Raw genomic sequence first — 439,214 nt, forward strand, 5'->3', positions numbered from 1 at the left:
CGGACCTGTTGTCCGAGGGGAGGATCACCCGGATCGCACGAGGCCGATACGCGGTGTCATAATTACCCTTGACCCTCCAGTGACTGGAAGCCTCATCTGTATGGTCCATCTTGAACCCGAAGCCGGAGGATCGGACATGGCAGAGGCGCACGTACACCACCACCCTTCCAAGAAGGTCACCCGCGATCCCGTCTGTGGCATGACGGTCGATCCGCAGGCGGACAAGCCCAAGGCGGACCACGACGGGCACACGTATCACTTCTGCTCGGACGGATGCCGCAAGAAATTCGTAGCAGAGCCGGAGGCTTACCTGACCGCCACCGATCCGGTGTGCGGCATGGAGGTCGACCGTGCCTCGGCCGCGCACATGTCGAAGCACGCGGGCCAGAGGCATTACTTCTGCTCCGAACGCTGCCAGTCGAAGTTCGACGCGGATCCCGAATCGTACCTCGGTGACCGCCCTGCGCCGGAGGCCATGCCGAAGGGCACGCAGTACACCTGCCCGATGCACCCCGAGATCGTGCAGGACCATCCCGGCGACTGTCCGAAATGCGGCATGGCGCTGGAGCCGATGACGCCGTCGGCAGACAGCGGCCCCAACCCGGAATTCGTCGATTTCAAGCGCAGGCTCTGGATCACCGCGCCGCTGGCGCTGGCGGTCTTCATCCTCGAAATGGGCACGCACATCGGCCTTCCCTTCGACCGCTGGTTCGGTCACGGGTTGTTCGGCTGGGTGCAGTTCGCGCTGGCGACGCCGGTGGTCTGGGTCTGCAGGCCCTTCTTCAAGCGCGGCTGGGCCTCTGTCGTGAACCGGTCCCCCAACATGTGGACACTGATCGCGCTCGGCACCGGGGCGGCCTACCTGTTTTCCATCATCTCGCTGCTGGTCCCCGGCCTTCTGCCGGACCAGGTGCGGGATGGCATGGGCATGACGCCGGTCTATTTCGAGGCGACGGCGGTGATCCTCGTGCTCGTGCTGATCGGGCAGGTGATGGAACTGGCCGCGCGGGAGCGTACCGGCGACGCGATCCGGGCGCTGATGGACCTCGCGCCCAAGACCGCCCGCCGTGTCACGGGCGACAGCGAAGAGGACGTGCCGCTGGACGACCTGCGCTCTGGCGACATCCTTCGCGTCCGTCCGGGCGAGAGCGTGCCGGTGGACGGCGTGGTGACGGAAGGCCGGTCTTCGGTCGACGAAAGCATGATCACGGGCGAACCCGTGCCGGTCGAGAAGACCGAAGGCGATGCCGTCACCGGCGGCACGCTTAACAAGACCGGCAGCTTCCTGATGGAGGCACAGGACGTGGGCGACGACACCACGCTCAGCCGCATCGTCCAGATGGTCGCCAGCGCGCAGCGGTCGCGGGCGCCGATCCAGGGCATGGCGGACCGGGTGGCCGAATATTTCGTCCCGGCAGTGGTGGTCGCGGCCTTGCTGGCCTTCGTGGCCTGGTGGGCGCTCGGCCCGTCTCCGGCGCTGTCCTATGCCTTTGTCGCGGCGGTGTCGGTCCTTATCATCGCCTGTCCCTGTGCGCTGGGTCTGGCGACGCCCATGTCGATCATGGTGGCGACCGGACGCGGCGCCGGCGCGGGCGTCTTGATCCGCGATGCCGAGGCGTTGGAACGCTTTGCCAAGGTCGACGTGCTGATCGTCGACAAGACCGGCACCCTGACCGAAGGAAAGCCGACCCTGACCGACGTCGAACCGCAGGACATGGACGGGGAGGAGTTCCTGTCTCTGGTCGCCGCGCTGGAGCGTGGCTCGGAACACCCGCTGGCCGAGGCCATCGTGAAGGGCGCCGAGGATCGGGATGCACCGCGCAGGGACAGCACCGATTTCGAGGCCATCACCGGCAAGGGTGTGACCGGCACCGTCGATGGCCGGAAGGTCGCGCTGGGGAACGCTGCGCTGATGCGGGATCTCGGGGTCGAGGACCTTCCCTCGGATCGGGCGAAGGCCATGCAGGTCGAGGGCAAGACAGCCATGTTCGTGGCCGTCGACGGACGTGCCGCCGGGCTGGTCGCGGTGGCCGACCGGATCAAGAAGACCACGCCCGATGCCATCCGTGCGCTGCACGAGGCAGGGCTGCGGATCGTCATGGCGACTGGCGACGCTGAGGCAACCGCGCAGGCCGTGGCGCGGGAGCTCAACATCGACGAAGTCCACGCCGGTGTCTCGCCCGAGGACAAGGGCGCGCTCGTGCGGCGTCTGAAGGGGGAGGGGCTGTCCGTCGCCATGGCGGGCGACGGGGTGAACGATGCGCCCGCGCTCGCCGAGGCCGACGTGGGCATCGCCATGGGCACCGGGGCCGACGTGGCGGTGGAAAGCGCGGGCCTGACGCTGGTAAAAGGCGACCTGACCGGCATCGTCCGTGCCCGCAGGCTGGCGGAGGCCACGATGCGCAACATCCGGCAGAACCTGTTCTTCGCCTTCGTCTACAACACCGCGGGCATCCCGCTGGCGGCGGGGCTTCTGTACCCGTTCCTCGGCGTACTGCTGTCTCCGATGGTCGCCGCGGCGGCGATGAGCCTGTCCTCGGTGTCGGTCATCGGCAATGCCTTGCGGCTCCGGGCGGCGAAACTTTGACGTTCACGACAGATTGATTGTATCATCAACCGGGTTCGGGGTTCAGTACCACCGAGGAGACAGTTCATGGCAGGCCTGATGGCAACAGGGCAGAAGACGTGCAGGGACAGCGCAGCCGCCGTGCGGCGCATGCTGTGCGTCGCAGGTGTCCTGACGCTTGCCGTCGCTATCCTGCTGGTGAGCCTGCCTCAGGTGGCCTCTGCCGATATGGCGGGCGGGGTCGTGGATCACGTCCACGACTGCCCGGACTGTCCCGACAGCCATCATGAGACGACCAGGGCGGACCAGGCGGACGCCATGCCCGACTGCCACCATGTGACCGGCGGCGCCCTTGCGATGCTGCCGGTTGAGCATCAGACGGCTTTGAACGGCAGTTTCCGCTACCTGCACGACAGGCCCACGTCTGTCACGGGCCGCCACCGCAGCCCGGAGCGCGATCTTCCCCCTCCGCGTGCCTGAGATCGACTGAACCGCGGGCCTTTCGCCCGAAATGTCGAATACCGCACGCGGGCCTGTCCCCCGTGCCACTCAGGATACTGAAATGAAGAAGATCGCTTTCGCTGGCGCGGCTGTCGTTGCAGTCGCCATCGGCGCATACCTGACCACGACACAGACCAATTCGCAGGAAACGACGGACACGGCGACCGAAGGTGCGCCCATCGTTTCCGTCACCCTGCCTGAGACCCTCTCGGCCGAGGCACAGGTGGGCAAGCAGGCCTTCGACGCCGTCTGCGCCGCGTGCCATGGCAAGAACGCCGCAGGCAAGGACGGCTTCGGTCCGCCGCTCATTCACAAGATCTACGAACCTTCGCACCATGGTGACATGGCGTTCTTCCTCGCCGTGCAGCAGGGCGTGCGCGCCCATCACTGGCGGTTCGGCAACATGCCTGCGCAGGAGGGGCTGACAAAGGCCGACGTCGCGGGAATCGTGACCTACGTTCGAGAGCTTCAACGGGCCAACGGGATCAACTGACATGACAGGGTTTTCGATTGGCCGGCGCGCTTTCTGCGCCGGTCTTGCCGGGACGATGCTGGCCCGGCCCGCATGGGGGGCGACGGATACGCTTGTCGCGCAGAAGGCCAGCGTGCAACTGGCGCCAGACGGCTATCCCGCCACCCCGGTCTGGTCCTATGGCGGCACCATACCGGGTGCAACGATCCGTATGCGGCAGGGCGACCGCCTGCAGCGGCAACTGGTCAACGAACTCGATGTGGCGACCTCCGTGCACTGGCACGGCATCCGTATCGACAACGCCATGGACGGGGTCGCCGGGCTGACGCAGGAGGCCGTGCCGCCCGGTGGCACCTTCGACTACGACTTCACGCTGCCGGACGCCGGGACCTATTGGTACCACGCGCACACGAACTCCATGGAGCAGGTGGCGCGCGGCCTGTCCGGCGCGCTGATCGTCGAAGAGGCGGACGCCCCCGACGTGGACCGCGACGAGGTGCTGATGCTGGGCGACTGGTTGCTCGACCCGGACACCGGCGGCTTTGTGGAGCCCTTCAACCATCCGATGATGATGAGCCATGGCGGACGTACCGGGAACCTGGTCGGGGTGAACGGCCGATACGACTTTGCCCTGACCGCGAAGCGGCATGAACGCCTGCGCCTGCGCCTGATCAATTCCGCCAACGCGCGGATCTTCGTGCTGCGCCTGCAGGGCATGAGGGGGTGGACCGTCGCGCTCGACGGGATGCCGCTGGATGGCCCGGAAGAGGTGAGCGACGAGATCGTGCTGGCCCCCGCGCAGCGCGCCGATCTGATCGTGGACATCACCGCGGACGAAGGCGCGCCCGCGGGCCTGCTCATGTGGATGGACGACGACAGCTGGGAGGCATTGGCCGAGGTCAGGGTATCCGGCCAGTCCGCCACCACCCCGCGCCCGGCGCCGGCGGCCTTGCCCGCCAACCCGCGCACCGCGCTGCCGGATCTGTCAGAGGCCCGCAGCCTCGACATGGTGATGGAAGGCGGCGCTATGGCGGGCATGGAAAGCGCCATGTTCGAGGGAGAGCGCCTTGGCTTCCGCGCGTTGATCGAGAAGGGGCAGTTCTGGGCGCTTGCAGGGCAGGCGGGGCGGACGGAAACGCCTTTTGCCGACCTTGCCCTGGGCGAGGTGCTGCGCATCAGGCTCGAGAACCGCACGGCCTTTCCGCACGGGATGCACCTGCATGGCATGCACTTCCGTGAGGTCCGCGCCGACGGCAGTTTCGGTCCGCTGCGCGACACCATCCTCAGCGTGCCGGACGAACCGCTTGAGATCGCCTTCACCGCCGACAACCCGGGCAAGTGGCTGTTCCACTGTCACATGCTCGCCCATGCCGCATCGGGCATGACCACCTGGATAAACGTGACTTAAAAAAACCAACGAGGGACTGACATGAAGAAAGCTAAACTGGCAATCGCATTGATCGCGCTAGGCACCGCGGCGCTGGCGCATGGCGGGGTCGAGAACAAGGATGTCATGGCGCGCATGATGGTCATGGAGACCATCGGCGACCAGATGAAGCTCGTGGGGGCCATGGCAAAAGGCCAGATGGCTTTCGACGCCAACGCGGCCAACAGCGCCCTGAACGAGATCGCCGCACAGTCGGCGCAGATCGTCTCCATGTTCGAGGTGCGCGCGGAGGACCCGAAATCGGAGGCCCTGCCGGTGATCTGGGAAGACTGGGAGACGTTCTCGTCCCGGGCGAAGGATGCGGAGCATGCGGCAGAGAAGCTTGCCGGGACCATCCAGTCCGAGGCCGACCTCGGCGCTGCGTTGGGCCAGCTTGGCGAAACCTGCAAGGCGTGCCACTCGCAGTTCCGCAAATGACGAAACGCGCCCCGTCCTTGCGGCGGGGCGCGTCCCTGATCTTGCTACCGGATCGAACCGTTCAGCCTGCCAGCAGCTTCTTGCGGGCGGCATAGTCCTCGGCGTCGATGTCACCACGCGCCAGGCGCATGTCCAGTTCGGCCAGCGCATCGCCGGGCGCCTTCTGGGCCATGGCATTGCCGGGCTGCCGGACGAACCAGACCACACCGGCCACGACCAGCCCCAGCACGATCAGCCAGAGCACCGGCCCGAACATCATGCCGATGCCGTGGCCGTAACCGTCCATCATGTAACCGTACACCTCACCACGGTCGGCAAGGGCCGGTTGGGCAAGCAACATCATCGGAACTGCGAACCATCTCATGGCGACCTCCTTCGGTCTTCTTGTTATGGCTCCAGTATGCGCCGGACCCGGACCATCGACCTTGATCCAGCGCAATAGGGCGGCCCGAAGGCCGCAAGATCACTCGGACGTGATCTCCGTGACGGTCAGCTTGCCGTTCACGCGGTCTGCGACGAAGGACACCGTGGCGCCTTCGCTCAGGCCTTCCATCATGCCGTCCGCATAGTCGAAGACCATCTTCATCGCCGGCATGTCGAGGTTTTCCAGCGGGCCGTGGTCGATGGTGACCTTCTTCCACTTGGTGTCGATCTTGGTGATCGTGCCCTGGCTCATCGGCATGGCCATGTGGCTTTCGGCCAGGGCGACCGAAGCGGGCGCGGTCACGGTGAGCAGGGCGATTGCAAGTGCCTTGAGGGTTTTCATACGCGTTTCCTTTCAGGTGTTTGCCCCTTCGCGGGGGCTTGGGGTCAGTGCCGGGCAGGGGCCCGGATCAGTGATCGTGGTTGAGGTGACTCTTGGGGGTTATGACCGTGGCGGCGCTGCTCTGGCGCACCTCTTCGGGCAGTTCTCCGGTCCATTCCCAGGCCTGGGTGCCCGGAGGGTTCTGATACCATCCGGGGTCGGAGTAATCGTCCGGCGCGATGCCCTCGCGCACCTTCACCACCGAGAACATGCCGCCCATCTCCAGGGGACCGAACGGCCCCCAGCCGGTCATCATCGGCACGGTGTTGTCGGGCAGTTCCATGGACATTTCGCCCATATCGGCCATGCCCGCCGTGCCCATGGGCATGTATCCCGGCTGCTGGCGGCGGATCATCTGCGTGAGGCGCGTCTTGTCCGTTCCGATGAAGGTCGGCAGATCGTGGCCCATGGCGTTCATCGTGTGGTGCGACTTGTGGCAGTGGATCGCCCAGTCGCCTTCGTGGATTGCATCGAATTCGTAGGCGCGCATGGCGCCCACGGGAATGTCGATGGAGACCTCCGGCCAGCGGGCGGATTTTGGCACCCAGCCGCCATCGGTGCAGGTCACCTCGAAGTCGTAGCCGTGCATGTGGATCGGGTGGTTGGTCATCGTGAGGTTGCCGCAGCGCACCCGCACCCGGTCTCCCTTGTTCACCACCAACGGGTCGATGTCCGGGAAGATCCGGCTGTTCCAGGTCCACAAGTTGAAGTCGGTCATCTCTGCCACGCGCGGGATGTATGTACCGGGGTCGATGTCGTAAGACGCCAGCAGGAAGGCGAAATCCCGGTCCACCGGCATGAAGGCGGGATCGCGCGGATGCACGATGAAAAGGCCCATCATGCCCATCGCCATCTGCACCATCTCATCCGCGTGGGGATGGTACATGAAGGTGCCGGATTTGATCAGGTCGAACTCGTAGACGAAGGTCTTGCCGGGTGGGATTGCGGGGTGGCTCAGCCCGCCGACGCCGTCCATGCCCGAAGGCAGGATCAGCCCGTGCCAGTGGACCGAGGTGTGTTCCGGCAGGCGGTTGGTGACGTAGATGCGCACGCGCTCGCCTTCCACCGCCTCGATGGTCGGGCCGGTGGACTGGCCGTTGTAGCCCCAGAGCCGGGCCATCATCCCGTCGGCCATGATACGCTCAACCGGCTCCGCGACGAGGTGGAACTCCTTCACGTTGCCATTCATCCGCCAGGGAAGCGACCAGCCGTTGAGCGTCACGACCGGGTTGTAGTCCGGGCCGGAGCCGGGCCGTGGCGGCACCTGCGTGTAGGGGCTGTCGGTCGAGGCTGCCTCGGGCAGATCACGGAAACGGGTTTCGGCTGCGGCGGCAGAGGCCAGAACGGCCCCAGCGCCACCGGCCAGCAATTGACGGCGGTTCATTCGTCACCTCCAGCGGGCGGACCCCAGATCACGGTTTTCAGGTTGGCTTCGGCGCGCCAGTAATCGGCCCTGGCCTCGGCGGTGGACAGCTGTGCCTCCAGCCCGTCACGGGCGTCCTCGATCAGCTCGAAGGTTGAGGTCAGCATGCCGTTGTAGGATTTCAGCGCCTCGCGGTCGATTTCACGGCGCAGGGGCAGCACCTCGTCACGCCAGTGCCGCGCGATGTTGTAGGTGCCGGTGACTTCCGCATGGGCAGAGCGTGCCTCGGACCGCGCGTTGACCGCGTGCTGCGCCAGTTCATGCGCCGCGCGGGAATACTCCAGTGCACCGCGCCGCGAGGTCAGCTTTGTCGTGTCGTAGAGCGGGATTTCCAGGCTGGCCTGCAGCACGCGGGCGACTTCGGTTTCGTTGTCGTCGCTGCGTTCCACTTCTGCACCGGCTGTGACTTCCGCACCCTCGATGCGGCGGGTCTGGCTGGTCAGGCGGTACTCCTGCGCAATCGCTTCCAGTTCGAGCTTGCCGATGGCGAGGTCGACGCGATGTTGCAGGGCGAGGGCCTCGGCATTGCTGCGCCCCGGTCTGCGGCCCGGCAGGCTTGGCAAGCGGTCGGGCACGTAGAAATCGGTGCTCGCGCCATAGAGCCCCATGAGCCGGGTCAGCTTCTCCTTCGCAAGCTGCGCCTCAAGCCGGGCCTCGGCGCGTTCGGCGGCGAGTTCCGCGGTGAACACATGCTCGCGCGCCTGGTCGGCGCGGTTCATCGCACCGGTGCGGCCCAGTTCGGCCGCGAGTTCGGAGGCGGCCTCTGCCGTGCCCTGCGCCCGCGCGATCAGAGACGACGCCTCGAACGCCGCCACGGCGTCGATCCACGCCATGCGCGTCTCGGCGGCCAGCGCAAGCGTTTCGGCCAGCGCCTCTAGCTGCGCTTGGCGGAAGTGCATCTCGGCGATGCGTGTGCGCGGCTTGAGCGTGGCCAGGTCGAGTATGGCGCCGGTGACGGTCGCCTCGAGCGAGCGGGCCAGACTGGCCTCGCCGATGCCGCTGAGCGACAGTTCGAGACTCGGACGCGGCCCCAGCGCGGTTTCCCAGAGGTCGGTGGCCGAAAGGCCCAGGTCGGCATAGGCCGCCTGCAACCCGCGATTGTTCATCAAGGCGACCTGTACGGCGGTGTCCGGCCCGATGGTCTTGCCCGCAACCAGCGCCTTGGCGCGCGCCTCGTTCGCGGCCACATCGGCGGCGGTCTGCGCCCAGGCGGCCTTTGCGCCCGTCGAACGGTTGGCGCCATCGGCGACGAAGGCGAAACCGGCTTGCGGATCGGAGGCGCCCTTCACGGTCGCCGTATCGGCACAAGCGGTCAGAAGCGCCAGCCCGGCCAGCGCGATCACATGCTTCATGTGCCACCTCCCGGCGCCTGCGCGTCGTTGAGCTGCCGCCAGTCGAGTGGCTCGGCAATGGGGTAGGCGGTGTAGCCGACGCTCGGCCCCGGTTGGGCGGCGGTGGCGGTGGACGGATCGGCGGCGCGGATCAGCGCACCGGCCTCGGGCAACGCCAGAGGCTGTGCACAGCCCGCAAGCGCCAGCGGCAGAAGCGCCGCGAAACGGTATTTCATGGAATGACTCCGAAGGGATCTTCAGTCAGGGCGCGGCACGCACACCCGTGGCGGGAAGATCAGGCCTTCGGAGGACGACGCAGACCGATGGGTCCCGTCAGGTCGGCGCGGTCGAGCACGGACCAGTCCGCGGGCACCCGCGTCTCGGACACGGTTTTTGCGTCCGTGTCCGGCAGGTTGGAGATGTCGAGGACGCAGCCGTGATCGCAGCAACTGAACAGCGCGGTTTCGGACTTCTGCTCCTTGGCTGCGGTGTCGTCCGGTGGCGTCACGTGGCCCTGATGGCCGTGGTGAACCATGCGCGTGTCCTCGACCTGTGCCTGCACCTGCGGTGCACAGATCGCACGGTCGGACGCGATCTGTGCCGCGACCGGAGAGATCGCGACCATCAGGCCGGTCAGGCCGAGAAGCAGAACGAGGAGAACACGCTTCACCATGTGGAAATCGATGCCCGCGCCCGCGGGCGGTAGCAACTCACGAAAGCGTTAACGGCCAACTTCGGCGCGCCTCGGTTCTTTTGCGCCATGGCGGCGGTCTCTGGCGGGCGAATGCCGCCGACGGGTTATCGCATGGAAAGCCGATGTGCGCCTGCGTCGGGGCCATGCTGCAGGCACCGAATGAAAGTACCGGCGAGCCGCCGAATCTCCCAAAGCCCCATGGCCGCGGCACCGTTCGTCCAGGATTTAGTGAGTGAATACAGTTAACTAGGCCTTAACTGTTTCCCCAGCGGCAATCTTGCGCTATCCTTAAGGTAGAAAGGTGGTGAACACTATGGCTGCACCAGCTCAAGTGACATGGGCAAAGGTTGCGGACAATGGCGCACAGCTCCTTGCGATCGGAGGCGTCCGCAAATCCTTTTTCGGCAAGTCGCAGTGGCGGCTCTCGACCGAGGAAGCCATTGCCATGATCGAACAGGACGAATGGCGTTTTTTCGTCGAGATCGACGACGAAAAGGCATGGCTCGACGTCCTGGAAGAGCCCGACGGCTCCAAGACGATCAGCGCCGACGGGCCGCTCAGAAACCTGCTCTGACCCCGTCCTCCATCCCTGCGTTACAGGCGGGTGCCCTGCGCCCGCGGATCGGCTTGTCTTGCGTGACCCGGTTGAAATCGGTCCGCGGCGGGCTAACCTCTTAACTTGAAACCGACGCAGATCAGCTCGCCGGGGTCGCATCTCCCGTAACAGGACCTTCCCTTAGTCCGCGAGCGGACAGGACGCGCGCTCGTCCCTGTTGGTCTGCCTGATGAAAGGATATGCAATGACTGACAAGAACCCGGATAAAGGGTATGTCGCCCTGCTCGGCTGGAGCCTGAACGCCATTGACGCGGTCGACCGCTTCGACCGCCGGTATGTGGTCGTCGCTCCGCCCTGGGCCGAGGACTACTGCAAGCAGAACGACATTCCCTTTGTCCCGTGGGACTTCGACCGTCTGAACGAACGCTCGCACGAGCTGGCGCACCGGCTTGACGACATGGGCGTCGACGTGGCCATCCCGATCTTCGAGGAGACGGTGGAATGGGCCGGTGCGATCAATGCCGTGCTGATGAAGAACCCGCGGCTTCTGGGGCAGGCCATGCTGTTCCGCGACAAGTCGCTGATGAAGCGCCGCGCGCAGCTGGGCGGTATCCGGGTGGGCGTCTTTGAAGAGGCGCACGACCGCGGCGACGTGATCCGGTTCCTCAAGCGGGTCAACCAGACGCTGCTGAAGCTGGACGGCGACCCGAACGATCCGATCCACTTCAAGGCCTTCGACAAGTCCGGCACCGCCGGTCACCGGGTGATCCGCACCCCCGAGGACGTCGACAACATCCCCGACGAGGAATTTCCGGCGCTGCTGGAAAGCCACCTTGACGGTTGGGAATTCGCCGTCGAGGCGTGGATCAAGAACGGCAAGGTGCAGTTCCTGAACATCTCGGAATACGTCACGCTGGGCTACTCGGTCTTCGTGCCCGCCACGCCGGAGCTCGAGGCGCACCGCGAACGGATAACCGAGGAAATCGAGAAGCTGATCGAGGTCTTCGACATCGACTTCGGCTTCATCCACCCGGAGTATTTCCTTACCAGCGACAACAAGCTGTACTTCGGTGAGGTCGCCTATCGCCCGCCGGGCTTCAACGCGCTGGAGCTGATCGAACGGGCCTACGGCTTCAACGGCTACCAGGGGCTGGTGGTGGCCTTCGATCCGAAAACCACGCAGGAAGAGCTCGACGCCTTCTTCCCGAAGGAGATTGTCGATGCCAAGGGCCACGCCGGGTGTTTCGGTGTCTATCCGCGCCGCCGCGTGGTCAGCCGTCTGGAGATCCCCGAAGATACGGCGAACCACCCGTATTTCGAATTTCACGAACTGGCCGACCCGCGCGAGCAGAAGGTGGCCAAACGGTCCGCGTTCGGCACGCACTGGGGGCTGGCCTATTTCTTCGGTGACAACCCGCACGAGTTGCGAGACCTTCTGAAGAAGCAGGAAGAGCTGGATTATTACGTTTGATGAACCTCAGAAACGCGTCCTCCGCGGACGGGCAGACCGGGGACGACAGCGCCGCGCTGGCGCGCTTGTCCGGTACGCTCGATCTTGCGATTGAACGGCTGGAGCGGGCCCGGCCCTTTGCCAAGGCCCGCTATCAGCGCCCCGTGCTCGACGTTCTTGGCCGCATCATCGCCCAGCCCGGCGGGCTGGGGGTGGTGCGCGAACGGGCGGCACGCATGGACGCAGCCGGGCTTTTCGTCGGGTCCGACTGGGACCGGCCCGAGGCGCTCCTGCCGCAACTGGTCGGAGGGACGCTGGTGTCCGAAGACCCCGCGTTCCAGGCGTTGGAGGCGGCCAGCCTGTCGCGGTTCCTGGCCGTGGCCAAGGGCGACGCCCGGCATGGCAACCTGCATCAGGACGGCGCGCGGCACTTCCTGACACAGGTGCTTGCGCTGAACCTGAAGGACCTGTTCGGGGTGCCGGACGAAGCGGCCCGGGGGCTCGGTGCGCGGCACGAGGTGAAATGCCGGGTGCTGCGGCACATCGCGGACCATATCGGGCTGAACGACGTTCTCAGCGTGCTCGTGTCCGAGATCTGGCGCCTGCTGGAGCAGCGCTCGGTGCAGGTGGGTGTGGTCAAGGACATGATCGCCCAGATCGCTGTCGCCCTGAACGAGAACGGCACCGAACCCGGCAGCACCCGCCTCGGCGCGGAGCGTCTGGTCAGTGCCCTTTTCGGCCCGACGACGGCGTCGCGCGACGATCCGGGCCTTGCCGTCTACCTCGACCGCATATCGGTCGCCGACGACGCCGGCCTCTCGCGTGAGGCCATGGGGTTTGCCCGCGCGATGCACGATACGGGGCTGGTCTCCGACTACCATGCGGCCTTCCTGACATGGGCGCTGGACTTCGATCAGCGACCCCTGATCCCCGAGGCGCTTGGCCTCGGGTCCACCGGCCTCGACTGCTGGCGCCATTATCGCGGCGTGATCGAGAAACTGGTGCGCAGCGCCGTGACGCCGGCCACGCCGCAGGCCGCCTACGGGCTCGCCATGCTGCTGGAACGCGGCACCCTGCATCACGCGCCGATGGTTCCGGCGCTGGAACGGCAACTGTCGCTCCGCCTGCGCGGCGCGGCGCGGGACCGTCTCGCGCTCGGGTTCGGGCCTGCCGTCTCGCCGGAGACGCAATTGCTGGCCGGTGTGCTTCAGGTGCTCGGGCAGCCGCTGGGCGTCGGGCAGGGCGCCAATCCGACCTGTCAGTCCGCCCGGGCCATCGCACTCTGGGCGTTGAACGACCCGGATTACCTGCTGCACCTCGTGACGCAGGTGGCCGAGTTCGACACCCTCCAGATGCAGTTCGAGGGCACGCCGATCAACTCCGCCGACCTTCCGGCAGGGCTTGCGGGTATGGGACCGATCGACGCCGACCCGGTGTCGGTCCTTCTGGTCGGGCATCTCGACCGGATCTACGCCGAGATGGGCCGGCTGTGCGCGGGACGCCCCGGCGATCCGCACAAGTGGATCAATCCGCAGTTCCACGGCTGGTGGGTGTCACGCGATTGCGCCGTCGCGGTGGATGTCACCACCGGGAAGCTGGCGGCCTACGACGACTTCCTGCGCCGTTTCTTTGCGACATATCATCCCGACCACAACGGCGGCCGACCGCTTGGTCACCCGCAACCGGCCGGTATCGCTGTGACGGATGCGCAGCAGCGGTTCGTGGGCTGGCATGCCATCGCCATCCTGCGGGTGGCAGAGGATCAGGCCGGGCGGATGCGGATCTACTTCTACAACCCGAACAACGACAGCGGTCAGGACTGGGGCAACGGCGTCGTGGTGTCGACCTCGGGGCATGGCGAACGCTACGGCGAAGGATCGCTGGAGTTCGACCCGTTCCTGTCCCGTGTCTACCTCTTTCACGACGAGCCGCTGCGCAGCGCGCATGGTCAGGACATTCCCGCCGATGTCATCGCGAGGGTGCGCGAGCAGGCCATCGCCAGCTGGGCCGCCGACAGGCAACCGGAGGACGAGAGCGTAGGCGCCTGACAACGGGCCGGACGCCGCGTCGGACCTGCCCTTTGTCGGTGCCCAGCCTTGCATTGCGGGGCCGTTCTGCGGGATACGGCGGCGAGGGCGAGCCCGTCCGACGGACCGATGAAAGGCCACAGCCGCGATGCCTCAGACCGACCACCTCAAGACCGATTGTGCGAAGTGCGCCGCGCTGTGCTGCCTCGCGCTGGCTTTTGACAAGGGCAAGGATTTCGCCTTCGACAAGAACCCCGGCGAGCCGTGCCGGAACCTTTCGGGCCACAGCTGTTCCATCCACGACCGGCTGACGCAGGAGGGCTTTCCCGGTTGTGTCGCCTACGATTGCCTGGGGGCCGGCAACCGTGTCGTGCAGGAGGTCTTTGGCGGCAGGTCATGGCAGGCCGAGCCGCGCCTGACACGCCCGATGATGGAGGCGTTCTCTGGCATGCGGGAAGTGCACAAGCGCATTGACCTGCTCCGCGCCGCCGAGACCCTGCCGCTGAAGCCGCGCGACGAGCAGGCGCGCCGCGACTTCCTCGCCTGCCTCGAACGGCACCGCTGGAGCGGCGCCGAACTCAATGAATTCGAGGTGGGGCTGGCGCTTGAGATCGACATCTTCTTTCACACCATCCAGCTATACGCGCCGGACCCCCGTTTCGCCGAGTGGCACGCCTGACGGCGCGGAGCGTTCAGGTCTGCTCGGCCGGGATCTTCGGGATTTGCGGGCGCTCTTACGACAAGAGTGATGCACGCTGTGGGCACGGTCACTTTGCCGGAACGGATTGCCCGGCTGTGAGCACGGCGTCGAGCGCATTCAGGAAACCGCCCATCTCTTCCTCACCCACCGCGAAGGACAGCGCGATCAGGCCGCGCGAAGCAAAGTAGTAGCCCCTTTCCATCATCCGGAAATGCAAGAGGCGCAGGCGGTCGCGGCGAAGCGCGGTGTCCTCGCTCGTGGCGTGAATGTTCATGATGGATCCCATCCCGGTCACATGAAACCATCCGCCCTGTGCCGTGAAACGGTCGTTCAGCGCGGCGCGGAAGGCTTCTCCGCGCTCGTAGAGGGCAGCCAATGCATCCGGTGTCAGGTGGTTGCGGATCGCTTCCAGCCCGGCGGCCATGGTCAGCCGGTTGTTGTTGAAGGTGCCCGCGTGGGGGATTGCATCGGGGTGGGACGGATCGAAGCGCGCCATCACGGCCTTCTTGCCCCCGAATGCTCCGAACGCGAGGCCGCCGCCGAAGATCTTGCCAAGTGTCGTCATGTCCGGCGTGATGCCCAGACGTTCCTGTGCGCCGCCCGGCGCCATGCGCGCGGTCTGCACCTCGTCGAAGATCAGCAGCGCGCCGCTTTCGTCGCAGAGATCGCGCAAAGCCTGCAGGAACTCGGACGTGCCGACGTTGCAGCCGCCCGCGCCCTGCATCGGCTCCACCAGGACGGCGGCGATGTGATCGACCGACTTGGAAAATTCCTGCGCCGCCGCCTGCGGGTCGTTGTAGGGCAGGATGGCGAAGTCGAAAGGCACGTTGACCGGCGCATTGCCGTTGCCAAATGTCAGGACCCCGCCGTGGTAGCCCCCGGCAAAGACCACGACGCGCTCACGACCCGTCACCAGACGCGCGGCGGTCAGCGCCATCACGTTGGCTTCCGTCCCCGAATTGGTGAACCTCAGCAGGTCGATGGAGGGGAAACGCGCCGCCAGTTCCTCGGCCAGCGCGACCTCGTATGGCGTGTGCGAGGACAGTCCGAACCCGCCACGGTGCGCAGCCGTCACGGCCTTTTCAAGCGACGGGCAGGTGTGTCCGAAGATGCCGGCGGTGAACTCGCCCAGGAAATCGGTGTAGGTGTTGCCGTCGACATCGGTGATGCGGCAGCCCGCGCCGCCGGTGATCGACAGCGGGTACGGCGCCGCCCAGAGCGAGCTGCGGGTGTTGCCGCCCGGCAGAACGCGGGACGCGCGGGCCAGCGCCTGCGCGCTTTTGGGCGTGCGCTTGCGGAAGTCCTCTTCGGCGCGGGCAAGGTCGGCGGTCAGGGTGTCTGCGTGAAAGGTCATGTCTTATATCCGATTTGAGGGCAGGAGGGCGGCGAAGCCCTCGACCGGATGGCCCGCAACCATCTGCGCGAGCAGGGCGCCGGTCGTCGGACCAAGGGTGAAGCCTTGGTGGCCGTGGCCGAAGTTCATCCAGAGGCCCTTGTGCCGGGGGGCGGCGCCCACCAGCGGCAGCATGTCCGGGAGGCAGGGCCGGGCGCCGGACCACTGGGGCTCCTCTAGCCGGGCGCCGACCTCGATCAGGTCGGAAATCCCGGTCCGGCCACGGTTCAGCTGGCGCGGGTCGGCGGGGCTGTCCCTGGTCACCAGCGCAGCCCCTGTGGCAAGCCGCAGACCGTCGGTCATCGGCGCGGCGACGATCCCGTGCGCCACGTCGAGGAAAGGCCGGACAGGAGCGCGCGGCGCGGCAAAATGGCCGTGATAGCCGCGCTTGTAGATCATCGGGACGCGGTAGCCGAACCGGGCCAACAGGCGCGGCGACCATGGGCCAAGGGCTATGACGGCCTGCGTGGCGCCAGCGGTGCCTTCATCGGTCTCGACCTGCCAGCCGGTGCCCTTCTGCCGCAGCGTGCTCGCGTCGCCGGCCACCACCTGGCCGCCGCGGCGGACAAAGAGATCGGCATAGCCCGCCGTCAGCGTGCCGGGCGACGCGCAGCTCCAGGAGTCCTGCCAGTGGATCACACCCGCAGGCGCCTTCAGCAGAGCGGGGTCCTCTCTCGCGTAGTCCGCACCGTCGACCGCGCGGAAGCGCGTGCCATAGGTGGCGTGGACCCGTTCGGCGTCGGCCACCGCAGCGGCGTATTCGGCAGCGTTGCGGTAGAGGAGGGCAATCCCGTCGCGGGTGATCAGGTTCTCCATTCCGGCCTCGGCGATCAGCGGAGCGTGGTCGCGGGTCGAGCGTTCGGTCAGCCTGACATGGGTGCGCGATATCTCGGCATGGCGGGCAGGCGAGGAGTTACGGTAGTATTTCCACAGCGCCGGAAGCATCTCGGCGACGCCGGCCACGGACCATGTCACATCGTTGGTCCGGCCAAGCGCAAAGCGCAGCAAGGTCATCGGGTCGCGGGGCAGGCCATAAGGTTCCGCGGCTTCGGCCTGGATGATCCCGGCGTTGCCGAAAGAAGTTTCGCGCCCGGGCGCCTTGCGGTCGATGAGTGTGACCGACAGGCCCTGCTCCTGCAGTGCCAATGCGGTGGAAACGCCGACCATGCCGGCACCGAGAACGAGAAAATCGGCCATGAGAAGTTCCGGTAGTGGGAAGCGAACCGGCGGGACCGCCGGTCCGGAGAGTTGTGGCCGGGGCAGGCGCGCATCGCGGCGCCAAGCCTCCGCAGGCCCGGGTCAGGCTTCGGCGATGACGGTGATCTCGACCTTCGCGTCGATCATCAGGCCGCTTTGCACGGTGGTGCGGACGGGCAGCGGATCGGAGAAGTACTCGGCGTAGACACGGTTGAACTCTGCAAAGTCGCTGGTGTCGGTCAGGTAGCAGGTGGCCGAGACCACGTTGGCCAGCGTCAGGCCCTCGGTCTCGAGCGTCGCATTGAGCCGCTCGAAGATGTTGCGCGTCTGCGCCTCGATACCCGCCGGGACCTTGCCGTCCGCGTCAAAGCCGATCTCGCCTGCAAGGTAGACGGTGTTGCCGACACGGCGGGTCTTGGAGAAGGGGAGGTTCATCGGTGTTTCCTTGTCGTCTGAAGGGAGTTGAAGTGTGGCGGTCAGGAAGGTTGGGCCGGGGCCCGGGCCTTCAGCCCCTCGACCAGGAGGTCGAGCAGCAATTCGAAACTGTCGTTGTAGGGATTCACGGCACCGTTCTGCCAGCGCAGGACGAAGATGCGGTTGGAGATGTCGGGCAGCGCGGCCGCCGTCAGCGGGTAGAGGTCCGGATCGGTCTGCGCGACCCGCTTTGCGAAGAGCTCCTGCCAGGTTTCGCCTTCGCTGCCCGGCTTGCTGACGGGCGGCGGCGCCAGTTCCATGGTGACAAACCCGGCGAGCCCGCCGACCAGCACGTTGAAGGCCGGGCGCAGCGCATCGCCGCGGTAGCCGCCGTCATGCAGCGCCGAAAGGATCGTCTCGACCCAGTCGAGGTTCGCGACACCGTTGGACTTCATCTGCGCGCCCAGCAGCGGCGCGACCGCGGGATGACGATGCACCAGCTTGCGGTAGTTGAGGAACACCTGCCGGAGCCGGTCGTCCCAAGCCATGTCGGCGTCGAGAGTGTCGGACAGGGTCCCGGTGATCGAGGCGGAAATCTCGGCGAAGAGGTCTTCCTTCGCGCCACCGACATGCCAGTAGATCACTGCCGGAGAGACGCCCAGATTGCGGGCCAGCTCTCGGAGGGAGAAGGCCGCCAGCCCCTTTTCGTCGATCTGCGCGACCGCCGCGGCGACCACCTGATTCTTGCTCAACCCGACCGCTGCGGCCCGTCCACGCAGCATCTTGCCCTTTTTTTCATCATTCTCAGTGGTCACCGGTACGATTCCCGTTCAAAAAATAGGCGTGTTTCATTTTGCGTGACGGACTCGACGAGTTTGGTTTAACAGTTATAGAACATCGTTCAATTAAAAACCAACACAACCGGCCGAACACTCTCGAACCTGACGACTGGGGTACAAATGACAGCACTGCCGATCCTCATCTTTTCCGTCGCCCTGCTTCTGGGTGGCGCCGTGCTTGCGCACCTGATCGGGGCGGCCTCCATCCTGTCCTTCATCGCCGCCGACAGGGCGCGCTTCCTTGCTGCGGCGCCCCAACGGATCATCGCTCATATCGACCTGTTCTCGATCATGTCGATGCCGTTGTTCATTCTGGCCGGTGAAATCATGAACCGTGCGGGCGTCACGAAAGCGCTGATCGATCTGGCCATGGCGCTGATGGCACGTCTGAAGGGCGGGCTGGGGCATGTGAACATTCTGACGTCGGTGTTCTTCGCCGGGATTTCCGGGTCGGCGATGGCAGATGCGGCTGCGGTGTCCAACACGCTGGTCCCGGCGATGCGGAAGTCGGGCTACACGGTGCAATATGCCGGTGCCGTCACCGCCGCGTCGTCGGTGATCGGGCCGATCATTCCGCCGTCGATCATCATGATCTTTTACGGGGCGCTGATGAACACCTCGGTGGCAGCGCTGTTCATCGCGGGCATCGTGCCGGGTCTCATCATGGCGGTTGCGCTGTTTGGTGCGAACGCGTGGCTGGCGCATCGCCACGACCACCCGACGGGGGAGCGTGTCCCTGCACGCGAAGTGCTGCGCCGCGCGATCTATGCGCTGCCCGCCACCGTGATCCCCGTCATCATCCTCTCGGGTATCGTCTTCGGCGTCATGACCCCGACCGAGGCCGCCGGCGTCGCGGTCTGCTGCGCCATCCTCGCCGGGATCATCTATCGCCAGATGTCCTGGGGCACGATCATCAAGAGCCTCGAACGCACGGCAATCCTGTCCGGTTCGATCTTCATCCTGCTGTCGGGTGTGGCGATCTTCGGCTATCTCGCCGGTCTGGAGAAACTGCCGACGCTTCTCGCCGATGCGCTGATCGGGCTGGGGTTCGAGGGCTGGAAATACTTGTTGCTGCTCAACGCGGTCTTCCTCGTGGCGGGCATGTTCCTCGAGGTGCCGGTGGCGCTGGCCCTGCTGGTGCCGCTGCTCGTGCCCACGGGCATCTCGATGGGCGCCGATCCGATCCACCTGGGCATTGTCATCGTGGTGAACCTGATGCTGGGCATCGTCACTCCGCCGTTCGGTGCGGCGCTGCTGGTCGTCTCGGCTGTATCGGGTGCGCCCTACTGGGGCATCGCCAAAGCCGCCGCGCCCTTCCTGGTGGTCCAGCTTGGTGTCCTGCTGATCCTGACCTTCACCCCTGAACTGACACTGTTCCTGCCGCGCCTGGCCGGTTTCGTTGAGTGAGGAGAGACAGATGATCCGTATCGCCAATCTCACCTATGCCACGTCGCAACGGCTGAACTTCTTCGCCACCCGGATCGCTGCGCTGTGCTTCGGAGCGATGCTCTGTGTCATGATGCTTCAGGTGGTGGCGCGCTACGCCTTTGCCTCGCCGCCGTTCTGGACCGAGGAACTGGCCCGCTGGCTCATGGTCTGGGGCGGGCTGCTGGGCGCCTCGGCGGCGTTCCACACTCATGCCGACCCGGCGATGGTGCATCCGCCCAGCCACGTGGTCTGGCGCCAGAAGGTGCAGGTCGTGGCGCGGTTCCTCGCGTCCTGGACCTTCTTCGCGCCCGTGCTGTGGTTCACCTGGCCGTATCTCGAACGCCAGATCGGGCGGACCTCCGAAGGGCTCGAAATATCCACCGCATGGATGGCCTCGGCCCTGCCGGTCGCGTTGATCCTGATCCTGTTCCACGGGCTTGCCGGTCTTGGCGCGCTCATCTCGCCGAAGGTTCTCGAGGAGGAGATCGCCTTCGCAAAATCCACTGAATCCAACATGCTGGAGTAACTGATGAACTTAACGTCCACCGCCACCCTCACCGCGCTGTTCCTGGCCTCTGCCGCCTCGGCGCAGTCGGTCAACGTCGCGCTCGATTCCAACCCCGACCGGGAGCAGTCCGGCACCTATCGATATGTGGAAAACCTGTTCACCACGCTCGAAGAAGCAGGCTGGGACACCGAGACCTTCCCGCGCGACACAATCGGCGGCGAAGACGAGCGCCTTGACCAGATCCGCGCCGGTATCCTCGACATCTCGATGTCGAACTACGCCGTGGCGACCCAGTTCGTCGAGGAGATGCGCGCGCTGCAACTGCCCTACACCTTCGAAAATCCGGCGCACGAGTTCAAGTTCTTCACCGAATCCGACTACCTCGATCAGGTGAACGAAGAGCTGGCGGCCGAAGGCATGCGCATCCTGGCAATCGTGCCCACCGGGGGCTTCCTCGGCATCTTCAACAACGAGAAGGAAGTCCGCACCGTATCCGACATGGAAGGCCTGCGGATGCGCGCGCTGGATCCCAACCAGTTGGAAATGTTCCAGATGATGGGCGCCAGCGGCGTTGTCATCCCGTTCTCCGAAGTGCCGAACGCGATCCAGACCGGCATCGCCAACGGTTACGTCAACGCGTCGCTCGTGCCGCTGACCTTCGGGCAGGGCGACCTGTTCACCAACTTCACCGACGCCAAGGTGATCATGTCCGCCCGCCTCGCGCTGGCCTCCACCACGTGGTGGGACGGTCTGTCGGACGAGGAGCAGGCCACCTTCGAGAAAGCCTCCCTCGACGCGCTGGCCGAGGTTTTCGAATGGGTCGACGCCTCCGAGGTCGTGCACAAGAAGAACCTCGAAGAGGCCGGCATCGCCGTTTACGAGCCGACGGAGGAAGAGCTTGCAACCTTCCGCGAGGCGACCCTGCCGATGGCCGACGTGCTGACCGAAGTGCCGGCCGAGCGGATCGAGGAACTGCGCGCCTTCGTCGCCGAATACGCGCCGGAGTAAACTTCGCCGCTGTAAAAGATTGGGGGCGTCCTGCCGGGCGCCCCTTTTTCGTGCCTGCCGGAACTTCAGAAGGAACGATGCCGGGCGCGCGCTGCGGCCCGGCACCGTCCTGCTCCGGGGGCCTGATCAGAGGCTCAGGAACCCCTCGACGTCCGACAGCCGTCCGGCGGATTTCAACGCGGCGATGTCCGGGCCTTTGGGCGCGAGGTCAGAAATCCCCGCGATGATCGCCTCCAGCTCGGCGGCCACCGCCAGCACGCCCAGGTCGTCGTAACGGCGCCCGACGATCTGCAGGCCGAAGGGCATGCCGTTTGCGTCGGTCCCGCAGGGAATGGTGATCGATGGATGCCCCGCAACGGTGGAGGCGTAGGCCATCGCCAGCCAGTGGTAGTAGCTCTTCGTCGCGACCCCGTCGATCTCGGTCGGGTAAAGCTCGTGCCAGTCGCGCGGGCTGATCGTCACCGCCGGAGAGATCACGAAATCATGGCTCTCGAACCAGATTTGCCAGCGCTGGTGATAGGCGCCCTGCATCGACAGCGCCTCGGCGATGTTGTCGGGGGTGAAGCTGCGGCCCTCGCGGACGTTCTCCGTCACGTTCGGGCCGACCTGTTCGGGGTGGTCATCCAGGCGCTTGCCGTGCGTGGCCACGAACAGGATGCCGCGCAGCACCGAGAAGATGCGGTCGGCATCGGCGCAATCCGGTGTTCCTTCATCCGCGGTGCCGAACAGCGGAGCAAGCTGCGGCACAACGCGTCGGAAGTGGTCGCGCACGATGCCTTCGGTCGGCGCAAAGCCGTAGTCCTCGGTGAACGCAACGCGCAGCGAGGACAGATCGCAGCGCGGCAGCGTGGCAAACCGCGCCGGATCCCATGCGGTGCGGCCATCCACGACCGCCGTGTAGGGGTCGCGCATGTCGGGCCGTGCCAGCACCGACAGCATCAAGGCCGTGTCCTCCACGTTGCGGCCCATGGGGCCGGATGTGGACAGCGGGAAGTACCCGATGCCGCGCGTGTTGCCCGGCACCACACCCGGCGACGGGCGATACCCCACGACGCCGCAGAAAGCCGCCGGGTTGCGCAGCGACCCGCCCGTGTCCGATCCGGTGGCCAAGGGGAAGTACCCGGCTGCCAATCCCGCCGCCGACCCGCCCGAGGACCCGGCGCAGGTGCGTGTGAGGTCATGCGGGTTGGCCGTGGCACCGTAGACGCGGTTGCGGGTGTTGCCGCCCGCGCTCCATTCCGGGTTGTTGGTCTTGCCCATGGGGATTGCGCCCGCGCCGCGCATCGCGGCGACCATGGCATCGTCCTTCTTGGCGATGTTGTCGCGGAACAGTTCAGACCCGAAGGTGGTAGGCAAGCCGGCCACGTCGATCATGTCCTTCACGCCGAACGGCAGGCCGTGGAGCGGCCCGAGATCGGCGCCGGAGGAAAGTGCCTTGTCCGCCGCCCAAGCCCCCGCCCTCAGCCCGTCGAAGTCCCGCGCCACCAGCGCGTTCACCGCGTGGTCCACGGCCTCCACACGGGTGATGCAGGCCTCGGCCAGTTCGGATGCGGAAAGCGCCTTGCGGGCGATCAGGCGGCGCGCTTCGGCGGCGCCAAGGTCTGCGGGATCGGTGGGAGTGGAAGTCCGGTCCATGGGATGCGTTTCCTTCAGAAGAGGGCCTTGCGGAGCATATTCAGGGCCGCAAGGATGATGAACAGGGCAAAGACCTTGCGCAGGCGGCCCGTGGGAAGAACGTGGGTCAGCCGGGCGCCGATGGGCACCGTCACGAAGGTCATCGCCGTGATGGCGAGGAAGGCGGGAAGGCTGACGAGGCCCAAGGTGAACGGCGGCAGGGTGACGTCATCCGGCGATGCCAGCAGGTAGGTCACGCTGGCGGGGAGCGAGATCAGCAGCCCGAAGCCCGCCGAGGTGGCAATGGCCCGGTTGATCGGTGTGCCATAGGCGGTCAGGGCGGGCACCCCGAAGGTCCCGCCGCCGATGCCGATCATCGCGCAGACAAAGCCCATCACGCCGGAATAGGGGGCATAGACCCGAAGCCCGGGGTGGCTGTCACCCAGCCGCCAGTTGGGGTTGCCGGCCAGCATGTAGATCCCCATTACCGTCGCGAGGCCGCCGAAGATCAGCATCAGCGTGTCCGACTTCAGCGTGGTCGCCGTCAGCACGCCGAGGATCGCGCCGACCGCCAGCCATGGCGCCCAGGCCCGCAGGATCCCGACCTCCACGGCGCCGCGCCCGTGGTGCGCCCAGACCGACCGGATCGACGTGGCCACGATTGTGGCCGTGGACGTGCCGACGCAGAGCTGCATGACGATCCCGTCCGACGCGCCCAGCCCGCGAAAGATGAACAGAAGGACGGGAACGAGGAAGATGCCTCCACCGATGCCCAGCAGGCCCGACAACAGCCCGGCGAAGGCGCCGGTGGCCAACAGAAGCAGAAGGATGGGAAGCAGGGAGGGATCGAACACGGGGCGCGCTACGTCGTTCAGGGAATGCGCTGGCGGTAGCACTCAATTGAACGATGTTCAATTGTTGATGGTCTCGCGCTGAAGGCTTTACGGAAATAATCGCTTCCGGTGCCGCTTTGCGATGCACCGACCTTCAAGCGGTCATTGTCCGTGAACCACGGCAGTCTGACGGTGCCGGCGCTCCTTGCGTGCCGCGTCGGGACCATCCTTACGTTGCTCTTGAGTACCCTCAGCCCCCTGCGGGCGCGGGGGCAACGGAGGCGCGGCCGATCCACTCTGCCGTTTCGAGGACTTGCAGGTTCCGCACCGGTTCGCCGTTCAGGCGCCTCTGCATCAGGTCGGCAAGCGGCGTTCCGGCGTCCCGGAGCGCACGGCGGGTGACGGTCAGAGGCGGGTTCAGGTCGCCGGTCTCCATGCCCGGCAGGACATCGTCATGCGCGACGACAGAGAGGTCGCCGGGAATGCTCAGGCCCGCCTCGCCCGCGGCGTCGAGCACGCCGCCCGCCACCAGCGAATTGCAACAGACGATCCCGGTCGGGCGATCGGGAATGGCGATCAGCGTGCGCGTGGCGTCCCGACCGTAGGCGCGCGACGTGTCGCCGTAGCAGATCAACTCGGGGACGGGGTGCAGCCCTGCCCTCATCAATGCATCCGCAAAGACTTCGGCCCGTTCCCTCGAGACCTGCCAGCCTGCCTCGCCGTTCAGAAGTGCGATCCGCCGGTGGCCAAACGCGGCCAGGTGGGCGACGGCCCTCCGGACGATATCAGCCGTGTCGAGGTCGAAGAACGGATAATCCGGGTCGGGGACATGTTTGCCATGCACCACGAAGGGCACATCCCGGCTGCTCAGGAACGCCATCCTCGCATCGTCGGCACGTGGAAAGAGCAGCACGAAACCGTCGAATACCCCCTGGCCGATCAGGCGGTCGTAGGTCTGCAGCGGGTCCGCGTCGGTCGAGATGTGCAGCATGAGATCGAGGCCCCGGCCTGCCATCGCCTGCGTGATCGAATGGGCGATCTCGAAGAAGTGGGGAGACTCGAAGTCGGCGGGCGCGGTGTCGAGGACAAGACCGACGATCCCCGACCGTCCGGAGACCAGTTTTCGTGCGCTGTGGTTCGGTCGGTAGTTCAGTTCGCGGGCAACCTCCCTGACCCGGGTGCGGGTCGCCGGAGAGACATCGTCGAAACCGCGCAAGGCCCGGCTGACCGTCGTCGCCGTCAACCCGGTTATCTTCGCGATGTCCTTCAGGGTTGCCACGTCTGGGGTGTCCTTCGGAATGCCGTCCGAGATTTACGAGGTCGCTGCACAGAGGAGCCGCTGTCCCGGTACCCTCACCAAGCGGCAATCGTGAGCGCGGTCAATGCGCGATCCGCCCATTTCGGGAAAATTTGTTGTCCTTAACGTTAAGATATGTGATCTGAACGTTAAGGATTGCGGCTTGGATGGATTCGCCATCAGTGTCGGACTGAGCGTCTCAACATCCCGCCACCACCAGATCCGCCTCGTGAGAGGCGATAGTCACCTGAAGGACAGCGACGCCATGCAACAGGAAACCGTCCGGACCACCGCGCAGACCACCCCCGAATGGTGGAAGACCGGCATCATCTACCAGATCTATCCGCGCTCTTTTCAGGACAGCGACGGCGACGGTGTGGGCGATCTTGCCGGGATCGAAAGCCGCCTCGACTATCTCGCGGAGCTTGGTGTCGATGCCATCTGGATCTCTCCGATCTTCCCGTCGCCGATGGCCGATTTCGGCTATGACGTCTCGGATTACCGCGACATCGATCCCATGTTCGGCACGCTCGCGGATTTCGACCGGCTCGTCGCGGCCACCCACCGGCGCGGGATGAAGCTGATACTCGACTTCGTGCCCAGCCACACGTCCGAGCAGCATCCGTGGTTCACCGACGCCCGGTCTTCGCGAAGCAACCCCAAACGGGACTGGTATGTCTGGCGCGACGCCAAGCCCGACGGCAGCCCGCCGACCAACTGGATCAGCGAATTCGGCCGTTCCGCCTGGACCTGGGACGAGGGCAGCGGCCAGTACTACCTGAACATCTTCCTGTCCGAGCAGCCGGCGCTCAACTGGCGCAATCCCGAGGTGCAGGCCGAAATGCTCGACACGCTGCGCTTCTGGTACGACCGCGGGGTGGACGGGTTCCGGGTGGACGCCATCACACATATCGCGCCCGATCCCGACAAGGGCGATCACCCGCCCGATCCGAATTGGCAGGAGCACATGGACCCCTCCTACCGCTACCTGAAGGTGCACTCCAAGCATCAGCCGGAGGGGCTCGACTTCGTCCGGATGATGCGCCGGGTCACCGACTCGTATCCGGACCGGGTGCTGATCGGCGAGACGGACGGCGAACTGAAGGCCGTCATGACCTACTATGGCGAGGCATTCGATGCCTTCCAGCTGCCGTTCAACTTCACGCTTCTGAACGCGCCATGGGAGATGGCGGAAATCGTGCGCCGGGTCGAAACCTACGAGGCCGCCCTGCCGGACGGGGGCTGGGGCAACTGGGTGCTCGGCAACCACGACTGCCGGCGCATCGCCAGCCGCGCGGGTCCTGCACAGGCTGCGGTGGCCGCCACGCTCCTGCTGACGCTCAGGGGCACGCCGACGATGTACCAGGGTGACGAACTGGGTATGGAAAGCGCCGAGATTCCGCCGCACGCCGTTCGCGACCCGTGGGAAAAGCAGGTGCCGGGCCGCGGGCTGGGCCGCGATCCGGCCCGCACCCCCATGCCGTGGGAGCCGGGCCCGACCCATGGCTTCAGCGACGGCGACCCCTGGCTTCCGGTCTTCGTTCCGGCGGGCGGAGACGTAGCGGCTCAGCGGGCGGATGCCACCTCCCTGCTCACCTATGTCCGCGCATTGATTGCGCTGCGCCGTGAGACGCCCGCGCTGACGCTTGGCACCTACGAGACGACGGTGGCGCAAGACGGGGTCTTCGTCTTCACCCGCCGCCTTGATGGTACGGTCTTTCACATCTGCCTGAATTTCACCGGGGAAACCAGGCTCTGCCCGGTCAAGGGCGAGGTCGTCCTATCCTCCCGCCATGGGTCCGAGGGCGGTGCGGTAGATACCTTGCAACTTGAGCCCGATGAGGCGGCAATCATCAAGGCCGCCTGATCCGGCAGGACAGCAATGGGCTGGCGGTGTTCGCATGCCGCCGCACCAATCCCTTCACTGGTTCAGCGTGCTCTTGCTTATCCCGCCCAACATCAGGCGAAGTCACCCGTACCGATGTCGATGACGTCGACGCCTGCGAGGAATACGGTGTAACCGCCGCCGGTCAGCACCGTGCCTGCACCACCGCCGTACTCCGCCACGGTGAAGTCGGCGAAGCCCAGCCCGTCGGCGGAGAAGTCGAGCACGTCGATGCCATCCTCGAAGTCGGTGATGGTATCCATGTCACCCGCCGTGGTGAACTTGAAGCAGTCCGCTCCCGCCCCGCCGTTGAGCACGTCGTTCCGCCACTGGCCGTCGAGAGTGTCGTCGCCGTCTCCGCCGTACAGGCTGTCGCTGCCGCCACCCCCGTAGAGAACGTCGTTGCCGGCCTCGCCGTACAGTGCGTCGTCGCCGATGATGCCGTTCAGCAGATCGTTGCCATCACCGCCCCACAGGGTGTCCTTGCCCGCCTGGCCGAAGATGAAATCGTCGCCGCCGTTGCCATGCACCTCGTCGCTGTGCTTGTCGCCAAAGACGATGTCGGTTTTGTCGCCGCCGATGATCAGGTCGTTGCCCCTGTGGCCGCGCATCACGTTGTCGCCAGCGCCGCCATCGATCGTGTCGTTGCCTGAACCGCCATAGAGGAAATCGGTCCCGCCGCCGCCGTAGATACTGTCGTTGCCATCCTCGCCGTAGATCTCGTCATTGCCGAAGATGCCGTGCAGGACGTCATGGCCCGCGCCGCCCCATATGAGGTCGTTGCCTGACTCGCCGTAGACGAAATCGTCGCCGCCATGGCCGTACAGCGCATCGTCCTGCCTGCCGCCATGGATGATGTCGGTCTGCTCGCCACCGTCGATGAGGTCGCGGCCGGTCTGGCCGCGCATCAGGTTCGTGCCACCTCCGCCGTCCATGATGTCGTCGCCCGCTCCGCCGAGCATCGTGTCGTCGCCGTCGAAGCCCTCGATGACGTCGCTGCCGACGGTGCCCACGAGGCTGTCGGCGCCCCCGGTCCCGATGATCCTCGGAACCGTGCCATCGGCGGTGCCGATGACGATCACCCGGACGGCGGTGGCCTGCGCCGCGCCATGGTTGTCCCGGATCTCCACCCGGTATTCGATCACCAGCGCGTCTCCGCTGCCCAGGTGCTGGAACTGGGCGGGATCGGCGTCGAAGGTCCAGATCGCGCTGCCGTCCGGAGAGCTGCCGGAGGTGACAACCGCCAGGCTGAACATCGCCTCCAGCGCCGCAGCGTCGAGGCCGCCGGGGTTGCCGGTCGTGCCCAGCAGGCTGAACGATGCCGTCTGGGTATCCACCGCCTCGGGGTCGGAGAACAGCACGACACCGTTCACAAGCGACGGGTCGCGGCCCACGGACGGATCGAAGGGATCCAGGTCGGCGCTGTCTCCGACACCGTCCCCGTCGCCGTCCTCCTGCCCGGGGTTCGCGACGAAGGGCGCGTTGTCGGCGCCGTTCGCAACGCCGTCGCCGTCGTAGTCCGCGGCGGGGGCGAGCGGGGCGGCCGGGCCCTCGAACTCACCGGCGAGGATCGAGGTCGCCGTGTCGATACGGGGTGCATCGTTGACCGGATCGACGGTCAGCGAGACGGTCGCGCTGGCGGTACCGCCATTGCCGTCGTGGACCACGTAGGAAAAGCTGTCGGTCCCGTTGAAGTCGGCGTCCGGGATGTAACTGTAGCTCCCCGAAGGATCGAGGATCAGGGTGCCGCTCGTGGCATCCGTGCCGATCGTGAAGGTCAGTACGTCCCCGTCGGCGTCGGAGACAAGCGCCGCGAGGTCGCCGGTGATGACCGTGTCCTCGTGTCCACGCCCTGAAGCATCCCCTGCCGACGGCTCCGTGTTCGGTCCCGTGCCGGATGGCAGGTACATCCGTGCCTTGATCGCTGCGCCACTGCCGTCCTGCATGATGTCGCGGCTGTGCCAGGACACCACGAACCCGCCGCCGGGCAGGTTCGTGACCTCGGGAAATTGCTGGTCAAACTGCCCTTCGTCGTTGACGAGGAATTCGTCCCCGACAGGGGCGCCCTCGGCATCGAAGACCTGCGCCTTGATCGCACTGCCGCTGCCGTCCTGCCTGTAGTCGGCGGTCTGCCAGGTCGCCACGAAGCCGCCGTCGGGCAGGCCGGTGATCGAAGGGTAGTCCTGTCCGCCCGCCGCTTGGCTGTTGAGGCGGAACTCGTCCCTCACCGGCGCGCCTGACGCGTCGAAGATCCGCGCCTTGACTTCGGTGGAGTAGCTGCTTGGCACGGAAGGATCATAGCCGCGCCAAGTCACAATGAACCTGCCGTTTGCGAGGCCAGTGATGCCGGGGTTGTACTGGTCACCCGCCGACTCGCTATTCACCAGAAACTCGCCGCCCACGGGCGTGCCCGCGGCGTCGAAGATCTGGGCCTTTATCTCGAAGTCGCTGCGGTTCTCCTTGATCTCGTCGGTCCGCCACGTCACCACGAAACCGCCGTTGGTCAGTCCCGCCACCGCAGGGTCGACCTGATCCCTCGAGGTCACGCTGTTCACGAGGAATTCCACCCCCACAGGCGTGCCCGAGGCGTCAAATACCTGCGCCTTGACCGCAGCGCCGTAGCCGTCCTGTGAGTAATCCTTCGTGTACCACGTGACGACGAACCCGCCGTCAGTTAGGCTCGCGATCCTGGGGTTGAGCTGTTCCTGAGCGGTCTCGGTGTTGACGAGGAACTCGCCGCCCACGGGTGCGCCTGTGGCGTTGAAGACCTGCGCCTTGATCGCGTCATAACTGCGGTCTTGCGCGCTGTCTTGAGTGCGCCAAGTTATCACGAATCCGCCGTTGGCAAGGGCTGTGATCTCGGGAAAGACCTGGCCGCTATTTGCCTCACTGTTGACCAGAAATTCCGCGCCGACCGGATCGCCCGCGGCGCCGAAGACCTGGGCCTTGATGGCGTAGCTGCTGCCGTCCTGCGTGGTGTCGCTCGTGTGCCAAGACACGACGAACCCGCCGTTTGTCAGGCCCGTGATTGTCGGGGAGAACTGCGAGCTCTCCGTCTCGCTGTTGACCAGGAACTCGTCACTCGCGGTGTACCGAGTCTCGGTGGCCTCGTCTTCGACGGCGATCCGGAACACCTGCTCCCCGGAGTTGCCCTGCGGGTCGGTGATCCTCAGGGTGAGCGATACCTCCGGTGTCGTCTCGTGATCGAGCAGGGTGTTGTCCAGGACGACAATCGTGTTCCCCTTCAGACCGAAGGCGCCGTTGGCGTCATCGACGATCTCGATCTGGAACCCTCCGCCGAGCGGGAACTGAACATTCGCGAAAGACGTGTTCGAGATGTGCGTCTCGCTCACACCCGTTGTCGACAGCGTCAGCTCGGGGATATCGTTGCGCGCCTCGTAGACCTTCGCCTTGATGCCAGAGCCGCTGCCGTCCTCAGGACTGCTTGTGGTGCGCCACGTCGCCACGAAACTGCCGCCGGACAAGGCAGAGATTTCGGGGTCGTACTGGCCGCCTGAACCCTCGCTGTTGACGAGGAACTCCTCGCCCACAGGCGCGCCGTCGGCGTCGAAGACCTGCGCCTTGATCGCCGAACCGCTGCCGTCCTGTTTGTAGTCCTCGGTGTACCACGTGATCACGAAGCCGCCGTCGCTCAGGGCGGTGATCTCTGGTTCGTACTGGTGTTCCACGCTTTCGGTATTGACCAGGAACTCGCCGCCGACCGGTGCCCCCGAGGCCTCGTAGATCTGGGCCTTGATCGCGAACCCGTCGCCGTCCTGCCAGACGTTCTTGGTGTCCCATGTCACCACGAATCTGCCACCGGTCAGGCCTGTGACCGCAGGACGGTACTGACCGCCGGCCGTTTCGGTGTTGACCAGGAACTCGCCGCCCACCGGGAAACCCGCGGCACTGATGATCTGGGCCTTGATCGCGGACGTGCTGCCGTCGTCCGGCCTGTAATTGGTGCGCCACGTCACCACCAGCCCACCGTTGGTCAGCCCGGCGACTCTGGGTTCGATCTGAGATCCCTGAGCGGCGGTGTTGACGAGGAACTCTGCCCCCACCGGCTGGGCCGCCGCGTCGAATGTCCGTGCCTTGATCGCGCTGATGCTGCCGTCCTGCGTGCCGTCGGAGGTGGACCACGTCACGGCGAAGCCGCCGGTGGTCAGCGCGCTGATCTCGGGCGCGGCCTGTCTGTCGTACGTCTCGCTGTTGACCAGGAATTCGCCGCCCACCGGTGTGCCGGCCGCGTCGAAGACCTGCGCCTTGATCGCGTTGCTGCTGCCATCCTGAGCGGTGTCGTCGGTCTGCCACGTGACGACGAACCGGCCGTCATTCAGGCCCGTGACCGCAGGAACGGTCTGGTTCTGCACCGTCTCGCTGTTCACGAGGAATTCCGGCCCCACGGCCGCGCCCGCCGCGTCGAAGACCTGTGCTTTGATCGCCGACCCGCTGCCGTCCTGCGAGGTGTCGCTGGTGCGCCAGGTCGCCACGAAGCCGCCGTTGCTTAGACCCGCGATCGCCGGCTCGTCCTGGGTAAGCCTCGTTTCACTGTTGACGAGGAACTCGCCTCGATCCGCGTAATAATTCGTCATCACTCAATCCTCGCTACCCGAACCGGGGCAAATACACGTCCCGTCACCCGTCACGATCAGCCGCCAGAGGCGCCAATACAAAAACAATCCGAACCCAAGGTCCGCTCGAAGAGTCTTTATCCTTTTCTGCGCAAAAAACAGGTCGGAAAATGCAGGTGGGGAGTTCCTGGATCGCTGGCCGTTTGGCGATCCAACTCCGCCGGGAAGCAGGGCTTCTCGGCACGAATGGGTGCTGAGCAAGGCCGTGCCGACAAAAACGGATCATCACCTGCGTTTGGGTAGGTCCTTTGTCACCTTAGTCTGCCGAAAGCGAAGCGAGCGCTCTCGGCACACTCACCATCGATGAGCGACCGGCAGCGCGGGCCTCCATCCTCACTGGCCGCATCGCGCGCACCGATGCCTGTTGGATACGGGAGGTCAAACCACCGGTGCACCAAGCGCGCCTGGATCGGGCACGATGAGGACGGACACACTAGGTCGTGGGCGTCACAATGCTCAATAGGAGGCTCAGCAAGCTGCGGTCGCCGACGAAGCCTCGGGAGTTTCGAGCCAGGCCGCGGTCAATGCCATAAGGGCCGCTCTTCGCGGGACGGGCATCATCGCGCCATGGAGACCCAGTGCCTGACCCGCGCGCGTCATTCGCTTGATGGTGGCGGAGGAGGTGCGCTTCCAACTGGACCGTCTCCTGTGACCCTTGAGGAAACTCCGGCAGGCCGACGTGTCTTACGATGTTCTGACGGAAATTGCGTGATCCGACATGGCCTTGGCCTGAAGCTCGCTGCTGCGCCGACTGTGCGAAGAACCCTGAGCGCAACGCGCAGAACCCCGCAACACACTGACTTGAATACGTTTTCTTTCTACGCATTCGTTGTCGTGCGACCACGGTGGTCGTTCGAAAGGAAACGAAAATGCGAGAAATATGCCTCAGTCAAATCGATCTGGCTGCCCGATGGAGAATTAGCCCGAGGACACTTGAGCGGTGGCGGTGGACTGGCGAAGGACCGAGCTTCATGAAGCTCGGCGGGCGCGTGATCTACCGCCTCGAAGATGTGCTGGCGTTCGAAAATCAAGAGCGGCGCGACTTGGAGGAAATAAAAGCCGGGCGCTGAACTGGCCCGGGCATCGTCAGAAAAACCCTGCGCGAAGCATCGTGTTGGACGCGCAGGGAATTATCATTTCGGCCGTTAAGGTCGCACGAAAGGAAACGAAAATGCTTGACTTACGTCTGACCCAAATTGAGCTGGCAGCACGATGGAGGATCAGCCACAGGACCCTCGAATACTGGCGCTCCCTTGGTGACGGGCCTCGCTGACCTGCCACTGAACTTTCATCCAGCCACGACCGGAGCCCGGTTAGTGTTTACGCCGGTTGGCGCAGGTTGAGCAATCGCCCGGCGCGCGGAGCTTTCATCTCGCGCAGCGGGGCGGGCGATTGCGGTGGTCAGGGTCCGCGCGTAGGCAGCCGGGGTCTGGTAATCCAAGGCCGAATGGGGGCGCTCGGTGTTGTAGTCCGTAGCCCAGGCTGCGATCACGATCCGCGCATGGGCCAGATTGCGGAACATGGTCTCGTTGAGCAGCTCGTCGCGCATCCGGCCGTTGAAGCTTTCGACGAAACCGTTCTGCATCGGCTTGCCCGGCGCGATGTAGTGCCATTCGACCCGGTGCTCGGAACACCACCGCAGGATCGCGTTACTGGTCAGCTCCGTCCCATTATCGCTGACAATCATGCCGGGCTTGCCGCGGCGCTCGATCAGGGCCGTCAGTTCACGCGCGACACGGCGCCCTGAGATCGAGGTGTCCGGGATCGCCGCCAGGCATTCCCGGGTGACGTCGTCGACCACGTTGAGCACGCGGAAGCGCTGGCCGTTGGCGAACTGGTCATGGACGAAATCCAATGACCAACGGGCGTTCGGTCGCGCCTCGACCAGGATCGGTGCCCGCGTTCCGACCGCCTTGCGCCGCGCCTTCCGCTTGCGCACCGTCAGCCCTTCTTCGCGGTAGAGCCGATAGATCCGATTGATCCCCGAGGGCTCGCCCTCGCGGCGCAGCAGCACGAACAGGCGCCGGTAGCCGAACCGCCGACGCTCGTTGGCCAGGTCCCGCAACCGGCCGCGCAGAACCGTGTCCGGCGCGCGCTGAGATCGATAGCGGATCATCGTGCGATCCGCGCCGACGATGTGGCAGGCCCGCCGTTCCGACAGGCCATGCTCAGCCTGAAGATAGGCGACGACTTCGCGCTTCACCGCGGGCCCTACCACTTTTTTGAAACCAGATCCTTCATCGCCGCCAGATCCAGCATCTGTTCGGCCAGAAGCTTCTTCAACTTGGCGTTCTCATCCTCAAGCGCCTTCAGCCGCTTGGCCTCTGATACCGTCATGCCACCGAACTTGGCCTTCCAGTTGTAGAAGGTGCCTTCCGACATGCCGTGCTTGCGGCATAGATCGGCGCACTTCGCGCCGGCCTCATGCTCGGCCAGGATGCCGATGATCTGCTCGTCCGTGAATCTCGTTCGCTTCATTGTCCGTCCTCAGGTTGGGCCGGACTCTAATCGACGGTGGAGGAAAAATCCCGTGGCAGGTCAGTCAGGCCCTCCGGATCAGGGTGGAGAAGAAGGCGGCCAACCGGGCGAGCCAGCCGTTCGGCGCGGTGGTTGAAGGAGCGAGGACCGGAGGCGTCGGCGACGGCCCGCGAGCCAAGGCCAGAGCCTCATCCTCGGTCAGGCGACGGATCGGTCGCGAGAAGTCCACCCGGCCCGTGCGGTCCACGGACCAGACAGGGATCGTGCCGCCGGGATAGCGGGCGTGGCGGAACAGGTCGCGCTCGGCTTCCCGGCGCGGAATGATCGAGGCCGGTCGCCGCCAGTTCAGAAACGCGTCGGCGGCTGCATCGCGATTTCCGGCATTGAGGCGCCGGGTCAGCGCAGCCTTCGCGATGCCGCCGGTGTTGTAGTGGAAGCTGACCAGCGCATCGAACTCGTGCGGCGCCAGAGGTACCTTCACGGCGCGCAGGACGGCGGCCTCGTAGCGCGCGAGGTCGGCCCGAAAGACCCTGAACGCCTCCCGGACCCCGGCGTCCAGATCGGCAGGCATGCCGCGCGGCATGGTGGCGGGATCGGGCGGCCCGGCCGCGGCCGTGTGGCCGATGCCGAAGGTCCAGACCTGTTTCACATCGAGATAGGGTCCGGGCACGAGTCCTTCGTGCCGGACGAGGGCCAGCAGGCCCCGGTCAGTCATGTGCATGGGATTACCGGAGAAGCGAGAGAACCAGGATCAGCGCCGCGACGGCGAGACCGATGCGCAGGCGATGGGCGAAGGCCTGCCGAGGGTCGGCAGGGTCGCAGCGGAGGGAGCGCGCAAAGCGGAGAAGGTCATTCATCGCCGCCGCCTTCGTTGGCGCGGCGCAGGCGGGCGAGCAGCATCTCGATGAAGGCCGGACCGAAGACGCCGACGAGATAGGCGGCCGAGCCCGCCGCCCCGCCCGCTGGGATAGCTTCGGGCGGCAGGCTGAGCCAGGCGGTGATCACGGCCATGGAGAGGCTGCCCATCCCGGCCGCGATCAGCCCGCCTAAGAGGATGTGCCGGAGTGCGTCGCGGAGGCGCATCTTGGTGGTCAGCGCGTTCGTCGCGCCGCCGAGCGCGCCCCATGCGGCGAGGATCACGGCCGTCGAGGCCGCGAGCTCGCGCAGCACGGCCGCAACGAAGCTGCCGGTGTCGTTCATCGCCAGATCTCCAGCAGCGGAATGGAGGTGATCGAGCCGAGTCGCTCGAGGTCGAGCGTCACGTCGAGCACATCGGTGTCGAAGCGGACCGGCACGTCGAACTCGAAGCCCGCGGTGATCGCGACGCCAACGCCCGGCGCGCCGCTGAAGGTGACGACGCCAGTGGCGGTGTCGACGGACCAGCCGGAGGGCTGCTCGACCCCGGCGAGCGCGATGCGCACGGTTCCGGTCACCGGCTTGGCGATCGCCCGCGTCCAGGATTGCGCACCGGAGGCGTAGCGCTTCACCAGCTGGAAAGCGGTCGTCGCGCCGTCGCCGGTGCCGATGACCTGATCGGGGGGCGACGGCGTGCCCGAAGGCAGGCAGGACTTGTGGTCGGCCCAGTCCTTGAAGCGGAAGCCATGGAGACGACCGTTGCGCGCCTCGAAGAAGGCGACCACCGCCGCCAGATCGTCAGCGCGGCGGATGCCGTAGGCGACGTCGTAGCGGCGGCGCGAGTTGGCCCAGCTCGCATTGCGCTCCTCGTCGCCCGAGGCGAGCTCGACGATCTGGGTGCGCCGTTCCGGCCCGCCCCGCGCGCCGCGGCTGATGTTGTCGGGAAACCGGACCTCGTGAAACGCCATCAAGTTTCTCCCTCGTTCGTGCTCTGGCCCCCGCAACCGGTTCCCACTTGCGGGGTCGCACTCACATGCCCCTCCGCCCGAGCGAGACCGCACGGGCGATGTCGGCCGCGACCTGCGTCCGCGATTGACGGAAGCTCTCGGCATCGCGCGCCATGATCGTGACGTTGACCCCGCCGCCCGCGCCGTAGCTCTGGGCCTCCCGCCGCGACAGCACCCGCTCGCCGCGCTGCAGGATCGCAGGCACCTCGTCGTGGCGAAGTCCTGCCATGCCACCGCCATGCATTCGGGGGGCAGCGACGAAGGCCATGGCCGGGACCATGCGCGAGGGCCCGGCCGATCCGACCATCCCACCTGCGTGCAGGACGTTGGCAAAGATACCGCCCGCCCCGGAGAACACGCCGGAGAGCGCGTTGGCGATCGGCCCGAGGATGAACCGCCGCGCCGCCAGCTGGGCGAGATCGGCCAGGAGCGACGTGACCAGGTCGCGGAAGTTCAGCTTGCCGGTCCGCACGAACTGGCCGACCGCGTTCTCGGCCGACTGGAAGGCGCCGACGAGGCTCTGGCCGATTTCGCCACCGATCTCGCGCGCCTTGCTGGCGTAGTGCGAAAGCGCGGCGGTGACGGCCTGCCAGCCAGTGACGGCTGTCTCGACATTGGGTTCCGCTGCCGCGGCAGCAGCTCCGGCCGCCGCACCGGCACCAGTCGCAGCCCGTCCCGCATCGCCGAGCGCCGTCTCCAGCCGCTCGGCCGCGCCGGTAGCCTCGGTCAGCGCATCGTCTCCGTCCTCATCGGTGCCGCGCACCGCATCGCGCAGGGCCTGCCAGCTTTCGAGCGGGGCGCGGGCCCCTTCGGCCAGATCGCGCGCGGCGCCCCTATAGAAGTTGGCGGACTCGAGCGCCCGGTTCGCCGCGTCGGTCAGACCGAGATCGGGTGCGGTGAGCGGGTTGTCGTCGAAAGCCCGGTCGAACGCCGCCTGCGCCGCTGTCGTGGCAGCGCTGGCCGCACCCTCGAAACGGTTCTCGATCTCGCCGAGGTCGAGGTCCGGCACCAGCGAGATGCGCCGTTCGGAGCCGAGCGCTTCGAGCCCCTGGTTGATGCCGCCGATGAAGCCATTGATGCGCGAGACCACGCCGTTCAGCATAGCCTCGACGCCGTCGACCAGGCTGTTGGCCGCCTGGAACGCCAGATCACCGATGGCGGCAGGCAGCAGGCCCCAGATCGCCTTGATCGCCTCGTAGGCGCCCTCGAACGTGTTCGCGGCGGTGTTGCCGAATCCGACGACACTCTCGATGGCGCTCTGCATGCCCGACGCGGCGTCGGCCTTCAGGTCGAAGAACATCGCCGTGGCGGCCGCGCCCGCCGCAGCGGCGCCCATCCTGATCCGCTCCCAGACCTCGACCGCGAGGTCCTTCAGGAGCGACATCGCCTCGCTGAAGCCACCCGCACCCGAGACGAGACGGGTAAACTGGTAGACGAGCTCGCCCGCGCCGACGATCAGCGCGCCGATGCCCGTGCGGATCAGCGCCCCGCGCAGGACGACCAGCGCCGTGGCGAGACCACGGACGGAGAGCGCCGCAGCGGCCATGCCGGCGACCCAACGACCGGCGAGGAAGGCCGCGAAGGTGGCGGCATAGGTGGTCAGGCGGCCGATGTTGTCGAAGAGACCGCGAATGGCGATGCCGAGCGGACCGGTCCGACTGGCCACCGCCGCCATGGCGTTGGCGACCGCTTCCAGCGCAGGCGCCGCTGCGACGGCCAGCTGGTTCGACAGCCCGCGCCAGATCAGCCCGAGCCGGGAGATCGCATCGTTCGTCCGCTCGATCTGGTCGGCATCCTGCTCCGAGACGACGACCCCGAAGGCAAGCACGTCCTCCGTCGCCTGGCGCAGCGTCGCCGTGTCGATCCGGCTCATCGCGATGGAGCCCTCCTCGCCGAAGAGCTGCCCCGCCACGGCGGCGCGTTCTGCGGCGGGCACGAAGCTCTCGATGGCGGCGTTGATCGCACCCACACGCTGGTCCAGCGGCAGCGCGATCAGGTCTGTCGCAGAAAGCCCGAGGCGATCCAGCGCATCGGCGGCAGGGCCAGTCCCGGCGGCGGCCTGGCTGAGACGGCGCGTCAGGTCCTTGGTCGCCTGCTCGATGCCGGACATCGACACGCCCGCCAGTTCGCCCGCGCGCTCGAGCGTCTGGATCGAGGCGACGGTAGTCCCGAGGGACTGCGCCAGCTTCGCCTGCGCGTCGACGGTCTGCAGACCGGACCGGATCATCGCGACGCCAGCAGCAGCAGCGGCTGCCACGGCGGCGGCGGCAGCCACAGCGACGCGGCGAGAAAACGCTGCCAGCCGAGTGTTCGCCGCTTCCATCTCGCGGCTCAGCCGTCCGAAGCCGCGCGACCCGGCCTCGCCGACACCTTCCAGCTCGGCGCGCACCTGCCGTCCGCCCACGGCCGCGAGGCGGACGCTAACCCGTTTTTCCGCCATGGGAGTGATCCATCTGTACGTTGAGTTTGGCGACCATCACCGCCTCGATGACGGGCAGCACTTCGGCCGTGACGAGCGGCGGCACGCCGAGCGCGTCACCGAGCGCCAGCGCCGCCGAGATGTCCCAGCCGATCACCGCGCCAGGCAGCACGCGCAGCTGGCCACCGAGGCGGCCGACGAGATCCCAGACCTGCCAGCCTTCATGCGTCAGGGGCCGGTTCAGCCGCGCCGGGCAGTCCGGGCAGGCCTGCGCGCAGGCTTCGCAATAGCGCTCGCCCCCGCCGAAGGACCATTCGGCGAGAGCGCGGAGGCGTTTTTTTCCTGTTCCAGCAGCAGGCCCTTGGAGACGTAGGTCAGCTGGAACGCCTCGAAGATCGGCCAGATGTCGAGCAGCGCGTCGACGGACTCGTGGCTCGGATCGAGCGCGTTGCCGTCGGCATCGCCGATGCCCTCCCACGCGAGCACCGCCCGCCGCGCCAGCGCCTTGGCGAAGGCAACGGCGCGTTCCTCGTCGGAAGCCTTCTCAGGCACCGCCTCGACGGCCGGATCGCTGCGTGTCGCCACCATCAGCGCGGTGGTCAGCGGTCGCAGCTGCACCCGCACGCCGGGGGCGAGGTCGTGCCAGCGGGGCGCGTTGGTCAGGTCGAGCGTCAGCATCCTCAATACACCTCTATGTCATTGATCAGGGTGGCGGTGCACATCCGGCCGACCACGCTGTCACGCGCCGCCTGCCAGTCGAACGTCGCCTGCACGCCCTGCGGCCCGGAGATCTCGATGCGAGGGCGCGGCAGGTAGACGGCGTGCACGGTGAAGGTGAAGCTCTCGCCGGAGGGCAGGACGTAGGCGAATTCCATCTCGCAGGCCTCGCCGTTGATCGCCTGCGTCACCAGCGTCTGATCGGCGAAGCGGACCTCGATCCGGCCCGTCAGCGTGGCGATGGACGGGTCGGCGCCGTCGATGCGGCCGTCCGAGCGGATGGTCTCGATCCGGTCGAGGTTGTTGGCATAGGTGATCTCGGCCGAGACGACGTTGCCGAGCGCCGTGCCATTGCGCGTGATCGCCCCGTTGAAATGGCCGAAGCGCTTGAGCTCGAGCGCAGCGGGCGTTCCAGCGCTGGTCGTCGTGCCCACCGTCTCGCCCTGCGCCACCAGCCGCGCAGTCGCGGTCAGCAGCCCCGATCGCTGCATCTGCCAGGTGATCTGGTCGAGCACGCAGCCGGAATACATCGCGTAACGTGGCACCTCGGGCATGCCGGTCTCGATCGACATGCTGGGCAGCGTCCAGGACCCCGACTGGAACTCGTGGCTGTACGGGGCCTCGACGCCCGTGGTCGTGGGCGCGCCGAAGGCCGCCTTCAGCCAGAAGCCGAATGCCTCGGCGTCGAGCGGCACCACTATGTCGCCGTCTGCCGTCACCGCGTCCTTGATCGGCGCCAGCGGATCGCGACCATAGCCCAGAAGCTCCGAGTTCAGCAGCGGCTGTTCCGCCCCCAGCGAGGTGCTGGCGAAGGGCATGCGGGTGAAGCCGCTCGCGGGCGGCGTTCCATAGGTCGTCTCGAATGCAAGCGCCATCAGCGCCCGCGCCCCCTGGGCTCGTGCCATGGTGTTCTCCTCGGGTTGTCGGGGTCAGGCCAGCGGGTCGGCCGTGGAATAGTGCAGGACGACCGGGATCACGGCGGCCTTCAGGCTGGCCGCGCCCTCGACCGGTAGATCGACCGGCCGCGGTGCTTCCGCCTCGACCCAGTCGCAGAGCCCGCCCAGCGTTCGATCCGCGGCGAGTACCGTACCGATGCTGGCGGTCAGCGTGTCGAAGGCGGCATCACGCGCTGCGCCCTGGACGACGGCCTCGATCTCGGCGCGGTGCTGGTAGTGGTAGCGCAGGGGCGACAGCGTCACCTCCGGCTCCCCCGGCTCACCGTCGCGCAGGATCAGCAGTCCCTCGGCCGGGACGCGCTCGGGCAGCACCTCGCCGCGGAGCGCGGTGGCAACAAGCATCGAGAGCCGCCCGTGCAGCGCGGCGAGGATGGTTTCGCGAGAAGTGGACATACTGCGCGCTCTTCCAAGGTTGTCGAAGCCGTGCCCAGCGGTCTTCTGGTTCCAGTTCGTCGATCACGTAGACGGATACTTGAAATCGAGTCTTACAACATGTAAGTTACATGGAGCCGAACAAAAATGTGAGCTACAAGATGGACTTCCCACGCCTCTCCGAGAAAGAATATCTCATTTTGGACCAACTGCGCGCTGGGGGTGAGCGCTATGGTCTTGAGATGGTCACCGAGAGTGGGGGCGCACTCAGACGCGGAACCATCTATGTGACTTTGGGGCGCATGGTCGAAAAAGGCTATCTAAGTTCAAGGCGAGAAAGTTCGCCTAAGGACCCCGGGATGCCTCGGCGGCTGTACATGATAACCGGTGAAGGACAGCGTGCGCTGCGCGTTGCAGATGCGGCAATGTTGGCGGCGAAGTCAGGCCAATTCGGAGGGCCGGGCTATGCGTAAAAGAATGAAACTGCATCTGTCCCCAAAACAACTCTCTAGGCTCAAAGGAATCTCTGAGCTTACAAAAGCTGATCTGCGTGGCGCAGATCTTAGTGACGTCGACTTGCAGGGGATTGAAATTGACTCCTCTCATTTCAATTTTGACCACGGTTTGACCGAAAACACCGCTCGGGAAGAGATTGAAGGTAGTAGTTACCCAACCGATCAGATGAGGCAAATCGTGTCCCGCATCGATCGTATGCTGCGGCTCGTGAAGGGCGTGGACGGCTTGATGTCGATTGTTGCCATTCTGGAAGGCAAATCAGAGAAACGTCGAGCGCGAGTGCATATGCCGCCGGGCACATTTGCTCGTAGTCTGCTCTCCTTCGTGTTTTCTAAGAAGGCCTTTGAGACCGTCTTTGCGCAGGCAATCGTCGACATGCGCGACGAACACACGGAAGCCCTTGCACGAAGCCAGACATGGAAGGCCAAATGGATCGTCATCAGAGATCACATGAACTTGAGCCTCACCGTTGCGTTCTACGTAGCAACGAGCTTGGGCAAGAAGGTGATCGGAATCTGGAAGATGATACCTTGAACTAGGGCTCCGTCGGCAAGACCGACGTCAACGTAAGAGCAGGCTTCTGGGCAGGATACAGCTACCAGAGCTACCGGACCAGCACCCAGTTCGCGACGATCAACCCCGGCACCCTGTCGTGCGCCCGCTCGGCGTCACGGACCAGATCGAGCCGCTTCGGCAGCTTGACCTGCGGGACCAGCAAGAAGATCGGCGCGGTGACCTGGTTGCGGCCAGTCTTAGAGCGCGACGCCACCGCCTGACCGCGGATGTTGATCCGGGCCCCGTCGGCAACGAGCAGGCTTGGGCCGCGCCGGCGATAGACGAACCGCAGACGCAGCCCGCGGCGGCGTTCCCATTCGCCGGGGGTGAGCTTGGCGCCTCGCAGGCCTCGCCCGGCGGCCTCGGTCGGGATCGCGAGCCAGAAGCCGTCCTTCGAGCGGATCAGCGGGCCGGTGTCGTGTGCGCCGACGATGACCGGGGCCTTCGACCAGACCAGTGCGGCGGCGTTCAGGCTCTCGCCGGCCTTCGGGTAGGCCTGGCTGCGGATCGAGTTCGCCAGCCGCCGGCCCAGCCCCGCGCCGGTGATCTGCCCGCGCCATGCTGTCTTCAGCCCGGTCCCGGCCTCGCGCATGGCAGCGGTGACCGCCTTCTCGCCGGCCTTCACCTCGGCGGCCATGGCGGCGACCAGGTCGGGCGTGATGTCGAGCTTCACCTTCACGCGGGCCTCAGATCCACAGTCCAGACGAGCCGCTCGCGGTCGCGAACAGGCTCGCCCTTGATCAGGAAGGCCTCGCCGTCGATCTCGATGCGGTCGCCGGGGCGCGGGCTCCCCACCTCGGCGAGGCGCAGATCCAGCCGAGTGGTTTCCGACCAGATGCGTGCCTCGCTGAAGCCGGTCACGTCGTCCGGCCGGCGCAGGATCGCCCGGACCAGCGACGGCGCGCCGCCCTCAGCCGTGTAGACGACATCGCGCGCGAGATGTGCATCCGCGAAGAGTGCGTCGAGGGCGGCGGCGAAGGCGGTCATCAGAAGGCCGCGTTCAACCGCACCCGGCCGATGGTGTCGCCGGCCCCGCCCGCCACGGCCTCGACGGCGACGCCGATGAGGGTGTTGTCGGTCGCGACCGTGGTGCAGCGCTTGTTGGTGTCGTCCCAATAGATCTTGGCGCCGACGGTCCAGGCCTGCGAGCCGATCTTGGTGAGATCGAAGACGCCGGTGAGCGCCGCCTCGACCGTCGCGCCGCTGGCGGCATCGCCGGCGGCCACGCCGAAGATGGCACCGACGAGCAGGCCGTCGCCGGAGGTCACGGCGTAGGGCGCGGTCAGGGTGAGGGTGGAGCCGGGTTGGACGTAGTTCTTCATTGCGGGATCCTTTCGCGGAACGACGACGGGCGGCGAAAGGACCGCCCGCGCATCAGGCATCAGGGTTCAGGAGATTGCCTGGCTTACGCGCCGGGGTTCTTGTAGAGGCCGCGCCAGTCGATGGCCTTGGCGCCGAAGTCGAGGCGGCACTTGATCTCGACGCCATCCACGTCGAAGCCGTTGCGCGTCTCAATGTAGGCGCCCTGCTGGCCCTCGAGATAGGCGTACTCGATGGTGTCGATCTGGTTCGGCGATGCCGCCAAATACCAGGCCGTCTCGCTGGCCGCGTCGAGCCGGGGCTCGGCGATGGGCGACAGGGTCCGGATCGACTGCGGCACCACGCTGGACGTCGCGGCGGGCACGAGGTTCTGGGCGACCAGCTGCTCGGCCTTCAGTTCCAGCGAGGCCGGCACGATCAGGAAGGCGGGGCGGACGTTCAGAACTGTCTTCTTGTCGAGGCCGGTCTGCTTGGCCATGGCCGCGCGGGCCGCGCCGACGCTGCCGACGTCGAGCGCCGCGCCGGTGCCCGCAAGGTTCTTGTGCGTGGTGTGGAACAGCGCGTTGCCGTCGGCCATCGCCGGGTTCGAAGTGATGATCCCCCAGACCACATCCGACTCCAGCTGGGCGATGGAGTTGCCGTACATCGCCGGGATCCGGGTGAAGGCGTCGAGATCGTCGTTGATCAGGGTCTGGCGGGTGATGGCGACCACCCGGCCATAGGTCTTGACCTTGTAGCTCTCCTTGCTCTCGCCGAGCGTGCCGCGCTTGAACTCACCGCTCTCGCCGACCTCGAGCAGCTGCGGCGCTTCGCCCAGCTGCACCCGGTGCATCGCCTTGAAGTCGGTGGCGAGCACCTGGCGGCAGAACAGCATGAAGGTGCGGGGATAGGCCTCGTAGGCCTGCCGCAGGGTCTTGTTGGTGACCGCCGAGAGGATCTCGGGGAAGTCCGAGGTCGAATGCAGGGCCCGTGTCGCCACTTCGTCGCGCGACAGGCCCCGCGTGTTGACGCCCGCATTGCCGAGGCTTTCGCGGGCCAGTTCCAGCAGGGTCATGCCGCGGTACTGGCGCGCGGCGTCCTCCAGCTGGAACAGCGTCGGGCTGTAGCGGTGCAGCAGCGCGTTCGCCACCGCGTCGCGGCGGGTGATGCGCTCGTCCCGGCCGCCGAGAGGGACGGAGACATGCGGGAAGGTCCGGGTCTCGTCCGACTTCGCGGCGACCTGATCGAGGATCAGGCGGCGGGACTCGTCGACGCTGACGCCGCGTTTCACCAGATCCTCGGCGAAGCCGCGCTCCAGGTTCAGCCGCCCAGACAGATCGTAGATGGTCGAGACGCGGTCGCGCTCGGCCTCACGGGCGCGGGTGGCGACCGCTTCGGTGTCGGGCGCGGGCGTTGCCTGCGTCTTCGGCTGGCTGCGGGTCTCGCTGGCGGCGACCTTCGGGTCAGGCGCAGCCGCTTTCGGCTCGGTCATGGGGGTGTCCTTGGTTTCGACCGGCTCGGTCGGCTGGGGGTTGGCGGGGGTCGCGGCGTCGCTCGCCGGGGCCTGGGTCTTGTCCGTCATCGGGGATGCTCCTTGCGGTGTGGGGGCGTCCCGGCGGTGAAGGACGCAGTCGTGAAGGGGATGCTGGGCCCGGAAACCGGCGGCGGGGTCGGCGCCGACGGCGACCGCGGAGACCTCGAACGGCGTCCAGTCCACCGCGCGCCAAAGCTCTCGGGCGGCCTCGGGTTTCGAGACCTCGAAGCGGTGGACCTGGTAGCCGATGGAGACTGCACGGATGTGCCCAGCCTGGATGTCGCGCCAGATCGGCTCGACATCGGCGCGTTCGCTGATCCGGACCAGCGCAATGCCGCGGCCGTTCTCGATCCGGGCCGAGCCCGGCACGACCGAACCGATCACCGCGTCGAGCGTGTCGAGCTCGTGCACCTTCAGGAACGGCGCGCCCGCGTTCAGCCGATCGAGCCGGACATGGGCGGGATCGAGGCTCAGTTCCTCGTCATACGGCTCACCGAAGAAGGTTGCGCGGCGGACGCGAGCTCCGGCCGACCAGACCACCTCGACGGTGCGGCTGTCGGCATCGGCCGTGTTCGGCGCAAGCTCCGCCGACCGGCGCATGGCCGGCAGTTCGATCATCGTGTCCATGAAGGTCAGTCCTGTTGGTCGGCCTGCGCCGGGTCGGTTTTCGCGTCGGCGGAGGGGTCGTCGGTAGCCGGATCGTCGGCCGCCGGATCGCTCGTCTGCGCGCTGCCGGTCTTGGTGACGCGGCGCGGGTCGCTGTCGAGCACCAGCCCCAGCGCGTCGAGCTTGGCGTTGGTCGCGGCGATCTCGGCCAGCACGGCGTCGGGATTGCGGCCCTGTTTCGCGATAACCTCCGCCAGCGTCATCGTGCCCGAACGGATCGACAGCAGGTTCGCCATCGCGTCCTTCTGCGGGTCGACGGCCTCGAACTTCGGCGGCGACCATTCCACCGGCACGGTCGGCGATGGGATCTGCCCCGCTGCCCACGCAGCCTCGGTGAACCAGCGCCAGACCGGCGCGCAGAACATCGGGATGAACAGCTGCCACTGCACCGCGTCGATCTGGCGGCGGAACTCCACGAGCCCGGCCCGGATCGAGGAATAGTTGACCTGGCTGAGGTCCCCGGTCAGCAGCTCGTAGGGCACCCGGAACCCGGCCGAGATCGTGTGCAGGCTGGCCCGCTTGTATTCGCCGTAGCCGCCGGTGGCCGAGGGCTGGTTAAAGCGAATGTCCTTGCCGCCGCGGGCATAGGCGATCAGCCCCGGCTCGAACTGCTCGACCCTGTTGCCGTCGGCATCGACCACGGAAGGCGCGATGCCCTGCTGCGCCTCGTCGTCGCCGAAGACGATGGCGGTGACGCAGGCCTCGGTCTTCTTGCGGACCAGTTCGGCCACCTCGTAGTCGTCGAGATCGCGCAAGGACCTGATCACCGGCGCGCCCCAGGGAACGCCGCGCGCCTGCGTGCGCTGCTTCTCGTAGACATGGGCGATCTCGGTCGCCGGGACCGGGCGACTCTGCAGACCGTTCTGCAAGGCGCCATAGGCGTCGCCCGGATGCTCGGCATGCAGCCAGTAGGCCTGGCGCTTGCCGACCGGGTCGAACTCGATCCCCTGCACCAGCCGTCCCGCACCGAGGGCGCCGGACTTGGTGGCGTCGAGGAAGTCGGCCTCCAGCACCTGCAGTTGCAGCGGCACCGGCAGACCGTCGCTTGCCCGCCGCAGGCGGCGGCGCACCAGCACCTCGCCCGCCTCGACCATCTCGCGGCAGATCAGCGTCTGCAGGCCGTAGAAGTCGAGCTGGCCGTCGGCATCGCACTCCGCCGTCCAGCGCTCGAAGAGCGCGTCGACCTTGCGGTCCAGCTTGTCGTCGCCACTTGCGGCGCGCGGCATGATGCCTGCGCCGATGATGTTGTTCACCAGCACCGCAACGGCCTTGGCCGCATGCGGGTTGTTGCGCACCAGATCCCGCATCCGGTCGCGCAAGAGCGCCCCGGCCACGCGGATCTCGGTGTCGGCCGAGGATCCCGGTGCGCGCCAGCCGTCCGTCCGTCGGCCTTTCGCAGCACCGTCATAGCCCCGTGTCAGGGTCTCGAAGGCCTGACGGGCCAGGACACGGCGGGCTGCAGCACGTGGGGCGACGGAGGCAATAGCCCTATCGAACCAGTTTGCTGACATCACCGGTCCCCGCGCGAAAAGCCCGCAAGCCCGGCCACTGGCAGCGGCCGTGTGGTGCCCGAGATGGCGCGTTCGATGGTGCGGATGCGGGCGAGCAGATCCTCGGCCGAGCCGTAGTCGACGGACTTGCCGTCATAGCTCACCCGCGTCGTGCCGCTGGCATAGGCCCGGCGCAGCGCCGAGAGCTCGGTTTCCGTCCAGTCCGTCATCAAAACCATCCTCCACGCCTTCCGAGCCAGTCGGAGCGGCGCTTGCCCTGCGGGGCCTGTCCCGGCCGGTTGATCTGCCCGGCGGGATCGGTGTCGGTGGGCGCCGCCCCAAGCTGATCCTCGAGGTCGCGCCATTTCTCCTCGGGCCAGCGGTCCGCGCCCGCGATCCAGGCGGCGGCGCGGGCATAGACTCGGCAGTCCAGCGCCTCGTTGCGCTCGCGCAGCTTCTGCCATTCCAGCCGGGCGAAGCCGCGTTTCGTGCGCACGGTGACCAGCTGCTCGGCAACGAACTGCTTCAGCCATTCGTTCTCGACCCAGTGCGGCAGGTGCACCGAGCCGGGCGGGAACGCCGCCCCGCCGGCCATGTCCTCCTCGGTCGGCCGCGCCAGCCGCAGGAAGCGGTAGGTCTCGGCCTTGAAGGTCGAGACCGCCACGGTCCAGAGCCGGGCACCGCGCCGCAGGCGTTTGCCGCCCTCGGTCGCGTCGACGAAGGTCGGCCCCGACACCGGGCTCGAGCGGTTGAACCCCTCGACGCCTTTCACCGGCGACACCTGCCCAAACCCCTGCGCCCGCGACCAGGAATAGACCGCCGGGGCCTCGTAGCCGGTGTCGATGGCGAGCCGCGCGATCCTGAGATGCGCGCCGCGTTCATGTGGCCAGCTTCTGTCCAGCAGTGCCGTCAGCTCCGACCATGCGTCATGCCGGTCGGGCCCGCCCTCGATCACGACGTGGTCGACGAGCCAGGACTCAAGTCCGCGCCCCCAGGCCCAGACGTCGACCTCGATCCGGTCCTTCTGCACGTCAGCCCCGGCTGTCAGGAACAGCCCGCCTGCAGGCACCCTGCCGGATGCCCAGCGCTCGCGCCGGTCGTAGAGCCGCTGCCAGTCGGGCGCTTCGCCGGTCTCGACCCATGTCTCGCCAAGGATCGTGTTGCGGAACGCCTTGATCGCCTCGTCCGACCCCTGTGCCGCGTCCCAAGCCCGCACGATCCGCTCCCAGCTCAGCCAGCCGATCGGCGAGTAAAGCGCCGAGAGGTGATACCCGACCGTGGTCGGATCGGCGGCCGTGGCGGTCGCCCGCCACTCGCCGCCCTCCAGCATCGCCGTCTTGTGGTGTTCCGCGATGGGCGTCTCGCACCCCTCGCAGTGATATTCCGCCGTCTCCGGGCGGCCCTTCTGCCAGCGCAGCCGATCGAACTTCAGCCACTGCATCGCGCCGCAATGCGGGCACGGCACGAAGAACCGCCGCTGATCGCTCGCCTCGTATTCCCGCTCGATCCGGCTCAGCCCCCGGATGGTGGGCGTCGAGACCAGCAGCACCTTGCGCCGGTGCGCGAAGGTCAGCGACCGCGCTTCGGCCAGCGTCACCGGGTCGCCTTCCTCGTCGGCCGAGGCCGGATAGGCGTCGACCTCGTCGAGGAAGATGTAGCGCGCCGGGGTGGACCGAAGCCCGACCGCCGAGTTCGCGCCCGTCATGATCAGGATGCCGCCCGCGAACTCCTTCGACAGCATCGTGTTGCCCGCATCGCGGGATCGCGCGGGCTTCACCCGCTCCCGCAGCTCGGGGCTTTCGTCGATCAGCGGGTCGATCCGCTGGCGCGAGTTGCGCTTCGCCAGTTCCACCGTCGGCTGGACCGCCAGCATCGGCCCGGGCGCCTGGTGGATTGCAAACCCGATCCAGTTGTTGCCCGCCTCGGTCGCACCGACCTGCGCGGCCTTCATGAACACGATCCGCTGGGTCGGATCGCCGGGCGACAGCCGGTCCATGATCTCGCGCATGTAGGGCGTGCGCACCGTGCGATACCGCCCGGGTTCGGCCGAGGCGCGGCCCGAGAGCATCCGGTGCCGGTCCGCCCATTCCGAGACGGTCAGGTCGGGGTCGGGCCGCAGCCCGTTGCCCCAGGCGCGCAGGATCTCGCCTGCGCCGTCGAAGTCCGTCAGGCCATCATTATCACCGGAAGTCGGGCCGGACCTCGGCGAGTTCGTCGAGGTGGGCGCGTACATGTTTTTCCAGAACCTTCTGCATCGCGGCTGGCTCCACGGCGATCTGCTGGCCCGTCGCGTCGCGGCACGACGCGGAGAGCTCGGCCGCCATCAGCGCCGCCGCGCGCGCGGGCCAGTTCACCCACGTGTCCCGTTCCTCGCGCGCCAGGCGGAACACCAGCGCCAGCGCGCGGGCCCGCTCGATCAACTCCCCCTTCAGCTTCTGCAGACGGATGCGCCGTTCCTGCGCCTTCAGCACCTCGTTCGCGGTCTTCGCCTGAAGAAAGGTCGTGCCGCCGCCGACGGCAGGAACCGCCAGACCCTGTTCGCGCAGCGTGTCGCCGACGGCGGCCACCGCCGCCTCGGGGACGGGCTTCAGCTTCGGCGCGGGCGGCTTCCGCGTCTTCGACGGGTCGGTCGTCTCGGCCCGCCGCGCATCGCTGGCCGCCGCGTTGATGCTGCCGTCCGGATAGAGGACCAGCCGCTCGGCCGTCTTCGCCTTCTGGATCGCGCCCCGCGACAGGCCGACATGCGCGGCGTACTGGCGCTCGCTCATGCCCTGCATCGACGGCTCCGATTATCATTCAAGATCATGTGCTTATCGAGTTGATAAGCGTGGCAGACGGAGCGAACGTCACTCCAGCGAAGCGATGCAACTCACCAAGGAGCCACCCCGATGACCACCCGCCTGAACCCGATCACCACCCCGCGCCACGAACTCCGCGCCGAGAAGGCGCGCCGGAACAAGGAAGCCGCGCTCGCGGCCTTCATCGGCAAGAAGGCGGAGATCGACGAGATGCTCGCCCGCCTGCAGGCGCTCAGCGACGACCATTTCAACTGTCACCCGGACGAGGCGGGCTGGGCCATGGTCGGCACCCTCGAACACTACGCCAGCCTCCTGAAGCGCATCACCGACAGCGCCTTCGGCGAGGGCGAGCACGCCCGCTGATCTCCGGCAACGCCGGAACTCCCGCCGCGCGCCCTGCGCGGCTCGGGGTCGTAGAAGGCGCCGCATGACGCGGGCCCGAATACGGAGACGACCCCATGACCAAGATTTCCGATACCCAAGCCATCATCCTCAGCTCTGCCGCACAGCGCGAGGACCGCATCGCCCTGCCGCTCCCCGACAGCCTGCGCGGCGGCGCTGCCGCCAAGGTGGTCGGCGCGATGCTCGCTAAGGGCTTCCTGCAGGAGGTCGACGCGGACATGCGCAACGGCGAACCCGTCTGGCGCGAGACCGGCGACGGCCACGGCGTCACGCTGGTCGCCACAGACGCAGGGCTCGCCGCCATCGGCATCGAGCCCGAGGACGCGAACACCGCGCCTGCGGGCGCGACGGACGCGCCGACAGAGGAGCCCGCGCCGGACACTCCCTCCGAGGCCGAAACCGCGCCCAAGACGCGCACGCCGCGCGAGGGCACCAAGCAGGCCACGATGATCGCCATGCTGCGCGCGCCGGACGGCGCGACCATCGAGGATATCATGGCCGCGACCGGCTGGCAGTCGCACACGGTGCGCGGCGCGATGGCCGGGGCGCTGAAGAAGAAGCTCGGGCTCGAAGTGACCGCGGAGAAGGTCGAGAACCGGGGGCGCGTGTACAAGCTCCCCGCCGCCTGAGGCACCGGACCCCGACAAGTTGATGACCGCCGTCCCTCCGGGGCGGCGGTTGATCATCGCCGGTAACGGACAAAATCGACGCGAAGAGCCTTTTTCGGACTTTGGCCCCTTTAGGGATCGGATCGAGGCATCGGACAAACTCCGTCCGCACTGAGACATAGGGAAGAAGTGGATGTGCAGGCGGTGCCATCTGTTTCGGCTCTTCCGAGACGTTTCTGCTCTGGCCCGATGGACAAGAGCCTTCTTCCCGCAGAAAGTGCGATGTCATGGATATGAGCGAGAAAACAGACAAACAAATTCAGAATCTGATCGAGAATCACCGCCGCGCCGGGAAGCTCGACGCCCCGCTGGCCGTAGCGGCTATCGCAGAACAAGGTCGACGTAACAAAGTGTTCAACTTCAAGGCCGGCATCGAATTCTTGTTGCAGGCGGCGCATGACAAGCGTCCGGTTAACTATCGGCAGTTGGCCGAAGCTGGCGGTGTGCTGAAGCCCGGCGACGTTTGGCACCAACACATGGCCCGGAAGATCCCGCTGTCCCAAATCGTAGACTATGCCCACACCCACGACCTGCCAGCTATCACTGCGTTGATTGAGACAACGCAGGGAGTGACGGACAGTATTCTTGCAGGGTTCCAGAAAGGGCTCGACGATACCGGAATTCGCGTGCCATCGGGCATGTCCATCAAAGAGTTCTATTTTTCAGAACGGCAACGTGCCTTCGACTGGGCCGCCTCCCAAGAACCGCTCGGTTGAACTTGTGCTGAACCCTCAGTGAGTGTCCGCTCCGTCCGCATAGCCGACGGCGGTTACCGCATCCTGATCGCTTCGAACAACCGCCGCAAGGCGAAGGACCGAACGATGCTGACCACCGTGAACACCGCGCCCATCTTCAGGTTCTGGGCCAGCGTCGTGTGCAGCCCGAAGACCGGGAAGATCAGGATCTGCGTTACCACCGCGACGCCGTAACCGACGATCACGTTGGCGACGGCCTCGACCAGCGACATGAGGCGGGACTGCTTCATGCCTCCACCTCATCCATCGGCCAGCAGTTCAGCCGCGAGAGTTCGCAGCGCATGCGCCGCAACCAAGGGGACCACGCCGTTGCCACAGAGGCGAAGCCGGTCCACCCGGTGGGCCAGCCCATCAGCGCCTCGACGAACAGCGGGTTCAAGGTCCGGCGCGCATCGGAGGTATCGCCCCCAGCCATCGGCGTCACCAGGACCTGGCGGCCAAGCAGGCCGTTCACCGGGGTGTTCGCCAATGTCGTCGCCCCATCCTTGTGATCCCGCGCCGTCGGCGTCATCCACATCTGACTGGCATGGGTGAGGTCCGCTGTCCGACGGTTGCCTGCACTCGGCTTGTTGCCGTCCGTTGCCATCGGCGTCGGCCAATCCCGCGCCATCCGGTCCAGACCCTTCTCGTCGCGCCTGTCGCCGCCCCGGCTCCGAAAGCAGTCGATCTGCGGCGTCGGCCACAGCGCAGCCGTCGTCGCGAGGTTCATCCCGTGCTGGCCTGCTTCCTGCGAGGGCGTCGGTTTCGTCTGCCGGTTCTCGTTGGCGCTGGCCCTCGGAGTCGGCCAGAGCCGCAGCAGTTCCGTCCGGTTCCCGCCACTCGAACGGGTGCCAGAGCAGGCGCGCGGGGTCGGCCACGTCGTCCCCCTCGCGGATGGCGAGGATGAAGAGCCGCTCGCGCTTGTGGGGCGCGCCGACTTTCGCTGCCGTAAAGAGGCCTGCCGCAAGGCGGTAGCCCATTTCGACCAGTCCTGCGGCGACTTCGGGGAAGCCGAGGCGGAGATGATGGGCGACATTCTCGAGGAAGACGAAGGGCGGCTCGACCTCGCCGATGATGCGGGCGACATGCGGCCAGAGGTGTCGCGGGTCGTCCGCGCCCCGGCGCTTGCCTGCGACGGAGAACGGCTGGCACGGATAGCCCGCAGTGATGATGTCCACCGCGCCGCGCCACGGGCGGCCGTCGAAGGTTCCAACGTCGTCCCAGACAACAGCCCGATCCAGGGACGAGTCTTCCATCCGCGCCACGAGAGTGGCTGCGGCGTAGGTTTCCCGTTCGACATGGCCCACAGTTCGATATCCGGGCAAGGCGATGGTGAGCCCGAGGTCGAGACCGCCCGCGCCGGAGCAGAGGGAGAGGCCGAACAGGCATGCGTCTCCGGCCCCGGAAGCGCCTCCGGAGGAAGGTAGAGCCAGGTCATGCATGTCACGCGGCGGTCTTGCGCTTTCGCGCGGGTTCAGGGGCGGCGTCCGTGTCCGGCGTATCGGCCGTGGGTTCGGCGTCGTCGCCCAGCCGCTCGGTTTTCACCTCGGCGAAGGTCCGACCATCGCCGTCGAGGATCGCGTCGCGGCCGGTCTCGACCTGCCAGCGTTCGATGGCGACGTCGACATAGGCCGGGCTGATCTCCATCGCGAACACACGACGGCCGTTGGCTTCGCCCGCCATGATCTGCGAGCCCGAGCCCGAGAACGGCTCGTAGCAGAGGCCGCCCCGAGCGACGTGCTGGCGCATCGGGATCCCGAAGGCGTCGAGCGGTTTTGGCGTCGGATGGTCGGGACGGTCGTCCTTGGCGAAGCTCGGCAGCGCCCATGTCGATGGCAGGGTTTCTTCGGCCACCTTCGGCGGGCGGTTCGGGCGGCGCCAGCCCATGAAGCAGGGCTCGTGCTTCCAGAGGTAGTGGGACCGGGTCAGAACCCCGCGGTCCTTCACCCAGATGATCTGTTGGTGGACGAAGGCGCCCGCCTTTTCCCAGCAGGCTTCCAGCATCGCCTGGCGGCGCGAGGCGTGCCAGCAATACCAGGCGGCATCGTCGGCGATGGCCTCGGCGACCGCCGCAGCGATGAAGCCGTCGTAGAGTTCCGCTCCCTGCGAACTGTCGTCCCAGGTCGTGCCATAGGATGCGGACCAATCCTTGTTGCGGGTCGGATGGTTCGAGCCATCGTAATCGACGAGATACGGCGGGTCGGTCGCGAACAGGATCGCCCGCTCGCCATTCATCAGGCGGCGCACATCGGAAACGCTGGTGCTGTCACCGCAGAGCAGACGGTGGTCGCCGAGGATCCAGAGATCGCCAATGCGCGATGCCGGGTTGCGCGGTGGCTCGGGGATGGTCACCGGCGGCACGGAGCCCCCGGCGCCACCTTCTTCCCCGTCCCCCTCCGGCAAGAAGGCCAGCAGCTTGTCCAATTCGCCGTCGGAGAACCCGACCAGCGACAGGTCGAAATCCTCGGCCAGCAGGTCGTTCAGTTCTGCCGACAGCAGCGCCTCGTCCCAGGTGCCGAGTTCGGTCAGCTTGTTGTCCGCGATGCGGTATGCCCGCCGTTGCGCCTCGGTGAGGTGACCCAGCACGATCACCGGCGCTTCGGTCAGCCCCAGCTGCGTCGCGGCCAGCACGCGCCCGTGCCCGGCGATCAGTTCGCCGTCCTCGGCGACGAGGCATGGCACCGTCCAGCCGAACTCGGCCATGCTGGCGGCGATCTTGGCGACCTGGTCCGCGCCATGCCCCTTCGCGTTCTTCGCGTAGGGCTGGAGGCGCGACAGCGGCCAAGTCTCGATCGCGTCCGAGGCGAAGCTCAGCATCATGGTGGGCAAGGTTCCTCGGTCGGGTGGATACCGGTGGCTTCCGGACTCCGGATGCCGGGCTGGACTCCACACGGGGTCCAGCGGCAACCAGCGGTGTCCGGTCGTAAGGCCAGCGTTCATTGGTGTTTGCGCGGGGCGCGCGTGGGTCCGGCTTCCGGGTGGCTTCCCAAAAATCCGGCCCTGTCGCTGGCGATGTTCCGCGCTTCGCCCGCCAGCATACGAAAACGCCCAGGAAGGAACCGGAAACTGCCATGGGGTGGACCCCGGCCGGACCCTCGCCGGATGCCGGGGTCCAGAAGGTCCCCGTCAACGCAAAGGGGAGAGCGAGCTTTCCAGCGCACTCTCCCCATCTTGCCTTCGGAATAGCATGGATCTGTTGCAGATGTCGAAGGAAAAAGTGTTGCAACACATTGGAGTCACTGCGCATTCAGCCGTGCAGCAATCTTCGTCAGCGCCAGTTGCCAGCGACGCCACGCCGTCGTGCGGTCGCAGCCCAGCTCCCCGCTGATCTGCTTCCACGGCACACGGGCTGCGCGCGACCAGACCAGCTTGCGCTCCGCCTCCTCGATCCAGAGCACCCAGTCGAAGGTCTGCTCGAGCCGGGTGATCGCGGCGGCCGAGGGCCAGACCCGCATCGGCTGCGGCTCCATCGCCGCGATCTCGCGGCTGGTCCGCACGATGTCGGGCCAGGTGTTGAAATAGCCCTGCGCCTTCACCGGCGGCAGCTTGCGCAGGGTGCGGAACGCCTCCTCGAAATGATCGGCGACGCACTCTGCGGTCCATTCGCGATCAGCCATGACGCACCTCCCTGTCAGAGGGGCGCGGTCCGTAGAGCTTCTCACCAAGCTGGCGGACCAGTTCACGCTCGGGCCAGGTGAGGCGGTCGTCATCGGCGGAGACCGCGAGGACGCCCTGTTCCTGCCAGCCCTCGCGCTTTACCTGTTCGGGATCCCGGCGTCGGCCGCCGTAGCCATGGGGGTGCCATCTCATGCGACACCTCCCTTCGTCTCGATCGCCCAGAGCAGGATGGCGATGGCGTCGGCCTCGTTGTCATCGGCGGGGCTGAAGCCCCGGGCGCGGACGGCGGCGACCATGGCGGCCTTGCCTGCGTTGCCCTTGCCTGCGGCGTGACGCTTGATCGTGCCGACCGGGACGCCCTCGTAGGGCACGCCCCGCAGCTCTGCCCATGCGGTCAGTGTGGCCATGAGCCCGCCGTAGATGTGACTCGCGTCGGTGCCCGCGTGGCGGCGGACTTCCTCGAACCAGATCGCCGCGACCGGCCCGGAGAGCCGGTCGATCTCGGTCAGCCAGTTGGTGAAGCGCAGGTAGCGCATGCCGCCGCCGTCGAAGCGGCCGGGGCGCAGCGAGACGGTGCCGCTGGTGATCAGACCGTCATGGCCGCGGATTGCCCACCCGGTCGAAGTACCGAGGTCGAGCGCGAGGATGCAGCGGTTGCGGGGGGTGTCGAGCGGCAGCGATTCAAACCTTGCGCCGTCGCAATTGGGGATCAGAGTCGGCTGAGCCATGATGGGTCTCCTTTGCCGGTGGCCTGTGGCGGCGGAAGACGACGGCGGTCTGGTGCTTGGCGGTACGGGGCCGCCGTCGTCGGATCGGGAAGCACAAGGGAGCGTCACGGCGGCGCGCGCGGCTGGCCCGGACGTATGGGAGGAGTGGCCAACCCTGTGGGGTGGCCCTCCCATACGTAGTATGGGGGTTTGACACCTAACTGTTCCGGGGAGGGCAAGTGTCTGAAATCATTGCGGAATAAGACTTCATGAAGTCTTCGGGCATGAGTGAGGGACCTAACTCTTATTTGCCCGTAACCCGTTGATTTCGTTGAGTGCACAGTTGGCGCTGTCATATGAGTCAGGCCTCACTCATATGAGTTAGGTCGTCCTCGAGCCCCTCCGGGTAGACCCAGACGGCGGGGTTTTCGACCTGCAGGCAGAGCCCGGATTGGGGGCACTTGAAGTGGCTGGGCAGGACCGGACGGGCGCTTGTGGCGACCTCGCCGGTGTCCGGATCGACCTCCTCGACGGGCGCGCCGAACTGCATGCCCTCGACGCAAAGGTAGCCGAACCGCGACCGGGTGACGGGGAAGCCGAACCCCGAGGGGTCGCGCAGGAACTTCACGAAGCCCTTGGTCGCCAGCACGCTGAGGCGCTCGCGGATCGTGTGCTTGCTGCCCAGACCTCCCCGGTTCTCGAAGGTCTCGGCGAACTGCATGGCGGTGTAGAGGCGCTCGCTCGCAGCCTCATCCAGCAGCATGCCGAGGATGACATCGTGCTTGCGCAGCCGTTCGGCATCGAGCTTGGCGCCGACCTCCTTGCGCACCAGGCGCTCGTTCAGCGGGTTCAACTCGACCCACTCGCCCTTCACCTTGTCGATCAGCTTGCCGGGCAGCGCGGGGCCGTTCCGAAGCTCGATCTCCAGCCTGCGGACACTGCTGTCCTCGTCGGGCCGGCGCATGAGCAGCCCCGAGGTGTAGAAGCCGCGCAGCGCGCTGGCGCCGGAGAGCGCGAGGAAGGGATCGTCCTTGACCTGATGCTTGCTGGCCTTGCGGGTATGGTGGGCGAGGATGACGCCCGCGTCCGGATTGACCGCCTCGCGCAGGAGCTCGACCCGGTCCTTCAGGAAGAACATCATGGCGCTGTTGTCGTTTTCGCCGCCGCCCTCGGGGCCACCGTCGAAGAGGTTGCGGATCGGGTCGATGACGATGATGTCGGGCGGCGCGTTGGAGAATGCGGCCCGGATTGCCTCGGCCACGCGGGCGACACCCTCCGCGTCGAGCAGCAGCTTCAGTTTCGGCGTGGCGACGAAGGTGTCGCGCGCGGCGGCGATCACGGTGGCGGGCAGCGCGATCTGCTGCATGCGCTCGCGCAGGTAGTGATACTGGATCTCGGCTTGAAGGTAGAACACGCGCAGCGGCCGGGGCGGCGTGAAGCCGAGGAACGGCACGCCAGCCCGCGAAGGGGTCGAGGCGGCCCTCGTGGACGAGGCGTACGTAATGGCCGATGGCGGCGCTGGCCCCCTGGAAGCGGGACCAGTCATCAACCGCGCCCTCGCGCACCGGCGTTGTGAGCACAGCGTCGATGCCGGGCTTCGCGGTCGGCGCGGCAACATCGCTGGCGAAGCCCACGCCGGGCAGCGGCGGCATCTCTGCGACCTTTTCGGCGAAATCCGAAAGATCCAGCTCGACGTCGCGATGCTCGCGGATCTGCACGAGGCGTTGATGGCCGTGCTTGTGATAGACCGTGCCGGGCACCCGGATCGGCTGGTGCGCCGAGCGGAAATGCGTGTCGCCGCCGACCTTCACGGCGATCTCACCGCGCAGGCGGCAGAGGGTGGCCAGATCCTCACCTTCGACGGGTTCGGTCAGTTTCCACCAGACATGGAGCTTGGCCGCGCCCTCTGGCGTGCGCCCGCCGCTTTCGATGATGAGGGTCGGCGCGCCGAGGTGGCGGGTGACATGGTCCAGCTTGGCCGGGATATCGCCTGCGTCGAGATCGACGACGATAGCCTGCATCTGCAGCACATCGGCGGCGCGGGCCTGACCCTGCTCGGCGACGGTGCCGGGGATGACATAGACGGCGGCGCCCTCGCGGTTCGCCCATCCGGCGAAGGTTGCGAGTTTCTCGGGCGCAGTGTCGTCGGCCGGGATCCAGATGTTGTGCGGCTTGCCGTCTCGGCCCTGACCCTTGTCGACGAAGCCGCGGAGCGGGATCAGCCCCTCGCACCAGCTGAACACGGTGTCGAGGAAGACGGCGATCTGCTCGGGGTCGGGGTCGCAGCCGAAGGGGTTCTCGGACGGTGGCCCGTCGTTGAAGTCCATCCACGGGTTGAAGTGCAGGATGCCGTCGTCGCTCATGCGGGAAGCCTCCAGCAGCGCTCGGACCACGGGCAGAAGCGGCATTCGAAGAAGTCGGGCGTGGTGGCGACGCGCGGCAGAAGCTCGGCCGCGTCGGTCGCCTGCAGGATCCGCACGCCCCGGTCGGACATGCGCTGCGCGAGATCGGCGTCGAAGGGCACCAGTTCGTGGTGCATCTCGGCCGTGTCCTTGTTGATCGCGGTAAACACGGCGGGCGCGGCCGAGATGCCGGGGACCGTCCCTTCCATGTAGGCTTGATAGACCGCGATCTGCGCGGCGTAGACCGGCTTCGACTTGGTCACGCCATCCTTGACGCAGGCCCGCCAGTTCTTGGCGTTCATCGTCTTGCATTCCCAGAGCGCGGGAACGGCAAGCCCGAAGCCCTCAGGGCCCGCGGCGACGATGCCATCGACATGGCCCCGGATGCGCCCGCCCGCGACCGAGAAGCCGAACTGGCCGCCATCGGGCCGGTTGCCCTTCCGGGTGTATAGATCGAAGCCCGCGCCGCGCAGCCAGGCGACCGCCAGATCCTCGAGCGCATGGCCGATGGCGAAGATCCGCAGCGACTGGCCGCTGAAATCCTGGCCCTCGTCCTTCGGCGTCGCCGTAAACTCGAACTGCAGGGCCCGCTCGCAGGCATGGCCGAGGCGGGATCCGCCCAAGTAGTCGCGGGGCGGCCGCGTGGCCTGATCGGCGGTGAGCGCCTGATCGACGGTGGCGTTCACCCGGTCGGCGAAGCTGGGGCGGCGGTTATAGTCCAGCATGTTGGCCTCCCTCGTAGCTGCGGTGGGCGAGCCCGTGGCAGGTCGAGCAGAGCCATTCGACCGAGAGCGGCGCGTCATAGTCGTGGTGATGCGCTTCGAGGTCGGTCACGCAGCCACATCGCTGACACCAGACCGGCACGACTATCCGACAAGCCTTGACGGCACGCCTGACGATGCTGTGGGCCCGATATTTCTCGGCGTGGCGCAGGCGATAGCGACGCTGCGCCTCCCGATGCTTCTCGGGGTTCCTGAATTTCTGCGCGTAGGCGCGCTGGTATTCCCGGCGGCAGTCGCGGCACCAGGTCTGCCGACCATCGGGACTGAGCCGTCGGCGTCCGAACTCGCAGACGTCCTTCTCGACGCCGCATTTCGTGCAGAGCTTGGTCAAAACGGCACCTCCGGCGTCTGCGCCCGGGCGATGTCGGATATGGCCTCGCGGAAACCCTCGACGGCTTCCTCGATCAGCGCGCGCACCTGCGCCTCGGTCAGATCCGCAAGCGGGGTGGCCCAGCCGATCTCGTCCATCAGCAGCGCCACGCGCTTCATGGTGGCGGTGATCGCGGCGCGCTCTTCCTCGGTCAGGTCAACCATGGCGAAACGCTCCCTGGCCAAGCGCGTCCAGAAGGACTGGCAGGGCATCGAGCAGAACCAGACCGATGGCCGGCGCCGCTTCGACCGGTGCGGATCGAACCAGCCAAAACCACGGGTGGGTTGCCGGCAGACAGCACAGAGCGTCCCACGCGGATGCCAGAGCCGCCGCCGGTCCTCGGCGGTGATGGGTGTGGATGTGGGCATGGGTCATGCCGCCCTCCGTTCGGGTGCAGCCGCAGCGTCGATCAGTTGGCGGATGGCGCGCTTGTTGAAGCCGAAGGTCATCAGCGCCGAGGCGCGGTAGCGCGTCAGGCCGAAGTCATGGCGGCATTCGGGTGGCAGGTACTGCAGCTGCTTTTCGGTCGGCGGCTGGCGCAGCCAAGAGCGGGTCTTGAAGGCGCTCTCGTCGGTCTCGTGGGTGTTCAGCCAGTCGTCGGCCTGCGCGAGGCAGACGGTGCGCTCGCCCACACCCAGCAGATGCGGGCGTTCGCCCTTCGCCCCGCCGATGGCGTACCAGACCCCGTCCAGCCAGAAAATGCCGCCCCAGGCCGCGAAGCCCGTGGCCATCAGCGCGTCGTCCGTGCCGTAGAGGTCGACCCAGGCGAAGCTGGACCGCTTCAGCAGGTCGATCTCGGTCATCATGAAGCCCGAAAGCGGCGCGGCACCGCCGCCTTCACCGGCCTCTTCGTCCTCCCGCGGGAAAACCTCGCCGCAGAGCGGGCATTCGGTGGCGGCCAGCGGGATCTCCGCCTCGCAGGCCGGACAGGACTTGGTGGGCGCCTCGCCGGTCTCGGTCTTGCCGTCGAGATCGACATCCTGTTCCAGCGTGCCGTGGATCAGGCTCGATGTCCCGAAATCCAGCACGACGCAGTCGGTCTTGACGATGCCGGGATGTTCCTCGGGGTCGACGGTGCGCAGGCCGCGCCCGACCATCTGGATCATCGTGGACTTGTAGGAGCTGGGGCGCAGCAGCACGACGCAGGAGGTGGGCGGGTGATCCCAGCCCTCGGTCAGCACCGCCACGTTGACCACGACGCGGATATCGCCCGCCGCGTAGTCGGCGAGGATCGCCTTGCGGGTCTCGGCCGCCAGATCGCCGTGGATCAACGCGGCGGAAACGCCCGCCGTCCTGAAGGCGTCGGTGACATGTTCGGCGTGGGCGACGGTGGAGCAGAACACCACGGTCTGCCGATCGCCTGCCTTCTCCTTCCAGTGGCGGATCACCTCGTCGGTGACGGGCGCGCGATCCATGATGCCCGCCACCTCCGCCATGTCGAAATCCGACATCGTCTTGCGGACCGAGCGCAACTCGTCCTGCACGCCCACATCGATGACGAAGGTGCGCGGCGGGACGAGGTGGCCCGAGGCGATGAGCTCGCCCAGCCGCACCTGGTCGGCCACGTTGTCAAAAACCTCGCGCAGGCCTTTCCTGTCGCCCCGGTTCGGCGTCGCCGTGACCCCGAAGATCCGGGCGTCGGGATTGGCTTCGCGCACCCGGTCGATGATCCGGCGATAGCTGTCGGCGACGGCATGGTGCGCCTCGTCGACAACCAGCAGGTCGAGGCGCGGCATGTCAGCGAGGTTCGAAGCCCGCGCCAGCGTCGGCACCATGGCGAAGGCGACCTGGCCGCCCCAGGACTTCTCCGTGGCGTCGATGACCGAGGTAGCGACGCCGGGCACTACGCGCTGGAACTTGGCGCGGTTCTGCGCCGTCAACTCGTCGCGATGGGCGAGCACGCAGGCCTTGGCGCCCGAATTCTTTGACATGGCGCCGATCATCTCGCCGGTGACCGCCGAGAGCATGATGGTCTTGCCCGCACCGGTGGGCGCCACGCCCAGCGTGTTGCCGCGGGAAGCGAGCGCAGCCACGCTGCGCTCGACGAAGGTCTTCTGGCGGAGGCGCAGGCGCATGGCCGGGATCCCCCTTACTGCGCCCAGCTCGGCCGACCGGCGGCGCCGGGGGCGGACGCGGGCTGGCTGGGCTGGGTGGCCGTGGCGGGCTGCTGCACGGCGTGGCCCTGCGCCGGGGCGGCGGCGAACTGCGACGCGACCGTGCCCATCAGCGCGGCGTAGTCGCGGTGATCGGGCGTGACGGCAGCGCGGATCTCGTTCTTGTCTTCGCCGTTGGTGTCGGTGCCGATGTCGATGCGGGCGACGAACTCGACGCCGTCGAGATCGCCGAAGCCGTTGATGCGGCGGCGCGGCTGCGCCTCGGGCGAGTTGTCCTTGTCCGACACGCCGCGCGCCGAGTTGAGGATGCCGCGGATCAGGCCGCGCCCCATGTTGGCCCAGTCCGGGCCCTTCGGGCTGTAGAGGCCGATCAGCGACCAGACCTTGCGGCGGGCATAGGGCCCTTCGAGCACCGTGTATTCGGCGTCGAGATAGACGGCGCCGGTGGCGGCGCGGCGCGCCCAGCCGCCGGTCCAGCCCTGCGAGGGGTCGTCGAAGCCACCCGGGCGGAGCGTCAGGCGCACCTTGGCGAGCGTGCCCTTGGGGATGACGTTGGTGTTGGATTGGGCGGAGTTGAAGTCGTTCCAGGGTCCGGACATTGCGCGGCTCCTTTCAGTTGGAGGATGGGACGCGCAGAGGCGTCAGAAGGGGAAAGCCACCCCGGGGACCGGATCGGGACACCGGGCGTGGCGAGAGGCGCTCAGCCATGGCTGGGCTCCTGCGCGGGCGCGGGATCGGCCGGGGTCACCGGCGGCCAGGTCAGGCGTTCGGAGGCAGGCGCCGCGGGGCGCTGGATCTTCTCCATCAGCCGGCCGAGATGCGGGGCCTCGACCCTGTCGAGGCGACCGGAGCGGTCCTTGGCGGGATAGCCCCAGGGGTTCAGCGTCTGGCAGACGAAGGCGCGCTGCGACTGGCCGCCCGGGTCCGGGATGTCGGCCATGGTGATGACCTGATCCACGATTCCGGGCAGTTCGAGCCCGGTCTTCGAGCCGTCGATCTGCGGCTGGAAGACCTTGCGGTTGAAGTCGTCGAGCCGCTCGTCGAGGATGCCGACGAACCAGACATGCTTTCCGCGCGTGTGCTGCAGGTGGGTCAACCACCCAATCATCTCGCGGCCATGCAGCCCGTAGGCGCCGCGGATGTCGGGCTTCCCGGTTTTCTCGGAGAACGCCTCGGGCTGGCCACGGCACCACTGGAAGCAGAGCCGCCCGGCCACGGTGATCGAGTCGATGAAGACGGTCTCGTACTTCCCGATCACCGCCGGATCGCCGTAGCGCCCGCAGACCTCGTCGAAATGCGCCTGGCTGTAGGGCTGGTCCTCGCGCAGCGCCGGGTTCGGCCCGCCGATGAACACCGCGAAATCGCGGCATTCCTTCCAGGTGCGGGGCCGGAGGGTGTCGATCTCCAGACCCTCGACCGCCAGATCGCCAGCCTCGAGATCGAGGAAGAGCGTGGTCGAGGCGTTCAGCGTCCAGAGCAGGCTGGTCTTGCCGATGCCGGACCGGCCGAAGATGACGCCCTTGATGCCCTTGCGTTGCGCGAGCCGCTCATCGGCGCCGATGATGGGAAGGGCCATCACTGGCCCTCCTTCTTCATCACCGCCGTGGCGGCGCGGTCGGCACCGATGCACCCCGCCTCGCGGGCGAGCTTGTAGAGGCGCTTCAGCGCGTCGGCGCGGCGGTAGGCGGCCGTGCTATCGCGCTCCGCTTCCACGACCGCGAAGGCGATCTCGTCGACGGTCGCCTCGACGACCGGTAGCGGCTCGCGCGGCTCGTCACCCGCGCGCTGCGGAAAGGCGATGGTTTCGGGGAGGTCTTCGAGCGCGTAGCTCGCCTTGCGAAGACGGGTGATGTCGTCCGGCTGGTCCGGCATGGCTTTTCTCCGTGAGATGAGGTGATCGAGGAGGCCCATCACGCGGCCTCGCGGACGTCGGGCGCGGGCTCGGCGACGTAGATCGCCAGCAACGGCGTCCCGTCGGCATGGGCGCCGGCGTCCTCAATCTGATAGTTGCGGTTGGGCTCGCAGACCTCGGTCAGCTCCCAGCGGCGATAGAGCCCCGGAAGACGCCTGAAATCCTCGAGCGACAGATCGGCAGTGCGGTTCATGCGTGTCTGCTTTCGGTTGGAGGGAAGGCGCTCGGGGGCGCTCGAATGGGAAAAGCCACCGGCGGGACCGGATCGGGACATCGGCTCAGGGGATTTCCTCGAGGGCGTCGTGCAGCCGGCGCATGGCGCGCTGGTACCGCTTGCGGGCGGCGGCCTCGGTCAGCCCCAGTTCGACGGCGACCTCGGCTTGCGAGAAACCCTCGATCGCCACGCGGATCACGAGAAGGGCGTCATCGCCGAGCAACTTCCGCACGGCGCCGTTCAGCCGTGCATACCCGGCCGCGCCGATCCCGCTGTCACCGCTGTCCGCCACCTCGTCGGGATCGGCGCCGCTGGCGAGATGTTCGCGCGCCGTGTCGCGCCGGCGCACGCGGATCATGTCGCGCTCGACGTTGCGCAGGACCGTGGCCGCGATCCAGTTGACGCGCCCGAGGTCGAGCCCGCGGACCGCCTCGGTGGTGCGCGCCAGAACGTCGGAGGCGACCTCGTCGGCGGTGCCGATCCTGCGCCAGATCGACCGGCGGCGGATGGCGTCGAGGCCGGGCCAGAGCGCCAGCAACAGCAGCGTCAGGGCGCAGTCGGACGCGGGTCCGTCGCCCTGCGCCGCCCTGACGAGCGCGGAGAGGATCACGTTCTTCTGGCCCTGATCGCCGGGTGTGCGGTGCAGCCCATCCAGCAGGGCCGCTGGATCCCGGAACGGTGCGAGGTCGGCCTGCGCGCGCCGGACGGCGTCGAAGCTGCGCTGGAAGTGAAGGTTCGTGGATGAATGCATGAGGTGATCACGGATCTCGTGCCACGCGAAGGACATCGGACGCCTGCCTTGCGGCCAGGCGTCCGGCGCCTTCTCGTGGCCAGGTCAGGACGTCGCGCGTCTCTGCGATTTCAGGGGATTGGGTGAATGCGCGCCTCAGCGCGCGGGTGCGGTCGCGTTGTTCAGCGTGCCGCAGCCGCGGCAGGTGGCCTGAACCGGAAAGCCCACGAGATACTCGTGCCCCCGCGCGAAGCGCAGGTGCATGCGGCCGTCCCGGCAGACGCCGAGCAGCTTGTCACAGCGCGTGCAGCGCCATTCCGAGTTGTGGGTGGTGGGCTTGGTCTTTGCGGCGCCGGACCAGCTCGACTGGGCTGTCTGGCGCGGGGGGAAGGGAGTCGGCATGGAAGTGCTCCTCTGATGTGGAGCCCTTCCAATAATCAGCGGTTTGTTAGACCGTCCCGCCCGAAACCCTAGATGAACTCTAGATCACGCGCTGTCGGTCGCCTCGCCGAGACGCCAATAGCGATTGCTTGAGCCGTGCCGGATGTAAGTCGGATGCGCCTTCGCCCATGCGCCGGAAGAGAACAGCTGTCTGGGATTGTCGGACCCCATCCCGTCCATCAGGACCTTGGTCAGCCGCTGGCCTGTGCCATCGGTCGCCGCTTCAACAAGGCTTTCGAAGAGTTGGATCTGGCCCACGCCGTCGAGCGTGAGCGGCTCGAGACCAGGGATGATGAGCGTCGCAGAGCGAGGCGTGTGTCGCACAACCTGAGCGACTTGCGCAGAGGTCGCCAGCGTTCGGTTTGCCTCGAAGCGCCGGGCCATTTCCTCTCGGTCCAGATCGCCGAGGCTTCCGTCGTTCAGCAGCAGGTCGCGCAGCGCGATAACGACGTTCGGCCCGAGGAATTGCGGCGGCTCATCGGAAACGGCGAGTACGAGACCGGGACCCGCCGTGTGCCGCGAACGAAGCGCATTCTCGACACCGTCGCGGACCTTTGGATCGGCAAGGCGGCGCGCCAGGTAAAGTGGGACCTTTCGCTCACCCAGTGCCATCGGCCCAAGCGAGACGAGGAACTCGTTGATGGTTTCGATGTTCCTGATGCCGAGAGAGCCAGCTATCGCCTTGAGGATGGTTTCGGCGAGCCATGCTCGATCAATCCCGTACTCGATCGCATTGGTGTCGAGACGCAATCCATCCGCCTCTCCAAAGGAACCGGTTTGTCGAACCGTCCCTGGCTCCGGACCCGTTTGCTGCTCAACTTCGACAACCTCATCGTCATCCTCAGCGAGCCCAATCACCTGCCGCCCTTTGCGGGCAATCAATCTCGCACTGACCAGGCGCGCTGGATCGACGCCGGCGGAGTTGAAGAACGCACCTGCAACAGTGTCGCCGGGCAGGTCGTACAGCGACAGAAGAAAGCCGAACCACTGCGCCCGTTCCTGATCGGTGAGTGTCCGCAGGTTCTGCGTAAGACCCCAGTGTTCGAGCAGTCGGAACCCGAGGTCCCGAAGGAACGGATCGCGCATGCTCTGCACGTCCGAACTGCTGCCATCCGAGATCGAGACCCGGAAGGTTCCCTCCTTTCCGTCCGATCGACGGGTGTAACCAATTGCGATGGCGATTTTTGTGAAGCCGAAACTCCGGATCAGGTTGGCTGAATTGGAGACGTATTTCCGGACAACGTCCTCCATCTTGTCCTTTATGGTCACCTTGATGTTCAGTCTTCGGCCCCACGAGCCGAGGCGGACCTCGGCCTCGACTACCGCCGCCATCGTGATCTCGACGTCCTCGAGATCCGGACAATCCAGATCGAAGGAAGACCTGAAGCGTTCGAGGTTGAATTCCCGGCGGGTCAACGGCTTGGCCGACGGCGGGCGCCCTAGAACGACCTCCGCGAAGACCTTAGAGGTCTTTTCGCGAACGTCGCTGCTGGCAGACGCGACCTCGATTTTCTTCAGCTGGGGTGTGTAGATCAGGACAGCCTCATGCGAGGGCCTGTAGTAATGGACGGTCCAGCCCCCTTCCTCGCGATGATTGTCGATACTCGACAGGGGCCCGGGATGGCGCAGGGCGACCATGAAGGACGGCGGATAGTTGGCGGTCTCGGGCAATTCGAGGACGGACGCGGTGACCTTGCCCTTCAGTCCCAGAGCTTCCTGAACAGCGTCACAGAGCTTCTCGTCAGGAATTCCGTCTGTGTCGGCAACAGAAGCGTGGTCGAAGTCCACTTCGCAGCATGTGTAGTACGTCCGCCGTTCTCGATAGCGCCGCGCGGCATAGAAGCTCTGGGCGTCGTGGAAGTGCATCGGGAAGACCGTGCGCATCCAGATGCTCTTACACAGCAGGTCAGGCTGGGACTCATACTGGTCGTAGTCGACATTCTGCAGCCTTTGGCCCGCAACCGTTTCGAGTGAGGTCGCTCCCTTGTCCTGGCCCATGTCGAGCAGAGCGCCAGCGATGCCCTCAAGTAGCCCGATGATTTCCTTGTCCTCCGAACGCAGGTACGCACTCAGCGCTGCCCTGCCCTGATCATCGGTCGTGCCCTCAGTGATTTCCGGCGGAGCGAGAAGAGTGTCGTCGGGCCGTTTGAAGCTGGCGAGAAACTGCCGGACCAGCGCAGCGGGGGCGCCCTGAAGGATACTCCCGAGGTTCGGTCCGAATTCGCTCTTCCTCCGCGCCATGAACTCACCTCAATGAACAACTGCTCTCGATTGATTCAACCCACGATAATCATGGACATGTCCGTGATCGGCAAGCCCTGATGTTCTCTCCCTGTTCGCATTTCTGCATTCCGTTCTTCTGAGATGTCCTGTCCCGGGCGGCTGGGTGGCTTTTGATCGGTAACGACACCACCGAGCATAGCCACCGAGACATGAAACGCCCGAACCCGCTCCCTCCCGACCACATGACGCCCGCCGAGCGCCGCGCCGAGCTCTGCGGCCTGTTGGCGCTCGGGCTTGTTCGGTTGCGCATGCGGGAGAAGGGCGAAGTATCTGACGATACTGGAGAAAGTTGCCTACACTATCCGCCCGACCAATGCCGTCATGCAACTCCAACTCACCGGAGAAACGCATGACGAAGCCCGATCCCATCCCTGCGCGCCTAGCCGCGCTGAAGTCCATGTCCGTCACACAGTTGAAGGCGGAGTGGCAGACGATCTTTGCCACGGCGGCGCCGAACAACAGCCGGGCGTTCCTCGAGAGCCGGTTGGCCTACCGCATCCAGGAACTGACGTACGGCGGTCCGGATCGCGAAACCCGGCGCATGCTGGACCTGCTGGCCGACGAGGTCGGCGGCACACTGACGCGCAAGAGCCAGATCGCCGATCCTCGCAATCCCGTGGTCGGCACGAGGCTGATCCGCGAATGGAACGGGGTCGAGCACACGATCACGGTCTTGCGGGACGGATTCGAGTGGCAAGGCCGCCCATACAAATCCTTGTCCGCGATCGCGCGGGCGATCACCGGAACGCGCTGGAATGGCTACCGCTTCTTCGGGTTGCGCGAACGAAAGCGGGGGAATGATTGATGGATCAGCGTGCAAATGCCGTCCGCCGCCAGCGCTGCGCCATCTACACGCGCAAATCCTCCGAGGAAGGGCTGGAACAGGAATTCAACAGCCTGCACGCCCAGCGAGAGGCCTGCGAGGCCTATATCGCCAGCCAGCGCTCTGAGGGCTGGGTGCTGGTCCGCGATCAGTATGACGACGGCGGCATCTCAGGCGGAACGTTGGAACGGCCCGGCCTCAAGCAGCTTCTGGCCGACATCGAGGACGGCCTGATTGATGTGGTGGTCGTCTACAAGATCGACCGCCTGTCGCGGTCGCTGATGGATTTCTCGAAGCTGGTCGAGGTCTTCGATCGCAACGGTGTGACTTTTGTCTCGGTCACGCAGTCCTTCAACACGACGACTTCCATGGGGCGGCTGACGCTGAACATCCTGCTCAGCTTCGCCCAGTTCGAGCGTGAGGTCACGGCCGAGCGCATCCGCGACAAGGTCCGCGCGTCCCGCATGAAGGGCATGTGGATGGGCGGCTACGTCCCGCTCGGGTATGACGTGAAGGACCGCAAACTCGTGGTGAACGAGGAAGAGGCCGCCACCGTGCGGGGCATCTTCGAACGGTTCGTCGAGGTCGGCTCAGCGACCGTGCTGGCCCGCGAACTGCGCCGCAAAGGGGTCCGCAACAAGCAGGGCACCTTGGTCGACAAGGGATATCTCTACAGGGTGCTGGTGAACCGCGTCTATCGCGGCGACGCGGTCCACAAGGGCAAGGCCTATCCCGGCGAGCATCAGGCCATCATCGACGGGCAGCTGTGGGATGAGGTCCATGCCATCTTGCGGCAGAACCCGCGAAAGCGCGCCAACAACACGCGCGCGCAGGCGCCTGCGCTGCTTAAGGGGCTGATCTTTACGGCCACGGGCGCCGCCATGACCCCGAGCAGTACGAAGAGGGGCACGCGCCGATACCGGTACTACGTCTCGATGGACGTCATCAAGAATCGCGAACCCAGCGATGAGGGCATCCCGCGCCGCCTTCCTGCCGACCTCGTGGAAGCGGCCGTGGTGACCGAGTTGCGGCGGGTGATGCGCGCGCCCTCGATCACGGCGCAGGTCATTGCCCACTTGGCGCGCGAGGGCCACGCCTTCGCCGAGGCCGACGTGATCTCCGCGCTGCAGACGTTCGAAGACGTCTGGGGCCAGCTATTCCCTGCAGAGCAGACCCGGATCGTGCAGTTGCTGGTGCGCCGGGTCACCGTGACGTCCGAAGGGCTGGTGATCGATGTCCGGACCGACGGCGTCTCGGGCGTCATGCGCGACATGATGGCCCCACGAAAGAAGGTGGCGGCGGAATGATGAAACCCGACGAGTCCATCCAGATCTTCGTGCCGCTCAAGGTCCGTAAGCAGAACGGCAGGCCGAAGATCATGCCGCCCGCCACCTATTTGCCGAGCGAAGACCGGACACAGGATCCGCATATCCTGCGCGCAATTGGCCGGGCGTGGGGCTGGCGGCGGCGCATGGAGGCTGGCGAGTTCAATACGGTCACCGATCTGGCGAAAGCCGTGGGGCTGGCCGAACGCCATGTCAGCCGACAGCTGCGGCTCGCCTACCTCGCGCCGGGAGTCCTCAAGCGCCTCGTCTACAAGCGTGAGGTGCCCGCCGTGACCCTGTTGAAACTGACCGATGTCGCGGCCCTGCCATGGCACGAACAGCCGGAGCGGGTGTTCGACTGAGGCTCAGTGAAAACTCGCCTGAAACGTCGTCGCGGTCAGCGAGACATGCGCGTCCAGTGGCGGGTGCAGTTCGAACGCCTTCGGCTCGCGTGAGAAATTCCACAGCCGGAACAGGCGCCATTCCGACCGGCGCTCCTCGGCCACCGCCAGTTCGTTGCGGGTGATGTGGAAGGGCGTGCGCTCCCATCCGTTCGTGGTCTTGACCTCGATCAGCCGCGGGAGCCCGTCCGGAGCGAAACTCGCAATGTCGTAGCCTGCGCCGTCGCCATCCTCCTCCGACACCCAGCGTACCTTGCGCGCCAGATCGTCCCGTCCTGCCGAGCGAAGAGACGCCCGTTCATGCGCCAGCACGCGCTCCTCGCCCGCGCGGCCGAGGGCCCGGTTGCGCTCGTCCCGGCCCGCCACGTCGAACTTGCGGGCGATGTGCAGCATCTGGTCCAGCTCCTGCGGCGGGGGCTGGTTCGATAGCGTTGGCGGCGGCCCGAGCCAGATCTGCGCCGCTTCGCGCAGGCCAGCAGCGGTTTGCAGCCCCGGTTGGCGCCCGAACCAGGCCGGGTTCAGCGCCAGCCACCGCGCCACGGCATCCACCAGCGTCATCTGAAAATTGAACGCGGGCTTGTAGCCGGGGATCCAGTCCTCGCCGAGACCCTTCAGCACCGCGCTAATGTTCTGGTGCTTGAACTCGACGGACCCCTCGGACCGGTCGTTCAGCAGCGGAAGCAGCGCGCGGCGATGCTCGGCCTTGCTGTAGCGGCGCGCGGAGATGTCATCGGCCAGCATCGCGAAGTAATCCGCGACGATCAGGTCGTTCTCTTCATCTGTCCACGCCCCGTTCGACATTGCGCCAGGCTATGGGCGCGAAGTCTGTTTGTCATCAGAGACTTCCGGCAGGGTTCTCGCTGGTGTCACTGACCGTACGCTCTGGCGCGCTGACCATGCAATCGGCCGCCACGGAGCCGTCCTTTCGACCGCCCTGCGCCTTCGTGTCGGTCTCTGTCACCGGATTATCTCGCGAACGGGGCGAGCCCATGAACGCAGCAAGCCATTGGAAATGCGAGGATGTTTTGTGCCGTCCCATGGTCGTCGAGGGGCGCTCGAAGAGAGACGCAGGCCATTCGGAGACCCATTCTTCGGCAAGCGCCCAGTCTCCGGAGGGCGGATGGGCCTGCCAACGCCCTTTGAAACAAAAAGAAAAAAGGCCCCGATCGGGACCCTTGGACGGATTCAGTATCTGAATGTGGCGGAGAGGAAGGGATTCGAACCCTCGAGACGGTCTCCCGCCTACACACTTTCCAGGCGTGCGCCTTCGACCACTCGGCCACCTCTCCGCCGTCGCGTCTATCAAAGGGCGACAGGCGGCTGCAAGGCGTTTTTCAACATTTATCCATCGGTTTCTGCAGATTTTTTGGATGCCGTCGCGGCCGGACGGCCACGGGCGTGGCCTATGGGGGCAAAACCTGCGGGAAATGACCTGGGAGCTGTGAATTGCCGGTGCGCGCTTGGCGCACCGGGCAGGTTCAGCTCGAGACCTGTTCGCGCAGGATGGAGGCGGTCAGCGAGACCATAAGGTAGGCGCCGGCGAAAATCAGGAAGGCGAGGATCGTGTTCTCGAACTTGCGCGGATAGCTGGGATCCTCGGACGCGACCGGCGTCACCGATGTGGTCATGTAGCGCGCCTGGCTGTCGGCCTCGCGCCGCGCGGTTTCCAGGCGCTCCAGCGCGGATTGAAGCATCAGGTCGCGGGTGGCGAGGTCGGCTTCGGCCAGCTTGATCTGGACGGCCAGCTCTGCCAGCGACTGCTCGCCCGTGGTGGCGGTCGTCATCTCGGCGTTCAGGGTCGCCAGCAGCGCTTCGAGCCGCCGGATGTCGCCCCGTGTGCCATCCACCTTGGCCTGGTTCGGGCGGGAGTTGTCGAGCAGGGCCTGCAATTGCAGCCTCTTCTCCTGCAGCTCCAGCTCCCGGGTGTTGATCTGGGCGCGCAGGGCGCCGATCCGGCCCTCGGGATCGACGATATTGCCCTCCTGCTGCATGCGTACCAGCTTTTCCTGCGCGTCGCGCCGGTCGGTCTCGGCCTTCTCGAGGTTCACGAGCGCCGAGTCCACGGAGTCGTTTCGCTTGCGGGCGGTCAGGTTGTCGATGCGTTCCTCGGCGTAGCCGATGAGGGCCCGGCTGAACTCTGCCGCGAGTTCGGGGTCGGCGGCCGTCACCTCCATCTTGATGACGCCCTCCGTCGGGTCGAAGCTGATCTGCACGCTCTTCTTGTAGAGCTTGTAGGCGTCTTCGTTGGAGGCCTCGGGATCGAGCCGCTGGATGGGGTCGATGGAGGGCTGCGAGAAGTGGTCCTTGAAGCCCTCGTCGCGGTCTAGGCGCATCATCACCTCCTTCGACTGCAGGAAGCTTTGCGTGGCAATCGCGTCTTGCGACGTGTCGAAAGCGGAGCCGCTCAGCAGACTGGGCACGGCAGAGCCCGCGCCGTCGTTCTTGAGGATCAGGAACTCCGACTTGGTGGCGTACATCGGGGTCGCGACGTTGTAATAGTAGTAGCCCATCACCACCGTCGGCAGCAGTACGAAGACGGCCAGCCGGACCATCAGCAACAGCGTCTTCTTGCGCCGACGCTGGGCCAGGTCCTTCTGGATGCGCTTGATCTCGACCGCGCGCCGTTCGGCGGGGCTGATCGTTTCCGTCGACGGGAGCTTGTTCTTCTCCACCTCGACGGTCTGGGGCAGCTGGACCTTGAACTGCTGCGTCTCGCTCTGGGCCTCGGCGGGCTTCACCAGTTCAAGCATGTTGGTGCGCTGGAAAGGGTCGATGCCGCGTGCGCGCAACAACCGCACCGCGTCGAAATCGGAGGTCGGCGCAAGGCCGTGTTTCTGTGCCACGCGACGCGCCATGCGCAACTGGCGCCCGGTCAGACCCTCGTGGCGGATCGCGTCCATGTCGGTTTCGCCGGCGACCTGCGCGGCCGAGGCGACGTCGCCGCTGCGTGGGGCGTCCGAGGGCTGGGCTTGTGTCTGCGGGGGCTGCGATTGCGGCTGCATGTGGGCCGTCTGCGCGGCGGAGGGGGCGGCCCCTGTCTGCGAGAACATCGGTCGCGAATGAGCAGTGGCGGTCCGCACCGATGTCTCAGCCTGCGCGGGGGTCTGCGACACGGCCCGTGCCGGCGCCTGACCGGTCACGGGGGCCTGCGCCCGGGGCTGTTGCGATGCCGACCGGTCCGAGAGGCGTGCGGCGGCATCCGCGGCCGAGGCGGACGCTGCGGGGCGCGGGATGGGCCGTGATGCGCCAGTGTCCTCCGGAGGACGGCGCGACAGGCTGGCCCTGGGCTGGGCGGGCGGCTGTTGCGCGGCGGGGACCGGGCGCACCGGCGCCTCGGACACGTTATGGTCCGCGCCGGATGCGGCCTCTGCCGAGGTCGTCGGCGACCTGCGGATCCTGAACTTCTTAGCCTTGGGTTTCGTAGTCATACAATTGCTTCGCTTCTTCCAAGGAATCGAACATGTGGAGCTGACCGTCCATCAGGACCGCCGCCTTCTTCGCAAACTTTTCCAGGACCTTCGGCTGGTGCGACACGATGATGATTGTCGTCGTGCGCAGCCGTTCCGCAAGGAGGTCGCCGGCCTTCTGGTTGAACTCCGCATCGGTGGAGTTCGGCATCCCTTCGTCGATCAGGTACATGTCGAAGTCCAGCGCCAGCATCAGGGCGAACGTGAAACGCGCCCGCATGCCCGATGAATAGGTGCCGATGGGCTGGTCGAAGTACTCGTCCAGTCCGCACAGCCACCGGCAGAAGCTTTCGACGTAGTCCGGGTCGAGCCCGTACATCTTCGCGATGAAACGGGCGTTTTCCTTGGCAGAGATCTTCGAAACCACGCCGCCCATGAAGCCCAGCGGAAAGGAGATCCGGCAGCCGCGCCGTATCTCTCCCTCGTCGGGCTTTTCGAGACCGGCCATCATGCGGATGATCGTCGTCTTGCCCGTCCCGTTGGGCGCGAGAATGCCCAGGGATTCCCCGAGTTCGACACGGAAGGACGCCCGGTCAAGGATCACCTTGCGCTGGGTGCCGGTCCAGAAGGACTTCGAAACCATGTCGAATTCTAGCATTCAGGGATGCTCCCCGTTTCTGCCCGTTATCCCCGTGTGGGGTTTGGATTTTATTAAAAAAGGAATTTGGCTACATTATGACCCCGGGCCGAAACAAAGACAACGGACAGGGCGGTTCACTCGCCCGGGTTTGAAACAGTCCGGCGCAGTTTCGGGAGGGCGAGGGCCGCTTTCCGCTTCAGTACGGGGCGCGCCGTGGGACCATAGGCCACAAGCGCGGTGCGGTCCGCAAGGGCCGGCAGAAGAGTCAGCAGGGACAGGCGTTCGGGCTGGCCCAGACCGGCGATGCCGATGGGGCCGGGATAGAAGCTTTCCGACAGGACGCCCTCGGCCAGCAGGATGTGATGTTTCGCCAGCATGAGGTGGTGATAGCGGACGTGGCGCGTGCCCGCCGCGGCTTTTATCGGGCCGTCCGCCTCGGCCAGGTGGCGGGCGCGCACAAGCCGTTGTTCGGCCACCGATGGCGCGGGCCAGAGCAGACAATGCTGCGGCGAGACCAAGACCTCTTTCCGCGCGCCCAGCACGCCCGGCGGGATGCGGATCGGCTTCAGGTGCGGGTTCAGTTTCAGCGTGCGTGGCCCGTGTCCCCGCGCTCCGACCCAGATCAGCGGCTGCGGGCCTGCGTCCAGCGTCCATACGATGTCGCCGGGTTTCAGCGTCTCCACCGCACGCGAGCCGTAGGGTGTGGCGATCCGTGTTCCGGTGGTGAAGCAGGCGGTGACGAGATTGTCCTGATCGAGGTTGATCTTGACGTCATCCCCGCTCGGGTTGAAGTCGATGCCGCTTGTCTGGATCGAGGTGATGTCCGGCAGGTCACCGACACCGTCGTCGATGGCCATGAAGTAACGGTCAGAGCCGCCGCCGATGGGGCTGGCGACGATCCATGACACTTGGGACGAGAAGTCATCGCCGACGAGATCGACCGTGCTGCCGCCGTCGTAGGTCACCGTAACCGGGTTCGATGTGTTCGTCGGTGTGTAGATCTGGATGTTGTATGAAACGCCGTCGATGACGAGGATGCCATTGTCGGCGTCCGCCGTTTCATTGATCTCGTTGATCTCAGTGGCGGTGTTGCTGGATTCCTGATCGGAGTAGGTGGCGTTGTCGACAAAGCCGATGATATCACCGCCGCCCCCCGGCGCGGTGGTGTAGGTGGTGAAGGCACCTATGCCTGACAGCTCGATCAGGTCGTAGAGCGGCGTATTGCTTGCTCCCATGCCGGACTCCGTAGTTTTGTCCGGCAATCGTGGTAAACGCGTGCGTCAGGTCTGCGGCGGGTTTCGGACAATTCGGCGGCATTGCCCTGAGTGTTCAGCGCTCAAGAGGAACTGGGGCGTTCGTACAAAACGAAGAACGGCCGCCGGGGGTGCCGGCGGCCGTCCAGATTTCGCACGATCAGGCTTGTCAGAGTTCCTGCTTCTCCACCTTCGTTACCTTGCCGACGATGATCGACACCACGGCGGCAAAGAAGCTGAAGAGCGCGCCCATCTTTGCCGCATCCTGCACCGGGCCGGCATCGAAAGCGACGGACGCCACGAAAAGCGACACGGTAAAGCCGATGGCCGCAACGCAGCCGATCACCACGAGGTCGATGATCCTCATGCCTTCGGGGATGCCCAGGCCAAGCGGCCGTGCAGCGATCCAGCCGAAGATGAAGATACCCACCGGCTTGCCGATCAGCAGCCCCGCGAGAACCAGCCAGGTCGCAGCCCCCATGGAGGAGAACTCCACACCCGCGTTCAACAGGCCGAAGAAGAACAGGATGACCTCCACCGGGTATTTCAGCGCGTGTTCCATGGCGTTCAGCAGGTCGTGCAGGTGTTCCTCGGCGGCGGCGAACAGGCCGAAGGCGCGGTCAGCGTGCGGGATCGCCGGCACGATGGGCAGCAGGCCAAGCGCCGGATGCAGGCCGGACATCATGAAGCCGTACCAGGAAATGCAGCCCGCGATGGCGTAGGGCCAGAACGACAGCGTCTTGCGGACCCACGTCGAATTCGGGCGGTCCTGCTTGCCGATGTCCAGCTTCCGCGGGAGCGAGTTGAAGGCGAAGAACGCCACGAGCGACGCGCCCACCGACAGCAGCAGCCATGCCGGGGTAAGGTCGCCCGACGGGTAGAAGATCGCGAGGATGATGAGACCCGCGGCATCGTCGGCGATGGCCAGAAGCAGCAGGAAACGCACCGCCGGGTGGCCCGCACCGAAGACCAGGCGCCCGACGAGGTAGCTGAAGGCGATGTCGGTCGCGGTCGGGATGGCCCAGCCGTTGGCAACGGCGCTGTAGGTCTCGGAACCCATGACCATGGCAAGGCCGAGGTAGACGGCAATCGGACCGAACATGCCGCCCGCGGTGGCGAACAGCGGCGTCGCAGCCTTCTTGCCCCGCAAGGAACCCTGTTCGAGGATCACCGCCTCCCAGACTTCCTTTGCCGCGATGGCGAAGAACAGCGCCATGAGCACGTCGTTGACGAGGTAGTGCAGGGTCAGCGTCCGATGGCCGTCATGCGGATGGCCGATGGGCGCGTGGTCCCAGATCACGAATTCGACGAAGTGGTGATATGTGTCCGCCCAGTAGTGCGGCTGCCCCGCGACCGGAGCGATCACGTCGAGGTTGGCCCAGATCAGCGCTATGACAGCGCCGATGATCAGCAGCAGCGAATAGCTCGCCAGAAAATTCCAGACGCGATACATGAGGCCCCTCTCCCGTTCCTGCGTTGGTAATCGGGGTTATCCGATTGCGCGCGGCGGGGCAACGCAGGCCGCAGCCAAAATTGCCCGAGCGTCATGAGTTGCGGTGGCTTTGACACTTCCCTGCGCGAATGGCGCGGCGGCGGGGCCGCGGTTTGCCGGAAATCGGGCGATTCCAGACCGCTGAACGGGAAAGGCCCCCTGCAGAAACCGGCGCGATTCCGGACTTGCAGGGGACCTTGGTGGCCGGGTTGTCAGAGCCTCAGGCGATGGCGCCCCAGGCCAGTCCGGCGACGATGGAGCCCGCCAGTGCAAAGGCAAGGTAGGCGGCGAAGACGCGCGGCTTGACCAGCGCCCAGACCGCGATGGCGGCGGGGATGCAGCTGACGCCCCCGGCGAGCATGAAGCTCATCGCCGCGCCGTCCGCCATGCCCATGTTCAGCAGCTCGCTGACCAGCGGTACGGCCGCGTAACCGTTCAGGTAGGCGGGCATCCCGACCAGCGCCCCCAGCAGGATCGGCATCAGTCCGCTGCCGCCCAGCACCGAGGCGACTGCGTCGGCAGGGACGTAGTGGATCATCACCGCTTCGATGATGTAGGCCAGCGTGAGCCATTTCAGCAGGAACAGGGCATTGTCGGTGGCGGCCGAACGAAAGACCTCGCGACGTTCCGGCTCCTGCCAGAAGCGCCAGACCGGTTTGCCTTGGAACGGTTTCTTCACGCCGCAGCAGCCGCCGACCTTGGGCTTTGCACGCAGCGGGTCGGCGAAGACCGGAGAGGACTTCAGCATCATCGTGCCCAAGCCGCCCATCAGGCCGATGCCAACCGCGGCCAGCAACTTGGCGGTCGCGAACTCCATGCCCAGAACGCCCGCGGTTATCGAGAACATTGCCGGGTCCATCAACGGAGAGGCCAGCCAGAAGGCCATGACGGCGGACAGCGGCGCGCCGACGGCCAGCAGTGCGGCGATGAAGGGGATCACCTCGCACGAGCAGAAGGGGGACAGTCCGCCCAGAAGCGCGGCAAAGACGATCATCCGGGTTTCCCGGCCCTCGAAGGCCTTGGCAAGCAGCGTCTCCGCCCCTGTCGCCTTCAGGTAGGCGACGGCGAGGACCGCGAACAGGATGAACGGTGCGGTGTTCAGCAGCGCCCGGGCAGCGAAGGTCACGCTGGGCCAGAACTGCGGCGTGTCCAGCACCGCCACGGCAAGAAGGATCGCCGCAGACGCCATCCAGGCCCAGGAGATCCGCGCCCGGACCTGCGGCCAGAACGGCGTGTTCGAAGAGGTGTCAGCCATGGGAATGCTCCGTTGCACAGCTCGCATCGGCGCAGCAGTGCCGCAAAAGATAATCCGACAGCGCCCGGACTTCCGCGTAGTCCGCCCCGGCACAGATGATGCTTCTTCCCTGACGCGACTGGGTCACCAGACCGGCCGCGGCAAGGATTTTCAGGTGATGGGTCAGGGTCGATCCGCTGATCCCGCACCGTTCGCCCAGAACGCCGATGGGCAGCCCCTCCGACCCGGCACGCACCAGGACATCCAGAACCGCAAGGCGCTGTTCCGAACCGAGGGCCGCGAACTTCGACGCGGCGGTTTCGGGCGTCAGCCCGCTGTGAATCGTCATTTCCATACTTCTAAGGGTATCGAAATGAATCCGTCGCGCAAGTGTTATTTCAACAATCTTCGAAATGTCCGGTCCATGCGCGGGCTGGCCGGATCCAACGGCCGATCCGCTTGCCAGCGGGCGCCGCGCGGGCGACAGTCGCCGCACCCTGAAATCGGAGTTTCCAGATGCAGCCCGGCCCCCTGAACCTAATCACCGACGTGGCTGGTCTGCGGGTCGGGAACGCTTCGGACCCCACATTGAAATCGGGCACGACCGTCCTGACTGCCGACCGCCCCTTCACAGCCTCCGTCGCGATACACGGCGGCGCGCCCGGCACGCGAGAGACTGCGCTTCTCGCCCCCGACAAATCGGCGCCGGGCGTGGATGCGCTGGTGCTGTCGGGCGGCAGCGCCTTCGGCCTCGCCGCGGCGCAGGGAGTCATGGATGCGCTGCACGTACAGGGCAGGGGGTTCGAGGTCTTCTCGGCTCGCGTGCCCATCGTGCCCGCGGCGATCATCTTCGACCTCTTGAACGGCGGCGAGAAGCGTTGGACCGTGAACCCCTATCCGGACCTGGGCGCTCGCGCGCTCGCCGCCGCCGACACGACCTTTGCCATCGGGACGCAGGGGGCGGGCGCTGGCGGGCAGACGGCGCAGCACAAGGGCGGGCTTGGGTCGGCCTCGCTGGTGCTGGCGGACGGCACCACGGTGGGCGCGCTTGTCGCGGTGAACCCGATGGGAAGCGTGACGACTTCCTCGGGCCGGCACTTCCATGCGGCGCCCTACGAGGTAAACGCCGAATTTGGTGGCCTCGGCCCGGACCCCCAGCCGTCGCTGGCGTTGCTGCCCAGCCGCAAGGTCGGCGCCATGGCCCAGCAGGGCAACACCACCATCGCGATCGTCGCCACCGATGCCGCGCTCGACAAGGCACAGTGCAACCGTCTTGCCGTTGCGGCGCATGACGGCATCGCCCGGGCCATCCTGCCGGCGCATTCGCCGATGGACGGGGATCTGGTGTTCGCCGCCTCAATGGGGGACCGCCCACTGATAGAGCCAGGCGCACAGCTCGCCATGATCGGCCACGCCGCCAGCCTGTGCCTCAGCCGAGCAATCGCACGCGCGGTTTGGGAGGCAGAGCCCGAACCCTACGATACCCTCCCGGCGATCCGGCGGGAGCTTGGGCTCGTCTGAGGCAGGTTTGTCAGCGCAGGATCGGCGGCTTGTCGGGGTCGGAGCCCGGGGCGGCGCGTTCGAATTCCACCCGCGGTTTATCCGGCTCCGGCAGATCGAAGCGCAGACCGACACGAGCCAGACGCGCGCAGATCGGATCGTCGGCCTTAAGGAAGACCACGTCCAGCGCGCCCGCTTCGAGACCGGAGAACACCAGCGCCTCCTGCACCGCTCCGGCCAGAGCCGGTTCGGCCCGTTCCGGAGCGCCGACGATCCCCAGCAGGTGACCGCGCCCGCCGCCCTCATAGCCGACCTCCGCCAGCCACGCGCAGTCCGCCAGACCCGCCGCCGTGGCCAGCTTGGCGTCGAGCGCGGTCAGCAGGACTTCGGGCAGGGCGCGGGGTGCGGAGAGGGTTTCGGCGCGCGCCTCGGCCATGGCGGGGGCCTGCGACAGGGTCTCTGCCAGCCAGGCCAGCGCCTCCGGCGGCAGCAGGATCTGCGAGGGGCCGCTTTCGGGGTTCAGCGCCAGGCCTATGCCCTGACCGGCCAGCATGCCCGCAAGCGCACGGCCCGACATGGCGACATAGGGCACCGCGCGTCCGGCAAAGCCCGACATCCGCGCCTCCCGGTCGAAGACGAGGACGAAGCGCGCGTCGGCCACATCGAAGATTTCCGGTTCGATGGTGTCGCCTGCGGGCTCCCGTTCCAGCATCAGGAACAGCTCGCTCGACGCCAGCCGGTCGTAGAACCGCATCCGTGCGGCGTCGTCGTCCGGGGCGGCTTCCATTTCGGCAAAGGCGCGGTCCAGCGCGGTCTCGGGCATGTCAGGCATCCAGAACCTCTCTGACGCGGGCGCGCAGCACGGGCAGCAGGTCTGCCGCGAACCACGGGTTGCGTTTCAGCCAACCCGTATTGCGCCACGACGGATGCGGCAAGGGCAGGGCGTCGGGCAGAAAGTCGCGCCAGTTGCTCACCGTCTCGGTGACATTTGTCGTGACGCCCAGATGCCAGCGCTGCGCAATGCCGCCGATGGGCAGGGTCAGGCGGACCTCGGGCAGGCGGTCGACCAGCGGCGCGCGCCATGTCCTTGCGCAGATCGCAGGGGGCGGCAGGTCCGACCCCTTGCGGTAACCGGGAAAGCAGAACCCCATCGGCAGGATCGCCACGCGTGCCTCGTCATAGAACGTATCCGCGTCGAGGCCGAGCCAGTCGCGCAGCCGGTCTCCAGACGGATCGGTGAAGGGCCGCCCGGAATGGTGCACTTTCATCCCCGGCGCCTGCCCGGCAATCAGCAGGCGCGCGGTGGGCTTGGCGCGCAGCACGGGGCGCGGCGCATGCCCGGTTTCGGTCGCCGCAAAGCGGTCCTCGCAGATGCGGCAGCCGCGCACGTCCTCGATCAGGGCGGAAAGGTCGGTCATCTTTCGTAGCTAGGACCGGAACGGCCGTCCTTCAACGCGTCAGATGCAGCGCCCGCCGTCGACGTCCATGCAGACGCCGGTGATCATGCTGGCCTCGTCCGAGCACAGGTAGAGCGCCGCGTTCGCCAGGTCCTCCGGGGTGGAGAACCGGCCCAGCGGGATGGTCGACAGGAACTTGGCCCGCATCTCGGGCGTGTCCTCGCCGAGGAAGCTGGGCAGCAGCGGCGTGTCCCCGGCCACCGGGTTCAGCGCGTTCACCCGGATGCCGAAGGGGGCGAGTTCGACGGCCATCGCCTTGGTCGCGGTGTTCATCCAGCCCTTCGACGCGTTGTACCAGTTGAGCTTCGGACGCGGAGAGACCCCGGCGGTGGACGCGATGTTGAGGATCACGCCCGACCCGCGCGCCTTGAAGGCGGGCACCACGGCACGGGCAGTCAGGTAGACCGACTTGCAGTTCACCGCGAACACCCGGTCGAAGTCGTCCTCGCTCACGTCCTCCAGCGGTGTCGGAAGATGCGTGATGCCCGCGTTGTTGACCACGATGTCGGGCGTGCCGTGGGCGCCGGTGAAGCCGTCTATCATCTCCGCGACCGAGGTTGGGTCGGAGACGTCGACATGGGTGTGCGGCGCGCCGATCCGCGCCGCGACGCGCACGGCGGCGTCGGTGTTGATGTCGGCCACGAGCACCGTTGCACCTTCGGCGGCAAACCGGGCGGCGATGCCTTCGCCGAAGCCCGAGCCGGCCCCGGTCACGATGGCGCGTTTTCCCTGCAATCTCATCGCCCTGATCCTCAGTAGGTTGCGCGACCGCCGGACTGGTCAAAGACCGACGCGGTGGTGAAGGACGCCTCGTCCGAGGCCAGCCAGCAGGTCATGGCCGCGATCTCGTCGACCGTGCCGAAGCGGCCCATGGGGATCTTCGACTTCATGAAGTCGATGAAGGTCTGGGTCATCTGGTCGAAGATCGCGGTGTGCACGGCCGCGGGCGCGATGGCGTTGACCGTGATCCGGGTGTCCGCCAGTTCCTTGCCGAGGGACTTCGTCAGGCCGATGACCGCCGCCTTGGACGACGAATAGGCAGAGGCGTTGGGGTTGCCCTCCTTGCCCGCAACAGAGGCCATGTTGACGATCCGTCCGAACCCGTTCGGACGCATGATGCGCGCGGCGGCACGGTTGCAGTAGAACAGCCCGTGGACGTTCAGCGCATAGACCTTCAGCCAGTCCTCGGTGGGGTAGTCGATCACCGGCACGTTGGGCCCGGTGATCCCGGCAGAGCAGACCAGCGTGTCGAGATGCCCCATGGCCTGCGCGTCCTCCGCCATCGCGGCGTCAACCGCATCCGGGTCGGTGACGTCGACCTGGCGGGTCTTCAGCTGTGTGCCCTCGAGCTTTGCGAGGTTGTCGGCGCTGATGTCCCAGACCGTGACTGTGGCGCCCTCGTCGGCCAGGCGGCTGGCGATGGCCAGACCGATACCGGAAGCGCCGCCCGTGACGATGGCGGCGCGGTTGTTGAAACGCATGAATGATCCTCCCTTTACGGGAGGAGAGTGCGGCGAAGTGGACTTAAGGGCAAGGGGTCAGCCGGGCAGTCCCGCCGGCAAACGAGGCGCGGCGGCCAGCAGGCTGCGGGCATACTCCGTCCGCGGCGCCGTGAAGAGCTGTTCGGTGGCTGCGTCCTCCACGATCCTGCCGTGGCGCATGACCATTACGCGGTCGGTGACGGAGCGGACGACATGCAGGTCGTGGCTGATGAAGAGCCACGTCAGACCGTGCGTCTCCGACAGGCGGGCCAGCAGGTCGAGCACCTGCGCCCGCACCCGGACATCGAGGGCAGAAACCGCCTCGTCAAAGACGATCAGGTCCGGCGTGATGATGAGCGCCCGCGCGATGGCGAGCCGCTGACGCTGCCCGCCGGAGAAGGCGTGGATGTGTTTCGTGGCATCGTCGGGCGACAGGCCCACGGCGGTCAGCGCCTCGGCAACCGCATCCTTCGGCGGCGGTGCGTCGAGCAGGTGGAACGGCTCCGAGATCAGGCGCGCGACCCGGTGGCGCGGGTTGAAGCTGCCGTAGGGGTCCTGGAAGACCACCTGGATCCGACGCTGGGTGTCGCGATTGGGGCGGCCGTTTGCGAGAACCGGCTGGCCGTCGATCTCGATCCGGCCGTTGGCCAGCGGCTCAAGGCCGAGAAGCGCGCGCGTGAGCGTGGACTTGCCGCAGCCGGATTCGCCCACGAGGCCCAGCCGCTCGCCTTTGCGGATCGTGAAGCTGACATTGTCGACGGCGGTGAATCGGCGCTGCTTCGCGAATGGATGTGGACGGGGCAGGGGGTAGGTCACGCTGACATCGGTTGCCTGCAGCAACGGCTCGCCGGGCCGGCGGGCGGGCAGGTGGGCACGATGCGACGAGGCGGCGATGAGCGCGCGGGTATAGGTGTGCTGGGCCTGGTGCAGAAGCTGCGCGGTCGGTGCCGTCTCCACCACGCGACCCTTCTGCATGACGGCAATGCGGTCGGCCATGTCCGCCACCACGGCGAGGTCATGGGTGATGAGCAGGAGCGCCATGCCTTCGGTCCGGGTGAGGTCCTTCAGGAGGTCAAGGATCTGGGCCTGCGTGGTGACGTCGAGCGCGGTGGTCGGTTCGTCCGCGATCAGGAGGCGTGGCTTCAGCGCGATGGCCATGGCGATGATGACCCGCTGCCGCTGCCCGCCGGAAAGTTCGTGCGGATAGCGTCCGGGCGAGACGTCGAGGCCCACCTTCCGTAGCAGTCCGGTCACGTCGGGGGGCGTGGCGCGATGGATGCGGAAGACCTCTGCGATCTGGTGGCCGATGGTCTGGAGCGGGTTGAGCGCGGTCATCGGTTCCTGGAAGACCATGCCGATCTCGCGCCCGCGGATGCGGCGCAGGTCGCGGTCGGCAAGGCGGGTGAGGTCGGTATCGCCGAAGCGTATCGTTCCCGAGGCCACGACAGAGGCAGGCAGGAGCCCCATGACGGCGAGCGCGGTGAGCGACTTGCCTGAGCCGGATTCGCCGGTCAGGGCAAGCGTTTCGCCGTGGTTCATGTGGAACGACACGTCCTGCAGGACAGGCTTGCCATGGATGTTCGCGGTGAGACCGTCGACGTGGAGAAGCGGGTTCAAAACTCTTGAAGCGACCTGACCCGCGTGGGGCTCTGCCCCGCGGTCCTCCCGAGGGTATCTGGGCTTGGATGCAGACATCAGGTCCGGAGCGGCTTCAGGCGTGGGTCGAGGGCGTCGCGCAGGCCGTCGCCGAGGAGGTTCAGGCCGAGCACCATCAGAACGATGGTCAGGCCGGGGATCAGCGCGGTGTGTGGTGCTATGGTCACGAGGGTCTGGGCGTCGGCCAGCATGCGGCCCCAGCTGGGCGTGGGTGGCTGCGCGCCCAGCCCGACATAGGCGAGGCCTGCCTCGGCGAGGATGCCCAGCGAGAACTGGATCGTGGCCTGCACGATAAGCAGGTTGAGGATGTTGGGCAGGATGTGCTCGGCGCTGATCCGGGTGCGCGACTTGCCGCAGGTGCGGGCGGCGAGGATGAATTCCCGCGTCCAGAGCGACAGCGCCGCGCCGCGTGTCAGCCGGGCGAAGACAGGGATGTTGAAGATGCCGATGGCGATGATCGCATTGAGGGCGGAAGGCCCGAAGGTGGCTGTGATGAGGATCGCGATCACGAGGCTGGGGAAGGCAAAGACGAGGTCGGACGCGCGGGAGATCGCTTCGTCGATCAGTCCGCCCCGGTATGTGGCGGCGGTCAGGCCGAGAGGAACGCCGAGACCCGCACCGATGGCCACCGCAACGAGCGCCACGGCGATGGATGTGCGCGCGCCCGTCATGAGCATCGACAGGATGTCGCGCCCGAAGTGATCGGTGCCGAGCAGGTGTGCGCCCCCCGGCGGCAGGAGCCGTTGCGGGATGTCCACCTGCGTGACGTCGAACGGGGTCCAGACGAGCGACAGGAGGGCCGCCGCGACCATGAGCGCCGAGAGCGCGCCGCCTATGAGGAGCGCGGGTTTCATCGGCGGCGGAGCCTCGGGTCGGCCAGGGCGTAGGCGAGATCGGTGAGGAAATTCACCACGATCACCGCAAAGACCAGCAGCATGACCACCGATTCCACGGTGATCAGGTCGCGCTGGGAGATCGACTGGAAGATCAGCCGGCCGAGGCCGGGCAGGTAGAAGACCTGTTCGATGATGATCGCGCCGGCCAGCAGGAAGGAGAACTGCAGCCCGAGAATGGTCAGGACGGGGATCAGCGCGTTGCGCATGCCGTGACGGCGCAGCGCCTGGGCCGGGGATAGGCCCTTGGCGCGGGCGGTACGAATGTAATCCTCGTGCAGCGCATCGATCAGGCTGGACCTGAGGATGCGGGCAAGGATCGCCGCCTGCGGCAGGGCGAGCGCCACGGCGGGCAGGGTCAGGGCCTTGAGGGCGGCGCCGGGATCGTCCCAGCCGGGGAAGCCGCCGGACGGGAAGATGCGCCATGTGATGGCGAAGAGCGACACGAGCAGCATAGCGAACCAGAAGTTCGGCACGGCAACGCCCAGCTGGCTGACGCCCATGACCGCGATGTCCGCGGGTCTGCCACGGCGGGCCGCTGCCACGAGCCCCGCCGGGAAGGCCACGAGCACGGCGAGGAGGAGCGCGTAGATGGTCAGCGGCAGTGAGATCCAGAGCCTGTCCGCGACCATGTCGGCGACCGGCGTCCGGTAGGTGTAGGAGATGCCGAGGTCGCCTGTCAGAAGGCCGCCGACCCACGCGAGGTAACGCTCGGGCGGAGAGAGGTCGAGGTTCAGTTCCGCTCTCAGCGCCGCCAGTGTCTCGGGCTGCGCGTTGATGCCCAGCATGTAGGCGGCGGGGTCGCCCGGCGCGACCTCCACCACGAGGAAGATCACCAGAGAGGCGGCCGCGAGGCTGACGAAGAGCGAGAGCAGGCGGCGGGACAGGTAGGTCAGCATGGCAGGACGGGCGCCGGGGTCATTGCCGGTCTGCGTCGGCTTGCGGCTGGCCGGCCAGCGCAAAGAGCAGGTCGAGTTGCCTGTCGCGGGGAAGACCGTTCAGCGCCAGCTTCTGCATGCGCGACCCTTCGGTCAGCGTCCGGATGTCGTCGTCGGTCATCCGCGCGTAGTCGCGTTTCCAGTGGCGCAGCATGAGGTCCTTGTAGGAGCCCAGCTTGGCGGTCCGGGACCATTTGGCGCGTATGTCGGGCCGGGTGTCCAGCATGTGCTCGAAGAGGTAATGCGGCCAGAAGTAGGGATGCAGGGGGCGGTCCGCACCGCCACCGGGCGCCACGGACCACGCGCGTTTCTTCGGCTCCAGCACCTGTTTGGCCTTGGGCGCGCCGCCGGTCAGGGCCAGCTTCAGCGACGTCAGGCGGAAGGCCAGCGCGCCCTTGTCGCCGGGATCGAGTTCGCGTCGGCTGACCTGCTGGCGCCGGGGGCTTTGCCAGAATCGGACGGTCTCCTCCATCCATGCGGTCATGATCGGGTGGCCCGGCGTGGCGGCAAGAAACCAGTTCTCGACCGGGCGGCGGCGATAGGGATCGTGGAAGGCGAAGAAGCCTTCCCGGGTCAGCGCGGGCAGCCAGTCGTCGAGCGGGAGCACCGGCACGGTTGCCGCATCGACGTAGACGCCGCCCCGCGCCTCCAGTTCGTGCATACGGAAGATGTCGGCCTGCCCCTGGAATGTGGCCGGGGGATGCGGAATGCCTCGGTCCGCGAACGCCTGCCGCGCGTCGGTGGCGTTGAACATGCGCACCCGCCACGCCGGGTTCAGCGCGGCCCAGGCGTCCCAGCAGCGACGCACGATGGCGGGCGCCTGCGCCTCACCCTGCGCCCAGTAAAAGACAAGCCGTTTCGGCACCATGCACGAACCCTCCCGCCCCCGCTTATCGGGCGAAGGGGGTGGCGGGGGCAAGGGGCTGCCGCACATTGCGTTCGCGCCACGCTTGTTGCCACTGGATCATGTCGCAGGCGGATCAGATGACCGGCGGCTGCGACTGCACCCTGATGGAGAGGTTCATGCTGTCTGGATCGATCGGGCATGCATACCGGCCGGATCGCGGTCTGCTCCACCTGCCGCGGCGCCCTTAAGAACCCGATGCCGGGGCGGATACACCGGGCACGGACCAAACCGCATTATTCCGTTTCCAACTACCGACAGGTGCTTCGCATGGCTGATGCGAACGTCTGGCTGTGGCGCGTCATCCATCTGCCGGTCACCGCGAAACCGTTCAAGTTCAGCATACAGCCGTGCCCGGCCTGAACGTCACCCCAGGAATTCGAGCAAGGCGCGCGTCGTTTCCTCCGGCGACTGGTCGATGAAGAAATGCCCTCCGGGGACGGTGCCCGCCCGCATGTCCGCCAGCCGGTCGGCCCAGGTGGCGGGTACGTCGTAGGCCCGGGCCATTGCTCCGTCCGCGCCGTAGAGGACCAGAGACGGCACCTCGATCCGGCGGTCGATATCGGCCTCGTCCAGCGCGAAATCCACGTCGATTGCGGCGCGGTAGTCGTCGCACATGGCGCGGCGGCACTCGGGGTCGGCCCATGCCGCACGGTAGGCCTCCAGCTTCGGGAAGTCCGACAGCTGCGCGCCGCCCCAGCCCAGCAGGCAGCTTTCGTAATAGGCGTCGGGATCGGCGGCGATCATGTTTTCCGGGAGAGGGTGGGGCTGGCTGAGGAAGAACCAGTGGTAATAGGCGCGGGCAACAGGGTGCGTCAGCCGCGACAGCAGAAGATGCGTGGGCACGATGTCCATCAGGGTCAGGCTCAGCAGACACCCCGGCGCATCAAGGGCGAGCCGATGGGCCGTCCGGGCCCCCCGGTCATGGCCGACAAGGTGGAAGGCTTCGTACCCGAGGCGCGTCATCAACGCCGTCATGTCGCCCGCCATGGCGCGGAAACTGTAGGCTTCGACACCCTCCGGTTTGCCGCTTTCGCCGTAGCCGCGCAGGTCCGCGGCGACCACCGTGAACCGTTCGGCCAGCCTCGGCGCGACCTCCGCCCACATCGCACGGGTCTGGGGAAAACCGTGCAGCAGGAGGACGGCGGGACCGCGCCCGCCTCTCTCGTAGGCGATCTCTATCCCGTCGAGGTCCGCCCGGCCGGGCGTGAACCCCGGAATGTCTTTGCGCATGATCCCCTCCCGGCCCGCGTTGCCCGCATTTTGGCCCCGGGCGGGCGGCTGCCGTCAAGACGGGACCGCGATCCCGTCTTCCGGTTGTGCCCCGGCGAAGGGACGTTAGGCTGTGGACATAAAGACAAGGGAGAACGGCATGACGGTCCTGACCGAGGCAGAGGACATTTCGGATATCGCGTTTGGCTACATGGGCTCCAAGGCACTGTTCGCGGCGCTCGAATTCGGCGTGTTCACCGCCTTGTCGCAGGGCAATACGGGGTTGTCCGACTTCGCCCGGGCCACGGGGCTCCCGGAAGGGCGCTGCCGGACGCTGCTGTCCGCGCTGGTGGGGCTGGGGCTTGTCACGCATGACGATGCAGGTTTTGCGAATTCCCCGGCGGCGGAGTCGTTCCTCGTGAAAGGTGCGCGTCACGACTTTGGCGATTACCTGCGCCTTCAGGTCGGGCGGCAGATGTATCCGCTGATGGACCAGATCGAGAAGGCGCTGACCGGCGATCTCGACGACGGGGACACCGGGTCCTACGCGGAGTGGTTCGCCGATCCGGAGGAGGCGCGGCTTTATTCCGAAAGCCAGCACGCCGGGTCGCTCGGGCCCGCCCGCGGACTGGCAAAGAAGGTCGACCTGTCGGGCATCGGCAGCCTGCTCGACGTGGGCGGCGGCACGGGCGCCTTTGCCATCACGCTGGCCCGCAAGAACCCCAACCTGCGGATCACCGTACTGGATTTTCCCAACGTGGCGCGGCTTGGTGAGGCTTACGTGGCCGATGCGGGCCTGTCGTCGCAGATCGGCTACCGCCATGGCAACGCGCTTGAGGCCGATTGGCCCGGCGGGCAGAATGCAGTGCTGATGAGCTACCTGTTTTCCGGCGTGCCGGACCACAGCCACGCGGGCCTTCTGCGAAAGGCGTTCGACGCCCTCAACCCCGGCGGTCAGGTGCTGATCCACGACTTCATCGTCGACGCCGACCTGTCGGGGCCGAAGAACACCGCGCTCTGGCAGCTTCAGCACACCGCCTTCACGCCGGAGGCGCGATCGCTCGACGACGACTGGTTGACCGGCGCGCTGGAGGCCGCCGGGTTCAGCGATGCCGAGGTCGGGCCGCTGATCCCCGGGATGACCAAGCTGGCCACGGCTCGCAAGCCCTGAGCAGAGAGTGGCCGCGTGCGCTGCGCGCCACCGGCGGAAATCCTGACTTTGGGTGATTTGGCTGCTGACACAGGCGGCGAACCCCGGTAGCGTCCCGGCGAATTTAAAGAAACGAACCGATGCTACGGCTGAATCCTGTTCAATCCCAAACCTTTGACAGACTTTCCGAAGACGTCTTCGCTGGTCGCCTCGTGGAATACCTGTGTGAGGCTGTTCCCGCCTACCTGCCGCTCTTTCCGGCCCCCCAGCGCAAGGTGATCGTCCGCAACATCATCGCGCGTGCGCGCGCATCCAGTTTCGAATGGGAAAGCAGTATCGGCCTGCTGGGCGACCTTATGCTATCCGTCGCACCGAACCTGTGGTCCGACGCCCGGATCGGTCCGCTGCTGCATGCCGCGCGTGATTCCGATCTTCAGTTCCAACTCGCGACCTTGTCGCAGGACGACTGGGACCGGGCAGAGGCGCGGCGCAGCGACGTCCTCGCCTGGCTGCCTCCGGCGCTGGATGGGGCAGCGGGCTGGGCGCCTGCCGATGCGTGTCTGGACGTGATGCTCTGGGATTCCTCCAAGGATTGCCGCGTTGCCCTGCGTGGCGATGTCGCGCGGGCCATGTCGGATTTCGGGCTGGGCAACTCTCTCGATGCGTTCTGCGTCTGCGCAGGCTGGGTGCATCTTTACGGCCCCGACCGGATGGACGAGAGGCGCCATCCATGGCTGCGCGACATCCTGTCTCCGGCGATGGCCGGTCCGGTCCGGCTTGCGGCCCTGAGGGCGCGGGTCATGCTCGACCACGCGCGGCGGGTCTGACATGGGATTCTGGTCTGGCGTTCAATCGGGCTTTGTCGGCGCGGCCAAGGGCACTTGGGAGGGTGTGAAGGGCGCGGGCAGCTACGCATGGGATTTCGCCACCGACGGCGCGACTCGGGAAGCGGCATGGCAAGGCGCCGTGTCCGCCAGCCAGAGCGCCGGGCAATACGCGACCGACAGTTGGAACGACCCTTCGAAACCGTTCCGCGATCTGGGCAATGCCGCTTCGGACGCCTATGCGGCCGCAGACAACTTTGCCCGCACCGCCGATGCGGAACAATGGGGAGAGCTGGCGGGAGGCGGAGCCTTCACCGTCGCGACCCTGCCGGTGGGCGGGCTTGCGGCCAAGGGCGTGGCCCGCGGCGGTGCCGCACTGAACGCGGCCCGAGGCACAAGGGCCGTGAATGCCGCACGCCGGGCCGGCACGCTCGCCGACGACGCTCCGCCCTGTGCCACCTGCGCTGCACGGCGCGCACCGCCCAAGCGCGCCCCGCACCTGCGGAGCGACCTGTCCGACGAATGGTTCGATCCGGACACGGGCGAACTGCGCTGGCCGCCCAACGACGGTTTCGAGGGGACGCCCACCACGGAAACGCTGCAACCGGGCACGCGGATCGACCGTTTCAGCGGACGCACCGGCGAGGCGGATACCGGCAGTTTCCTGTCACCGGAAGGCGCCTCCTTCGAGTCGCGCGCGCTTCCCTACGAGCAATCCATGCAGCGCCACGCGGTTTACGAGGTAGTGGAGCCGTTCGAGGTGCAGTCCGGCAGCGCCGCGTCGTGGTTCGACCAGCCCGGCGGGGCGACGCAGTACAAGACCGGTGCCTCGGTCGGCGACCTGATCCGGCAGGGCAAGATCCGGCAAGTTCAGTGAGGACACAGAAAATGACAGTCGAGGAAATGAAGGCCTATCTCGCCGCCCATGGAGTCGAGGACGGCTCGGTCTACACGCATGGCGGCCTTGGCGCGGGAGAGATCGACGGGATCGAGTTCATCGACGGCGCCTGGCATACGTACTTCAGCGAACGCGGTTCCAAGAACAATTACCGCCGCTGGGACAGCGAGGCAGAGGCGGTGGCCTGGATGCTGCCCCGCGCCGAAGATCTCGCCCGGCTCTACCGCATCTGGAAAGACTGATGACCCTGTTCGAACTGCGCGAGATGCTGGAGCAGAACGGCGCGGTCTACGGGCGGCATTTCACATTCGGCGGGTTGGGCGACGGCGTGCCGGGGATCGAACTGCGCCGGGGCCGCTATTACACCTATCGTGCCGAACGGGACGGCGGTTTCCGCAAGACCGATTTCCGGTTGCAGCCCTCGGAAGACGAGGCCTGCGCCGTGCTGGAGCGTCAGGCGATCGAGTTGGCAGAAGCCGACGGCGCCTGGACGGGCTGAGACCGCCCGGCCTATTCCGTCCAGCGCACCTCGGTCAGGTCGGTGGCCTGTGTCGGGGCATTGGTCCAGATCCCCTCGAGCCGCGCATCCGCGATGGTCGGGAAGGCAAGCTGGAAGAGGTAGCCGTTCACGTAATCCCGCGCGATCATCTCCTGCGCCTGATGCAGTAGCTCGGTGCGGGCCTCGGGCTCGGACGTGGCGGTCAGCTTGTCCATCAGCGCCACGAACTCCGGCTTGCCGTACTGGAAGTAGTAGTCGGGCCGCGCGTAGATGCCGATGTCGAAGGGTTCGGTGTGGGACACGATGGTCAGCCCGAAGTCCTTGCCATTGAAGACCTGCTCCAGCCACTGAGCCCATTCGAGGTTGGTGATCTCGGTCTCGATCCCGACCTCGCGCAACTGGGCGGCAATGATCTCGCCGCCGCGGCGGGCGTAGGACGGCGGCGGCAGCTTCAGCGTTGTGGAGAATCCGTCGGCCAGCCCGGCCTCGGCCAGAAGCGCCTTCGACTTCTCGGGGTCGAAATCCGAAAGCGCGGTCAGGTCCTCGTAGTCGGGGTTGTGCGGGGCGAAATGCGTACCGATGGGCGTGCCCAGCCCGAACATCGCGCCGTCGATCACCGCCTGCCGGTCGATGGCATGAGCCACCGCCTCGCGCACGCGCACATCGTCGAAGGGCGCCACGGCATTGTTCATGGCAAGGATCGTCTCGCCCTCGGTCGAGCCCCTGAGCACCTTGAAGCGAGGGTCGGCCTCGAACTGTGGCAGGTTCTCCGGTGCGGGGTAGCCCGCGAAGGCGTCGATGTCCTGAGCCATCATCGCGGCGAAGGCCGCCGTCGGATCGGAAATGAACTTGAAGGTCGCCTGCGTCAGTGCCGGTGCGTCGCCCCAGTAGTCATCGTTGCGGACCAGCGTGATCGAGTCGCCCTGCCGCCAGTCCTCGAACCGGAAGGGCCCGGTGCCCACGGGACGCGCCTTGATGTCGTCAATCGATTCGGGCGCGACGATCACCGCATCGCCCCAGGCGAGGTTGAACAGAAGGTTGCCGTCCGGCTGCGACAGAGTGACCTTCACCGTCACAGGGTCAACGGCCTCGACCGAAGCGATGCCGGCGAAAAGCTGCTTCTGCGCATTGGTGGAGTCCTCTGCGCGAGCCCGGTCGAGGCTGAAGACCACGTCCTCCGCATCGAAGTCGGTCCCGTCATGGAACGTCGCCCTCTCGACCAGGTGAAAGGTGTAGGTCAGCCCGTCGTCGGAGATCTCCCATTCGCGGGCGAGGCCGGGGACAACCGCGCCGGTTTCCGTGAATTTCGTCAATCCTTCGAAGACGTTGGTATACAGCACGCTATCGATCGCCCCGGCGGCCGCGGAGGTCGGGTCGAGGTGCGGCGGCTCCAGTTGCAGGGCGATGGTGAGATCGGTCTGCTGGGCCTGCGCAAACGTGGCAGTACCGGCCAGCAGCGCGGCGAGGACAAGGCGTTTCATGCTGTCTCCCATGGGGCAAGTACGCTCTTGATGGAATTTTCCCCGTAAATCTTCAAGCACTGATGCCTAAATGATAAGTATGGGCGCGCCCTACGTGATAGGTAGCGCCGCAGCGCGGCATGTGATACGAGCGCGCAACTTTGTGACGGTATCGGCGGTGTTTGCGACATTTCCTGACCCAAGCGTCAGGCCATGAAGGAGGAGTGGACCATGAGCACGACGGGACACATGCGGGCCAGAACGCCCGAGGACATTCGCATGGCGAAAGGTGGTACGCCGCTGGTGAGCCTGACGGCCTATACCACGCCAATGGCACAGATGATGGACGAGCACGTGGATTTCGTGCTGGTCGGCGATTCCGTCGGCATGGTCCTGCACGGTCTGGAATCGACGCTCGGCGTGACCATGGAGATGATGATCCTGCACGGCCAGGCGGTGCGGCGCGGGTTGTCGAAAGCGATGATGGTCGTGGACATGCCCTTCGGATCCTACGAGGAATCGAAGGAACAGGCCTTCCGCAACGCCGCGCGCATCATGCGCGAGACGGGCGCCCCGGCGGTCAAGCTGGAAGGCGGCGTGGACATGGCCGAAACGATCTCTTTCCTGACCGCGCGCGGCATCCCGGTGATGGCGCACATCGGCCTGACGCCGCAGTCGATCCACACGCTGGGCGGCTACAAGGTGCAGGGCCGGGGTGCTGCGGCGGGCAAGCTGCTGGCGGACGCCCGGGCGGTCGAAAACGCCGGTGCGTTTGCCGTGGTGCTCGAAAAGGTGCCGCAGCGGCTGGCGGACGCGGTGACGGCGCAGGTCTCGATCCCCACCATCGGCATCGGCGCGTCGGCGGGATGCGACGGTCAGATCCTCGTGGTCGACGACATGCTGGGCCTTTTCACCGCCTTCAAGCCGAAGTTCGTGAAGCGTTACGCCACCCTTGGTGCCGACGGGTCCGAGGCGATTGCGGCCTACGCCGAGGACGTGCGCGCCCGTCGCTTTCCGGCGGCAGAGCACGTCTTTTCCGACGTGGAACCCGCGGCTTGAGCTTCATGGTCAACGGGCCGGAGATCGTCAGGGCGCGTGACGACCTGCGCGCGCGAGTTGACGCATGGCACGCGGACGGCGCTGTTGTCGGCGTCGTGCCGACCATGGGCGCGCTGCACGATGGCCACCTGTCGCTGGTCGAGGCGGCAAAGCGCGACTGCGACCGGGTGATCGTCACGCTTTTCGTGAACCCGAGGCAGTTCAACAGCGCCTCGGACCTTGCGACCTACCCGCGCACGGAAGAAAGCGACGCGGCGAAACTGGCACCGTTCGGCGTGGACGCCCTTTATGCCCCATCGGTAACCGAGATCTATCCGGCGGGGTTCTGCACGACGGTGTCGGTGGCCGGCCTGACGGACGTGCTGTGCGGCGCGCACCGGCCCGGACACTTCGACGGCGTCGCGACGGTGGTGACAAAGCTCTTCACGCAGACGAAGGCGGACCGCGCCTACTTCGGGCAGAAGGACTACCAGCAGTTGCAGGTCGTGCGCCGTATGGCGATGGACCTCGACCTCGAAGTGACAATCGTGGGTTGCCCGACGGTGCGGGAAACCGACGGGCTGGCGATGTCGTCGCGGAACCTGAAGCTGACGGACAAGGGGCGGGCAGCCGCACCTGCGCTGGCGCGGGAAATGCGGGCAATGGCCCTGCAACTGCGGCGCGGCGAACCGCTGGACGCGCTGCGGGGCGCGGCGGTGGAACGTCTGGAAGGCGCAGGGTTCGAAAAGGTGGAATACCTCGAACTGCGCGGCGCCGAGGACCTCGAACTGCTGGAGCGCGCAGTGGGACCCGCCCGGCTGTTTGCCGCCGCCTGGCTCGACGGGGTGCGGCTGATCGACAATATCGAGGTGTGACGGGCCGGGTGCGGACGCAGTTTGCCCGTGCCGGGCAAAGGCACCGCGCCCACCGTCCCGCAAGCCGCACCTGACCAACGTCAGGGCAGGCGGATGCGCGGCGCCTCTCCCAGCGGAATGATCCCCAGCGACACCTCTCCGCCGGAGAGTGTCAGAGGCAGGTCGATGGTGTCCTGCCGTCCGTTCAGTCCTGCTGCCAGCGTCAGGCCGCGGATCAGCGTCTCGACCAGCGACTCGGGCAGGTCGCCGCTGTCGCGCGCGCTGTCGAGCAGGCTGCGCCAGTTCTCCGCCCGGAGCGTCATCCTGCCGTCCGGCCGCCCGAGGCTGTCGATCTCGACCCGCCCGGCCAGCTGAAGATCGAGATCGTTCAGGCGGTACTCGGCCTTCGCGAGGTCGATGGATGCGGGTTGCGGGCGCGGCCCGGCCAACGACCCCAGCGTCCACGGGCGGTCGAAGACAAACCGCCCCTCGATGTCTAGGCCGTTGGATCGGCCGCGGCTCAGCGCGCCCTGCGGCGTGGCGACCGCGCCTGCCCCGAGGGCGAGCCTGTACCCGGTGTCCTGCCCCGCGATCCGGTGGAAGTTCGCCAGCACGGCCGCCAGCGCGATGTCGGCACCGTCGCGGGTGATGTTCAGCGTCTCCGCCTCGGCGTTGAGACGCAGGAGCGTGCCGTCAGCTTCCGTCACCAGCGACGCCCGCAGCCCGTCCGAGGTCACCTCGTGCGTGGTGTCGCCGCTGCCGAAAGTCTGCCGGTCCGGGAAGGCCACGATCACGTGGCCGGTCTTGTAGCTGAGCCCGAGGATCTGCAGGAACGGCGCCTCCCACGACAGGCCGCTTTCGGGGTCGGCGAGGCGTGGCTGCGTGATCGTCGCGTCGAGGCGGCTGGGGAAGCCGCGCACCCGAAGCGCGTCGTACTCCGCCACCCAGCCCTCGGCGCGGCGGGCGTCGAACCAGTCCCGTATCTCGCCGCGCAAGCCATGCGCCTGCACGCCCCAGTACGCGCCCCAAAGGACAGCCGCGCCGATCAGAACCAACAGGTAGCGTTTCACCGCGCCCCCCTTTTCATTGCCCGAGAGCCGTGTTTACAGAGACACCGTTTACAGGCTGTGACCTGTCGCGCAAAGGGCCGCGAACATCCGCGGCGGAAGGGAAGGACAATGACGCTCTGGGTCTTCGGCTATGCTTCGCTGCTCTGGAACCCCGGCTTCGAGGTCGCAGAGCAGGTTCAGGGCCGCCTGCACGGCTACGCCCGCAGCTTCTGCATGTACTCGATCCACCACCGCGGCACCGAGGAGAACCCCGGGCTGGTCCTCGCGCTCGACGCGCAGGAGGGCGCGTTTTGCGACGGCATGTGCCTGCGTGCGGCCCCTGGGACCGAAGAGGCGACGCTCGATTACCTGCGCGAACGCGAACTGATCTCCTCTGCCTACCTGGAAAAACGCCTGCCGGTGGCGCTGTCAGACGGACGCAGGGTCGAGGCGGTGTCCTACGTCATCGACCCGCACCACGTGCAGTACTGCCACCTGCCGCTCGAGGAGCAGGCCCGCATCATCGCGCGTGCCACAGGCGGGCGGGGGCCGAACACCGAATACCTTTACAACACCGCGCAGCATCTGGACGAAATCGGCGTGCCCGATGCCGACCTGCATTGGCTGACCGAGCAGGTGAAGGCGCTCACCGCGGGCTGATGCCGCGCAAGGGTGTGTCAGGATGCAACATTTTCCCGCTGTCGGGAGCGCAGCGGTATACCCCGCTTCATGACTTCTTGGCGAAACCTGCGTAAACCCTTAGGTATGAAGCAGTAACACAAGGTGACGACAGTCCAGATGGACATTTCCGACCGCGAGGCAGAGCCGCATTTCAGCCAGCCAATCCGCCAGGTGATCCTCATGCTGGCCGCACTCGGCTTGTCTGGCGTGGGCGCCGTCCTTGCCGCGCCGAGCGTGCTGCCGGTCTTCGAGTCGAACCCCTACCTGAACGGCTTCATCCTGATCGTCTTTGTCGTGGGTGTCTTCGCCTGCTTCTGGCAGGTCTGGAGCCTGATGGTCTCTGTCCGCTGGATCGAGGAATTCACCGCCTCCGGCACCACGGAAAGCCGTCCGCCGACCCTGCTGGCGCCGCTGGCCGCGCTGCTGGGCGGACGCCGCGACCGGCGGATGCAGATCAACACCACCTCGACACGGTCGATCCTCGACTCCGTCGCCACACGGATCGACGAACTGCGGGAGATCACCCGCTACATCGTCTCCCTGCTGATCTTCCTGGGCCTGCTTGGCACCTTCTACGGCCTGGCCACCACCGTTCCTGCGCTGGTCGATACCATCCGCAGCCTCGCCCCTCAGGAAGGGGAGGAGGGCGTCGCCGTCTTCTCTCGCCTGATGAGCGGCCTTGAATCGCAGCTGGGCGGCATGGGCGTGGCCTTTGCCTCCTCGCTTCTGGGCCTGGCCTGTTCGCTGATCGTGGGCCTGCTCGAACTCTTCGCCGGCCACGGTCAGAACCGCTTCTACCGCGAGCTGGAGGAATGGCTCTCCTCCATCACCAAACTTGGCTTCTCGTCCGACACCGAAGGCCCGGACCTTGGCGCCGCCGGGATCGTGCTGGACCGCATGGCCGAACAGATGGGCCAGTTGCAGGACCTCTTTGCGGAGTCCGAGCTGGGCCGGTCGGAGGTCGACACCCGGCTGTCGCAACTGGCGGATTCCATCGAACGCCTGACCGAACGGATCGAGGCGACAGCCCCCTCGGCCACCTCCCTCGCGCGTATCGCGGAAGGGCAGGAACTGCTGGCCGAGGCGATACGCGCAAAGGAAAGCAGCGAAGGTCTGGATGCCGAAAGCCGGATGCGGCTGCGGTCGATCGACGTGCAGATGCTGCGCATCCTCGAAGAAATCAGCGCCGGACGGCAGGAAAGCATGGCCGAACTGCGCACCGACATTGCGGCGCTCGGCCGTGCCATGGGAACATCGCGCAACACCCGGCCCCGGGGGGAATAGCCATGTCCCCGGCCCCTAGCAGGAGCGGATAGATGTCGCTGTCACGACGGACAGGCGCACGCTTTCAGGCGAACATCTGGCCCGGTTTCGTGGATGCCATGACCGGGCTCCTGCTGGTGCTGACCTTCGTCCTGTCGATCTTCATGGTCATCCAGTTCGTGCTGAACGAAACGATCAGCGGACAGGAAAGCGAACTCGACAACCTTTCCACCGAACTCTCCGCGCTGGCGCAGGCGCTCGGCGTCGCAGAACGCAGGAATGCCGAACTGACCAGCAACCTCGGGGACCTCGAGGCGACGCTGTCCAGCCGCGACACCCAGCTCGACGAGGCCCAGAGCATCATCAACGCGCTGACCGCAACGCGCGACCGTCAGGCGGAGCAGCTTGAGACCGCCTCCAGCCGTATTTCCGATTTCGAGGCGCAAGTCGCCGCGCTGATCCTCGAACGCGACAGCGCCCAGTCGCGCGTGATCGACCTGACCCAGGCGCGCGATGACCTGACGGCCGAGCGCAACGCCCTGACCGCCGCCCGCGATGCGCTGGTGGAGGAGCGGGATGCCCTGACGGCTGAACGGGACGCGCTGTCGGGCGAACGCGACGAACTGTCCGCTGCGCTTGGCTCCGCGCGCACGCAACTGGATGCCCAGCAGGAGGCCGCGGCCCTCGCCGCCCGCCGCCGCGAGGCACTCGAAGCGCTGATTGCCGACCTTCGGGCGAGGAATACCGAGGCAGAAGCCAAGGTGGGCAGTCTGACGGCGCAGGTCGGCGACCTTGAGCAGGCGCTGACGGAGGAAGAGGCCGAGAGACTGGCGGAGGCAGAGGCCGCCAAGGCCCTGCGCGCCCGGCTCGAGAACGCCGATGCAGAGCTGACCTCGATGACGCTGGCGCTGGAAAAGGCGCGGTCCGAGGCGGAAGAGACCCTGACCCTGCTGGCTGCCGCCCGTTCGGCAGAGGCCGACCTGAACGCCCGCCTTGCCGCCGCGCTGCTGGATGGCGAGGAATCGGCAAGCGCGCTTCAGACCCGGATCGAAGAGCTGGAGGCCCGGCTGGACGACGCCCGCAGCGCCGGAGAACAGACCGACGAGCGGCTGGCCCGGCTGCGCGACGACCTGATCTCGGAACAGGAGGCCCGCCGCGCGGCAGAGGAGAGCCTTGCCGAGGAACAGCGCCGCCGCAACGAGACGGAGCGCGACCTGGCCGGGCTGCAGGCCGATGCCGACACGCGCGCGACGCAGATGTCGGACCTGTCCGCGAAACTCGCTGCGGCGCTGGCCCGGCTTTCCGAAGCGGAAGCGCGGGAGGCCGAGATCGCCACGCTGCGCGACCGCAACGCGGCGCTTGTGTCCCAGCTGTCGGCCGCACAGGGGGCCGCCGCTGACCGTGCCGCCGAACGCGACGCGGCAGAGGCGCAGCGCGCCGAACTGGACCGCAGTCTTGAAGAGGTCCGGCGCGAGCTTGTGGCCGCGCATGACGACCTTGAACGCCTGCGGGCAGAGGCCGAGGGGCTGAACGCCCGCATCGCGGCCATGCAGTCGCAGGATACGACGCAGACGTCGCGGATCGAGGATCTGCGCGGGCGGGTCGCCCAGACGCAGGCACAACTGGACGCCGCGCTGCAACGCGTCGAAGACCGCGGAAGGCGGATCGAAGGGCTGGAAGCTGAGAACCGCAGCCTCGTCTCGCGCCTGGCGGAAGTCGGCGGCACGGCCGAGGAACGCGACGCGGAGGTCGAGTCGCTGCGCGCTAGCCGCACCCGGCTGGAGAACGATCTGCAGGTGGCGTTGGCGCGTGCCGAAGCGCGCGATCTGGAGATTTCCGAACTGCGCCAGTTGCTGGCAGAGGCCGAGGCCCGCGCCGCCCAGCAGGGTGACGATGCCCGCTCGCTCGAGGAAAAGCTGGCGGCGGCGCTTGCCGAACGGATTACGGCCCAGACCACCGCCGAGGATACCCGGGATCGCCTTGCCGCCGCGCTGGCCCGCCAACGCGAGGCTGAACAGGCGCTTGATACGCAGCTCGACGAGGCAGAGGAACGTCAGTTGCTGCTCAGCCAGGCCCGGGACGAACTGGCACAGACCCGCGAGCGCGCCAGCCAGTCGCAACTGAAGGTCGAGGCGCTGAACCGCAACGTCGCCGAGCTGCGCAAGCAACTGGGCGAACTGCAGGCGCTGCTGGATGATGCGAAGGCACGCGACGCGGCCTCGGAGGTACAGCTGCAGAACCTCGGGTCCGAGCTGAACGCGGCTCTGGCCCGTGTCGCGCAGGAAGAACGCCGGCGGCGGGTCCTGGAAGAGGAAGAGCGCAAACGGCTGGAGGCCGAGAAGAAGGATCTGGAGGCCTACCGCTCCGAGTTCTTCGGGCGCCTCCGCCAGGTCGTGGCTGACCGGGACGACATCCGAATCGAAGGCGACCGCTTCGTGTTCTCTTCGGAGGTTCTGTTCGAGCAGGGCTCTGCCGACCTGTCCCCGTTGGGCCGCCGCGAGATCGCCAAGGTGTCGAACATCCTGCGTACACTGGCGCGGGACATCCCCGAGGAGATCGACTGGATCATCCGGGTCGACGGCCACACCGACAACGTGCCTGTGCGCGGCAGCGCCGAGTTCGAGGACAACTGGGACCTGAGCCAGGCCCGTGCGCGCGCCGTGGTGAAGGACATGATCGACAACTACGGCATCCCGCCCAACCGCCTTGCCGCGAACGGGTTCGGGGAATACCAGCCGGTCAATCCCGCGGACACTGCCGAAGCCCGCGCACAGAACCGCCGGATCGAACTGAAACTGACCGAGAAGTAAGGCTCAGCGCACCGTCACATGGGCAAAGCGATGGGCGATGACCTTGCCTGCGCGGGTCAGCAGCGCCTCGCCGAGGTATTCGCCCGGCGGCCAGCCTTCGGGCGGGGCCTGTTTGCCGGCAGCGCGCATGATGCTGACCTGGGGCGCCTTCAGCACGCTCTCGCGGCGAAAGATCTCCGTGCCGTCTGGGCCCGTGGCGAAGAGCGTGAGAAGGTCGCCATGCTCTGGATGACCGGCGTGGGCGTAGACCACCAGAGGTGTGCCGGGTGTGCCTTGGGCCAGCCGGGCGCTGCCGTCGCGCACGGCGTCGAATTCCGGCACATGGTCGGAAAAGCCCGCCGTGATCAGCCCGGTCGTCGTGTAGGGCAGGTCGACGGCCCAGAGGCTGCCCTCCGCCGCGCCGCATGTGCCCGTCGCCTCCGGGCGGAAGGGGTCGATCACGGCGCCCGCGCGCAGGACCTGGAAATGCAGGTGGGGGTGGTTGGTCTGGCCTGACAGGCCGACCATGCCCAGGGCTGTGCCGGTCTCGACGCGGGTTCCTGGCTGGACACGCACGGAGCCTTCCCTGAGGTGGCAGTACATCGTCTGCAAGTCGTTGCCATGGTCCACCAGAACGGCGTTGCCGCAGGCATTCTGGGAGGTCACGCCGCGCATCAGCCGGTCGTCGGCCATGCCGTCGCGGACGCGCAGGACCGTGCCCGGCGCCGCGGCGCGCACCGTGACACCGCTGTCTATGGCGCCGAAGTCGAGCAGGGCGATATCGGTGCCCTTGTGCCCGTCACGGCTGTTGATGCCGCAGGCGTAGTCCTGCTGCCGGCCCTGTTCGGGGGCGTTGTCGACGTAGTCCTCGATGAAGCAGGTCGTGCCGATCTCGCAGTCGAGCGGCAGGGCGAACTGCGTCTCGGCGACTGAGGTCTGGGCGAAGGCGTGGCAGGCGAGGAAGATCAGGGAAAACAGGCGCATGTCGGTCCGGGCGGCGGGTCGGGCGCTCGTCGCCTTCGGCAACATCGCCCCGCCCGCCGTCCCGTAAGGCCGCTTGGCAGGCGCATGTGAAAAGGGCGCCCGAAGGCGCCCTCTTTGCGATCAGTCCGCGGTCAGCAGCGGCGGCTTCTTGGAGCCGAGGCGCGGCTTGTCCGGCCCGTCCAGTTTCAACACCAGTTCGCCGTCCTTTACCGACACCTTCACGATGCCGCCCTTGGTAAGCTTGCCGAACAGCAGCTCCTCGGCCAGCGGCTTCTTGATGTGCTCCTGGATGACGCGGCCCAGAGGACGCGCGCCCATCTTGTCGTCGTAGCCCTTGTCCGCCAGCCATTCGGCGGCGGGGCGGGTCAGCTCGATGGTCACGTTGCGATCCATGAGCTGCGCTTCGAGCTGCAGCACGAACTTCTCGACCACGGCGAGGATGGTTTCCTTCGGCAGCGGCGCGAAGCTGATGACCGCGTCCAGACGGTTGCGGAACTCCGGTGTGAAAGTCCGCTCGATCGCGGCGGTGTCCTCGCCCTCACGGCGGTCGCGACCGAAGCCGATGGCCGCCTTGGCCTGTTCCGCGGCGCCCGCGTTGGAGGTCATGATCAGGATCACGTTCCGGAAATCCACCGACCGGCCGTTGTGGTCGGTCAGCGTGCCGTGGTCCATCACCTGCAGCAGGATGTTGAACACATCCGGGTGCGCCTTCTCGATCTCGTCGAGCAGCAGCACGCAGTGCGGGTGCTGGTCCACGCCATCCGTCAGCTGGCCACCCTGATCGAAACCGACATAGCCCGGAGGCGCGCCGATCAGGCGGGAGACCGCGTGCTTCTCCATGTACTCCGACATGTCGAAGCGCAGCAGTTCGACACCCAGCGTGGACGCCAGTTGCTTCGCCACTTCGGTCTTGCCGACACCGGTCGGGCCCGCGAAGAGGTAGTTGCCGATCGGCTTCTCCGGTTCGCGCAGACCCGCCCGGGCCAGCTTGATCGCGGAGGACAGGGCGGCAATCGCCGCATCCTGACCGAAGACGACCCGCTTCAGCGTCGCTTCGAGATCCTTCAGCACCTCTGCGTCGTCCTTCGACACGTTCTTGGGCGGGATGCGGGCGATCTTCGCCACGACTTCCTCGATCTCCTTGGTGCCGATGGACTTCCGGCGCTTCGACGCTGCCACGAGGTGCTGGGCCGCGCCCGCTTCGTCGATCACGTCGATGGCCTTGTCCGGCAGCTTGCGGTCGTTGATATAGCGCGCCGAAAGCTCGACGGCGGTCTTGATCGCGTCGCCGGTGTACCTGATGGCATGGTGCTCCTCGAAGTAGGGCTTCAGGCCCTTGAGGATCTTGATGGTGTCTTCGACCGAAGGTTCGTTCACGTCGATCTTCTGGAACCGGCGCGACAGGGCGCGGTCCTTTTCGAAGTGCTGGCGGAACTCCTTGTAGGTGGTCGACCCCATGGTGCGCAGCTTGCCGCCCTGAAGCGCGGGCTTTAGCAGGTTCGATGCGTCCATGGCGCCGCCGGACGTTGCGCCGGCGCCGATCACGGTGTGGATCTCGTCGATGAAGAGCACGGCGTCGGGGTGATCCTCCAGTTCCTGGACAACCGCCTTCAGCCGCTCCTCGAAGTCGCCGCGGTAACGGGTACCCGCCAGAAGAGCGCCCATGTCGAGCGAGTAGATCGTGGCCTCGGACAGGACCTCCGGCACTTCACCCGCGACGATCTTGCGGGCGAGACCCTCGGCGATGGCGGTCTTGCCGACGCCCGGGTCGCCCACCAGAAGCGGGTTGTTCTTGCGGCGGCGGCACAGCACCTGGATGCAGCGCTCCACCTCCTGATCGCGTCCGATCAGCGGGTCGATGTCACCGATCTCCGCCTTGGCGTTCAGGTCGACGCAGTACTTGCCGAGCGCCGACTCCTTGTCGTTGGCGGGTGCCGCGCTTTCGGTCTGGGCGGCCTCTTCCTCTGCCTCGGTTGCGCCCTGCACGGGACGCGATTCGCCGTAGGCGGGGTTCTTGGCGACGCCATGCGCGATGAAGTTCACCGCGTCGTAGCGCGTCATGTCCTGCTCCTGCAGGAAATAGGCGGCATTCGACTCACGCTCCGCGAAGATCGCGACCAGCACGTTGGCGCCCGTCACCTCCGTCCGGCCGGACGACTGGACGTGGATCGCGGCGCGCTGGATGACGCGCTGGAAGGCGGCCGTGGGAACGGCCTCCGACCCCTCGATGTCGGTCACGAGGTTGGAAAGATCGTCGTCGATGAACTCCACCAAGGTGGTGCGCAACTCCTCCGTATCGACGGAGCAGGCTTTCATCACCCGCGATGCGTCAGGTTCGTCGATCAGCGCCAGCAGCAGATGCTCCAGCGTGGCGAATTCGTGGCTTCGCGAGTTCGCCAGCGCCAGCGCGGAGTGTATGGCCTGCTCAAGGGTGTTCGAGAATGAAGGCACTTGGTGCTCCTCTTGTCTGCGCTGTCCGTACTCGGGTCCAGCATTGCCCCGTTAAGTTAAAGTTTGGTCGATTAGTGACTGTCTTCAAGTTTTTTCTTTTCACGCATCTGTCACATGGCACGCTTGACAACAGGTCTGCCGAACCCTTCATCGTCGCGAACCCGGTTAACGGGTGTGGGTCCGCGAAAATCGCGTCAGAACTTGTCCTTGCGTGCGCGGATCTCGGTGAAGACCTCCAGGTCGGAGGCGTCCTCCATGCCGAGTGCCTTCTTGACCGACGCCTGGCCGGCCCGCAGGAACGGGTTTGTCTGGAGTTCAACATAAAGCGGCACCTGAGCGGTTGGCTGTCCCCGACCGCGGGCCACGGTGATCATCTGTGCTCGTGATATAAGTCCCGGGTTGTCCGGTTCAATGGTCTTGGCGAAGGCGGCGTTGCTCTCGCCGTACTCGTGGCCGGAACAGACGATGGTCTGCGGGTCGAGCGCGGCAAGCGTCGAGAGACTGTCCCACATCATCTCGGGCGTGCCTTCGAAGATCCGTCCGCAGCCCATGACCATGAGGCTGTCGGCGCTGAACAGGCACTTTGCCTCCGGGTAGTGGTAGGCCACGTGTCCCAGCGTATGGCCGGGAACCGGGATCACCTCGCACAGTCCGTCGTCGGTGCCGCCGGAAAACCCCGGTTCCAGCGCCATGTCGAGCTCGGGGAGCTTGTCCTTTTCTGCCGCGGGGCCCATGACCTTGCAGCCGTATTTCTCGCGCAACTCGTCCACGCCGCCGACATGGTCGTGGTGGTGGTGCGTGATCATGATGACGTCGGGCTTCCAGCCGCGATGCTCCAGGACATTGATCAGCGGCTTGGCTTCGGGCGCGTCGATCAGCGCGATCCCGTCCGGACCCTTGACGATGTAGGCGTAATTGTCCTTCAGGCAGGGGACGGTCACAATGTCCAGTGGCATGGCGTTTCCTTGAATGCTTTGTAAGATGCCCTCAGAGTGACCTATCCGGCCCGACTTCTCAACTGGAGACACCATGCACCTGGACGTGCAGGCGTTGCGCGATTTCTACTACCGAAGTGCGCTGGGGCGCGCGGCGCAGAAGATCCTGCGGGCGGAAGTGCTGCGTGGCTGGTCCCCCGAGGACGTGCACGGCCAGACGGTCGCGGGCTACGGTTTTGCCGTGCCGATGCTGCGCCCCTACCTGAAGGAGGCGCGCCGGGTCGTGGCCCTGATGCCCGCACCACAGGGCGTGATGCCCTGGCCTGCCGGTCTGCCCAACGTGTCTGTGCTGTCGGAAGAGGTGTCCTGGCCGCTGGAGACGGGGCATGTGGACCGCCTGATCCTGATGCACGGGCTAGAGACATCGGAACGGCCGTCCGACCTGCTGGACGAGGCGTACCGCGTGCTCGGCCCCGGCGGACGCGCCCTGTTCATCCTGCCCAACCGCTCCGGTCTCTGGGCGCGGGCGGACTGGACGCCGTTCGGTTACGGGCGGCCCTATTCCATCGGCCAGCTCGAAACGCAGCTCAAGCGGCACGACTTCGTTCCCGAGCGGCATGTCTCCGTGCTGTACCAGCCGCCGTCGGCGCGCCGCTTCTGGATGAAGACCGGCCCGTTCTGGGAGCGGCTGGGGAGGCTGATCCCGTTCACCGCCGGGGGCGTCATGATCGTCGAAGCCTCCAAGCGGCACCCGCCGACGCGCGCCGGACTTGGGCAGAAGAAGCGGGTGCCGAACCCGCTGGAGGTCCTTTCGCCGAAGCCGGGCAAGGTCGCCGGGCCGGTCTGAGGTTTGAGTGTCCTGACCGGGGAAAGGGCGGTCGGGCCGGGGTGGGCTGTGCTCGACAGGAGCGGCGTCAGATACCGGAAAGTCTCATGATCGGGTGTGCGTGATACCCAAAACGCATTCGGCGTGCGACTGATTGCGTAAACATCGGTCACCGAGAAACAGGGTTCGCAACGGCACCTGTCCCGTGCCAAGCTGTTGCCAGTGCCGGGAATCGTCGCCAAATGCACGAAAAAGTGCGCTTTTCCTGCACGAAGTTTGGGCACGAAAGGTCGCACTTCGGGCAACCGACTGAAAAGTATGGGTTTAGCGCCCACGTTAAATCTCTCTAAGGATGTTGCGAGGTGGGGGAGGCTCTGCTACATCCGCCGCGATTTACTTGCCTTGACGAAAAATCAGGGTTCCAGGAGCCTCCGGACGCCCCGCCAGACGGCGGGCGCGTGACGGGGGCCGAAAATCGGAAGGGTGGACGTGTCTGACAGCTCGATTTCCTCCGGCATCGCCGAGCGCTATGCCACCGCCGTCTTCGAGATCGTGAAGGAGAACAACAATCTCCCGCGTCTCGAAGAGAACCTCAACGACCTGACCGCTGCGCTGAACGACAGCGCCGACCTGCGTGAACTGCTGGTCAATCCGGTATATTCGCGCCAAGAGCAGGAGAATGCGATTTCTGCCGTGGCCGAAGCCATGGGCATGATCCCGGCGATGAAGAACGTATTGGGCCTGATGGCCCGGAAACGCCGCCTGTTCGTCGTGCCCGCCATGATCAGGCGCCTGCGCGAGATGATCGCGGAGCACAAAGGCGAAGTCACCGCAGAGGTGACCTCTGCCGTGGCGCTGACCGACGAGCAGTCCGCAAACCTCGCCGCCACGCTGAAGGAAAAGGTCGGCAAGGACGTCAAGATCAGTACCACCGTGGATGAAAGCCTCATCGGCGGTCTTATCGTCAAGGTGGGCTCGAAGATGATCGACACCTCGATCCGCTCGAAGCTCAACTCCCTCCAGAATGCAATGAAAGAGGTCGGATAAATGGGTATCCAAGCAGCAGAGATTTCTGCGATCCTGAAGGACCAGATCAAGAACTTCGGCCAGGATGCCGAAGTTGCCGAAGTGGGTCGCGTGCTGAGCGTTGGGGACGGTATCGCCCGTGTCCACGGCCTCGACAACGTGCAGGCCGGCGAGATGGTCGAGTTCCCGGGTGGCATCATGGGCATGGCCCTGAACCTCGAAACCGACAACGTCGGTATCGTGATCTTCGGCTCCGACCGGGACATCAAGGAAGGCGACACCGTCAAGCGCACGAACTCCATCGTGGACGTTCCTGCTGGTGAAGGCCTGCTGGGCCGCGTTGTCGACGGCCTCGGCAACCCGCTCGACGGCAAGGGCGCCGTCCAGTTCGAAGAGCGTCGCATCGCCGACGTGAAGGCGCCGGGCATCATCCCGCGCAAATCCGTGCACGAGCCCATGGCGACCGGCCTGAAGGCCGTCGACGCCATGATCCCGATCGGCCGCGGCCAGCGCGAGCTGATCATCGGCGACCGTCAGACCGGCAAGACCGCCGTGGCACTGGACGCCATCCTGAACCAGAAGTCGTACAACGACGCGGCCAAGGACGACTCCGACAAGCTGTACTGCATCTACGTCGCCATCGGTCAGAAGCGCTCCACCGTGGCGCAGCTGGTGAAGAAGCTCGAGGAAACCGGCGCGATCGACTACACGATCGTCGTGGCCGCAACCGCGTCCGACCCGGCGCCGATGCAGTTCCTCGCACCGTACTCCGCCACCGCGATGGCCGAGTACTTCCGCGACAACGGCAAGCACGCACTCATTATCTACGATGACCTGTCCAAGCAGGCCGTGTCCTACCGCCAGATGTCCCTGCTGCTGCGCCGCCCTCCGGGTCGCGAAGCTTACCCGGGCGACGTTTTCTACCTCCACTCGCGCCTGCTGGAGCGTTCGGCAAAGCTGAACGAGGACAACGGTGCCGGCTCGCTGACCGCGCTGCCGATCATCGAAACTCAGGGCGGCGACGTGTCGGCCTTCATTCCGACCAACGTGATCTCGATCACCGACGGCCAGATCTTCCTCGAGACCGAACTGTTCTACCAGGGCATCCGCCCGGCCGTGAACACCGGTCTGTCGGTTTCGCGTGTGGGCTCCTCCGCGCAGACCAACTCGATGAAGTCCGTCGCGGGCCCGATCAAGCTGTCGCTTGCGCAGTACCGTGAAATGGCCGCCTTCGCCCAGTTCGGTTCCGACCTCGACGCCGCGACCCAGCGCCTGCTGAACCGTGGTGCGCGTCTGACCGAGCTGATGAAGCAACCGCAATACTCGCCGCTGACCAACGCCGAAATCGTCGTCGTCATCTGCGCCGGTACGCTGGGCTACCTCGACAAGGTTGCCGTGTCCGACGTGGGCCGCTTCGAGAAGGGTCTGCTGCAGCACGTCCGGGGCAAGCACTCCGACCTGCTGGACTGGATCACCAACGAAGATCCGAAGATCAAGGGTGACGCAGAAGCCAGAATCAAGGCGGTTCTCGACGAATACGCAGCGGACTTCTCGTAAGAGGATCATCCGATGCCCAATCTCAAGGATCTCAAAAACAGGATCGCGTCGGTCAAATCGACCCGCAAGATCACCAAGGCCATGCAGATGGTCGCGGCAGCAAAACTGCGCCGCGCCCAGGAAGCGGCCGAGGCGGCCCGCCCCTACGCGGAACGCTTCAACGCGGTGATGGCGTCGCTGGCCGCTTCGGTCGGAGACAGTGACAGCGCTCCCCGCCTTCTGGCGGGGACCGGCAAGGACGACGTACATCTGCTGGTGGTCATGACCGCCGAACGCGGGCTGTGCGGCGGCTTCAACACCAACATCGTCAAGCTGGCGAAGGCACGGATTGCCGAGCTGCGTGGCAAGGGAAAAACGGTCAAGATCCTGACCGTCGGCAAGAAGGGCCGGGAACAGCTGAAGCGTGACTACGCTGATCTGTTCGTCGGTCATGTCGACCTCTCCCAGGTCAAGCGTCTCGGCTACGGCAACGCGCAGGACATCGCGCGCGACGTGCTTGGCCGCTTCGACAATGGTGAGTTCGACGTGGCGACGATCTTCTACGCCAAGTTCAACTCTGTGATCTCCCAGGACCCCACGGCCCTGCAGATCATCCCGGCCTCCTACGAGACCGTGGAAGAGGAGCAGAACGACGCGACGACGCTCTACGATTACGAGCCGGATGAAGAATCGATCCTCGCAGACCTGCTGCCGCGTGGCGTGGCAACGCAGATCTTCGCTGCCCTGCTGGAAAACGGTGCCTCCGAACAGGGTGCCCGTATGTCGGCCATGGACAACGCGACCCGCAACGCGGGCGAGATGATCGACAAGCTGACGATCGAGTACAACCGCTCGCGTCAGGCCGTCATCACCAACGAGCTTATCGAAATTATTTCGGGCGCCGAGGCGCTCTGAGGAACCCGGAGAGAAACCAATGACAGCACAAGGCAAGATCACCCAGGTGATTGGCGCCGTGGTCGACGTCCAGTTCGAAGACCACCTGCCGGCAATTCTGAACGCGCTGAACACCGAGAACAACGGCAAGAAGCTGGTCCTCGAAGTGGCTCAGCACCTCGGCGAAAACACCGTCCGCACCATCGCCATGGACGCGACCGAAGGTCTGGTCCGCGGTCAGGAAGTGTCCGACACCGGCGCACCGATCTCCGTGCCGGTCGGCAACGCGACGCTGGGCCGTATCCTCAACGTCGTCGGCGAGCCGGTGGACGAAGGCGCACCGATCGAAGCGGACGAATACCGCCCGATCCACGCCGCAGCCCCGGCCTTCTCCGAGCAGTCGACTGAATCGGAAATCCTCGTGACCGGGATCAAGGTCATCGACCTGCTGGCACCCTACTCCAAGGGCGGCAAGATCGGCCTCTTCGGCGGCGCCGGCGTGGGCAAGACCGTTCTCATCATGGAACTCATCAACAACATCGCAAAGGTGCACTCGGGCTTCTCCGTGTTCGCCGGTGTTGGCGAGCGGACCCGTGAGGGCAACGACCTCTACCACGAGATGATCGAATCCAACGTCATCAAGCCGGACAACCTCGCGGAAAGCCAAGTGGCGCTTGTGTACGGCCAGATGAACGAGCCTCCGGGTGCGCGTGCCCGTGTCGCCCTTACCGGCCTGACCCTGGCCGAGCAGTTCCGCGACCAGTCCGGGACCGACGTTCTGTTCTTCGTGGACAACATCTTCCGCTTCACGCAGGCCGGTTCCGAGGTGTCCGCACTTCTGGGCCGTATCCCCTCCGCCGTGGGTTACCAGCCGACGCTGGCCACCGACATGGGCCAGATGCAGGAACGCATCACCTCGACCAAGGCCGGCTCGATCACCTCGATCCAGGCCGTCTACGTTCCCGCCGACGACCTTACCGACCCGGCTCCGGCAACCACCTTCGCCCACCTCGACGCAACCACGGTTCTGTCGCGCGCGATCTCCGAGCTGGGCATTTACCCGGCCGTGGACCCGCTCGACTCCACCTCGCGTCTGATGGATCCGGGCATCGTGGGTGAAGAGCACTACCAGGTCGCCCGTGACGTCCAGGGTATCCTGCAGCGCTACAAGTCGCTCCAGGACATCATCGCCATCCTCGGGATGGACGAACTGTCGGAAGAGGACAAGCTGACCGTGGCCCGCGCCCGGAAGATCCAGCGCTTCCTCTCCCAGCCGTTCGACGTGGCGAAGGTCTTCACCGGCTCCGACGGTGTGCAGGTTCCGCTGGAAGACACCATCTCGTCCTTCAAGGCGGTTGTCGCCGGCGAATACGACCACCTGCCGGAATCGGCGTTCTACATGGTGGGCGGCATCGACGAAGTGAAGGCGAAAGCCGAGAAGCTGGCCGCAGAGGCTGCCTAAATCGGACCCTGTCGGGGGGCCGCTGCTGGCCCCCTGATGAGACAAGGAGTTTCACATGGCAGACACGATGCAATTCGACCTGGTGTCGCCGGAGCGCAAGCTCCTGTCGGCAGAGGTCACCTCGGTGCAGATCCCGGGTGCGGACGGCGACATGACCGCCATGCCGAACCACGCGCCGACCATCACGACGCTGCGTCCGGGCCTCCTGACGGTGGAAACCACCGGCGGCACTGAAGTCTTCGTCGTGACCGGCGGTTTCGCCGAGATCGGTGAAAGCGTGTCGGTTCTGGCGGAGAAGGCTCTGCCGAAGGCCGACATGGATCAGGCGACCTACGAGGCGCTGGTGAAGGAGGCCCACGAGGCCTACCAGCAGACCAAGGAAGCCTACAAGAACGAGCCGGGCCCGGTCGACGAGGCAGCCAAGCTGCTGCAGGACATGGTGGCCGTTGGCGGTCACATCGGGCTCGACCCGCTGCAGCCGTCGCTCTGACGCCGACCTTCCAAGGTACGCACGACATTCGGAGAACCCCGCCTGCTCAGGCGGGGTTTTTCTTTTCCCGCGTTACGCCGGTGTCGGGTAGGGTTGGACAAAGGGGGCGGCGTGCGGGGCAGGGCGCCACTTTGCCGGTCGTTCCACAAGCCGCTGAAACCCCCGCCACACGGATTGAACACGGCGCCTTCTGCGCCTACCTTCCGCCGCGTATCGTTTCCTGCCGGGCCTCGTCATGCAGACCAATCGCGGAGCCCTGTGGTTCATCCTCGCGACACTCCTTCTCGATGCCATAGGCATCGGGCTGATCTTCCCGATCATGCCCGACCTGATGGAGCGCGTGGGTGCCGGGGACACGGCGACGGGGGCCTTCTGGGGCGGGGTGCTGATGGCGGCCTACGCAGGCGCACAGTTCCTCTGCGGACCGGCAATCGGCGGCATCTCCGACGCACTCGGCCGCAAGCCGGTGCTGCTGGTGACGCTGGCCGCTCTGGCGGTCGACTATCTCATCATGGCGCTGGCAACCGGGTTCTGGGTCCTGCTGGTGGGCCGGGTTCTGGCCGGTGTCGCGGGCGCCACCTACATCACGGCCACCGCGTACCTCGCCGATATCTCGAAGCCCGAGGACAGGGCCGCGAACTTCGGCCTGATCGGCGCGGCCTTCGGCGTCGGTTTCGTGATCGGCCCGGCGCTTGGCGGGCTGCTGGCGGGCATCCACGTCACAGCACCGTTCTGGGCGGCGGGCGCGCTGGCGGCGGCCAACTTCGTCTTCGGCCTGTTCGTCCTGCCCGAAAGCCTCGCCCCGGAGAAACGCCGCCGCTTCGACAGGCGTGACCTCAACCCGTTCGGCAGCATCCTCGCCGCCGCCCGCCTGCCGGGGCTGGGTCTGCCGCTGGCCGGGCTCTTCGTGTTCGAGTTCTCCAACATGGTCTACCCGGTGCTATGGGCCTTCTGGCTGCGCGAAGCCTTTGGCTGGTCGTCCGTGCTGATCGGAGCCTCGCTGGCCTGCTATGGCATCGGCGTGGCGCTGACGCAGGGGGCCCTGATGCGGCTGCTGATCCCGCGCATCGGGACGTGGCACACACTGATGCTGGCCGTGGTGGCCGGCATCGTCGCCTCGCTGGCCTATGGCGTGGCGTCCGCCGCATGGGTGGTCTGGGTCTTCCTGCCCTTCGCCTGCCTGTCGGACATGGCCCCGCCCAACGCGACCGGGATCGCCACGAACCTTGTGGGCGATGACCGGCTGGGCCTGTTGCAGGGGGTCATCGGATCGCTCGGCGCTGTCGCCGCGATCACCGCGCCGCTGATCGTGACGCCACTGTTCCGGATCTTCGCCGCGCCCGACGCGCCACTGTACCTGCCCGGGGCGCCCTTCCTCATGACCGCTGCCCTTCTGGTCATCAGCGGCGCCATATTCTGGCCGATGCGCAGGCAAGCCACCGCCACAGCGTGATCGCACGCTTGCCCTTGGCCCGGCTCTGAGACAAAAGCGGCGCATACCCTCACCTTCTGCCGAAAGCCTGTCGCCATGATCTTCGACTGGAGCTCCATTCTGCGCGAGTTCATCACTCTCTTCGTCGTCGTCGATCCGATCGGGACGTTGCCGGTGTTCTACTTCGCCACCGCCCGCGTGCCGCATGCCCTGCACTGGAAATTCGCCCTGCGCGCCGTGCTGGTGGCATGGGTGGTGTTGATGGCGTTCCTTGTCGCCGGACAATGGCTACTTGAAGGGCTGGGTCTGCGGTTCGGGTCGTTCCAGATCGCAGGCGGGATCATCCTCTTCCTGTTCGCCCTCACGATGATCTTCGGCGAATCGAAACCGGAGCACGAGATCGAGGAGGCGACGCGTGAGCACCTCTCCGGCGCCGTCTTCCCGCTGGCGATGCCCTCCATCGCCTCGCCGGGCGCGATGCTGGCCATCGTTGTGCTGACAGACAACCACGCGCATTCAGTGCCGGATCAGTTGATGACGGCAGGTCTGCTGACAATCGTCCTGATCCTGACACTGCTGCTGTTGCTCCTCGGGTCGCAGCTCAAGCGGATACTCGGCTCGACCGGGGCCAGCGTCGTCAGCCGGGTCATGGGGATCATCCTCGCCACTGTGGCGGTCGATGCCGTGCTGGGCGGCCTGGATGCGGTCGGCGTGATGCAGGTGGAAAGCGCGCCCGGCGGTTTGTCGATTTCCGAGTGACACCGCGCGCCGATTGCCTGTAAGACCTGCCCGAAAGCAGACAACCTGCGGTAATAAAAGACGAGGCGGGACATGCGCAAGTTTCCCGGCGCCGCCCTTGGCGTCGATCAGGGCACCGAAGAGGTCTTTACCGACTTCGAGGACGGTGGCGAGATGTGGACGGGGCATGGCACGCGCGAACGGCGCAAGGCCGTGACCTTCTCGGAACCCTTCCGCTCGCCTCCGGTGGTGCAGGTCGCGCTGACGCTGTGGGACATGGATTCCCAGTCCAACGTCCGCGCCGACATCAGCGCGGAGAAAGTGACACCCGCGGGGTTCGAGATGGTCTTCCGGACATGGGCCGACACGCGTGTCGCGCGGGTACGGATGAGCTGGATCGCCTTCGGCGAAGCGTCGAGCCCCGACGACTGGGATCTTTACTGACCCCATGGGGGAGGGAAGGGCGGCGTCGTGCGCCGCCCGCTCCAATGCCGCTTACAGGATGCCTTCGTAGATCGGGCCGAGGGTGTCGGTCTCGAACAGCGACGAGACGGACGTGCCGTTCCAGATGTTCAGGATGGACTGCGCGAAGAGCGGCGCGGTCGGCAGCACGCGGATGTTCGAAGCGGAACTGACCGGGCCGGTCGGCTGGATGGTGTCGGTCAGGACAAGCGTCTTCAGGACCGATTTCGACACGCGCTCCACCGCGGGGCCGGACATGACGCCGTGGCTGATGTAGGCATGCACCTCGGTCGCGCCGTGGTCCATGATGACCTCGGCCGCCTTGCAGAGCGTCCCGGCGGTGTCGCACATGTCGTCGACGATGATGCAGCGCTTGCCGGTCACGTCACCGATGACCGTCATCTCGGCGATCTCGCCCGGCTTCTCCCGGCGCTTGTCGACGATGGAGAGCGGCGCGTTGATCCGCTTCGCCAGCTCACGCGCGCGCGCAACGCCGCCCACGTCCGGCGAGATCACCATCACGTCGGACAGGTCGGCGAACTGGTTCTTGATGTCGATGGCGAAGATCGGCGAGGCATAGAGGTTGTCCACCGGGATGTCGAAGAACCCCTGGATCTGCGCCGCGTGCAGGTCCATCGTCAGGATGCGCTCGATCCCGGACTCGACCATCATGTTGGCCACCAGCTTGGCGGTGATCGGCGTGCGCGCCTTGGTGCGGCGGTCCTGCCGGGCGTAGCCGAAGTAGGGGATCACCGCGGTGATGCGCGATGCCGAGGACCGGCGCAGCGCATCCGCCATGATGAGCAGTTCCATCAGGTTGTCGTTGGCCGGGTTGGAGGTCGGCTGGATGATGAACATGTCCTCGCCGCGCACGTTCTCGTAGACCTCGACAAAGATCTCCTGGTCGTTGAACCGTTCCACCCGGGCCTGCACCAGCCCCACGGACATGCCGCGGTACAGCGACATGCGGCGGGCGATGGCCTCGGCGAGGGGACGGTTAGCGTTGCCTGCGATAAGCTTGGGTTCAACGACGGTGGGCATGGGCAGCTCCGGGGTAGGTCCGTGCAGGGAGAATGACGGATTCGTGACGTTGCGGTCCCGTTAACACGGCCCTAGGGTCGGTTCCAGCACGGGAAAGGGAGACGCGGCATATGGCCCGGATCGACTACTATCTGTCCATGATTTCACCGTTCACGTATTTCTGCGGCACCCGCCCGGCAGAGATCGCGGCCAGGCACGGGGCGGAGCTGGTCTACAAGCCGCTCGACATCATGCAGCTTTTCGCGCGAACGGGCGGGACGCCCCTGCCGCAGCGCCACCCTTCGCGTCAGGCCTACCGCCTGCAGGAGCTTGCCCGCAGCTCGCAGAAATCCGGTCTGCCCTACCACGAGAAGCCGATGTTCTTTCCGGCCAACGCGGCGCCTGCCTCTTACGCCGTGATCGCGGCGCAGAAGGCGGGCGGTGGCGATCTGGCCGGGCTGGTGCACGGCCTGCTGGCCGACTGCTGGGCGGAACAGAAGGACATCGCTGACGACGCAGTGATCGGCGACCGGCTGGAGGCGGCAGGTTTCGACCGGGGGCTGACGTTCACCGGGATGCTCGCTGGTGCCGAGACCTACTCTGCCAACCTCGAAGAAGCGGTGGAACGCGGTGTATTCGGGTCTCCCTTCTGGGTGGTCGACGACGGCGCACTGTTCTGGGGCCGCGACCGGCTGGACGACCTCGACGCGCACCTCGGAGGCGCGGGGTGAAGGACGCGGCGGCGCTGTCCGTCCGGGAGTTCGGCGCAGGGGCGGAACCCGTCCTGGCGCTGCACTGCGGGCTGGGGACGTCGGGCATGTGGAAGGACGTCGCTGCCGGCCTCGGCGACACGACCGTCACGGCACCGGATCTGCCGGGCCACGGGCGCAGCGGCCCGTTTCCGGATGGCGTCGACGTCCACGATGCTGCCTGCGATGCGGTGCGCCCCCTCTTGGACAGGCCGATGCACCTCGTGGGTCACAGCTTCGGCGCCACCGTCGCCCTGCGGCTCGCACAGGACACCCCCGGGCACGTCCTGTCGCTGACGCTGATCGAGCCGGTCTTCTTCGCCGCCGCGGCTGACGGTCCGGTCAAGTCGGCGCATTACGAACGGGAGGCCGCACATTTCGCGGGGTTCGAGCGTGGCGACCTGATGGGAACGGCGCAAGGCTTCAACAGTGTCTGGGGCGGCGGTGCCCCTTGGGAGAGCTTTCCCGAAAGGGCCCGCCAGCTCATGGCGTCGCAGATGCCCTTCGTGATCGGCACCGAACCGAGCCTCTGGCGGGACATCCACGGGATGCTCCACCCCGACAGGATGGCGCGCCTTTCGATGCCGGTGTCCCTTGTGCGTGGCGGCGATTCCGTCCCGATCATCGCAGAAATCCATCACGGTCTTCTGAGCCGTCTGCCGCATGGCCGGGAGGCTGTCATTCCGGGCGCCGGGCACATGCTGGTCATGACCCACGCCGACGATGTGGCGCGGCAAATCTGCGTGACCATGGTGGAGGCGAAAGCCCGCAGCGCCGTCACGCCACGCTGAACCCGCGCGGCGCCAGGCGGGCTTCAGGACTTCTTGCCGACCTTCGGTTCGGTCCCTGCGCGCAGACGGGTAATGTTGTCCTTGTGGCGATACAGCACGACAAAGGTCAGGATCAGGCTGGTGATCGTCAGGTCGGTTCGCCCCATGACAAGCGTCCACGGCGCGACGGAGGCCACCGACGCCAGTGCCCCGACCGAGGAGATGCGGCTGATCGCGAAGGCCGCGGCCCAGGTTGCACAGCAGAGGAGGCCCACGGGCCAGGCCAGTGCCAGCATCGTGCCCAGAAAGGTCGCCATGCCCTTGCCGCCCCGGAAGCCCAGCCAGACCGGAAAGCAGTGCCCCAGCATGGCCGCAAGGCCTGCGAGCTGGGCCGCGCTGTCGTCGCCGGACAGCCAGCGCGCCAGCAGAACGGCGATGGCGCCCTTGCCGCTGTCGAGGATCAGTGTCGCCAGCGCGGCGGGCTTGCTGCCGGTGCGCAGCACGTTGGTCGCGCCGATGTTGCCGGACCCGATCTGGCGGAGGTCGCCCAGACCCATTGCACGGGTGATGACGATGCCGAAGGGGACGGAGCCCAGCAGATAGCCAAGGACGGTCCAGATCAGGAGGGTCATGCGCGGGTCCTTTTCAGGCTTCTCAGGCTTCGTAGACGCGGTCGCCCGCAACCCATGTGCCCAGCACCTTGCCTTGCAGGCGGGCGCCGTCGAAGGGCGTGTTCTTGGACTTCGAGCGCAGCTTGAAGCGGTCGAGGATCACGGGCTTGTCCGGATCGAACAGCACGAGGTCGGCAGGTGCCCCGGCGGTCAGCCGTCCGCAGTCCAGACCCAGCCGCTTTGCCGGGTTCAGCGCCAGCGCGCGGAAAAGCGTCGGCAGGGTCATTTCCTCGGCGTGGTAGAGGCGGAGGAGCACGGTCAGCATCGTCTCGAGCCCCACGGCGCCCGAGGCCGCCTCCTCGAAGGGCAGGCGCTTCGATTCCTCGTCCTGCGGGGTGTGGAAGGACCCGATGATGTCGATCAGGCCGGAGCGCACCGCTTCGACGATGGCCTTGCGGTCGTCCTCGGCCCGGAGCGGCGGCTTGACCTTGAAGAAGGTGCGATAGTCGGCCACGTCCATCTCGTTCAGCGTGAGATGGTGCATGGAGGTGCCCGCCGTGACGTCGAAGCCGTTGGCCTTCGCGCGTTCCAGCGTCGGCAGTGCGCGGGCGGCGGTGATCTGGTCGGCGTGGTAGCGCGCGCCCGTCATCTCGACCATGCCGATGTCGCGGTCGAGGCCCATGCGCTCGGCCATCGGGCTGACGGAGGGCAGGCCGCGCAGGGAGGCGAACTTGCCCGAGGTGGCAGAGGCGCCCTTCGACAGGCCGGGGTCCTGCGGATGGCCGATGATGAGCGCGCCCAGAGACCGGGCATAGGTCATGGCCCGCGACAAAACCTTGGTGTCCGTCACGACGTGGTCGCAGTCGGTGAAGGCCACGGCGCCCGCGTCCATGAGAAAGCCGATCTCGGTCATTTCCCGACCTGCGCGGCCCTTGGTCAGGGCGGCCATGGGCAGGACGTTCACCCGGCATTCCTCGGCCGCGCGGCGGCGGATGAAGTCGAGCTGTTCCGGCGTGTCGATCGGCGGATGCGTGTCGGGCCGGGTGACGATGGTCGTCACGCCGCCCGCCGCTGCCGCCTGACCGGCAGTGCCGTAGGATTCCTTGTGCCGTTCGCCCGGCTCGCCGACCTTCACGCCGATGTCCACGATCCCCGGCGCAAGGCAGTTGCCCTTGCAGTCCACCCGGACCACCGAGTCAGGGATCACAGATGTGAACGAAAACCCTGCATTTTCAGCAGCCTGGGTCGAAATTTCCTTGATGCGCCCATCTTCGACGAGCAAGGCGCCCATGGTGTCGGTGCCTGCGTCTGGGTCGATCAGGCGGGCGTTGGTGAAGAGGGTCTGGGACATGCGGGCATCACTTGGTCGGTTTCCTTCCCTCTACGGCAAATCCCGGGGCGGGGGAACCCGCCTGTGACGGCCCTGCGGAACCCGCATGTCGCGGGGCTGCGACCGGCGCAAAAGCCTGTACGGACAACAGGCGCCGCGCCTTACAGAACGAGGACGAGCACCAAGACCACGAGCGCGGCGAGGGCCAAAGCGGTGATCAGGATGGCGCGGGACAGCCCGGTCATCGAAGACTCCCCGCCGCCGGACAGGCTGCCCTCGGCAGAGGTGCTGCGCAGGCTGGCCGAACGCGCCTTAGCCGGGGCTGCCGACCAGCTTCCGACGTGGCTGAGCGGAGTGTTGACGTTCAGCGTCTGGGAGGTCGAATCGAAGGCCTGTGGCGGCAGGATCACCACGTGCCCCGTCAGCGCGTCGATGCGCGCCCTGTCCGCCCCCAGCGCCTTTGTGGGCAGGTCGTAGGCCTCCGACAGGTATTGCGACAGCGGCATGGGACCCAGATCGCGCAGGTCGACCGTCTCGACGAAGCCGGGGCGCAGCTTGGTTGCGCCAAGCCCGTATTTCAGGGGCCATTCCCCCGTGCCGGCCATGGCCGTGAAGCGTTCGACGGCCTCCGGCGGCAGATCGAGCCGGAACAGGTGGACGGTCGAAGCGTCGGAGCCGTTGATGTCGATCTGTGTCACATTGGGCCTCATGGAAGCGCGGAGGGGATACTTATCAACGCAGCAGGGATGGTGTTTCGTTGCCGAAATAATTTATACCATGACTTCGGTCGGACGGGCGCGGAGATTGCGCGCCAAGAGGTCCATCGCCGCCATGCGCACGGCGACACCCATCTCCACCTGATCCTGAATGACCGAACGGTTGATGTCGTCGGCGATGGTGCCGTCGATCTCCACCCCGCGGTTCATCGGGCCGGGGTGCATCACGATGGCGTCGTCCTTGGCGTGCGACAGCTTCTCGGCGTCGAGGCCGTAGCGGTGGTAATACTCGCGCTCGGACGGGATGAAGCCGCCGTCCATGCGTTCCTTCTGCAGGCGGAGCATCATAACAACGTCGGCGTCCTTCAGCCCTTCGCGCATGTCCTGGTAGACCTCTGCTCCGAAGTCTTCGATCCCGGCGGGCATCAGCGTGGCGGGGCCGACGAGGCGGATGCGGTTCTCCATCTTGTGCAGCAGCAGCAGGTTGGACCGCGCGACGCGGCTGTGGGCGACGTCGCCGCAGATCGCGATGGTCAGGCGGTGCAGGCGGCCCTTGGCCCGGCGGATCGTCAGCGCGTCGAGCAGCGCCTGCGTGGGATGTTCGTGCCGACCGTCGCCGGCGTTCAGCACGGCGCAGTTCACCTTCTGCGCCAGAAGGTCGACCGCGCCGGAATGCGGGTGGCGGACCACCAGCAGGTCCGGATGCATCGCATTCAGCGTCAGGGCCGTGTCGATCAGCGTCTCGCCCTTCTTGATGGACGACGCCTGCATCGACATGTTCATCACGTCCGCGCCCAGACGCTTGCCCGCCAGTTCGAAACTGGCCTGCGTGCGGGTCGAATTCTCGAAGAACATGTTGATCTGGGTGAGACCCGCCAGCGCCTGCGCGTGCTTGTCGCGGCGGCGGTTGAGCGCGGCGTACTGGTCGGCGAGGTCGAGCAGGGTCGTGATCTCGTCCGGACGCAGGGGTTCGATCCCCAGAAGATGGCGGTGGTCGAAGCGCATGGTCACCCCTGTCGAAGTCGCACCTGTCTTACGAAGCGCGTCCCCCGGGGGCAAGGGGCAGGTGGCGGGCGGCGGATTCGAGTATTTGTGAAGCAGAGAAGCCGGGCGGATTTTCCTTTGCCCGGCTTGGGCGTAATGTGGCCTCCATGGAATCGGCACTGGACTGGCACGCCGCGCGTGCCGCCCTCGACTGGCAACTGGAGATGGGTGTCTCCGAGGCGCTTTGCGAAGCGCCCGTGGACCGTTTTGCCCTGGAGGATGTGGCGAAGGCGGAGCGTCTTGCGCCCCGCCGCGGCGGCGCCGTGGCCGCGCCGGTGGCGGAACCCGAGGCCGATCCTGTAGCCGAGGCCGAAGCGGCGGCTGCGGCGGCTGTCGACCTGCCCTCGCTGGAGGCGGCGCTGGCTGGCTACGACCACTGCGAGCTGAAGCGCGGCGCGCGGTCGCTGGTGTTCTCGGACGGGGTGGCAGCGGCGCGGGTGATGTTCGTGGGCGAGGCGCCGGGCCGGGACGAGGACCTGCAGGGCAAGCCGTTTGTCGGCCGGGCGGGGCAGTTGCTGGACCGGATGCTGGCGGCGGTGGGACTGTCGCGCGCGGAGTCGGTCTATATCACCAACGTGCTGCCCTGGCGCCCGCCGCAGAACCGCGACCCGAAGCCGGACGAGATCGCGATGATGCTGCCTTTCCTGAAAAAGCACATCGCGCTGGTAGATCCCGATTTGCTGGTGATCGTGGGCAATATTTCCGCGCAGGCGCTTCTGGGTCGGCGGGGTATCACCCGGCTGCGCGGCACCTGGCAGGAGGCGGAGGGCCGCCCGGCGCTGCCCATGGTGCATCCCGCCTACCTGCTGCGCAATCCGGGTTTCAAACGCGAGGCGTGGAACGACATGCTGGAGTTGAAGGTCAAGTTGAGGAGCCTCGGGTGATGGCGTGGACGATCGTCGATCCGGTGATGTTGCTGGCTTTTTTGCCTGCGGGGCTGGCGCTGAACGTCACGCCGGGCCCGGACATGCTGTTCTGCATGGCGCAGGGGCTGCGTGGCGGCCCGCGGTGCGGCTGGGCGGCTTCCGCAGGTGTTGCCGCGGGCGGGATGGTGCACGTGCTGCTGGCGGGGCTGGGGCTGGGTGCGCTGGTCGCCGCGGTGCCGGGCGCCTTCGACGCGATCCGCTGGGCGGGTGCGGCCTACCTCGTCTACATCGCGTGGAAGACCTGGCGGACGCCGCTGGCCGGTGTGGACGCGCCGCCGCTGGCACCGGCGCGTGCGGCGCGGCAGGGCTTTGTCGTGAACATGACCAACCCGAAGTTCATCCTGTTCGTGCTGGCCTTCGTGCCGCAGTTCGTCGATCCCGCGCGCCCCGTCCTGCCGCAGTTCCTGATCTTCGGCACGATGATGGGGGCGGGCGGCCTCCTGGTGAACGGGCTTGTCGGGCAGTTCGCCGGGCGCCTGCGCCGCCATCTGCAGGGCGGCACGGGAACGGAGCGCGGTTTGCGCTACGCCTGCGCGACGCTTTTCGGCGGGCTTGCGGTGCGGCTGGCGCTCTGACCGTGATCGGACGGTGTCTTCTCCTGCTGGTGATGAGCCTTGCCGGCGCTGCGCAGGCCCAGGGCATCGACTACGCGGCGATCTTCGCGCGCGAGGCGGCCCGCGTGACAGAGGCCGGGTCGGAAAACGGCGCTGCTGTCGAGACGCTGCAGATGGAGAACGGGATCGAGCTTCGGCGCCTGACGGCGGAAGACGGGACCGTCACCTACGAAGGCATAGACCGCAGCGGGCTGGGCGCGGTCGGCTGCCTCTACCGCATCTATTTCGAACTCGATGCCGCCGGGCGGTTCTGCCCCTGGGCGCCGCCGCCCGAGGCGGCGCAGACCTTCGAGCAGCGCCTGAACCGGATCGCGACCTTCGTGGCGGAAAATGGCGAGCCCCGCCTGCCGCCCGAGGAGGTGCCCGCCATGCTGGACGCCGCGCGGGAGGCCTACGGTCGGGAAGTGGCTCGGCTGGGATGCCCGGAGCCGGGCGAGGGGATGCAGGGATTTGCCGCGGCGCTGGCCTCCGAAGCGATGGACCCGGTGCTTGACATGGCGCTCTCCGTGCCGAGATTGCCGGTCACGCTTCCCTGTCTGTAAAAAGGCCTGCCCCATGTCCCGTATCGACGAGTCCAAGGAATTCATCCCGGTGCGCATCGCGGTGCTGACGGTCAGCGACACCCGGTCGCTGGCGGAGGACCGCTCGGGCGACACGCTGGTCGCGCGGCTGACCGAAGCGGGGCATGTCCTTGCGGATCGCGACATCGTGAAGGACGAGCGCGCGGTCATCGCCGACCGGCTGCGCATCTGGATCGCGGACCCGGAGGTGGATGTGGTGATCTCGACCGGCGGCACTGGGCTGACCGGGCGCGACGTCACGGTGGAGGCGCACCGCGACGTCTACGAGAAGGAAATCGTTGCCTTCGGAACGGTCTTCACCATTGTTTCCATGCAGAAAATCGGAACGAGCGCAGTGCAGAGCAGGGCCACGGGCGGGGTTGCCGGGGGCACGTATCTATTCGCGTTGCCGGGCAGCACGGGCGCCTGCAAGGACGCCTGGGACGAGATCCTGAAGTGGCAGCTCGACTACCGTCACCGCCCCTGCAACTTCGTCGAAATTTTTCCGCGCCTCGACGAACACAAGCGACGAAAGTGATCCGACCGTGCGTATAATGATGTAAGTCCTTTCGCGGCGCTTGTTTTCGGGAGGTCATTCTATACGTGCGACGTGACGCGATGCTGCACCTCAACGGGAGACGGTCCGGATGCGATTTCTACGCAAGAGCCTGACGGGGCTCTTCCTGTTTGCGCTGACGCTGGGCCTGCTGGCGTGGGCGGGACTGATGGTGCGCGATGCGATCGTCGCCCGGATGAACGAGGAGCCGGGCCGCCGGCCTGCGCAGGAACGGGTATTCGCGGTGAACGTCGTGGACGTGTCCTTCGGCACCGAACGCCCCGTCCTGTCGGCCTTCGGCGAGGTGCAGAGTGTGCGGACGCTGGAACTGCGCGCGGCAGCCTCGGGGACCTTGGTCGACCTCGACCCCGAATTTGTCGAAGGCGGGCAGGTGGATGCCGGGCAGCTTCTGGCGCGGATCGACCCGGCCAATGCCGAGGCGGCGGTGGAACGGGCGGAAAGTGATCTTCTGGATGCGCAGGCGGAGCTGCGCGAGGCGGAGCGCGCCATCGGCATCGCCCGCGACGAACTGGTCGCGGCGAGCGAACAGGTGCGGCTGCGCGAGCAGGCGCTGCAACGGTCCCGCGATCTGCTGGAGCGACGGGTGGGCACCGAGGCGGCGGTAGAGACGGCGGAACTGGCCCTGTCGTCTGCGCGCCAGTCGGTGCTGAACCAGCGGCAGGCCGTGGCCACCGCAGAGGCCCGCATCGACCAGGCGAAGACGGCGCAGCGGCGGGCGGAGATCGCAGCGGCAGAGGCCGAGCGCGGGCTTCAGGACACGGAAATCCGGGCGCAGTTCGCGGGCACGCTGACCGAGGTGACGGTTGTCGCCGGGCGCTTGGTCTCGGCCAACGAACAGCTGGCGCAGCTTGTCGACCCGGAGGCGCTGGAAGTGGCGTTTCGCGTTTCGACGCCGCAATACGTGCGCTTGCTGGACGATACGGGCCGGTTGAAGGAAGCCCCCGTGTCGGTGCGGCTTGACGTCCTGGGGACAGAGATCGCCACGACGGGCCGCCTGTCCCGGGCCGGTGCCTCCGTCGGCGAAGGCCAGACCGGGCGGCTTTTGTTCGCGACGCTCGACGGGGCGCGCGGCTTCAAGCCCGGGGACTTCGTGACGGTGGAGGTCGAGGAACCCGAACTGCCGAACGTCGCCCGCCTGCCCGCAACGGCGCTTGGCGCGGATGGTGCGGTGCTGGCGCTCGACCCGGAGGGGCGGCTGGAGGTGGTGCCCGTCACCCTGATGCGCCGTCAGGGCGACGACATCCTGATCCGCGCGGACGCTCTGGAAGGGCGTGAGGTCGTGGCGCAGCGCACACCGCTTCTTGGCGCCGGGATCAAGGTGCAGCCGCTCAGGCCCGGTGTCACGGAAGAGGCGCAGGTGCCCGAGATGCTGGAACTGACGGCAGAGAGGCGCGCGCGGCTGGTGGCCTTCGTCGAGGGCAACAACCGGATGCCGGAGGAGGCCAAGACCCGGATCCTTGCGCAGCTGCAGGAAAACCAGGTCCCCGCCGACATGGTGCAGAGGATCGAAGAGCGCATGGGCGGCTGACACGCCGCGATGACGTTGCAAACACCCGTTCCGGAGGGGGCGCATGGTACGTGAACTGCCAAAATCCGCCGGGGGTATCTTCGGCTATTTCACCCGGCATCCCACGCTGGCGAACCTGCTACTGGTGATCCTGCTGGCCTCGGGCCTTCTGGCCGTGCCTAACATGCGGGCGCAGTTCTTTCCGGACGTGATCGTGGACGAGATCGACGTGTCGGTGTCCTGGGACGGCGCCGGCGCCGAGGACATCGACGCCGCCATCGTGCAGCTTCTGGAACCGGCGCTGCTGGCGGTCGAGGGGGTCGAATCCTCCCGCTCCAATTCCCGCGAGGGCCGCGCCAGCATCGAGCTGGAGTTCGAGCCGGGCTGGGACATCGCCCGGGCCGCGGACGATGTGCAGCAGGTTGTGGACGGGATCACAGGTCTGCCCGACGACGCCGACGAACCGAGCGTCAGCCGGGGCGGCTGGCGCGACCGCGTGACCGACGTGGTGATCACCGGGCCGGTGGGTGTCGACCAGCTTGCACGGTTTGCGGACGAATTCACCGTGCGCCTGTTCGCCGAAGGCGTGACGCGCACGACGATCCAGGGCGTCGCCGCGCCGCAGATACTGGTGGAGGTGCCCTCGACCAGCCTCATCGCGCATGACGTCACCATGCAGGAGATCGCCGAGGCCATCGCGGCGGAGGTGGACGCCGATCCGGCAGGCGACGTGGCTGGGGCCGGGGCACGGGTCCGCACCGGGATCGAGAAACGCTCTGCCGACGACATCGCCGCCATTGCCCTGCGCTCCAACCCGAACGGGTCCAAGCTGACCATCGGCGACGTGGCGCAATTGCGCGAGGAAGGCGTCGACCGTCAGCGCAGCTATTTCGTCGGTCCCAACCCGGCGATCACGGTGCGGGTCGACCGGTCCGACCGGGGTGACGCCATCGGCATCCAGGAACAGGTCGAGGAGGTCGCCGCCGCCTACCAGTCCACGCTGCCCGAAGGCGTGACCATCGAACTGATCCGCACCCGGTCAGAGGCGATCACCGGGCGGCTCAACATCCTGATGGACAACGCTTCCATGGGGCTTCTGCTGGTGGTGGCGCTGCTGTTCCTGTTCCTGAACACGCGCACGGCCTTCTGGGTGGCGGCGGGGATCCCCACGTCGCTGCTGGCGGCCATCGCGCTGATGTACGTGGGCGGGCTGACGATCAACATGATCTCGCTCTTCGCGCTGATCATCACCCTGGGCATCGTGGTCGACGATGCCATCGTGGTGGGGGAACACGCCGATCACCTGTCCCGGCAGGGCTTCGGCCCCTACGAGGCGGCGGAACGGTCGGCCTCCCGCATGGCGCTGCCGGTGTTCTCCGCGACGCTGACCACGGTCATCGCCTTCTTCGGGCTGACGGCCATCGGCGGCACGTTCGGAGAGATGATCGCCGACATCCCCTTTACCGTCATCACGGTGCTGCTCGCCTCGCTGGTGGAGTGTTTCCTGATCCTGCCGAACCACATGGCCCACGCGTTGAAGCCCCGCGTCGCGACCGGGTTCCGCGCGTGGCGCGCGGCGGCAGGTTTTGTCGGAGAGGTGATCGTCGGCACGCTGGCGGTCGGGCTGATCCTGCTGGCGATCCTGTCGCTTCCCGGCGCTGCCGACGGCGTCTGGGGCACCATGGGCGAGACGCCGGGCTGGATCGCCGGCCTGCATGAAAGCGCCGTCGCGTTGCGCGGCACGATCCTTGCCCAGCCGCTGTGGATCGGTGCGCTGCTGGTTGCGCTGGTCGCCGCCGCGCTGGGGCTCCGGCTGATCCGGATGGACGGGGCACGGCGCCGGGCAGCACTGAACGATCTGTCGGACATGGGCATCGACAGCGCCAGCCGTGTGGTCAACCGGGGCTTCCGGCAGGTCCGGGAACGCGGCTTCCGCCCCTTGATGGCGGTGGTCATCCGGGCGCGCTACGTGGTGCTTGCAACCGCGACGCTGGTGCTGGCAACGCAGGCGGTGCTGTTCATCAGCGGCGACGTGCAGTGGCGCTTCTTCAACTCGCCGGAACGCGGATCGATTAGCGGCAACTTCGCCATGGCGCCGGGCGCCACGCGCGAGGATACGCTGGCGCAGATGCGGCTTTTGCAGAAGACGACGGAGGAGCTTGGCCGCGAATACGAGGAACGCTACGGCCGCAACCCGCTGGACTATGTCATGGCAGAGATCGGCGGCGGCTCCGGACGCGGCCTGTCGAGCGCGGACACCAAGGACGCCGACCAGCTTGGCGGCATTTCCATCGAGCTGATCGAGGCGGACGCGCGGCCCTATTCCTCCTTCGCCTTTGTCGGAGAGTTGCAGGAACGGGTCGAGAAGCATCCGCTGGTCGAGGAAATCTCGTTCCGCGGCTGGCGCTCCGGCCCCGGCGGCGATGCGCTCGACGTGAAGTTTATCGGCTCCGATTCCGAGACGCTGAAAGCCGCCGCCGAGGATCTGAAGGCCGCCGTCGCCGCCTTCCCAGAAGTGTCGGCGGTGGAGGACAACCTCGCCTACGACAAGGAGGAACTGATCCTCGACCTGACGCCGCAGGGCCAGGCGCTTGGCTTCGACATCGACGGGCTGGGCCGCGTGCTGCGCAACCGGCTGGGCGGGATTGAGGCGGCAAGCTACCCGGTGGGGCCGCGCTCTGCCGAGATCCGCGTGGAACTGCCGGAGGGCGAACTGACGGCGGACTTCCTCGAACGGATGATGCTGCGCACGCCCGAAGGTGCCTACGTGCCGCTGGCCGACATCGTGCGGGTGGAGCGGCGGACGGGCTTTTCGACCGTGCGGCGCGAGAACGGCATCCGGCAGATTTCCGTCAACGGCGACATTTCCGAGGACGATCCAGCCCGCGCGACGGAGATCATGACCGCGCTGGAAGAGGTCATCCTGCCGCGCATCGCCAACACCCGGCAGGTGGACTACGACATCTCCGGCCTGTCAGAGCAGGAGGATGAGTTCCTCGCTGATGCGGAGCTGGGGCTGGCGATGGTGTTGCTGGGCATCTACCTCGTGCTGTCCTGGGTCTTTGCCAGCTGGACGCGCCCCTTGGTGGTGATGGCGATCATCCCCTTCGGACTGGTGGGGGCGGTCTATGGCCACTGGCTGTGGGACGTGCCGCTGAGCATGTTCACGGTAGTCGGCCTCTTGGGGATGACCGGGATCATCATCAACGATTCCATCGTGCTGGTGACGCAGATCGACGAATATGCCCGCGACCGAGGCCTGATCCCGGCGATCATCGACGGCGCGGCGGACCGTCTGCGCGCGGTCTTCCTGACCTCGGCCACGACGGTGCTGGGCCTGGCGCCGCTGCTCTACGAACGCTCGGCCGATGCCCAGTTCCTGAAACCCACGGTCATCACGCTGGTCTACGGTCTTGGCTTCGGCATGGTGCTGGTGCTGCTGGTCGTGCCCTCGCTGGTGGCCGTACAGCACGACGTGTCGGTCGCCTGGTCGGCGCTGAAGCGCGGCTGGCGCTTCCGCAGCGGGCCGGTACGCGGACTGCTGGTCGGCGGGACGCTGGCGGTAGTGGCCTGGCTGGGGCTGACGCTGGGCATGGTGGCCTTTGCCGGCGGCATGCCCGCGGTACTGGCACCGTTCGGCGATCCGGCGTCGAAGGGCACGGCGCTCGCGGTCTTCCTGATCGGAGCGGCGGTGCTGGTGCTGGCCCTCTGGCTGGCGGCGGCGCTGGCGGTCCTGATGCGGCGCGGGCCGGTGAAGGCAGGCGGCGCATAGCCCCGCCCTACATCGGGTCGCTACAAGCAACAACGGCGGCATCATGGAATGCCGCCGGGATCGCCTTGCGTCTTGGGGGTAAACCGAACGGTCGTGTCAGTCGCAGCCGCGGACTTCGACCGGCATCCGGCCGCCCAGCACGGTCAGCACCATCTCGGAGCGGTCCAGCGCAAAGGCGGCGCGGGACAGGTGGGTCACGCGCGTCTCTGCCACCAGTTGGCCGCCGCGCAGCGATGTCTGCGGCTCTGCCACCCACAGTTCCGGATCGGCGAATTCGATCACCGTTTCCTCGTTGCCGGTGGCGCCGGGCAGGGTGAGGGCGACGTTCAGCCCGATGCCCTTGGGCGTGGCCGAGACCGTGCAGGTGACGGAGGTCACGCCCGCATCGCCGCGACCGAAGGGCACGTCGGCCATCGCAGCGGCGATCCGCGGATCGGGCTTGCGGGAACCGGCGGGCAGAGTGGCCGAAACCTTCAGCCGCTGGGGCAGGCAGACGTCCTTGCAGATGCCGATCTCGATGGTGCCGTTGAGCTGCGCGTCCTTGCCGGCATTGCGGAGGGAGACGCGCAGGGGCAGGACGACCTCGTCATGATAGCCGACGGAGCGCATCCCGGACTGCCAGAACACCTGCGGGCTGGGCCAAGAGACGGTCACGGCACGGGTGTTCTGCGCGCCTTGCCAGTCGAAGCTGGGCGGGATGCCCGCATCGCCGGGGCTGCGCCAGTAGGTCTTCCACCCGGGGGCAAGCCGCAGGTGCAGCGCCGCGATATGGTCTCCATTGGGCAGGCGCCATCCGGGAAGGATCGTGGCGTCGAGCATGCCGTCGTAGCGCTCTGCCCGGGCAGGCGCGGGCAGGATCAGCGAAGCGGCCAGAACCGGGGCCAGAAAGGCGCGCAGAATTTTCTTCATGCGGACAGGGATGCTATGGACGTCGCCAAAAGGGAAGTCACCTTGAAGTGAGAGCCCCGAGAGGGGTGGCGGCGAGGCCACGTTCTTGCGCATGGCCCGGGCCTGTCGCATGGTGGGGAGAAAGCCGACCGCGCCAGAACGTCGGCTGCAGGACTTGAAGGTGGGCATGGCGGAAAACAGTGACATTGCGACGAGGAACCTGACGGGGCATCTGCTGATCGCGATGCCGGGCATGGCCGATCCGAGGTTCGATCTGAGCGTGGTCTTCATTTGCGACCATTCCGACGAGGGCGCGATGGGCCTGATCGTCAACAAGCCGACGCCGGACATCGACATGTCAGCCTTGCTGTCCCAGCTTTCGATCGAGAATCCGGCGGGGCTGGACGGCACCAAGGTGCGCTATGGCGGGCCGGTGGAGATGGGCCGCGGCTTCGTGCTGCATTCGCCCGACTACACGTCGGTCGTGACGACGCTGGACGTGACGCCGGATCTGAAGATGACCGCAACGCTCGACGTGCTCGAGGACCTGGGCCAGGGCCAGGGGCCGGAGCGGTGGCTCATGATGCTGGGCTATGCCGGCTGGGGGCCGGGCCAGCTGGAGAACGAGATCGCCGAGAACGCCTGGCTGGTCGGCCCGTCGTCCGCCGACCTGATCTTCGACCTGACCGACGGGCAGAAGTGGGAGGCGGCGCTGGAAAGCATCGGCGTCTCGCCGCTTTTGCTGTCGAGCGAGGGCGGGCGGGCCTGACGGACCGGGAGGCGGCGATGCCGATGCCATGGACCTATCGCCACGCCGAAAAGGAATGGCGGGCCATCCTCGACGATCTGAAAGAGCACATGGGCCTCGAGTCCGACAACATGGCCTACACTGCGCTGGATGGTGTGCTGCAGGTGTTCCGCCGCCGCCTGACCGCCCAGCAGGGACTGGACTTCGCCTCTGTCCTGCCCTGCGTGGTGCGGGCAGTGTTCGTGGCGGGCTGGCAGGTGGAGGAGACGCCTCCGCCGTTCGGTCCCCGGGCCGAGCTTGTCCGTGAGGCACAGGCGGTGCGGCGCCACCACAACCTGACCCCCGGAAATGCCATCGAGGTCGTCGCGCGCGCCATCCGTCCCCACGTCAACCCGGCGGACTTCGCAAGGGTGTTGCAACGCCTGCCGGAGGGCGCGGCGGCGTTCTGGGAGGTACCGGGCGTGCCTGAGGCCGACCTCAGGCCGAGGATCTACTGAATACTGGCAGGGGCGGCGTGAAACCCCGCCCTACCCAGCGTAGCCGACAGTGGCTTCGCGCCGCGCCGGATCAGCGGTCGGCGGCGGCCCGGCTGAGGCGGTCGTTGATCGCCACGCCCAACCCCAGATGCGGGATCGGCGAGATGGCGATGACCTTCGGCGCCTTGGCGTCGAGCTGGTGCAGGTACTCGAAGAGGTTCGCAGCCGCCTCCGTCAGGTCGCCGGACGGCGAAAGGTTCAGGTCCGCCTCCACATCTCCGAACCCGAGGCTGGCCTCGCCCGGTTCGAACTCGATGGCGTTCAGCCGCACGGCGGCGCGGGGCGCGTAATGCGACTTGGTCTGGCCGGGGGCGGAGATCGTGTCCGAGCCGTGCCGTTCCGCAATCCGGCGTCCGAGAACATGGCCAAGCGCCTCGCGTGTGATTCCGCCGGGCCGGAGCAGCGTCGGACGGCCCGCCAGCCCGAGGATCGTCGATTCCAGCCCGACCTTGCACGGCCCGCCGTCGAGGATCGCATCCACCCGGTCGCCGAGGCTGGCCGCGACATGCTCGGCCCGCGTGGGACTGATCTGGCCGGAGACGTTGGCCGAAGGCGCCGCCACCGGCACCCCCGCCGCGCGCAAGAGGTCGCGTGCCACGGGCGCCGCGGGCATGCGCACCGCGATGGTGTCGAGCCCGGCGGTCACCAGCTTCGACACACGGGCGCCTTCGCGGAGCGGCAGGACGAGCGTCAGGGGCCCGGGCCAGAAGCTCTGGGCAATGGCCTCCGCCTCTTCGGACCACGCCACCATCGCCTTCAGCGCGTCGAGGTCGGCGAAATGCACGATTAGCGGGTTGAAACTGGGACGTCCCTTGGCAGCATAGATCGCGGCCACGGCATGGTCGTCGCGGGCGTCCGCACCGAGCCCGTAGACGGTCTCGGTCGGGAAGGCCACGAGCCGTCCGTCACGCAGCAGGGAGGCTGCGCGCGCGAGGCCGGTGGGGTCGGGGAGAAGTCGCTCTGTCATGCGGCCCGGTTTTGACGTGGCGTTTCTGTTGCCGCCACTCTCAGCGGTCATACGCTTGTTATACGGGTCCGCTTGCTACTAGAGAGATGTGGGCTTGCCAAGCCGGAGGGGCAATTAGATGACGTATCGCGCGCCATTGGGCGATTTTTCTCGCATTCTGAAACATGTGGTCGGCTATGAACGGGTCTCGGCCACGGAACGGTTCGCCGACGCCTCGCTTGAAACCGTCGAAGCGGTGCTCTCGGAAGCGGCGAAGATGTGCGAAGAGGTCATGGCGCCGCTGCAACGCAACGGCGACCTGGATCCGGCGCGGCTGGAGAACGGCGTGGTGCGTACGTCGGAGGGTTTTGCCGAAGGGTACCGGGCCATCGCCGAAGGCGGCTGGATCGCGGCCTCGGCCGAGGAAGCGTCGGGCGGGATGGGGCTGCCGCTGACGGTCACCACCTGCGTCAACGACATGATGTCGGGCGCCTGCCTTGCGCTGCAACTGAACCCGCTGATGACCCAAGGCCAGATCGAGGCGCTTGAGAACCACGCCTCGGACGAGCTGAAGGCGCTCTACCTGCCGAAGCTGGTGACCGGCGAGTGGGCAGGCACCATGAACCTGACGGAGCCGCAGGCCGGGTCCGACGTGGGCGCGCTGTCGACGAAGGCCGTGCCGAACGGCGACGGGACCTACGCCATCACTGGCCAGAAGATCTATATCTCGTGGGGCGACAACGACTTCACCGGGAACGTCTGCCACCTCGTGCTGGGGCGGCTGCCGGACGCGGTGCCGGGGACCAAGGGCATTTCGCTGTTCCTCGTCCCGAAGTTCCTGCCGGACGAGAACGGCGAACCGGGCGCGCGCAACGACCTGCGGGTGGTGTCGCTGGAGCACAAGATGGGGCTGCACGGCTCTCCGACCTGCGTGATGTCATACGAGGGCGCGACCGGCTGGCTTGTCGGTGAGGAAAACGACGGCATGCGCGCAATGTTCACCATGATGAACAACGCCCGCCTTGGCGTGGGCGTGCAGGGCATCGGTGTGGCCGAAGGCGCCTACCAGCACGCAGTGGCCTATGCCGAGGAGCGCAAGCAGGGCCGGTCGGAGACCGGGACCATCCTCGGCCACGCCGACGTGCGCCGCATGCTGGCCGAGATGAAGGCCGACATCTTCGCCGCCCGGTCCATCGGGCTGATGCTGGCCGTGGCGCTCGACATGGCGCGGGCCACCGGGGACAAGGGCTGGGCCACCCGCGCGGGCGTGCTGACGCCCATCGCCAAGGCCTTCGGCACCGACGTGGGGATCGAGGTCGCGTCGAAGGGTGTGCAGGTGCACGGCGGCATGGGCTACATCGAGGAAACCGGCGCCGCCCAGTACCTGCGCGACGTGCGCGTGACGGCAATCTACGAAGGCACCAACGGCATCCAGGCGATGGATCTCGTGGGCCGCAAGCTGATGGACGGCGGAGAGGCGGTCTTTGCCCTGATCGATTCCATGCAGAGCTACATCGAGGGCGTGAAGAGCGACATCCCCGAACTGGCCGAAGCCGCGTGGCAGGCGTCGGAGAACCTGCGCGACGCGACGGAGGCACTTCTGGCGATGGACATGACGGACCGATTCGCCGGTGCCGTGCCCTACCTCAGGGCGTTTGCGCGGGTGCTGGGCGCCACCGCCCATCTGCGCGCCGCCTGTGCGGAGCGCGACAGCGCCACCGAACGGCTGGCCCGGTTCTACATCCTGCGCATGCTTCCCGAGCACGCGTCGCTCTGCGCGCAGGCGCGGGCGGGTGCCCTGGTCCCGGCAGAGGACTTCGCGGCATGATGGACGGCAGCCCTGGACACATCCGTTTCCCCTTCGACACCCCGCCCGCCGCGGGCGAGGCCATCGAGGTGGCCGAGGGCGTGCTGTGGATGCGTCTGCCGCTGCCGATGAAGCTGGACCACGTCAACGTCTACGCACTGGACGACGGCGCGTCGTGGACGATCGTCGACACCGGCATGAACTCCTCGAAGACGCGCGGCATCTGGGAGAGCCTGCTGGCCGGGCCCCTGGCGGGGAAGCCTGTGAGCCGGGTGCTGGTCACCCACCACCATCCCGACCACATCGGGCTGGCCGGGTGGTTCCAGGAGCAGGGGGCAGAGCTTCTGACCTCGCGCACCGCATGGCTGCTGGCCCGGATGCTGCAACTCGACCCCAACGACTCGCCGCCGCCCGAGGTGGTGGCCTACTGGCGCGCCGCGGGGATGAGCGACGAGATCATCGCGTCCCGCATGGACGAGCCGCCTTACATGTTCCGCCGCACCGTCTGGCCGCTGCCCTTCGGGGTCCAGCGGCTGAAACAGGGCGACACGCTGCGCGCGGGCGGGCGGGACTGGGCGGTCCATACCGGCGGCGGTCATGCGCCGGAGCATGTCACTCTCTGGGAAACGGACGGATCTCTGGTCATCGCCGGGGACCAGATCCTGCCGTCGATCTCGCCCAACCTCGGGGTCTACGCCACAGAGCCCGAGGCGGATCCGGTGGCCGACTGGCTCGACGCCTGCGAACGCCTGTCGGTGCTTGCGCGCGAGGATCACCTTGTCCTCGGCGGGCACAAGCTGCCGTTTCAAGGTCTGCCGGCGCGGATGGGGCAACTGATCTCGAACCATCACGGGGCGCTGGAAAGACTGGAGGATTTCCTGTCGGAGCCCGCCACCGCCGCGGGCTGTTTCCAGCCACTCTTCATGCGCCGGATCGGTGCGGGCGAATACGGGCTGGCGCTGGTGGAGGCGATGGCGCATTGCCTGCACCTCTGGCACACCGGGCGCGCCACGCGCGAGGTGACAGAGGACGGGCGCTGGCTGTTCCAGCGAGTCTTGCCGAGCTGACGCGCGACGACCCGCTTTCGGCCGTGGCACGGGGCTTTGCCCCCCGGCCCCCCCAAGCTATCCTCAACCGGACGACTGAAGGAGTGCGGGCCGCGATGCTGCCCCGAGGAGGACCCATGGACGACCGGATCGCGACCGCGGCCGAAGCGCACGAGAACGCGGCCATGCCGCAGCGGCGCGAGGTGCACACCGAGGAAGACACCCCTGAGAATGCCAACGAACTGCCGGAGGCGGTGCGCAACACGCCGGTCGAACAGAAAAGCCCGGCCCGCTGGGCCTATGAGCGGCTGATCCTCTACATCAAGGCCTTCGAGGAGCGGCTCGATTCGGAGCAGGAAGTGGCCATGGGTTTCACGGGCGGCGATGCGGGCGTGCTGCGGATCGAGGGCATGGGATACTTCGACCCGGATGTGGTGACCTTCTATGGCAGCGACCCGGCAGGCGGGCGCATGCAGCTTATCCAGCACGTCACGCAGCTGAACGTCGCACTCAGGGCGCTTCCCAAGGCCGAGAAACGCGCAGCGCCGCGGCGGATCGGTTTCCGCCTCGTGCGCGATCTCGACACCTGAGCGAGGGCGCGACATTTGCGCCTTATTGGCGCGGTGACAGGGGCGAAAATATCCGCTATTCCCCTGCTTCGAAACGTGAACACCCCAAGGACAGGACAAATGGCAGAGCACAAGCACGGCAGCATGGACATCACCACGCAGGAAGAAACCTTCAACGGCTTCGTGAAGTTCACCGTCCGCACGCTGTACGTGATCCTCGCGATCGTGATCTTCCTCGCGATCTTCCGGACCTGATACCTCCACGCAACGTCGGTATTTCAAGCGCTTGACGTCACTTGAATGTGAGTTGGGCCTCGTGCATTCGTGCGTCAGAACGTGCGCGAACAGATCGGGTGGTATGCTGATGAAGATGACGGAACTGACCGGGCGGGGATTTCGCGCCTGCCTCGCGCTGGTGGCGCTCCTGACCGTGGCGGCCTGCGGCGCCGGGCAGATGTCCGGCCCGAACGCAACGCCGGAAGAGGCGGCAGCAGCCGCCTACCGCTCGCCGCTGCCGCCGTCGATTACGCTTTACACGATGATCAACAACCGGACGAACGGCGGGGCGCACACCTCGATCATGATCAATGCGCCCAGCCAGCGCGTCGTCTTCGACCCCGCGGGCTCTGTCCGATTCCAGTCCGTGCCGGAAATCGACGACGTTCTGTACGGCATCACGCCTGACGTCGAACAGGCCTATGAAAGCGCGCACGCACGGTCGACCTACCGCGTGAAGATTCAGCAGAAGCAGGTTCCGCCGGAAGTGGCGGAGCGCGCCCTTCGGCTGGTGCAGGCGAACGGGCCGGTCTCGGCCGCGGCCTGCACGTCGGCCACCTCGGGCATCCTGCGCCAGTTGCCGGGGTTCGAGACGCTTCCCTCCGTCCTGTTCCCGACCAAGCTGATGGAAGCCTTCGCGGAACTGCCGGGCGTCACCACGCGCGAGCTTCGCGAGGACGACGAGGACGACAAGGACCTCGCGGTGAAGCGGATCGAGCTTGACTGGCAACAGACGAAGAACCCGTAAGGTCGTCAGACCAGCCCGGGCAGGTAGGAGCCGCCGACCATCACGGCGGCCCCGGTAAACAGCGCAGCATACAGGTTGCGCGTCCATCCCCCGACCAGCAGCGCCAGCACCGCGGCGGTCAGCCTGAGAGGATCCGTCTGGCCTCCCGTCGCGGCGGGCCAGACGACCAGCGGGGCGACAAGCGCGGGGATCACCGCCACGGCGGTGTAGCGCAGGTGCCGCAGCAGCCATTCCGGCAGCTCGCGATCCCCGATCAGTCCCAGGAACACGAATCGCAGCCCGAACGACCCGAGGCCAAGCAGCACGATCACGATCCAGAGCGTGGTGCGGTCGATCTCTCCGGCGGTCATCGCGTCTCTCCCGTGGTCATCGCGTCTTCGGTCGTTTCCTCCCGCACGCGCAGGGACTGGCGGCGCTCGACCTCCGCCCCGGCCATCATGCCCAGCACGGCCCCGCAGATCAGGCCCAGATTCCAGGGCATGAAGGCAAAGAGCAGCGCCCCGGTTCCGCCGACCAGCGCCGCGATGCGGTGCGCCCCGGTGCGCATGGCCGGGCCAAGCATGGCGATGAAGGCGATGGGAAGCGCAAAATCCAGTCCCAGTTCCGGCGGCACCGCCGCGCCGATCCATGCGCCCAGAAGGGTGAATGCGTACCAGGGCGGGCAGATCGGCATGGCCACCCCCATGAAATACGCGAACTTCTGGGCCAGGGTCTGATCCGGGCGCTTCTCGTATTCGATTGCCGCCGCGGTGTAGGTCTGGTCCACAAGAAAATAGGCCGCCACGATCCGCTTGCCCAGCGGCAGCGCGCCGAGGTGCGGCGTGATGGAGGCGGAGTACATCGCCATCCGCAGGTTCACCGCCAGCGCAGAGGCCAGCACCACCACTGTCGGCGCGTTCTCCGTCATCAGTTGCAGCGCGGTGAACTGTGCGGCCCCGGCGATGACCACGACCGAAAAGCTGAGCGTTTCGAAGACGTTCAGCCCGGCCTCCGTCGCCAGAACGCCGAACAGCATGCCGAAGGGGCCGACCACGAACAGGAACGGCAGTCCGTCGCGGAATCCGCGCCAGAAGCTTGACATCGGGGGGGCGTCAGCCATGGTCTGAACCTCTCGAAACAGGCACAGCGGTAGCGGGGAGACAGGGCAGATGCAATCCGATGACGGCGAATACCTGATTGCCCCGAACCCGGGCGACGCGCGGCTGACACGCGCCGTCACTGGCGTCGACCACACCGGCCAGCCGGTCGAGGCGCGCGTGGTCGAGGAGCGACCCCTGACGATCTACCTCAACGGGCAGGAGATCGTCACGGCCATGACCATTGGCGATTACCCGGAATACCTGGCGCTGGGGTTCCTGCGCAATCAGGGCATGCTGGGGACCGAAGAGACGGTCACACGTGTCGATTACGACGAGGAGCTTGAGGTCGTGGTGGTGCGCACCGCCTCCCAGACGACCTACGAGGAGAAGGTGAAGAAGAAGACCCGGACCTCCGGCTGCGCCGTGGGCACCGTCTTCGGCGACATGATGGAGGGGCTGCAGGGGCTGACCCTGCCCGCGGCCGAGGTCCGGACCTCGTGGCTCTATGCGCTGTCCAAGAAGATCAATACCACGCCGTCGCTGTACCTCGAATCCGGCGCGATCCATGGCACGGTGCTGTGCCGGCAGGACCGCCCGCTGGTCTACATGGAGGATGTCGGGCGCCACAATGCGGTCGACAAGATCGCAGGCTGGATGCTGTCCGAGCGCGTCTCCGGCGCGGACAAGATCCTTTACACCACGGGGCGGTTGACCTCTGAAATGGTCATCAAGTGCGCGCTGATGGGCATACCCGTGCTGGCCTCGCGCTCCGGCTTCACCGCTTGGGGCGTGGAGATCGCGCGGGAGACCGGCCTCACCTGCATCGGACGGCTGCGCGGGCGGCGGTTCCTGTGCCTGTCCGGCGAAGAGCGGCTGACACGGGACGCCGACCCGGACAGCATAGACGACGAGGACCGCAAGCACCGCCGCAAGAGCGCAGGGGCCTGAACGGTCGCGAAGGGCCTTGCGACCGGGCACGGTCGCAGGCACCACGGGAACAGGCATCTTGGAAGGATTGGGCATGAAGGCACCTGTGGGGGTGATCCTGGCGGGCGGTCAGGCGACGCGGATGGGCGGCGGCGACAAGGGTTTGCTGACGCTTGGCGACCGGACGCTTCTGGCCCATGTGGTCGAACGGATCGCGCCGCAGGTGGCGGACCTGTGCCTCAACGCCAATGGCGATGCCGTCCGTTTCGGCGCCTATGGCCTGCCGGTCGTCGCCGACAGTCTGCCGGGTTTCCCGGGGCCGCTCGCCGGTGTGCTGGCCGGGCTCGACTGGGCCGCCGTGCAGGGGGCCGACACGCTTGTCAGCGTCGCGGCCGACACGCCGTTCCTGCCCTGCGACCTTGTCCCGCGCCTGTTGCTGACCGCCGAGGGGCAGGACCACCCGCTGGTTCTGGCCGCGACCGAGGGCGATACGGAGACGCGTTCGGCCAAGGGGCGGCTGATCCGTCACCCCACATTCGGCCTCTGGCCCGTCGCGCTGCGCGACGATCTGCGTGCCGCGCTTGAGGGCGGGCTGAAGAAGGTCGTGCTCTGGACCGAAAGGCACGGCGGACGCGAAGCCGTCTTCCCGGACGAACGTGCCTTCTTCAATGTGAACACGCCCGAAGACCTGGCGCAGGCGGAGGCGATGCTGTGAAGCTGTACGGGATCACGGGCTGGAAGAATTCCGGCAAGACAGGACTGGTCGAACGCCTCGTGGCCGAGATCGCCGGGCGCGGCTATTCGGTCAGCACGATCAAGCACGCGCACCACAGTTTCGACGTGGACCATCCCGGTCGCGATTCCTATCGCCACCGGGAGGCGGGCGCCTCCGAAGTCATCCTCGCGTCGCGCAAGCGCGTGGCCCAGATGACGGAACTGCGCGGCGCGCCCGAGCCGGAGCTGGACGATCTGCTGGCGCGGCTGAGGCCCGTCGACCTGGTTCTGGTGGAGGGCTACAAGCGCGCACGGCATCCAAAGCTCGAATGCCACCGGGTCGAGACGGGCAAGGGCCTGATCGCGTCGGAGGACGACACCATCCGCGCCGTTGCCTCGGACACCTCCATGTCGCTGCATGTTCCGGTGTTCAACCTCGACGACACGATCCGCATCGCGGATTTCATTCTGGGTGAAGTCGGGCTGGACTAGCCCGTCAGCGCAGGGTGCAGGCGGCGGTCCACCATCCCGGGTGTGCCTGCTGCAACTGCGCCGCCGCGGCATCTGCCACGGGCCGGTCGTCGAACAGCGCAAAGCAGGTCGCGCCGGAGCCGGACATACGCACCAGCCGCGCGCCAGCCTGCGCGGCCAGAGCCGCCAGCACTTCGCCGATCACCGGCTGCAGCGCGATGGCGGGATCCTGCAGGTCGTTGCGCTGTGCGCGGAGCCAGTCGAGCGCGGCGGCTTGGCCGCCGCCCTCCGGCATCTCTGACATGGGTGGGTTGTCTTTGCGCAACAGGGCCTTGAAAACGGCCGGAGTTGGGACCTCCACCCCCGGATTGACGAGGACGGCATACATCGGCGCCATGAAGAGCGGCAGTACGTGGTCGCCGATCCCGTTCATCCGGGCGGCATGTCCCACCATGCAGACCGGCACATCCGCGCCGAGCGTCACCGGATCGACCGGGGCAGGGCGGCCGTAAAGCTCCTCCATCGCCCGCAGCACCGCCGCCGCGTCCGACGATCCGCCGCCGATCCCCGCCGCCGCCGGCAGGTGCTTGTCCAGTGTCATCGCGACGGCGCAACCGAAGGCCTCCGCTGCCTTCCAGCACAGGTTCCGCCGGTCGGCGGGCACCCCCGCCGCACGCGGCCCGGTGACCTCCAGCGACATCTCGGGCCCGTCGTACAGGCGCACCGTGTCGCCCACATCGGCGAACATCACGAGGCTGTCGAGCAGGTGGTAGCCGTCATCCCTCTGCCCTGTCACGTGCAGCGCGAGGTTGATCTTCGCCGGAGCGAAGGCGTTGACCTGACGTCCGTTCATGGGAAGAGCCCGCGGCGCTACGGCAGGTTCAGTCCGACACCTCGGCGCGCTCCAGCGGCGGCGCGCCTTCTTCGGCAAGGACCTGATCCAAACCAACCGCCAGCTTGCGCTTGATACGCTCCGGATCGGCCTCTGCGGCGGCGTCTTCCCAGTCGACGAAGGACAGGGCGCGCTTCCACATGAACTCTGCCTCACGCTCCCGCCCGACGGCCCAGTAGACGTCGCCCAGGTGATCGTTGACCACCGGGTCGATGGGCATCAGTTCGGCGGCGCGTTCCATGTGCGGCACGGCTTCGTCGTAGCGGCCAAGGCGGTAGAGCACCCAGCCGAGGCTGTCGACGATGTAGCCGGAGTTCGGGCGGGCCGCGACGGCGCGCTCGATCATGTTCAGCGCCTCGTCCAGCTTGCGCTGCTGTTCCACCAGCGAATACCCGAGGTAGTTCAGCACCTGCGGCTGCTCCGGGTTCAGGTCCAGTGCCTTGCGGAAATCGGCCTCTGCCTCTTCCCACTTTTCCTGACGCTCGTAGCTGATCGCGCGGGCGTAGTAGAGGAACCACAGCCGTTCGGATTCCTCCTCGTAAAGCGACAGCGCCTTCGTGTAGGCAGCGACGGCATCTTCGTAGCGCTGTTCCTGCCGGAAGATGTCGCCGAGCGTGGTGTGCACCACTGGCAGGTCCTGCTTCTGTTCGGCCAGTGTCTCGAGGACGGAAATCGCCTGATCGGTCTTGTCCTGATCGCGTAGCGCCTCTGCCTCGCCCAGCACGGCGGCGTGGCGCGAGGGATCGTCCGTCGGGACCTCCTCGAACACCTGCTCTGCCAGTTCGTACTGGCCCATACCGGACAGCAGTTCGCCTGCCAGCAGGATCGCGTCCACATGATCGGGGCGCAGGTATTCTGCCATCCGCACATAAAGCAGGGTCAGCTCGTCGCTGCCTTCGTTGGAGAGGGCGCCGGCGAGGGTATAGAACACCTCCGCGATCCCCTCCTTCGGGGTGCGGACATGCGTGAAGGGAAGCTTTTCGCCGGTCGCCAGCGCGTCGCGCATCTGCTGCAGCGCGGGGTCCAGATCGGCGCCGAAGTTCTCGTCCAGCATGGCAACCGCGGCTTCCGAGCGGCCAAGCTGGGACATCACCTCTGCCCGGGCCATGACGCCGCGGCGGGTGGAAGCCATGCCGTTCGCCTCTTCTTCGTCGAAGATCGCGGCGGCGCTTTCGAAATCGCCCACCGAGGCGAGGGCCAGCGCCTTGTGATAAGACGCGAAGGGGCCGAGGCCGGGCATCTTGGCGACGTTGTCGAATTCGACCAGGGCCGCGCTCATGTCACCGGCGCCAAGCTGTGCCCAGGCTTTCACGAGACCGTCTGCCAAGGGGCCGATGCCGCGCTTGTCGTCGATGGACTGGATGACGTTGGCGAAGGTTTCGCTGTCCACGGCGGTGGTCAGGGCGGCCATCTGGGCGATCTGGCTTTCGTGCCCGCCCTCCGCCATGCGTTCCGCCAGCAGCGCGGCCTTGCCGAAGTTGCCCAGCGACATCTCCGCCAGGATGGCGCGTTCCATCAGTTCCGCGCGCCCGGGATCGAAGGCCAGCGCGCGTTCGTAGTAGTGTGCGGCCGAGGCGAAGTCGCCGAGGAAGCTGGCCTGACGTGCGGCGAGGTAATCCCCGGCGATGCCGTTTGCGCTGGCCGCCGTTGCCGTTGCGGCCAGTGCCAGAATGCCTGCACGGATGCGCTTTGCCCAAAGGTCCAAGGTGCCGGTCTCCCCTTCATTTTCGTTCCCGAGAGCCTAGAGCGACGGGGCGGGCAAGGCAATGAGAACGCCGCTCACGAAGCGGCGAGAGGCCCCGCTGCCGTGGGGCTTCGCCTAAAGCAGGCTCAGATCGCGGTACTGGCGCAGGTTCTGCAGCTGAGCGGCATCCAGCGGGTGGTCGAAGGAAAGGGCGACGCCCCGTGGTCCCACGCGCACGACGCGGGCCGGCACCGGCTGGCGCATCGCCATCAGCCGGACCCGGGAGCCCACGGCAAGGGGGAGGCGCCCCTCTGCGAAGGCGCCGGTTTCGGACACGTTGACGATGGTGGCGGCAAAGTCGCCGTCATCGGTACACAACTCGAAGCCCCAGGCACTCGGCCAGCGGTCTGCACGTTTCCTTATCATCGCACTGTCCCCGATTGGCATTTCGGGGACAGTGGCAAATCGGGATTTACACGAGGTTAAGCCGCGACGGCCCAAGGCTCACATGTTCGGATAATTCGGCCCGTCGCCCCCCTGCGGCACCGTCCAGTTGATGTTCTGGGCGGGGTCCTTGATGTCGCAGGTCTTGCAGTGCACGCAGTTCTGGAAGTTGATGACGAACTGCTTCTCGCCGTCCTTCTCGACGAACTCGTAGACGCCCGCCGGGCAATACCGCTGCGACGGCCCCGCGTAGGTCTCGAGGTTTTTCAGCGGCACGGACGGGTCCTTCAGCTTCAGGTGCGCGGGCTGGCTCTCCTCGTGGTTGGTGAACGAGAAGGAGACGTTGGTCAGCCGGTCGAAGGACAGCTTGCCGTCGGGCTTGGGATACTCGATCGGCGTGTAGTCGGCAGCCTTGCCGGTCGCTTCAGCGTCGGACTTGCCGTGGCCCAGCGTGCCGAAGAACGAGAAGCCGAACAGGCTGTTGGTCCACATGTCGAGCCCGCCAAGCGCCAGCGACGGCGTCAGGCCCCACTTCGACCACATCGGCTTCACGTTGCGCACCGGCTTCAGGTCCTTGCCGATGGCGCCGTCGCGAACCTCCGTCTCGTAGTCGGTCAGCTCGTCGCCCGCACGGTCGGCCTTGATCGCGGCATAGGCCGCCTCGGCCGCGGCCTTGCCCGAAAGCATGGCGTTGTGGTTGCCCTTGATGCGCGGCACGTTGACCATGCCGACAGAGCAGCCCAGCAGCGCCACACCGGGCGCGACCATCTTCGGCATCGACTGGTAGCCGCCTTCGGAGATCGCCCGCGCGCCGTAGGCCACGCGCTTGCCGCCTGCCAGCAGCTCGGCCACCATCGGGTGATGCTTGAAGCGCTGGAATTCCATGTAAGGATACAGGTGCGGGTTCTTGTAGTTCAGGTGCACCACGAAACCGACATAGACCTGGTTGTTGTCGAGGTGGTAGATGAACGACCCGCCCCCGGCGTTCGACCCGAGCGGCCAGCCCATCGTGTGGGTGACGGTGCCCTCGCGGTGCTTGGCCGGGTCGATCTCCCAGATTTCCTTCATGCCAAGGCCGAACTTCTGCGGCTCCTTGCCCTTCGAGAGGTCGTACTTCGCGATCACCTCTTTCGAGAGCGAGCCGCGCACGCCTTCCGCCAGGAAGACGTACTTGCCGTGCAGCTCCATCCCCGGTTCGGTGTTAGGCCCGTAGGAGCCGTCCGCCTCCAGCCCGAAGACCCCGGCGACGACACCCTTCACCTCGCCGTTGTCCCCGTAGACCAGTTCAGAACACGCCATGCCCGGGAAGATCTCGACGCCCAGTTCCTCGGCCTGCTCCGCCATCCAGCGGCAGACGTTGCCCATCGACACGATGTACTTGCCGTGGTTGTCCATCAGCGAGGGCATCGGCCAGTTGGGGATACGAACCTTGCCCTCTTCGCCCAGGATGTAGAAGTTGTCCTTCTTCACCGGCACGGTGATCGGCGCGCCCTTGTCCTTCCAGTCGGGGATCAGCGCATCGAGCCCGCAGGTGTCCAGCACCGCACCCGACAGGATGTGCGCGCCGACCTCTGAGCCCTTCTCCAGCAGGACGACCGACAGCTCCGGGTCGAGCTGCTTGAGGCGGATCGCGGCGGACAGGCCCGCGGGGCCACCTCCGACAATCACCACGTCGTATTCCATCGCTTCGCGCTCGATCTCGCTCATGTCGCTCCCTCCAGAGACGTCCCGACGACACGCACGAGGCGGCCGGGTAATAAAATTCCAAAATTCCTAGCGCGGCGTTGCGGCATCCGTCAATGCGCGCGCAGCGTCACGAGGCCGCAGCCGCGTCGTTCCTGCGATGCAGGCAGCGTGCCGGCTGGCCCGCGACAAGCGATATCCAAGGGAATGAGAGTGCAGGGGGCCACGACCCTCGCCAGTGGCCCCCGGAAGATCAGAAGACGAGGTCGTCGAAGCCGAGCTCGGACGCCGAAACGCCCTTGAACAGCGCCATGTCGTAGCCCTCGACATTGACCAGCGCCCCATCCGCTGTGTCGGTGATATAGATCGCACTGCCCCAGAGGTCGGTCAGGTTGATCTTGTCGACGCCATCCTGGAAATCCTCGACGATGTCGAAGCCGCTTTCCTGAGCAAAGACAAAGACATCCGCGCCCTCTCCACCGACCAGCGTATCATCGCCGTAGCCCCCGAACAGGGTGTCGTTGCCGCCTTCGCCCTTGATCCAGTCAGCCCCGGCCCCGCCTTCGATCAGGTCGTTCCCGGCTTCGCCATCCATCGTGTCGTTGCCGTCCTCGCCCTTCATCCAGTCGTCGCCCTCGCCGCCAAGGATGAGGTCGTTGCCGGATTCGCCGTCCATGGTGTCGTTGTCGACACCGCCTTCGAGCGTGTCGTTGCCCTCACCGCCAAACAGCAGGTCACGGCCCTCTTCGCCCTTGATCCAGTCGTTGCCGAGACCGCCCTCGACGGTATCGTTCCCGGCCTCCCCGTCCATGGTGTCGTTGCCGTCTTCGCCCTTCATCCAGTCGTCGCCCTCGCCGCCAAGCATCAGGTCGTCGCCGGATTCTCCATCCATGGTGTCGTTGTCGAGACCGCCTTCGAGCGTGTCGTTGCCCTCACCGCCAAGCAGCAGGTCACGGCCCTCTTCGCCCTTGATCCAGTCGTTGCCGAGGCCGCCTTCCACGGTATCGTTCCCGGCTTCGCCATCCATCGTGTCGTTGCCGTCTTCGCCCTTCATCCAGTCGTCGCCCTCGCCGCCAAGCATCAGGTCGTCGCCGGATTCACCGTCCATGGTGTCGTTGTCGAGACCGCCTTCGAGGGTATCGTTGCCTTCACCGCCAAGCAGCAGGTCGCGGCCCTCTTCGCCCTTGAGCCAGTCGTCGCCGAGGTCGCCCCACAGCACGTCGTCACCGGCTTCGCCGTCGATCGTGTCGTTGCCGTCGAGACCGTGAAAGGTGTCGTTGCCCTCGAGAAGAGCGATGACATCGCCCAGAATTGTCCCATTCAGATTGTCGTCGCCGTTTGTCGGCATCCGTAGTCCCTCGCAGTAATGAAAAAGCGTCCTGGTTCCTGTTGAACGTCCGGACCGCCAGGCCGGGTATCACCGTTGGAATTTACCCTCTATGGTAGATTTACGTTCAGGATTTTTGCGCTGGCCACAAGAGGGCCAACAAACTGCCCGAGTCCAGAAGTTTGTTTCGTCAATCCTGATAATCGAAGCAGAAACCCGCCCAACCTCGGGGCGTGCGCCTGCCGAATCGATACCGCCATAGCGGTGCCCGTCAGGGCTGGGCAGCACGCGCAGCCCCGCCGTTCCGCGAAAACATGCTGGCAACCGCGGCCCGGACACTTTACATCGTGGCCGACGGCGACAACACTCGCACCCGACGCTTCTCTCAGCAAAGAAGATCTTAAATGGACAAGATCCTGATCACCCGCGCGGGCTTCACCGCGCTCGAAACAGAATTGAAACAGCTCAAGTCCGTGGAGCGCCCGGCCATCATTCAGGCTATCTCGGAGGCGCGCGAACTCGGCGACCTCAAGGAGAATGCCGAGTACCATTCCGCGCGCGAAAAGCAGGGATTCATCGAGGGCCGGATCAAGGAACTCGAGAGCGTGATCGGTCTGGCCGAGGTCATCGACCCGGCCTCGCTTTCCGGTTCCATCAAGTTCGGCGCCACCGTGACCGTGGTCGATGAGGACACTGACGAAGAGAAGACCTGGCAGATCGTGGGCGAACACGAGGCCTCGATCGAGAAGGGTCTTTTGAACGTCAAATCGCCCATCGCCCGTGCCCTGATCGGCAAGGAAGAAGGCGACAGCGTCGAAGTGCGCACGCCCGGGGGCGAAAAGTCTTACGAGATCCTTTCGGTCTCCTACAAGTAAGCGGGCCAGATGGCGGAACCAAAGGAAGCCCGTCCGACGCTGCCCGGCCTCTACAGCCGCGGCGAGGCGGCGGGCATCACCGCGGTCGAGATCACGGCGCTTGTGCTGTCGGTGATCTGGCTGATCGTGGCCTCGTCCTATTTCCTGACCGGCGGCGACACCGGCGCCGAGGGCCTGCGGTTCCTGCAGGTCCTGATGGCGATCGTGCTGCCCGTGGCGATGATCTGGGTGGCTGCCATGGCGATCCGAGCCGCCAAGGTCATGCGCACGGAAAGCGCCCGGCTTCAGGCGGCCATCGATGCGCTGCGCCAGGCCTATGTCGCGCAGTCGCAGGCCGGGAAAGGGCAGCAGCCGCATCCGGCGGTGCTGAAGCGGCTCGACGAACTGGGCGGTGGCGTGCGCAATCTGGAAACCACGCTGGCGATGCTGGGCGGCATCCGGCAGGCCGATCCCATGGCGCTGCAATGGCCGTCCGAGCAGGCAGAGGACAACCAGCCGACGCTCTCGCTTGGTACGCCCGCCGAGGCGATGCAGCCGCCGCTGTCGAACGAGGACCTGATCCGCGCGCTGCATTTCCCCGAGACCGCCGAGGACGAGGCGGGCTTTGCCGCGCTGCGCCGTGCCCTGCGCGACCGGTCCGCGGCCAAGCTGATCCAGGCGGCGCAGGACGTGCTGACCCTGATGAGCCAGGACGGCATCTACATGGACGACCTGCGCCCGGACATGGCGCGGCCCGAGGTCTGGCGCGCCTTTGCCCGGGGTGACCGGGGCCGTACCATCGCCCCGCTGGGCGGCGTGCACGACCGCTCCTCGCTGGCACTGACCGCCGCGCGGATGCGCGAGGACACGATCTTCCGCGATGCGGCGCATCACTTCCTTCGGCGCTACGACCAGATGTTCGCCAATGTCGAACCGGGTTTCTCGGACGAGGACATCTCGGCCTTCGCCTCGACGCGGACATCGCGCGCCTTCATGCTGCTGGGACGGGTCGCCGGGACCTTCGACTGATCCTAACGGGCGGGCCGCGCTACAGCCCGAAACTGCCGAAAGGGATGAACCGCACGAGGTCGCCCGGTTCGATATCCCGGGCGCCGTCCTCCAGCTCCACCAGACCCTCCGCCCAGCTCAGGCCCGACACACGCCCTGATCCTTCGGAGGCGAAGACCTCTGCCCGGCCCTCGCGGATGCGGGCGCGCAGGTATTCACGGCGGCCCGGTTTCTTGCGTTTCGTGAAGGCGGCGGGCACGTCGAACCCCACCGGCGCCTGCCAGCCCGCCCCGGCCAAGAGCCCCATGGCGGGACGTGCGAAGACCAGCGTGCAGACGAAGGCCGCAACAGGGTTGCCCGGCAGGCCGAACACCGGCACCCCCTGCCACATGCCAAGCGCCAGCGGCCGCCCGGGTTTCAGAGCGATGCGCCATTCGGCCAGGGCGCCCGTCTCACGCAGGAGGGCAGAGACATGATCCTCGTCGCCCGCCGATGCACCGCCGGAGGTCAGGATCGCGTCCACCGCGCCCACCGCCCCGTCGAGCCGCGCGCGCAGGGCGTTGCGGTCGTCGCGCACGTGGCCGAGGTCGATGGCCTCGTACCCGAAGCGCGCCGCCATGCTCAGCAGCATCGGGCGGTTGGCGTCGAAGATCTGGCCCGGCGCGGCCGTCCTGCCCGGCTCCACGACCTCGTCGCCGGTAGACAGCACGCCCACCCGCACGCGCGAGAAGACCGGCAGGGCGCCGTGGCCCACGGCGGCCGCCAGCGCCAGATCGGCGGGCGTCAGGACCCGGCCTGCCGACAGGGCGGTGACACCTTCGGCCACGTCCTCGCCTGCCTTGCGGGTGTTTGCGCCGCGGTTCACCGGTCCGCGAAAGGCGACCTCACCCTCTCCGACGGCGCAATCCTCGTCCAGCACCACGGTGTCCACGCCCTCCGGCAGCGCCGCGCCGGTCAGGACGCGCACGGCGGCACCTTCGGGCACGCGGCCCGTAAAAGGCGCTCCGGCGGCAGAGCGTCCCTCCACCAGCGGCAGGACCACGTCGCCTTCGCCGACAGCGCCAGCAGCAAAACCGTAGCCATCGACGGCGGTGTTGGCCTCCGGCGGGTTGGACCGGCGCGCCAAGATGTCCTCCGCCAGCACCCGGCCCACGCCATCGCCAAGCGGAACGTCCTCTCGCGCGACGACCGGCGACAGCCTTTGCCGCAGCATGCTCAGCGCCGCGTCCACCGGGGTCCAGTCCACGCCCGGGGGCAGGGCGAAGCAGTCGTTGCGCAAGGGGGGCGGTTTCAGCGGCATATGTCCTGCAACTCCTCTTCGAAGCCAAGCCCGAGGATCCAGCCTTCCTCGGTCCGGGCGTCCGGCACGTCTACGGCCAGCATCGCCTCCAGCCTGTCGGGGTTCAACCGGCCAATGCCGTGCGCCAGCAGATCGACCTGCACCGCGTCGCGGATGCCCGCCGTCTTACGCACCACCGGCTCGATCAGCCCGGGCCAGAGTTCGGTGAAGACGACGGGGGCGTCCACCGGCTCGAACGGCCAGACGGAGACCGGAAAGCGCTGCCTCAGCCGTGCGAGGACCGGGAGGCCCATCAGCACCTGCGATCCGACCGAACCCGCGCCAGCCAGTTGCCAGACGGTGAAGGTGCCGCGCGACCGGGTTTCGCAAACCCGCCTGTCGTCGAACGGATTTGCATAGCCGGCTTTGGTCCGCGCCAGTCCCGGCACGTCGCGCTTCAGCCCGTTGCCCCAGAACGGACCGGGGGTGCCAAGCGACAGGTTGATCCCTCCGGCCAGGTCGAAGCGGTTGTTGGCGCGTGGCGTGTCCTCGATCCGCGCTTCCAGCCAGTCCCAGAGGTCGAGAACGCCGCCACCGCAGATGGCCTGCGCCATGCCGACCGGATAGCCGAAGGGGAAGTCGAACCCGACCATGAGCCGTGCGCCTGCGGCTAGCGCATCGGTAATCCGCTTTGACAGCAGGTCCTCGGCGGTCTGGCGGTTGCGGCAATAGACCGGCGCGCGGCCGGTCTCGCCGATCCAGATCGCGTCACGTGTGGGGCGCGGGCCACGGTCGTTGCCGCCGGACCAGTCGACCATCATCACGCGGTCGAACGTCACCGCAACCGGCCCGGCGTCACGCGCAGGGACACCTCAGCTGACCCGCGACACCACGTAGTCGCTGAGGTCGATCAGCAGGTCGCGCAGGTCGCTGGCGGGCAGGGTCTGCATCGCGGTCTTCGCCCGCTCGGCCCAGGCGAGGGCCTCCTGCCGGGTCTCTTCGAGCGCGCCATGGCGATCGAGCAGGCGCAGGGCCTCCTCCAGATCGCTGTCGCGCTGGTCGCCCTTCTCGATGACCCGCTTCCAGAACGCCTTTTCCGTGTCGTCCGCCTTGGCGAAGGCCTTGATCAGCGGCAGCGTCAGCTTGCGTTCGCGGAAATCATCGCCGACGTTCTTGCCGGTCGCGTCGCCGCCCCAGTAGTCCAGCAGGTCGTCGACGATCTGGAAGGCGATCCCCAGCGCGTCGCCGTAGTCGAACAGCGCACGCACGTCTTCTTCGGGCCGTCCGGCGATCACGCCGCCCACCTCGGTCGCCGCCGAGAACAGCGCCGCCGTCTTGCCGCGCACCACCTGCAGGTAGATGTCTTCGGTGGTCGAGAGGTCCTGCGCGGCGGTCAGCTGCAGGACCTCGCCCTCTGCGATGGTCGCCGCCGCGTCCGACAGGATGCGCAGGACGCGCAGGTTGCCCGTCTCCGTCATCAACTGGAAGGATCGCGCAAAGAGGTAGTCGCCCACCAGCACCGACGACTTGTTGTCCCACAAAAGGTTCGCCGTGGGCCGGCCCCGGCGCCTTTCGCTTTCGTCCACCACGTCGTCGTGCAGCAGTGTCGCGGTGTGGATGAACTCCACCGTCGCGGCGAGGTGCACGTGATAGGGGCCATCGTAACCGCAGAGCTTGGCCGAGGCGAGGGTCAGCATGGGCCGCAACCGTTTGCCGCCGGCCTCCACGAGGTGCGCCGTCACCTCCGGTATCCGGGGGGCATGCCGGGAGGCCATCCGTTCCCGGATCAGGTCGTTCACGGCCGCCATTTCGGTCGCCAGATCAGCGGCGAGGCGTTCGTGCGGTTTCATGCGTGGCTGATCCAACATCGCGCTCCTGTCCAAGGCTCGACAATCGCCGGGCCCTGTCCTTAAATCCCTGTCATGGAAGAGCTTCTACGCACCACCGACATCACCGTGATCCCGTTGGCCAAGACCCTTCTGGACGCTGAGGGTATAGCCAGCTTTGAGCTGGACGTAAACATGAGCGTCCTCGAAGGATCCCTCGGCATTTTGCCGCGCCGGCTGATGGTCCTGTCCAGCGATCTGGACCGCGCCCGCCGCCTCATGCAGGAGGCCGGAGTGGACATTGCGCGTTGACCCGTTCGACCTCCCGGACCTGACGCGCGACGCCATGCTGGGCGGGCGTGTCATGGTGCTCCAGCCGCGCGACGGCTACCGGGCGGGCACCGATCCGGTGATCCTTGCCGCGTCGGTGCAGGCGCGGGCCGGAGAGACCGTGCTGGAACTGGGCTGCGGCGGCGGGGCCGCGCTGTGCTGCCTTGGCTGGCGCGTGCCGGGGCTCGCGTTGTCGGGGCTGGAGATACAGCCGGGCTACGCCGATCTCGCCCGCCGGAACCTCGACGGCAACGGGCTGAACGGAGAGATCCACGAGGGCGACGTGGCCGCGCCCCCCGCCGCGCTGAAGGCCCGCAGTTTCGACCACGTGATCGCCAACCCGCCCTACTTCGAGGCGGGCAAGGGGCTGTCTGCGCAGGACGGCGGGCGCGGCAAGGGCCGCACGGGCGATGTGCCGCTATCGGTCTGGGTCGACACCGCCGCGCGCCGCCTGAAGCCCAGGGGGCACGCCACCTTCATCCAGCGGGTGGAACGCCTGCCCGAGCTGATGGCCGCCATGCAGGCCGTGCTGGGCGGTCTGGAACTGTTGCCGCTGCTGCCCCGTCCGGGCCGTCCGCCGCGACTCGTTCTGCTGCGCGGGCGGAAAGAGGCGCGCACCCCCTTCAGGTTCCATCCGCCGAAGGTGATTCACCCTGAGGGTGTCATGGGAAACGGGCAAAAGAATTACTCGGAATGCTTCTTTTCCGTCATGACGGAGGGTGCGCCGTTAACTTTCGAACCGGATTTCGGCTGATTTCCGCAATTTTTGAAGGTTTCGACAACCCATTTTGCACGCGCCGCGTGACAGATTGATGAAGCTGTGGTGCACTGTTCGTACCAACCAGCGAAAGGAGGATCCCATGAGCTTGAGTTCGCATCTGCAGGAACTGAAGAAGAAGCACCATGCCCTGTCCGAGGCCGTGGAGCAGGCGCAACGTGCGCCCAGTACCGACGACCTGCAAATCGCGCACCTGAAAAAGCAGAAATTGAGGATCAAGGAGGAGATTACGCGCCTTTCGTCCGCCGTCGCCTGACGCACGGCGGAGCGGCCTGTCCTGAGACAACCGCTCAGGACAGGTTCGCCGACGTGGTGGAAGCCAACGCCTTGCCCGGCGCACCGGGCAGCGCCTTGTTTTCCGGACATCGCTGAAAGCACACTGCCCTGGGGCAGTCAGGCAGGTTTTGGCGTGTCCACAAGGAAGCCTGCAAGCGCCTGCACCTCGGCCTGCGCGATCTCGTGGCCGCCGGGATGCCAGAGGGTGTCGACCTTTGCGCCCTGCGCCGACAGCCAGCCGACGAACGTCCGTGTCAGAGGGGCCGGGCAGATCGGGTCGCGCTCCCCTGCGGTGACGAGCACGCGGGCGCCGTCGAGGCCCGGCTGCGGGTCCGGGTCCCAGGTGATCAGCGGATGGAGGAGCGCGAGGTCGGTGAACAGGTGTGGCGCACGCATCGCGACAGCGGCAAGGATGTTCGCGCCATTGGAATAGCCCAGCCCGACGACCCACGTTGCACCGACACGCACCTTCGCCGCCTCGACGAACTCCGCCATAGCGGCCGCGCGTGTCCAGAGGTCGTCCATGTCGTAGACGCCCTCCGCCTTGCGCCGGAAATACCTCAGTGCCCCGTGTTCGGAGACGTCGCCGCGCGGCGAGATCACATGCGCGCCCTCCAGCACCTGCCGGGGGAAGTCGTGGAACTGGTGTTCGTCGCCACCCGTGCCGTGGAACGTGAAGACGAGGGGCGCGCCCGGCGCGCCCCCGGTTTCCGAAAAGACGTGGTCAGTCATGGATCGGCTCGAGCCGTTTTTCCAGTTGCGGGCGCAGGTGTTCGTGCTGCGTCGGCAGGCGCAGTGCCTCGCCAAGGTGCGCGGTGTCCTCGTCCCGGTCGAACCCGGGTTCATTGGTCGCGACCTCGAACAGCACGCCGCCGGGTGTCCGGAAGTAGATCGCCCAGAAGTAATCCCGGTCGATCACCGGCGTCACCTGATAGCCGGTGTCCATCAGCGCCTTGCGCACCTCCAGCTGCTTCTCGCGGTTGTCCACCGAGAAAGCGATGTGGTGCACGCTGCCGGCGCCCTGGTCGGCGCGGCCTGCATCGACCTCGGTGATGTCCATCACCTGCGCCTCGTTGCCGTTGGGCACGCGGAAGCGGGTGACGTTGTTCTCCGCATCGTCCTTCTCGTAGCCCATGAAGCGCAGCAGTTCCGCACTGGCCTGCGCATCCCGTTGCGACAGCCGCAGATCGGCGGAGTGGAAGCCGCGGATCGCCACGTCGGCGGGGACATCGGCCACCCAGGGGGCGCGGTCGTCTTCGGCCGCGACAAGCGCAAAGCCGTCACCGTCCGGTCCCTTGAACATCAGCCGCTGCTCGCCTAGCCGGTCCGTGCGGATCAGCCCGTCGACCTTGTGCTCGGCCAGCCGGGTTTCCCAGAAGGGCAGGGCGTCCTTCGGCACGCTGAACACGGTCGTGCCGACCTCGCCGGTGCCGGGACGGCCAGGGCTGGCGTTCGGGAAGGGGAAATAGGTCATCACCGTGCCGGGCGTGCCGATCTCGTCGCCGTAGTACAGGTGATAGACGTCCGGGGCGTCGAAGTTCACCGTCTTCTTGACCCGTCGCAGGCCAAGAACCTTGGTGAAGAAATCGTTGTTCTCCTGCGCGCCCGAGGCGAGCGAGGTCACGTGGTGCAGTCCGTTGATCTGGGTCAGCATGGCTGGGTCCTCCTTCATGGCAAGGATATAGCGGCTGCGGCCCATCAAGGTAGTCCAAGCGTCCGCGCCCGATTGGTGCGAAAATGCACACATGAAAAAGAAAAAGGCCCCGACCGTGCAGTCGGGACCCTCTGGTTTGATTGATCCGGCGCGGCGTCCGCTCAGACGAAGAACTGTGCGCCGTTCGCAGAGATCGTGGAACCGTTGATGAAACCCGCGTCGTCGGAGGCGAGGAACACGACACAGCGCGCGATTTCTTCCGGCTCGCCAAGGCGGCCCGCCGGGATCTGGGCGATGATCGACTCGCGCACCTTTTCCGGCACGGCCATGACCATCTCGGTCGCGATGTAGCCTGGGCAGATCGCGTTCGCGGTGATGCCGGCGCGGGCGCCTTCCTGCGCCAGCGACTTCACGATGCCGAGGTCGCCCGCCTTGGTCGCGGCATAGTTCACCTGCGCGAACTGTCCCTTCTGGCCGTTGATCGACGAGATCACGATGACCCGCCCGAACTTGCGCTCCCGCATGCCCGGCCAGACCGGGTGCACGGTGTTGAACACGCCGGTCAGGTTGGTGTCGATCACCTCTTTCCATTGTTCGGGGGTCATCTTGTGGAACGGCGCGTCACGGGTGATGCCCGCGTTGGCGACGACCACGTCGATGGGGCCGAGATCCGCTTCGACCTGCGCGATACCCGCCTTGGACGATTCGTAGTCCGCGACGTTCCACTTGTAGGTCTTGATGCCGGTCTCTTGGGTGAACGCGGCGGCCTTCTCGTCGTTGCCTGCATAGGTGGCGGCGACAGTGTAGCCCTCCGCCTTCAGCGCCTTCGAGATGGCCTCACCGATGCCGCGGCTGCCGCCGGTGACGAGTGCAACTCTTGCCATGGGAACTCCTCCAGTCAGTGGCTTAATCGTTGGTAACTTTGTTACCTTCCTGTTTTAACTTGCGCAACAAAGTTGCTTTAATTTTCTCCGCTTCTGCGGTTTTTATACAGTTTCCGGCCTCAGACCCCTTCAAGGTAACGCTCTGCATCGCGTTCCCCCAGGGCCCAGGTGTCCCGCAGCTTCTGCGGGTCGGTGAAATCTATCTTGTCGGCGGGCGTCTCGCTGCCCGGCCAGACGTAGGTGCGGCCCGCCACGTCGGGCAGCTTCTTGTACTCGCGGGTCAGCAGCACCAGCGTCTCGCCCTTGTCGGGCACGGGCATCGGCGCCTGGTCGGCCATGCCGCCGTCGACCACCCGCCGTCCTTCCCACAGGGGAGGCTCGAACACCGGGGGGATGACTGCGGCCGCGCTCACGAGGTCGGCGAGCCGCCCGTCGCGCGCCGCGGCGTTTGCGTCGATCAGGTTCGACGTCAGGCCCATCTTCTCCGCCCAGTTGAAATGCGGCGATCCGACGATGTGCAGTTCCGCCTCGTAGGTGGCCGCCAGTGCGGTGCCGGTCAGCGTCGCCAGGCCCGTCTCCGGCGGATGCGCGATCTGGATCTGGAAGGCGGGGCCCTCCGCCACCTTGCGCGTCGCCTCATCGTCCAGCACGCGGTTGACCACGTCGCAATACAGTTCCTGATGCGGGGTGATGCCGTTCTCGTCCGCCTCGAACAGGTCGATGTTCGTGTCGCGCCGTTCAAACGCGTCGCACATCGTGTCCAGCAGGCGGCGTTCGATGCCCGCGATCCACGCAGCCCCCGCCAGCGCGCCGCCGCTGACGCCGGTCACGCGTTCGGGCGCGAAGGACATGTCCTTCGCGAGCCGGGTCAGGAAGCCGCCCTGCCAGAAGCAGCGCAGCCCACCACCGGAAAAGACGATCTGGGCGGGGTCTTCGGGAAGTCTTGTCATGAAGGGAAACGGGCCCCGAAGGGCCCGCCTCTGTTCCGTCTTACGGACGCTCGACGCAGAGCGCGACGCCCATGCCGCCACCGATGCAGAGCGTGGCGAGGCCCTTCTTGGCGTCGCGGCGCTTCATTTCGAACAGCAGGGTGTTCAGGACACGGCAGCCCGAAGCACCGATCGGGTGGCCGATGGCGATGGCGCCGCCGTTCACGTTCACGATGGCCGGATCCCAGCCCATGTCCTTGTTCACGGCACAGGCCTGTGCGGCGAAGGCCTCGTTGGCTTCCACGAGGTCGAGGTCGCTCACCGACCAGCCGGCCTTTTCCAGCGCCTTGCGCGATGCGTGGATCGGGCCGACGCCCATGATCGACGGATCGAGACCGGCGGTCGCGTAGGACGCGATGCGGGCCAGCGGCTCGATCCCGCGCTTCTCGGCGTCGTCGGCGGACATCAGCAGGACACCGGCGGCGCCGTCGTTGATGCCGGAGGCGTTCGCCGCGGTCACGGAGCCGTCCTTGGTGAAGGCCGGACGCAGTTTCTGCATGGCGTCCATCGTTGCGCCGTGGCGGATGTACTCATCCTTGTCCATGACGATGTCGCCCTTGCGGGTCTTGATGGTGAAGGGGATCACCTCGTCGTCGAACTTGCCGGCCTTCTGCGCGGCCTCGGCCTTGTTCTGGGATGCGACGGCGAATTCGTCCTGCATCTCGCGGGTGATCTGCCACTGGTCGGCCACGTTCTCGGCGGTCTGGCCCATGTGGTAGCCGTTGAACGCGTCCCAGAGGCCGTCCTTGATCATCGTGTCGATGTACTTCACGTCGCCCATCTTGTGCGCCTGGCGCAGGTTCTGCGCGTGGGGGCTCATGGACATGTTTTCCTGGCCGCCGGCGCAGACGATGGCGGCGTCGCCCAGCATGATGTGCTGCGCACCCAGTGCAACGGCGCGCAGGCCCGAGCCGCAGACCTGGTTGATGCCCCATGCGGCCGATTCCTTCGGCAGGCCCGCGTTGATGTGCGCCTGACGCGCAGGGTTCTGGCCCTGAGCGGCGGTCAGCACCTGGCCGAGAATGGTTTCCGAAACCTCGTCCTTCGAGATGCCTGCACGGGCGACCAGCGCCTCCAGCACGGCAGCACCCAGATCGTGCGCCGGGGTGTTGGCGAACGAGCCGCCAAAGCTGCCGACGCCGGTGCGGGCAGCGCTTGCGATAACGACATTGGTCATGTGGTGTCCTCCTGGCCAAGCGTAAATGTAAACGCGAGCCCGCGGGGCGCGGACCGCTTCTGTCTCGCCTGTCGAGGGAATGGACTAAACGATTTTTCCACCCTCCAAAAGAGGCAGGGTGTCTCAGAGCAACGTTGCGTCAGGCCTGTCGGCGGGTCGGCTCTGCCCGCCATGCGGGTGTGACGGTGGGTGCCGCGTAGAGATAACCCTGAAGGCAATCGACCCCCAGGCGGGCAAGGCAGTCGGCATCTGCCTGCGTCTCGACGCATTCGGCGACTGTGAACATGTCGAAGTGTTCGGAAATGCTGACCATGGCGCCGACAAGGACCTGGTTGTCGGGATCCTTGGCAATGCCGCGACAGAATTCCCCGTCGATCTTCAGGATGTCGAAGCTGAAGTCCTTGAAATGCCGCAGCGCGGTGTAGCCGGAGCCGAAATCGTCGATGGCGAAGGTGATTCCCTTCTTGCGCAGGTCGCTCATGAAGGTGGTGACCAGTTCGGGCACCAGCATGGCGGAATGCTCCGTGATCTCGAGAATCAGCCGTTCGGCCACGGTGGGGTCGTCGGAGATGCCCCGATGCAGCGTGCGCATCCACTTCTTGTAGCCGATGGACCGCGCCGACATGTTGACCGACAGCCGCAAGCTCGGCACGCGGCGCAGCTCGCTCAGGCCCTTTTCCAATGCGATGCAGTCCAGAAGCCGCCCGTACTCGGTGTCTTCCACGGTATCGATGAACTCTCCGGCGGGAATCACCCGCCCGGTGTCGTCGAGGACGCGAATCAGCCCCTCCTGGAAGGCGGCCCGGTCCGGTTGCGCCGCCTGCACGACCGGCTGGAAGGCGAGGATGACCTGACGGTGCTGGATCGCACGGCGCACCATGTCCATGACGCCCGCGTCGCGCGCGTCGACCGCGTGTTCGAGGGCATTGCGCGGGCCGGTGGTGATCTTCGGCATGGGGGGCGCTCCGTGTTCGCCGGGGGAGTCGGTGTGGCGGCATTTGAAAGGCGCGGGGTTAAGTCCGGTTTAAAGCGCGCCTTTGCGTCGAATTGGACCCGCCGGCGGGGCAGAGGCTTGACTCTCCACCGGGGCAGTGTATTCGGGCCGCTCCATTGGTGTTGGTGGCCCCCGCAAGGGGATGCCTGTCACTCCGGGGCGCGGGGCAACCCGTCCGGGGAGAGGACAACGCCCTTCGAAACACAAAGAAGGAGATCAGCCGTGACCAAACGCACGACTGCCAAGTACAAGATCGACCGCCGCATGGGCGAAAACATCTGGGGCCGCCCGAAGTCCCCGGTCAACCGCCGCGAGTACGGCCCCGGCCAGCACGGCCAGCGCCGCAAGCAGAAGATGTCCGACTTCGGCCTTCAGCTGCGCGCCAAACAGAAGCTCAAGGGCTACTACGGCGACCTGACCGAAAAGCAATTCCGCCGCATCTTCTCGGACGCGGAACGCGCCAAGGGTGACACCGGCGAGCTGCTGATCGGCCTGCTCGAGCGCCGCCTCGACGCCGTCGTCTACCGCGCCAAGTTCGTGCCGACCGTCTTCGCCGCCCGCCAGTTCGTGAACCACGGCCACGTGACCGTGAACGGCCAGCGCGTGAACATCCCCTCCTACCGCGTGAAGGAAGGCGACGTGATCGAGGTCCGCGAGAAGTCCAAGCAGATGGCCGCAATCCTCGAAGCGACCCAGCTGCCGGAGCGTGACGTTCCCGACTACGTCGAAGTCGACCACAACAAGCTGACCGCGACCTTCGTGCGCACCCCGGGCCTTTCGGACGTGCCGTACCCGGTGATCATGGAACCGAACCTGGTCATCGAATACTACGCACAGAACTAAGCGTATCCCGGCTTTGCCGGCATGTTTCGGGGCCGTCCTTCGGGGCGGCCCTTTCGCGTTTCCGGGGCCCAGCACCGTGCTGCCCTGCGTTCGGTCGGGTGGCGTGAGGTTTGGCGCCCTGACCGTGGCACGCCAGCAAAGGGCCACGCGGGGCAGGGCGGACGCAGGGGCGCCGTTACCCCGCGATGGGCTCCGGACAAAACAAAACCGCCGCGGCCTTCGTGGCGCGCGGCGGTTTGAAATCAAAGGGACGCGTGGCCCCTGAGTTCAGACGTAGAACACGTCGCGGAAAACGTGACGTGCGATTTCATCGCGCTTCAGGCCGCGCTTTGCCAGGTCCGCATCGGACATTGCGTGCAGACGCTCGATTTCCTTCATGCGGTGGCTGCTCTCGGCGATGCGGGCGAGGCCCTCCATCATGCCGTTGAACATGTCCGCCAGGACGTTGCGGCGCGGTGCGCTCTCGTGTGTGATATGTGCCATTTTCTTGCCTCTTCGGTTGGGTTGCCCCTCCGTGACAACAAGTTATGCCGCAGTGCGGCGATCTTCCAGTGCGGATGCAGCATACCCGCCACAGCGCTCATGCATGGCTGACGAACCGAGGCTCAGGGACCGTCCCGCCCCGACGCCGGCAAACGGCCACTGGACCTTTGACCTCCCGGACCTTATCACGCCACCGGATACCCGCCTGCCGATCCGTCCCCGGAGGAATACATGTCGCGCTATGACCCCGCCAGCATCGAGCCGAAGTGGCAGAAGGCCTGGGAAGACGCCCTGACCTTCAAGGCCACCCGCGAGGGTGACAAGCCCAAGTACTACGTGCTGGAGATGTTCCCCTATCCGTCGGGCCGCATCCACATCGGTCACGTCCGCAACTACACGATGGGCGACGTGATCGCGCGCTACAAGAAACAGAACGGCTTCAACGTGCTGCACCCGATGGGCTTCGACGCCTTCGGGATGCCGGCCGAGAACGCCGCCATGGCGTCCGGCGGGCACCCGAAGGACTGGACCTACGGCAACATCGACACGATGGTCGGCCAGATGAAGCCGCTGGGCTTCGGCCTCGACTGGTCGCGGATGTTCGCCACCTGCGATCCCGAATACTACGGCCAGCAGCAGGCGCTGTTCATCGACATGCTGTCCGAAGGGCTGGTCTACCGCAAGAATGCCGTGGTGAACTGGGACCCGGTCGACATGACCGTTCTGGCGAACGAGCAGGTGATCGACGGCAAGGGCTGGCGCTCCGGCGCCGAAGTCGAGCGCCGCGAACTGACGCAGTGGTTCTTCAAGATCTCCGACATGGCGGGCGAGCTTCTGGATGCCATCGACGGGCTGGACGACTGGCCCGCGAAGGTGAAGCTGATGCAGGCCAACTGGATCGGCCGGTCGCGCGGGCTGCAGTTCGCCTGGTCGCTGACGGAGCCCTCGCACGGCTTCGAGGCCATCGACGTCTACACCACCCGCCCCGATACTCTGCTGGGTGCGTCCTTCCTCGGGCTTTCGCCGGATCATCCGCTGACCAAGGCGCTTGAGCAGGACAACCCCGAGCTGGCCAGCGCCGTTGCGGCGATGCGCAAGGGCGGCACCACCGAAGAGGCGCTGGAAAAGGCGGAGAAGCTGGGCTTCGACACCGGCCTGAAGGTGAAACACCCGCTGGACCCCGCGTGGGAAGTGCCGGTCTGGATCGCCAACTTCATCCTGATGGACTACGGCACGGGCGCGATCTTCGGCTCTCCGGCGCACGACCAGCGCGACCTCGACTTCTGCCGCAAGTACGATCTGCCGGTGATCGACACCTTCCTGTCGCTCGACAACCCGGAGCCGGTGACCGACACCGCCTTCATTCCGCCGAAGACGGAGAAGGTGAAGTGGGTCAATCACTTCGCCGGTCTCGACGTGGCGACCGGGCAGGAAGCTGTCGACACCACCATCGACTGGATGGAGGCGAAGGGTCTGGGCCAAGGCGTCGAGAAGTTCCGCCTGCGCGACTGGGGCCTGTCCCGCCAGCGCTACTGGGGCTGCCCGATCCCGGTCGTGCATTGCGACGACTGCGGCGTGGTGCCGGAGAAGAAGGAAAACCTGCCCGTCAGGCTGCCCGACGACGTGACCTTCGACGTGCCGGGCAACCCGCTCGACCGGCACCCGACGTGGCGCGACTGCGCCTGCCCGACCTGTGGCAAGCCCGCGAAGCGCGAGACCGACACGATGGACACCTTCGTGGACTCCTCGTGGTACTTTGCCCGCTTCACCGCGCCGCGCGCCGAGACGCCGACCGATCTGGAGGACGCTGCCTACTGGATGAACGTCGACCAGTACATAGGCGGCATCGAGCACGCGATCCTGCACCTGCTCTACTCCCGCTTCTTCGCCCGTGCGATGATCCGCACCGGCCACCTGCCGGAGAAATCCGCCGAGCCGTTCAACGCGCTCTTCACGCAGGGCATGGTCACGCACGCGATCTACCAGACGAAGGGGGCGGACGGGCGGCCCGTCTACCATTACCCCGAGGATGTCGAACTGCGCGACGGCGGCGGCTTCCTGAAGGATGGCACGGCGGTCGAGATCATCCCGTCGGCCAAGATGTCGAAGTCGAAGAACAACGTGGTGGACCCGATGAACATCATCGCCACCTACGGCGCCGACACCGCGCGCTGGTTCGTGCTATCCGACTCGCCCCCGGAACGGGACGTGGAATGGACCGCCGCCGGGGCAGAGGCCGCCTCCAAACACCTGGCGCGCGTCTACCGCATCGCCTCCGAGATCGCGGGCGCCGAGGTGCCGCCGACGCAGGAGGATGCCGCGCTCCTGAAGGAGACGCACAAGGCGATCCACGACGTGACGATGGGTGTCGAGAGCTTCGGCTTCAACGCCGCCATCGCCAAGCTCTACGCCTTCACCAACACGCTGTCGAAGTCCCGCGCCGGGACCGAGACGAAGCGCTTCGCAGCGACGACGCTGGCGCAGCTCATGTCGCCGATGACCCCCCACCTCGCGGAGGAGATCTGGCAGACGCTGGGTGGCGAGGGGCTGATCGCCGATGCCGCATGGCCCAAGGCCGACCCGAAGATGCTGGTCGAGGATACGGTGACGCTGCCGATCCAGGTCAACGGCAAGCGCCGGGGCGAGATCGACGTGCCGAAGGACCTGGCGAAGGAAGAGGTTGAAAAGCTGGTCCTCGCACACGAAGCTGTGGTGAAGGCCCTCGACGGGGGCCAGCCGAAAAAGCTGATCGTGGTGCCGGGGCGGATCGTGAATGTGGTCGTCTGAGACGAAAACGGGAAACCTGAACCGCCGCGCTGTGCTGGCGGGCCTCGGTGCGCTGTCGCTGGCGGCCGCCTGCGGCTTCACGCCGGTCTATGCGCCGGGCGGCGGCGGGTCGCGGCTTTTGAACGCCGTATCGCTGCAGGCCCCCGATGAGGACCGCCGCTACGTCTTCAACCGCCGCTTCGAAGAGCGCCTGGGCCGTCCCGCAAGCGGTGCGCCCTACGCCCTGACGGTGCGGATCCAGGTGACGGAGCAGGACATCGGCGTGACCTCGACCGGCAACATCACGCGCTACCGGCTGATCGGGCGGGTGTTCTACACCCTCACCGATGCCACCACCGGCGCGATCCTGCACGACGGCCGGACCAACGCCTTCACCGGCTATTCGACCACCGGCTCGACCGTGGCGACCAGCGCAGCGGAACGCGACGCGGAAGAGCGCCTGATGGTCATCCTCGCCGACCAGATGATCGACGACCTTTTGCTGCGCGCCGCCGACTTCCCGGACCCCGCGTCGCCCGCATGAAGCTGACGCCGCGCGACGCCGACGCCTTCTTCCGCAAGCCCGATCCCAAGGCGGCGGGCCTGCTGATCTACGGCGAGGACACGATGCGCGTCGCGATGAAGCGGCAGGAGGTCGTCGCCAATCTCACCGGCCCGGCCGCCGACGAGGAGATGCGCATCACCCGCCTGAACGGCGCCGACCTGCGCCGCGATCCGGCGGCGCTGCTGGACGCGGTGAAGGCCACGGGCTTCTTCCCCGGCGCCCGTGCCGTCGTGGTGGAAGAGGCCGGTGACGGCGCGACCGACGCGCTGAAGGCCGCGCTGGACGACTGGCGGGAAGGCGACGCCACCATCGTTGCCACCGGCGGATCGCTCGCCGCCAAGTCCGCCCTGCGCAAGCTGTTCGAAGGGTCGAAACGCGCCTTTGCCGCGGCGCTCTACAACAATCCGCTCACCCGGTCGGAGATCGAGGCAGAGCTGAAACGCGCCGGCATCGCCGAGGTCGGCCGCGATGCCATGGGGGCGCTCGAGGTGCTGGGCCGCGACCTGACGCCCGGCGACTTCCGCATGACGCTCGAGAAGATCGCGCTCTACAAGCTGAACGACAGCTCGCCGCTGTCGGTCGCGGAGGTGGAGCTGAACGCCCCCGCTTCCTTCGAGTCCGACGTGGACGACGTGTTCAACATCCTCGCCGAGGGCCGCACCGACGAGATCGCGCCGGTGATGCAGCGCCTGTCGGGGCAGGGGGTCACGCCGGTCACGCTGCTGATCATGGGCACCCGCCATTTCCGCATGCTCTACACGCTGGTGTCGGCACCGGGCGGCCCGGCGCAGGGCATCGGCCGCCTGCGCCCGCCGGTCTTCGGCCCGCGGCGCGATCGCATCCTGCGCCAGGCGCAGGGTTGGCGTCTCGACCGGCTGGAAGCGGCGCTGGAGCTTCTCCTGGACACCGACCTGACCCTGCGCAGCGCGGGCCAGAAGGCCCCGGCCTTCGCGCTGGTCGAACGCGCGTTCGTCCGTCTGGCTTACCTCGCCCGCCGGTAGGCGGTTGGCAGGCGCGCCTTGCATCGACCATGACACGCATGGGTTGAGCGATTTGCTGCCCATGCACTTTCTGGTGCCTTGCGGTTGGTTAACGGGACAAGCATCCTGACCGCGACGTCAGAGGGAGCAGCCATGACATTCACTGTTTACGGCGCGGTGCGCAGCCGGACGTTCCGCGTTCTGTGGATGCTCGAGGAACTCGACGTGACCTACCTGCACATCCCCATGCAGCCGCAGTCGGACGAGGTGCGGGCGCTGACACCCTCGGGCAAGATCCCGGTGCTGGACGTCGACGGCACATGCCTGAGCGACAGCTCGGCGATCCTGACCTATCTCGCGGACAGCCATGGCCGCTTCACCTCTCCCGCAGGCAGCCCCGAGCGCGCGCGGCAGGATGCCTTCACCTTTCGTATCCTCGACGAGATCGAGGCGCCGCTGTGGTGCGCCGCCCGGCACAGCTTCGTTCTGCCGGAAGAGGCCCGGGTGCCCGAGATCAAGCCGGCCTGCCGCGCCGATTACGCCGTCGCCATCGCGCGGCTCTTCGACGAGGTCGAGGGCCCCTTCCTGATGGGGGAGGAGATGACGGTGCCGGATTTCATCCTCGGCCATTGCGGCGGCTGGGCACGGTCGGCGAATTTTCCCGATCCGCCGCAGGCCTTCGCCGACTACCTCGACCGCCTGCGCGACCGCCCGGCGTTCCAGACGGCCCTGGGGTAGGTCTGGGGTAGGGTGGCGCAAAGCCCCACCCTACGGGAGCGTCGCGCCGACACGGCCGCCACACGGCGATCATCCCGTACCGACGCGGACCGCGGAGCCATGGGCAGACCGGGATGCAGGGCAGAGATTCTCCGCCCCCCGATCACCGCAGGGATCAGCTCTTGTCTGTGACGTTCTCCTTGAACGCCTTCTCGAAGGCCGCTTGCTTGCCTGCGTCGGCCTCCGTCTGGTTCTGCGCCTTCCACTCGGCGTAGGGCATCCCGTAGAACACCTCCCGCGCCTCGGCCTGATCCATGTCCATGCCACGCTCCTGCGCGGCTTCCATGTACCAGCGGCTCAGGCAGTTGCGGCAGAAGCCCGCGAGGTTCATCAGGTCGATGTTCTGCACGTCCTGACGGTCCTCCATCAGGTGCTTGCGCAGGCGACGGAAGGCCGCCGCTTCCAGTTCGGTCCGGGTTGCGTCATCCATGTCGTCTCTCCTCTGGTCGCTCGTCTTGTCGGCGCGCCGCCACGCGGCGGCCCCTAGTCTGATACCTTTTCCAGCGCCGACACCAGCATCGGTGCCAGCCGCTTGCCCCACAGAACCTGCGCCGCCTCGTCGCGGATCAGGTCGTGGCGGATCTCGATCAGCGTGTTCGGCCGCCCGCACCGCAGCGCGTGCAGGTCGATGGCGTCGCCGGGCAGGTGGCCGGGGTAGGGCTCGTTGCGGCCCACCACGAGGTCCGGCTCCGCCTCCAGCCGCGCGATCAGCGGATCGGACAGGCGCGCGTCCCAGGCGTGCAGGATGCCCACGTGCCACGGCCGGGGCCGCCGTCCGCGCAGCCGCGGCGTGAAGGAATGGATCGCCACGATCACCGTGTCGTCCCGCCGCGCGGCCAGCCCCTCCAGCGCGTCGTGGTAGGGCTGCCAGTAGGCGGCGATCCGGCGCGCCTTCTCGGCGGCATCGGCGTGGCGGTTCCCGGGGATGATCGTCCCGTCGTATAGCTTCATCAGCAGGGTCGGATCGTCGGCGCCGCGGTTCGGGTCGATCACCAGCCGCGAGAAGTTCGCCATGACGACCGGCGCGTCCAGCTCCGCCGCAAGTGCCCGTGACACGCCGGCAGCACCCACGTCGTAGGCGATGTGCCGCGCCATATCCTCCTCCGGCAGGCCCAGCGTTCCGCCAAGGTCCGGCGGCACGAGGTTGGTGGCGTGATCGCAGGTGATGAGGAAACGGCTCTGGCGCTCTGCCCCTTCCATCGTGAATGGCGCGTATGTCATGGTTCGGTAACCTCCGGCCCGCTACACATAGAGGCCCTTGCGGGGAATGAAAATGTGCGACATCTCGTTGCACAAGCCCGGCAGTTAGGCGATAAAGCAGGCGTGTTAGCGGTAACCCGTTCGGGTATCCGCATGCGGCCATGGCAGGGTCGGCACCACCACGACGGCAGACCCCGAAAGGGCGCCGATTGAACCGTACGGGACAGGACGACAAGGAAAGGTCTACCGCCATGAAACGCGACCGCAACGTCAAGATCGTGGCCACGCTCGGCCCCGCATCCTCGACCTACGAGATGATCAGGGCCCTGCACGAGGCGGGCGCAGACGTGTTCCGCCTCAACATGTCCCACGGCACCCACGAGGAAATCGAGGAGCGTCACCGCATCATCCGCAAGGTGGAGCAGGACCTCGACAGTCCCATCGCCATCCTCGCCGACCTTCAGGGACCGAAACTGCGCGTCGGTGAATTCGCCAATGGCTCCGAAGAGCTGGAGTGGGGGCAGGAGTTCCGCCTCGACCTCGACGACACGCCGGGCGATTCGAAGCGTGTGCAGCTTCCGCACCCGGAAATCTTCGAGGCGCTGCAACCCGGCGCGCATCTGCTGGTCAACGACGGCAAGATCCGCCTCAAGGTCGCCGACTGCACCAGCGACCACGCCAACTGCATCGTCGAGGCGGGCGGCACGATCTCCAACCGCAAGGGCGTGAACGTTCCCGACGTGGTGCTGCCGCTGGCCGCCCTGTCGGAGAAGGACAAGCGCGACCTCGAATTCGTCTGCTCGCTCGGGATCGAGTGGCTGGCCCTGTCCTTCGTGCAGCGCGCACGAGACGTGCAGGAAGCGCGCGACCTCGCCAACGGCCGCGCCGCGCTGATCGCCAAGATCGAAAAGCCCTCTGCCGTGAACGACTTCGACGCGATCCTCGAGGTGTCGGACGGCATCATGGTGGCGCGCGGCGACCTTGGCGTCGAACTGCCCGTCCACTCAGTCCCGCCGATCCAGAAGCGCCTCGTGCGGAAATGTCGGGCCAAGGCGCGCCCGGTGATCGTCGCCACGCAGATGCTCGAGTCGATGATCGAATCGCCGATGCCCACAAGGGCAGAGGTCTCTGACGTCTCCGGCGCGATCTACGAAGGCACCGACGCGATCATGCTCTCGGCGGAATCCGCGGCGGGGCAGTACCCGATCGAGGCGGTGATGACCATGAACAACGTTGCCGTGTCGGTCGAAAGCGACCCGACCTACCGCGACATCATCGAGGCCTCGCGCCACGCGGACCGCAAGACCGTGGCCGACGGCATCGTGGCCGCCGCCCGCGAGATCGCGGAGACGACCGATATCAAGGCGATCTGCTGCTTCACCTCTTCCGGCAACACCGCGGGTCTGGTGGCACGCGAACGGCCCCGCGTGCCGATCATCGCGCTGACCAACCGCCGCGGCACCGCGCGCCGCCTGTCCCTGAACTGGGGTACGCAGTGCGTCATGACCGGCGAGCTGGAGCGCTTCAAGCAGGCCGTGGTCAACGCCGCCCGCGCCGCGCGCGCACACGGCTACGCGACAGAGGACGACCAGATCGTCGTGACCGCCGGTGTGCCGTTCAACACCTCGGGCACGACCAACATCCTGCGCGTCGCGCCCTGTAACGAGCGGTTGATCTATTCCACCGATCCGGAGTGATCTGGCAACCGGGGCGCGTGTACTGCGCGCGCCCCGGCCCCGTGGCCCATCCTTGCCCGAATGTCATCCGGCGCCGCATTTGACCCGCGCGCGCCGGTGACGCACTCTGGCCCTGACAGCCGGAGGCACCCATGACCCTCGATCCCAAGACCGCGCTCGTGATGGGCATGCTGCTCGTGGTGCTTGCGCTGCCGGCGCTGATCTCGGCATGGGCAGACCGCCGGAAACCCTTCGCGGGCACGATCCTGCTGTTCGCCGGCTGCGCACTGGGCACATGGGCCTGGCGCAGGCAGGAGGGCGGCTTCCGGCTCGACGAGGTGCCCGACATCCTCTACGGCGTGATCGGACAGATGATCGGCTAGCCCGACCGCCCGCGCACAAGGCGCGGACCCCCTTGCCAAATCCCCCCCGGCCCTCTATAGGGCGCCCTTCAACCGCGCGGCCGGCCTTCTTTGGCATGCCGAGTCGCGTCAACAACGGCGGCCCGAGCGTAAGCGAAGGCGCTCTTTGAAGAGGAACCGAAATGCCCAAGATGAAGACCAAGTCGAGCGCCAAGAAGCGCTTCAAGGTGAGCGCGACCGGAAAGGTCATCGCTGGCCAGGCCGGCAAGCGCCACGGCATGATCAAGCGCCACAAGAAATTCATCCGCGACGCGCGCGGCACGACCACGCTGTCGGCCCCCGACGCCAAGATCGTCAAGGGCTACATGCCCTACGATCGATAACCGCTAGCCAGGAGGATCAGATATGCCCCGAGTCAAAGGCGGTACCGTCACACACGCGCGCCACAAGAAGATCACCAACCAGGCCAAAGGTTACTATGGCCGCCGCAAGAACACCTTCAAGGTGGCGGCACAGGCGGTTGACAAGGCGAACCAGTACGCAACCCGCGACCGCAAGAACCGCAAGCGCCAGTTCCGCGCGCTGTGGATCCAGCGGATCAACGCCGCCGTTCGCCTGAACGACGAGACGCTGACCTATTCGCGCTTCATCAACGGCCTGTCGAAGGCCGGCATCGAGGTGGACCGCAAGGTGCTCGCCGACCTCGCCGTGCACGAGCCGGACGCCTTCGCGGCGATCGTCGAGCAGGCGAAAGGTGCGCTGGCCGCGTAAGTTGCCCGCCCTGATGTGTTGAACACGAACGGCCGTCGGATCCCCGGCGGCCGTTTTGCTTTGTGCGCCGCGCCCGGGCGGCCGTCAGCGTCCGCCGCCGCGCTTCGCCCGCTCGGCCTGCAGCGTATCGGCCAGCAGCCTCGCGATCCGGGCGGAGCCGGTCGGGGACGGGTGGATCTTGTCCCACGCGAACAGCGACAGGTCCGACGACGGCATGACCGCCGCAAGGTCGACCAGCACCACGCCTTCGTCGCGCGCCGCCATCCGCATCAGCCGCGCCTCGTATTCGAGGTAGGGCCCGACGCAGATCGTGCCCGCATAGCGCGGCGCGGTGTAGTAATCCGCCCAGATCACCTTGCTGCCCCTGCCGCGCAGCCCGGCAACCAGCCGGGGCACCGCGCCGGAGCGTCCGTCCTCCGACACCAGCTCGTCCAGAACCGTATCGCAGCGCGTGCAGCCGCATTCCTCGCGCAGGTCGTTGGCGCCGCCGTCGAGGATGACCCATTCCGCCGACAGCCGCGCCACCTGCGAGGGGATGCTCAGCGGCCCCACACCCTCCGTCACCCGGGCGAGCGAGGTCGCCACGTCGCCCACCGGTTCCCGCAGCAGCGCAGACATGTTGTCCGCCACCGATCCGCCGCTGTTGCGGTTCCACGCCATCACCGAATCGCCTGCGACGACGATCCGCGCGCCGGGCGGCACCGAGCGCCCGCAGGCCGCCAGCGCAAGGCATATCAAAAGTCCGACAAGTCGCATCGCGATCCTCCCTCGCCGGGGAACCTGACACGAAATCCCCGCGCTTCAAGTCGTCCCGTTCGGGCAACACGGGGGCGTTTCTTGGCAGCGGGAACACGTTTCCCGACCCCGCCATGGCGCTCCGGCCTTGTTTCCCCCGGCGTCCCTCGCTACTCAGCACGCGCACACGCGGGAGCCCTGACATGGACGATCTGAGAAACAAGTATCTCGACCTCATCTCGAACGCCTCCGACGAGGGCACGCTCGAGGACCTCCGCGTCGCCGCCGTCGGCAAGAAGGGCGAGATCAGCCTGAAGATGCGCGAGCTGGGCAAGATGTCCCCCGAAGAGCGTCAGACCGCCGGTCCGGCGCTGAACGCGCTGAAGGACGAGATCAACACGGCGCTGGCCGCGAAGAAGGCCGCGCTGGCCGATGCGGCGCTGGACGAACGGCTGAAGACCGAATGGCTCGACGTGACGCTGCCGGTCCGCCCGCAGCGCCAGGGCTCGATCCACCCGATCAGCCAGGTGACGGAAGAGATCACGGCGATCTTCGCCGACATGGGCTTTGCCGTGGCCGAGGGGCCGCAGATCGACACCGACTGGTACAACTTCGACGCGCTGAACATCCCCGGCCACCACCCCGCGCGGGCCGAGATGGACACGTTCTACATGCACCGCGAGGAGGGCGACAATCGCCCGCCGCACGTGCTGCGCACCCACACCTCCCCGGTGCAGATCCGGCACATGGAAAAGCACGGCGCGCCCTGCCGCATCATCGCGCCGGGCCGCGTCTACCGTGCCGACTACGACCAGACCCACACGCCGATGTTCCACCAGATCGAGGGCCTCGCCATCGACCGCGACATCTCCATGGCGAACCTCAAGTGGGTGCTGGAGGAGTTCTTCTCCGCCTTCTTCGAGATCGACGGCATCAAGACCCGCTTCCGCGCCTCGCACTTCCCCTTCACCGAACCCTCGGCCGAGGTCGACATCCAGTGTTCCTGGGAAGACGGCCAGCTCAAGATCGGGCAGGGCGACGGCTGGCTGGAGGTGCTGGGCTCCGGCATGGTGCACCCGCACGTGCTGCGCTCCGGCGGCGTGGACCCGGACGAATGGCAGGGCTTTGCCTTCGGCATGGGGATCGACCGGATCGCGATGCTGAAATACGGCATCCCCGACCTCCGCGCCTTCTTCGACAGCGACCTGCGCTGGCTGCGCCACTACGGCTTTGCCTCGCTGGACGTGCCGACCCTGCACGGCGGGTTGTCGCGGTGACCTGAAAGGCAATCCCGCGGCGTACCCGCAGGATGTGGCCTGACAGCGCGATCCGGCAACGGGTACCGCCCTTCCGGGGGCGGTATCGCCTGTGGCGTCCGTTGCTGTGAGTATTTGCAAAGCAGAGAAGCACAGGGTCGCCCTTCCCCTCCCATCGGGGCTGCGGTAAGGGAGGCCGGACGTATTTTCTGATCGGGGCCCGGCACATGAAATTCACCCTCTCCTGGCTGAAAGAGCATCTCGACACCACCGCCTCTGTCGACGAGATCGCGGAGACGCTGACCGATCTCGGGCTGGAGGTCGAGGAGGTCGTCGATCCCGCGTCCCGGCTGAAGGCCTTTACCCTCGCCAAGGTGGTCCACGCCGAGCAGCACCCGGACGCCGACCGTCTGCGCGTCTGCCGGGTGATGACCGACGAGGGCGAGAAGCAGATCGTCTGCGGCGCGCCGAACGCGCGTGAGGGGATCACCGTCGTGCTGGCGAAACCGGGCGACTACGTGCCCGGCATCGACACGACGCTCTCGGTCGGCAACATCCGCGGCGTCGAGAGCCACGGCATGATGGCCTCCGAGCGGGAGCTGGAGCTGTCGGACGAGCACACGGGCATCATCGAGCTGCCCTCCGGCGAGGTCGGGCAGAAGTTCACCGACTGGCTGGCGCAGAACGACCCGGCGAAGGTCGACCCGATGATCGAGATCGCGATCACGCCGAACCGGCAGGACGCCCTTGGGGTGCACGGCATCGCCCGCGACCTCGCGGCGCGCGGCCTCGGCACGCTGAAACCGCTGAAGGAAGCGCATGTCCCGGGCCAGTACCCGTGTCCGGTCTCCGTCACCATCGACGCGGATGCCGCCACCGACGGCTGCGAGATCTTTGCCGGGCGGCTGATCCGCGGCGTGCAGAACGGGCCTTCGCCGAAATGGCTGCAGGACCGCCTGCGCGCCATCGGCCTGCGCCCGATCTCGAAGCTGGTGGATGTGACCAACTTCTTCACCCATGACCGCAACCGCCCGCTGCATGTCTTCGACGCGGACAAGGTGCAGGGCGGCGCGCTGCGCATCCATCGCACCGAGGGGGGCGAGACGCTGGTGGGGCTCGACGAGAAGACCTACACCTTCGGCCCCGGGCAGGTGGTGATCTCCGACGCGGCGGGCGTCGAATCCATCGGCGGCATCATGGGCGGGCTGTCCACCGGCTGCACGCAGGACACGGTCAACGTCTTCCTCGAGGCCGCCGTCTGGGACCGCATCCAGATCGCGCACACCGGCCGCGCGCTGAAGATCAACTCCGACGCCCGCTACCGCAACGAGCGCGGCATCGACCCGGCCTACAACATGCAGGCCATCGAGGATGCGACGCAGATGATCCTCGACCTTTGCGGCGGCGAGCCGTCCGAGGTCGTGGTCGCGGGCCGCGTGCCGGACACCGCGCGCGCCTACCGGCTGGACCCGGCGCGCGTCGTCTCGCTCGTCGGGATGGAGATCCCGGAAAGCGAGCAGCGCCAGACCCTGACCCGTCTGGGTTTCCGCATGGAGGGCAACATGGCGCATGTGCCGTCGTGGCGCCCGGACGTGCTGGGCGAGGCCGACCTCGTGGAGGAGGTGGCCCGCGTCGCCTCCCTGACGAAGCTCAAGGGCAAGCCGCTGCGCAAGGCGCCGGGCGTCCAGAGGCCGATCCTCTCGGCCCTTCAGAAGCGCGAGCAACTGGCGCGGCGCACGGCGGCGGCGCTCGGCTACAACGAGTGCGTGACCTACAGCTTCATCGACTCGGAGGCCGCGGCGCTGTTCGGCGGCGGCGGCGATGCGACGATGCTGGCCAACCCGATCAGCAGCGACATGAGCCACATGCGCCCGCAGCTTCTGCCCGGGCTGCTGCGCGCGGCGGCCCGCAACCAGGCGCGCGGCTTTGCCGAGATGGCTCTGTTCGAGGTCGGCCATGCCTTCCATGGCGGCGAGCCGGGAGAGCAGGCGCTGATGGTCTCCGGCCTGCTGGTCGGACGGACCGGGCCGAAGGACGTTCACGGCGCCTCGCGCCCGGTGGATGTCTATGACGCCAAGGCGGATGCGGAGGCGGTGCTGGCCGCCATGGGCGCGCCCGCAAAGGTGCAGATCCTGCGCGGCGCCGAAGGCTGGTGGCATCCGGGCCGCCACGGCAAGCTCTGCCTCGGCCCGAAGAAGGTGCTGGGTGTCTTCGGCGAACTGCACCCGCGCGTGCTGTCGGCGATGGATGTGAAGGGGCCCGCAGTGGCCTTCACGCTCTACCCCGCCGAGGTGCCGCTGCCGCGCAAGGCCGGGGCGACCCGTCCGGCGCTGGCGCTGAACGACCTGCAAGCGGTTGAGCGGGACTTTGCCTTCGTCGTCGACCGCGACGTGGAGGCGCTGACCCTGGTCAATGCCGCCCAGGGGGCCGACAAGGCGCTGATCTCCGACGTGCGCGTGTTCGACGAGTTCATCGGCGGGTCGCTGGGGGAGGGCAAGAAGTCCCTCGCCATCACCGTGCGCCTTCAGCCGACCGACGCGACGCTGAAAGAGAAGGACATCGAGGCCGTGGCGGCCCGGATCGTCGAGAAGGTGACCAAGGCCACGGGCGGCGTCCTTCGGGGCTGACCCCGGACCGCACCGCTGGCGTGACATGAGGTCGGGTGGAGTTCAACTCCACCCTGCTTTGCGTTTCGCGGGCCGGGTCAGTTGGTTCCCGGACCTTTCGGCATGGCGTGGCCCATGCCCTGACCCATACCTTGTCCCATCCCGTGACCCGTGCCCTGCGCCATGCCAAGACGCGTGCCTTGCCCCTGGCCCATGCGCCCCGCGCGGCCCGGTCCGAAATCGGCCACCGTCACCGCGCCGTCTCCGTCGCTGTCCATCTGCGCGACCCAGCCGGCGGCTCCGGCGACGAACTCCTCGCGGCTGACCTTGCCGTCCCCGTCCGTGTCGTTCCGCGTCAGCTTCATGCCATCCGCCGCGCGCATCATCGGCCCGCGATCCTGCGCGCTTTGGGCCGCCATGTCGGTTGCACGGGCCTCGTCGAAGAGCACGTATTCATCGGCGTCCAGAAACCCGTCGTCGTCGGCATCGAAGGAGAGGAAGACATCGCCGCGGCGCGTTTCGGCTTCGGCCACGGTGACCTTGCCGTCGCCGTCGAGGTCCCAGTTCTGGAGGAAATGCGCCCCGGGCGTGCCCTGTTGCGCCAGCGCGGGCGTTGCGAGAAGGGCGAGGGCGAGAGCCATGCGTTTCATGTCGGGATCCATTCATCTGCGTTTGTGATAGTCATATAACGATTTCAGAATGTATATCCGTCGCGGAAATCGCGCCCGTCCGCAGATTTTGCAGGGCGGCACCCGGCCACCGCTTTGCCCGCCCATGGCCGGGGGCGTCAGGCGTGCCCGCCCCTGCCGCTTGCGACGTCCAGCGCCTGCGCCAGTTGCCGGGCGAAGTTCGCCGCCGCCACCGGCAGCGTCCGCTGCCGCATCTGCGCGAGGTAGAGCACCCCGGCCGGCACATCGCGCGTGTCGATGGGCCGGGACACCACCGGCCCTGAATCGTCCATGGGCAGGCCGATGGGGATCTGGAAGGTGACCATCAGCTCCGGCCCGGGATAGCAGCGCAGGAACTCGAAACTGTCGGACTCGATCCCCGGGACGATCTGCACGGAAGACCGCCGCATCGCGATGTCCAGCAGGTAGCGCACGCCGAACTCCTCGCTGGGCATCCCCACGGGGAAGTCCGACAGGTCCGACAGCCTTATCACCTTCTTCGCCGCGAGCGGGTGTTCGTGCGACATGACCGCATGCACCGGCTGCGGGGCGGTTGCCAGCACCTGCACGTCGGACAGGCGCACGGGTTCGAATACCAGCGCGATGTCGGCCTCATGCGTGATCAGCGCCCGTTCGGCGCGGTAGCGGTCGCGCAGGTTGACCTCGAAGGTGACCAGCGGATGCTCCGCCCGGTAGTTGTTGATCTCGCGCGGCATGAAGTAGGGCAAGAGCGCCTGGCTGCACGCCACCTTCACATGGCCGCGCCGCTCTCCCTTCAGGTCCGAGATCTGCGAGCGCAGGCGTTCGAGGTCGGCGCGCTGGTTCCTGACGTGCTGGATCAGCAGTTCCCCGGCGGTGGACAGCCGCACGCCGCGCGGCAGCCGTTCGAAGACCGGCGCGCCCAGTTCCTCCTCGAGCGACAGCAGACGCCGGTTGAGCGCGGTGGAGGTGATCGAAAGCGACTCCGCCGCGCCCCGGATCGACCCGGCCCGGCTGATCGCTTCGATGAAGTCGAGCGTTTCGAGGTGTTTCATGCTGATCGCTGCGTTTTCTGCATCGCAATGGAGCGAACTTAGCAGCAGACAGCACCGCAGCATAGCTTAACCTCTGCGTCAACGTGCCCCCGGAATCGCGAGGGCCACAGCAGAGAGGGATGAAGAATGACCAGTTTCCTGACACGGCGCCGCTTCCTGTCGACCACCGCCGGCATGGCCGGGGCGGCGGCCCTCGGCGGTTTTGCGGCGCCCGCGCGCGCGGCGGGCGGCCTGACCGTCGGCTTCATCTACGTCGGTCCCCGCGACGACTACGGCTACAACCAGGCCCACGCCGAGGCCGCCGCCGTCATCAAGGGCATGGAGGGCGTCACCGTCATCGAAGAGGAGAACGTCGCCGAGACGCAGGACGTGCAGCAGACCATGGAGTCGATGATCAACTTCGACGGCGCGACGCTGCTGTTCCCCACGTCCTTCGGCTACTTCAACCCGCACATCCTGACCGTCGCGCCGAACTACCCCGACGTGCGGTTCGAGCATTGCGGCGGCCTCTGGTCCGAGGGGATGCCCGAGAACACCGGCTCCTACTTCGGCTACATCGGCATGGGCCAGTACCTGAACGGCATCGCCGCAGGCCACGCGACGAAGACCAAGAAGATCGGTTTCGTCGCGGCCAAGCCGATCCCGCAGGTGCTGCTCAACATCAACTCCTTCCTGCTGGGGGCCCGCTCCGTCGATCCGGAGATCACCTGCCAGGTCATCTTTACCGGCGAATGGTCGATGGCCGTGAAGGAGGCAGAGGCGACCAACGCGCTGGCCGACGCGGGCGCGGATGTCATCACCTGCCACGTCGACGGCCCGAAGGTGGTGATGGAAACGGCCGCCGCGCGCGACTGCTTCATCTGCGGCTACCACGCCAACCAGTCGGAACTCGCGCCCGAGAAATACCTGACCGGGGCGGAATGGAACTGGGCGACCGTCTACACCGACATGGTGCAGAAGACGATGGCGGGCGAGCCCATCGACAACTTCGTCCGGGGCGGCCTGGCCGAGGGCTTCATCAAGATGTCGCCGCTGGGGCCAGCCGTGTCGGACGCCGCGCGCGCCCAGTTCGAGGACACGCACGCAAAGATCATGTCCGGCGGTTTCGCCGTCATCAGCGGCCCGCTGAAGGACAACACCGGCAACGAGATCGCCGCCGCGGGCACCTCCTACGAAGAGACCGACGTGGCGCTGGAATCGATGAACTACCTCGTCGAGGGCGTCATCGGGTCGACCTCGTAAGATGTCGCTCGGGGCGGAGATGACCGGCCCGGTCCGCGACACGCGGGCCTGGCTGGTGCCGCTGGCGGGTCGGGCCGAGGGGCTGATCCTGCCGGTCGCGGCGCTGCTGACCGGGTTCGCGGCCTTCGGGCTGTTCCTGCTCCTTCTGGGCAAGAACCCGGTGGAGTTCTACCAGCTTGTCTACAAGGCGGGCTTCGGCACGGCATTCTCCTGGACCAACACCCTGTCGCGGGCCGCCCCGCTCCTGTTCGCGGCGCTCTGCGTTGCCATCCCGGCGCGGCTCGGGCTGGTGGTGATCGGCGGGGAGGGGGCCATCGTGCTGGGCGGCGTGATGACCGGCGGCCTTGCGGCGACCTTCGCGGGCTGGCCCGCGCTCATCGCCATGCCGATCCTCGCGCTCATGGCGGCGGTGGCGGGCGGGGTCTGGATCGGCATCGTCGGTGCCCTGCGCCAGTGGCGCGGCGTCAATGAAACCATCGCCTCGCTCCTCATGGCCTACATCGCCATCGCCCTGATGAACCACCTCGTCGAGGGGCCCCTGCGGGATCCCGCCTCGCTCAACAAGCCCTCCACCGCGCCCCTGGCCGACACCCTGAGGGTCGGCGACCTGCCGGGGTGGAGCGTGCACTGGGGCCTCGCCGTCGCGGTGATCTGCTGCATCCTCGCCTGGGTGCTGATCGAACGCACCACGCTGGGCTTCTCCGCCCGCATCGCCGGTGGCAACGTCCGCGCCGCGCAGGTGCAGGGCCTTCCGGTGGGCAAGCTGGTGATCGGCTTCACCGCGCTCGGCGGCGCCTTCGCGGGGCTGGCGGGCTACTTCGAGGTCTCCGCGGTGCACGGATCGGCCAACGCCTCGCTCGCCGCCGGGTACGGCTACACCGGCATCCTCGTGGCCTTCCTCGCCCGTCACAACCCGCTGGCCATCATTCCCGTGGCCCTGCTGCTCGCCGGGTTCGAGGCGTCCTCCGGCCTCGTTCAGCGCCGCATGGACCTGCCCGACGCCACCATGCTCGTCCTTCAGGGCTTCGTCTTCGTCGCCATCCTCGCGTCGGAGACCTTCACCGGCCGCATCAACCTGATCGGCTGGATCGCGAAAGGAGACCGGACATGAACTGCGACATCGGGCTCTGGGCCGTGCCCCTCGCGATGCTGGGCGGCGCGATCCGCGTGTCGACCCCGTACCTCTTCGTCTCGCTGGGCGAGGTCATCACCGAGCGGTCGGGCCGCATCAACCTCGGGCTCGAAGGCACGCTCGTCTTCGGCGCCATGGCGGGCTACGCGCTGGCCTACCTCACCGGGTCTGCCTGGGCGGGGGTGCTGGCGGCGGCGCTGGCCGGGGCGGCCTTCGGCCTGATCCACGGGCTCCTGTGCTCCCTGCCAAAGGTCAACGACATCGCCATCGGCATCGCGCTCATGCTGCTGGGCACCGGGCTCGCGTTCTTCTTCGGCAAGCCCTTCATCCAGCCGGTCGCGCCGGACCTGCCGGCGATCAACCTCGGCTGGTGGTCCGACCTGCCGCAGGTGCAGGCGGCGCTCAAGGTCAACGTGCTGTTCATCGTCGGCGCCGTGCTGGCCGTAGCGCTGGCCTGGATGCTGAAGAAGACCCGCATCGGCCTGACGCTGCGCGTGGTGGGCGACAGCTCCGACGCGGCGCGTGCCCTGGGCATCAGCCCGTCGAAGGTCCGCATCCTTGCCACCGCCTTCGGTGGCGCGCTGGCGGGCATCGGCGGGGCGTACCTGTCGCTCTTCTACCCCGGCTCGTGGAACGAGGGCATCTCCTCGGGGCAGGGCCTGATCGCCGTGGCGCTGGTGATCTTCGCCCGCTGGTCGCCGGTCTGGTGCTTCTTCGCGGCGCTCCTCTTCGGGGCGGCGGGCGCGCTTGGCCCGGCGCTGCAATCCATCGGCATCACCTCGGGCTACTACCTCTCCTACGCCGCGCCCTTCGTGCTGACGCTGATCGTCCTGATCCTGTCGTCGTCGAAGTCCGGCGCGCTCACCGGCGCCCCGCGCGAACTGTCCATCACCAAGTGAACGGAGACCCACAGATGAACGTCATGACCGAAACCCCCGTGGGCACGACCATCGACTCCGCGCCCTACGCCTGGCCCTGGAACGGCCACCTGCGGCCCGGGAACACTGCGCTTATCATCATCGACATGCAGACCGATTTCTGCGGCGTGGGCGGCTACGTCGACAGCATGGGCTACGACATCTCCCTGACCCGCGCGCCCATCCAGCCCATCCAGTCTGTGCTGAAGGCCTTCCGCGACAAGGGCTACATGGTGATCCACACGCGCGAGGGCCACCGCCCCGACCTCTCGGACCTGCCCGACAACAAGCGCTGGCGGTCCCGGCAGATCGGCGCGGGCATCGGCGATCCCGGCCCCTGCGGGCGCATCCTGACCCGCGGCGAACCGGGGTGGGAGATCATCGGCGAACTGGCCCCCGAACCGGGCGAGGTCATCATCGACAAGCCGGGCAAGGGCTGCTTCTGCGCCACCGACCTCGAGATGATCCTGCGCCTGCGCGGCATCGACAACATCGTTCTGACCGGCATCACCACGGACGTCTGCGTGCACACCACCATGCGCGAGGCCAACGACCGCGGCTTCGAATGCGTGATGCTGACCGACTGCTGTGCCGCCACCGACCCGGCCAACCACGCCGCCGCGATCCACATGATCCACATGCAGGGCGGGGTCTTCGGCGCCACGGCGACCTCCGGCGCGCTGCTGAAGGTGCTGCCATGAAGATGGCGGCCCTCGACGACACGCCCACCGCGCCCGTCGCCAAACCGAAGGGCACCGGCGCCATCGGGATCGAGACGGTCGGCATGACCATGCGCTTCGGCAATTTCACCGCGCTCGACAACGTCTCGATCAAGGTGAAGCCGGGCAGCTTCCACGCGCTGCTGGGCGAAAACGGCGCGGGCAAGTCCACCCTCGTCAAGTGCATCATGGGGTTCTACCACGCCACCTCCGGCAACCTGCTGATCGACGGCTTCGACGGCAACGTGACCGATCCGAAGGACGCCCACGCCAAGGGGCTGGGCATGGTCTATCAGCACTTCACGCTGGTCCCGGCCCTGACCGTGGCGGAAAACCTCGTGATCAGCCGCGCCGACGTGCCGGCGGTGATCGACTGGGAGACGGAGATGCGCGACCTCTCCGCCTTCATGGACGCGATGCCGTTCCGTGTTCCCCTTGCGGAGCCCGTGCATCGCCTCGCGGCGGGCGAGAAGCAGAAGCTGGAAATCCTCAAGCAGCTCTATCTCGGCCGCCGCTTCCTGATCCTGGACGAACCCACTTCCGTCCTGACGCCCGACGAGGCGGACGAGGTGCTGGGCCACGTCCGCCAGCTGTGCGAGGCGGGGGGGCTGTCGGTCCTGATGATCTCTCACAAGTTCCGCGAGGTGACGGCCTTTGCCGACGAGGTCTCCGTTCTCAGGCGCGGCGTCTACACCGGCGGCGGCATGGTCAGCGACCTGTCCCACGCCGACATGGCCGCGATGATGATGGGCGACGCAAAGCCCGCCGACCCCGCCCCCCGTGCCGAAACGAGCGGAGAGACGGTGCTGGCGCTCGACGGCATCCGCGCGACCGACCGCTCCGGCCTCGGCCAGATCACGATCGACGGGCTGAAGGTCCGCGCGGGCGAGATCGTCGGCATCGCGGGCATCTCCGGCAACGGCCAGATGGAACTGATGGAAATCCTCACCGGCCAGCGCGCGCCCTCTGCCGGCACGATGACCGTGCACGGCGTCCCCTACGGCGCCACCCGGGCCGAGGAACGCCGCCTGAAGGTCCGCTACCTGCCCGAAGAGCCGCTGCAGAACGCCTGCGCGCCGCGCATGACCGTGGCCGAGAACATCGGCTTCCGCTCCTTCGAGACGGGCCGCGACCGCCCGCGCTTCTGGCTTGCCCCGCGCGCCATGAGGCAGAAGGCCGAGCGCCTCGTGGCCGAGTACAAGGTCAAATGCGCCTCCATCGAAAGCCCCATCGCCGCGCTCTCCGGCGGCAACGTCCAGCGCGCGGTCCTTTCGCGCGAACTGGACGGAGAGGTGGACCTCCTGGTGATCTCCAACCCCTGCTTCGGCCTCGACTTCACCGCCGTGGCCGAGATCCGGTCGCGCATCATGACCGCCCGCAACGGCGGCGCTGCGGTGCTTTTGATGAGCGAGGACTTGGACGAGATCCTCGAGCTTGCCGACCGCGTGCTTGTCATGTCCGAAGGCGCGCTGGTCTACGAATGCACCGCCGCCGAGGCCGACGTGCCCACCATCGGCCACCACATGGGAGGTCACGCATGAGGATCGACGCAGAGCCCTTTCCGCTGGACCTCGACCCCGCGACCACCGCGCTGATCGTGATCGACATGCAGCGCGACTTCATCGAGCCGGGCGGCTTCGGCGCCTCGCTGGGCAACGACGTGACGCGGCTTCAGGCCATCGTGCCGACCACCGCGCGGCTGATCGACGGTTGCCGCGCGGCCGGCGTCCCGGTGATCCACACCCGCGAATGCCACAAGCCCGACCTGTCCGACTGCCCGCCCGCCAAGCGCCTGCGCGGGGCGCCGTCGCTCCGGATCGGTGACGAAGGCCCGATGGGCCGCGTCCTGATCGCAGGCGAACCGGGGGCCGAGATCGTCGCCGAACTGGCGGCCATCCCGGGCGAAAAGGTCATCGACAAGCCGGGGAAGGGGGCCTTCTACGCCACCGACCTCGGGCCCTACCTTGCCTGTCTCGGGACGAAGACCCTGATCTTCGCGGGCGTCACGACGGAGGTCTGCGTCCAGACCACAATGCGCGAGGCCAACGACCGCGGCTTCGACTGCCTCCTGGCCGAGGACGCCACCGAAAGCTACTTCGCCGAGTTCAAGGAGGCAGCCCTGCAGATGATCCGCGCGCAGGGCGCCATTGTAGGCTGGACGGCGCCCGTCGCCACGATCCTCTCGGCGCTGGAAATGGCCGATGCCTGAGCCGCTCTCCATCGCTGACCTCACCAGCGGCAGCTGGCGCGACATGACCTTCGCCCCGTTCCGCGACGGGATCGAGATGTGCACCATCGCCGAGGGCATGCCCCAGGTGGCACTCCTGCGCTACGAACCCGGCGCCGCCGCCCCCCGCCACCGGCACAGCGGCATGGAGACCGTGCTCGTGCTGGACGGCAGCCAGAGCGACGAGAACGGGCATTACCCCACGGGCAGCCTCGTGCTGAACCCCGAAGGCAGCGTGCACACCGTGCGCTCGGACGAAGGCTGCGTCGTACTGATCCAGTGGACGAAGCCGGTGGAATTTCTGGAAGGTGACTGACCTATGAACGTGATGACGCTACAGGCGCCCGACCTGCGGATCGGCGCGCTGCACGACCTCTATGCCGCGGGCACCACACCCGACACGGTGATGGCCGCCGTCTACGCCCGCATCGCCGAGATAGGCGACCCCGGCATCTTCATCGCGCTCCGCGAGCAGTCCGAGGTTGCGGAAGAGGCCATGGCCCTGCCGCCTTTCGATGCAGACGCCTACCCGCTCTGGGGCGTGCCCTTCGCGGTGAAGGACAACATCGACGTGGAGGGCCTGCCCACCACCGCCGCCTGTCCCGCCTTCGCCTATGAACCTGCCGAGGACGCCTTTGTCGTCGCCCGCCTGCGCGCTGCGGGCGCGCTGGTGATCGGCAAGACCAACCTCGACCAGTTCGCCACCGGCCTCGTCGGCATGCGCTCGCCCTACGCCGTGCCCTTCAACGCCGTCGATCCGGAGATCGTGCCGGGCGGCTCCTCCTCCGGCTCTGCCGTGGCCGTGGCGCAGGGCATCGTCAGCTTCGCGCTGGGCACCGACACCGCCGGATCGGGCCGCGTGCCCGCCGCGCTGAACAACATCGTCGGCTTCAAACCCTCCCTCGGGCTACTCAGCGCCACCGGCATGGTGCCCGCCTGCCGGACGCTCGACACCATCTCCATCTTCTCGGTCGGCGTGGCGGACGGTTGGACGGCGCTGCAGGTGGCCTCCGGCTACGATCCCGCCGACGCCTATTCCCGCGACCTGCCCGCCCCCGCGCTCGACACGCGCGAGACGCTGACCGTCGCGATCCCCGATGCGGCCTCGGCGCAGTTCTTCGGCGACACCCTCCAGGCAGAGGCCTTCGCCAGCGCCACCGCCCGGCTGATGGACATGGGCATTACCGTCGAGGAGATCGACCTGACGCCCTTCTACGACGTGGCACAGATGCTCTACTCCGGCGCCTGGGTGGCCGAACGCAGGGCCGCGATGGAAGGGATCATGGCGGTCGAACCCGACGTTGTGCACCCCGTCACCCGCGCCATCGTCTCGGCCGCCGACCAGTTGACCGCCGTCGACGCCTTCCGCGGGTTCTACCGCCTCGCCGACCTGCGCCGCGCCGTCCAGCCGGTGCTCGACCGCTACGACATGCTCGTGGTGCCCACCGTGCCGACCTTCTACACCCGCGCCGATCTTGAGGCCGACCCGGTCGAACCCAACTCCCGCTTCGGAACCTACACCAACTTCGTGAACCTGCTGGACATGTGCGGGCTGGCCGTGCCGACCGCGCCCCGCAGGGACGGGCGACCCGGCAGCCTGACCCTCCTCGCGGCCTCCGGCAGGGACGGGCTTCTGGCCGCTCTCGCCGCCCGGATAGAGGCGGACGCCGCCATAGCCCCCGGCAACGGGCTTGCCATTCCGATGCCCTTGCCGCTTCCGGCGCGCGCACAGAACGAGACGGTGATCGCCGCCGTCGGCGCGCACATGTCCGGCCTGCCGCTCAACGGCGAGCTGACCCGCCTCGGCGCCCGCTGCCTCGGCCCCGCCCGGACCAGCGCGGACTACCGGCTTTACCGGCTGCCCGGCGGCGGCGTGCCGAAACCGGGCCTCCTGTGGGTGAACCGCGGCGGCAAGGCGATCGACATCGAGCTCTGGGCGCTGCCCACCGCCGCGGTCGGCGCCTTCATGGCCAACATCCCCTCGCCGCTCACCATCGGCACGCTGACGCTGGAGGATGAGGACCTCTGCAAGGGTTTCCTGGTGGAGGCGGCGGCGGTCGAGGGCGCAGAGGACATCACCGCATTCGGCGGCTGGCGCAGCTTCCTGGCCTCGCTCGAATCCGCCCAGGCCTGACCCGGCCCGCGGGCAATAGAAAAGGCGCCCCAGGGGGCGCCTTTCCAGTCCGTCACAACGATGTCAGCCCAGAAGGCGCCGCGCGATCACCTGCGCCTGGATCTCTGCCGCGCCCTCGAAGATGTTGAGGATGCGGGCGTCGCACAGGATGCGCGACACGGTGTATTCCAGCGCAAAGCCGTTGCCGCCGTGGATCTGCAGCGCGTTGTCCGCCGCGGCCCAGGCCACGCGCGCCCCCAGCAGCTTCGCCATCCCCGCCTCAAGGTCGCAGCGCCGGCCCTCGTCCTTCTCCCGTGCGGAGAAATACGTCAGCTGCCGCGCGATCATCACCTCGACCGCCATCATCGCCAGCTTGCCCGACACGCGCGGGAACTTGATCAGCGCCTTGCCGAACTGCTTGCGGTCCAGCGCGTAGCGCATGCCCACGTCCAGCGCCGCCTGCGCCACGCCGATGGCCCGCGCGGCCGTCTGGATGCGCGCGGATTCGAACGTCTCCATGAGCTGCTTGAAGCCGTTGCCCTCGACGCCGCCCAGAAGGTTCTCGCCCTTGACCTTGAAGTTGTCGAAGCCCAGCTCGTATTCCTTCATGCCGCGGTAGCCCAGCACCTCGATCTCGCCGCCGGTCATGCCCTCGGTGGGGAAGGGGTCAGCGTCGGTGCCCGGCGTCTTCTCGGCGATGAACATCGACAGGCCCTTGTAGTTGTCCGTCGACGGATCGGTGCGCGCCAGCAGCGTCATGATGTGGGTCCGGGCCGCGTGGGTGATCCAAGTCTTGTTGCCGGTGATCCGGTAATCGCCGTTCTCGTCCTTCACCGCCCGCGTGCGGAGCGAGCCGAGGTCCGACCCGGTGTTCGGCTCTGTGAAGACGGCGGTCGGCAGCACCTCGCCCGACGCGAGCTTGGGCAGCCACTTCGCCTTCTGCTCTTCCGTGCCGCCCGCGATGATCAGCTCTGCCGCGATCTCCGACCGCGTGCCCAGCGAACCCACCCCGATATAGCCGCGCGAGAGCTCTTCGGAGACCACGCACATCGACGCCTTGGACAGGCCGAAGCCGCCGTGCTCTTCCGGGATGGTCAGGCCGAAGACGCCCATCTCGGACAGCTCCTCGATCACTTCCATCGGGATCAGCTCGTCCTTCAGGTGCCATTCGTGGGCGAAGGGCTCCACCTTGTCGACGGCATAGCGGCGGAACTGCTCGCGGATCATCTCCAGTTCTTCGTCGAGCCCGGTGCGGCCCACCGTGATCTCGGCCGAGCGTTCCTCCATCAGCTCGACCAGCCGGCTCCGCGCGGCCTGGCTGTTGGCGTTCAGCGTCAGCGTGACGATGGCCTCGCTGGCCAGTGGCGCGGCTTCGGCGGGGGTCACGCCCAGGTCCGCAAGGCGCACCATCTCGCCCTGGTTCATCTGGATGCCGCCCATGATCTGCGCGAGGTACTCGCCAAAGGCGATCTGGTGGATCAGCTGCTCCACCTCGCCAAAGGTCCCCTCGGCGGTCAGCTTCTCTGCCCAGCCCTGCATCTGGCGCAGCGACTCGAGGTATGTGGCGAACCACGCAAGGCCATGCGCCGCGGTCTGGTTGTCCTCCACCGCGCGGGCCGAGACCCGGCCGTCGATGCTGACCAGCGCGCGCACGCGCGCACGGGCGGCCTCGAACACCTGTTCCACCGGGGCAACGGCCGCGCCGGTCAGATCCAGAAGGTCGGGCAGGATCACGCGGCCCTGACCCAGGTCTTGTCCATCATGCGCCATTCATCGTCTCCTTGTCGTCGGTTTCGGTCGCCGGACGCGACGGGTTCGGTCTGTATATTCGGTTGCGACGGTCCTAAACATTTTGCAGTTGCAGCGCAACAAAAATACCAAGGACTGCGGCAGAGTGTTCATTTCTTGCGCAGAGGATTCTTGCGGCGGCCCTCGGACGCCCATGCTATCAGCGCCGCATGACCGCTTTTCTGCCCGATCTCGCACTGCCCGTCCTGCTGGCCGCCCTTGGCATCGGCCTTGTGGCGGGCGTGGTCAAGGGAATGGTCGGTTTCGCCATGCCCATGATCATGATCTCCGGCCTTTCGAGCCTGATCCCGCCGGAACTGGCGCTCGCCGGACTGATTCTCCCGACGCTCGTCACCAACGGGATGCAGGCGCTCAGGCAGGGGGCCGGCGCCGCGTGGCAGTCGGTCAAGCGGTTCCGCCTGTTTCTTCTGGTCGGGCTGGTGTTCCTGCTGGGCGCCGCGCAGCTTGTGACGGTGCTGCCGGTGCGCTGGCTGCTTCTGGCCATCGGCCTGCCCATCACGCTGTTTGCGGTGCTGCAACTGGCGGGCTGGCAGTTGCGCCTTGCCCCCGGCACCCGCCCGGGGCTCGAGGCCGGGATCGGCGCCTTTGCCGGCTTTATCGGCGGGCTGTCCGGTGTCTGGGGGCCGCCAACCGTGGCCTACCTGACCGCCATCGGCACCGAGAAGACCGAGCAGATGCGCGTGCAGGGCGTGATCTACGGTCTGGGCGCGCTGGCGCTGACCGTCGCGCACATCGGCTCGGGCGTGCTGAACGAACGCTCCGTCTGGTTCTCGGTCATGTTGCTGCCCACCGCCGTTTGCGGCATGTGGATCGGCAGCCGCATCCAGGACCGCATCGACCAGCGCGCCTTCCGCCGCGCCACGCTGGCCGTGCTGCTGGTCGCGGGCCTGAACCTCGTCCGCCGGGCGCTGATGGGCTGACCGGCGGCGCCGGCCGCGCTAGACTTCCCTTCATGACCACGCTCACGGATCACGTCACGGCGCTTGTCGACGCGGAACTGGCGATGCACCCGAAGGCCACGCGGGCCGACCGGATGCTGCTGGACGACTTCCGCCGCCTGCGCGCCCGCCACCTCCCGATCACCGTGAACATCCCGGGCGGCGCCACCACGACCTGCATCATGGTCACCCGCTCCAACGGCGCCTACACGCTGGTCTGGCTGCCGGAGGCGCAGCTCTTCTCGCTCTGCGTCGACTCGATCTTCGGCCCGGTGGACATCGGCGTGCACGGCGCGGCGCTGGCCTGCTTCTCCTCTGTCTGAAGCGCGGACTTCCCGTCCTTTCAAGTGGATGCCTCAAGCGGTAGCACCCGCGCCTTTCCACCTGTTCCCGATACACGTGCAGAAAGAAGACCGCAAATCCCGAATTGCGAACTTGGGATAATTCCGGATTGAGCGCCCGGATTTGCAAAGGGCAGGGGATAACTTCTGACCGGGCGGAGTGAATGAAGCCCCATCAAAGCCCGAGTCCGGCGGGCCCCCCAATCCAAGCAGACGTGCATGAAGTCCGCACCCTGCGCCGATCCTGTGCCGTGGCGCGCCCCCACTCCTGGGCAGGAGCACGCCACCGCCACCGGCCCCAACGATCAGGGCTGACGCCAGTTAACGCCACTTGTTTTCAAGGTCGGAACCGGGCAGTGCGACGCGCGGGCACCAAGTTGACCAAGGGCAGCCCCCGCACCGGCATCGCCGGGAAAGGACCGACTATGGAATTCCCCACTCGACTCAATTCGGGAAATGCACAAGAATAACAACCTATGGTTGGGGCGCTTTCCGCCTATGGAAAAGATTCCCAATTAATTTGAGAGTCCTGTGAATTAAGTCGGGGTTTTATGTCGCCCGCGGGAAACGGCCTTATTTACGCCTTTTTTGCGCGACAGACGGCGGCGAATCGGTCTTAATTCCGATCACCAACTTATTTTTGGAGGTTACTAATGAAGATCAATACGTTCCTTGGCGCTGCCGCAATTGCAATTTCCGCTATCGCCACCGCCGCTTCCGCCGGCCACCAATCCTATGACGGCCCGATGGACCCGGTCACCCCGGGCTGCGACCGCTATCGCAGCGGTCTTGCTTCGTACGACGTGTGCTTCACCGGGGGCGAACCCTACGTGCAGGGCCACTATTCCTCTCTGGCCTGCGCGGACCCCTACAAGGGCACCCGCTTCGTCTGGAAAAAGCCCTTCCTCGCCAAGGGCCGCTACGTCCTGACCTGCACCGACAACTGATCCGTCCATCACGGACCCATGACGCGCGCGCCCCGGCATTACCGGGGCGCGTTGCGTTCAGGCCCGCAAACCAGTCACGCCAGCCGCACCGGCTGCCGCCTGCGGCCCCAGGTCCCCGGCGGCCCGACGAAAACCCCCGGCAAGGCCGTCCCGCAGACCACGCAGGCGCCGCGGTCGTCGAGGCCCCAGTCCGACAGCGCGTACCAGTCCCGCCCGATGACCTTCGTGCCGCAGCCCGCGCAATAGCTCGACTGCGCCGCCTCGTGATGCACGTTGCCCACGTAGACATGCCGCAGCCCCGCGCCCTTCGCGATGGTCCGGGCGCGCAGCAGCGTCTCCACCGGCGTCCGGGGCACGTCGAGCATCCGGTAATCCGGGTGGAAGGCGGTGAAATGCACCGGCACGTCCGGCCCGCAGGCCTCCACGACCCACTCTGCCAGCGCCGTCACCTCTGCCTCCGAATCGTTCTGGCCGGGGATCAGCAGCACCGTCAGTTCCACCCAGCAGGCGGTCTCGCGCACGGCGTAGCGGATCGTTTCCAGCAACGGGGCCAGCGCGGCCCCGGTCAGCTCGCGGTAGAACCGTTCGGTAAAGCCCTTTAGGTCGATGTTGGCCGCATCCATCGCGCCGAAGAACGCCTCTCGCGGCCCGCCCGAGATGTAGCCCGCCGTCACCGCCACCGATTTCACCCCTGCTGCCCGGCAGGCCGCGGCGGTGTCCAGCGCGTATTCGTAGAAGATCACCGGGTCGTTGTAGGTGAAGGCCACCGACCGGCAGCCGCCCCGCACTGCCGCCGCCGCGATCATCTCCGGCGTGGCGCGGGCGCTCATGGCGTCGACCTCGCGGCTTTTCGAGGTCTCGTGGTTCTGGCAGAACTTGCAGGCAAGGTTGCAGCCCGCCGTCCCGAAGGACAGCACCGGCGTGCCCGGCAGGAAATGGTTCAGCGGCTTCTTCTCGATCGGGTCGATGCAGAAGCCGGTCGACCGCCCGTAGGTGTCCAGCACGATCTCGCTACCCTGCCGCATCCGGACAAAGCACATGCCGCGCTGACCGTCGCGCAACTGGCATTCGCGCGGGCAGAGCGTGCACATCAGCCGCCCGTCCGGTTGTTCCCGCTGAAGGACGATCTCGCTCAAGGTGCTTGGTTTCCTCTCTCCGACGCGAGACAATGATAGGGCAACGGAAGGCAGATGACGATGACCACCACCCGACAGCCCGCCGTCGCGGGGCGATTCTACCCCGGCCAGCCGGGCGCGCTGGCGTCCGAGGTCGCGGCCCTGCTGGAGGGCGCGGCCGCCGCGCCCGAACCGCCCCTTGCCGTGATCTCGCCCCACGCGGGCTACGCGTTCTCGGGGCGGCTGACCGCGCGGGCGCTGGCCGCGACGCGGGACGCCACGCCCGGGGCCATCGCCGTCCTCTCGCCCTCGCACCGCCACGCCTTCGACGGCATCGCCGCGCCGTCGCAGGACGCCTTCACCCTGCCCACCGGCACCGTCCGTATGGACACCGCCACGCGCGACGCGCTGATCTCCAAGGGGCTGATCCATGAGGAGGACGCCGCCCACGACCATGAACACGGCGTCGAGGTGCAGCTTCCGGTCCTGCACGCCCTGCACCCCGGCGTGCCGGTGCTGCCGCTGGTGGTCGGGCGGGCGGACAACTTACAGGTCGCGGCGGTCATCGACGCGCTGCCCGAAGGCACGCTGATCGTCCTCTCCTCCGACCTCAGCCACTTCCTGACCCGCGACGCCGCGCAGGCGAAGGACGCGCGCACCGCTGAACGGCTGGAGACCGGCGCCGCCCCCGACCTGCGCCCCGAAGAGGCCTGCGGCGCCCGCGCCATCGCGGGGTTCTTCACCTCCAGACTGGCAGAGGGCACGCGGCTGACCCGTCTCGCCATGGCGAACTCGGGCGAGGTCACGGGCGACGACAGCCGGACCGTGGGGTACGGCGCATGGGCGATCACGGCGGGAGAGGCGGCCTGCCTCGACACCGGCCAGCGCAGACGGCTGCTCAGGACCGCGCGCGAGGTGCTGGCCTCCAGCCTGAGCCGTGGCAAGCCGCCGCTCATCGACACGGCGAGCTTTCCGGCGCCATTGCAGACCTACGGGGCCAGTTTCGTGACGCTGGAACAGAAGGGGCGGCTGCGCGGCTGCATCGGCAGCCTTAGGGCGCACCGCCCGCTGGTCGAGGACGTGGCCCTCAACATCCAGAAATCCGCCTTCGAGGACCCGCGCTTCAACCCGCTGAAGGAAAGGGAACTCGACCGGACCTCCATCAAGATCGCGATCCTGTCACCGGCGCGGCGCATGACCTTTGCCGATCAGGAGGATCTCGAATCGCAGCTGGTGCCGGAACGCGACGGGCTGATCCTGCGCGACGCGGGCCGCGCGGGGACCTTCCTGCCGATGGTCTGGGAAAAGCTGCCCGAGCCCCGCGCCTTTGTCGAGGCGCTGAAGGTCAAGGCCGGGCTGCCGAAGGATCACTGGAGCGACACGCTCACCATCGACCGGTTCCACGCGGAAACCTTTGCCGAGGGGTGAGGCGCGCGCTCAGCCCTTGCGGCGCGGCGGTTCCGTCCCGCCGGGGCGCGGCTTGCCGCCCGTCTTGCCCTTGAACTTCGACGGACCCTTGGCGCCGTCCTTCGGCGTGCCCTTGAACGACCCCTTGCCCGGACCCTTGGCAGGCCCCTTGCCGGGGCCCTTCGCCGGACCGCGTGACATGCGCTGCGACGGGTCGGAGGCGTTGCTGCGGTAGGCGGGTTTCGCCGGCGCGGCGTCGCCGTCCTTGGTCGTGCGCGGCTTGTAGGGCTTCTTCGGGCCATCCCGGTCGGACCGTTCGCGATTCGGTTTGCCGTATCCCTTGCCCTCGGTGCGCTGGGTGAACTTGCCCGCCGGCTTGCCTTCGGACCTGCCCTCCGGCCGTGCGGCGGGCTTCTTCGGGCGCGGCGCGTCGGCGGCCGGGGCGGCAGAGGCCTCGGCCCGCGGCGCGGCTTCGCTCACCGGGGTGGATTTGGCGGCAGGGGCAGGGGCAGGGCGTTCCGCCCGCTCGGTCCGCTCGGGACGGTCTTCGCGCGGCGGGCGCGGCTTGCGGTCCGGCCGGGCGCCCCGGTCGTCCCGGTCATCGCCACGGCCGCGATGCGGCTTCGGCCCCTTGCGGAACCCGTCGTCGCGGCGCGGGCCGGAGGGGCGGCGCGCAAACTCCGGCTCTCCCTCGACGGCACGGGCGGTGATGTTGTCGGCCAGCATCCCGTCGGCCCCCAGCGCGCCTTCGAAGGCGGCAGCCCGGGTGGCGGCGATCTCGACAAATGTCTCCGTGTCCTGGACCCGGATCGCGCCGATGGCGTCCTTTTCAAGATCCGTGGCGCGCAGGATCAGCGGCAGCAGCCAGCGCGCTTCCGCCCGGTCGTTGCGGCCCGCCGACAGCGCGAACCAGCGGCTCGGGCCAAAGCTCTTGGTGTCGCGGCGCGCGGGCGTGTCGGGGCTTTGCAGGTCTTCCGGCGCGGAATGGCGCGCCAGGTGCATGCGGACCAGCGCGGCAGCCACCGCCTCCGGCCCGTGCGCCTCAAGCAGGCGGGCGGCGAACTCGGCCTGCTCTTCCGGGACGCCCATCTGCCAGGACGGATCGTTCAGCAGCTTTTCCTCGTCGCGGGCCGAGATATCCTCCGCCGAGGGAGGCACGGTCCATTCCGCCGTGATCTTCGCCCATTTCAGGAGGCGCTCCGCTTTCCCCACCGACTTCGGCGGCACGATCAGGGCCGATATGCCCTTCTTGCCCGCGCGTCCGGTGCGGCCCGAACGGTGCAGCAGGCTTTCGGTGTTGGTCGGCAGATCGGCGTGGATGACCAGCGACAGGTTCGGCAGGTCGATGCCCCGCGCCGCCACGTCGGTCGCCACGCAGACCCGCGCCCGCCCGTCGCGCATCGCCTGCAGCGCGTGGGTGCGTTCCTGCTGGCTCAGTTCGCCGGACAGGGACACGACCGACAGGCCGCGGTTGTGCAGCCGCGCGGTCAGGTGATTCACCTGCGCGCGGGTGTTGGCAAAGACGATGGCGCTTTCGTCGTCGTGAAAGCGCAGCAGGTTGAAGATCGCGTGATCCGAATCCGCCTGCGCCACGCGCAGCGCCTTGTAGGCGATGTCGGCGTGCTGCTTGGCCTTGTTGATCGTGTTGATCCGGAAGGCGTCCTTCTGGAATTCCTCGGCGATGCGCCCGATGACCGGCGACACCGTGGCCGAGAACAGCAGCGTGCGCCGCTCGGCCGGGGCGGTCTGGAGGATGAACTCCAGATCCTCGCGGAAGCCCAGGTCCAGCATCTCGTCGGCCTCGTCCAGCACCACGGCGCGCACGTCGCTCAGGTCCAGCGCGCCGCGCCGGATGTGGTCGCAGAGCCGCCCGGGCGTGCCCACGACGATATGCGTGCCACGTTCGAGGAAGCGCCGCTCCTGCCGGACGTCCATGCCGCCGACGCAGGAATTCACCATCGCGCCGGTCTTTTCATACAGCCAGCGGAGCTCCTGCATGACCTGGAAGGCCAGTTCGCGGGTGGGGGCCACGACCAGCGCCAGCGGCGTGCCGGCGGGTCCGAAGGCCTGATCCTCGCCCAGAAGCGTCGGCGCGATGGCAAGGCCGAAGCCCACCGTCTTGCCCGATCCGGTCTGCGCCGAAACCAGCAGGTCGCGCCCATCGGCGTCCGGTGCGGTCACGGCCTCCTGCACGGGGGTGAGGGTGTCGTAACCGCGCTCGGTCAGCGCGTCGGTCAGGGCAGGAATCATGCGGAGCGGCTCCGGAAAAGGGGCGTCCGGGATCGGACGCGGAAAGGTCGGCATCTGGCAGGATGCGGGATAAGTCTACCGGAAAGCCGGTTGCAAACACGTCAAAACGACAGGACGGACCCTTTCCCGGTGCCAGCCCGGGCGGTCGACCTGTCGCGTTATCGGAAGAATGGTGGAGCCTAGGGGGATCGAACCCCTGACCTCTACAATGCCATTGTAGCGCTCTCCCAGCTGAGCTAAGGCCCCATCTTCTGGTCTTCTCCGGCCGGCCGCATGGCCTGTCGGAGTGTCGTCCCTGGGCGGCGCATCCGCGCCGTGCGGGGGTGATTACGAGAAGCCGCCAGCAGGATCAAGCGGAAAATGCACCCTGCGCCGCGGCTTTTGTCCCAACCCCTTCCGGGGCGTGGTCAGCCCCTCCCCCGCGGGGAGAGGCCAGGGCGTGCGATCAGGAATCGTCGTCCTCGTTGGACACGTCGGTGATGTCGTCGAGCGAGACGTTGTCGTCGTCCTCGTCCTCCAGAACATCATCGTCGTCCAGATCGACTTCGACATCATCATCGTCCAGCAGGTCGACGTCTTCCGAGTCCTTCTTCTTCGCCTTCGAGGCCTGGTCCTCGGCGTCCGCCGCGATCATGCTGCGCTTGCCGGTGTCGAGGTTCACGACCTCACCGGTGTACGGGCTGACGATCGGATTGCGGTTCAGGTCGTAAAAGCGCTTGCCGGTGGTCGGGCAGACGCGCTTCGTGCCCCATTCTTCCTTCGGCATGGGTGATCCCCTCTTGATGCTGGGACCTGGCGGGCCCCCGTCGACAATCTTCGCCCCCTGCCATATGACCGGTTCGATGTCAAAGCTTTTGGGGGAAGGCGTCATATGGGGCAGATCCGCCTGACTGGCAACCCCGAGATTGCAGTCACCGTGCGCCGGTCCGCCCGCGCACGCCGGCTGAGCCTGCGCATCTCGCAGCTCGACGGCCGCGTGACCCTGACGCTGCCCCGCGCCGTGCCGGAGGCGGAGGGCCGCGCCTTCCTGCGCGCCAAGGAGGCCTGGCTGCGCCGCCACCTCGAAACTCAGGGCGCGCCGGTGCCCGTGGGCCTTGGCGCACGCATCCCGCTGGAGGGCACGCTGCACGAGATCCTGCCGGGGGCGGGGCGGTCGGTCACGCGCGGTGACGGCGTGCTGCACGTGCCCGGCGATCCCGACCGGGCGGCGGCGCGGCTTCAGGGCTATCTCAGGACGCTGGCCCGCGACCGGCTGGCCGCGGCGTCGGATTTCTACAGCGCGAAGCTCGGCAAACCCTACACCCGGCTGACCCTGCGCGACACGCGGTCGCGCTGGGGGTCCTGCACCTCCGACGGCGGGCTGATGTATTCGTGGCGGCTGATCCTCGGCCACCCCGAAGTGCTGGATTACGTCGCCGCCCACGAGGTCGCGCACCTCAGGCACATGAACCACTCCGACCGTTTCTGGGCGGAGGTCGAGCGCCTGTATGGCGACTGGCGAGCGCCGCGCAAATGGCTGCGCGATCACGGCAACGAGCTGCACCGCTACCGCTTCGACTGACCCGCGACAGACCCGACAGGCGCCGCCCCGTCAAGACAGGTATCCCTGCCTGTGCAGGCGTGCGCGCCGTCCCCACATCTTAAGGTAGTAAAGTCACACCCGAAGGAGGGTCCGATGACCATGCTCCACTCCCGCGCGGGGGCCATCCCGCTCGAAGGCCTGCCGATCACCGCCGAACAGCAGGAACGCCTTTCCCACACGCTGCGCTGCGTCCCGGCGGATCACCTGCGCAGCCTGCAACGCATCGTGATCCGCGACCGGCAGGTGCGCGACGAACGCTCGGGAGAGATGCGCGAATACGCCGGCGGCTCCACCAATGCGGCGCAGCGCGGCTGGAGGGACCTCTCGCCGCACCAGCGCCGCTTCTGGATCATGCTCGACATCGACAGCTTCGATCCGCGCCAGCGGCCGATCAACAACCGCCCCGGCGGCAAGCACTACACGCTGCTGCACGAACTGGGGCACCTCGTCGACTGGAGCTATGGCGCGCTGAGCTGGATCATGCGCAACGATCCCGAGGGCTTCCGCCTGCTGGCCCGGCAGCCGCACACCGGCATCACCCAGGGCACGCAGGAGCGGTTCGCCGACGCCTATGCCGACCTCTATTTCCACCCGCCGGAGCGGACGCGCGACGACCCGCGCATCCGGTGCATCCTGCAAAGCCCGCCGTTCCGCACCGCCTGGACGCCGCACACCGAGATCGCCGTCTGAGCCTTCGCCGCCATAGAAAAGGGAGGGCTGCAGCCCTCCCTTTCCCTGCCATGCCCGGGCATGGTCTGGTTTGGGGCTCTTCACATACCCAGGTACATGACAAGCCGGAGGGTGCCGCAGGTGTGTGTCTTGAACCGGCACCGCATCCGAACGAAGGACGCGCCCCGGACGCCCTCCGATCCCTTGCCGGGGCCTGTCCGGCCCGGCGCTTGACCCTATCCACGAACGCGGTGGCGAGGCAGTTTCAGAAAATTCAACTTGACGTTGCGTCATTCTGAAGTTTTCCCGCCCACCCGCGCCGCGCAGAGACCGATTGACCTGCCGCGAATTTGTGATCACATGCGCCCATGCAAACCGTTCCCCTGAAGACCGAAGTCACCGCCTCTGCCCACGACCGCGTCTATCGCGGGCTCCGGACCCGGATCATGCACGGCCAGATCGGGCCGGGGCAGGCGCTGACCCTGCGCGGCATCGGCAAGGAATTCGACGTCTCCATGACACCCGCGCGCGAGGCGGTGAACCGGCTGGTGGCCGAAGGCGCACTGTCCATGTCGAACTCGGGCCGCGTCGCCACGCCGGAACTGTCCAACGAACGGATCGAGGAACTGGCGGCGCTGCGTGCGCTCCTCGAGGTCGAGCTGGCCTCCCGCGCGCTGCCGCGGGCGCACATGGCGCTGATCGACCGGCTGCAGACCATCAACGCCACGATCGCCGACGCGGTGTCGAACCGCGACGCGGTGGCCTACATCCGCACGAACCTGGAATTCCACCGCGCGCTTTACCTGCGCGCGCAGGCGCCCGCGATGCTGGCCATGTGCGAAACCGTCTGGCTGCAACTGGGGCCGACGATGCGCGCGCTCTACAGCCGCCTGCGCCGCACCGATCCGCCGCAGTACCACCGGCTGATCATCGCCGCGCTGAAGGCCGGGGACGAGCCCGGCCTGAGGCTGGCGGTGCGCACAGACGTGACGCAGGGCTTGAGGATGATCGCAGACCGCATCTGACGAACCCGCGAAGGCCGGCGCACCGCCCGCCCGTCCTGCGTATGTCCGGCGGAAGGCGGCCCGAAGGCCCGCCCTACAAACCCGCCCGCCCGTGGCCATCCGGTCACGCCGCGTCAAGACGCCCGCTTGTGGCCACAGGCAGGGGCGCGCATACCCCGGGACCGCATCGCCCCCTCCGGAAAGAGCCGCCATGCCGTCAGATCCCTCCGCCAGCCCGCCGCGCCGCCAGGTGCTGTTCAAGTTCCTGCTGCTGCTGGCGCTGATCGCCGGTTATTTCGCCTATCTCTGGGTGCGTTTCGATGCGGCGACGGGCGCCGTCACGGCGGGGCTGACATGGGCGTTCTTCGTGCTCTGCACCCCCATCGCCGACGCGGGTTTCCTGCTGGATTTCCCGCTGCGTGTGCTGTTCGGCATCCGCATGGTGATCTCGGAACTGGCGGTCTGGGCACTGGCGGGCGGCATCGTCGGCGCGACGCTGCTGCTGGCGCCGGCATATTTCGACACCACGGTCCTGACCCGGCTGTTCCACCAGATCCTCGTGCACCCCTGGCCCTACTGGGGCGTCGTGGCGCTGTCCGCCGCCGGGACCTTCCTGTCGGTGCGGATCGGGGACGAGCTGATGGACGTGCTCCACCACCGCGACCGGGCGTTCTTTCACTCCCACGCCTTCAAGCGGGAGCTGATCCAGATCGCGGCCTTCGCGGCGGTGGCCATCGCGTATTACCGGCTCATCGCGTCACTCGGGCTGGAGAGCGTGCTGTAGCGCGGATCAGGAGGTCGCGGCGCCGAGCGCGGTGTCCATCAGCGCCTTGATCTCCGCCTTGCCGGTCTGCGCGACGAGACGGCCCAGTTCCCGCTCGCCCTTCAGAACGACGAGGGTGGAGCGGCGCGGGATGTTCAGCATGCGCGACAGTTCGCCCTTGCCGTGGATGTCCCAGTCCACGTCGATGAAGGTGATGTTCTGCTCGTAGGCCGGGTTCTCCTGCTTGAGCTCGGTCAGGACGCGCTGCTGGGCGGCGCAGGTCGAACACCAGCTTGCCCGGAAGTCGAGGAACAGCGTCTCTCCGGCGGCGAGCCGCTGGGTGGTGAGGCCGGGCGTGTACTCCAGCGCGGCGCGGGCGGCGAAGGGCAGGGCGAGCGCGCCCGCGGTCAGGGTCAGGAAGCTGCGGCGGTGCATGGGAAACTCCTTTGGCAAGGGTCGGGAGGAAAGGGTCAGAGCGAAACGGAAAGGTCGATCAGCCAGCCGGGCAGAACGCCGATCAGCCAGGCCTCGACCATATGGTGGAGGTTGAAGAGGAGCGCCAGCCCGGTGGCGGCAAAGACCACGCCCAGCACCGGCCGGGCCGAGACCGCCAGCCGCCGGAGCGTCGCGTTGTGCCGCCCGATGGCACCGCGCGTGCCGTAGGCCAGCCCGAGGATCAGGGTGGAGACGCCCATGGCGAAGGCCGCCATGATCGCCGTGACCCGCAGGAGGCTCTCGCCCTGCGAGGCAAGCGCGATGGCGCCGCCCAGCGTCGGGCCGATGCAGGGGCTCCAGACCGCGCCGAGCAGCAGTCCGCCGAGGAACTGCCCCCGCAGCCCGCTGCGGTCGACACCGTCCATCCGCATGTCGGCGCGCGCCGCCATCCCCGCCGTGGCCCCGGCCAGCACGGCCCCCGCCCGCGGCACCAGCAGCGCCAGCCCGAAGACCACCATGAGCACCGCCCCGGCCTTCGAGATCGTCTCCACGTCGAGGCCGACAAGGTGCCCGAAGGCGGTGACGGTCACGCCGAGGATCACGAACGACAGCGACATCCCCGCCGCCATCGCCAGCGGCCCGCGCGGACTGGCCTGCAGCGCGCCCGCCAGCACGATCGGCAGCACCGGCACCACGCAGGGGTTGATGAGCGTCAGCAGCCCCGCGCCATATGCGAAGACGAGTTCCATGGGGAGATATGACCCGAGCACGCGGCCGCTGTCACCGGGCAAACGGCTGACGCAGGGTCACGTCCGCGCCAGCGATTGTTTCAGGGGGCAGGCGGTGGCGCCTGTGGTGCGGACGGGAGCGAGGGGCCGGCCCCTCGCGCTCCCCGGAGTATTTTTGAAGCAAAGAAGCAGGGAAGGGTGAGGGTGCTGAGGCGCGGTGCGGTGTGGGGCAGCACGTGGGCGGAAGTGCCGGGATGCGTTGAGGCGTTGGCGCGGGGAGGTGCGCCTTTGGACGGGGAGTCCGGGCGCGCAAAAGTGCGCGGGGCACCGGCTTTCGTCAGGCGGAGGCCGGGGCGGGGCGCGCCCTGCCGGCGCGGCCTTGTTGGGGAGAGGAACAGTGGGCGGTGGGATCGGGAGGGCGGCCGGTCAGGCCGCCAGCCCCTTTGCGCCCATGTTCAGGTATTTCGCCCGGCGGGCCTGCACCAGTTCGCCGCGTTTCGCGCCGCCCAGTTCCTTCAGCATGGTCGCGATGGCCTCGCCCACGGAGGCGAGCACCGCATCGCGGTCGCGGTGCGCGCCGCCTTTCGGTTCGCGGATGATCCGGTCGCAGACGCCCAGCTGGTAGAGGTCCTGCGCGGTCAGGCGCAGCGCCTCCGCGGCCTCGCGCATCTTCTCGGCGTCCTTCCACAGGATCGAGGCGCAGCCCTCGGGCGAGATCACCGAGTAGACCGAATGTTCGAGCATCGCGACGCGGTTCGCCGTGGCGAAGGCCACCGCCCCGCCCGAGCCGCCCTCGCCGATGACCACGGTCACCAGCGGCACGCCGATCTGCAGGCATTTCTCCGTCGACCGGGCGATTGCCTCGGACTGGCCGCGTTCCTCGGCGCCCTTGCCGGGGTAGGCGCCGGGCGTGTCGATCAGCGTCACCACCGGCAGGCCGAAGCGGTCCGCCATGTCCATCAGGCGCACCGCCTTGCGGTAGCCCTCGGGCCGGGCCATGCCGAAGTTGCGGTCGATCCGGGACGAGGTGTCATGGCCCTTCTCGTGGCCGATCACCATCACCGGCTCGTCGTTGAACCGCGCCAGCCCGCCCATCACCGCGTGGTCGTCGGCGAAGTTCCGGTCGCCGGCCAGCGGCGTGTACTCGGTGAACAGCGCCTCGATGTAGTCCTTGCAGTGCGGGCGTTCCGGGTGGCGCGCGACCTGGCACTTCCGCCAGGGCGACAGCTTGGCGTAGAGGTCCTTGAGCAGCGCATCGGCCTTCTTGTCGAGCGCCTTCGCCTCGGCTTCCACGTCCATGCCGGGGTTCTCGCGCGCCATCGCGCGCAGTTCTTCCGCCTTGCCTTCGATCTCCGCCAGCGGCTTCTCGAAATCGAGGTAGTTGGCCATGCGGTGTCCTCCATGATGCTGGGCGCTATATGGCGCTTGCAACAGCGGAACGCAACAAAGCAAGATTTGTCGCCCCCGCCCGGTGCAGGGTGGCGCCGAAAGGAGCACCCATGACCGCCCAGCCGCCTGCCACGTCCTACGAATCCCGCCTGCGCCGGGTGATCCGGCACATCGCCGACCACCCCGACGGCGACCTCTCGCTCGATGCGCTCTGCGAGGTGGCGGGCATGTCGCGCTTCCACTTCGCGCGGGTCTTCCACGCCATGACCGGCGAGACCGCGGCACAGGCCGTCCGCCGGTTGCGGCTGCACCGCGCCGCCTTCGACCTGACGCGCGGCACCGACCCCGTGGACCGGATCGCCGCCCGCAGCGGCTACGACAATGCCGACAGTTTCGTGCGAGCGTTCAAGGCGCTTTACGGCATGACGCCCACTGCCTTCCGCCAGGCCGGGCGCAGCACCGCCGAAGCGATGACCTTCACGACCGTCCCCACCGGAGTCACCGACATGACCGACACCTACCCGACCGAACTGCGCGTCTGCCCGGCGCTGCGCCTTGCCGCGCTGGAGCATCGCGGCCCCTACCACGAGATCGGGCGGAGCTTTTCCGACCTTGCCACCCTCTTCGCCACGCGGGGGCTGTTCCCGCAGGCGCGCGCGCTTGTCGGGATCTACCACGACAGCCCGGAGGACACGCCGCAGGCGGAACTGCGCAGCACCGCCGGGATGGACGTGGCCGAGGGGTTCGAGATGCCCGACGACCTGACCCGGGTGGATGTCCCGGGCGGCGAGCACCTGGTGCTGACGATGCGCGGGCCCTACACCGGGCTGCCCGCCGCCTGGGGCGATCTCTACGGCACGGCGCTGCCTGCCTCGGGACGTCTGCCCGCCGACCGGCCGCCGTACGAGTATTACCTCAACAATCCCATGGACACGGCGCCGGAGGATCTGCTGACCGAGATCCGCGTGCCTTTGGCCTGAGCGCCGGGCGCGCCCGCAAAGGTCTCAGCCGAAGAGCACCGGCACCATGGCGGCGACCAGCAGCACCGCCATGGTCACGTTGAACCATCGCAGGCGCGCCGGGTCGGCCAGCCAGCGGCGGATGCCGGTGCCGAAGCTGGTCCAGACGAAGCCCGACACCATGCCCAGCGTCAGGAAGACCGCCGCCACGAACAGCACCCCGGCCACGTCCCGGCCCGGCGCATAAAGCGTGATCGCCCCTAGCGCCATGCTCCAGCCCTTGGGGTTGACCCACTGGAAGGCCGCCGCCTGCGCGAAGGTCATGGGGCGGGCCTCTGCCTCCGCATCCCGGACCTCTCCGGCGTTGGCGATCTTCCACGCAAGATACAGCAGGTAGACCACGGCCAGCGTCTTCAGCACCGTGTAGGCGGGCGGCCAGAGATCGAAGAGCCGCATCGCCCCCAGGCCCACCGGCACGATCATCAGCGGGAACCCCAGCACCACGCCCGACAGGTGCGGCAGCGTCCGGCGGATGCCGAAGTTGGCGCCCGAGGCGACCAGCATCAGGTTGTTCGGCCCCGGTGTGAACAAGGAGGCGGCGGCAAAGCCCGCGAGGGCGGGGAGGATGTCGAAGGTCATGGCGGGGCGCTTCCGGGTCGTGCGGCTTTGGCGCAACTCTGACGCAATCGCCGCGCCATGAAATTGCGAAATGCCGCGCGGAACGTGTTATCACGCAATCCATGACCGAACTTGACCACATCGACCGCAGGATATTGCGCGAGCTTCAGGCCGATGGCCGCCTGTCCAACCTCATGCTGGCGGAACGGGTGGGGCTGTCGCCCTCTGCCTGCCTGCGCCGCACCCAGGCGCTGGAGAAGGCGGGCGTGATCGCGGGCTATCGCGCCGTGCTCGATCCCGGCAAGACGGGGACGGGGTTCGTGGCCTACCTCTCGGTCGGGCTGAACCAGCACACCAAGGCCTCGCAGGAGGCGTTCGAGCGCGCGATGACCGCCGCCCCGCAGGTGGTCGAATGCCACAACATCACCGGCGCGGTGGAGTATCTCCTGCGGGTCGAGGTCGCGGACCTGACCGCCTACAAGCATTTCCACACGGAGATCCTCGGCGCGCTGCCACAGGTGGACCGGCTGACGACCTACGTGGTGATGGGCTCGCCCAAGGACATGCGGGCTTGAGGACTGGCGGGCCTGAGGACCGGCGGGCGTAAGGACGGGCGCACCTGACCGCCGTCAGACCGTGATCCCCAGCGTCGCAAGCCGGTCCTTCAGGCCAAAGCTGTCCTCCGCCTCGCCCGCGACGACCGCGCGATGCGCCTTCACCCCGAACTGGATCGGGCCGCCCCAGGCGGGCGACACGAAGCCCGGCATCGGCTTGCGGGCCTTCAGGCGGCGCAGCATCGCGGCGTTGAACCCGTCGCAGCCGTCCTGCGCGGCCTGTCGCTGGGCCTCGGGCCGCAGGTCCAGAAGCGCGCCCGACACGTAGGCCGTCATCACCGCCTGGAAGGCCTGTGGCGTGTCCACGTCCAGTGCCGCCATGCAGTCGCCGAAGGTCCGCCCGCCGTCCCCGGCCACCTGCTTCAGCCCGGCCAGCACGTCATCGGGCAAACCGCGCTTCAGCTGATCGCCGACCGAGGGATGCGTGCCCATGTCGAGCGCCTCGTCCCAGGCCACCACCTTAAGGTCGCGCATCGCGGCCACCATGGCCGGGCCGGGCATCCGCATCGCGCCGCGGTGGAACAGGTCGTTGCGGAAGGTCCGGCGCAGCAGCAGGTCGCGCGCCGTCTCGGCCCAGCCGCCCTCCACCGCCTTCTTCAGGAAGTCCATCTCGGCGGCGTCGAGGTAGAGCGCGTCCATGTGCTCCACCAGCACCGCCGGTCCGGCAAAGGCCATCTTCGCCCGCTCCAGTGGCCGGCCGAGGTCCTCCATCCACTGCCCGGTGCCGAAGGAACTGGCGATCTCATGCGCAAGGAAATGGTCCGGCGCCTCGCTCAGCTTGTTCCACAGAAGCCGCATCTGCGGATAGCCGTCGCCCACCATGTCGACCCAGGCCTGCGTGGCGGCCCGCGCCGCGCCGTAGCGCGCGTCCGCCGACCGCGCCAGCGGGGCCGAGCGGAAGATCTTGCGGATCGGCGCGGCCGAGCACCAGCCCGCCGCGGCGTTGTAGCCGAAATAGGCCACCGACCCCGGCGCCATCCACGTGCCCAGCACATCGACGATCTCCTCCCGAACGTCCGGCGGGACCCAGGCCCAGACGCCGTGCGCTGCGGCGAAATCGTATTTTTCGGCGGGCGGGTCGGCGGCCATCTCCGCAAAGCTGCCTTCCCGCACCTCGATGTTGGTCAGGCCGATCTCGTCGATCAGCCGGTTCGCCATGACGATGTGTTCGGGCATGAAGTCGTAGCCGGTGAACTCCGCCCAGGGGTAGGCGGCGGCCAGCGCGATCAGCGTCATTGCCGACCCGCAGCCCAGCTCGAGGAAGCGGAACGGCTTGCCCGGATCGGGGCAGCGGAGCCCGCCGAAGTGCATCGCCTGCGCCCACCGCCACGGCGTGATCTCCACCTGTATGGCGTCGATGTAGGCGCTGTCGGTCGGGTATCCCTGAGACCAGTCGGACATCACGCCACCCCCAGCACGCGCAGCCGCCGCGCAAGGTCCGGGCCGGGCTCGCCCTCGGCCAGGGCGGCGCGGTGCGCCTCCTCCTGCATCTGGATCGGGCTGCCGATCACCGGCGACACGAGGCCCGGCGCGGACTCTCCGCGCTGCAATCGCCGCAGCATCGCCATGTTGAAGCTGTCGCAGCCGTCCTCCGCCGCCGCGATCTGATCGGCCGGACGCCGGTCCAGCAGCTTGCCGGAGGCAAAGGCCAGCATCGCGATCTGGAAGGTCTGCGCCGGGTTGTCGCCCAGCATGTCCGCGCAGTCGCCCAGCGTCGCCCCCTCTGCCGCGCGGGCGTGCAGCGCGGCGACAAGGTTGTCCTGCAGGTGATGCTTCAGCCGCCGGTAAATGCCCAGATGCGTGGTCAGCCGGATCTCCAGGTCCCAGGGCACGACCTCCAGCGCGCGCATCCGCGCCACCATCTCCGACGCGCCGAGGAAGGGCGCGCCCCGGTGGAACAGGTCCTTGCGGAAGAAGCGGCCATGCAGCATGTCGCGCGCCGCCTCGCCCCAGCCGTCCGCCACGGCTTGCCGCAGCATCTCCAGCCGCGGCTCGTCGAGGAAGGGACCGTCCATGTTCTCGGCCAGCACGGCGGGGCCGCCATAGGTCATCTTGGCATCGGCAAGGGGGGCGGCCACCTCCTCCATCCAGACGCCGGTGCCGTGAGGGTTGCCCAGCTCGTGCGCCAGGAAATGGTCGTCGCGGTCGGCCATGGTCGCCCAGTGCGCCCGGACGCCCGGGTTGGCATCGCCCATCAGAGTCAGCCAGTGCGACACGGCCTCCCGCGCGGGGCCATAGGGATTGCCCGGCGCGCCCTTCGGCGCCTCGGCAAAGATCTTGCGGATCGGTTCGGACGCGGCCCAGCCCGCCGCGGTGTTGTAACCCACGTAGAACACCGCGCCCGGCGCCATCCACCGCCCCATGACCGCAACGATGTCGCGGCGGAACGCCTCCGGCACCCACGTCCAGACGCCATGCGTGCAGGCAAAGTCGTATTTCTCTGCGGGGGGCTCCAGCGCCATCTCGGCAAAGCTGCCCTCCCGCACCTCCACGTTGGTCAGCCCGGTCTCCGCGATCAGCGCGTTGGCCTGCATCACGCATTCGGGCATGAAGTCGTAGCCTGTGAACTCCGCCCACGGATAGGCGGCGGCCAGCGCGATCAGCGTCGTCGCCGACCCGCAGCCCAGTTCGAGGAAGCGGAAGGGCTTGCCCGGGTCCGGCGCGTCGCGCCCGGCAAAGGCCAGCGACTGGTGCCAGCGCCAGGGCGAGATCGCGGGCTGGATGGCGTCGACGTAGACGGAGTCGGTCGGGTAGCCAGCGGACCAGTCAGACATGCGTGTTCCCATCCCCGGATCAAAACTGATTTTTGTCGAATTGAGGCAAGCCTGCGAGGAAGTCGGCTGAAAGGCAAGGGCAGGGTTTCCGGACCCGCCCCGTGTGCATCGGACAGGTCGGAAGGTGGCTGAGGTCACGCGGCTGTGATCGGCAATTTGTGCTGCGGCGCGGAAATTCGCGGGATACGGGCGGTTTTGCCGGGAAAACGCCGGAAGGGCACCGTTCGATGGTTAACAACCGGCCGGTTCAGGGGGTCGAAACGGCCGGGACTCACCATAAGAAATGGTTAACGGGGCGTGGTTGACGCCCCGTTCTGTCCGTTCCGACGATGTTCAGCCGATGCGGCATCCCCCGCCGCGGGCCTGTCACATGCTGGCGATCAGGTCGGCCTGTTTCACGATGACCTCCGCCTGTTTCATCGAGGCGATGTCGATCAGCTTGCCCTTGTAGGTCGTGGCGCCTTCGCCGCGCGCGGTGGCCTCCTGCATGGCCGTCAGGATGGCGCGGGCGTCCTCCACCGCGGCGTCGGTGGGGGTGAAGACCTCGTTGGCCAGCGCGATCTGCTTGGGGTGGATGGCCCACTTGCCCACCATGCCCAGCGTGGCCGACCGCAGCGCCTGCGCGCGGAAGCCCTCGTCGTCCGAGAAGTCGCCGAACGGCCCGTCCACCGGCAGCACGCCATGGGTCCGGCAGGCGGCGACGATGGCGGCCTGCGCCCAGTGCCAGGGGTCCGACCAGTATTTCTGCCCCTCGCGGTGCATGTAGTAGTTTTCCTGCGTGCCACCGATACCTGTAGTGGCCATGCCCATGGAGGCCGCAAAATCTGCCGCGCCGAGGCTCATGGCTTCGAGCCGCGGCGAGGCGGCGGCGATCTCTTCGACATGTGCGATGCCGGCGGCGGTTTCGATGATGCACTCGAAGCGGATGGGTTTGGTGCGGCCCTTCGCCCGCTCGATGGAGGTGACGAGCGCGTCGACGGCGTAGATGTCGGACGCACAGCCCGCCTTGGGGATCATGATGCGGTCGATCCGCTCCGAGCCCTGCTCCAGCAGGTCGACGACATCGCGGTACCAGAACGGCGTGTCCAGCCCGTTGATCCGCACCGAGAGGGTCTTCTTGCCCCAGTCGATGTCGTGCGTGGCGGCGATGGTCTGCGCGCGGGCCTTGTCCTTGTCCCCGGGGGCAACGGAATCTTCAAGGTCGATGTTTATGACGTCCGCAGCAGAGGCCGCCATCTTCTCGAACAGCGACTCGCGCGACCCCGGCCCGAAAAGCTGGCAGCGATTCGGAACGGCGGGCGCAATCGGCTGAAGTCGGAACGACATGGGGAGGGCTCCTTCGGTTGGGTAAGGAAATTGCGTGAGCTTCGCGTGACGGGTTATTAAATTACCGTATGCTGCGCAAGCAAAATGCGTGTGCCGCGGTATGCAGACGTTCGCCCGTTGCGAGATTCTTCGCCAAACTGCCGGTTTTTTCGCTGATTCTTGCCAGAAACCCGGTTTGACCCATGTAATCGCAAGCCTGTTGCGGCGGATTGCGATCATGATCCCCGCAAGACCGATTTGCGGAGACTATCATGATTCAGACACCTTATCTTCTTTTCCTCGGCGACGCGCCGGACCCGCTGGCTGCCAAGGTGGCCCAGGGGATTCGCGACTGGCGGCCGGAGAACTGTGTCGGACAGTTCCGCATGGAAGGCTGCAAGGCCGACATGAAACTGCCGGACATGACGCTGGAAGAGGCAAAGGCCGCGGGTGCGAAGACGCTGGTGATCGGCGTGGCGAACCGGGGCGGCAAGATCTCGGCCGCGTGGAAGAAGGTGCTGGTGCAGGCGCTGGAAGAGGGCTTCGACCTCGCCTCCGGCCTGCACAACCTGCTGCGCAACGAGGCCGACCTTAAGGCGGTGGCCGAGGCGACCGGCCGCACCCTGCACGACGTGCGCGTGCCGGTGGTGGAGTACCCGATCGCCGACGGCACGAAGCGCAAGGGCAAGCGCGTGCTGGCCGTGGGCACCGACTGCTCCGTCGGCAAGATGTACACCGCGCTGGCGCTGGACAAGTCGATGCGCGAGGCGGGCATGAAGAGCACCTTCCGCGCCACCGGCCAGACCGGCATCCTGATCACCGGCGGCGGCGTGCCGCTGGACGCGGTGATCGCCGACTTCATGGCAGGCTCGATCGAATGGCTGACGCCGGACAACGACGAGGACCACTGGGACGTGATCGAGGGGCAGGGCAGCCTGTTCCACGTCTCCTTCTCGGGGGTGACGCTGGCGCTGATCCACGGCGGCCAGCCCGACGCGCTGATCCTCTGCCACGAGCCGACCCGCACGCACATGCGCGGCCTGCCGGGCTATGCGCTGCCGACGCTGGAACAGGTGCGTGACGCGGCGCTGTCGATGGCGCACGTGGCCAACCCGGACTGCAAGGTGGTGGGCGTGTCGATCAACACCCAGCACATGGGCGAAGAGGAGGCCGCGCGCTACTGCGAGGAGACCGAGGCGCGCCTGGGCCTGCCCACGGTGGACCCGTTCCGCCACGGCGCCGACCGTCTGGCGCAGGCCCTGGCGGCGGTCTGACCCTCGGACGGCGGGTGGGCCGGCCTTCGGCCGGACGCTCTTCCTTCGGAAATCGCCCCACCCACCGTCCCTTCAAGGTCTTCCGTCCCGGCGCCGGACTGGTGTCCCGGACGGAGACGAGTATTTTCAAAGCGAAGAAACGGGGGAGTGCCCATGATCGAGGTCAGGCGCGACGTCTTCCGCCTTGCGGAAGCCTTTACCATCAGCCGCGGATCGCGGACGGAAGCGCAGGTGCTGACGGTTTCGGTCAGCCGGGACGGGATCACCGGGTGGGGCGAATGTGTGCCCTACGCCCGCTACGACGAGACGCTGGACAGCGTGGCCGCGCAGATCGCCGGTCTGCCGGAGGGTATTTCGCGGGCCGACCTTCAGGAGGCGCTGGAGGCCGGGGCGGCGCGGAACGCTGTGGACTGTGCCCTGTGGGACCTCGAGGCGAAGCAGGCGGGCAAGCGGGCCTGGGAACTGGCCGGACTTGCGGCGCCGCGGCCCGAGATCACCGCCTACACGCTGTCGCTGGATGCGCCGGAGCGGATGGAGGCCTCGGCCCGCAAGCACGCGCACCGGCCGCTTCTGAAGATCAAGCTGGGGACGCCCGACGACATGCCGCGGCTCGAGGCCGTGCGGCGCGGTGCGCCGGGGGCCCGGATCATCGTCGACGCCAACGAGGGCTGGAGCGCGGAGGTGTATTCGGACCTTGCGCCGCACCTGGTGCGTCTTGGTGTGGCGCTGGTGGAGCAGCCGCTGCCGGCCGGTCAGGACGAGGCGCTGATCGGGCTGGAGCGCCCCGTGCCGCTGTGTGCCGACGAGAGCTGCCATGACAGGGCGTCGCTGCCGGCGCTGAAGGGCAAGTACGACGTGGTCAACATCAAGCTCGACAAGACCGGCGGGCTGACCGAGGCGCTGGCGCTGCGGGACGCGGCGCTGGCCGGCGGCTACGGGATCATGGTCGGTTGCATGGTCGGATCGTCCCTGGCGATGGCGCCTGCCGTGCTGGTGGCGCAGGGGGCGGATGTGGTCGACCTCGACGGGCCGCTGCTGCTGGCCGAGGACCGCGATCCGCCGCTGACCTACGATGAGGCCGGTGTGCACCCGTCCGATGCGGCCCTCTGGGGCTGACATGAGCCGCGAGGGACACTGGCCGGCTGTTCGGGGCAGGCTTTGCACGCTGAGTCACGGCGCGGTGCGTGAGTCCAGCAAGGTGTGGCCATGACCGGCCCCCTCCGGGACATGAGGTGGGAGGTGCTGGAAACCTGCCTCCTGTCGGACAACTGGGCGCGGCTCACGACGTCCCGGCTGCGGGTGACGATGAGCGACGGCACAGTGCAGGAGCAGTGGCGCGAGGCCTACGACCGTGGGGACGGTGCCTGCATCCTGCCCTTCGATCCCGAGCGCGGCCACGTCCTGCTGGGTCGCCAGTTCCGCTGGCCCGCGGCCTATAACGGCGACGATCCCTTTCTCGTGGAGGCGGCCGCCGGGCTGCTGGACGACGACGCGCCGGAGGACCGCATCCGTGCCGAGGCGCAGGAGGAGCTGGGACTGGCGCTCGACACGCCCCGTTTTCTCTTCTCGCTCTACATGTCGCCGGGATCGGTGACGGAGCGGCTACATTTCTTCACCGCCACCTATGGCGCCGCCGATGCGCAGGCGCGCCTGGGCGGGCTCCGGGACGAGGGTGAGGAAATCGAAATAATGGATATCCCCCTGAAGGAGGCCTTGACCATGGTCGAAGATGGCACCATCCGGGATGCGAAAACCGTGATCCTGCTGCAATACGCGGCGCTGCACCTGATGCCGGAGGACTGACCCATGACCCGCACCGTCTACGTGAACGGAGAGTTCCTGCCGGAGACCGAAGCCAAGGTCTCCATCTTCGACCGGGCCTTCCTGATGGCCGACGGCGTGTACGAGGTGACCTCCGTGCTCGACGGCAAGCTGATCGATTTCGACGGCCACGCGGTGCGGCTCGAGCGGTCGCTGAACGAGCTGGACATGCGCTCTCCGGTGACGAAGGAGCAGCTCCTGGAAATCCACCGCGAGCTGGTGGAGATGAACGGGATCGAGGAGGGGCTGGTGTACCTCCAGATCACCCGCGGCGCGCCGGGCGACCGGGACTTCGTCTTCCCCGATCCGGAGACGACGGAGCCGACCATCGTGCTGTTCACCCAGAACAAGCCGGGGCTTGCGGACAGCCCGGCGGCGAAGAAAGGGATGAAGATCATCTCGATCGAGGATCAGCGCTGGGGCCGCCGCGACATCAAGACGGTACAACTGCTCTACCCGTCCATGGGCAAGATGATGGCGAAGAAGGCCGGGGCGGACGACGCGTGGATGGTGATGGACGGCTACGTGACCGAGGGCACCTCGAACAACGCCTATTACATCAAGGGCAACACCATCGTGACCCGCGCGCTGAGCAACGACATCCTGCACGGGATTACCCGCGCGGCGGTGCTGCGCTTTGCGGCAGAGGCGCAGATGCAGGTCGAGGAGCGCAACTTCACCATCGAGGAGGCGCAGAAGGCGGACGAGGCATTCATCACCTCGGCGTCGGCCTTCGTGATGCCGGTGGTGGAGATCGACGGTGTTCCGCTGGGCGACGGCCGGCCCGGTCCGAAAGCCACGCGCCTGCGGGAGATCTACCTGGAGGAAAGCCGCAAGGTCGCGGTCTGATCACCCTTTGGCATAGGCCGCTGCGTGGCGCCCGGCCCAGAGGCCGGTGGCCAGGCAGGCGGTCAGGAGGTAGCCGCCGGTCGGCGCTTCCCAGTCCAGCATCTCCCCGGCGCAGAACGTGCCGGGGATTTTTCGTATCATCAGCCCGGCGTCGAGCGCGTCGAACTTCACGCCGCCGGCGGTGGAGATCGCCTCGTCCATGGGGCGCAGCCCGGCGTGGCGGATCGGAAGCGCCTTTGCCAGCGACGCCAGCGCCTGTGGGTTGTCCGGCAGGGGGCGCGCCATTTCCATCAGCAATCCGAGTGCCGCGGGCGGCAGGCGGAGCGCCTTGCGCAGGGCATTCGACAGACTCTGCTTGCCGCGCGGGCGGGACAGCCGTTGCGTCACCGCCTCGGCGGTCACGTCCGGCAGCAGGTCCACGGTCAGCGGGTGCCCGTCACGCAGCGCCGGGGTCAGCGGGTAGAGGCCGCCACCTTCCAGCCCTCGGCGGGAGATGACGGCCTCGCCGCGGTTTTCCAGCGGGCCAGCGCGGAAAATGACGTTCTTCAGCGGCGCGCCGAAGTGGCGGTCCATGTGGTTCGACCAATCGACCTGAAGTCCTGCGTTCGACGGGGCGAAGGGGGCGATGTCCATGCCCTCGGCCCGCAGGACGTCGGCCCAGGCGCCGTCCGATCCGAGCCGCGCCCAGCTGGCGCCGCCGAGGGCGAGAACCGTGGCTGCGGGGCGCAGCGTGTGCGTGCCGTCGGGCGTGTCGAAGCGGGGTGCGCCGCCCTCCCAGCCCTTCCAGCGCCAGCGGGTGTGGCGGACCAGCCCCATGCCGTCGAGCCGCGCCAGCCAAGCCCGGAGCAGTGGCGAGGCCTTCATGGCATTCGGAAAGAGCCGCCCGGTGGAGCCGGTGAAGCACGGCTGGCCCAACCCTTCGGCCCAGCCGCGCACCTCCTCAGGGCCGAAGGCCGTCAGCATCGGTTCCAGCAGCGGCGCGCGGTCGCCGTAGGCTTTCAGGAACGTTTCGAACGGCTCCATCTTCGTCAGGTTCAGCCCGGATTTGCCCGCCATCAGGAACTTGCGCGCGGCAGAGGGTTTGGCCTCCGCCAGCGTCACCGGCACACCGGCGGACAGCAGCGCATCGGCGGCCATCAGGCCCGCGGGGCCGCCGCCGATGACCAGCGCGAAGCGGTCCGGGGAAGGGGGCAGGGTTGTCATGACCTCTCCTTACCCGCGGCGTGCGGGGCGCGACAGGGGGCTTGCACGCTTGATCCCGGCACCCTTCCGGCCAGATGGTCCCGGTGAAAGGAGCCGCCATGGCCGATCCGATCTGTCCGCTCTGCCTGCGTCCGATCCCGTCGGAGGCAAAGCAGAGCCTTCACCACCTGGTCCCGAAGCTGAAAGGCGGCAAGGGCGGGCCGACGGTGCTGCTCCACCAGATCTGTCACTCGGAGATCCACGCCCGGTTCACCGAGCCGGAACTGGCGCGCGACCTCTCGACCGTGGGCAAGCTGCGCGCCCATCCGGACATGCAGCGTTTCCTGGACTGGGTGGCCAAGCGCCCGCCCGCATTTCACAGCCGTTCGGCCGTGGGGCGGCGAAAGCGGTGATCTTGCGCGATGCGGGGTCAGCGGCTACCCCTTCGACCGGACGGCAGCAAGGGGACGGGGCCATGCACATCTATCCCATCCGGGTCTACTACGAAGACACCGACATGGCGGGGATCGTCTATCACGCCAACTACCTCAAGTATATCGAACGGGCCCGGTCCGACTGGGTGCGCGAGCAGGGGCTCGACCAGAACGCCATGCGCGAGAAGGACGGCATCGTCTTCGTGGTCCGCCGGATCGAGGCCGACTACCTCGCCACCGCCAAGTTCGACGACCGGCTGGAGGTGCGCACCTTCGTGCGGAGCATCACCGGCGTCCGGCTCGTGATGGCGCAGGAGGTGCTGCGCGGCGAAGTCCCCGTCTTCCGGGCAGAGGTGACGGCGGTCTGCGTGACATCGGACGGCCACCCGGTGCGCCTGCCCGCGGCGCTGCGGCTCAAGGTGCACTGACGCGCGCCCCGGCTGCACGCTGGCAAGGCTAGTCCGGCAGCCGGTAACGGGAGCGGAACTCGGCCCCGCCGCCGGTGCGGCTGGTGTGGATGACGATCTTCCACGGCTCGTTGCTGCCGGGGGCGCTTTCGTGCAGCACGACGCGCACGTATCCCAGCGCATCGGCGGCGATGTGGCCGAAGAGGTAGAGGTTCATCATGAAGCGAGACCGCGCCCCCGAAGGTCCGGGTGACAGCAGCGTCATCTGCTGGTCCGACGCCTCGGCGATCGTGACGTCCTCGTCGAGCCAGGCGATGGCGGTATCCACCTCGCGCGCCACATGCGCCATGGTGGGGCGGCCGGGTCGGGCTTTCCGGATGGCATTGGCGCCAAGCTCCGCCGCGAGGGTATAGGCGGACTCGGCCATGAAAAGTTCCGCGTCATGCCGCCCGAGGTGTGTCTCGTAGACTTCGGCGACATTGCCCAGAACGGCGCGCAAATAGCGCGTGTCGTGACCTTGCCCCTGTATTGCGGCCTGGCTGGTTTCCCTCATCGCTTCCTCCCGTGGCAAAATATGCCTCGTTACGCCAGTAATCCGAACAGGCAGACCGCGTAAACGCGATTTTCCGTGAGCGGTGGCAGGGATTCGCGCATGCGCGCCGTGCCGCGGCGCAGAATCGCCAAACCCGTGGTCAATGGCCTGTATTTCCGTTACATGTGTGGCAAATCAGAGCCCCAACAGGGCCGACAACGAAAGAGCAGGTTCATGGAAGCAGACACTCTTGCCCTCGCGCAGGGCATAGACTTCTCGTTCTGGGCATTGTTCGCACGCGCGACGCTGACCGTGAAGCTCGTGATGATCATGCTGATCGCCGCGTCGATCTGGTCGTGGGCAATCATCATCGAGAAGTTCGTCAGCTATCGGTCCGCCCGCCGCGAGGCCTCCAGGTTCGACCGCATGTTCTGGTCCGGAGAACCGCTGGACGAGCTGTTCGACCAGTTGGGGCCGGAGCCCAAGGGCCGGTCCGAACGCGTGTTTGCCGCCGGCATGATCGAATGGCGCCGCTCGCACCGCGAGGACGGCGCGCTCATCGCCAACGCGCAAAGCCGGATCGACCGCTCCATGGACGTGGCCATCCAGAAGGAGGCGGACGAGCTGCAGCGCGGGCTGCCTGTGCTGGCAACGGTCGGCTCCACCTCGCCGTTCATCGGCCTGTTCGGTACGGTCTTCGGGATCATGCACGCCTTCGTCCAGATCGCCGAGACGCAGAACACCTCGCTCGTCGTGGTCGCGCCGGGCATCGCCGAGGCGCTGCTGGCCACCGGCCTCGGCCTTCTGGCGGCCATCCCGGCGGTCATCTTCTACAACAAGTTCTCGGCGGACGCGGACCGCATCGTCGGCAACTACGAAGCCTTCGCGGACGAATTCTCCACCATCCTCTCGCGCCAGCTGGATTCCTGATCCATGGGCGCAGGTGTCATGAAATCCGGGGGCGGTGGCGGCAAGCGGCGGAGACGCGGGCGCCGCAAGTCCGCGCCCATGGCAGAGATCAACGTCACGCCCTTTGTCGACGTCATGCTCGTGCTGCTCATCATCTTCATGGTCGCGGCGCCGCTCCTGACGGTCGGCGTGCCTGTGGAGCTGCCCAAGACCGCCGCCCAGGCGCTGCCGCAGGACACGGAGGAGCCGCTGACGGTGACGCTCGCCTCTGACGGCACGGTGCTGATCCAGGCGACCGAAGTGCCGCGGGACGATCTCGTGAACCGCCTGCGCGCCATTGCGGCGGAACGGTCTGATGACCGCGTCTACCTGCGCGCCGACGGAACAGTCCCCTATGAAAGCGTGGCCCAGATCATGGGTGCGCTCAACGCCGGTGGCTTCTCGTCCATCGGGCTGGTCACGGACGTGGGTGGTCCGGGGCTCGACGGACAGGACTGAGGTCAGGCGCCGGTGTCGCGGTCTCTTTACATATCTGCCGGAGGGCACGCCTTCCTCTTCGCGTGGCTGTTGCTGGGCGACCTCTTCGACGCGCCGCCGCCGGAGATGCAGATCGCCGACGTGACCGTGATCTCCGAAGAGGAGTTCGCCGCGCTGTCCACGCCGACTTCGTCGGAGAGCGAGGCGTTGGAGCCCGCACCCGCGCCGGAGCCTGCCCCCGAGCCGGAACCGGAGCCCCAGCCTGCGCCGGAACCGGAACCCGCACCTGAGCCAGAGCCCGCACCTGAACCGGAGCCGGAACCCCAGCCCGCGCCGGAGCCTGAGCCTGCCCCGGAACCGGAGCCGGAACCCGCGCCCGTTCCGGAACCAGAACCGGCGCCGCAGCCGGTGCCCGAGCCGGAACCGCTGCCTACGCCCACGCCGGAACCCGATCCGCTGCCCTTGCCGCCGTCGCCGGCGCCCGTGCCGCAGGTGCTGGCCCCTGACAGTTCGCGCCGCCCGCAGCCGCGCCCCGCACCGCGCGTGGCCGATGAACCCATCGCGCCGCCCGATCCGGAGGCCGTGACCGCCGAGGACACGCAGACCGCCGCCGACCCCGACGCCGAAAGCCCGGACATTGCCGAAGAGACGCAGGAGTCGACCGCCCCGCCGGAAACCACGACCGAAATCGTGACCGAGGCCGAAGAACCCTCCGGCCAGCCGCTGGCACCCTCGTCGTCGATGCGGCCGCGCGGACGTCCCGAACAGGTGGCCTCGAACCCCGAACCGGCGCCCGAGACGCCGGCACAGCAACCGCCCGCCTCGGAACCCGAGACGGAAAGCGCCCCCGCAAGCGATCCGGTCGCCGACGCACTGGCGGAGGCCATTGCCGAGGAACTGAGCGGCGGCGCACCCGACGCCCCGAGCGGCCCGCCCCTGACCGGGGCGGAGCGTGAAGGTCTGCGCATCGCGGTGCAGGCATGCTGGATCGTCGACGTGGGCAGCCAGGCGGCGGACGTGAAGGTCACCGTCGGCTTCGACCTCGACCGGGAGGGCCGGGTCGCGGGCAACGTGACGATGATCGGCGCCGAGGGCGGATCGGGCGCGGCGGTGGACACAGCCTTCGGCGCCGCCCGCCGTGCCATCCTGCGCTGCCAGGGCGACGGCTACGAACTGCCGCCGGATAAGTACGACCAGTGGAAGCGGGTCGAGATCACCTTCAATCCCGAGGACATGCGCCTGCGCTGATCCCGTGGTGGGCGCACCTGTCCGCGGGGCGCCCGTCGCAAGCGTCCTCGGGGCTGTCACGCGCCCCACACGCGGTTGTGTCGGCGATTACCCGCTGAAACCGCCGTCAAGGGGTGTTTTGCGTGCATGAATTGCGCTGTATGTTATGTGCACGCGGGCGTCAGACCCGTGCGGCAGATTGTGGGCAGATCCCGAGGAGGGTTTCCATGAAACGAGTGGCATTGGCGTGCCTCATGATGGCGTTTGCGGTATTCCACGGGGTTCTCCCGGCCGCGGCGCAGGACCCTCTCCGGCTGGAGATCGACCGCGGCATCGTCGAACCGATGCCCATCGCGGTCCCGTCCTTCGTGGCCGAGACCCCCGCCGCCCAGGAATACGCCGACCAGCTGAGCCGCGTCATCGCGGAGGACCTCGTGGGCACGGGCCTCTTCCGCGAGATCCCGCGCGACGCGCACATCTCGCGCGTGTCGACTTTCGCGGCGCCGGTGCAGTTCGCCGACTGGAAGGCGATCAACGCGCAGGCGCTGGTGACCGGCGCGGTCAGCACCGACGGTTCCGGCCGCGTGGTCGTCAAGTTCCGCGCATGGGACGTCTTTGCCGAGCGCGAGCTGGGCGAGGGGATGCAATTCGCCTCTTCCGCCGATGGCTGGCGCCGGCTGGCCCACAAGGTCGCCGACCAGGTCTACTCGCGCCTGACCGGCGAAAGCCCCTATTTCGACAGCCGCGTCGTCTTCGTGTCCGAGACCGGGCCGAAGGACCAGCGTCAGAAGCGGCTCGCGATCATGGATTACGACGGTGCGAACGTGCAGTACCTTACGGACAGCAGCTCCATCGTGCTGGCGCCGCGCTTCTCGCCGACCGGCAACCAGGTGCTGTATACCTCCTACGTCACCGGCTTCCCGCGCATCCACATCCTCGACGTGGGCGCGGTCCAGAGCCGCATCCTGCAGACCAACGAGGGCGTCATGAGCTTTGCGCCGCGTTTCTCGCCGGACGGGCGGATGGTGGTCTACTCGATGACCCAAGGGTCGAACACAGACATCTGGGCGATGGACGTGGCCTCGGGCGCGACGCGGCGCCTCACCTCGACCCCCGCGATCGAAACGGCGCCCTCGTTCTCTCCTGATGGCTCGCGGATCGTGTTCGAATCGGACCGTTCCGGCACCCAGCAGCTCTACGTGATGCCTGCGGGTGGCGGCGAAGGGACGCGGATCTCCTTCGGCGAGGGCCGTTACGGCACGCCCGTATGGTCACCCCGCGGCGACCGCATCGCCTTTACCAAGCAGAACAAGGGCCGGTTCCACATCGGCGTGATGAACACCGACGGCTCCGAGGAGCGTCTGCTGACCGCCTCCTTCCTCGACGAGGGCCCGACATGGGCGCCGAACGGCCGCGTGATCATGTTCACGCGTGAGACGCAGGGCGCAGAGGGTGCGTCGGCGCTTTATTCCGTGGACATCTCCGGGCGGAACCTGCGGCGGGTCCGTACCCCGGCGGGCGCCTCGGATCCGAGCTGGGGCCCGCTCCAGTGACCAAGTTAACGTGATTCCCAAGACCCGTTGTGTGTGGTAGCCTGCCACAAACAACATATGCGCACAGGCGCAAGACAGAGCAGGATGACAGTGATGAGCAAACTTCCCATGGCGATTATGCTGGTGGCGGCCCTAGGCCTCGCCGCATGTGCCAACCCCAACCGCTTCGGCGCCAACGGCGCGGGTGCAAACGACGCCTCGCGCAACGGTGGCGGCGTATCGAGCGGGGTCATCCCGGGCAGCGTCGATGACCCGACCTCCATGGCGTATTTCAACCAGCGCGTCGGCGACCGCGTTCTGTTCGCCGTCGACCAGTCGAGCCTCTCGCCGGAGGCGCGCACGGTGCTGGACGGGCAGGCGCAGTGGCTGATGACCAACGCCGACTACATGGCGGTGATCGAAGGTCACGCCGACGAGCAGGGCACCCGCGAATACAACCTCGCGCTCGGTGCACGCCGCGCCAATGCGGTGATGGAATACCTCGTGTCCAGGGGCGTGTCTCAGAACCGCCTGAAGTTCGTCAGCTACGGCAAGGAGCGTCCGATCGAGATCTGCTCCGAAGAGGCGTGCTATGCCAAGAACCGCCGCGCGGTGACTGTCATCGCCGCCGGATCGCTGATGGGCTGAGCCGATGCGCTGGGGGTGGATCATGGTTGCGGCGGTCATCGCCGCCGCGCCGGTGCAGGCGGAAACGCTTGCCGATGTGAAGCAGGACCTCGCTGTCCTGTCGGTCGAGGTGCAGAAGCTGAAGCGTGAGTTGTCCACAACGGGCAGCTCCACGGTGCAGGTGTCGGGCGACGTGTTGCAACGGCTGAACACCATCGAGTCCGAATTGCAGCGCGTGACGGCCAAGGCCGAGGAGCTGGAGTTCCGCATCGGCCAGGTCGCCGAGGACGGCGGCAACCGGATCAGCGACCTGCAGTTCCGGGTGTGTGAGCTGGAACCCGGCTGTGACCTGTCCTCGGTCGGGCAGGGGACGTCGTTTGGCGGTGAGACAGCCCCGGTTGCCGACGCTCCGGTTGCGGCGGGTACCGACGATCTGCCGTTCGACGGCGAACTGGCCGTCAGCGAGGAAGCCGATTTCCGCGCCGCGCAGGAAGCGCTCGATGGGGGTGACAATGCCCGCGCCTCCGACCTGTTTGCCAACTTCCGCCAGACCTACCCGGGCAGCCCGCTGGAATCCGCGGCGCTGGTGGGCGAGGGGCAGGCGCTGGAAGCGCAGGGCGACACCCGCGAGGCCGCGCGGCGCTACCTCGACGCCTATTCCCGTTTCCCCGACGATCAGATCGCACCCCAGGCCCTGTGGCGGCTGGGAGAGACGCTGGGCAAGCTGGGCTCCGTCTCCGAGGCCTGCGTGACGCTCGCCGAAGTGGGCAACCGCTATCCCAGCTCCGAGGTCATCAACGCGGCGGCGGACAGCCGCATCGCGCTCGGCTGCCCGGTGGAGTGAGGTGAGCCCGGGCCTTGTGCCCGGCGTGACTGATCCGGGTTTAGGTGGCCTGAAGAGCAGGTATTTTTGCCAAGATGAAGGGGCTGCCGGTGAGCCTTGACCAGCGTTTCGCGGAAGAGATGGGGGCCCTGCTGGGGCCCTCTTTTCCATCCGAGATTGGTCTGGCGGTGTCGGGGGGCGGGGACTCCATGGCCATGCTGGTGCTGGCGCATGGCTGGGCGCGCGTGTTCGGCGTGCGCCTGTGGGTGGTCACGATCAACCACGGATTCCGCTCAGAGGCGGCGGCAGAGGCAGAGATGGTGGCAGCCGAATGTGCCCTGCTGGGCTGGCCGCATGCGACGCTGCACTGGTCCTGGGACGGACGGGGCAACGCCATGGAGGCGGCTCGCGAGGCGCGCCTTCGGCTGATCGCCGGGTGGCGCGGCCATCTGCGGCATGTGCTGGTGGGACATACACAGGACGACGTGGCCGAGACTTTCCTGATGCGGCTGGCACGCGGGTCCGGGGTCGACGGGCTGTCCGCGATGCAGGCCTGCCGGGTGGTCGACCAGCAGCCTCTGGCGGCGGATGCATTCGCGCCGATGATCGGGGAGGCGCCCTCGCCGAAGGGCCGAGTTCATCCCGACGTGGTGGCATCGAGCGCACGGGGCAGACCTGCCGATGGGCCGGGCGAGGGCGGGAGCTTCGAAATCCTGCGGCCCTGCCTGTCGATGCGGCGGGCGGACCTGCGCCATTACGTGCGCGTCCTGAAGGTGCCCTTCGTGGACGATCCGACGAACGAAGACCCGGCCTATGCCCGTGCGCGCATCCGGGCGGCGCTGCCCGGTCTGGCGGACCTTGGGCTGGACGTCCCGATGCTGGCCGCGACGGCAGAGCGTATGGCCCGCGCGCGGGACTCGCTGCGTGTTCAGACAGCGGCGGCGTGGGATCGGATCGGTCAGGAGGGGCACCATCGCGGTGTGCCGACCGGCGACCTGCTGCTGGAACGGGACGGTTTTGCAGGGCTGCCGCGCGAAGTGCAGCTGCGGCTGCTAGCCGGCGGGATCGGCTTCGTCTCGGGCACGGTCCGGCGCCCACGTGCCGCGCGGCTGGAAGAGGTCCTGGACCGGCTGCTCTCCGGTGGCGGAGGCACGCTGGGCGGGTGCGAGATAGTGGCCGAACGGACGCACATCCGGGTTTTCCGGGAATACGCGGCGCTCGAGGGGCTGGCAGACGACGACGCGGGGCTGTGGGACGGGCGGTGGCTGTTGGCGCCGGAGGCGCGTCGCGACACGGGGGCAGCCGGTCTGGTGCCCCTCGGGGATGCGGGATGGCAATCGTTGGGCGCGGAGGAGCGTGACGGATTGACCTACCGCGCGGCGCGGTCCCTGCCGATGGTGGCGAATGACGCGGGCGGGGCCCGCATCAGCGTGGCGCAGGGCACGCGCGACATCCTCTACCGGCCGTTCGGAAAGCAGGGGCTGACCTTCGCCGCGTTCCTCATGACGCATTGAACCCGGGCCACATATCTCTATGTTAAGCTGAAACGGCGCCTGCCGCTCGGGCGCCCGGTTCCGTCTGCAAAGGAGTCCCCTCTTGGGCAACGCTCGCAACATCGCCTTCTGGGTCGTCTTGTTCCTGCTGATCCTCGCGCTTTTCAATCTTTTCTCGGGCAACAATCCGACCCTGCAAAGCCGTGAGACCGGGTATTCGGACTTCGTCAAGGCGGTCGAAAGCCAGAACGTGTCCTCCGCCACAATCGATGGCGAGCAGGTGCGTTACAGCACGAACGACGGGCAGGATTACGTCACGATCAAGCCCGAGGACGCGGAGGTGACAAACCTCCTTCTGGACAACAACATCCCGATTTCCGCGAAGAGCCAGGAGTCGTCCGGCTTTCAGGTTTTCCTGCTGAACCTTCTGCCCTTCCTTCTGCTGATCGGCGTGTGGATCTACTTCATGAACCGCATGCAGGGCGGCGGCAAAGGTGGCGCCATGGGCTTTGGCAAGTCCAAGGCCAAGCTGCTGACCGAAAAGCATGGCCGCGTGACCTTCGACGACGTGGCGGGCATCGACGAGGCCAAGGAAGAGCTCGAGGAGATCGTCGAGTTCCTGCGCAACCCGCAGAAGTTCTCCCGCCTCGGCGGTAAGATCCCCAAAGGTGCGCTGCTGGTGGGCCCTCCGGGCACGGGTAAGACGCTGCTGGCCCGCGCCATTGCGGGCGAGGCGGGTGTCCCGTTCTTCACCATCTCCGGCTCCGACTTCGTCGAAATGTTCGTGGGTGTGGGCGCAAGCCGTGTCCGCGACATGTTCGAACAGGCGAAGAAGAATGCGCCCTGCATCGTCTTCATCGACGAGATCGACGCCGTGGGCCGCGCCCGTGGTCAGGGCTATGGCGGTGGCAACGACGAACGCGAACAGACGCTGAACCAGCTTCTGGTCGAGATGGACGGTTTCGAGGCGAACGAGGGTGTCATCATCATCGCCGCCACCAACCGCCGCGACGTTCTGGACCCGGCGCTGCTGCGTCCCGGCCGTTTCGACCGTCAGGTCACCGTGCCGAACCCGGACATCAAGGGCCGCGAGAAGATCCTCGGCGTGCATGCGAAGAAGACCCCGCTGGGGCCGGACGTCGACCTGCGCATCATCGCGCGCGGCACGCCGGGCTTCTCGGGTGCCGATCTGGCAAACCTCGTGAACGAGGCGGCGCTGATGGCCGCGCGTGTGGGCAGGCGTTTCGTCACCATGATCGATTTCGAGAACGCCAAGGACAAGGTCATGATGGGGGCGGAGCGCCGCTCCATGGTGCTGACCGACGACCAGAAGGAAAAAACCGCCTACCACGAGGCCGGTCACGCCATCGTCGGCCTGTCGTTGCCGCAGTGCGATCCGGTCTACAAGGCCACGATCATCCCGCGCGGCGGCGCACTGGGCATGGTCGTGTCGCTGCCGGAAATCGACCGCCTCAACTGGCACAAGTCGGAGTGCGAGGAAAAGATGGCGATGACCATGGCGGGCAAGGCCGCCGAGATCATCAAGTACGGCGAACCGAACGTCTCGAACGGACCGGCTGGCGACATCCAGCAGGCCTCCGCGCTGGCACGGGCGATGGTCCTGCAGTGGGGCATGTCCGACAAGGTCGGAAATATCGACTACCGCGAGGCCGCCGAGGGCTACTCCGGCAACACCGCGGGCCTGTCGGTGTCGGCAGAGACAAAGCGCATGATCGAGGAAGAGGTGCGCCGCTTCATCTCCGAGGCCTATGACCGCGCCTACCAGATCCTGACGGACCGCCGGGACGACTGGGAGCGGCTGGCCAAGGGTCTTCTGGAATACGAGACCCTGACCGGCGAGGAGATCGAGCGCGTCATCCGGGGCGAACCGCCACAGTCCGAAGACGGCGAAGGTGGTTCCGGCGCCGCGGTTGAGGAGAAGAAGCCGAGCCTCACCGCCATTCCCAAGACCCGGCCGAAGAAGAACGGCGAAGAGGGCGGACTGGAACCAGAGCCCTCTGCATGAACGGTGCCGATGGCATGATTTGGGACCCCGGGATCTATGGCAGATTCCGGGGTCTTCGTTTGCGGCCCGCGCTTGACTTGCTGCGCTCCTTGCCGTCGCTGCCCGAGGGGCCCGTCGTGGACCTCGGATGCGGTGCGGGGGCCGTATCGGAGGCGTTGAGGGCGACGCTTGGCAAGGACCGGCAACTGGTCGGCGTGGATGCCTCGGCCGAGATGCTGGCCGATGCGCGCGGACGCTACGACGACCTCGTGCAGGCGGACATCGCGACGTGGCAGCCCGAGACGCCGCCGGCGCTGATCTTTTCCAACGCCGCCCTGCAATGGCTGGGCGATCACGAAGTTCTGTTGCCCCGGCTCGCGGCGACGCTCACGCCGGGCGGGGTGCTGGCGGTGCAGATGCCCCACCAGAACGATGCGCCGTCGCACCGGACGTGGCTCCACCTCGCCCACCAACTGTTCGGCGTCGAACCGGACGACGTGCCCGGCATCCTCGAACCCGCTGCCTATCATCACATTCTGGCGCCGTTGGGGGAGGTCCAGTTGTGGGAAACGACCTATTTCCAGGTGCTGGCGCCCTCGGATGACGGCCACCCGGTGCGCCGCTTCACGGAGGCGACCTTTGCCCGGCCGCTGCTTCGGTCGCTTGATCCCGAAAGGCGGGCCGCCCTGATCGCCGCCTGCGATGCCGCCATGGCGGGCGCCTATCCCGCGTCTGAGGACGGCAGCGTCCTCTTCCCTTTCCAAAGGCTGTTCTTCACCGTCCGCGTATGAACGGCCAGCAATCCGCGCTCCGGCCTGCCTCCGGTTTGTGCCCTTGCGCATCCCGCCGCACGCGCTTTACCTGCACGCGCAACGAACAGGCGGAGGGCACGATGCCGGCTTTGAAACCGACGAAATGGACAGCCGAGGTCATCTGGCTGGGTATCGTCACGAGCATGGACCGCAAGGCGCTGATGGCGGAGCCCGTCGAGGCGGTGGACCTGACCTTTGCCGGCATGGCCGGATCGGTGCACGGCGGACAGACGCGGGAATCCTGTTCACGGGTCACCTCGCAATACCCGCGCGGCACGCAGATCCTGAACGAGCGACAGCTGAGCATCGTCAGCGCCGAGGAGCTTGACCAGATCGCGGCGGCGATGGGCGTCGAGACCGTGAACCCGGCACGGCTTGGCGCCAGCATGGTGATCCGCGGCATTCCCGACTTCACCTTCGTGCCGCCATCCTCCCGGTTGCAGGCGACCTCTGGCGCGACCATGGTTGTGGACATGGAGAACCGTCCCTGCCAGCAACCGGCCCGCAGCCTCATGCAGGAGATCGGAGACGCGGCGAAGGGGTTCCGGAAGGCGTCCGACGGGCGCCGCGGGGTCACGGCCTTTGTCGCGCGCGAGGGGCGCGTGGCGGTGGGGGACAAGCTGGTGCTGCACGTCCCGGATCAGCGCGCATGGCGGGGGGAGGCCTGACGTGGCGATGCTGCCGGTTCGTGGCGCCACGCCGTTGATCTCCTCAGGCGCAAGGATGCGCCGAAGGTATGCCTTTCCCCGGATCGGGTGAACGGCAACACTCCGCACGGCATCCGGTGCCTGTCGGGCGGGCGCGCGTTCCCGGTTTCGTCCCGGGCGCGGCACAGTGTCCGGTGCGCCGCATCATCGCGCCGAAATGTCGGATTCACCGGGACGGACGGTCTGCGGACCGCTAACAATCCGGGCAATTCAGGAACTGCCAGCAGGGATAACAAGCAACATGGCCCACAAGTCGGACATCGAAATCGCCCGTGAAGCCCGGAAGAAACCGATACAGGAGATCGGCGACGTCCTTGGTATCCCCAACGAGCACCTGCTGCCCTACGGCCACGACAAGGCGAAGATCGGTCAGGCTTTCATCGATTCCGTCCAGTCGCGGCCCGATGGCAAGCTGATCCTTGTGACGGCGATCAACCCGACCCCCGCGGGTGAAGGCAAGACCACCACCACCGTGGGACTGGGCGACGGGCTGAACCGCATCGGCAAGAAGGCGATGATCTGCATCCGCGAAGCCTCGCTCGGGCCGAACTTCGGGATGAAGGGCGGGGCGGCCGGGGGCGGATACGCGCAGGTCGTGCCGATGGAGGAGATGAACCTCCACTTCACCGGCGACTTCCATGCGATCACCTCGGCGCATTCTCTGCTGTCGGCGATGATCGACAACCACATCTACTGGGGCAACGAGGCCGAGATCGACCAGCGCCGGGTGACATGGCGCCGGGTGGTGGACATGAACGACCGCTCGCTGCGCCAGATCACCTCTTCCCTCGGCGGGGTGGCCAACGGGTTCCCGCGCGAGGACGGTTTCGACATCACCGTGGCGTCCGAGGTCATGGCGATCCTCTGCCTCGCCAAGAACCTGAAGGACCTGGAAAATCGGCTGGGTGACATGATCGTGGCGTATCGGCGTGACAGGTCGCCGGTCTTCTGCCGCGACATCAAGGCCGAAGGTGCGATGACCGTCCTGCTGAAGGACGCGATGCAGCCGAACCTCGTCCAGACGCTGGAGAACAACCCGGCCTTCGTGCATGGCGGCCCGTTCGCCAACATCGCGCATGGCTGCAACTCCGTCATCGCCACGACGACGGCGCTGAAGCTGGCGGATTACGTGGTGACGGAGGCCGGGTTCGGCGCGGACCTGGGGGCCGAGAAGTTCATGGACATCAAGTGCCGCAAGGCCGGGCTGCGCCCCGACGCGGTGGTTATCGTCGCCACGGTGCGTGCGATGAAGATGAACGGTGGTGTCGCCAAGGCGGACCTTGGCACTGAGAACGTGCAGGCGGTGAAAGACGGGTGCCCGAACCTCGGCCGTCATATCGAGAACATGAAGAAGTTCGGCGTGCCGGCGGTGGTGGGGATCAATCATTTCGTCACCGACACCGATGCCGAAGTGCAGGCGGTCGTCGACTACTGCGCGTCGCTGGGCGTGGACGCGATCCTCAACAAGCACTGGGCCGAGGGCGGCGCGGGCATCGAGGAGACCGCGAGAAAGGTCGTCGAGCTCTGCGAGGGCGGGTCGGCCAACTACGCGCCGCTTTATGGCGATGCGCTGCCGCTGGCCGAGAAGATCGAAACGGTCTGCAAGGAGATTTACCGCGCGGATGGCGTGGTGATGGACGCGAAGATCCGCGGCCAACTAAAGGAGTGGGAAGACCAAGGCTACGGTCACCTCCCGGTCTGTATGGCGAAGACGCAATACTCGTTCTCGACCGATCCGGGCCAGCGCGGCGCGCCGACCGGCTTCGACATCCCGGTGCGGGAAGTGCGGCTGTCGGCGGGGGCGGGCTTTGTCGTGGTGGTCTGCGGCGAGATCATGACCATGCCCGGCCTGCCGCGCGTGCCTGCCGCGGAATCGATCCGCCTGAACGCGGACGGGCTGATTGAGGGTCTTTTCTGAGCCGGTTCTGATCCGATCGGAAACGGCGGGACGGCGCTCTTCTTCGAATTCGCCCCGCCCGCCGTCCCGCCGCCCGCACCCGGCATGGAAAACGCCGGGCGGGGCGGGTAGGGCTGTGGCATCGGAACGAGCGGACAGGATGTGGAGGCAGGAATGCGGAAGACAGCGGCAGAGATAGAGACCGTGGCCGAGATGCGCGCCTGTATCGACGCGGTCGATGCGGAATTGATGGCGCTCCTGGCGGAGCGGTGGTCCTACACGGAACGGGCCGCAGAACTGAAGCACCGCGAGGGGCTTGCAGCGGCCGCACCCTCCCGCGTGGCGGCGGTGCTGGAGAATGTCTCGGGACGGGCCGAGGCGGCGGGGCTGCCCGGCGCGATGGTCGCGGGGATGTGGAAGATCATGATCGACGAGATCATCGCGCGCGAAGAGCGTGTTCTGGGCAAGGAAGGGACGGACGGATGACGGCAACTCTGATTGACGGCAAGGCCTTCGCGGCGACGGTGCGGGGCAAGGTGGCGGAGCACGTAACCCGCCTGAAGGACGATCACGGCATCACGCCCGGTCTGGCCGTGGTCCTTGTGGGCGAGGATCCGGCGAGCCAGGTCTACGTGCGCTCGAAGGGCAAACAGACCGTCGAGGTCGGCATGAACTCCTACGAGTACAAGCTGGATGCCGCGACCGAGGAGGCGGACCTGCTGGCGCTGATCGACAAGCTGAACAACGATCCCGAGGTGCATGGCATCCTCGTGCAGCTTCCCCTGCCGAAGCATCTCGACGAGGATCTGGTGATCAATGCGATCTCCCCGGCGAAGGACGTGGACGGGTTCCACATCTCCAACGTCGGTCTGCTGGGCACCGGGCAGAAGTCGATGGTGCCTTGTACGCCGCTGGGGTGCCTGATGATGCTGCGGGATCACCACGGCTCGCTCTCCGGGATGGACGCGGTGGTGATCGGCCGGTCGAACATCGTCGGCAAGCCCATGGCCCAACTGCTGCTGGGCGACAGCTGCACGGTGACCATTGCGCATTCGCGGACGAAGAACCTGGCCGAGGTGGTGAGACGGGCGGATATCGTTGTCGCGGCGGTTGGACGGCCCGAGATGGTGCCCGGCGACTGGATCAAGCCGGGCGCAACGGTGATCGACGTGGGCATCAACCGCATCGACGCGCCGGAAAAGGGCGAGGGCAAGACCCGCCTGGTGGGGGACTGCCATTTCGACAGCTGTGCCGAGGTCGCGGGCGCCATCACCCCGGTTCCGGGCGGCGTTGGACCGATGACGATTGCCTGCCTTCTGGCCAACACCGTCACGGCGTGCTGCCGTGCCAACGACCTTGCGGAGCCGGAAGGCCTGACCGCCTGACGCAGCCACAATCTGGTTTGATCACATGCCGGGCCGGAGCCTTGCTCTGGCCCGTTTCATGTCATGCCCGATGGCGCGGCCCGTGTCACATCAGCCAGACGATCACCCCGGCCACCAGCGCCGTCACGATGTAACCCGCGGCCACGACCGCGCCGTCACGGGCAAGGATGCCGATGCCGAACAGGGCGACCGGCAAGCCGACCAGCGGGGTCGCCACCGGAATCGCGCCGATCACGAACAACGACGCGCCGCAGGCGATCAGCAGCAGGGCGATGATCGAGAGGGACAGGGCCCCGTTCGACAGCGGCTCCATCCTCCGGTGCAGGTGCCGGCGGAGCCACATGGAGGCTGGGTGCATGCGGTCGGCGAGGTTACGGACCCGCTCGGCCGACATGCCGCGGCGGCTGAGGAACCCCGGCAGCCAGAAACTGCCGTGCCCCAGCAGCATCTGCAGTCCGATGGCCGCGACGACCGCGCCAAGTGCACCGCCGACCCCGGGGATGAGCCCGGTGGGCAGGACCATCAGCAGGGACACGATCATCAGGAGCGGCGCGTGCCCCTGCGTCCCGATCTGGCGCATCAGCATGTCGATGGTGACCTCGTCGCATTCGTCCGCGAGGTCATGAAGGCGGTCCACGAGCAATGGCACGGCCCGCGGCCCGGACCATTGCTTGCCGCTCGTGTTGGTGTTGTAGCTCGTCATCGTTGCCTCGTTTGCCGTCCGCACACTCAAAACGGGCGGGTGGCGGGTGAGGTTCCCGGCGCAGGGCTGTGTGATCGGTCAGGCGCTCGGCGTCACCCGGACCATGGTGCCGGTCATGCGCGCGATGTGCGTCTCTTTGTCCTCGGCCACCGTGTAGATGTCGGCCTGCGTGACCAGCATCCGCCGCCCGGGACGGATGACCGTGCCGCGCGCCTCCAGCGTGTCGCCTAGGCCCGGCGCGAGGTAGTGGATCGTCATGTCGGACGTCACCACGTCGAACTCCGGCTCGAGCAGGGACACGGCGGCATAGCCTGCGGCGCTGTCGCCAAGCGAGAAGGCCACGCCGCCATGGGCATAGCCCTGCTGCTGGGTCAGCGCCTCCGTCAGCGGCAGGGCAAGCGTGACGGCGCCGGGCTCGACCGACACCACCCTTGCCCCCAGCGTGCGGAGAAGTCCCTGTCGGGCAAAGCTGTCCTTGATGCGGTCGGTCAGTGTCATGGCGGGATCGGGCCTTCGGTTCATGTGCCGGTCAGGCGGCGCGGCATGGGGATGGCCACCGGCCGCGTCCCGGTGAGGATCGCGCAGGCGTCGCGGCCCATCAGCGCCGAGAGCACCGGGCTGTCGGTATAAAGCCCGCCGGTATAGGTGCCGAACGCAGGCAGGATCAGCCGGTCCGCATCGCAGAGGAAACAGGGCATGGAAAAGCCGCGCCCCCGCGCATTGATCCGCGCCTTGGGGTGATAGTGGCCTGACACCTCGCCGGGGCCGGAGGTGGCGATGTGACGGAACGTCAGCGGTCCGAGTTGGAGGTCGGCGTGATGCTCGCCTCCGAGGGTCAGCGGGCCGGGATCGTGGTTGCCCTCGATCCAGATCCAGCGCCGCCCCGCCTTCATCCGCGTCAGTGTATCGAGGTCCTCGCCGGGCAGGCAGGTGTCCAGCCCCGGCGCATCGAAACTGTCGCCAAGGCAGATCACGGTGCGCGCCCGCGTTACGGTCAGCACGTCGTCCAGCCGCGCCAGCGTATCGCGCGTCTCGTAGGGGGGAAGGGCGGCACCGCCCGTGGCTGCCAGCCGCGCGGCCTTGCCAAGATGCAGGTCAGAGACGACCAGCACCGCTTCGTCCGGCCAGTATAGGGCGCCGGAGGGGAGGGCGTGCAGATCTGCGCCATGGAAGGTGAACGCGTGTGTGTTCATGCTTTGTTTTTGGCGGTTTGGCGGCGGCGTGGCAAGGGGCTGCGGGGCGCTCTCAATGGAATCTTCACCCGGGATGGATAGCGTCCGGTGCATATGTCCGGCCCCCGGGCGGGACGTTGGCGGAGATGGACGTGCAGATGAACCTCGACGTGATCGGGATGGCCTTTGGCGTCTCGCCCATCGCGATGATGCTGGTGGCGCCGGATGGCCGCATCCGGACCTGCAATGCCGAATTCGATGCGCTCTTCGGCTACGGACCCGGCGCGCTGACCGGCGCGCCGGTCGAAACGCTGTTGCCGGAGCATCTGCGGTCGGGGCACGTGGCGCTGCGACAGGCGTTCAACGTGATCCCCGCCAAGCGCCGCATGGGGGCGGAGCGGGAGGTGAAGGGCGTTGCCAGGGACGGCACCGTGCTGCCACTGGAACTGGCGCTGGAGCCGGTGGTCGTCGACGGCGGTCCGCATGTGATCGTCGTGGCACTCGACCTGCGGCACCGCCATGCGCAGCGGGAACGGATCAGCTCTGTCATGGATGCGGCGTCCTGCACGATGGTCGTCGTGGATGCGGGCGGCCGGATCGACTTCGTCAATCGCGCGGTCACCCCGCTGCTCGGCTACACGCCGGAGGAACTGCTGGGCCGTCCGGTCGAGGATCTCGTGCCCGAGGATCTGCGCGTCGCCCACCAGGTCTACCGCCGCAGTTTTGCACTGCTGCCGGATGTGCGGGCAAAGGGGCGGTCGCGCACCGTGACCGCGCGCCACCGCGACGGCCATGGCGTGACGGTGGAGGCGACGCTGGACCGCATCGACCTTGACGGGCAGACGGGTGTGGTCGCCACGCTGGTCGACCTGACCGAACGGATCGAGACGGAGCGCGCGCTGGCCGCCCGCGCGCATGAACTGGAACGGCTGAACGCGGATCTCGAACAGTTCAGCCGCGGGGTCAGCCACGACCTCAAAGCGCCGCTCGCCTCCATCGCCGGGTTGCTGAGCCTCTGCCGGGAGGATTTCGCGGCCGGGGAAACTGCCGACCTGGGCGACAACCTTGCCCGCGCCGCCGAGATCGCGGAACACAGCGTGTCGGAGATCGAGAGCGTCCTCTTGGCCACCATGACGACGGAACGCGGGATCGCGCGGGTCCCCGTCGATCTCGGCGGCCTCATTCGCCAGCTCTGGCGGGACCTGAGCGGCGGCGCCGTCTCTGCGCGGCTGGAGCTGGAACTCGCGCTGCCGGAAACGGTCGCGACGGAGGAGGCCACGCTCAGGACCGTGCTGCGGAATCTGCTGTCCAACGCGCTGCGCTACCGGGACGACATGAAGGCCGAGCTGGTGGTGCAGGTCACCGCCCGCCAGACAGGCGAGCACCTCAAGATCATCGTCAGCGACAACGGCATCGGCATCCCCGAAGCGGTCCTGCCGGAGATCTTCGGTCTGTTCCGCAAGCATGGCGACCGGGGCGGCTCCGGCATTGGCCTGAACCTCGTGCAGCGCAGCGTGGAACGGCTGGGCGGGAGGATCGCCGCGACCAGCACCGAGGGGGAGGGCACGACCTTCACGCTCGACCTGCCGATCCGCATGGAGGGCGAGGCATGATAGACGCCTACATTGTCGACGACCGGGAGGTCGACCGCTACACAGCGCGGCGGCGGCTGGCGAAGTCGGGACGCTTCGCCGCGGTGCACGAGGCGGAGGATGGCCGCATCTTTCTGGACAAGTTGTTCGACCAGCCGCGTGTCGCCGCCTCCGAAGGGCCGCTGGTGCTGATGGATATCTCGATGCCGGTCATGGACGGCTTCCAGACGGTCGACGCCCTGCGCGCCCGGATGATCGAGCAGGGCTGGCCCAAGGATGTGATCGTGGTCATGGTCTCCTCCTCCAGCGCCGAACGGGACCGGGCTCGTGCAGCGGAGCGTCCCCTCGTGCGCGGATATTTCGAGAAACCGATCCGCGTGCAGGACGTGGAGGAGATGCTGAGGCTGTTCGAAGGGCGTGACCAGCCGTCCACGCGCTAGAACGGGACGCGCCATGCCTTCTTCGGCACTTCGACCTGGGCGAGGCCGCTCTCGGACATCAGGCGGGTGACCTCTTCCTCCAGCAGCCGCTGATCGGCGGACCCGTTCACCGGCACGCGCCCGGGTTCGAGGAACAACGGCGCGGCCAGCGGTGTCACGCGATCCAACTGCACGTGGTCGATGCGGTCGCCCACGCGGGCGCACATCTCGCGGATGCGGGAAAAGTCGACGAGACCGCGCATCGCCTCCTCCCGCGTGATCTGCATCAGCAGATGGTCGGGGTCGTACCTCAGCAGCGTGTCGTAGAGGATGTCCGACGACATGGTGGCCTGCCGGCCGGTCTTGCGCTGGCCACCCAGTTGCCGCTCGATCAGCCCGGCGATGGTGGCGGAGGCGCGGAAGGTCCGCTTCATCACCGCGTTGCCCGCCAGCCAGCCGTCGAGACCCGCCTCCAGCGCTGTCACGTCGAAAAGCGGGGCGGGATCGGTCACGCGGTCCAGTCCCCAGATCAGGGTTGCGTAATCCGTCGCGACGAAGCCCATGGGGGCGAGGCCCATCTCCTCCATCCGCTTGGTCAGCAGCAGGCCCAGCGTCTGCATCGCGTTCCGTCCGGCAAAGCCGTAGGCCACGAACTGCTCGCGCCCGTCGTGGGGGAAGCTCTCGACCAGAAGGCGCCCGGGTTCGGGCAGGCGCGAGCGTTCGCGCTGAAGCGCCAGCCATTGCGCGGTATGGTCCGGCAGCTCGGGCCAGGTGTCCTGCTGGAAGAGCCGCAGGATACGTTCCGAAAGCTGCGTGGAGGTGGCGAACTTCGTGCCCATGAAGGTGGCGATCTTGGGCTTCTTTTGGGCGTCGCGCGTCACCTCGACGGTCAGTTCGCGCAGCCCCTCGTAGCGCACGATCTGTCCGCCGATCAGGAATGTGTCGCCCTTCGTCAGCGAGGCGGCAAAGCCTTCCTCGATCTCGCCCAGAGGCGCGCCGCCGCGTCCCTTCCAGCGCACCTTCAGCGTGTCGGTGTCCTGGATCGTGCCGACGTTCTGCCGGATGCGCACCGCGGAGCGCGGGTCGCGCAGCTGCCACAGCCCGTCCGGCCTCAGTTGCAGACGCTTCCACTGGTCGTAGGCGCGCAGGGCGTAGCCGCCCGTGGCGCAGAAATCGAGGCAGGCATCGAACTGCGCGCGGTTCAGCCCGCGATAGGGACCGGCGGCCGACATTTCGGCATAGAGGGTGTCGGCGTCGAACGGGCCTGAGGCGGCGGCGATCAGGATGTGCTGGCAGAGCACGTCGCGCGGTCCGGGACCGCGCGGTTCGCCATCGAGGTCATGCGCCTTCACCGCCTCCAGCGCGGCGACGCATTCGACGATCTCGAAGCGGTTGGCGGGCACCAGCAACGCCTTCGACGGGGCGTTGTAGCGGTGGTTCGCGCGCCCGATCCGCTGCACCAGCCGCTTGACGTTCTTCGGTGCGCCGACCTGGATCACGAGGTCCACGTCCCCCCAGTCGATCCCGAGGTCGAGCGAGCCGGTGCAGACGATGGCCCGCAACTGCCCTGCGACCATCGCGGCCTCGACCTTCTCGCGCTGGCCCCGGTCGAGCGAGCCGTGGTGGATGCCGATCGGCAGCGCGTCCTCGTTCGCCAGCCACAGGTTGTGAAAGAAGATCTCGGCCTGTGCGCGGGTGTTGTGGAAGATGAGCGTGGTCTTGTGCTGCTTCACCTGCTCGAGCACGGCGGGAATGGCATAGGCCGCGCCGCCGCCGGCCCAGGGCGGGGCCTCTTCTGTGCGCAGCATCCGGATGTCCGGATCGGGTCCGGGATCGGCGTGCAAGATCTCGGTCGTCGTGTCGCCAAAGGACATCAGCCGTGCGATGGCGCCGGGGTCCTCCACCGTGGCCGACAGACCGACGCGGCGCAGGTTCGGCGCCAGCGTCTGCAAGCGCGCCAGCGCCAGCATCAACTGGTCGCCGCGTTTCGACTCCGCCAGTGCGTGGATCTCGTCGATGACGACTCGTTCGATGCCGGCGAAGGTGCGGGCGGCGTCCTCATAGGACGTCAGCAGCGCCAGGGATTCCGGGGTGGTCAGCAGGATGTGCGGCGGGTCGGCGCGCTGCCGGCGCTTGCGGGCATATGAGGTATCGCCGGTGCGGTCTTCCACCCGGATCGGCAGGCCCGCCTCCTCGATGGGGATCAGCAGGTTGCGCCGGATGTCGGCGGCCAGCGCCTTCAACGGCGAGATGTAGAGCGTGTGCAGACCGTCGCGCGGGCGGTCCGTCAGTTCCGACAGGGTCGGCAGGAAACCCGCCAACGTCTTGCCGCCGCCGGTCGGGGCGATCAGCAGCAGCGAGGGTGAGGCGGCCCGGTCCAGCATGGCCTGCTGGTGCGGGTGGACCTGCCAGCCGCGGGCGTGGAACCAGTCCCGGAGGGGAGGAGGAAGCGTCATCCTCCCCAGATAGGTGCGCGCGGGCGGTTTGGCACGTCTTTCCTGTGCCGCGCCGGGTCAGTCGCCGAGCGGGTGGAAACAGGCGGCTTCCGTCTGCCCCCCGACCGGCGTCAGCCTGGGCACCTCCGCCCGGCACTTGTCGCTGGCCCGCGGGCAGCGCGCGGCAAAGGCGCAGCCCGGCGGCGGGTTCAGCGGGTCGGGAAGTTCGGTCGCCTTGCCTTCGGGCGCGGTCAGCGGGCGGCCAACCACCGGCGCGCTGTTGGCCAGAAGCTGGGTGTAGGGATGGCGGGGCTGGGCAAAGACCTCTTCCGCCGGGCCGACCTCCACCACCGATCCAAAGTACAGCACCGCGATCCGGTCGCTGACCGCCTCCACCACCGCAAGGTCATGGCTGATGAAGAGGTAGGTCAGATCGTATTCGCGGCGCAGGTCGGCCAGCAGGTTCAGCACCTGCGCCTGCACCGACACGTCGAGGGCAGACACCGGTTCGTCGAGGATCAGGATGGACGCATTGGCCGCCAGCGCCCGCGCGATGCCGATCCGCTGCGCTTGCCCGCCCGAGAATTCATGCGGGTAGCGGTCGAGGAACTCCTCGCGCAGGTTCACGCTTTCGAAGATCTCGCGGATGCGCTCCCGGCGCTTCGCGGCGGACATGCCGTGAAGGTGTTTGAGCGGCGCTTCCATCACCTGCCGGATGGTCTTGCGCGGGTTCAGCGAAGAGATCGGGTCCTGGAAGACGTACTGGATGCGCTTGCCGAAGGCCGCCGGGTCCGCATTGTCGAGCGCCTTGCCCTCGATCTGGATCGTCCCGGTGGAGGGCGGCAGCAGCCCCACGAGCATCCGCGCCAGCGTCGACTTCCCGCAGCCGGATTCGCCCACGATGCCAAGGGTCTCGCCCTTGCGCACCGACAGCGTGATCGGATGGACGGCCTTGACCGATCCGGTGGACTTGCCCAGCAGGGAACGCCCCACCGGAAAGGTCTTCGACAGGTTGGAGAGGGTCAGGGCATCGGTCATTCAGCGGCCTCCGACAGCGGGGTTTCGGGATAGAGGCACCGCACGGCGTGCGAACCGACGCGCTCCAGGGGAATGTCGCCCTGCCGGCAATCGTCCTGCGCCTTCAGGCAGCGGTCGGCAAAGGCGCATCCGGCGGGCAGCCTGTCGACCACCGGCGGCAGGCCGGCGATGGCCTCCAGCCGCCGCTTGCCCCCGCCCAGTTCCGGCACGCAGGCCATGAGCCGTGCGGTGTAGGGATGGCGGGGCGCCTTCAGGATCTCGTCGGTGGTGCCTTCTTCCACGATCCGCCCGGCGTACATCACCGCCACACGGTCGCACAATTGCGCCACCACACCGAAGTCATGGGTGATGAACACGATGGCCAGCCCGCGAGAGCGACGGAGGTCGTCGAGGATGGTCAGCACCTGCGCCTGCACCGTCACGTCGAGCGCGGTCGTCGGTTCGTCGGCGATGATGATGTCCGGCTCGTTGGCCAGCGCCATGGCGATACCGACGCGCTGCCGCATCCCGCCCGACATCTCGTGCGGGTAATCGGTGATCCGCTTGGCGGGGTTCGGGATGCGCACCGCTTCGAGCAGTTCGATGGCCTTGCGCTTGCCTTCCGCCTTGCCGATGGGACGGTGCGACCGGATCGCCTCGATCAGCTGATCGCCGACGCGGTAGAGCGGATGCAGCGTGGCCAGCGGGTCCTGGAAGATATAGGCGACGTTCCTGCCGCGCATCGACCGCAGCTTGCGATAGGGCGCGCCGACGAGGTCGTCGCCGTCGTAGCGGACAGCGCCCCCGGTGATCACCCCGGGGGGCGAGGCGACAAGCCCCATGACCGACAACGCCGTGACCGATTTGCCGGACCCGGATTCGCCGATGATGCCAAGGCATTCGCCCTTCTCGACGTGCAGGTCCACGCCGCCCACGGCGCGGTAGATGCGGTCCTTGACGTGGAACTGGGTCTGCAGGTCCTGCACTTCCAGCAGGCCCTTGCCTTCCGCCTGCGGCACGGGTCCGTCACGCTCCACCCGCGTCGCCGCCATGGGCCGCGACAGGGCGCCGGACTTCAGCCGCGGGTCCAGCGCATCGCGCACGCCGTCGCCCAGCAGGTTGATCGACATGACGATGATCAGGATCATCACGCCCGGCACGACGGAGGTGTGCGGGTTGGTGATCAGCGCCGACCGCGCCTCGCCCAGCATGGACCCCAGATCGGCCTGCGGCGGCTGCGATCCGAGCCCGAGGAAGGACAGGCCGGCGGTCTCGAGGATCATCCAGCCGATGGTGGTAGACATGGCGATCACGATGACCGGGATCACGTTCGGCAGGATCTCCGACAGGATGATCCGGGTGTTCGACAACCCCGCAAGGCGCGCGGCATCCACGAACTCCTTGTGCGCGATGCCCACGGTGATGCCCCGGATGTTGCGCGCGAAGAACGGCACGTTCACCACGGCCACGGCGATCAGCGCGTTCAGCAGCCCGGGTCCGAGCGCCGCGACGATGGCCAGCGCCAGCAGGATGTAGGGAAAGGCCATCAGCATGTCGACGCCGCGCATGATGACGTTGTCGGTCCGCCCGCCGTAAAAGCCGGCGATGATCCCGATGGCGGCGCCCAGGGTGGCGGCGGCCACCGCCGCGGCAAAGCCCACCGCCAGCGACAGGCGCGTGCCGTAAAGCAGGCGCGCCAGCAGGTCCCGGCCAAGGTGATCGGTGCCCAGCAGCGCCCCTTCGGAGAACGGCGGCTGGAACCGGAACGCGGTATTGGTGACGTCCGGATCTTTCAGCGGCAGCAGCGGCGTGACCAGCGCCAGCAGCACGACCAGCGACAGCACGATCCCTCCGGCCAGGGCCAGGCGGTTGCGGGCGAGGAGTTTGAAGAAGGCGCTCATGTCTTGATCCTCGGGTCCAGAAGGCTCTGCGCCACATCCACGAGGATGTTGAACAGGACGTAGCAGGCGGCGACAAAGACCACGCCCCCCTGCACCAGCAGGATGTCACGCTTCAGGATGGCATCGACCAGCATCCGCCCCACGCCGGGCCACTGGAAGACGATCTCGATATAGACGGCGCCCGACAGGACAAAGCCCGCCTGGATGCCAAGCACCGGGATGATCGACACCATCGCGGCCTTCAGCGCATGGCGCCAGATCACGCCACGCTCGTGCACACCCTTGGCGCGGGCGGTGCGGATGAAATCCTGCCGCAAGACTTCCAGCATGGCCGACCGCGACAGCCGCGCGACAACACCGGTGGCGACGACCGCAAGGGCAAAGGCCGGCATCGCAAGGTGGTTGAGCAGCACCCAGAGCGTCCGGTCGCCGTAGATCGGCCACATGCCGGAAACCGGGAACCACCTGAGGTTCACTCCGAACAGAAGGATCATCATCATGCCGAGGAAGAAGGACGGGATGGAGATCCCCAGCAGGACCGCGAAGGTGATCCCCTTGTCCGCCCAGCCGTACTGGTTCGCGGCCGAGATCACGCCAGCCACGATGCCGAACACGGCGCAAAGGACAAACGATGTCCCCGCCAGCACCAGCGTCCCGTTGAACCGTTCCAGCACCTCGTCGAGCACGGGCCGGTTCAGCGCGAAGGATTGCCCGAAATCGCCCGTCAGCATGTTGCCGAGCCAGATGAAGTACTGCGACACCAGCGGCTTGTCCAATCCGAGGTCGCGGTTCAGCTTCTCCACGTTCTCCGGCGTCGCATAGGATCCGAGGATCGCCGTCGCCGGGTCGCCCGGGATCATTGCCATGATCAGGAACACGATCACCGTGATGCCCAGCAGCACCGGGATCGCCGACACCAGTCTCTTGAGGATGTAGCCGGTCATCGCCGCGGCCTCCTTCGCTGAAACACATGAACCCCGCGGACCGGACGGCAACGGCCTGTCCCTTCATCTTGGGCCAAATACCTGCGGGGGGTCCGGGGGGCGGCAGCCCCCCGGCGGATCGGCGCGGAACGCGCCGAAACCTCAGTTCTTCACGACGTCGTCGAGCAGCAGGAAGAACGACGGCTGCAGGGCGAAGTTCTCCACCCGGTCCGATGTCACGGCGTTCTGCTTCCAGTTGGCGACGAAGACCCAGGGCGCATCTTCCTGCACGATGGTCTGCATCTCCTTGTAAAGCTCGGCGCGCTTGTCCTGGTCGGTGGCGACGCGCGCCTCTTCCAGCAGGGCATCGACCTCCGGGTTCGAATAGTAGCCGGAGTTGAAGCCGCCCTTGTCGGGCCATGCGTCGGTGCGCAGCGCGAGGAAGGGCAGGGTGTCCGGGTCGTTGGTCATCCATGCCATCTCGGCCATGTCCGCCTTGCCTTCGAGGCCGGGGTTCACCTCTCCGAGGAAGGTGTTCCACTCGTAGGTCTCGATCTTCACGTCGAAGCCCACGGCCTCCAGGTCCGCCTGGATCGCGGTGCCCATGGCGATCGGGTCGAGCATCCCGGACCCGCCCTCGGTCACGTAGAAGGTCAGCTCGGCCCCCTCGGCCCCGGCCTCAGCCAGCATCGCCTTGGCCTTCTCCGGGTCATAGGGGTAGGGCTCCAGCTCGGAATTGTAGGCCCAGGCAAAGGCGGGCGGCGTGGGTCCCGCGGCCACGTCCGCGGTGCCTTCGAGCACCTCGTTCACCAGCGCATCCTTGTTGATCGCGTAGTTCGCCGCCTGCCGCACTGCCTTGTCGGCGAATGGGCCTTCCTTGGCGTTCAGGATCAGGAACCAGACGTGGGGACCGGCCTGTTCGAAGACCTGGTAGGCATCCGACTGGAATTCCGACAAGGCGACGGGGGGCACCTCGACCATCAGGTCGATGCCGCCCGCCAGCATCTCGGCGGTGCGGGTGTTGGCGTCGGTGATCGGGCGGAAGACGACGGCCTGCAGTTCGGGCGCGCCGTCCCAGTAGTCGGGGTTGGCCTCCACGACCACGGCCTCGTTCGACCGCCACTCGGCGAACTTGAAGGGGCCGGTGCCGGACGGGTTGCGGCCGAAGTCCGCGCCGTATTGCTCGACGGCGGCGGGCGACACGATCAGGCCGGTGGGATAGGCGAGGTTCGACAGGAACGGCGCGTAGGGGCTGCCCAGCGTGAACTTCACCGTCAGGTCGTCCACCGCCTCGACGTTCTCCACCGCCGAGAAGAAGAAGGCGAGCGGGAAGGGGCCGGTGTCGTGGTAGGGGTGATCCTCGTTCAGCATCCGGTCGAAGTTGAACTTCACCGCCTCGGCGTTGAAGTCGGAACCGTCGTGGAACTTCACGCCCTCGCGCAGCTTGAAGGTATACTCGGTCCCGTCCTCGGAGATCTCCCAGCTTTCCGCCAGCGCAGGTTCGACCTCCAGCGTGCCGTCCTTGTAGCGCACCAGCCCGTCGTAGACGTTCATCAGGATTCGGAAGTCGTTCACCGCCGTCACCGCTGCCGGGTCCAGCGCCTTGGGCTCGGCGATCTGGCCGACGATCAGCACGCCCGGGGGCGTCTGCGCCTGCGCACCCGGCACCGTGGCCAGGGTCAACGCCAGCGCCGTACCGGCAGCCATCAGGCCGCGGCGGGTCATTTTGAGTAGCGACATTGGGTTCCTCTCCTGTTTTTTCATCCGGGCCGTCACCGGCTGCGGTTAATTTATCATGATAAATTGAAATGGGGCAAATTTTCATGATAAATTCAAGTCCGACGACGAAAGGACCCACCCATGACAATTTCGATCCTCGCATACGACGAAAAAACGGGCGCTTGCGGGGGGGCGGCCACCACGGGCAGCCTGTGTGTCGGGGGCTGGGTCCTGCGCGGAGACGCCGAATCGGGCATGACCGCCTCACAGGGGTCTCTCCCCTCGACGATGTGGGGGACGGAGGCGCTGGCCCTCATGCGCAGCGGGGTTCCGGCAGCGGAGGCCGTGGCGCGCGTCACCACGCCAGACACCGGCAAGGCCGAACGGCAGATGTCGGCGCTCGACCTGACCGGGGCGACCGCGCATTTCACCGGAGCGAACAGCATCACCGTTGCCGGGGCGCGCGAGGCGCCGGGCGTCGTGGTGGCAGGCAACCTCCTTGCCTCCGAGTCGGTGCTGGATGCCTGTCTTGAAGGGTTCCTGACCGGCAAAGGCGGGCTGGATGAGCGGCTTCTGACCGCGTTGGAGACGGCCTCGCGTGCAGGTGGCGACAGTCGGGGGCTCTTGTCCGCGGCGCTGCTGGTGGTCAGCCGGACGACGCCGCCGATGACGTTGCGCGTGGATTACTCCGAAGCCCCGCTTGCGGCCCTGCGGGTCCTGCATGGCCACGCGACCAACGGCCTTTATGCCGACTGGCTGCGCCATGTGCCCGTGGCGGACGATCCTTACCGTGCACTGCCGTTCGCCTCGACCGAACTGCCGGTCGCCGAGACCTGACCGGCCACGGGTTTCAAGGCAGCGACGCAGACCGCTTCACACGATGAACCGCTTCATCACTTCGGCTTCCTGATCTTCCATCATCTGCCGCGCCTCCTGCATGTGTTCGCGCATGATGTGCCGCGCGGCCTCCGCGTCTCCGTCGCGCAGGGCGGCGATCAGGTCGATCTGGTGCTCGCGTCCGTTCCGCCAGAGGTCGTGGTTCGGCTGGGTGTAGAGCCGCTTGTAGACCGTCAGGTCGGTCAGGATCTGCGCCATGAACCCGATGAAGAACCCGAGCATCGCATTCTCGCCGAAGTCCGCCAGACGGGCGTGGAACTTCAGTGAGGAGACATGCTGGATGCGTTCCTCCTCCGCATCTGCGGCGGGCTGGGCGTAGTCTTCCATGATCGCGGACAGTTCTGCCAACTGGTCTTCGGTCAGGCGCCCGGCAAGGCTGGCCGCCATCTCCGGCTCCAGCGCGATGCGGACCTGGTATATGTCGTCGATGGTGATGTGCTGGAAGTAGAAGAAGTTCGCAAGCAGCGCCCGCGCCCGCTCGCGCGAGACTTCACCGACAAAAAGACCGCCGCCCGGGCCTGTCTTGGTCTCCACCAGCCCCTGCGCCTGCAACAGACGCAGCGCCTCGCGGATAGTGCCCTTGGACATGGCGAAGCGCTGGATCAGTTCGGTCTCGCCGGGCAGCCGGTCCCCGGGTTTCAGTCCCTGTTCCACCACCCAGTCCTTGATCGCGTCGGCCACCCGCACGGGGCGGGATCGGCGTTGAGGAGGGGTGGGAAGGGAGGACATGGAATGCGGACGTGACTGCTGGGGCGAATGCGTTAAGATACCAAGTGAATCAATTTATCATGATAAATACAAGGGTGAGATGACCTACGGAGAGACCGCCGCCTCCCGATTGGACGCGATTGCACGCGCCTCGGCAAGTGCCGAAGGTGTGACTCGCCTGCCATGGACGGAACACCACCGCGCAGCCCTCGACCAGATCGCGTCGTGGATGACGGACGCCGGGCTGGAGCCCGCGCAGGACGCCGCCGGAACGCTGGTGGGCCGCAGTCCGAACCCGGAAGGCAAGCCGGTCCTGATGATCGGGTCGCATCAGGACAGCGTCCCCTCGGGCGGTGCCTTCGACGGGATCATGGGCATCGCGCTCGGATGCCTTGTAGCCGGCGCGCTGAAGGATCGCCTGCCCGCGCTGCCCTTCGCGCTGGAGGTGCTGGCCTTTGCCGACGAGGAGGGCGTGCGCTTCCCGACGGCCCTGATCGGCCCCCGCGCGCTGGCCGGCACGCTGAAGGACGAGGCGCTGGACATGACCGACCGCGACGATGTGGCGATGCGCGACGCGATGCGGGCCTTCGGTGTGGCGGTGGACAAGATCGGCGCGGTGCAACGCGCCCGGCGGGATGTCGTGGCCTATCTGGAGGCACACATCGAACAGGGCCCGGTGCTCGAGGCCGAGGACCTGCCCGTCGCCGCCGTCAGTGCGATCTGCGGGATTTCCCGCTTCGACATGCGCATCACCGGAGAGACCGGCCACGCCGGGACCGTGCCCATGGACGGGCGGCGGGATGCATTGGTGGCGGCGTCGCGGATCATTGCGGCTGTCAGCGACGCGGCGGCGCAGGTCCCGGACTTGCGGGCGACGGTGGGTAGGCTGTCGCTGAAACCCGGTGCGGTGAACGCCATCCCCGCCGACGTCCGCTTCCCGCTTGAGATACGCGCGCCGCAGGACACCCTCCGCGAGACCTTCGAGGCGGAGACCATGGCGCTGGCGCGGGATATCTGTTTCGACGCCAACTGCGACCTGAGTGCGGTCCGGACCTACGCGCAGCCTGCGGCGGTCTGCGATCCCGGTCTGACGCGGGCGCTGGAAGGGGCCATCGGCAAGGCAGACCTCGTGCCACTGACCATCCCCTCGGGAGCGACGCACGATGCGTCGGCGATGGCAGACCTTTGCCCGATCGCAATGCTGTTCGTGCGGTGCCGGGGCGGTATCAGCCACCGACCCGACGAATTCGCCTCCGCGGCCGATATGGACGTGGCGGTGCGGGTGATGGCAGACGCGATCCTTGCCTACGCGGACGAACTCGGCTGAGAGGGCGCGAACGGACGGTTCCGGGCACGGGCTGTCATTGCGGCCCCGGAACTGCCGTCGCGAAACCGGAGGTAGGGCGGGGCTCTGCGCCGTCTTGGCTGGCCGCTGAACGGCGCAAATCCCCTTTCCTTCCGGCCCGACTTGCGCTCCAGTGCGGGCATGCTGACCGGATTGCGCATCCTCGAGTTCGAGGCCCTTGGCCCCGCCCCCTTCGCCGCCATGCACCTGGCGGACCTTGGTGCGGAGGTGACCGTCATCCACCGTGCCACCCCCGACAACCCGTCGAAACAGCCGAATAACCTGCTCGACCGGGGCAAGCGGTCCATCGTGCTGGATCTGAAGACGCCAGAGGACATCGTTGTCGCCAAGGCCCTGATCGCCCGTTCCGACGCGCTGATCGAGGGGATGCGGCCCGGGGTGATGGAACGGCTCGGCCTCGGGCCGGAGGTGGCGCACGCGCTGAACCCGGGGCTGGTCTACGGGCGGATGACGGGCTGGGGGCAGGACGGGCCGCGCGCGCGACAGGCCGGGCACGATCTGAACTACGCCGGGCTGAGCGGCACACTGTTTTACGGCGGCCTGCCGAGCGAAGTCCCCGGCGTGCCGCCGACCCTGCTGGGCGACATCGGCGGTGGGGCGCTCTACCTCACGGTCGGCATTCTGAGCGGCGTGCTGAACGCGCGGAGAACCGGCAAGGGCTGTGTCGTGGACGCGGCCATCGTCGACGGCACCTCACACATGCTGTCGTTGCTGCTCTCCATGGGGCCGATGTTCTCACGCGAGGCGCGTGGCGCGTCGCTGCTGGACGGGCCGCACTGGTCGCGCTGCTATGTCTGCGCCGATGGACGCCACGTCGCGGTGCAATGCCTTGAACCGAAGTTCTACGCCGAGTTCCTTGAGATCATGGGGCTCGCGGGCGATCCGGCCTTTGCCGAACAATTCGACCCCGTGCAGTGGCCGGTCCAGACCGCGCGGCTGGCGGGCCTGTTTGCCGCGCGGCCGCGGGATGAATGGGTGTCGCTGTTCGACGGCTCCGACGCCTGCGTCGCGCCGGTGCTGAGCCCGGCCGAGGCACAGAAAGATCCCCACATCTCGGCGCGTGGCATCTGGCAGGACGGTGTGCCAGCACCGGCCCCGCGCTTCGACGGCGTGGTGCGCGGCACCGGCGAGATCGCACAGCGGGGCGCAAATGGGTCGGAGATACGCGAGACCTTGAGACAGGAGGGTCTGATATGACGAAGGAGAATACGCTGGCCGCCAGCTTCGGAGCGCTTCTGCGGGCGCGGGCCTCCTGCCGTGCGTTCACGGATCAACCTGTCGACCGGGCGCTTGTAGAGGCGGCCCTGCGCGATGCGCAGCAGGTGCCGTCGTGGTGCAACTCGCAGCCGTGGGAGGTCCACGCCTGCGGGCCGGAGGAAACCGCCCGGCTGGCGCCCGCCGTCTTCGAGCATGCGCAGTCCAGTGCACACGCGACCGACATCCCGTTCCCGAAGGCGTGGGACGGGGTCTACAAGGACCGTCGCAGGACATGCGGCTGGCAGCTTTACGGCGCGCTGGGGATCGAGAAGGGCGACCGCGTGGCATCGGGCCGGCAGATGCAGGAGAACTTCCGGCTGTTCGGCGCCACGGGCTTCCTGCTGATCACCACTCCGAAGGTGCTGGGCGCCTATGGCGTGCTCGACTGCGGCGCCTATGTGACCGCGGTGCTTCTGGGGCTGGAGGCGCGGGGTATCGGTGCCGTGGCCATGGCTTCTGTCGCCGGGTTCTCGCCCTTCATGCGGGAGTGGTTCGACGTGGCCAATGACCGGGACGTGCTGTGCGGGATCGCCTTCGGGATGCCCGACCGCGACCATCCGGCGAACAGCTTCCGTACCGAGCGCGCCAGTCCCGACGAGGTCGTGCGCTGGCGGTAAGACGGGTGGCGAACCCGGGCCCGACAGGCCCGGAACCCCCACCCTACACCCTGTAACGCCTTGGGATCAGGCCTCTTCCAGCCTGTCCGTCGCCGGGGGCGGGGTAGGTCCCAGCGCGGTGATGCGGTCGTAGAGGTCCTTGTCCATCGGCCAGTTCATCGCCGCGAGCGAGGGGCGAAGCTGCGCCTCCGACCGGGCCGACAGGATCGGTGCGGGCCGGGAAGGATGCAGCGCGACCCAGGCCACCGCAAGCGTCGCCGCGTCCGTCCCGATCTCTTCGCCCAGGTCGGCCAGCGCGCGGGCGGTCTCGTGCATCTGTGCCTCGCCGTAGCGCTTGGCGTAGCGTTCATCGGTGGCGAGCCGTCCGCTGCCGCCGCGCGCGTACTTCCCTGTCAGGAGGCCGCCGCCCAGCGGCGAATAGGGCACGGGGAGGATGCCTTCGGACTGGCACATGGGCAGGATCTCGACCTCGGCCTGCCGCTTCACGAGGTTGTACATCGGCTGGATGACGTCGATGTTCGTGCCGAAGCGCGCAGCCGTGGCCTGGGCCTTCATCACCTGCCAGGCGGCGTAGTTCGAGACGCCGATGTAGCGGATCTTGCCCGCGGCCTGCACCTCCGCCAGCGTCTCGAAGGTTTCCTCCAGCGGCGTCTCGGCGTCCCAGCGGTGCATGTAGTAGAGATCGACCGTGTCCATGCCCAGCCGTTTCCGGCTTTCGTCGAGCGTTGTCAGTATGTTGTGACGGGAGGCACCACCGGGGAAACTGGCCTTTGTCGCGATGAACAGACGTTCGCGCTCGGCCGCGGCGAATCGGCCCAGCAGGGTCTCGGAGGCGCCGTCGGTGTAGACGTAGGCGGTGTCGAAGTGGCGGATGCCTGCGGCGCGACAGGCCTCGAACATTTCGGCGCTGGCGCGTTCGTCGGCGGTGCCGCCGAACTGCATGGTGCCAAAGGCGAAGCGGGCGGGCGTGTCGCCCGAGATCGTGGTCAGGGTCATGGCGCAGAGAGTGGCACGGCGCAGGCCGCACGGGAAGCGTGATATGAGGGGGCGTTTGCTTCGGCGCGTTGGAGGCGCCCGGTGGTGTCCCGCGTGGAAGGCCGCTGATCCGACCATTGTCCAATGCCGGCAAAATGTCTTTCTGTCAGCGGGTTAAGGCGGTGGCTGGTCTGGCCGCGTGCACGGGACTCGACAGACTCACGGGGGGCGGGCAGGCTGTCGGGGAGGAGGAGTTTCATGAAAGCTCTTTGTCTGACGCTTGCCGCGATGACCGCCCTGCCCGTGTCGGCGGGGGAGAGTTGTACGGAGGATGCGATGATCGTGTTCGACGGGTCGGGGTCGATGGCGGAGATCGGGTTCAACGCAATAGGCGAGCCGCGAATCGTTCAGGCGCGGCAGGCGATGCGTCAGGTGCTTCCGGACATCGCTGTGCTGCGGCGGCTGGGGCTGGTGATCTACGGCCCGGGCGGCGACCGGACCTGCCGGAACGTCGACCTGCGGCTGAGACCGCAATGGCAGGCGGATACGCCGATTATCTCGGAAATCGAGGGGCTTAGACCGGCCGGTGGGACGGCCCTCACGGATGGTGTGCGGCTGGCGGCGGAGACGCTCGACTACCTCCACACGCCGGGTGCGGTGGTGCTGGTGACGGACGGGAAGGAGACCTGCGGGGGGACTCCGTGCCAGCTGGCGGCGGAATTCGCGCGGGAGGCGCCGGGGCTGACGGTGCATGTCATCGGCTTCAAGGTGCGGAGCGATCACTGGGACTGGAACACCCCCGACACGGAGACGGAGAGCGTGGCGCGCTGCCTTGCCGACGACACCGGCGGACAATACCTGAACGCCGAAACGGTGGACGATCTGATCGGTGCGCTGCGCGTGACGCTCGGGTGCAACGTCTTCGGATCGTTGGAGAATATCACTGCGATCGAGTGAGGTGGCGCATCGGTCCGCGGGCCGGTCAGCCTGTGACAGACGCCACGTGACAGCCCGCAGGCGCGAAGCTGTCGATGCATCTCAAAGGCGCTGGGCATGCGTCGGGAACAGTCCGGAAAAGCCCCAGACAGCCGAGGGTTAAGGCAAATTCACCTATGCGCCGCGAGGGGGCGCAGTTAACCCAGCGCACGCACGGGTTGATGGAGCGTGCGCCTGCCTGCAACGGGCCATATCTTGTGGGGCCCCGTCCCGGCACATCGAGGCGCAAGGAAGTCTTCACGAAGATGGACGCGCCGTTACTGGTGAACCGGCCGTTTCGACCCCTCGTTCCGGCCGGTTGGTAACCTTTTGCACCGTGCGTTGCGCAACAGGCGGGAAAAGGTGGTTAACGGGCGGATCTGCCGCGGGCCGGTCCGCGCCGCATTTCCTTTGACAGGCCCGGCCGGGACAGCGGACAATCGTGCACCTTCAGGGAGAGTGAGCATGACCCGCATTCCGACATCTTTGATTTTCGCCGCCCTTGCCGCCACCGCGCCGGGCGTGGCGCTTGCCGCCGATCCGGCCTTTGACTGCAGCAAGGCCGATGGCTCCGTCGAGGAGATGATCTGCAACAACGACGGGCTCGCCGAACTCGACCGGGAGATGGCGCGGCTTTACGGGCTTGCGGTGAACGACCCGAACCTTGGCGCGGACCGGATGAACGAGCTGAAGGCGATGCAGCGCGGCTGGATCAAGGGGCGCAACGACTGCTGGAAGGCGGACGACATGGCAGGCTGCGTGGCGGAGAACTACGCCATGCGGATGCACGAGCTGCGCATGGGCTATGCCAACACCCGCAGCGACGACACGGCGGGCATCACCATCGGGCCGCTGGCCTATGTCTGCGGCGGGCTGAACGCCGGGATCTCTGCCGTCTTCGTGAACGGGGCGGAGGGGCTGGTTTCGCTCAAGTGGAACGACAAGGACGTGGCCCTGACGCAGGCGATTTCCGGGTCAGGGGCGCGTTACGAGGGCGAGAGTTTCGACGGGGCCTACGAGTTCTGGACCAAGGGCCGCGAGGCGCTTCTGACCACGCCCGAGACGGGGCAACTGAACTGCATGGAGGACGAGATCGGCTGATAGCCCGGCGCCGGGCGCACAGATGGTTTCAGGGCTGCCCTGAGAAGGGATGATGGCGCCGCGCCCCCGAAGGGCGCGGCGCCGGTCGTTTCCGGGCTTACTGCGGGATTTCCGCGTCGATGCCCTCGACGTAGAAGCTCAGGCTTGCGAGGTCGGCGTCGGAGGCGGTTTCGCCCTCGGCCAGCCAGACGGAGCCGTCGGCCTTGTTCAGCGGGCCGGTGAAGGGGTGGTATTCGCCCGACGCGATGCTGTCCTTCAGGGCCAGCGCCTCGGCCTTCACGTCTTCGGGCACGGCGTCGGTGATCTCGCCGATGCCGACCATGCCGGCGCCGATGCCGTCCCAGGTGTTGTCCGATTCCCAAGTGCCGTCCATCACCGCCTGGATGCGGTCGATGTAGTAGGGCGCCCAGTTGTCGATGATCGAGGAGACGCGCGGCGTCGGCGCGTATTCGATCATGTCGGAGGCCTGGCCAAAGGTGATGACGTCACCGGCTTCCTGCGCGGCGGCCTGCGGCGCGGTGGAGTCGGTGTGCTGCAGGATCACGTCCGCGCCGTTCTCGATCAGCGCGCGGGCGGCGTCGGCCTCTTTCGCCGGATCGAACCAGGTGTAGGCCCAGATGATCGAGAACTCGACATCGGGGTTCACCTTCTTGGCGTGGATGTAGGCGGAGTTGATGCCGCGGATGACCTCGGGGATCGGGAAGGAGGCGATGTAGCCGATCTTGTTGGTCTTGGTCATCTTGCCGGCGATGTGGCCCTGGATCGCGCGGCCTTCGTAGAAGCGCGCGGAGTAGACGCCCACGTTGTCGGCGGTCTTGTAGCCGGTGGCGTGTTCGAACTTCACGTCCGGGAACTTCTCGGCGACGGCGATGGTCGGGTCCATGTAGCCGAAGGACGTGGTGAAGATGATGTCGGCGCCCGAGAGGGCCATCTGGGTGATCGCGCGTTCGGCGTCGGCGCCTTCCGGCACGCTTTCCTGGAAGATGGTCTTTACCTTGTCGCCGAAGTGCTCCTCGACCGCGAGGCGGCCCTGGTTGTGTTCGTAGGTCCAGCCGCCGTCACCGACGGGGCCCACGTAGATGAAGCCGGCGGTCACCGGGTCCTGTGCAAAGGCGGCCTGCCCGAGCGAGAGCGCGAGCGCGGCGGTGGTCAGCAGGGTTCTGCGGTTCATGTTTCAACTCCCTTGGTTGTCGTTGTGTCGGTGTGTCGTTGAGCGTCGTGTCCGGTGCGGCCTGTCCGTCGTGGTGCACGATAGCCCGGTGTCGGTGGCGCGGGCCATGGGTCAGGTGGTGGCGTGGAACGGTCGCCCGAGCGAGGCCGGCGCGCCGTGATGCCCGCGTGCAGAGATGATGACAAGCACGAGGATCGTCACGATGAACGGCGAGGCCGAGAGCAGCGCGACGGGCACGTTGGCGCCGACGGCCTGCAAGTTGAGCTGGAGCACGTTGATCCCGCCGAAGAGGTAGGCGCCGATCAGCACGCGGCCCGGCCGCCAGGAGGCGAAGACCACGATGGCGAGCGCGATCCAGCCGATGCCGGCGGTCATGCCCTCGGTCCATTGCGGGACGCGCACGAGCGAGATGTAGGCGCCGCCGAGGCCCGCGCAGGCGCCGCCGAAGAAGATCGCGGCCAGCCGGATCAGCACGACCTTGTAGCCGAGCGCGTGGGCGCTGTCGTGGCTTTCGCCGACGGCGCGCAGGATCAGGCCGGCGCGGGTGAACTTGAGGAAGGCCCAGACGGCCAGCACCAGCAGCAGCGAGAGGTAGACCATGGCGTCGTGGCTGAAGAGCATCCGGCCGACGACGGGCAGGTCCGACAGCACGGGGATGTCGAGCTTGGGGGTGGGCGGGGACTTCATCCCCTCGTAGGACTTGCCCACCAGCGAGGACACGCCCAGCCCGATCATCCACAGCCCGAGGCCGGTGGCGACCTGGTTGGACAGCAGGAACTGGGTGAGCAGGCCGAACGCCATGGAGAAGATCGCCGCGGCGAGGGAGGCGGCGACGAAGCCCAGGAACGGCGAGCCGGTGCTGACGGCGGTGGCGAAGCCGGTGACGGCGCCGATGATCATCATGCCCTCGACGCCGAGGTTCAGGACGCCGGCCTTTTCCACCACCATCTCGCCGATGGCGGCCAGCAGGATCGGCGTGGCCGAGACCATGATGGAGGCAATCAGGAGGACGGGGCTGATCGAACTGAGGTCCATGCGGGTCTACACCTTGATCCAGAGAAACGACGCGGCAGATCCGGACGCGATCCCGACCGCCGCGACCGCCGAGAGGCGCAGCGGGCCGCGCGGCAGGGTGCCCGCCAGCCCGCGGCGCCCGGTCGGGTGACGGAGGCCGGAGGCCACGGCGGCAGTGGCGCTGTCGGTGCGGCGGAGGGCGGCGGTCATGCGGCCACCTCCCCCCGGCCGAAGCGCAGGCGGTAGTTGATGAACACGTCGGTGCCCAGCAGGAAGAACAGGAGCATCCCCTGGAAGAGCTGGATCGAGGCGCCCGGCAGGCCCAGCATGAGCTGCGCCAGTTCGCCGCCGATGTAGGTCAGCGCCATCAAGAGCCCGGCCAGCAGGATGCCGATGGGGTTCAGCCGCCCGAGGAAGGCCACGATGATCGCGGTGAAGCCGTAGCCGGAGTTGAAGTCGATGCTGATCTGGCCCGCGGGGCCGGAGACCTCGAACAAGCCCGCCATGCCCGCAAGCAGGCCCGAGAGGCCGAGGCAGAACAACACGATCCGCGCCGGGTTCACGCCGGAGAAGCGCGCGGCGCGGGGCGCCTCGCCGGTCAGCCGGACCTGAAAGCCCAGCATGTGCCGCGACAGCATGATGTAGGCGAAGATCACCGCGATCAGCGCCGCGACAACCCCCCAGTGCGCGCCCGTGCCCGAGATGATCTCGGCGTTGTGGGCGGCGTCCCATTGTTTCAGGTTGCGCGATCCGGGGAAGCCCATGCCTTCGGGGTTGCGCAGAAGCCCGGTGGAGACGGAGCCGAGGATGGTCTCGGCCACGTAGACCAGCATGAGCGAGACGAGGATCTCGTTGGTGCCGAGCGTGGTGCGCAGGATCGCCGGGATCATTGCCCAGGCCCAGCCGCCAAGCGCGCCCGCAAGGATCATCAGCGGGAAGATCAGCGGGCTTTCGGACGGGTAGAAGGCAAGGCCCGCCCCGGCGCCGCAGATCGCGCCCATGATGTACTGGCCTTCGGCGCCGATGTTCCAGATCCCGGCCTTGAAGCCGATGGACAGGCCGATGGCGATCAGGATCAGCGGCGCGGCCTTTACCAGCAGTTGCGGGCGCGAGTAGGCGGCGAACTGCGGGTGGAAGAGCGGGTCCCAGAACAGCGTGCGGATCGCCTCGAACGGGTTGGCGCCAAGGGCGGCGAAAAGCGCGGCCCCGGCGATCATGGTCAGGATCACCGCGATCACCGGCGTCAGCGCGGACCAGAGCCGCGACGGCTGCGGGCGTTTCTCCAGCCGGATCATGCGGCGGCTCCGGTGCATGCGGGGGCGGCGGTTCGCGGGTCAGCCGTGCACATGGGCCACCTCCATGTCATGCGCGCCGCCCATCATCAGACCGATCTTCTCGGTATCGAGGTCGGAGACGGGGCGGGTGGCGGAAAGGCGGCCTTCGTTCAGGGCGCCGAAACGGTCGGAGATTTCCATAAGTTCGCCGAGGTCCTGGCTGATGACCACGACGGCGCCGCCCCGGGCGGCCACGTCGAGGATCGACTGGCGGATGAAGGCGGCGGCGGCGGCGTCGACGCCCCATGTCGGCTGGTTCAGGATCAGCACGTCGGGGTTCTGGGCGATCTCGCGGCCGACGACGAATTTCTGCAGGTTCCCGCCCGAGAGCGCGCGGGCGGCGGTGCCGGGGCCGGGGGTGCGCACGTCGAAGTGGCTGATGACCTCCTCGGCGAAGGTCTGGGTCTTCGACCAGTCGATGAAACCGCTTTTCACCAGCCCCTTGCGCAGGGCGGCGGTGAGCACGGCGTTTTCCGTCAGGCTCATGTCGGGGGCGGCGGCGTGGCCAAGGCGTTCCTCGGGCCCGGTCAGCAGCCCTTCGGCGCGGCGGGCGGCGGGGCCCTGACGGGACATGTCCTGCCCCTTGAGGAACAGCGATCCGGGGGCAGAGAGCCGTTCGCCCGAAAGCGCCATCAGCAATTCGTCCTGCCCGTTGCCCGCGACGCCGCCGATGCCCAGCACCTCGCCGCCGCGGACCTCGAAGGTCACGCCGCGGAGCGGCGTGCCGAAGGCGCCGGGGGCAGGCAGCGTCAGGTCGCGCGCCTCGAGCAGCACCTCGCCCTTTTCGGTGGCGCGGGATTCGGGTGTGGCGAAGGTCGTGCCGACCATCATCTCGGCCAGTTCGCGGGCAGTGGTGTCGGCGGGCGTGCAGGTGTCGACCAGCTTGCCGAGGCGCAGGATCGTCGCCGTGTCGCAGAGCGCGCGGATCTCTTCGAGCTTGTGGGAGATGTAGAGGATCGAGGTGCCTTCGGACTTCAGTTTCCGCAGCGTTTCGAACAGGATGTCCACCTCCTGCGGGGTCAGCACCGAGGTGGGTTCGTCCATGATCAGCAGGCGCGGCTCCTGCAGGAGGCAGCGGATGATCTCGACCCGCTGGCGTTCGCCGGCGGAGAGGGTGCCGACGGTGCGCGACGGATCGAGCGGCAGGCCGTAGTTTTCGGAGACCTCGCGGATCTGCCGGGCGAGATCGCGCATGGGCGGCGGGTTTTCCATGCCGAGCGCCACGTTTTCCGCCACGTTCAGCGCTTCAAAAAGAGAGAAATGCTGAAAGACCATGGCGACGCCGCCCTGCCGCGCCTCGGAGGGCTTGGCGGGCCGGTAGGGCTGGCCGTCGAGCGTCATGGTCCCGCTGTCGGGTTTCACCAGCCCGTAGATCATCTTGACCAGCGTCGACTTGCCCGCGCCGTTCTCGCCCAGAAGCGCGTGGATCTCCGAGCGGCCGATGTCGAAGGACACGTCGCTGTTGGCGATCACGCCGGGGTAGGCCTTGGTCAGGCCGTCGATGCGGAGGAGGGGATCGTCCACTTTTGATCTTTCTCACTGTCGGGGCGGAGTATCTGCGCGGCGACGCCGATGGCAATGGCCTGCGGGTGCTTGCCGAAGGCTTTGTGCCCGATCGGACAGCAGATGCGGTTTATTTGGGCGTCGGTGTGGCCGAGGTCACGCAGTCGGCGGGTGAAGCGGGCGCGCTTCGTGTCCGACCCGATCAGCCCGCAGAAGGCGAAGCTGTGGGACAGCGCCGCATGGCAGAGCGCGAGGTCGAGCGCGTGGCTGTAGGTCAGGATCAGGTGGTGCGCGTCGGGCGGGGCGTGGCGCATGAGGCGCTGGGGTTCCGGATCGGGGAGGGTCGTGACGCCGTCCGGCACGGTGGCTGGGAAGCGGTCGCGCGCGGTGTCGATCCAGGTGATCGCGAGGTCCGGCAGGGGGGCGAGGGTGTTGACCAGCGCGCGGCCCACGTGGCCCGCGCCCCAGATCCACAGGGGGCGGCGCGGCGGGGTCATCGGTTCCACCATCCAGTCGCCCAGAAGCTGCGGGGCAGGCGTCTCGCCCTGCGCGCGGGCGCGGTCGGCGAGGCGGCGGACGGGCAGGGGCGCCTCGCCCGGGCCGCGGGCGTAGAGGGCGGCGGGCGGCGGCAGGGTGCCGGTGGTGAACTGTTCGGTCAGGAGCGTCACGGCGCCGCCGCAGCACTGGCCCAGGGCGGGGCCGAGCGGATGGCGGCTGAGCCCGGTGCGGGAGAGGGCGCGTTGCGCGGCCTCAAGCTCAAGCGCGCCGCCGCCGATGGTGCCCTCCTGCCCGAAGCCCTCCGGCGTGGCCCAGACCAGCATCGACGCGCCGGTTTCGCGCGGGGTGGAGCCCTGCGTCGCCGCCACCACGACCCGCGCCACCCGGCCATGTGCGGCGCAGGCGCGGGCGAGGGCGTCGCGGTCGAAGCTCATGCGCCGTCCTCGCCGCGGACCCGGCGGACCGCCATCAGCAGCCGTTCCGGCGTGGCGGGCGCGTCGAGCGCGGGGTAGTTCGGGCCGCAGAAGCTGAGCGCGTCCGACAGGGCGAGGAAGGCGGAGATGCCGAGCATCAGGGGCGGTTCGCCCACCGCCTTCGAGCGGTAGATCGTCGGCTTCACGTTGCGCCCGTCCCAGAGCGCCACGTTGAACACGTCCGGCCGGTCGGAGCAGGCGGGGATCTTGTAGGTCGAGGGTGCATGGGTCCGCAGGCGGCCCTCGTCGTCCCAGACCAGTTCCTCGGTGGTGAGCCAGCCCGCGCCCTGCACGTAGCCGCCCTCCACCTGCCCGATGTCGATGGCGGGGTTCAGGGAACTGCCCGCGTCGTGCAGGATGTCGGTGCGCAGGATGCGGTTCTCGCCCGTCAGGGTGTCGAGGACGACCTCCGTGCAGGCGACGCCGTAGGCGAAGTAGTAGAACGGCCGGCCCTGGCCCTTCACCCGGTCCCAGGAGATGTCCGGCGTGGCGTAGAAGCCGGTGGCCGACAGCCCGACGCGGCCCTGGTAACATTGCGCGGCGGCCTCCGCGAAGGTCAGTCGGGTGTCGCCCAGGATGACGTGTCCGTCGGCGAAGACGACCTTCTCGGCCGGCGCGTCGTGCAGCCGGGCGAGGTGCGCGGCCATGGCGTTGCGCAGCTTGGCGCAGGCATTGGCCACGGCGGCGCCGTTCAGGTCGGAGCCGGAGGAGGCGGCGGTCGCCGAGGTGTTGGGCACCTTGGCGGTGTCGGTGGCGGTGATCCGCACGGCGGACATGGGCACGCCGAAGACCGAAGCCGCGACCTGCGCCACCTTCTGGAACAGGCCCTGTCCCATCTCCGTCCCGCCGTGGTTCAGCGCGATGGAGCCGTCCTGGTAGACATGCACCAGCGCGCCCGCCTGGTTGAGGTGGGTCAGCGTGAAGGAGATGCCGAACTTCACCGGGGTGAGCGCGATGCCCTTCTGCAGGATCGGGTTCTGGGCGTTCCATTGCTCGATCGCGGCGCGGCGGGCGTGGTAGTCGCACGACGCGATCAGCGCCTCCGTCATCTCGTGCAGCAGGAAGTCCTCGACCGGCTGGCCGTAGGGCGTGGTCTGCACGCCTTCGGGCGCGGCGGGGGTGTCGCCTTCGGGGCCCGCCTGGGTGTCGCCGCGCGATGTATGCTCGACCGAAGGGTCGGGGGCGTGGTGCTGCCGTCCGTCGGTGGAGGTGTCCTCAGGCTGGCCCGGCGCGGTGGCGGGGGGCGCCTCGGCGGCGTCCGCGGGCGCGGCGGTATAGTAGTTCGCCTGCCGCACGGCGAGCGGGTCGAGCCCCAGCGTGTGGGCGATGTGGTCCATCACCCGCTCGATCCCGACCATGCCCTGCGGGCCGCCGAAGCCGCGGAAGGCGGTGGCGGACTGGGTGTTGGTCTTCAGCCGGTGGCTTTCGATGCGCACGGCGGGCAGGTGATAGGCGTTGTCGGCGTGCAGCATGGCCCGGTCGGCCACGGGCAGCGACAGGTCCTGTGCCCAGCCGCAGCGGGCATACTGGGTGAAGGCGATGCCCTCTACCCGGCCCGCGTCGTCGAAGCCCACGCGGTAGTCGATCCGGAAATCGTGGCGCTTGCCGGTGATGGTGAAGTCGTCGTCCCGGTCGTAGCGCATCTTTGCCGGGCGGCCGGTCGCGGCGGCGACCACGGCGCAGGCGATGGCCAGCGCGTTGCCCTGGCTTTCCTTGCCGCCGAAGCCGCCGCCCATGCGCCGCGTCTCCACCCGGACCTTGTGCATGTTCATGTGGAGCGCGTGGGCGACCTTGTGCTGGATCTCCGTCGGGTGCTGGGTGGAGGAGTAGACATGCATGTCGCCGTCCTCCATCGGCACGGCGGCGGCGGCCTGTCCTTCGAGGTAGAAGTGTTCCTGGCCGCCGATCTCGATCCGGCCGTCGAGCGTATGGGGCGCGCCGTCGATGGCCGCATCGGCGTCGCCCTTCGACCAGACCACCGGGCCGCCCTCGAACCGGCTGCCGGCCTCGAGCGCGTCGTCGACGGTGAGGATCGGCGCCTCTTCCTCCGTCTCGATCCCGGCGAGGCGGGCGGCGCGGCGGGCGGCGAGGTGGCTTGTCGCCGCCACGAGGAACAGCGGCTGGCCGAGGTAGTGGATCGTGCCGTCGGACAGCATCGGCTCGTCATGGTTGGAGGGCGAGCAGTCGCAGTCGGAGGGCAGGTCGCCATGGGCCCAGACGCGGACCACGCCCGGCGCGGCGCGCACCGGGTCGAGGTCGAGCGCGGTCAGCGTGCCGCGGGCGACGGGCGAGAGGCCGAAGGCGAGGTGCAGCGCGCCTTTGGGCAGCGGGATGTCGTCGGTGTAGCGGGCCTGCCCGGTGACGTGCAGGTGCGCGGTGTCGTGCGGCAGCGGGGCGCGGACGGTCATCGTGCGGCGCCCCGTGACATGCGGTTGCGACAGGAAGAGTGAGTATTTGCAAAGCAGAGAAGCAGGGGCGCGCGCCAGGCATGGCGGCGGGGGACGCCGTTTGGGATGCGGTCTGGTGAGCGGGTCATGGCGTCACCTCCAGCACGTTGGTCCGGGCCCCGATCTGGTCGAGGTAGACGCGGGAGAGCATGTTGCAGGCGGCGGTGATACGGTAGTCGGCGGAGGCGCGCATGTCGGACATCGGCTGGAAGTCCGCCTCCCAGGCGTCCCATGCCTCGATCAGGGTCTGGTCGTCCCAGGGCTGGCCGGTGATCGCCTGTTCGACATGGGTGGCGCGTTTCGGCGTGGCCGCCATGCCGCCGAAGGCGATGCGGGCCCCGGTGACGATGCCGTCCTCCACCGTGATGTTGAAGGCGCCGCAGACCGCGGAGATGTCCTGGTCGAAGCGTTTGGACAGCTTGTAGACCCTGAGGCGGTCGGGCTGGCGGGGGATCGAGATCGCCTCCACGAATTCGCCGGGGCGGCGGTCCTGCTTGCCGTAGGCGAGGAAGAAGTCCTCGAGCGGGATCTGCCGCGCGCCGTCCCTGTGGCGCAGGTGCAGCGTGGCGCCGAGCGCGATCAGGGCGGGCGGGTTGTCCCCGATGGGCGAGCCGTTGGCGACGTTGCCGCCGATGGTCGCGGCGTTGCGCACCTGGGCGGAGCCGTAGCGGCGGATCATCTCGGCGTAGCTGGGGTGGTGTTCGGCCATGAGGTCGCGCACCCGGTCCATGGTGACGCCCGCGCCGATGGTGATCGTGTCGTCGGTCACCTCGATCTGCTGGAGGCCGGTGCAGCGGTTGAGGAAGATCAGCGGCTGCGGCTGTTTCAGCGCTTTCGTGACCCAGAGGCCGACGTCGGTGGCGCCTGCCACGAGCGTGGCGTCGGGGTGCCGGGCGCAGAGGTCGGCCAGCGCTTCGGTCGTTTCGGGGGCGAATTCCTGCGGCGTGGCCTCGGGCGGAGTGTCCGTCATGTGGCCGGGGACGGCGGCGGAGGTGGCGGCGCGGGCGGCGCGGACGATGGGCGCGTAGCCGGTGCAGCGGCAGAGGTTGCCCGCCAGCGCGTCGTCATGGGCCTCGTCGCCGTTCAGGTGCGCCACCGCCATGGAGACGATGAAGCCGGGTGTGCAGAAGCCGCATTGCGAGCCGTGCAGCTCGACCATCGCCTCCTGCACCGGGTGGAGCGTGCCGTCGGGGGCGGCGATGCCTTCGACGGTGCGGACCGCCTTGCCGTGCAACTGGGGCAGGAAGAGGATGCAGGCGTTGAGCGCCCGCGCGCCGCGGTCGTCGGTCACCATGACGGTGCAGGCGCCGCAGTCGCCTTCGTTGCACCCTTCCTTGGTGCCGGTCAGGCCCCGTTCCTCGCGCAGCCAGTCGAGAAGCGTCGCCGTCGGGGAGACGCCCGCGAGGTGCACGCTCTCTCCGTTCAGAAGAAAGGTGATGTCCATTCAGAAAGCCCGCCGCCTTACCCTTTGCCCCGCCGTTTGGTGACGGGGTGTGCGCCCTCGATGCGGCGTAGAAAGCGCACAATTGTCCCTGTTTCCATCAGGCTAGGCGGGTGAAAAGCGGCTTGGCAAGGGGTTTTTGCCTTTTTATGCGCCATGCGGGCCGGAGGTGCCTGTTTGCAAGGCCGCGCGGCGGGGCGGTTGCGGCGGGCGGGCAACGGGATGATGTCCGGCGGTGGCGATTTTCAACCTGGCGTTGCGATGGTGCCGGTCCGGCGGGCCGGTATGGGGGCGTGGCGGTCAGTGCGCCGACTGCGTGACGCTTTGTTCGAGGTTGTTCAGAAGGGCCGTCCAGCCGTGCTTGCGGCCCTCGGGGCCGTCGGTCTGGCCGATGCCCTGAAGGGTTTCGGTGAAGGTGAGGCGGGTGCCCTTGCCGCTTTGCTGGAAGGTGACGGTGGCGAGCGAGGCGGAGTGCACGCGCCCGTTGATCGACATGGTGTAGGCAAAGACGATGCGGGCCCTGTGCTCGATCACGAGGTAGGTGGTGGCATTGCGGTGCTCGCCCTTGAAGGCGGCCATGGCGGGGTCGTCGGAGGTGTGCAGGAAGCGGCCCGTTTCCGTCCCGCCTTCGCGGAAGTCGAGGGTGTGGTCGAGCGTTTCCCAGCCGGGCCCGTCGTTGTTGGCGAACCAGACGCGCTTCAGGGCGGGGTCGCTCCATGCCCGCCAGAGGGTGTCGGGCGTGGCGGCGATGTCGCGGGTGAGGGTGAAGCTCTGGTGGTGGTTGGCCGGGGTGGTCATGGCGGTCTCCTTCGGATCGGGCACGGGGGCGCCGGTCGCCGTCCGCGGGGTGCGGCGGCGGGCGGGCCTGCGTGCAGGTGATTTCGTATGTGGTCAGGCGTTGGCGGGTTCGGTCGCGAGCCGGGTGAGCGAGTCGAGCGCGCCGGTCCAGCCCTGCGCGTAGTCGTCGAAGAGGTCGGGCCCGGCGAAGCTGGCGATCTGGAGCGTGACCGTCAGGTGCGTGCCGCCGTCCCGCGCGGCGATGTCGTGGGTGCAGAGCGAGGTCGACAGAAGCTCTCCGCCGATGATCAGCGATTCCGTCGACACGAGGCAGGCCGGGTCGACGCGGTGGAAGGCGGTGTGGGTCTCGAACTCCGGCGCCTCCTTCGGGCCGCAGCGGGCCTTCTCGTGGCCGCCGGGGCGGCAGTCGAATGCGTCGATGATCACGACGGCGGTGTCGGAGGGGGCGCCCCATGCCTCGCGCCCGTCCTTCGTGGTCAGGAGGCGGAACAGGCGGTCGGGCGCGCAGGCGATCTGCCGTTCCAGCGTCATGGTGGTGAAGTCGGTCATGTCCTGTCCTCCTGTTCGAGACGTTCGGCAAGAAGGGCCAGCCGGTCGAGCCGTCCCTCCCAGATGCTGCGCTGGCGGGTGAGCCAGTCCTCGGCGGCGGCAAGCGGCGCCGGTTCGATGTGGACCATGCGGGTGCGCCCGGTCTTGATCGAGCGCACGATGCCCGCCGCCTCCAGCTTGTTGAGGTGCTTGAGGAAGGAGGGCAGGGCCATGTCGTGACCGTCGTGCAGGTCGGAGACGGCGGCCGGTCCGCGCACCAGCCGCTCGATCACGGCCCGGCGGGTCGGATCGGAGAGGGCGGCGAAAAAGGAATCGAGATGCTGAGCCATGTGGATAGCTTTCCACATGGATAACTATTGGTCAAAGGGAAAGTTAGCCAACCGGCAAGGTTTGGCCGGGCGGCACGCGGCGTCAGTCCGTGTCGGAGAGGTCCGAAAGCCCGTTGCGCAGGATGGCGATTTCGTCGGCCACCGGGCCGGAGGGGCAGGCGGCGCTTTCCGACCAGGCGCTGAACCGTTCCAGCAGCGGCAGGAAGGTGGCGATCTCCTCGCGGGTCCAGGCCTGCAGGTAGCTGCCCAGCACGAGGAACTTGTAGTTGCGCACGGCGTCGACGATGCGCACGCCCTTGTCCGTCAGCTCCAGCACGGTGCGGCGGGCGTCGGCCTGGCTGACGGAGCGTTTGAGCATTCCGCGACCGATCAGCTCGGAGGTCATCCGGCTGGCGCGCGAAGGGTCGATGTTCAGCCGCTGCGCGACGGTGGAGACCATCGTTTCCGACCTGTCCTCGTCGCCGAATTCGTTGGCGGGCGCCCAGACGGCCATCAGCACGTCGAGCTGAGCGAGGTCGATGGGCAGGCCCAGTTCGTCCAGCGCCCGGTAGCCCAGTTCGCGTTTGAAGACCCGGCGGCGCCAGACCTGCAGAACGGCATCAATGTCCAGCGCGGCCTGGGTGTGTTCCGCGTCGACGCCGGCCCGGGCCAGCTTCTGCTTCAGGATATCGTCTCGGTTCATGTGCTCCACATAGCATGTGCGTATTTGCTTGTCCCAACCAAATGCATGACATTGACATGCATCTGCAATCGGCACATATTCAGTTTCAAATCCGGACCGTCCGCGCCTGCCCTGTCTTGTCCTCCCGGACAGGGCGGCACGGGCGGTTTCAGTGTTGATATCTTGGGAACACGTGAAATGTCACTTACCGAAACAACCGCCCATTACGAGGAGGCGCCCGACGATGTCGCGGTGCGGCTCGTTCTGGGCGCCGTGGCGGCGACGCTGCTGTTTGCCTCGCTCGGGCAGACCATCGTCTCGACCGCGCTGCCGATCATGGTCGCCGACCTTGGCGGCATGGACCACCTGACGTGGGTCATCACCGCCTACCTGCTGGCCTCGACCATCGCGGCGCCGCTGGCGGGCAAGCTGGGCGACATGTACGGGCGCAAGCTGGTGCTGCAGTCTGGCATCATCGTCTTTACCATCGGGGCCGTGATCTGCGGCGTGGCGATGAACATGGGCATGGTCATTGCCGGACGCTCGGTTCAGGGGCTTGGCGCGGGCACGCTGATCGTCACCTCGATGGCGACGGTGGGCGACCTGCTGCCGCCGCGCCAGCGTGGCATGGCGCAGGGCATGATGGGCGCGGCCTTTGGCGTGTCGACGGTGATCGGGCCGCTGCTGGGCGGCTTCATCGTGCAGCACTGGTCGTGGCACTGGATCTTCTTCGTGAACCTGCCGGTGGGCCTTCTGGCCTTCGTCATCCTCGGCATGGCCCTGCCGCGCCGCGACGACCTGACGAAGCGCAAGGTGGATTACCTGGGCGCCGCGCTGCTGGCCTCGCTCCTGGCGGCCATCGTGCTCTTGCCCAACGCGGCGCAGAGCGCGGGCGGCTGGGGCAGCCCCGCCGTGCTGGCGCTGGCCGCGATCGGCGTGCTGACGATGGCGGGCTTCGTGCTGGCCGAGACCCGCGCGGAAGAGCCGATCCTGCCGATGAGCCTGTTCCGCAACAACACCTTCGTGGTGGTGAACACCGTTGGTTTCCTTGTCGGCATGGGCATGTTCGGCACGATCACCTTCCTGCCGCTGTTCCTGCAGGTGGTGAAGGGCGTGTCGCCCACCGGGTCGGGCCTGTTCCTCGTGCCGATGATGGGGGGGCTGATCTTTGCTTCGACCATGGCGGGGCGGATCATGTCGAAGACCGGGCGCTACCGGCTGATGCCGGCGATCTCGACCGGGGTGCTGGCGCTGGCCATGGTCGTGCTGACCACGGTCGGCACGGACAGCCCGCTGTGGCTGATTGGCGGCACGATGGTGCTGGTCGGGCTGGGGCTCGGGCCGGTGTTCTCTGTCGGCGTGGCGGCGATCCAGAACGCGGTGCCGAACTCGCTGATGGGCGTGGGCACCGCCTCGGCCAACATGTTCCGGCTGATCGGCGGCGCGCTGGGAACGGCGGCCTTCGGTGCGCTGTTCAGCGCCGGCCTCGCGCGCAACCTTGCGGGGCAGGTGCCGGGCGCCGGTGAGGGCGGCCTGAGGTCCATCGGGGCGGAGATGGTGCAGAGCCTCCCGCCCGAGGTGCAGGCCCGCGTCATGGACGGCTTCAGCGCCGCGCTGCACCCGGTCTTCTGGGTGGCTGCGGCGGCGGCGGCCTTGGCCTGTGTGATGTCGATGATGTTGAAGGAATTGCCGCTGGCGGGCGAATAAGCCCGCCGCGGTCTGCGGTGTCTCCCCGCCCGCGTGAGGTGTGCGCGGGTTTGCCGGTCCCTCGAATCCTCTCGGGGACCGGCCTTTTTTTTGCCGGATGGGGGGCGCGGATGAGTACGGGGGCTGTGACCTGTCTGGCCGGTCATGCCGCGTAATGTGATATCGTGATGGATGCCGTTGCCCGTCCGATGTGGGCGGGTTTCGCGACGTGACCTGTCGTTCAGGACTTGAGGAAGTCGGCGATGCGGTTGACCGCCGCCTTCACGCTCAGGATCGAGTTGTGACCGCCATGCGGGAAGACCGCGACCTCCGTATTGGGACTGAGGTTTCTCAGCTTCTCGACGTCGCTGACCGGCGCGGCCCAGTCGTCCTGCGCGTGGACCGCCAGCAGGCGCTCGGTCCGTTCGGCGGCGATGGGATGCCAGGGCAGCGACAGGTGGAAGGGCGCGCCGAGTTCGCTGACGCGGTCCACGAAGAGGTCGAGGCAGCGCCCGGAGAGCCCGTATTGTTCGCCGCCGTTGCGCACCAGCCGCACGAGGTCCAGCGGCGTGGACACCAGCACCACACGGTCGCAGCGCAGCCCGCCGTCGAGCGCGAAGAGCGCGGCGTTGGAGCTGACGCAATGGCCCACGATGCCGTCATAGGGGCCGTGCGCCGCGCAGGAGCGGTGGATCGCCTCCGTGATGTCGCGCATGGAGCAGACGGTCTGCGCGTGGTGCATGTGCCCCGGCAGCACGGTCACGTCTACCGACAGCCCGGCCTGATCCAGCGCGCGCAGAAGGCGGGTGAACTGGCGGTAATGGCCGTCGTGCCCCGGCACCACCAGCACGCGGCGCGCGCCGGGGCGGTGGCTGTGGCGCATGATCGCCATGTCGTCGTCGATCGGCAGGATCTCGAACCGGTGGCGTCCCTTGGCGGAGAGCTCGTCGATGAAGCCGTGGGTCGAACTGAGATAACGTTTCGCCAGCACGTCCGCCGTGCGCGACGGCGCGACGGCAGCCGCCACGACAAGCGCAAGCCGTTTGAGCCGCGCCTTCAGCGTGAGCGGGGGCGCGGGATCGAATGCGGCCTCTTGCTCCGCGAGGGCGGCGCTGGAGAGTTCTGTTGCGTCGTTCATGGCGGGGAAACGGTGTACTTGCTGAAGAGCGGGGACCTACGGGACGTTTTCACAAAATCCAGCCTGAGGGCGAATAAAGGCATGAGTGGGGCCGGATTGTTGATATTTTGCGCACAGCGGGACACGGGTTACATCTCAGAGTAGTCTACGCGACCGGCGTGTCTGGGGGAAGGGGAGACACCAATTCGTGTAGCCGACCTCCGGGTTTCTGTCATCTTTCGCGTCGCGGGGTGTTCCAGCCGGTCCGTGAAACGCTGTAGTCTGCGGCCATGGCAGATCCGCGATTCATCCACCTCCGCACCCACACCGAATATTCTCTTCTCGAAGGCGCGCTCCGGCTGAAGAAGCTGCCGGGCATGTGTGCCGACATGGGGATGCCCGCCGTGGCGGTCACCGACACCAACAACCTGTTCGCCGCGCTGGAATTTTCCGTGGGCGCCGCCGGGGCGGGCGTGCAGCCGATCATCGGCTGCCAGATCGACCTGCGCTATTTCGAGCACGCCCCGGGCGAGCGGATCAGGCCGCCGGCGCCGGTGGTGCTGCTGGCCCAGACGGAGCGCGGCTACGAGCATCTGATGAAGCTCAATTCCTGCCTGTACCTGCGCCGCGACAACGAGCTGGCGCATGTGACGCTGGACGAACTGGAGGCGCATTCGGAGGACGTGATCTGCCTGTCGGGCGGGCCGGACGGGCCGGTGGGGCGGCTTCTGCGCACCAATTCGCGGGCGGCGGCGCAGACGCTGATGACCCGGCTGCATTCGATCTTCGAAGACCGGCTGTACGTCGAGCTGCAGCGCCACCCCGGCGAGGACGGCACGCCGCCCGAGGCGGAGCAACTGACGGAGCGCGGCTTTGTCGAGATGGCCTACGAGATGGGCCTGCCGCTGGTCGCGACGAACGACGTCTATTTCCCGAAGTCCACCATGTACGAGGCGCATGACGCGATGATCTGCATCGCGGAGGGCGCCTATGTCGACCAGCAGGAACCGCGCCGCCGCCTGACGCCGCAGCACTACCTGAAGACCCCGCAGGAGATGGCGGTGCTGTTCGCCGACCTGCCGGAGGCGCTGGAAAACACCGTCGAGATCGCGAAGCGCTGTGCCTTCATGGCCTATCGCCGCGACCCGATCCTGCCGCGTTTCGCCGACGACGAGGTGACGGAACTGCGCCGCATGGCGAACGAGGGGCTGCAGGCGCGTCTGGCCGTGATCCCGCATGCCGTGCCGGTGGAGGAATACCAGAAGCGGCTCGACTTCGAGCTGGGGATCATCGAGGGGATGGGCTTCCCCGGCTACTTCCTGATCGTTGCGGATTTCATCCAGTGGGCCAAGGACCAGGACATCCCGGTCGGGCCGGGGCGGGGCTCGGGCGCGGGGTCGCTGGTGGCCTACGCGCTGACGATCACCGACCTCGACCCGCTCCGCTATTCGCTGCTGTTCGAACGCTTCCTGAACCCGGAACGCGTGTCGATGCCCGACTTCGACATCGACTTCTGCATGGATCGCCGCGAGGAGGTGATCCAGTACGTGCAGCAGAAGTACGGCCATGACCGGGTCGCGCAGATCATCACCTTCGGCGCGCTCCTGTCGAAGGCGGCGGTGCGCGACATGGGCCGGGTCCTGCAGATGCCCTACGGGCAGGTGGACCGCCTGTCGAAGATGATCCCGGTGGAGGGGGTCAAACCCGTGTCCATCGAGCAGGCGCTGCGGGACGAGCCGCGGCTGGCCGAGGAGGCGCGGAACGAGGAGGTCGTCGACCGGCTGCTGAAATACGGGATGCAGGTGGAGGGGCTGCTGCGCAGCGCCGGCACGCACGCGGCGGGCGTGGTCATCGCCGACCGCCCCACGGACGAGCTGGTGCCGCTCTACCGCGACCCGCGTTCCGACATGCCGGCGACGCAGTTCAACATGAAGTGGGTGGAGCAGGCCGGTCTGGTGAAGTTCGACTTCCTCGGCCTGAAGACGCTGACGGTGATCCAGAACGCCATGGACCTGATCTTCAAGTCCGGGCGCCCGCTGCATGTCGCCGCCGACGGCACGCAGCTGTACGAGCCGCCGGAGGGGGCGGAGAACCAGATCAACCTGATCCCGCTGGACGACAAGGTCACCTACAAGCTCTATGCCTCGGCCAAGACGGTGGCGGTGTTCCAGGTGGAAAGCTCGGGCATGATGGATGCGCTCAAGCGCATGAAGCCCACCTGCATCGAGGACATCGTGGCGCTTGTGGCGCTGTACCGCCCCGGCCCGATGGAGAACATCCCGGTCTATTGCGAGGTCAAGAACGGCCTGCGCGAGATCACGTCCGTCCACCCGTCCATCGACCACATCCTGGCCGAGACGCAGGGCATCATCGTTTACCAGGAACAGGTGATGCAGATCGCGCAGGAGATGGCGGGCTACTCGCTCGGCGGCGCCGACCTGCTGCGCCGCGCGATGGGCAAGAAGATCAAGGAGGCGATGGACGCCGAACGGCCCAAGTTCGAACAGGGCGCGGCGAAGAACGGGGTGGAGAAGAAGAAGGCCACCGAGGTCTTCGACCTTCTGGAGAAGTTCGCCAACTACGGCTTCAACAAGTCGCACGCGGCGGCCTACGCGGTGGTCAGCTACCAGACCGCGTGGCTCAAGGCGAACCACCCGGTGGAGTTCATGGCGGGCGTCATGAACTGCGATATCCACCTGACTGACAAGCTGGCCGTCTATTTCGAGGAGGTCCGCAAGGGGCTGGGCCTGCCGTGGGTGCCGCCCTGCGTGAACCGCTCGCTCGCGACGTTCGACGTGGTGGAGGGGCAGCTTGTCTATGCCCTGGGCGCACTGAAGAACGTGGGCCTCGAGGCGATGAAGCTGGTGGTGGAGGGGCGCGACGGGCGGCCGTTCTCGACCGTCTTCGACTTTGCCCGCCGCGTGGACCTGAAGAAGATCGGCAAGCGTCCTCTGGAGATGATGGCGCGGGCGGGCTGTTTCGACGTGCTCGACCCGAACCGCCGGCGGCTGTTCGATTCGCTCGACGCGCTGGTGGCCTATTCGGCGGCGATCCACGAGCAGAAGAGCTCCGCCCAGGTGTCGCTGTTCGGCGAGGCGGGCGACGATCTGCCGGAGCCGCGCCTGTCGCCGGTGTCCGACTGGCTGCCCGCCGAACGGCTGGCGGAGGAGTTCAAGGCGGTGGGCTTCTACCTGTCCGGTCACCCGCTCGACGATTACATGCCCGCGCTGAAGCGGCAGGACGTGGTGACGCTGGACGAGGTCATGGCCAAGGCCGAGCGCGGCCCGCTGGTGGCCAAGCTGGCGGGCGTCGTGGCCGGACGGCAGGAACGCAAGTCGGCGCGCGGCAACCGTTTTGCCTTTGCGCAGCTGTCGGACCCGACCGGCGCCTACGAGGTCACGCTGTTCTCCGAGACGCTGGAGAAGTCGCGCGAACACCTCGAGACCGGGTCGAAGGTCGTCGTCACCGTCGAGGCGACGATGGAGAGCGACCAGTTGAAACTGCTGGGCCGGGCGGTGATGCCGGTGGATGCGGCGGCGGCGCAGGGCGGCCCTTCGGGGATGCGGATCTTCGTCGACACGGAGATGGCGCTGAGCCAGATCGCCAGCGTGCTGGGCCGCGCCGCCGAGCAGTTGCCGAAGGCGCCGCGCGCGCCGATCGTGCTGCGGCTGGCGGCGCCGGGCCTGCCGGGCGAGGTGGAGATGGACCTTTCCGAACGCTTCCCCGTCACGCCGGAGATCAAGGGCGCGGTGAAATCGCTCGACGGGGTGCTGGCGGTCGAAGACTTCTGAGCCGGTCCCGGCGATCGCATGGGGCCTGCGCGGTGTGCGGAGACCGCCGCGGAAAGGGGCGGTTTCCCGCCTGACGGGCAGACCTATCCCATGGGAGAGTGGACCTCGCGTGCGCTGCTGCTGTACGAGGGTCGAAACCGCCAGGGGACGAAATGCGCAAAGTTTTCATCGGAATGTCACTGGTCCTGCTGGCCTCGGGCTGCGGCGATCCCCTGAAGGACGTGCCGCGCCTGGCCGATGTGCCGGTGGAGACCGAGGCCGGGCAGGCCGATGTCCTTGCCACCAGTGCCGATGCCGAAACGCTTCCCGTCGCGCCCGTGGCCGACACCGCGCCGCAGCGGGGCCTGCTCGGTTTCCTGAAGGGCAAGGCCGACGCTGCGCAGGCCACGACGACGGTGGCTGCTGCGGAAGACGCTGCTGCGGACGAGGCCGTCACCGACGATCTGGACGACGTGGGCTCTGCCCCTGACGATGCGGAGGTGGTTGTCGTCGAAGCGGAGGAAGCGCCGCGGCGGCGCGGCCTCTTCGGGCTGGGCGGCGGCGATGTGCAGCTTGCGGCGGCCACCACGTCTGGCGCGCCCCGGGTCAACCGCCGTGCTGCGCCGCGCCCCGGCGCCCCTGACGCGCGCGAGATCGCCTATGGCACCACCGTGCCTTACGGGCAGATCGCCCGGGTCTGCGGCGTGCCGGGCGCAAAGCTGGGGCCGGTCACGCAGACATGGCCCGAAGGCGGTCGGGGCTACCAGCTGCACGACAGCACGCCCGGCTCGACCGGCGCGCATACCTTCTACATGACCGGCTTCAAGGACGGCTGCGCACGGCAGTTCACCGCCGCGCTGGTGATCTTCGGCTCGCCGGAAAGCTGGGAACAGATCCACTACGGCCCGGCGGGCGAATCCCTGCCGGTGCTGGCGACCGACGTGGCCTACGAGGGCGTGAAGTCCAAGGTCTGCCGCGTCGGCAAGGGCAAGCCCTGCGGCTCGCGCATGAAGGCGCTGGAGCGGGACACGGTCTTTGTCTCGGTCTACGAGCGGTTCGAGGACAACACCCGCTGGAAGAACATCCTGCTGCACGACGGCGAAGTGGTTGCCATGGACATGAAGAACTGAAGAACTGAAGAACTGAGGCACGGCGGCGGTGACGCCTTGTGCTTTCGGCCCGTTCCGTTAGGTTGATATCAAACCGATCCGGGAGGGGCAGATGCTGACCGTCTATGGCGAGGGCCGGGGGTTCCGGGTCGTCTGGCTGCTGGAGGAGATGGGCCTGCCCTACCGCTTCCGCCCGGTCGACATGCTGGCCGGGGTGGAGAACGACCCGGAGTTCCTGCAGATCAACCCCAGCGGGTTCATCCCGGCGCTGGTGGACGGCGCCACGGTGATGGTCGAATCCATCGCCATCATGGACTACCTTCTGGCCCGTTACGGTCCGCACCCCCTTGCCCCGGACCCGCAGTCGGACGCCTTTGCGCCTTACCGGCAGTTCCTCATGATGGGCGAGGCGGGGCTTGCGGGCGCGTCCTACTGGGTGCTGAACGCGCGGTTCCTGCCCACCGAGGCCGAGCGCGACAACCCCACCGTCCGCCACGCGCTGCGCCAGTATCACAACCGGATGAAGCTGGTGCGCCGCCAGCTCGAACGCACGCGCTATCTTGCCGGAGGCGGTTTCACCGCCGCCGACATCTCGGTCGCCTATGCGCTGCTCCAGTCGTGGAAAAGCGCCGGGATCGCGCTGGAGGCGCCGGAAGCCGCCTACCTCGACCGCTGCCGCGACCGCGACGGTTTCAGGCGCGCGCTGGAGGTCTGCACGTCGCACGCCTCGTGGGGGTGAGAGGGGGCGTGACGCCGTTCGTGGTGCATCTGTCCGCTCGTCGGTGGCGAAAGGCCGGGATATCGGGGCTGGTGTACCCGGCATGGGATGGGTGTGGGCGCTGAGGTTTCCGGGGAAACCCCGCTTGCCCACCGGCCGCGAAAGGCGGTGCTTTCGCGGCCTAGTAATGCGGGGGTTTTTCGTCGCCGAGGAAGATGCTGCCGGCGGTGTCGGCGTCCCGCTGGGCCTCGCGGCGGAGCAGGATTTCCACCCGCCGGGAAACGTCCCGCAATTCGCGGTCCTGTCGGGCCACCACGTCGGACAGGTCGTCGACCGTCCGGAGGAGGTGGGCCATCTGCTCTTCGAGGCGACTCATGTCATCGGTCATGTCCTGGTCCTCCTTCAGTTGGCAGAGGGCTCATGGTTATTTGCATGAGCCCGTCTCCGCAAGGGCAGGCTTGCTTGCCCATGCCACGCCTTCCCGGTAGAGGGTGCGCGACAATGCAGCAGTGTAACCGGGACCGGTGCCATGGCCAAAGTGAAGAAAGCCCCCCGCCCCAAGGCTCAGACGCCCAAGGGGTTCCGCGACTATTTCGGGCACGAGGTGCGTGAGCGCACCGAGATGCTGTCGAAGATCGCCGGGGTGTACCATCGGTACGGCTTCGAGGCGCTGGAGTCCTCGGCGGTGGAGACGGTCGAGGCGCTTGGCAAGTTCCTGCCGGACGTGGACCGCCCGAACGAGGGCGTATTCGCCTGGCAGGACGAGGACGACAACTGGATGGCGCTGCGCTACGACCTGACGGCGCCGCTGGCCCGGGTCTATGCCGAGCACCGCAACGACCTGCCGCTGCCCTACCGGCGCTTTGCCATGGGGCCGGTCTGGCGCAACGAGAAGCCGGGACCGGGGCGCTACCGCCAGTTCTACCAGTGCGATGCGGACACCGTGGGCGCGGCGAGCGTGGCGGCGGACGCGGAGATCTGCGCGATGCTGGCCGACTGCCTCGAAGAGCTGGGCATCCCGCGCGGCGACTACCTGATCCGGGTGAACAACCGGAAGGTCCTGAACGGCGTGCTTCAGGCGATGGGCGTCGCCGACGAGGAACAGGCGGCTGCGGTCCTGCGCACCATCGACAAGTTCGACAAGGTCGGCGAGTCCGGCGTGCGCGAGCTTCTGGGCAAGGGCCGGCTGGATGCCTCCGGCGCCTATATCGACGGCGTGGGGCTTGCGCCTGAGCAGGCGGAGCCGGTGCTGGCCTTCCTTACGGCTCGCCAAAGTGTCCGCAGTACGTATGTCGCGAACCTGTCTGAGGCAGCGCTTCAAGGCAATTTCGATATGTTCGGTCGCTTTGAAAGCGTCGTGCGGGCAATGTTGTCGCAAGAGACGGGGGGAAATGAGGCCGAATTTGTACCTGCTAACATCGCAAACATCGCCACCCTGATGCTCTTGGAACAAATTGTTGGTCACTCCGAAGTCGGCAAGGAGGGTGTGCAAGAGCTGGATGAAATCGTCGCGCTTCTCATGGCGCAGGGCTATGGTCCCGACCGCATCGTGATCGATCCGTCGGTGGTGCGTGGCCTGGGCTATTACACCGGGCCGGTGTTCGAGGCAGAGCTGACCTTCAAGATTCCCGACGAGAAGGGCCGCAAGCGGCAGTTCGGATCTGTCGCGGGCGGCGGGCGCTACGACGATCTGGTGAAGCGCTTCACCGGGCAGGTTGTGCCCGCGACGGGTGTCTCCATCGGTGTGGACCGGCTGCTGGCGGCGCTGCGCGAGAAGGGCCGCGTCGGCGGGTCGGAGACCGGGCCGGTGGTCGTCACCGTGATGGACCGCGACCGCATGGCCGATTACCAGGCGATGGTGGCGGAGCTGCGGCAGGCGGGCATCCGGGCGGAGGTCTACCTCGGCAACCCGAAGAACTTCGGCAACCAGCTCAAGTACGCGGACAAGCGCCACTCGCCGGTGGCGGTCATCGAGGGCGGTGACGAGAAGGCGCGCGGCGTTGTGCAGATCAAGGACCTGATCCTCGGCGCGAAGATCGCCGAGAACGCCTCGCTCGAGGAATGGAAGGAACGGCCCTCGCAGTACGAGGTGGCCCGCGGCGACCTCGTGGCCAAGGTCCGCGAGATCCTGGAGGGGCAGGCGTGACCCTGCAGGCCTACAGGGCGAAGGCCTTTGCGCTGCGCGACCGGTTCGAGGCGGCGGGCGCCGTGCCCGTCGACTGTGCCGTGCTGCAACCGGCGGAGGTGCTGCTGGACCTCTACGGCGAGGACGTGCGCACGCGCGCCTTCGTGACCGTCGATCCGGTGCGCGGCGAGGTCATGCTGCGCCCGGACTTCACCGTGCCGGTGGTGCAGATGCACATGGCCGAGGGCGCGGAGCCCGCGCGCTACACCTACGCGGGCGAGGTCTTTCGCCGGCAGGAGGATCATCCCGAGCGCGCGCCGGAGTATTTCCAGGTGGGCTACGAGGTCTTCGACCGCGCCGACCCGGCGCTTTCCGACGCGGAGGTCTTTGCCGCCTTCGCCGATGCGCTGGCGCCCTACGGCCTGCGCCCGGTGGTGGGCGACATCGGCATCCTGACGGCGGCGGTCTGGGGGCTGAACACCACCGAGCAAAGGCGCACGGCGCTGATGCGGCACATCTGGCGGCCCCGGCGGTTCCGCGCGCTTCTGGACCGTTACGCGGGCCGGGTGCCGGTGCCCGCGTCGCGCACGGCGCTGCTGGCTTCCGACGATCCCATGGCGGGGGCGGGGCCGGTGATCGGCCTGCGCTCCGAAGAGGAGATCCGCGCGCGGATCGAGGTGCTGCGCGCCGACGCGTCGGAGCCGCCGCTGGCGGACGAGGAGGTGGCGCTGATCGAGACGCTGCTGAAGGTGTCCGAGGCCTGCCCGCACGCGCTGGAACACCTGCGCGACATCGCCGTGGACATGCCCGCCATCGGCGCGGCGGTGGACCGTTTCGGCGCGCGCTGCGACGCCATGGAGGCGCGCGGCGTGGACGTCACGCACCTGTCTTTCGAGGCGAGCTATGGCCGCACCTCGATGGAGTATTACGACGGTTTCGTCTTCGGGTTCCTCTGCCCGCAGCGGCCGGACTGGCCGGCGGTGGCGACCGGCGGGCGCTACGACGCGCTGACCCGGCAGCTTGGGCAGGGCCGCGAGATCCCGGCGGTGGGCGGCGTGATCCGCACCGGCCTGCTGGTCGACCTGGAGCGGATGCGGGAGGCGGGTCAATGACGATCAAGCTGGGCGTGCCCTCCAAGGGGCGGCTGATGGAGAAGACCTTCGACTGGTTCGGCGCGCGCGGCGTGATGCTGTCGCGCACCGGGTCGGAGCGGGAGTATTCCGGCGCGGTCGAGGGCGTGGACGGCATCGAACTGGTGCTGCTGTCGGCGGGCGAGATCCCGCGCGAACTGGCGGCGGGGCGGGTGCACCTTGGCGTGACGGGCACCGACCTTGTGCAGGAGAAGCTGGTGCAGTGGGACCAGAAGGTTGCGCCGCTGGCGGAGCTGGGCTTTGGCCATGCGGACCTGATCGTGGCGGTGCCGCAGGCCTGGGTCGACGTGGACACGCTGGACGATCTGGACGGGGCGGCGGCGGCCTTCCGCGCGCGGCACGGTTTCAGGATGCGGATCGCGACGAAGTATCACCGGCTGGTGCGGGCCTACCTGCACATGGGCGGCGTGGCCGACTACCAGCTTGTCGACAGCCAGGGCGCGACCGAAGGCACGGTGAAGAACCTGACGGCGGAGGCGGTGGCGGACATCACCTCGACCGGCGAGACGCTGCGCGCCAACCAGCTGAAAATCCTCGGCGAAGAGCCGGTGCTGCGCTCGCAGGCGACGCTGTACCGGTCGCGGGTGGCGGAGCTATCGGACCGGCAGCGCAGCTCCCTGCGGGCGCTGTGTGACTGCCTGGGGGTCGAATAACCAGCGTCAGGCGGCGTGTTGACAGGGGGAGGCGGCGCAAAGCCCCGCCCTACGGGATGTTGCGCCCCCCGGGGATGGCACGGACGACCGGCCGTCAGGGCAGGTGATCGTCCAGCAGTGTGCCCAGCGGCACGCGGGCCCGCATCCGCGTGGCGAGCAGCACCAGACCGGCGAGCTTGCGCTGCAGGTGGAGGGCGTCCATGTGCGGCACCTCCGAGTAGCCCTGCGTCAGGGTCAGGTGCTCGCCCATCCGCCGCAACGTGTTGAGCAGCGTGGTGTCGCCGAAGTCGAAAGGCGTCCCGGACGTCAGCACCGGGCGGATCAGCGCGGCCATGTCGAGGATCGTCCTGACCTGATCGGCGGGCGTCGTATCGGTGATGAAGCCGGTGCCCGCCAGCGCCTGCCGGAGCGCGTCGGGGTCGCCCCGGTGGGTGGCGTCCAGAAGGGCGCGGAAGCGGGCGGTGCTTTCCGGTGTGAAGGCGCGGGTGGCGCCGAAGTCCAGAAGCACGATGCGGGTGCCGTCTGGTGTCAGCCGGTAGTTGGCGAAGTTCGGATCGGTCTGGACGAGCCGCCAGTGGAAGAGTTCCCGCAGGAAGAGCGTGAAGAGGCGGGTGAGGGCGGTGTCGCGCTGCTGTTGCTCTGCGTCTTCCAGCGTGTCGATCGGGTGGCTCTCGATGAAGTCCATGGCGAGGATGCGCGGCGTCGAGAGGTCCGGGTGCGGGCGGGGCACGACGAAGGCGGGGGCGTCCTTCAGGAGGTCGTGGAAGCGCGCGAGGCGGGTGGCCTCGAGGGCATAGTCGGCCTCTTCCTCCAGCTGCGCCGTGGCCTCTGCCAGCAGGGGCGCGAGGTCGAGCGTCTTGGGCAGGAGGCCCGAGGCGCGCAACAGGGTGCCGAGGTTGGCCACGTCGGCGCGGATCGCCTGCGCGATGCCGGGATACTGGATCTTGAGGGCGAGGTCGCGCCCGTCGGCGGCGGTCACGCGGTGGACCTGCCCGATGGAGGCGGCGGCGCGCGGGCGTGGATCGAACTGCCGGAAGCGCTTCAGCGCGTCCGGGCCGTATTCCGCCATGAGCACCTGTTTCAACTGGCGGGGCGGCATGTGGTGGGCGTCGTCGCGCAGGCGGGCCAGCACGCGGGCGAGGTCGGGCGGCAGGAGGTCGCTGTTCTCCATCGAGAGGAGCTGGCCCAGCTTCATCGCTGCGCCGCGCATCCGGGCGAGTTCGCGCGTCAGACGGTTGACGTTGCCGGGGGTCAGGAGGAGGGCGCGGCGGTCGGGCCGCTCGCCGCGCAGCATGCTGACCGCGGCCCCGAGCGCGGCGCTGCCCGCGATGCCGGTGGCAAGGGAGCCGAGACCGGCGGCACGGGCGAAGCGGGAGCGGGGAACGGCGCGGGGGCGTTTGGGGTCCATGCTGCGCCAGATAGCGGGGTCCGCGGGTCCGGCCAGACGGGCTGTCGCGGATGTGACGCGACGGTGGGGAGGGCAGGGCGGCGCAAAGCCCCGCCCTACCTTGTGTGGGTCAGCCTTTGAGGACGGCGTCGATGTCCGCCGCGCTGTGGCGCTCCTCGACGAAGCCGTCGCCGGTGCGGTTGACGATGCGGCCGCGCTGCACCGGTTCACGCTCCTGCAGCTCGTCGGCCCAGCGGAGCACGTTCTTGTAGCTCTGCACGTCGAGGAACTCGCCCGCGTCGTAGGCCTGCCCGTGCACGGTGCGCCCGTACCAAGGCCAGATCGCCATGTCGGCGATGGTGTAGTGGTCGCCCACCATGTAGCGGCTGGAGGCGAGGTGGCGGTCCAGCACGTCGAGCTGGCGCTTCACCTCCATCGTGAAGCGGTTGATCGGGTATTCGTACTTCTCAGGCGCATAGGCGTAGAAATGTCCGAAGCCGCCGCCGAGGTAGGGCGCGCTGCCCATCTGCCAGAACAGCCACGAGAGCATCTCGGCCCGCTGGTCCTTGGGCCCGAGGAAGGCGTCGAACTTCTCGGCCAGGTGCATGAGGATGGCGGCGGATTCGAAGACCCGCACGGGCGCGTCGCCGGTGTGGTCCATCAGCGCCGGGATCTTGGAGTTGGGGTTCGCCTCGACGAAACCGGAGCCGAACTGGTCGCCGTCGCCGATCTTGATGAGCCATGCGTCGTATTCCGCCGCGTGACCTGCGGCCAGCAGCTCCTCGAAGAGGATGGTCACCTTCTGGCCATTGGGCGTGCCCATGGAATAGAGCTGGAAGGGATGATCGCCCACGGGCAGGACCTTGTCGTGCGTGGCGCCTGCAACCGGACGGTTGAGGTTGGCCCAGGTGCCGCCGGACGGCTGGTCCCAGGTCCAGACTTTCGGGGGAACGTATTCGGTCATTGTGGTCTCCTGTCGCTTGCCTGCAACGTAAGCGATGGGACGGGGAATGCCAGAGGGGGATCTGTGCGGATGCGCGTTGCACTTGTGCTGGGAGCGAAGGTTCAGGAGGACGGCGCGCCGTCGCCCGCGCTGCGCCGCAGGGCAGAGCACGCCGCCGGTCTGTACCTGCGGGGCGAGGTGGGCCGTATCCTGGCCTCTGGCGGGGCGCTGTGGGGCGGCCCGAGCGAGGCGGCGGTGATCGCGCGGGTCTGTGCGGAGGCGGGCGTGCCCGAGGCGGCCCTGACGCTGGAGCAGGCGGCCCGGTCGACGGCGGAGAACCTGATGCTGTCGCGGCCGCTGCTGGAGGCGCTGGACGCGGCGGAGGTGGTGGTCGTGACGGACGGCTTCCACGCGCCCAGGGTGCGGCTTCTGGCGCGACGGATGGGGATGGCGGTGCGGCTCTCCTGTCCGGAGGCGCCGCAGCTGCCGTTGCGCCGACGGCTGCCGCTCCGGGCGCGGGAGGGGGCGGCGCTGGCGTTGTGCCTGCTGCGCGGAACGGGGCGCTGAGGGGCGGGCCGGGTGGACGGGTCACCATCCGAAGCGTTGCGCCGAAGGGGCGTTTCGGCTTGCCGGAATGGTGCCGCGAAGGTTAACATCGCCCCAGAACAAACAGAAAAAACTGTGAGGCAGTAATGAGCAGAATTTTGACGGTCGCCCTGTGCGGCCTTTCGTGGGCTGTGCCTGCGGGTGCGCAGCAACTCGACCATTCCACGGCAATCGGGCTGGGCTACAGCCACCTGTCGCTCGACGGCGAGGGGGCGAATGCGTACTCCCTCGAAGGGGAGAGTATCTTGCGCTTCGGTCAGATCGAGACGGGGGTCGACCTTGGCTTCAACCGGCTGAATGAAGACGGTTCGCGGGTCGACCAGACATCGGTCGAGATCGCGCCGTCCTACTGGTTCACCCCGGGCTTCGGCATCGGCGTCTACGGCGCGCGGGACACGCTCGACTTCGAGGGCACGGACCTGACCCTGAACAGCTACGGTGTCGAGGCGCAGGTGCGTGCGGCCGCGATGAGCGGCACGCTGTTCGTCGGCGAGACGGACGTGGACCTGCTGGGGCTCGACGCCACCACGAAGGACGTGGGCCTGCGGGTGCGCGCCGACCTCACGCCGCAGGCGAGCGTCTGGGGCAGCATGGTGCGGTCGGATATCGAGGACACCGACTCGGACGCCCGCACCTGGGGCATCGGCGGCAGCCTGATGGTCAACGACGGTTTCAGCACCTTCGCCAGCTACCAGTCGAGCGAGATCGACGGCACCGGCGGCGACGTGAACGTGGCGGCGATCGGCATGTCATGGACGACGTTCGTGGGCGGACAGGAAGTCATGCTGAGCGGCGAATACGCCTCGGCCAGCGGGTCCTCGATGCTGGGGTCGTCCGATGGCAACCGCGTGTCGCTGGGCGCGACGATCCTTCTGGGCGACGCGCAGCAGAAGCGGACGCCGGCGCATACGGTCACGCACAACACCCTGCGCGGCGAGCGCAACGGCCTGTCGGGGCTTTTCGGGTCCTTCGGGTTCTGAGGGCCTGTCGGCACGAAACGGCGAGGGGGCGGCCTGCGGGCCGCCCTTCTGCGTTTCAGATCACGCCGATCTCTGCCAGCGCGCCGGCCAGTTCGGGCGGCAGCGGGTCCTCTGCCGCGCGGGAGGCGGGCAGGTCGGCGGGGGCGTCGCCGGGGGCGAGGTAGCGCCAGCCCTGGAAGGGGCGTTTGGGCGTCGTCTGCACGCGGATCAGGCCGGGCTCCAGCACGATGGCGCAGCGTTCGATGCCGTCCTGCCCGGTGACCCGGTCGAGCCGTGCGATTCGCTGCCGGGCCTGGATCAGGCCCTTGATGACCCAGAAGATCGAGCCGCCGTTCAGCACCTCGGACTCGCGCCGGGGCCACATGCGGGTGACGTGGCGGGGCATCCCTTCGGGCCAGCGCGGCGCCTGCGCGGTCTGCCACGCGGCCAAGTCCTCGACCGACTCGGTGCCGACGGAGAGTTTCAGGAGGTGGACGGTGGCAGGCATCGTGACGGCCTCGGCGCTTGGGTTGGGGTGCCCCTGTCGGGAGCTACAAGATAAGGTGTTGCCCTGCGGACGCAAGCCCGCGCGACCGTCTTGCATGGCGGGCGCGGCGGGGGCATGACTGGTCAAGCGTGTGCGCGGAGGCCGTGATGACGCCGAAGATCCTGACAACACTGAAAACCTACGACCGGGAGACCCTGCGCGCCGACGTGCTGGCAGGGATCACGGTGGCCATGGTGGCGCTGCCGCTGAGCCTTGCCATCGCGGTGGCTTCCGGGGCCGGGCCGGAGAAGGGGCTGGTGACGGCCATCGTCGGCGGCTTCCTGATCTCGCTCTTGGGCGGCAGCCGGGTGCAGATCGGCGGCCCGACGGGTGCCTTCATCGTGGTGGTCTACGGGGTGATCGCCGAGCACGGCTACGACGGGCTGGTGCTGGCGACGCTGATGGGCGGGCTGATCCTGCTGGTCGCGGGCGCGCTGAAGGCCGGGCGGCTGATCCGTCTGGTGCCGGAGCCGGTGATCAACGGCTTCACCATCGGGATCGCGGTGATCATCGCCACCAGCCAGTTGAAGGACCTGCTGGGCCTCGACGCGGCTGTCCCGGCAGAGTTCTTCGCCAAGCTGGGCGCCCTGTGGCAGGCACGCGGCGCGGTCAGCGGTGCGGCCCTGGGGGCGGGGATCGCCGCGATGGTGCTGATCGTCGCGCTGCGCCGGGCCTTCCCGAAGCTGCCGGGGCTGATCGTCGCGGTGGCGCTGGTCTCTGCCGTGGTGGCGGTGGCGGACCTGCCGGTGGACACCATCCGCAGCCGGTTCGGGGACCTGCCGCGGAGCCTGCCGCTGCCCGCAATGCCCGAGGTCACGCTGGCGCGGCTGGCGGAACTGCTGCCCTCCGCCCTGATCATCGCCTTCCTCGCCGGGATCGAGTCGCTGCTGTCTGCCATGGTCGCGGACCGGATGAGCGGCGGCCACCACCGCCCCAACGCGGAACTGCTGGCGCAGGGCGCTGCGAACGTCGGGTCGGCGCTGTTCGGCGGCCTGCCCGCCACCGGCGCCATCGCCCGGACGGCGACCAACGTGCGCGCCGGAGGGCGGACGCCGGTGGCGGGGCTCGTGCATGCGGTGACGATCCTCGTGGTGATGCTGGTGGCGGCGCCGCTGGCCGGGTACATGGCGATGCCCGCGCTGGCCGGTCTGCTGATCCTCACCGCGTGGAACATGAGCGAACCGCACCGCTGGGCCGCTTACCTGAAAGAGCGCCGCTCGGATCAGGTGCTGCTGGTGCTGACCTTCGTGCTGACGGTGGTGGCCGACCTGACGGTGGCCATCGGGACCGGCGTGGCGCTGGGGCTGGCACTGCGCCTCGCCCGGCGGCAGGTGCCGGACGCCGACTGGGAGCCGCGCGACCGCTGAGTACCGGACAGCTAGGCCCCCTCCGGTGACGTCGCAATACCTTCGCTGGCCAACAGCACTTCCGCACGATATGGTGTCCGTCTGATCCCCGACTCCAACAAGTTGCGTGACTTGCCCCCGTTCAGCCTGTCTTCCCTCGTCGAAGGAGAATCACCCGCCATGACTCGTTTCGCCGCGCCCATTGCCGAACAGATCTGGGACATGAAGTATCGCCTCAAGGAGGCGGATGGGACACCCGTCGACCTTTCGGTGGAAGACACCTGGCGGCGCATCGCCCGCGCGCTGGCGAAGGTCGAGGCGGAGCCGTCGGCCTGGGAAGAGCGGTTCTACGCCGCGCTGGAGGACTTCAAGTACCTGCCCGCAGGCCGCATCACCGCGGGCGCCGGCACGGCCCGCTCCGTCACGCTGTTCAACTGCTTCGTCATGGGCACGATCCCCGACACCATGGGCGGCATCTTCGACATGCTGAAAGAGGCCGCGCTGACCATGCAGCAGGGCGGCGGCATCGGCTACGACTTCTCCACCATCCGGCCCAAGGGCGCGCCGGTCACGGGCGTGGCCGCCGACGCCTCCGGCCCGCTGTCCTTCATGGACGTCTGGGACGCCATGTGCCGCACGATCATGTCCGCAGGCAGCCGCCGCGGCGCGATGATGGCGACCATGCGCTGCGACCATCCGGACATCGAGGCCTTCATCGGCGCGAAGTCCGACAGCGCGCGGCTGCGGATGTTCAACCTCTCCGTGCTGGTGACCGACGCCTTCATGGAGGCGGTGAAGGACGACGGCCCGTGGGAGCTGCAGTTCGACGGCACGGTCTATCACACCGTGCAGGCGCGTGACCTATGGAACCGCATCATGCGCGCGACCTACGACTACGCCGAGCCGGGGGTGATCTTCATCGACCGGATCAACAAGGCCAACAACCTCAACTACGTGGAGACCATCGCCGCCACCAACCCCTGCGGCGAGCAGCCCCTGCCGCCCTACGGCGCCTGCCTGCTGGGATCTGTGAACCTTGCGCGGCTGGTGGCCGAGCCCTTCACCGACGCCGCCCGCCTCGACGAGGAGGCGCTGGACGAACTGGTGACCTGCGCCGTGCGGATGATGGACAACGTGGTCGACGCCTCGCGCTTCCCCCTGCCGCAGCAGGCCGAGGAGGCGAAGAACAAGCGCCGCATCGGCCTGGGTGTGACCGGGCTGGCCGACGCGCTTCTGATGATGGGCCAGCGCTACGGGTCCGAGGCCGCCGCCGATCAGGCCGAACGCTGGCTGAAACGGATCGCCCGCGCCGCCTACCTCGCCTCTGTCGAGCTGGCGAAGGAGAAGGGCGCCTTCCCGCTTTTCGACGCCGAGAAGTACCTCGCCTCCGGCAACATGATGGCGATGGATGAGGACGTCCGCGAGGCGGTCCGCACGCACGGCATCCGCAACGCGCTGGTCACCTCCATCGCGCCCACCGGGACGATCTCGCTTTACGCCGGGAACGTGTCGTCGGGGATCGAGCCGGTCTTTGCCTACGCCTACACCCGCAAGGTGCTGCAGAAGGACGGCACCCGGACGGAGGAAGAGGTCGTCGACTACGCGGTGCAGATGTACCGCGCGGTGCACGGCGAGGACGCGGAGCTGCCCGACTACTTCGTGAACGCCCAGACGCTGGCGCCTTTGGAACACGTCCGGATGCAGGCCGCCGCCCAGAAGTGGGTCGACAGCTCGATCTCCAAGACGATCAACTGCCCGGAGGACATCTCCTTCGAGGACTTCAAGGAAGTCTACATGGCGGCCTACGAGACGGGCTGCAAAGGCTGCACCACCTACCGCCCGAACGACGTGACCGGGTCGGTGCTGAGCGTGTCGGAAGACTCCTCGGCATCACGAATGAAAGTCGCCAGGAAAAAGGCCGGACTGACTCAGCAAGATTTGGCGGCAGCTTTGCAGGTCAATCAAGCGACAATTTCCAAACTCGAGACCAGCGGGTTGGAGAAGTTTGGCAAAATAGAAGAATTGGCAACAGCCATGAATGTCAGCGCTTCGTGGCTTCGCTTCGGCGAAGGCGTCCCCGAAGTCGTCGCCTCCACCGACGCCGAACCCCAGACTCCGCACGGCGACGTCATCTACATGTCCGAACCCTTCGACCGGCCCGAGCACCTGGAGGGCAACACCTACAAGCTGAAGTGGCCCGACAGCGAACACGCAATCTACCTGACGATCAACGACATCATCGTCGGTGGACGGCGCCGGCCCTTCGAGGTCTTCATCAACTCCAAGAACATGGAGCATTTCGCCTGGACCGTGGCGCTGACCCGGATGATCTCGGCGGTCTTCCGGCGCGGCGGGGACGTGTCCTTCGTGGTCGAGGAACTGAAGGCCGTCTTCGACCCGCGCGGCGGCGCATGGGTGCAGGGCAAGTACATCCCCTCGATCCTCGCGGCCATTGGCGGCGTCATCGAGCGCCACATGATCGCGATCGGCTTCCTGGAGGGCGAAGGCAAGGGCCTGAAGTCCGACCCCACCGCCAAGGTCGTTGGCCTCGACGCCCCCCGCGGCAAGGCCTGCCCCTCCTGCGGCCAGTTCACGATGATGATGGTCGAAGGCTGCATGACCTGCGCCTCCTGCGGCCACTCGAAGTGCGGGTGAGTGGGGGCTTGTGATAGTCAGTGTGTGTTCATACCACCATACCTTGGCCATGTAATGGCCTGAGATGACCATTTGCCAAGCAAATCGTGCCCATTCTTAGAGAGGCGCGATTAGCTTCGTCTTGGGAGGATGGCAGCCCGGCACGCGCTCGATCGCAGCGTGGGCTTGTTCCTCTATAGGTGTGGGCATTTTTGCAGATGCGGTCCGAAGAACGAGATGGGCATCGGGTCAGGCACGGTCCTACGTGCCGCCCGCTGCGCCTTTCGTGGTTCCGTGATTGGAGTAGAGTTTCGAACGGACATGATTGCATTCTCGGCAATTCTTGTTGCTCGGCATTCGCGCTGAGCGATGGCCATGCTTGCAAGGTTTGCCATTGAAGTAGAACTTTGCCCCAACACGCCGCGTTCCAGTTGACTTGGCGGCAGGTTTTCCAGTCTGACGTCCGAGAGTGGATTGGCGCATGTTGGACATCCGTTTTCGGCGACACGGCTACGGAGGTTCACGCTAAATCTGTGTCCGGGAGAGCATCGCCAGTCAAATTTCTTTTCAGGGTCGGTGGTTAGGTTGTCTGGTGTCAGGTCGCCACTGGCATCGTCATCCTACTCCACGGTCAGATCTGGCTCTTTGGTGGAGGCTGATTTTGGGTGATACCCGCTTGTCTGGATAGAAGGGCAACCTTGCCCGCTGCTGCGAGCGTTGATGGGCGTCTTCCAGACGTCATTGCGGTTATTTGGCAGACCCAGATTGCGACCGTCTTGGAGCCATATGTGAGGTCATGTGGCACCATTGATCTGCGATCTCCGGGCGTTTCGCGGCGAGGCTGTTCTCCTCCAGATGACACGCGGGGTAGGTAGCGCCATTTCCACGCGCGCCGACAGCGGCCTTCCAGGTGTTGACCTGCCACTGAACTTTCATCCAGCCACGACCGGAGCCCGGTTAGTGTTTACGCCGGTTGGCGCAGGTTGAGCAATCGCCCGGCGCGCGGAGCTTTCATCTCGCGCAGCGGGGCGGGCGATTGCGGTGGTCAGGGTCCGCGCGTAGGCAGCCGGGGTCTGGTAATCCAAGGCCGAATGGGGGCGCTCGGTGTTGTAGTCCGTAGCCCAGGCTGCGATCACGATCCGCGCATGGGCCAGATTGCGGAACATGGTCTCGTTGAGCAGCTCGTCGCGCATCCGGCCGTTGAAGCTTTCGACGAAACCGTTCTGCATCGGCTTGCCCGGCGCGATGTAGTGCCATTCGACCCGGTGCTCGGAACACCACCGCAGGATCGCGTTACTGGTCAGCTCCGTCCCATTATCGCTGACAATCATGCCGGGCTTGCCGCGGCGCTCGATCAGGGCCGTCAGTTCACGCGCGACACGGCGCCCTGAGATCGAGGTGTCCGGGATCGCCGCCAGGCATTCCCGGGTGACGTCGTCGACCACGTTGAGCACGCGGAAGCGCTGGCCGTTGGCGAACTGGTCATGGACGAAATCCAATGACCAACGGGCGTTCGGTCGCGCCTCGACCAGGATCGGTGCCCGCGTTCCGACCGCCTTGCGCCGCGCCTTCCGCTTGCGCACCGTCAGCCCTTCTTCGCGGTAGAGCCGATAGATCCGATTGATCCCCGAGGGCTCGCCCTCGCGGCGCAGCAGCACGAACAGGCGCCGGTAGCCGAACCGCCGACGCTCGTTGGCCAGGTCCCGCAACCGGCCGCGCAGAACCGTGTCCGGCGCGCGCTGAGATCGATAGCGGATCATCGTGCGATCCGCGCCGACGATGTGGCAGGCCCGCCGTTCCGACAGGCCATGCTCAGCCTGAAGATAGGCGACGACTTCGCGCTTCACCGCGGGCCCTACCACTTTTTTGAAACCAGATCCTTCATCGCCGCCAGATCCAGCATCTGTTCGGCCAGAAGCTTCTTCAACTTGGCGTTCTCATCCTCAAGCGCCTTCAGCCGCTTGGCCTCTGATACCGTCATGCCACCGAACTTGGCCTTCCAGTTGTAGAAGGTGCCTTCCGACATGCCGTGCTTGCGGCATAGATCGGCGCACTTCGCGCCGGCCTCATGCTCGGCCAGGATGCCGATGATCTGCTCGTCCGTGAATCTCGTTCGCTTCATTGTCCGTCCTCAGGTTGGGCCGGACTCTAATCGACGGTGGAGGAAAAATCCCGTGGCAGGTCACCGGCGCTACTTTCCGATCGCTCTGCCGCAGGTCTCTGGGGGAACGGACTGTAAACGGCTATGGGCAATTCTCGGAGGCTATTGTGGTCGAGCCGGTCTCGAACTTCCGGATCGTAGTGATCTGATGGAAAGGCTCGTGCACGCCGGCCGTCAGCGCTTCGGTCGCTGCATCGAGCGTAACCATCCGGCGTAGGCCGCGGTCGCTGGCGTCACTCAGATCGTAGTTTTGGGTTTGCGAGGCCGCGGGGCCCATTTCTTCGCCAGCCGCTCGAAGCGTTCGATGATGGTGCCGGCCCCGGCATCCTCGGCGTCGAAGTCCCCGCCCGACCAGTGGACCATGTCCTCGTGCTGCTCGTGATCGGGATCGGCGAGGGCTTCGAGGAACTCTTCGTAGCCCCAGGCGCCGCCGACGTCCTCCGGTGGACAGGCCCCCGCGGCCTTCAGAAGCCGCGGATAGGTCACGCCCTGAGTGGCCTCGCCCACCCGCTCGATCCGGATGCTGTGGTCCCAGTCATCACCGAAGTCGTAGACATACTGGATCGTCCTGGTGGCGGTCTGGTCGAGCAGCTTTTCCAAAGTCATTTTCTTCGCGTCCATGGGGCCGTCGTAGAACCCGTCCGGGTCGGGCATGCCCCAACCGGCATCCCCCACCCGGAACTCGTAGAGATGGGTGTCGGTCCAGCCCATGGCCGCTTGGATGACCTCATGCAGCCGGTCGAGCCTGATCTTCAGCGGCACCTCGATGTGGCGCATCGGCATTGGCTCGACGTCGTTCAAGATGATCCGGAGGCGGGCGATCAGGGTCATGCGGCGATCCTTTGCCGTGTCGGGGACCAATTCCAAGGCAGGAGATCCGGCACCCGGGAGGCTGTCGTGCCAGGCAGCCGGGCGAGGACGTCGCCGAGCCAGGCCTGAGGGTCGACATCGTTCATCTTCGCAGTGACGATCAGCGAATACATGAAGGCGGCGCGGTCACCGCCGCGCTCGGAGCCGGCGAAGAGCCATGACTTCCGGCCAAGGGCCACACCGCGGAGTGCTCTCTCGGCCGCGTTGTTCGTCAAGCAGACCCGCCCATCCTCGAGGAAGCGCGTGAAGGCCTCCCATCGGTCTTTCTTGAACATGTAATTGATCGCCTTGGCGACAGGATTGTGCTTCGACATCGTGCCCTGCTCGGCGCGCAGCCAAGCGTGCAATGCCTCAACCAAGGGACAGGACAACCGGTGCCTGGCCTCGAGCCGGAACGTGGCATCATGGCCGTTGATCTGGCGTTCGATGTCGAAGATCGCATCGATCCTTGCCACCGCCTCCAGTGCGACAGGAGATATATCGTGGGCGGACTTGCCCTTGCGGACATTGCCCTTGATGTCGGCAAGCTCGAAGAACTTCCGCCGGGCATGGCTCCAGCAGAGCGCGCTTCCGGCCGGACCGGGATCACGATCGCCGCGATAGAGGTCGTTGTAACCGCCATAGGCATCGGCTTGAAGGATGCCCCGCCACCCGGCGAGATGCCGGTTCGGGTGAGCCATCTCCCGATCGCGCGAGAAGTAGAACAGCGCGGCCGGCGGCGCACCGCCCGCGAAGGGCCGGTCGTCGCGGACATAGGTCCAGAGCCGCGCGGTCTTCGTGCCGCCCCGGGCCAAGAGCGGCACCGTGGTGTCGTCGCCGTGCAGCCGCTCGGCGGCCAGGACATGGGCCCTGATCAGCGCATGAATCGGCTCCAGCGCAACGGTGCAGGCGCCGACCTGGTCAGCCAGGGTGGACAGGCTGACCTCGACACCTTCCTTGGCGTAGCGCTCGACTTGCCTGTTCAGCGGCTGATGCTGGCCGAACTTCTCGAACAGGATCATCGCCAGCAGGTTGGGCCCAGCCCAGCCACGGGGCGTGGGATGGAACGGCGCTGGCGGCTGGCTGATCTTCTCGCATGCCCGGCAGGTGAACTTCTCGCGGACCGTCTGGATCACCTTCCACTGCCGGGGAATGACCTCCAGCGTCTCGGTGATATCCTCGCCCATCTTCACGATGCGATCCGAGCCACAGCAGGAACAGGCCGTGGGCGCCGAAATCACCACGCGCTCGCGCGGCAGATGCTCCGGGAAGGGTTTGCGGGCCGGGCGGCGACGCTCGAACCCCGCGACGGACGTGGTCTTCACTACCTTCTCGGCGGCGATCTCGTCTTCAGTGGCTGCGGCCTCGAGTTCCTCAAGCTGCAATTCCATCTGGTCGATCAGGCGGGCGCGGCGCTCGGAGCTGTGGCCATATTGCTCGCGCCGGAGCTTGGCGATCTCAAGCCGGAGATGCCTGATCATCGCTTCCGAGGTCGAGACCACCGCCCGGGTCTGCGCCAGCTCGCTCTCTGCGGCCTCGGCACGGGCCTCCGAGGCCGCAAGCGCGGCGCGCAATCTGGTGATCTCGGAAGCGGCATCTGACATGGCCGAGACCTACCATGCAGGCATCGGAAAGCCCATAAGAATAAGGCTGGAGAAGCCAATTTATCCCGCCTTTGCAGGGCGTTGCGTCCAGCGCGGATTGCGCCAGTCGATCCCCTCCAAGAGATAGCCGAGCTGGGCTGCGGATATCTGCACCGCTTCACCACTTCCGCTGGTCGGCCAGATGAACTTCCCGGCCTCCAACCGCTTGGTATAAAGCGACATGCCGACACCGTCGTACCAAAGCAACTTTACCAGGTCGCCCTTGCGCCCGCGGAAGCAGAAAATCTCGCCCGCATGCGGATCACGTCCCAAACCCTGCTGCACTGTCAGCGCCAAGGTGTTCATCCCTCGCCGCATGTCGGTGACCCCACCGGCAATCCATACGCGCACCCCCGCCGGGAAGGCGATCATCGGCTTTCCAGGGCCGGCAGCAGCCGCGCCAAAACCTCTGGCTCCACCGACGAAGGGACGAGAAGCCGTCGCCCGTTCCTCAGCACGATCTCGAGCTGGACATCAGGCGTGCTGCGTGGCGCCTCCCGTGCGGTCGCGGGCACGGTCGGAGGTGCCATGGGCGGCGAAACAGCCAGCGGGATGAAGGAAGGCGGTGTCTCGGCGCCAAGTTCGCCAGCGCGATACTGGCGCCGCCATATCGTCAGCAGAGAGCGAGATACGCCATGCCGCCGCGCCGTGGCTGTCACCTGGCGATGCCCCAGGAAGCTCTCCTTCACGATCGCGATCTTGTCGCCATCGCTCCAGTGACGACGGCGCGGCGCATCCGCGGCAGAGAGGACTTCAATCTCGGGTCTGAACTTATGGTCGGCCATAAGGTCGGACTTAGCACCGACGCTGAAACCCCGTCAGACGGCCTCCACCGGAGGCATACCATCGAGCAGATGATTGACGCGATCGAGATCGCCTCCGCGCGCGGCGACACCAAGCTCGACAGCCAGCATTTCGTTGATGCTTATTTCGCGAGGGAAGGGTGCTCGGCCGGCGAGAATATCTTCCTCGCACCCCGTTGGTCGGCGATCCAGCTGCACAGCCGCACCGTCTGAACCTTACTCCGCTGATCTGACAGGAGCCCGATGATGTCGGTTCTCGTTCCCTTCTTGCCCTTCGACCTGTGCGAAACTCCGATGTCCTTCGTCACGCGTCTTGCCGGATTCCATCTCGGCACACGGGTTGTTCCCTTCCTCCATGATATCGGCATTCGTCCGGAAGCACTTGCCGGTTGCGAGTTCGATGCCGTCGAGCAGCTCGCCGGGCTCACCGGTGCCGAGAGCGCTGCGCTCCATCGCAATTCGGCGCGCAGGATCGGGAAGCGACGGTTCGATCTGCGCGGGCATGAACTGACCGCTGAATTTTTTGCCAGCCCAGACACCGTCTTCTGCCCGGCATGTCTGCGTGAGAACGATATCGAGGCTTCCGATATCGCGACCGCTCGGCGGGGGCGCCTGGAGTGGACCTTTCGGCCTGTCTACACGTGTCCAGTTCATGGGCTCGCACTTGTCCGCCGGCGGAAGCAGCGATGGGACGATCAATTCCGCGAGCTGGCATCCATGGTGCCCGAGCGCGGAGCTGAACTGGATCGTCTGGTTGACGATGCGGAGCAGCGGTCCGCATCGCCATTGCAGGCATATGCACTCGATCGCCTCGACGGCGCGTCCGGGCCGGAGTGGCTCGGCGGGCAAACGATGGAGCAAGCAGTGCGGAGCACAGAGATGCTCGGGATGCGCATCCAGTTCGGCGCCTCGAAGAAGCCGTCCGAAATGACGCCAGACGATTGGGACGCGGCGGGCAGGGCCGGCTACGAAATTACATCGAGAGGGGAACCCGCAATCCGCGATGCGCTGTATCAGATGCAGGCGGAATTTCGTGGAACGAGCGGAAAACCAGGGTGCCGCAAGATCTTCGGACCGTTCTACGAATGGCTTTCCTCAACCAAGAACCGCAAGGATGCAGGCGACATTACGCGCATCTTGCGGGACCATATCCTCGATACGATGGACGTTGCCGCCGGTCAGGCCGTTCTTGGGTGTGTGCTTGACGAGCGCCGGTTGCACAGCGTGCAGTCCCTCGCCTGTGAGACCGGGCTTGATCCCCGGACGCTCCGGAACGTTCTCGCCGCGCGCGGCCTCATCCCGGTCGAGCAGAAAATCACTGGCCACCATGTGTTCGACGCGGAGAAAGGCCGAGAGGTCGCGGGCTCAGTCCTTCGCCTGACCCATGTCAGCGCACTCGGAAAAGCGCTGGGCTGCACGCGTCCTCTCGCGGATCAGCTCCTCGACGAACGCCTTCTCCGCGCGATTTCAGACGGTTCGAACTCTACTGCTGGTCGGACCTGGAAAGGAGTGGACAACCGTGAGATCGAGAGATTTCTCGAAGCCCTTCGTGCCGCGGCGTGCCCGGTGGACGTCGTGCCGACGGGGATGGTCCCCATCGCCAAAGCGGCCGAGAAGGCCAAGCTTCTCAGTGTCGAGATCGTGCACCTGATCCTCGGAGGCTTCATCGAGAAAGTCGCACGGCTCCGCGACGTGAATGGCTATTCAGCCATACTTGTCGATCCTGATGAGGTTCGTGCTCAATCGAACTCCGTTCTGGCCGGCGTGTCGGCTTCTGCCGCGTTTGGCCGCCTCAAGATCCCAAAGGCCACTGGCTGGGCACTGGTTGACCGCCGCGAATGGCCTGGGCTCCATCCGCTGGTCATCAATGGTCGGACGCGACAGCATCAGTTTTACCGTTTTTCCGAGGAGGCCGTTGCGGACTTCATGTCCGAGTTCACGACGGAAGCTCGGCTCGCAACCCAATATAATGTCGAGAGGCGGGTCGTGGTCTCTCACATAAAAAAAGCTCGGGTCCGGCCAGCGCTCGATGCCTCCGAGATCGGTGTCAGCATTTACCGAGCTGTGGATATGATTGAGCTTGAACTGACGTAGCACAGGGTCACCGAGCGAGATCAGCTCGAAAGTCAGACAAGTCAGAAATTCGAACGAAGGCCGCCATCTTGGCGGCCTTTTTGTTGTGAAAATTCGAACCCATGCGCTATATCTCTTTCAGACGCTGCCGCCCCGTTCGGTAGTCGGTATTGGCGCGCGTGATCCGAGTGGACACGAATTGGTTGTCGAATGGTCAAATCGTTGGATTTCGCGGTTTTACGCTACCAAAATTCAATGACTTAGCGGTGGTCTATGGTCATTTTATGCTGGTCGCTTCAGTGTGGCGTGCCACGCCGCATGACCTAACCGTCTCAAAAGGCCATTTTGCCTGAGAAGATGAAGAAACGGCCCCGGGGAGTACCCGAGGCCGTTTGCATGTCGCGCTGTGACGATGCCTGGTGGTGCGGTCCGGGATCGGCACGACGAGCCGGACAGGTATTGATGCGTTCTGCATTTCCATGACCGGGTAAACAACATGCTGTCGGCACTGGACTGTCTCTGCCTGTCCTGTATTGATGGCCGCCGAAGCGGTCCGGGTTTGTCCGGAAACCGTGGAAAAGACCTATCAAATCTGTGGGAGGAAACATGGATCGTCGTTCTTTCATTCGCCGTGGTGCCCTGGCAGGCGCCGGTGCCGCAGCGCTGGCCAGCCCGGCCGTCGCGCAGGACCGTATCACCTGGCGCATGGTCACCACCTGGCCGAAGAATTTCCCCGGTCTCGGTGTCGGCGCGCAGCGCCTGGCAGACCGGATCACCGCCGCTTCGGGCGGCCGTCTGACCGTGCAGGTCTATGCCGCCGGCGAGATGGTGCCGCCGCTGCAGTCGCTGGATGCCGTGATCGACGGCACCGCCGAGATGAGCCACGGCGCCGCCTACTACTGGCAGAACAAGTCCACCGCGTTGAACTACTTCACCGGCGTGCCCTACGGCATGACCTCGCAGGAGCTGGGCGGCTGGGTGCGTCACCTGGGCGGACAGGAGCTGTGGGACGAGGTCTATGACCAGTTCGGCGTGCAGGCCTTCCTGTCGGGCAACACCGGCACCCAGGCGGGCGGCTGGTTCCGCGACGAGCTGACCGGTCTCGACAGCCTCAAGGGCGTGCGCTTCCGCACCCCCGGCCTCGGCGGTCGTGTCTGGGAAAAGCTCGGCGCCACCGTGACCAACATGGCAGCGGGCGAAATCTTCCAGGCGCTGCAGTCGGGCGCGCTGGACGCGGCCGAATTCGTCGGCCCCTACAACGACCTGGCGCTCGGCTTCCACCAGGTGGCGAAGAACTACTACTTCCCGTCCTTCGTGGAGCCGGGTCTCGCGACCGAGCTGGTGGTGGACAAGGCCAAGTACCAGGAACTGCCGGAAGACCTGCAGGCCCTCGTCCGCGATGTCTGCCAGGCCGAGTACGACATGGTCGCCTCGGACTTCGTGGCGAACGACCCGCGCGCGCTGAAGACCCTTGTCGAGGAGCACGGCGTGCAGGTGCGCCAGTTCCCCGAGGAGATCCTCGAAGCGGGTGCAAAGGCGTCGATGGAGATCATCGCGGAGCTGCGCGACAGCGGCGACGAGATGACCCGCAAGGTCACCGAGCACTTCATCGAATCGCTGAACATGATGCGCACCCGTACCGAGGGCAACGACCTGAGCTTTGTCCAGGCGCGGGCGAAGTACTTCACCCTCTGAGCGATTTCCGCTTCGGAAAAACGAAAGGGCCCGGACGATGTCCGGGCCCTTCTTGCATGTGCGGCGCTGGTCGCGCCCGGCTCAGCCCGCGATGACGCTGGGCAGCCAGGTGACCACTTCCGGGAAGACGAAGAGCAGCGCAATCGCCAGGATCTGCAGCAGCACGAAGGGCATGATGCCCTTGTAGATGGCCGAGGTCGGCACGCTGTCGGGCGCCACGCCGCGCAGGTAGAACAGCGCGAAGCCAAAGGGCGGCGTCAGGAAGGACGTCTGCAGGTTCACGCCCACCATCACGCCCAGCCAGACCGGGCTGATGTCCATCGCCAGGAGGACCGGCGCGGTGATCGGGATCACGATGAAGATGATCTCGAACGTGTCGAGGATGAAGCCCAGCACGAACATGATCGCCATGACGGCGGCCACTGCCATCAGCGGACCACCGGGCAGGCCGGTCAGGAACTCGTGCACGAGGTTGTCGCCGCCCATCATCCGGAACACGACCGAGAAGACCGCGGCGCCGAAGAGGATGATGAAGACCATGCTGGTGATGGTGGCGGTCTGGATCGCCGTCTCGTGCAGGATCTTCAGCGACAGCTTCCAGCGCAGGGCGGCCAGCAGGGTGGCGCCCACTGCGCCCACGGAGGCCGCTTCGGTCGGCGTCGCGATGCCGCCGAGGATCGAACCCAGAACCGCCAGGATCAGCAGCAGCGGCGGCAGGAGCGCGGTGAATATCTCGCGCTTCAACCCGGCCTTTTCCTCGGGCGGGACGGGGGTTGCGGGGCAGCTTTCCGGGTCGGCGATGGCCTTGAAGATCACGTAGCCGATGTAGAGCACCACCAGCAGCACGCCCGGCAGCATGGCCCCGGCAAAGAGGTCGCCGACCGAGACCGGGCTGGGGGCGAAGTTGCCCTTGGCCATCTGGACCTGGGCGTTGATCCCCGAGAGCATGTCGCCCATGAAGATCAGCACGGTCGACGGCGGGATGATCTGGCCCAGCGTGCCGGAGGCGCAGATCACGCCCGTGGCCAGCGTCGGCTTGTAGCCCGCGCGCATCATGGCGGGCAGCGAGATCAGGCCCATGGTGACCACGGTTGCGCCCACGACGCCGGTGGAGGCCGCGAGCATGGCGCCCACGATCACCACGGAAATCGCAAGGCCGCCGCGCATGTTGCCGAAGAGCTTGCCCATGGTCATGAGGAGCTGCTCGGCGATCTGCGATCGTTCGAGCATGACCCCCATGAAGACGAAGAGGGGCACCGCCACCAGCACCTCGTTGGTCATGTAGCCGATGTAGCGGTTCGGCAGGGAGCCGAAGTTGGAGGGGTCGAACACCCCGTAGTACATGCCCACCAAGCCGAAGATCAGCGAGGTCCCCGCGAGGGTGAAGGCCACCGGGAAGCCCATCAGCAGGAAGCCGATGATGCCTACGAACATGAGGCCGGAGAGGAGTTCTCCGATCAGGACGGGATCCATCAGACGGCCTCCGTGGGATGGGTTGGATCTTCGGTGCGGGTGTAGCGGATGCGTTCGGGAACCAGGTCCTCGCGGCCCGCAAGCATCAGGATCGAGCGCAGGATCATCGCCAGCCCCTGCAATGCGATCAGCGCGGCGAAGACAAGGATGAAGGTCTTCAGCACGTAGAGCCCGGGCATGCCGCCGACGTTGGCGGAGCCTTCGCCGTAGCTCCAGGACCGCTGCACGAAGGGCCACGCGTAGGTCCAGACAACCCACATGGAGGGGAAGAGGAAGACGAGCACGCCCACCAGGTCGATCACCGCTTTCTTCTGCGGAGAGGCCGGGCGGTAGAAGATGTCGACGCGCACGTGGTTGTCGCGCAGCAGTGCGTAGCCCGCGACCGCGGTGAACATCGCGCCGTTGAGCCAGATGTAGAGATCCTGCATCCAGACGTGGCTGACGGCGAAGACATACCGCTGTACCACGACGGTGAAGCAGACGAGCACGATGCCGACCGACAGCCAGGACACGACCGTCCCGACGAAGGCGTTGATCGCGCAGATGATGGCGGCCATGCGCCCAATGAATTTCACGCTGCGTCCTCCTTCTGAGGGCCGGGAAAACCACCCGGCGGTACGGCGTTCTATCCCGACCACAAGGGGGAAGTCCAAGCGGTCTCGGCCGGGAATGTCGCATTTCGGCAGGAAAAATGCGCAACTCCGGGTCTGTTGAGGGGGCTTGGGGCCTCGGTCCCTTGGCGAACCGGTCTGCCGGGTGCCTCGGGAGACCTGGGCCTGGTCCTTAGGGCGGAGGGAGGATGGTGCCGGAGTGCCAGTTCCGCTGCACATCACGGCCATCCGCGCCCGAGGCAGCATAGAGGGTAAGCGGCAGGGAGCGGACTTGCGGGACCGTCGCGCGGTTGGCGGTCAATCAGCCTGCGCATTTCGCCGCGGACGGCCCGAAGCCAAATTTCACCGCGTTTACCGAAGGCTGCTGCGCAGCCAACTATCGCGGGCATCGGCGTCGGGGTGTGTTCTGGACTCCCCGCATATAGGCTGATGGCGTGCCCCTGCCTTCCCCGGCGGGAACAGATCATCACTCGTCTTTACGGTGCCGGTCAGGAAACCGGGCGCGTTTTCCATCGCGTAGCTGAACGGCCTCGGGGAATTGGGATTGATCGCGATTGTCATGCGCATGGCAAGAAGATCGCCTGTGTCGATCACCAGCCCGAACCATAGGGCATCGGCAGGAGAGCCAATACCGATCATCGGGATGATCGCAGCCGTCGTGACGATCATCAGGACGTTGCACACGAAGGGTCCAGGATTGTTCGGCATGTCCGGCTTTGCGGCGGGCTCGGTGTCACGCCCCGGCGCTTTTAGGCAATGCCCCGGTAAGAGGACACTGGAACTCAGGTGCGCACATCCACCGCGACATCAAGGCCGAGAAAGTCCCCGTTCCGGCCGCTGAAGCTGCCCGATACCGGCGAGATCTGGTGGATGTTGCGGGCCACCGCGACGGGGATCAGGTTGGCAGAGCCGACGGACCTGTTGGTCGGATCGAAGGGGGTCCAGCCGGCGCCGGGGATGAAGACTTCGGTCCAGGCGTGGGTCGCCCCCGTATCCGTGGACCCGGCAAGCTCGCCGCCGGGGTTGAACAGGTAGCCCGAAACGAGCCGCGCGGCGAGGCCCAGGGTCCGGACCGCTTCGGCAAAGAGCACGGCGAAGTCGCGGCAGGTGCCCCAGCCGCGGTCCAGCGTCTCGAGCGGTCCCTGCGTGCCCTCTGTCTCCCGGCTCTGGTAGCGGATGTCGCGGGTGATCGTGTTGCTGATGTCCTTGAGCAGCGCCAGCGTATCCGTCGGATGCGCCGCCACGAGGGACTCTGCCCAGTCGCGCAGGCGATGCTTGGCGTCCCAGCACTGCGGCGCCGGGAGCGCACCGAGATCGGTCACCTCGTCCGGTGAATAGGTAAAGGGATAGGACGCGGCCGAGGCGGCGATGGGAAAGACCGGCCAGACCGGCGCGCGCAGGTCGACCTCCATCCTCGCCGTGATCTCGAGCATACGCGCCGGGGTGGGGAAGACCGCCGAGGCGACGGCATTGCCGGCGACATCGTGCGACCAGTCGAGGACCGGCTCGGGCCGGATGTCGAGGGCGAATGACACGAGGCTGAGGTCGCGGGTCTCCCGCGGGCGCAGCATCAGCTGGTGTCGTCCGAGGGCGATGTCCTGCCGGAAAGTGTAGCGCGTCACGTGGGTGATCGTCAGCTGGGTCATGGGGGCTAGGAGGTCCGGCTGCCGCGTTGACGCCCTGTCGAGACAGCGCTGCGGACGCCGCTGCGCCATTCGGTCTTGCCCTTGCAGCGCCTGCAGATGCGTTCGCCGAACCCTTCGCTGGGAAAGGTGCCTTGGCAGCATAGGCACTTGCGGTCCGCCTGGACGTCTGCGGCCGACCGCGCTGTACGGTCGTCCGACCGAGTGTCACGCGTTACGGTCATATGGCGTCCTCGTGGCGCGTCACGCCCGGTACGTCAGCGATGGCCCGCGTGATGAGCAGACGGATGCGCAGGTCCGAGGGGTTTTCGATCAGGCCTTCACGCTCCAGGAAGGAGTGCCATTGTTCCCTGACCACGGCGCAATCGTGCGAGGGATCGGTGAGCATCTGGAGCGCAAGATCGTCGAGGTGCCCCCAGTCGTCCGCGCTGTCGGGATGCGGGTCCGCCGCGGCGACGGCGGGCGCGCTCATGAAAAATCGGGTGTCGAGCGCGATCAGATCACCGGTCATTCCGGCACCGGCCCGCGGGCTGTCGGCGCGTTCAGGCGCGCGCGGACGGGTCTCACTCGCCAATGCCCGGACGCGGGCTTCCCGGTCGCGGGCCATCCCCCACGGACATCGGGTCCGATGCGGAAGGCTGGCGCCCGAGGTGCGATGTCCGGCTTTGCCCGGAGGCGGGCGGAGACACACTGTAGAGGGTGCGTATCTCTGCGTCCGAGACCCCGTCCGCCAGCATGATGAGCTGGATCATCGGGTCTGCAAGCATCTGCTCGACGAAGCGGTTGGGCAGCATGATCGGTGCACCCCCTGTGCGCTCTCGGCTTTGCCGCTCGGGTGTGTTCTTGCGATGTGCCTCGCGTGGCCTCGGGGCGGAAACGGCAGAGAGCGTACCCCATTCTGGCGTCTCGCTGTCAAGCGGACAACAGAAAGGGCGCCCTGCGGAGGGGCGGACGAAAGGAAACCCGGTGAGGGCCGGGAACCGATTCTTGAGGCCAGGGGAAATGACCGTGTCGCGTGGAAGGTCCATCAGGGAACTCCTTGAAGCATCGGGAAAGCAAACGGAGCCTGCACGCCCGAAGGGGCGGTCAGGCACTGGCATGCAAGGCGGAGGTCCTTTGACCGGGTTCGGTCAGGGGGCGGGCACATTGCCTCCGGGCGTGTCGTCGACCTCATGCGTCCAGACCTCGAAGTCCGACAGCGTGCCCGGTCCGAAGATCTGCGTGAGCGGCACGTCCGCCGCGTCACGGCCGCGCGCCACCAGGATGCGCCCGGTGCGCCGCGTGTTGTTGCGGGGGTCGAACACCCACCACTGGCCGTCGAGATAGACCTCCATCCACGCGGCGAAATCGTCCGACGGGTGGGGCAGGGGCTGGCCGATCTCGCTCAGGTAGCCGGTGCAATAGCGCGCCGGGATGTTCATGCAGCGACACAAGGCAATCCCGAGATGGGTGAAATCCCGGCAGACCCCGTGCCCGCCGGCCAGCGTCTGCGCAGCGGTGCGGGTGGAATCGGCCTTCATGTAGTCGAAGGTGATGCTATCGTGCACGTAGTCGCAGATCGCCTGCACGCGGGACCAGCCCGGCGCGGCCTGGCCGAACAGCGCCCAGGCCTGCTCGGACAGCAGGTCGGTGTCGCAGTAGCGGCTGCCCAGCAGGTAGACGAGCGTGTCGAACGGCAGATCCTCGACGGCGTGTTGCTGCGCGTCGGGCGCGTAGGGGTCGGGCAAGCCTGTGTCGCGGAAGATCCCGTCGGTCGTCAGCGTGAACGCGCCCGCCGGGGCGATCATCCGGGTGCACCAGTTGCCGAATCCGTCGCGGTAGCTCTCGAGCGGAACGCTCGGTTGCGTCACGAGGTAATCCGCGCGCTCCAGGTCTCCGAAGCGGGAATAGTGCACGTTGAGCACCGCAATGACCGGCGTGGGTTGCGTCAGCATGTGGGTAATACGGCACCCGATGTGCATCCGCAGCCCGGGGCCGCGGTCTGTGGGTGCACGCCAGCGGGGATCATCCCTCAAGGCTGTAACTCCGTTTGGCCTCCGGAGAGGTCATTGATAGACGCCCGCGCTTCCCGGGTCGGGGAAAATGCGTGGCGAGGGGTGAAGTGTTTTCGGCACCGCACGATGCCAGGGCAGGATATGCGTGCCAGTGGCCGAGGCCCGTACCGTTGCCGGCCATCCAGGCAGGGACGCGGCTTGCGCGACCCTGATCCCTCATGTCGCCCGCCCGCGAGGCGCGGATCGCAGCGCGGGAAAGGCTGTCGAGCAGGAAGCCCATGACGCTGAGCATCACCCCTCGTCGACCTCGCTGAAGACCGGAGCATCGAGGTCGATGGCGGCGAGACAGGCCTGCGCAAGATCGCGATCAGGGCCGTCCGAGCCGGGCACCGTGGCCCAGCCGGCCTCCATCAGCGCATCCCTTTGCTGGTAGCGCGAGACATCGCGGATCGTTTCGAGCTTGGCCCCGCGCTGCGGATCCGTCCGGGCAATGTCGAGGCAGACGGGCACCATGGCCGCGGTCACGTTGTCCTCGGACATTTCGGCAGCTTGTTCCTGCGCTGTGCCGCCGGTCACCCAGCCGCCCCAGGAAAAGCCGACGATGGCCAGGGTCACCGCGCCGATAACGGCACCGTAGATGCCGGGCTTGAGCCATTCTGGTGCATTCATGAAAAGTCCTCCAGCGGAGAAAGCGCCGCGTCGCTCTGATGTCGTGGCAGATCGTCACCGGATGGCATTGGCGCGCGTGCCCAGATCGGCCGCGCGAAACGCGTCCGATGGTAGAAGCGCGACCCAGGCCCCGGTATTTCCCGAGGCGAGTTCCATGCGTACCGATGTCGTGAAAGAAGCGCCGCTCGTTGCGGCAAAACCTTTTCGGCCTGAAGAAGATATAGCCTGTCTTGGCTCGAATTACAACTGCCACGGTCAGTTGCCGGACTCTCAGGGCCGATAAAGGCGCAGGAGTGGTGGCTCGGTGATGACGGTTGCTGCAAGGGCTGTGGCCGGGGGGAATGCCCCACTGCAAAGGTCATCGTGGCCCGCCAATCCCCTCCGGTCCTTTGGTCTTCGGTGCCCGAAGGCAGTCCCGGGCCACGGCTTCGCGTCGCGGCCCGGGCGCATCGGTCAGAGGTCGCCGACAGGGGTGGTCGCGATCTCGGGCCACTTGGCGAAGGCGCCGGCGATCACGGCGTCCTTGTCTTCGAGGTACTTCTCGAAAATAGCCTCGTTCACGAAGAGGTAGAGCTTGCCGTCGACGATGTCGGCATAGCGCACGTCGCCGTCGAGCTTCTTGCCGACATAGACGCCAAACGCACAGAACCCGCCGAATTGAGGCAGCATCGCCGTCGGGTCGGCCTCGAACGCGGCCTTGGCGTCTGCCGTTGCGAAGTAGTAGTCGACGCCGTCATGCGCGACGGTGAACTCGGCGTCGCCGATCGTCGGCGCGTCGGACCTGAACATCGACACCGGGTCGAAGCCGTGCATGCCCAGCGGGTTGCCGGTCAGGGTCAGGCCGTTGGAGACGTTGACCTCGTCGGCGGCAAAGGCGGCCGGGGCGAGGCAGATGAGGGTCGCGGTCAGGAAAGCATTCAGTTTCATGGGATGGTCCTTTCAGTGGGTTTGCGGAAGAGGGATCAGGCGCCGCGGCCGATGCGGGTGACGGCGTCGTCCGTCCACCACACGCCGTTGGCGACCATGCGGAAGTTGATGATGGCGGCGAGATAGCCGTCTCCTTCGGGCACCTTCGCCCTGCAGATGGGCTATCAGGGCCGGATCCTCGCCGATCGCGGCACGGCCCAGCAGCTTCAGGCGTTTCGCCCGGGCGAAATCCATTGCGGTGATCGCGACGCGATCGTTGCCGCGCAGGTTGCCGGTGCTGATGTACTGCCGGTTTCCGGTGTAATCGGCATAGGCGACGGTCTGCGGGTCGATGACCTTCAGGAAACCCGGTGCGCCGCCGCGGAACTGGACATAGGGCCAGCCGTCCTCGCTGACCGTGGCCTGGAAGATGCCGTCGCGGGTCTGCAGGAAGGCCGTCTCGCGCGCACCGAGGCGGGCGTCAGGCACGGGCGTGTCGGAAATCGCCTGCGCGTAAAGGCTGTCCGACCCATGCCGGCGTTGTTCCGCGCGGACGGCGGAGGTGAAGGCGATGCGGGCGTATGCGCTGGACATGGTCACCTCACAGCCCGAGGTCGGTGAGACCGGGATGCCCCGCCGGGCGCGGACCCTGCGGCCAGTGCATCAGGCGCTCGTCCCCGGCGATGGCAAGGTCGTTGATCGAGGCGATGCGGCGGTGCATCAGACCGTCGGGGGCGAAGTCCCAGTTCTCGTTGCCATAGGCGCGGAACCAGTCGCCGCCCGCGTTGCGATATTCGTAGGCGAAACGCACCGCGATCCGGGTTCCGTCAAAGGCCCAGAGTTCCTTGATCAGCCGGTAGTCCAGCTCGCGCTGCCATTTGCGGGTGAGGAAATCGACGATGGCGGGGCGGCCAGAAAAGATCTCTGCGCGGTTCCGCCACTGGCTGTCGGGCGTATAGGCCAGCGCCACGGTTTCGGGCTGGCGGCTGTTCCAGGCGTCTTCGGCCATGCGGACCTTCTGTGCGGCTGTCGTGGCGTCGAAGGGCGGTATCGGCGGGCGGCTCATCATGGTGTTCCTTGAAAGGGGGACGCTGGGGCGTCCCTGTGCTGCGTACTCAGGCGGCAGGCGAGTTCGGGGCGCAGGATCATCCGGCGCATCGCCTGGCTGCGGAACACAAGGTGCGCATCGTCGAGTATCTCGAACGGCTCTGCGCCGACGCCGGGCTGGCTGACCCGGGCAAGGTGGCGGAGCGGCTGGCGTTGCTGAAGGAGGGGGCGATTGCCACGGCGCATGTGCGGCATGCCGGAGGCGGCGCAACTCGCGAAGGAGATGGCGCGCCTCCTAATCGAGGACAGCCGCGCGCAGGGCTGAGGCGGTGCCGCCCTGTCGGCCCCCCCTGCTCAGGCCGCGCGGTCCCATGTGCCGCTGCGGGCCGCCATGGCAAAGTCGTTGAAATCGGGCGTGGCGCGATCATGGAGTCGCGCTTTCCCGGAATGGCAAGAGAAGGTGGGGAAGGGGGCTGCGCTACAGGCACTCCCCGCCGTCGATCACCAATGCCAGTCCCGTCACGAAAGCGGAGCGGTCGGAGGCGAGGTAGAGGATGCCTTCGGCGATCTCCTCCGTGCTGGCCCAGCGGCCCATCGGGATCGTGTCGGAGACATAGCTTTCCAGCGCCGCGCGGCCGCCCATCTGGGTCTCGAACCCGGCGTTGAACGGCGTATCGACGAACCCCGGGCACAAGGCGTTGAAGCGGATGTTCTCGCGCGCGTAGTCGGCGGCCATCTGTTTCACCATGGCGACGGCCGCGTGTTTCGTCGTGGCATAGGAGATCATCCCCCGGTCGAACTGGACGCCGGAGTTCGACGCCGTGATGATGACCGAGCCGCCGCCCTGCGCGCGCATGTGGGGGATGACAGCCCGGGCCGCCACGAAGTGCGCCCGCACGTTGAGCGCCCATGCGGCGTCCATCTGCGCGGGTGTCACATCCTCGGCGCGGCCGGCGATCTGGATGCCTGCGTGGCTGTGCAGCACGTCGATACGGCCGTGATCCCGGACCACCCGGGCGATCTCTGCCTCGACCGCCGCGTCGTCCCGCATGTCGAGTGCGCGCGCAGCGCCTTGGCCGCCCGCCGCATGTATCATCCCGAGCGTCTCGTCGGCCAGGTCCTGTTGCAGGTCGCTGACCACAACGAAGGCGCCCTCGCGGGCCATCGCGACGGCCCCCGCGCGCCCGATCCCCGACCCTGCGGCTGTCACCAGAGTGACCCGATCCTGCAACATGGCTTTCTCCTGCATGTGGATTATCCGCGGGCCCTGGCCTGTGACCGGCGCAGCAGAAGCTGGGCCACGATCAGAAGGGTCAGCGAGGCGATCATGACCATCGTGCCGATGGCGTTGATCTCGGGCGTGACGCCCCGGCGGATCGACGAAAAGACATAGATCGGCAGGGTCGTCTCGGCCCCGGCGACGAAGAAGGCGATGACGAAGTCGTCAAAGCTGAAGGTGAAGGCCAGAAGGAACCCTGCCAGCACCGCCGGGAGGATCTGCGGCAGCGTCACCTGCCGGAAGGTGCCGAAGGGTGTGGCCCCGAGGTCGCCGGAGGCTTCGATCAGCGCACCGTCCAGCGTCTCCATCCGGCCCCGCACCAGCAGCACAACCAACGACATGGTGAACAGCCCGTGCGCCCCGATCAGCGAGCCCGCGCCCAGCGAGAGCTGCCACCCGGTCAGGGGTTCGAGCCAGGGATTGATCAGGTCGAACACGCTCACCAGCGCGATCAGTGTGGCGATGCCGATCACGATGCCGGGGATCATGACGGCGATCTGCACCAGCAGGTCGAAGGCGGCACGCACCCGTCCGCGCATCCCTGTCAGGGCCAGCGCCGCCGCCGTGCCCACGAGGGTTGCCAGCACCGCCGACAGGAAGGCGACGCGCACGGACGTCCAGAGCGCCTCCATCACGAAGGGGTTGTTCAGCGCGCGCCCGTACCATTGAAGCGAGAACCCATCCAGCGAGGAGGCCGACCGCCCCGCCGAGAAGGAGAACAACGCGATGATGCCGATCGGCAGGTAGAGGAAGGCGTAGACCGCCAGTGCGTAAAGTCTCATGTCCGCCTCACATCAACGCGACATCGTCGCGGCCCGCGCCGAAGCGTTTCACCAGGCGGGAATAGATTGCGACCGTGATCAGCATGATGATCACCAGGGCCACCGCCACGGCCGAGCCGAAGGCCCAGTTGCGCGATTGCAGGAACAGGTCCACCAGCGCATTGCCGACGAAGAACACCTTGCCGCCGCCGAGGATCGCAGGGATCAGGAATTCGCCCATGAGCAGGATGAAGACCAGCATCGACCCGGTCAGCACGCCGGGCATCGACAGGGGAAGGGTGATCTGAAGGAAGGACCGCCACGGCGGCGTGCCGAGGTCGGCGGCCGCTTCGAGCAGGCGCAGGTCGAGTTTTTCCAGCGCAACATAGATCGGAAAGACCATCAGCGGCAGGTAGCCGTAGACGATCCCCACCAGCACCGCGAAGGGGCCGTTCAGCATCCGGATGTCCTCGAACCCGAAGGTCGCCAGAAGCGCGGGCAGACCCTTGCCGCCGAGCAGGAAGATCCACGCGTAGGAACGGATCAGGATCGAGGTCCAGAACGGCACGATCACCAGCACCAGCAGCATCGTCTTCCATCTGGGCGACACACGGATCGCCAGGAAATAGGCCAGCGGGTAGGCGATCAGCAGGGACAGGACGGTGCCCACCGGCGCGAGCGTCAGCGTGTTGCGGAACGCCGCGAACCGCGCCGGGAGGTTTGCGTATTGTTCGAGCGTGAAGCCCGGAGCGTAGCCGCCGATGGCGCTGCGCTCGCCGAAGGAAAAGATCAGGACGACGGCCAGGGGCAGCAGCAGGAGGGCTGCATACCACAGCGCCGCCGGTGTCAGCAGCAGCGCCCTTGCGCGGCTTTGGATCATGGCCATCGTCCCTTGTCCTTACGCCGACTTGAACCGCGCCATGACCTCGGCCCGGTTGGGGTCGGTCAGCGTCACCGCGGCGCCGAACTCCAGCGGGGTCAGCGCCTCGGCGGCGGGGTAGAGGATCGGATCGTTCAGCAGCTCTTCGGGCAGCAGCGCGTTGGTGCGGCTGTCCGCCACCGGGTAACCGTGGGCCAGCGCCTCGCGGGCGTTCACCTCCGGATCCAGCAGGTAGTTGATCAGCGCGTAGGCCGCGTCCTTGTGCGGCGCGTCTTTCGGGATCGCGTAGTAGTCCGACCAGATCTCTCCGCCTTCCTTGCCGAGGGCAAAGCCGATCTCTGGCATGTCGGTGTTCAGCTGCTTGCCGTCGCCGGTCCAGCACATGGTCAGCCAGGCATCGCCGTTGCGCATCGCCGGCTGGTAGTCCGACGAAATCGCGTAGAGGTGCGGCTTGACCTCGATCAGCAGCTTCTCTGCCTGTGCCAGCTCCTCCGGGTCGACCGAGTTGAAGCTGAAGCCGTGATAGACCAGCGCGTTGCCGATGGTGGTCAGCTGGTAGTCATGCACCATGACCCGGCCGTCGAACTGGTCGCGTGCGCCGTCGAAGAAGGTCTTCCAGCTGTCCACCACGCCGCCGGTCTTGTCGGTGTTGAAGGCGATGCCGGTCGTGCCCCAGTTCTTCGGCACGGCATAGACGGTGCCGTCGATCGTGCCCGCGTCTGAGAACCGCGGATCGAAGGAGGCGGGATCGAAGTTCGGGATCTTCGACAGGTCCAGCGGCTCGATCAGGTCGGCCTCGACATATGTCGGGATGGCATAGTTCGTCGGCACGAACACGTCCCAGCCGGAACCGCCGGCCTGGATCTTGGCCAGCATCTCCTCGTTCGAGCCGAAGACGTTGACCTGCGTGTAGGCGCCGGTCTCTTCGGTGAACATGTCGAAATTCGCCGGATCGTGGTAGTTCGGCCAGGTGGCCAGCACGACCCGGTCGCCGATGTCCTGGGCGCGGGCGCGCGACGGCAGCAGCCCGGGCAGAGCGCCACCCATCACTGCCATCGCCGTCCCGAGGCCGGTGACGTTCAGGAAGTGCCGCCGCGTGACAGAGCCTTTCTGGTAGCGGCGCAGTTCCTCCATGAAGGCGGTGCGCGAAATCGGTTTATTTTCGTTTTTCATTTTCGTTTTCCCTAGTTGGACAAAGTCAGGATCACTCAGGTGTCGGCGGCAAGAACGAGGCCCGTTCCCGCCGGCCAGAGGACATGGACCATTGCGCCCACGTCGTGTTCGCCCACGGCTCTTGCGGCCTGTCTTGGCGCGTTGACCTGCAGCGAACCGATCCCGTCGGCTTGCAGCAGATATTCGGTTCTGTCCCCCAGGAAGGTGCGGTGCGTGACTCGGGCGGGGATCGCGGCCGCGTCGCCTGCGGGCGCGTCTTCGCGGCTCAGGCTCAGCGCCTCGGGGCGGACGGCGATCTCGGCGGTTGTGCGGGTGTCGTCGGGCGCGTCCCGCACGATGACCCGGGCGCCGTTGCCAAGAACGGCCTGCGCCATACCCCCCTGCCGCCCGGTGATCTGGGCCGTCACGATGTTGGCCTTGCCGACGAAGTCCGCGACGTAGCGGCTGCGCGGACGGTCATAGAGATCCTGCGGCGTGCCCACCTGGGCGATGCGCCCATGCCCCATGATGCAGATGCGGTCCGACATGGACAGCGCCTCTTCCTGGTCGTGGGTCACGAGGACGAAGGTGATGTTCAGGCTGCGCTGCAGCTCCAGCAGTTCGCGCTGCATCTCGCCGCGCAGCTTGGCGTCCAGCGCGGCCATCGGCTCGTCCAGAAGCAGGATCTGCGGTTCGTTGATGACGGCGCGGGCCAGCGCCACGCGCTGCTGCTGCCCGCCCGAGAGTTCCCAGATGCGGCGCGCGCCGAAGTCCTCCAGCCGGACACGGGCGAGAGCGGTTGCGACCTTGTCGGCAATCTCGGCCTTGGACAGGCGCGGGCGCACCTGGCGCAGGCCGTAACCCACGTTCTGCGCAACGGTCATGTGCGGAAACAGCGCGTAGTGCTGGAACACCATGTTGACCGGGCGGCGGTAAGCGGGCACCGCGCTGACATCCTTGCCGTCGATCAGCACCGCGCCCGAGGTCGGCTGTTCGAATCCCGCCAGCATCCGCAGCGCCGTGGTCTTGCCGCAGCCCGACGGGCCGAGAAAGGACAGGAACTCGCCCCGCCGGATGCGCAGGTCGATGCGGTCGGCGGCCAGCACGTCGCCGAACCGCTTGGTCGTCCCGGCGAATTCCGCCACCGCGTCATGGGAAGACACCTGCGTGCCATCTGCTGTGAACGGTTCCTGGATCATCGTCTTCTTCATGCCGCCTGTCCGTTTGGCCGCTTCTCTCCGAAAGGTCTTGCGCGCCGTGGCATATGCCTTCAATTTTCAAAACGGTATGGAAACGGCCTGTGGCTGTATATATCACAAAGGGCATAGATGGTCGCGAAACTGCAGCTTTCAGATTGGGTCGCCGCCAGCGCCGAGGTTGTCCTGGCGCTCGACACGCCGCGCTTTGCCAAGGCGTTGACGGATGCCCTGCGGTGCGTGGTTCCGTTCGAGTTCACCGTGATCTTCGCCTATCACCGGGACAGCCGACCGCTTGATATCTATGATAATTTTCCACCGGGGAAACGCGAGGTCATGGTCGATGCCTATCAGGAGGGGCCATACCTGCTCGACCCGTTCTACCTGCATTCCGTCGCGCCCACGGCCTCGCGGCTGGCGCGGTTGCGCGATCTCGCGCCGGACCGGTTCTATCAGGCGGAATATTTCAGAAACTACTACGTCCAAACCGGACTTGCCGAAGAAATAGGCTTTATCGTCGATGTCGGTGAGGGGGTGAGCGTCGTGATTTCCGCCATGCGGGAACACAAGGTCTTTTCGTCGCGCGAGTTTCGCGATCTGCAGGCAGTCTTTCCCTTCGTCGAGGTTTGCGCACGGCGGCACTGGCACGGGCTGGCCGCGAAATTCTCGGACCGCCCGCATTCCGAAGAGCCGCGCCTGTCCCGGCTGATCGAGGAGTCTTTCCAGCGCTTTGGACGCAATCTGCTGACCCCGCGCGAAGCCGAGATCGTCGAATACACGCTCAAGGGATATTCCGCCGAATCGACGGGCGCCGCCCTCGGGATCGCCACTGGCACGGTGCGGATTCACCGGCGCAATATCTACGGCAAGCTGGGCGTAAGCTCTCAGGGCGAGCTGTTCTCCAACTTCATCTCGTCGCTCGACGAATATGGATCGGTGCGCGAGACCTGAAGCGGACGGGGCCGCGCGGACCATTGCCGTCGGCGGCCTTGTCCGGTGTTACCACGCCTTTCCACGGGTCACGGGCCTGTCCGGGGAAGAAATCTTGGCCGGAAAGACGGCCAAGGCGGGGCGACCTGACATCCTCGGAACAATGCACGCGGCCGGTGGCACGCGGGCGCAGGTCGCGGCACTGAACGCGCAGTCCGACCACGGTTACAGGAAGAGCGTCACCGTCACCGGGGCGAGGGTCACGAGGACCAGAACCAGCAGCATCACGGCGATGAACGGCAGGGTGGCGGCAAAGATCTGTTCGACCGACACGTCGGGATCGTTCAGCGTGTTGTGCACCGTGAAGACGGATATCCCGAAGGGCGGTGTCAGCAGTCCGATCTCCACCGCGATGACCGTCACGATCCCGAAGTGCATCAGGTCGAGCCCCATGTTCTGCGCGATGGGGGCGGCGATGGGCACCATGATCAGCAGGATCGAGGTGCTGTCGAGGATCATCCCCATCAGCAGGATGATCGCCGCGTAGAAGAAGATGAACCCCAGAGGCCCGAACCCGGAGTCGGAGACCAGCCCGGCGATGGCGTTGGGCAGACCGGCGATGGCCAGCATCCGCGAATAGAACGACGCCGCGATCAGGAGCAGCAGGATCGAGACGGAAATCACCCCGGTCTGCTTCATCACCTGCCAGAGCTTGTGCCGGTCGAGGCTCCGGCGGGAAAGGGCGACCACGAGTGCACCGAAGGCGCCGACGCCCCCCGCCTCGGTCGGGGTAAAGAACCCGGTGTAGAGCCCGCCCAGCACGAGGATCACAAGCAGGATGATGGGGATCATCTTGCGGATCATCTCGTCCAGCGGCATCGGCGTGATCTCGCGATCCAGCCTGCGGGCGCGGGTGCTGTCGGGATCGGTCAGCACGAACTTTGGCGCGACGATGGTCAGGCCGATCAGCATGACGACGAATCCGCCCGCCAGTAGCAGGCCGGGGATGATGCCCGCGATGAACATGCCGCCGATGGAGACCTCGGCCAGCACGCCGTAGATGATGAGCAGGAGGCTCGGAGGGATCAGCATCCCCAGAACCGACGACCCCGCGACGGTGCCCGCCGAGAAGGCAGGGCGGTAACCGTGGCGCGTCATCTCGGGGACCGCGACGCGGGTGAAGACCGCAGCCGAGGCGATGGAGACCCCGGTGACGGCGGCAAAGACGGTGTTGGCGGCGACAGTGGCGACACCCAGCCCGCAGATCATCCGGCGAAGCAGCTCCTCCGCCACGGCGAAGGTGTCCCGCCCGACGTTCGAGACGCTGACCAGTAATCCCATCAGAACGAATAGCGGGATGGTGGCGAAGAGGTAGTCGGCGATCCCGGAGTAGGCGGTCAGTTCCAGCATCCGGAAGGCCAGTCCGATGTTGTCGCGGATGATCCAGATACCGACGAAGGCGACGGAGAACAGCGCGTAGGCGATCTGCATCCCCAGAAGGACAAGCGCGATCAGCACCGCGATCAGGATGAAGCCGATGGTCAGGGTGGTCATTGCGCGGCCTTCATCGTTTCGAATTCCCGCGTGACCCGGTAGAGGGCCGCGAGCGTTGCCGTTGCGGCGCCCAGCACAGTGATCCCGCGGAAGGGCCATGTGGGGATCGTCCATACCCCCTGGACACCGAAGAACTCGGCCGTGGTCCAGGCGGAGGTGAACTTCGGCCACGACGCCCAGACGACCAGCGCGAAGACGACGGCGCCGGTGATGCAGAACAGGATCTCGAGCACGGAGACCGCGGCGGGCGAGGTGCGCCCGATGCGCCGGACAAGGAAATCCGCCCGGGTGAGGCGGCGTTGCAGGATGGCGGCGGGCACCTGAAGGAACACGATGGCGACGACGGTGCGGGCGGCGATCTCCGACACTCCGGTGATCGGCAGGTCGAGCAGGTTGCGCCCGATGACATCCGCCACGATCAGCAGCATCAGCGCGCCGATGGCGGCGGTGCCGATTGCCGACATGGCCGCCGCGAGACTGCCGAGCGCAGCACCCAGCGGAGACTCGGCAAAGGCCGGGACGAACTGGTCTTCGGTATCGACGGGGCTGTCGTCGCTCATGAATGCCTGCCTTTGCAGTAGGGGTCAGCCCGACCTTCCGGGATCGGGCTGACAGGGATCAAGACGGTCGTATGTGACAGGCTCAGAGCCCTTCGGCCCAGTTCCGGGTCGGAGTCGCGCCCCGTTCCGCCAGCGCGTCGAAGTAGGCCTTGAGCACGGTCTTGCCCGCGTCGCCGGTCTGCTCCAGCCAGGGCTCGACGATGTTCGGCAGGCCGTTGACCCACTTCGCCTTTTCTTCTTCCGGCAGCTGGTGGACCGTCAGGCCGGCGGCCTGCATCTCGTCCATGGCGCGGGCGGCGAGGTCGGCCACGTAGTCGCCATGCGCCACGGACGTCGCCTTGGCCGCCTCGCGGAAAGCCTCCTGAACCGGGGCGGGCAGACCATCGAAGAAGTCCTTGTTCGCCGCGATCCCGCCGAAATACATCGAGCCGATGCCGACGCGGGTCAGTTCGGGGGCAACCTCGTAGACGCGGGTGGGCAGGATGCCGGAGGCGAAGGAGAGGGTGCCCTCGGTCACGCCGGTCTGGATGTTGGTGTAGTAGGTGGTCAGCGCACCGTCGACCGGCGTGGCGCCCGTGTCCCGCAGCCAGTTGGCCGAGGTGCCAGGCGCGTTCAGCTTGCGGTTCTGCAGGTCTTCCATCGTGTTGACGGGGAAGGTTGCGTAGATATCGTAGCTGTCGGTGATCAGCGACGACAGGTGCACCATGCCGTTCTCCGCCCACGAGTCCTTCAGCTCCGGCAGGTTCTCCGAAAGGTCATCGAAGATCTCGATGATCATGCGGTGATCCTCGGTCGCGAAGGGCGTGAAGTAGGTCACGTTCTGAAGCGGCATGTTCGCCCCTTCCCAGACCGTGCCGACCATGCCGACATCGACGATGCCGTCCATCACCGCCTCGCGCGTGTCGGTGAACTTGTAGAGCGTGCCCGCATAGCTCTCGACCCAGTCGACCTGATACTCGTTGCCGTTCTCGGCAAGGATGCGGTTCACCTCCGGCTGAAAGGTGTTCTTCATCGCGTAGACCCAGATGTTGGCCTCCGGGTGCGAAGAGCCGATGTTGACCGTGATGCTCTGCTGCGCCAGTGCGGCGCCGCCCATCAGCACCGCCATCGCGGTGGTGGTCGCAAGTTTCATGAAAGTCATGGTTGTTCCTCCCTGGTTCGGGGCGCGCTCCCGTCGCGCCCGTCGATTGGTTCAGTCCTCGAATGCCCCGAGCGCACGCAGGATGCGTTCCGGGGTGAAGGGCATCTCGGTGACCTGCGCCCCGAGCGGGCGCAGGGCGTCGTTGATCGCGTTCATGACAGCCGCCGGGGCCCCGGCCGTACCGGCCTCTCCCGCCCCTTTGGCGCCGAGTTCGCTTTCGCCGGTGGGCGTCTCGACGTGGCCGATCTGCATGTCCGGCATCTCGCCGGCCATCGGCACGAGGTAATCCGCCATCGAGCCGTTCAGCAGCTGGCCGTCGCTGTCGTAGTGGATTTCCTCGTAAAGCGCGCCGCCGAGGCCCTGCACGATGCCGCCCCGGATCTGCTCGTCGACCAGTTGCGGGTTGATGACACGCCCGCAGTCCTCGACGCACCAGTGCTTCAGCAGGGTGACGACGCCGGTTTCAATATCGACCTCGAGGTAGGACGCCTGCACGCCGTTGGTGAAGGCGAAGGGGTAGTCCATCGTGATGAAGTGCCGGGTCTGCACCAGTTCGCGGGGCAGGCCCTTGGGGAGGGTGTCGCCCCGGAAATAGACAATCCGGCCCAGTTCCTCCAGCGCCAGGCGCTCTTCGCCGGTGTCGGCGTTCACCACCTGACCGTCGCGGATGTCGAGCGCGCCGGCGTCCGCCTGCAACATCGACGCCGCGACTTCGAGGATCGACTGGCGCAGGGCACGGGCTGCCTGCAACGCCGCCTCGCCGCCGATGCCAGCCCCGCGCGACGCCCATGTGCCGCCGCCGTAGGGTGTGACCTGGGTATCGCCGGTGATGACGCGCACGGAGGAGGGCGGCACGCCGACGCCTTCGGCGACGACCTGGCTCAGCATCGCTTCGGTGCCCTGTCCCTGCTCGGTCACGCCGGACAGGGCGACGATGGAACCGTCGGGGTCCATCCGCACCGTGCAGCCGTCCTGCGCCGAGATCCGCGCCCCGCCGATGCCGTACATGAAGGGCGAGGGGTTCGTCAGTTCGATGAAGGAGGCGATGCCGATGCCACGGTACTTGCCCTGTTTGCGGGCCTCTGCCTGATCGGAACGGAGCGCGTCGTAGTCCATCATCGCGATGAGCTTGTCCATCGAGGCGTGATGCGACAGCCCTTCGAACCGCATCTTGGCGGGCGAGGTCACGGGGTAGGCGTCGTCGGCGTACATGTTGCGGCGCCGGATCTCGACCGGGTCAATGCCGATGGCGGCGGCGGCCATGTCCACCAGCCCCTCGGTGATCGCCACGGCGATGGGATGGCCCACGGCGCGGTACTGGCAGGTCGGGGTCTTGTTCTGGAAGACGACCGTCGTCTGCGCGCGGTAGTTGGCAAAGTCGTAGGGTCCGCCGCAGAGGTTCACCACCTGGTTGCCCTCGATGGCCGAGGTGCGGGGATAGACCGAATAGGGCCCGATCCCCGTCCAGTCGTCCACGTCGATGGCGAGGATCTTGCCCTCGGCATCCACCGCGATCTTCGCCTCGATCTCGTGGTCGCGGGCGTGGATGTCGGTTGAGAAGCTCTCCAGCCGATCGGCGATGAACTTTACCGGGCGGCCCATGATCTTGGCGATGGCGGCGGTCGCAACCTCGTCGGGGTAGACATGCACCTTGATCCCGTAGGACCCGCCCACGTCGCCGCAGATCACCCGCACGCGGCTTTCGGGAATGTCGAGGTGCTGGGCCAGAACCGTCTGGATCATGTGCGGCGCCTGGGTGGCGTGGTAGGCGGTCATCTGCCCCTCTGCCGGGTTCCAGTCGACGAGGATGGAACGGGGTTCGAGCGTGACGCCGGTGTGCCGCGCGGTGCGGAAGCTGGCAGAGATCACCTTGTGGGCAGAGGCCATCGCGGCCTCCACGTCGCCTTCTTCGTGCAGCCGCCGGAAGGCGAGGTTGTCGCCGAGGTCGGGGTGGATCACCGGCGTGCCGGCATCGAGCGCGGTCATCGTGTCGGTGACCACCGGGAGCGGGTCGTAGTCCACGTCGATCCGGGCGGCGCCGTCTTCCGCCGCGGCGCGGGTCGTGGCGACGACGGCCACCACCGGCTCGCCCACCCATGTCGCGCGGTCGACCGCCAGCGCGTGCTGCGGCGGGGACTTAAGGCCCTTCAGGTGCGCCAGAACGGCGACCCACGGCGTGCAGACCTCGGCCAGATCGGCGCCGGTGAAGACCCGCAGCACGCCCTTCACGTCCTTCGCATCGGCAAGGTCGATCCGGTTGATCCGGGCATGGGCAAAGGGCGACCGGACAAAGGCCACATGCACCATGCGGGGCAGGGTGATGTCGTCCACGTAGCGCCCGCGCCCCTGTACCAGTTTGGCGGCGTTGGGGCGGGGGACCGTCTTGCCGATGTAGGAATTGGGACGGTCGGGGTTTCCGAATGCGATGGTCATGCGCGGCCCTTCCCGGTACGCGCCTGCGCGACGCTTTCGACCGCGTCCACGATGGCCTCGTAGCCTGTGCAGCGGCAGTAGTTGCCCGACAGGTGTTCCCGGATCGCCGCCCGCGAGGGGACGGTGCCACCCTTCAGCAGTTCCTCTGCAGCGACCAGCATCCCCGGCGTACAGAACCCGCATTGCAGCGCGTTGCGCGCGACGAAGGCGTCCTGCAGATCGGTGATCGTGCCGGTGTCGGTCAGCCCCTCGATTGTCCAGACCTCGGCCCCGTCGGCCTGCGCGGCCAGCATCAGGCAGCCCCGGACGGCCTGACCGTCCACCCGGACGGTGCAGGCCCCGCAGACGCCGTGCTCACAGCTCGCGTGTGCGCCGGTCAGGCCCAGTTCGGTGCGCAGGAAATCGACCAGGTGCTGACCGGCGGGCACGCGTGCCTCGACCGGTTCGCCGTTCACCGTCAGCGAAACGTCCACCTTGTCGCGGAAGGCCTGTGTCATGCGTTGTCTCCTTCGATGCGCGCCACGGCCCGCCGCAGGAGCACGCCTGCCAGATGCCGCCGGTAGCTGCCGCTTGCCTGTGTGTCGGAGGGGGGATCGATCTCGGAGCGCAGGGCCTCGACCGCCGCATCGACATCGCCCGCATCGAGCGCCTGCATCGCGCCGCGCGCCAGCGTCGGCACCGGCCCGGCAGAGAACACCGACAGCCGGTGCCCCGCCTTGCGCCGGACGAGGCAAAGGCCGGTCAGGGCATAGTCGCCTGAGCGGCGCGCGACCTCCTCGATGACCTGGACTTCGCCTGCCTCGGCCTTCGGCACGGAAATCGCCGTCAGGATCTCGTCCTCCTCTAGCGCCGTGGTAAAGACGTCCTCGAAGAAGTCCTCCACGGGAATGTCGCGGGTGCCGTTGGCGCCGCTTGCGTGCAGCGTCGCGCCAAGCGCGAGGGCGCAGGCCGGGAACTCCGCCGCCGGGTCGGCATGGGCCAACGCGCCGCCGATGGTGCCGCGGTTGCGGATCGCGGCATGGGCGATGTAGCGGACGGCCTCGGCCAGAAGCGGTGCGTGGGCGCGGATCATCGGGTCGCTGCCGACCTGCGCATGCCGGGTCAGTGCCCCGATATGCAGGAGGTCGCCGTCCTCGGTGACGCCGGAAAGCTCCGAAATCCGGGAGATGTCGATCAGCATGTCGCCTTCGGACAGACGCATGTTCATCGCTGCGACAAGGCTCTGGCCACCTGCCAGGAAACGACCCGCACCGTCCGACTGGGCCATCAGCTCCAGCGCGTGCGCCACGTCGACAGCCCGGGCATATCCGCCCGCCGATGCCTTCATGTTGGTATCCTCCCTACATGAGCGCGACCCGTCCTTTGACGATTATTGATCGGCTGCTCACTCTTGTTGAGCGGATGATCTATAAAAATGTGAGCATTACAAGAAAAATTTGCTAAACGGGTTCCGGGACAACGAGCCAGGGACACCGTCGTGGACAACCAGACCGAACAGGACAGGGACACGGCCGCACGCCGGAGATTGCCTCCGCAGGAGCGGCGCGAGCAGATCGTGAACGAGGCGGTGCGCTTCTTCGCCGAGGTCGGGCTGGAGGGGAACACCCGCCAGCTGGCGAAGCGGCTGGGGGTCACGCAATCCCTTCTTTTCAAGTACTTCGCCACCAAGGAAGAGCTGCTCGAAGCGGTCTACGAGAAGGTCTATCTGGGTCGCCTGTCCAACGACTGGCCCGACCGGCTGACCGACCGTTCAGTGCCCCTGAGGATGCGGCTTCTGGCGTTCTACACCGAGTACAGCGGGCTGATCTTCGAACATGACTGGATGCGGATCTTCATGTTCTCGGGTCTTGCCGGGGCGGCCCTGAACAACCGTTACCTCAAACACCTGGGCGACGTGATTCTCCGTCCCGTGCTGGCGGAAACGGCGGCTTTGACCTCCGGTCCGACGCAACCGACCATGGAGGACCTGTGGAACCTGCACGGCGGGATCGTCTACATCGGCATCCGCACGCACATCTACAGCCTGCCCGCGCCGGACAATCCGGAAGAGGTCATCGCGCGGGCCATCGACAAGTATCTGCGGTTCTTCGGCATCCCCGACGACGCGTGACTGGCCTCGCGGGGGCACACCGTAAGCAATAAGCGCGGCCCGATGAAGGCCGCGCTTTGATGTCGTTCGGATGGTACCGGATCAGACGTAGTTGAAGTCCAGCCCGAAGATCAGCGGATCGTGGTCCGACGAGGCGTAGATGCCATCGTTGTAGAAAGCCGGATCGTTGAAGCTGGTGTCGTAGCCGATCAGGCCGGGTTCGTCGGCGTTGATGTGCCACTCCGCCGCGCCGGTGACATGCGCCGCCAGCGCCGTGTCGGCCAGACCCTGATCCAGCGTGCCCCGCTGGCCATCGAAGACGTAGGAGTAGGCCTCGTCCTGACCGCCCGGCACGAAGGTGTCGATCAGGTCGACCAGCCCCGCATCGTCGTCGAGATACTGGACCGCGTCCTCCTCGGCGTAGGAGTTCATGTCGCCGAGCAGGGCATAATTGGTGGTGCCGCCGCCGTTGTAGGTGTTGGCAATCCAGTCGGCGAGTTCCACCGCCGCATCGAGGCGGACACCGTTCCAGAAGCCCTGACCGTCGCGCTGATCGAAGTTCGGGTCGGCGTAAAGGTCGGCCAGCAGACCCTCGACCGTCGCGTAGTTGGCGTTGCCCGCGTTGTTCGTCAGCCACGTTTCGGCGTCGCCCGCGAGGTCGTCCAGCCCGCTCGCCCCCTTGGACTTGAAGTGCGAGGAGACGACGGTGAACGTGTTGCCGCTGGCATCCTCGAAGGTCGCGGCGACCGAAGGCCGGTTGCGCTGGTAGTCGTCGAAACTGCTGCCGATGTAGCTGGCCAGATCGGAGGCGATGGCCGCCGTCGCGTCCGCCGAAGGTTCCGCGTAGACGAGGTACTCGGAGTGCAGCAGCGTCACCGATGAGGAGTCGTAGATGATCCCCGTGGTTATCGCGTCCTCGCCGATAAAGTCCCCGGTGCCGGTCGGATCGACGTAGGCATAGGTGGCAGATGTGCCCTCGGCGTTCAGCAGGTCGACCAGCGTGCCGATGGCGGTGGTGCCGTTGTTCTCGATCTCCTGCAGGGCAAGGACCTCGGCGCCGGTGCCGATGATGCCGTCCACGATCTTGGCGGACTGGCGGGCGAATTCCTCCGCGGTGTCGGCGCCGCGCGGATCGAGATCGCCGTTCGGTCCGGTCGCGTTGGAGCCTTGGTCAATCGTGGTGAAGAAGTTCAGCACGTTGTAGGAGGCGACCTGCAAACTGCCGCCCACGTCGGGCGCGGTGGTAGGACGCGGGTTTGCGCTTTCGTCGAAGACCAGCGTGTCCGTCACCTGCAGCGTCCACTCGTCGAAGGAGTAGCCCAGCACGCCCTCGATCGGCTGCGCGATCTCGGTGCCGAGACGCACGGTGGTGCCGCTGTCGCCGAAGTCGTCGTCCTTGTCGAGATAGTCGTTGCTGTCCAGCGGGTTGCTGTCGGGAATGTACTGGAACTCGTCGGGGTTCTGGCTGGTCAGCCCATCATCCAGGAGGAGCGAGGCATTGGCGTTCTTCTCGGCCAGCGCCGCGATTTCGGCCTGTTCGGTCTGCGCGTCGTAGATCTGCGTCGGCTGCACCTGCGTGCCCGCCGAGACCGAGATCTGGCCGTAACGGGCGAGGTTGTAGTTCTCGTTGATCGTCAGCGCATCCGTGGTGCCGGAGATGACCTCCAGTCGCATGCCCTCGAGGCTCTCCCAGTCCGGCGCGGTGTCCGGCGACAGGGCCACCACCGTTGCGGCGGGCAGCGGGTTGCCGGAGGACTGGACCACGACGCCCGACACGGAGGTGATTTCCGTCAGGCCGAAGTACTCCGTGACCGAACCCGTGACCTCGACAAGATCCCCGAGCGTGACGGCATAGCCGCCGCCGGTGTAGACGTAGATGCCTTCGGAGGTGGCGGAGTCGCCGTCGCTGTCGGCGTCCTCTTCCTGCAGCCAGAAACCCTCGTCCGTCAGTGCGGTGACGATGGCAGATGCGGTGACCTGCTGGCCGACCATTCCGGAGGCATCGCCCGATCCCTGGATCTCCGAGATCAGGGTGATGTCCTCGACCGGCGGTTCGACCACGGCATCCGGGTCGGCGGTGACGATGACGTTGTCGAGGTAGACCGCCTCGCTGCCGGAGTTGCTGTCGAACTCCACGATCAGCTGCGCGCTGTTCACGGAGGCGTCGACCGTGGCCGACAGGGTGTTCCACGCGCCCTCGATGCCCAGGTCGTCGATGTCCTGCCCGGTCGAGTCGAGCAGGATGACCTCGCCCGCGTCGGTGGCGACGTAGACCTTCAGCAGGTCGTCGGACTCGTAGCCGGTCGACTGCAGGAAGTAGTCGATGGAGAAGGTCAGTTCGCCCACATCGGTCAAGTCGAGTGTGTCGAAGGACAGCCGCAGCAGGCCGTCGCTGTCCGACAGTTCGTACCCCTGAAGGCCATCGGTGTAGGCGCCGACGACACCGGCGTAATCCTGCACGCCGACAAAATCGCCGTCCGACAGGCCCACGTCGCCGCGCGTGTTCACCCATGTCAGGTCAAAGCCGAGCTGCCCGGCAGAGGCGGCGGTGCTGTCCACGGTCGCAAGGCCCGGACGGTTCGGCACCTCGGCCTCCTCGCCAAGCGCGGTCGGACCGTCGGCGGCATCGTCGAGCTGGTACTGCGCCCCGGTGGCTTCGGTCTCGAAGCTCTGGGTCACCTGGAAGATCTCCTCCAGCCGCACGTTGTCGACGTACACAGCCTCCGCTGCGGCATTGGAATCGACCTCCACCACCAGCGACGCCTCGGTCACGCCATCGGGCAGCTTGGTGGACAGGTTCTGCCATGCGCCCTCGATGTCGAGGTCGTCGATGTCCTGCCCGGTGGTGTCGATCAGGGTGAAGGTGCCGAGGTTGGTTTCGACGACGATCCGCAGCAGGTCGTCCGTTTCCCAGCCGGTCTCCACGAGGAAGGTGTCGAGAGAGACCTTCACAACGTGGTTCTCGGTACGGTTGGACAGGTCGATGGTGTCGAAGGTCAGGCGCAGCAGCCCGTCCGAATCCGACAGCTCGTAGCCCTGCTGCCCTTCGGTGAAGGCGCCCACGTCGCCCGCAAAGGACTGCACGCCAATCCAGTCGCCGTCCGAGATGCCCACGTCGTTACGGGTGTTCTCCCACTCCAGGTCATAGCCCCAGAGCCCGGCGGAGGCCTCGGTGCTGTCGACGCTCGCAAGGCCGGCCACGTTGGGCAGATCGACGACCTCGCCCAGTTCGGTCAGGCTGCCTGCTGCCGGATCGTATTCGTACCGACTGCCGGTGGCTTCGGTCTCGAACCCCTGCGTGACGAGGAGCTTCTCCGAAACATCGCTGACTGTGACGGTGATCGCCCGCTCGTCGCGCGCGCCGTATTCGTCGGTGACCACGACGGTCAGTTCGTAGGTGTTGTCGGTGTCCGCATCGGCGGGCGCCTCGTAGTCCGGCGCGCCAACGAAGGTGATGGTGCCGTCCTCGGCGATCTGGAACAGCGCCGCGTCGTCACCTTCGAGCGAGTAGGTCAGCGCCGCGCCATTGTCGGCATCCGTGGCCGAGACGGTCGTGACCGCGGTGGTGTTCTCGTCAATCGTGATCGCCGGGTCGGAGACGGTCAGCACCGGTGCGTCGTTGGTGCCGGTGACGGTCACGGTGACGGTTGCGGTGTCGGTCCCGCCGTAGCCGTCATCGACCGTGTAGGTGAAGGTGTCCTCCACCGTCTCGCCCTCGGCCAGTTCGTCGAAGGCCGGGGTGTAGGTGATCTGCCCGTCGGCCATGGTGACCGTCGCCCCCAGCGCAGAGGTGCCGTCGACGGCAATGATCGTCAGCGTGTCGCCGTCGAACTCGGTGTCGTTTGCCAGCAGGTCGGCGGTGTCGAGGGTGACGGCCTCGGTCTCCGTGGTGGCGGCGGTGTCGTCGCCTGCCAGCACGGCATTGTTGGTCCCGTCGAGGTAGAGCGTGTAGTCGTCCGCTTCGAAATAGAGCGCCTCGACCTGCTTCAGCACGTCGATGGAGGTCACGGCGCCCTGCGCATCGGTGGTCGTCACGATCGCGGTGGATGCGTTCAGGGCGTGGTGCTTGCCTTTCTTCAGACCCGAGAGGGCAATGTCCGCGTCGAGGATCGAGCCGGAATAGACCACGGTGTCAAAGCCACGGTCGCCCATGATGAAGTCGAGACCGTCAGAGGCGATCACCGTGTCGTCGCCGCTCCGGCCGAAGATGAAGTCCGTGCCCTCGGTGCCGGTCAGCTCGTCGCCGCGGCGGGTCCCGAATTCGAAATTGAACGGATTGGTGAAGGCACGGCCAAAGGCCCGGCCGTTAAGCGGATTGTGAAACATGGAATGGCCCCGTTGATGTCTTTCGTTGTTTCCTGACAGCCTTTGGTAACAGAGCCTTGACGTCCAGTTTTTTGAGCCCCGCCTACAACGTCAGCGCGAGTTTTTGCCGATTGGTCAAAAATCTGCAGGGAATATTGGCGCCTGCCGTAAAGGCACTTTTGGGTGACGTAAGGACGCTTTTGGCTGCATGGCCGCGTCTGTCTGGGTCCCGGCGCGGGCAAAGCGCGTGACGCACGGCGGTGATTCGGGGCTGGGTCTGGCGCAATGGGGCAGATGAACGCGCATGGCATCGTCGGGCCTACCCGGTCCGGCGGGTATGGTCGTGGGAACGGCCAGCCAAGGCCTCGGAATGCAGGGAAACGCCGACCGCTCGATGCATCTGCCGTTGCGAAAAGCCTGCCCGCCCGCGAACCGGCGGTAATCAAGGCCATGCAGTCCCTCGGGCAATTCTTTGCCACGGACCGGGCAACGGATTGCCCGCCATTTCCGGCCTGAACACGCCTATTCTTTGAGATTTTCCGGGCGCCACTGTTCCTTGATGCCGATCGTCCCACGGGCGATCAGCACAAGGGAGGATACCATGAACTATCTCACAGCCGCACTGCGCGGCACCGTCGCCGCATCCATCATCCTGGTCGGCGCAACCGGCGCCCATGCCCAGAACTTCGTGAACGTGCTCACCGGGGGCACCTCGGGCGTCTACTATCCGCTCGGCGTCGGCCTGTCGAACATCTACGCCGAGAACATCGACAAGGTGCGCACGCAGGTGCAGTCCACCAAGGCGTCGGTAGAGAACCTGAACCTGCTGCAGGACGGGCGGGGCGAGATCGCCTTTGCATTGGGGGACAGCGTCGCGGCGGCATGGGCCGGGGATACGGAGGCCGGTTTCCCGCAGAAGCTGGACAAGCTGCGCGGCATCGCGGGCATCTATCCGAACTACGTCCAGCTCGTCGCGCTTCAGGAAAGCGGCGCAACCACGCTGGCGGATCTTGCTGGCAAGGGTGTTTCGGTCGGCGCGCCTGCGTCCGGCACGGAACTGAACGCGCGCGCGATCATGGGGGCGGCGGGCATGTCCTACGACGACCTCGGCAAGACCGAATACCTGCCGTTCGCGGAGTCGGTCGAACTGATGAAGAACCGCCAGCTCGACGCAACGTTGCAGTCGGCGGGCCTTGGCGTGGCGTCGATCCGCGACCTGTCGACCTCGGTCCCGATCACCGTGGTGGAGATCCCCGCATCCATCGCAGAAACCCTCGGCGCTCCTTACCAGGCGGCGACGATCCCCGCTGGCACCTACGAGGGGCAGGAAAGCGATGTCCCGACCGTGTCCATCGCCAACTACCTCGTGACGCATTCCGACGTGTCGGACGAACTCGCCTACCAGATGACCAAACTGCTGTTCGAGAACATCGAGACGCTGACCTCGTCGCATCAGGCGGCGGCGCAGATCAAGCTCGAGAGCGCGCTCGAAGGCATGCCGATCCCGCTGCACCCCGGCGCGGAACGCTTCTACCGGGAACAGGGCCTGATCGACTGATCAGGGACGGGTTCACGGCGCCGCGTGCCCCCGCGCGCGGCGCGCGTTCCGTTTGCAAGGAAGACCGACATGACTGACCAAGCCGCCCCGCCTGTCCCGGCGGAGACCCATGGCGTGGCTTTTCCGGCCGGACGGGTCGGACGCGTCCTGTTCTGGATCGCCGTGATCTTTTCGCTGTTCCAGATCGCCACCGCCGCCCACCTTCTCGACATGCCCAGCCAGATCGTGCGGGCCATCCACGTGGGCTTCCTGATGGCGCTGACCTTTCCGCTGGTGGCCTACGCCCGCGACGCGTGGCCTGGCCTGCGCGCCCTTGCCTGGGTGCTGGCCGCCGCGGGCATCCTCGTGGCCTGCTACCAGTGGGTCGAATACCAGGACCTGATCCTGCGCGCGGGCCGCCCGACCGGCGCCGATATCGCCGTCGGGGTCATAGCTCTCGTCACCGTCTTCACCGCCGCCTACTGGATGATGGGCATTGCGCTGCCGATCATCGCTGGCCTGTTCCTGATGTACTGCCTTTTCGGCGAGTATCTGCCCTATCCGCTGGACCACCGCGGTTACGCCTTCGAGCAGGTGATCGACCACATGGCCTTCGGTACCGAAGGCATCTACGGCATCCCGATTTACGTGTCCTCGACCTACATCTTCCTGTTCATCCTGTTCGGCTCGTTCCTGGAACGGGCGGGGATGATCCAGTTGTTTACAGACGTGTCCATGGGGCTCTTCGGGCACCGGCAGGGTGGTGCGGCGAAGGTGTCGGTCGTGTCGTCGGGCCTGATGGGGACGATCTCCGGCTCCGGCGTCGCCAACGTGGTGACGACCGGGCAGTTCACCATTCCGCTGATGAAGCGCTTCGGCTACCGGGCAGAGTTCGCGGGCGGCGTCGAATCCACCGCCTCGATGGGCGGCCAGATCATGCCGCCGGTCATGGGGGCCGTGGCCTTCATCATGGCCGAGACGCTGGACGTTCCTTACGTCGAGGTCGTCAAGGCGGCGCTGGTCCCGGCGATCCTCTACTTCGCCTCCGCCTTCTGGATCGTGCACCTCGAAGCGGGCAAACACGCGCTGCGCGGCCTGCCGAAGGAGGACTTGCCGTCCCCCATGAAGGCGGTGCGCGAGGGCTGGATGCTGCTGGTGCCGCTGGGGGTGCTCGTCTACCTGCTGTTCGGGGGCTACACGCCGCTGTTTGCGGGCACGGTCGGGCTTGGCCTGACGGTCCTGCTGATCCTCGGCGGTTCCATCGTGCTGGGCCTGCCGTCACCGGCGCTCAGGACGGTGTTCTGGATCGGGCTCGGCCTTGTCACCGCGGCCTTTCTGCAGTTCGGCACCAATATCCTCTTCATCGCCATCGCGGCCCTCCTGGCCTGGTGCGCGCTGACGAAAGGCGGGCGCGAGACGCTGGCCCTGATCCGCGACAGCCTGGCTGAGGGCGCCCGCACGGCGCTGCCGGTGGGTGTGGCCTGCGCGCTGGTCGGCGTCATCATCGGCACCATGACCCTGACGGGGGCGGCCAACACCTTCGGCCAGTTCATTGTCGCCATCGGGCAGGAGAACCTCTTCCTGTCGCTGGTGCTGACAATGGTCACCTGCATCTTCCTCGGGATGGGGATCCCCACGATCCCCAACTACATCATCACCTCGTCGATCGCGGGACCCGCACTTCTGGACCTCGGCGTGCCGCTGATCGTCAGCCACATGTTCGTCTTCTACTTCGGCATTCTCGCGGACCTCACACCCCCCGTGGCGCTGGCATGCTTTGCCGCAGCCCCCATCGCAAAGGCGAACGGCCTAAGGATCTCGATGGAGGCGATCAAGGTCGCGGCGGCAGGTTTCGTCATCCCCTTCATGGCGGTCTATACTCCGGTCCTGATGCTGCAGCCGGGCGGTCCCCTGGCGGAGGCAATCGGCTTCTGGCCCGCCGTGGCCTACGTGGTGTTCAAGACCGCCGTGTCGATCATGCTCTGGGGCATCGCGGTGATCGGCTGGTTCGGCCACAGGCTCGGCTGGCCGGTGCGGGCCCTTGCCATGGTCGCGGCCTTCACGCTGATCGCCTCCGTGCCGATGACGGACGAGATCGGCTTTGCACTGGTGTTGCTCACCGCCGGGCTGATCTGGTTCGGCGGGCGCAAAGCGGCGCAGGCATGAGCGCGCTGTGCATCGGTGCCACCGTGGCCGCGTTGGCGGCGCCGCAGTTCACCCTGTCATGGACGCATTCGGTGGAACGCACCGGCTGGAAGGAGACATGGGTGGTGGAAGAGGACGCGCTGCGGCTTGTCCGGAGCGCGGTGCAGGGGTCGGGCGCCGGGATGGAACCTGGCCCGGACGCCCGGCTGCAGGACGGCTGGTGGGTCTGGGACAGCGACGTGCGGGTGCCGGAACTGATGCTCGCCGCCTCCGGCGCGACGGTGGGCGGATGGGAGCTGTGCACAGGGACGGTCTGCCGCGAGATCGGCGTCACCCCCGGCGCGCCGGTGCGCATCGCCCCCTGCGACGAAGACAGTTCCGCCGCCGTGGCTCTCGTGTCAGAGTGACGCCATGAGACCGCTCCGTCACAGAGCCTTCTGGCCGCTGGTTGTGTTCTGTGCCGCACTTGCGGCCGGCGTGGCGGGCATTGCCGCGTGGCACGTGGCGAAGGGCGCGCTGGCGCAGAGGGTGGACCGGTCGCTTGTCCTGACGGCCCGCACCATCGAGGCAGAGATCGAACGGTTCCGCTACCTGCCCTCCATCGCGCTGGAGGACCCGCGCATCCGTGCCGCCGTCGCGACCCCGGACGACACGGTGAGGACGGAGGCCGCCAGCCGGGCGCTGGAGATTGTCGCCCGTCAGTCGGGGGCCAGCGAGCTTTTCCTGCTGAACGACACCGGCACCGCCATCGCGTCGAGCAACTGGCTGGACGACAAGAGCTTCGTCGGCGAGAATTACGCCTTCCGCCCCTATTTCAAGGACGCTATGAGCGGTGGGGCAGGGCGGTTCTACGCGGTGGGCGTCACCACCGGGGAGCCGGGCTATTTCCTGTCCTCGCGCGCCGACATCGACGGGCGGCCCGCGGTGATCGTCGTGAAGGTCGACCTGCGCCCGCTGCAGGACACTTGGGCCGATGCCGGGGACACGCTGGCGGTTGCCGACAGTTTCGGCGTCATCATCCTGTCGGGGCTGGAGGACTGGCTCTACCGCCCCCTGCTGCCGCTGTCGCCGGAGCACCGCGCCGCCATCGTGGAGGAGCGCGTCTTTGCCAACATCCCGGTGGCGGATCGGCTGCCGCTGCTCGACGGGGCGGGGCAGGAGCTCGTGCCGGTCGGCGGCGGCACGCGGCTTTTGCGGCGGCAGGCTCTTCCCGTGGACGACTGGGTCCTCCTGGGCAGCACGTCGCTGGCACCCGCGCTGCGTGGCGCGTCGATCACGGCGGGCGTCGTGCTGCTGACGGCGCTGGCGCTCGGGGCGCTCTTGCAGACGTGGTGGCAGAGGCGGCGGCTGATCGACATGCGGCTGCGGCAGGGCGCCCTGCTGGAGGCGCGCGTGGCAGAACGGACCGCCGCGCTTGCCCGCGAGATCGAGGAGCGGCGGCGGACCGAGGACGACCTGCGCGCGGCACAGGATGCGCTCATCCATTCGGAGAAGATGGCAGCGCTGGGGCGCATGTCGGCGGCCATCGTGCACGAGATCAGCCAGCCTCTTGCCGCGATGGAGGCCACGCTTGCCGCCACGCTCTTGTCGGGCACCGTCACGGACCCCTACGCCACCTCGCGGATCGAGAAGGCGCGCAGCCACATCCGGCGGATGCTGCGGACGATCCGGCACCTGAAGAGCTTCTCGCGCAAGGAGGCCGGAGAGCGGTCGCCGGTCGCGGTCGACCCGGCCATCCGCAATGCCATGGAACTGGTCGCGCCGCGGGCGACGGACGAAGGCGTTACCATCGCCTTCGATCCCGAAGGGGCGGTGCCGGTGATCCTCGCCGGGCAGGTCCGGCTGGAACAGGTGTTGGTCAACCTGCTGATGAATGCGCTCGACGCCGTGGCAGGGCGGGACGAGCCGCGCATCCGGGTGGAGCGGCGGCAGTCCGGAACGGCCGTCGAGATCGCTGTCATCGACAATGGCCCGGGCATACCCTCGTCGATGCTGACCAAAGTGGTGGAGCCGTTCTTCAGCACCAAGAAGACCGGCGAGAGCCTTGGGCTCGGGCTATCCATTTCGCGCAACATCGTGGAGGAGTTCGGCGGCCAGCTGACGCTGTCGAACGCGGCGGGGGGCGGCACCTGTGCGCTTTTGACCTTCGAGGCGCTGGCCTCCGACAGGATCGCCGCGGAATGACCGGTGCCCGCGTGTTCGTCGTTGACGACGACCCGGACCACCTTGAAGGGCTGTGCGACCTGATCTCGGCCGTGGGGCACGAGACCGTCGCCTTCGACGCGGCCGCGGCGGCGCTGACTGCTGCCATCGCCACACCGCCCGACCTCGTGCTGACCGACCTCAGGATGCCGGGGATGGATGGCATCGGGCTGCTCGACGGGCTGGTCGATGCGGGCTGCGACGTGCCCGTGGTGCTGCTGACCGGCCATGGCGACGTCGCCCACGCCGTCCGGGCGATGCAGCGCGGGGCAGAGGATTTCCTCGAGAAACCCTATGACGCCGGGCACCTGATGTCGGTGATCGAGCGCGCGCTGAAGACCGGGCGCCTGAAGGCCGAGGTCGCGCGCCTGCAGACGCGGCTTGAGGAGCAGGCAGATTTCATCGGCGAGAGCCGCACGATGGCCGCCCTGCGCGGCACCCTGGCAAAGATCGCACCGCTGGCCATCGACGTGGTCCTGACCGGAGAGACGGGCACGGGCAAGGAGCTGGCCGCGCGCCTGCTGCACCACCGCGGGCCGCATGCGCAAGGCCCCTTCGTCGTGGTCAACTGCGCCACCCTGCCGGAGGCCGGGGCCGAACCGATCCTGTTCGGCGACACGCGCGCCCCGGCAGAGGGGGCGCCGAACCCCGGCCTGATCGCCTCTGCCGACGGGGGGACGCTGTTCCTCGACCAGATCGACACCCTGTCCATGGCGCTCCAACCGAAGCTGCTGCGCATACTGCAGACCCGCGAGACGGACGGGCCCTCGGGGCCGCGCAAACTGGACTTCAGGGTGATTTCCTCGGCCTCCGGCCCGCTGCGCGACGCGATCCGGCAGGGCACCTTCCGCGAGGACCTCTATTACCGGATCGCGGGTTACGAGGTGGCGCTTCCCGCGCTGCGACAGGTGCCGTCGGACGTGCCGCTGATCTTCGCGCATTTCCTCGCCGGCGCCGCCGCGCGGCACGGGCGGCAGACACCAGAGATCACCTTCGACGACCGCAAGGCGCTGCAGGGCCATCACTGGCCGGGCAATGCGCACGAGTTGCGCATCATGGCGGACCGGCACGTCCTTGGCCTGAGGCGCCCGCGCACCGTGGCGCGGGAGGGCGGCGCGGGCGGTGTGGTGGGCACGGGCCAGACGCTGCGGGACCTCGTGGCCGACTTCGAAGCCAAGGAAATCAGCCGCGTGCTCGACCAGTGCAACGGCAACACGGAGGCCGCTGCCCGCATTCTCGGCCTGCCGCGCCGGACGCTCAACGACAAGATTGCGAAACTGTCGCTTGCCGCGGGTCGAAAGAAGTGAGCCCGGGGCGGCGCAGTCCCTGAGCGAGACTGAGGTTTGTCCGACACCGCGCTCAGGCACTGACCACAGGCCAATGCCGGTCCGGAGGATGCTCGCGGCGGTCTACATCCCAAGGACCGGTGACTCTCCAAGGCGGGTCAGGCGTGCGGCGGCAGCTCCACGCCGTCGCGGCGGGCGGCGAGGTTGTCCTGCATGCCGTACCAGCGCAGCATCAGGGCGGGCGCGAAGGACATGTAGGGCGGCGCCGACTTCAGCCGTTCGACCGGCAGGGCAAGGTCCTTCTCCGCCGTGCCCTCCGCCCAGTCGGCGAGGATGCCGCCCAGCATGGTGCCGGTGGGAACGCCGCGCCCCGAGAGCCCGGTGCAGGCCAGCGCGCCCGGCCCAAGGTCGTAGAGGCGGGGAATGGTGTGGCGCTGCATGTCCAGTTCACCCATCCAGTAGTAATCCCATGTCGTGCTTTCCGGCACCTGCGGATGCAGCCAGCGCAGCCGGTCCATGAACATCCGGCGCGTGTACTCAAGGTCGCGGCCGCGTTTGCCCATCGGGAACATCGAGGCCACGATCCGGCCCTCGCGGTTGTACTTGTAGACGAAGATGTCGCCGCGCCCGTCGTGCATCGTCCCGTCGAAGGGAAGCACCTGGGCCCGGACATCGTCGGGCAAGGGGCTGGTGGCGGCGAGGATGACTTTCTTGATGCGGAAGGTCTTGTCGAGCCCCTTCCAGCCGCCATCGGTATAGGCGCCTGTGGCCATGATGACTTTGTCTGCCACGACCTCGCCCGCATCGGTGCGGACGTGCCACCTGTCGCCCTGCCGGTCGACCTTCGACACCTTCGAACGCGTGAACAGGCGGGCGCCTTCCTGCAGCACAGCGCGGGCAAGCCCGCGAGAGTAGCTCAGCGGGTTAAGGTGACCGCCCGACTCCAGCATCCAGCCGCCGTGAAAACGGTCGGAGCCTGTCAGGCGCTTCGCCTCGGCGGCATCGACAACGCGCGAGGGGCAACCGACAGAGGCATAGCTGTCGGCCTTCTTGCGGATACGGTCCATGCGCGAAGGCGTCAGTGCCCCGTGGAAATAGCCGTTCTGTTTCCATTCGCAGGAGATCTGGAAATCGCGGATGAACTCGGCGGCCATGTCGGCCCCCTTTGTCTGGCGGGCGATCAGGCGGGCGGCCCTTTCGTGGCCCAGCAGGCTGCGCAGCTCGTCCAGCGAGTAGTAGGAGAACGTCGGCGTGCAGTGCCCGGCATTGCGGCCCGACCCGCCGAACCCGGCCTCCTGCGCTTCGAGCAGCACGACCTCGTGACCGCGGCGGCGCAGCTCGATGGCTGTCGTCATGCCGGTGTAGCCGCCGCCCACCACGCAGACATCGGTGCGCACGGTGCCCTCCAGCGGGCCGGTGTCCGGCGCGGGGGTGGCCGTTGCATGCCAGAGCGTCGTGTCGAAGGGGGAAAACTGGGTCATGCCATGTGCTTTCGTCTGGAAGAGGAGGTGCTGTCGCCTATCGCCGGCACGAGGGTCAGGTCGTCGCGGATGCAGGCGCTCAGGTGTCCGGGGCCGCGCGGCCGCAGTTCCGGCCGGGCGCGGGCGCAGTCTGGGGTGGCGTGCGCGCAGCGGGTGCGGAAGACGCAGCCCGAGGGCGGCGACAGCGGGCTGGGTGGTTCGCCCTTCATCGGGATACGGGTCCGGCGTGCGCCGACGGTGGGTTGCGGGGCCGCGGAAAGCAGCGTCTCGGTGTAGGGGTGCCTGGGCGAGGCAAAGAGCGCACGGGTGGGTGCGATCTCCATGATCTGGCCGAGGTACATCACCGCCACCCGGTCCGCGATGTGCCCCACCACGGCAAGGTCGTGGGTGACGAACAGCAGCGTCAGGCCCATCGTGTCGCGGATGTCGGAGAAGAGGTTGAGCACCTGCGCCTGCACCGACACGTCGAGCGCCGAGACCGGTTCGTCCGCAACCATGAAGTCCGGCCGCACGATCAGCGCGCGGGCGATCCCGATGCGCTGCCGCTGCCCGCCCGAGAATTCGTGCGGATAGCGGGTGATCATGCTGCGCGGCAGGCCCACGCGCTCCAGCGTGTCGGCAGCCACGTTGCGGCGGTCGCTGGCGTTCAGCTCCGGCTGGTGGAAGCGCAGGGGCATGGTCAGACTGTCCTCGACCGTCATGCGCGGGTTGAGCGAGGAAAAAGGGTCCTGGAACACCATCTGCATCTTGCGCCGGTAGGGGTGCAAAGCGGCGTGGGACCGGATGGCAAGGTCGGTGCCCTCGTAGAGCACCGATCCTGACGTCGGACGCTCCATCATCATCAGGGTGCGGCCCAGAGAGGACTTGCCCGACCCGGATTCGCCCACCAGCCCCAGCACCTCGCCGCGCTGGATGCGCAGGTTCACACCGTTCACCGCCTTCACCGCGGCGGTCTGCCGGCCCAGCACGCCCTGCCGGACGGGATAGTGCTGCTTGAGGTCGACGGCTTCGATCAGCGTAGTCATGCGGAGATGTCCTCCATGCAGTTCGGGTTCAGCGCGGCGTCCTCTGCCCGGGCGCAGCGCACCGGATGACCGGGTTTGCCGTGCGGCAGCAGGTCCGGCATGGTCGTGTCGCAGGTCCCGGCCTGCGCGAAAGGGCAACGGGGATGGAAGCTGCAGCCGTGGGGCAGGTCGCCGGGCGTGGGGACAAATCCCTCGATCGTGCCGAGCGCGCCCTTCTTCAGGCCCGCATCCTCCAGCCGTGGCACAGAGGCCAGAAGGCCCCGCGTGTAAGGCATGCGCGGGCGGGTCAGAACGTCTTCGAGCGTGCCTTGCTCGACGATGCGGCCGGAGTACATGACCATGACCCGGTCGGCGATCTCGGCCACGACGCCGAAGTCATGGGTGATGAACAACATCGCCATGCCGGTCCGCTTCTGGATGTCGCGCAGGAGTTCGAGGATCTGCGCCTGCACCGTCACGTCGAGCGCGGTCGTCGGTTCGTCGGCGATCAGCAGGTCCGGTTCCAGCGCGAGCGCCATGGCGATCACCACGCGCTGCCGCATGCCGCCCGACATCTCTCCCGGGTAGGCCGTCATGCGGCTTTCCGGGTCGGGGATGCCCACGAGGGTCAGAAGTTCCAGCACGCGGGTGCGGATCTGCGCCCGGGTCATCTTGCGGTGATAGCGCAGCGCCTCGGCGATCTGGTCGCCCACGCGGTGCACCGGGTTGAGCGAGGTCAGCGGTTCCTGGAAGATCATCGCGATCTTCGGCCCTCGCACCGCGGTCATGCGGCGTTCGGATAGTTCCAGCAGGTTGACCCCGCCGATGGTGACGCTGCCCCGGATGACGCAGTGCCGGGCATCGGGCAAGAGCCGCATCAGCGCGAATGAGGTCACCGATTTGCCCGACCCGGATTCGCCCACCAGCGCCAGCGTCTCGCCGCCGTGGATGTCGAAGTCGATGCCATGCACCACCGGCAGTTCGCGGCGGCCGCCCTTGAAGCTGATCGACAGGTTGCGGACCGACAGGACGGGGTCGTTCGAGGGGGATGCGGTCGTCATGGATCTCGCCTCGCCTATTTGACCGAGCGGGCATCCAGCGCGTCGCGCAGCCCGTCACCGATGAAGTTGAAGGAGGTCACCGCGAGGGTGATGGCGACGCCGGGCACGATGGCGAGCCACGGCGCGCTGTCGAGGTACTGCTGCGCATTGTTCAGCATGTTGCCCCAGCTCGGCAGCGGCGGCTGGATGCCGTACCCGAGGAAGGAGATGTAGGCCTCAAGCAGGATGGCGCGGGCGACGGTCAGCGTGGCGGCCACGATGATCGATCCCATCACGTTGGGAAGGATCTCGCGCAGCATGATCCACCAGTGCGGCGCGCCGATCATGCGTGCGGCGGCGGTGAAGTCGCGGGAGGCCTGCCCGCGTACCTCGGCCTCGACGATACGCGCCACTTCCATCCACGAGGTCACCGCGATGATGAGGGTGATCATCGCCGGGGACGGTTGCAGGAAGGCGGCCAGCGTCAGCATCAGGAAGATCGACGGGAAGGACAGGAAGGCGTCGACGACGCGCATCAGTCCGGTGCGGGTCCAGCCGCCGAAGTACCCCGCGACCAGCCCGATCACAGTGCCGATCAGGGTCGACAGCACCATGGCGGTGAAGCCCACGGTCAGCGAGATCTGCCCGGCGGAGAACAGCCGCGCGGCGATGTCCCGGCCCAGCGGATCGGTCCCGAGGATGTGGTTCTCGGTCAGGGGCGGGGAGAAGCGGGCGCGCAGGTCGATATACAGCTCATCGAAGGGCAGGAAGTAGGGCCCGAGGAAACACGCCAGCGTCAGGGCGACGATCATGAACAGGCCGACCATCGCAAGGCGATGGCGCATGAACTTGCGCATGCGCGGCCCGGTGAACAGCGACAGGGGCGTGCGGCGGACGGCGGGGTCGGGAAGGGCGGTCATCTGTGCGGTCCTTTCGTCAGCCGAGGCGGATGCGCGGGTCGGCCAGCGCCACCCCCACGTCCGCGAGGAAGTTGCCGATCACGGTGAGGATGGCCGAGAACATCAGGAGCCCCATGATGACCGGGTAATCGTTGTAGCCGAGGCTATCGATGAACAGCCGCCCGAGGCCGGGCCAGGTAAAGACGGTCTCGGTCACCAGCGCGCCGCCGATGATGGTGGGCAGCTGCAGCCCGGCGAGGGTGATCATCGGGATCAGCGCGTTGCGCACGATGTGGGCGCTGATGATGCGGTAGCGTGGCAGGCCCTTGGCCCTGGCGGTGCGGACGAAATCCTGGTCCATCACGTCGAGGGTGGAGGCCCGCATGTAGCGGCTCCAGATCGCGACGTTGACCAGCGCCAGCACCAGAGAGGGCATGATCAGGTGGATGAGGTAGTCGCCAAGGCTCTGGTCGCCCACGGTGTACATGCTGCCCGCAGGCAGCCAGCCCAGTTCCAGCGAGAAGAAGAAGATGGCGACGAGCCCGAACCAGAACGTCGGGATCGAGAGCGCGATCATCGCCCCCACCGTGGCCATGTAGTCGAAGATCGAATAGCGCTTCAGCGCGCCGAGCACGCCGATCAGCGTGCCGAGGCTGACGGCGATGGCGGTGGAGGTGCCCATCAGCAGAAGCGTCGCCCACATGTGCCGCCAGATCACGTCGGTGACCGGCGAGAGGTCGCGGTAGCTGTTGCCCCAGTCGCCGCGCACCATGTGAACCAGCCAGTCGAGGTACTGGATCGGAATGGGCCGGTCGAGACCCATCTGCGCCGCGATCCGGTCGAGGTCGGCCTGGCTCATGCCCGGGGTCATCGCGTATTGCGACAGCGGCCCGCCCGGTGCGAGGTTGATGACGGTGAACCCGATCATGGACACGATCAGGATCAGCACGGTGCCCTGCAGGACCCTGTTGATGAGGAAACGTAGCATGGTGCGGCCTCCGGATGGGAAAGGGGCGGCCGTCCCCGGCGCACGCGTGGCGCGCCGGGCTGGCCTGTTCGGTCAGGTCTGGGTGCGGGTCAGGACCAGCTCCAGTCCTGCATGTTCCAGAAGGTGATCCGCACGTTGATGTTCGGCTGGTAGCCGTTCATCGTCTCGGCGTGGCCGCGGACCTCGTTGCGCTGGAACAGCGGGAGGAAGGGCAGTTCCTCGCGGACGAGCGACTGGATCTCTTCGTAGATCGGCTTGCGCGCCTCCGGCGAGACGGTGGTCGCGCCCTCGGTCAGCAGGGTGTCGATCCGCTCGTTCGCGTACTGGAAGGTGTTCTGTCCGGCGCCGCCCTGCGCGTTGATTGCCTCGCTGTGGAAGTAGTCGCGGGTGTCCGGGTCGGGGCCGGTCAGGAAGATGATCCCGGCCACGGCCATGTCGAACTGCGACTGCATCCAGTGATCCGCCCACATCACCGCCGGCGGCAGGTTCGAGATCGACATCTCGATGCCCATGTCCTTCCAGGTCTGCTGCAGGAACTGCTGAAGCTGCTCGCGCGTGTGGTTGCCCGCGGTGGTCGAGCAGACGAAGCTCAGGCGCTGGCCGTCCTTCTCGCGGATGCCGTCGGAGCCCACGACCCAGCCCGCCTCTTCCAGGATCGCCTTGCCCGCCTCGGGGTCGTAGACGTGCTGCGGCAGGTCCGCGTTGTAGTAGAAGCTCTGCTGCGGCATGTAGGTTTCGGTGGGCGTCGGCAGCCCGTAGTAGAGCGCGTCGATCACCGTCTGCTTGTCGACGCCGAGGTAGAGCGCCTCGCGCACGGCCTTGTCGGCCAGCACCGGGTTGCCGAGGTTCAGCGACAGCGTCTCGACCGTGCCCACCGGGACCAGCTCGACGGTCTTGCCCGGCAGGGTGGAGGCTTCGGCATAATGGTCGGGCGAGATGCCCTGAAGCGCGATCACGTCGATCTCGCCGGTCTTGAACTGGGTATAGAGCACCGTCAGGTCAGGCACGTACTTGACCACCACCCGTTCGATCTGCGCCTTGTTGCCGTGGTAGTCGGGGTTGGCCAGAAGCTGGATGTTGTCGCCCGGCGCGCGGCTGTCCCACTTGAAGGGGCCGGTGCCGATGGGTGTCTGGTTGAACGGCGCCTCGTTCGGATCGACGCCGTCGAAGGCGTGCTTGGGGATGATCATCGTCCAGCTCAGGATCGCCATGTAGGGCGCGAAGGGCGACGACATCTTCCACGTCAGCTCGGTGTCGGAGACGACGGTGATCTCCTCGATCAGCTCGTGGCCAGTGCGGCGGGCGGCGCGGAAGTTGTCGTCCTTCTGCAGCTCCAGCGTGAACTTGACGTCCTCCGCCGTCATCGGCGTGCCGTCATGCCAGGTGACGCCCTCCTTGAGGGTGATCTTCCATTCGGTGCCGTCCTCCGAGATGCCGCCGTTCTCGACCGTCGGAACCTCGGTCACGAGGCGCGGCGCAAAGGTGCCGTCCGGCTCCACCGAGAAGAGCGGATCGAAGAGCGCCCAGTGAATGCCCTCGTCGACCTCGATGTGCAGCATGTGCGGGTTGAAGACGGTCGGCTCCTGGCTGATGCCGACGATCACCTGCCCGGAGGCCTGGGCGCGGGCAGCGCCCGGGAAGGAGGCGAGCCCCAGCCCGGCAGCGCCCAGAAGGGTCATCCCGAGGAAACCTCGGCGGGACGGATGCGAAAGGTCGTTTCCAGTGTTGGTCATGGGTACGTTCCCCTGTTCGGTGAATGGAAGGTCAGTTTCGATCTTGGTCCGGCGCTTCTGGCGGCGCCGCTTGCGTCGCCCGGGTCTTTCACCGGGCGGGCGTTTCAGAACCCGTCGTCGGGTTTCAGGCGGGTGCCGTCCGAGAACCGCGAAAACCGGAAGTGATGCGGGTCGACGCAGGTCTGGCGGCCGGTGACGATCTCGGACATCAGACGGCCGGCGGCGGGGCCGATCCCGAACCCGTGCCCGGAGAAACCGGACGCCATGAAGAAACCGGGCAGCGAGTCCACGGCGGAGATCACCGGCACCGCATCGGGCGTGACGTCGATGTATCCCGCCCAGCTTTGCCGTGGTCTGGCGTTGGCGAAGATCGGAAAGGCCTTCGCCGCGGCCTCCAGCGTGTTGCGGACCACCTTGGCGTGCGGCTTCGGATCGAGCACGCGGGTGTACTCGAAGGGCGTGGTCTCGTCGTTTCGCCACTTGCGCGCGTAGGAGGCCTCCTGCGCGAAACGCGGGCCGAAGCGCAGGCGCAGGTCGCGCCACTGGTGTTGCAGGGCGGGCAGGTACTTCAGCGCCAGCCGGAAGCTGTCGGGCACGATGTCGACCACGTTCACGGACCCGGACGCCAGCGTGTAACCGCCGTCCTTGCGCTTGCGGAACGAGAAGTCGCTGGTCCAGTAGGCCGCCTCCGGGCCGCCCTCGATCGGCTCTGTCCGCACGACGGTGTTCATCACCTTCAGTTGCGGGAACTCGATGCCGAGATTGCCCGAGAACAGACGCGACCATGCCCCGCCGGCCAGCACCACGGCGTCGCAGGCGATGGGGCCGCGCTCTGTCACCACGCCGCTGATAGCGCCGCCGCTGGTCTCGACCCCGCGCACGGCGCATTCGGTCAGGATGACGGCGCCCTTGTCGCGAGCCGCCTCGGCGATGGCGGGGGCGGCAAGCTGCGGTTCGGCGCGCCCGTCGGCGGCGGTGAAGAGACCGCCCTTCACGGGTTCATTGCAGCCGGGCATGACCGAGTCGAACTCCGCGCCCGAGACCATGCGGCTGTCGAGCTGGTAGGGCTTCAGGTGGTCCGACCAAGATTCGTACTGCGCCATCTGCTTGTCGCTGCGGCAGGCAAACAGGATGCCGGATTGCTTGTAGCCGAGTTCCCGCCCGGTCCGTTCCTTCAGCCCCGGCCAGATGCGCAGGGCTTCGGCCATCAGGGGGATCTCGCGCGGGTCGCGGCGGGAAATGCGTACCCAGCCCCAGTTGCGCGAGCTTTGTTCCTGACCGATGCCTCCCTTTTCACACAGCGCGACGCGCAGGCCCTTCTCGGTCAGTTCGAGGGCGGTGGAGGTGCCTATGATGCCTCCGCCGATCACGACGACATCGACCTTGCCGGGCAGGTCTTCGTCTCCGTGGACAGGGGTTACACGTGGTCCGGGCATCAGAATATTCCGTCAAGTTGGCAGTTGAAGGTGATCTCCGCCTGGCAAAGCGTGCCGGGCGTTTCGATGGTGTTGAGCGTCAGGGCGGCGAGGTCCCCCACCTGGGTCATCGCCTCGACCGGAAGCGACCCGTTCGCGGCGGAGAGGCCCATGTCGGTGGCGACAATGCCCGGGCAGATCGCGGTGGCGCGGATGCCGTGGTCCCAGCCTTCGTGGCGCAGCGCGTGCGCCAGCCCCACTGCGGCGAACTTCGAAAAGGCATAGAGGCCGGAGCGCTGCGATTTCACCCGCTTGCCCGAGAGCGAGGCCATGACGACGATGCGTCCCGATCCGCTGTCGATGAGCGGCTGCCACGCCGCGGCAGCCAGGCGGCGCGGGGCGTGGGCGTTGACCTCGAAAAGCCGCAGCACCTTTGCATCATCGCCGGTCACGATGCTGTCGTGTTCCAGCAGTCCCGCGCAGGCCACGACGGCGTCGATGCGGCCATGGCGATCCATGACGCCCGCGACCCAGTCCTGTTCTCCGCCCGCGGTGGCATCGTAGCCGACCACTTCGGCCGCGTCGGGTGTCAGGCCCTCGGGCAGGGTGTCGGCGTTGCGCAGGCCCAGCGAAACGAACCATCCACGCCGTACCGCTTCGCACGCGATACCCAGGCCGATCCCGCGGGATCCGCCGGTCAACAACATGATTTTTCGGGTCATGACCTGTTTCGCTTCCAATCCAGTCCGTTGTGGCGCTCGACGTATGCGGCGGCGATCTTGCGCAGCAGGGCCACGGTTTGTGCGTGTTCCTCGGCGGTCAGCATCCAGAAGGCCTCTTCGGGTTCGCGGCCGACGATGCCGCGCACCTCGTCCAGCGCGATCCGGCCCTTGTCGGTGATGAAGAGCTGCTGGCGGCGCTTCGTCTCCGGGTCGGGGCGGCGGTCCAGCAGGCCGTCGGTGATCAGCTTGTCCACGAGCCGGGTCATCGCGGGCGCGTCCTTGCCGGCGAACTGTCGGATCTCCGAGGCCGTGATGCCGGGCTGATGCTCCACGATGAACAGGGTCGAGACCTTCCCGGTCCCACCCGCCAACGGCGAGCCGGAGAGCTTCTTCTCCAGGTCGCGCGACACCCAGAGGTTCAGCACCCGGATGTAGTAGCTGATCGCCGTGCTGAGGCAGTCGATCTCGATTTCGTCGAAGCAGTCCTTCGGAGTGTCGGTCATCGTTACGCGTTCTTCTGATCGTTTAAGTGCGGCGTGACTTGTCTTTGCGTCACTTCGCACAGGTTGCGCAGGACAATTGTCGATGACAACTGTCATCGACAACTTTTTGCTGAAATCGGGGGGTTTGGCGCCGTCAGACGTCGATTGATGTCATTTTGGGCTGATTTCAGAGCGGGGCGGTCGTTGGCGCGCCTGGATGTGAGGCCGATTGAGGCCATCCCATGGAATCGCGCGACTCACCTGCGGACGGTTCCGGTCATTCGCAGTGAGGGGAAGGGTTACTCTGAAAGTGCCGGGTAAGGGGCACCCCTGCGGAGCAAGCGCGGAAACACACGACCGCCGGGGACGGCGTCGTGGAATGGGCCCGTGACCCCTCCGGTGCTAGGAGCGTGCCTGTGGAGGCGGCTCCGCACGGGGACGGTGTCACCCGCACGGAGGAAGGCGGCCGGCGAAGTGCCTCAGGTGTCGAGGCGTGCGACGTCCACCAGCGCCGTGTGTGCGCTGCAGCCCTGACCGAGTTTCGAGGTGCCCACGTCCTTCGTCAGGACGTTGGGGTTGCCGTCCAGGTCGATGTTCCCGCCCGGGTCGCTGAACCACGCGCCGGTCGGCAGGGCGACGACACCGGGGCGGATGTCATCGGACACCTGCGCCCGGGCGCGACAGGCGCCGCGCGTATTGAAGACCCGCAGAAGGTCGCCCGTGCTGATTGCCCGAGTGGCCGCGTCGTCGGGATGGATGACGAGCGTCGCGGGCCGTGCACCCGGTACATCCGCCAACGCGCTTTCGAGCTGGCTGTGCAGCTTGTCGCCGGGCTGGGGCGAGACGAGGTGCAGCGGTGCCTCGGGGGCGGCGGACCCCAGCCACTCCGACGGCGGCAGCCAGATCGGATGACCGGGACAATCGTCATACCCGAACCCGTCGATGGTCGTGGAGAAGATCTCGATCCGGCCCGAAGGCGTCCCGAGCGGAGCCTGTTCCGGGTCCTCCCGGAAGGGGCCGAAATACGAATGACCGACGCGGTCCGAGCGGATGGGCAGCTTGATCCAGTTCTCCTGCCGCAACCCGTCGAGGTCGGGGATCTCGATCCCCTGCGCCGCGGCCCGTTCCCGGTAGTCGGCATAGAGGATCTCGATCCAGTCGTCGGCGCTGCGGCCCTCGGAAAAGACCTCGCCAACACCGATCCGTTCAGCCAGACCGGCGAAGATCGCGTAGTCGTCGCGCGCCTCGCCCACGGGCGACACCAGCCGCGGCATGTGAAAAAGGTGGTCGTCCAGGCTGGACCGGCCGATGTCCTCGCGCTCATAGGGGGTGGTCGCGGGGAAGACGATGTCCGCGCGCTTGGCCGTGGCGGTCCACCATGGTTCGTTGACGATGATCGTCTCGGGCTGCTGCCAGGCCTCGTGCAGGGCGTTGAGGTCCTGGTGATGGTGATACGGGTTGCCGCCCGCCCAGTAGATCAGTCGGATGTCGGGGTAGGGCGCGCGCTGGCCGTTGAAGTCGTAGGGCTGCCCGGGGTTGCGCAGCATGTCGGCGATGCGCGCCACGGGGATCCGCGTCTGTACCGGGTTCGTCAGCTGCGAGAAGGTCATCCCCGACATGGCGTCGAGCGTCTTGCCCACGCCGCCGATTGCGCCGTAGCCGTAACCCACGCCGCCACCGGGCAGGCCGATCTGACCGAGCATCGCAGCCAGAACTGCGGACATCCAGTAGGGCTGTTCCCCGTGTTCGCCGCGCTGAAGGGACCAGGCTACGGTGATCAGCGTGCGGGTCGACGCCATCCGGCGCGCGAGGTCGCGGATCGCGTCAGGCGCCGCGCCGCAGAGCTCTGCGGCCCATTCTGGGGTCTTCGGCGTGCCGTCGCGCTCACCCATGAGGTAGGGGCGGAAGCGTGCGAACCCCTCGGTGTAGCGGTCGAGGAAGGCGTGGTCCGTCAGGCCCTCGCTCTCCAGCACATAAGCCAGCGCCAGCATGAGCGCGGTGTCCGACCCCGGCCGGACCGGCAGCCACGCGCAGCCCGCGGGCGCGTCCGTCCGCTGCGGTCCGACGTTCAGGCAATACATCCCCTTGCCGAGAAAACGCTGCATCCAGCCCGCGGTGTCGTGATCGGTCACGCCGCCCATGCTGACCTGCGCGTTCTTCGGGTTGATCCCGCCGAACATCACCAGCGTTTCGGTGTGGTCGTGGATCGAATGCCAGCCCTCCTGATGCTCGTAGAGCAGCGACAGGAAGTTGATGCCGAAGACATGGGGCATGATCGATTGAGCGCAGCCGGTGGAATAGCTGCCGAATGAGGCGACGTAACCGCCGATGCTGTTCAGGAACCGGTGCACCTGGCTTTGCGCGTGGTGGAACCGTCCGGCCGAACTCCAGCCGTAGGAGCCGCCGAAGATCGCCTCGTTGCCGTGGGTCTTGCGGATGCGGTCGATCTCTGCCGCGGCGATGTCGAGGGCCTCGTCCCAGGGCAGTTCGACAAAGTCGCCGGTGCCCCGCCCGCTGCGCTGGCGGGAGTCCAGCCAGCCGCGCCTGATGGACGGCCGCGCCACGCGGGAACGGTGATGCACCGCCTGCGGGAGGATGTCGGGAATGTGCGAGGGATGCGTGTCGCCCGAGAACGGGCGCGTGGCGACGATGCGGTCGTTCTCCACGTCCACCTCGAAGGCGCCCCAGTGGCTCGACGTGACCCTGGTGAAGCGTGCGGCGGTGTCGTCCATGTCGCGTCCCTGTCTGCGGCTCGATTGCGTGCCAATCCCTAGCCAACATGGATCGGTCCGCCAAGGGAGTGCGTGCAGGATCGTGCGCGGATCGCCGTCTGACGGAGTGTGGGGGAGGACCGGGGCGCGGACTGGCTGCGGGCCACGAAAGCCGTGCACGTAGTCGGTTGCGCGGTGGTCGGTTGAGATTTTAGGAAAGGGGGCGTTCCGGTGCCCGTGGACCGGACCCGGGCGCAGGGGAGGGACGGGGCATCGCTGCCCCGCCCGGTGGTCATTCGGCCGGTTGCGCTTCGGCGGCCGGGCGCTTGCGGGTGAACAGGCGCACCACGATCACGAAGAACAGCGGCACCAGCAGCACCCCGAAGATGGTGGAGGACAGCGTGCCCCCCAGCACCCCGGCGCCGATGGCGTTCCGTCCGCCGGAGCCCGCGCCGGTGGAGATCACCAGCGGCACCACGCCGAGCGAGAAGGCCATGGAGGTCATGATGATCGGACGGAAGCGCTGCTTGGCAGCCTCGATTGTCGCGCTCAGCACATCCTCGCCCGCCTCCATTCTGTCGCGGGCGAATTCCACGATCAGGATGGCGTTCTTGCCGGTCAGACCGATCACCGTCAGCAGACCCACCTGGAAGAACACACCATTCTCGTAGCTGCCCGCCCACGCCCCGAGCAGCGCGCCGAGCACGCCGATGGGCATGGCCAGCATCACCGCGAAGGGGATCGACCAGCTTTCGTAAAGCGCGGCCAGCGACAGGAACACGGCGGCCAGGGACAGCGCATAGAGCAGCGGCGCCTGGTTGCCGGATTCCCGCTCCTCCAGCGACAGGCCGGTCCAAGACAGGCCGAAGCCCTCGGGAAGCTGGGATACGAGGCGCTCCATCTCTGCCATGGCTTCACCGGTGGTGACGCCCGGCGCGGGGCTGCCCTGGATCTGGAGGGCCGGCACGCCGTTGTAGCGGTAGACGCCCTGTGCGCCCATTTTCCACGATCCCTCGGCAAAGTTGGCGAAGGGCACGAGGCCGCCGGAGGCGTTGCGCACACGCCACTTGGTCAGGTCCGAAGGCGTGGACCGGCTGTCCGCCTGTCCCTGCACGTAGACCCGCTTGATCCGGCCCCGGTCGATGAAGTCGTTCACGTAGGCCCCGGCCCATGCGATCCGCAGCAGGTTGGACACGTCGGAGGCCGTCACCCCCATCGCGCCCGCCTTGCGCCAGTCGATGGCGAGGTTGAACTGCGAGGCATCCTCGAGCCCGTTGGGACGCACACCGGTCAGAAGCGGGCTTTGTGCCGTCATGCCCAGAAGCTGGTTGCGGGCGGCGACGAGTTCCTCGTGGGTCTGGCCGCCACGCGCCTGAAGGTACATGTCGAAGCCCGACACGTTGCCCAGTTCGGTAACGGCAGGCGGCACGACCGGGAAGACGAAAGCATCCTGGATCTGCGACAGCGCGCCGAAGGCCCGACCGGCGACGGCCCGGGCCGACAGCGCCGGGTTCTCCCGTTCGGACCAGTCCTTCAGACGGACGAAGGCCAGCGCCATGTTCTGCCCCTGACCGGCAAAGCCGAAGCCCGCCACGCCGAAGACCGCCTCAACCGCGTCCGCCTCCTGTTCGAGGAAGTAGGTCTGCACCTGTTCGACGACCTCCTCCGTCCGCTCCAGCGTCGCGCCGGTGGGGGCCTGGATCATCACGAACATGATGCCCTGGTCCTCGTCCGGCAGGAAGCCGGTGGGCGTGCGCATGAACAGCGCGACCATGCCGCCGACGATCAGCAGGTAGATCAGCGTCATGCGGAACGGCCGCCGCACGATGCCGCCGACCGCCTTGCCGTAGCCGCGCGTCGTCGCGCCGAACCCCCGGTTGAAGAGGCCGAAGAAGCCGCGCTTTTCGCCGTGGGACTGCTTGAGCATCGTGGCGCAGAGCGCCGGGGTAAGGGTCAGCGCCACCAGCACCGACAGCGCCATGGCCGACACGATGGTGACGGAGAACTGCTGGTAGATCACGCCGGTCGACCCGCCGAAGAAGGCCATGGGCACGAACACCGCCGACAGCACCATCGCGATGCCGATCAGCGCGCCGGTGATCTGGTCCATCGACTTGCGGGTGGCTTCGCGCGGGGAAAGGCCCTCTTCTTCCATCAGGCGTTCGACGTTCTCGACGACCACGATGGCGTCGTCCACGAGCAGACCGATGGCCAGAACCATGGCGAGCATGGTCAGCGTGTTGATCGTGTAGCCCATCACCGCGAGAACTCCGAAGGTCCCCAGGATGACGACCGGCACGGCCAGCGTCGGGATCAGCGTGGCACGAAGGTTCTGCAGGAACAGCAGCATCACGAGGAAGACGAGGATGATCGCCTCGACCAGCGTGCGCAGCACCTCCTCGATCGAGATCTCCACGAAGGGGGTGGTGTCGTAGGGGATGGTATAGGCGATGCCGGCGGGAAAGAACTGCGCGAACTCCTCCATCCGGGCGTGCACCAGCTCAGACGTGTCCAGCGCGTTGGCGCCGGGGGCGAGGCTGATCGCCATGCCGCTGGCGGGCTGGCCGTCGTAGGTCGGGGTGAAGTTGTACCCTTCGGAGCCGATCTCGACCGTGGCCACGTCGTCCAGCAGCACGAGGCCGCCATTCTCCTGCGCGCGCAGGACGATCTGGCGGAAGTCCTCCGGCGTCTGGAGCAGCGACTGCGCGGTGATCGTGGCGTTCAGCATCTGCCCGTCGGCGGTGGGACGGTCGCCGAATGCCCCGGCCGAGATCTGGGCGTTCTCGGCACTGACCGCCGCCACCACGTCCGAAGGCGTCAGTTCATAGGCGGTCAGTTTCGACGGGTCGAGCCAGATGCGCATGGCATACTGGCCGCCGAAGACCTGCACGGAGCCGACGCCCTCGATCCGGGACATCTCGTCCACGAGGTTGGATTTCAGGTAGTCCGACAGGTCCGTCTGGTCGAGGCTGCCATCCGGCGAGATCAGCGCGATCACCATCAGGAAGCCCGCCGAGGACTTCTGCACCGTCACGCCCTGCCGCTGCACGCTGTCGGGCAGCAGCGGTGTGGCCTGCGCCAGCTTGTTCTGCACCTGCACTTGCGCGATGTCCGGATCGGTGCCGGTCTCGAAGGTCAGCGTGATGCTGGCCGTCCCCGCCGAGGTGGAGTTCGACGACACGTAGCGCATCCCGTCGAGGCCGGTCATCTGCTGTTCGATGATCTGCGTGACGGTATTGGCCACGGTCTGCGCCGAGGCACCGGGATAGGTCGCCCGGATGGAGATCGAGGGCGGCGCGATCTGCGGATACTGCGCGATGGGGAGCGTCAGCACGGACAGGATGCCGATCCCCATGACGATGATGGATATGACCCACGCAAAGATGGGCCGTTCGATGAAGAAACGGGCCATTGCGCTTACTCCGTTGCCGTGGTGGCGTCGCCGGGGGTCTCGGCTGCGGCCTCGGCGGTGCGTTCCGCCGGGGCGACGGTGGCGCCCGGTCCGGTCTTCTGCACGCCTTCGACCACGACGCGGTCGCCGGGGTTCAGGCCTTCGCTGACCACCCAGTCGGAACCGCGGTCCTGCAGGATCGTCAGCGGACGGACCTCGACCACGTTGTCGGCGTTCACCACCCATGTCTGCGGGTTGCCGCGGCGGTCGCGGGTGACGGCCTCCTGCGGGACGAGGTAGACGTTGTCGAGCTGCGCGGTCGGCATCTCGACCTGCACGTACATGCCCGGCAGCAGAAGCATGTCGGGGTTCGGGAACTCGATCCGAAGGACGATCACGCCCGTCTGTTCATCGACGTGCGGTTCGGCGGCGGTCAGCTGGCCTAGCTCCGAATAGGATTCGCCGTCGGCCAGGGTCAGCTTGACTTCGCCCGGGGTTTCATCGTCCAGCGCCGTGCCACGACGCCAGGCCAGCAGCTCGGCGGCGGATTGGGTCACGTCGACATAGACCGTGTCCAGCTTGCGGATCGTGGTCAGCGGTGTCGACTGGCTGGCGGTCACCAGCGCACCGCGCGAGATGTCCGAAAGGCCGATCCGCCCCGAGAGGCGGGCGCGGATCTCGGTGTGGTCGAGGTCGATCTGGGCGGACCTGAGCGCCGCCTCGGACATCACCACCTGTGCATCGGCGGTGTCGCGGGCAGAGGTCGCCTCGTCCACCGCCTGCTGGCTGGTGACACCGCGTGTCGACAGGCTGCTGACCCGCTCGAAGTCACGCTCCGCCGCCCGTTGCTGGGCCTGCGACGCGCTGAGCTGCGCCTCCGCCTGCGCGACCGCGGCCTCGTAGGTGGTCGGGTCGATGGTGTAGAGCAGGTCGCCCTCCTCGACCATCGTGCCTTCCTTGAAGTGACGCTCGGTGATGATGCCGTTGACCTGCGGCCGCACCTCCGCCACCGCCGACGCGCGCACGCGGCCGGGCAGGGTGGAGGTCAGCGTCAGCTCCTGCGGCTGCATCGTCGCCACGGTGACCGCCGCCGGAGGACGTTCGCCCCCCTGTTGCTGCGCCAGCGCCGGGTTGAAAGACAGCGGCAGGACAGCCGCCAGAAGAAGCGCCCGAAGCGGGGCGGTCGTGACCGAACGCATTGTCGGCTCCTTTTCGCGAATCCGGCGAAATCGCTTGGCGCAATCCGGCGGAGTATTTAAAAGACTCGCGAGTCTCATAAGTACCGTAATGTGGATTCCGCAAGATGCTTTTTGTCGCGAGGGGCAAAGCACGGCGATTTGGAGGGCTGGCGTGGCACGCATCGCACAAGCAGTCGGCGAGAACGACGATCCTGTTCCCGTCCGCAAGGGGCGCCCCGTGGTCATGGACGCGGAGGAACGGCGCGACGTGATCCTCGGCGCGCTCGACGACCACTTCCACGAGGTGGGGCTGGCGGGGATGACCATGGCGGCCATTGCGCGCCGCGCGGGCATGTCGAAGCAGACGCTTTACGGCCTGTTCCAGGACCGCGACACGCTGTTCGACGCCTATATCGAGAGACGCTTTGCGAAGTGCGCCCCCATGCCGGACCTGCCGGAAGACGCCTCCTTTGCGGTCCGGCTGCGCAAGCTCTTCATGATCGACGAACCCGGCGACCGCTGGGACCTGCCCATTGCGCTCTTCCGCCTGGCCATCGCGGAGGCGGCGCAGCACCCACGGCTCAGCCGGCGCTGCCTTGAAGAAGGTCCGCGCAACAAGCAGGCCATCGTCCGGGCCGAGATCGAGCGGGCCTGCGCGCGCGGCGAACTTCGGGTCGGCGACCCGGCCGCCGCGGCGACCCTGCTGCTCGACATGCTGAACCTGCCGGTGATCGAGGCGCTGATCATGACCGACGAACATCCCTGCCAGACAGCGCGCAAAGCCCGGTTCGAGCTGGGCCTCAGGGTCTTCCTGAACGGGATTTCCTGAGAGGGTCCCGGCGGCTCAGGCCGCGGAGACAGCGCCCCCCGCCCGGGGATGTTTCAGCAGGCTGTCCAGCGGATCGTGTTCCGCCACGAGGTGACCGCCGCCCATGTCGCGCAGTTGCGGAACATACACCTCGCCCTGATCGGCCAGACGAGAGGGCAGGAACCGCAGCGAGGCGCGCGGGTCCATGGGCGAGGGCAGCTCGCCCGGGATGCGGATGCGGGTCCGGGCGCGCTCGGCCTCCGGATCGGGGATCGGCACGGCGGAAATCAGCGCCTGCGTGTAGGGATGCTGCGGACGGGCACAGATGGTATCTGCATCGCCCATTTCCACGATCCGCCCGAGGTAGAGCACCATGATCCGGTTGGAGATCGCGCGGACCACGGACAGGTCATGGCTGATGAACAGCATCGACATGCCGAATTCGTCCTGAAGGTCCTTCAACAGCTTCACGATCTGCGCCTGGATCGAGACGTCGAGCGCGCTGACCGCCTCGTCGCAGACGATAAGCTTGGGCCGGGTGATCATCGCGCGGGCGATGCCGACGCGCTGGTTCTGACCGCCGGACAACTCGTGCGGGTAGCGGTTGTACATCGACGGGTCGAGGCCGACGCGGGTCATCATCGCCGCCACTTCCTCGCGCCGCTCGCGGGCGGTCATCTCGGGGCGGTGGGTCTGCAACGGCTCCGCGATCGAGGCGGAGATGGTCAGCCGGGGATCGAGGCTCGCCAGCGGGTCCTGGAAGACGATCTGCAGGTCGCGGCGTTCCCGCTTCAGCGCCTTGCGGTCCAGTTCGGTCAGCGGCTTGCCCAGCCAGGACACGGTGCCCGACTGCGACGCGATCAGCTGCAGCACCGCGCGGGCGAGGGTGGACTTGCCGCAGCCGGATTCACCGACGATGCCCAGCGTTTCGCCTTCCTTCAGGTCGAAGCTGACGCCGTTGACCGCCTTTAGCGGCACCGTGCGCCCGAAGAGCCCGCCCTTGACGGTGATCGGGAAGTGCACCTTCAGGTCGTCCACGTCGAGGACGGTCCTGCCGGTGACGTCGCCCGGTGCATCGCCCTTGTCGATCCGGGGCATGGCTTCAAGCAGCTTGCGCGTGTAGGCGTGTTCGGGCCGTGCGAAGATGCGCTCCACCGGGCCGTCCTCCACGAACTCGCCCAGTCGCATCACCTTCACGTGGTCGCACATGCGGGCGACGACGCCCATGTCGTGGGTGATGAGTGCAATGGCGGTGCCCATCTCCTTCTGGAGGGTGGCCATGAGGTCCAGAACCTCCGCCTGCACGGTCACGTCGAGTGCGGTGGTCGGTTCGTCCGCGATCAGCAGCTTCGGGTCGCAGAGCATGGCCTGGGCGATCATCACGCGCTGGCGCATCCCGCCCGACAGTTCGTGGGGGTACTGGTCGAGGCGGCGCTCGGCCTCCGGGATCTGGACGCGGTTCAGCCAGTCGAGGCAGTGGGCACGTGCCGCACGGCCGCGCAGACCCCTGTGGACCCGCAGCACCTCGGCCATCTGCGCGCCGATCTTCAGGTGCGGGGTAAGCGCGGTCAGCGGGTCCTGGAAGATCATGCCCACGTCCGCGCCCCGGATCGCGTTCAGCCGTTTCAGGGGCACGTTCAGGATCTCCTGCCCGGACAAGGTCACCGACCCGGTGGCGCGTCCGTTCGGAGGCAGAAGGCCCATCGCGGCCATGAAGCTCTGCGACTTGCCGGAACCGCTTTCACCCACGATGCCAAGACACTGGCCTGCGGCGATGTCGAAGGACACGCCCTTGACGGCCTGCACTTCGCCATCGGGCGTGTCGAAGGAGACGTTCAGATCCTTGACGGAAAACACGGTCATGTCAGCGGTCCTTCGGGTCGAGCGCGTCGCGCAGGCCGTCGCCGATGAAGAACATCGCGATGATCAGCGTGACGTAGAAGAAAAGCGGAAACAGCAACTGCCAGAGGGTGCCGTAGGCCATGGTGCCCGCGCCCTCGGCGATCAGGCGGCCGAGGGAGGTGTTGGGCTCAGATATGCCGAGGCCGAGGAAGGAGATGAAGCTTTCGGCCAAGATCATCTCGGGCACCAGCAGCGAGGCATAGACGATCACCACACCCGCGAGGTTGGGCAGGATGTGGCGGCGGATGATGGTGGCCTCCGACACGCCGGTGGCGCGGGCCGCCTCGATGAACTCCCGGCCCTTGAGCGTCAGGGTCTGGCCGCGGACGATGCGGCTCATGGTCAGCCAGGAAACCGCGCCGAGCCCGAGGAACAGCGCGACGAAGCTGCGTCCGGCGACGACGAGGATGAGGATCAGGATCAGTGTCAGCGGGATGGCCAGCATGATGTCCACGAAGCGCATCATGACGCTGTCGAGACGACCGCCGAAGTAGCCCGCGACGACGCCCCAGAGCGTGCCGACGACCAGCGCCATGGCGGCGCCGATCAGCCCGACCAGCAGCGATGTGCGCGTTGCCTGGATCGTCCGGGCGTAGAGGTCGCGGCCAAGGTCGTCGACGCCGAAGTAGTGCCCCGTCTCCAGCGACGGCATGCCCATGCCCTTCACGTCGCCCATCACGACCCAGTCGATTTCCTCGTTGGACCATTGCGAAAGCAGGGGGCCGAACAGCACGAACAGCACGATCAGCGCGAGGATGACGACGCTGGCCATGGCGGCCTTGTTGCGCAGGAAGCGGTTGAAGGCGTCCCTCAGCAGCGACCGACCGCGCACCGCGGTGAAGTCGGTGATCTCGCCGGCCAGCGCGGCGGCCTTGGGGGATGTTCCGAAAAAGCGCATGTCAGTACCGGATCTTGGGATCGAACCACGCGTAGGCGAGGTCGGTCAGCAGGTTCACGATGACGGTCAGCGCGCCATAGAGGATCGTCACGCCCAGCAGCACCGCGTAGTCGCGGGTGAGGGCGGAGTTCACATAGCTCTGACCGAGGCCGCCGGTGGAGAAGTAGAGGTCCACGAAGACCGAGCCCGTCAGCACGTAGACGAAGACCGGCCCGAGGTAGGAGATCACCGGCAGAAGCGTCGGCTTCATCGCGTGCCGCCAGATGATCGTGCTTTGCGGCAGGCCCTTGGCGCGGGCGGTGCGGATGAAGTTGGAGTTCAGCACCTCCAGCATCGACGAGCGGGTGATCCGGGCGACGGACCCCATGTAGGAGGTCGAGAGCGCGATCACCGGCATGATCAGGTATTCCCACTGTCCGCCGTTCCACCCGCCGCCGGGCAGCAGGCCCAGCCAGAGCGTGAAGGTCAGGATCAGGATGGGGCCCATGATGAAGTTCGGCAGCGCCTGCGCGGCGATCCCCAGCGACACGGCGAAATAGTCGATCCAGGTGTTGTGCCGGATCGCGGCGGCGATGCCCAGCGTCACGCCCACGACGGTCGCGGCGAGGAACGACAGCGAGCCATAGGTCAGCGAGATCGGGAAACCCTGCGCGATGATGTCGTTCACGTCGCGGTCCTTGTAGACGAAGGACGGACCGAAATCGAAATGCAGGACGATGTTGGCGAAGTAGTTCCAGAGCTGTTTCCACAGCGGCTGGTCGAGGCCGTACCGGCGCTCGATGTTGGCAAGCACCTCGGGGGGGAGGGGGCGTTCGGAGGTGAATGGCCCGCCGGGAGCAAGCTGCATCATGGTGAAGGCGGCGATCACCAGCAACAGGATCGTCGGGACAGCCACCAGAAGCCGTCGGATCACGTAGGAAAGCATGTGGGGTTCAACCTTGCGGATGTGGATCGGCACCCCGGGACCGGGACTTGGCCGGTGCCCGTGTCCCTGCGCACAGTCGGGAGGCGCGGGGACAGGTCCCGGCGCGAACGCCGGGACGGGTCTCGGGAGGGGTTACTCGGCGACCTTGTAGAGGTCCTTCGAATACCAGTTCTGTTCGACGTTGTTCACCGGCCAGTTGCCCACGTCGCTGTCCATCATGTAGACGCCTGCCGCGTGGTAGACCGGGATCACCGGCATGTCCTGTGCAAAGATCTGCTCGGCCTCGGCGTAGAGCGGCGCGCTGTCGTCGGCGGACTTCGCCTCCTGGATCAGGGCGTCGTAGTCGGCGTTGGAGTACTTGCCGTCGTTGTAGCCGGACGGCGTCGTCAGCAGGTCGAGGAAGGTGGACGCCTCGTTGTAGTCGCCGCACCATGCGCCGCGTGCCAGTTCGAAGTCCTGGTTGCCGCGCACCTCGAGGAAGACCTTCCACTCCATGTTGGACAGCTCGACCTCGACGCCCAGCTTCTGCTTCCACATCTGCGACATGACCACGGCGATCTTCTGGTGGTTGTCGGAGGTGTTGTACATCATGCCGAACTTCAGCGGGTTCTCGGGGCCGTAGCCTGCCTCTGCCAGCAGTTCCTTGGCCTTCTCGTCGCGCTCTGCCTGGGTCATCTCCTGCATCTCGGTGACCGGCGGTTCGAAGTTGGCCACGGCGGCCGGTGCGAAGGTGTAGGCAGACACTTCACCGCCCGCCAGCACGTTCTTGGTGATGATGTCGCGGTCGATGGCCAGCGCCAGCGCCTTGCGCACGTTCACGTCCTTAAAGGCTTCGGGGCCGCTGTCGGACAGGTTGAACGTGTAGTAGTAGTTGCACAGCCGCGGAAAGCTGATCGCCTCCTCGGGGTGTTCCTCGGACAGGCGCGGGAACTGGCCTGCGGGGACCTCGGTGCGGTCGAGCTCACCGGCGAGGAAACGCGTCAGTGCCACGTTCTCGTCGTTTATGACCAGCGCGACGGTCTTGTCGATGATGGTGTTCTCGTTGTCCCAGTACATCTCGTTGCGCTCGCGGGTGGAGCGTTCGTTCGGGATGTGCTCGGTCAGCACGTAGGCGCCGTTGGAAACGATGTTTTCCGTCTTGGTCCAGTCGTCGCCGAATTCCTCGATCACCTTCTGCGGTGCCGGGAAGGTCGTGGCGTGCGTCACCATCTGCGGGAAGTAGGACAGCGGCTGGCTGAGCTTCACCTCGAGGGTGCGATCGTCGATGGCGGTCACGCCCAGCTCTTCCGGTGCCATATCGCCTGCGATGATCGCGTCTGCGTTCTCGATGGACATGAGCGACATGTACCACTGGTAGGGCGACGCCAGTTCCGGAGAGACGGCGCGGCGCCACGCAAAGACGAAGTCCTGCGCGGTCACGGGATCGCCGTTCGACCACTTCGCATCGTCGCGCAGCGTGAAGGTGTAGGTGGTCTTGTCCTCGGAGGCCTCGAAACCGGTGGCGACACCGGGCACCAGTTCGCCGTTCTCGTCCTGGTTCATCAGGCCCTCGAACAGGTCGCGCGCCAGTTCGGAGCCGGTCACGTCCTCGACCACCTGCGGGTCGAGCGAAGAGAACTCGTCGAGGATGCGGTAGGTGAAGGTCTGTTCCGCGGCCAGCGGCTCGCCGGTCTCGGGGTGGGTCTCCTGGGCCAGTCCGGCGGTGGCGATGCCGGCGCTCAGGAATGTCGTCAGGGTCAGGTGGGCAAGTCTTGTCATTATGAGCGTCCCTTGCTGGGTCCGGGCGATCCCGCCCTTCGTGTTATGGTGTAGTCTTTTCCAGGTGTGGCAACCTGAGTTTGAGTTAGCGTACACCGGAATGGGTACTTCAGGTTGGCCGTTTCTGCCATCGGCAAATCAATACCGAAGGCAATCTGTCGGGCAATAGGGGCGTACGCGACGTTATCCGGGCAGCGGCGCAGATAGACGTTTCCTTCCCCGGCAGCCTGTAATGTCTGCACGAATGTTGCGCCCTGCGACGGTCCCGCGCAATGGCCGCCGCGCCTAGCGGCGGCAAGCCGCTGGCTTCGGGGCCACGGATGCCGACGGATGCGCCGCGACGCTTGAACCCGGGGCGCGTGACTCAGGTTTGATTTGCATCCGACGCCTGAATATCTGAGAAGGGCAGACCAACACTGCGGGGTTCCATGTCTGTCTCCATGCTGTCCACCTTCGTCAAGCCGATGCATCCGGAAGGACGAAAGTTCGTTGCCATAGCAGCCGCAATCGCGGTCGTGCTGTTCCTTGTGTGGGAGCCGCTCGGCTGGCTTGCCGCGGGCGTGACCGTCTGGGTCTACTACTTCTTCCGCGACCCGGAGCGGGTGATCCCCGAGCGCCCGGATGTCATGGTCTCCCCCGCCGACGGGCTTGTCTCGCTGCTGGAACCGGCCGTGCCGCCGGCAGAGCTGGGACTGGGCGAGGCAGAGATGGTGCGCATCTCCGTCTTCATGTCGGTCTTCAACTGTCACGTGAACCGCCTGCCGTCCGCAGGCACGGTCGATGTCGTCGCCTACCGGCCCGGCAAGTTCCTCAACGCCTCGCTCGACAAGGCGTCGGAGGACAACGAGCGCAACGGCCTGGCCGTGACCCTGCCGGACGGGCGGCGCTATGGCGTCGTGCAGATCGCGGGCCTCGTGGCGCGGCGCATCCTGTGCTGGACCAAGAACGGCGACACGCTGGAGCGGGGCGAACGGTTCGGCCTGATCCGCTTTGGGTCGCGTCTCGACATCTACCTGCCGCCCGGCGCCACGCCGCTGGTGCGCATCGGCCAAACGATGGTCGCGGGCGAAACCGTCATCGCCGACCTGACCGCCGAAAGCGGGGAAGGCTGAACCATGCCTGACCTCCCCACCGAGCCGGAAACCCAGCCGGAGGACCGCAGCCAGGTCTCCCTGCTGCTGCTCCTGCCGAACATGGTGACGCTGACGGGCATGAGCTTCGGCTTCACCGCCATCCGTTTCGCCATGGAGGGGCGGTTTGGGGCGGCGGTGTTCGCCATCCTGATCGCCGCGCTGGCGGACGGGCTCGACGGGTTGCTCGCCCGCAAGCTCAAGGCCGAGTCGCCGATGGGCGCGCAACTGGATTCGCTGTCCGATTTCCTCTGCTTCGGCGTCGCGCCCGCGATTGTCGTCTACCAGGTCCACTTGTCTCATACCGGCGGCTTCGGCTGGGTCTTTGCGCTGCTCTTTGCCGCCGCGACCTGCCTGCGTCTCGCCCGGTTCAACGTCATGTCGGGCCAGGCGGATGAAAGCGCGGGGCCCAAGCGGCACTTTGTCGGCGTCCCCGCGCCGGCAGGGGCGATGCTGGGCCTTCTGCCGGTGTTCATGATGCTCGCCGGCGGCTGGGACGCGGGAGAGGCCCCGGCGATGGTCGCCCTCTGGCTCGCGCTCATCGGTATGCTCATGATCTCCAAGCTGAAGACGCCGTCGCCCAAGGCGATCAAGGTGCCGCGCCGGATGATCGCCGTCATCCTGTTTGCCACCGTGACCGTCATCGGCTTCAGCTTCACCCACCCGTGGTACCTGCTGGTGCTGATCGACTGGGCCTATCTGGCCGTTGTCGCGCTGGCTGTCATCCGTGCGCGCGGACGGCTGTTCGGCTGAACCTCCGGCCCCTCCGCGTTGACAAGCCCGGCCCGGACCCTCACCAATCGGGAAGGGGGTAGGGCCATGGACGTTCAGAAAAGCGCAACGCTGGTGGCGGAGCGGATCGCCGAGACACCGATACGGGGGCGGCGGCGGCTGGTCGCCGTGGCCGGGGCGCCGGGATCGGGAAAATCGACGCTGGCGCATGTGGTTGCCGCGCGCGTGCCCAACGCGGCGGTGATGCCGATGGACGGGTTTCACCTCGACGACCGGCTGCTGCGGCCTGCCGGGCTGCTGCCGCGCAAGGGCGCACCCGAGACCTTTGACTTCGGCGGTTTCCGCGCCTGCCTGGCCCGTGTCGCCGAAGAGGACGAGGTCATCCTGCCCGTCTTCGACCGCACCCGCGAAATCGCCATCGCCGGGGCCGAACGTATCGGCCCGGAGACGGAGACGGTGATCGTCGAGGGCAACTACCTGTGCCTCGCCCAGGACCCGTGGAGCGCGCTGTCCGACCTGTGGGACCTGACGGTCTACCTGTCGGTGCCGATGGAGGAACTGGAGCGGCGCCTGATCGAACGCTGGGTGAGCTACGAATACGACCATGCCGGTGCGCGCGAAAAGGCCATGGGCAACGATATCCCGAACGCGCACCGGGTGGCGGAACAGCTCGGCCCGGTCGACCTGACCATCGATTGGGAAGGGCATCCGTGACCTCTCCGCCGCACATTGAGCCGCACTGCAGCATGGACGGTGGTTGCCGGGATGCGGCTGCGGCATAAATCCTGCAGGGACAAGCAGGCAGAGGTCGCTTCATGGGTTTGATCGTGTTCACCGACCTAGACGGCACCTTGCTGGATCACGACACGTATTCGTGGGAGGCGGCGCGCCCGGCACTGGATGCGTTGAAGGCGCGGGACGTTCCCCTGATCCTTGCCACGTCGAAGACCTCGGCGGAGGTTGCGCCCTTGCATGCCGACCTCGGCCTTGGCGATACGCCTGCCATCGTGGAGAACGGTGCAGGGGTTTACCGGCCCGCAGAAGGTGTGGCGCAGGACAGCGAGGACCACGCCCGCATCCGCCGCGCCCTTTCCGATCTGGCACCGGAACTTCGGGCCGGGTTCCGCGGTTTTGCCGACATGACCGCAGAGGAGATCGCGGAGGTGACGGGACTTGGCCTGGACGGCGCCGAACGGGCCGGGCAGCGGTGCTTCTCCGAACCCGGGCTGTGGTCCGGAACGGACGAGGCGCGCGACGCCTTCCTCGCCGGGCTTGGCATGTACGGCGTCCGGGGGCGCAGCGGCGGGCGGTTCCTGACCCTGTCGCTGGGCCGGACAAAGGCGGATGCCATGCGCGAACTCGCCCGGGAAATGGGCGCCACCCGGACAATTGCGCTTGGCGACGCGCCCAACGACATCGAGATGCTTCAGACGGCTGACATCGGCGTCGTCGTGCGCAACGATCACGGTCCGGGCCTGCCTCTGCTGGAGGGGGAGGACGCGGGGCGCATCCTGCGCACCGACCTCCCGGGGCCCGCGGGCTGGGCGGCGGCGGTGCTGTCGCTTCTTGACGATTACGACGCGAAGGATCCCGCGCATGGCTGACTTTCACCAGAACGGCAATATCGCCCAGTTCCACAACCTGCGGCAGCGCCCGATCGAGGAACTGGTCTACGAGATCGAGACCTTCGCCCAGACGCGCAAGATCAGCCTCGTGCTGCCCTCGCTCTACTCGGAGCTGGAAGGCCCGGCGCTGTCGCACATCATCGACGAGCTGAGCCAGGTCAGCTACCTGCACCGGATCGTCATCGGGCTGGACCGCGCGAATGAGGACCAGTTCCGCCGGGCGCGGGATTTCTTTTCCAAGCTGCCCCAAGATCATGTGGTGCTCTGGAACGACAGCCCCAGGATGAAGGCCTATATGGCGCGGCTCGAAGAGATGGGGCTGGCCCCGGACGAGCCGGGCAAGGGCAAGAACATGTGGACCTGCATGGGCTACCTGATCTCCTGCGCGGACACGGCGGTGATGGCGCTGCACGATTGCGACATCGTCACCTACGACCGCGAGATGCTGGCCCGGCTGGTCTATCCGGTGGTGAATCCGAACTTCCGCTACCAGTTGTCGAAAGGGTTCTACCCGCGTGTCGGCGGCGGCAAGCTGAACGGGCGGGTGACGCGGCTGCTGGTCTCGCCGCTCCTGATCGCGCTGAAGCGGGTGATCGGCGACCGGGACTACATCGACTACCTGCGCGCCTTCCGCTACCCGCTGTCGGGCGAGTTCGCGCTGCGCACCGGGCTTTTGCCCGACCTGCGCATCCCGTCGGACTGGGGGCTGGAAATCGGCGTGTTGTCAGAGGTTTGGCGCAACAGCGGGCGGCACACCGTCTGCCAGGTTGAGATCGCCGACGCGTACGATCACAAGCACCAGGACGAAAGCGAGGGCGACGCGGCGGCGGGCCTGAACCGCATGTCGACCGACATCTGCAAGGCGATCTTCCGCAAGCTGGCGGCGGATGGGACGATCTTCACCGCCAACTCCTTCCGGGCGCTGAAGGCCACCTATTACCGGGTCGCGCTGGACCTGCTGGAGTTCTACGACAACGACGCCAAGATGAACGGGCTGACGCTGGACCGGCACCGCGAGGAACGCACCATCGAGCTGTTCGCGGAGAACATCATGGTCGCTGGGCACACCTTCCTGGCCAAGCCCAACGACGCGCCGTTCATTCCGAACTGGAGCCGTGTGAACGCCGCCGACCAGGGGCTGGTGTCGGAGCTGCGGTCGCTGGTGGCCGCCGACAATGCGGAGTTCGAGGCGAAGCCGTTCTGATGAAGATCCGTTCATCTTAACGCCGCGCGCGGAGGGGTTAAGGCTGCGGTCGATGCCCTGCGACGCGCAGATCTGGGGGCATGCACGGCGCATTCCACAACGGATTCAGCACCCGTTCACCATGGTTTCCCGCCTGTAAGGGGTCAACCGGCCGTTTCGACCCCTCGAACCGGCCGGTTGGTAACCTTTCTGCAGCGCAGCGGAAAAAAGAGGTTAACAGGGGCGCGTCGGCCCCGGAAACAGCTCACTCGGCGCTGTTCAGGGCCGAGATCCGCCAGCCGTCCGCCCCGGGGGTGAAGGTCATGCGCAGGGCGTAGACTTCGCCCGAGGTCGCGCCGCAGCCGGTCACCCGGGCGCGCAGGCTGACCGTTGCCGCGCCGCCGGAGAGGTCGGCATCGGAGGCATCGACGAGGCTCGCATCGCAGATGCCCGCGGCGGCCCGGTCGATGGCCTCGCGCTTTTCCGGAATCCAGAGGGCAGAGGGGGCGCCGCCGTCACGCTTGCCAAGGCGGTCGAAGTAGGCGCGCGCCAGCGCCACCGGATCGGGGCCGGGAACGGACGCAGGGGTGGCGGCCGCCCCGCCAGCCGCCGCCTTCCACGAGACGGCGCTGAGCGGCGTGCGCGGCGGCCAGGCCATGCTGTAGTGCATGTAGGCGCGCGCGTCGGCCCGGTCGTTGTCGGAGGGCATGTTGTCCTGCCGGTAGAGGTTCACCGACACGGTGCCGGAGCCGGGCTCGGGCATGATCTCGCACCAGCCGGACCAGCCCATCCCGAGGTTGAGGTTGCGGAACTCGACGAAGTCGACCGGGATGTTCACGCCGTCGCCCAGCCACGGGGCGGGGTCCTGCCGCTGCACGTGGTTCGTGACGCTTTCGAAATACTCCTGCCCGCCGGTATCGTAATCGGCAAAGCCGAACTCCGAGTGGTTCCAGCCGCGATAGGTGGAATAGAGCATGTTGTAACACAGGGTCGCGGCGCGCTGCCGGTCGAAGGCGGGGGTGGCCGTGTTGGGGATGTCGTCCATCAGCCCGATGTCGAAGCTGTAGAACTGGTCGTTCGTGGTGATCGTGTAGAACTCCTGCGGCGGCGTGCTGAACATCTGCGCGAAGAGGTCGGGATGGATCATCGCCTGCTTGTAGCCGGTGGAGGCCACGACGGAGGAGAGCTTGGAGAACGCGCTCTGGATCTGGGCGAAGATGTCGAGCGCGGCGGAGAACGACAGGTCGAGCGGCACAAGCTGCTGCTTCTGGTCCGGCTGGAGGAAGGGCGCGTGGAAGCCCAGCGTCGCCGTGGGGTGCATCCGGCGGGTGGGCTGGCATGTGTAGGGCGCACCGGCGCAGGTGTGGCCCGCCATGAAGATCAGCGCGCAGGCCGACAGGCAGGTCTGCCCGGCATCGATCACGGTGGTCGTGCGGCTGAAGTGCTGCGGTATGGCCAGCGCCTCTGTCACCGAGCCGCCGGGCGAGGACAGGTGCAGGGTGGAATAGGTGCAGGCCGCGCCGTCCATCAGTGCGCCGAAGCGGTCGGCGTCGCCCTTCACGATCTGGCCGGAGAGGTGGATGTCGCAGTCGTTGCCCATGGTGATGTCGGCGGCCTGCGCGGGCGCGGACAGGAGGAGGATGCAGGCGAGGAAGGCCAGAAGGCGAAATGTCATGAGGTCGTCCGGTGTAGTTCAGCAGGTCCGCCCATGATGGGGTTGGACCTGCCGCAAGGTCAACAATCCGTCCGGACGCTTTTTACGGTCACCCCCGGTTGGTGATCCATCGGCACTGGTAGGGGGCGAGCGTCACGCCGTCCTCCTCGGGGTGGAGCGTCTCGCCCGAGAGCAGGTCGATCCATTCCTCGTCCGCGATCAGGTTGAGCGCGCGCGGCGGCAGGTCCACCGTCTCGGCGCTGACGTTGTGCAGGGCAAAGATCGACTGTTCGCGGTTGATCGACTGCCGCCAGACGCAGAACACCCGGTCGTCCACGTTCAGGGTGAAGTTCGTGGCGTTGGGGTGGAAGGCGGGCTGTTTGGCGCGCAGCTTCAGCCGTTCCTTCAGGGCGGGCAGGACCTGGCCCTGCGGGGTCTCCGGGTCCTTGATGCGCTTGCGCAGTTCGGGGTAGTCCCAGCGGTGGCGGTTGATCGCGCGGTTCATGCCGCGGCGCTCGACGCCCTCGATGTCGTTCTCCGTGCCCAGCATCGCGTGGATGTAGAAGGCGGGCACCCCCTCGATCGACATGACGATGGTCTGCGAGCACAGGAACCGCGCGATGTGGTTGGCGGTGTCGCCGCGATAGGTGCGCGACAGGGCCGAGAAGAAGGTGGCGTTCAGCTCGTAGACCGATGTACCGCCGTTCGGCAGCGCCCGCATCGACGCCCGCCCGCCGCTGTCCTGCACGGTGGAGATCATGCGCGCGATCTCTTCGTCCGGCAGCAGGCCCTCGGCCGGGCGCATCCCGATGCCGTCGTGCGAGGCGGTGAAGTTGAGGTACGCGCAGCCGTGCGGGGCGGGCGGCATGGAGCGCAGCCAGTTCGACAGGAAATGCGCGTCGCCCGAAAGCATGGCGTGCAGGATCAGCGGCGGCAGCGGGAAGTTGTAGATCCAGTGCGCCTCGTTCAGCTGCCCGAAGTAGCTGAGGTTCTCGGCCTTGGGCACGTTGGTTTCCGTCAGCAGCACGACCGGTTCGCGCGCGAAGTCCGAGAGCACCCGCAGAAGCTGCACGATGGCATGGGTCTGCGGCAGGTGGATGCAGGTGGTGCCCGGCTGCTTCCAGACGAAGGCCACCGCGTCGAGGCGGATGATCTTCACCCCCATCCCGATGTGCAGCCGGATGATGCGGATGATCTCGTAGAGGACCTCGGGGTTCTTGAAGTTCAGGTCGATCTGGTCGTGGCTGAAGGTGCACCAGACGTTCTTTACGCCGTTCGCCGTCTCCACCTCCTGCAGGAGCGGCGTGGTCCTCGGGCGCACGACCATGGACAGATCGTCGTCCGGCGAGGCCTCGAAGAAGAACGCGTCGTAGGGTTTCTGCCCCTGCCGGTAGGCGTTGAACCACGTGCCCTGGGACGACACGTGGTTCAGCACGAGGTCGGAGGCAAGATCCCATTCCGAGGCGATGCGCTGGATGTCCGGCCAGTCGCCGAGCGCCGGGTTCACCTTGCGGTAGTCGGTCACCGCGAACCCGTCGTCGGAGGTGAAGGGGAAGAACGGCAGGATGTGCACGCCGTTCACCACGCCCTTCAGGTGCTGGCCGAGGAAGTCGCGCAACAGGTCGAGCGGCTTGTAGACCCCGTCGATCAGGCTGTCGCCGTAGGTGATCAGAAGCGCGTCCTTCTGACTCCAGAGCTGGTTGCCGGGTTTGCGGGCGCGGCCGCGCGGATCGGTGCCCTCGGGCCAGAAGGCCTCCACCACCTTGGCGGTCACCTCCTCGGTGTCATGGTCCGGGTAAAGACGCATGAGCAGCGCCTGCAGGCGGTTCGTCAGGGTCGATGGAACGGTCATGGCAGGCCTCGGCGCGGTCGTCATACCCGACATTTATAGACAGGGCTTGCGCTGGCGCGAAAGGGGCAGGCGGTCCGCAGGGGCGGCGGCGCCGCCGGACGGGCGCTTTGCCCGGTTTTTGGGCAGCCTCCGACCTTGCCTCCGGACGCGCCATGGCCCAGCGTACCCGGGCAAGCGAAGGAGCCGGACGATGGCGGATGTGACGGTCGGGGTGCGCGGGCGCGTGCTCGAGGTGGTGCTGAAACGCGGCAAGGTGAACGCCATCGACGCGGCGACGTCGCGGGCGCTGGGCGCCGCCTTCCGGCAACTGCAGGAGGACGACGGGCTTTCGGTGGGCATCGTCACCGCCGAGGGGCGCTTCTTCTCCGCCGGCTGGGACCTCAAGGCCGCGCAGGAGGGCGAGGACCCGGAGGCCGACATGGGCCCCGGCGGCTTTGCCGGCCTGACGGAGTTCTGGGGGCTGACGAAACCGGTGATCGCGGCGGTCAATGGCACGGCGCTGGGCGGCGGGTTCGAACTGGCGCTGTCGGCGGACATGATCGTCGCCGCCGAAGGGGCGGAGTTCGGCCTGCCGGAGACCTCGATCGGCCTCGTGCCGGATTCCGGCGGGGTGATCCGCCTGCCGCGCCGCCTGCCGCGCGCCGTCGCGATGGAGATGCTGATGACCGCCCGCCGCGCCCCCGCCGCGGAACTGCTGCGCTGGGGCGTGATCAACGCCGTGGTGCCCGCCGATGCGCTGATGACGGAGGCGCGCGCGCTGGCAGACCGCGTCGCTGTCTGCGCGCCGCTCTCGCTCCGCGCGGTCAAGGAGATCGCCCGCGCCACGGAGGGGCTGACGGAACAGGAGGCCTTCGCCCGGATGCGCGCCGGCGGGCTGGAGGCCTACGGCCGGCTCTACGACAGCGCCGACGCAAAGGAAGGCGTCGCGGCGGTCATGGAGAAACGCTCCCCCGTCTGGACGGGGCGCTGACATGCTGGAGACGGAAACCTTCCTGCACGCCTGGACCGGCCGGGTGGACGCGCCGCTCAGGCTGGTGGAAAACGTCGTGCGGCCCGAATGGGTGGACGAATACGGCCACATGAACATGGCGCATTACCTGACCGCCTGCGACCAGGCGAACTGGGCCTTCTTCAACTGGATCAACGATCCGCTGCGGATGGAGGCGCGCGACGGCCACGAATACGTCGTCGTGGAAAACCACGTCACCTATTCCGGCGAACTGGCGGAGGGCGACGCCTTCACGATCGAGACGCAGCTCCTCGACTGGGATGCCAAACGCTACATCCTCTTCCACCGGGTGCTGGACGCCTCGGGACAGGTGGCGGCCACCAACGAGGCGAAGATGCTGGGTTTCAACCTCCGCACCCGCCGCCCAGAAGCCTGGGGCGCCATCCCGGCCGAACGCCTCGCCCGCATCGCCGAGGCGCATGGAACCCTCGCGACGCCCGGTCAGGCCGGGCAGGGCATCGTGCTGGGCAGACGTTAGGACAACGGCCGTTCCGGCCGGAAGGGGGCTCCGCCCCCGCCTCCCTCCCGGGAGGCTCCCCCGAGGTATTTGGACCAAGATGAAGACAAGGCGCGAAAGATCTGCGCTGGGCAGGGAACACCGCGCGCCGCGCGCCCTGCTTCTTTGCTTCGCAAATACTCTGAAGGGGGTCCGGGGGAAGTGAAACTTCCCCCGGCGGGTCGCTGACGCAGTCAGCGAAACCCGTTCATTGCAGGGCCCTTACTGCAGGGCCTTGTCGCTGACCGCGTGGGTCCAGGCGCCTTCCGGCTCCTTGGTGATGACCGGGTCGGAGCCGCCGGCCAACAGGGTCTCCACCGTGCGCTGGTAGTCGGCCTCGTCCAGGGCGCCGTTGGAGCCCGCCGTCAGCTTGGCGACCTCGCCCATCATGCGGATCTGGTGCTCTTCGGTCTGGGCGCCGGTCTCGTCGTAGTCGAGCACGATCATCGCCGCCTCTTCGGGATTCTCCTCGGCCCATTTCCAGCCCTGCATCGAGGCATCGACGAAGCGCGCCATCTTGTCCACGAAGGCCTCGTCGGAGAGGTCGTCCTCGAGCACGTAGAGGCCGTCCTCCATGGTGGCGACGCCCTGGTCCTGGTACTTGAAGGTGATCAGTTCGTCCTCGGACACACCCGCGTCGATGACCTGCCAGTACTCGTTGTAGGTCATGGTTGAGATGCAGTCGGCCTGGCGCTGCAGCAGCGGGTCGACGTTGAAGCCCTGCTTCAGCACCTCGACGGAGCCTTCGGCCTTGCCGTCGGTCTTGATGCCGAGCGAGGACATCCACGACAGGAAGGGGTACTCGTTGCCGAAGAACCACACGCCCAGCGTGCGGTTGGCGAGGTCGGCGGGTTCCTCGATGCCCACGTCGCCCCAGCAGGTCAGCATCATGCCCGACGACTTGAAGGGCTGTGCGATGTTGACCAGCGGCAGACCGTTCTCGCGTGCGGCCAGCGCCGCGGGCATCCACTCGACGATGACGTCGGCGCCGCCGCCGGCGATCACCTGGGTCGGCGCGATGTCGGGGCCGCCGGGCAGGATGGTGACGTTCAGGTCGGCCTCTTCGTAGAAGCCCTGCTCGAGCGCCACGTAGTAGCCGGCGAACTGCGCCTGCGTGACCCACTTCAGTTGAAGCGTGACGTCGTCGGCGGCGAAGGCCGGCGCGGCGAGCGCGAGGGCTGCCGTGGTGGAAAGGATGTATTTCATTGTTACCTCCGGTTGGTGTTGGCCCCTCGTTGATGCGGGGGCTTGGGGTGGATGTTAGCTGCCTCGGGTGGAGGCGTGCCAGAAGGTCATGCGCTTTTCGATCAGCGCGATCAGGCCGTAGAAGCCGGTGCCCGCCAAAGCGGCAACCACGATGGCCGACCAGACCATGGGCAGGTCGAGCTGGCCGATCGAGGTGGAGATGCGGAAGCCGAGGCCCAGGGTGGGCGAGCCGAAGAACTCTGCCACGATGGCGCCGATCAGCGCGAGGGTGGAGGTGATCTTCAGCCCGTTGAAGATGAAGGGCAGGGCGGCGGGCAGGCGCAGCGTCCAGAGCGTCTGGCCCCAGGTCGCGGCATAGGTCTTCATCAGGTCGCGCTGCATGGCGGTGGTCTCGGACAGGCCGGCGACGGTGTTCACCAGCATCGGGAAGTAGACCATGAGCACCACCACCGCGGCCTTCGACTGCCAGCCGAAGCCGAACCACATCACGAGGATGGGCGCGGTGCCGACGATGGGCAGGGCCGCCATGAAGTTGCCCAGCGGCAGGAGCCCGCGCCGCAGGTAGTCGGAACGGTCGACGAGGAGCGCGGTCAGGAAGGCCGCGGCATTGCCGATGATGTAGCCGGAGAGCGCGCCCTTGAGGATCGTCTGGGTGAAGTCGCGCCACAGGAGGCCGGTGTTTTCGGCAAAGCGCCCGGCGATGTCGGAGGGCGGCGGCAGGATCACGGTGGGCACGCCCGCGCCGCGCACGATCAGCTCCCACATGGCGACCAGCGTGGCGCCGAAGATCAGCGGCACGGCAAGCTGTACCGCGCGGGTGTCGCGGGCGGGACCGTTGGCCAGCGCCACGTTCAGCGCGAAACCGGCGGCCCAGAGGGCGAGGGCGGCGAGGATGAGGGTCATGACGGGACTCGGGCGGCGGGTGTGGATTGGACGGTCACGGAATGAGAGTAGCGGTGGCGCGTGGTGCGGATCATGCGGGACCTCCCGCGGTGGTTTTGGCGGAGGGGGAGGAGGTGAGTATTTGGGAAGCAGAGAAACGGGGGCGGTGGCGCGGGGCGGGTGCGTCGCGGATCATGGCGGTTTCCGGCGGCGGTTCTGGCCGTCGGGGAGGAGGTGCGTGCCTGGCAAGCAGATAAACAGGGTCGGTGGCGCGGGACGGCGGTTGCGGCGCGGATCATGAGGGACCTCCGGCGGAGGTTCGTGCGGAGAGGGAGGAAGTGAGTATTTGCGAAGCGGAGAAGCCTGGGCGGTTTGCCTTTGTCCGGGGTGAGGAGCGGGCGGGTTCGGGGATGTGCGGTGTGGGGGCGTGGGTCATTGCGCCATTCCCATTTTGGTCAGCGTGCGGCGTTCCGCGGCGCCGATGGCCCAGACCAGCACCGCCGCGAGACCCGCGGCCATGAGGAGGGCGGCCCAGATCTGGGCGGTCTGGCCGTAGTAGCTGCCCGCCAGCATGCGCGCGCCGAGGCCGCCCTTCTGCACCGGCAGTTCGCCGACGATGGCGCCGACGAGGCTGGCCGCGATGGCGATCTTGAGCGAGGCGAAGAGGTAGGGCACCGATGCCGGCAGGCGCAGTTTCATCAGCACGTCGCGGGTGGGTGCGCTGTAGGTGCGCATCAGGTCCATCTGCATGGCGTCCGGCGAGCGCAGGCCTTTCACCATGCCGACCACCACCGGGAAGAACGACAGGTAGGCCGAGATCACCGCCTTGGGCAGCAGCCCCTGGATGCCGACTGAGTAGAGCACCACGATGATCATCGGCGCCAGTGCCACGATGGGGATGGTCTGGCTGACGATGGCCCAGGGCATGACGCTCATGTCCATGACGCGGCTGTGCACGATGCCGATGGCCAGCACGATGCCCAGCCCGGTGCCGATCAGGAAGCCCACGAAGGTGGCGTTGAGCGTCACGACGGCATGGTAGAGCAGCCCGCGGTTCGACAGCGAACCGGAGCGGACGAGGCCGCGCCGCCCGGTCAGTTCCTCGGCCACGGTCGAGGCGTAGAGTTCCGCCACCACCTGGTGCGGGGCGGGCAGGCGGGGCCGGTCGAGCGACCAGCTTTCACCCAGGGCGCCGAGGTTGCCGAAAACCAGCGCCCATGTGCCGGTGTCGCGGCGTTCCACGGCGGTGGCGGGGGTGACGGCGATCTCCGCGCGCTCGGCCCGGGTGAGGGTTTCCTGCACGTTCATCGGCACCACGGCCACGTACCAGATCGCCATGAGCGCCAGCAGGACGCCGAGCAGCGGGGGGATGAAGCGGCTCATGATCCATACCTCGACCATTCCATGCGGAGCCGGCGCAGCGGCACCGGCTTTGTTTCGTCTTCCAGACCGAGCGTCGCAAAACCGTTGCGCCGCCAGAAGGTCTGGGCGCGGACGTTGGCCATCAGCGGGCAGACGCTGAGGAAGTCGCGGCCCTCGCGGGCGGTTTCGAGCAGGGCGGAGCCGTGGCCGCAGCCCGGCGTCCGGCAGTTCAGCGCGCCGATGTGGCCGTTGGAGGGATCGAGCGAGAGGTAGGCCTCCACCGGTTCGCCGATCACCCAGATGATGCGGTGCTGCAGGATGCCTTCGAACATCTCGCGGATCTTCTCTGCCGGGGTGGCGCGTTGCAGCCACGGCGTGCCGTCGATCCAGCCGTTCACCACCTCGGCGCAGTGCGGCAGGTCGTCGTTGTCGGCCAGACGGATCATTTCGCGACCTCGGAGCGGGTCCAGTCCATGCGCAGCATCGGGGGGGCGCCGTCGCGGTCGGCGTCGAGGCGCGCGGTCTCGGTGAAGCCTTCGCGGCGGTAGAAGGCCTGTGCGCGGGTGTTGGGCGCGTAGACCGTCAGCCAGAGCGTGTCGCGCCCTTCCTTGGCGAGGTCCATCAGCCGCTTGCCGGTGCCCTGGCCGGGACGGGCCAGGTAGATCGCGCCGATCCTGTTGCTGGTGGGGTCGATGGACAGGTAGCCCTCGACCGGGTCGCCCGCGACGTGCATGTCGCGGACCGGGAAGGCCTCTGCCAGGTAGCCGGTCAGGGTGTCCACGTCCGGGGTGCCCTGGATGTAGCCCGTGCCTGTTTCCCAGTCGTGCACGATCCGCGCGCAGGCGGGCATGTCGTCGGGGGTGGCGGCACGGATGGGGATCATTCGTCGTACCCCGCGCGCAGACCCTCGCGGACGCGGTGGGCGATCTCGATGAATTCCGGCGTGTCGCGGATGTCGAGCGGGCGGTCCTTTGGCAGGGGGCTTTCGATCACGTCGGTGATGCGGCCGGGACGGGGGCTCATGACGACGATGTGGGTCGAGAGGTAGACCGCTTCGGGGATGGAGTGGGTGACGAAGGCGATGGTCTTGCCGGTCTTGTCCCAGAGGCGCAGGACCTCCTCGTTCAGGCGGTCGCGGACGATCTCGTCCAGCGCGCCGAAGGGTTCGTCCATCAGCAGGATGTCGGCGTCGAAGGCCAGCGCCCGGGCGATGGAGGCGCGCTGCTGCATGCCGCCCGAAAGCTGCCAAGGGAATTTTTTCTCGAAACCGGAAAGCTCGACCAGTTCCAGCACGCGGGCGATGCGTTGTTCGCGCTCGGCCTTCGAATAGCCCATGATCTCGAGCGGGAGGGCGACGTTGCGGCCGATGGTGCGCCACGGGTAGAGCCCGGCGGCCTGGAAGACATAGCCGTAGGCGCGGGCGCGGCGGGCCTCGTCCGGGGTCATGCCGTTCACCGTCAGCGTGCCGCCGGTCGGGTGTTCGAGGGCGGCCATGCAGCGCAGGAAGGTGGTCTTGCCGCAGCCCGAGGGACCGATGAACGACACGAAGGCGCCCTTGGGGATGTCGAGCGAGACATCTTTCAGCGCGTGCACTGGGCCGTCGGCCGTCTGGAAGGTCAGGTCCAGGTTCTTTGCCTGGATCACCGGTTGGGCTGTCATCAAGGGAAGCTCCGGAAGTCGGCGGCCCCGGCGGCGTGGCCGGGATCGCATGTTTGGGTGGCAGGGCGCAGGCATCGCCGTCCCCATGAGTTGTCGGGGCCCGCGGTGCAGGCGTCAAGCGGTGCCTTCGGACGAAGACGGGTGATGACCGGCGGGTGACGCTCTGGCATCATCGCGCCACTGGGCACGAAAGGAGGTGCGGGATGGCGGATTGCGTGAAACTGCGGCCTGCGGGCACGTATGCGGGCAAGCAGGGGTTCGACTATTTCGAGGGGATCGCGAAGGAGACGGTGGGCGCGCAGGGCGTCTGCATGCACCTGCTGACCATTCCGCCCGGTGCGAGGGCCAAGGCCCACAAGCACGAGACGCACGAGACGGCGATCTACGTGATCTCCGGCACCGCGCGGATGTACTGGGGGGAGCGGCTGGAGCACGTCATGGACACCAAGGCGGGCGACATGATCTACATCCCGGCGGACGTGCCGCACCTGCCGTTCAACGACGGCGATACACCGGCGGTTGCGGTGATCGCCCGCACCGATCCGCACGAACAGGAGTCGGTTGTCCTGCTGCCGGCGCTTGAGGCGCTGGTGCCCGGGTGATCCTTGCCGCGCGCGGGTCATGGCGGGGTGTCCGTCCGGCTGCGCCCGTCTGACGGGGCGGTGAAGGAGGCGAACCGGGGACGGGGCTTGTGCGTCATGCAGCGTCCTTGCGCAGGGTCGGGGGACGCCGGCGGGGCGGGCCGTCTCATGCGGTGCGCGGGTTCCGGCCTCAGTCATCCGCGACTGCCCCGGCAACGCCTGTCGCCCCGGCGGTCACCGCGTCGGCGGCGGCGTCCTCGGCGAGGGCGCGGAGGGCCATGAGCCCCCCGAGCGTGCGTTCGATCTGCGCCGGGCGACGCTGGTCGTGCCCGGGAAGGAAGTCGCCCCCCCGGGTCATGCCACCGCAGCCACACGCGCAGATTGCCATTTGTCCGTCCCCCTTCAGACGCCGGTGGCCGGGATGCCGGAGCGCTGCACCGGGCGGGGCGCGGTGAGATCCTTCCACTTCGACAGCGCCTTGTTGGTGGGCGTGCCGGCCTTGCGCTCGACGAACTTGCCGTGGCCTTCCTGCGAGGTCAGCGTGCCGTCGGTCACGGCGACATGGCCGCGGGTCATGACGTAGCGCGGCAGGCCCTTCACCTTCTTGCCCTCGAAGACGTTGTAGTCGATGGCGCTGACCTGGCTGGCGGCGGTGATGGTCTTTTCCTTCTCGGGGTCGAGCACGAGGATGTCGGCGTCCGAGCCCACGCGGATCGCGCCCTTCCTCGGGTAGCAGTTGAGGATCTTGGCGATGTTGGTGGAGGTGACGGCGACGAATTCCTCCGGCGTCAGGCGGCCCGTGCCGACGCCCTGGGTCCAGAGCATCGGGATGCGGTCCTCGAGCCCGCCGGTGCCGTTCGGGATCTTGGTGAAGTCGCCCACGCCGTAGCGCTTCTGGTCGGTGGTGAAGGCGCAGTGGTCGGTGGCCACGACGCTGAGCGAGCCGGACATCAGGCCCGCCCAGAGGCTGTCCTGGTGCTTCTGGTTGCGGAACGGCGGCGACATGACGCGGCGGGCGGCGTGGTCCCAGTCCTGGTTGAAGTACTCGGATTCGTCGAGCGTCAGGTGCTGGATCAGCGGCTCGCCCCAGACGCGCTTGCCCTGCTGGCGGGCGCGGCGGATGGCCTCGTGCGCCTCTTCGCAGGACACGTGCACGATGTAGAGCGGCACACCCGCCATGTCGGCGATCATGATGGCGCGGTTGGCGGCCTCGCCCTCGACCTGCGGCGGACGGGAATAGGCGTGGGCCTCGGGGCCGTTGTTGCCCTCGGCCAGCAGCTTGGCCGAGAGTTCGGCCACCACGTCGCCGTTTTCGGCGTGGACCATGGCGATGCCGCCCAGTTCGGCGAGGCGCTGGAACGAGGCGTACATCTCGTCGTCGTTCACCATCAGCGCGCCCTTGTAGGCCATGAAGTGCTTGAAGGTGGTGATGCCGCGGGTGTCGATCACGGTCTTCATCTCGTTGAAGACCTGCTCGCCCCACCATGTGACGGCCATGTGGAAGGAGTAGTCGCAATGCGCCCGCGTAGATTTGTTGTCCCACATCTGGAGCGCGTCGAGCAGGCCCTGGCCGGGCGAGGGCAGGGCGAAGTCGATCACCATGGTGGTGCCGCCCGCCAGCGCCGCGCGGGTGCCGCTGTCGAAGTCGTCGGTGGAATAGGTGCCCATGAAGGGCATTTCGAGGTGGGTGTGCGGGTCGATGCCGCCGGGCATGACGTAGCAGCCGGTTGCATCCAGTTCCTTGTCGCCCTTCAGGCCCTCGCCGATCTCGGTGATGATGCCGTTTTCGACCGCGACATCGGCCTTGTAGCTCAGGTCGGCGGTGACGACGGTGCCGTTCTTGATGACTGTGGTGGTCATGTGATGCTCCCTGTGTCCGGGTCGTTGCCCGGTGTCTCGGTGAAGGCCCGGGCCAGATGCGCCGCGGCGCGCCGGTGCCAGTGGTCCGCGTCTGGGCGGAAGGCGATGTCGTTCTGCCGCTCCATCGCGGCTTCGAGGTTCCAGAGGGCCTGTGCCTCCGGCAGGTTGCCCGCTTCGGCCTGTGCGTCGCCCAGCCTGTCGGCCAGCCCGGCCAGGACGCAGATGTCCGCCACCGACAGGGTCACTGTCACCGGGGCATCGAGGTCGACATCGGGCAGGTCCATGCGGATCAGCCCACGCAGTCCAGGAAATGGAACTTCCCGTCCTGACGATAGTAGAAGCACAGGTCGTCCGTCACGAAGACTTCGCTGAGCGGGACGCCTGCGGGCAGGCCATCGGCGATGCCGAGCGGCAGGTCGAAGTCCACGGGTTTGACCCTGACGGTTTCGGCAGGCAGCGGGTCGGCCCCGAGGGTCGCCAGCGCCAGCAGCCCGATGCAGCAGATCAGCGAGAGCGAGAGGCGATTCATCGGCAGGCCCCGTAGGCTGCGGAGGGTGCCGCCGCGTATGCAACCGCTGGCATGGCCCCCGCGTTGATGGGGAAAGGGCGGGCCATGGCTGCGCCGCCCGCAGATGAGGATATCCGATGAACGAGACCGAGACCCGCCTGCACGAGGCGCTGGAAAACATGTTCGACACCGAAGAGGACACGGGCAACAAGACGCTCGAGGTCACGGCCCGCGAGCTGGCCAATGCCGCCGAGGTGGAAGGCAAGACCGGCTCCGTCAGTACCGAGGCGGCGCTGGCCGTCCTGCGCGAGGCCGCCGGCCCGGGCGACGAGATCGACGGAGAGACGGCGCGGTTCGCCATGCCGCGCAACAGGGCGTAGGCCAGCCGAAGACCGCGCCGGTCCGTCCGGGGCGCATCGCGCCGGGGGCTGGCGGGCCGGGCGGGTCATTCTGTCGGGCCGGCGGCCCGACGCCCGCCCACACCCGTGGCCCGACAGGTGGCATGGGCCGGGCGACCGCAGCGGGTGACGGGCCGCAAAGCCCGTCCGGCCGTGCTCCCGCCAATGCTCTGGTCGAGTGGAATCCACGTGAATGCCATGTCCGCTCGTGTCCCCTCCGCGCGTTACGATACGATTTCCGCCGTCTCGACCACCGCGTGGAACAGCACGTCGGTGCCGGCCTTGGCCCATTCCTTCGAGATTTCCTCGGCCTCGTTGTGCGACAGACCGTCGACGCAGGGGCACATGATCATCGCGGTGGGCGCCACCTCGTTGATCCAGCAGGCGTCGTGGCCCGCGCCGGAGACAAGGTTCATGTGGCTGTAGCCCAGCCGTTCCGCCGCGTTGCGCACGGCGGTCACGCAGCCCTCGTCGAAGGTGACGGGGTCGAAGTGGCCGACCGGCTCGATCTCCAGCCCGAGGCCCAGCTCGTCGGCGATCTCCTTTGCCTTCGCCTCGTACTGTTCACGCATGGAGGTGAGTTTCCCGAGGTCGGGAGAGCGGAAGTCGACGGTGAAGACCACCTTGCCGGGGATCACGTTGCGGGAGTTCGGGTAGACGTCGCAGTGCCCGACCGCGCCCACGGCGTGCGGCTGGTGGGCCATGGCGATCTGATGCGCGGCCTCGGTCATGCGGGCCATGCCGAGCCCTGCGTTGACCCGCATGTTCATCGGCGTGGACCCGGTGTGCGCGTCCTTGCCGGTGACGGTGCATTGCAGCCACCACAGGCCCTGCCCGTGGGTGACGACGCCGATGTCCTTGCCTTCGGCCTCGAGGATCGGGCCCTGCTCGATGTGCAGTTCGAACATGGCGTGCATCTTGCGGGCGCCGACCTTCTCGTCGCCCTTCCAGCCGATGCGCTCCAGCTCGGACCCGAAGGTCTTGCCCTCCGCGTCCTCGCGGTCATAGGCCCATTGCAGGTCGTGCTTGCCGGCGAAGACGCCGGAGGCCAGCATCGCCGGGGCGAAGCGGGTGCCTTCCTCGTTGGTCCAGTTGGTCACGACGATGGGGTGTTTGGTCCTGATGCCGGTGTCGTTGAGCGAGCGGATGACCTCCAGCCCGCCGAGAACGCCCAGCACGCCGTCGTACTTGCCGCCTGTCGGCTGCGTGTCGAGGTGGCTGCCCACGTAGACCGGCAGCGCGTCCGGGTCGGTGCCTTCGCGGCGGGCGAACATGTTGCCGATCTCGTCCAGCCCCATGGTGCAGCCCGCCTCCTCGCACCAGGCCTTGAACAGCGCGCGGCCCTCGGCGTCGGCATCGGTCAGGGTCTGGCGGTTGTTGCCGCCCGCGACGCCCGGTCCGATCTTCGCCATCTCCATCAGGCTGTCCCACAGGCGGTCGCCGTTGATCGTGAGATTTGCGGCTGGTGCTGCCATTTCGTACACTCCCCTTCGGACCCCACTGCCAAGGGTCTCTTGCGATTTGACCAATCGGTCAAAAGAACGCTACCAAAGGACAGATTCCAGTCAAGCGCCGCGCCGTGAATTCCGGCAGTCGCTTAAATAAAGGGCAGGCAGGGGCGGCGATGACGGAGAAAATGGCAGGCGTGCAGGCACAGGAAGTCCGGCCGCAGACACGCATCCAGCGGCAGAAAAGCGCCGCGATTCTGGAGGCGGGGCTGACGGTGTTTTCCGAGGCCGGGTTCCGGGGCGCGACGCTGGACCGGATCGCGATGGAGGCCGGACTCTCGAAGCCCAACCTGCTGTATTACTTCCCTTCGAAGGACGCGATCTACGAGGCGCTGCTGCGCGAACTGCTGGAGACATGGCTGAACCCGCTGCGCGCCATCGACCCCGAGGGCGAGCCGGTGGACGAGATCCTGGGCTACGTGCGCCGCAAGCTGGAGATGGCCCGCGACTATCCCCGCGAAAGCCGCCTTTTCGCCAACGAGATCCTGCAGGGCGCGCCGCTGATCGGCCCGGTGCTGGAGGGCGAGCTGCGCGACATGGTGGACGAGACGGCCCGCCTGATCGACGGCTGGATCGCCGAGGGGCGCCTGGCCCCGGTCAATGCGCGGCACACGGTCTTCTCGATCTGGGCGCAGACGCAGCACTACGCGGATTTCGACGTGCAGGTGCGGGCGGTTCTGGGCGGGGAGGACTTCGACGGTGCGGCGGCGCACCTCGACACGCTGTTCCGGCGGCTGCTGCAGCCCTGACACGGCCCTTCCGGGCTGCCGTTCACCCGGCATTTACCCCGATCCGGCAGGCTGCGGGGATGCAGAGTCTCCGCCTGTCGAACCACCGCCCCAACGAACCCTGGCTGGCTCAGATCTTCACCGCGAAGGCGGTGCAGAGCGGCGGCGTGGTGCGGCGCGCGGTGCAGGACGTGGAGCGGGAAGTGGGGCGCGATCGGCTGATGCAGGAGGTCGCGGCGCGCGGGTTTCACCTGATCGAATGCGGCGGGCAGTTCGTGATCGTCTGCCGGACCAGCGACCTGGTCGTGCACCTCTGAACGGAAAACGGCAGACTTTTCCTCGAAAAGTCTGCCGTGCCGAAGAGTTCTCGACGAGAACTCTTCGCGGGTGCGCGGCGCGCCGGACGTGCCTTATTCGGCGGCCTTGGCCATCGGGTTGTTCGGATGGGTCGTCCAGTTGGCGTAATCCGCCTCGACCGTGCGGCCGGTGCGCGGATCGACGGTGCCGGGGGCGAGCCGCTCCATGGTGATGCAGTCCTCCACCGGGCAGACGTCGAGGCAGAGGTTGCAGGCCACGCATTCCGCGTCGTTGACCTCGAACGTGCGGTCCTCGTGCATCCAGATCGCCTGGTGGCTGGTGTCCTCGCAGGCGGCGAAGCAGCGGCCGCACTTGATGCAGGCGTCCTGGTCGATCCGGGCCTTGGTCACGTAGTTGAGGTTGAGGTACTGCCAGTCGGTGACGTTGGGCACCGCCTTGCCGACGAAATCGGCGGTGGAGGTATAGCCCTTCTCGTCCATCCACTGGCTGAGGCCGCGCTTCATCTCCTCGACGATGCGGAAGCCGTAGGTCATGGCGGCGGTGCAGACCTGCACGTTGCCGCAGCCCAGCACCATGAACTCTGCCGCGTCGCGCCAGGTGGTGACGCCGCCGATGCCGGAGATCGGCAGGCCGTGGGTTTCGGGGTCGCGGGCGATCTCGGAGACCATCGACAGGGCGATGGGTTTCACCGCCGGGCCGCAGTAGCCGCCGTGGCTGCCCTTGCCGTCGATGGTGGGTTCTGGGGCGAAACTGTCGAGGTCGACCGAGGTGATGGAGTTGATCGTGTTGATCAGCGAGACCGCGTCGGCGCCGCCGTTGCGGGCCGCGGTGGCGGGCTTGCGGATGTCGGTGATGTTGGGCGTCAGCTTCACGATCACCGGCTTGTCGTAGTACATCTTGCACCAGCGGGTGACCATCTCGATGTACTCGGGCACCTGACCCACCGCCGCGCCCATGCCCCGTTCGGACATGCCGTGCGGGCAGCCGAAGTTCAGCTCGATCCCGTCGGCGCCGGTTTCCGCCACGCGCGGCAGGATCGCCTTCCAGGCGGCCTCCTCGCAGGGCACCATGATCGAGGCGATGAGCGCGCGGTCGGGGTAGTCGGCCTTCACCCGCGCCATTTCCTCGAGGTTGGTTTCGAGGGGGCGGTCGGTGATCAGCTCGATGTTGTTCAGGCCCAGCAGGCGGCGGTCGGCGCCGTGGATCGCGCCGTAGCGCGGGCCGTTGACGTTGACGACCGGCGGGCCTTCGGCGCCGAGGGTCTTCCAGACGACACCGCCCCAGCCGGCCTCGAAGGCGCGGCGGACGTTGTATTCCTTGTCGGTCGGCGGCGCGGAGGCCAGCCAGAAGGGGTTCGGGCTTTGGATGCCGACGAAATCGGTGGTGAGATCGGCCATGTGCTGTCTCCTGGTCGGGCGGCCTGCCCTGTCTGGCGGGAGGCCTGGGCGGAGGGGTGGGGCCCGGCCTGGTGGCCGGAACCGGTTCAGTCGGTCGTCAGGCGGGGTCCGGGGGACCCCGAGGCGGGCAGGCGGCCCGCGGGTCAGCCCGAGGTGAGCGCGGCGTGGATGTCCTCGGCGGCGTCGCGGCCTTCGGCGACGGCCACCACGGTCAGGTCCTCGCCGTGGGTGCAGTCGCCGCCCGCCCAGACGCCCTGAAGCGAGGTGCGGCCCGCGCCGGTTGTGGCGATCTTGCGGCCGTCGAGGTCGAGTCCCTCGGGCGGGGTGAGGCGCTGGCCGATGGCGCGGAAGACCTGGTCGGCGGGCAGGCGGATGGTCTCGCCGGTGCCGACCAGCCGGCCGCCCTCGTCGGTGGTGTATTCCAGTTCGATCTCGACGGCCTTGCCGTTGCCGTGCACCGCCTTCGGCATCGTGTTGGCGAGGATGCGCACGCCCTTCGAGGTGGCAAGGTCCTGCTCGTAGCGGCTGGCGGGCATCTGGTCCTGCGCGCGGCGGTAGGTCAGGGTGACCGTCTCGGCGCCCAACAACTTTGCCTGCACGGCGGCGTCGATGGCGGTCATGCCGCCGCCGATCACCACCACGTTGCGGCCCACGGGCAGGCTGGCGAGGTCGGAGGCCTGGCGGAGGTCGGCGATAAAGGACACGGCGTCGGCCACACCGTCGCGGTCCGCGCCTTCGGCGTCGAGCGCGTTGGTGGCGCCGAGGCCGATGCCGAGGAACACCGCGTCATAGTCGGCGCGCAGGCTGTCTAGCGTCACGGCGCCCCCCAGCGCCTTGCCGTATTCCACGGTGATTCCACCGATTTGCAGCAGCCAGTCGACCTCGCGCGCGGCGAAGTCGCCCGTCGTCTTGTAGGCGGCGATGCCGTATTCGTTGAGGCCGCCGGGCTTCGGGCGGGCCTCGTAGATCGTGACGTCATGGCCCTTCAGCGCGAGGCGGTGGGCGCAGGAGAGACCCGCCGGGCCGGCGCCGACCACGGCCACGCGCTTGCCGGTCGGGGCGGCGCGGGTGAAGGGGTGGCTGTTGGCGGCCATCAGGCTGTCGGTGGCGTGGCGCTGGAGGCGTCCGATCTCGACCGGCTTGCCTTCGGCGGCCTCGCGGACGCAGGCCTCCTCGCAGAGCGTTTCGGTCGGGCACACGCGGGCGCACATGCCGCCGAGGATGTTCTGTTCGAAGATCGTGCGCGCCGCGGCCTCTGGCTGCCCGGTCGAAATCTGCCGTATGAACAAGGGGATGTCGATGTCCGTGGGGCAGGCGGTGACGCAGGGCGCGTCATGGCAGAAGTAGCAGCGGTCGGCGGCGACGGCGGCTTCGTGGGCATCGTAGGCCGGGTGCAGATCTGCGAAGTTTCCGGCCAGCGCGTCCGGGTCGAGACGTCCCGGAACGATGCCTGGCGTGTGCGGGCTGGACATGGCGGCTCCCTGTTTTCCGTTTTGTTCAGAGTGCCACGTCTGAAAATTTTATCAATTGGTAAAATTTGCGTCCCGCGCGGCGGATCGTTTTTCGCGAAAGACTGCCGAAAATTGCGGCAATCCGGTTGTAGCGTGACAGAGTTTTTTACAGTGAATTACACAGTTTTTTTCAGCAAAGCGTTTTTCCAATTTCCGGTTCTCGTCGGGGGCGGGCGTTCAACGCAGCCCTGTCAGCGGGTTCTTTGAACGGTCGTTGAAGGCGCCTTTAAGGGGCGATGATACCCATCCCGCGAAGAGCTGCCACGATTTCATTCACCGTCGCTTGGTTTGAGGCTCCGGAGGCGTCGTCGGCGATCGCGGCCTGCTGCGGCCCCAGCACTTTGACACCTTCGATCTTGTATGTCCCATCATGGCCGATCTCGACGCGCGTGGTGCCGCCGGTGGTTTGCCCGCCCGTATCGGACACGCATTGCAGAAACGGCTTCCCGTCCGTCGAGGCCTTACCCGTTCTGATCTGAAGCTCTGCCGAAGTGTTCCCGGTGGTCCGCGTCTGTTCGACGATGGCCACCGGGCGCTGGTAGCTGCCGCTCTGGATCAACGCCGCCACATCGCCGACGCCCGCGCCGTAGCCGAGGCTGTACCGGGCGTGAAGCGCTGGGCCCTTTTCGTCTTCGCTTTGCTCGAAGTAGGATTTGCCCTCCATGTAGACCGGCTTACCGCCAGCGATCACCCGACAGTTCAGGTTCGTGGGGGGCACCCCAGTCGGCGTGCCCTGGTACTGCGCCCATTCAGCCGACCCGAGCGTGACCGGGATCCCGTCCGTGCGCGTGTCGATGATGCCGGGCCAGGTGATGCCGTCGATGATGTTGTCGGCAATGATGTGCCCCCCGGCGAAGACGTTGGTGCCGAAGATTTCGATGACCGGCGTGCCAGCGTTGTTCCGGAAGATGTTGCCCTTCACGATCGACTGCCCGTTGCGCAACCGGATCCAGACGCTGCAGGTCAAGGCGGCCTCGGGGCCTGAATTGTTCGCGATGCCGTTGCCGATGAAAACGGAGCTGTCCGGCAGTTCGATCGCGGGCCGCGCGACGCTGCCCTTGTGATTGCTGATGGCGTGGAACTTGCTCTGCAGCACGCTGTTGTGAAGGCCTTCGAGCAACAGCATCGAGCCGTCGACGTCTTCCCAACGGCATTGCAGAAACTGCTGGTAATTCGAGTTCTTCGAGCTGCCCGTGCTGTTGCGGATGCTCACGCAGTAGGTGCCGTCCGGCACGCCGCCGCCGGTGAAGGTCACCCGTGTCCACTGGCAGTCCCATGCATTCGTGAAGTTCACGCAGGGTGTGTGACCGCCGTTCATACGGACGTTGGTCACACGCCATTCAATCGCCTGGTGGCCGTGGATCAGGCCGGTTTCGGCAGGCTTCGTGGCGGCGGTCAGGTCATTGCCCTGAGCGTCGGTCTCGATGACCGTCACCGCATCGCGCATCAGCGAGAAGCCCTGAAGCTCGACCCCGATGCACTTGCCCGCGTCGGTGTCGATCTGGAAGCCGGTGTAGAAGATACTTTGCGTTCCGGTCGCCACGATGATCGTGCCGTCCGAGTCGCCGAAGATCGTTTTGCCCGCCCCTTGGCCGATCACAGCGACGCCGCGTGGCAGCGTGACGGTCGACGAGGTCCGGATCACGCCACGCGGGAGCCAGACTGTCACCGGCCCGCCGTTGTCGATGCTTTCGATCGTCCGGGCAACGGCCGCCCAAAGCCGGTTCCAGGCGACCGTATTGTCGGCGGTCGCGGAAGGGATCACGCCGAACGCGGTTGCCTGGAAAATTCGGCCGGGCGTCTCGGTGACGTAGAACTTGACCGGCGTCGAGGCAGCGTTTTCGAGGTCATGGTTTTCAACGCCCGGATCGGCGATCTCCAGCGTGTATCCGTCCAGCCGGGTCCGCACGAGCTGACCGGGCAAGAACCCGTCGTCCGTTGAGGCCACGAGATCTGACATGCGATCATAAATAAGCTCGCCCAGCCAGCCGAGGGAGGTCGAGGAGCTGGCATCATTCCGTCGCCAGACCCTCATTCCGGGACCAACAACCTGCAGGAAGACCTCGCCGTCAGCCGAAGACGAGCGCCCCTCCTCTTCGGTCGCGAAGGGCATGGCACCGGCCGCGAGCGCGGCCAGTTCCGACTGTGCCCGCGCCGTCGCTGCAGCACTTGCTGCAGCTTCGGCGCCAGCCCGGGCGGTCAACGCCGTTGCGGCCGAGATTCCGGCTTCCGTTTGGCTGACCAGTGCGGCGTTCCTCGCCGTTTCCGTAACACCCTGAGCGGTCTCGGCGCCTTCGCGCGCATCCTCGGCTCGTTGAACCATGGCAGCGGTACTGATGCCCGGCACCAGGCGATAATCCGTGCCCGTCCAGCGCCACTCGATCACCATGCCGGGCAGGAGTTCCCCGGGCTGCAGCGGCGCGCCAGAGTTCGTCAGGAGTGCCCGGGCGGTGCCCCCGTCGATCCCGATCGTGACTTCGCCCGTGTTCTGCTGTTCGACCACGCTGACGAACTTCGTCGCGTAGGGCGATTTCGAGTGATCCCGGTCCGTCGATCCGGTCAGGGCGTTCGCCGTGCCGTCGAGGGTGACAAACACGTCTGAGACGGCCCCGCCGTACTCGGCCACCCGGACCCATCGGGACCAGTCTTCGGACCATTTGTAGCGCCCGTGATTGTTCACGGTCTCGCCGTCGTAGCCCGTCGCCGTCGCTTCGGAATGGGTGCCATCGTCCGAAAGCGGGATCTCTGCCCCCGCGCCATCGGTGCTGCCCGTCAATGTCTGGAGTTCGGCCCAGCTCGACGGCGCAAGCATGCCCGAGGTGATCTGCGCTCGTAGCCCGGCGATTTCATTGGCGACCGCGCCACTGCCGAGGAGGACCGTCGCGAGCGTCTGGTAGCTTACCCGACCGGCAGTTGCCCCGGAAATACCGAGCAGGTGGTCGACGAGGGGAAGGGCTTCAGCTTCAGTAACAGGGATCCCGGCAGACATTGAAGGCTCCTTAAACGATGGTTGCGGCGACTGGCCCGGTGGGCGCGGTCGCGATGTCGTCGCCGTTCAGCGGCGCGACGTAGTAGGAGAAAGCGCCTTGCGGCGCAGAGGTGCTGGTGGCGCGGAAGGCGAGGATGGTTTCGACCGCCCCGTCGAAGTCCGTCGAGGCGACGATCTCGATCCGGTCGAGGCCGGAGACAGCAGGAAGGGCGAAGTAGAATTGGCCGTTGTCGTCGAACGCGGCCGAGGCGACGGTAGACGCTCCCGCAAGTTGGACCGTGACGGTCCCGGCCGTTCGACCGCTGACGATCAGGTATCCGCGATACGTGCTGTCGTCTGCCACCGTGAGCGCCTGCGACATGGTGCTTGCCGCGCCCGGCGTGTGGGTCGCCAAGCCGCCCGCGAGTGCCCAGCCACCGCCGAGCGTCCACGCTCCTGCATCTGACATGTCCCCGGCTGTTACGACATTGGTGCGCGTGGCATCCCCGTCGGTGTAGCTCAGCGATGAATTGGCGGTGACGGGCATCGGCGCGCCTATCGCGTGCGTTTCGACGTCGAGCGTGTCGCCTTCGGGCACCCGGAAGACCTGCACCTGGGCGGTGTCCGCTTGGGTCGCGAAGGAAAGCTGGGCATAGCCGAGGCCGCCCATGGCCGTCAGCCCGTCAGGGTCGATCGGTGTTGGCAACGGCATGCCGCCCGTCACGGCGAAGGTGCCGGTCGCGGTATCGGCGCTGACATCGCCGAAGATCGAGTAGGCGGTGGCAAAATACTCGATCGAGATCCCGGCCGGATAGAGGAGGGCGGCGATGCCCGCTTCGCCGGTGACCGATGTCACATCGAAGCCGGGCGCCCCGACGACGCGGTGGCTGACATCGATCCGGCCCACGGACACGCGGTTCGTGGTGGGCATGCCGACCGGAATGGACACTTCGAGGTTGCCGTCGTCGGTGTAGGCGAAGGTCGGGTGTGCGGCGGTCACGGTGCCGATCACCGGCGCGTCGGGGGTTCCGGCGAAGGGCAGATCGGCGCCCGTGATCCGGTTCCATGCCGGTGGCACATCAGCCAGCGACAGCGCGTCGATCTCCGGCGCGGCGGGCTGGAGGCTCAGCCGATAGCTGCCTTCCGAGGCCGCTTCGACCGACGTCACCTTGCACATCCAGTTGATCAGCTCGACCCGGCCGAAGTTCAGCCTGGTCCCCGGCGCGGGCGGCTCAACGCCATTGTCGATGCGCAGGATCCGGGTCTCGCCGGGATCCGTGGCGACGGTCGCCTCGACAAAGACGCCTTTCGGGTTCTCCTCGTCGGCGACATGCCAGCGGATCCCGTAGCGCTCGCCCTCTTCCATGGTCGCGAAGGCGTCCAGGACGACGACCGCATCCACGCTGCGCACGACACGGGCAGACATCTGGGCGAGGTCGAGCATTTCGCAGTTCAGCCCGACCATGTCGCCGCGCATGCTTTCGCGCTGGGGGCCACTCTGGAACACGGTGAACACGTCCGGCCGATACTCGGCTTCGTACCCTCGCCAGCGCAGTTCCTGGTACACCTGCGCCGGGTCCGTCCGGCCTTCGAGCGAGACCTCCTCCAGCACGCGCGGTTCGCCGGTAAAGCCGGGCCGCAGGACCACGCGCTCGGACTTCTCGTAGCCGGAGGTTTCGTCGAGGAAGGTGGCGATGAAGGCGTCCGGCAGGCGTCGATAGCGTTTCGACCAGCGGAGGCCGAAGCTGTTGGTGACGTCGATCAGCGCGACCGGCGCGTCCTTGACCTCGTCCCAGCCGACGCCCCACCCGAGGCCGTCCCGGCGCCACCAGCCGCGCCCGGCCGCGCAGACCGACATGAGGATGGTCGCAAGGTTCTCGTCGCCCGCGAGAACGCGATCGTACTTCAGGCCGCGCGTGTCGCAGAACTCCCACCAGTCCTGCAGCTCGTCCATGTGGATCTGCGAAGCCGCGACCGGCGCGAAGTTGGCATGGGGGTGCGTGAGGATGTCCCGCACGACAGAGGCAGGATTTCGCGGGAGGCCACGCGACCAGGTCGAGCCGTTCCACGTGTCGCAGTAGCGCGTCACGATGCCGTTGACCGCGTCCAGTGTTCCGTTGGCGAGCGCCGATGCCTTGACCCGGATCGCTGACCGCGCCAGCGGGAAGTCGATGTTCAGCGGGCGCTGTCGCCGGATCCCGGACGCTGCCACCAGGAACGTCGTGGTGATCGTGTTCGAACTCGCCCCTGTGTCACGCGCGATCCGGACGTCCCAGATCCCGCGATGCGGCATGACCCACTCCTTCTTGTGGAAGAAGCCGTCGTTCGAACTGCGGCCTTGTTCGACCCGATCGATTTCGACCCAGTCGGTTTCGCCGCTCTCGCGCAGCCAGACCTTGATCCCGACCCCGGCAGGCCTGAACCCGCCATCTTTCCCCTGCCGGTAAAGCCCGCCCGGCCATTGGAAGATCAGACGGACCACGTCCGTTTCGCGCGGCGTCGTCCAATGGTGGAAGATCTCTCCCTCGGCATTCGGAGGGAGCAGCTCCAGCCCGAGCCGGTCCTCGATCACCTGTTCGGTGATCAGCGTGATCTCCGGATCCGCTTCGGTGCCCGGGACTGTCTCGACTTCGACGCCCGGCAGGTCACCGATGGGAGTGTTGCCGATGCGGATATCCTCGATCTGAAGCTCGCCGTGACCCCAGCAGAAATAGCCGTAGAGGTATTGCTCTTCGTTGATGATGTCGGAGAACGGCAGGGCGATGAAGACCGGCGACATGCGGATCCGGCCGACCGGGAACGGGAAGGCGGCGTCCGGCGCGATCCGGTTGCTCCAGCCTTCGAGGCTGTAAAGCTCCTCGCCCGCTGGCTGCTCTTTCCGCTTCGGCAGGCTGGGCACCAGCGACGACGCGATCGCGCCGACCACGGCGGCGGAGCCCAGCAGACCGGCGCCGACGACGCCAGCGTAGAACGCCTGCGCTGCGCCCAGAGAATAGATCCCCGTCGCGTTGATGAAGGCGGCGGTTGCGTGGCTGGCGATGACCTGCAGGAGCGGCAGCACGGGACCGCCCGCGACGGGCCGGATAATGACCCAAGTGCCTGCGCGCGGCCGAACCCTGTCCCATGCCTCGCGCGGGACGGGCCAGACCCGGTCGCCATGGCTGATGGCCACGCGCACGCTGGAGGTGTCCGCCAGGTGCGGCAAGGCCATCGCCACGATCTGCGCAATCGTCGACAGGTGCTCGGCCGAGACATCAAAGGTCCGGCGCTGCTCGGGAAAAGGCGCCGATGCGACGATGACCTTCGTCATGTCAGCACCTCGTGGCGATAGGCGCCGATGAACCGATTTCGCCAGCCGGTTTTCGTCCAGTCGATCAGCGAGGAGCGCCCGACGTGCATGTGCAGCATGTGCCGTTCTGTCTTGGCGATTGCGACGTGCGTTGCATGGCCCCGGACCCGGAACAGCAGGCCATCGAAGGGCCGGATCGTCTCGACGCGCCGCCACGGGCCGCGTTCAATGCCGCCGATGATCAGGCCGGAGATCTCCGCCCGCTCCTCGATCGAGGCATAATCGCCCGAGTAGCTGGGCAACTGGACGCCGAGCTGCTCGGCGTAGAACAGGGCGAAGAGGCCGTAACAGTCGAGACCGGCGCGCGTGCGTCCGCCGTCCAGTTGCGGCAGGCCCACGTATGATCCCCAGTCGGTCATCGGTTCAGCCCGGGGCAGCGCGACCGCGTCATGCGGGGGCTTGGGAACATTTCGAGCCAGTCGAGGCGGTGGCTCAGCGACAGCTCGATCTGTGTCGCCAGCGTCAGATCGGCCTCGGCCATTTGCAGCTCCATCCCGAGCAGCTCTTCCTCCGGCTCGTCTGCATGGGTCGAGATGACCAGCGCCAGGTGAAGCGTCGCCGGGTCGTTGAAGCCGCGCAGGGTCATGATCATGCTCGGCGTGACGACCGGAAGGATCAGGCGCGCTTCGGGGCCTTCGTCCTCCGCATCGCCGGGCCATTCGTACTCGGCCGGGATGAACTCGAACGGCTCGGTTGCCGGGTTGGCGCCGCGCCAGGCGGAGCGCGTGCCGTAGGTGCGTGGATCGTTGGTCAGCCGCTCGGTCATGTCTGTCGAGAACCGGAGCGGGGCGGCAAGATCCGGGTGCGTGATCTCGATCAGGATCAGCTCGACGGCCGAGGTGTCGGTGCCGTCGTGCACCCGCCGACCGGGCAGGCTCATGCGCTTCCGGCTCATGGCAGCACCTCGACATCGAAGCCCACGCTGAAGGTCACGCCCCGGATCCCGGTCTCCTGCGGCGGGTTCTCCGTCCACGACACGAGGTCGACCTTCGACATCAGCAGGGGGGTGCCGTCATGCAGAAGGATCGGCGTTCCGTCGTGATAGAGAAGCGGCCAGCCGTCCGACTGGGCATCCGCCATCCAGAACCAGCTTGTGCCGCCGAGGCACGTCTCGTTGTAGAAACGCCAGAACGTCGCGAGCTGCGACCGGCTCAGGTCGAGGCGCAGCGACACGATGCGGCCGTCGAGCGAGGAGCCACGCTTGAACCGGGGGGCGTTGCGCTCCGCCTCGATGCGGCGGCGTGCATCGCGCGGCCGCGCCGCGTGGCCGTCGCGGCGCGGGCGGGGCAGATCCGCGGGCCAGTCGGGATAGCTCATCGCAGCGTTCCCTTCTCGCCCAGCCCCCGCGCCCGCAGGAGCTTGCTCATGCCGCCTCCCCGGACCTGCGCGGCGCTGCCCATCATGTCGGCCAGCTCGTAACGCGGGAACCGCTGGCCGTTCGGTCCGATGCCATCGGAAATCCGGCGCTTGCTCAGTCCCCGATCGGTGGCGTCCACGAACTGGACCTTCATCTGGCCGGCCGCCTGCGCGGGCGCTGCCGCTCCGCCCACGCCGCCGCCGTTGGCGAAACCGGGCAACGGCGCGCCTGCGTTGATCGCTTCCAGCAGAGGCCGGTATTTGGCCGTCGCGTCGGCATTGACCCAGAACTCGCCCGGGCTGGCGGCGACCAGGACGCGGTCGTCCCGCGAGCTACCCATGCCGTAGGTCATCCCGCCTGACGCGCGCTTCTGCACGTCGCCGCCGTCCTTCAGGCCGAGCAGCCCCAGCAGACCACCACCGAAGAGGTTGCCCAAGGGGCCGTCGCCCAAGATCAGCGCCTGCATGCCGATGTCCCAGAGCTTGTCCTGGACGCGCTGCAGGGCGGACACGGCGCCGGAGGCCCCGGTGCGGAAGCCGTCGAAGAAGTCGCGCATCAGACCGCCGACCTCGTCTCTGGTCTGGCCGAGGCGTTCCTGGGCGACCTTCTCCTCCTCGATCGTCGTGATCTTGTCGCGGATTGCCGCGCGCTCCGCATCGGTGGCGCTGGCGAGCTGCTCGCGGACGCGGATCATCTCGCGCTGGACCGGGTCGAGTTCGCGCAAGAGCGCCAGCTCCTGATCGAGGCTCGCCATCAGCTCGGCGACCTCGTCCTTCTCTTCCTTCGTCCGGGATTTGCCGCCGCCCTTGCGGCCTGATTTGAGGCTTTGGGTCAGCTTGCGGTACTCGGCATCCGCCGAGCGGGCCGCTTCTTCGAGCCGTGCTGCGTTCTCGGCCTCTTCTTTCAGGACATTCTCAACCGATCCGATAGCGCCCAGCCGACCCACGCTGCCTGACGCGATCATTCCGTAGCCACCGTCCGGCAGTTCCCGACGGAAGTCGTTGACCGCAAGGCGACCGGCCCGCTCGGCAGGCTTGCCCACCGTGTCCAACAAGATTTGAGATCGCGCGGCAGACTGTTGCGACCCGGAAATAGAGGCCAGCGCGGCTTTCTGCGCGGCCGCGTTTGAAAGGTTCGCAACCAGAGACGAGGCCGCATCGGCCGCGCCCCAGATACCGCTGGCGATGTCCATGGCCTCCAGCTTTTGCCCGACTTCGAAGGCGGCGCGAAGCTTCTGCTTCAGGGTTTCCGCCTCGTCGCTCGACGCCAGCATCTCCTCGAAGGCCCGGCGCTCGGCCGCTTGCCGCGCGTTGACGACTTCGACGCTTTCCTCGCCGTAGGACAGGATCGCCCGCTGCAGGTCGTTCTCTTCCTGCATGGTCCGAAGCATGCCTGAGGCGCTCTGCCATGCTTCGATGCGCGCGGCGCCGTAAGTCCTGACCGAAGCGACCGCCCCGTCCCAGCCTTGGCGCAGAGCGTCGAGGATCGCGTTGCTCGCCTGTTCGCCCTGGCGAAGGGCGCGTTCCGTGTCCAGGACGGCATCGCGGAACTGTCTTTGCTTGTCGGAAGCATCCACGAGGCCCCGTGAGACGCTCGCGACCGTGTTCTTCAGGTTCTCGATCGCGCGTGTCTGCTCGTCGAAGGTCGTCGCGTCGTCGAGTTCCCGGAGCGCGTCCTGCACGGCCTGGCGCCCGGCGTCATCGCCCTCACGCCGCGCTTGGCGCGCGATTTCAAGGCCAAGGCCACCGACATCCTTGATCAGCGCCTGCGCGGCCTTCGTCGCGTCGTCTTGAATAGCCGTCAGGCCCCGGTCGCGGATTTCGGCCAGCATCTGCGCAAGCGCGGGGCTGATGCTGCCGAACTCCTTTTTCACCGCTTCGGCGCTGAGGGCCGCGTCGTTCTTCAGGTCAGACACGCGACCGGACAGCCGATCCAGAACGTCGTCGAGTGTTTCCGCCTCCTTCGACGACGACATGAGCCAATTCGTCATGGCGGCACCGGCCGCGATCGAGCCGATCGTGATCAGGTTCACCGGGCTGATCATGGCGGTGAAGCCCGAGAGGATCAGCCGCGCCGCATCCTTCCCCTTGGCGCCGGTCTGCTGGAACACCTGCCCGATCTGCGTACCCTGCTGGATCGCGAGCTGAAGCGGGTTCTGACCTGCGGCGAGCATCACGCCGATGTCGTTGAACTGGCTGGTCAGGTTGCCAACGGAACCGGCGGCACCGTTGAAGGTCTTCGGCACCTGGTCGCCCTTCGCCTTCAACCTGTCGATCGTGCGCCCCATCTCGTCGATCTGCTTGATCGACCCGGCCTGCGCGCTCCGGAGCTGGCCCAGCTCCTGACGATAGCCGTCCAGCTGCGCCTGCAGCGCGGCGATCTCGGACGCGGCTTCCTTGCCCTTGCCGCCGAGCTGGTCGACGGACGTCTGCAGCTCGCGGGTGTCCTGCGAGGTCTCACGCAACGCGCCTTGCGCCTGTTTGGCGTCCAGCGTCAGTCTGCCGTGAATGTCGAGCGGCATGCCCTTTAACCCTCGTTCAACGCCTCGATCGCGCCGTGTTCAACGGTCATTATCTGCCCGAGCAGCTCGGGCGTGATCTGGATCCCGGCCATCCGCCACGCGGCCTCACATGCGCCGAGATCCAGCCCGACCCACGTCGGGCGCGCGCCCCAGTTCGGCAGGAGGCGCCATTGCCTGCGGACCAGGAGAAACGCCGCCACCGCGTCCACGTGTTCGGGCCAGACGCCGCTGCCGTCAGCGCTTCCGGAGCGCAGCTCCTCGGGCACGCTCCAGAACTCGTCGTCACTGTTCGCGTCCCCGGCCGAGCGTCGGTCGTCCCAGAGTGCCCCGGTGATGGCAGCGCGCCCGGCCCATTTCAGTTTCCCGCCCGGGCCTCGCGGACGCCCCGGGTGTATGCCGCGAAGAGCGCGAGCCGGATGTCGAGATACCCGATCAACTGCTCGATAACTTCGGGAGAAGAGGGCAGTTCCTCGCCGCCCCCCACCACGCCGCCGACAGACTTCAGGATCTTCCGCAGCGCGGCCTTCTCGTTGTCCGCGCCCGCGCCGGTGACCTCTTCGAACTGTTCGTCGGGCAGCACCCGGAACTCGGCGTCGAAGCTGCCGCCGCCGACCGGCTCGATCGTGCGGGTGAAAGTGCGTTCGTGGTCGATGCGGAAGGTCATGTCTCTCTCTCCGGTTGGGGGGTCAGGTGAAGGCCAAGGTCCACTGGTCGTTGCCGGACGTCGGCAACGGCTTGAACGACAGCGGCCATTCGGTGATGCCCTGCGCTTCGGTCGGCGCGCCGGGACGCATGAGCTGGCACGTGGGCGCGGTCAGGGTGATGATCCGGCCCGCTGTCGCCTTTTCGTGGGTGAACACGACCGGCACCCGGTCGCCGCTTTCGGCGAGCGCGTAGGGGTTGAACGTGGCGAGCGGGACTGCCTCGATCTGGACATCCAGCTTCTCGGCGCGGTCGACGATCTCGATGCTTTCGTTGCCGACCAGGAAGCGCGGCTCGACCTCGTTGCCCAGGTCGAAGGTGAAGCTGCGCAGCACGCGGGCCGACCCGTCGATGGTGAAGGCGCTGTTGGCGTGGCTGACGATCTTCGGGTTGTTCCAGCCGGTGAAGTCCGGTGTCGGCTTTGCCTGATCCGCAGGCGCGACCCAAAGCCCGGTCATCATGACCTTCAGGATCGGGACGCCTGAGGCGTTGAGCGTGATGGTGCCCGACGCGCGGACGCCGAGCGAGGTGTAGAGGATCCCGCCCACGTTCAGATAGACGGTCGCCGCATCGTGCCCGGACGAGACCGGGTTATAGGTCACCGACGTTGCGGCCACGACGGTCTCGGCGCAGCCCAGGGCGCGCAGGATCGGGCCGAAGGCCGGGGGAGTTCCGGCCACGCCGCTGCCGACCAGGTCGACCTCGAACTCCAGCGTGGCGTGCAGGTCAGCGACGATTGTCGGCGAGCCGCCGAGGTCCGGCTGCTCGTGTGTAAGGTCGACGTCCTGCCCCTCCATCGGGTTCCAGGCGACGTTCTTCGCGCGCACGGCATTGGCGGCGCCGGTCGGTTCGGCGTCGGTGCCGTAGGTAGCCTCGATCTTGAAGAGCAGGGTCTTCTCGCGCCAGCGGATCACGGGCATGGATCACGCCTCCTTCTTCGGTTCGGGTTGCGGCTTTGGTGCGGGTGCGGGTGAAGGTGCAGGTTTCGCCGGAGCGTCCTTCAGCTTCAGCTTGCCCTTCGGGTCTCGGATCCAGCTTCCGCCGGTCTTGGGTAGCTCGGTCATTCGTCGATCCTCAGATGGTCCATGATGCGGAACTCGATCAGCCAGCTCATCAGCCCGTCGCCGCCGGGCGTGAACCGGCTTGTGGCCAGCTCGAAGACGCCGACCTCTGCGCCGGGTGCCCAGCCGCAGATCGCCTTCTCGATGTCGGCGAGCAGATCCTCGATCTTGTCCAGGGCGCGCGCGCCGGCGGCGTCGACCGACGTCAGGAAGAGGGCGATGGTCACGCCCGTAAGCACCTCTTGGGCGAAGGTTCCGGCGCTTGCGGCCGAGCGCCCCCCGCGCCGCGAGGACGGGATCAGATAGGCCGAAACGCCGCCCGTGGGCGGGAGCCTCGATGCCAGGAGGCGGGAGAAGTCGGCCGCCTTGCGGATCCGCCCGCTGAGCACTGGCACGCGCGCCTGAAGCCGTGTCTCGATTTCTTCGAGCATCAGATCAGGCCCTTCATGCTTTCGGCCGTGAAGTCACGCGTCCGGTCGGTGACCCGGGCGCTGCCGCCGCCGGTGGTCGGCGTGGCGATGCCTGCGGCGGCGAGCTGGATCGTGCCCTTCGAGATCTTGTCGAGCGTGGCGAGGGCGTCCTTGTAGTCGCGGACGATCTTGTCGCTCGGCTCGTAGACGTGCAGCTCGTAGATCGCGAGGCGCTCAGCGATGGTCGGGATCGGGTCGGGCACGGCCGACAGCGGCAGCACGTAGCGCCCGGCCAGATGGCCGTTGATCATGCCATCGGCCGCGGCGATCGCGCGGTCGACGGTCGCGCTGTTGATCATGCCGGTCGCCTCCTCTCCGCGGTCCGTGAGCTGGATCAGGAAGTTGGTTCCGTAGTGCTCTTCGAGGATGGCTTGTGTGCAGTAGGGCATCCGTCAGACCTCCATCGCTCGGATCAGAAACAGGGCATGGCCCCCCGGCGACCGAGCATGAAAGCCGCCGGGGGATTGCCGGTGCTCCCGAAACAGGGCACCGGCTGTGTTCAGGCGTCCGGGGGCAGGAACTCGACGACCAGCTTGGGATCGCCCTCGATCATCTCGCGTTCGGCCTCGGCGAGTTCCGAGACCAGGACGATGGTCGGAGTAGGTGTGAAGTGTCGTCCCGCCCGCCAACGGCCCTTCTTCGGGCCGATGATGACCAGGCCGCCCTCGGCTCCGGGTTCGGGGAGATCGAGGTCGGGATCGGCTTGGTTCCCGACCTCGATCTCCCCGGCTTCAGCCGCCACGGTCGAAGCTGTGTGTTCACCCGCTTCCGTGGTGGCGCCGATCTGTGCATCGGTGGCCTGCCGCTCTTCCGCCTCGGGTGCCGGCACGCTGCCCTCCGGCCCGGCAGCGGCCGACCCGGCGTCCTCGGCCTTCCGCAGATCGGCTTCTGCGGCGGCGATCTTGTCGGCCAAGGTCTCGTCCTTCCAGCGGGGCCCGAACGGGATTTCCAGTTCGGTCGCGCGCTTCTCCAGCTCCGCGCGGGTCATGCCAGCCACGGCACGACGAGCAGCTCGGCCGTCCCCTTCCACTCGTTCGTTTCGCCGCCCGCAGCGTTCTCGCTGTTGACGATCTTGCGGCCAGCGCTTTCGAGGCTCGGCGGCACGACGAGGAGGTTCGGGATCTGGCCGAGCGGACGACCGTAGTCCCCCTTCATGCCGGAGATCGCCGCGCGAGCGATGGCATAGTTGGCCGCATTGAGGGTCTGCCGGGATCCCCATGCCTGCTGCCAGAACCCGAAGCCCGCGTTCATGCGCGCGTCCGTGCCGTAGACGAACTCGTTCATGTCGAAGACGTTGTCGTCGGTCACCTTGTCCTTCGCGACGAACTTGAAGTCTTTCCGCTTCTGCAGGATCAGGGGTTTCAGGGCGCGCGAGGTGTCGAGCAGATACCAGCCGGTTCCGGCGCCGCCATCGGTGTTCGCCACCGTCGTGTCGTTGCCGTCCTCATCCTTCACGGGATGGTCCGTGTCGAAGAAGTTCTGCCCGTCGTAGCACTCGGTCGTGAAACCGGCCTTCAAGAGCGAGAAGATCAGCGTGTCCGGGTAGGCGCCCGAGGAGCGCCCCATCTCGGTGAACATGGGGCCGTAGATGCCGAGGTTGTCGGTCTCGACGTCGTCCTTGTCGACGCCGATCGTCAGCTCCAGCTTCTTCTCCTTGATGGCGTAGTCGTGCTGCTCGAGGTTCTGAACCAGGCGGGCGCCGATCCATTCGCGGACGTTCGGCATCTTGCCGAGCCAGCCGTACTTCTGTTCCTTCTGCGTGCTGCGGACTTCCGTCGCGACACGCTTCCACTGGGAAGGAGCGGCGTCCAGACCCGCCGAGAAGGCATTCGAGAAACCGACGCGCAGGTCGTTTAGGTTTGCGGCATTCACCAGCATGTCAGGTGCTCCTTCAGGATGCGTTTGCGAGGGCTTCGTCGAAGCGAACCCAGACGCCGTTCGCGTCGACATCGTCGACGATCCCGGCGATCGAGCGCGTGGACGTGCCATCGGTTTTGGCGACCGTCTGGTCGTCGACGGCGTAGGCGGGGTTGCCAATGTCGGCGATGGTGATCTCGTCCGCTGCGGCGCTGTTGGCGAAGCGGAAGATTCCCTTCCGGTAGTCGCAGGTCAGGTCGCCTGCGGAACCGGCCGAATTGTCGACGCGCTCTTCAGCGCGGCCGACGCCGACAAGGCCGGTGGCAGTCTGCCCCTTCACCAGGTAGCCAGAGGCGTTACGCATGACGATGGCACCTGCGTAGATCAGGGTCGCCGCAGCCACGGCCCCACGTCTGATGTCACCTTCTACGCGGGGCGTGTTGCGGTCACTGGTCAGTGCGGGCATGGGTCAGGCCTCCTGCGCTTTGGCGTCGGCCTGAAGGCTCGCCAAGTACTTGTCGTGAGCGATCCCGAGCTGATCCGCGATCTGGCGCTGATCCACCGTCAGTTCGGAGATCTGCTCCTGCGGGCCGGGCGTGGTCGGCTTGATGCGGCCGAGCTTGGGAAGCTGGGCGCAGACGCGGGCGGCGCGTGCCGGGTCTTCCTTGTGAAGAGCGATCAACTCGTCGCGGAAGTCGGCCTTGATGCCGACGCCAGCCGCGAGCTGCGCTTCGACGAAGGCCTCGGCCTTCATCTCGGCGAGCTGCTCCGAAAGTTCCTCGACACGGTCGCCGCTCTTGGCGTTCGAAACGAGGGAACGGGCCAGTACCGCCAGCTCCGAGACGGTGGCGTCCTCGTTGGCGCCAAGCGCCGTCACGAGAACGGACAGGTCGTCGGTGGTGGCCGTCGCCTTCATGTCGCGGATCGCAGCGAGGATCTCTTCCTCGGTCGCGTCCTCGCCAAGGCCGAGCGCCTTGGCAATTGCGGACAGGTTCATTTCCGGATCCTCCTTGGAAAGGGAAGTGATAGCCCCGCCCAGTGCGGGGGTATTGGTCAGGGAGACGTGCCAGACGCGGCTCAGCTTGCCGGTCTTCTTGTTCGACAGGATGACCGGCGAGACGCCACGATAGGCGCGATCCGCCATCAGCTCGGCGCCCTTCCGGCTCCATTCGACGCGCGCCCAGATGCCGGTTTCGCGCGACTGCATTTCGGTGATTTCGCCGTAGGACGGCGCCTCGCCACCAAACGGGCCTACGCGCGTCGTCGCGTGGTTGATGTCCACGAAGAGACGCGGCCCTTCGGCTGCGAAGCTCGCGCGGATCAGCTCGTCGGGGTCGTCGTAGTGCCACGGTCCGCGACCGTCGATCGAGCGGAACGGCTGACCGGCCGGAGGCAGGATGTGGATCCACTCGGGCGCGCCCTGACCGGCTTCGGTCAGTTCGATTGCCGCAAGGGGCGAGGTGACAAGGGACGTGTTCATGGGGCATGAATGCCCCGTTTAAACGGGCGTTATCACCCTCACGGATGTGTACCGCTCAGCGGAGACTGTCGCCCAGGTATTCCTCGACGATGTCGATGATCGCGGTCTCGTCGTCCGTTGAAACTCCGAGATACGGCCGGGCGGGAATGTCGCCCCACGGTATGGTCATGAAATAGTCCCGACCGTTCTTGTCTTTCCCGATCCGTGCGCCGAACTCGCCCTGCGCCGCGCCGAACTGCATCACGGCCGCATAGATCATGTTCGACCCCCAGTCGACGTGATCGGCGGCGTGTTCATAGGCGATTGTGGTGGACAGCGCGCGGGTGACGCCGACCAGCGGGCCACCCTTGGGCCGGTCTTTCCGTCGTGCGTAGGCGTCGAGCGTCGTCTGGCTGCGCGGTGCCCAGGTTGAACCGTCCGGGGCGGTCGACGTTGCGAAGCGTTGCTTTGTGCTTTCGACCAGGTACTCGCCGAGATCCGCCATCAGGGGCGTCAAGTCCCCGATGGCGCCAGCCGCTTCCACGAACGCCTCCGTCATGGCCCTGGTCGTAAGGTCGATCTGGATCATCGTGGTCAGGCCTCCGTCTCGCCGAATAGCTCGTTCAGGTTTTCTGCGAGGTCTTCCCAAATCTCGGGTGGCAGGGTGTCCCGCTTGGTCGCGACGATCGAGGTGATGGCGTCCGCAACCGTGCGGCCGGGCGCGTAGCCCCAGCCCCTGCCGATCCCGTCCAGCTCTCCGGTCCGCGCATCGACGAGATCCCAGCCGTCGGGAAGACGCTTCGACGGATCGCCGCCGAGGCGGACAGCTCCGCGCTCCGATCTGGCGCCGACGACGTAGCAACTGCACCCCCAGCCGTTCGGCGGGAAATGCGTCAGCCAGAACGGATGGTCAGAGGGCAGGATCAGGCCGTCCCAGGACAAGTGCTGCTCGCGAGGATCGAGCGAGCCGCCGTGCCGATAGACCCAAAGCGGAAAGCCCGCCGCTCGAAGCTGCGCATAGCGACCGGCGGCGTAGGTGCTGAGGAGGTTGGTTTGGTAGATGACGCGCGTTCGCCAGGCGCGCCCCGCCTTCGTCTCTTCGCCGGTCCAGCCGTGCCAGCCCGTGTCGGTGACGATCTGGCGGAAGTCGCGGCGGAACTCTTCGAGGCTGCGGCCGTCCTCGATCGACTTGCCGACAGCTTCGGCCAATCGCGCCAGCAGGTCGGCCTTCATCGCACCGGCGACCATGAAGCCGCGATCATGGCTTTCCTTCCACACGTCGTCCCACGCTCGGGACGGCAACAGGTTGCCCAGGCGCAGGCGCCACGCTGCGGTCTGCTCCGCGAACGGGCGGCGGAAAGTGGCTGTGACGCTGTCGGCCATCAGGTCTCCTGCTCCGTCTCTGTGACGACAAAGCGGTCGCTCCCGGCGGGGCTTTCGGTGTCTGGATCGAACCAGATTTGAACGATGCAGCCCGCCATCACTCGGTCGCGCTTTCGGCCATGACCGCAGACCGGCCGCCCAGCTCGGTCGCGGCGAAGGCGGCGGCAAAGATCCCGGCGAGATCCTTGACCGGCAACTCCGGATAGGCGGCGAGCAGCATCGCGCGGGCTTCGTCGAGGGTGTCAGCTTGCGCCAGCATTTCCTCGATCCGGATCAGCAGCACCTCCATTTCGGGGGCGGCTTCGCGCGCCAGACGATCCTCGACGGGCGGCAATGCGTCAGTGGCGCGCTGTGAGGCGGGAAGGGCGCTCAGCGCGTCAGCCCCCGGCGCCGGGTCGGGAAGGCCGTTAAATGGCCCTTTAACGGCGCTCTCCGGCGCTTTGCGGGCCGTTTCCTCGTCGCCGGATTGCGGCGCACCGGCCTTTCCGAGGATTTTTGCGTCTTTGGCAGGGGCGCGCAGCCCGAACTTCTCGCGGACGTCCTCTTCGTCGATCGCCAGACCGCGATCGACCCATGGGGTGACTGCCGTGGTCCAGGCGGACAGGTCTTCGGCTTCCGGCCGGGCGATCACGAGTTTCGGATACCGCTTGCGCGGCCCGAAGTTCAGATCGACGATCGGGCGGACCAGGTCTCGGGTCAGGATCGCGGCAAGGGCGATGGCGTCGGCCCGCTCGATGTCCTCCTGGACGGCGCGATGCTCTTTGCCAGATCCCAGACCGCCGACTTCGGAGTCGGTCGTCGCCGTCTGGCCGAGAACGGCCTTCGAGACTTGCCGGTCGTACCAGTCCGCCCGGCGCTCGTAGAGATCCAGCGAGCCTGAGATGTTCCCGGTCTGCACGAACTCGATGACCATGCTTTCCGGGATCATCGCCGCGCAGTCGCCAGCGATGTTAGCCACCGCGCGCATCAGGGTTTTCCGGTCGTCTTCGGTCGAACCGGGTCCGTACTTGCCCAGGCGAAGCGGCTGCCCATAGGTCTGCGTGAAGATCGCCCAGTCCCGTTCTGTGAAGCGCTTGAAGAGGTAGGGCCACGTCACGACGCGGGCGAGACCGGACCGGGCCGGGATCCCCGACTTCGCGGCGATGCGCGCCGAGATGAACTTGTAGGGTGGCAGCTCCTCCGGCTGGCCGTTCTCGCCGATCAGCAGGGGTGTGGTCAGATCGACGCGGTCGAACGTGAAGAAGCGCGGGTCGCGCAGCTCCAGCCGCTGCACTTCCCATTGCCCTTCGGAGTGATCCCAGATGATTTCGGTCTGGCTGAAGCCTTTCCCGATCGCGTCGAGGATATGAAACAGCTCGTCGACCAGCTCGCCACGATCGAGCCAGTCGCGGATCAACTGAGCGGCATCCTTGTCGACCGGGTCGTCACCGCCGTCCTTCACGGTTATTTCGAGCTGGCTGACCGACCGGCGGCGCGTGCCCAGGACGCCGAGGTAATGCGGATCCCGCTCCTCGATCACCTCGGCCAGTTCCAGGAAGCGCAGCGGGTCGCCAGCATCTGCCTCGCGCAGGATGTTCGCCAGCCGGATCGGGTTCAGACCGTCACCGGGATAGCCCGTCATCGGCGAGCGGACGCCGGAGATGGTCGGAGCCGCCACCTCCTGCGTCAGCTCGGCCTTCTTGACCGGCCGACCGTATTGATCGAGCAGGCTCATTCTTGGCTCCTCATGTCTGGAAGTCGAAGTTGCCGATCAGCAGTTCGGCCCGGCCGGGTTGTGCCGCGCCTTTTGCGACCGAGTAGGTCGTAGAGACCGGCGCGATGTGCGCCCAGTCGAACAGCTCGCGGATTTCCGGCACATCGTTGATCGACAGCAGGAAGGCGCCCTTAATGCCGCGCAGTGTTTGCGCCATGTCGGCGAAACGGTCCCGCGAGAAGGCACCCTTACCGTAGTCTGTCTCCCCGCCCCAGTAGGGCGGGTCGAGGTAGAAGAAGACCGACTTGCGGTCGATCCGGGCGATGAAGGCTTCGAAGTCGAGGCTTGTCACGGTCACGCCCGCTAGCCGCTCATGCAGAGCTTCGAGATCCGGCTCCAGTGTGGTCAGGTTGAGGCGGCTGGGACGGTCGGTGGCAAGACCGAAGCTCCTTCCTGATACCTTCCCGCCAAAGCCCGTGCGCTGCAGGTAGAGGAACCGTGCCGCGCGCTGCAGGTCGGTCAACGTGTCCGGATCGACGTCGCACAGGCGGTTGAAGTTCGCCTGCGACGTGATCTGGAAACGCAGCATGTCGAGGAAGGCGACGTAATGCTCCTGCAGGATCCGGAACAGGTTGTAGACCTCCTTGTTCCAGTCGTTGATGAACTCCGATCGGGCCGCGCGGCGACGTCGAAGGAAGATCCCGCCCATGCCGACGAACGGTTCGGCGTAGGTCACGTGGTCGTGGCCGTCGATGATCGCGCAGATCCTCTTCGCGAGGTTGCGCTTCCCCCCGAGATAGGGAGCGATGGGTTTAGCATAGTTGGCGCCGGTCTGGCTGGTCATTGAGTCTGTACCTTTGAAGCCGCCCGCGACACTCTCGGTGCCGGGCGGCCGTGATTCCCGTCTCGGTCGGTGGGGGTTATTGCTTGGTAGGCACCCCACGTCGGAAGCTCGCTTGGCTTCCGGCCCCATGGCCTCGGTCAGTGCCAGCCGAACCGGCTGACCCCGATAGGTGGACGCCACCAGTCCCGCTCCTCGTCGTCGCCGTCCGGGTCTTCGAGGCTGTGCAGCGGTTGCGTGGCGCTTACATAGTCGTACTCGCGGAACTCCTGCCGTGACGCGAACCATGCCAGTGCTCCGGCCACGGCCGTGTCGCCGTGCCGGTCCAGACCGTCACTCCCCTTGAAGCGGAAGTCCCGCGGCACGCGGATGATGCCTTCGACATGCTGAAGCGCCTGATGGTCGCGCAGGACGTCGTCGTGGCTGGGCAGCACGACGGTGCCGTCGCTGATTGCCTCGATGTAGGGCGGCATCTCGGTCTCGTACCAGGCGCGGCTGAAGGCGACCTCGACGATGCGGTCGCCGTAGCGCATCGCAGCCTCCTCGGCGAGGTATGCGCCGTTGCCCGTCCGGTCCACGGCGCCCTTCATGAAACGGGGCAACGCATCGCCGACGTGGAAGAAGATTTCGCGCTGCTGTGCGAAGGGGATGTTGCGCAGCTCGACGACCAGCTTCCAGCGGCGTCGAAGGTCGACGCCGATCTCGACGATGACGATGTCCGTTGCGTCTCCGCTGCGCGCGAAGTCCTCGCCCAGGACGTGCTGCCGGTCGGGATCCAGCGCCTTCAGGACCGGATCGAGGTGCTGGCGGCACCAGTCTTGGATCTCTTTCGTCCGCGCCTCTGCAGGCAGGTTCTTGAAGGCGTCCGGCTTATGCAGCGGCACAAAGGGGATCCCCGGCCGCATCGCGTTCTCGATCTGCACCCGTGTCAGTGCGGCGCCCGCCATCTCCGAAGGGATGGCGTCCAGCTCCTGCTCCATGGCGGCGGTGCGGGCGCCGTAGGAGCCGCGGATTTCCGCCTCCCACGCGTCCTGCGCTTGCTGCGTCCACTCCTGCCCCCTCATCAGGCAGACGCGCTTGAAGAGGCCGTTCCTGACGGCATCGCCGAAGGTGTACTTGTGGACCTTCCAGCCGCTCTTGCCTGCGCGGGCTTCGCGGATCAGCTCGTTGAACGCGTTCAGGTGCCCGTTGTGCGTCGAGATGATGCGGACTTTGCCGCCCCAGATCAGCATCGCGTTGACCGCGTCGATCACCTGGCGGACGTCCCGGTGGAAGGCGGCTTCGTCGATCGCGACCGTGCCCTGCAGACCGCGAATGTTGGCCGGGTTCGAGCTGAGCGCTTCCACCCGGAACCCGCTGGCAAAGCGCACCCGATATGCCGTGATGAACTTTGAAGAGCCGTCTTCCTGCTGATCCTCGAAGAGAAATTCCTCGACGGCCAGCAGCTCGCCCGCGACGATCTTGGCGAAGTGCGCCACGTAGCCGATGAACTCCCGGCCCTTGTCCTTCGTGTCGCCGATGTAGAAGCAATTCCCGCCGCCGGCCGACCGCTTGGCTGCGGCGATCAGCGTATGGTCCAGGGATTCCGCGAACGTGATCCCGGTCCGGCGACCCTTCTCGCAGACCTTCAGCGCCGAGGTGTCTTCCAGCCACGTCTTCTGATGCTCCATCAGGACGCCTTCGGCCAGCGGGTCGAGGTCTGCGGGAATGTCCGCGCCGGTCGGCAGGATCTCGGGCAGCTTGCCCGGGTCGCGGGAGAGAACGGTGGTATTCATGCGCCGTTGGCCCTTCGTTTCAGCTCTTCGAGCGTCAGCCGCGCCCGCTGGAAGTTCGGATAGCCTTGGACGTTTTCTCGCAGATCCAGTCTGAGGAGCCGCTTATGCAAGCCGTGGTAGCTCCGGCCGTCCACGCGATCGCCATTGAGGAAGGCGCGGATCAGGTTCGCGGCTTGGCGGCACGTACTGGCGACTTCCCTGTCGCGTCCGTCCCAGTAGCGTTCGTGCGCAGCCATGTCGTTTGCCACTTCCGCCGGGGTTGCCATCACGAAGCCTCCCGATCATCGAACACCCCTTCGGCGCAGTCGCGCCAGTAGAGGGAACAGTTGCGGCAGTGCGGTTCGAAACCCTCTTCTGCGGGCGCACGGCAAGTCCGGCAGGTATCGCCGTCCCTCTCTTCCTTCTCCGCCAAGGCGTTGCGAACACTTACGCGGGGCATCAGCGGCGACCTTTCCGGGTGATGCGGCGTGCCTTCTTCTGCGCCCGCCGCGCGGCGGTCTTGACCGCGTCCGCTTCCTTGACGGCCGGAGCGGTTCTTGCCTTGGGCGGACGCCGCATCATGAGCGCCACGAGGGGAGCCAGAAACAGCATCAGCAGGCCTCCCAGTAGCCGTCGCGGAGCCAGCCGTGCCAGCCGTTGCAGTCGCCCGCCGGGGCGGCATTCACGGAGGGATCGAGGGTCGCCTCGGTCGCGCTGCCGTTCCAGTACCAGGACGGGCCGCGCATTTTCGGTTTGTGCCGGTGCCCGATGGAGATGTTGCGGAGCGTGCCGCAGCCGCAGGGGCAGACGAACCAGAGCATCGACGCCTCGCCTTCGCCGCACGGCGCGAACCAGATCGAGCCGGGTATCCTGTCCTGACGGAGACGAGCGTTTTCGGGATAGTGAACGGCGCGCAAGGGGGTCATGTTCGGAGGTCCTCGATCTCGGTGATGTTCAGAAGGAAGGGTTCGTCCTGGAACCAACGGACATCGAGGACGTCGCCGAGCGCCGTGGTGATCAGCTCGCGGCGCCCGAATGCCCAGGCCAGTGCCGCGCGCCATTTCGGCCCGCGCCGCCAGTTCATGTCACCGACCAGGACGATGGCGGAGATCTGGTCGTCCGTTCTCATGTGCGCAGCCCGAGGAACTTCTGGCGGAGCGTTGTCACGGCCGCGTCCGACAGTCCTGCTTCGCTGGCAATCGCCTCCATCTCCTGCTGCGCCTCGTCCAGAGCGGCTTCGCGCGCCTCGCGCGCCACACGCTTGCGCTCGTCGTCGAGCAGCTTCTCACGCATCCCGGAACTGGCCATCAGGTCTTTCAGCATCCGGCCAAGCGACATCAGTTCCTTCGCGTCGAGATGCTTGTCGTCGTTCCGGACGTGCTGGATCATCTGCACGGCGCTGGTCGCAATCATCTGCATCAGGGTCCGGTGCAGATCGCCCTCGGCCTCGATGTCCATGTCCGACAGCAGCGCATCGGCGATCGCAAAGGCTTCGCGTTGGTCTTTAAGGGCCTTTGAATAGTCGCCGATCGCGGACTTGCCGATCGACAGCTCCAGCCCCTCTTCCTGAAGGCGGAAGTTCAGCGCCTCGGTGATCTCGACGATGTCGCCGAAACCACGGCGCTCCAGCTCCTCCTTCAGCCACCGCCGCAGCTCGGGCGGCATGAGGTCGATCTTGCGGACCGCAGGCATGTCAGTTGGCCGGACGCGGGCGTTGGATCCCGGGATAGACGGCGATGCCCTGGGCGACTTCGCAGCCCCGCGTGGTGGCCGTCGCGACGATGAAGCCGCCCGGCAGCGTTTCGGTCGTCAGCATGCCTTGCTCCTTCAGCCATGCCAGTTCACCGACGACCTGGTCGCGCGAGTAGCTGATCCCGAACTGGGGCAGGAGATCGGTCATGATCGAGACGTTGGAGGTGTAGCGCGGGGCGTCCTCCAGCATGCGCAGGATCGCGATGCGCGCGTGTTCCCGCAGTTCGTCGGCGTAGCTCACAGGCTCATCTCCTGCCGTTCAAAAGGTGGTCTTCGTGGCGGGAAACGATGGTTTCCAGCCGCTTCATGATCTCGTTGTTGCCCGCCATGACCGCCTCGATCCGGCTCAGCGACCCGGTCATTCCGGACAGTTGCAGCTCGACCTTGTGGATGTCCTCGCGGGACGGCATGTCCGAGACGGTCTGTTCAAGATGCACAAGGCGCGTATCCATGCGATCTTGGCGCCTTTCCGACCCGTCGATGCGTTCACGGTTGGCGTCGGTGCGTTCGTCGAGGCGGGTTTCGACCGCGTCGATCCGGGCGTCGACGCCTTTCCGGCGCGTGACGAACCACGTGCCGATTGCGGTGCCGATCGACAGCAGGATCGCGATGACCGACAGCCACTCCTTCAGGGTCGCAAGATCGATAAGCAATGGGGCCTCCTCAATGGGTCTGGGCGCGCCAGTCGAGGAGCGCTTGATTGGTCGTGGCTGGGGGCGCGGTGTCGTCGGCTGGAAGCGGCTGGTCTCGCTGGGCCATCACGGCTTGCGTCCGGGCCATCAGGCCCGCCACGTCGCGCTGGAAGTCGAAGTCTTTGACTTGGGCACGACCGCCGAAGAAGAAGGTGACGATGACCGTGATCAGCGCCCAGACCGGGGTCGGAATGATCGCCCAGGCGGTGAACACCTCGGACATGAAGACCGGATCCCGGACCGTCCAGATCAGCACGGCGAACACGCCACACGTGAAGGCCGGACGCGGCAGCCGGTTCAGGCCATCGACGAGACTGTCCCACCAGGTGCGTTGGTTCCGCGCGACGAACTCGGCCGCGAACTGGCTCAGCGCGGCCGTGTCGAGGGCATGACCGCGCTCGGCCGAGGCTTCGGCATTGACGCGGAAGACCTCGGCCAGTTCCTTGACCGCGTTGCGGTTGCCGCCGAACAGGATGGCGGCGAGCTGCTGGATCATCCCCATTTCGCCACCCGCTCCTGAAACTCGCCGTCCGTCAGGTGGTAATTCGGCGACATGAACTCCTCGGCGCGCTTGATCCAGCCGCCTTTGCGCCCGGCCCGGGTCCGGGCGTACTTCCGGAGGCTCGGCCGCTGGTCAGCCAGCCGGAAGTAATAGTCGCGCCGGGCGATGCCGTAGGCGTCACGCAGGAAGCCCGGCGCGCTTTGCTGGGCCACGCGCGCGGCACGGATCGTCTGCGGGCCGATAGCGCCGTCGACGATCACCATGATCTCCATCTCGATGAAGAGGCGCTGCAGGATCCGGACGGCGTTCGCGCCCGCGTTCACCTGCATGTCAAAGACGGTGTCGTGAAGCACCTCCGGCAGCTCGTCGATGCGCGGGCCGTGGAAGTAGCGCTGCATGAAGATCTCGACCGCGTGTTCCTTGGTCAGTGCACGGACGTCCATCACGTCGATATCGCCGTCGCCATCGAGATCGCCCCAAGGGATATTCCGCAGGGTGTGGATCGTCACGCCGTACTTCGTCGCGCCGCCCGGATCGTCCGGATCGTTCACGAAACCGCCTTCGCGGTCGACGATTTCATGGGCAAGCTGTCGGGGGGAAGTCATGGCATTGGCTCCGTCTGGCGGGGCCAATCTAGCGCGGCGCGTTCAGGCAAAACGCGCCCACGGATGTGTTCTAGAAGCGGAACTGCATCTGGTCGTCGTCGTCCTGACCATCGGAGATCGGAGCGGAAGGCAGGCGGCGCTGGGGGAGAGGGCTGGCGAGGAGCCGGGCAACTGCAGTGTCCGTGCGGCCCAGCTTGGGGCACATTTCGGCGATCGAGTATCCCCGCGCGCGATAGACGTGCGCCAGCCAATGAGCGGGCCGAGGCACCCGGCCGCGCTGATGTTCCAGTCGTTCGGAGAGTGCTGCCAGACGGTCCGCGCCAATCAGCGCTTCAGCTCGGCTGCGGCCTTTCGGCGTTTGGGTCCAGTAGAGCGAGACGCCGCCCAGCTCCTCGAAGAAGCGGACGGCGAGGTCGTGACCCAGCTCCTCGATGTAGGGGTCCAAGTGCGCGGGATGCGGGGGCCAGACCTTCACGTCTCGTCCCCTTCGCCGGTAGGGGGCAGGCGGCGCGAGACGCCGCAGATCGTGCCGCCGGAGACATGCAGGCGCAGGTTGCCTGCCGTCACTTGCGCCATGCCCTCCGGGACCGCCTCGATCCCGTGAAGACGGGCGCGGATCGAGGCGCGCAGCCACTCGACGGGGATCCCGTGTTCGACTTCAAGGAACTGCAGGAGCGCAAAGTCGGAAACACCGACGCGGGGACCGGTCATCGACGGATCCTCCCCCAGTCGAAGTCCGGCACTTCGCGCCCGACCCATGCCTTCAGCGCCGACAAAACGTCCTCGATCTTGTCCGCCTCGCGGAGCTGGTCGATGTCCGCCAGCTCGAACCCCCATGGCTTCGAGAAGCGGGACCGGATGAAGGCGTTGAGACCTTTCCGGGTCGGATCGGTCAGGGCGCCCGCGTTGCCAAGTGCCGCCCAAAGGACATGCACGAGGCGCAGGTCGCCACGCGGGGCGAGCCTGTTCTTGCCGGATCTGGTCGGCCGGAAACCCCGCTCCTTCAGCGCGTCGAGGATGGTCTGTTGCTCGGCATCGGTCATGTCCTTCAGGCTTGCCTTGCCGACAAGGCGGAGCTGCAGATCGTGCCGGGTGTCCGCGTCCACGCCGAGCTGACGACAGCCGACGTGGATCTTCCGGATCAGATCGGTACTCATGCCCGGATCCTCCCTCCGTTGACCGGCGACAGCGCAGGGGCGAAGGTGCGTTCATTCAACAGGAGACCGACATGCCCCGGATTGTCATCGCGCTCGCAATTGCCGCTTGCGCCAGCAGCGCCACCGCCTTCGAACGCGGCAGCTTTTACGACGCCGGTTGCCGGGCGTACCTGGTATCGCGTGACGATCCCGGCATCATGGATCCGCTGGCGGTGATGTATTTCGACGCCATGCTTCAGGGGGCCGCGAGCGGCCCCCTGACACAGTCCGCCATCGTGACGGCTTTTGCCCGCGCTTGCGGAGAAGACCCCAGCCAAACGGTCGGCGCCACGTTCGGCCGGGTCGTCAGGGAGTTGTCGAATTAGCATCACCCGCGCTGCTCCACGGTCTCGGGTTTTGCCTTGGCTTCGGCCTTCGCCATGTCGATGGTGATCGAGGTCCAGTCGGCCTGACCGTGCGGCCGCTTGTAGAACCGCATGTAGGTCTTGGAGCCGATGGCGCGCTCGGCGTCGGTGATCGCCCGCATCGCGCGCTTCCAGCGGTCATCGTCGATTTCCAGCTTCTTCAGAGACAGCAGCTCGGCCCGGTTGATCTTGCCTTCCTTGTCGGTGTTAAACGCCCGCTCAACAATCGTTCGAAGCTCCGGCCGGGCCGACGCAGACCACTCCGTGAGGCACTCATCGACGAGACCTTTTGCGATCTGAAGCTCGGGGCCGTAGTCGAAGTGTTCAGCGACTTGCACCGTCACCTTCAAGGTGCCGTCAAAGCTGGTGAAGGTCATGTTGCCCTTGGCACCGCCGCGCGTCTCGCCGTACTCGTCCGACAGGAGGCCGAGGAAGTCGTTCACATCCTCGAAGCAATGCCCCTTGAAGCGCGCGACCTGGTCGCTGAGGTCTTCGGCAAAACCGATCATCTTGCGGACAAGTTCGTCCTGCAGCTCGTCCTGTGCCCGGACGTTCTTCTTCGGGATCAGGTGGCCTTGGGCGTTCCGCATATGCGGCTCGCCGTTGACGTCGAAGACGCCGGATTTGGCGTGTTGTGTCATGCGATCTTTCCTTCGATCATGGCGCCGCCTTCGCGGCCTTCTGGTGAGGATGTTGCGATCAGGCCGGTGCAGGCCGCGAGGCAGACGAGGGCGTCGATCTCGTCGAGGGTGACAAGGGTCGCGCCGCGTGTGCCTTGGCGCGCCACCTTGGCGGCGGCGCTGGCCGACAGCGCGAGCATGCGGCCTTCCGTCAGGTGTCCGTCACCGGGATCGGACGGGGAATGGGTCAAGACTTGCTCTCCTCTTCTTTGAAGATCGGGCAGCGGTTGCAGGCCCGAAACATCTGGACATACAGGGTGTTCACGTTGCGGAAGTCGCGGGCGGCGGCGCGCCAAGTGCGGCATTCCTGCCTTTTGATCTCGCCCAAGCACGGGCAGACCACCGAATCGGACATCAGCAGAGCGCGGACGAGATCCTCGACGGCGCGAAGATCGCCCGTGTATTTTTTCGCCAGCACAAACGAGACGAGAGAGGGGGAGCGACCAATGCGCGTGGCGGTCTTGTTTTGGCTGGTCCGGTCACACTCTTCCGCCAGCGCCAGCACCCACTCCGGCAGGTCGGCCCCCCACGCCGCCTTCGACTTATCGACGGCGCTCATGGGGCATCCTTCCGTCCGACGACGCTGATCTCGCCGATGTTGCTGTCCTCCAGAACTGTGACCCTGCGCGTAACAGGCGCCTCCGGTCCCGTGTTGCGCACGAGCTGAAACAGGGCTTCACGACGGCCGCGAATGGGCTGGTCGCGTATCCGGAGATAACCTCCCTCCAACAAGGTCCGGCAGTAGGAGCGCGCCTTGTCGACGGACACTTGCACGCCCCCGGCGTTGGAGTGCGCCGCAATGTCCAGAGGCGTGAAGTGCCGTAGGATCCGCATGGCGCGCCACATGTTGCCCTCGGGCGTTCCGGCTGCATTGGGCGCCACCTTCGCCGACGCTTCGATCAACTGCTGTCGCCGTTCTGCGGAGATGTAGAACCGGACCTGACCTTCCTTGCGGACGTAGTCGACCAAGCCCTCACGCTGCCATTGCGTCAGGTAGCGCTGGGCTGTGCCGTGCGGCACTTTCAACTCGGTTTCGAGGTCGACGAGACGAAACTCGTCCATCGTCCGGACTCGCTCGAATGCCTTCGTGCGGCGGGCTTCTGCAGTGCGCCGACCGTCGCTGATTTCCCCGTTCATCCGCGCGCTGCCTTACGAGCAAGTGCCGCGCTTGCGCCGGGGTAGACCTCCGGCTTGCGCGTGACGGGCGGCGCTCCGGTGAAAAATGGCTGGTCGCCCCAAAGGGCCAGGTCGGCCTTCTTCTTGCCGCTGCGCCGGGCGAGTTCCTTGACCTTGTCGAGGTTGGTCGCCACGCGTCGGATCGCGCCGCTCGACGCGTCCACGATTGCCTGCATCAGGTCCGGTGCGATATCCACACCGGGGCAGTAGATATCCGCCAGTTTGGACGCATCCGCCAGATTGCAGTCGACCGTCTCTTGCCAGTCGAGGACGCGGTTGTGGATGTTTTCCCACTTCGTCAGGCCGTGGGGCAGGTTGGCTTCGCCCACGAGAACGATCGGCGCGAGGCTGCTCTCGTAGATGTCGCGGACCAGCTCAATCATGTTGCCGCGAAGCATGTACTGGGCATCGTCGATGATCAGCGGCCGGTCGGTGATAGCCAAGTGTTCGGCAATCGCGTCGATGTAGTAAGGCGTCGTTTTCTTGCGGGGCGTGGCGCCCATTTCCTCGGCGACTTTCTCGACCAGATACGCCTTGGTCCAAGCCTGTTTCATCTGCACGACGTGCGCCTGAAACTCGTTGGCAACGACAATCACCGCGGTCGATTTGCCGGAGCCGGACTTCCCATGGAACACGCCAAGTCCCGGAAGGCCGCGCGTCCGTGTGATAAGCCTCTCGGTGTGCCCCATAAGGGCCGCGACGTTGCGCAGGGGGGCGATAGATGGGGAGTTCATGCTCTTTTCCTCACTTCTCGTTGTCCCGGCCAAGTGCCCGGTTCATCCGGGAAAAGGCACGGTATTCGCTCGATTGCTGGTACTCGCCGAGCCAGTCGGACTGCTCGGTCGTCAGTGGATTGTCGCCGTCCTGCAGCGCTTCCAGTTCGCAGGCGCGGCGGTATCTGGTTTCTGGATCGTCGAGATCCGGCTGCGCTTTGGAGCGCGCCTCCAGTTTCGTGACGGTCGCGGCGAACCGGGCTTCCTGCTCGCGCTCGGCCTCGAATTGGACGCGGGGGACGGAGCGTGGCGCCTTCGGATGGCGGGGCGGTAGCCGGACCACGTCGGCCTCGGGCAGGTTGTCGCCGGACACGTCCTTGCCAGCGGCGCGCAGCCGTGCCGCGATCTCGGCGTCGGTCAGCGCCTTGTGCGCCTTCGCCTCTGCCCGGGTTGCCTTGACGAACGCGGCGCGCTTGCGCTGCTGGGTCCGGGCATCGTCCACGTTGAGGAAGTCGCCCTTCTCGACGATCGGCGCTTCACCGAGGAAGGCGCCGTCAATGTCGTAGACCCGAAGGCCCGCATGCAGATCGTCCGGATCGAAGCGTGCAACGACCTTCTGGCCCGCGATGCGATACATCCATTCGGCCCAGTAGCGCGAACCGTAGATCGACAGCTCGCCATTCTGGCTGTCGGCCCGGATACCTTCGGCGCGGAGAAGCCAGAGGAGCTGTTGCTCTTCGGTGGCGATCTTCGGCTGCGCCGTGCGGTAACTCTCGTTAAACACCTCGTTAAAGGACCGTTGATTTGCCACTTCAGACCGCCGTCCGCGCCGCGCGTTGTGCGCCTCGATCTCGCGCTCCAGGACGGCCGTGAACTCGTCCAAAGGGATCGCCCGGTCGCCGTAGTTCTCCGGCTTCGCGTCGGTGGTGTTGCCGGTATAGGCCCCCACAAAGGCGGGGTGTTTCGCGACCCGGGCGCACATGTCCTGAAAGGCGCGCTCGATTGGCTTCGCCTGCCCCCATGCGGGCTGCGCCCAGTGAACCTGAACGCCGAGAAGGGTCAGCAGGCCCGGCACGTCGTCGTCCCTGATCTTGAAGCGGAAGCGGGTCGGTGCCCCGCCGGTCATCGCCTTCGCGGCGAACTCGCGACCGTTGTCGAGGAGGATGTGATCGGGGATCCCGTACTTCCGGACAAGGTCGCCGAAGCAAAGCTGCACCGTGTGGCTGTTGGCGCTGATGCTCAGCCGCCAAGCGAGGAACTTGCCCGAGTAGATGTCGGAAAATGCGATCATCTGCGCCCGGACCGGGTTCTGTTCGCCCGGCCAGTCAACGAACACGTCGAACTTGTGATAGTCGCCCTGGACCGCTTCCAGCGCGCGCATGCTGGTCTTCGACCGGGTCTGGTGCGGGAAGTAGCGGCGCAGGCCGTGGACGCCCTCGCGCAGAAAGATGACGACATGCTTCGGCACGGTCTCGTCGATGATCCTTCGGACCTTCCAGAGCGGAGCCGATGCCACTCCCTCGGCCTTGGCAATGTCAGTCGCCCACGCATGCGCGGCGGTCATGTCCGGCCCCGATTGCGTCAGCCAACAGCTCTTGACGATCTCGACGAAGCGTTCGGAGACCTGCGTCTTGTCGCCCTTCGCGCCGCCCGGCTGCGGTGCCAGGTACGGCAAGCGGTCGTGGCGCGGTATGCCCTCGACCATGCTCAGCCAGTTCCAGAGTGTCTTCTCGCTTTTCTTCAGCTTGTCCGCCACGGTCCGCACGGCAACGGTCCGCGTCAGCCCGGAGATCTCCAGTGCATCGACATCGTCCAAGGCGCGCAGACGGTCCGCTGCGCGCGCTTTGGCCGAGGCCTTCAGGGCGTCGAAGGCGGACCATGCGGCATCGCGGCCGGGCTTCTCAGGCGCCGGTGCGGGAGGCTCGGGCGCATGGCGCTCGCGGTCGAGGAGCGCGATGCGCGCCCGTATCGGGAAAAGAGAGTAATGGTATTCGATCCCCCCGCCGCGACCGGCGCGTCGGCGGACCTTACCCTTCTGGACGGCCCATCCCGAGCGCTTGGCGAGGTCATTCACGCCCTGTTTGGTAAGTGGCAGATCCGGCAGATCAGCCGCCGCCAATTCTGCTGCGCTCCACCATTCCTGTGCGGGCGTGTCGGTCATGCGGCGTCTCCGAGATCGGAAACGCCGGTCATGTCGTCGAGGAGTTGCTGCACCTCGCCGCCGCGCTCTTCAATGAAGCGGCGCCGAGCCGCTTTCGGTGCCCGCGTCCATGCGTCCAGGAGGCGGCTGAAGGCGGCGTCGGTTGCGTCCAGTGGCGCCCGTTCCTTGCCATTCTGCGATCCGAACTTCTTGCGTGCGACTGCGGCACTAGGGGCCGCTCCGGTCTCCAATTGCTCGATGACGAAGTAGCGCTCCGTCACTTCGTCGATCTTCGCGATCTGCATCATGTCGGCCAAAGAGACCGGGCGGGGGGCCTTGCGGAGCTGGTGGGCATGGCCTCTGACCGCGAAGCCAGCACGGACAAGCCGCTCGACCTGTCGCTTCGACTTCCCGATCTTCTCGGCCGTTGTCGCCGTGAACGATGCGAGCGACACGCTGTCGCTCGCATCCCAGCGTTTCGCCGCCAAGTCGGCGCCGGTCGTCGCCTTTGTCTCCGGGTGAAGTGTCTCGTAGGTCTCTTTCCGGGCGGCGAGGAAGACAGCGGTGTCGAGGATGCTCAGTTCGGATCCCGCGAGGTTGTCGTCGATCTCCATCATGGTCGCGTAGGCGTCATTGCATTGCCACGCCACCACGTCGATCTCGTCCCAGCCCATTTCGCGATGCGCGGTCAGCCGGTGCAGGCCCGTCATCAGCCGCCAGCGCTGCTTCGGCATCTTTCGGACATGCACCGGGTGCAGCGGGCCGACTTCGGCATAGGACGTCACCAGCGCGGCCACGCCAGCCTCGGATGCAGGGCGCAGTCGGCCCGAAACTTCAATGTCCGCGATCTTCAGCCGCGTTACGCCTTCCAACCGTTTAGCCATTTTGGCGCGGTCCCTTCGTCATTTTGTAGTACCAGACCGGGCCATTCGGCCCGTTGCGGCGCGTGCATTCGATCAGCGCGCCGTTCTCGCGCAGCTCGGACACGCAAGTGCCCGGGGCGATGGCCTTGGCCCGCCTCACGAGATCGAGGCTCGAATGCTCCTTCCCGTCCGAAAGAACCTTCAGCACACGCTGCAAACGGGCGCTCTTGATGGCTGATGCGGCGTTCATACGCGCGCCCCGATCCGGCCGCGCCGATGCCCGATCTGATAGGGCGCCTCCTGCGACCTCGTCCGGCAGGGGTCGCACATTCGGTTGTGTGCCCCTTCCGACCAGAACAGGGTGCCGCAGGTGATGCAGGGGCGCTGTTTGCGCGTCTCCTGCTTCACCGCTTCGCGCAGCACTGCAGCCGCCGCGGCGATGGACCCATGCCGGGACACGACCTTGCCCGTCCCCCGATCCTTGATGACGTAGCCGTCATCCGCCTTCGCGATGAAACGGTCAGCCATTGGTCACCCCCGACGGCATTGCCTGCACGGCCAGCGCCAGCGTGCCGTTCTGCTCCATCTGCTCCAGGTAGGTCAGGATCATGTCCTCCTGCGCGCGCATCACGAGCCGGTGGTCCTGCTCGGCAGGTCCATCCTGGCGCGTAGCCGCATCGGCCCAAAGCAACCGGCGCTCACGCCACGCCCGGACCATCAGCCGGACCTCGTCCAACCTCTCTCGCGCGGTCATTTCAAACCCCCTTCGAAGGCAGGCAGAACCAGCGGAAGGAACATCAGCCCGATAGCCACGATGGCAAAGCACAGCCCCGCCAAAACATGTCCCCACCAGCCATCCTCGATCGCGTCATTCGCCGCGCGGATACGTGCCCAGGCCGCTCTCAGGGAGGAGGAGGGAGAGCGGCCCGGGCCTCCCCGCGTTGCCCCGTCACTCCGGGGGGCGGGGATCTCGGACAGGACCATGCGCTCGATGGTTCCGTGAGTGGTGCCCGTTCCGGCCCCGCCCGAGGTGTTCGTGATCAGCCGGGCGTCCAACCGCCCGACACCGGAAAAGTCTGCATCCTGCAGAGCCTCGCCATGCTCGTGGATGTGTCGGGCTGCGGCCAGCACGGCCTCGCCCTTGTCGGCGCGCAGGACCGTCTGGATCAGCGCTGCGCCAAGGGCGATCCGCTCAAGGTCGGTCAGACCAGCGCCGATGGAATGCGCGCGGATGACGATGTCGGCCCGGGTCATTTGCGCTCTCCGGGATAGTTCGGATCGAGGGCGGCGCGTGCGATGTGCGCCAGACCGAGGATCGCGACGAAGATCCAGCCGAAGATGACCAGTGCCGCCAGCGTCCAGACAACTCCGGAAACCAAGTAGAAGGCGATCTCCGCACCGCTCATGATGCGGCCCTTTCCCAGCCGGTCGCGACCATGGGCAGGAGGTCCACTCCGGCACGTTTCGCTTCTGCGCGGATCTCGTCTTCGAGACGCGATGCGTAACCGAGGCGGATCAGCTCCGGTTGCGCCAGCATGTTCGCGACACGGTTTTTCGAGCCGGGGACGTCCTCGTCGAGAAGGAAGTGGCTCGGCCTGTGGCGGGGCGCGCTTGCGGTCCGCAGATCCGCAAGCGCGCGCCGGACCCAGACCACGAAGGCCTGCGGGTCCAGCAGCTTGTCGTTATGGGTCATCATGGCCTGCTCCGTTATGGTGCGACCATGATAATCACAGTGCTTTGTGATTATCAACTACGAAGGGAGTGTTTTCACATTTCCAGTTGCACAAAATTGCACGTGGCGCTTTTCATGCGAAAATGTGAAAACTCACCCGTAAACGTGCTTCCACGGGGTAGACCGTACCATGACTGGCAAAATCGACTGGGAACGGCGCAGGGTTAACCTTCGTATTCTCATGGCGGCGCAGGGTACGAACGCAACGAAGGTCGCACGAGCGGCCGGACTAAGCCCGAACACCCTGTCTCAGTTCACGAGCGGCAGAACGTCTTACCTGTCGGAGAAGACCCTTTCGAAGGTACTTCCTCTCCTCGGCCTGTCGGCGACAGAGGATCTCGATACGGACAACCCGCTCCGAGATCCGCGTGTCGCGATTCGCCGTTTCCTGGACGTTATCCCGGACGCCGATCTCGAAGAGCTTCGGCTTGTTCTAGAAAGAAAGTATCCCGATCTGCTGAAGCGCTGAAGTTCGCCAGCGTTTCCAAAGACCTAGCCAACGCCTCGCCGGATTGCCCCGCGATGTGATCTTCTAGGTGCGCCCGAAGGCAGCTCGCAGGGGCCGTTGTAGGATCATTGACCATCATTGTTTTTCATGTTTCACTATGATTATCCATCAGCAAGGGCTTATTTCACATGCGAACTAACTCCGAACAAGTGCAATTCGATACTTTCGGATATGTCACTTTCTGCCACGCGGCATTCGTACAAACGGACGCTAATTCAACCTTTTCGAGCGGCTGGGAGGATATCTACTTCCGCGAGCGCTATCACTTGGTCGACCCTGTTATCGGATTCGGGCAAGCCAACTTCGGCCGGTCTGCGGCCACTGTCCTTGACCCTGCTCAAATGGCCGGTGCCTTGTTCGAAGAAGCTCGTGCGCATAGCGCGGACAGCAACGTCGCAATGGTCAGCCACTTTGGCGGGTCCACCCGGATCTTCGGGGGCGTGAACCACGACCTTGACGCCCGTGCGCTGCCTGTCGCGCTCGAAAGCCTGCAAGCCGATCACCGGCGGGATCTTGCGGCTGGCCTCCGGCGCCTGTCAGACATGCAGCTCGACCTCCTCGATCTCGCCGAGGAAGGGCACAGCGACAAGGTCATCGCGAACGAACTTGGCGTCAGCCATTCGCTCATTGCGCAGAGGAAACGCGCGATCTGCGAGACGATGGGGATGACTTGCTGGCGGGGCGTCGTCCAGCTCTACACGCTCGACAAATGGCATGGCATCGTTCCGGGGGAGGGCTTCGGCCAATGAACCCGCGTTCCCCCTATGACATCGCGCTTGTCGACATCACGGCGCCTGACCTCGACCACGACCTCTATTGGCAGTGCCTGTCTCTCCGGCGTGAAGTCTTCATTTCGACGATGGGTTGGAACCTGTTTCAACGTGACGGTTGCGAGTTCGATGCCTACGACACGCCTGCCTCGGTGCATCTGGCGGCGCTCGACGGCGGCCGTGTCGAGGCGTGCATGCGTTTGATGCGGACTGACAACGATCAGGGCGGCGTCACCTACATGATCCTGGACGCCCACTTGGGGCGCATCCCGAACTTGCCGACAGGGCTGCTAGACCAGGTCATCGCAACGCCCTTCGCTTGGGAGGCCTCACGCCTTGCGATCTCCTCGCGCGTCCCAGTGCCGACCAGAAACGCCGTAGTCGTCGACTTGATCGGCGAGGGCACCCGGTATGCAGCCGCTAGGGGCGCCGGAACGCTGCTCGGCTTGATGAAGCCAGCATTCGAGCGCGTCCTGCGGCGCGCCGGTTTCGACGTCTACCGTGCCGGTCCGATCCTTGACCAGCGGGACGGCAGGATCTGCGTCCTGCGCTTGGACTTCGAACCGTCTCAATCACTTCGCGTGGCCTGATCTAGGTCGGCGCCCCTATCAACACATACGCGCGTGAATTGCTATGGTTAACCAAACAAGATGAGCGGAAAGATGACTAGATATCGCTGTCTTTCACATTTCTGGTGACAGTTTCTACAAGATATGTGATCGTCCGTGGCGTGGGATACGCCGGAACACCCCCATGTTGGAGCGCGACAAGCGGCTCTGGCGGCGTCAGGTACGGTTGTCCAAATGGATGACAGCCTGTCAGACCTGAAGCAACTTGGGGCCGGGGCCCACGCACCTAGAACCGATAGCCGTAGTGTTTAAAAACTAATTTCTGGTCGTCGGTTAACTTCGCTTTCCAAGGTGGCGACGGCTGCAAGACAAGGCCATAGTCGGCTATGACGCCAGCTTCTCGTCCCATCCTTGGCTCAAGTGCCATTGCGGGCTCCAGCGACCATTTCGGGCCAAGTGCGTCTGCAGCCTGATAAACAGAGCTTGCCACCACATCCGCGAGTTGAAGCCCTGCAACACTGTAGTGGGGCACGTATTCAACCAAGCCGAATCTCAAAACTTGGTGCGCAATTTCGCGCTTGTTTAAGTATGTCGATCCTCCAACAGACTGTGCTTTCAGCAACTCCCAATATGCTTTTGTCTGGCTGTAGGAGTGACCACCCCTAGCGCTGAAAATCACCTTTACATATTTCGGTCTTCCAAACCGCCTTGTACTATCACGCAAGCAAAAATCGGTGACGCGCTCCATCAACAAGCGAACACAATAATTGTAATACCATTGCTTCCCGCCTCGCTTGGCGGCCCTGGTGTTGCTGTACCCACGCATGTTTTTTTTGTTCGACGCGACAGCAAAGAACCTGCACGGCCGCTCGGCTAGCAGCGTGCAAGCGCGGCTCCTTTTCGTTGGTGACAGATCACGGTAATGCAGAGCCGGGCCTTGCGTCGCATTGATATCTGTTCGAATATCCTTCACCCAAGATACGGTTTCGGCCTCATGTTCCGAGCGTATTAGGACCGCCCCGATACACAGCCACTCACTTCCGCCATTCGGATCAATCGGCTTTACTCTCTTGAGGCCGTCATCTCCGGCCTCGTCGATGTACAGCACGTATTCATATGGTTCAGAAGCGTTTGACATGAAACATGGGAACATCTGACGCCAAAAAGGTAACCATCCGGCGTAGGCCGCGGTCGCTGGCGTCACTCAGATCGTAGTTTTGGGTTTGCGAGGCCGCGGGGCCCATTTCTTCGCCAGCCGCTCGAAGCGTTCGATGATGGTGCCGGCCCCGGCATCCTCGGCGTCGAAGTCCCCGCCCGACCAGTGGACCATGTCCTCGTGCTGCTCGTGATCGGGATCGGCGAGGGCTTCGAGGAACTCTTCGTAGCCCCAGGCGCCGCCGACGTCCTCCGGTGGACAGGCCCCCGCGGCCTTCAGAAGCCGCGGATAGGTCACGCCCTGAGTGGCCTCGCCCACCCGCTCGATCCGGATGCTGTGGTCCCAGTCATCACCGAAGTCGTAGACATACTGGATCGTCCTGGTGGCGGTCTGGTCGAGCAGCTTTTCCAAAGTCATTTTCTTCGCGTCCATGGGGCCGTCGTAGAACCCGTCCGGGTCGGGCATGCCCCAACCGGCATCCCCCACCCGGAACTCGTAGAGATGGGTGTCGGTCCAGCCCATGGCCGCTTGGATGACCTCATGCAGCCGGTCGAGCCTGATCTTCAGCGGCACCTCGATGTGGCGCATCGGCATTGGCTCGACGTCGTTCAAGATGATCCGGAGGCGGGCGATCAGGGTCATGCGGCGATCCTTTGCCGTGTCGGGGACCAATTCCAAGGCAGGAGATCCGGCACCCGGGAGGCTGTCGTGCCAGGCAGCCGGGCGAGGACGTCGCCGAGCCAGGCCTGAGGGTCGACATCGTTCATCTTCGCAGTGACGATCAGCGAATACATGAAGGCGGCGCGGTCACCGCCGCGCTCGGAGCCGGCGAAGAGCCATGACTTCCGGCCAAGGGCCACACCGCGGAGTGCTCTCTCGGCCGCGTTGTTCGTCAAGCAGACCCGCCCATCCTCGAGGAAGCGCGTGAAGGCCTCCCATCGGTCTTTCTTGAACATGTAATTGATCGCCTTGGCGACAGGATTGTGCTTCGACATCGTGCCCTGCTCGGCGCGCAGCCAAGCGTGCAATGCCTCAACCAAGGGACAGGACAACCGGTGCCTGGCCTCGAGCCGGAACGTGGCATCATGGCCGTTGATCTGGCGTTCGATGTCGAAGATCGCATCGATCCTTGCCACCGCCTCCAGTGCGACAGGAGATATATCGTGGGCGGACTTGCCCTTGCGGACATTGCCCTTGATGTCGGCAAGCTCGAAGAACTTCCGCCGGGCATGGCTCCAGCAGAGCGCGCTTCCGGCCGGACCGGGATCACGATCGCCGCGATAGAGGTCGTTGTAACCGCCATAGGCATCGGCTTGAAGGATGCCCCGCCACCCGGCGAGATGCCGGTTCGGGTGAGCCATCTCCCGATCGCGCGAGAAGTAGAACAGCGCGGCCGGCGGCGCACCGCCCGCGAAGGGCCGGTCGTCGCGGACATAGGTCCAGAGCCGCGCGGTCTTCGTGCCGCCCCGGGCCAAGAGCGGCACCGTGGTGTCGTCGCCGTGCAGCCGCTCGGCGGCCAGGACATGGGCCCTGATCAGCGCATGAATCGGCTCCAGCGCAACGGTGCAGGCGCCGACCTGGTCAGCCAGGGTGGACAGGCTGACCTCGACACCTTCCTTGGCGTAGCGCTCGACTTGCCTGTTCAGCGGCTGATGCTGGCCGAACTTCTCGAACAGGATCATCGCCAGCAGGTTGGGCCCAGCCCAGCCACGGGGCGTGGGATGGAACGGCGCTGGCGGCTGGCTGATCTTCTCGCATGCCCGGCAGGTGAACTTCTCGCGGACCGTCTGGATCACCTTCCACTGCCGGGGAATGACCTCCAGCGTCTCGGTGATATCCTCGCCCATCTTCACGATGCGATCCGAGCCACAGCAGGAACAGGCCGTGGGCGCCGAAATCACCACGCGCTCGCGCGGCAGATGCTCCGGGAAGGGTTTGCGGGCCGGGCGGCGACGCTCGAACCCCGCGACGGACGTGGTCTTCACTACCTTCTCGGCGGCGATCTCGTCTTCAGTGGCTGCGGCCTCGAGTTCCTCAAGCTGCAATTCCATCTGGTCGATCAGGCGGGCGCGGCGCTCGGAGCTGTGGCCATATTGCTCGCGCCGGAGCTTGGCGATCTCAAGCCGGAGATGCCTGATCATCGCTTCCGAGGTCGAGACCACCGCCCGGGTCTGCGCCAGCTCGCTCTCTGCGGCCTCGGCACGGGCCTCCGAGGCCGCAAGCGCGGCGCGCAATCTGGTGATCTCGGAAGCGGCATCTGACATGGCCGAGACCTACCATGCAGGCATCGGAAAGCCCATAAGAATAAGGCTGGAGAAGCCAATTTATCCCGCCTTTGCAGGGCGTTGCGTCCAGCGCGGATTGCGCCAGTCGATCCCCTCCAAGAGATAGCCGAGCTGGGCTGCGGATATCTGCACCGCTTCACCACTTCCGCTGGTCGGCCAGATGAACTTCCCGGCCTCCAACCGCTTGGTATAAAGCGACATGCCGACACCGTCGTACCAAAGCAACTTTACCAGGTCGCCCTTGCGCCCGCGGAAGCAGAAAATCTCGCCCGCATGCGGATCACGTCCCAAACCCTGCTGCACTGTCAGCGCCAAGGTGTTCATCCCTCGCCGCATGTCGGTGACCCCACCGGCAATCCATACGCGCACCCCCGCCGGGAAGGCGATCATCGGCTTTCCAGGGCCGGCAGCAGCCGCGCCAAAACCTCTGGCTCCACCGACGAAGGGACGAGAAGCCGTCGCCCGTTCCTCAGCACGATCTCGAGCTGGACATCAGGCGTGCTGCGTGGCGCCTCCCGTGCGGTCGCGGGCACGGTCGGAGGTGCCATGGGCGGCGAAACAGCCAGCGGGATGAAGGAAGGCGGTGTCTCGGCGCCAAGTTCGCCAGCGCGATACTGGCGCCGCCATATCGTCAGCAGAGAGCGAGATACGCCATGCCGCCGCGCCGTGGCTGTCACCTGGCGATGCCCCAGGAAGCTCTCCTTCACGATCGCGATCTTGTCGCCATCGCTCCAGTGACGACGGCGCGGCGCATCCGCGGCAGAGAGGACTTCAATCTCGGGTCTGAACTTATGGTCGGCCATAAGGTCGGACTTAGCACCGACGCTGAAACCCCGTCAGACGGCCTCCACCGGAGGCATACCCAAAAAGAGTCAACTGATCAAGTTCTAAGGCCTCGCTGGCAAAGCGTGGCCTGACCGATATCGAACTGAACACCAACGACAACGGGGCGCAGCCTGACCGGACTGCGCTCCGTTTCCGTTCAGGGGCCAAAATCGCTTTCCACTTTGCGAGGCCGTCTGGAATTGCGTATTTCAGCCAAGTCTTTGATTTCTCGAAGTCATCAGCCGTTCTGGAAAGGTCTATTCGAACTGGATGGCCGACTTTCCGGTTTCGGCGGCTGATCTAGGGTGCATTTTGCGCGTCGACGTCCGTTCAATGGCCGATTTAACGCTTATTTAACGGCCCTTACGGGATCTCCCTTCACTGCCCTGGTATTTGGCCAAGATCCCGCAAGAACCCCTGCAAACGCCCGTTTTCAGTCAGACTGCAAAACACTTCCTGCGGTCTCTATTGGACGGTCGAACGCGCAGGAACGCCTTTATTTACAGGCGCTTCCGCTCTCTTCCGCCATCTCCCGACGTCTTCCGGCATCACTGTAAAAAGGTGTGTCTCCCTACACCGGTTGTAGCGTGACGCAGTTTTTTACAGTGAATTACAGAGTCTTTTTCAGCAAAGCGTTTTTCAGTTTCCGGTACTCGTCGGGCGCGGGCGTTCAACGCAGACCTTCCGGCGGGTTTTTTGAACGGTCGTTAGAGGTGCCTTTAAGGGGCGATGCGTAGAGGTTGCAGGGGGCCAGCCCGTCGTTGGTGACGAGGATCGAAGGTCGGAGCTTCGGCCACATATCCGGATCGAGGATGTCGAGCATCGGGGCGATGGAGACTCCTCGGCAAAAGCGAAGTCTACGACATCATTCCGCCGGACCTGTCGAAGTCGGACCCCGCGTCCCTGATCCAGTCGAGAAACTCCCGAACCAGAGGTCTGGGATTGGGCGTTGCAATGGCGGATGCCCAGTAGCTTGACCCGAACTTGTGAATGCCCTGCTCGATGGCCGCCAGACGCCCCTCGGAGAGTATGCCGGCATTGATCGACCGCCAGCCGAGCAGGATGCCTTTTCCGTCCAGTGCCGCCTGGGTGGCCTGAACGTAATTGTCGAAGGTCAGCGTCGGACCGATCGGGTTTCTCAGTCCCTTTGCGGCGAGATACTCCTTCCAGCCGGGCCAGCCGTTGGCAGCGGGCGTCCGGACGTGGATGAGGGGTTGTGTGCTGAGCGCCGCAAGATCGCCATTCAGCGCCTTGATCCGCTCTGGCTGGCCCACCGGACAGGCGCATTCCTCGAAGACCCTGACGGTATCGCTCTCCTGCCATGGTCCGGGGCCGAAGCGCAGGGCGACATCGATCCCCGCCGAGAAGGCCGGCATGTCCGAAGGCGGGGCCTGAACGCTTACCATTGCATCGGGGACACGCGCGTAGAAGGCCGACAGGCGCGGCATCAGCCAATAGGTCGCCATCCCGATGGTGCAGGACACGGTGATATGGCGGTCGGCGTGGCCTGCGCTGGCACGGATGTCTTCGATGGCTGACGCGATCTGACCAAGGCCGCTCTGCGTGGCGCGTGCCAGACGCTCGCCCGCGTCGGTCGGGCGCGCGGGTTTCACGCTGCGGTCGAACAGCGGCGCGCCCAGCCAATCCTCCAGCGCGCGGATCGACTGGCTGACCGCGGGGCGCGTCACGTTCAACTCGGCCGAGGCGAGCCGCATGGAGCCCAGCCGGTGAACGGCGTCGAAGGCTATCAGAAGGCGCAGGGGAGGCAGGCGTGACATGGTAACCTGTGGCTTAACTTCAGGTAAGAGGATTCCGTCTTTTTGTCCGATCTTCAATGGGTTTGATTGGCGTCAATCTAACCATACGCACAGAGGATGCGACACGATGAACGTGATGACACCAACAAGATCCGATACTGTCACTCTTGGTGAGAAAGGGCTGAACGTCCCGCTGTCGCGCGGCGACGCCTATTTCAACTACTACTGGCTGCGCGACAACGACCCGACCAGCTTCAACGCGGAGACCCGCGAACGGTCGTTCGACATCTTTCACCTCGACACCGCGCCGGTCGCGCGCGCGGCGCATGTCGACGGCGAGACCCTGGTGATCGACTGGGCGACCGAAGACCACACCACGCGCATGCCCGTCGCATGGCTGGAGGAGCATGCTGGCGGTGAACGTCGCCGCGACCCCGCCGATCTGCCGCGGCGGCCCTGGTTCGGCGACCACTACCCGGACGTCGCCCGCTTTACCCATGCCGAGCTGAAGGCCGACCCCGGGAAGCGCCGCGCCTGGCTGGAGGCGATGATCGTCGAGGGCGTCTCTGTCGTGACCGAGATGCCGGATAGCGACGCGGCCCTGACCGAGCTGGCCGAGTTGCAGGGGCAGGTCCGCCCGACGTTCTTCGGCACGTATTTCGACGTGAGGACGCATATCAACCCGACGAACACCGCCTATACGGCCTCGGCGCTGGAACTCCACACCGACGTGCCCGCCGAGGAACATGCACCCGGCATCCAGTTCCTGCACATGCGGGCCAACACGGTCGAAGGCGGACGAAACCTCTTTGGCGACGGTGTCGCGGCCGCCAACGATTTCCGTCGCATCGACCCCGAGGGCTTTCGCCTGATGGTCGAGACCGATGTGCCGTTCTATTGCGAGCACGACGATTACGACATGCGCTCCTGGCAGCGCATCATCGAACTCGACCAATACGGCGAAGTCTCGGGTCTGACCATCAGCCAGCACATGCTGGACCTGATGGATCTGCCGCAGGCGTTCCTGGATGACTGGTACCCGGCCTTCTGCCGCTTCGGCAAGCTGTTGCAGGACGACAAGTACATCATGCGCTTCACGCTGAAGGCGGGCGAATGCATCGTCTTCGACAACCACCGGATCGTTCACGGCCGTGCCGCCTATACCGCGTCCAGTGGCGACCGCTACCTGCGCGGCTGCTACACCGACCGGGCCGAAATGCGGTCCACCTATCGCGCGCTGGTCAGCACGGGGCGGTTCAAGTCATGAACATGGTCCCCCGCAACACTGTCGCGGACTCTGCGCTCCTGCGGGAGGACCTCGCCGCTGCCTTCCGCCTCTGCCACCGTTTCGGGTGGAGCGAATCCGTCGGAAATCATTTCAGTGCGGCCATCTCCGAGGATGGCCGCCGCTTCCTGCTGAACCGCTGCTGGCAGCATTTCGCGACCATCACGCCCGGCGATCTGCTCGAGCTCGACCTCGACGCGCCGCCCGATATGGACGGACCGGACGCGCCGGACCGGTCCGCCTGGGCTGTACATGGCACGCTGCACCGCGATGCGCCGCAGGCGCGCGTCGTGCTGCATTGTCACGCGCCCTATGCCACGGCGCTCGCCTGCCTGAGGGACCCGACGCTGCTGCCCATCGACAACAACACCGCGCGATTCTTCGGACGCGTGGGTTACGATCTGGAATTCGGCGGCATCTCGGACAGCGAGGAAGAGGGGGCGCACCTTGTGAAGGCCCTCGGTGACAAGAGCGTGCTGGTCATGGGCAACCACGGCGTCAGCATCATGGGCGATACCGTCGCGGATGCGTTCGAGGATCTCTATTTCTTCGAGAAGGCCGCGCAGACGCTGATCCTGGCCAAGTCCACCGGCGATGCGCTCGCGGTGCTCAGCGACGATGTGGCGCGCAACACGGCAGAGGGCTGGCTGGCTTATCGCGGCATGGCGCAGCGCCATTTCGACTACCTGAAGTCCACACTCGACCAAGAGGATGCGGGCTGGCGCGTGTGACGCATGCCGGCGCCCGGCGCTTCGTCTCAGGCGCCCGGCACCAGCACCAGTTGCACCCGGCGGTTCTGCGCGGCGGCGGGGTCGAAGCTGTTCTTCAGCCGGGAGAAGCCCACCCCTTCGGCGCGGATGCGCGAGGGCGGCAGGCCCATGGTGCCCTGCACGAAGCGGGCCACGGCCTCTGCCCGGCGGCGGGAGAGGTCCATGTTGTAGGCGGCGGAGCCCACGCCGTCGGTGTGGCCGATGAAGATCAGCCGCGCGTCGGAAAGGCGCGGATCGCGCAGCGCGTCGGCGAGGCTGGAGAGCTTGCCCATCGCCTCCGGCGTCAGGTCGTCGGAGTTGTAGGCGAAGAGGATCTCGAGGTCGATGGAGGGCAGGGGCGCCGGGGCGGCGGTGCTGCCGCCGGTGCCGCCCGCGGCGGCGTTCTGCGGGACCTCCGTCCGGTCGATCACGCCGAGGTTCACCACGTCGTCGAGGGTGAAGGTGGCGGAGCCGGAGAATTCGTCGCTGGTGCATCCGGACTGGTCGAGCAGGCAGTCGCGCATCTCGGCGCTGGGGGCAGTGTCGGGCTGGGCCTGCGGCGCCGGGTCGAGCGAGAAGCTGTCGAGGGTCACGGTCGACTGGGCGAGGGCCGGGGCGGCGAGCGGGGCGCCGAAAAGGGCGGCAAGGGCGAAAATGCGGGGGGTCATCGGCGGGCCTCCTGAAAATGCTGGAGCGACGATAGCGGAGACGCGTGAGGAATTCCACCGTGGACGCAGGCCGGTGTTCCGTGCTTTTTTGACCCCGGGGAAACGTCTGGCCCGCTGATTGGGGCGGGGCGGATTTGGAATGGAGAATTGTTCATGCGTCTGAACGGATTAATCGTGGCGGCCGTGCTTTCCGCGGGGGCGGCCACGGCGCAGTCGACGCAGGAGGACTGGCTGGGGATCGAGAACGAGGTGGCCGTCCAGGGCTACAACAACGAGCCGATCTCGACCTACGACGACCAGGCGGATTTCCGGAAGATGGGGCGCGGCGTGGGGATGCTGTCGATCTCGACCGACGGGGGGACCTTTCCCTGCACCGCCTTCCTCGTGTCGGAGAAGTATCTGCTGACCAACCACCACTGCGTGCCGGGGGTGCTGAAGGACGAGCGGGTGAATGCGACGAAGATCCTCGCGGTGGACTGGCTGGCGGGTTTCCACGAGCCGGGCCGGATGGAGGAGGCGGAGCGCTTCGCCGTCAACCCGGAGCCGGTCGAGACCTCGGAAGACCTCGACTACACGGTGCTGGAGGTGACGGGCAATCCGGCGGGCCGCTTCCCTCCCCTGCCGCTGGCGGCGACGCCTCTGCGGCCGGGGATGCCCTACTGGATCATCGGCCACCCGATGGGCAAGTCTCAGCACATCAGCCGCGAGGGCTGCCGCGCCGCCGATCCGCCGATGAACGACAACCGGCTGCGCCATACCTGCGACACGCTGGGGGGCAACTCGGGCTCGCCGATCATCGATTCTTCGGCGCGGCAGGTGGTGGGGCTCCACAACTCGGGCAACAGCCGGGTGGGGATCAACTTCGGCATCCCGATGACGATGATCCTGTCGCAGTCGAAGGTGCTGAAGGCGGCGCCGCCCGCGCAGGACAGGCCCCTGCCGCTGGTGATGACGCTCTACCCCGATGCGCTGGGTGTCGGGCAGGAGGTGTCCGTGGTGGCCGACATGCCGGACGGCTGCACGCCCGCCTTCGTGGCGCTCAGCCCCTCGTCGCAGCTGACGCCGATCCCGCTCGACTTCTTCCAGAAGGTGCCTTTGGGGCCGGGTCAGGTGCGCTACCAAATCTCGCCCGGCGGGCGTTACGGGCTGGTGATCGAGGAGGGCGATGAGAAGGGCGCCCACAAGCTCGGGTTCCTGTGCGGGCCGGGCGGGCTGACGGAGCCCGCGGCACTGCAGGACGCGCTGCGCGGGGTGGTGGCCTCGCTGTCTTCGGGCCAGACCTCGGGCGAGGTGGCCAGCGGGGCGGGGCCGGTGGGCTACGCCTTCCGCACCTTCGAGGTCCGGTGATGCGGCGCGCTTTTGCGGGGGGCCTTCTGGCGCTTGTCACATGGGCCGGGATGGCCGGTGCGGCGGAGATACGGCTGAAACCCGAACTGGCAGAGCGGCTGGCGCAGATCCGGCCGATCTATGGCGAGCGCAATTTGCTGAGCGAGGACGGGCCGATCCTGGTGACGGACGGGGGCGGCACGACGCTCTGGGGGCAGCCGTTCAGGATCATCGGCATCGACGGCGTGATCGAGGCGGGCGATGCGGAGCGGCTGGCGGCGCTGATCGGGCCTTACGATACGGCGGGGCCGTTCATCGTGGTGATGAATTCGCCGGGCGGGAATTTCCTCGAAGGCGTCCGGATGGGCGAGGTCCTGAAGCTATACCGCGAGGGCAACGGCGATCCCTACCTGACCGGCGTCGTGGTGCTGGCGGGAGAGGAGTGCATGTCGGCCTGCGCGGTGACCTTCGCGACCTCGGCGCTGCCGCGCGACAGCGGCATGTCGGTGCGCTTTGTCGAGACGGGCGCGCGGCTGGGGTTCCACATGCCCTTCGTGCCGACCGACCAGCAGAGCCGGCAGACGGAGATCGCCCGCGCCATGGACCTGACCTACGAGGTCATGTCGGAGTACATGGCGCTGATCGGCAACCGGGTGGCGCCCACGGCGCTGGTGCAGAACGCGCTGTTCTACCGCCGCCCGGAGGACTTCTTCCTGCTGGAGGGCGGGCTGGTGACACGGTTCATGGACTTCGTGCCGGTGGCGGGGCCGGTGGGGTCGACGCCGCTGACGCCTTCGGGGCTGACGCAGCGCGACGTGCTGAACATGTGCCAGTACCAGGCCTATTCCGCGGGGCGGGAGTTCATCGCTGCGGAATACGAGTTCTGGCCGGTGCAGGCCTATTCGCAGTACCCCGACGACACGCCGGTCGAAGAGCTGTTCCGCCAGACAGGCGCGCAGCGGATCACGACGCAAGGCTGCTCGGCCGAGGTGCGGGCGGACGGGTCGCTGGGCGTCTCGGCCATCGGCGCCTGCCCGCAGGACCTGCCGCCGGGCTGGTGCCGGTCGGAGCAGGCGGCGGGTTACGTGGGGCCGCTGCCGCCCGCAACGGGCGCGCTTCTGGCCGACAGCCTCGGCTGCCACGGCGGGCGGATGACGCGCGGCTACTACCGCTGGGACGACGGCAACGCCTTCCTGGAGGAGGAGCGCCCCGACGACTACCGCTGGGAGGGCGCGCCGCCGGGGGCGCCGGAATACACGCTGGACTGGAGCGGCGCGTCCCTGCCCACGAACCTCACGCTGCGCGATGCGCCGGGCGGCGAACGGGTCACGATCCTCGACGCGGGCACGGCGGTGGAGGTCGAGGACTGTGCGCTCAGCGCCGACGGTCAGGGTGTCTGGTACCGGGTCGCGGCGAACGGTGTGTCGGGCTGGGGCAGCGCGCGCTACGTCGACGTGCCCGCGCTTGCGGGTTGGGACTTCATGGTGCGCCCGAAGGGTTTCCAGTAGCGGCCTGCCTATGGCCGCGGTTGCCCGCCACGGCGGTCCGGCCCGGGTCGGATCGGGCTCAGATCCCGAGGAACCGCTGCTTGACCGGCCCGGTCATCTCGCCGAACCGGCCCTGCCACGCGACGCTGCCACGCTCCAGCACCACCGCCCGGTCGCAGACCGAGGACAGCTCGGCCGGCGACTTGTCGATCACCAGGAGCGCCATGCCGCTCTCCGCCTTCAGCCGCCGGATCGCCGCCCAGATCTCCTGCCGGATCAGCGGCGCCAGCCCCTCCGTCGCCTCGTCGAGGATCAGCAGGCGGGGGTTGGTCATCAGCGCGCGCGCAATGGCCAGCATCTGCTGTTCCCCGCCCGACAGCGACCGTGCCACCTGCTGCCGCCGCTCGGCCAGCCGGGGGAAAAGCTGCGCCACCGCGGCGCTGTCCCAGGGGCCGGGGCGGGCGGCGGCGCGCATGTTCTCGTCCACTGTCAGACCGGCGAAGCAGCGGCGCCCCTCGGGCACCAGCCCGATGCCCAGCCGGGCGGCGCGGTGCGGCTTCAGCCGGGTCAGGTCGTGGCCCGCGAAACTGAGCGTGCCGCCGGTGGCGACCATCCGGCAGATCGCCCTGACGGTGGTCGTCTTGCCCATGCCATTGCGGCCCATGAGCGCCAGCGCCTCCCCCTCGGCCAGCGCGAAGGAGACGCCGAACAGCGCCTGCGACGCGCCGTAGCGGGCGCTGACGGTGTCGAGGGTCAGGAGGCTCACGCGGTCTCCCCCAGGTAGGCGTCGCGCACGCCCGCGTCGGCGCGGATCTCGTCCACGGTGCCGGTGGCGATGATGCGGCCGTAGACCAGGACGGAGATCCGGTCGGCCAGCGCAAAGACCGCGTCCATGTCGTGTTCGACCAGCAGGATCGGCGCCTCGGCGCGCAGGCTGTCGAGCAGGCGGGTCAGCGCGGCGGACCCCTCCATCCCGAGGCCCGCCATGGGTTCGTCCATCAGGAAGGCCCGGGGGGCCAGTGTCAGGGCCACCGCAATCTCCAGCTGCCGCCGCTGCCCGTGCGACAGGTCGGCGGTGCGGGTGGCGGCGAAATCGGCAAGGCCCGCCCGCTCCAGCGCCGCCTCCGCGCGGTCGCGCAGGGCGCGGTCGGAGAGGGCGGGCCGCAGGAACCGCCAGGGCCGCCCGGACTGGCCGAGCGCCCCCAGAAGTGCGTTCTGCAGGACGGTGTCCTCCATGGCGAGCTGGCTGATCTGGAAGGTCCGGGCAAGGCCCGCCCGGGCGCGCGCCGCGGTGTCGAGCGCGGTGACATCGCGCCCGTCCAGCAGCACCGCGCCCGCGTCGGGCGCCAGCGCGCCGGAGACCTGTGCGATCAGCGTCGACTTGCCCGCGCCGTTGGGGCCGATCAGGGCGTGGATCTCGCCCGGGCGCAGCGTCAGCGACACGTCGTCGGTCGCGGTGAGCGCGCCGAAGGCCTTGCAGAGGCCGCGGGTCTCGAGCACCGGCTCAGTCATGCGGCCGGGCCCTCCCGGTCAGGAGGCCGATGACCCCGCCCTGGCCCCAGAGCGTGACGGCCAGCAGCAAAAGGCCGAACCAGATGTGCCAGTACTCGGACAGCTGGCCCAGCCAGTGCTCCATCAGCACGAAGATCGCCGCCCCGATCACCGGCCCGAACAGCCGCGCGGTGCCGCCGAGGATGATGAAGACGATGAACTCGCCCGACAGCTGCCAGGAGAACATCGAAGGCGAGACGAACCGGTTCAGATCGGCGAACAGCGCCCCCGCCAGCCCGGTGATCGCACCCGAGAGGGTGAAGGCGGCAAGCCGCAGCCGCACCGGGTCGAGGCCGACGGCCCGCACCCGCTCCGGCGCCTGCCGCGCGGCGTTCAGCGCCAGCCCGAAGGGCGACCGCATCAGCGCCGCCGTCAGCGCCAGCACCGCCAGCAGCACGGCAAGGCACAGACCGTAGAACTGGATCGGCACCAGAGTGTTCAGCCCGGGAAAGCCGTTGCGCACATAGATCGACACCCCGTCCTCGCCGCCATAGGCCGCCCAGCTGATCGAGAAGAAATAGAACATCTGCCCGAAGGCCAGCGTGATCATGATGAAGTAGACGCCGGAGGTCCGGAGCGCGAGCAGCCCGATGACGAAGGCCGCCAGCCCCGAGACCACGACCGCCACCAGCCAGATCACCGGCATCGACTTTGTGCCCGGCAGCGACACCCCGAACAGCTCCAGTGGCGTGTAGTTCTGCGCGTGGAAGGCGAGGATGCCCATGGCATAGCCGCCCAGCCCGAAGAACACCGCGTGCCCGAGGCTGACCAGACCGCCGATTCCCAGCGCCACGTTCAGCCCCGCCGCCGCCAGCGCGAGGATCACCGCCCGCGTCGCCAGCGTGATGGTGAAGGGCTCGTCCATGACCAGCGCCCAGGCCGGCACGGCGACCAGCGCCGCGAGCACGGCAAGGTTCAGCCATCCCTCGCGGGTCATGCGCCGCGCCCCTGTTTCTCTGCTTTCCAAATACTCATGCCGAAGCGCACCACGGGGCGCCCGCCCGCCGCGTGACCGCCGACGCCCTCCGCAAAGCCGCTCACGCCCGCACCCCGTAAAGGCCGGTGGGTTTCCAGACCAGCACAGCCGCCATCAGGATGTAGATCGCCATGGAGGCCAGCGCGGAGCCGGTCTGCGTGGCCTCGGACGGCGGCATGAAGAGCTTGAAGAGCTCAGGCAGGAAGACGCTGCCCAGCGTGCCGGTGAGCCCCACCAGCAGGGCCCCCACCAGCGCCCCCTTGATCGAGCCTATGCCGCCGATGACGATGGTGACGAAGGCGAGGATCAGCACCGGCTCGCCCATGCCCACCTGCACCGATTGCAGCGTCCCCACCAGCGCGCCCGCCAGACCCGCAAGCGCCGCGCCGAGCGCGAAGACCAGCGTGTAGAGCGCGTCGATGTTCACGCCGAGGGCGGCGATCATCTCGCGGTCGTTCTCGCCCGCGCGGATGCGGATGCCCAGCCGGGTCCGGCCGATCAGCCAGAAGAGCGCCGCCGCCAGCGCCAGACCGGCGCCGATCAGGGTCAGCCGGTAAAGCGGGTACTGGATGCCGAAGGGCAGGGTGACGGGGCCCGAAAGCGCGGGCGGCACGTCGAGATACAGGGGAAAGGAGCCGAACAGCCAGCGTGTCCCCTCGGAAAAGATCAGGATCAGCGCGAAGGTGGCCAGCACCTGGTCGAGGTGGTCGCGCCCGTAAAGCCTCCGGATCACCGTCAGTTCGATCAGCGCGCCCGCGGCGGCGGCGCCCGCCAGAGCCGCGACCAGCCCCAGCGCGTAGGAGCCGGTGGCGGAGGCGGTGGCGGCGGCACAGAAGGCGCCGACCATGTAGAGCGATCCGTGGGCAAGGTTGATCAGCCCCATCACGCCGAAGATCAGCGTGAGGCCTGCGGCCATCAGGAACAGCATGATGCCGGATTGCAGGCCGTTGAGGACCTGCTCTGCGATGAGGGTCGGGGTCATGGAGTGGTCATGGCGGGGATCTTGGCGCTTCGGACCGGACGGCGGGCGGCGCAAAGCCCCGTCCTACGGGTTGTCACGCCCCCGGGGTCACGGCGTCACACCGGACCGGGGGGCGGAACGTCCTGTAGGGCGGGGCTTCGCGCCGCCTCGGCCCGGATCACATCTTGCAGTCGCCGACGTAGGCGTTGTCGCGGTTCTCCATCGCGGTGGCGACGATCTTGTTGGTGAAGATGTCGCCCTCCTTGATCACCTCGCGGGTGTAGAGGTTCTGGATGGGGTGGTTGTTCGCCGCAAAGGAGAACGACCCGCGCACGGAGTCGAAATCCGCCTCCTTCAGCGCCGCGCCGAAGGCCGCGTCGTCGCCGACCTCCGCCTTGTCGATGGCCGAGAGCAGCAGGTTCGCGGTGTCATAGCCCTGCGCCGCGTAGATCGACGGCAGGCGGCCGTACTTGGCGGAGTAGGCCTCGACGAAGGCGGCGTTGGCCGGGTTGTCGAGGTCCTTCGACCACGAGGAGGTGTTCTTCACCCCCACCGCCGCGTCGCCCACGGCCTGCAGGATGTTCTGGTCGAAGCTGAAGGCCGGGCCCACCAGCGGCAGTTCGACGCCGGAATCCGCGTATTGCTTGAGGAAGGAGATGCCCATCCCGCCCGGCAGGAAGAAGAACACCGAATCCGCGCCCGAGGCCCGGATCTGCGCGATCTCGGCGGCGTAGTCGGTCTGGCCCAGCGTGGTGTAGATCTCGCCCGCCAGCTCGCCCTCGTAGAACCGCTTGAAGCCGTTCAGGCTGTCCTGCCCCGCCGGGTAGTTCGGCGCGAGGATGAAGGTGTTGGTGAAACCTTCCTTCGTGGCATAGGCGCCCGCGGCCTCGTGCAGGTTGTCGTTCTGGTAGCTCACCGAGAAGTAGTTCGGGTTGCAGCCCGCGCCCGCAAGCTGCGCCGGCGCCGCGTTGGTCGAGAGGTAGAACAGCCCCTGCGCCGTCGCCGCCGGCACCACCGCCATGGCGAGGTTCGACCACACGATGCCGGTCAGCACGTCGACCTTTTCGGACTGGATCATCTTGTCGGCCAGCTGCACGGCCACCTCGGGCTTCTGCTGGTCGTCCTCGACCACCACCTCCACGTCGTCGCGGCCCGCCTGCTCGATCGCCAGGAGGAAGCCGTCGCGGGTGTCGATCCCGAGCGACGCGCCGCCGCCGGAGAGCGTGGTGATCATGCCGACTTTGACCTCCGCCGCGGCGGGCAAGGCGGCCATGAGGCCGATCGCAGTGGTCAGCGCAAGGGTTCTGCGGTTCATGGAATGTCTCCCTGTGTTCTCGTTGTCGTCTTGTCTTGGTTTTTTCGTTTGCCGAAGAGCCGGTTCAGAAGGCCCGGAAGGTCAGTGTGGTCAGCGTGCGCTGGATGTTCTCGACGTTGGCGATCTTCTCGGCGATGAACTTGCCGATGTCCTCGTCCTCGGGGATGTAGAGCTTCACCAGCAGGTCGAATTCTCCGCTGGTTGAAAACAGCTCCGAGTGAATCTCGCGCAGGGCGATGTCCTTGGCGACCTTGTAGGCGGTGCCGGGCGTGCAGCGGATCTGGACGAAGACGCAGGTTGTCATGATCGGGCTCCGTAAGGCCCCGGCGCGGGGCGGTTCACCCCGACTAGAGCGGAAAACGCCGGCCAGCGCCACCCCCCGGACGCCCTTGCAGAAGCCCGGTTGTGTCGTCAGTGTCGTTGCCGCGGCGGGCGCGCGCGTCAGCCGGGTGCGGCAGTGGAGGCAGTCATGAGTGTGGCACGGTATCAGGATCTGGAGGGGACCTCGGTCTTCGTCACCGGCGGCGGTTCGGGGATCGGCGCGGCGCTGGTCGACGGGTTCCTCGGGCAGGGGGCGCGGGTCACCTTCGTCCAGCGGTCCGACGCGCAGGAGTTCTGCGCCGAGATGGCGGCGAAACACGGGCGGGCGCCGGATTTCCTGCCCTGCGACGTGACCGACACGGCGGCGCTTCAGGCGGCCATCGACCGCACCGCCGAGCGGCAGGGGCCGGTGCGCGTGCTGGTCAACAACGCCGCCAACGACACCCGCCACGCCACGCTGGAGACCGATCCGGAGACATGGCGCGCGGCGCTGGCGGTCAACCTCGATCCCTATTTCTTTGCCACGCAGGCGGTGGTGCCGATGATGCGCGACCTGGGCGGCGGGGTGATCGTGAACTTCAGCTCGATCAGCTACATGATGGGCATGGCGGACATGCCGGCCTACACCGCCGCCAACGGCGCGATCACCGCCCTGACCCGCGGCCATGCGCGCGAGTTCGGCGCCGACGGCATCCGGGTGAACGCGGTGGCCCCCGGCTGGGTTCTGACGGAGCGGCAGCTGCGGCTCTGGGCCACGCCTGAGGCGCTGTCGGATGTCCTCGGGCGGCAGTGCCTGCCGCGCCACCTGCGGGCGGAGGACATCGTCGGCCCGGTGCTGTTCCTGTCGTCGGCGGCCTCCGGCGCGATCACCGGCCAGTGTTTGGCGGTGGACGGCGGTGTGGTGACGGTGGCAGGGTAGCGACAACATCACGCGGGAGGGAAAGCGGAATGGCAGAGGTCAAGGTCCTGTCCGACACGAAATGCATCCTCGGGGAGGGGGCGCTCTGGCATCCGGAGCGGGAGACGTTCTTCTGGTTCGACATCCTCGGCCACAAGCTGTTCGAGCATGACGGCACGGGCCAGCGGGAGTGGTCCTTCGACCGCGCCGTTTCGGCCGCGGGCTGGGTGGACCGCAACCGGCTGCTGGTGGCGTCGGAGCGGGACCTGTTCCTGTTCGACATCGAGGCGGGGACCGAGGAGCACGTGATCGGCCTCGAGGACGACAACCCCGACAACCGCTCCAACGACGGCCGGGCCGATCCGCAGGGCGGCTTCTGGATCGGGACGATGGCCTATGCCCAGACAACCGGCGCAGGGGCGATCTACCGCTACTACCGGGGGGAGCTGCGGCTTCTCTATCCCGACATCACCGTGTCGAACGCGATCTGTTTCGCGCCGGACGGGCGCACGGCGTATTTCGCCGACACGCCAACGCGGACGGTGCGCCGGGTGGCGCTGGACGCCGACGGCTGGCCCGCGGGCGAGAGCGAGGTGTTCATCGACATGACCGGCACGCCGGTGGTGAAGCCGGACGGCGCGGTGATCGACACGGAGGGGCGGCTCTGGACAGCGCAATGGGGGTCCTCGCAGGTGTCCTGCTACGGGACGGACGGCACCTTCCTCAGGGCGCTGCCGATGCCCGCGATCCAGGTGAGCTGCCCGTCCTTCGGCGGCCCGGAGCGGCGGCGGCTGTTCGTCACCTCCGCCTCCACCGGCCAGCCGGACGACGCGCTGGCGGGGCAGACCTTCTACGCCGACCTCGAGGATGTGCAGGGGCAGGCGGAGCACCGGGTGATCCTCTGACGCGGGCCGGGTGCGGGGGCTTTGGTTGCGTGCGGTCGGGGGGCGATGCGGTCGTCTTGCTGGCCCCGGCCCAGCGGTGTGACAAGGCGTAGGGCGGGGCTGTGCGCCGCCCTGCTGCGGCCAGTGTGGGAGGTGAGGATCATGGCGGACCATCACGGCGATGCGCAGCGGCCCGGAGAGCTGCGGGTCGATCTGCCGCCTGCGGAGGACGCGGGCCTGCGGTTCATCGGGGTCCTGCGCACCCCCTTCACCGACCGCAGCCTCTGTCCCCATCAGGGCGACATGGAGGCGGGGCCGGAGTGTTTCGTCGACCTCCATGCGCCCTACGTGCCCGCGCTTGACGGCATCGAGGCGCAGGACCACCTGCAACTGCTCTACTGGCTGCACGAGGCGCGGCGCGACCTGCTGACCCAGCAGCGGCGGGGCGAGGGCGCGCCGCGCGGCACCTTCACCCTGCGGTCCCCGCTGCGGCCGAACCCGCTGGGCGTCTCCTCCGTGCGGCTGTTGCGGCGCGAGGGGGCGCGGCTGGTGGTGCGCGGGCTGGACTGTCTCGACGGCACGCCGCTGCTGGACATCAAGCCGATCCGCTGCGGCAAGGAACCCCGTTAGGCGGAGGTGGCTTCCAGGGGCGTTGGCAGGGAAGCTGAACCCGTTCCCCTGGGCCCGGACCGACCGGGCCGGTGCGGCATACGGCGATGGGCCGATGTATCGCCGGGGAAGGGTTGTCTTCGCTGTTGCGTGGCGGTTTTGTACATGCGGCGGATGCGGAAACCACCTCCGCCGTCGCTGCTCAGGCGCGGGCGGAGGGCTCCAGTCCCTCGGCGCAGAGCGCGGCGCGGGTGTCGCGCCACAAGGTCCGGAGCGCGGCCGCGTCAGCGGCGAGGGCCGTCCTGTCGTCGGCGCGGGCGTGGCGTTCGAAGGTGCGCAGCGCGTCGGCCATAGGCAGCGCCCCGAACACGCCGGAGGACCCGGCGAGGCGGTGCGCCTCGGCGCCCAGGTCCCGTACGGCGGCGGTGTCGATCCCGGCCATGCCGTCGATGGGCAGGTCGGACAGGAAGGCCTCCACCTCATGGGCGAAGGTGCGGAGCGAGGCGGTGAGCTTGTCCTCTGGCAGTTCCTCGCGCAGTTCGTCGAGGTGAACGCGGTCGATCAGCTCGGGCCCCATGTCGGGAGGCGCCGCGTTGCGCGGACCCGTTGCCCCGGCAGAGGGGATGCCGTCCGCACGATCGGGCAGGGCGCCCGCCGCGAGCACGCTGGCCAGCGCCTGCCGCAGCGCGCGGGCGCTGATCGGCTTGGTCAGGACGGTGGCGATGCCCGCGTCATGGAAGGCGCGGACCTCCTCGGGCATGGCGTGGGCGGTGGTGGCGACGATGGGGGCCTTGGCACGGGCCCCGGCGGACTGCCGGATCGCGCGGGAGGCCTGGATGCCGTCCATGCCGGGCATGGAGATGTCCATCAGGATCACGTCGAAATCGTGCGCCTGCGCAAGCCGCACGCCTTCGCGCCCGTCCGTCGCCTCCGTCACGCGGTGGCCGTCGCGCCGCAGCATGTGGCCCGCGACCTCGCGGTTGACGGCGTTGTCCTCCACCAGCAGCACATCGAGCGGCGGCAGGGCGGGCGCGGCAGGCGGAGGTTCTGCCACCTTGGGAGCGGTGCGCGGGGCATCGGCGGGAGGGGCAAGCGGCAGCCGCAGCCAGAAGACGGAACCGTCGCCCGGTTCGCTTTCCGCACCCAGTTCGCCCCCCAGCGCCGTGGCCAGCCGTTGCGAGATGCCGAGCCCCAGCCCGGTGCCGGCATTGCGCCGCCCGTAGCTGGAGTCGATGGTCACGAAGTCGTCGAAGATGCGTTCGAGGTCGTCCGGCTTGATTCCCACGCCGGTGTCGATCACCCGCAGCTCGCACTCGTCCATGCCGGAATCGCAGTCCGCCTCGATGGTGATCTGGCCCCCGGCGGTGAACTTGATCGCGTTCGACACGAGGTTCAGCATGATCTGCCGCAGGCGGTCGGGGTCGGAGTAGGACTCGTGCAGGGCCGGGTTCAGCGGGCGCAGCGTCAGCAGGTTGCCCTGCGCGCGGGCACGGTCGGCCTGGCTTTCGACGATCTCCTCGAGCAGCGCCACGAGGTCGAAACGGGTCTTGCGCAGGGTCATCTTGCCCGCGTCCAGCCGCGAGATATCGAGCACCTCGTTGACATGGCGGAGGAGGATCTCGCTCGATTGCCGGATGATGCGCAGGTAGCGCTGGTCCTCTGCGGGCAGGCTGTCGGCCTCGAGGAGTTCCAGCGTGCCGAGGATGCCGTTCAGCGGCGTGCGCATCTCGTGGCTCATGACGGCCAGCAGCTCGGCCTTCTGCTTTTCGCCGGCGACGGCGCGGTCGCGGGCGCGGCGCAGGGCCTCGTCGCTGCGCATCCGGTCGGAAATGTCGCGCAGGAAGGCGACGAAGATCTCGCCCGCCGGGGCCTGCGCCTTGGCCAGCGACAGGTCGACGGGAAAGATCGTGCCGTCCTTGCGCCGTGCCTCGAGCTGGACGATGCCGCGGCCGATGACGCGCGGTTCGCCCTTGGCCAGGTAGCGCGTCATCCCCGAGTTGTGCATCTCGCGGAAGTGCGGCGGCACGATGAGCGAGGGCATGTCGGCGCCGATCGCCTCGGCCCGGGTGTAGCCGAAGACCCGTTCCGCGGCGCCGTTCCACTCGACGATCCGGTTCGACCGGTTGACCGCGACCACGGCGTCGAGCGAGGTGGAGATGATCGTCTCCATCCGGCGCCGGGTCTCGAAGTTGGCCTGGGCCTCGCCTTCGCGCTGGCGGGCAAGGCGGAGAACGGCAGCGATCAGGACCAGCAGGAGGGCGACCAGAACCATGGTCGTCAGGCCGATGCTGAAGAGCGTGCGGCTGATCTCGATCCGGCGTTCGTCGCCGGTGCGGGCGAAGAAGGCGATGCCGCTGAGGGCGAGGCGGCGCAGTTCCGCGCGCACCGTTTCGGCCGCGTCGAGCAGGTCGGGCAGCGCGGCGCGGAGCACCTCGTCGGAGCCGTCGATGACCGGCACCCAGGCCTCGCGGAAGTCGAGCGCGGCCTGAATTTCGCTTCCGATGTCCTGCACGCGGCGCAGGTCCGCCAGCACCTGCGCGTTCTGCAGCGTCTCGATCCGGCTGTAGGCGATGTCGAAGCGCAGGCGCACCTCGTCCAGCGCGGCCGCGTCGTCGTCGGCGTCGGCGTGCAGGGCATTCACCGTCGCCAGTTCCAGCGCGATGATTTCCGTCTCGGCCTGCCCGAGGGTCCACTGGACGTTTTCGGAAGCGGAGTTGGCGAGATGGGTGAGCTGGTGGCGCACCTCGAGGCCCAGGACCCCGAGCACGGTGATCAGGCTCGCGATGACGAGGGCCGTGACGCCACGGCGCACCAGCGTGTTACGCGAGAATCTGAAAGGTGTCCGGCGGGTTTTCACGCCACGCCCCTAGCAGAGCCGGGGCATGTCAGGGAAGGACTTCGAGCGTATCAAGTTGCCAGATACTGCGCGCATGGTAGGTTTCGGCCCGGAAACGCTGGTCGCTGTCGTAGGGGAAGATGATCCACAGCGGACCTTTCTCGCGGATCGACATCGGCTCTCCGTTGCGGTCGAGCGCGAGGATCGCGGCGTCTTCGGTGACGTCGGAGAAGGGGAGTTCGATGGCGTAGTCGTTGATCGCAACGGCACGGATCGTGCCTTCCTCGATCCCGAGCCTGTCGGCCACGGCCTTGAGCGGCGGGCCCGCAAAGACCTGCGTGCCTTCCGTCCAGATGGTCGAGGTCTCGATCTCGCGCATGCCGAGGTCTTCGAGCATCTTGCGGTCGAACTCGGCCCGGCCGGGCGCATTCGTGACGGCGAGGTCGCCGACGACGGTCAGCAGCACGGGTCCTTCAGGCTGCGGCAGGTCCTGAGCGTACCCGGCTGTGCCCATGGCAACGATGGCCAGGAATATCCTGACGATGCCGACAATACGCTTTCCGAGCACTGCAACCTCCGATAAAGTGATCGTCGCATTTCTTTTCGTAAGGTAGAAGCTAGCCTTCAGACCGCTGGCGCACCACCGGCTGTTGGTATAAAGGGGGTGTTCATTCGTATATGTGGCGGGCGGTACGCCTGCCGGACACTCACAATTTCGCGACTTTTGCAGCCTTGAAGGGTTTTTTTGGTTCCGAGATTCGTTTCTACGATTGTTTCTGCGATTGACAGGTTCGTGTCGGGTAAATCGTGTCTTAAGTATATTAAGGCAAGACCGCAACACGGCTGACCTGACCTGAAGTGATGGAAAGGGGTGTCGCGTGTCCGCGCGGTGCCGAAGACGAAGGGAACGTGGTATGCGTATTCTGGTGGCCGACGATCATGACCTCGTGCGGGAAACGATCGCGGCATTCCTGGACGGGTCTGACATCGAAGAGGTGCAGACGGTCGCAACGCTGGAGGAGGCGGTGAACGCGGCACGGACGTCCGGGACGTTCGATCTGGTCCTCCTCGACTACAACATGCCGGGCATGAACGGTCTGGAAGGGCTGGCGCGGATGCGCGATGCCAACGAGGGCCGCCCGGTGGCGATCCTGTCCGGCAGCGCCTCGCGCGATGTGGCGGACGCGGCGTTGAAATCCGGTGCGCAGGGCTTCATCCCCAAGACCCTGTCGGCGCGGTCGCTGCTGACGGCGGCGCGGTTCATGGCGGCGGGCGAGATCTATGCCCCGATCGAATTCATGCAGAAGAACCCGGACGACGCGGGCGGCATGCTGACCCGGCGCGAGCTGGAAGTGCTGCGCGGCATCTGCGACGGCAAGGCCAACAAGGAAATCGCCCGCGACCTCGACCTGCAGGAAGTCACCGTGAAGCTGCACGTCAAGACCCTGTCGCGGAAGCTGGAGGCGCGCAACCGGACCCACGCGGCCATGATCGCCCGGGACCGCGGGCTGGCCTGACGGGAATTTGCCTTTCTTGCAGGGGGTGATGCCCAGCGCCTGAAGGCGCGGGCACGGTATTTCCCATCTCCTGCATTGGTGCCGCCTTCCGGCCGCCCCGACTGAAACCTGACGGTTTCAGCGGCCCGCCCTCCAGCCCGCGCCCCGGGCAGAGGCCGCACGGGACGAAAGCGGTGCGGTGACGGTTGCCCCGGCTCAGATCGGATCGTTGGCGGCGCCGTAGTGGATGTAGTTCACCCATTCGCTGCTGTCGTGGACCTCGTGGATGATCCGGCGTGCCTCTGTCAGGGCGGTGCCGATGGTCTGGGTCTGCACCTGTTCGTAGAACACCGACGAGAAGTTCACCGCCGTGTCGTCGTTCACCGGCCAGAAGGTGCCCACGATGTGGCGCACGCCTGCAAGCAGGAAGGCCTCGGCCAGGCCGGTGTTGCGCTCGGCGAAGTCCTGCGCGGTGGGCGGCCCGGCCTCGCTTGCCGCGCGCTTGCGCACCCGCAGAGATTCACAGGCGTTGAGGAAGACGAACCCCGGCACCTGCGCCATGTCGGCGATGTCGGTGCCGTGCAGCGTGTCCTCGCCCGCCAGGATCAGCCCGCTGCGCGCCCGGTCCGCCGGGTCGAAGAAGGCGTGCCCGGCATAGTGGAAGATGTCGTAGACGCGGCCCATGTCGTCCTGCCCGAGCGCCGCCTTGACCGCGGCGACCGTCGCCTCACCGCCCTCGCGGGTGTCGAGCCGCACGCCCGGGCGCGCGGCCAGGGTCGCCTCGATCCGCCGCGCCTCCTTGCGGGCGCCGGACAGGTCGCGCGTCGGATCGGCGACCATCAGGACGTTGACCGGCCGTCCGCGGCTGCGGCTGCGGATCGGGCGGCGCGCGGCGCGGCGGACGCCGCCCGAGGCCGGCAGGTACCAGCGGTTCAGCCCGCCCCGCAGCGCGACCGGCGCCTTGCCGAGGTGCAGCACCTCCCACGGGATGCGCGAGGCCCATGTGTCGCAGACCAACTGCAGCCCGTATTCGAAGCTCTGCTCGGCCGCCATCCTTTCGCGGAAGGCCTGCGAGAGGACGAGCTTCTCGATGTCCTCCGCCACGCCGCGCAGCTTTTCCGCCGTCATCGCCTGCGACAGGGGCGCCGTGCGGGCATCCAGTTCGGACATCTGGAAGGTCATCTGCGAGGTGGCGAGCCGCGCCTCGCTGTTGCTGGAGCCGGGCACGTGGTGAAGCTGGAGGGTCACCACCGGATCGCGGTCCTCCTCCTTCACCTCGGCCTGGACGGTGAAGATCTCGGGCAGGTGCGGGCGCGGGGCCGGGGCGGCGCGGCGGCGGCGCACGGGCGCCGGTTTCTTCTGCACCACGATCTCGCAGTCCGACATGTTGAACCCGGCAAAGGTGCGGTTGAGCCCGTCGGCGATTTCCTCGTAGCGCTGAGGGTCGAATTCACAGAGCCTGATGCAGGAGAAGCTCTGGTCCTCGTCCCAGTCTTCCAGCGCCTCGAAGATCCCGGCAAAGAGTTCGCGGAAGATCTCGACCGGGGTGGGGCCGGAGCCCGCGCCCAGCAGCACACCGGCAAAGCTCGACACCTCGGAGATGCAGAGCGAGCGCATCATGTTGCGTCCGGCGATGCGCACCGCGGCGGTGATCGTCCCCTTTGCGCCGAAGGCGCCGAGGCCCACAACGACCACATGCGAGGTGCGCAGGTGGTGGCGGGGGATCGGGATGAAGGTGACCTCCCCCTTGCGGCCGGTGATCTGGCCGTCGGCGATCTGGGCGGAGAGCATCCCGTCCAGTTCGAAATCCACCGCGCCGATGGCACCGCCGAGCGTTGTGACCCCTTCGAAGATACCGAGGACATAGGCGTCGGCGGGCACGTCGAGGATGTCGGCGTTCATCACGTCGATGTTGATGCGCCGCAGGGCCTTTGTCTGGCGGGTGTAGACGTAGGTGGCGTCGTCGACCGGCGGCTGCGGCGGGGCGGCCTTTGCCGCGGCGGGCCGGAGGCTCTCGCGCTCGGCCTTGTCGATATCGGCGTCGGCGGAGAGGAAGCCTTCGAGCAGCGCCTGTTCGGAGAAGGCCGGGTCGTCGGGATCGGCGGTGCGGGGCAGGCCGCTGCGGGCGGCGCTGCGCATGGCCTTCTCGGGCTCTGCACGCAGGCTGGCCGTCAGGCTGCGGACCTGCGCCGGATCTTCGGCCAGGTCGGGCACGCGGCCGTTCAGCACCGCGTCGCAGGCGTCGATGGCGGCGCGCAGGTTGCAGAGCTGGCCGTGCGTGCCCTCGATGTAGAAGCGGCGGTCGGCGCCGTCCATCTCGGCCAGGGTGCGGGGCACGGTGCCGTCGCCGTCGTCGTTGTGGTTGTAGAAGAGCTGGCCCTTGTCGATGCGCACGTCGTGGACTGTGCGCCGTCCCAGGCCCACGATCTGGGTGAAGCGGTCGTCCGGCGGGGGAAGGTCGGCCTGTGCCTTGCCCGCGGCGGCGAGGATCGCGGCGTCGGGGATCAGGCTGTCCTTCTTCGGCCAGAAACCCGCGTCGAACCATTGCTCGTCGCGCCGCGCGTCGGGGGAGGGCATCATCTGCAGGAGGCCGGGGAAGCGGTTGACGAGGGTCTCGACCAGCGCCTTCGGACCGATGCCGGTGCTGTCGAGCCGGGCGAGGAGGTGGATATTGTCGTTGAGGCCGCGCAGGGTCATGACCGGGGAATAGGACCCGAGGTTCGGCGTGCCCAGTGTGATCACCTTGCGGATCAGGCGGCGGTCGGCGTCGCGCGCGGCCAGCGCCCGCGCCACCAGCCCGCCCATGGAATGGCAGACCAGCGAGACCGGCTTTTCCACCGCTTCGATGGCGGGCCAGAGGTGGTCGGCGGTGGTGGCCACGTCCTCGCGCCAGTCGAAGGGCAGGAACTGCACGTCGTGCCCCTTGATGATCAGCCGCAGCCGCATCCGCTGGTAGGCGAAGAGGAACACGCCGGAAGCGGTGACGCGGAAGGTGTCGGAGGGATAGGCCAGTTCGGTGACGCGTCCCCTGAAGAGGTTCAGGACGGACAGCCAGATTTCGTCGCTGCGGCCGCCGTCGATGACCGAGAGCCTGGAGCCCATGATGCCGGGCAGGATGAAGACGTGACCGGCGGCGGCGCTGCGCCGGGCCTTGGCCTCCTGCGCCATGCGGGCGAGGTCGTGCAGTTCCTCGTAGAGGGCGTCGCCGAATTCGGCGCGGAGTTCGTTCTCTGCCATGCCCGAGGCCAGCATGGCATCCATGTCTTCCGCCGACATCTGCGGATCGGTGAGGCTGGCCATGGCAATATCCTGAACAAAGGAAGGGGCGCGAAATGCGGGACTGAATGGGGTTACTAGACCATAGGGCGAGTGTTCACGTCAACGATCCGCTTTGAGGGTAAGCCGGATCGGCCCGCGGGCGGTCACGGGATCGACCGGGGTGCCCTTCTGCGTGGCGATGAGTGGCAGGGTGGCGGCCAGGGCGCGGACGCGCGGCATCAGCGGGCGCCAGTCGCCGGAGAGGGCGCGGGCCGCCTCCGACGGGCAGAAGCTGCGCGGGGCGCGGTCCCGGGCGAGGCGGAGGAGCGCGTGGGCTATGGCGTCGTCAGGCGGGTCCATAGCGGCGGCGTTCGATGGTGACGGTCCCGTTGGCGTCGGCGCGGAGGATGGCGAGGTCGCCGTAGCCCAGCGGCGCGGGACCGGAGAGGCGGAGGTCTTCCCAGATGCGGGTCAGGTTGCCCTTGTTGCCGATCCAGATGACGGACCGGCCCTGAGCGCTTTGCACCAGCGCGGCGGTGGGCTGTTCCTGCGGGATGCGTTCGACCGGCAGGTCCAGCGCCCGGGCGAGCGGTGCTGCGGTTTCGAGGTTGCGGTCGATGCCGGGTGCGTGGATGCGGGTGACACGCAGGTCCTTGGTCGCCGCGACCAGCGCGCGGGCCCGGTCCCGGCCCTTGGCGCTCAGCAGGTCGAGCTTGTCCTGCCGGTCGGCGTGGCGGGTCAGGATCAGCGTGGAGTTCGGCGCGAGGGACAGGCCCTGCGGCGCAACGGTGCAGGCGGCGAGTGCGGGCAGCGACAGCAGGAAGGTGCGGCGGAACATCTGGCCTCCGGAGAAAGTCTCCGGATGATACTGGCAAAAGGGTGACGTTAGGGCAAGGTTTGTGGGCGCGGGGCGCCTGTGACGGGCCGGTCAGGCGGCTGGCGGTGGCGCTGAAAGAAGAACGCCCCGGCGCGTGGGCCGGGGCGTTCGGGTGTTCAGGACAGCGCCTCGTCGCAGCGGGCGCAGGTGGCGGGGTGGCTGTGGGTGCCCACGTCCGGCAGGATCTTCCAGCAGCGCTGGCACTTCTCGCCCTCCGCCTTGGCGAAGACCACGGCGATCTCCGGCACGTCGGTCACGCGGAAGGCGTCGTCGGGTGCCGGGGCGTCCGTCAGGGTGATGGCGGAGGTGATGCAGATGTCCTCGAAGGCGGTGGTCTTCAGCGCCTCTAGCATCGCGACGTCGGAGACGTGCACCACCGGCGCGGCCTCGAGCGAGGCGCCGATCACCTTGTCGGTGCGCTGGATTTCCAGCGCCGCCGTCACCGCGCGGCGGGCGCGGCGCACCATCTGCCATTTCGACGCCAGCGTGGCGTCGCGCCAGTCGGCGGGCGTCTCCGGCATGTCCTGCAGGTGGATGGAGCTGTCGTCGCCAGGGAAGCGTTCCAGCCAGACTTCCTCCATCGTGAAGACGAGGATCGGGGCGAGCCAGGTCGTCAGGCGGTGGAAGAGGATGTCCATCACGGTGCGCGCGGCACGGCGGCGGGCGGTGTCGCCGTCGCAATAAAGCGCGTCCTTGCGGATGTCGAAGTAGAAGGCCGACAGCTCGATGGTGCAGAAGTTGAAGACCTGCTGGAAGACGCCTTGGAAGTCGTACTTCGCGTAGCCTTCGCGCACGGTCTTATCCAGCTCCGCGAGGCGGTGCAGGATGTACTGTTCCAGCTCCGGCATGTCCTTCGCGTCGACGCGCTGGTCCTCGGTGAAGTGGCTGACCGCGCCCAGCAGGTAGCGCATGGTGTTGCGCAGTCGGCGGTAGCTGTCGGCCACGTTCTTGAGGATCTCGGGCCCGATGCGCAGGTCTGCGGTGTAGTCCGACTGCGCCACCCAGAGCCGCAGGATGTCGGCGCCGTACTGCTTGGTCACGTCCTCAGGCGCCACGGTGTTGCCGAGCGACTTGGACATCTTGTTGCCCTTCTCGTCCAGCGTGAAGCCGTGGGTCAGCACGCCGCGGTAGGGCGCCCGTCCGCGCGTGCCGCAGGCCTGCAGCATCGACGAATGGAACCAGCCGCGGTGCTGGTCGGTGCCTTCGAGGTAGAGGTCGGCGAGGCCGTCCTTCGATCCGTCCTCGCGGTCGCGCAGCACGAAGGCGTGGGTCGAGCCGCTGTCGAACCACACGTCGAGCACGTCGAAGACCTGCTCGTACTCGGCGGCATTGTGGTCGTTGCCGAGGAACCGCTCCTTGGCGCCGGGCTTGTACCAGGCATCCGCGCCTTCGGCCTCGAAGGCTTCGAGGATGCGGGCGTTGACCTTCTCGTCACGCAGCAGGAAGTCCGGATCGTCGGGCCGGGTGTCCTTGCGCACGAAGCAGGTCAGCGGCACGCCCCAGGCGCGCTGGCGCGAAAGCACCCAGTCAGGCCGCGCCTCGATCATCGAGTGCAGGCGGTTGCGCCCGGTCTGCGGCGTCCACTGCACCAGCTCGTCGATGGAGGTCAGCGCGCGGGTGCGGATCGTGGTGCCGTAGGCGTCGTTGCCGTCGCCCACCGGCTTGTCGATGGCGGCGAACCACTGCGGACGGTTGAGACGGATCACCGGCGCCTTGGAGCGCCAGGAGTGCGCGTCCGAGATCGTCAGCCGCTGGCGGGCCAGCAGGTGGTGCACCTCGATCAGCTTGTCGATGACGGCCTTGTTGGCCTTCCCGGGCTTGCCCTTCTCGTCGTAGATCCGCAGCCCGCCGAAGAACGGCAGGTCCTCGCGGAAGGAGGAGTCGTCGAGGATGTTGTAGGTCATCTCCAGCCCGTGGGCGCGGCCGATGGCGTAGTCGTCGTCGCCGTGCGAGGGCGCGGTGTGCACGAAGCCGGTCCCGGCGTCCGCCGTGACGTGTTCGCCGCGCAGAACCGGCACCGGGTAGTTCCATTCGCCGCCGCCCTGCGGCACGCCCTCGAACGGGTGGGCGCAGGTGAAGCAGTCGAGCAGCTCCGGCGGAGCATCGCGCAGGCGGGTGAACTGGTGCGGCTCCAGCCGGGCGCGGGCGAAGGTCGCCTCGGCCAGGTCGTCGGCCATGACGTATTTCTCGCCCTTCACGGCCCAGCATTCCTCGGGCGTGTCGAGCACCTCGTAGATGCCGTAGCTGATCGAAGGGTTGTAGCAGATCGCGCGGTTCTGCGGGATCGTCCAGGGCGTCGTCGTCCAGATGATGACGTAGGCGTTGGCGCAGTCGGCCGAAAGCGCCTGCACTTCCTCGGAGTACTTCTCCTCTCCGACCTGGTCGAGCAGCAGGTCGGTCAGCGCGTCGGAGCCGGAGATCCCCGCGACACGGAAGGCGACCCAGATCGCGTCGGTCTGGCGGTCGTGGTATTCCACCTCCGCCTCGGCCAGCGCGGTCTTTTCGACCGGCGACCACATCACCGGCTTGGAACCCTGGTAAACGAGGCCGTTCATCAGGAACTTCTGGAATTCCTCGGCGATCACGCGTTCGGCGTGGAAGTCCATGGTCAGGTAGGGATCGGCCCAGTTGCCGGTCACGCCGAGCCGCTTGAACTCTTCGCGCTGGATGTCGATCCAGCCCTCGGCGAAGCGGCGGCATTCCTGGCGGAAGTCGACGACGTTGATGGCGTCCTTGTCCTTGCCCTTGGCGCGGTACTGTTCCTCGATCTTCCACTCGATGGGCAGGCCGTGGCAGTCCCAGCCGGGGATGTAGCGCGCGTCGCGGCCCATCATCTGCTGGCTGCGGACGATGAAGTCCTTCAGCACCTTGTTCAGCGCGTGGCCGATGTGCAGGTGGCCGTTGGCGTAGGGCGGGCCGTCGTGCAGCGTAAAACTTTCGCGGCTCTCGTCCGCGGCGGCCTTGGCCCGGAGCTTGCCGTAGACGTCCATCTCGGCCCAGCGGGCCAGCCAGTCGGGTTCACGCTTGGGCAGGCCCGCGCGCATCGGGAAATCGGTCTTCGGCAGCGCGAGCGTGTCTTTGTAGTCGATCGTGTCGGGGGTGTCGGCGCACATGGGGGCGTCCTTCGGGTCGGAATGCGGGTATCGGGGGTGCGGCGGCGCGGTCAGCCCATGCGCCTTGTCCCGGCGTCTCTCTTCAGAGCGCCGGGCAGCTAATTCGAATGATGAAAGCACAGGTCATCATGCGCGCCTTATAGGACGCGGCGCCGGAGGGGTCCAGCGCTGTCGTGCCGCCCGCGCCCGCGTTGTCCTGCCCCCGCGGCTGGGCCGTTCCGGCCCCCGTGCCCGTGCGGTCATGACCCTGTGCCGCAGTGACCTTCTGTCCTGCCCGGGTCTATGCTGCGCCCGCAAGATCGAGGCGTCCGGCAGAGGGGTTGCGGACATGGCGGTACAGGCGAAATTCCCGGTGACGCGCGCGGATATCGAGCGCGTCGTGGCGGCCTTCTACGCGCGCGTCCGCGTGCATCCGGGGCTGGGGCCGGTCTTTGCCGTGCATGTGGAGGACTGGCCGTCGCACGAGGCGCGGGTGGCCGACTTCTGGGCCAACGCGATCCTTGGCGAGCGGCGCTACGACGGCAACCCGGTGCGGGTGCACCAAGAGGCGGGCAATGTCCGGCCCGGCATGTTCGAGACGTGGCTCGCGCTTTTCGATCAGGTGCTGCAGGCGGAACTGACGCCGGAGCAGGCGATGGCGTGGTCGGCGCTGGCGCATCGGATCGGCGGCAGCCTGCGGGCCGGCGTGGTCGAGAAGATGCGCGGCCCCGGCGGCGTGCCGATTCTCCGCTAGGTCGGTTCCCGCCGCACGCCTGAGGTCGGCGGAAGCTGGCCAATCCCCCGGAAACGCGGAAGAAATCCGCCTGCCGCGCTGCGCGCCGGTTTGGTGCGCGCCGTTTCGGCGGGAACCGGCTTGGCCCGGCATGCGGTTTTGGCAGGCGCAGGCCGATGCCCGGGAGGGGGCATTGAGACACGGCCAAATACCCCCATCCTATTGTCGTGCCCGGTACGCAAACCCGGGACCAACCCAAGAGGAGATGGGCCATGACGTATGAGGCCGAAGACCCGTATCTGAAAATGCACCGTGACCGCACCGAGACCTATGGCCGGGACGATCCCGCGCTGGTCCAGACCCGCCGCAAGGGCGTCTGGTCCATCGCCGGGCTGGTGGCCGGTGTCGTCTTGGTGATCGCCGTGGCACTGACCGTGTTCCTCGGGCCGTCCGCGACCACCACCCCGGTGGATCCGGCGGCACAGGAAACGGCGGTTCCGGTCGATCCCGACTCGGGCGCTCCGGCGGCAGATGCCCCGGCGGCTTCCGAGATGACCGCCGATCCGTCCAGCGAAGCCGCGCCGGTTGCTCCCGCCGCGCCCGAGGCTTCGGACGGTGGCGCCACCACCACTCCGCTTCAGTAATCCCCCGACTGAGGTGCGGAGAGGCCGGGACCCTGCGATGGGTCCCGGCCTTTTTCATGTGCGACAGGGGCGGTTCGAAACGTCAGGTCAGAACGTCAGGGCCGGGCGGGTGAGCATCAGCCACAGGATCGCCGCCACCGCGAAGAACGCCGGGAAACCGCAGGCGAACCAGATGCGGAACAGCCGGAAGTAGCGGTCAGGCAGCGGTGTGCCCTCGGACACGGCCACGCGCGCGAGGTCGCGCAGCCTGATCTGTATCCAGACCACCGGCAGCCAGAACACGCCCGTCAGCACGTAAAGCGCGATGGAGAGGAGGAGCCAGCCCTCCGTCAGGCTCCAGCCGATTTCCCGTGCCAGCAGGACGCCGGTGACCGGCTGGGCGACCACCGCGGTCAGCGTGAAGAGGGTGTCGGCCAGCACCACGGTCCCGGCGACATGGGCGATGGCCCGCGCGTCCCGCGACAGATGCGCCATCAGCATGAAGAAGGCGATGCCCGCGCCGGTGCCGAGAAGCACGGTGGCGCCGACGACATGCATCCAGCGCAGGATCTCGGCGTAGGCCATCAGCGCGTCTCCAGCAGCGCGGGCGTGACGGCGGCGAGCATCATGGCGGGCAGCACCTTGACCAGCGGCCCCAGCGGATCGGCCCACATGCCGGGGGTGAAGAGGGTGGCGGAGGAGAGGTAGACGAGCGACACGCCGATCATGGCAAGGCATACGCGGGCAGCGATGGGGCGATAGAGGACCGCGAGGCCAAGCGCCACGTCCACCACGGCCCAGAAGGCGACGGAGGTTGATGCGAGGCTCTGGGGCCAGCCGATGCGCGTCAGGTGTTCGGCGGCGGGGCCGATCTGCCAGAGCCCGATCAGCCCGGACAGCAGCCAGAAGAGCGACAGCGTGGCCACGGCCGGCGGCATCAGGAGCGCGGCACGGGCCTGCAGCCGGTGTTCGGGGCCGAGGCGGGCCTTCGTCAGCGTGTCCTGCAGGGGCGCAAGGGTCTGGCCGGTTTGCCCCTGCCACGGGCGCGGGTCGCCGGTCACCCCGTCGGCCAGCACGTCGATGGCGGTCGACCGGAGCGGGCTGCGCCAGCCTGCATGTGCAAGCGCGTCGGCGATGCGGGCGGTGGGTTTGAGCGTCCCGTGGGGCAGGGTGAGTGTGGCGCGCGCCTGCGCGAAGCCGAGGGCGTGGCGATGCGCTGCGATGACCTCTGCCAGGCTGTGGGTCTGCGCCTCGACGAGGTCGAAGGTGTGGCCCGCGGGCAGGTCGCCTGTGGCGGCGATTGCGACCGCCTCTGCCAGATCGGCCAGCGATACGGTCTGGATCGGCGTGTCGGGCAGGGCCTGCGGCTGGACCAGCGGCACGGCGGCCAGCATCCTGAGAAGCATCGTGCCGCCATAGGCGCTTTGCCCGATCACGAGGCCGGAGCGCAGGATCACGGCGTCCGCGCCGGAGGCCAGGAGCGCCGCATCTCCCCGCGCCTTGGACGCGAAGAAGACGGTGGGGTGGTCGGGCTGCACGCCTGCGGCAGAGACCTGCACGATCCGGACGCCCCTTCCCGCGGCGGCCTTGCCCAGTGCTGCGACGGCGTGGTGATGCAGCGTTTCGAGGTCGTCGCCCGGGCCGTCCTGCAAGGCGCCCGCGCAGTTCACCACGACCTCGACCCCGTCGAGCAGCACGGCCCAGCCGGAGGCCTCCATCCGCGAGAGGTCTGCCTTGCGGAAGGGCAGCATCGGCAGGGCCTGCGCGGCGCTGGCGGCCGACCGGCCGGAGGCGATGACGCGATGGCCACGGGCGTGAAGGGTGCGGCAGACCTCCGTCCCGATCAGGCCGTAGGCGCCGAGGATCAGGATGGTCTTGGGGGCCGTGGCAGGGGTGTGGGTCATGCCGTTTCTTTCACCCGGCGCGGCGTTGGTGTCCAGAGCGGCGGCCCCGGCCGGAAGGGCGGTCAGGCGGCGTAGCCGGAGCGGGGAGGCGCCGTGTCGGGCAGGGCGCGGCCGTCGCGGGCCAGCGCGGTCCAGGGGATCTGCGCCGGGGTCAGGCGCGACGGGCGGCGGGGCCGCAGCCGCAGCGCCACGGCGGCCAAGCTCAGCGCCGCCCATGTCACGGGCAGAAGCGCGACGATCCCGGGGGTGAAGGCCCAGACGGCGGGCAGGAAGAGCACGGCGGCGACGGCGTTGGCGCCGAAGTAGGCCGCGCAGGCCCGGGCCTCGGGCCGGAGGGCGCAGGCGGCATGGGCGGTGAAGAGGATGAGCATGCCAAGCGCGCCAAGCAGATGCACAACGGTCGTCTGTGAGGCAATGAAAGCTTCGGTCATCCGGAAATCCTTCGGATCGGCTGGGCGCTGGAAAATGGCTTGTGCGGAGTATCGCGGCGGGGGACCGCTGCGGGTAGTGGGGTATACCGGACTGAAAACGCCGAGTCGGGTCAAGACAGAGCTGCGCCCGCCTTCGCCGGGGCGGCGTGTCAGCCGAAGAGCGTGCCCACGAAATAGGCCAGCGCCGCCGCCGTGCCGCCGATCAGCAGCGTTTCCGTGCCGGAGCGCCACCACGGCGCCAGCGACCAGCGGCTTTTCAGCGTGCCGATCCCGAAGAAGGCGGCGAGGGTCATGATGGCGGAGGTCGCGAAGGGTTCCGACACCGGCAGCAGGAAGGGCAGGAGCGGCACCATCCCCGCCACGAGGAAGGCGGCGAAGGTCACCAGCGCGGCCCGCATCGGGTGCGGATCGGCGGAGCCCAGCCCGTAGACGCCGTCGAGGATCATGGAGATCCAGCTTTGCCGGTTGAGGGCGATCTGGCGGGTGGCGGCTTCGAGCGTCTCGCCCGACAGGCCCTTCTGCGCGAGGATTGCGCGCAGCTCGCGCCGCTCGTGGTCGGGATCGGCGCGGATCAGTTCCTCCTCGAGGCGGCGGATGCGCTGGATGTTGTCCAGCTCGGCCTTGGTGGCCATGTAGTTGCCCGCCGCCATGGAAAAACCGTCGGCCAGCACGTTGGCAAAGCCGAGCGCGAGGATGATGAAGGTCGACAGCCCCGCGCCCTGCACGCCCGCGACGATGGCGAAGGTGGTCACCGCGCCGTCGATCGCGCCGTAGACGAGGTCGCGCAGGTCGCCGCGGCCCGGCGGATCGGCCAGCCGCGCGGCGATCTGGGCGTCGGTTTCGGGGTCCTTGGCGCGGGTCAGGTCTGGCATGGCGGGCGTCCGTTGCGGGCTGGCGTGCGCCTGCGGTTAGACCTGCTCGGACGCCCCGTGGTCAAGGCAGGCGGCTTTGCACCCAGCGGTTCAGCCAGGCGAGGCCGGCCAGCGACAGCCCCAGCAGCAGGAAGGAGAACACCCGCGCCAGCCCGTCGAGGCCGGAGATGTCCAGGAGGAACACCTTCGCCACCGCCACGGCGATCACCGCCATCCCGGCGCGGCGCAGCAGGTCGGACCGGCGTTGCAGCGCCCGGGTGAAGAGCGCGGCCCCCACCAGCAGGAGTGCGACGGTGTGGCTGTAGAGTTCCGGCTGGGTGATGCCCGCCGCGATCCCCATGGCGTCGCCGCCCTGCCAGAGGTGGCGGATCGCCATGCCCGCCCAGAACACCGTCAGCGCCGTGGCCGGGACCGCAAGACCGATGCGCAGCGCCTTCGGGCCGGAGAGGCGCGCGGCGCCCGCGGCCAGCGCCAGCGCGGGCAGGAGGTAGGCGGGGATCAGCGTGTTGAGCAGCACCGGCCCCGCGACGGTCTGTCCGCCGAACAGCGGGTTGGCGAGGCTGAGGGCCGCCACCTCGAACCCCAGCGCGACGAGGCCGAAGATCACCGCGAGCGCGAGGCGCAGCAGGCGGAGCGGCCCGCCGCCGCCCATGCGCATGACCTGAGCCAGCGCGGCCAGCGTCCAGATCGTCGCGTGCAGGCCGGTGATCCAGTGCTCCTGCCCCGCGGCGTGGCCGGTCATGCCTTCGATCAGGTGGTAGAGCGTCAGCGATGCGGTCATGCCGCCTGCCGACCACGCGGCGCTTTCGAGGAAGAGCTTCGCGCGCGACCGGGCCTCCGGCAGGAGGGCGCGGGCGGCGAGCAGGGCGGCCAGCGTGCCGCCGTAGGTGAGGAACATCTCGGCAAAGCCCACCTCCACCGCCCAGTCGAGGCCGGGGTCGGCCAGCAGCCGGTACCCCAGGGCGGCGATCCCGGCAGTGATGAAGCCGGTCATCGGCGCGAGGTCGAAGCGGCGGTCGAGCGCGGCGGCGGCCAGCACGGTGGCCGCCAGCGCGAGGGTCAGCGCCGCATCGGTGAGGATGACGGTCAGCGCAAAGGCGAGGCAGGCGAGCGCCGAGAGCGTGGCCAGCGCGGCGCGCAGCCGGTCCGTGCCGTCGATCCGGGCAAAGCGCGCGGCGAGCGCGGTCATCAGCCCGCCGAGCGCCAGCGCGTGCAGCGCCCAGGGCCAAGCGCCGATGAGAGTGGCGGGCTGCCACGTGACTTCGAGCGCGAGGCCGCCCAGCGGGGCGATCAGGGCGGCAGCGGCGGCCCAGTGGGCCTTGAACGGGTCGCCCTTCAGGCTGCGCAGCGCGGCGGCGAGCGTCAGGACCAGAGGTGCCAGCATGGCGAGGGTGACGGTGAGCGGCAGGCGCTGTTCGGTCAGACCTTCCTGCGCGTCGAGCGTGGCGAAGAGCGTGGTCAGGACGGCGCGGTTCAGCTCTGGCGCCAGCAGGAGGAGGAGGGTCGCGGCGACAGGCAGGACGGCGAGGTCCTGAAGGCCGGGCGCCCTGTGGGACCAGAGCGTCAGCGCCGCGCCGAGGAGCGTCGCGAGGGCCAGTGCGGTCCACCATGCGGTCAAGCCGAAGGTGGCCGAGCTGAGCAGCACGAGGGTCGAGGCCAGCGTGGCACCGGCGGCCAGCAGCGTCGGGAAGGCCGGGCGGGTCTTTTCCAGCGCTTGCAGGAGGCAGGGCGCGGCGTGATCGGGCGTCAGGCTACGCGCCGGGATCAGGATCGCCAGCACAGCCAGCAGCGTGGCGTGGACGGCGTAGGCGGTGGCCATCGTCTCGGTCGGTTCGGCGAGCAGCAGCAGCGCGCCGGTGGCAAACCCGCCGACGAGCGCCAGGACAGAGACCCAGGCCCAGCGGCGCAGCGTGTCGATACCGAGGCCGAGTGCGGCGAGGAGCGCGAAGTAGAGGAGGAGCCATTCGGGCTGATCGCTTTGGCCGCCGACGAGGAAGGGCGCGGCGAACCCGCCCGCAAGCCCGATGGCGGCCAGAAGCGGCCCGTTGATCCAGCCGAGGACCAGCCCGCCGAGGGCCGTGGCAAAGAGCAGCGCAAGCGCCGGGCCGGGGTCGATCAGCCCGTAGAGCAGGCGCGCGGCGAGGACGCCGCCCATCAGCGAGACGAGACCGGCGGACGAGAGGGTGGAGGGCAGGTAGGCGGTGGCGCTGTCCTCCGTGTCGCCGGAGCGGCGGCGGATTCGCTCTCCTCCGAAGATCAGGGCGGCGCCGAAGACGAGCGCGGCGGCGACCCGGGCACGCGGGGTCAACAGGCCGGTTTCCACGCCGTATTGCACGAGGAAGATGCCCGCCAGCGCGAGGGAGACGGCGGCGATGGCGTAGAACCAGTTCTGCGCGAGCCAGCCGGTGAGGCGCGCCGCGATGGACGGGCCCTTCGGTTCGGGGGCGGGGGTCGCACGGGGCGACGCCGCGGGTTGGGGTGGTTGGGGCTGGGGTGGCGGCGCGGGCTCGGGTTCCGGCTCTGCGGGGCGTTCGGCGACGGCGGGCGCGGGCGTCGTTGCGGCTGCGAGGGTCTGGTCCGGCTGGTCCCGCCAGGGTGTCCGACCTGCGGTCAGGGTGTCGACCCTCTGGCGCAGTTCGGCCAGTTCCCGGAACAGGCGGGCCTGCCGGACGATGAGGACGATCACC

The 439,214-nt window shown here is 67.1% G+C and carries 439 protein-coding genes, 2 tRNA genes and 2 pseudogenes (2 of these 443 running past the window's edge); 169 read left to right on the forward strand and 274 right to left on the reverse strand.

The window, feature by feature from the left end; translation table 11 throughout:
* From CDO87_RS12315 to CDO87_RS12340, 6 genes are all read left to right on the forward strand, one after another.
* Positions 1-62, forward strand: partial view of a Crp/Fnr family transcriptional regulator gene (locus tag CDO87_RS12315; protein WP_198521710.1) — the end only. 505 nt of this gene lie to the left of the window's left edge; the window shows 62 of its 567 coding nt (coding positions 506-567); its start codon lies off the left edge, out of view; the stop codon is at positions 60-62.
* Between the two features lie 137 nt (positions 63-199).
* Positions 200-2,587 carry a heavy metal translocating P-type ATPase gene (locus CDO87_RS12320; RefSeq protein ID WP_404944751.1) on the forward strand — a complete coding sequence of 796 codons (2,388 nt, stop codon included), beginning with the start codon at positions 200-202 and terminating at the stop codon, positions 2,585-2,587.
* 66 nt (positions 2,588-2,653) lie between these two features.
* On the forward strand, positions 2,654-3,046 hold the full coding sequence (locus CDO87_RS12325; protein WP_100929050.1) for a hypothetical protein: 393 nt from the start codon (positions 2,654-2,656) through the stop codon (positions 3,044-3,046).
* 82 nt (positions 3,047-3,128) lie between these two features.
* Complete coding sequence (locus CDO87_RS12330; protein WP_100929051.1) at positions 3,129-3,560, forward strand: cytochrome c; 432 nt, start codon at positions 3,129-3,131, stop codon at positions 3,558-3,560.
* Between the two features lies 1 nt (position 3,561).
* Positions 3,562-4,947, forward strand: a complete 1,386-nt coding sequence (locus CDO87_RS12335) for a multicopper oxidase family protein (protein ID WP_100929052.1) — start codon at positions 3,562-3,564, stop codon at positions 4,945-4,947.
* A 21-nt stretch (positions 4,948-4,968) separates the two neighbouring features.
* Positions 4,969-5,403 carry a cytochrome c gene (locus CDO87_RS12340; RefSeq protein WP_100929053.1) on the forward strand — a complete coding sequence of 145 codons (435 nt, stop codon included), beginning with the start codon at positions 4,969-4,971 and terminating at the stop codon, positions 5,401-5,403.
* Between the two features lie 61 nt (positions 5,404-5,464).
* Here CDO87_RS12340 and CDO87_RS12345 read toward each other — a convergent pair whose 3' ends face one another.
* The 6 genes from CDO87_RS12345 to CDO87_RS12370 all read right to left on the reverse strand — a co-directional run bounded on the left by CDO87_RS12345 (position 5,465) and on the right by CDO87_RS12370 (position 9,635).
* Positions 5,465-5,767, reverse strand: coding sequence for an SHOCT domain-containing protein (locus CDO87_RS12345; protein ID WP_100929054.1), 303 nt, complete (start codon positions 5,765-5,767; stop codon positions 5,465-5,467).
* A 99-nt stretch (positions 5,768-5,866) separates the two neighbouring features.
* Positions 5,867-6,169, reverse strand: a complete 303-nt coding sequence (locus CDO87_RS12350; RefSeq protein WP_100929055.1) for a copper-binding protein — start codon at positions 6,167-6,169, stop codon at positions 5,867-5,869.
* Between the two features lie 67 nt (positions 6,170-6,236).
* A complete protein-coding gene (locus CDO87_RS12355; RefSeq protein WP_100929056.1) occupies positions 6,237-7,592 on the reverse strand; it encodes a multicopper oxidase family protein in 1,356 nt (451 codons plus the stop codon).
* Positions 7,589-8,983: a TolC family protein gene (locus tag CDO87_RS12360; RefSeq protein WP_254698098.1), complete on the reverse strand. Its 1,395-nt coding sequence runs from the start codon at positions 8,981-8,983 to the stop codon at positions 7,589-7,591. The genes CDO87_RS12355 and CDO87_RS12360 overlap by 4 nt, the downstream gene beginning before the upstream one ends.
* A complete protein-coding gene (locus CDO87_RS12365; RefSeq protein ID WP_100929057.1) occupies positions 8,980-9,198 on the reverse strand; it encodes a hypothetical protein in 219 nt (72 codons plus the stop codon). Before CDO87_RS12365 ends, CDO87_RS12360 begins: the two co-directional genes overlap by 4 nt.
* Positions 9,199-9,257: 59 nt before the next feature.
* A complete protein-coding gene (locus tag CDO87_RS12370; RefSeq protein ID WP_157814981.1) occupies positions 9,258-9,635 on the reverse strand; it encodes a hypothetical protein in 378 nt (125 codons plus the stop codon).
* 334 nt (positions 9,636-9,969) lie between these two features.
* Between CDO87_RS12370 and CDO87_RS12375 the strand changes: the two genes are divergently transcribed.
* From CDO87_RS12375 to CDO87_RS12390, 4 genes are all read left to right on the forward strand, one after another.
* Positions 9,970-10,230, forward strand: a complete 261-nt coding sequence (locus CDO87_RS12375) for a hypothetical protein (protein ID WP_100929059.1) — start codon at positions 9,970-9,972, stop codon at positions 10,228-10,230.
* A gap of 226 nt (positions 10,231-10,456) precedes the next feature.
* Positions 10,457-11,683 (forward strand): acetyl-CoA carboxylase biotin carboxylase subunit family protein, encoded by a 1,227-nt coding sequence (locus CDO87_RS12380; protein WP_100929060.1) that lies wholly within the window; start codon positions 10,457-10,459, stop codon positions 11,681-11,683.
* Positions 11,683-13,710, forward strand: a complete 2,028-nt coding sequence (locus CDO87_RS12385) for a hypothetical protein (protein WP_100929061.1) — start codon at positions 11,683-11,685, stop codon at positions 13,708-13,710. Before CDO87_RS12380 ends, CDO87_RS12385 begins: the two co-directional genes overlap by 1 nt.
* Positions 13,711-13,837: 127 nt before the next feature.
* Entirely contained in the window at positions 13,838-14,368 is a 531-nt protein-coding gene (locus CDO87_RS12390; RefSeq protein ID WP_100929062.1) for a hypothetical protein, read from the forward strand.
* 88 nt (positions 14,369-14,456) lie between these two features.
* On the opposite strand, the gene CDO87_RS12395 is transcribed toward CDO87_RS12390, so the two are convergent.
* The 4 genes from CDO87_RS12395 to CDO87_RS12410 form a co-directional block, all read right to left on the reverse strand.
* On the reverse strand, positions 14,457-15,743 hold the full coding sequence (locus CDO87_RS12395; protein WP_100929063.1) for an aspartate aminotransferase family protein: 1,287 nt from the start codon (positions 15,741-15,743) through the stop codon (positions 14,457-14,459).
* A gap of 3 nt (positions 15,744-15,746) precedes the next feature.
* Positions 15,747-16,979: an FAD-binding oxidoreductase gene (locus tag CDO87_RS12400; RefSeq protein ID WP_100929064.1), complete on the reverse strand. Its 1,233-nt coding sequence runs from the start codon at positions 16,977-16,979 to the stop codon at positions 15,747-15,749.
* Positions 16,980-17,081: 102 nt separating this feature from the next.
* Positions 17,082-17,414 (reverse strand): RidA family protein, encoded by a 333-nt coding sequence (locus CDO87_RS12405; RefSeq protein ID WP_100929065.1) that lies wholly within the window; start codon positions 17,412-17,414, stop codon positions 17,082-17,084.
* Between the two features lie 41 nt (positions 17,415-17,455).
* Positions 17,456-18,145, reverse strand: coding sequence for a TetR/AcrR family transcriptional regulator (locus CDO87_RS12410; protein WP_254698100.1), 690 nt, complete (start codon positions 18,143-18,145; stop codon positions 17,456-17,458).
* Between the two features lie 207 nt (positions 18,146-18,352).
* On the opposite strand from CDO87_RS12410, the gene CDO87_RS12415 reads away from it, so the two are divergent.
* From CDO87_RS12415 to CDO87_RS12425, 3 genes are read left to right on the forward strand one after another with little or no spacing between them, the layout of a single operon-like run.
* Positions 18,353-19,639, forward strand: coding sequence for a TRAP transporter large permease (locus tag CDO87_RS12415; protein ID WP_100929067.1), 1,287 nt, complete (start codon positions 18,353-18,355; stop codon positions 19,637-19,639).
* Between the two features lie 10 nt (positions 19,640-19,649).
* The gene (locus CDO87_RS12420) at positions 19,650-20,186 is read left to right on the forward strand and encodes a TRAP transporter small permease (RefSeq protein ID WP_100929068.1); all 537 of its coding nucleotides are present in this window, start codon (positions 19,650-19,652) and stop codon (positions 20,184-20,186) included.
* A 3-nt stretch (positions 20,187-20,189) separates the two neighbouring features.
* A complete protein-coding gene (locus CDO87_RS12425) occupies positions 20,190-21,176 on the forward strand; it encodes a TRAP transporter substrate-binding protein (protein ID WP_100929069.1) in 987 nt (328 codons plus the stop codon).
* Between the two features lie 126 nt (positions 21,177-21,302).
* Here the strand turns inward: CDO87_RS12425 and CDO87_RS12430 are convergent, their stop codons facing one another.
* The 3 genes from CDO87_RS12430 to CDO87_RS12440 all read right to left on the reverse strand — a co-directional run bounded on the left by CDO87_RS12430 (position 21,303) and on the right by CDO87_RS12440 (position 24,902).
* Positions 21,303-22,811 carry an amidase gene (locus CDO87_RS12430; RefSeq protein WP_100929070.1) on the reverse strand — a complete coding sequence of 503 codons (1,509 nt, stop codon included), beginning with the start codon at positions 22,809-22,811 and terminating at the stop codon, positions 21,303-21,305.
* Positions 22,812-22,825: 14 nt separating this feature from the next.
* Positions 22,826-23,644: a sulfite exporter TauE/SafE family protein gene (locus tag CDO87_RS12435; RefSeq protein ID WP_100929071.1), complete on the reverse strand. Its 819-nt coding sequence runs from the start codon at positions 23,642-23,644 to the stop codon at positions 22,826-22,828.
* Between the two features lie 229 nt (positions 23,645-23,873).
* Positions 23,874-24,902, reverse strand: coding sequence for a LacI family DNA-binding transcriptional regulator (locus CDO87_RS12440; protein ID WP_100929072.1), 1,029 nt, complete (start codon positions 24,900-24,902; stop codon positions 23,874-23,876).
* 283 nt (positions 24,903-25,185) lie between these two features.
* Here CDO87_RS12440 and CDO87_RS12445 point away from each other — a divergent pair, with 283 nt between their 5' ends.
* The gene (locus CDO87_RS12445) at positions 25,186-26,787 is read left to right on the forward strand and encodes an alpha-amylase family glycosyl hydrolase (RefSeq protein ID WP_100929073.1); all 1,602 of its coding nucleotides are present in this window, start codon (positions 25,186-25,188) and stop codon (positions 26,785-26,787) included.
* A gap of 92 nt (positions 26,788-26,879) precedes the next feature.
* Here the strand turns inward: CDO87_RS12445 and CDO87_RS12450 are convergent, their stop codons facing one another.
* Entirely contained in the window at positions 26,880-31,400 is a 4,521-nt protein-coding gene (locus CDO87_RS12450; protein ID WP_100929074.1) for an Ig-like domain-containing protein, read from the reverse strand.
* 908 nt (positions 31,401-32,308) lie between these two features.
* Between CDO87_RS12450 and CDO87_RS27225 the strand changes: the two are divergent.
* Positions 32,309-32,410: pseudogene (locus tag CDO87_RS27225) on the forward strand (DNA-binding protein); the annotation flags it as partial.
* A 317-nt stretch (positions 32,411-32,727) separates the two neighbouring features.
* Here the strand turns inward: CDO87_RS27225 and CDO87_RS12460 are convergent.
* The 10 genes from CDO87_RS12460 to CDO87_RS12495 all read right to left on the reverse strand — a co-directional run bounded on the left by CDO87_RS12460 (position 32,728) and on the right by CDO87_RS12495 (position 40,264).
* A protein-coding gene (locus CDO87_RS12460) for an IS3 family transposase (RefSeq protein ID WP_100927447.1) occupies positions 32,728-33,917 on the reverse strand; the annotation gives its coding sequence in 2 pieces (ribosomal slippage) (positions 32,728-33,665 and positions 33,665-33,917; 1,191 coding nt in all).
* A 64-nt stretch (positions 33,918-33,981) separates the two neighbouring features.
* On the reverse strand, positions 33,982-34,638 hold the full coding sequence (locus tag CDO87_RS12465; RefSeq protein ID WP_100929076.1) for a lysozyme: 657 nt from the start codon (positions 34,636-34,638) through the stop codon (positions 33,982-33,984).
* A gap of 4 nt (positions 34,639-34,642) precedes the next feature.
* A complete protein-coding gene (locus tag CDO87_RS27440) occupies positions 34,643-34,774 on the reverse strand; it encodes a hypothetical protein (RefSeq protein WP_256388372.1) in 132 nt (43 codons plus the stop codon).
* Positions 34,767-35,117, reverse strand: coding sequence for a hypothetical protein (locus tag CDO87_RS12470; RefSeq protein WP_028031152.1), 351 nt, complete (start codon positions 35,115-35,117; stop codon positions 34,767-34,769). Before CDO87_RS12470 ends, CDO87_RS27440 begins: the two co-directional genes overlap by 8 nt.
* Positions 35,114-35,740, reverse strand: coding sequence for a DUF2460 domain-containing protein (locus CDO87_RS12475; RefSeq protein ID WP_100929077.1), 627 nt, complete (start codon positions 35,738-35,740; stop codon positions 35,114-35,116). Before CDO87_RS12475 ends, CDO87_RS12470 begins: the two co-directional genes overlap by 4 nt.
* Positions 35,741-35,801: 61 nt before the next feature.
* Entirely contained in the window at positions 35,802-38,219 is a 2,418-nt protein-coding gene (locus CDO87_RS12480; protein WP_100929078.1) for a phage tail tape measure C-terminal domain-containing protein, read from the reverse strand.
* A complete protein-coding gene (locus CDO87_RS26750) occupies positions 38,200-38,370 on the reverse strand; it encodes a hypothetical protein (protein WP_157814982.1) in 171 nt (56 codons plus the stop codon). Before CDO87_RS26750 ends, CDO87_RS12480 begins: the two co-directional genes overlap by 20 nt.
* Before the next feature lie 68 nt (positions 38,371-38,438).
* On the reverse strand, positions 38,439-38,876 hold the full coding sequence (locus CDO87_RS12485) for a hypothetical protein (protein WP_100929079.1): 438 nt from the start codon (positions 38,874-38,876) through the stop codon (positions 38,439-38,441).
* Between the two features lie 2 nt (positions 38,877-38,878).
* Positions 38,879-39,820 (reverse strand): phage tail tube protein, encoded by a 942-nt coding sequence (locus CDO87_RS12490; protein WP_100929080.1) that lies wholly within the window; start codon positions 39,818-39,820, stop codon positions 38,879-38,881.
* Positions 39,821-39,844: 24 nt separating this feature from the next.
* Positions 39,845-40,264, reverse strand: coding sequence for an acyl-CoA transferase (locus CDO87_RS12495; protein WP_100929081.1), 420 nt, complete (start codon positions 40,262-40,264; stop codon positions 39,845-39,847).
* Between the two features lie 128 nt (positions 40,265-40,392).
* Between CDO87_RS12495 and CDO87_RS12500 the strand changes: the two genes are divergently transcribed.
* Together CDO87_RS12500 and CDO87_RS12505 are read left to right on the forward strand one after the other, a co-directional pair.
* Positions 40,393-40,716 carry a PadR family transcriptional regulator gene (locus CDO87_RS12500; RefSeq protein WP_157814983.1) on the forward strand — a complete coding sequence of 108 codons (324 nt, stop codon included), beginning with the start codon at positions 40,393-40,395 and terminating at the stop codon, positions 40,714-40,716.
* Between the two features lie 4 nt (positions 40,717-40,720).
* On the forward strand, positions 40,721-41,293 hold the full coding sequence (locus tag CDO87_RS12505; RefSeq protein WP_100929083.1) for a hypothetical protein: 573 nt from the start codon (positions 40,721-40,723) through the stop codon (positions 41,291-41,293).
* Between the two features lie 70 nt (positions 41,294-41,363).
* Here CDO87_RS12505 and CDO87_RS12510 read toward each other — a convergent pair whose 3' ends face one another.
* From CDO87_RS12510 to CDO87_RS12545, 8 genes are all read right to left on the reverse strand, one after another.
* Positions 41,364-41,993 (reverse strand): DUF6441 family protein, encoded by a 630-nt coding sequence (locus CDO87_RS12510; RefSeq protein ID WP_100929084.1) that lies wholly within the window; start codon positions 41,991-41,993, stop codon positions 41,364-41,366.
* A complete protein-coding gene (locus CDO87_RS12515; protein ID WP_100929085.1) occupies positions 41,990-42,301 on the reverse strand; it encodes a hypothetical protein in 312 nt (103 codons plus the stop codon). The genes CDO87_RS12510 and CDO87_RS12515 overlap by 4 nt, the downstream gene beginning before the upstream one ends.
* Entirely contained in the window at positions 42,301-42,636 is a 336-nt protein-coding gene (locus CDO87_RS12520) for a DUF2190 family protein (RefSeq protein WP_100929086.1), read from the reverse strand. The genes CDO87_RS12515 and CDO87_RS12520 overlap by 1 nt, the downstream gene beginning before the upstream one ends.
* 83 nt (positions 42,637-42,719) lie before the next feature.
* Positions 42,720-44,774 (reverse strand): prohead protease/major capsid protein fusion protein, encoded by a 2,055-nt coding sequence (locus CDO87_RS12525; RefSeq protein WP_100929087.1) that lies wholly within the window; start codon positions 44,772-44,774, stop codon positions 42,720-42,722.
* Positions 44,775-44,779: 5 nt separating this feature from the next.
* Entirely contained in the window at positions 44,780-46,324 is a 1,545-nt protein-coding gene (locus tag CDO87_RS12530; RefSeq protein WP_100929088.1) for a phage portal protein, read from the reverse strand.
* A complete protein-coding gene (locus CDO87_RS12535; RefSeq protein WP_100929089.1) occupies positions 46,324-46,533 on the reverse strand; it encodes a phage head-tail joining protein in 210 nt (69 codons plus the stop codon). The genes CDO87_RS12530 and CDO87_RS12535 overlap by 1 nt, the downstream gene beginning before the upstream one ends.
* Positions 46,533-48,536 carry a phage terminase large subunit family protein gene (locus CDO87_RS12540; RefSeq protein ID WP_100929090.1) on the reverse strand — a complete coding sequence of 668 codons (2,004 nt, stop codon included), beginning with the start codon at positions 48,534-48,536 and terminating at the stop codon, positions 46,533-46,535. The genes CDO87_RS12535 and CDO87_RS12540 overlap by 1 nt, the downstream gene beginning before the upstream one ends.
* Positions 48,484-49,080, reverse strand: a complete 597-nt coding sequence (locus tag CDO87_RS12545; RefSeq protein ID WP_100929091.1) for a hypothetical protein — start codon at positions 49,078-49,080, stop codon at positions 48,484-48,486. The genes CDO87_RS12540 and CDO87_RS12545 overlap by 53 nt, the downstream gene beginning before the upstream one ends.
* A 111-nt stretch (positions 49,081-49,191) precedes the next feature.
* On the opposite strand from CDO87_RS12545, the gene CDO87_RS12550 reads away from it, so the two are divergent.
* From CDO87_RS12550 to CDO87_RS12560, 3 genes are all read left to right on the forward strand, one after another.
* Positions 49,192-49,464, forward strand: a complete 273-nt coding sequence (locus tag CDO87_RS12550; RefSeq protein ID WP_066813809.1) for a hypothetical protein — start codon at positions 49,192-49,194, stop codon at positions 49,462-49,464.
* 95 nt (positions 49,465-49,559) lie between these two features.
* A complete protein-coding gene (locus CDO87_RS12555; RefSeq protein WP_100929092.1) occupies positions 49,560-50,132 on the forward strand; it encodes a DUF3489 domain-containing protein in 573 nt (190 codons plus the stop codon).
* 266 nt (positions 50,133-50,398) lie between these two features.
* Positions 50,399-50,887 carry a hypothetical protein gene (locus tag CDO87_RS12560; protein WP_100929093.1) on the forward strand — a complete coding sequence of 163 codons (489 nt, stop codon included), beginning with the start codon at positions 50,399-50,401 and terminating at the stop codon, positions 50,885-50,887.
* A gap of 53 nt (positions 50,888-50,940) precedes the next feature.
* Here the strand turns inward: CDO87_RS12560 and CDO87_RS12565 are convergent, their stop codons facing one another.
* From CDO87_RS12565 to CDO87_RS12645, 19 genes and pseudogenes are all read right to left on the reverse strand, one after another.
* The gene (locus CDO87_RS12565; RefSeq protein ID WP_100929094.1) at positions 50,941-51,156 is read right to left on the reverse strand and encodes a hypothetical protein; all 216 of its coding nucleotides are present in this window, start codon (positions 51,154-51,156) and stop codon (positions 50,941-50,943) included.
* Positions 51,153-51,635, reverse strand: a complete 483-nt coding sequence (locus CDO87_RS27015; protein ID WP_198521908.1) for a hypothetical protein — start codon at positions 51,633-51,635, stop codon at positions 51,153-51,155. The genes CDO87_RS12565 and CDO87_RS27015 overlap by 4 nt, the downstream gene beginning before the upstream one ends.
* 157 nt (positions 51,636-51,792) lie before the next feature.
* Positions 51,793-52,347: pseudogene (locus CDO87_RS27020) on the reverse strand (DNA cytosine methyltransferase); the annotation flags it as partial.
* Position 52,348: 1 nt separating this feature from the next.
* On the reverse strand, positions 52,349-53,725 hold the full coding sequence (locus CDO87_RS12575; RefSeq protein WP_100929096.1) for a site-specific DNA-methyltransferase: 1,377 nt from the start codon (positions 53,723-53,725) through the stop codon (positions 52,349-52,351).
* A gap of 416 nt (positions 53,726-54,141) precedes the next feature.
* Positions 54,142-54,522 (reverse strand): DUF6362 family protein, encoded by a 381-nt coding sequence (locus tag CDO87_RS12580; RefSeq protein WP_100929097.1) that lies wholly within the window; start codon positions 54,520-54,522, stop codon positions 54,142-54,144.
* Entirely contained in the window at positions 54,515-54,715 is a 201-nt protein-coding gene (locus CDO87_RS12585) for a hypothetical protein (protein WP_100929098.1), read from the reverse strand. The genes CDO87_RS12580 and CDO87_RS12585 overlap by 8 nt, the downstream gene beginning before the upstream one ends.
* On the reverse strand, positions 54,712-55,251 hold the full coding sequence (locus CDO87_RS12590) for a hypothetical protein (RefSeq protein WP_254698102.1): 540 nt from the start codon (positions 55,249-55,251) through the stop codon (positions 54,712-54,714). The genes CDO87_RS12585 and CDO87_RS12590 overlap by 4 nt, the downstream gene beginning before the upstream one ends.
* A 340-nt stretch (positions 55,252-55,591) precedes the next feature.
* Complete coding sequence (locus CDO87_RS27230; RefSeq protein ID WP_254698104.1) at positions 55,592-56,683, reverse strand: AAA family ATPase; 1,092 nt, start codon at positions 56,681-56,683, stop codon at positions 55,592-55,594.
* A 906-nt stretch (positions 56,684-57,589) separates the two neighbouring features.
* Entirely contained in the window at positions 57,590-58,357 is a 768-nt protein-coding gene (locus CDO87_RS12600) for a hypothetical protein (protein WP_100929099.1), read from the reverse strand.
* On the reverse strand, positions 58,344-58,745 hold the full coding sequence (locus CDO87_RS26755) for a hypothetical protein (protein WP_157814984.1): 402 nt from the start codon (positions 58,743-58,745) through the stop codon (positions 58,344-58,346). The genes CDO87_RS12600 and CDO87_RS26755 overlap by 14 nt, the downstream gene beginning before the upstream one ends.
* The gene (locus tag CDO87_RS27235; RefSeq protein ID WP_254698106.1) at positions 58,742-59,152 is read right to left on the reverse strand and encodes a DUF6511 domain-containing protein; all 411 of its coding nucleotides are present in this window, start codon (positions 59,150-59,152) and stop codon (positions 58,742-58,744) included. The genes CDO87_RS26755 and CDO87_RS27235 overlap by 4 nt, the downstream gene beginning before the upstream one ends.
* Positions 59,153-59,155: 3 nt before the next feature.
* Entirely contained in the window at positions 59,156-60,859 is a 1,704-nt protein-coding gene (locus CDO87_RS12610; protein WP_100929100.1) for a DEAD/DEAH box helicase, read from the reverse strand.
* A gap of 14 nt (positions 60,860-60,873) precedes the next feature.
* Positions 60,874-61,497: a hypothetical protein gene (locus CDO87_RS12615; protein ID WP_100929101.1), complete on the reverse strand. Its 624-nt coding sequence runs from the start codon at positions 61,495-61,497 to the stop codon at positions 60,874-60,876.
* Between the two features lie 101 nt (positions 61,498-61,598).
* Entirely contained in the window at positions 61,599-62,474 is an 876-nt protein-coding gene (locus tag CDO87_RS12620) for an ATP-binding protein (RefSeq protein WP_100929102.1), read from the reverse strand.
* The gene (locus CDO87_RS12625) at positions 62,474-62,770 is read right to left on the reverse strand and encodes a hypothetical protein (RefSeq protein WP_100929103.1); all 297 of its coding nucleotides are present in this window, start codon (positions 62,768-62,770) and stop codon (positions 62,474-62,476) included. Before CDO87_RS12625 ends, CDO87_RS12620 begins: the two co-directional genes overlap by 1 nt.
* A 38-nt stretch (positions 62,771-62,808) precedes the next feature.
* A complete protein-coding gene (locus tag CDO87_RS12630) occupies positions 62,809-63,003 on the reverse strand; it encodes a hypothetical protein (protein WP_018303655.1) in 195 nt (64 codons plus the stop codon).
* 85 nt (positions 63,004-63,088) lie between these two features.
* Positions 63,089-63,775 (reverse strand): RNA polymerase sigma factor, encoded by a 687-nt coding sequence (locus CDO87_RS12635; RefSeq protein WP_254698108.1) that lies wholly within the window; start codon positions 63,773-63,775, stop codon positions 63,089-63,091.
* A 135-nt stretch (positions 63,776-63,910) separates the two neighbouring features.
* Positions 63,911-64,156: a hypothetical protein gene (locus tag CDO87_RS12640; protein WP_100929105.1), complete on the reverse strand. Its 246-nt coding sequence runs from the start codon at positions 64,154-64,156 to the stop codon at positions 63,911-63,913.
* 84 nt (positions 64,157-64,240) lie between these two features.
* On the reverse strand, positions 64,241-66,436 hold the full coding sequence (locus CDO87_RS12645; RefSeq protein WP_100929106.1) for a hypothetical protein: 2,196 nt from the start codon (positions 66,434-66,436) through the stop codon (positions 64,241-64,243).
* Between the two features lie 391 nt (positions 66,437-66,827).
* On the opposite strand from CDO87_RS12645, the gene CDO87_RS12655 reads away from it, so the two are divergent.
* From CDO87_RS12655 to CDO87_RS12665, 3 genes are read left to right on the forward strand one after another with little or no spacing between them, the layout of a single operon-like run.
* Positions 66,828-67,283 carry a DUF2924 domain-containing protein gene (locus CDO87_RS12655; protein WP_036732847.1) on the forward strand — a complete coding sequence of 152 codons (456 nt, stop codon included), beginning with the start codon at positions 66,828-66,830 and terminating at the stop codon, positions 67,281-67,283.
* Entirely contained in the window at positions 67,283-68,608 is a 1,326-nt protein-coding gene (locus CDO87_RS12660; RefSeq protein WP_100929108.1) for a recombinase family protein, read from the forward strand. The genes CDO87_RS12655 and CDO87_RS12660 overlap by 1 nt, the downstream gene beginning before the upstream one ends.
* A complete protein-coding gene (locus CDO87_RS12665) occupies positions 68,605-68,988 on the forward strand; it encodes a hypothetical protein (protein WP_100929109.1) in 384 nt (127 codons plus the stop codon). The genes CDO87_RS12660 and CDO87_RS12665 overlap by 4 nt, the downstream gene beginning before the upstream one ends.
* Positions 68,989-68,991: 3 nt before the next feature.
* Here the strand turns inward: CDO87_RS12665 and CDO87_RS12670 are convergent, their stop codons facing one another.
* The 8 genes from CDO87_RS12670 to CDO87_RS12705 all read right to left on the reverse strand — a co-directional run bounded on the left by CDO87_RS12670 (position 68,992) and on the right by CDO87_RS12705 (position 77,408).
* Positions 68,992-69,828, reverse strand: a complete 837-nt coding sequence (locus CDO87_RS12670) for a DUF3883 domain-containing protein (protein WP_100929110.1) — start codon at positions 69,826-69,828, stop codon at positions 68,992-68,994.
* A 398-nt stretch (positions 69,829-70,226) separates the two neighbouring features.
* Positions 70,227-70,316, reverse strand: a tRNA-Ser gene (locus tag CDO87_RS12675).
* 189 nt (positions 70,317-70,505) lie between these two features.
* Entirely contained in the window at positions 70,506-72,455 is a 1,950-nt protein-coding gene (locus tag CDO87_RS12680; protein WP_100929111.1) for a capsule biosynthesis protein, read from the reverse strand.
* The gene (locus tag CDO87_RS12685; protein WP_100929112.1) at positions 72,433-73,092 is read right to left on the reverse strand and encodes an ABC transporter ATP-binding protein; all 660 of its coding nucleotides are present in this window, start codon (positions 73,090-73,092) and stop codon (positions 72,433-72,435) included. The genes CDO87_RS12680 and CDO87_RS12685 overlap by 23 nt, the downstream gene beginning before the upstream one ends.
* A 116-nt stretch (positions 73,093-73,208) precedes the next feature.
* Positions 73,209-74,309, reverse strand: coding sequence for a Hint domain-containing protein (locus CDO87_RS12690; RefSeq protein WP_100929113.1), 1,101 nt, complete (start codon positions 74,307-74,309; stop codon positions 73,209-73,211).
* A 187-nt stretch (positions 74,310-74,496) separates the two neighbouring features.
* A complete protein-coding gene (locus tag CDO87_RS12695; protein ID WP_100929114.1) occupies positions 74,497-75,780 on the reverse strand; it encodes a Na+/H+ antiporter NhaA in 1,284 nt (427 codons plus the stop codon).
* A gap of 259 nt (positions 75,781-76,039) precedes the next feature.
* Positions 76,040-77,074, reverse strand: coding sequence for a permease (locus CDO87_RS12700; RefSeq protein WP_100929115.1), 1,035 nt, complete (start codon positions 77,072-77,074; stop codon positions 76,040-76,042).
* The gene (locus CDO87_RS12705; RefSeq protein ID WP_100929116.1) at positions 77,067-77,408 is read right to left on the reverse strand and encodes a helix-turn-helix transcriptional regulator; all 342 of its coding nucleotides are present in this window, start codon (positions 77,406-77,408) and stop codon (positions 77,067-77,069) included. The genes CDO87_RS12700 and CDO87_RS12705 overlap by 8 nt, the downstream gene beginning before the upstream one ends.
* 161 nt (positions 77,409-77,569) lie before the next feature.
* Between CDO87_RS12705 and CDO87_RS12710 the strand changes: the two genes are divergently transcribed.
* A complete protein-coding gene (locus tag CDO87_RS12710) occupies positions 77,570-78,574 on the forward strand; it encodes a P1 family peptidase (protein ID WP_100929117.1) in 1,005 nt (334 codons plus the stop codon).
* Positions 78,575-78,584: 10 nt separating this feature from the next.
* On the opposite strand, the gene CDO87_RS12715 is transcribed toward CDO87_RS12710, so the two are convergent.
* The 9 genes from CDO87_RS12715 to CDO87_RS12755 form a co-directional block, all read right to left on the reverse strand.
* Entirely contained in the window at positions 78,585-79,385 is an 801-nt protein-coding gene (locus tag CDO87_RS12715) for an SseB family protein (protein WP_100929118.1), read from the reverse strand.
* Positions 79,378-79,971: a uracil-DNA glycosylase family protein gene (locus CDO87_RS12720; RefSeq protein ID WP_100929119.1), complete on the reverse strand. Its 594-nt coding sequence runs from the start codon at positions 79,969-79,971 to the stop codon at positions 79,378-79,380. Before CDO87_RS12720 ends, CDO87_RS12715 begins: the two co-directional genes overlap by 8 nt.
* Positions 79,972-80,010: 39 nt before the next feature.
* Positions 80,011-80,751 (reverse strand): SDR family oxidoreductase, encoded by a 741-nt coding sequence (locus CDO87_RS12725; protein WP_100929120.1) that lies wholly within the window; start codon positions 80,749-80,751, stop codon positions 80,011-80,013.
* 11 nt (positions 80,752-80,762) lie between these two features.
* Positions 80,763-81,491, reverse strand: coding sequence for an SDR family NAD(P)-dependent oxidoreductase (locus tag CDO87_RS12730; RefSeq protein WP_100929121.1), 729 nt, complete (start codon positions 81,489-81,491; stop codon positions 80,763-80,765).
* A gap of 57 nt (positions 81,492-81,548) precedes the next feature.
* Positions 81,549-83,186, reverse strand: coding sequence for an ABC transporter ATP-binding protein (locus tag CDO87_RS12735; RefSeq protein ID WP_100929122.1), 1,638 nt, complete (start codon positions 83,184-83,186; stop codon positions 81,549-81,551).
* Positions 83,186-84,001 (reverse strand): ABC transporter permease, encoded by an 816-nt coding sequence (locus CDO87_RS12740; protein ID WP_100929123.1) that lies wholly within the window; start codon positions 83,999-84,001, stop codon positions 83,186-83,188. The genes CDO87_RS12735 and CDO87_RS12740 overlap by 1 nt, the downstream gene beginning before the upstream one ends.
* Complete coding sequence (locus CDO87_RS12745) at positions 83,998-84,939, reverse strand: ABC transporter permease (RefSeq protein ID WP_100929124.1); 942 nt, start codon at positions 84,937-84,939, stop codon at positions 83,998-84,000. Before CDO87_RS12745 ends, CDO87_RS12740 begins: the two co-directional genes overlap by 4 nt.
* Before the next feature lie 19 nt (positions 84,940-84,958).
* A complete protein-coding gene (locus tag CDO87_RS12750) occupies positions 84,959-85,846 on the reverse strand; it encodes a capsular polysaccharide synthesis protein (protein ID WP_157814985.1) in 888 nt (295 codons plus the stop codon).
* Positions 85,847-86,248: 402 nt separating this feature from the next.
* Positions 86,249-87,115 carry an alpha/beta fold hydrolase gene (locus CDO87_RS12755; protein ID WP_100929126.1) on the reverse strand — a complete coding sequence of 289 codons (867 nt, stop codon included), beginning with the start codon at positions 87,113-87,115 and terminating at the stop codon, positions 86,249-86,251.
* 139 nt (positions 87,116-87,254) lie between these two features.
* Here CDO87_RS12755 and CDO87_RS12760 point away from each other — a divergent pair, with 139 nt between their 5' ends.
* The 5 genes from CDO87_RS12760 to CDO87_RS12780 all read left to right on the forward strand — a co-directional run bounded on the left by CDO87_RS12760 (position 87,255) and on the right by CDO87_RS12780 (position 90,465).
* Positions 87,255-88,265, forward strand: coding sequence for a methyltransferase (locus tag CDO87_RS12760; protein WP_100929127.1), 1,011 nt, complete (start codon positions 87,255-87,257; stop codon positions 88,263-88,265).
* 191 nt (positions 88,266-88,456) lie between these two features.
* Positions 88,457-89,071: a hypothetical protein gene (locus CDO87_RS12765; protein ID WP_157814986.1), complete on the forward strand. Its 615-nt coding sequence runs from the start codon at positions 88,457-88,459 to the stop codon at positions 89,069-89,071.
* Between the two features lies 1 nt (position 89,072).
* Positions 89,073-89,945 (forward strand): TNT domain-containing protein, encoded by an 873-nt coding sequence (locus tag CDO87_RS12770; protein ID WP_100929129.1) that lies wholly within the window; start codon positions 89,073-89,075, stop codon positions 89,943-89,945.
* An 11-nt stretch (positions 89,946-89,956) separates the two neighbouring features.
* On the forward strand, positions 89,957-90,208 hold the full coding sequence (locus CDO87_RS12775; RefSeq protein ID WP_100929130.1) for a hypothetical protein: 252 nt from the start codon (positions 89,957-89,959) through the stop codon (positions 90,206-90,208).
* Positions 90,208-90,465, forward strand: coding sequence for a hypothetical protein (locus CDO87_RS12780; protein WP_100929131.1), 258 nt, complete (start codon positions 90,208-90,210; stop codon positions 90,463-90,465). The genes CDO87_RS12775 and CDO87_RS12780 overlap by 1 nt, the downstream gene beginning before the upstream one ends.
* Positions 90,466-90,476: 11 nt before the next feature.
* On the opposite strand, the gene CDO87_RS12785 is transcribed toward CDO87_RS12780, so the two are convergent.
* Positions 90,477-91,946 (reverse strand): ABC transporter substrate-binding protein, encoded by a 1,470-nt coding sequence (locus tag CDO87_RS12785; protein WP_198521711.1) that lies wholly within the window; start codon positions 91,944-91,946, stop codon positions 90,477-90,479.
* A 210-nt stretch (positions 91,947-92,156) separates the two neighbouring features.
* Here CDO87_RS12785 and panB point away from each other — a divergent pair, with 210 nt between their 5' ends.
* Together panB and panC are read left to right on the forward strand one after the other, a co-directional pair.
* A complete protein-coding gene (gene panB / locus CDO87_RS12790; protein ID WP_100929133.1) occupies positions 92,157-92,984 on the forward strand; it encodes a 3-methyl-2-oxobutanoate hydroxymethyltransferase in 828 nt (275 codons plus the stop codon).
* Positions 92,985-92,989: 5 nt separating this feature from the next.
* Positions 92,990-93,838, forward strand: a complete 849-nt coding sequence (gene panC, locus CDO87_RS12795) for a pantoate--beta-alanine ligase (RefSeq protein ID WP_100930951.1) — start codon at positions 92,990-92,992, stop codon at positions 93,836-93,838.
* Positions 93,839-93,918: 80 nt separating this feature from the next.
* Here the strand turns inward: panC and CDO87_RS12800 are convergent, their stop codons facing one another.
* Positions 93,919-94,887: a DUF2125 domain-containing protein gene (locus CDO87_RS12800; protein WP_100929134.1), complete on the reverse strand. Its 969-nt coding sequence runs from the start codon at positions 94,885-94,887 to the stop codon at positions 93,919-93,921.
* A gap of 108 nt (positions 94,888-94,995) precedes the next feature.
* Here CDO87_RS12800 and CDO87_RS12805 point away from each other — a divergent pair, with 108 nt between their 5' ends.
* The 3 genes from CDO87_RS12805 to CDO87_RS12815 all read left to right on the forward strand — a co-directional run bounded on the left by CDO87_RS12805 (position 94,996) and on the right by CDO87_RS12815 (position 99,620).
* On the forward strand, positions 94,996-95,526 hold the full coding sequence (locus CDO87_RS12805; protein ID WP_100929135.1) for a gamma-glutamylcyclotransferase: 531 nt from the start codon (positions 94,996-94,998) through the stop codon (positions 95,524-95,526).
* Positions 95,527-95,664: 138 nt separating this feature from the next.
* A complete protein-coding gene (locus CDO87_RS12810; protein WP_100929136.1) occupies positions 95,665-96,831 on the forward strand; it encodes a biopolymer transporter ExbB in 1,167 nt (388 codons plus the stop codon).
* Between the two features lie 32 nt (positions 96,832-96,863).
* Entirely contained in the window at positions 96,864-99,620 is a 2,757-nt protein-coding gene (locus CDO87_RS12815) for a peptidoglycan -binding protein (protein ID WP_100929137.1), read from the forward strand.
* Between the two features lie 3 nt (positions 99,621-99,623).
* Here the strand turns inward: CDO87_RS12815 and CDO87_RS12820 are convergent, their stop codons facing one another.
* The 3 genes from CDO87_RS12820 to gloB form a co-directional block, all read right to left on the reverse strand.
* A complete protein-coding gene (locus tag CDO87_RS12820; protein WP_100929138.1) occupies positions 99,624-100,583 on the reverse strand; it encodes a M23 family metallopeptidase in 960 nt (319 codons plus the stop codon).
* Positions 100,584-100,703: 120 nt separating this feature from the next.
* Positions 100,704-103,034 (reverse strand): ATP-dependent Clp protease ATP-binding subunit ClpA, encoded by a 2,331-nt coding sequence (gene clpA / locus CDO87_RS12825; protein WP_100929139.1) that lies wholly within the window; start codon positions 103,032-103,034, stop codon positions 100,704-100,706.
* Positions 103,035-103,228: 194 nt separating this feature from the next.
* Positions 103,229-103,990, reverse strand: coding sequence for a hydroxyacylglutathione hydrolase (gene gloB / locus CDO87_RS12830; RefSeq protein WP_100929140.1), 762 nt, complete (start codon positions 103,988-103,990; stop codon positions 103,229-103,231).
* A gap of 73 nt (positions 103,991-104,063) precedes the next feature.
* Between gloB and CDO87_RS12835 the strand changes: the two genes are divergently transcribed.
* From CDO87_RS12835 to CDO87_RS12875, 9 genes are all read left to right on the forward strand, one after another.
* Complete coding sequence (locus CDO87_RS12835) at positions 104,064-104,816, forward strand: methyltransferase domain-containing protein (RefSeq protein WP_100929141.1); 753 nt, start codon at positions 104,064-104,066, stop codon at positions 104,814-104,816.
* Positions 104,817-105,278: 462 nt separating this feature from the next.
* The gene (locus CDO87_RS12840; RefSeq protein ID WP_100929142.1) at positions 105,279-105,842 is read left to right on the forward strand and encodes a F0F1 ATP synthase subunit delta; all 564 of its coding nucleotides are present in this window, start codon (positions 105,279-105,281) and stop codon (positions 105,840-105,842) included.
* The gene (atpA, locus tag CDO87_RS12845; RefSeq protein ID WP_100929143.1) at positions 105,843-107,378 is read left to right on the forward strand and encodes a F0F1 ATP synthase subunit alpha; all 1,536 of its coding nucleotides are present in this window, start codon (positions 105,843-105,845) and stop codon (positions 107,376-107,378) included. It begins immediately after the preceding gene.
* Positions 107,379-107,390: 12 nt separating this feature from the next.
* Positions 107,391-108,272 carry a F0F1 ATP synthase subunit gamma gene (locus CDO87_RS12850; RefSeq protein ID WP_100929144.1) on the forward strand — a complete coding sequence of 294 codons (882 nt, stop codon included), beginning with the start codon at positions 107,391-107,393 and terminating at the stop codon, positions 108,270-108,272.
* Between the two features lie 19 nt (positions 108,273-108,291).
* Positions 108,292-109,713: a F0F1 ATP synthase subunit beta gene (atpD, locus tag CDO87_RS12855; protein ID WP_100929145.1), complete on the forward strand. Its 1,422-nt coding sequence runs from the start codon at positions 108,292-108,294 to the stop codon at positions 109,711-109,713.
* A gap of 55 nt (positions 109,714-109,768) precedes the next feature.
* Complete coding sequence (locus tag CDO87_RS12860; RefSeq protein WP_100929146.1) at positions 109,769-110,203, forward strand: F0F1 ATP synthase subunit epsilon; 435 nt, start codon at positions 109,769-109,771, stop codon at positions 110,201-110,203.
* Between the two features lie 235 nt (positions 110,204-110,438).
* On the forward strand, positions 110,439-111,656 hold the full coding sequence (locus tag CDO87_RS12865; protein ID WP_100929147.1) for an MFS transporter: 1,218 nt from the start codon (positions 110,439-110,441) through the stop codon (positions 111,654-111,656).
* A 75-nt stretch (positions 111,657-111,731) separates the two neighbouring features.
* Positions 111,732-112,394 carry a MarC family protein gene (locus CDO87_RS12870; RefSeq protein WP_198521713.1) on the forward strand — a complete coding sequence of 221 codons (663 nt, stop codon included), beginning with the start codon at positions 111,732-111,734 and terminating at the stop codon, positions 112,392-112,394.
* 72 nt (positions 112,395-112,466) lie between these two features.
* Positions 112,467-112,817 (forward strand): H-type lectin domain-containing protein, encoded by a 351-nt coding sequence (locus CDO87_RS12875; RefSeq protein ID WP_100929148.1) that lies wholly within the window; start codon positions 112,467-112,469, stop codon positions 112,815-112,817.
* 51 nt (positions 112,818-112,868) lie between these two features.
* Here CDO87_RS12875 and CDO87_RS12880 read toward each other — a convergent pair whose 3' ends face one another.
* The gene (locus CDO87_RS12880; RefSeq protein WP_100929149.1) at positions 112,869-113,876 is read right to left on the reverse strand and encodes a ribose-phosphate pyrophosphokinase; all 1,008 of its coding nucleotides are present in this window, start codon (positions 113,874-113,876) and stop codon (positions 112,869-112,871) included.
* Positions 113,877-113,986: 110 nt separating this feature from the next.
* Between CDO87_RS12880 and CDO87_RS12885 the strand changes: the two genes are divergently transcribed.
* Entirely contained in the window at positions 113,987-114,586 is a 600-nt protein-coding gene (locus CDO87_RS12885; protein WP_100929150.1) for a 2-hydroxychromene-2-carboxylate isomerase, read from the forward strand.
* Positions 114,583-115,395: an alpha/beta fold hydrolase gene (locus CDO87_RS12890; RefSeq protein WP_100929151.1), complete on the forward strand. Its 813-nt coding sequence runs from the start codon at positions 114,583-114,585 to the stop codon at positions 115,393-115,395. Before CDO87_RS12885 ends, CDO87_RS12890 begins: the two co-directional genes overlap by 4 nt.
* 23 nt (positions 115,396-115,418) lie before the next feature.
* Here the strand turns inward: CDO87_RS12890 and plsY are convergent, their stop codons facing one another.
* The 4 genes from plsY to CDO87_RS12910 all read right to left on the reverse strand — a co-directional run bounded on the left by plsY (position 115,419) and on the right by CDO87_RS12910 (position 119,036).
* Positions 115,419-116,006: a glycerol-3-phosphate 1-O-acyltransferase PlsY gene (plsY, locus tag CDO87_RS12895; RefSeq protein WP_100929152.1), complete on the reverse strand. Its 588-nt coding sequence runs from the start codon at positions 116,004-116,006 to the stop codon at positions 115,419-115,421.
* A gap of 22 nt (positions 116,007-116,028) precedes the next feature.
* A complete protein-coding gene (pyrC, locus tag CDO87_RS12900; RefSeq protein WP_100929153.1) occupies positions 116,029-117,336 on the reverse strand; it encodes a dihydroorotase in 1,308 nt (435 codons plus the stop codon).
* 140 nt (positions 117,337-117,476) lie between these two features.
* Entirely contained in the window at positions 117,477-118,013 is a 537-nt protein-coding gene (locus CDO87_RS12905) for an aspartate carbamoyltransferase catalytic subunit (RefSeq protein WP_100929154.1), read from the reverse strand.
* 72 nt (positions 118,014-118,085) lie between these two features.
* The gene (locus tag CDO87_RS12910; RefSeq protein WP_100929155.1) at positions 118,086-119,036 is read right to left on the reverse strand and encodes an aspartate carbamoyltransferase catalytic subunit; all 951 of its coding nucleotides are present in this window, start codon (positions 119,034-119,036) and stop codon (positions 118,086-118,088) included.
* Between the two features lie 146 nt (positions 119,037-119,182).
* On the opposite strand from CDO87_RS12910, the gene CDO87_RS12915 reads away from it, so the two are divergent.
* From CDO87_RS12915 to CDO87_RS12940, 6 genes are all read left to right on the forward strand, one after another.
* Positions 119,183-119,959 carry a uracil-DNA glycosylase gene (locus CDO87_RS12915; protein WP_100929156.1) on the forward strand — a complete coding sequence of 259 codons (777 nt, stop codon included), beginning with the start codon at positions 119,183-119,185 and terminating at the stop codon, positions 119,957-119,959.
* Positions 119,959-120,576: a LysE family translocator gene (locus CDO87_RS12920; protein WP_254698110.1), complete on the forward strand. Its 618-nt coding sequence runs from the start codon at positions 119,959-119,961 to the stop codon at positions 120,574-120,576. The genes CDO87_RS12915 and CDO87_RS12920 overlap by 1 nt, the downstream gene beginning before the upstream one ends.
* A gap of 2 nt (positions 120,577-120,578) precedes the next feature.
* Positions 120,579-121,157: a hypothetical protein gene (locus tag CDO87_RS12925; protein WP_100929157.1), complete on the forward strand. Its 579-nt coding sequence runs from the start codon at positions 120,579-120,581 to the stop codon at positions 121,155-121,157.
* Positions 121,158-121,170: 13 nt separating this feature from the next.
* Complete coding sequence (gene moaB / locus CDO87_RS12930) at positions 121,171-121,713, forward strand: molybdenum cofactor biosynthesis protein B (protein WP_100929158.1); 543 nt, start codon at positions 121,171-121,173, stop codon at positions 121,711-121,713.
* Positions 121,714-121,822: 109 nt separating this feature from the next.
* A complete protein-coding gene (locus tag CDO87_RS12935; RefSeq protein ID WP_100929159.1) occupies positions 121,823-123,280 on the forward strand; it encodes an efflux RND transporter periplasmic adaptor subunit in 1,458 nt (485 codons plus the stop codon).
* Between the two features lie 43 nt (positions 123,281-123,323).
* Entirely contained in the window at positions 123,324-127,031 is a 3,708-nt protein-coding gene (locus CDO87_RS12940) for an efflux RND transporter permease subunit (protein WP_100929160.1), read from the forward strand.
* 96 nt (positions 127,032-127,127) lie between these two features.
* Here CDO87_RS12940 and CDO87_RS12945 read toward each other — a convergent pair whose 3' ends face one another.
* Positions 127,128-127,940, reverse strand: a complete 813-nt coding sequence (locus CDO87_RS12945; protein ID WP_100930954.1) for a protein-disulfide reductase DsbD domain-containing protein — start codon at positions 127,938-127,940, stop codon at positions 127,128-127,130.
* Positions 127,941-128,106: 166 nt separating this feature from the next.
* Here CDO87_RS12945 and CDO87_RS12950 point away from each other — a divergent pair, with 166 nt between their 5' ends.
* Both CDO87_RS12950 and CDO87_RS12955 read left to right on the forward strand, forming a co-directional pair.
* Positions 128,107-128,688: a YqgE/AlgH family protein gene (locus tag CDO87_RS12950; protein ID WP_198521714.1), complete on the forward strand. Its 582-nt coding sequence runs from the start codon at positions 128,107-128,109 to the stop codon at positions 128,686-128,688.
* A 17-nt stretch (positions 128,689-128,705) separates the two neighbouring features.
* The gene (locus tag CDO87_RS12955) at positions 128,706-129,164 is read left to right on the forward strand and encodes a DUF2267 domain-containing protein (protein ID WP_100929162.1); all 459 of its coding nucleotides are present in this window, start codon (positions 128,706-128,708) and stop codon (positions 129,162-129,164) included.
* Positions 129,165-129,234: 70 nt separating this feature from the next.
* On the opposite strand, the gene CDO87_RS12960 is transcribed toward CDO87_RS12955, so the two are convergent.
* Positions 129,235-130,170, reverse strand: coding sequence for an L-threonylcarbamoyladenylate synthase (locus tag CDO87_RS12960; RefSeq protein ID WP_198521715.1), 936 nt, complete (start codon positions 130,168-130,170; stop codon positions 129,235-129,237).
* Between the two features lie 118 nt (positions 130,171-130,288).
* Here CDO87_RS12960 and CDO87_RS12965 point away from each other — a divergent pair, with 118 nt between their 5' ends.
* The 5 genes from CDO87_RS12965 to CDO87_RS12985 all read left to right on the forward strand — a co-directional run bounded on the left by CDO87_RS12965 (position 130,289) and on the right by CDO87_RS12985 (position 134,595).
* Positions 130,289-131,977 carry an acyl-CoA dehydrogenase gene (locus CDO87_RS12965; protein WP_100929164.1) on the forward strand — a complete coding sequence of 563 codons (1,689 nt, stop codon included), beginning with the start codon at positions 130,289-130,291 and terminating at the stop codon, positions 131,975-131,977.
* Positions 131,974-133,023, forward strand: coding sequence for an MBL fold metallo-hydrolase (locus CDO87_RS12970; RefSeq protein ID WP_100929165.1), 1,050 nt, complete (start codon positions 131,974-131,976; stop codon positions 133,021-133,023). The genes CDO87_RS12965 and CDO87_RS12970 overlap by 4 nt, the downstream gene beginning before the upstream one ends.
* 116 nt (positions 133,024-133,139) lie before the next feature.
* The gene (locus CDO87_RS12975; RefSeq protein ID WP_100929166.1) at positions 133,140-133,592 is read left to right on the forward strand and encodes a hypothetical protein; all 453 of its coding nucleotides are present in this window, start codon (positions 133,140-133,142) and stop codon (positions 133,590-133,592) included.
* Positions 133,593-133,691: 99 nt separating this feature from the next.
* The gene (locus CDO87_RS12980; protein WP_100929167.1) at positions 133,692-133,826 is read left to right on the forward strand and encodes an aa3-type cytochrome c oxidase subunit IV; all 135 of its coding nucleotides are present in this window, start codon (positions 133,692-133,694) and stop codon (positions 133,824-133,826) included.
* 109 nt (positions 133,827-133,935) lie between these two features.
* On the forward strand, positions 133,936-134,595 hold the full coding sequence (locus tag CDO87_RS12985; RefSeq protein ID WP_100930955.1) for a hypothetical protein: 660 nt from the start codon (positions 133,936-133,938) through the stop codon (positions 134,593-134,595).
* Between the two features lie 5 nt (positions 134,596-134,600).
* Here CDO87_RS12985 and CDO87_RS12990 read toward each other — a convergent pair whose 3' ends face one another.
* Both CDO87_RS12990 and CDO87_RS12995 read right to left on the reverse strand, forming a co-directional pair.
* Positions 134,601-134,945, reverse strand: a complete 345-nt coding sequence (locus tag CDO87_RS12990; RefSeq protein ID WP_100929168.1) for an AzlD domain-containing protein — start codon at positions 134,943-134,945, stop codon at positions 134,601-134,603.
* On the reverse strand, positions 134,942-135,694 hold the full coding sequence (locus tag CDO87_RS12995) for an AzlC family ABC transporter permease (protein WP_100929169.1): 753 nt from the start codon (positions 135,692-135,694) through the stop codon (positions 134,942-134,944). Before CDO87_RS12995 ends, CDO87_RS12990 begins: the two co-directional genes overlap by 4 nt.
* A gap of 49 nt (positions 135,695-135,743) precedes the next feature.
* Between CDO87_RS12995 and CDO87_RS13000 the strand changes: the two genes are divergently transcribed.
* The 3 genes from CDO87_RS13000 to mobB all read left to right on the forward strand — a co-directional run bounded on the left by CDO87_RS13000 (position 135,744) and on the right by mobB (position 137,807).
* Positions 135,744-136,622 (forward strand): formate dehydrogenase accessory sulfurtransferase FdhD, encoded by an 879-nt coding sequence (locus CDO87_RS13000; protein WP_100929170.1) that lies wholly within the window; start codon positions 135,744-135,746, stop codon positions 136,620-136,622.
* A gap of 73 nt (positions 136,623-136,695) precedes the next feature.
* On the forward strand, positions 136,696-137,316 hold the full coding sequence (gene mobA, locus CDO87_RS13005; protein WP_100929171.1) for a molybdenum cofactor guanylyltransferase MobA: 621 nt from the start codon (positions 136,696-136,698) through the stop codon (positions 137,314-137,316).
* Positions 137,313-137,807: a molybdopterin-guanine dinucleotide biosynthesis protein B gene (gene mobB, locus CDO87_RS13010; protein WP_100929172.1), complete on the forward strand. Its 495-nt coding sequence runs from the start codon at positions 137,313-137,315 to the stop codon at positions 137,805-137,807. The genes mobA and mobB overlap by 4 nt, the downstream gene beginning before the upstream one ends.
* A gap of 4 nt (positions 137,808-137,811) precedes the next feature.
* Here mobB and CDO87_RS13015 read toward each other — a convergent pair whose 3' ends face one another.
* The 5 genes from CDO87_RS13015 to CDO87_RS13035 all read right to left on the reverse strand — a co-directional run bounded on the left by CDO87_RS13015 (position 137,812) and on the right by CDO87_RS13035 (position 143,837).
* Complete coding sequence (locus CDO87_RS13015; protein ID WP_100929173.1) at positions 137,812-138,639, reverse strand: 4-(cytidine 5'-diphospho)-2-C-methyl-D-erythritol kinase; 828 nt, start codon at positions 138,637-138,639, stop codon at positions 137,812-137,814.
* Between the two features lie 28 nt (positions 138,640-138,667).
* Positions 138,668-140,383: a tetratricopeptide repeat protein gene (locus CDO87_RS13020; RefSeq protein WP_100929174.1), complete on the reverse strand. Its 1,716-nt coding sequence runs from the start codon at positions 140,381-140,383 to the stop codon at positions 138,668-138,670.
* Between the two features lie 114 nt (positions 140,384-140,497).
* Positions 140,498-140,788, reverse strand: coding sequence for a PilZ domain-containing protein (locus CDO87_RS13025; RefSeq protein ID WP_157814987.1), 291 nt, complete (start codon positions 140,786-140,788; stop codon positions 140,498-140,500).
* 78 nt (positions 140,789-140,866) lie between these two features.
* The gene (locus CDO87_RS13030) at positions 140,867-142,513 is read right to left on the reverse strand and encodes an electron transfer flavoprotein-ubiquinone oxidoreductase (RefSeq protein ID WP_100929176.1); all 1,647 of its coding nucleotides are present in this window, start codon (positions 142,511-142,513) and stop codon (positions 140,867-140,869) included.
* Positions 142,514-142,742: 229 nt separating this feature from the next.
* The gene (locus tag CDO87_RS13035; RefSeq protein ID WP_100929177.1) at positions 142,743-143,837 is read right to left on the reverse strand and encodes a calcium-binding protein; all 1,095 of its coding nucleotides are present in this window, start codon (positions 143,835-143,837) and stop codon (positions 142,743-142,745) included.
* A 383-nt stretch (positions 143,838-144,220) separates the two neighbouring features.
* Here CDO87_RS13035 and greA point away from each other — a divergent pair, with 383 nt between their 5' ends.
* Together greA and CDO87_RS13045 are read left to right on the forward strand one after the other, a co-directional pair.
* Complete coding sequence (greA, locus tag CDO87_RS13040; RefSeq protein WP_100929178.1) at positions 144,221-144,691, forward strand: transcription elongation factor GreA; 471 nt, start codon at positions 144,221-144,223, stop codon at positions 144,689-144,691.
* 9 nt (positions 144,692-144,700) lie between these two features.
* A complete protein-coding gene (locus CDO87_RS13045) occupies positions 144,701-145,699 on the forward strand; it encodes a hypothetical protein (protein ID WP_100929179.1) in 999 nt (332 codons plus the stop codon).
* A 19-nt stretch (positions 145,700-145,718) separates the two neighbouring features.
* Here the strand turns inward: CDO87_RS13045 and glp are convergent, their stop codons facing one another.
* The 3 genes from glp to CDO87_RS13060 are packed head-to-tail and all read right to left on the reverse strand — an operon-like array spanning position 145,719 to position 148,825.
* Positions 145,719-146,978 carry a gephyrin-like molybdotransferase Glp gene (gene glp / locus CDO87_RS27240; protein WP_100929180.1) on the reverse strand — a complete coding sequence of 420 codons (1,260 nt, stop codon included), beginning with the start codon at positions 146,976-146,978 and terminating at the stop codon, positions 145,719-145,721.
* Complete coding sequence (locus CDO87_RS27245; protein ID WP_254698111.1) at positions 146,969-147,796, reverse strand: molybdopterin guanine dinucleotide synthesis; 828 nt, start codon at positions 147,794-147,796, stop codon at positions 146,969-146,971. The genes glp and CDO87_RS27245 overlap by 10 nt, the downstream gene beginning before the upstream one ends.
* Positions 147,797-147,829: 33 nt before the next feature.
* Positions 147,830-148,825 (reverse strand): polyprenyl synthetase family protein, encoded by a 996-nt coding sequence (locus tag CDO87_RS13060; protein WP_100929181.1) that lies wholly within the window; start codon positions 148,823-148,825, stop codon positions 147,830-147,832.
* A gap of 54 nt (positions 148,826-148,879) precedes the next feature.
* On the opposite strand from CDO87_RS13060, the gene CDO87_RS13065 reads away from it, so the two are divergent.
* The 3 genes from CDO87_RS13065 to CDO87_RS13075 all read left to right on the forward strand — a co-directional run bounded on the left by CDO87_RS13065 (position 148,880) and on the right by CDO87_RS13075 (position 150,147).
* Positions 148,880-149,095: a DUF2007 domain-containing protein gene (locus CDO87_RS13065; protein ID WP_100929182.1), complete on the forward strand. Its 216-nt coding sequence runs from the start codon at positions 148,880-148,882 to the stop codon at positions 149,093-149,095.
* A gap of 34 nt (positions 149,096-149,129) precedes the next feature.
* On the forward strand, positions 149,130-149,867 hold the full coding sequence (locus CDO87_RS13070) for a tRNA1(Val) (adenine(37)-N6)-methyltransferase (protein ID WP_100930957.1): 738 nt from the start codon (positions 149,130-149,132) through the stop codon (positions 149,865-149,867).
* Positions 149,868-149,973: 106 nt separating this feature from the next.
* The gene (locus CDO87_RS13075; RefSeq protein ID WP_100929183.1) at positions 149,974-150,147 is read left to right on the forward strand and encodes a YdcH family protein; all 174 of its coding nucleotides are present in this window, start codon (positions 149,974-149,976) and stop codon (positions 150,145-150,147) included.
* A 137-nt stretch (positions 150,148-150,284) separates the two neighbouring features.
* On the opposite strand, the gene CDO87_RS13080 is transcribed toward CDO87_RS13075, so the two are convergent.
* From CDO87_RS13080 to CDO87_RS13105, 6 genes are all read right to left on the reverse strand, one after another.
* Positions 150,285-150,899, reverse strand: coding sequence for an alpha/beta hydrolase (locus tag CDO87_RS13080; protein ID WP_100929184.1), 615 nt, complete (start codon positions 150,897-150,899; stop codon positions 150,285-150,287).
* A complete protein-coding gene (locus tag CDO87_RS13085) occupies positions 150,892-151,821 on the reverse strand; it encodes a VOC family protein (RefSeq protein ID WP_100930958.1) in 930 nt (309 codons plus the stop codon). The genes CDO87_RS13080 and CDO87_RS13085 overlap by 8 nt, the downstream gene beginning before the upstream one ends.
* Positions 151,822-151,982: 161 nt before the next feature.
* Positions 151,983-152,705 carry an acetoacetyl-CoA reductase gene (phbB, locus tag CDO87_RS13090; protein WP_100929185.1) on the reverse strand — a complete coding sequence of 241 codons (723 nt, stop codon included), beginning with the start codon at positions 152,703-152,705 and terminating at the stop codon, positions 151,983-151,985.
* Between the two features lie 119 nt (positions 152,706-152,824).
* The gene (locus CDO87_RS13095) at positions 152,825-153,655 is read right to left on the reverse strand and encodes a patatin-like phospholipase family protein (protein ID WP_100929186.1); all 831 of its coding nucleotides are present in this window, start codon (positions 153,653-153,655) and stop codon (positions 152,825-152,827) included.
* 40 nt (positions 153,656-153,695) lie between these two features.
* Positions 153,696-154,871: an acetyl-CoA C-acetyltransferase gene (locus CDO87_RS13100; RefSeq protein ID WP_100929187.1), complete on the reverse strand. Its 1,176-nt coding sequence runs from the start codon at positions 154,869-154,871 to the stop codon at positions 153,696-153,698.
* Between the two features lie 139 nt (positions 154,872-155,010).
* Positions 155,011-155,826 (reverse strand): EAL domain-containing protein, encoded by an 816-nt coding sequence (locus CDO87_RS13105; protein ID WP_100929188.1) that lies wholly within the window; start codon positions 155,824-155,826, stop codon positions 155,011-155,013.
* 261 nt (positions 155,827-156,087) lie between these two features.
* On the opposite strand from CDO87_RS13105, the gene rpsD reads away from it, so the two are divergent.
* Positions 156,088-156,708 (forward strand): 30S ribosomal protein S4, encoded by a 621-nt coding sequence (gene rpsD / locus CDO87_RS13110; RefSeq protein WP_100929189.1) that lies wholly within the window; start codon positions 156,088-156,090, stop codon positions 156,706-156,708.
* 267 nt (positions 156,709-156,975) lie between these two features.
* On the opposite strand, the gene CDO87_RS13115 is transcribed toward rpsD, so the two are convergent.
* Entirely contained in the window at positions 156,976-157,191 is a 216-nt protein-coding gene (locus CDO87_RS13115) for a DUF1127 domain-containing protein (RefSeq protein WP_100929190.1), read from the reverse strand.
* Positions 157,192-157,422: 231 nt separating this feature from the next.
* On the opposite strand from CDO87_RS13115, the gene leuS reads away from it, so the two are divergent.
* The 4 genes from leuS (at position 157,423) to CDO87_RS13135 (ending at position 162,240) form a co-directional block, all read left to right on the forward strand.
* Complete coding sequence (gene leuS, locus CDO87_RS13120) at positions 157,423-159,978, forward strand: leucine--tRNA ligase (protein ID WP_100929191.1); 2,556 nt, start codon at positions 157,423-157,425, stop codon at positions 159,976-159,978.
* Positions 159,965-160,501 (forward strand): LPS assembly lipoprotein LptE, encoded by a 537-nt coding sequence (lptE, locus tag CDO87_RS13125; RefSeq protein WP_100929192.1) that lies wholly within the window; start codon positions 159,965-159,967, stop codon positions 160,499-160,501. Before leuS ends, lptE begins: the two co-directional genes overlap by 14 nt.
* Entirely contained in the window at positions 160,498-161,523 is a 1,026-nt protein-coding gene (gene holA / locus CDO87_RS13130) for a DNA polymerase III subunit delta (RefSeq protein ID WP_100929193.1), read from the forward strand. The genes lptE and holA overlap by 4 nt, the downstream gene beginning before the upstream one ends.
* A gap of 132 nt (positions 161,524-161,655) precedes the next feature.
* Positions 161,656-162,240, forward strand: coding sequence for a glutathione S-transferase family protein (locus CDO87_RS13135; RefSeq protein ID WP_100929194.1), 585 nt, complete (start codon positions 161,656-161,658; stop codon positions 162,238-162,240).
* A gap of 154 nt (positions 162,241-162,394) precedes the next feature.
* Here the strand turns inward: CDO87_RS13135 and CDO87_RS13140 are convergent, their stop codons facing one another.
* The gene (locus CDO87_RS13140; RefSeq protein WP_100929195.1) at positions 162,395-162,709 is read right to left on the reverse strand and encodes a DUF1244 domain-containing protein; all 315 of its coding nucleotides are present in this window, start codon (positions 162,707-162,709) and stop codon (positions 162,395-162,397) included.
* A 53-nt stretch (positions 162,710-162,762) separates the two neighbouring features.
* The gene (locus tag CDO87_RS13145) at positions 162,763-163,500 is read right to left on the reverse strand and encodes an N-formylglutamate amidohydrolase (RefSeq protein ID WP_100929196.1); all 738 of its coding nucleotides are present in this window, start codon (positions 163,498-163,500) and stop codon (positions 162,763-162,765) included.
* A gap of 230 nt (positions 163,501-163,730) precedes the next feature.
* On the opposite strand from CDO87_RS13145, the gene pyk reads away from it, so the two are divergent.
* The 4 genes from pyk (at position 163,731) to rplT (ending at position 166,288) form a co-directional block, all read left to right on the forward strand.
* Positions 163,731-165,176, forward strand: coding sequence for a pyruvate kinase (gene pyk, locus CDO87_RS13150; protein WP_100929197.1), 1,446 nt, complete (start codon positions 163,731-163,733; stop codon positions 165,174-165,176).
* Positions 165,177-165,307: 131 nt separating this feature from the next.
* Positions 165,308-165,538 (forward strand): hypothetical protein, encoded by a 231-nt coding sequence (locus CDO87_RS13155; protein WP_100929198.1) that lies wholly within the window; start codon positions 165,308-165,310, stop codon positions 165,536-165,538.
* Positions 165,539-165,699: 161 nt separating this feature from the next.
* On the forward strand, positions 165,700-165,900 hold the full coding sequence (rpmI, locus tag CDO87_RS13160) for a 50S ribosomal protein L35 (RefSeq protein WP_005855129.1): 201 nt from the start codon (positions 165,700-165,702) through the stop codon (positions 165,898-165,900).
* Positions 165,901-165,922: 22 nt separating this feature from the next.
* Entirely contained in the window at positions 165,923-166,288 is a 366-nt protein-coding gene (rplT, locus tag CDO87_RS13165) for a 50S ribosomal protein L20 (protein ID WP_005855131.1), read from the forward strand.
* 84 nt (positions 166,289-166,372) lie between these two features.
* Here rplT and CDO87_RS13170 read toward each other — a convergent pair whose 3' ends face one another.
* A complete protein-coding gene (locus tag CDO87_RS13170) occupies positions 166,373-167,044 on the reverse strand; it encodes an SGNH/GDSL hydrolase family protein (RefSeq protein ID WP_198521716.1) in 672 nt (223 codons plus the stop codon).
* Positions 167,045-167,226: 182 nt separating this feature from the next.
* Here CDO87_RS13170 and pheS point away from each other — a divergent pair, with 182 nt between their 5' ends.
* Both pheS and pheT read left to right on the forward strand, forming a co-directional pair.
* Positions 167,227-168,300 (forward strand): phenylalanine--tRNA ligase subunit alpha, encoded by a 1,074-nt coding sequence (gene pheS / locus CDO87_RS13175; RefSeq protein ID WP_100929199.1) that lies wholly within the window; start codon positions 167,227-167,229, stop codon positions 168,298-168,300.
* 206 nt (positions 168,301-168,506) lie between these two features.
* Positions 168,507-170,906, forward strand: a complete 2,400-nt coding sequence (gene pheT, locus CDO87_RS13180) for a phenylalanine--tRNA ligase subunit beta (RefSeq protein ID WP_100929200.1) — start codon at positions 168,507-168,509, stop codon at positions 170,904-170,906.
* A gap of 77 nt (positions 170,907-170,983) precedes the next feature.
* Here the strand turns inward: pheT and CDO87_RS13185 are convergent, their stop codons facing one another.
* A complete protein-coding gene (locus CDO87_RS13185) occupies positions 170,984-171,535 on the reverse strand; it encodes an EF-hand domain-containing protein (protein ID WP_100930960.1) in 552 nt (183 codons plus the stop codon).
* A gap of 137 nt (positions 171,536-171,672) precedes the next feature.
* The gene (locus CDO87_RS13190) at positions 171,673-172,587 is read right to left on the reverse strand and encodes a LysR family transcriptional regulator (protein ID WP_100930961.1); all 915 of its coding nucleotides are present in this window, start codon (positions 172,585-172,587) and stop codon (positions 171,673-171,675) included.
* Between the two features lie 126 nt (positions 172,588-172,713).
* Here CDO87_RS13190 and CDO87_RS13195 point away from each other — a divergent pair, with 126 nt between their 5' ends.
* The 8 genes from CDO87_RS13195 to atzF are packed head-to-tail and all read left to right on the forward strand — an operon-like array spanning position 172,714 to position 180,958.
* On the forward strand, positions 172,714-173,829 hold the full coding sequence (locus CDO87_RS13195) for a BMP family ABC transporter substrate-binding protein (RefSeq protein WP_100929201.1): 1,116 nt from the start codon (positions 172,714-172,716) through the stop codon (positions 173,827-173,829).
* Between the two features lie 19 nt (positions 173,830-173,848).
* Complete coding sequence (locus tag CDO87_RS13200; protein WP_254698112.1) at positions 173,849-174,940, forward strand: ABC transporter permease; 1,092 nt, start codon at positions 173,849-173,851, stop codon at positions 174,938-174,940.
* Positions 174,937-175,860, forward strand: coding sequence for an ABC transporter permease (locus CDO87_RS13205; protein ID WP_100929203.1), 924 nt, complete (start codon positions 174,937-174,939; stop codon positions 175,858-175,860). Before CDO87_RS13200 ends, CDO87_RS13205 begins: the two co-directional genes overlap by 4 nt.
* A 14-nt stretch (positions 175,861-175,874) precedes the next feature.
* The gene (locus CDO87_RS13210) at positions 175,875-176,579 is read left to right on the forward strand and encodes a cysteine hydrolase family protein (RefSeq protein ID WP_198521717.1); all 705 of its coding nucleotides are present in this window, start codon (positions 175,875-175,877) and stop codon (positions 176,577-176,579) included.
* The gene (locus CDO87_RS13215; protein ID WP_198521718.1) at positions 176,576-178,138 is read left to right on the forward strand and encodes an ABC transporter ATP-binding protein; all 1,563 of its coding nucleotides are present in this window, start codon (positions 176,576-176,578) and stop codon (positions 178,136-178,138) included. The genes CDO87_RS13210 and CDO87_RS13215 overlap by 4 nt, the downstream gene beginning before the upstream one ends.
* Complete coding sequence (locus tag CDO87_RS13220; RefSeq protein WP_100929204.1) at positions 178,135-178,806, forward strand: cysteine hydrolase family protein; 672 nt, start codon at positions 178,135-178,137, stop codon at positions 178,804-178,806. The genes CDO87_RS13215 and CDO87_RS13220 overlap by 4 nt, the downstream gene beginning before the upstream one ends.
* Positions 178,799-179,140: a cupin domain-containing protein gene (locus tag CDO87_RS13225; protein ID WP_100929205.1), complete on the forward strand. Its 342-nt coding sequence runs from the start codon at positions 178,799-178,801 to the stop codon at positions 179,138-179,140. Before CDO87_RS13220 ends, CDO87_RS13225 begins: the two co-directional genes overlap by 8 nt.
* A gap of 3 nt (positions 179,141-179,143) precedes the next feature.
* Entirely contained in the window at positions 179,144-180,958 is a 1,815-nt protein-coding gene (atzF, locus tag CDO87_RS13230) for an allophanate hydrolase (RefSeq protein WP_100929206.1), read from the forward strand.
* A gap of 63 nt (positions 180,959-181,021) precedes the next feature.
* Here atzF and CDO87_RS13235 read toward each other — a convergent pair whose 3' ends face one another.
* Positions 181,022-182,707, reverse strand: coding sequence for an acyl-CoA dehydrogenase family protein (locus CDO87_RS13235; RefSeq protein ID WP_100929207.1), 1,686 nt, complete (start codon positions 182,705-182,707; stop codon positions 181,022-181,024).
* Between the two features lie 188 nt (positions 182,708-182,895).
* On the opposite strand from CDO87_RS13235, the gene CDO87_RS13240 reads away from it, so the two are divergent.
* The 3 genes from CDO87_RS13240 to CDO87_RS13250 all read left to right on the forward strand — a co-directional run bounded on the left by CDO87_RS13240 (position 182,896) and on the right by CDO87_RS13250 (position 184,972).
* Positions 182,896-183,666, forward strand: coding sequence for a sulfite exporter TauE/SafE family protein (locus tag CDO87_RS13240; protein ID WP_100929208.1), 771 nt, complete (start codon positions 182,896-182,898; stop codon positions 183,664-183,666).
* 32 nt (positions 183,667-183,698) lie between these two features.
* Positions 183,699-184,007, forward strand: coding sequence for a hypothetical protein (locus CDO87_RS13245; protein ID WP_100929209.1), 309 nt, complete (start codon positions 183,699-183,701; stop codon positions 184,005-184,007).
* A gap of 671 nt (positions 184,008-184,678) precedes the next feature.
* Entirely contained in the window at positions 184,679-184,972 is a 294-nt protein-coding gene (locus CDO87_RS13250; protein WP_100929210.1) for a hypothetical protein, read from the forward strand.
* Between the two features lie 74 nt (positions 184,973-185,046).
* Here CDO87_RS13250 and amrS read toward each other — a convergent pair whose 3' ends face one another.
* Positions 185,047-186,108 carry an AmmeMemoRadiSam system radical SAM enzyme gene (amrS, locus tag CDO87_RS13255; RefSeq protein WP_198521719.1) on the reverse strand — a complete coding sequence of 354 codons (1,062 nt, stop codon included), beginning with the start codon at positions 186,106-186,108 and terminating at the stop codon, positions 185,047-185,049.
* A 60-nt stretch (positions 186,109-186,168) separates the two neighbouring features.
* Between amrS and amrB the strand changes: the two genes are divergently transcribed.
* Positions 186,169-187,515, forward strand: a complete 1,347-nt coding sequence (gene amrB, locus CDO87_RS13260) for an AmmeMemoRadiSam system protein B (RefSeq protein WP_198521720.1) — start codon at positions 186,169-186,171, stop codon at positions 187,513-187,515.
* A 9-nt stretch (positions 187,516-187,524) separates the two neighbouring features.
* Here amrB and CDO87_RS13265 read toward each other — a convergent pair whose 3' ends face one another.
* From CDO87_RS13265 to CDO87_RS13275, 3 genes are all read right to left on the reverse strand, one after another.
* Complete coding sequence (locus CDO87_RS13265) at positions 187,525-189,744, reverse strand: DEAD/DEAH box helicase (RefSeq protein ID WP_100930965.1); 2,220 nt, start codon at positions 189,742-189,744, stop codon at positions 187,525-187,527.
* A gap of 170 nt (positions 189,745-189,914) precedes the next feature.
* Positions 189,915-189,990: transfer RNA gene (locus CDO87_RS13270), tRNA-Ala, on the reverse strand.
* A gap of 199 nt (positions 189,991-190,189) precedes the next feature.
* A complete protein-coding gene (locus CDO87_RS13275; RefSeq protein WP_100929212.1) occupies positions 190,190-190,510 on the reverse strand; it encodes a TIGR02300 family protein in 321 nt (106 codons plus the stop codon).
* Between the two features lie 105 nt (positions 190,511-190,615).
* Here CDO87_RS13275 and CDO87_RS13280 point away from each other — a divergent pair, with 105 nt between their 5' ends.
* From CDO87_RS13280 to CDO87_RS13295, 4 genes are all read left to right on the forward strand, one after another.
* On the forward strand, positions 190,616-191,305 hold the full coding sequence (locus CDO87_RS13280; RefSeq protein ID WP_100929213.1) for a M48 family metallopeptidase: 690 nt from the start codon (positions 190,616-190,618) through the stop codon (positions 191,303-191,305).
* A gap of 114 nt (positions 191,306-191,419) precedes the next feature.
* Positions 191,420-192,016, forward strand: coding sequence for a hypothetical protein (locus CDO87_RS13285; RefSeq protein WP_100929214.1), 597 nt, complete (start codon positions 191,420-191,422; stop codon positions 192,014-192,016).
* A 347-nt stretch (positions 192,017-192,363) separates the two neighbouring features.
* A complete protein-coding gene (locus CDO87_RS13290; protein ID WP_100929215.1) occupies positions 192,364-193,020 on the forward strand; it encodes a GntR family transcriptional regulator in 657 nt (218 codons plus the stop codon).
* 190 nt (positions 193,021-193,210) lie between these two features.
* Positions 193,211-193,783 carry a hypothetical protein gene (locus CDO87_RS13295; RefSeq protein WP_100929216.1) on the forward strand — a complete coding sequence of 191 codons (573 nt, stop codon included), beginning with the start codon at positions 193,211-193,213 and terminating at the stop codon, positions 193,781-193,783.
* A gap of 6 nt (positions 193,784-193,789) precedes the next feature.
* Here CDO87_RS13295 and CDO87_RS13300 read toward each other — a convergent pair whose 3' ends face one another.
* From CDO87_RS13300 to CDO87_RS13310, 3 genes are all read right to left on the reverse strand, one after another.
* Positions 193,790-194,197: a thioredoxin family protein gene (locus tag CDO87_RS13300; protein WP_100929217.1), complete on the reverse strand. Its 408-nt coding sequence runs from the start codon at positions 194,195-194,197 to the stop codon at positions 193,790-193,792.
* A gap of 35 nt (positions 194,198-194,232) precedes the next feature.
* Complete coding sequence (locus CDO87_RS13305) at positions 194,233-194,946, reverse strand: cytochrome c biogenesis CcdA family protein (protein ID WP_100929218.1); 714 nt, start codon at positions 194,944-194,946, stop codon at positions 194,233-194,235.
* A 405-nt stretch (positions 194,947-195,351) separates the two neighbouring features.
* On the reverse strand, positions 195,352-196,314 hold the full coding sequence (locus CDO87_RS13310) for an acetyl-CoA carboxylase carboxyltransferase subunit alpha (RefSeq protein ID WP_100929219.1): 963 nt from the start codon (positions 196,312-196,314) through the stop codon (positions 195,352-195,354).
* A gap of 110 nt (positions 196,315-196,424) precedes the next feature.
* Here CDO87_RS13310 and CDO87_RS13315 point away from each other — a divergent pair, with 110 nt between their 5' ends.
* Positions 196,425-197,294: a GyrI-like domain-containing protein gene (locus tag CDO87_RS13315; RefSeq protein ID WP_100929220.1), complete on the forward strand. Its 870-nt coding sequence runs from the start codon at positions 196,425-196,427 to the stop codon at positions 197,292-197,294.
* 24 nt (positions 197,295-197,318) lie between these two features.
* Here the strand turns inward: CDO87_RS13315 and CDO87_RS13320 are convergent, their stop codons facing one another.
* Positions 197,319-197,912, reverse strand: a complete 594-nt coding sequence (locus tag CDO87_RS13320; protein ID WP_100929221.1) for a LysE family translocator — start codon at positions 197,910-197,912, stop codon at positions 197,319-197,321.
* Positions 197,913-198,013: 101 nt separating this feature from the next.
* On the opposite strand from CDO87_RS13320, the gene CDO87_RS13325 reads away from it, so the two are divergent.
* Entirely contained in the window at positions 198,014-198,466 is a 453-nt protein-coding gene (locus tag CDO87_RS13325) for an Lrp/AsnC family transcriptional regulator (RefSeq protein WP_100929222.1), read from the forward strand.
* 54 nt (positions 198,467-198,520) lie between these two features.
* Here CDO87_RS13325 and CDO87_RS13330 read toward each other — a convergent pair whose 3' ends face one another.
* The 3 genes from CDO87_RS13330 to CDO87_RS13340 all read right to left on the reverse strand — a co-directional run bounded on the left by CDO87_RS13330 (position 198,521) and on the right by CDO87_RS13340 (position 202,605).
* Entirely contained in the window at positions 198,521-199,906 is a 1,386-nt protein-coding gene (locus CDO87_RS13330; protein WP_100929223.1) for a class I SAM-dependent methyltransferase, read from the reverse strand.
* Positions 199,906-201,279, reverse strand: coding sequence for a class I SAM-dependent methyltransferase (locus CDO87_RS13335; protein WP_254698114.1), 1,374 nt, complete (start codon positions 201,277-201,279; stop codon positions 199,906-199,908). Before CDO87_RS13335 ends, CDO87_RS13330 begins: the two co-directional genes overlap by 1 nt.
* Positions 201,280-201,645: 366 nt before the next feature.
* Positions 201,646-202,605: an L-malyl-CoA/beta-methylmalyl-CoA lyase gene (locus CDO87_RS13340; RefSeq protein WP_100929225.1), complete on the reverse strand. Its 960-nt coding sequence runs from the start codon at positions 202,603-202,605 to the stop codon at positions 201,646-201,648.
* 251 nt (positions 202,606-202,856) lie between these two features.
* Here CDO87_RS13340 and dgcN point away from each other — a divergent pair, with 251 nt between their 5' ends.
* The 4 genes from dgcN to CDO87_RS13360 all read left to right on the forward strand — a co-directional run bounded on the left by dgcN (position 202,857) and on the right by CDO87_RS13360 (position 206,528).
* Entirely contained in the window at positions 202,857-203,858 is a 1,002-nt protein-coding gene (dgcN, locus tag CDO87_RS13345; RefSeq protein WP_100929226.1) for an N-acetyltransferase DgcN, read from the forward strand.
* A 153-nt stretch (positions 203,859-204,011) separates the two neighbouring features.
* On the forward strand, positions 204,012-204,974 hold the full coding sequence (gene dgcA, locus CDO87_RS13350) for an N-acetyl-D-Glu racemase DgcA (protein ID WP_100929227.1): 963 nt from the start codon (positions 204,012-204,014) through the stop codon (positions 204,972-204,974).
* Positions 204,975-205,064: 90 nt separating this feature from the next.
* Entirely contained in the window at positions 205,065-205,661 is a 597-nt protein-coding gene (locus CDO87_RS13355; protein WP_254698115.1) for an NUDIX domain-containing protein, read from the forward strand.
* A 3-nt stretch (positions 205,662-205,664) separates the two neighbouring features.
* Positions 205,665-206,528 carry a D-amino-acid transaminase gene (locus tag CDO87_RS13360; protein ID WP_100929229.1) on the forward strand — a complete coding sequence of 288 codons (864 nt, stop codon included), beginning with the start codon at positions 205,665-205,667 and terminating at the stop codon, positions 206,526-206,528.
* On the opposite strand, the gene CDO87_RS13365 is transcribed toward CDO87_RS13360, so the two are convergent.
* Complete coding sequence (locus tag CDO87_RS13365) at positions 206,529-207,731, reverse strand: TIGR03862 family flavoprotein (protein ID WP_100929230.1); 1,203 nt, start codon at positions 207,729-207,731, stop codon at positions 206,529-206,531. It abuts the gene before it with no gap.
* A 98-nt stretch (positions 207,732-207,829) separates the two neighbouring features.
* Here CDO87_RS13365 and CDO87_RS13370 point away from each other — a divergent pair, with 98 nt between their 5' ends.
* Positions 207,830-208,123, forward strand: a complete 294-nt coding sequence (locus CDO87_RS13370) for an HNH endonuclease (protein ID WP_100929231.1) — start codon at positions 207,830-207,832, stop codon at positions 208,121-208,123.
* Positions 208,124-208,185: 62 nt separating this feature from the next.
* Positions 208,186-208,572: a tol-pal system-associated acyl-CoA thioesterase gene (gene ybgC, locus CDO87_RS13375; RefSeq protein WP_100929232.1), complete on the forward strand. Its 387-nt coding sequence runs from the start codon at positions 208,186-208,188 to the stop codon at positions 208,570-208,572.
* A gap of 28 nt (positions 208,573-208,600) precedes the next feature.
* Here the strand turns inward: ybgC and CDO87_RS13380 are convergent, their stop codons facing one another.
* Entirely contained in the window at positions 208,601-209,104 is a 504-nt protein-coding gene (locus CDO87_RS13380) for a hypothetical protein (protein WP_100929233.1), read from the reverse strand.
* Between the two features lie 213 nt (positions 209,105-209,317).
* Between CDO87_RS13380 and tolQ the strand changes: the two genes are divergently transcribed.
* The 13 genes from tolQ (at position 209,318) to folD (ending at position 222,977) form a co-directional block, all read left to right on the forward strand.
* Positions 209,318-210,013, forward strand: a complete 696-nt coding sequence (tolQ, locus tag CDO87_RS13385; RefSeq protein ID WP_100929234.1) for a protein TolQ — start codon at positions 209,318-209,320, stop codon at positions 210,011-210,013.
* Positions 210,014-210,016: 3 nt separating this feature from the next.
* Complete coding sequence (tolR, locus tag CDO87_RS13390) at positions 210,017-210,490, forward strand: protein TolR (RefSeq protein WP_005855218.1); 474 nt, start codon at positions 210,017-210,019, stop codon at positions 210,488-210,490.
* A 12-nt stretch (positions 210,491-210,502) separates the two neighbouring features.
* Positions 210,503-211,717 (forward strand): cell envelope biogenesis protein TolA, encoded by a 1,215-nt coding sequence (locus CDO87_RS13395; protein ID WP_100929235.1) that lies wholly within the window; start codon positions 210,503-210,505, stop codon positions 211,715-211,717.
* Between the two features lie 233 nt (positions 211,718-211,950).
* Positions 211,951-213,249, forward strand: a complete 1,299-nt coding sequence (gene tolB, locus CDO87_RS13400) for a Tol-Pal system beta propeller repeat protein TolB (protein ID WP_217621803.1) — start codon at positions 211,951-211,953, stop codon at positions 213,247-213,249.
* A 93-nt stretch (positions 213,250-213,342) separates the two neighbouring features.
* Entirely contained in the window at positions 213,343-213,876 is a 534-nt protein-coding gene (gene pal / locus CDO87_RS13405) for a peptidoglycan-associated lipoprotein Pal (RefSeq protein WP_100929237.1), read from the forward strand.
* Between the two features lie 22 nt (positions 213,877-213,898).
* Complete coding sequence (locus CDO87_RS13410; protein WP_100930966.1) at positions 213,899-214,699, forward strand: tetratricopeptide repeat protein; 801 nt, start codon at positions 213,899-213,901, stop codon at positions 214,697-214,699.
* A gap of 89 nt (positions 214,700-214,788) precedes the next feature.
* On the forward strand, positions 214,789-216,192 hold the full coding sequence (tilS, locus tag CDO87_RS13415; protein WP_308213887.1) for a tRNA lysidine(34) synthetase TilS: 1,404 nt from the start codon (positions 214,789-214,791) through the stop codon (positions 216,190-216,192).
* An 82-nt stretch (positions 216,193-216,274) separates the two neighbouring features.
* Positions 216,275-218,197 (forward strand): ATP-dependent zinc metalloprotease FtsH, encoded by a 1,923-nt coding sequence (gene ftsH / locus CDO87_RS13420; protein WP_100929239.1) that lies wholly within the window; start codon positions 216,275-216,277, stop codon positions 218,195-218,197.
* Positions 218,198-218,313: 116 nt separating this feature from the next.
* Complete coding sequence (locus CDO87_RS13425) at positions 218,314-218,967, forward strand: methyltransferase domain-containing protein (RefSeq protein ID WP_308213888.1); 654 nt, start codon at positions 218,314-218,316, stop codon at positions 218,965-218,967.
* Positions 218,968-219,068: 101 nt separating this feature from the next.
* A complete protein-coding gene (locus tag CDO87_RS13430; RefSeq protein ID WP_100929241.1) occupies positions 219,069-219,656 on the forward strand; it encodes an MOSC domain-containing protein in 588 nt (195 codons plus the stop codon).
* Between the two features lie 280 nt (positions 219,657-219,936).
* A complete protein-coding gene (locus tag CDO87_RS13435) occupies positions 219,937-221,613 on the forward strand; it encodes a formate--tetrahydrofolate ligase (RefSeq protein ID WP_100929242.1) in 1,677 nt (558 codons plus the stop codon).
* 153 nt (positions 221,614-221,766) lie between these two features.
* The gene (locus CDO87_RS13440; RefSeq protein WP_254698117.1) at positions 221,767-222,078 is read left to right on the forward strand and encodes a chorismate mutase; all 312 of its coding nucleotides are present in this window, start codon (positions 221,767-221,769) and stop codon (positions 222,076-222,078) included.
* Positions 222,075-222,977, forward strand: a complete 903-nt coding sequence (gene folD / locus CDO87_RS13445; protein WP_100929243.1) for a bifunctional methylenetetrahydrofolate dehydrogenase/methenyltetrahydrofolate cyclohydrolase FolD — start codon at positions 222,075-222,077, stop codon at positions 222,975-222,977. Before CDO87_RS13440 ends, folD begins: the two co-directional genes overlap by 4 nt.
* Positions 222,978-223,062: 85 nt before the next feature.
* Here the strand turns inward: folD and CDO87_RS13450 are convergent, their stop codons facing one another.
* The 3 genes from CDO87_RS13450 to pdeM form a co-directional block, all read right to left on the reverse strand.
* A complete protein-coding gene (locus CDO87_RS13450; protein ID WP_100929244.1) occupies positions 223,063-223,680 on the reverse strand; it encodes an exopolysaccharide biosynthesis protein in 618 nt (205 codons plus the stop codon).
* A 78-nt stretch (positions 223,681-223,758) separates the two neighbouring features.
* Positions 223,759-224,178, reverse strand: a complete 420-nt coding sequence (locus CDO87_RS13455) for a PaaI family thioesterase (RefSeq protein ID WP_100929245.1) — start codon at positions 224,176-224,178, stop codon at positions 223,759-223,761.
* Between the two features lie 20 nt (positions 224,179-224,198).
* Complete coding sequence (gene pdeM / locus CDO87_RS13460) at positions 224,199-224,873, reverse strand: ligase-associated DNA damage response endonuclease PdeM (RefSeq protein ID WP_100929246.1); 675 nt, start codon at positions 224,871-224,873, stop codon at positions 224,199-224,201.
* Positions 224,874-224,998: 125 nt separating this feature from the next.
* Between pdeM and CDO87_RS13465 the strand changes: the two genes are divergently transcribed.
* Positions 224,999-226,465, forward strand: a complete 1,467-nt coding sequence (locus tag CDO87_RS13465; protein ID WP_100929247.1) for a PAS domain S-box protein — start codon at positions 224,999-225,001, stop codon at positions 226,463-226,465.
* On the forward strand, positions 226,462-226,884 hold the full coding sequence (locus CDO87_RS13470) for a response regulator (RefSeq protein ID WP_100929248.1): 423 nt from the start codon (positions 226,462-226,464) through the stop codon (positions 226,882-226,884). Before CDO87_RS13465 ends, CDO87_RS13470 begins: the two co-directional genes overlap by 4 nt.
* Here CDO87_RS13470 and CDO87_RS13475 read toward each other — a convergent pair.
* From CDO87_RS13475 to CDO87_RS13495, 5 genes are all read right to left on the reverse strand, one after another.
* On the reverse strand, positions 226,881-229,319 hold the full coding sequence (locus tag CDO87_RS13475; RefSeq protein WP_100929249.1) for a ligase-associated DNA damage response DEXH box helicase: 2,439 nt from the start codon (positions 229,317-229,319) through the stop codon (positions 226,881-226,883). The genes CDO87_RS13470 and CDO87_RS13475 overlap by 4 nt on opposite strands.
* Positions 229,320-229,376: 57 nt before the next feature.
* Positions 229,377-230,336, reverse strand: a complete 960-nt coding sequence (locus CDO87_RS13480) for an ABC transporter ATP-binding protein (protein WP_100929250.1) — start codon at positions 230,334-230,336, stop codon at positions 229,377-229,379.
* Positions 230,333-232,216, reverse strand: a complete 1,884-nt coding sequence (locus tag CDO87_RS13485; RefSeq protein ID WP_100929251.1) for a dipeptide/oligopeptide/nickel ABC transporter permease/ATP-binding protein — start codon at positions 232,214-232,216, stop codon at positions 230,333-230,335. Before CDO87_RS13485 ends, CDO87_RS13480 begins: the two co-directional genes overlap by 4 nt.
* Positions 232,213-233,160 carry an ABC transporter permease gene (locus tag CDO87_RS13490; RefSeq protein WP_100929252.1) on the reverse strand — a complete coding sequence of 316 codons (948 nt, stop codon included), beginning with the start codon at positions 233,158-233,160 and terminating at the stop codon, positions 232,213-232,215. The genes CDO87_RS13485 and CDO87_RS13490 overlap by 4 nt, the downstream gene beginning before the upstream one ends.
* Positions 233,161-233,301: 141 nt before the next feature.
* Complete coding sequence (locus CDO87_RS13495) at positions 233,302-234,879, reverse strand: ABC transporter substrate-binding protein (RefSeq protein WP_100929253.1); 1,578 nt, start codon at positions 234,877-234,879, stop codon at positions 233,302-233,304.
* Positions 234,880-234,999: 120 nt separating this feature from the next.
* On the opposite strand from CDO87_RS13495, the gene CDO87_RS13500 reads away from it, so the two are divergent.
* On the forward strand, positions 235,000-235,695 hold the full coding sequence (locus CDO87_RS13500) for a DUF1028 domain-containing protein (RefSeq protein ID WP_100929254.1): 696 nt from the start codon (positions 235,000-235,002) through the stop codon (positions 235,693-235,695).
* Between the two features lie 36 nt (positions 235,696-235,731).
* On the opposite strand, the gene CDO87_RS13505 is transcribed toward CDO87_RS13500, so the two are convergent.
* Positions 235,732-236,442, reverse strand: coding sequence for a FadR/GntR family transcriptional regulator (locus CDO87_RS13505; RefSeq protein WP_100929255.1), 711 nt, complete (start codon positions 236,440-236,442; stop codon positions 235,732-235,734).
* Positions 236,443-236,563: 121 nt separating this feature from the next.
* Here CDO87_RS13505 and CDO87_RS13510 point away from each other — a divergent pair, with 121 nt between their 5' ends.
* The 3 genes from CDO87_RS13510 to CDO87_RS13520 all read left to right on the forward strand — a co-directional run bounded on the left by CDO87_RS13510 (position 236,564) and on the right by CDO87_RS13520 (position 239,703).
* On the forward strand, positions 236,564-237,790 hold the full coding sequence (locus CDO87_RS13510) for a M20 family metallo-hydrolase (RefSeq protein ID WP_100929256.1): 1,227 nt from the start codon (positions 236,564-236,566) through the stop codon (positions 237,788-237,790).
* A 159-nt stretch (positions 237,791-237,949) separates the two neighbouring features.
* A complete protein-coding gene (locus CDO87_RS13515) occupies positions 237,950-239,026 on the forward strand; it encodes a CaiB/BaiF CoA-transferase family protein (RefSeq protein ID WP_100929257.1) in 1,077 nt (358 codons plus the stop codon).
* Positions 239,023-239,703, forward strand: coding sequence for a nitroreductase (locus CDO87_RS13520; protein ID WP_100929258.1), 681 nt, complete (start codon positions 239,023-239,025; stop codon positions 239,701-239,703). The genes CDO87_RS13515 and CDO87_RS13520 overlap by 4 nt, the downstream gene beginning before the upstream one ends.
* Before the next feature lie 66 nt (positions 239,704-239,769).
* Here the strand turns inward: CDO87_RS13520 and CDO87_RS13525 are convergent, their stop codons facing one another.
* Entirely contained in the window at positions 239,770-240,699 is a 930-nt protein-coding gene (locus tag CDO87_RS13525) for an aldo/keto reductase (RefSeq protein WP_100929259.1), read from the reverse strand.
* Between the two features lie 237 nt (positions 240,700-240,936).
* On the opposite strand from CDO87_RS13525, the gene CDO87_RS13530 reads away from it, so the two are divergent.
* Both CDO87_RS13530 and CDO87_RS13535 read left to right on the forward strand, forming a co-directional pair.
* Entirely contained in the window at positions 240,937-241,635 is a 699-nt protein-coding gene (locus tag CDO87_RS13530) for a VWA domain-containing protein (RefSeq protein WP_254698120.1), read from the forward strand.
* A 483-nt stretch (positions 241,636-242,118) separates the two neighbouring features.
* Positions 242,119-242,754 (forward strand): MliC family protein, encoded by a 636-nt coding sequence (locus tag CDO87_RS13535; RefSeq protein ID WP_100929261.1) that lies wholly within the window; start codon positions 242,119-242,121, stop codon positions 242,752-242,754.
* A 97-nt stretch (positions 242,755-242,851) separates the two neighbouring features.
* Here the strand turns inward: CDO87_RS13535 and CDO87_RS13540 are convergent, their stop codons facing one another.
* The 12 genes from CDO87_RS13540 to CDO87_RS13595 form a co-directional block, all read right to left on the reverse strand.
* Complete coding sequence (locus CDO87_RS13540; protein WP_100929262.1) at positions 242,852-243,925, reverse strand: BMP family ABC transporter substrate-binding protein; 1,074 nt, start codon at positions 243,923-243,925, stop codon at positions 242,852-242,854.
* A 111-nt stretch (positions 243,926-244,036) separates the two neighbouring features.
* On the reverse strand, positions 244,037-244,960 hold the full coding sequence (locus CDO87_RS13545) for an ABC transporter permease (protein ID WP_198521722.1): 924 nt from the start codon (positions 244,958-244,960) through the stop codon (positions 244,037-244,039).
* Positions 244,961-244,966: 6 nt separating this feature from the next.
* A complete protein-coding gene (locus CDO87_RS13550; protein ID WP_100929263.1) occupies positions 244,967-245,149 on the reverse strand; it encodes a hypothetical protein in 183 nt (60 codons plus the stop codon).
* Positions 245,146-246,234, reverse strand: coding sequence for an ABC transporter permease (locus tag CDO87_RS13555; RefSeq protein WP_100929264.1), 1,089 nt, complete (start codon positions 246,232-246,234; stop codon positions 245,146-245,148). The genes CDO87_RS13550 and CDO87_RS13555 overlap by 4 nt, the downstream gene beginning before the upstream one ends.
* Before the next feature lie 39 nt (positions 246,235-246,273).
* Complete coding sequence (locus tag CDO87_RS13560) at positions 246,274-247,797, reverse strand: ABC transporter ATP-binding protein (protein WP_100929265.1); 1,524 nt, start codon at positions 247,795-247,797, stop codon at positions 246,274-246,276.
* A complete protein-coding gene (gene xdhC, locus CDO87_RS13565) occupies positions 247,764-248,708 on the reverse strand; it encodes a xanthine dehydrogenase accessory protein XdhC (RefSeq protein ID WP_100929266.1) in 945 nt (314 codons plus the stop codon). The genes CDO87_RS13560 and xdhC overlap by 34 nt, the downstream gene beginning before the upstream one ends.
* Positions 248,705-251,155, reverse strand: a complete 2,451-nt coding sequence (xdhB, locus tag CDO87_RS13570; protein WP_100929267.1) for a xanthine dehydrogenase molybdopterin binding subunit — start codon at positions 251,153-251,155, stop codon at positions 248,705-248,707. Before xdhB ends, xdhC begins: the two co-directional genes overlap by 4 nt.
* Positions 251,156-251,279: 124 nt before the next feature.
* The gene (gene xdhA / locus CDO87_RS13575; RefSeq protein ID WP_100929268.1) at positions 251,280-252,638 is read right to left on the reverse strand and encodes a xanthine dehydrogenase small subunit; all 1,359 of its coding nucleotides are present in this window, start codon (positions 252,636-252,638) and stop codon (positions 251,280-251,282) included.
* A 297-nt stretch (positions 252,639-252,935) separates the two neighbouring features.
* Positions 252,936-253,433, reverse strand: coding sequence for an SRPBCC domain-containing protein (locus CDO87_RS13580; protein WP_100929269.1), 498 nt, complete (start codon positions 253,431-253,433; stop codon positions 252,936-252,938).
* A gap of 93 nt (positions 253,434-253,526) precedes the next feature.
* A complete protein-coding gene (locus tag CDO87_RS13585; protein WP_100929270.1) occupies positions 253,527-253,982 on the reverse strand; it encodes an SRPBCC family protein in 456 nt (151 codons plus the stop codon).
* Complete coding sequence (locus tag CDO87_RS13590; protein WP_100929271.1) at positions 253,979-254,311, reverse strand: metalloregulator ArsR/SmtB family transcription factor; 333 nt, start codon at positions 254,309-254,311, stop codon at positions 253,979-253,981. The genes CDO87_RS13585 and CDO87_RS13590 overlap by 4 nt, the downstream gene beginning before the upstream one ends.
* Before the next feature lie 82 nt (positions 254,312-254,393).
* Complete coding sequence (locus tag CDO87_RS13595; RefSeq protein ID WP_100929272.1) at positions 254,394-254,993, reverse strand: MarR family winged helix-turn-helix transcriptional regulator; 600 nt, start codon at positions 254,991-254,993, stop codon at positions 254,394-254,396.
* Positions 254,994-255,170: 177 nt separating this feature from the next.
* On the opposite strand from CDO87_RS13595, the gene CDO87_RS13600 reads away from it, so the two are divergent.
* Positions 255,171-256,679, forward strand: coding sequence for an MDR family MFS transporter (locus CDO87_RS13600; protein WP_100929273.1), 1,509 nt, complete (start codon positions 255,171-255,173; stop codon positions 256,677-256,679).
* A gap of 220 nt (positions 256,680-256,899) precedes the next feature.
* Here the strand turns inward: CDO87_RS13600 and CDO87_RS13605 are convergent, their stop codons facing one another.
* Positions 256,900-257,796, reverse strand: coding sequence for an alpha/beta hydrolase (locus tag CDO87_RS13605; protein WP_100929274.1), 897 nt, complete (start codon positions 257,794-257,796; stop codon positions 256,900-256,902).
* A 269-nt stretch (positions 257,797-258,065) separates the two neighbouring features.
* On the opposite strand from CDO87_RS13605, the gene dnaE reads away from it, so the two are divergent.
* The 3 genes from dnaE (at position 258,066) to CDO87_RS13620 (ending at position 263,393) form a co-directional block, all read left to right on the forward strand.
* Positions 258,066-261,566, forward strand: coding sequence for a DNA polymerase III subunit alpha (gene dnaE / locus CDO87_RS13610; RefSeq protein ID WP_100929275.1), 3,501 nt, complete (start codon positions 258,066-258,068; stop codon positions 261,564-261,566).
* A gap of 152 nt (positions 261,567-261,718) precedes the next feature.
* The gene (locus CDO87_RS13615) at positions 261,719-262,675 is read left to right on the forward strand and encodes an MGMT family protein (protein WP_100929276.1); all 957 of its coding nucleotides are present in this window, start codon (positions 261,719-261,721) and stop codon (positions 262,673-262,675) included.
* A 91-nt stretch (positions 262,676-262,766) separates the two neighbouring features.
* Positions 262,767-263,393 (forward strand): glutathione S-transferase family protein, encoded by a 627-nt coding sequence (locus CDO87_RS13620; protein WP_100929277.1) that lies wholly within the window; start codon positions 262,767-262,769, stop codon positions 263,391-263,393.
* Between the two features lie 160 nt (positions 263,394-263,553).
* Here the strand turns inward: CDO87_RS13620 and CDO87_RS13625 are convergent, their stop codons facing one another.
* Positions 263,554-263,760, reverse strand: coding sequence for a SlyX family protein (locus tag CDO87_RS13625; protein ID WP_254698121.1), 207 nt, complete (start codon positions 263,758-263,760; stop codon positions 263,554-263,556).
* A gap of 141 nt (positions 263,761-263,901) precedes the next feature.
* Between CDO87_RS13625 and hisS the strand changes: the two genes are divergently transcribed.
* Genes hisS through hisG form a run of 3 tightly spaced genes read left to right on the forward strand, consistent with a single transcriptional unit; the run spans position 263,902 to position 267,301 of the window.
* On the forward strand, positions 263,902-265,518 hold the full coding sequence (hisS, locus tag CDO87_RS13630) for a histidine--tRNA ligase (RefSeq protein WP_100929278.1): 1,617 nt from the start codon (positions 263,902-263,904) through the stop codon (positions 265,516-265,518).
* On the forward strand, positions 265,515-266,609 hold the full coding sequence (locus CDO87_RS13635) for an ATP phosphoribosyltransferase regulatory subunit (RefSeq protein WP_100929279.1): 1,095 nt from the start codon (positions 265,515-265,517) through the stop codon (positions 266,607-266,609). The genes hisS and CDO87_RS13635 overlap by 4 nt, the downstream gene beginning before the upstream one ends.
* Positions 266,606-267,301: an ATP phosphoribosyltransferase gene (hisG, locus tag CDO87_RS13640; RefSeq protein WP_100929280.1), complete on the forward strand. Its 696-nt coding sequence runs from the start codon at positions 266,606-266,608 to the stop codon at positions 267,299-267,301. Before CDO87_RS13635 ends, hisG begins: the two co-directional genes overlap by 4 nt.
* A gap of 94 nt (positions 267,302-267,395) precedes the next feature.
* Here the strand turns inward: hisG and CDO87_RS13645 are convergent, their stop codons facing one another.
* On the reverse strand, positions 267,396-268,709 hold the full coding sequence (locus CDO87_RS13645; protein ID WP_100929281.1) for an AarF/ABC1/UbiB kinase family protein: 1,314 nt from the start codon (positions 268,707-268,709) through the stop codon (positions 267,396-267,398).
* Between the two features lie 109 nt (positions 268,710-268,818).
* Positions 268,819-269,652 carry a glutathione-dependent disulfide-bond oxidoreductase gene (gene yghU / locus CDO87_RS13650; RefSeq protein WP_100929282.1) on the reverse strand — a complete coding sequence of 278 codons (834 nt, stop codon included), beginning with the start codon at positions 269,650-269,652 and terminating at the stop codon, positions 268,819-268,821.
* Between the two features lie 69 nt (positions 269,653-269,721).
* Here yghU and CDO87_RS13655 point away from each other — a divergent pair, with 69 nt between their 5' ends.
* On the forward strand, positions 269,722-270,198 hold the full coding sequence (locus CDO87_RS13655) for a YdcF family protein (protein ID WP_100929283.1): 477 nt from the start codon (positions 269,722-269,724) through the stop codon (positions 270,196-270,198).
* Between the two features lie 125 nt (positions 270,199-270,323).
* Positions 270,324-271,217, forward strand: coding sequence for a hypothetical protein (locus CDO87_RS13660; RefSeq protein WP_157814988.1), 894 nt, complete (start codon positions 270,324-270,326; stop codon positions 271,215-271,217).
* A 55-nt stretch (positions 271,218-271,272) separates the two neighbouring features.
* Here the strand turns inward: CDO87_RS13660 and CDO87_RS13665 are convergent, their stop codons facing one another.
* Positions 271,273-271,704, reverse strand: coding sequence for a DUF1489 family protein (locus CDO87_RS13665; protein ID WP_100929285.1), 432 nt, complete (start codon positions 271,702-271,704; stop codon positions 271,273-271,275).
* Between the two features lie 146 nt (positions 271,705-271,850).
* Between CDO87_RS13665 and CDO87_RS13670 the strand changes: the two genes are divergently transcribed.
* The gene (locus CDO87_RS13670) at positions 271,851-273,110 is read left to right on the forward strand and encodes a SulP family inorganic anion transporter (RefSeq protein ID WP_100929286.1); all 1,260 of its coding nucleotides are present in this window, start codon (positions 271,851-271,853) and stop codon (positions 273,108-273,110) included.
* Positions 273,111-273,269: 159 nt separating this feature from the next.
* Positions 273,270-275,744, forward strand: coding sequence for an adenosylcobalamin-dependent ribonucleoside-diphosphate reductase (locus CDO87_RS13675; protein WP_100929287.1), 2,475 nt, complete (start codon positions 273,270-273,272; stop codon positions 275,742-275,744).
* Between the two features lie 173 nt (positions 275,745-275,917).
* On the opposite strand, the gene CDO87_RS27590 is transcribed toward CDO87_RS13675, so the two are convergent.
* The 6 genes from CDO87_RS27590 to tnpA (CDO87_RS13705) form a co-directional block, all read right to left on the reverse strand.
* The gene (locus tag CDO87_RS27590; RefSeq protein WP_100929288.1) at positions 275,918-276,322 is read right to left on the reverse strand and encodes a zinc-ribbon domain-containing protein; all 405 of its coding nucleotides are present in this window, start codon (positions 276,320-276,322) and stop codon (positions 275,918-275,920) included.
* A gap of 333 nt (positions 276,323-276,655) precedes the next feature.
* A protein-coding gene (locus tag CDO87_RS13685) for an IS3 family transposase (protein WP_100927447.1) occupies positions 276,656-277,845 on the reverse strand; the annotation gives its coding sequence in 2 pieces (ribosomal slippage) (positions 276,656-277,593 and positions 277,593-277,845; 1,191 coding nt in all).
* Between the two features lie 276 nt (positions 277,846-278,121).
* Positions 278,122-278,715 carry a plasmid pRiA4b ORF-3 family protein gene (locus CDO87_RS13690; RefSeq protein ID WP_027264264.1) on the reverse strand — a complete coding sequence of 198 codons (594 nt, stop codon included), beginning with the start codon at positions 278,713-278,715 and terminating at the stop codon, positions 278,122-278,124.
* The gene (gene tnpC, locus CDO87_RS13695) at positions 278,712-280,337 is read right to left on the reverse strand and encodes an IS66 family transposase (RefSeq protein ID WP_100927451.1); all 1,626 of its coding nucleotides are present in this window, start codon (positions 280,335-280,337) and stop codon (positions 278,712-278,714) included. Before tnpC (CDO87_RS13695) ends, CDO87_RS13690 begins: the two co-directional genes overlap by 4 nt.
* A gap of 60 nt (positions 280,338-280,397) precedes the next feature.
* Positions 280,398-280,748: an IS66 family insertion sequence element accessory protein TnpB gene (tnpB, locus tag CDO87_RS13700; protein ID WP_100927450.1), complete on the reverse strand. Its 351-nt coding sequence runs from the start codon at positions 280,746-280,748 to the stop codon at positions 280,398-280,400.
* Entirely contained in the window at positions 280,745-281,161 is a 417-nt protein-coding gene (gene tnpA / locus CDO87_RS13705) for an IS66-like element accessory protein TnpA (RefSeq protein WP_100927449.1), read from the reverse strand. Before tnpA (CDO87_RS13705) ends, tnpB (CDO87_RS13700) begins: the two co-directional genes overlap by 4 nt.
* A 69-nt stretch (positions 281,162-281,230) precedes the next feature.
* Here tnpA (CDO87_RS13705) and CDO87_RS13710 point away from each other — a divergent pair, with 69 nt between their 5' ends.
* From CDO87_RS13710 to CDO87_RS13720, 3 genes are all read left to right on the forward strand, one after another.
* On the forward strand, positions 281,231-281,392 hold the full coding sequence (locus tag CDO87_RS13710) for a hypothetical protein (protein WP_157814989.1): 162 nt from the start codon (positions 281,231-281,233) through the stop codon (positions 281,390-281,392).
* Between the two features lie 33 nt (positions 281,393-281,425).
* The gene (locus CDO87_RS13715) at positions 281,426-283,273 is read left to right on the forward strand and encodes a TniQ family protein (protein ID WP_157814990.1); all 1,848 of its coding nucleotides are present in this window, start codon (positions 281,426-281,428) and stop codon (positions 283,271-283,273) included.
* A 585-nt stretch (positions 283,274-283,858) separates the two neighbouring features.
* Positions 283,859-284,947, forward strand: a complete 1,089-nt coding sequence (locus CDO87_RS13720) for a TRAP transporter substrate-binding protein (RefSeq protein WP_100929291.1) — start codon at positions 283,859-283,861, stop codon at positions 284,945-284,947.
* Between the two features lie 81 nt (positions 284,948-285,028).
* Here the strand turns inward: CDO87_RS13720 and CDO87_RS13725 are convergent, their stop codons facing one another.
* The 16 genes from CDO87_RS13725 to CDO87_RS13805 all read right to left on the reverse strand — a co-directional run bounded on the left by CDO87_RS13725 (position 285,029) and on the right by CDO87_RS13805 (position 298,573).
* Positions 285,029-286,420, reverse strand: coding sequence for a TRAP transporter large permease subunit (locus CDO87_RS13725; protein WP_100929292.1), 1,392 nt, complete (start codon positions 286,418-286,420; stop codon positions 285,029-285,031).
* Positions 286,420-286,995: a TRAP transporter small permease subunit gene (locus tag CDO87_RS13730; RefSeq protein ID WP_100929293.1), complete on the reverse strand. Its 576-nt coding sequence runs from the start codon at positions 286,993-286,995 to the stop codon at positions 286,420-286,422. The genes CDO87_RS13725 and CDO87_RS13730 overlap by 1 nt, the downstream gene beginning before the upstream one ends.
* Positions 286,996-287,382: 387 nt before the next feature.
* Complete coding sequence (locus CDO87_RS13735; protein ID WP_100929294.1) at positions 287,383-287,739, reverse strand: hypothetical protein; 357 nt, start codon at positions 287,737-287,739, stop codon at positions 287,383-287,385.
* Positions 287,740-287,813: 74 nt separating this feature from the next.
* Positions 287,814-288,677: a transglutaminase family protein gene (locus CDO87_RS13740; protein WP_100929295.1), complete on the reverse strand. Its 864-nt coding sequence runs from the start codon at positions 288,675-288,677 to the stop codon at positions 287,814-287,816.
* A 217-nt stretch (positions 288,678-288,894) separates the two neighbouring features.
* Complete coding sequence (locus CDO87_RS13745) at positions 288,895-289,185, reverse strand: hypothetical protein (protein WP_100929296.1); 291 nt, start codon at positions 289,183-289,185, stop codon at positions 288,895-288,897.
* 52 nt (positions 289,186-289,237) lie between these two features.
* Complete coding sequence (locus CDO87_RS13750) at positions 289,238-289,468, reverse strand: hypothetical protein (protein ID WP_100929297.1); 231 nt, start codon at positions 289,466-289,468, stop codon at positions 289,238-289,240.
* Positions 289,469-289,804: 336 nt separating this feature from the next.
* Positions 289,805-290,608, reverse strand: a complete 804-nt coding sequence (locus CDO87_RS13755; RefSeq protein ID WP_254698122.1) for a transglutaminase family protein — start codon at positions 290,606-290,608, stop codon at positions 289,805-289,807.
* 351 nt (positions 290,609-290,959) lie between these two features.
* Positions 290,960-291,337, reverse strand: coding sequence for a hypothetical protein (locus tag CDO87_RS13760; protein ID WP_100929299.1), 378 nt, complete (start codon positions 291,335-291,337; stop codon positions 290,960-290,962).
* A 453-nt stretch (positions 291,338-291,790) separates the two neighbouring features.
* A complete protein-coding gene (locus CDO87_RS13765) occupies positions 291,791-292,264 on the reverse strand; it encodes a YHS domain-containing (seleno)protein (RefSeq protein ID WP_100929300.1) in 474 nt (157 codons plus the stop codon).
* A 12-nt stretch (positions 292,265-292,276) separates the two neighbouring features.
* On the reverse strand, positions 292,277-292,837 hold the full coding sequence (locus tag CDO87_RS13770) for a pyridoxamine 5'-phosphate oxidase family protein (RefSeq protein WP_157814991.1): 561 nt from the start codon (positions 292,835-292,837) through the stop codon (positions 292,277-292,279).
* A gap of 7 nt (positions 292,838-292,844) precedes the next feature.
* A complete protein-coding gene (locus CDO87_RS13775; RefSeq protein WP_100929302.1) occupies positions 292,845-293,309 on the reverse strand; it encodes a nuclear transport factor 2 family protein in 465 nt (154 codons plus the stop codon).
* Positions 293,310-293,768: 459 nt separating this feature from the next.
* The gene (locus CDO87_RS13785) at positions 293,769-294,539 is read right to left on the reverse strand and encodes an SDR family NAD(P)-dependent oxidoreductase (protein ID WP_100929304.1); all 771 of its coding nucleotides are present in this window, start codon (positions 294,537-294,539) and stop codon (positions 293,769-293,771) included.
* A gap of 5 nt (positions 294,540-294,544) precedes the next feature.
* Positions 294,545-295,351: an ABC transporter permease gene (locus CDO87_RS13790; protein ID WP_100929305.1), complete on the reverse strand. Its 807-nt coding sequence runs from the start codon at positions 295,349-295,351 to the stop codon at positions 294,545-294,547.
* Positions 295,352-295,358: 7 nt separating this feature from the next.
* A complete protein-coding gene (locus CDO87_RS13795; protein ID WP_198521723.1) occupies positions 295,359-296,216 on the reverse strand; it encodes an ABC transporter permease in 858 nt (285 codons plus the stop codon).
* A 12-nt stretch (positions 296,217-296,228) separates the two neighbouring features.
* Complete coding sequence (locus CDO87_RS13800) at positions 296,229-297,383, reverse strand: PotD/PotF family extracellular solute-binding protein (protein WP_100929306.1); 1,155 nt, start codon at positions 297,381-297,383, stop codon at positions 296,229-296,231.
* A 35-nt stretch (positions 297,384-297,418) separates the two neighbouring features.
* Complete coding sequence (locus CDO87_RS13805) at positions 297,419-298,573, reverse strand: ABC transporter ATP-binding protein (RefSeq protein ID WP_254698124.1); 1,155 nt, start codon at positions 298,571-298,573, stop codon at positions 297,419-297,421.
* Between the two features lie 117 nt (positions 298,574-298,690).
* Here CDO87_RS13805 and CDO87_RS13810 point away from each other — a divergent pair, with 117 nt between their 5' ends.
* The gene (locus CDO87_RS13810; RefSeq protein WP_100929307.1) at positions 298,691-299,509 is read left to right on the forward strand and encodes a helix-turn-helix transcriptional regulator; all 819 of its coding nucleotides are present in this window, start codon (positions 298,691-298,693) and stop codon (positions 299,507-299,509) included.
* A gap of 204 nt (positions 299,510-299,713) precedes the next feature.
* Here CDO87_RS13810 and CDO87_RS13815 read toward each other — a convergent pair whose 3' ends face one another.
* The 6 genes from CDO87_RS13815 to CDO87_RS13840 form a co-directional block, all read right to left on the reverse strand.
* The gene (locus CDO87_RS13815) at positions 299,714-301,042 is read right to left on the reverse strand and encodes a TRAP transporter large permease (RefSeq protein WP_100929308.1); all 1,329 of its coding nucleotides are present in this window, start codon (positions 301,040-301,042) and stop codon (positions 299,714-299,716) included.
* The gene (locus CDO87_RS13820) at positions 301,039-301,602 is read right to left on the reverse strand and encodes a TRAP transporter small permease subunit (protein WP_100929309.1); all 564 of its coding nucleotides are present in this window, start codon (positions 301,600-301,602) and stop codon (positions 301,039-301,041) included. Before CDO87_RS13820 ends, CDO87_RS13815 begins: the two co-directional genes overlap by 4 nt.
* Before the next feature lie 82 nt (positions 301,603-301,684).
* Positions 301,685-302,743 (reverse strand): C4-dicarboxylate TRAP transporter substrate-binding protein, encoded by a 1,059-nt coding sequence (locus CDO87_RS13825; RefSeq protein WP_100929310.1) that lies wholly within the window; start codon positions 302,741-302,743, stop codon positions 301,685-301,687.
* Between the two features lie 51 nt (positions 302,744-302,794).
* Positions 302,795-305,176 (reverse strand): xanthine dehydrogenase family protein molybdopterin-binding subunit, encoded by a 2,382-nt coding sequence (locus CDO87_RS13830; protein WP_100929311.1) that lies wholly within the window; start codon positions 305,174-305,176, stop codon positions 302,795-302,797.
* A complete protein-coding gene (locus CDO87_RS13835) occupies positions 305,173-305,673 on the reverse strand; it encodes a (2Fe-2S)-binding protein (RefSeq protein WP_100929312.1) in 501 nt (166 codons plus the stop codon). Before CDO87_RS13835 ends, CDO87_RS13830 begins: the two co-directional genes overlap by 4 nt.
* A complete protein-coding gene (locus CDO87_RS13840) occupies positions 305,670-306,503 on the reverse strand; it encodes a xanthine dehydrogenase family protein subunit M (protein ID WP_100929313.1) in 834 nt (277 codons plus the stop codon). The genes CDO87_RS13835 and CDO87_RS13840 overlap by 4 nt, the downstream gene beginning before the upstream one ends.
* Positions 306,504-306,653: 150 nt before the next feature.
* On the opposite strand from CDO87_RS13840, the gene CDO87_RS13845 reads away from it, so the two are divergent.
* Positions 306,654-307,286: a TetR/AcrR family transcriptional regulator gene (locus CDO87_RS13845; RefSeq protein WP_100929314.1), complete on the forward strand. Its 633-nt coding sequence runs from the start codon at positions 306,654-306,656 to the stop codon at positions 307,284-307,286.
* Between the two features lie 81 nt (positions 307,287-307,367).
* Here the strand turns inward: CDO87_RS13845 and CDO87_RS13850 are convergent, their stop codons facing one another.
* Positions 307,368-311,591: an ExeM/NucH family extracellular endonuclease gene (locus CDO87_RS13850; RefSeq protein ID WP_100929315.1), complete on the reverse strand. Its 4,224-nt coding sequence runs from the start codon at positions 311,589-311,591 to the stop codon at positions 307,368-307,370.
* A gap of 580 nt (positions 311,592-312,171) precedes the next feature.
* Between CDO87_RS13850 and CDO87_RS13855 the strand changes: the two genes are divergently transcribed.
* From CDO87_RS13855 to CDO87_RS13875, 5 genes are all read left to right on the forward strand, one after another.
* Entirely contained in the window at positions 312,172-313,128 is a 957-nt protein-coding gene (locus CDO87_RS13855; protein ID WP_100929316.1) for a TAXI family TRAP transporter solute-binding subunit, read from the forward strand.
* 69 nt (positions 313,129-313,197) lie between these two features.
* Positions 313,198-315,273: a TRAP transporter permease gene (locus CDO87_RS13860; RefSeq protein WP_100929317.1), complete on the forward strand. Its 2,076-nt coding sequence runs from the start codon at positions 313,198-313,200 to the stop codon at positions 315,271-315,273.
* On the forward strand, positions 315,270-315,659 hold the full coding sequence (locus CDO87_RS13865; protein ID WP_100929318.1) for a DUF1850 domain-containing protein: 390 nt from the start codon (positions 315,270-315,272) through the stop codon (positions 315,657-315,659). Before CDO87_RS13860 ends, CDO87_RS13865 begins: the two co-directional genes overlap by 4 nt.
* Before the next feature lie 4 nt (positions 315,660-315,663).
* Positions 315,664-317,436, forward strand: coding sequence for an ATP-binding protein (locus CDO87_RS13870; protein ID WP_100929319.1), 1,773 nt, complete (start codon positions 315,664-315,666; stop codon positions 317,434-317,436).
* Complete coding sequence (locus CDO87_RS13875) at positions 317,433-318,761, forward strand: sigma-54 dependent transcriptional regulator (protein WP_100929320.1); 1,329 nt, start codon at positions 317,433-317,435, stop codon at positions 318,759-318,761. Before CDO87_RS13870 ends, CDO87_RS13875 begins: the two co-directional genes overlap by 4 nt.
* A 137-nt stretch (positions 318,762-318,898) precedes the next feature.
* Here CDO87_RS13875 and CDO87_RS13880 read toward each other — a convergent pair whose 3' ends face one another.
* The 12 genes from CDO87_RS13880 to CDO87_RS13935 all read right to left on the reverse strand — a co-directional run bounded on the left by CDO87_RS13880 (position 318,899) and on the right by CDO87_RS13935 (position 335,805).
* Complete coding sequence (locus CDO87_RS13880) at positions 318,899-320,221, reverse strand: FAD-binding oxidoreductase (RefSeq protein WP_100929321.1); 1,323 nt, start codon at positions 320,219-320,221, stop codon at positions 318,899-318,901.
* Positions 320,218-321,246, reverse strand: coding sequence for an ABC transporter ATP-binding protein (locus CDO87_RS13885; protein ID WP_100929322.1), 1,029 nt, complete (start codon positions 321,244-321,246; stop codon positions 320,218-320,220). The genes CDO87_RS13880 and CDO87_RS13885 overlap by 4 nt, the downstream gene beginning before the upstream one ends.
* Complete coding sequence (locus CDO87_RS13890; RefSeq protein WP_100929323.1) at positions 321,243-322,286, reverse strand: ABC transporter ATP-binding protein; 1,044 nt, start codon at positions 322,284-322,286, stop codon at positions 321,243-321,245. Before CDO87_RS13890 ends, CDO87_RS13885 begins: the two co-directional genes overlap by 4 nt.
* Before the next feature lie 14 nt (positions 322,287-322,300).
* Positions 322,301-323,185 (reverse strand): ABC transporter permease, encoded by an 885-nt coding sequence (locus CDO87_RS13895; protein ID WP_100929324.1) that lies wholly within the window; start codon positions 323,183-323,185, stop codon positions 322,301-322,303.
* A gap of 16 nt (positions 323,186-323,201) precedes the next feature.
* The gene (locus CDO87_RS13900) at positions 323,202-324,152 is read right to left on the reverse strand and encodes an ABC transporter permease (RefSeq protein ID WP_100929325.1); all 951 of its coding nucleotides are present in this window, start codon (positions 324,150-324,152) and stop codon (positions 323,202-323,204) included.
* Positions 324,153-324,241: 89 nt separating this feature from the next.
* Positions 324,242-325,885 carry a peptide ABC transporter substrate-binding protein gene (locus tag CDO87_RS13905; protein ID WP_100929326.1) on the reverse strand — a complete coding sequence of 548 codons (1,644 nt, stop codon included), beginning with the start codon at positions 325,883-325,885 and terminating at the stop codon, positions 324,242-324,244.
* Positions 325,886-325,989: 104 nt separating this feature from the next.
* Positions 325,990-327,321 carry an FAD-binding oxidoreductase gene (locus tag CDO87_RS13910; protein ID WP_100929327.1) on the reverse strand — a complete coding sequence of 444 codons (1,332 nt, stop codon included), beginning with the start codon at positions 327,319-327,321 and terminating at the stop codon, positions 325,990-325,992.
* A complete protein-coding gene (locus CDO87_RS13915; RefSeq protein WP_100929328.1) occupies positions 327,321-328,022 on the reverse strand; it encodes an SDR family NAD(P)-dependent oxidoreductase in 702 nt (233 codons plus the stop codon). The genes CDO87_RS13910 and CDO87_RS13915 overlap by 1 nt, the downstream gene beginning before the upstream one ends.
* Positions 328,019-328,525 carry a MarR family winged helix-turn-helix transcriptional regulator gene (locus CDO87_RS13920; RefSeq protein WP_100929329.1) on the reverse strand — a complete coding sequence of 169 codons (507 nt, stop codon included), beginning with the start codon at positions 328,523-328,525 and terminating at the stop codon, positions 328,019-328,021. Before CDO87_RS13920 ends, CDO87_RS13915 begins: the two co-directional genes overlap by 4 nt.
* A gap of 458 nt (positions 328,526-328,983) precedes the next feature.
* Positions 328,984-331,236 carry a molybdopterin-dependent oxidoreductase gene (locus CDO87_RS13925; protein WP_100929330.1) on the reverse strand — a complete coding sequence of 751 codons (2,253 nt, stop codon included), beginning with the start codon at positions 331,234-331,236 and terminating at the stop codon, positions 328,984-328,986.
* 271 nt (positions 331,237-331,507) lie between these two features.
* Positions 331,508-334,627 carry an efflux RND transporter permease subunit gene (locus tag CDO87_RS13930; protein WP_100929331.1) on the reverse strand — a complete coding sequence of 1,040 codons (3,120 nt, stop codon included), beginning with the start codon at positions 334,625-334,627 and terminating at the stop codon, positions 331,508-331,510.
* A gap of 5 nt (positions 334,628-334,632) precedes the next feature.
* A complete protein-coding gene (locus tag CDO87_RS13935) occupies positions 334,633-335,805 on the reverse strand; it encodes an efflux RND transporter periplasmic adaptor subunit (RefSeq protein ID WP_100929332.1) in 1,173 nt (390 codons plus the stop codon).
* Between the two features lie 151 nt (positions 335,806-335,956).
* Between CDO87_RS13935 and CDO87_RS13940 the strand changes: the two genes are divergently transcribed.
* Positions 335,957-336,613: a TetR/AcrR family transcriptional regulator gene (locus CDO87_RS13940; protein ID WP_254698126.1), complete on the forward strand. Its 657-nt coding sequence runs from the start codon at positions 335,957-335,959 to the stop codon at positions 336,611-336,613.
* 15 nt (positions 336,614-336,628) lie between these two features.
* Here the strand turns inward: CDO87_RS13940 and CDO87_RS13945 are convergent, their stop codons facing one another.
* The 4 genes from CDO87_RS13945 to CDO87_RS13960 form a co-directional block, all read right to left on the reverse strand.
* Positions 336,629-338,455: a dipeptide ABC transporter ATP-binding protein gene (locus CDO87_RS13945; protein WP_100929333.1), complete on the reverse strand. Its 1,827-nt coding sequence runs from the start codon at positions 338,453-338,455 to the stop codon at positions 336,629-336,631.
* A 1-nt stretch (position 338,456) separates the two neighbouring features.
* Positions 338,457-339,392, reverse strand: a complete 936-nt coding sequence (locus CDO87_RS13950) for an ABC transporter permease subunit (protein WP_198521724.1) — start codon at positions 339,390-339,392, stop codon at positions 338,457-338,459.
* Position 339,393: 1 nt separating this feature from the next.
* On the reverse strand, positions 339,394-340,317 hold the full coding sequence (gene oppB / locus CDO87_RS13955; RefSeq protein ID WP_100930974.1) for an oligopeptide ABC transporter permease OppB: 924 nt from the start codon (positions 340,315-340,317) through the stop codon (positions 339,394-339,396).
* 132 nt (positions 340,318-340,449) lie between these two features.
* Complete coding sequence (locus tag CDO87_RS13960; RefSeq protein WP_100929334.1) at positions 340,450-342,075, reverse strand: peptide ABC transporter substrate-binding protein; 1,626 nt, start codon at positions 342,073-342,075, stop codon at positions 340,450-340,452.
* Between the two features lie 428 nt (positions 342,076-342,503).
* Here CDO87_RS13960 and CDO87_RS13965 point away from each other — a divergent pair, with 428 nt between their 5' ends.
* The 5 genes from CDO87_RS13965 to CDO87_RS13985 all read left to right on the forward strand — a co-directional run bounded on the left by CDO87_RS13965 (position 342,504) and on the right by CDO87_RS13985 (position 346,766).
* Positions 342,504-343,187 (forward strand): phosphatidylserine decarboxylase, encoded by a 684-nt coding sequence (locus CDO87_RS13965; protein WP_100929335.1) that lies wholly within the window; start codon positions 342,504-342,506, stop codon positions 343,185-343,187.
* Positions 343,188-343,190: 3 nt separating this feature from the next.
* Complete coding sequence (gene pssA / locus CDO87_RS13970; protein WP_100929336.1) at positions 343,191-343,958, forward strand: CDP-diacylglycerol--serine O-phosphatidyltransferase; 768 nt, start codon at positions 343,191-343,193, stop codon at positions 343,956-343,958.
* A 66-nt stretch (positions 343,959-344,024) separates the two neighbouring features.
* A complete protein-coding gene (locus CDO87_RS13975) occupies positions 344,025-344,651 on the forward strand; it encodes a hypothetical protein (protein ID WP_100929337.1) in 627 nt (208 codons plus the stop codon).
* Positions 344,652-344,752: 101 nt separating this feature from the next.
* The gene (locus CDO87_RS13980) at positions 344,753-345,541 is read left to right on the forward strand and encodes a mannosyl-3-phosphoglycerate phosphatase (RefSeq protein WP_100929338.1); all 789 of its coding nucleotides are present in this window, start codon (positions 344,753-344,755) and stop codon (positions 345,539-345,541) included.
* The gene (locus CDO87_RS13985) at positions 345,534-346,766 is read left to right on the forward strand and encodes a glycosyl transferase (RefSeq protein ID WP_100929339.1); all 1,233 of its coding nucleotides are present in this window, start codon (positions 345,534-345,536) and stop codon (positions 346,764-346,766) included. Before CDO87_RS13980 ends, CDO87_RS13985 begins: the two co-directional genes overlap by 8 nt.
* Positions 346,767-347,010: 244 nt before the next feature.
* Here the strand turns inward: CDO87_RS13985 and CDO87_RS13990 are convergent, their stop codons facing one another.
* Both CDO87_RS13990 and CDO87_RS13995 read right to left on the reverse strand, forming a co-directional pair.
* Positions 347,011-348,420: a hypothetical protein gene (locus tag CDO87_RS13990; protein ID WP_100929340.1), complete on the reverse strand. Its 1,410-nt coding sequence runs from the start codon at positions 348,418-348,420 to the stop codon at positions 347,011-347,013.
* A gap of 88 nt (positions 348,421-348,508) precedes the next feature.
* Entirely contained in the window at positions 348,509-350,251 is a 1,743-nt protein-coding gene (locus tag CDO87_RS13995) for an alpha-amylase family glycosyl hydrolase (protein ID WP_100929341.1), read from the reverse strand.
* A 190-nt stretch (positions 350,252-350,441) separates the two neighbouring features.
* Between CDO87_RS13995 and CDO87_RS14000 the strand changes: the two genes are divergently transcribed.
* Complete coding sequence (locus CDO87_RS14000) at positions 350,442-351,221, forward strand: enoyl-CoA hydratase-related protein (RefSeq protein WP_100929342.1); 780 nt, start codon at positions 350,442-350,444, stop codon at positions 351,219-351,221.
* Position 351,222: 1 nt separating this feature from the next.
* Entirely contained in the window at positions 351,223-351,738 is a 516-nt protein-coding gene (locus CDO87_RS14005; RefSeq protein WP_100929343.1) for a thioesterase family protein, read from the forward strand.
* Positions 351,739-351,978: 240 nt separating this feature from the next.
* Here CDO87_RS14005 and CDO87_RS14010 read toward each other — a convergent pair whose 3' ends face one another.
* From CDO87_RS14010 to CDO87_RS14035, 6 genes are all read right to left on the reverse strand, one after another.
* Positions 351,979-352,962 carry an ABC transporter substrate-binding protein gene (locus CDO87_RS14010; RefSeq protein ID WP_100929344.1) on the reverse strand — a complete coding sequence of 328 codons (984 nt, stop codon included), beginning with the start codon at positions 352,960-352,962 and terminating at the stop codon, positions 351,979-351,981.
* Between the two features lie 54 nt (positions 352,963-353,016).
* Positions 353,017-353,865 carry an ABC transporter permease gene (locus CDO87_RS14015; protein WP_100929345.1) on the reverse strand — a complete coding sequence of 283 codons (849 nt, stop codon included), beginning with the start codon at positions 353,863-353,865 and terminating at the stop codon, positions 353,017-353,019.
* Positions 353,866-354,276: 411 nt separating this feature from the next.
* Entirely contained in the window at positions 354,277-355,227 is a 951-nt protein-coding gene (locus CDO87_RS14020; protein ID WP_100929346.1) for an ABC transporter permease, read from the reverse strand.
* A complete protein-coding gene (locus CDO87_RS14025; protein ID WP_100929347.1) occupies positions 355,224-355,652 on the reverse strand; it encodes a GNAT family N-acetyltransferase in 429 nt (142 codons plus the stop codon). Before CDO87_RS14025 ends, CDO87_RS14020 begins: the two co-directional genes overlap by 4 nt.
* Complete coding sequence (locus CDO87_RS14030) at positions 355,649-356,089, reverse strand: GNAT family N-acetyltransferase (RefSeq protein ID WP_198521725.1); 441 nt, start codon at positions 356,087-356,089, stop codon at positions 355,649-355,651. Before CDO87_RS14030 ends, CDO87_RS14025 begins: the two co-directional genes overlap by 4 nt.
* Positions 356,086-356,865 carry an ABC transporter ATP-binding protein gene (locus CDO87_RS14035; protein ID WP_100929348.1) on the reverse strand — a complete coding sequence of 260 codons (780 nt, stop codon included), beginning with the start codon at positions 356,863-356,865 and terminating at the stop codon, positions 356,086-356,088. Before CDO87_RS14035 ends, CDO87_RS14030 begins: the two co-directional genes overlap by 4 nt.
* Positions 356,866-357,068: 203 nt before the next feature.
* Between CDO87_RS14035 and CDO87_RS14040 the strand changes: the two genes are divergently transcribed.
* Positions 357,069-357,467 (forward strand): cupin domain-containing protein, encoded by a 399-nt coding sequence (locus CDO87_RS14040; RefSeq protein ID WP_100929349.1) that lies wholly within the window; start codon positions 357,069-357,071, stop codon positions 357,465-357,467.
* Between the two features lie 169 nt (positions 357,468-357,636).
* Here CDO87_RS14040 and CDO87_RS26760 read toward each other — a convergent pair whose 3' ends face one another.
* The 4 genes from CDO87_RS26760 to CDO87_RS14055 are packed head-to-tail and all read right to left on the reverse strand — an operon-like array spanning position 357,637 to position 359,835.
* Positions 357,637-357,834: a hypothetical protein gene (locus CDO87_RS26760; RefSeq protein WP_157814992.1), complete on the reverse strand. Its 198-nt coding sequence runs from the start codon at positions 357,832-357,834 to the stop codon at positions 357,637-357,639.
* A gap of 14 nt (positions 357,835-357,848) precedes the next feature.
* Positions 357,849-359,306 carry a dihydropyrimidinase gene (gene hydA, locus CDO87_RS14045; protein ID WP_100929350.1) on the reverse strand — a complete coding sequence of 486 codons (1,458 nt, stop codon included), beginning with the start codon at positions 359,304-359,306 and terminating at the stop codon, positions 357,849-357,851.
* Entirely contained in the window at positions 359,303-359,590 is a 288-nt protein-coding gene (locus CDO87_RS14050; RefSeq protein WP_100929351.1) for a hypothetical protein, read from the reverse strand. Before CDO87_RS14050 ends, hydA begins: the two co-directional genes overlap by 4 nt.
* A gap of 5 nt (positions 359,591-359,595) precedes the next feature.
* Positions 359,596-359,835 carry a hypothetical protein gene (locus tag CDO87_RS14055; RefSeq protein WP_100929352.1) on the reverse strand — a complete coding sequence of 80 codons (240 nt, stop codon included), beginning with the start codon at positions 359,833-359,835 and terminating at the stop codon, positions 359,596-359,598.
* A 116-nt stretch (positions 359,836-359,951) separates the two neighbouring features.
* Between CDO87_RS14055 and CDO87_RS14060 the strand changes: the two genes are divergently transcribed.
* Complete coding sequence (locus CDO87_RS14060) at positions 359,952-360,194, forward strand: hypothetical protein (protein WP_100929353.1); 243 nt, start codon at positions 359,952-359,954, stop codon at positions 360,192-360,194.
* 242 nt (positions 360,195-360,436) lie between these two features.
* On the opposite strand, the gene CDO87_RS14065 is transcribed toward CDO87_RS14060, so the two are convergent.
* On the reverse strand, positions 360,437-361,687 hold the full coding sequence (locus tag CDO87_RS14065) for a Zn-dependent hydrolase (protein WP_100929354.1): 1,251 nt from the start codon (positions 361,685-361,687) through the stop codon (positions 360,437-360,439).
* 149 nt (positions 361,688-361,836) lie between these two features.
* Here CDO87_RS14065 and CDO87_RS14070 point away from each other — a divergent pair, with 149 nt between their 5' ends.
* Both CDO87_RS14070 and CDO87_RS14075 read left to right on the forward strand, forming a co-directional pair.
* On the forward strand, positions 361,837-362,469 hold the full coding sequence (locus CDO87_RS14070) for a TetR family transcriptional regulator C-terminal domain-containing protein (protein ID WP_100929355.1): 633 nt from the start codon (positions 361,837-361,839) through the stop codon (positions 362,467-362,469).
* A 59-nt stretch (positions 362,470-362,528) separates the two neighbouring features.
* A complete protein-coding gene (locus CDO87_RS14075; protein WP_100929356.1) occupies positions 362,529-362,765 on the forward strand; it encodes a hypothetical protein in 237 nt (78 codons plus the stop codon).
* Positions 362,766-362,858: 93 nt separating this feature from the next.
* Here CDO87_RS14075 and preA read toward each other — a convergent pair whose 3' ends face one another.
* From preA to CDO87_RS14235, 35 genes are all read right to left on the reverse strand, one after another.
* Complete coding sequence (preA, locus tag CDO87_RS14080; protein ID WP_100929357.1) at positions 362,859-364,163, reverse strand: NAD-dependent dihydropyrimidine dehydrogenase subunit PreA; 1,305 nt, start codon at positions 364,161-364,163, stop codon at positions 362,859-362,861.
* A gap of 143 nt (positions 364,164-364,306) precedes the next feature.
* Positions 364,307-365,635, reverse strand: a complete 1,329-nt coding sequence (locus CDO87_RS14085) for an NAD(P)-dependent oxidoreductase (protein ID WP_100929358.1) — start codon at positions 365,633-365,635, stop codon at positions 364,307-364,309.
* 265 nt (positions 365,636-365,900) lie between these two features.
* Positions 365,901-368,663, reverse strand: coding sequence for a hypothetical protein (locus CDO87_RS14090; protein WP_157814993.1), 2,763 nt, complete (start codon positions 368,661-368,663; stop codon positions 365,901-365,903).
* 10 nt (positions 368,664-368,673) lie between these two features.
* Positions 368,674-371,952: a host specificity protein J gene (locus CDO87_RS14095; RefSeq protein ID WP_100929360.1), complete on the reverse strand. Its 3,279-nt coding sequence runs from the start codon at positions 371,950-371,952 to the stop codon at positions 368,674-368,676.
* Positions 371,949-372,350: an NlpC/P60 family protein gene (locus CDO87_RS26765; RefSeq protein ID WP_157814994.1), complete on the reverse strand. Its 402-nt coding sequence runs from the start codon at positions 372,348-372,350 to the stop codon at positions 371,949-371,951. Before CDO87_RS26765 ends, CDO87_RS14095 begins: the two co-directional genes overlap by 4 nt.
* Complete coding sequence (locus tag CDO87_RS26770; protein ID WP_157814995.1) at positions 372,347-372,886, reverse strand: hypothetical protein; 540 nt, start codon at positions 372,884-372,886, stop codon at positions 372,347-372,349. The genes CDO87_RS26765 and CDO87_RS26770 overlap by 4 nt, the downstream gene beginning before the upstream one ends.
* Entirely contained in the window at positions 372,883-373,308 is a 426-nt protein-coding gene (locus CDO87_RS14105) for a hypothetical protein (RefSeq protein ID WP_100929361.1), read from the reverse strand. The genes CDO87_RS26770 and CDO87_RS14105 overlap by 4 nt, the downstream gene beginning before the upstream one ends.
* Positions 373,305-375,869 carry a phage tail length tape measure family protein gene (locus tag CDO87_RS14110; protein WP_100929362.1) on the reverse strand — a complete coding sequence of 855 codons (2,565 nt, stop codon included), beginning with the start codon at positions 375,867-375,869 and terminating at the stop codon, positions 373,305-373,307. Before CDO87_RS14110 ends, CDO87_RS14105 begins: the two co-directional genes overlap by 4 nt.
* Positions 375,870-375,874: 5 nt before the next feature.
* A complete protein-coding gene (locus CDO87_RS14115) occupies positions 375,875-376,135 on the reverse strand; it encodes a DUF1799 domain-containing protein (protein WP_157814996.1) in 261 nt (86 codons plus the stop codon).
* Positions 376,136-376,224: 89 nt separating this feature from the next.
* On the reverse strand, positions 376,225-376,533 hold the full coding sequence (locus CDO87_RS14120; protein ID WP_100929364.1) for a hypothetical protein: 309 nt from the start codon (positions 376,531-376,533) through the stop codon (positions 376,225-376,227).
* Between the two features lie 22 nt (positions 376,534-376,555).
* Entirely contained in the window at positions 376,556-377,491 is a 936-nt protein-coding gene (locus tag CDO87_RS14125) for a phage tail tube protein (protein WP_100929365.1), read from the reverse strand.
* A gap of 3 nt (positions 377,492-377,494) precedes the next feature.
* Positions 377,495-377,635: a hypothetical protein gene (locus tag CDO87_RS27030; protein ID WP_198521726.1), complete on the reverse strand. Its 141-nt coding sequence runs from the start codon at positions 377,633-377,635 to the stop codon at positions 377,495-377,497.
* Positions 377,632-378,063 carry a hypothetical protein gene (locus CDO87_RS14130; RefSeq protein WP_100929366.1) on the reverse strand — a complete coding sequence of 144 codons (432 nt, stop codon included), beginning with the start codon at positions 378,061-378,063 and terminating at the stop codon, positions 377,632-377,634. The genes CDO87_RS27030 and CDO87_RS14130 overlap by 4 nt, the downstream gene beginning before the upstream one ends.
* On the reverse strand, positions 378,063-378,491 hold the full coding sequence (locus CDO87_RS14135) for a gp436 family protein (RefSeq protein WP_100929367.1): 429 nt from the start codon (positions 378,489-378,491) through the stop codon (positions 378,063-378,065). Before CDO87_RS14135 ends, CDO87_RS14130 begins: the two co-directional genes overlap by 1 nt.
* A 110-nt stretch (positions 378,492-378,601) precedes the next feature.
* On the reverse strand, positions 378,602-379,090 hold the full coding sequence (locus CDO87_RS14140) for a hypothetical protein (protein ID WP_100929368.1): 489 nt from the start codon (positions 379,088-379,090) through the stop codon (positions 378,602-378,604).
* On the reverse strand, positions 379,087-379,980 hold the full coding sequence (locus CDO87_RS14145; RefSeq protein WP_100929369.1) for a Mu-like prophage major head subunit gpT family protein: 894 nt from the start codon (positions 379,978-379,980) through the stop codon (positions 379,087-379,089). The genes CDO87_RS14140 and CDO87_RS14145 overlap by 4 nt, the downstream gene beginning before the upstream one ends.
* A gap of 13 nt (positions 379,981-379,993) precedes the next feature.
* Positions 379,994-380,425, reverse strand: coding sequence for a hypothetical protein (locus tag CDO87_RS14150; RefSeq protein ID WP_100929370.1), 432 nt, complete (start codon positions 380,423-380,425; stop codon positions 379,994-379,996).
* A gap of 3 nt (positions 380,426-380,428) precedes the next feature.
* Positions 380,429-381,439, reverse strand: a complete 1,011-nt coding sequence (locus tag CDO87_RS14155; RefSeq protein ID WP_100929371.1) for a phage protease — start codon at positions 381,437-381,439, stop codon at positions 380,429-380,431.
* 55 nt (positions 381,440-381,494) lie between these two features.
* Positions 381,495-382,007, reverse strand: a complete 513-nt coding sequence (locus tag CDO87_RS14160; protein ID WP_100929372.1) for a phage virion morphogenesis protein — start codon at positions 382,005-382,007, stop codon at positions 381,495-381,497.
* 5 nt (positions 382,008-382,012) lie between these two features.
* A complete protein-coding gene (locus CDO87_RS14165; RefSeq protein WP_100929373.1) occupies positions 382,013-382,801 on the reverse strand; it encodes a phage minor head protein in 789 nt (262 codons plus the stop codon).
* A 97-nt stretch (positions 382,802-382,898) separates the two neighbouring features.
* On the reverse strand, positions 382,899-384,515 hold the full coding sequence (locus tag CDO87_RS14170; RefSeq protein WP_100929374.1) for a DUF935 domain-containing protein: 1,617 nt from the start codon (positions 384,513-384,515) through the stop codon (positions 382,899-382,901).
* A gap of 10 nt (positions 384,516-384,525) precedes the next feature.
* Positions 384,526-385,338 (reverse strand): DNA adenine methylase, encoded by an 813-nt coding sequence (locus CDO87_RS14175; RefSeq protein ID WP_100929375.1) that lies wholly within the window; start codon positions 385,336-385,338, stop codon positions 384,526-384,528.
* A gap of 137 nt (positions 385,339-385,475) precedes the next feature.
* Positions 385,476-387,110, reverse strand: coding sequence for a hypothetical protein (locus CDO87_RS14180; protein WP_254698128.1), 1,635 nt, complete (start codon positions 387,108-387,110; stop codon positions 385,476-385,478).
* Positions 387,107-387,376 (reverse strand): hypothetical protein, encoded by a 270-nt coding sequence (locus CDO87_RS14185; protein ID WP_100929376.1) that lies wholly within the window; start codon positions 387,374-387,376, stop codon positions 387,107-387,109. Before CDO87_RS14185 ends, CDO87_RS14180 begins: the two co-directional genes overlap by 4 nt.
* Positions 387,377-387,548: 172 nt before the next feature.
* Positions 387,549-387,701, reverse strand: a complete 153-nt coding sequence (locus CDO87_RS26775; protein ID WP_157814997.1) for a hypothetical protein — start codon at positions 387,699-387,701, stop codon at positions 387,549-387,551.
* A complete protein-coding gene (locus CDO87_RS14190) occupies positions 387,701-388,015 on the reverse strand; it encodes a DUF6527 family protein (protein ID WP_100929377.1) in 315 nt (104 codons plus the stop codon). The genes CDO87_RS26775 and CDO87_RS14190 overlap by 1 nt, the downstream gene beginning before the upstream one ends.
* Complete coding sequence (locus tag CDO87_RS14195; protein ID WP_100929378.1) at positions 388,012-388,218, reverse strand: hypothetical protein; 207 nt, start codon at positions 388,216-388,218, stop codon at positions 388,012-388,014. Before CDO87_RS14195 ends, CDO87_RS14190 begins: the two co-directional genes overlap by 4 nt.
* Complete coding sequence (locus CDO87_RS14200; protein WP_100929379.1) at positions 388,215-388,781, reverse strand: phage protein Gp27 family protein; 567 nt, start codon at positions 388,779-388,781, stop codon at positions 388,215-388,217. Before CDO87_RS14200 ends, CDO87_RS14195 begins: the two co-directional genes overlap by 4 nt.
* A gap of 1 nt (position 388,782) precedes the next feature.
* Complete coding sequence (locus CDO87_RS14205) at positions 388,783-389,082, reverse strand: hypothetical protein (protein ID WP_100929380.1); 300 nt, start codon at positions 389,080-389,082, stop codon at positions 388,783-388,785.
* A gap of 4 nt (positions 389,083-389,086) precedes the next feature.
* Positions 389,087-389,494, reverse strand: a complete 408-nt coding sequence (locus CDO87_RS14210) for a DUF2730 family protein (protein WP_100929381.1) — start codon at positions 389,492-389,494, stop codon at positions 389,087-389,089.
* 10 nt (positions 389,495-389,504) lie between these two features.
* Positions 389,505-390,029 carry a 3TM-type holin gene (locus tag CDO87_RS14215; protein ID WP_157814998.1) on the reverse strand — a complete coding sequence of 175 codons (525 nt, stop codon included), beginning with the start codon at positions 390,027-390,029 and terminating at the stop codon, positions 389,505-389,507.
* Positions 390,026-390,640, reverse strand: coding sequence for a holin-associated N-acetylmuramidase (locus CDO87_RS14220; protein WP_100929383.1), 615 nt, complete (start codon positions 390,638-390,640; stop codon positions 390,026-390,028). Before CDO87_RS14220 ends, CDO87_RS14215 begins: the two co-directional genes overlap by 4 nt.
* 70 nt (positions 390,641-390,710) lie before the next feature.
* Complete coding sequence (locus CDO87_RS14225; RefSeq protein WP_100929384.1) at positions 390,711-391,115, reverse strand: hypothetical protein; 405 nt, start codon at positions 391,113-391,115, stop codon at positions 390,711-390,713.
* Complete coding sequence (locus CDO87_RS14230; protein ID WP_100929385.1) at positions 391,112-391,351, reverse strand: hypothetical protein; 240 nt, start codon at positions 391,349-391,351, stop codon at positions 391,112-391,114. The genes CDO87_RS14225 and CDO87_RS14230 overlap by 4 nt, the downstream gene beginning before the upstream one ends.
* Positions 391,348-391,797, reverse strand: coding sequence for a gp16 family protein (locus tag CDO87_RS14235; protein ID WP_100929386.1), 450 nt, complete (start codon positions 391,795-391,797; stop codon positions 391,348-391,350). Before CDO87_RS14235 ends, CDO87_RS14230 begins: the two co-directional genes overlap by 4 nt.
* 71 nt (positions 391,798-391,868) lie before the next feature.
* Between CDO87_RS14235 and CDO87_RS14240 the strand changes: the two genes are divergently transcribed.
* On the forward strand, positions 391,869-392,162 hold the full coding sequence (locus CDO87_RS14240; RefSeq protein WP_100929387.1) for a hypothetical protein: 294 nt from the start codon (positions 391,869-391,871) through the stop codon (positions 392,160-392,162).
* Between the two features lie 2 nt (positions 392,163-392,164).
* Here CDO87_RS14240 and CDO87_RS14245 read toward each other — a convergent pair whose 3' ends face one another.
* Genes CDO87_RS14245 through CDO87_RS14300 form a run of 13 tightly spaced genes read right to left on the reverse strand, consistent with a single transcriptional unit; the run spans position 392,165 to position 399,469 of the window.
* Positions 392,165-392,842, reverse strand: coding sequence for a DUF3164 family protein (locus tag CDO87_RS14245; RefSeq protein ID WP_100929388.1), 678 nt, complete (start codon positions 392,840-392,842; stop codon positions 392,165-392,167).
* Entirely contained in the window at positions 392,839-393,072 is a 234-nt protein-coding gene (locus CDO87_RS14250; RefSeq protein ID WP_100929389.1) for a hypothetical protein, read from the reverse strand. Before CDO87_RS14250 ends, CDO87_RS14245 begins: the two co-directional genes overlap by 4 nt.
* A complete protein-coding gene (locus CDO87_RS14255; RefSeq protein ID WP_100929390.1) occupies positions 393,069-393,440 on the reverse strand; it encodes a hypothetical protein in 372 nt (123 codons plus the stop codon). The genes CDO87_RS14250 and CDO87_RS14255 overlap by 4 nt, the downstream gene beginning before the upstream one ends.
* Entirely contained in the window at positions 393,437-394,018 is a 582-nt protein-coding gene (locus CDO87_RS14260; protein ID WP_100929391.1) for a hypothetical protein, read from the reverse strand. Before CDO87_RS14260 ends, CDO87_RS14255 begins: the two co-directional genes overlap by 4 nt.
* Positions 394,015-394,791, reverse strand: coding sequence for an AAA family ATPase (locus CDO87_RS14265; protein ID WP_100929392.1), 777 nt, complete (start codon positions 394,789-394,791; stop codon positions 394,015-394,017). The genes CDO87_RS14260 and CDO87_RS14265 overlap by 4 nt, the downstream gene beginning before the upstream one ends.
* Positions 394,792-394,801: 10 nt before the next feature.
* Complete coding sequence (locus CDO87_RS14270) at positions 394,802-396,931, reverse strand: transposase domain-containing protein (protein ID WP_100929393.1); 2,130 nt, start codon at positions 396,929-396,931, stop codon at positions 394,802-394,804.
* A complete protein-coding gene (locus CDO87_RS14275; RefSeq protein ID WP_100929394.1) occupies positions 396,928-397,794 on the reverse strand; it encodes a ParB/RepB/Spo0J family partition protein in 867 nt (288 codons plus the stop codon). Before CDO87_RS14275 ends, CDO87_RS14270 begins: the two co-directional genes overlap by 4 nt.
* On the reverse strand, positions 397,787-398,023 hold the full coding sequence (locus CDO87_RS14280; protein WP_100929395.1) for a hypothetical protein: 237 nt from the start codon (positions 398,021-398,023) through the stop codon (positions 397,787-397,789). Before CDO87_RS14280 ends, CDO87_RS14275 begins: the two co-directional genes overlap by 8 nt.
* Positions 398,020-398,301 carry a hypothetical protein gene (locus CDO87_RS14285; RefSeq protein ID WP_100929396.1) on the reverse strand — a complete coding sequence of 94 codons (282 nt, stop codon included), beginning with the start codon at positions 398,299-398,301 and terminating at the stop codon, positions 398,020-398,022. Before CDO87_RS14285 ends, CDO87_RS14280 begins: the two co-directional genes overlap by 4 nt.
* On the reverse strand, positions 398,294-398,527 hold the full coding sequence (locus CDO87_RS14290) for a hypothetical protein (protein WP_100929397.1): 234 nt from the start codon (positions 398,525-398,527) through the stop codon (positions 398,294-398,296). The genes CDO87_RS14285 and CDO87_RS14290 overlap by 8 nt, the downstream gene beginning before the upstream one ends.
* Positions 398,524-399,027 (reverse strand): hypothetical protein, encoded by a 504-nt coding sequence (locus tag CDO87_RS14295; RefSeq protein WP_100929398.1) that lies wholly within the window; start codon positions 399,025-399,027, stop codon positions 398,524-398,526. The genes CDO87_RS14290 and CDO87_RS14295 overlap by 4 nt, the downstream gene beginning before the upstream one ends.
* Positions 399,024-399,179, reverse strand: a complete 156-nt coding sequence (locus tag CDO87_RS26780; RefSeq protein WP_157814999.1) for a hypothetical protein — start codon at positions 399,177-399,179, stop codon at positions 399,024-399,026. The genes CDO87_RS14295 and CDO87_RS26780 overlap by 4 nt, the downstream gene beginning before the upstream one ends.
* Positions 399,176-399,469: a hypothetical protein gene (locus tag CDO87_RS14300; RefSeq protein ID WP_100929399.1), complete on the reverse strand. Its 294-nt coding sequence runs from the start codon at positions 399,467-399,469 to the stop codon at positions 399,176-399,178. The genes CDO87_RS26780 and CDO87_RS14300 overlap by 4 nt, the downstream gene beginning before the upstream one ends.
* A 166-nt stretch (positions 399,470-399,635) precedes the next feature.
* On the opposite strand from CDO87_RS14300, the gene CDO87_RS14305 reads away from it, so the two are divergent.
* The 3 genes from CDO87_RS14305 to CDO87_RS14315 all read left to right on the forward strand — a co-directional run bounded on the left by CDO87_RS14305 (position 399,636) and on the right by CDO87_RS14315 (position 401,373).
* Complete coding sequence (locus CDO87_RS14305) at positions 399,636-399,974, forward strand: helix-turn-helix transcriptional regulator (protein ID WP_100929400.1); 339 nt, start codon at positions 399,636-399,638, stop codon at positions 399,972-399,974.
* 167 nt (positions 399,975-400,141) lie between these two features.
* The gene (locus tag CDO87_RS14310) at positions 400,142-400,762 is read left to right on the forward strand and encodes an autoinducer binding domain-containing protein (protein WP_100929401.1); all 621 of its coding nucleotides are present in this window, start codon (positions 400,142-400,144) and stop codon (positions 400,760-400,762) included.
* The gene (locus tag CDO87_RS14315; RefSeq protein WP_157815000.1) at positions 400,759-401,373 is read left to right on the forward strand and encodes an acyl-homoserine-lactone synthase; all 615 of its coding nucleotides are present in this window, start codon (positions 400,759-400,761) and stop codon (positions 401,371-401,373) included. The genes CDO87_RS14310 and CDO87_RS14315 overlap by 4 nt, the downstream gene beginning before the upstream one ends.
* Positions 401,374-401,638: 265 nt before the next feature.
* On the opposite strand, the gene CDO87_RS14320 is transcribed toward CDO87_RS14315, so the two are convergent.
* From CDO87_RS14320 to CDO87_RS14345, 7 genes are all read right to left on the reverse strand, one after another.
* Positions 401,639-402,490 (reverse strand): DUF3800 domain-containing protein, encoded by an 852-nt coding sequence (locus CDO87_RS14320; protein ID WP_198521727.1) that lies wholly within the window; start codon positions 402,488-402,490, stop codon positions 401,639-401,641.
* Between the two features lie 66 nt (positions 402,491-402,556).
* Complete coding sequence (locus tag CDO87_RS14325; protein WP_027264264.1) at positions 402,557-403,150, reverse strand: plasmid pRiA4b ORF-3 family protein; 594 nt, start codon at positions 403,148-403,150, stop codon at positions 402,557-402,559.
* Positions 403,147-404,772, reverse strand: a complete 1,626-nt coding sequence (gene tnpC, locus CDO87_RS14330; protein ID WP_100927451.1) for an IS66 family transposase — start codon at positions 404,770-404,772, stop codon at positions 403,147-403,149. Before tnpC (CDO87_RS14330) ends, CDO87_RS14325 begins: the two co-directional genes overlap by 4 nt.
* 60 nt (positions 404,773-404,832) lie before the next feature.
* On the reverse strand, positions 404,833-405,183 hold the full coding sequence (gene tnpB, locus CDO87_RS14335) for an IS66 family insertion sequence element accessory protein TnpB (protein ID WP_100927450.1): 351 nt from the start codon (positions 405,181-405,183) through the stop codon (positions 404,833-404,835).
* Positions 405,180-405,596: an IS66-like element accessory protein TnpA gene (tnpA, locus tag CDO87_RS14340; protein ID WP_100927449.1), complete on the reverse strand. Its 417-nt coding sequence runs from the start codon at positions 405,594-405,596 to the stop codon at positions 405,180-405,182. The genes tnpB (CDO87_RS14335) and tnpA (CDO87_RS14340) overlap by 4 nt, the downstream gene beginning before the upstream one ends.
* Positions 405,597-406,288: 692 nt before the next feature.
* Entirely contained in the window at positions 406,289-406,441 is a 153-nt protein-coding gene (locus CDO87_RS26785; RefSeq protein ID WP_157815001.1) for a hypothetical protein, read from the reverse strand.
* Positions 406,442-406,475: 34 nt separating this feature from the next.
* The gene (locus tag CDO87_RS14345) at positions 406,476-407,396 is read right to left on the reverse strand and encodes a LysR substrate-binding domain-containing protein (protein WP_100929404.1); all 921 of its coding nucleotides are present in this window, start codon (positions 407,394-407,396) and stop codon (positions 406,476-406,478) included.
* Positions 407,397-407,511: 115 nt separating this feature from the next.
* On the opposite strand from CDO87_RS14345, the gene CDO87_RS14350 reads away from it, so the two are divergent.
* Positions 407,512-408,642, forward strand: coding sequence for a TauD/TfdA family dioxygenase (locus CDO87_RS14350; protein ID WP_254698129.1), 1,131 nt, complete (start codon positions 407,512-407,514; stop codon positions 408,640-408,642).
* Positions 408,639-409,391 (forward strand): class II aldolase/adducin family protein, encoded by a 753-nt coding sequence (locus CDO87_RS14355; RefSeq protein WP_100929406.1) that lies wholly within the window; start codon positions 408,639-408,641, stop codon positions 409,389-409,391. The genes CDO87_RS14350 and CDO87_RS14355 overlap by 4 nt, the downstream gene beginning before the upstream one ends.
* A gap of 26 nt (positions 409,392-409,417) precedes the next feature.
* Here CDO87_RS14355 and CDO87_RS14360 read toward each other — a convergent pair whose 3' ends face one another.
* On the reverse strand, positions 409,418-410,077 hold the full coding sequence (locus tag CDO87_RS14360) for an OmpA family protein (protein ID WP_100929407.1): 660 nt from the start codon (positions 410,075-410,077) through the stop codon (positions 409,418-409,420).
* Positions 410,078-410,230: 153 nt separating this feature from the next.
* Here CDO87_RS14360 and CDO87_RS14365 point away from each other — a divergent pair, with 153 nt between their 5' ends.
* Both CDO87_RS14365 and CDO87_RS14370 read left to right on the forward strand, forming a co-directional pair.
* Positions 410,231-411,424 carry a serine protease gene (locus CDO87_RS14365; RefSeq protein ID WP_100929408.1) on the forward strand — a complete coding sequence of 398 codons (1,194 nt, stop codon included), beginning with the start codon at positions 410,231-410,233 and terminating at the stop codon, positions 411,422-411,424.
* Complete coding sequence (locus tag CDO87_RS14370; protein ID WP_100929409.1) at positions 411,424-412,911, forward strand: SH3 domain-containing protein; 1,488 nt, start codon at positions 411,424-411,426, stop codon at positions 412,909-412,911. Before CDO87_RS14365 ends, CDO87_RS14370 begins: the two co-directional genes overlap by 1 nt.
* A 58-nt stretch (positions 412,912-412,969) precedes the next feature.
* Here the strand turns inward: CDO87_RS14370 and CDO87_RS14375 are convergent, their stop codons facing one another.
* The 6 genes from CDO87_RS14375 to CDO87_RS14400 form a co-directional block, all read right to left on the reverse strand.
* Positions 412,970-413,656 (reverse strand): ABC transporter ATP-binding protein, encoded by a 687-nt coding sequence (locus CDO87_RS14375; RefSeq protein WP_100929410.1) that lies wholly within the window; start codon positions 413,654-413,656, stop codon positions 412,970-412,972.
* Positions 413,653-414,402: an ABC transporter ATP-binding protein gene (locus tag CDO87_RS14380; RefSeq protein WP_100929411.1), complete on the reverse strand. Its 750-nt coding sequence runs from the start codon at positions 414,400-414,402 to the stop codon at positions 413,653-413,655. Before CDO87_RS14380 ends, CDO87_RS14375 begins: the two co-directional genes overlap by 4 nt.
* On the reverse strand, positions 414,395-415,378 hold the full coding sequence (locus tag CDO87_RS14385; RefSeq protein WP_100929412.1) for a branched-chain amino acid ABC transporter permease: 984 nt from the start codon (positions 415,376-415,378) through the stop codon (positions 414,395-414,397). Before CDO87_RS14385 ends, CDO87_RS14380 begins: the two co-directional genes overlap by 8 nt.
* Positions 415,379-415,478: 100 nt before the next feature.
* Entirely contained in the window at positions 415,479-416,399 is a 921-nt protein-coding gene (locus CDO87_RS14390) for a branched-chain amino acid ABC transporter permease (protein WP_100929413.1), read from the reverse strand.
* A 157-nt stretch (positions 416,400-416,556) separates the two neighbouring features.
* Positions 416,557-417,693, reverse strand: coding sequence for an ABC transporter substrate-binding protein (locus CDO87_RS14395; protein ID WP_370314166.1), 1,137 nt, complete (start codon positions 417,691-417,693; stop codon positions 416,557-416,559).
* 64 nt (positions 417,694-417,757) lie between these two features.
* The gene (locus CDO87_RS14400) at positions 417,758-417,997 is read right to left on the reverse strand and encodes an Lrp/AsnC ligand binding domain-containing protein (RefSeq protein ID WP_100929414.1); all 240 of its coding nucleotides are present in this window, start codon (positions 417,995-417,997) and stop codon (positions 417,758-417,760) included.
* A 165-nt stretch (positions 417,998-418,162) separates the two neighbouring features.
* Here CDO87_RS14400 and CDO87_RS14405 point away from each other — a divergent pair, with 165 nt between their 5' ends.
* The 3 genes from CDO87_RS14405 to tsaA all read left to right on the forward strand — a co-directional run bounded on the left by CDO87_RS14405 (position 418,163) and on the right by tsaA (position 420,426).
* Positions 418,163-418,933 carry an SDR family NAD(P)-dependent oxidoreductase gene (locus CDO87_RS14405; protein ID WP_100929415.1) on the forward strand — a complete coding sequence of 257 codons (771 nt, stop codon included), beginning with the start codon at positions 418,163-418,165 and terminating at the stop codon, positions 418,931-418,933.
* Positions 418,934-418,962: 29 nt separating this feature from the next.
* Positions 418,963-419,817, forward strand: coding sequence for an SMP-30/gluconolactonase/LRE family protein (locus CDO87_RS14410; protein ID WP_100929416.1), 855 nt, complete (start codon positions 418,963-418,965; stop codon positions 419,815-419,817).
* A gap of 141 nt (positions 419,818-419,958) precedes the next feature.
* Positions 419,959-420,426 carry a tRNA (N6-threonylcarbamoyladenosine(37)-N6)-methyltransferase TrmO gene (gene tsaA, locus CDO87_RS14415; protein ID WP_100929417.1) on the forward strand — a complete coding sequence of 156 codons (468 nt, stop codon included), beginning with the start codon at positions 419,959-419,961 and terminating at the stop codon, positions 420,424-420,426.
* Between the two features lie 181 nt (positions 420,427-420,607).
* Here the strand turns inward: tsaA and CDO87_RS14420 are convergent, their stop codons facing one another.
* Both CDO87_RS14420 and CDO87_RS14425 read right to left on the reverse strand, forming a co-directional pair.
* Positions 420,608-423,262 (reverse strand): ATP-binding protein, encoded by a 2,655-nt coding sequence (locus CDO87_RS14420; RefSeq protein WP_157815002.1) that lies wholly within the window; start codon positions 423,260-423,262, stop codon positions 420,608-420,610.
* Positions 423,263-423,290: 28 nt separating this feature from the next.
* Positions 423,291-423,809, reverse strand: a complete 519-nt coding sequence (locus tag CDO87_RS14425) for an oxidoreductase (protein WP_254698131.1) — start codon at positions 423,807-423,809, stop codon at positions 423,291-423,293.
* Positions 423,810-424,155: 346 nt separating this feature from the next.
* Between CDO87_RS14425 and CDO87_RS14430 the strand changes: the two genes are divergently transcribed.
* On the forward strand, positions 424,156-424,758 hold the full coding sequence (locus CDO87_RS14430; RefSeq protein WP_100929419.1) for a response regulator transcription factor: 603 nt from the start codon (positions 424,156-424,158) through the stop codon (positions 424,756-424,758).
* Between the two features lie 195 nt (positions 424,759-424,953).
* Here the strand turns inward: CDO87_RS14430 and CDO87_RS14435 are convergent, their stop codons facing one another.
* From CDO87_RS14435 to ileS, 4 genes are all read right to left on the reverse strand, one after another.
* Positions 424,954-428,037: a CHAT domain-containing protein gene (locus CDO87_RS14435; protein ID WP_100929420.1), complete on the reverse strand. Its 3,084-nt coding sequence runs from the start codon at positions 428,035-428,037 to the stop codon at positions 424,954-424,956.
* A 78-nt stretch (positions 428,038-428,115) separates the two neighbouring features.
* Positions 428,116-428,355 carry a DUF3253 domain-containing protein gene (locus CDO87_RS14440; RefSeq protein ID WP_100929421.1) on the reverse strand — a complete coding sequence of 80 codons (240 nt, stop codon included), beginning with the start codon at positions 428,353-428,355 and terminating at the stop codon, positions 428,116-428,118.
* On the reverse strand, positions 428,342-428,833 hold the full coding sequence (locus CDO87_RS14445; protein ID WP_100929422.1) for a histidine phosphatase family protein: 492 nt from the start codon (positions 428,831-428,833) through the stop codon (positions 428,342-428,344). Before CDO87_RS14445 ends, CDO87_RS14440 begins: the two co-directional genes overlap by 14 nt.
* 155 nt (positions 428,834-428,988) lie before the next feature.
* Positions 428,989-431,985 carry an isoleucine--tRNA ligase gene (gene ileS, locus CDO87_RS14450; protein WP_100929423.1) on the reverse strand — a complete coding sequence of 999 codons (2,997 nt, stop codon included), beginning with the start codon at positions 431,983-431,985 and terminating at the stop codon, positions 428,989-428,991.
* Between the two features lie 328 nt (positions 431,986-432,313).
* Here ileS and CDO87_RS14455 point away from each other — a divergent pair, with 328 nt between their 5' ends.
* Entirely contained in the window at positions 432,314-432,718 is a 405-nt protein-coding gene (locus CDO87_RS14455) for a group III truncated hemoglobin (RefSeq protein WP_100929424.1), read from the forward strand.
* A gap of 251 nt (positions 432,719-432,969) precedes the next feature.
* On the forward strand, positions 432,970-433,341 hold the full coding sequence (locus CDO87_RS14460; RefSeq protein WP_100929425.1) for a hypothetical protein: 372 nt from the start codon (positions 432,970-432,972) through the stop codon (positions 433,339-433,341).
* A gap of 87 nt (positions 433,342-433,428) precedes the next feature.
* Here the strand turns inward: CDO87_RS14460 and CDO87_RS14465 are convergent, their stop codons facing one another.
* The 5 genes from CDO87_RS14465 to CDO87_RS14485 all read right to left on the reverse strand — a co-directional run.
* The gene (locus tag CDO87_RS14465) at positions 433,429-433,905 is read right to left on the reverse strand and encodes a DUF2269 domain-containing protein (RefSeq protein WP_100929426.1); all 477 of its coding nucleotides are present in this window, start codon (positions 433,903-433,905) and stop codon (positions 433,429-433,431) included.
* Positions 433,905-435,224, reverse strand: coding sequence for an SDR family oxidoreductase (locus CDO87_RS14470; RefSeq protein WP_100929427.1), 1,320 nt, complete (start codon positions 435,222-435,224; stop codon positions 433,905-433,907). The genes CDO87_RS14465 and CDO87_RS14470 overlap by 1 nt, the downstream gene beginning before the upstream one ends.
* A gap of 62 nt (positions 435,225-435,286) precedes the next feature.
* Positions 435,287-435,655: a hypothetical protein gene (locus CDO87_RS26790; RefSeq protein WP_157815003.1), complete on the reverse strand. Its 369-nt coding sequence runs from the start codon at positions 435,653-435,655 to the stop codon at positions 435,287-435,289.
* A 149-nt stretch (positions 435,656-435,804) separates the two neighbouring features.
* Positions 435,805-436,527 (reverse strand): VIT1/CCC1 transporter family protein, encoded by a 723-nt coding sequence (locus tag CDO87_RS14480; protein ID WP_100929429.1) that lies wholly within the window; start codon positions 436,525-436,527, stop codon positions 435,805-435,807.
* A 61-nt stretch (positions 436,528-436,588) separates the two neighbouring features.
* A protein-coding gene (locus tag CDO87_RS14485; RefSeq protein ID WP_100929430.1) for a DUF2339 domain-containing protein crosses the window boundary here: on the reverse strand, positions 436,589-439,214 show its 3' portion. It continues 53 nt past the right edge of the window; the window shows 2,626 of its 2,679 coding nt (coding positions 54-2,679); the start codon falls outside the window, past its right edge — the gene reads right to left on this strand; it ends in the stop codon at positions 436,589-436,591.

Source organism: Sagittula sp. P11, assembly GCF_002814095.1.
Taxonomy (GTDB): Bacteria; Pseudomonadota; Alphaproteobacteria; order Rhodobacterales; family Rhodobacteraceae; genus Sagittula.

Excerpts from the sequence above, each read along its gene's own strand:
- CDO87_RS13325 (WP_100929222.1), top strand. The coding sequence starts at position 198,014 with ATGACCGAACTTGACCACATCGACCGCAGGATATTGCGCGAGCTTCAG.
- CDO87_RS12940 (WP_100929160.1), top strand. The coding sequence starts at position 123,324 with ATGGTACGTGAACTGCCAAAATCCGCCGGGGGTATCTTCGGCTATTTC.
- CDO87_RS14290 (WP_100929397.1), bottom strand. The coding sequence starts at position 398,527 with ATGACCGCGCGAGAGAGGTTGGACGAGGTCCGGCTGATGGTCCGGGCG.
- CDO87_RS13240 (WP_100929208.1), top strand. The coding sequence starts at position 182,896 with ATGACCGCTTTTCTGCCCGATCTCGCACTGCCCGTCCTGCTGGCCGCC.
- CDO87_RS12465 (WP_100929076.1), bottom strand. The coding sequence starts at position 34,638 with ATGCACATGACTGACCGGGGCCTGCTGGCCCTCGTCCGGCACGAAGGA.
- CDO87_RS13765 (WP_100929300.1), bottom strand. The coding sequence starts at position 292,264 with ATGAAACTGAATGCTTTCCTGACCGCGACCCTCATCTGCCTCGCCCCG.
- CDO87_RS13910 (WP_100929327.1), bottom strand. The coding sequence starts at position 327,321 with ATGCCCGGACCACGTGTAACCCCTGTCCACGGAGACGAAGACCTGCCC.
- tolQ (WP_100929234.1), top strand. The coding sequence starts at position 209,318 with ATGGAAGCAGACACTCTTGCCCTCGCGCAGGGCATAGACTTCTCGTTC.
- CDO87_RS12850 (WP_100929144.1), top strand. The coding sequence starts at position 107,391 with ATGCCCAATCTCAAGGATCTCAAAAACAGGATCGCGTCGGTCAAATCG.
- CDO87_RS13865 (WP_100929318.1), top strand. The coding sequence starts at position 315,270 with ATGAGCGCGCTGTGCATCGGTGCCACCGTGGCCGCGTTGGCGGCGCCG.
- CDO87_RS13015 (WP_100929173.1), bottom strand. The coding sequence starts at position 138,639 with ATGAACGGACGTCAGGTCAACGCCTTCGCTCCGGCGAAGATCAACCTC.
- CDO87_RS13115 (WP_100929190.1), bottom strand. The coding sequence starts at position 157,191 with ATGGCACATATCACACACGAGAGCGCACCGCGCCGCAACGTCCTGGCG.
- CDO87_RS14400 (WP_100929414.1), bottom strand. The coding sequence starts at position 417,997 with ATGACAACCTGCGTCTTCGTCCAGATCCGCTGCACGCCCGGCACCGCC.
- CDO87_RS13605 (WP_100929274.1), bottom strand. The coding sequence starts at position 257,796 with ATGAACGACGCAACAGAACTCTCCAGCGCCGCCCTCGCGGAGCAAGAG.
- CDO87_RS13895 (WP_100929324.1), bottom strand. The coding sequence starts at position 323,185 with ATGACCGCCCTTCCCGACCCCGCCGTCCGCCGCACGCCCCTGTCGCTG.
- CDO87_RS13555 (WP_100929264.1), bottom strand. The coding sequence starts at position 246,234 with ATGATCCGGCTGGAGAAACGCCCGCAGCCGTCGCGGCTCTGGTCCGCG.
- CDO87_RS12880 (WP_100929149.1), bottom strand. The coding sequence starts at position 113,876 with ATGCCCACCGTCGTTGAACCCAAGCTTATCGCAGGCAACGCTAACCGT.
- CDO87_RS13715 (WP_157814990.1), top strand. The coding sequence starts at position 281,426 with ATGTCGGTTCTCGTTCCCTTCTTGCCCTTCGACCTGTGCGAAACTCCG.
- CDO87_RS12495 (WP_100929081.1), bottom strand. The coding sequence starts at position 40,264 with ATGTCCACTTCTCGCGAAACCATCCTCGCCGCGCTGCACGGGCGGCTC.
- CDO87_RS14390 (WP_100929413.1), bottom strand. The coding sequence starts at position 416,399 with ATGACCCCGACCCTCATCGCAGAGCAGGTCCTCAACGGCCTGCAATCC.
- CDO87_RS27235 (WP_254698106.1), bottom strand. The coding sequence starts at position 59,152 with ATGCCCACATCCACACCCATCACCGCCGAGGACCGGCGGCGGCTCTGG.
- CDO87_RS12680 (WP_100929111.1), bottom strand. The coding sequence starts at position 72,455 with ATGACTACGAAACCCAAGGCTAAGAAGTTCAGGATCCGCAGGTCGCCG.
- CDO87_RS14385 (WP_100929412.1), bottom strand. The coding sequence starts at position 415,378 with ATGACCCGCGAGGGATGGCTGAACCTTGCCGTGCTCGCGGCGCTGGTC.
- CDO87_RS13820 (WP_100929309.1), bottom strand. The coding sequence starts at position 301,602 with ATGAGCGACGACAGCCCCGTCGATACCGAAGACCAGTTCGTCCCGGCC.
- CDO87_RS14365 (WP_100929408.1), top strand. The coding sequence starts at position 410,231 with ATGCGTCTGAACGGATTAATCGTGGCGGCCGTGCTTTCCGCGGGGGCG.
- CDO87_RS14355 (WP_100929406.1), top strand. The coding sequence starts at position 408,639 with ATGAACATGGTCCCCCGCAACACTGTCGCGGACTCTGCGCTCCTGCGG.
- CDO87_RS14315 (WP_157815000.1), top strand. The coding sequence starts at position 400,759 with ATGAACCCGCGTTCCCCCTATGACATCGCGCTTGTCGACATCACGGCG.
- CDO87_RS13690 (WP_027264264.1), bottom strand. The coding sequence starts at position 278,715 with ATGACCCTGATCGCCCGCCTCCGGATCATCTTGAACGACGTCGAGCCA.
- CDO87_RS12355 (WP_100929056.1), bottom strand. The coding sequence starts at position 7,592 with ATGAACCGCCGTCAATTGCTGGCCGGTGGCGCTGGGGCCGTTCTGGCC.
- CDO87_RS13485 (WP_100929251.1), bottom strand. The coding sequence starts at position 232,216 with ATGAGCGCCTTCTTCAAACTCCTCGCCCGCAACCGCCTGGCCCTGGCC.
- CDO87_RS14185 (WP_100929376.1), bottom strand. The coding sequence starts at position 387,376 with ATGGCAACCCCGGCGGAAGTGGCAAACGACATGGCTGCGCACGAACGC.
- CDO87_RS14160 (WP_100929372.1), bottom strand. The coding sequence starts at position 382,007 with ATGATCCAGATCGACCTTACGACCAGGGCCATGACGGAGGCGTTCGTG.
- CDO87_RS12390 (WP_100929062.1), top strand. The coding sequence starts at position 13,838 with ATGCCTCAGACCGACCACCTCAAGACCGATTGTGCGAAGTGCGCCGCG.
- CDO87_RS14430 (WP_100929419.1), top strand. The coding sequence starts at position 424,156 with ATGCGTATTCTGGTGGCCGACGATCATGACCTCGTGCGGGAAACGATC.
- CDO87_RS13785 (WP_100929304.1), bottom strand. The coding sequence starts at position 294,539 with ATGCAGGAGAAAGCCATGTTGCAGGATCGGGTCACTCTGGTGACAGCC.
- panB (WP_100929133.1), top strand. The coding sequence starts at position 92,157 with ATGAGCACGACGGGACACATGCGGGCCAGAACGCCCGAGGACATTCGC.
- CDO87_RS14180 (WP_254698128.1), bottom strand. The coding sequence starts at position 387,110 with ATGAATACCACCGTTCTCTCCCGCGACCCGGGCAAGCTGCCCGAGATC.
- CDO87_RS14120 (WP_100929364.1), bottom strand. The coding sequence starts at position 376,533 with ATGACCTTCCGCATCGACCACGAACGCACTTTCACCCGCACGATCGAG.
- CDO87_RS14190 (WP_100929377.1), bottom strand. The coding sequence starts at position 388,015 with ATGACCCCCTTGCGCGCCGTTCACTATCCCGAAAACGCTCGTCTCCGT.
- CDO87_RS14070 (WP_100929355.1), top strand. The coding sequence starts at position 361,837 with ATGACGGAGAAAATGGCAGGCGTGCAGGCACAGGAAGTCCGGCCGCAG.
- CDO87_RS12580 (WP_100929097.1), bottom strand. The coding sequence starts at position 54,522 with ATGGCTGATCGCGAATGGACCGCAGAGTGCGTCGCCGATCATTTCGAG.
- CDO87_RS14265 (WP_100929392.1), bottom strand. The coding sequence starts at position 394,791 with ATGAACTCCCCATCTATCGCCCCCCTGCGCAACGTCGCGGCCCTTATG.
- CDO87_RS13795 (WP_198521723.1), bottom strand. The coding sequence starts at position 296,216 with ATGGCCATGATCCAAAGCCGCGCAAGGGCGCTGCTGCTGACACCGGCG.
- CDO87_RS12380 (WP_100929060.1), top strand. The coding sequence starts at position 10,457 with ATGACTGACAAGAACCCGGATAAAGGGTATGTCGCCCTGCTCGGCTGG.
- CDO87_RS13835 (WP_100929312.1), bottom strand. The coding sequence starts at position 305,673 with ATGACACAGGCCTTCCGCGACAAGGTGGACGTTTCGCTGACGGTGAAC.
- CDO87_RS12585 (WP_100929098.1), bottom strand. The coding sequence starts at position 54,715 with ATGAGATGGCACCCCCATGGCTACGGCGGCCGACGCCGGGATCCCGAA.
- CDO87_RS14465 (WP_100929426.1), bottom strand. The coding sequence starts at position 433,905 with ATGGCCTACGCCGAGATCCTGCGCTGGATGCATGTCGTCGGCGCCACC.
- atzF (WP_100929206.1), top strand. The coding sequence starts at position 179,144 with ATGAACGTGATGACGCTACAGGCGCCCGACCTGCGGATCGGCGCGCTG.
- CDO87_RS13285 (WP_100929214.1), top strand. The coding sequence starts at position 191,420 with ATGACCATGCTCCACTCCCGCGCGGGGGCCATCCCGCTCGAAGGCCTG.
- CDO87_RS14325 (WP_027264264.1), bottom strand. The coding sequence starts at position 403,150 with ATGACCCTGATCGCCCGCCTCCGGATCATCTTGAACGACGTCGAGCCA.
- CDO87_RS12615 (WP_100929101.1), bottom strand. The coding sequence starts at position 61,497 with ATGTCCGGACCCTGGAACGACTTCAACTCCGCCCAATCCAACACCAAC.
- gloB (WP_100929140.1), bottom strand. The coding sequence starts at position 103,990 with ATGCCACTGGACATTGTGACCGTCCCCTGCCTGAAGGACAATTACGCC.
- CDO87_RS12350 (WP_100929055.1), bottom strand. The coding sequence starts at position 6,169 with ATGAAAACCCTCAAGGCACTTGCAATCGCCCTGCTCACCGTGACCGCG.
- CDO87_RS14130 (WP_100929366.1), bottom strand. The coding sequence starts at position 378,063 with ATGCTCGAAGAAATCGAGACACGGCTTCAGGCGCGCGTGCCAGTGCTC.
- rpmI (WP_005855129.1), top strand. The coding sequence starts at position 165,700 with ATGCCCAAGATGAAGACCAAGTCGAGCGCCAAGAAGCGCTTCAAGGTG.
- CDO87_RS13535 (WP_100929261.1), top strand. The coding sequence starts at position 242,119 with ATGACCCGCATTCCGACATCTTTGATTTTCGCCGCCCTTGCCGCCACC.
- CDO87_RS13300 (WP_100929217.1), bottom strand. The coding sequence starts at position 194,197 with ATGCACCGCCGCAGCTTCCTGACCCTGACCGCGGGCGCGCTCGCCCTG.
- tnpC (WP_100927451.1), bottom strand. The coding sequence starts at position 280,337 with ATGTCAGATGCCGCTTCCGAGATCACCAGATTGCGCGCCGCGCTTGCG.
- CDO87_RS13670 (WP_100929286.1), top strand. The coding sequence starts at position 271,851 with ATGACGCCGAAGATCCTGACAACACTGAAAACCTACGACCGGGAGACC.
- CDO87_RS12505 (WP_100929083.1), top strand. The coding sequence starts at position 40,721 with ATGAAACTGCATCTGTCCCCAAAACAACTCTCTAGGCTCAAAGGAATC.
- CDO87_RS14350 (WP_254698129.1), top strand. The coding sequence starts at position 407,512 with ATGACACCAACAAGATCCGATACTGTCACTCTTGGTGAGAAAGGGCTG.
- CDO87_RS14095 (WP_100929360.1), bottom strand. The coding sequence starts at position 371,952 with ATGACGAAGGTCATCGTCGCATCGGCGCCTTTTCCCGAGCAGCGCCGG.
- CDO87_RS27030 (WP_198521726.1), bottom strand. The coding sequence starts at position 377,635 with ATGACCGAGCTACCCAAGACCGGCGGAAGCTGGATCCGAGACCCGAAG.
- CDO87_RS12885 (WP_100929150.1), top strand. The coding sequence starts at position 113,987 with ATGGCCCGGATCGACTACTATCTGTCCATGATTTCACCGTTCACGTAT.
- CDO87_RS26790 (WP_157815003.1), bottom strand. The coding sequence starts at position 435,655 with ATGACCGAAGCTTTCATTGCCTCACAGACGACCGTTGTGCATCTGCTT.
- tsaA (WP_100929417.1), top strand. The coding sequence starts at position 419,959 with ATGGCGGACCATCACGGCGATGCGCAGCGGCCCGGAGAGCTGCGGGTC.
- CDO87_RS12950 (WP_198521714.1), top strand. The coding sequence starts at position 128,107 with ATGGCGGAAAACAGTGACATTGCGACGAGGAACCTGACGGGGCATCTG.
- CDO87_RS13475 (WP_100929249.1), bottom strand. The coding sequence starts at position 229,319 with ATGACGCTTCCTCCTCCCCTCCGGGACTGGTTCCACGCCCGCGGCTGG.
- CDO87_RS13760 (WP_100929299.1), bottom strand. The coding sequence starts at position 291,337 with ATGAATGCACCAGAATGGCTCAAGCCCGGCATCTACGGTGCCGTTATC.
- CDO87_RS13920 (WP_100929329.1), bottom strand. The coding sequence starts at position 328,525 with ATGACCGACACTCCGAAGGACTGCTTCGACGAAATCGAGATCGACTGC.
- CDO87_RS14020 (WP_100929346.1), bottom strand. The coding sequence starts at position 355,227 with ATGAGCCGCTTCATCCCCCCGCTGCTCGGCGTCCTGCTGGCGCTCATG.
- CDO87_RS14030 (WP_198521725.1), bottom strand. The coding sequence starts at position 356,089 with ATGATCCCCATCCGTGCCGCCACCCCCGACGACATGCCCGCCTGCGCG.
- atpD (WP_100929145.1), top strand. The coding sequence starts at position 108,292 with ATGACAGCACAAGGCAAGATCACCCAGGTGATTGGCGCCGTGGTCGAC.
- CDO87_RS12760 (WP_100929127.1), top strand. The coding sequence starts at position 87,255 with ATGACGGTCCTGACCGAGGCAGAGGACATTTCGGATATCGCGTTTGGC.
- CDO87_RS12665 (WP_100929109.1), top strand. The coding sequence starts at position 68,605 with ATGATGAAACCCGACGAGTCCATCCAGATCTTCGTGCCGCTCAAGGTC.
- CDO87_RS12945 (WP_100930954.1), bottom strand. The coding sequence starts at position 127,940 with ATGAAGAAAATTCTGCGCGCCTTTCTGGCCCCGGTTCTGGCCGCTTCG.
- CDO87_RS13305 (WP_100929218.1), bottom strand. The coding sequence starts at position 194,946 with ATGGAACTCGTCTTCGCATATGGCGCGGGGCTGCTGACGCTCATCAAC.
- CDO87_RS13335 (WP_254698114.1), bottom strand. The coding sequence starts at position 201,279 with ATGTCTGACTGGTCCGCTGGCTACCCGACCGACTCCGTCTACGTCGAC.
- tnpA (WP_100927449.1), bottom strand. The coding sequence starts at position 405,596 with ATGGCCGACCATAAGTTCAGACCCGAGATTGAAGTCCTCTCTGCCGCG.
- CDO87_RS14310 (WP_100929401.1), top strand. The coding sequence starts at position 400,142 with ATGCGAACTAACTCCGAACAAGTGCAATTCGATACTTTCGGATATGTC.
- CDO87_RS12875 (WP_100929148.1), top strand. The coding sequence starts at position 112,467 with ATGCGCAAGTTTCCCGGCGCCGCCCTTGGCGTCGATCAGGGCACCGAA.
- CDO87_RS12335 (WP_100929052.1), top strand. The coding sequence starts at position 3,562 with ATGACAGGGTTTTCGATTGGCCGGCGCGCTTTCTGCGCCGGTCTTGCC.
- CDO87_RS14195 (WP_100929378.1), bottom strand. The coding sequence starts at position 388,218 with ATGAGAACGGACGACCAGATCTCCGCCATCGTCCTGGTCGGTGACATG.
- CDO87_RS12730 (WP_100929121.1), bottom strand. The coding sequence starts at position 81,491 with ATGCGTTTCAACAACCGCGCCGCCATCGTCACGGGCGGCGCTTCCGGT.
- CDO87_RS12965 (WP_100929164.1), top strand. The coding sequence starts at position 130,289 with ATGACGTATCGCGCGCCATTGGGCGATTTTTCTCGCATTCTGAAACAT.
- CDO87_RS13580 (WP_100929269.1), bottom strand. The coding sequence starts at position 253,433 with ATGACCACCCCGGCCAACCACCACCAGAGCTTCACCCTCACCCGCGAC.
- CDO87_RS13035 (WP_100929177.1), bottom strand. The coding sequence starts at position 143,837 with ATGCCGACAAACGGCGACGACAATCTGAATGGGACAATTCTGGGCGAT.
- CDO87_RS14445 (WP_100929422.1), bottom strand. The coding sequence starts at position 428,833 with ATGTTCCGCCGCACCTTCCTGCTGTCGCTGCCCGCACTCGCCGCCTGC.
- CDO87_RS12995 (WP_100929169.1), bottom strand. The coding sequence starts at position 135,694 with ATGGCTGACGCCCCCCCGATGTCAAGCTTCTGGCGCGGATTCCGCGAC.
- CDO87_RS14260 (WP_100929391.1), bottom strand. The coding sequence starts at position 394,018 with ATGAACGGGGAAATCAGCGACGGTCGGCGCACTGCAGAAGCCCGCCGC.
- CDO87_RS12525 (WP_100929087.1), bottom strand. The coding sequence starts at position 44,774 with ATGGACACGATGATCGAACTGCCGGCCATGCGCCGGTCGGCGGAGCTT.
- CDO87_RS12370 (WP_157814981.1), bottom strand. The coding sequence starts at position 9,635 with ATGGTGAAGCGTGTTCTCCTCGTTCTGCTTCTCGGCCTGACCGGCCTG.
- CDO87_RS12750 (WP_157814985.1), bottom strand. The coding sequence starts at position 85,846 with ATGGTGCCGAAACGGCTTGTCTTTTACTGGGCGCAGGGTGAGGCGCAG.
- CDO87_RS12425 (WP_100929069.1), top strand. The coding sequence starts at position 20,190 with ATGAACTTAACGTCCACCGCCACCCTCACCGCGCTGTTCCTGGCCTCT.
- CDO87_RS13960 (WP_100929334.1), bottom strand. The coding sequence starts at position 342,075 with ATGACAAGACTTGCCCACCTGACCCTGACGACATTCCTGAGCGCCGGC.
- CDO87_RS13995 (WP_100929341.1), bottom strand. The coding sequence starts at position 350,251 with ATGACCGTTCCATCGACCCTGACGAACCGCCTGCAGGCGCTGCTCATG.
- CDO87_RS14295 (WP_100929398.1), bottom strand. The coding sequence starts at position 399,027 with ATGACCCGGGCCGACATCGTCATCCGCGCGCATTCCATCGGCGCTGGT.
- CDO87_RS13725 (WP_100929292.1), bottom strand. The coding sequence starts at position 286,420 with ATGGATCCCGTCCTGATCGGAGAACTCCTCTCCGGCCTCATGTTCGTA.
- CDO87_RS13745 (WP_100929296.1), bottom strand. The coding sequence starts at position 289,185 with ATGACCGGTGATCTGATCGCGCTCGACACCCGATTTTTCATGAGCGCG.
- CDO87_RS13135 (WP_100929194.1), top strand. The coding sequence starts at position 161,656 with ATGACATTCACTGTTTACGGCGCGGTGCGCAGCCGGACGTTCCGCGTT.
- CDO87_RS13430 (WP_100929241.1), top strand. The coding sequence starts at position 219,069 with ATGCCGGCTTTGAAACCGACGAAATGGACAGCCGAGGTCATCTGGCTG.
- CDO87_RS14280 (WP_100929395.1), bottom strand. The coding sequence starts at position 398,023 with ATGAACGCCGCATCAGCCATCAAGAGCGCCCGTTTGCAGCGTGTGCTG.
- CDO87_RS13455 (WP_100929245.1), bottom strand. The coding sequence starts at position 224,178 with ATGACACTGACCGACCGCATCAAGGACAGCTTTGCCCGACAGGGACTT.
- CDO87_RS13530 (WP_254698120.1), top strand. The coding sequence starts at position 240,937 with ATGAAAGCTCTTTGTCTGACGCTTGCCGCGATGACCGCCCTGCCCGTG.
- CDO87_RS13925 (WP_100929330.1), bottom strand. The coding sequence starts at position 331,236 with ATGGACGACACCGCCGCACGCTTCACCAGGGTCACGTCGAGCCACTGG.
- CDO87_RS13275 (WP_100929212.1), bottom strand. The coding sequence starts at position 190,510 with ATGCCGAAGGAAGAATGGGGCACGAAGCGCGTCTGCCCGACCACCGGC.
- CDO87_RS13930 (WP_100929331.1), bottom strand. The coding sequence starts at position 334,627 with ATGGCCCGTTTCTTCATCGAACGGCCCATCTTTGCGTGGGTCATATCC.
- CDO87_RS12450 (WP_100929074.1), bottom strand. The coding sequence starts at position 31,400 with ATGACGAATTATTACGCGGATCGAGGCGAGTTCCTCGTCAACAGTGAA.
- CDO87_RS12970 (WP_100929165.1), top strand. The coding sequence starts at position 131,974 with ATGATGGACGGCAGCCCTGGACACATCCGTTTCCCCTTCGACACCCCG.
- CDO87_RS14175 (WP_100929375.1), bottom strand. The coding sequence starts at position 385,338 with ATGACCAGCCAGACCGGCGCCAACTATGCTAAACCCATCGCTCCCTAT.
- CDO87_RS12870 (WP_198521713.1), top strand. The coding sequence starts at position 111,732 with ATGATCTTCGACTGGAGCTCCATTCTGCGCGAGTTCATCACTCTCTTC.
- CDO87_RS13235 (WP_100929207.1), bottom strand. The coding sequence starts at position 182,707 with ATGGCGCATGATGGACAAGACCTGGGTCAGGGCCGCGTGATCCTGCCC.
- CDO87_RS26765 (WP_157814994.1), bottom strand. The coding sequence starts at position 372,350 with ATGACCGACTGGGGATCATACGTGGGCCTGCCGCAACTGGACGGCGGA.
- CDO87_RS13905 (WP_100929326.1), bottom strand. The coding sequence starts at position 325,885 with ATGACCAACACTGGAAACGACCTTTCGCATCCGTCCCGCCGAGGTTTC.
- CDO87_RS13545 (WP_198521722.1), bottom strand. The coding sequence starts at position 244,960 with ATGGACCTCAGTTCGATCAGCCCCGTCCTCCTGATTGCCTCCATCATG.
- CDO87_RS13720 (WP_100929291.1), top strand. The coding sequence starts at position 283,859 with ATGGATCGTCGTTCTTTCATTCGCCGTGGTGCCCTGGCAGGCGCCGGT.
- CDO87_RS12610 (WP_100929100.1), bottom strand. The coding sequence starts at position 60,859 with ATGCGCCTGCGCCTCCGCCAGAAGACCTTCGTCGAGCGCAGCGTGGCT.
- CDO87_RS12715 (WP_100929118.1), bottom strand. The coding sequence starts at position 79,385 with ATGCCTGACATGCCCGAGACCGCGCTGGACCGCGCCTTTGCCGAAATG.
- CDO87_RS12575 (WP_100929096.1), bottom strand. The coding sequence starts at position 53,725 with ATGATGCTGAGCTTCGCCTCGGACGCGATCGAGACTTGGCCGCTGTCG.
- CDO87_RS12980 (WP_100929167.1), top strand. The coding sequence starts at position 133,692 with ATGGCAGAGCACAAGCACGGCAGCATGGACATCACCACGCAGGAAGAA.
- hydA (WP_100929350.1), bottom strand. The coding sequence starts at position 359,306 with ATGACCACCACAGTCATCAAGAACGGCACCGTCGTCACCGCCGACCTG.
- CDO87_RS13435 (WP_100929242.1), top strand. The coding sequence starts at position 219,937 with ATGGCCCACAAGTCGGACATCGAAATCGCCCGTGAAGCCCGGAAGAAA.
- CDO87_RS13365 (WP_100929230.1), bottom strand. The coding sequence starts at position 207,731 with ATGACAACCCTGCCCCCTTCCCCGGACCGCTTCGCGCTGGTCATCGGC.
- xdhA (WP_100929268.1), bottom strand. The coding sequence starts at position 252,638 with ATGGACATCACCTTTCTTCTGAACGGAGAGAGCGTGCACCTCGCGGGC.
- CDO87_RS14395 (WP_370314166.1), bottom strand. The coding sequence starts at position 417,693 with ATGAACCGCAGAACCCTTGCGCTGACCACTGCGATCGGCCTCATGGCC.
- CDO87_RS13975 (WP_100929337.1), top strand. The coding sequence starts at position 344,025 with ATGGACGTTCAGAAAAGCGCAACGCTGGTGGCGGAGCGGATCGCCGAG.
- CDO87_RS12475 (WP_100929077.1), bottom strand. The coding sequence starts at position 35,740 with ATGGCGTTTCACGAGGTCCGGTTTCCCGACAACATCAGCCGCGGCGCG.
- CDO87_RS12385 (WP_100929061.1), top strand. The coding sequence starts at position 11,683 with ATGAACCTCAGAAACGCGTCCTCCGCGGACGGGCAGACCGGGGACGAC.
- ileS (WP_100929423.1), bottom strand. The coding sequence starts at position 431,985 with ATGTGCGCCGACACCCCCGACACGATCGACTACAAAGACACGCTCGCG.
- CDO87_RS13510 (WP_100929256.1), top strand. The coding sequence starts at position 236,564 with ATGACCTACGGAGAGACCGCCGCCTCCCGATTGGACGCGATTGCACGC.
- CDO87_RS12560 (WP_100929093.1), top strand. The coding sequence starts at position 50,399 with ATGGATATGAGCGAGAAAACAGACAAACAAATTCAGAATCTGATCGAG.
- CDO87_RS12990 (WP_100929168.1), bottom strand. The coding sequence starts at position 134,945 with ATGACCGCCGGAGAGATCGACCGCACCACGCTCTGGATCGTGATCGTG.
- CDO87_RS12530 (WP_100929088.1), bottom strand. The coding sequence starts at position 46,324 with ATGTCAGCAAACTGGTTCGATAGGGCTATTGCCTCCGTCGCCCCACGT.
- CDO87_RS13965 (WP_100929335.1), top strand. The coding sequence starts at position 342,504 with ATGTCTGTCTCCATGCTGTCCACCTTCGTCAAGCCGATGCATCCGGAA.
- CDO87_RS12700 (WP_100929115.1), bottom strand. The coding sequence starts at position 77,074 with ATGGCTGACACCTCTTCGAACACGCCGTTCTGGCCGCAGGTCCGGGCG.
- CDO87_RS14345 (WP_100929404.1), bottom strand. The coding sequence starts at position 407,396 with ATGTCACGCCTGCCTCCCCTGCGCCTTCTGATAGCCTTCGACGCCGTT.
- CDO87_RS13675 (WP_100929287.1), top strand. The coding sequence starts at position 273,270 with ATGACTCGTTTCGCCGCGCCCATTGCCGAACAGATCTGGGACATGAAG.
- CDO87_RS13615 (WP_100929276.1), top strand. The coding sequence starts at position 261,719 with ATGCGCAAAGTTTTCATCGGAATGTCACTGGTCCTGCTGGCCTCGGGC.
- CDO87_RS14000 (WP_100929342.1), top strand. The coding sequence starts at position 350,442 with ATGGCGGATGTGACGGTCGGGGTGCGCGGGCGCGTGCTCGAGGTGGTG.
- CDO87_RS12835 (WP_100929141.1), top strand. The coding sequence starts at position 104,064 with ATGCACCTGGACGTGCAGGCGTTGCGCGATTTCTACTACCGAAGTGCG.
- CDO87_RS13215 (WP_198521718.1), top strand. The coding sequence starts at position 176,576 with ATGAAGATGGCGGCCCTCGACGACACGCCCACCGCGCCCGTCGCCAAA.
- CDO87_RS12325 (WP_100929050.1), top strand. The coding sequence starts at position 2,654 with ATGGCAGGCCTGATGGCAACAGGGCAGAAGACGTGCAGGGACAGCGCA.
- CDO87_RS12815 (WP_100929137.1), top strand. The coding sequence starts at position 96,864 with ATGTCGCTGTCACGACGGACAGGCGCACGCTTTCAGGCGAACATCTGG.
- CDO87_RS14155 (WP_100929371.1), bottom strand. The coding sequence starts at position 381,439 with ATGAACACGTCCCTTGTCACCTCGCCCCTTGCGGCAATCGAACTGACC.
- CDO87_RS12625 (WP_100929103.1), bottom strand. The coding sequence starts at position 62,770 with ATGCCGGACCAGCCGGACGACATCACCCGTCTTCGCAAGGCGAGCTAC.
- CDO87_RS13625 (WP_254698121.1), bottom strand. The coding sequence starts at position 263,760 with ATGACCGATGACATGAGTCGCCTCGAAGAGCAGATGGCCCACCTCCTC.
- CDO87_RS13855 (WP_100929316.1), top strand. The coding sequence starts at position 312,172 with ATGAACTATCTCACAGCCGCACTGCGCGGCACCGTCGCCGCATCCATC.
- CDO87_RS12655 (WP_036732847.1), top strand. The coding sequence starts at position 66,828 with ATGACGAAGCCCGATCCCATCCCTGCGCGCCTAGCCGCGCTGAAGTCC.
- CDO87_RS13990 (WP_100929340.1), bottom strand. The coding sequence starts at position 348,420 with ATGACATTTCGCCTTCTGGCCTTCCTCGCCTGCATCCTCCTCCTGTCC.
- CDO87_RS14360 (WP_100929407.1), bottom strand. The coding sequence starts at position 410,077 with ATGACCCCCCGCATTTTCGCCCTTGCCGCCCTTTTCGGCGCCCCGCTC.
- CDO87_RS14085 (WP_100929358.1), bottom strand. The coding sequence starts at position 365,635 with ATGTCCAGCCCGCACACGCCAGGCATCGTTCCGGGACGTCTCGACCCG.
- CDO87_RS13655 (WP_100929283.1), top strand. The coding sequence starts at position 269,722 with ATGCGCGTTGCACTTGTGCTGGGAGCGAAGGTTCAGGAGGACGGCGCG.
- CDO87_RS27015 (WP_198521908.1), bottom strand. The coding sequence starts at position 51,635 with ATGAACCTCGCGACGACGGCTGCGCTGTGGCCGACGCCGCAGATCGAC.
- CDO87_RS13825 (WP_100929310.1), bottom strand. The coding sequence starts at position 302,743 with ATGACTTTCATGAAACTTGCGACCACCACCGCGATGGCGGTGCTGATG.
- CDO87_RS14105 (WP_100929361.1), bottom strand. The coding sequence starts at position 373,308 with ATGAGCTATCCCGACTGGCCCGCGGATCTGCCCCGCCCGCGCCGCGAC.
- oppB (WP_100930974.1), bottom strand. The coding sequence starts at position 340,317 with ATGCTTTCCTACGTGATCCGACGGCTTCTGGTGGCTGTCCCGACGATC.
- CDO87_RS13885 (WP_100929322.1), bottom strand. The coding sequence starts at position 321,246 with ATGACTACGCTGATCGAAGCCGTCGACCTCAAGCAGCACTATCCCGTC.
- CDO87_RS14145 (WP_100929369.1), bottom strand. The coding sequence starts at position 379,980 with ATGCTGGTGAATGCCGCAAACCTAAACGACCTGCGCGTCGGTTTCTCG.
- CDO87_RS13200 (WP_254698112.1), top strand. The coding sequence starts at position 173,849 with ATGACCGGCCCGGTCCGCGACACGCGGGCCTGGCTGGTGCCGCTGGCG.
- CDO87_RS13360 (WP_100929229.1), top strand. The coding sequence starts at position 205,665 with ATGACCCGCACCGTCTACGTGAACGGAGAGTTCCTGCCGGAGACCGAA.
- CDO87_RS13595 (WP_100929272.1), bottom strand. The coding sequence starts at position 254,993 with ATGAACCGAGACGATATCCTGAAGCAGAAGCTGGCCCGGGCCGGCGTC.
- CDO87_RS13735 (WP_100929294.1), bottom strand. The coding sequence starts at position 287,739 with ATGCCGAACAATCCTGGACCCTTCGTGTGCAACGTCCTGATGATCGTC.
- CDO87_RS13315 (WP_100929220.1), top strand. The coding sequence starts at position 196,425 with ATGACCGCCCAGCCGCCTGCCACGTCCTACGAATCCCGCCTGCGCCGG.
- CDO87_RS14055 (WP_100929352.1), bottom strand. The coding sequence starts at position 359,835 with ATGAATCGCCTCTCGCTCTCGCTGATCTGCTGCATCGGGCTGCTGGCG.
- CDO87_RS13280 (WP_100929213.1), top strand. The coding sequence starts at position 190,616 with ATGGGGCAGATCCGCCTGACTGGCAACCCCGAGATTGCAGTCACCGTG.
- CDO87_RS13790 (WP_100929305.1), bottom strand. The coding sequence starts at position 295,351 with ATGAGACTTTACGCACTGGCGGTCTACGCCTTCCTCTACCTGCCGATC.
- CDO87_RS14240 (WP_100929387.1), top strand. The coding sequence starts at position 391,869 with ATGCCCCGGATTGTCATCGCGCTCGCAATTGCCGCTTGCGCCAGCAGC.
- CDO87_RS14025 (WP_100929347.1), bottom strand. The coding sequence starts at position 355,652 with ATGATCCGTCTGGCCGACAACGACGACCTGCCGCACTGCGCCGAGGTG.
- CDO87_RS12630 (WP_018303655.1), bottom strand. The coding sequence starts at position 63,003 with ATGAACCGCACTGCCGATCTGTCGCTCGAGGATTTCAGGCGTCTTCCG.
- atpA (WP_100929143.1), top strand. The coding sequence starts at position 105,843 with ATGGGTATCCAAGCAGCAGAGATTTCTGCGATCCTGAAGGACCAGATC.
- CDO87_RS12545 (WP_100929091.1), bottom strand. The coding sequence starts at position 49,080 with ATGCAGGGCATGAGCGAGCGCCAGTACGCCGCGCATGTCGGCCTGTCG.
- CDO87_RS13190 (WP_100930961.1), bottom strand. The coding sequence starts at position 172,587 with ATGAAACACCTCGAAACGCTCGACTTCATCGAAGCGATCAGCCGGGCC.
- amrB (WP_198521720.1), top strand. The coding sequence starts at position 186,169 with ATGACCACCACCCGACAGCCCGCCGTCGCGGGGCGATTCTACCCCGGC.
- CDO87_RS14480 (WP_100929429.1), bottom strand. The coding sequence starts at position 436,527 with ATGCCAGACCTGACCCGCGCCAAGGACCCCGAAACCGACGCCCAGATC.
- hisS (WP_100929278.1), top strand. The coding sequence starts at position 263,902 with ATGGCCAAAGTGAAGAAAGCCCCCCGCCCCAAGGCTCAGACGCCCAAG.
- CDO87_RS12365 (WP_100929057.1), bottom strand. The coding sequence starts at position 9,198 with ATGAAATACCGTTTCGCGGCGCTTCTGCCGCTGGCGCTTGCGGGCTGT.
- CDO87_RS27440 (WP_256388372.1), bottom strand. The coding sequence starts at position 34,774 with ATGAATGACCTTCTCCGCTTTGCGCGCTCCCTCCGCTGCGACCCTGCC.
- CDO87_RS12920 (WP_254698110.1), top strand. The coding sequence starts at position 119,959 with ATGGCGTGGACGATCGTCGATCCGGTGATGTTGCTGGCTTTTTTGCCT.
- glp (WP_100929180.1), bottom strand. The coding sequence starts at position 146,978 with ATGCCGCTGAAACCGCCCCCCTTGCGCAACGACTGCTTCGCCCTGCCC.
- pyk (WP_100929197.1), top strand. The coding sequence starts at position 163,731 with ATGAAACGCGACCGCAACGTCAAGATCGTGGCCACGCTCGGCCCCGCA.
- CDO87_RS14230 (WP_100929385.1), bottom strand. The coding sequence starts at position 391,351 with ATGACCGGTCCCCGCGTCGGTGTTTCCGACTTTGCGCTCCTGCAGTTC.
- CDO87_RS12955 (WP_100929162.1), top strand. The coding sequence starts at position 128,706 with ATGCCGATGCCATGGACCTATCGCCACGCCGAAAAGGAATGGCGGGCC.
- CDO87_RS13890 (WP_100929323.1), bottom strand. The coding sequence starts at position 322,286 with ATGACGACCGCATCCCCCTCGAACGACCCCGTCCTGTCGGTCCGCAAC.
- CDO87_RS14140 (WP_100929368.1), bottom strand. The coding sequence starts at position 379,090 with ATGACCCGCGCGGAGCTGGAGAAGCGCGCGACCGAACTGGAAATCCCG.
- CDO87_RS12660 (WP_100929108.1), top strand. The coding sequence starts at position 67,283 with ATGGATCAGCGTGCAAATGCCGTCCGCCGCCAGCGCTGCGCCATCTAC.
- CDO87_RS13520 (WP_100929258.1), top strand. The coding sequence starts at position 239,023 with ATGACGAAGGAGAATACGCTGGCCGCCAGCTTCGGAGCGCTTCTGCGG.
- CDO87_RS14215 (WP_157814998.1), bottom strand. The coding sequence starts at position 390,029 with ATGATCCAGCAGCTCGCCGCCATCCTGTTCGGCGGCAACCGCAACGCG.
- CDO87_RS12780 (WP_100929131.1), top strand. The coding sequence starts at position 90,208 with ATGACCCTGTTCGAACTGCGCGAGATGCTGGAGCAGAACGGCGCGGTC.
- CDO87_RS13140 (WP_100929195.1), bottom strand. The coding sequence starts at position 162,709 with ATGGATGACGCAACCCGGACCGAACTGGAAGCGGCGGCCTTCCGTCGC.
- CDO87_RS12745 (WP_100929124.1), bottom strand. The coding sequence starts at position 84,939 with ATGCTGACCTACCTGTCCCGCCGCCTGCTCTCGCTCTTCGTCAGCCTC.
- CDO87_RS12485 (WP_100929079.1), bottom strand. The coding sequence starts at position 38,876 with ATGCTGACGCTCGACCTGACCAACGCGCCCCGCTGGCACGACCTCGCC.
- CDO87_RS13075 (WP_100929183.1), top strand. The coding sequence starts at position 149,974 with ATGAGCTTGAGTTCGCATCTGCAGGAACTGAAGAAGAAGCACCATGCC.
- CDO87_RS14410 (WP_100929416.1), top strand. The coding sequence starts at position 418,963 with ATGGCAGAGGTCAAGGTCCTGTCCGACACGAAATGCATCCTCGGGGAG.
- CDO87_RS14065 (WP_100929354.1), bottom strand. The coding sequence starts at position 361,687 with ATGGCAGCACCAGCCGCAAATCTCACGATCAACGGCGACCGCCTGTGG.
- CDO87_RS13340 (WP_100929225.1), bottom strand. The coding sequence starts at position 202,605 with ATGTCGTTCCGACTTCAGCCGATTGCGCCCGCCGTTCCGAATCGCTGC.
- phbB (WP_100929185.1), bottom strand. The coding sequence starts at position 152,705 with ATGGCAAGAGTTGCACTCGTCACCGGCGGCAGCCGCGGCATCGGTGAG.
- lptE (WP_100929192.1), top strand. The coding sequence starts at position 159,965 with ATGTGGTCGTCTGAGACGAAAACGGGAAACCTGAACCGCCGCGCTGTG.
- CDO87_RS12535 (WP_100929089.1), bottom strand. The coding sequence starts at position 46,533 with ATGACGGACTGGACGGAAACCGAGCTCTCGGCGCTGCGCCGGGCCTAT.
- preA (WP_100929357.1), bottom strand. The coding sequence starts at position 364,163 with ATGGCCGATCTCACCACCGATTTCGTCGGCATCCAAAGCCCGAACCCC.
- CDO87_RS14275 (WP_100929394.1), bottom strand. The coding sequence starts at position 397,794 with ATGGCTAAACGGTTGGAAGGCGTAACGCGGCTGAAGATCGCGGACATT.
- CDO87_RS12640 (WP_100929105.1), bottom strand. The coding sequence starts at position 64,156 with ATGCCGACTCCCTTCCCCCCGCGCCAGACAGCCCAGTCGAGCTGGTCC.
- greA (WP_100929178.1), top strand. The coding sequence starts at position 144,221 with ATGGACAAGATCCTGATCACCCGCGCGGGCTTCACCGCGCTCGAAACA.
- CDO87_RS13490 (WP_100929252.1), bottom strand. The coding sequence starts at position 233,160 with ATGACCGGCTACATCCTCAAGAGACTGGTGTCGGCGATCCCGGTGCTG.
- CDO87_RS12395 (WP_100929063.1), bottom strand. The coding sequence starts at position 15,743 with ATGACCTTTCACGCAGACACCCTGACCGCCGACCTTGCCCGCGCCGAA.
- leuS (WP_100929191.1), top strand. The coding sequence starts at position 157,423 with ATGTCGCGCTATGACCCCGCCAGCATCGAGCCGAAGTGGCAGAAGGCC.
- CDO87_RS13085 (WP_100930958.1), bottom strand. The coding sequence starts at position 151,821 with ATGCTGACCCAGATCAACGGACTGCACCACGTGACCTCGCTCGCCTCG.
- CDO87_RS13515 (WP_100929257.1), top strand. The coding sequence starts at position 237,950 with ATGCTGACCGGATTGCGCATCCTCGAGTTCGAGGCCCTTGGCCCCGCC.
- CDO87_RS13620 (WP_100929277.1), top strand. The coding sequence starts at position 262,767 with ATGCTGACCGTCTATGGCGAGGGCCGGGGGTTCCGGGTCGTCTGGCTG.
- CDO87_RS12810 (WP_100929136.1), top strand. The coding sequence starts at position 95,665 with ATGGACATTTCCGACCGCGAGGCAGAGCCGCATTTCAGCCAGCCAATC.
- CDO87_RS13330 (WP_100929223.1), bottom strand. The coding sequence starts at position 199,906 with ATGTCCGACTGGTCTCAGGGATACCCGACCGACAGCGCCTACATCGAC.
- tolB (WP_217621803.1), top strand. The coding sequence starts at position 211,951 with ATGATGGCGTTTGCGGTATTCCACGGGGTTCTCCCGGCCGCGGCGCAG.
- CDO87_RS12740 (WP_100929123.1), bottom strand. The coding sequence starts at position 84,001 with ATGAAACCCGCGCTCCTCATAGGCGGCGCGCTCTCGGCGCTCATGGTC.
- CDO87_RS14015 (WP_100929345.1), bottom strand. The coding sequence starts at position 353,865 with ATGACCCTCATCCTCGCCGCCCTCGCCCTCTGGGCCGCCGGTTTCGCG.
- moaB (WP_100929158.1), top strand. The coding sequence starts at position 121,171 with ATGTCCCGTATCGACGAGTCCAAGGAATTCATCCCGGTGCGCATCGCG.
- CDO87_RS13500 (WP_100929254.1), top strand. The coding sequence starts at position 235,000 with ATGACAATTTCGATCCTCGCATACGACGAAAAAACGGGCGCTTGCGGG.
- CDO87_RS13590 (WP_100929271.1), bottom strand. The coding sequence starts at position 254,311 with ATGGCTCAGCATCTCGATTCCTTTTTCGCCGCCCTCTCCGATCCGACC.
- CDO87_RS13250 (WP_100929210.1), top strand. The coding sequence starts at position 184,679 with ATGAAGATCAATACGTTCCTTGGCGCTGCCGCAATTGCAATTTCCGCT.
- CDO87_RS14075 (WP_100929356.1), top strand. The coding sequence starts at position 362,529 with ATGCAGAGTCTCCGCCTGTCGAACCACCGCCCCAACGAACCCTGGCTG.
- CDO87_RS12805 (WP_100929135.1), top strand. The coding sequence starts at position 94,996 with ATGACGCTCTGGGTCTTCGGCTATGCTTCGCTGCTCTGGAACCCCGGC.
- CDO87_RS13080 (WP_100929184.1), bottom strand. The coding sequence starts at position 150,899 with ATGACTGACCACGTCTTTTCGGAAACCGGGGGCGCGCCGGGCGCGCCC.
- CDO87_RS13220 (WP_100929204.1), top strand. The coding sequence starts at position 178,135 with ATGAGGATCGACGCAGAGCCCTTTCCGCTGGACCTCGACCCCGCGACC.
- CDO87_RS13370 (WP_100929231.1), top strand. The coding sequence starts at position 207,830 with ATGGCCGATCCGATCTGTCCGCTCTGCCTGCGTCCGATCCCGTCGGAG.
- CDO87_RS14135 (WP_100929367.1), bottom strand. The coding sequence starts at position 378,491 with ATGCCCTACTGCACACAAGCCATCCTCGAAGAGCACTACGGAACCAAC.
- CDO87_RS26785 (WP_157815001.1), bottom strand. The coding sequence starts at position 406,441 with ATGCTCGACATCCTCGATCCGGATATGTGGCCGAAGCTCCGACCTTCG.
- CDO87_RS14455 (WP_100929424.1), top strand. The coding sequence starts at position 432,314 with ATGGCGGTACAGGCGAAATTCCCGGTGACGCGCGCGGATATCGAGCGC.
- CDO87_RS12320 (WP_404944751.1), top strand. The coding sequence starts at position 200 with ATGACGGTCGATCCGCAGGCGGACAAGCCCAAGGCGGACCACGACGGG.
- CDO87_RS13185 (WP_100930960.1), bottom strand. The coding sequence starts at position 171,535 with ATGAAACGCATGGCTCTCGCCCTCGCCCTTCTCGCAACGCCCGCGCTG.
- CDO87_RS13245 (WP_100929209.1), top strand. The coding sequence starts at position 183,699 with ATGACCACGCTCACGGATCACGTCACGGCGCTTGTCGACGCGGAACTG.
- CDO87_RS14235 (WP_100929386.1), bottom strand. The coding sequence starts at position 391,797 with ATGAGTACCGATCTGATCCGGAAGATCCACGTCGGCTGTCGTCAGCTC.
- CDO87_RS12470 (WP_028031152.1), bottom strand. The coding sequence starts at position 35,117 with ATGAACGACACCGGCAGCTTCGTTGCGGCCGTGCTGCGCGAGCTCGCG.
- CDO87_RS13980 (WP_100929338.1), top strand. The coding sequence starts at position 344,753 with ATGGGTTTGATCGTGTTCACCGACCTAGACGGCACCTTGCTGGATCAC.
- CDO87_RS13355 (WP_254698115.1), top strand. The coding sequence starts at position 205,065 with ATGACCGGCCCCCTCCGGGACATGAGGTGGGAGGTGCTGGAAACCTGC.
- yghU (WP_100929282.1), bottom strand. The coding sequence starts at position 269,652 with ATGACCGAATACGTTCCCCCGAAAGTCTGGACCTGGGACCAGCCGTCC.
- CDO87_RS12735 (WP_100929122.1), bottom strand. The coding sequence starts at position 83,186 with ATGTCTGCATCCAAGCCCAGATACCCTCGGGAGGACCGCGGGGCAGAG.
- CDO87_RS14040 (WP_100929349.1), top strand. The coding sequence starts at position 357,069 with ATGGCGGATTGCGTGAAACTGCGGCCTGCGGGCACGTATGCGGGCAAG.
- CDO87_RS13585 (WP_100929270.1), bottom strand. The coding sequence starts at position 253,982 with ATGACCGACTTCACCACCATGACGCTGGAACGGCAGATCGCCTGCGCG.
- tnpA (WP_100927449.1), bottom strand. The coding sequence starts at position 281,161 with ATGGCCGACCATAAGTTCAGACCCGAGATTGAAGTCCTCTCTGCCGCG.
- CDO87_RS13495 (WP_100929253.1), bottom strand. The coding sequence starts at position 234,879 with ATGTCGCTACTCAAAATGACCCGCCGCGGCCTGATGGCTGCCGGTACG.
- tnpB (WP_100927450.1), bottom strand. The coding sequence starts at position 280,748 with ATGATCGCCTTCCCGGCGGGGGTGCGCGTATGGATTGCCGGTGGGGTC.
- CDO87_RS14150 (WP_100929370.1), bottom strand. The coding sequence starts at position 380,425 with ATGCCCGCACTGACCAGTGACCGCAACACGCCCCGCGTAGAAGGTGAC.
- holA (WP_100929193.1), top strand. The coding sequence starts at position 160,498 with ATGAAGCTGACGCCGCGCGACGCCGACGCCTTCTTCCGCAAGCCCGAT.
- CDO87_RS13290 (WP_100929215.1), top strand. The coding sequence starts at position 192,364 with ATGCAAACCGTTCCCCTGAAGACCGAAGTCACCGCCTCTGCCCACGAC.
- CDO87_RS13195 (WP_100929201.1), top strand. The coding sequence starts at position 172,714 with ATGACCAGTTTCCTGACACGGCGCCGCTTCCTGTCGACCACCGCCGGC.
- CDO87_RS13320 (WP_100929221.1), bottom strand. The coding sequence starts at position 197,912 with ATGACCTTCGACATCCTCCCCGCCCTCGCGGGCTTTGCCGCCGCCTCC.
- CDO87_RS13045 (WP_100929179.1), top strand. The coding sequence starts at position 144,701 with ATGGCGGAACCAAAGGAAGCCCGTCCGACGCTGCCCGGCCTCTACAGC.
- CDO87_RS12490 (WP_100929080.1), bottom strand. The coding sequence starts at position 39,820 with ATGGCACGAGCCCAGGGGGCGCGGGCGCTGATGGCGCTTGCATTCGAG.
- CDO87_RS12345 (WP_100929054.1), bottom strand. The coding sequence starts at position 5,767 with ATGAGATGGTTCGCAGTTCCGATGATGTTGCTTGCCCAACCGGCCCTT.
- tolR (WP_005855218.1), top strand. The coding sequence starts at position 210,017 with ATGGGCGCAGGTGTCATGAAATCCGGGGGCGGTGGCGGCAAGCGGCGG.
- CDO87_RS12330 (WP_100929051.1), top strand. The coding sequence starts at position 3,129 with ATGAAGAAGATCGCTTTCGCTGGCGCGGCTGTCGTTGCAGTCGCCATC.
- CDO87_RS14380 (WP_100929411.1), bottom strand. The coding sequence starts at position 414,402 with ATGACTGAGCCGGTGCTCGAGACCCGCGGCCTCTGCAAGGCCTTCGGC.
- CDO87_RS13550 (WP_100929263.1), bottom strand. The coding sequence starts at position 245,149 with ATGACCGCCGCCCTCCGCCGCACCGACAGCGCCACTGCCGCCGTGGCC.
- CDO87_RS13000 (WP_100929170.1), top strand. The coding sequence starts at position 135,744 with ATGCAATCCGATGACGGCGAATACCTGATTGCCCCGAACCCGGGCGAC.
- CDO87_RS14460 (WP_100929425.1), top strand. The coding sequence starts at position 432,970 with ATGACGTATGAGGCCGAAGACCCGTATCTGAAAATGCACCGTGACCGC.
- CDO87_RS12645 (WP_100929106.1), bottom strand. The coding sequence starts at position 66,436 with ATGGCGCGGAGGAAGAGCGAATTCGGACCGAACCTCGGGAGTATCCTT.
- CDO87_RS12445 (WP_100929073.1), top strand. The coding sequence starts at position 25,186 with ATGCAACAGGAAACCGTCCGGACCACCGCGCAGACCACCCCCGAATGG.
- CDO87_RS14165 (WP_100929373.1), bottom strand. The coding sequence starts at position 382,801 with ATGGCCGACAGCGTCACAGCCACTTTCCGCCGCCCGTTCGCGGAGCAG.
- CDO87_RS12975 (WP_100929166.1), top strand. The coding sequence starts at position 133,140 with ATGGACGACCGGATCGCGACCGCGGCCGAAGCGCACGAGAACGCGGCC.
- CDO87_RS12915 (WP_100929156.1), top strand. The coding sequence starts at position 119,183 with ATGGAATCGGCACTGGACTGGCACGCCGCGCGTGCCGCCCTCGACTGG.
- xdhB (WP_100929267.1), bottom strand. The coding sequence starts at position 251,155 with ATGACCGTCCGCGCCCCGCTGCCGCACGACACCGCGCACCTGCACGTC.
- pyrC (WP_100929153.1), bottom strand. The coding sequence starts at position 117,336 with ATGTCCCAGACCCTCTTCACCAACGCCCGCCTGATCGACCCAGACGCA.
- CDO87_RS13095 (WP_100929186.1), bottom strand. The coding sequence starts at position 153,655 with ATGACAAGACTTCCCGAAGACCCCGCCCAGATCGTCTTTTCCGGTGGT.
- CDO87_RS13265 (WP_100930965.1), bottom strand. The coding sequence starts at position 189,744 with ATGATTCCTGCCCTGACCGACGCGCTGACCGAGCGCGGTTACGACACC.
- CDO87_RS13210 (WP_198521717.1), top strand. The coding sequence starts at position 175,875 with ATGAACGTCATGACCGAAACCCCCGTGGGCACGACCATCGACTCCGCG.
- CDO87_RS13945 (WP_100929333.1), bottom strand. The coding sequence starts at position 338,455 with ATGACCGTGTTTTCCGTCAAGGATCTGAACGTCTCCTTCGACACGCCC.
- CDO87_RS13750 (WP_100929297.1), bottom strand. The coding sequence starts at position 289,468 with ATGCTGCCCAACCGCTTCGTCGAGCAGATGCTTGCAGACCCGATGATC.
- CDO87_RS14435 (WP_100929420.1), bottom strand. The coding sequence starts at position 428,037 with ATGGCCAGCCTCACCGATCCGCAGATGTCGGCGGAAGACATGGATGCC.
- CDO87_RS13410 (WP_100930966.1), top strand. The coding sequence starts at position 213,899 with ATGGTTGCGGCGGTCATCGCCGCCGCGCCGGTGCAGGCGGAAACGCTT.
- CDO87_RS13025 (WP_157814987.1), bottom strand. The coding sequence starts at position 140,788 with ATGATAAGGAAACGTGCAGACCGCTGGCCGAGTGCCTGGGGCTTCGAG.
- pheS (WP_100929199.1), top strand. The coding sequence starts at position 167,227 with ATGGACGATCTGAGAAACAAGTATCTCGACCTCATCTCGAACGCCTCC.
- CDO87_RS12690 (WP_100929113.1), bottom strand. The coding sequence starts at position 74,309 with ATGGGAGCAAGCAATACGCCGCTCTACGACCTGATCGAGCTGTCAGGC.
- CDO87_RS14010 (WP_100929344.1), bottom strand. The coding sequence starts at position 352,962 with ATGAAATACATCCTTTCCACCACGGCAGCCCTCGCGCTCGCCGCGCCG.
- CDO87_RS12375 (WP_100929059.1), top strand. The coding sequence starts at position 9,970 with ATGGCTGCACCAGCTCAAGTGACATGGGCAAAGGTTGCGGACAATGGC.
- CDO87_RS13310 (WP_100929219.1), bottom strand. The coding sequence starts at position 196,314 with ATGGCCAACTACCTCGATTTCGAGAAGCCGCTGGCGGAGATCGAAGGC.
- CDO87_RS12550 (WP_066813809.1), top strand. The coding sequence starts at position 49,192 with ATGACCACCCGCCTGAACCCGATCACCACCCCGCGCCACGAACTCCGC.
- CDO87_RS12555 (WP_100929092.1), top strand. The coding sequence starts at position 49,560 with ATGACCAAGATTTCCGATACCCAAGCCATCATCCTCAGCTCTGCCGCA.
- CDO87_RS12985 (WP_100930955.1), top strand. The coding sequence starts at position 133,936 with ATGAAGATGACGGAACTGACCGGGCGGGGATTTCGCGCCTGCCTCGCG.
- CDO87_RS14110 (WP_100929362.1), bottom strand. The coding sequence starts at position 375,869 with ATGCCGCTCGACATTCACGGCAGACTGACGCTGGACGCCAAACAGGCG.
- CDO87_RS13800 (WP_100929306.1), bottom strand. The coding sequence starts at position 297,383 with ATGAAAAACGAAAATAAACCGATTTCGCGCACCGCCTTCATGGAGGAA.
- CDO87_RS13480 (WP_100929250.1), bottom strand. The coding sequence starts at position 230,336 with ATGACCGATGCCCTGACCCTCTCCAACCTGTCGAAGACCTTTCCGGTG.
- CDO87_RS14170 (WP_100929374.1), bottom strand. The coding sequence starts at position 384,515 with ATGAGCCTGCTCGATCAATACGGTCGGCCGGTCAAGAAGGCCGAGCTG.
- pssA (WP_100929336.1), top strand. The coding sequence starts at position 343,191 with ATGCCTGACCTCCCCACCGAGCCGGAAACCCAGCCGGAGGACCGCAGC.
- plsY (WP_100929152.1), bottom strand. The coding sequence starts at position 116,006 with ATGACCCTCCTGATCTGGACCGTCCTTGGCTATCTGCTGGGCTCCGTC.
- CDO87_RS13100 (WP_100929187.1), bottom strand. The coding sequence starts at position 154,871 with ATGACCAATGTCGTTATCGCAAGCGCTGCCCGCACCGGCGTCGGCAGC.
- CDO87_RS13950 (WP_198521724.1), bottom strand. The coding sequence starts at position 339,392 with ATGCGCTTTTTCGGAACATCCCCCAAGGCCGCCGCGCTGGCCGGCGAG.
- CDO87_RS13465 (WP_100929247.1), top strand. The coding sequence starts at position 224,999 with ATGGACGTGCAGATGAACCTCGACGTGATCGGGATGGCCTTTGGCGTC.
- CDO87_RS12480 (WP_100929078.1), bottom strand. The coding sequence starts at position 38,219 with ATGGCGGAAAAACGGGTTAGCGTCCGCCTCGCGGCCGTGGGCGGACGG.
- CDO87_RS13840 (WP_100929313.1), bottom strand. The coding sequence starts at position 306,503 with ATGAAGGCATCGGCGGGCGGATATGCCCGGGCTGTCGACGTGGCGCAC.
- CDO87_RS12910 (WP_100929155.1), bottom strand. The coding sequence starts at position 119,036 with ATGCGCTTCGACCACCGCCATCTTCTGGGGATCGAACCCCTGCGTCCG.
- CDO87_RS12695 (WP_100929114.1), bottom strand. The coding sequence starts at position 75,780 with ATGTATCGCGTCTGGAATTTTCTGGCGAGCTATTCGCTGCTGCTGATC.
- CDO87_RS13770 (WP_157814991.1), bottom strand. The coding sequence starts at position 292,837 with ATGTCCAGCGCATACGCCCGCATCGCCTTCACCTCCGCCGTCCGCGCG.
- CDO87_RS13525 (WP_100929259.1), bottom strand. The coding sequence starts at position 240,699 with ATGACCCTGACCACGATCTCGGGCGACACGCCCGCCCGCTTCGCCTTT.
- pheT (WP_100929200.1), top strand. The coding sequence starts at position 168,507 with ATGAAATTCACCCTCTCCTGGCTGAAAGAGCATCTCGACACCACCGCC.
- folD (WP_100929243.1), top strand. The coding sequence starts at position 222,075 with ATGACGGCAACTCTGATTGACGGCAAGGCCTTCGCGGCGACGGTGCGG.
- CDO87_RS12775 (WP_100929130.1), top strand. The coding sequence starts at position 89,957 with ATGACAGTCGAGGAAATGAAGGCCTATCTCGCCGCCCATGGAGTCGAG.
- CDO87_RS12820 (WP_100929138.1), bottom strand. The coding sequence starts at position 100,583 with ATGCGCCTGTTTTCCCTGATCTTCCTCGCCTGCCACGCCTTCGCCCAG.
- dgcN (WP_100929226.1), top strand. The coding sequence starts at position 202,857 with ATGATTCAGACACCTTATCTTCTTTTCCTCGGCGACGCGCCGGACCCG.
- CDO87_RS14035 (WP_100929348.1), bottom strand. The coding sequence starts at position 356,865 with ATGACAGCCCAACCGGTGATCCAGGCAAAGAACCTGGACCTGACCTTC.
- CDO87_RS12415 (WP_100929067.1), top strand. The coding sequence starts at position 18,353 with ATGACAGCACTGCCGATCCTCATCTTTTCCGTCGCCCTGCTTCTGGGT.
- CDO87_RS13985 (WP_100929339.1), top strand. The coding sequence starts at position 345,534 with ATGGCTGACTTTCACCAGAACGGCAATATCGCCCAGTTCCACAACCTG.
- CDO87_RS12865 (WP_100929147.1), top strand. The coding sequence starts at position 110,439 with ATGCAGACCAATCGCGGAGCCCTGTGGTTCATCCTCGCGACACTCCTT.
- CDO87_RS13225 (WP_100929205.1), top strand. The coding sequence starts at position 178,799 with ATGCCTGAGCCGCTCTCCATCGCTGACCTCACCAGCGGCAGCTGGCGC.
- CDO87_RS13915 (WP_100929328.1), bottom strand. The coding sequence starts at position 328,022 with ATGACCCGAAAAATCATGTTGTTGACCGGCGGATCCCGCGGGATCGGC.
- CDO87_RS14320 (WP_198521727.1), bottom strand. The coding sequence starts at position 402,490 with ATGTCAAACGCTTCTGAACCATATGAATACGTGCTGTACATCGACGAG.
- CDO87_RS14300 (WP_100929399.1), bottom strand. The coding sequence starts at position 399,469 with ATGATGACCCATAACGACAAGCTGCTGGACCCGCAGGCCTTCGTGGTC.
- mobA (WP_100929171.1), top strand. The coding sequence starts at position 136,696 with ATGAAGGCACCTGTGGGGGTGATCCTGGCGGGCGGTCAGGCGACGCGG.
- CDO87_RS13830 (WP_100929311.1), bottom strand. The coding sequence starts at position 305,176 with ATGACCATCGCATTCGGAAACCCCGACCGTCCCAATTCCTACATCGGC.
- CDO87_RS12725 (WP_100929120.1), bottom strand. The coding sequence starts at position 80,751 with ATGAGATTGCAGGGAAAACGCGCCATCGTGACCGGGGCCGGCTCGGGC.
- CDO87_RS12755 (WP_100929126.1), bottom strand. The coding sequence starts at position 87,115 with ATGCGCAAAGACATTCCGGGGTTCACGCCCGGCCGGGCGGACCTCGAC.
- CDO87_RS13060 (WP_100929181.1), bottom strand. The coding sequence starts at position 148,825 with ATGTTGGATCAGCCACGCATGAAACCGCACGAACGCCTCGCCGCTGAT.
- CDO87_RS14005 (WP_100929343.1), top strand. The coding sequence starts at position 351,223 with ATGCTGGAGACGGAAACCTTCCTGCACGCCTGGACCGGCCGGGTGGAC.
- CDO87_RS13440 (WP_254698117.1), top strand. The coding sequence starts at position 221,767 with ATGCGGAAGACAGCGGCAGAGATAGAGACCGTGGCCGAGATGCGCGCC.
- CDO87_RS13815 (WP_100929308.1), bottom strand. The coding sequence starts at position 301,042 with ATGACCACCCTGACCATCGGCTTCATCCTGATCGCGGTGCTGATCGCG.
- CDO87_RS14050 (WP_100929351.1), bottom strand. The coding sequence starts at position 359,590 with ATGGACCTGCCCGATGTCGACCTCGATGCCCCGGTGACAGTGACCCTG.
- CDO87_RS13450 (WP_100929244.1), bottom strand. The coding sequence starts at position 223,680 with ATGACGAGCTACAACACCAACACGAGCGGCAAGCAATGGTCCGGGCCG.
- CDO87_RS14200 (WP_100929379.1), bottom strand. The coding sequence starts at position 388,781 with ATGCCTGCGGTCCGCAAGATCGACCTCATGCCGCCCGAGCTGCGGCGG.
- CDO87_RS12590 (WP_254698102.1), bottom strand. The coding sequence starts at position 55,251 with ATGGCTCAGCCGACTCTGATCCCCAATTGCGACGGCGCAAGGTTTGAA.
- CDO87_RS13295 (WP_100929216.1), top strand. The coding sequence starts at position 193,211 with ATGCCGTCAGATCCCTCCGCCAGCCCGCCGCGCCGCCAGGTGCTGTTC.
- CDO87_RS14270 (WP_100929393.1), bottom strand. The coding sequence starts at position 396,931 with ATGACCGACACGCCCGCACAGGAATGGTGGAGCGCAGCAGAATTGGCG.
- ybgC (WP_100929232.1), top strand. The coding sequence starts at position 208,186 with ATGCACATCTATCCCATCCGGGTCTACTACGAAGACACCGACATGGCG.
- CDO87_RS12960 (WP_198521715.1), bottom strand. The coding sequence starts at position 130,170 with ATGACAGAGCGACTTCTCCCCGACCCCACCGGCCTCGCGCGCGCAGCC.
- CDO87_RS13380 (WP_100929233.1), bottom strand. The coding sequence starts at position 209,104 with ATGAGGGAAACCAGCCAGGCCGCAATACAGGGGCAAGGTCACGACACG.
- CDO87_RS14255 (WP_100929390.1), bottom strand. The coding sequence starts at position 393,440 with ATGAGCGCCGTCGATAAGTCGAAGGCGGCGTGGGGGGCCGACCTGCCG.
- CDO87_RS13850 (WP_100929315.1), bottom strand. The coding sequence starts at position 311,591 with ATGTTTCACAATCCGCTTAACGGCCGGGCCTTTGGCCGTGCCTTCACC.
- CDO87_RS14060 (WP_100929353.1), top strand. The coding sequence starts at position 359,952 with ATGAACGAGACCGAGACCCGCCTGCACGAGGCGCTGGAAAACATGTTC.
- CDO87_RS13740 (WP_100929295.1), bottom strand. The coding sequence starts at position 288,677 with ATGACCCAGCTGACGATCACCCACGTGACGCGCTACACTTTCCGGCAG.
- CDO87_RS14090 (WP_157814993.1), bottom strand. The coding sequence starts at position 368,663 with ATGTCTGCCGGGATCCCTGTTACTGAAGCTGAAGCCCTTCCCCTCGTC.
- CDO87_RS12770 (WP_100929129.1), top strand. The coding sequence starts at position 89,073 with ATGGGATTCTGGTCTGGCGTTCAATCGGGCTTTGTCGGCGCGGCCAAG.
- CDO87_RS13775 (WP_100929302.1), bottom strand. The coding sequence starts at position 293,309 with ATGAGCCGCCCGCCGATACCGCCCTTCGACGCCACGACAGCCGCACAG.
- CDO87_RS12785 (WP_198521711.1), bottom strand. The coding sequence starts at position 91,946 with ATGAAACGCCTTGTCCTCGCCGCGCTGCTGGCCGGTACTGCCACGTTT.
- CDO87_RS14245 (WP_100929388.1), bottom strand. The coding sequence starts at position 392,842 with ATGACACAACACGCCAAATCCGGCGTCTTCGACGTCAACGGCGAGCCG.
- CDO87_RS13810 (WP_100929307.1), top strand. The coding sequence starts at position 298,691 with ATGGTCGCGAAACTGCAGCTTTCAGATTGGGTCGCCGCCAGCGCCGAG.
- dnaE (WP_100929275.1), top strand. The coding sequence starts at position 258,066 with ATGGCAGATCCGCGATTCATCCACCTCCGCACCCACACCGAATATTCT.
- CDO87_RS12405 (WP_100929065.1), bottom strand. The coding sequence starts at position 17,414 with ATGAACCTCCCCTTCTCCAAGACCCGCCGTGTCGGCAACACCGTCTAC.
- CDO87_RS12685 (WP_100929112.1), bottom strand. The coding sequence starts at position 73,092 with ATGCTAGAATTCGACATGGTTTCGAAGTCCTTCTGGACCGGCACCCAG.
- CDO87_RS12540 (WP_100929090.1), bottom strand. The coding sequence starts at position 48,536 with ATGTACGCGCCCACCTCGACGAACTCGCCGAGGTCCGGCCCGACTTCC.
- CDO87_RS13105 (WP_100929188.1), bottom strand. The coding sequence starts at position 155,826 with ATGCCGAAGATCACCACCGGCCCGCGCAATGCCCTCGAACACGCGGTC.
- hisG (WP_100929280.1), top strand. The coding sequence starts at position 266,606 with ATGACGATCAAGCTGGGCGTGCCCTCCAAGGGGCGGCTGATGGAGAAG.
- CDO87_RS13070 (WP_100930957.1), top strand. The coding sequence starts at position 149,130 with ATGCTGGGCGGGCGTGTCATGGTGCTCCAGCCGCGCGACGGCTACCGG.
- CDO87_RS13600 (WP_100929273.1), top strand. The coding sequence starts at position 255,171 with ATGTCACTTACCGAAACAACCGCCCATTACGAGGAGGCGCCCGACGAT.
- dgcA (WP_100929227.1), top strand. The coding sequence starts at position 204,012 with ATGATCGAGGTCAGGCGCGACGTCTTCCGCCTTGCGGAAGCCTTTACC.
- CDO87_RS12935 (WP_100929159.1), top strand. The coding sequence starts at position 121,823 with ATGCGATTTCTACGCAAGAGCCTGACGGGGCTCTTCCTGTTTGCGCTG.
- CDO87_RS12520 (WP_100929086.1), bottom strand. The coding sequence starts at position 42,636 with ATGAAGAACTACGTCCAACCCGGCTCCACCCTCACCCTGACCGCGCCC.
- CDO87_RS13170 (WP_198521716.1), bottom strand. The coding sequence starts at position 167,044 with ATGCGACTTGTCGGACTTTTGATATGCCTTGCGCTGGCGGCCTGCGGG.
- CDO87_RS12360 (WP_254698098.1), bottom strand. The coding sequence starts at position 8,983 with ATGAAGCATGTGATCGCGCTGGCCGGGCTGGCGCTTCTGACCGCTTGT.
- CDO87_RS13145 (WP_100929196.1), bottom strand. The coding sequence starts at position 163,500 with ATGACATACGCGCCATTCACGATGGAAGGGGCAGAGCGCCAGAGCCGT.
- CDO87_RS14440 (WP_100929421.1), bottom strand. The coding sequence starts at position 428,355 with ATGGACCCGCCTGACGACGCCATAGCCCACGCGCTCCTCCGCCTCGCC.
- CDO87_RS13030 (WP_100929176.1), bottom strand. The coding sequence starts at position 142,513 with ATGAGCGAGATCGAGCGCGAAGCGATGGAATACGACGTGGTGATTGTC.
- CDO87_RS13755 (WP_254698122.1), bottom strand. The coding sequence starts at position 290,608 with ATGCTGACGCAACCCACGCCGGTCATTGCGGTGCTCAACGTGCACTAT.
- CDO87_RS12565 (WP_100929094.1), bottom strand. The coding sequence starts at position 51,156 with ATGAAGCAGTCCCGCCTCATGTCGCTGGTCGAGGCCGTCGCCAACGTG.
- pdeM (WP_100929246.1), bottom strand. The coding sequence starts at position 224,873 with ATGAACACACACGCGTTCACCTTCCATGGCGCAGATCTGCACGCCCTC.
- tnpC (WP_100927451.1), bottom strand. The coding sequence starts at position 404,772 with ATGTCAGATGCCGCTTCCGAGATCACCAGATTGCGCGCCGCGCTTGCG.
- CDO87_RS14370 (WP_100929409.1), top strand. The coding sequence starts at position 411,424 with ATGCGGCGCGCTTTTGCGGGGGGCCTTCTGGCGCTTGTCACATGGGCC.
- xdhC (WP_100929266.1), bottom strand. The coding sequence starts at position 248,708 with ATGAGCTTCGACCGCGACGCCCTCGCCCGCGCCTGCGCCGCACATGGC.
- CDO87_RS26770 (WP_157814995.1), bottom strand. The coding sequence starts at position 372,886 with ATGAGCCGGAAGCGCATGAGCCTGCCCGGTCGGCGGGTGCACGACGGC.
- CDO87_RS12430 (WP_100929070.1), bottom strand. The coding sequence starts at position 22,811 with ATGGACCGGACTTCCACTCCCACCGATCCCGCAGACCTTGGCGCCGCC.
- CDO87_RS12720 (WP_100929119.1), bottom strand. The coding sequence starts at position 79,971 with ATGACCGACCTTTCCGCCCTGATCGAGGACGTGCGCGGCTGCCGCATC.
- CDO87_RS14470 (WP_100929427.1), bottom strand. The coding sequence starts at position 435,224 with ATGACCCACACCCCTGCCACGGCCCCCAAGACCATCCTGATCCTCGGC.
- CDO87_RS14305 (WP_100929400.1), top strand. The coding sequence starts at position 399,636 with ATGACTGGCAAAATCGACTGGGAACGGCGCAGGGTTAACCTTCGTATT.
- rplT (WP_005855131.1), top strand. The coding sequence starts at position 165,923 with ATGCCCCGAGTCAAAGGCGGTACCGTCACACACGCGCGCCACAAGAAG.
- CDO87_RS13065 (WP_100929182.1), top strand. The coding sequence starts at position 148,880 with ATGGAAGAGCTTCTACGCACCACCGACATCACCGTGATCCCGTTGGCC.
- CDO87_RS13870 (WP_100929319.1), top strand. The coding sequence starts at position 315,664 with ATGAGACCGCTCCGTCACAGAGCCTTCTGGCCGCTGGTTGTGTTCTGT.
- CDO87_RS14405 (WP_100929415.1), top strand. The coding sequence starts at position 418,163 with ATGAGTGTGGCACGGTATCAGGATCTGGAGGGGACCTCGGTCTTCGTC.
- CDO87_RS13645 (WP_100929281.1), bottom strand. The coding sequence starts at position 268,709 with ATGGACCCCAAACGCCCCCGCGCCGTTCCCCGCTCCCGCTTCGCCCGT.
- CDO87_RS26760 (WP_157814992.1), bottom strand. The coding sequence starts at position 357,834 with ATGGCAATCTGCGCGTGTGGCTGCGGTGGCATGACCCGGGGGGGCGAC.
- CDO87_RS14125 (WP_100929365.1), bottom strand. The coding sequence starts at position 377,491 with ATGCCCGTGATCCGCTGGCGCGAGAAGACCCTGCTCTTCAAGATCGAG.
- CDO87_RS13805 (WP_254698124.1), bottom strand. The coding sequence starts at position 298,573 with ATGAAGAAGACGATGATCCAGGAACCGTTCACAGCAGATGGCACGCAG.
- CDO87_RS12515 (WP_100929085.1), bottom strand. The coding sequence starts at position 42,301 with ATGACCGCCTTCGCCGCCGCCCTCGACGCACTCTTCGCGGATGCACAT.
- CDO87_RS14220 (WP_100929383.1), bottom strand. The coding sequence starts at position 390,640 with ATGACTTCCCCCCGACAGCTTGCCCATGAAATCGTCGACCGCGAAGGC.
- CDO87_RS14285 (WP_100929396.1), bottom strand. The coding sequence starts at position 398,301 with ATGGCTGACCGTTTCATCGCGAAGGCGGATGACGGCTACGTCATCAAG.
- CDO87_RS12400 (WP_100929064.1), bottom strand. The coding sequence starts at position 16,979 with ATGGCCGATTTTCTCGTTCTCGGTGCCGGCATGGTCGGCGTTTCCACC.
- CDO87_RS12860 (WP_100929146.1), top strand. The coding sequence starts at position 109,769 with ATGGCAGACACGATGCAATTCGACCTGGTGTCGCCGGAGCGCAAGCTC.
- panC (WP_100930951.1), top strand. The coding sequence starts at position 92,990 with ATGGTCAACGGGCCGGAGATCGTCAGGGCGCGTGACGACCTGCGCGCG.
- CDO87_RS12600 (WP_100929099.1), bottom strand. The coding sequence starts at position 58,357 with ATGCTGGACTATAACCGCCGCCCCAGCTTCGCCGACCGGGTGAACGCC.
- CDO87_RS13660 (WP_157814988.1), top strand. The coding sequence starts at position 270,324 with ATGAGCAGAATTTTGACGGTCGCCCTGTGCGGCCTTTCGTGGGCTGTG.
- CDO87_RS13710 (WP_157814989.1), top strand. The coding sequence starts at position 281,231 with ATGATTGACGCGATCGAGATCGCCTCCGCGCGCGGCGACACCAAGCTC.
- pal (WP_100929237.1), top strand. The coding sequence starts at position 213,343 with ATGAGCAAACTTCCCATGGCGATTATGCTGGTGGCGGCCCTAGGCCTC.
- CDO87_RS13860 (WP_100929317.1), top strand. The coding sequence starts at position 313,198 with ATGACTGACCAAGCCGCCCCGCCTGTCCCGGCGGAGACCCATGGCGTG.
- CDO87_RS13540 (WP_100929262.1), bottom strand. The coding sequence starts at position 243,925 with ATGAACCGCAGAACCCTGCTGACCACCGCCGCGCTCGCGCTCTCGCTC.
- CDO87_RS13665 (WP_100929285.1), bottom strand. The coding sequence starts at position 271,704 with ATGCCTGCCACCGTCCACCTCCTGAAACTCTCCGTCGGCACCGAGTCG.
- CDO87_RS12670 (WP_100929110.1), bottom strand. The coding sequence starts at position 69,828 with ATGTCGAACGGGGCGTGGACAGATGAAGAGAACGACCTGATCGTCGCG.
- CDO87_RS13935 (WP_100929332.1), bottom strand. The coding sequence starts at position 335,805 with ATGCGTTCGGTCACGACCGCCCCGCTTCGGGCGCTTCTTCTGGCGGCT.
- CDO87_RS12710 (WP_100929117.1), top strand. The coding sequence starts at position 77,570 with ATGCAGCCCGGCCCCCTGAACCTAATCACCGACGTGGCTGGTCTGCGG.
- CDO87_RS12635 (WP_254698108.1), bottom strand. The coding sequence starts at position 63,775 with ATGCATTCATCCACGAACCTTCACTTCCAGCGCAGCTTCGACGCCGTC.
- CDO87_RS12420 (WP_100929068.1), top strand. The coding sequence starts at position 19,650 with ATGATCCGTATCGCCAATCTCACCTATGCCACGTCGCAACGGCTGAAC.
- CDO87_RS26775 (WP_157814997.1), bottom strand. The coding sequence starts at position 387,701 with ATGCTGTTTCTGGCTCCCCTCGTGGCGCTCATGATGCGGCGTCCGCCC.
- CDO87_RS12705 (WP_100929116.1), bottom strand. The coding sequence starts at position 77,408 with ATGGAAATGACGATTCACAGCGGGCTGACGCCCGAAACCGCCGCGTCG.
- CDO87_RS13470 (WP_100929248.1), top strand. The coding sequence starts at position 226,462 with ATGATAGACGCCTACATTGTCGACGACCGGGAGGTCGACCGCTACACA.
- CDO87_RS13875 (WP_100929320.1), top strand. The coding sequence starts at position 317,433 with ATGACCGGTGCCCGCGTGTTCGTCGTTGACGACGACCCGGACCACCTT.
- CDO87_RS12620 (WP_100929102.1), bottom strand. The coding sequence starts at position 62,474 with ATGGCCCTTCCCATCATCGGCGCCGATGAGCGGCTCGCGCAACGCAAG.
- CDO87_RS12340 (WP_100929053.1), top strand. The coding sequence starts at position 4,969 with ATGAAGAAAGCTAAACTGGCAATCGCATTGATCGCGCTAGGCACCGCG.
- CDO87_RS13205 (WP_100929203.1), top strand. The coding sequence starts at position 174,937 with ATGAACTGCGACATCGGGCTCTGGGCCGTGCCCCTCGCGATGCTGGGC.
- tnpB (WP_100927450.1), bottom strand. The coding sequence starts at position 405,183 with ATGATCGCCTTCCCGGCGGGGGTGCGCGTATGGATTGCCGGTGGGGTC.
- CDO87_RS26780 (WP_157814999.1), bottom strand. The coding sequence starts at position 399,179 with ATGAGCGGTGCGGAGATCGCCTTCTACTTGGTTTCCGGAGTTGTCTGG.
- CDO87_RS13900 (WP_100929325.1), bottom strand. The coding sequence starts at position 324,152 with ATGCTACGTTTCCTCATCAACAGGGTCCTGCAGGGCACCGTGCTGATC.
- CDO87_RS13880 (WP_100929321.1), bottom strand. The coding sequence starts at position 320,221 with ATGACCCAGTTTTCCCCCTTCGACACGACGCTCTGGCATGCAACGGCC.
- CDO87_RS13155 (WP_100929198.1), top strand. The coding sequence starts at position 165,308 with ATGACCCTCGATCCCAAGACCGCGCTCGTGATGGGCATGCTGCTCGTG.